419 protein-coding genes, 8 tRNA genes, 17 pseudogenes and 1 other annotated feature (1 of these 445 only partly in view) are annotated in these 461,373 nt (G+C 51.3%); of the genes and pseudogenes, 256 read left to right on the top strand and 188 right to left on the bottom strand.

The genetic code is table 11. The annotated features are described in order from the left end of the window. Positions 1-91: 91 nt before the first annotated feature. The 6 genes and pseudogenes from ABVN36_RS00005 to siiF all read left to right on the top strand — a co-directional run bounded on the left by ABVN36_RS00005 (position 92) and on the right by siiF (position 23,662). A protein-coding gene (locus tag ABVN36_RS00005) for an IS3 family transposase (RefSeq protein ID WP_164528041.1) occupies positions 92-1,320 on the top strand; the annotation gives its coding sequence in 2 pieces (ribosomal slippage) (positions 92-407 and positions 407-1,320; 1,230 coding nt in all). Between the two features lie 9 nt (positions 1,321-1,329). Then, positions 1,330-2,271: pseudogene (locus ABVN36_RS00010) on the top strand (hypothetical protein); the annotation flags it as partial. After that, positions 2,261-3,580, top strand: a complete 1,320-nt coding sequence (gene siiC, locus ABVN36_RS00015; RefSeq protein ID WP_023138419.1) for an SPI-4 type I secretion system protein SiiC — start codon at positions 2,261-2,263, stop codon at positions 3,578-3,580. The pseudogene ABVN36_RS00010 and the gene siiC, both read left to right, overlap by 11 nt. Next, the gene (siiD, locus tag ABVN36_RS00020) at positions 3,577-4,854 is read left to right on the top strand and encodes an SPI-4 type I secretion system protein SiiD (RefSeq protein ID WP_001081935.1); all 1,278 of its coding nucleotides are present in this window, start codon (positions 3,577-3,579) and stop codon (positions 4,852-4,854) included. Before siiC ends, siiD begins: the two co-directional genes overlap by 4 nt. A gap of 16 nt (positions 4,855-4,870) precedes the next feature. Continuing rightward, the gene (siiE, locus tag ABVN36_RS00025; RefSeq protein ID WP_114052048.1) at positions 4,871-21,556 is read left to right on the top strand and encodes a non-fimbrial adhesin SiiE; all 16,686 of its coding nucleotides are present in this window, start codon (positions 4,871-4,873) and stop codon (positions 21,554-21,556) included. Positions 21,557-21,595: 39 nt separating this feature from the next. Continuing rightward, positions 21,596-23,662 (top strand): SPI-4 type I secretion system protein SiiF, encoded by a 2,067-nt coding sequence (siiF, locus tag ABVN36_RS00030; protein ID WP_000358577.1) that lies wholly within the window; start codon positions 21,596-21,598, stop codon positions 23,660-23,662. A 276-nt stretch (positions 23,663-23,938) separates the two neighbouring features. Here siiF and ABVN36_RS00035 read toward each other — a convergent pair whose 3' ends face one another. Next, positions 23,939-24,220, bottom strand: a complete 282-nt coding sequence (locus ABVN36_RS00035) for a YjcB family protein (RefSeq protein ID WP_000719058.1) — start codon at positions 24,218-24,220, stop codon at positions 23,939-23,941. A 562-nt stretch (positions 24,221-24,782) separates the two neighbouring features. Here ABVN36_RS00035 and ABVN36_RS00040 point away from each other — a divergent pair. Next, the gene (locus ABVN36_RS00040) at positions 24,783-26,384 is read left to right on the top strand and encodes an EAL domain-containing protein (protein ID WP_023138416.1); all 1,602 of its coding nucleotides are present in this window, start codon (positions 24,783-24,785) and stop codon (positions 26,382-26,384) included. Here ABVN36_RS00040 and soxS read toward each other — a convergent pair. Beyond that, complete coding sequence (gene soxS / locus ABVN36_RS00045) at positions 26,372-26,695, bottom strand: superoxide response transcriptional regulator SoxS (RefSeq protein ID WP_000019483.1); 324 nt, start codon at positions 26,693-26,695, stop codon at positions 26,372-26,374. The genes ABVN36_RS00040 and soxS overlap by 13 nt on opposite strands. Positions 26,696-26,781: 86 nt before the next feature. Between soxS and soxR the strand changes: the two genes are divergently transcribed. The 4 genes and pseudogenes from soxR (at position 26,782) to ABVN36_RS00065 (ending at position 31,694) form a co-directional block, all read left to right on the top strand. Next, positions 26,782-27,240 (top strand): redox-sensitive transcriptional activator SoxR, encoded by a 459-nt coding sequence (gene soxR / locus ABVN36_RS00050; RefSeq protein ID WP_000412686.1) that lies wholly within the window; start codon positions 26,782-26,784, stop codon positions 27,238-27,240. A gap of 292 nt (positions 27,241-27,532) precedes the next feature. Further along, positions 27,533-28,202: pseudogene (locus tag ABVN36_RS00055) on the top strand (glutathione S-transferase family protein). Positions 28,203-28,548: 346 nt separating this feature from the next. After that, the gene (ghxP, locus tag ABVN36_RS00060) at positions 28,549-29,898 is read left to right on the top strand and encodes a guanine/hypoxanthine transporter GhxP (protein ID WP_000106901.1); all 1,350 of its coding nucleotides are present in this window, start codon (positions 28,549-28,551) and stop codon (positions 29,896-29,898) included. 149 nt (positions 29,899-30,047) lie between these two features. Further along, positions 30,048-31,694 (top strand): Na+/H+ antiporter, encoded by a 1,647-nt coding sequence (locus ABVN36_RS00065; protein ID WP_000402189.1) that lies wholly within the window; start codon positions 30,048-30,050, stop codon positions 31,692-31,694. Positions 31,695-31,788: 94 nt separating this feature from the next. Here ABVN36_RS00065 and ABVN36_RS00070 read toward each other — a convergent pair whose 3' ends face one another. Beyond that, positions 31,789-32,676, bottom strand: a complete 888-nt coding sequence (locus ABVN36_RS00070) for a LysR family transcriptional regulator (protein WP_000354962.1) — start codon at positions 32,674-32,676, stop codon at positions 31,789-31,791. Between the two features lie 103 nt (positions 32,677-32,779). Here ABVN36_RS00070 and ABVN36_RS00075 point away from each other — a divergent pair, with 103 nt between their 5' ends. Then, complete coding sequence (locus ABVN36_RS00075) at positions 32,780-33,190, top strand: CidA/LrgA family protein (RefSeq protein ID WP_000257347.1); 411 nt, start codon at positions 32,780-32,782, stop codon at positions 33,188-33,190. Further along, positions 33,183-33,872 carry an LrgB family protein gene (locus ABVN36_RS00080; RefSeq protein ID WP_001067096.1) on the top strand — a complete coding sequence of 230 codons (690 nt, stop codon included), beginning with the start codon at positions 33,183-33,185 and terminating at the stop codon, positions 33,870-33,872. The genes ABVN36_RS00075 and ABVN36_RS00080 overlap by 8 nt, the downstream gene beginning before the upstream one ends. 38 nt (positions 33,873-33,910) lie before the next feature. Here ABVN36_RS00080 and actP read toward each other — a convergent pair whose 3' ends face one another. The 3 genes from actP to acs all read right to left on the bottom strand — a co-directional run bounded on the left by actP (position 33,911) and on the right by acs (position 38,069). Continuing rightward, positions 33,911-35,560 (bottom strand): cation/acetate symporter ActP, encoded by a 1,650-nt coding sequence (gene actP / locus ABVN36_RS00085; protein WP_000832536.1) that lies wholly within the window; start codon positions 35,558-35,560, stop codon positions 33,911-33,913. Beyond that, positions 35,557-35,871 carry a DUF485 domain-containing protein gene (locus ABVN36_RS00090; RefSeq protein ID WP_000999620.1) on the bottom strand — a complete coding sequence of 105 codons (315 nt, stop codon included), beginning with the start codon at positions 35,869-35,871 and terminating at the stop codon, positions 35,557-35,559. The genes actP and ABVN36_RS00090 overlap by 4 nt, the downstream gene beginning before the upstream one ends. Positions 35,872-36,110: 239 nt before the next feature. Then, on the bottom strand, positions 36,111-38,069 hold the full coding sequence (gene acs, locus ABVN36_RS00095; RefSeq protein WP_000083877.1) for an acetate--CoA ligase: 1,959 nt from the start codon (positions 38,067-38,069) through the stop codon (positions 36,111-36,113). 431 nt (positions 38,070-38,500) lie between these two features. Between acs and nrfA the strand changes: the two genes are divergently transcribed. The 8 genes and pseudogenes from nrfA to ABVN36_RS00135 all read left to right on the top strand — a co-directional run. After that, positions 38,501-39,937, top strand: a complete 1,437-nt coding sequence (nrfA, locus tag ABVN36_RS00100) for an ammonia-forming nitrite reductase cytochrome c552 subunit (RefSeq protein ID WP_001527354.1) — start codon at positions 38,501-38,503, stop codon at positions 39,935-39,937. Positions 39,938-40,048: 111 nt separating this feature from the next. Further along, the gene (gene nrfB, locus ABVN36_RS00105) at positions 40,049-40,615 is read left to right on the top strand and encodes a cytochrome c nitrite reductase pentaheme subunit (RefSeq protein ID WP_000115063.1); all 567 of its coding nucleotides are present in this window, start codon (positions 40,049-40,051) and stop codon (positions 40,613-40,615) included. After that, positions 40,612-41,283: a cytochrome c nitrite reductase Fe-S protein gene (gene nrfC, locus ABVN36_RS00110; protein WP_001278025.1), complete on the top strand. Its 672-nt coding sequence runs from the start codon at positions 40,612-40,614 to the stop codon at positions 41,281-41,283. Before nrfB ends, nrfC begins: the two co-directional genes overlap by 4 nt. After that, the gene (gene nrfD / locus ABVN36_RS00115) at positions 41,280-42,236 is read left to right on the top strand and encodes a cytochrome c nitrite reductase subunit NrfD (protein ID WP_023138415.1); all 957 of its coding nucleotides are present in this window, start codon (positions 41,280-41,282) and stop codon (positions 42,234-42,236) included. Before nrfC ends, nrfD begins: the two co-directional genes overlap by 4 nt. Beyond that, entirely contained in the window at positions 42,229-44,451 is a 2,223-nt protein-coding gene (nrfEF, locus tag ABVN36_RS00120) for a heme lyase NrfEFG subunit NrfEF (RefSeq protein ID WP_023138414.1), read from the top strand. Before nrfD ends, nrfEF begins: the two co-directional genes overlap by 8 nt. Next, a complete protein-coding gene (nrfG, locus tag ABVN36_RS00125) occupies positions 44,448-45,068 on the top strand; it encodes a heme lyase NrfEFG subunit NrfG (RefSeq protein WP_000083243.1) in 621 nt (206 codons plus the stop codon). The genes nrfEF and nrfG overlap by 4 nt, the downstream gene beginning before the upstream one ends. 344 nt (positions 45,069-45,412) lie before the next feature. After that, the gene (gltP, locus tag ABVN36_RS00130; protein ID WP_000793278.1) at positions 45,413-46,723 is read left to right on the top strand and encodes a glutamate/aspartate:proton symporter GltP; all 1,311 of its coding nucleotides are present in this window, start codon (positions 45,413-45,415) and stop codon (positions 46,721-46,723) included. Between the two features lie 4 nt (positions 46,724-46,727). Beyond that, positions 46,728-46,804: pseudogene (locus ABVN36_RS00135) on the top strand (hypothetical protein); the annotation flags it as partial. A gap of 76 nt (positions 46,805-46,880) precedes the next feature. Here ABVN36_RS00135 and yjcO read toward each other — a convergent pair. The 6 genes from yjcO to ABVN36_RS00165 all read right to left on the bottom strand — a co-directional run bounded on the left by yjcO (position 46,881) and on the right by ABVN36_RS00165 (position 52,910). Next, entirely contained in the window at positions 46,881-47,570 is a 690-nt protein-coding gene (gene yjcO, locus ABVN36_RS00140; RefSeq protein WP_000771454.1) for a Sel1 family TPR-like repeat protein YjcO, read from the bottom strand. 176 nt (positions 47,571-47,746) lie between these two features. Beyond that, positions 47,747-49,894, bottom strand: a complete 2,148-nt coding sequence (locus ABVN36_RS00145; protein ID WP_011233236.1) for a formate dehydrogenase H subunit alpha, selenocysteine-containing — start codon at positions 49,892-49,894, stop codon at positions 47,747-47,749. A gap of 365 nt (positions 49,895-50,259) precedes the next feature. Then, positions 50,260-51,168, bottom strand: a complete 909-nt coding sequence (gene lpxO, locus ABVN36_RS00150) for a lipid A hydroxylase LpxO (protein ID WP_000457031.1) — start codon at positions 51,166-51,168, stop codon at positions 50,260-50,262. 257 nt (positions 51,169-51,425) lie between these two features. Next, complete coding sequence (phnO, locus tag ABVN36_RS00155; protein WP_001549776.1) at positions 51,426-51,860, bottom strand: aminoalkylphosphonate N-acetyltransferase; 435 nt, start codon at positions 51,858-51,860, stop codon at positions 51,426-51,428. 151 nt (positions 51,861-52,011) lie between these two features. Then, the gene (gene yjdN, locus ABVN36_RS00160) at positions 52,012-52,455 is read right to left on the bottom strand and encodes a VOC family metalloprotein YjdN (protein ID WP_001131305.1); all 444 of its coding nucleotides are present in this window, start codon (positions 52,453-52,455) and stop codon (positions 52,012-52,014) included. Between the two features lie 119 nt (positions 52,456-52,574). Beyond that, positions 52,575-52,910, bottom strand: coding sequence for a zinc ribbon domain-containing protein YjdM (locus ABVN36_RS00165; protein WP_000056482.1), 336 nt, complete (start codon positions 52,908-52,910; stop codon positions 52,575-52,577). 467 nt (positions 52,911-53,377) lie between these two features. Between ABVN36_RS00165 and proP the strand changes: the two genes are divergently transcribed. Together proP and pmrR are read left to right on the top strand one after the other, a co-directional pair. Then, positions 53,378-54,880: a glycine betaine/L-proline transporter ProP gene (gene proP / locus ABVN36_RS00170; protein WP_000919711.1), complete on the top strand. Its 1,503-nt coding sequence runs from the start codon at positions 53,378-53,380 to the stop codon at positions 54,878-54,880. Between the two features lie 69 nt (positions 54,881-54,949). Beyond that, complete coding sequence (gene pmrR / locus ABVN36_RS00175) at positions 54,950-55,039, top strand: LpxT activity modulator PmrR (RefSeq protein WP_000844399.1); 90 nt, start codon at positions 54,950-54,952, stop codon at positions 55,037-55,039. Between the two features lie 7 nt (positions 55,040-55,046). On the opposite strand, the gene pmrB is transcribed toward pmrR, so the two are convergent. The 7 genes from pmrB to melR all read right to left on the bottom strand — a co-directional run bounded on the left by pmrB (position 55,047) and on the right by melR (position 64,537). Then, positions 55,047-56,117: a two-component system sensor histidine kinase PmrB gene (pmrB, locus tag ABVN36_RS00180; RefSeq protein ID WP_001212189.1), complete on the bottom strand. Its 1,071-nt coding sequence runs from the start codon at positions 56,115-56,117 to the stop codon at positions 55,047-55,049. Between the two features lie 9 nt (positions 56,118-56,126). Then, positions 56,127-56,795: a two-component system response regulator PmrA gene (gene pmrA, locus ABVN36_RS00185; protein WP_000697899.1), complete on the bottom strand. Its 669-nt coding sequence runs from the start codon at positions 56,793-56,795 to the stop codon at positions 56,127-56,129. Next, positions 56,792-58,435 carry a phosphoethanolamine transferase EptA gene (gene eptA / locus ABVN36_RS00190; RefSeq protein WP_000919290.1) on the bottom strand — a complete coding sequence of 548 codons (1,644 nt, stop codon included), beginning with the start codon at positions 58,433-58,435 and terminating at the stop codon, positions 56,792-56,794. Before eptA ends, pmrA begins: the two co-directional genes overlap by 4 nt. Before the next feature lie 133 nt (positions 58,436-58,568). Then, the gene (gene adiC, locus ABVN36_RS00195; RefSeq protein ID WP_000093130.1) at positions 58,569-59,906 is read right to left on the bottom strand and encodes an arginine/agmatine antiporter; all 1,338 of its coding nucleotides are present in this window, start codon (positions 59,904-59,906) and stop codon (positions 58,569-58,571) included. A 139-nt stretch (positions 59,907-60,045) separates the two neighbouring features. Further along, entirely contained in the window at positions 60,046-60,807 is a 762-nt protein-coding gene (locus ABVN36_RS00200; protein ID WP_001217083.1) for an AraC family transcriptional regulator, read from the bottom strand. Between the two features lie 297 nt (positions 60,808-61,104). Beyond that, on the bottom strand, positions 61,105-63,372 hold the full coding sequence (adiA, locus tag ABVN36_RS00205) for an arginine decarboxylase (RefSeq protein WP_001542850.1): 2,268 nt from the start codon (positions 63,370-63,372) through the stop codon (positions 61,105-61,107). Between the two features lie 232 nt (positions 63,373-63,604). Continuing rightward, positions 63,605-64,537, bottom strand: coding sequence for a transcriptional regulator MelR (gene melR / locus ABVN36_RS00210; protein ID WP_000106992.1), 933 nt, complete (start codon positions 64,535-64,537; stop codon positions 63,605-63,607). A 268-nt stretch (positions 64,538-64,805) separates the two neighbouring features. Between melR and melA the strand changes: the two genes are divergently transcribed. Together melA and melB are read left to right on the top strand one after the other, a co-directional pair. Then, on the top strand, positions 64,806-66,161 hold the full coding sequence (gene melA / locus ABVN36_RS00215; protein ID WP_001728428.1) for an alpha-galactosidase: 1,356 nt from the start codon (positions 64,806-64,808) through the stop codon (positions 66,159-66,161). Positions 66,162-66,244: 83 nt separating this feature from the next. Beyond that, complete coding sequence (gene melB, locus ABVN36_RS00220; RefSeq protein ID WP_023138413.1) at positions 66,245-67,675, top strand: melibiose:sodium transporter MelB; 1,431 nt, start codon at positions 66,245-66,247, stop codon at positions 67,673-67,675. Between the two features lie 97 nt (positions 67,676-67,772). Here the strand turns inward: melB and fumA are convergent, their stop codons facing one another. The 5 genes from fumA to ABVN36_RS00245 all read right to left on the bottom strand — a co-directional run bounded on the left by fumA (position 67,773) and on the right by ABVN36_RS00245 (position 73,932). After that, positions 67,773-69,419: a class I fumarate hydratase FumA gene (gene fumA, locus ABVN36_RS00225; protein WP_000037205.1), complete on the bottom strand. Its 1,647-nt coding sequence runs from the start codon at positions 69,417-69,419 to the stop codon at positions 67,773-67,775. Positions 69,420-69,514: 95 nt separating this feature from the next. Then, positions 69,515-70,855 (bottom strand): anaerobic C4-dicarboxylate transporter DcuB, encoded by a 1,341-nt coding sequence (gene dcuB / locus ABVN36_RS00230; protein ID WP_000899149.1) that lies wholly within the window; start codon positions 70,853-70,855, stop codon positions 69,515-69,517. A gap of 146 nt (positions 70,856-71,001) precedes the next feature. Continuing rightward, positions 71,002-71,268: a hypothetical protein gene (locus ABVN36_RS00235; RefSeq protein WP_001530565.1), complete on the bottom strand. Its 267-nt coding sequence runs from the start codon at positions 71,266-71,268 to the stop codon at positions 71,002-71,004. A gap of 316 nt (positions 71,269-71,584) precedes the next feature. Then, positions 71,585-72,304 (bottom strand): two-component system response regulator DcuR, encoded by a 720-nt coding sequence (dcuR, locus tag ABVN36_RS00240; protein ID WP_000611307.1) that lies wholly within the window; start codon positions 72,302-72,304, stop codon positions 71,585-71,587. After that, positions 72,301-73,932, bottom strand: coding sequence for a sensor histidine kinase (locus ABVN36_RS00245; protein ID WP_023138412.1), 1,632 nt, complete (start codon positions 73,930-73,932; stop codon positions 72,301-72,303). The genes dcuR and ABVN36_RS00245 overlap by 4 nt, the downstream gene beginning before the upstream one ends. Positions 73,933-74,306: 374 nt before the next feature. Here ABVN36_RS00245 and ABVN36_RS00250 point away from each other — a divergent pair, with 374 nt between their 5' ends. The 4 genes and pseudogenes from ABVN36_RS00250 to ABVN36_RS00265 all read left to right on the top strand — a co-directional run bounded on the left by ABVN36_RS00250 (position 74,307) and on the right by ABVN36_RS00265 (position 78,808). After that, positions 74,307-76,736 carry a DMSO/selenate family reductase complex A subunit gene (locus ABVN36_RS00250; protein ID WP_023138411.1) on the top strand — a complete coding sequence of 810 codons (2,430 nt, stop codon included), beginning with the start codon at positions 74,307-74,309 and terminating at the stop codon, positions 76,734-76,736. 13 nt (positions 76,737-76,749) lie between these two features. Then, complete coding sequence (locus ABVN36_RS00255) at positions 76,750-77,376, top strand: DMSO/selenate family reductase complex B subunit (protein ID WP_000816143.1); 627 nt, start codon at positions 76,750-76,752, stop codon at positions 77,374-77,376. Then, positions 77,369-78,142, top strand: a complete 774-nt coding sequence (locus ABVN36_RS00260; RefSeq protein ID WP_023138410.1) for a dimethyl sulfoxide reductase anchor subunit family protein — start codon at positions 77,369-77,371, stop codon at positions 78,140-78,142. The genes ABVN36_RS00255 and ABVN36_RS00260 overlap by 8 nt, the downstream gene beginning before the upstream one ends. A gap of 74 nt (positions 78,143-78,216) precedes the next feature. Further along, positions 78,217-78,808: pseudogene (locus ABVN36_RS00265) on the top strand (molecular chaperone). 83 nt (positions 78,809-78,891) lie between these two features. On the opposite strand, the gene ABVN36_RS00270 reads toward ABVN36_RS00265, so the two are convergent. Further along, positions 78,892-80,292 (bottom strand): DUF1996 domain-containing protein, encoded by a 1,401-nt coding sequence (locus ABVN36_RS00270; protein ID WP_001727344.1) that lies wholly within the window; start codon positions 80,290-80,292, stop codon positions 78,892-78,894. 303 nt (positions 80,293-80,595) lie between these two features. On the opposite strand from ABVN36_RS00270, the gene ABVN36_RS00275 reads away from it, so the two are divergent. Then, positions 80,596-81,501: an SdiA-regulated domain-containing protein gene (locus ABVN36_RS00275; protein WP_033903600.1), complete on the top strand. Its 906-nt coding sequence runs from the start codon at positions 80,596-80,598 to the stop codon at positions 81,499-81,501. A 294-nt stretch (positions 81,502-81,795) separates the two neighbouring features. Here ABVN36_RS00275 and ABVN36_RS00280 read toward each other — a convergent pair. Continuing rightward, positions 81,796-81,930 (bottom strand): annotated as a pseudogene (locus ABVN36_RS00280) (hypothetical protein); the annotation flags it as partial. Between the two features lie 107 nt (positions 81,931-82,037). Continuing rightward, positions 82,038-82,137, bottom strand: a pseudogene (locus tag ABVN36_RS00285) (hypothetical protein); the annotation flags it as partial. A gap of 19 nt (positions 82,138-82,156) precedes the next feature. Between ABVN36_RS00285 and ABVN36_RS00290 the strand changes: the two are divergent. After that, positions 82,157-82,339, top strand: a complete 183-nt coding sequence (locus ABVN36_RS00290; protein WP_071591272.1) for an ATP-binding cassette domain-containing protein — start codon at positions 82,157-82,159, stop codon at positions 82,337-82,339. Here ABVN36_RS00290 and rtsB read toward each other — a convergent pair. The 3 genes from rtsB to ABVN36_RS00305 form a co-directional block, all read right to left on the bottom strand. After that, positions 82,332-82,619: a transcriptional regulator RtsB gene (gene rtsB, locus ABVN36_RS00295; RefSeq protein ID WP_072103482.1), complete on the bottom strand. Its 288-nt coding sequence runs from the start codon at positions 82,617-82,619 to the stop codon at positions 82,332-82,334. The two genes, ABVN36_RS00290 and rtsB, sit on opposite strands and share 8 nt — an antisense overlap. Further along, complete coding sequence (locus ABVN36_RS00300) at positions 82,616-83,491, bottom strand: AraC family transcriptional regulator (RefSeq protein ID WP_023195838.1); 876 nt, start codon at positions 83,489-83,491, stop codon at positions 82,616-82,618. Before ABVN36_RS00300 ends, rtsB begins: the two co-directional genes overlap by 4 nt. Before the next feature lie 263 nt (positions 83,492-83,754). Further along, a complete protein-coding gene (locus ABVN36_RS00305) occupies positions 83,755-83,976 on the bottom strand; it encodes a hypothetical protein (RefSeq protein WP_031612896.1) in 222 nt (73 codons plus the stop codon). A 116-nt stretch (positions 83,977-84,092) separates the two neighbouring features. On the opposite strand from ABVN36_RS00305, the pseudogene ABVN36_RS00310 reads away from it, so the two are divergent. Continuing rightward, positions 84,093-84,977, top strand: a pseudogene (locus ABVN36_RS00310) (IS3 family transposase). A 337-nt stretch (positions 84,978-85,314) separates the two neighbouring features. Beyond that, the gene (locus ABVN36_RS00315; RefSeq protein WP_023138404.1) at positions 85,315-86,316 is read left to right on the top strand and encodes a DUF1202 family protein; all 1,002 of its coding nucleotides are present in this window, start codon (positions 85,315-85,317) and stop codon (positions 86,314-86,316) included. Positions 86,317-86,451: 135 nt separating this feature from the next. On the opposite strand, the gene ABVN36_RS00320 is transcribed toward ABVN36_RS00315, so the two are convergent. Beyond that, complete coding sequence (locus tag ABVN36_RS00320; protein ID WP_023138403.1) at positions 86,452-87,402, bottom strand: IS256 family transposase; 951 nt, start codon at positions 87,400-87,402, stop codon at positions 86,452-86,454. A gap of 142 nt (positions 87,403-87,544) precedes the next feature. Beyond that, on the bottom strand, positions 87,545-88,297 hold the full coding sequence (locus ABVN36_RS00325; protein ID WP_023138402.1) for a non-specific acid phosphatase: 753 nt from the start codon (positions 88,295-88,297) through the stop codon (positions 87,545-87,547). A 552-nt stretch (positions 88,298-88,849) separates the two neighbouring features. Between ABVN36_RS00325 and ABVN36_RS00330 the strand changes: the two are divergent. Continuing rightward, positions 88,850-88,927: pseudogene (locus ABVN36_RS00330) on the top strand (helix-turn-helix domain-containing protein); the annotation flags it as partial. Between the two features lie 79 nt (positions 88,928-89,006). Here the strand turns inward: ABVN36_RS00330 and ABVN36_RS00335 are convergent. From ABVN36_RS00335 to aspA, 6 genes are all read right to left on the bottom strand, one after another. Beyond that, positions 89,007-89,082, bottom strand: a tRNA-Phe gene (locus ABVN36_RS00335). A 115-nt stretch (positions 89,083-89,197) separates the two neighbouring features. Continuing rightward, the gene (locus ABVN36_RS00340) at positions 89,198-89,773 is read right to left on the bottom strand and encodes a transcriptional regulator (protein ID WP_001188509.1); all 576 of its coding nucleotides are present in this window, start codon (positions 89,771-89,773) and stop codon (positions 89,198-89,200) included. Between the two features lie 36 nt (positions 89,774-89,809). Continuing rightward, positions 89,810-91,513, bottom strand: a complete 1,704-nt coding sequence (locus tag ABVN36_RS00345; protein WP_023138401.1) for a protein-disulfide reductase DsbD — start codon at positions 91,511-91,513, stop codon at positions 89,810-89,812. Further along, the gene (gene cutA, locus ABVN36_RS00350; protein WP_000887832.1) at positions 91,489-91,836 is read right to left on the bottom strand and encodes a divalent cation tolerance protein CutA; all 348 of its coding nucleotides are present in this window, start codon (positions 91,834-91,836) and stop codon (positions 91,489-91,491) included. Before cutA ends, ABVN36_RS00345 begins: the two co-directional genes overlap by 25 nt. A 120-nt stretch (positions 91,837-91,956) precedes the next feature. Further along, positions 91,957-93,258, bottom strand: a complete 1,302-nt coding sequence (dcuA, locus tag ABVN36_RS00355) for an anaerobic C4-dicarboxylate transporter DcuA (protein WP_000637595.1) — start codon at positions 93,256-93,258, stop codon at positions 91,957-91,959. Positions 93,259-93,372: 114 nt separating this feature from the next. After that, positions 93,373-94,809 (bottom strand): aspartate ammonia-lyase, encoded by a 1,437-nt coding sequence (gene aspA / locus ABVN36_RS00360; protein WP_000069440.1) that lies wholly within the window; start codon positions 94,807-94,809, stop codon positions 93,373-93,375. Between the two features lie 340 nt (positions 94,810-95,149). Between aspA and ABVN36_RS00365 the strand changes: the two genes are divergently transcribed. Further along, the gene (locus tag ABVN36_RS00365) at positions 95,150-95,626 is read left to right on the top strand and encodes an FxsA family protein (protein WP_001267291.1); all 477 of its coding nucleotides are present in this window, start codon (positions 95,150-95,152) and stop codon (positions 95,624-95,626) included. Between the two features lie 58 nt (positions 95,627-95,684). Here the strand turns inward: ABVN36_RS00365 and yjeH are convergent, their stop codons facing one another. Next, on the bottom strand, positions 95,685-96,926 hold the full coding sequence (yjeH, locus tag ABVN36_RS00370; protein WP_050901243.1) for an L-methionine/branched-chain amino acid transporter: 1,242 nt from the start codon (positions 96,924-96,926) through the stop codon (positions 95,685-95,687). A gap of 275 nt (positions 96,927-97,201) precedes the next feature. Between yjeH and ABVN36_RS00375 the strand changes: the two genes are divergently transcribed. From ABVN36_RS00375 to ABVN36_RS00385, 3 genes are all read left to right on the top strand, one after another. Next, the gene (locus ABVN36_RS00375; RefSeq protein ID WP_000027827.1) at positions 97,202-97,495 is read left to right on the top strand and encodes a co-chaperone GroES; all 294 of its coding nucleotides are present in this window, start codon (positions 97,202-97,204) and stop codon (positions 97,493-97,495) included. 43 nt (positions 97,496-97,538) lie between these two features. Further along, a complete protein-coding gene (groL, locus tag ABVN36_RS00380) occupies positions 97,539-99,185 on the top strand; it encodes a chaperonin GroEL (protein ID WP_000729126.1) in 1,647 nt (548 codons plus the stop codon). A 243-nt stretch (positions 99,186-99,428) separates the two neighbouring features. Then, entirely contained in the window at positions 99,429-99,782 is a 354-nt protein-coding gene (locus tag ABVN36_RS00385; protein WP_000558210.1) for a DUF4156 domain-containing protein, read from the top strand. 47 nt (positions 99,783-99,829) lie between these two features. Here ABVN36_RS00385 and ABVN36_RS00390 read toward each other — a convergent pair whose 3' ends face one another. Together ABVN36_RS00390 and epmB are read right to left on the bottom strand one after the other, a co-directional pair. Continuing rightward, positions 99,830-100,687: a YjeJ family protein gene (locus ABVN36_RS00390; RefSeq protein WP_001229227.1), complete on the bottom strand. Its 858-nt coding sequence runs from the start codon at positions 100,685-100,687 to the stop codon at positions 99,830-99,832. A gap of 281 nt (positions 100,688-100,968) precedes the next feature. Further along, positions 100,969-101,997 carry an EF-P beta-lysylation protein EpmB gene (gene epmB / locus ABVN36_RS00395; RefSeq protein ID WP_023138399.1) on the bottom strand — a complete coding sequence of 343 codons (1,029 nt, stop codon included), beginning with the start codon at positions 101,995-101,997 and terminating at the stop codon, positions 100,969-100,971. Between the two features lie 40 nt (positions 101,998-102,037). On the opposite strand from epmB, the gene efp reads away from it, so the two are divergent. The 3 genes from efp (at position 102,038) to ecnB (ending at position 103,054) form a co-directional block, all read left to right on the top strand. Further along, positions 102,038-102,604, top strand: a complete 567-nt coding sequence (efp, locus tag ABVN36_RS00400; RefSeq protein WP_000257282.1) for an elongation factor P — start codon at positions 102,038-102,040, stop codon at positions 102,602-102,604. A gap of 61 nt (positions 102,605-102,665) precedes the next feature. After that, the gene (locus tag ABVN36_RS00405) at positions 102,666-102,800 is read left to right on the top strand and encodes an entericidin A/B family lipoprotein (protein WP_000977686.1); all 135 of its coding nucleotides are present in this window, start codon (positions 102,666-102,668) and stop codon (positions 102,798-102,800) included. A gap of 107 nt (positions 102,801-102,907) precedes the next feature. After that, positions 102,908-103,054, top strand: coding sequence for a lipoprotein toxin entericidin B (gene ecnB, locus ABVN36_RS00410; protein ID WP_000239598.1), 147 nt, complete (start codon positions 102,908-102,910; stop codon positions 103,052-103,054). A 30-nt stretch (positions 103,055-103,084) separates the two neighbouring features. Here ecnB and ABVN36_RS00415 read toward each other — a convergent pair whose 3' ends face one another. Beyond that, positions 103,085-103,672, bottom strand: coding sequence for a LuxR C-terminal-related transcriptional regulator (locus ABVN36_RS00415; RefSeq protein ID WP_000912959.1), 588 nt, complete (start codon positions 103,670-103,672; stop codon positions 103,085-103,087). 256 nt (positions 103,673-103,928) lie between these two features. On the opposite strand from ABVN36_RS00415, the gene sugE reads away from it, so the two are divergent. After that, on the top strand, positions 103,929-104,246 hold the full coding sequence (gene sugE / locus ABVN36_RS00420; protein ID WP_000118469.1) for a quaternary ammonium compound efflux SMR transporter SugE: 318 nt from the start codon (positions 103,929-103,931) through the stop codon (positions 104,244-104,246). A 16-nt stretch (positions 104,247-104,262) separates the two neighbouring features. Here the strand turns inward: sugE and ABVN36_RS00425 are convergent, their stop codons facing one another. From ABVN36_RS00425 to frdA, 5 genes are all read right to left on the bottom strand, one after another. Beyond that, positions 104,263-104,796 (bottom strand): lipocalin family protein, encoded by a 534-nt coding sequence (locus ABVN36_RS00425; RefSeq protein WP_001221673.1) that lies wholly within the window; start codon positions 104,794-104,796, stop codon positions 104,263-104,265. 110 nt (positions 104,797-104,906) lie between these two features. Next, the gene (gene frdD / locus ABVN36_RS00430; RefSeq protein WP_000609650.1) at positions 104,907-105,266 is read right to left on the bottom strand and encodes a fumarate reductase subunit FrdD; all 360 of its coding nucleotides are present in this window, start codon (positions 105,264-105,266) and stop codon (positions 104,907-104,909) included. Between the two features lie 10 nt (positions 105,267-105,276). Further along, complete coding sequence (frdC, locus tag ABVN36_RS00435; RefSeq protein ID WP_000208749.1) at positions 105,277-105,672, bottom strand: fumarate reductase subunit FrdC; 396 nt, start codon at positions 105,670-105,672, stop codon at positions 105,277-105,279. 10 nt (positions 105,673-105,682) lie between these two features. Then, positions 105,683-106,417, bottom strand: a complete 735-nt coding sequence (gene frdB / locus ABVN36_RS00440) for a fumarate reductase iron-sulfur protein (RefSeq protein WP_000829509.1) — start codon at positions 106,415-106,417, stop codon at positions 105,683-105,685. Next, positions 106,410-108,200 (bottom strand): fumarate reductase (quinol) flavoprotein subunit, encoded by a 1,791-nt coding sequence (gene frdA, locus ABVN36_RS00445; protein WP_001192954.1) that lies wholly within the window; start codon positions 108,198-108,200, stop codon positions 106,410-106,412. The genes frdB and frdA overlap by 8 nt, the downstream gene beginning before the upstream one ends. A gap of 322 nt (positions 108,201-108,522) precedes the next feature. Between frdA and epmA the strand changes: the two genes are divergently transcribed. The 3 genes from epmA (at position 108,523) to ABVN36_RS00460 (ending at position 111,594) form a co-directional block, all read left to right on the top strand. Further along, a complete protein-coding gene (gene epmA, locus ABVN36_RS00450) occupies positions 108,523-109,500 on the top strand; it encodes an elongation factor P--(R)-beta-lysine ligase (RefSeq protein ID WP_000004794.1) in 978 nt (325 codons plus the stop codon). Between the two features lie 225 nt (positions 109,501-109,725). Beyond that, the gene (yjeM, locus tag ABVN36_RS00455) at positions 109,726-111,228 is read left to right on the top strand and encodes a glutamate/gamma-aminobutyrate family transporter YjeM (RefSeq protein WP_000149876.1); all 1,503 of its coding nucleotides are present in this window, start codon (positions 109,726-109,728) and stop codon (positions 111,226-111,228) included. Positions 111,229-111,279: 51 nt separating this feature from the next. After that, a complete protein-coding gene (locus ABVN36_RS00460; protein ID WP_000074661.1) occupies positions 111,280-111,594 on the top strand; it encodes a YjeO family protein in 315 nt (104 codons plus the stop codon). 66 nt (positions 111,595-111,660) lie between these two features. Here ABVN36_RS00460 and mscM read toward each other — a convergent pair whose 3' ends face one another. From mscM to rsgA, 3 genes are all read right to left on the bottom strand, one after another. After that, positions 111,661-114,987 (bottom strand): miniconductance mechanosensitive channel MscM, encoded by a 3,327-nt coding sequence (gene mscM, locus ABVN36_RS00465; RefSeq protein WP_023138397.1) that lies wholly within the window; start codon positions 114,985-114,987, stop codon positions 111,661-111,663. An 18-nt stretch (positions 114,988-115,005) separates the two neighbouring features. Continuing rightward, on the bottom strand, positions 115,006-115,974 hold the full coding sequence (gene asd, locus ABVN36_RS00470) for an archaetidylserine decarboxylase (RefSeq protein WP_000934949.1): 969 nt from the start codon (positions 115,972-115,974) through the stop codon (positions 115,006-115,008). A 91-nt stretch (positions 115,975-116,065) separates the two neighbouring features. Next, a complete protein-coding gene (gene rsgA, locus ABVN36_RS00475; protein WP_000041945.1) occupies positions 116,066-117,118 on the bottom strand; it encodes a small ribosomal subunit biogenesis GTPase RsgA in 1,053 nt (350 codons plus the stop codon). Positions 117,119-117,224: 106 nt separating this feature from the next. Between rsgA and orn the strand changes: the two genes are divergently transcribed. Further along, a complete protein-coding gene (gene orn / locus ABVN36_RS00480; protein ID WP_001271546.1) occupies positions 117,225-117,770 on the top strand; it encodes an oligoribonuclease in 546 nt (181 codons plus the stop codon). Positions 117,771-117,831: 61 nt separating this feature from the next. Here the strand turns inward: orn and ABVN36_RS00485 are convergent, their stop codons facing one another. Further along, complete coding sequence (locus tag ABVN36_RS00485; RefSeq protein WP_000727897.1) at positions 117,832-118,572, bottom strand: arginine ABC transporter substrate-binding protein; 741 nt, start codon at positions 118,570-118,572, stop codon at positions 117,832-117,834. 275 nt (positions 118,573-118,847) lie between these two features. On the opposite strand from ABVN36_RS00485, the gene ABVN36_RS00490 reads away from it, so the two are divergent. The 3 genes from ABVN36_RS00490 to ABVN36_RS00500 all read left to right on the top strand — a co-directional run bounded on the left by ABVN36_RS00490 (position 118,848) and on the right by ABVN36_RS00500 (position 119,148). Next, a tRNA-Gly gene (locus ABVN36_RS00490) sits at positions 118,848-118,923 on the top strand. A 37-nt stretch (positions 118,924-118,960) separates the two neighbouring features. After that, positions 118,961-119,036 (top strand) — tRNA-Gly (locus ABVN36_RS00495). Positions 119,037-119,072: 36 nt separating this feature from the next. Next, a tRNA-Gly gene (locus ABVN36_RS00500) sits at positions 119,073-119,148 on the top strand. 269 nt (positions 119,149-119,417) lie between these two features. Here ABVN36_RS00500 and queG read toward each other — a convergent pair. After that, positions 119,418-120,557, bottom strand: coding sequence for a tRNA epoxyqueuosine(34) reductase QueG (queG, locus tag ABVN36_RS00505; RefSeq protein WP_001670426.1), 1,140 nt, complete (start codon positions 120,555-120,557; stop codon positions 119,418-119,420). On the opposite strand from queG, the gene nnr reads away from it, so the two are divergent. From nnr to ABVN36_RS00615, 22 genes and pseudogenes are all read left to right on the top strand, one after another. Further along, the gene (nnr, locus tag ABVN36_RS00510) at positions 120,556-122,103 is read left to right on the top strand and encodes a bifunctional ADP-dependent NAD(P)H-hydrate dehydratase/NAD(P)H-hydrate epimerase (protein ID WP_000968675.1); all 1,548 of its coding nucleotides are present in this window, start codon (positions 120,556-120,558) and stop codon (positions 122,101-122,103) included. The two genes, queG and nnr, sit on opposite strands and share 2 nt — an antisense overlap. Continuing rightward, positions 122,075-122,536 (top strand): tRNA (adenosine(37)-N6)-threonylcarbamoyltransferase complex ATPase subunit type 1 TsaE, encoded by a 462-nt coding sequence (tsaE, locus tag ABVN36_RS00515; protein ID WP_000981984.1) that lies wholly within the window; start codon positions 122,075-122,077, stop codon positions 122,534-122,536. Before nnr ends, tsaE begins: the two co-directional genes overlap by 29 nt. A gap of 16 nt (positions 122,537-122,552) precedes the next feature. Continuing rightward, positions 122,553-123,872 carry an N-acetylmuramoyl-L-alanine amidase AmiB gene (gene amiB, locus ABVN36_RS00520; RefSeq protein WP_000640371.1) on the top strand — a complete coding sequence of 440 codons (1,320 nt, stop codon included), beginning with the start codon at positions 122,553-122,555 and terminating at the stop codon, positions 123,870-123,872. A 9-nt stretch (positions 123,873-123,881) separates the two neighbouring features. After that, positions 123,882-125,738, top strand: a complete 1,857-nt coding sequence (mutL, locus tag ABVN36_RS00525; RefSeq protein WP_023138848.1) for a DNA mismatch repair endonuclease MutL — start codon at positions 123,882-123,884, stop codon at positions 125,736-125,738. After that, positions 125,731-126,681, top strand: coding sequence for a tRNA (adenosine(37)-N6)-dimethylallyltransferase MiaA (miaA, locus tag ABVN36_RS00530; protein ID WP_023138847.1), 951 nt, complete (start codon positions 125,731-125,733; stop codon positions 126,679-126,681). The genes mutL and miaA overlap by 8 nt, the downstream gene beginning before the upstream one ends. A gap of 82 nt (positions 126,682-126,763) precedes the next feature. Beyond that, positions 126,764-127,072, top strand: a complete 309-nt coding sequence (gene hfq, locus ABVN36_RS00535) for an RNA chaperone Hfq (RefSeq protein WP_001051875.1) — start codon at positions 126,764-126,766, stop codon at positions 127,070-127,072. A gap of 71 nt (positions 127,073-127,143) precedes the next feature. After that, complete coding sequence (gene hflX, locus ABVN36_RS00540; RefSeq protein WP_000460338.1) at positions 127,144-128,424, top strand: ribosome rescue GTPase HflX; 1,281 nt, start codon at positions 127,144-127,146, stop codon at positions 128,422-128,424. A 214-nt stretch (positions 128,425-128,638) separates the two neighbouring features. After that, a complete protein-coding gene (gene hflK / locus ABVN36_RS00545; RefSeq protein WP_000312505.1) occupies positions 128,639-129,898 on the top strand; it encodes an FtsH protease activity modulator HflK in 1,260 nt (419 codons plus the stop codon). Positions 129,899-129,900: 2 nt separating this feature from the next. Further along, the gene (hflC, locus tag ABVN36_RS00550; protein WP_001232417.1) at positions 129,901-130,905 is read left to right on the top strand and encodes a protease modulator HflC; all 1,005 of its coding nucleotides are present in this window, start codon (positions 129,901-129,903) and stop codon (positions 130,903-130,905) included. 78 nt (positions 130,906-130,983) lie between these two features. Beyond that, the gene (locus tag ABVN36_RS00555) at positions 130,984-131,181 is read left to right on the top strand and encodes a DUF2065 family protein (RefSeq protein WP_001089290.1); all 198 of its coding nucleotides are present in this window, start codon (positions 130,984-130,986) and stop codon (positions 131,179-131,181) included. Between the two features lie 102 nt (positions 131,182-131,283). Further along, positions 131,284-132,582 carry an adenylosuccinate synthase gene (gene purA, locus ABVN36_RS00560; protein ID WP_000527976.1) on the top strand — a complete coding sequence of 433 codons (1,299 nt, stop codon included), beginning with the start codon at positions 131,284-131,286 and terminating at the stop codon, positions 132,580-132,582. Between the two features lie 219 nt (positions 132,583-132,801). After that, positions 132,802-133,227, top strand: a complete 426-nt coding sequence (gene nsrR, locus ABVN36_RS00565) for a nitric oxide-sensing transcriptional repressor NsrR (RefSeq protein ID WP_001177632.1) — start codon at positions 132,802-132,804, stop codon at positions 133,225-133,227. A gap of 37 nt (positions 133,228-133,264) precedes the next feature. After that, positions 133,265-135,703, top strand: a complete 2,439-nt coding sequence (rnr, locus tag ABVN36_RS00570; protein ID WP_023138846.1) for a ribonuclease R — start codon at positions 133,265-133,267, stop codon at positions 135,701-135,703. Positions 135,704-135,793: 90 nt separating this feature from the next. Further along, on the top strand, positions 135,794-136,525 hold the full coding sequence (rlmB, locus tag ABVN36_RS00575; RefSeq protein ID WP_001293274.1) for a 23S rRNA (guanosine(2251)-2'-O)-methyltransferase RlmB: 732 nt from the start codon (positions 135,794-135,796) through the stop codon (positions 136,523-136,525). Positions 136,526-136,657: 132 nt separating this feature from the next. Next, on the top strand, positions 136,658-137,062 hold the full coding sequence (locus tag ABVN36_RS00580) for a YjfI family protein (RefSeq protein WP_000312605.1): 405 nt from the start codon (positions 136,658-136,660) through the stop codon (positions 137,060-137,062). 14 nt (positions 137,063-137,076) lie between these two features. After that, positions 137,077-137,775: a PspA/IM30 family protein gene (locus tag ABVN36_RS00585; protein WP_000511981.1), complete on the top strand. Its 699-nt coding sequence runs from the start codon at positions 137,077-137,079 to the stop codon at positions 137,773-137,775. Continuing rightward, a pseudogene (locus tag ABVN36_RS00590) lies at positions 137,775-137,876 on the top strand (hypothetical protein); the annotation flags it as partial. The gene ABVN36_RS00585 and the pseudogene ABVN36_RS00590, both read left to right, overlap by 1 nt. Before the next feature lie 122 nt (positions 137,877-137,998). After that, positions 137,999-138,682 (top strand): YjfK family protein, encoded by a 684-nt coding sequence (locus tag ABVN36_RS00595; protein WP_000090290.1) that lies wholly within the window; start codon positions 137,999-138,001, stop codon positions 138,680-138,682. Between the two features lie 17 nt (positions 138,683-138,699). Beyond that, positions 138,700-139,098 (top strand): DUF350 domain-containing protein, encoded by a 399-nt coding sequence (locus ABVN36_RS00600; RefSeq protein ID WP_000547738.1) that lies wholly within the window; start codon positions 138,700-138,702, stop codon positions 139,096-139,098. Positions 139,099-139,107: 9 nt separating this feature from the next. After that, a complete protein-coding gene (locus tag ABVN36_RS00605; protein WP_001085606.1) occupies positions 139,108-139,746 on the top strand; it encodes a DUF1190 domain-containing protein in 639 nt (212 codons plus the stop codon). Positions 139,747-139,748: 2 nt separating this feature from the next. Beyond that, complete coding sequence (locus tag ABVN36_RS00610; protein ID WP_023138845.1) at positions 139,749-140,912, top strand: glutathionylspermidine synthase family protein; 1,164 nt, start codon at positions 139,749-139,751, stop codon at positions 140,910-140,912. An 84-nt stretch (positions 140,913-140,996) separates the two neighbouring features. Further along, positions 140,997-142,619, top strand: a complete 1,623-nt coding sequence (locus ABVN36_RS00615; RefSeq protein WP_000118964.1) for an isovaleryl-CoA dehydrogenase — start codon at positions 140,997-140,999, stop codon at positions 142,617-142,619. 44 nt (positions 142,620-142,663) lie between these two features. On the opposite strand, the gene yjfN is transcribed toward ABVN36_RS00615, so the two are convergent. Then, positions 142,664-142,939 (bottom strand): DUF1471 family protease activator YjfN, encoded by a 276-nt coding sequence (gene yjfN / locus ABVN36_RS00620; protein ID WP_001518964.1) that lies wholly within the window; start codon positions 142,937-142,939, stop codon positions 142,664-142,666. 130 nt (positions 142,940-143,069) lie between these two features. Further along, positions 143,070-143,399 carry a biofilm peroxide resistance protein BsmA gene (gene bsmA / locus ABVN36_RS00625; protein WP_000586836.1) on the bottom strand — a complete coding sequence of 110 codons (330 nt, stop codon included), beginning with the start codon at positions 143,397-143,399 and terminating at the stop codon, positions 143,070-143,072. 183 nt (positions 143,400-143,582) lie between these two features. Between bsmA and yjfP the strand changes: the two genes are divergently transcribed. Then, positions 143,583-144,332 carry an esterase gene (gene yjfP, locus ABVN36_RS00630; protein WP_023138844.1) on the top strand — a complete coding sequence of 250 codons (750 nt, stop codon included), beginning with the start codon at positions 143,583-143,585 and terminating at the stop codon, positions 144,330-144,332. On the opposite strand, the gene ulaR is transcribed toward yjfP, so the two are convergent. Together ulaR and ulaG are read right to left on the bottom strand one after the other, a co-directional pair. Then, complete coding sequence (gene ulaR, locus ABVN36_RS00635) at positions 144,329-145,084, bottom strand: HTH-type transcriptional regulator UlaR (RefSeq protein ID WP_000133618.1); 756 nt, start codon at positions 145,082-145,084, stop codon at positions 144,329-144,331. The two genes, yjfP and ulaR, sit on opposite strands and share 4 nt — an antisense overlap. 104 nt (positions 145,085-145,188) lie before the next feature. After that, on the bottom strand, positions 145,189-146,253 hold the full coding sequence (gene ulaG / locus ABVN36_RS00640) for an L-ascorbate 6-phosphate lactonase (RefSeq protein ID WP_000049161.1): 1,065 nt from the start codon (positions 146,251-146,253) through the stop codon (positions 145,189-145,191). Between the two features lie 362 nt (positions 146,254-146,615). Between ulaG and ulaA the strand changes: the two genes are divergently transcribed. Genes ulaA through ABVN36_RS00670 form a run of 6 tightly spaced genes read left to right on the top strand, consistent with a single transcriptional unit; the run spans position 146,616 to position 151,022 of the window. Continuing rightward, positions 146,616-148,013 carry a PTS ascorbate transporter subunit IIC gene (ulaA, locus tag ABVN36_RS00645; protein WP_000404873.1) on the top strand — a complete coding sequence of 466 codons (1,398 nt, stop codon included), beginning with the start codon at positions 146,616-146,618 and terminating at the stop codon, positions 148,011-148,013. A 15-nt stretch (positions 148,014-148,028) separates the two neighbouring features. Then, on the top strand, positions 148,029-148,334 hold the full coding sequence (ulaB, locus tag ABVN36_RS00650; protein ID WP_000218358.1) for a PTS ascorbate transporter subunit IIB: 306 nt from the start codon (positions 148,029-148,031) through the stop codon (positions 148,332-148,334). 9 nt (positions 148,335-148,343) lie between these two features. After that, positions 148,344-148,808 carry a PTS ascorbate transporter subunit IIA gene (gene ulaC, locus ABVN36_RS00655; RefSeq protein WP_000776531.1) on the top strand — a complete coding sequence of 155 codons (465 nt, stop codon included), beginning with the start codon at positions 148,344-148,346 and terminating at the stop codon, positions 148,806-148,808. 13 nt (positions 148,809-148,821) lie between these two features. After that, complete coding sequence (ulaD, locus tag ABVN36_RS00660) at positions 148,822-149,472, top strand: 3-keto-L-gulonate-6-phosphate decarboxylase UlaD (RefSeq protein ID WP_000056761.1); 651 nt, start codon at positions 148,822-148,824, stop codon at positions 149,470-149,472. A gap of 9 nt (positions 149,473-149,481) precedes the next feature. Continuing rightward, entirely contained in the window at positions 149,482-150,336 is an 855-nt protein-coding gene (gene ulaE, locus ABVN36_RS00665; protein WP_000949525.1) for an L-ribulose-5-phosphate 3-epimerase UlaE, read from the top strand. Continuing rightward, on the top strand, positions 150,336-151,022 hold the full coding sequence (locus ABVN36_RS00670; protein WP_023138843.1) for an L-ribulose-5-phosphate 4-epimerase: 687 nt from the start codon (positions 150,336-150,338) through the stop codon (positions 151,020-151,022). The genes ulaE and ABVN36_RS00670 overlap by 1 nt, the downstream gene beginning before the upstream one ends. A 128-nt stretch (positions 151,023-151,150) precedes the next feature. Here ABVN36_RS00670 and yjfY read toward each other — a convergent pair whose 3' ends face one another. Continuing rightward, on the bottom strand, positions 151,151-151,426 hold the full coding sequence (gene yjfY, locus ABVN36_RS00675; protein WP_001529484.1) for a DUF1471 family protein YjfY: 276 nt from the start codon (positions 151,424-151,426) through the stop codon (positions 151,151-151,153). A 193-nt stretch (positions 151,427-151,619) separates the two neighbouring features. On the opposite strand from yjfY, the gene ABVN36_RS00680 reads away from it, so the two are divergent. From ABVN36_RS00680 to ABVN36_RS00705, 6 genes are all read left to right on the top strand, one after another. After that, on the top strand, positions 151,620-151,826 hold the full coding sequence (locus ABVN36_RS00680; RefSeq protein WP_077908641.1) for a hypothetical protein: 207 nt from the start codon (positions 151,620-151,622) through the stop codon (positions 151,824-151,826). A gap of 70 nt (positions 151,827-151,896) precedes the next feature. Further along, entirely contained in the window at positions 151,897-152,292 is a 396-nt protein-coding gene (rpsF, locus tag ABVN36_RS00685) for a 30S ribosomal protein S6 (protein ID WP_001216673.1), read from the top strand. 6 nt (positions 152,293-152,298) lie between these two features. Beyond that, positions 152,299-152,613, top strand: a complete 315-nt coding sequence (gene priB, locus ABVN36_RS00690; protein ID WP_023138842.1) for a primosomal replication protein N — start codon at positions 152,299-152,301, stop codon at positions 152,611-152,613. Positions 152,614-152,617: 4 nt separating this feature from the next. Beyond that, positions 152,618-152,845, top strand: coding sequence for a 30S ribosomal protein S18 (gene rpsR, locus ABVN36_RS00695; RefSeq protein ID WP_000135199.1), 228 nt, complete (start codon positions 152,618-152,620; stop codon positions 152,843-152,845). Between the two features lie 41 nt (positions 152,846-152,886). After that, positions 152,887-153,336, top strand: coding sequence for a 50S ribosomal protein L9 (rplI, locus tag ABVN36_RS00700; RefSeq protein ID WP_001196065.1), 450 nt, complete (start codon positions 152,887-152,889; stop codon positions 153,334-153,336). A gap of 147 nt (positions 153,337-153,483) precedes the next feature. Continuing rightward, positions 153,484-154,410: a DMT family transporter gene (locus ABVN36_RS00705; protein WP_023138841.1), complete on the top strand. Its 927-nt coding sequence runs from the start codon at positions 153,484-153,486 to the stop codon at positions 154,408-154,410. A gap of 49 nt (positions 154,411-154,459) precedes the next feature. On the opposite strand, the gene ABVN36_RS00710 is transcribed toward ABVN36_RS00705, so the two are convergent. After that, positions 154,460-155,095 carry an OapA family protein gene (locus tag ABVN36_RS00710; RefSeq protein ID WP_241371379.1) on the bottom strand — a complete coding sequence of 212 codons (636 nt, stop codon included), beginning with the start codon at positions 155,093-155,095 and terminating at the stop codon, positions 154,460-154,462. Positions 155,096-155,314: 219 nt separating this feature from the next. On the opposite strand from ABVN36_RS00710, the gene fklB reads away from it, so the two are divergent. Next, complete coding sequence (fklB, locus tag ABVN36_RS00715) at positions 155,315-155,935, top strand: FKBP-type peptidyl-prolyl cis-trans isomerase (protein ID WP_000235161.1); 621 nt, start codon at positions 155,315-155,317, stop codon at positions 155,933-155,935. A gap of 295 nt (positions 155,936-156,230) precedes the next feature. Next, positions 156,231-157,640, top strand: coding sequence for a D-serine/D-alanine/glycine transporter (gene cycA / locus ABVN36_RS00720; RefSeq protein ID WP_000228322.1), 1,410 nt, complete (start codon positions 156,231-156,233; stop codon positions 157,638-157,640). A 111-nt stretch (positions 157,641-157,751) separates the two neighbouring features. Here the strand turns inward: cycA and ytfE are convergent, their stop codons facing one another. The 3 genes from ytfE to ABVN36_RS00735 form a co-directional block, all read right to left on the bottom strand. Then, positions 157,752-158,414, bottom strand: coding sequence for an iron-sulfur cluster repair protein YtfE (gene ytfE / locus ABVN36_RS00725; protein ID WP_000331471.1), 663 nt, complete (start codon positions 158,412-158,414; stop codon positions 157,752-157,754). Positions 158,415-158,516: 102 nt separating this feature from the next. Further along, entirely contained in the window at positions 158,517-159,482 is a 966-nt protein-coding gene (locus tag ABVN36_RS00730; RefSeq protein WP_000623273.1) for a DMT family transporter, read from the bottom strand. 80 nt (positions 159,483-159,562) lie between these two features. Further along, complete coding sequence (locus ABVN36_RS00735; protein WP_023138840.1) at positions 159,563-160,411, bottom strand: SDR family oxidoreductase; 849 nt, start codon at positions 160,409-160,411, stop codon at positions 159,563-159,565. Between the two features lie 87 nt (positions 160,412-160,498). Here ABVN36_RS00735 and ABVN36_RS00740 point away from each other — a divergent pair, with 87 nt between their 5' ends. Next, positions 160,499-160,885 carry a helix-turn-helix domain-containing protein gene (locus ABVN36_RS00740; protein ID WP_023138839.1) on the top strand — a complete coding sequence of 129 codons (387 nt, stop codon included), beginning with the start codon at positions 160,499-160,501 and terminating at the stop codon, positions 160,883-160,885. A gap of 57 nt (positions 160,886-160,942) precedes the next feature. Here ABVN36_RS00740 and ABVN36_RS00745 read toward each other — a convergent pair whose 3' ends face one another. Next, a complete protein-coding gene (locus ABVN36_RS00745; protein ID WP_023138838.1) occupies positions 160,943-162,886 on the bottom strand; it encodes a bifunctional 2',3'-cyclic-nucleotide 2'-phosphodiesterase/3'-nucleotidase in 1,944 nt (647 codons plus the stop codon). 267 nt (positions 162,887-163,153) lie between these two features. Here ABVN36_RS00745 and cysQ point away from each other — a divergent pair, with 267 nt between their 5' ends. Further along, positions 163,154-163,894, top strand: coding sequence for a 3'(2'),5'-bisphosphate nucleotidase CysQ (gene cysQ, locus ABVN36_RS00750; RefSeq protein WP_017441203.1), 741 nt, complete (start codon positions 163,154-163,156; stop codon positions 163,892-163,894). Here cysQ and ABVN36_RS00755 read toward each other — a convergent pair. Beyond that, positions 163,884-164,441, bottom strand: a complete 558-nt coding sequence (locus ABVN36_RS00755; RefSeq protein WP_000175302.1) for a YtfJ family protein — start codon at positions 164,439-164,441, stop codon at positions 163,884-163,886. The genes cysQ and ABVN36_RS00755 overlap by 11 nt on opposite strands. Before the next feature lie 326 nt (positions 164,442-164,767). Here ABVN36_RS00755 and ABVN36_RS00760 point away from each other — a divergent pair, with 326 nt between their 5' ends. Next, positions 164,768-164,974 carry a DUF1107 domain-containing protein gene (locus ABVN36_RS00760; RefSeq protein WP_000689229.1) on the top strand — a complete coding sequence of 69 codons (207 nt, stop codon included), beginning with the start codon at positions 164,768-164,770 and terminating at the stop codon, positions 164,972-164,974. An 83-nt stretch (positions 164,975-165,057) separates the two neighbouring features. Here the strand turns inward: ABVN36_RS00760 and ABVN36_RS00765 are convergent, their stop codons facing one another. After that, positions 165,058-166,401 carry a hemolysin family protein gene (locus ABVN36_RS00765; protein WP_000934970.1) on the bottom strand — a complete coding sequence of 448 codons (1,344 nt, stop codon included), beginning with the start codon at positions 166,399-166,401 and terminating at the stop codon, positions 165,058-165,060. A gap of 182 nt (positions 166,402-166,583) precedes the next feature. Beyond that, entirely contained in the window at positions 166,584-167,222 is a 639-nt protein-coding gene (msrA, locus tag ABVN36_RS00770; RefSeq protein ID WP_000051471.1) for a peptide-methionine (S)-S-oxide reductase MsrA, read from the bottom strand. A 212-nt stretch (positions 167,223-167,434) separates the two neighbouring features. Here msrA and tamA point away from each other — a divergent pair, with 212 nt between their 5' ends. Genes tamA through ABVN36_RS00785 form a run of 3 tightly spaced genes read left to right on the top strand, consistent with a single transcriptional unit; the run spans position 167,435 to position 173,291 of the window. Then, positions 167,435-169,168 (top strand): autotransporter assembly complex protein TamA, encoded by a 1,734-nt coding sequence (gene tamA / locus ABVN36_RS00775; RefSeq protein ID WP_023138837.1) that lies wholly within the window; start codon positions 167,435-167,437, stop codon positions 169,166-169,168. Beyond that, positions 169,165-172,944, top strand: coding sequence for an autotransporter assembly complex protein TamB (gene tamB / locus ABVN36_RS00780; RefSeq protein WP_000060822.1), 3,780 nt, complete (start codon positions 169,165-169,167; stop codon positions 172,942-172,944). The genes tamA and tamB overlap by 4 nt, the downstream gene beginning before the upstream one ends. Before the next feature lie 2 nt (positions 172,945-172,946). Then, complete coding sequence (locus ABVN36_RS00785) at positions 172,947-173,291, top strand: gamma-glutamylcyclotransferase (protein WP_001219167.1); 345 nt, start codon at positions 172,947-172,949, stop codon at positions 173,289-173,291. A 53-nt stretch (positions 173,292-173,344) separates the two neighbouring features. On the opposite strand, the gene ABVN36_RS00790 is transcribed toward ABVN36_RS00785, so the two are convergent. From ABVN36_RS00790 to fbp, 4 genes are all read right to left on the bottom strand, one after another. Continuing rightward, on the bottom strand, positions 173,345-174,553 hold the full coding sequence (locus tag ABVN36_RS00790; protein ID WP_000203132.1) for an MFS transporter: 1,209 nt from the start codon (positions 174,551-174,553) through the stop codon (positions 173,345-173,347). Then, positions 174,550-175,713: a metallo-dependent hydrolase gene (locus ABVN36_RS00795; protein ID WP_023138836.1), complete on the bottom strand. Its 1,164-nt coding sequence runs from the start codon at positions 175,711-175,713 to the stop codon at positions 174,550-174,552. Before ABVN36_RS00795 ends, ABVN36_RS00790 begins: the two co-directional genes overlap by 4 nt. A gap of 409 nt (positions 175,714-176,122) precedes the next feature. Then, the gene (ppa, locus tag ABVN36_RS00800; RefSeq protein ID WP_000055079.1) at positions 176,123-176,653 is read right to left on the bottom strand and encodes an inorganic diphosphatase; all 531 of its coding nucleotides are present in this window, start codon (positions 176,651-176,653) and stop codon (positions 176,123-176,125) included. A gap of 226 nt (positions 176,654-176,879) precedes the next feature. Further along, a complete protein-coding gene (fbp, locus tag ABVN36_RS00805) occupies positions 176,880-177,878 on the bottom strand; it encodes a class 1 fructose-bisphosphatase (protein ID WP_000853764.1) in 999 nt (332 codons plus the stop codon). Positions 177,879-178,052: 174 nt separating this feature from the next. Here fbp and mpl point away from each other — a divergent pair, with 174 nt between their 5' ends. Together mpl and iolR are read left to right on the top strand one after the other, a co-directional pair. Then, a complete protein-coding gene (mpl, locus tag ABVN36_RS00810) occupies positions 178,053-179,432 on the top strand; it encodes a UDP-N-acetylmuramate:L-alanyl-gamma-D-glutamyl-meso-diaminopimelate ligase (protein WP_001219833.1) in 1,380 nt (459 codons plus the stop codon). A gap of 491 nt (positions 179,433-179,923) precedes the next feature. After that, complete coding sequence (gene iolR, locus ABVN36_RS00815; protein ID WP_000033840.1) at positions 179,924-180,757, top strand: myo-inositol utilization transcriptional regulator IolR; 834 nt, start codon at positions 179,924-179,926, stop codon at positions 180,755-180,757. Between the two features lie 50 nt (positions 180,758-180,807). On the opposite strand, the gene iolT1 is transcribed toward iolR, so the two are convergent. Then, positions 180,808-182,241 (bottom strand): myo-inositol import MFS transporter IolT1, encoded by a 1,434-nt coding sequence (gene iolT1, locus ABVN36_RS00820; RefSeq protein ID WP_000107709.1) that lies wholly within the window; start codon positions 182,239-182,241, stop codon positions 180,808-180,810. A gap of 458 nt (positions 182,242-182,699) precedes the next feature. Between iolT1 and iolT2 the strand changes: the two genes are divergently transcribed. After that, positions 182,700-184,136 carry a myo-inositol import MFS transporter IolT2 gene (gene iolT2 / locus ABVN36_RS00825; protein ID WP_023138834.1) on the top strand — a complete coding sequence of 479 codons (1,437 nt, stop codon included), beginning with the start codon at positions 182,700-182,702 and terminating at the stop codon, positions 184,134-184,136. 352 nt (positions 184,137-184,488) lie between these two features. Here the strand turns inward: iolT2 and iolB are convergent, their stop codons facing one another. From iolB to ABVN36_RS00840, 3 genes are read right to left on the bottom strand one after another with little or no spacing between them, the layout of a single operon-like run. Beyond that, the gene (gene iolB, locus ABVN36_RS00830) at positions 184,489-185,298 is read right to left on the bottom strand and encodes a 5-deoxy-glucuronate isomerase (protein WP_000002010.1); all 810 of its coding nucleotides are present in this window, start codon (positions 185,296-185,298) and stop codon (positions 184,489-184,491) included. A 24-nt stretch (positions 185,299-185,322) separates the two neighbouring features. Next, a complete protein-coding gene (gene iolA, locus ABVN36_RS00835; RefSeq protein WP_023138833.1) occupies positions 185,323-186,828 on the bottom strand; it encodes a malonate-semialdehyde dehydrogenase IolA in 1,506 nt (501 codons plus the stop codon). Positions 186,829-186,843: 15 nt separating this feature from the next. Beyond that, positions 186,844-187,146, bottom strand: a complete 303-nt coding sequence (locus tag ABVN36_RS00840; protein ID WP_071591287.1) for a hypothetical protein — start codon at positions 187,144-187,146, stop codon at positions 186,844-186,846. A gap of 122 nt (positions 187,147-187,268) precedes the next feature. On the opposite strand from ABVN36_RS00840, the gene reiD reads away from it, so the two are divergent. From reiD to iolI1, 5 genes are all read left to right on the top strand, one after another. Then, positions 187,269-188,093: a myo-inositol utilization transcriptional regulator ReiD gene (gene reiD / locus ABVN36_RS00845; RefSeq protein WP_000332219.1), complete on the top strand. Its 825-nt coding sequence runs from the start codon at positions 187,269-187,271 to the stop codon at positions 188,091-188,093. A gap of 259 nt (positions 188,094-188,352) precedes the next feature. After that, a complete protein-coding gene (iolE, locus tag ABVN36_RS00850) occupies positions 188,353-189,273 on the top strand; it encodes a myo-inosose-2 dehydratase (protein WP_012601329.1) in 921 nt (306 codons plus the stop codon). A gap of 18 nt (positions 189,274-189,291) precedes the next feature. Beyond that, on the top strand, positions 189,292-190,302 hold the full coding sequence (gene iolG1, locus ABVN36_RS00855) for an inositol 2-dehydrogenase IolG1 (RefSeq protein ID WP_000172704.1): 1,011 nt from the start codon (positions 189,292-189,294) through the stop codon (positions 190,300-190,302). Positions 190,303-190,399: 97 nt separating this feature from the next. Beyond that, positions 190,400-191,743, top strand: coding sequence for a lysosomal glucosyl ceramidase-like type III secretion effector SrfJ (gene srfJ / locus ABVN36_RS00860; protein WP_023138832.1), 1,344 nt, complete (start codon positions 190,400-190,402; stop codon positions 191,741-191,743). Next, entirely contained in the window at positions 191,744-192,577 is an 834-nt protein-coding gene (gene iolI1 / locus ABVN36_RS00865; RefSeq protein WP_000976927.1) for a 2-keto-myo-inositol isomerase IolI1, read from the top strand. Here the strand turns inward: iolI1 and ABVN36_RS00870 are convergent. Together ABVN36_RS00870 and iolC are read right to left on the bottom strand one after the other, a co-directional pair. After that, on the bottom strand, positions 192,574-193,740 hold the full coding sequence (locus ABVN36_RS00870) for an MFS transporter (protein ID WP_001111174.1): 1,167 nt from the start codon (positions 193,738-193,740) through the stop codon (positions 192,574-192,576). The genes iolI1 and ABVN36_RS00870 overlap by 4 nt on opposite strands. A 60-nt stretch (positions 193,741-193,800) precedes the next feature. Further along, complete coding sequence (iolC, locus tag ABVN36_RS00875; RefSeq protein ID WP_077908640.1) at positions 193,801-195,738, bottom strand: 5-dehydro-2-deoxygluconokinase; 1,938 nt, start codon at positions 195,736-195,738, stop codon at positions 193,801-193,803. Positions 195,739-196,154: 416 nt separating this feature from the next. Here iolC and iolD point away from each other — a divergent pair, with 416 nt between their 5' ends. The 5 genes from iolD (at position 196,155) to iolH (ending at position 202,510) form a co-directional block, all read left to right on the top strand. Beyond that, positions 196,155-198,095, top strand: a complete 1,941-nt coding sequence (gene iolD, locus ABVN36_RS00880; RefSeq protein WP_000849477.1) for a 3D-(3,5/4)-trihydroxycyclohexane-1,2-dione acylhydrolase (decyclizing) — start codon at positions 196,155-196,157, stop codon at positions 198,093-198,095. Positions 198,096-198,275: 180 nt separating this feature from the next. Beyond that, positions 198,276-199,298 carry a D-chiro-inositol-2-dehydrogenase IolG2 gene (gene iolG2, locus ABVN36_RS00885; protein ID WP_000736098.1) on the top strand — a complete coding sequence of 341 codons (1,023 nt, stop codon included), beginning with the start codon at positions 198,276-198,278 and terminating at the stop codon, positions 199,296-199,298. A gap of 72 nt (positions 199,299-199,370) precedes the next feature. Beyond that, the gene (locus tag ABVN36_RS00890; protein WP_000661780.1) at positions 199,371-200,597 is read left to right on the top strand and encodes an MFS transporter; all 1,227 of its coding nucleotides are present in this window, start codon (positions 199,371-199,373) and stop codon (positions 200,595-200,597) included. A 160-nt stretch (positions 200,598-200,757) separates the two neighbouring features. Beyond that, complete coding sequence (iolI2, locus tag ABVN36_RS00895; protein ID WP_023138830.1) at positions 200,758-201,573, top strand: 2-keto-myo-inositol isomerase IolI2; 816 nt, start codon at positions 200,758-200,760, stop codon at positions 201,571-201,573. Positions 201,574-201,625: 52 nt separating this feature from the next. Beyond that, entirely contained in the window at positions 201,626-202,510 is an 885-nt protein-coding gene (gene iolH / locus ABVN36_RS00900) for a sugar phosphate isomerase/epimerase IolH (RefSeq protein ID WP_000683955.1), read from the top strand. Positions 202,511-202,565: 55 nt separating this feature from the next. Here the strand turns inward: iolH and yjgA are convergent, their stop codons facing one another. Further along, complete coding sequence (gene yjgA, locus ABVN36_RS00905) at positions 202,566-203,117, bottom strand: ribosome biogenesis factor YjgA (protein ID WP_000166287.1); 552 nt, start codon at positions 203,115-203,117, stop codon at positions 202,566-202,568. Positions 203,118-203,212: 95 nt separating this feature from the next. On the opposite strand from yjgA, the gene pmbA reads away from it, so the two are divergent. The 13 genes from pmbA to ABVN36_RS00970 all read left to right on the top strand — a co-directional run bounded on the left by pmbA (position 203,213) and on the right by ABVN36_RS00970 (position 213,351). Continuing rightward, the gene (gene pmbA, locus ABVN36_RS00910; RefSeq protein WP_000852994.1) at positions 203,213-204,565 is read left to right on the top strand and encodes a metalloprotease PmbA; all 1,353 of its coding nucleotides are present in this window, start codon (positions 203,213-203,215) and stop codon (positions 204,563-204,565) included. Between the two features lie 98 nt (positions 204,566-204,663). Further along, a complete protein-coding gene (cybC, locus tag ABVN36_RS00915) occupies positions 204,664-205,050 on the top strand; it encodes a cytochrome b562 (protein WP_001232231.1) in 387 nt (128 codons plus the stop codon). A gap of 277 nt (positions 205,051-205,327) precedes the next feature. Further along, entirely contained in the window at positions 205,328-205,666 is a 339-nt protein-coding gene (locus tag ABVN36_RS00920; RefSeq protein WP_001255103.1) for a glycine dehydrogenase, read from the top strand. Positions 205,667-205,676: 10 nt separating this feature from the next. Further along, a complete protein-coding gene (locus tag ABVN36_RS00925; protein WP_000435389.1) occupies positions 205,677-206,039 on the top strand; it encodes an SFCGS family glycine-rich protein in 363 nt (120 codons plus the stop codon). Beyond that, complete coding sequence (locus tag ABVN36_RS00930) at positions 206,039-206,341, top strand: DUF4312 family protein (protein ID WP_000975187.1); 303 nt, start codon at positions 206,039-206,041, stop codon at positions 206,339-206,341. The genes ABVN36_RS00925 and ABVN36_RS00930 overlap by 1 nt, the downstream gene beginning before the upstream one ends. 22 nt (positions 206,342-206,363) lie before the next feature. Continuing rightward, a complete protein-coding gene (locus ABVN36_RS00935; RefSeq protein WP_000478578.1) occupies positions 206,364-207,140 on the top strand; it encodes a DUF4311 domain-containing protein in 777 nt (258 codons plus the stop codon). A gap of 11 nt (positions 207,141-207,151) precedes the next feature. Further along, positions 207,152-207,796: a DUF4310 family protein gene (locus ABVN36_RS00940; protein WP_000392127.1), complete on the top strand. Its 645-nt coding sequence runs from the start codon at positions 207,152-207,154 to the stop codon at positions 207,794-207,796. A gap of 58 nt (positions 207,797-207,854) precedes the next feature. Then, the gene (locus ABVN36_RS00945) at positions 207,855-208,988 is read left to right on the top strand and encodes an amidohydrolase/deacetylase family metallohydrolase (protein ID WP_023138829.1); all 1,134 of its coding nucleotides are present in this window, start codon (positions 207,855-207,857) and stop codon (positions 208,986-208,988) included. Further along, positions 208,972-210,090: a DgaE family pyridoxal phosphate-dependent ammonia lyase gene (locus ABVN36_RS00950; RefSeq protein WP_023138828.1), complete on the top strand. Its 1,119-nt coding sequence runs from the start codon at positions 208,972-208,974 to the stop codon at positions 210,088-210,090. Before ABVN36_RS00945 ends, ABVN36_RS00950 begins: the two co-directional genes overlap by 17 nt. Continuing rightward, the gene (locus tag ABVN36_RS00955) at positions 210,087-210,827 is read left to right on the top strand and encodes a KDGP aldolase family protein (RefSeq protein ID WP_023138827.1); all 741 of its coding nucleotides are present in this window, start codon (positions 210,087-210,089) and stop codon (positions 210,825-210,827) included. Before ABVN36_RS00950 ends, ABVN36_RS00955 begins: the two co-directional genes overlap by 4 nt. 16 nt (positions 210,828-210,843) lie before the next feature. Beyond that, positions 210,844-212,757 carry a BglG family transcription antiterminator gene (locus tag ABVN36_RS00960; protein WP_023203318.1) on the top strand — a complete coding sequence of 638 codons (1,914 nt, stop codon included), beginning with the start codon at positions 210,844-210,846 and terminating at the stop codon, positions 212,755-212,757. 77 nt (positions 212,758-212,834) lie between these two features. Further along, positions 212,835-213,077 (top strand): type II toxin-antitoxin system RelB/DinJ family antitoxin, encoded by a 243-nt coding sequence (locus ABVN36_RS00965; protein ID WP_000212724.1) that lies wholly within the window; start codon positions 212,835-212,837, stop codon positions 213,075-213,077. Further along, positions 213,067-213,351, top strand: coding sequence for a type II toxin-antitoxin system RelE/ParE family toxin (locus ABVN36_RS00970; protein WP_000220578.1), 285 nt, complete (start codon positions 213,067-213,069; stop codon positions 213,349-213,351). Before ABVN36_RS00965 ends, ABVN36_RS00970 begins: the two co-directional genes overlap by 11 nt. A gap of 3 nt (positions 213,352-213,354) precedes the next feature. On the opposite strand, the gene nrdG is transcribed toward ABVN36_RS00970, so the two are convergent. The 5 genes from nrdG to treR form a co-directional block, all read right to left on the bottom strand. Then, a complete protein-coding gene (nrdG, locus tag ABVN36_RS00975; RefSeq protein WP_017441190.1) occupies positions 213,355-213,819 on the bottom strand; it encodes an anaerobic ribonucleoside-triphosphate reductase-activating protein in 465 nt (154 codons plus the stop codon). A 216-nt stretch (positions 213,820-214,035) separates the two neighbouring features. Then, complete coding sequence (gene nrdD / locus ABVN36_RS00980; RefSeq protein WP_241371378.1) at positions 214,036-216,174, bottom strand: anaerobic ribonucleoside-triphosphate reductase; 2,139 nt, start codon at positions 216,172-216,174, stop codon at positions 214,036-214,038. 408 nt (positions 216,175-216,582) lie between these two features. Further along, positions 216,583-218,235, bottom strand: a complete 1,653-nt coding sequence (treC, locus tag ABVN36_RS00985) for an alpha,alpha-phosphotrehalase (RefSeq protein WP_023138463.1) — start codon at positions 218,233-218,235, stop codon at positions 216,583-216,585. A 49-nt stretch (positions 218,236-218,284) separates the two neighbouring features. Further along, positions 218,285-219,703 (bottom strand): PTS trehalose transporter subunit IIBC, encoded by a 1,419-nt coding sequence (gene treB, locus ABVN36_RS00990; protein ID WP_023138464.1) that lies wholly within the window; start codon positions 219,701-219,703, stop codon positions 218,285-218,287. Positions 219,704-219,840: 137 nt separating this feature from the next. Next, positions 219,841-220,788, bottom strand: coding sequence for a trehalose operon repressor TreR (gene treR / locus ABVN36_RS00995; RefSeq protein WP_001181297.1), 948 nt, complete (start codon positions 220,786-220,788; stop codon positions 219,841-219,843). Positions 220,789-220,977: 189 nt separating this feature from the next. On the opposite strand from treR, the gene mgtL reads away from it, so the two are divergent. Continuing rightward, complete coding sequence (mgtL, locus tag ABVN36_RS01000) at positions 220,978-221,031, top strand: mgtA regulatory leader peptide MgtL (RefSeq protein ID WP_099374030.1); 54 nt, start codon at positions 220,978-220,980, stop codon at positions 221,029-221,031. Positions 221,032-221,171: 140 nt separating this feature from the next. After that, the gene (gene mgtA, locus ABVN36_RS01005; RefSeq protein ID WP_023138465.1) at positions 221,172-223,880 is read left to right on the top strand and encodes a magnesium-translocating P-type ATPase; all 2,709 of its coding nucleotides are present in this window, start codon (positions 221,172-221,174) and stop codon (positions 223,878-223,880) included. 115 nt (positions 223,881-223,995) lie between these two features. On the opposite strand, the gene ABVN36_RS01010 is transcribed toward mgtA, so the two are convergent. The 5 genes from ABVN36_RS01010 to pyrL all read right to left on the bottom strand — a co-directional run bounded on the left by ABVN36_RS01010 (position 223,996) and on the right by pyrL (position 226,526). Beyond that, positions 223,996-224,442, bottom strand: a complete 447-nt coding sequence (locus ABVN36_RS01010; protein WP_000252550.1) for a transposase — start codon at positions 224,440-224,442, stop codon at positions 223,996-223,998. A 74-nt stretch (positions 224,443-224,516) separates the two neighbouring features. Beyond that, positions 224,517-224,903, bottom strand: coding sequence for a 2-iminobutanoate/2-iminopropanoate deaminase (gene ridA / locus ABVN36_RS01015; protein ID WP_000047544.1), 387 nt, complete (start codon positions 224,901-224,903; stop codon positions 224,517-224,519). A gap of 76 nt (positions 224,904-224,979) precedes the next feature. Next, entirely contained in the window at positions 224,980-225,441 is a 462-nt protein-coding gene (gene pyrI / locus ABVN36_RS01020; RefSeq protein ID WP_000148567.1) for an aspartate carbamoyltransferase regulatory subunit, read from the bottom strand. 12 nt (positions 225,442-225,453) lie between these two features. Next, entirely contained in the window at positions 225,454-226,389 is a 936-nt protein-coding gene (gene pyrB / locus ABVN36_RS01025; RefSeq protein ID WP_000013055.1) for an aspartate carbamoyltransferase, read from the bottom strand. A gap of 35 nt (positions 226,390-226,424) precedes the next feature. Beyond that, positions 226,425-226,526 (bottom strand): pyr operon leader peptide, encoded by a 102-nt coding sequence (gene pyrL / locus ABVN36_RS01030; protein ID WP_000249504.1) that lies wholly within the window; start codon positions 226,524-226,526, stop codon positions 226,425-226,427. Here pyrL and ABVN36_RS01035 point away from each other — a divergent pair. Then, a pseudogene (locus ABVN36_RS01035) lies at positions 226,506-226,647 on the top strand (hypothetical protein). The gene pyrL and the pseudogene ABVN36_RS01035 overlap by 21 nt on opposite strands. On the opposite strand, the gene ABVN36_RS01040 reads toward ABVN36_RS01035, so the two are convergent. From ABVN36_RS01040 to arcA (ABVN36_RS01060), 5 genes are all read right to left on the bottom strand, one after another. Then, positions 226,617-227,105 carry an arginine repressor gene (locus ABVN36_RS01040; protein ID WP_000666051.1) on the bottom strand — a complete coding sequence of 163 codons (489 nt, stop codon included), beginning with the start codon at positions 227,103-227,105 and terminating at the stop codon, positions 226,617-226,619. The pseudogene ABVN36_RS01035 and the gene ABVN36_RS01040 sit on opposite strands and share 31 nt — an antisense overlap. Before the next feature lie 186 nt (positions 227,106-227,291). Then, positions 227,292-228,695, bottom strand: coding sequence for a YfcC family protein (locus ABVN36_RS01045; RefSeq protein WP_000514435.1), 1,404 nt, complete (start codon positions 228,693-228,695; stop codon positions 227,292-227,294). A 55-nt stretch (positions 228,696-228,750) separates the two neighbouring features. Next, positions 228,751-229,755: an ornithine carbamoyltransferase gene (gene argF / locus ABVN36_RS01050; protein ID WP_023138466.1), complete on the bottom strand. Its 1,005-nt coding sequence runs from the start codon at positions 229,753-229,755 to the stop codon at positions 228,751-228,753. A gap of 111 nt (positions 229,756-229,866) precedes the next feature. Beyond that, a complete protein-coding gene (gene arcC / locus ABVN36_RS01055) occupies positions 229,867-230,799 on the bottom strand; it encodes a carbamate kinase (protein ID WP_000428751.1) in 933 nt (310 codons plus the stop codon). A gap of 10 nt (positions 230,800-230,809) precedes the next feature. Next, positions 230,810-232,030 carry an arginine deiminase gene (arcA, locus tag ABVN36_RS01060; protein WP_000410846.1) on the bottom strand — a complete coding sequence of 407 codons (1,221 nt, stop codon included), beginning with the start codon at positions 232,028-232,030 and terminating at the stop codon, positions 230,810-230,812. 675 nt (positions 232,031-232,705) lie between these two features. Between arcA (ABVN36_RS01060) and ABVN36_RS01065 the strand changes: the two genes are divergently transcribed. Beyond that, the gene (locus ABVN36_RS01065; RefSeq protein ID WP_000583455.1) at positions 232,706-233,158 is read left to right on the top strand and encodes a YhcH/YjgK/YiaL family protein; all 453 of its coding nucleotides are present in this window, start codon (positions 232,706-232,708) and stop codon (positions 233,156-233,158) included. Between the two features lie 73 nt (positions 233,159-233,231). Here the strand turns inward: ABVN36_RS01065 and argF (ABVN36_RS01070) are convergent, their stop codons facing one another. After that, the gene (gene argF, locus ABVN36_RS01070; protein WP_000103041.1) at positions 233,232-234,236 is read right to left on the bottom strand and encodes an ornithine carbamoyltransferase; all 1,005 of its coding nucleotides are present in this window, start codon (positions 234,234-234,236) and stop codon (positions 233,232-233,234) included. Then, positions 234,206-234,385 (bottom strand): hypothetical protein, encoded by a 180-nt coding sequence (locus ABVN36_RS01075; protein WP_371045364.1) that lies wholly within the window; start codon positions 234,383-234,385, stop codon positions 234,206-234,208. Before ABVN36_RS01075 ends, argF (ABVN36_RS01070) begins: the two co-directional genes overlap by 31 nt. A gap of 16 nt (positions 234,386-234,401) precedes the next feature. On the opposite strand from ABVN36_RS01075, the gene rraB reads away from it, so the two are divergent. Together rraB and miaE are read left to right on the top strand one after the other, a co-directional pair. Beyond that, entirely contained in the window at positions 234,402-234,818 is a 417-nt protein-coding gene (gene rraB, locus ABVN36_RS01080) for a ribonuclease E inhibitor RraB (protein ID WP_000002940.1), read from the top strand. 11 nt (positions 234,819-234,829) lie between these two features. After that, positions 234,830-235,642, top strand: a complete 813-nt coding sequence (miaE, locus tag ABVN36_RS01085; RefSeq protein ID WP_023138467.1) for a tRNA isopentenyl-2-thiomethyl-A-37 hydroxylase MiaE — start codon at positions 234,830-234,832, stop codon at positions 235,640-235,642. 234 nt (positions 235,643-235,876) lie between these two features. Here miaE and ABVN36_RS01090 read toward each other — a convergent pair whose 3' ends face one another. Next, positions 235,877-236,365: a DUF3617 domain-containing protein gene (locus tag ABVN36_RS01090; RefSeq protein ID WP_000826193.1), complete on the bottom strand. Its 489-nt coding sequence runs from the start codon at positions 236,363-236,365 to the stop codon at positions 235,877-235,879. Between the two features lie 106 nt (positions 236,366-236,471). Beyond that, positions 236,472-236,975 carry a GNAT family N-acetyltransferase gene (locus ABVN36_RS01095; RefSeq protein WP_001519079.1) on the bottom strand — a complete coding sequence of 168 codons (504 nt, stop codon included), beginning with the start codon at positions 236,973-236,975 and terminating at the stop codon, positions 236,472-236,474. Positions 236,976-237,169: 194 nt separating this feature from the next. On the opposite strand from ABVN36_RS01095, the gene ABVN36_RS01100 reads away from it, so the two are divergent. Continuing rightward, on the top strand, positions 237,170-238,357 hold the full coding sequence (locus tag ABVN36_RS01100; RefSeq protein WP_023138468.1) for a YjgN family protein: 1,188 nt from the start codon (positions 237,170-237,172) through the stop codon (positions 238,355-238,357). A gap of 141 nt (positions 238,358-238,498) precedes the next feature. Here ABVN36_RS01100 and ABVN36_RS01105 read toward each other — a convergent pair whose 3' ends face one another. The 4 genes from ABVN36_RS01105 to pepA all read right to left on the bottom strand — a co-directional run bounded on the left by ABVN36_RS01105 (position 238,499) and on the right by pepA (position 243,810). Next, entirely contained in the window at positions 238,499-241,354 is a 2,856-nt protein-coding gene (locus ABVN36_RS01105) for a valine--tRNA ligase (RefSeq protein WP_023138469.1), read from the bottom strand. Then, on the bottom strand, positions 241,354-241,797 hold the full coding sequence (gene holC / locus ABVN36_RS01110) for a DNA polymerase III subunit chi (protein ID WP_001523689.1): 444 nt from the start codon (positions 241,795-241,797) through the stop codon (positions 241,354-241,356). Before holC ends, ABVN36_RS01105 begins: the two co-directional genes overlap by 1 nt. A gap of 64 nt (positions 241,798-241,861) precedes the next feature. After that, complete coding sequence (locus tag ABVN36_RS01115; RefSeq protein WP_139760048.1) at positions 241,862-242,248, bottom strand: hypothetical protein; 387 nt, start codon at positions 242,246-242,248, stop codon at positions 241,862-241,864. Between the two features lie 50 nt (positions 242,249-242,298). Further along, positions 242,299-243,810, bottom strand: a complete 1,512-nt coding sequence (gene pepA / locus ABVN36_RS01120) for a leucyl aminopeptidase (RefSeq protein ID WP_001727701.1) — start codon at positions 243,808-243,810, stop codon at positions 242,299-242,301. Positions 243,811-244,090: 280 nt separating this feature from the next. On the opposite strand from pepA, the gene ABVN36_RS01125 reads away from it, so the two are divergent. The 3 genes from ABVN36_RS01125 (at position 244,091) to lptG (ending at position 246,387) form a co-directional block, all read left to right on the top strand. Further along, on the top strand, positions 244,091-244,141 hold the full coding sequence (locus tag ABVN36_RS01125) for a hypothetical protein (RefSeq protein WP_212724070.1): 51 nt from the start codon (positions 244,091-244,093) through the stop codon (positions 244,139-244,141). 63 nt (positions 244,142-244,204) lie between these two features. After that, positions 244,205-245,305, top strand: coding sequence for an LPS export ABC transporter permease LptF (lptF, locus tag ABVN36_RS01130; RefSeq protein ID WP_000584132.1), 1,101 nt, complete (start codon positions 244,205-244,207; stop codon positions 245,303-245,305). Beyond that, positions 245,305-246,387 (top strand): LPS export ABC transporter permease LptG, encoded by a 1,083-nt coding sequence (lptG, locus tag ABVN36_RS01135; RefSeq protein ID WP_001182242.1) that lies wholly within the window; start codon positions 245,305-245,307, stop codon positions 246,385-246,387. Before lptF ends, lptG begins: the two co-directional genes overlap by 1 nt. A gap of 216 nt (positions 246,388-246,603) precedes the next feature. Here lptG and ABVN36_RS01140 read toward each other — a convergent pair whose 3' ends face one another. The 4 genes from ABVN36_RS01140 to idnD all read right to left on the bottom strand — a co-directional run bounded on the left by ABVN36_RS01140 (position 246,604) and on the right by idnD (position 250,867). Continuing rightward, entirely contained in the window at positions 246,604-247,602 is a 999-nt protein-coding gene (locus ABVN36_RS01140; protein WP_001244065.1) for a LacI family DNA-binding transcriptional regulator, read from the bottom strand. Positions 247,603-247,665: 63 nt separating this feature from the next. Beyond that, positions 247,666-248,985 (bottom strand): gnt-II system L-idonate transporter, encoded by a 1,320-nt coding sequence (gene idnT / locus ABVN36_RS01145; RefSeq protein ID WP_023138471.1) that lies wholly within the window; start codon positions 248,983-248,985, stop codon positions 247,666-247,668. Positions 248,986-249,046: 61 nt separating this feature from the next. Continuing rightward, positions 249,047-249,811 carry a gluconate 5-dehydrogenase gene (idnO, locus tag ABVN36_RS01150; protein WP_000998688.1) on the bottom strand — a complete coding sequence of 255 codons (765 nt, stop codon included), beginning with the start codon at positions 249,809-249,811 and terminating at the stop codon, positions 249,047-249,049. 24 nt (positions 249,812-249,835) lie between these two features. Continuing rightward, positions 249,836-250,867 carry an L-idonate 5-dehydrogenase gene (gene idnD, locus ABVN36_RS01155; RefSeq protein WP_023138472.1) on the bottom strand — a complete coding sequence of 344 codons (1,032 nt, stop codon included), beginning with the start codon at positions 250,865-250,867 and terminating at the stop codon, positions 249,836-249,838. A 216-nt stretch (positions 250,868-251,083) separates the two neighbouring features. Between idnD and idnK the strand changes: the two are divergent. After that, positions 251,084-251,613 (top strand): annotated as a pseudogene (gene idnK, locus ABVN36_RS01160) (gluconokinase). A gap of 27 nt (positions 251,614-251,640) precedes the next feature. On the opposite strand, the gene ABVN36_RS01165 reads toward idnK, so the two are convergent. Then, positions 251,641-252,660, bottom strand: a complete 1,020-nt coding sequence (locus ABVN36_RS01165) for an NAD(P)-dependent alcohol dehydrogenase (protein ID WP_023138473.1) — start codon at positions 252,658-252,660, stop codon at positions 251,641-251,643. A gap of 222 nt (positions 252,661-252,882) precedes the next feature. Between ABVN36_RS01165 and ABVN36_RS01170 the strand changes: the two genes are divergently transcribed. The 4 genes and pseudogenes from ABVN36_RS01170 to ABVN36_RS01185 all read left to right on the top strand — a co-directional run. Further along, positions 252,883-252,967 (top strand) — tRNA-Leu (locus ABVN36_RS01170). A gap of 199 nt (positions 252,968-253,166) precedes the next feature. Next, positions 253,167-254,435, top strand: a complete 1,269-nt coding sequence (locus ABVN36_RS01175; RefSeq protein WP_023138474.1) for an integrase arm-type DNA-binding domain-containing protein — start codon at positions 253,167-253,169, stop codon at positions 254,433-254,435. Between the two features lie 215 nt (positions 254,436-254,650). Then, complete coding sequence (locus ABVN36_RS01180; protein WP_023138475.1) at positions 254,651-255,526, top strand: phosphorothioated DNA-binding restriction endonuclease; 876 nt, start codon at positions 254,651-254,653, stop codon at positions 255,524-255,526. A gap of 34 nt (positions 255,527-255,560) precedes the next feature. Beyond that, positions 255,561-255,746, top strand: a pseudogene (locus ABVN36_RS01185) (integrase); the annotation flags it as partial. A 138-nt stretch (positions 255,747-255,884) separates the two neighbouring features. Here ABVN36_RS01185 and ABVN36_RS01190 read toward each other — a convergent pair. Genes ABVN36_RS01190 through ABVN36_RS01210 form a run of 5 tightly spaced genes read right to left on the bottom strand, consistent with a single transcriptional unit; the run spans position 255,885 to position 263,400 of the window. Next, the gene (locus tag ABVN36_RS01190; protein WP_023138476.1) at positions 255,885-256,685 is read right to left on the bottom strand and encodes a DUF6615 family protein; all 801 of its coding nucleotides are present in this window, start codon (positions 256,683-256,685) and stop codon (positions 255,885-255,887) included. A 14-nt stretch (positions 256,686-256,699) separates the two neighbouring features. Beyond that, positions 256,700-257,197, bottom strand: a complete 498-nt coding sequence (locus ABVN36_RS01195; RefSeq protein ID WP_071591275.1) for a hypothetical protein — start codon at positions 257,195-257,197, stop codon at positions 256,700-256,702. 59 nt (positions 257,198-257,256) lie between these two features. Beyond that, the gene (locus ABVN36_RS01200) at positions 257,257-260,388 is read right to left on the bottom strand and encodes a type I restriction endonuclease subunit R (protein ID WP_023138477.1); all 3,132 of its coding nucleotides are present in this window, start codon (positions 260,386-260,388) and stop codon (positions 257,257-257,259) included. Next, entirely contained in the window at positions 260,388-261,701 is a 1,314-nt protein-coding gene (locus tag ABVN36_RS01205) for a restriction endonuclease subunit S (protein WP_023138478.1), read from the bottom strand. The genes ABVN36_RS01200 and ABVN36_RS01205 overlap by 1 nt, the downstream gene beginning before the upstream one ends. Then, on the bottom strand, positions 261,688-263,400 hold the full coding sequence (locus ABVN36_RS01210) for a class I SAM-dependent DNA methyltransferase (RefSeq protein ID WP_023138479.1): 1,713 nt from the start codon (positions 263,398-263,400) through the stop codon (positions 261,688-261,690). The genes ABVN36_RS01205 and ABVN36_RS01210 overlap by 14 nt, the downstream gene beginning before the upstream one ends. Positions 263,401-263,779: 379 nt before the next feature. Between ABVN36_RS01210 and ABVN36_RS01215 the strand changes: the two genes are divergently transcribed. Together ABVN36_RS01215 and ABVN36_RS01220 are read left to right on the top strand one after the other, a co-directional pair. Next, complete coding sequence (locus tag ABVN36_RS01215; protein ID WP_077908620.1) at positions 263,780-265,009, top strand: HNH endonuclease signature motif containing protein; 1,230 nt, start codon at positions 263,780-263,782, stop codon at positions 265,007-265,009. A gap of 59 nt (positions 265,010-265,068) precedes the next feature. After that, positions 265,069-265,413, top strand: a complete 345-nt coding sequence (locus ABVN36_RS01220) for a hypothetical protein (protein ID WP_023138481.1) — start codon at positions 265,069-265,071, stop codon at positions 265,411-265,413. Positions 265,414-265,517: 104 nt separating this feature from the next. On the opposite strand, the gene ABVN36_RS01225 is transcribed toward ABVN36_RS01220, so the two are convergent. From ABVN36_RS01225 to ABVN36_RS01240, 4 genes are all read right to left on the bottom strand, one after another. Beyond that, positions 265,518-266,042 (bottom strand): hypothetical protein, encoded by a 525-nt coding sequence (locus ABVN36_RS01225; RefSeq protein ID WP_023138482.1) that lies wholly within the window; start codon positions 266,040-266,042, stop codon positions 265,518-265,520. Positions 266,043-266,198: 156 nt separating this feature from the next. Then, on the bottom strand, positions 266,199-266,774 hold the full coding sequence (locus ABVN36_RS01230; RefSeq protein ID WP_023138483.1) for a hypothetical protein: 576 nt from the start codon (positions 266,772-266,774) through the stop codon (positions 266,199-266,201). A gap of 85 nt (positions 266,775-266,859) precedes the next feature. Further along, a complete protein-coding gene (locus ABVN36_RS01235) occupies positions 266,860-267,066 on the bottom strand; it encodes an AlpA family transcriptional regulator (protein WP_023138484.1) in 207 nt (68 codons plus the stop codon). Positions 267,067-267,170: 104 nt separating this feature from the next. Next, positions 267,171-267,806, bottom strand: a complete 636-nt coding sequence (locus tag ABVN36_RS01240) for an inovirus Gp2 family protein (RefSeq protein WP_033903615.1) — start codon at positions 267,804-267,806, stop codon at positions 267,171-267,173. Between the two features lie 501 nt (positions 267,807-268,307). Between ABVN36_RS01240 and ABVN36_RS01245 the strand changes: the two genes are divergently transcribed. From ABVN36_RS01245 to ABVN36_RS01315, 15 genes are all read left to right on the top strand, one after another. Then, complete coding sequence (locus tag ABVN36_RS01245; RefSeq protein WP_023138486.1) at positions 268,308-269,276, top strand: hypothetical protein; 969 nt, start codon at positions 268,308-268,310, stop codon at positions 269,274-269,276. A gap of 115 nt (positions 269,277-269,391) precedes the next feature. Next, on the top strand, positions 269,392-269,685 hold the full coding sequence (locus ABVN36_RS01250; RefSeq protein WP_023138487.1) for a hypothetical protein: 294 nt from the start codon (positions 269,392-269,394) through the stop codon (positions 269,683-269,685). A gap of 354 nt (positions 269,686-270,039) precedes the next feature. Next, positions 270,040-270,753 (top strand): YafY family protein, encoded by a 714-nt coding sequence (locus ABVN36_RS01255; protein WP_023138489.1) that lies wholly within the window; start codon positions 270,040-270,042, stop codon positions 270,751-270,753. Continuing rightward, the gene (locus ABVN36_RS01260; RefSeq protein WP_000928654.1) at positions 270,754-270,972 is read left to right on the top strand and encodes a hypothetical protein; all 219 of its coding nucleotides are present in this window, start codon (positions 270,754-270,756) and stop codon (positions 270,970-270,972) included. It abuts the gene before it with no gap. A 16-nt stretch (positions 270,973-270,988) separates the two neighbouring features. Then, entirely contained in the window at positions 270,989-271,192 is a 204-nt protein-coding gene (locus ABVN36_RS01265; RefSeq protein WP_023137300.1) for a hypothetical protein, read from the top strand. Positions 271,193-271,256: 64 nt separating this feature from the next. Further along, positions 271,257-272,171, top strand: coding sequence for a hypothetical protein (locus tag ABVN36_RS01270; protein ID WP_023138490.1), 915 nt, complete (start codon positions 271,257-271,259; stop codon positions 272,169-272,171). Positions 272,172-272,255: 84 nt separating this feature from the next. Beyond that, complete coding sequence (locus ABVN36_RS01275; protein WP_023138491.1) at positions 272,256-273,077, top strand: DUF932 domain-containing protein; 822 nt, start codon at positions 272,256-272,258, stop codon at positions 273,075-273,077. Between the two features lie 12 nt (positions 273,078-273,089). Then, positions 273,090-273,590, top strand: a complete 501-nt coding sequence (radC, locus tag ABVN36_RS01280) for a DNA repair protein RadC (protein ID WP_023138492.1) — start codon at positions 273,090-273,092, stop codon at positions 273,588-273,590. Further along, complete coding sequence (locus tag ABVN36_RS01285; protein ID WP_023138493.1) at positions 273,587-273,808, top strand: DUF987 family protein; 222 nt, start codon at positions 273,587-273,589, stop codon at positions 273,806-273,808. The genes radC and ABVN36_RS01285 overlap by 4 nt, the downstream gene beginning before the upstream one ends. Before the next feature lie 22 nt (positions 273,809-273,830). Beyond that, positions 273,831-274,172 (top strand): type IV toxin-antitoxin system YeeU family antitoxin, encoded by a 342-nt coding sequence (locus ABVN36_RS01290; protein ID WP_023138494.1) that lies wholly within the window; start codon positions 273,831-273,833, stop codon positions 274,170-274,172. A 43-nt stretch (positions 274,173-274,215) separates the two neighbouring features. After that, positions 274,216-274,557, top strand: coding sequence for a TA system toxin CbtA family protein (locus ABVN36_RS01295; protein ID WP_023138495.1), 342 nt, complete (start codon positions 274,216-274,218; stop codon positions 274,555-274,557). A 115-nt stretch (positions 274,558-274,672) separates the two neighbouring features. Then, positions 274,673-275,506: a DUF4942 domain-containing protein gene (locus tag ABVN36_RS01300; protein ID WP_023138496.1), complete on the top strand. Its 834-nt coding sequence runs from the start codon at positions 274,673-274,675 to the stop codon at positions 275,504-275,506. A gap of 76 nt (positions 275,507-275,582) precedes the next feature. Continuing rightward, entirely contained in the window at positions 275,583-275,831 is a 249-nt protein-coding gene (locus ABVN36_RS01305; protein ID WP_000168385.1) for a CopG family ribbon-helix-helix protein, read from the top strand. A gap of 108 nt (positions 275,832-275,939) precedes the next feature. Beyond that, positions 275,940-276,179: a type II toxin-antitoxin system CcdA family antitoxin gene (locus ABVN36_RS01310; RefSeq protein ID WP_001118105.1), complete on the top strand. Its 240-nt coding sequence runs from the start codon at positions 275,940-275,942 to the stop codon at positions 276,177-276,179. 2 nt (positions 276,180-276,181) lie between these two features. Beyond that, positions 276,182-276,490, top strand: coding sequence for a CcdB family protein (locus tag ABVN36_RS01315; protein ID WP_001199743.1), 309 nt, complete (start codon positions 276,182-276,184; stop codon positions 276,488-276,490). 123 nt (positions 276,491-276,613) lie between these two features. Here ABVN36_RS01315 and ABVN36_RS01320 read toward each other — a convergent pair. Next, positions 276,614-277,596, bottom strand: a pseudogene (locus ABVN36_RS01320) (IS3 family transposase); the annotation flags it as partial. Positions 277,597-277,662: 66 nt separating this feature from the next. On the opposite strand from ABVN36_RS01320, the pseudogene ABVN36_RS01325 reads away from it, so the two are divergent. Further along, positions 277,663-278,680 (top strand): annotated as a pseudogene (locus ABVN36_RS01325) (IS110 family transposase). 225 nt (positions 278,681-278,905) lie between these two features. On the opposite strand, the pseudogene ABVN36_RS01330 reads toward ABVN36_RS01325, so the two are convergent. From ABVN36_RS01330 to ABVN36_RS01340, 3 genes and pseudogenes are all read right to left on the bottom strand, one after another. After that, positions 278,906-279,022, bottom strand: a pseudogene (locus ABVN36_RS01330) (transposase); the annotation flags it as partial. Between the two features lie 157 nt (positions 279,023-279,179). Continuing rightward, positions 279,180-285,500, bottom strand: coding sequence for a DEAD/DEAH box helicase (locus tag ABVN36_RS01335; protein WP_023138500.1), 6,321 nt, complete (start codon positions 285,498-285,500; stop codon positions 279,180-279,182). Positions 285,501-285,512: 12 nt separating this feature from the next. Beyond that, on the bottom strand, positions 285,513-288,812 hold the full coding sequence (locus ABVN36_RS01340) for an STY4851/ECs_5259 family protein (protein ID WP_023138501.1): 3,300 nt from the start codon (positions 288,810-288,812) through the stop codon (positions 285,513-285,515). Positions 288,813-289,123: 311 nt separating this feature from the next. Between ABVN36_RS01340 and ABVN36_RS01345 the strand changes: the two genes are divergently transcribed. Both ABVN36_RS01345 and ABVN36_RS01350 read left to right on the top strand, forming a co-directional pair. After that, positions 289,124-289,318, top strand: coding sequence for a hypothetical protein (locus ABVN36_RS01345; protein ID WP_023138502.1), 195 nt, complete (start codon positions 289,124-289,126; stop codon positions 289,316-289,318). A gap of 77 nt (positions 289,319-289,395) precedes the next feature. Beyond that, positions 289,396-290,271, top strand: a complete 876-nt coding sequence (locus tag ABVN36_RS01350; protein ID WP_023138503.1) for a phosphorothioated DNA-binding restriction endonuclease — start codon at positions 289,396-289,398, stop codon at positions 290,269-290,271. 478 nt (positions 290,272-290,749) lie between these two features. Here the strand turns inward: ABVN36_RS01350 and ABVN36_RS01355 are convergent, their stop codons facing one another. The 3 genes from ABVN36_RS01355 to ABVN36_RS01365 all read right to left on the bottom strand — a co-directional run bounded on the left by ABVN36_RS01355 (position 290,750) and on the right by ABVN36_RS01365 (position 293,919). Further along, a complete protein-coding gene (locus ABVN36_RS01355; RefSeq protein WP_000532937.1) occupies positions 290,750-291,466 on the bottom strand; it encodes a YebC/PmpR family DNA-binding transcriptional regulator in 717 nt (238 codons plus the stop codon). A gap of 559 nt (positions 291,467-292,025) precedes the next feature. Next, complete coding sequence (locus ABVN36_RS01360; RefSeq protein ID WP_077908622.1) at positions 292,026-293,657, bottom strand: class I SAM-dependent methyltransferase; 1,632 nt, start codon at positions 293,655-293,657, stop codon at positions 292,026-292,028. Between the two features lie 4 nt (positions 293,658-293,661). Continuing rightward, entirely contained in the window at positions 293,662-293,919 is a 258-nt protein-coding gene (locus ABVN36_RS01365) for a YjhX family toxin (protein ID WP_001054380.1), read from the bottom strand. A 487-nt stretch (positions 293,920-294,406) separates the two neighbouring features. On the opposite strand from ABVN36_RS01365, the gene ABVN36_RS01370 reads away from it, so the two are divergent. The 4 genes from ABVN36_RS01370 to ABVN36_RS01385 all read left to right on the top strand — a co-directional run bounded on the left by ABVN36_RS01370 (position 294,407) and on the right by ABVN36_RS01385 (position 298,115). Continuing rightward, the gene (locus tag ABVN36_RS01370) at positions 294,407-295,015 is read left to right on the top strand and encodes a DUF1062 domain-containing protein (protein ID WP_000864866.1); all 609 of its coding nucleotides are present in this window, start codon (positions 294,407-294,409) and stop codon (positions 295,013-295,015) included. Positions 295,016-295,266: 251 nt separating this feature from the next. Beyond that, positions 295,267-296,262 (top strand): hypothetical protein, encoded by a 996-nt coding sequence (locus ABVN36_RS01375; RefSeq protein WP_023138505.1) that lies wholly within the window; start codon positions 295,267-295,269, stop codon positions 296,260-296,262. A 275-nt stretch (positions 296,263-296,537) separates the two neighbouring features. Then, positions 296,538-297,449: an STM4504/CBY_0614 family protein gene (locus tag ABVN36_RS01380; protein ID WP_023138506.1), complete on the top strand. Its 912-nt coding sequence runs from the start codon at positions 296,538-296,540 to the stop codon at positions 297,447-297,449. A 204-nt stretch (positions 297,450-297,653) separates the two neighbouring features. Beyond that, the gene (locus ABVN36_RS01385; protein ID WP_001654330.1) at positions 297,654-298,115 is read left to right on the top strand and encodes a DUF302 domain-containing protein; all 462 of its coding nucleotides are present in this window, start codon (positions 297,654-297,656) and stop codon (positions 298,113-298,115) included. On the opposite strand, the gene ABVN36_RS01390 is transcribed toward ABVN36_RS01385, so the two are convergent. After that, positions 298,112-298,786 carry a dienelactone hydrolase family protein gene (locus tag ABVN36_RS01390; protein ID WP_023138507.1) on the bottom strand — a complete coding sequence of 225 codons (675 nt, stop codon included), beginning with the start codon at positions 298,784-298,786 and terminating at the stop codon, positions 298,112-298,114. The genes ABVN36_RS01385 and ABVN36_RS01390 overlap by 4 nt on opposite strands. Before the next feature lie 349 nt (positions 298,787-299,135). Between ABVN36_RS01390 and uxuR the strand changes: the two genes are divergently transcribed. After that, positions 299,136-299,909, top strand: coding sequence for a Uxu operon transcriptional regulator (gene uxuR, locus ABVN36_RS01395; RefSeq protein ID WP_000841654.1), 774 nt, complete (start codon positions 299,136-299,138; stop codon positions 299,907-299,909). Here uxuR and trpS read toward each other — a convergent pair whose 3' ends face one another. After that, on the bottom strand, positions 299,910-300,923 hold the full coding sequence (gene trpS / locus ABVN36_RS01400; RefSeq protein WP_023138508.1) for a tryptophan--tRNA ligase: 1,014 nt from the start codon (positions 300,921-300,923) through the stop codon (positions 299,910-299,912). It abuts the gene before it with no gap. A gap of 716 nt (positions 300,924-301,639) precedes the next feature. On the opposite strand from trpS, the gene ABVN36_RS01405 reads away from it, so the two are divergent. Together ABVN36_RS01405 and ABVN36_RS01410 are read left to right on the top strand one after the other, a co-directional pair. Then, positions 301,640-302,170, top strand: a complete 531-nt coding sequence (locus ABVN36_RS01405) for an Hcp family type VI secretion system effector (protein WP_000907671.1) — start codon at positions 301,640-301,642, stop codon at positions 302,168-302,170. A gap of 238 nt (positions 302,171-302,408) precedes the next feature. Continuing rightward, positions 302,409-303,143, top strand: a complete 735-nt coding sequence (locus ABVN36_RS01410) for an aspartate/glutamate racemase family protein (RefSeq protein WP_000683251.1) — start codon at positions 302,409-302,411, stop codon at positions 303,141-303,143. Positions 303,144-303,148: 5 nt separating this feature from the next. On the opposite strand, the gene hypT is transcribed toward ABVN36_RS01410, so the two are convergent. The 7 genes from hypT to mdtM form a co-directional block, all read right to left on the bottom strand. After that, positions 303,149-304,057 (bottom strand): hypochlorite stress DNA-binding transcriptional regulator HypT, encoded by a 909-nt coding sequence (gene hypT, locus ABVN36_RS01415; protein WP_000383509.1) that lies wholly within the window; start codon positions 304,055-304,057, stop codon positions 303,149-303,151. Positions 304,058-304,175: 118 nt separating this feature from the next. Beyond that, positions 304,176-305,348: a beta-aspartyl-peptidase gene (gene iadA, locus ABVN36_RS01420; protein ID WP_001821328.1), complete on the bottom strand. Its 1,173-nt coding sequence runs from the start codon at positions 305,346-305,348 to the stop codon at positions 304,176-304,178. 12 nt (positions 305,349-305,360) lie between these two features. Continuing rightward, on the bottom strand, positions 305,361-305,822 hold the full coding sequence (locus ABVN36_RS01425) for a YjiG family protein (RefSeq protein ID WP_000211979.1): 462 nt from the start codon (positions 305,820-305,822) through the stop codon (positions 305,361-305,363). After that, positions 305,819-306,490 carry a nucleoside recognition domain-containing protein gene (locus ABVN36_RS01430; protein ID WP_000068750.1) on the bottom strand — a complete coding sequence of 224 codons (672 nt, stop codon included), beginning with the start codon at positions 306,488-306,490 and terminating at the stop codon, positions 305,819-305,821. The genes ABVN36_RS01425 and ABVN36_RS01430 overlap by 4 nt, the downstream gene beginning before the upstream one ends. 871 nt (positions 306,491-307,361) lie before the next feature. Further along, a complete protein-coding gene (locus ABVN36_RS01435; protein ID WP_050901249.1) occupies positions 307,362-308,546 on the bottom strand; it encodes an MFS transporter in 1,185 nt (394 codons plus the stop codon). Positions 308,547-308,765: 219 nt separating this feature from the next. After that, complete coding sequence (locus tag ABVN36_RS01440; protein WP_021294478.1) at positions 308,766-310,037, bottom strand: DUF445 domain-containing protein; 1,272 nt, start codon at positions 310,035-310,037, stop codon at positions 308,766-308,768. Positions 310,038-310,123: 86 nt separating this feature from the next. Next, positions 310,124-311,365, bottom strand: coding sequence for a multidrug efflux MFS transporter MdtM (gene mdtM / locus ABVN36_RS01445; RefSeq protein WP_023138510.1), 1,242 nt, complete (start codon positions 311,363-311,365; stop codon positions 310,124-310,126). Between the two features lie 478 nt (positions 311,366-311,843). Here mdtM and ABVN36_RS01450 point away from each other — a divergent pair, with 478 nt between their 5' ends. Next, the gene (locus tag ABVN36_RS01450) at positions 311,844-312,809 is read left to right on the top strand and encodes an Rpn family recombination-promoting nuclease/putative transposase (protein WP_000749991.1); all 966 of its coding nucleotides are present in this window, start codon (positions 311,844-311,846) and stop codon (positions 312,807-312,809) included. A gap of 180 nt (positions 312,810-312,989) precedes the next feature. Beyond that, on the top strand, positions 312,990-314,360 hold the full coding sequence (locus ABVN36_RS01455; RefSeq protein ID WP_023138511.1) for an NAD-dependent succinate-semialdehyde dehydrogenase: 1,371 nt from the start codon (positions 312,990-312,992) through the stop codon (positions 314,358-314,360). Positions 314,361-314,454: 94 nt separating this feature from the next. Here the strand turns inward: ABVN36_RS01455 and ABVN36_RS01460 are convergent, their stop codons facing one another. Next, a complete protein-coding gene (locus ABVN36_RS01460; RefSeq protein WP_001541460.1) occupies positions 314,455-314,598 on the bottom strand; it encodes a hypothetical protein in 144 nt (47 codons plus the stop codon). Between ABVN36_RS01460 and yjiS the strand changes: the two genes are divergently transcribed. Then, complete coding sequence (yjiS, locus tag ABVN36_RS01465; protein ID WP_000397915.1) at positions 314,565-314,729, top strand: DUF1127 domain-containing protein YjiS; 165 nt, start codon at positions 314,565-314,567, stop codon at positions 314,727-314,729. The two genes, ABVN36_RS01460 and yjiS, sit on opposite strands and share 34 nt — an antisense overlap. Positions 314,730-314,803: 74 nt before the next feature. Here the strand turns inward: yjiS and ABVN36_RS01470 are convergent, their stop codons facing one another. The 5 genes from ABVN36_RS01470 to hsdR all read right to left on the bottom strand — a co-directional run bounded on the left by ABVN36_RS01470 (position 314,804) and on the right by hsdR (position 322,800). After that, on the bottom strand, positions 314,804-315,505 hold the full coding sequence (locus ABVN36_RS01470; protein ID WP_023138512.1) for a hypothetical protein: 702 nt from the start codon (positions 315,503-315,505) through the stop codon (positions 314,804-314,806). 73 nt (positions 315,506-315,578) lie between these two features. Next, entirely contained in the window at positions 315,579-315,911 is a 333-nt protein-coding gene (gene symE, locus ABVN36_RS01475; RefSeq protein ID WP_023138513.1) for an endoribonuclease SymE, read from the bottom strand. 226 nt (positions 315,912-316,137) lie between these two features. Next, the gene (locus ABVN36_RS01480) at positions 316,138-317,547 is read right to left on the bottom strand and encodes a restriction endonuclease subunit S (protein ID WP_023138514.1); all 1,410 of its coding nucleotides are present in this window, start codon (positions 317,545-317,547) and stop codon (positions 316,138-316,140) included. Next, entirely contained in the window at positions 317,544-319,133 is a 1,590-nt protein-coding gene (hsdM, locus tag ABVN36_RS01485; RefSeq protein WP_023138515.1) for a type I restriction-modification system methyltransferase, read from the bottom strand. Before hsdM ends, ABVN36_RS01480 begins: the two co-directional genes overlap by 4 nt. A gap of 157 nt (positions 319,134-319,290) precedes the next feature. Next, positions 319,291-322,800: a type I restriction-modification system endonuclease gene (gene hsdR, locus ABVN36_RS01490; RefSeq protein WP_023138516.1), complete on the bottom strand. Its 3,510-nt coding sequence runs from the start codon at positions 322,798-322,800 to the stop codon at positions 319,291-319,293. A gap of 197 nt (positions 322,801-322,997) precedes the next feature. On the opposite strand from hsdR, the gene ABVN36_RS01495 reads away from it, so the two are divergent. From ABVN36_RS01495 to ABVN36_RS01505, 3 genes are all read left to right on the top strand, one after another. Continuing rightward, entirely contained in the window at positions 322,998-323,912 is a 915-nt protein-coding gene (locus tag ABVN36_RS01495; protein ID WP_023138517.1) for a restriction endonuclease, read from the top strand. Positions 323,913-324,180: 268 nt separating this feature from the next. Further along, positions 324,181-324,468, top strand: coding sequence for a BrnT family toxin (locus ABVN36_RS01500; RefSeq protein WP_001131963.1), 288 nt, complete (start codon positions 324,181-324,183; stop codon positions 324,466-324,468). Next, a complete protein-coding gene (locus ABVN36_RS01505; RefSeq protein ID WP_000063143.1) occupies positions 324,455-324,757 on the top strand; it encodes a BrnA antitoxin family protein in 303 nt (100 codons plus the stop codon). The genes ABVN36_RS01500 and ABVN36_RS01505 overlap by 14 nt, the downstream gene beginning before the upstream one ends. A 74-nt stretch (positions 324,758-324,831) precedes the next feature. Here the strand turns inward: ABVN36_RS01505 and yjiA are convergent, their stop codons facing one another. From yjiA to btsT, 3 genes are all read right to left on the bottom strand, one after another. Next, positions 324,832-325,788, bottom strand: a complete 957-nt coding sequence (gene yjiA, locus ABVN36_RS01510) for a GTPase (RefSeq protein ID WP_000187840.1) — start codon at positions 325,786-325,788, stop codon at positions 324,832-324,834. A 10-nt stretch (positions 325,789-325,798) separates the two neighbouring features. Continuing rightward, entirely contained in the window at positions 325,799-326,002 is a 204-nt protein-coding gene (locus ABVN36_RS01515) for a YbdD/YjiX family protein (protein ID WP_000460616.1), read from the bottom strand. Between the two features lie 94 nt (positions 326,003-326,096). After that, positions 326,097-328,247 (bottom strand): pyruvate/proton symporter BtsT, encoded by a 2,151-nt coding sequence (gene btsT / locus ABVN36_RS01520; RefSeq protein ID WP_000379928.1) that lies wholly within the window; start codon positions 328,245-328,247, stop codon positions 326,097-326,099. A gap of 366 nt (positions 328,248-328,613) precedes the next feature. Here btsT and tsr point away from each other — a divergent pair, with 366 nt between their 5' ends. Continuing rightward, a complete protein-coding gene (gene tsr / locus ABVN36_RS01525) occupies positions 328,614-330,275 on the top strand; it encodes a methyl-accepting chemotaxis protein (RefSeq protein ID WP_017465681.1) in 1,662 nt (553 codons plus the stop codon). A gap of 111 nt (positions 330,276-330,386) precedes the next feature. Here tsr and ABVN36_RS01530 read toward each other — a convergent pair. Beyond that, positions 330,387-330,461: pseudogene (locus tag ABVN36_RS01530) on the bottom strand (GNAT family N-acetyltransferase); the annotation flags it as partial. 136 nt (positions 330,462-330,597) lie between these two features. On the opposite strand from ABVN36_RS01530, the gene ABVN36_RS01535 reads away from it, so the two are divergent. From ABVN36_RS01535 to ABVN36_RS01565, 7 genes are all read left to right on the top strand, one after another. Next, positions 330,598-333,363, top strand: a complete 2,766-nt coding sequence (locus tag ABVN36_RS01535; RefSeq protein WP_023138458.1) for a sigma 54-interacting transcriptional regulator — start codon at positions 330,598-330,600, stop codon at positions 333,361-333,363. A 101-nt stretch (positions 333,364-333,464) separates the two neighbouring features. Further along, positions 333,465-333,887 (top strand): PTS sugar transporter subunit IIA, encoded by a 423-nt coding sequence (locus ABVN36_RS01540; RefSeq protein ID WP_000820693.1) that lies wholly within the window; start codon positions 333,465-333,467, stop codon positions 333,885-333,887. Between the two features lie 14 nt (positions 333,888-333,901). Further along, the gene (locus tag ABVN36_RS01545; RefSeq protein WP_000634729.1) at positions 333,902-334,363 is read left to right on the top strand and encodes a PTS system mannose/fructose/N-acetylgalactosamine-transporter subunit IIB; all 462 of its coding nucleotides are present in this window, start codon (positions 333,902-333,904) and stop codon (positions 334,361-334,363) included. A gap of 25 nt (positions 334,364-334,388) precedes the next feature. Further along, positions 334,389-335,168 carry a PTS mannose/fructose/sorbose/N-acetylgalactosamine transporter subunit IIC gene (locus ABVN36_RS01550; RefSeq protein ID WP_000228863.1) on the top strand — a complete coding sequence of 260 codons (780 nt, stop codon included), beginning with the start codon at positions 334,389-334,391 and terminating at the stop codon, positions 335,166-335,168. Further along, positions 335,146-335,994: a PTS system mannose/fructose/sorbose family transporter subunit IID gene (locus tag ABVN36_RS01555; RefSeq protein WP_000178067.1), complete on the top strand. Its 849-nt coding sequence runs from the start codon at positions 335,146-335,148 to the stop codon at positions 335,992-335,994. The genes ABVN36_RS01550 and ABVN36_RS01555 overlap by 23 nt, the downstream gene beginning before the upstream one ends. Before the next feature lie 12 nt (positions 335,995-336,006). Next, a complete protein-coding gene (locus ABVN36_RS01560; RefSeq protein ID WP_023138457.1) occupies positions 336,007-337,068 on the top strand; it encodes an SIS domain-containing protein in 1,062 nt (353 codons plus the stop codon). A gap of 17 nt (positions 337,069-337,085) precedes the next feature. Continuing rightward, complete coding sequence (locus tag ABVN36_RS01565; RefSeq protein ID WP_023138456.1) at positions 337,086-338,096, top strand: SIS domain-containing protein; 1,011 nt, start codon at positions 337,086-337,088, stop codon at positions 338,094-338,096. 133 nt (positions 338,097-338,229) lie between these two features. On the opposite strand, the gene opgB is transcribed toward ABVN36_RS01565, so the two are convergent. The 6 genes from opgB to ABVN36_RS01595 all read right to left on the bottom strand — a co-directional run bounded on the left by opgB (position 338,230) and on the right by ABVN36_RS01595 (position 343,935). Continuing rightward, positions 338,230-340,521, bottom strand: coding sequence for a phosphatidylglycerol--membrane-oligosaccharide glycerophosphotransferase (gene opgB / locus ABVN36_RS01570; protein ID WP_023138455.1), 2,292 nt, complete (start codon positions 340,519-340,521; stop codon positions 338,230-338,232). A 282-nt stretch (positions 340,522-340,803) separates the two neighbouring features. Then, positions 340,804-341,265: a DUF2501 domain-containing protein gene (locus ABVN36_RS01575; protein WP_001090314.1), complete on the bottom strand. Its 462-nt coding sequence runs from the start codon at positions 341,263-341,265 to the stop codon at positions 340,804-340,806. Positions 341,266-341,322: 57 nt separating this feature from the next. After that, a complete protein-coding gene (gene dnaC, locus ABVN36_RS01580; RefSeq protein ID WP_000799924.1) occupies positions 341,323-342,060 on the bottom strand; it encodes a DNA replication protein DnaC in 738 nt (245 codons plus the stop codon). A gap of 2 nt (positions 342,061-342,062) precedes the next feature. Then, complete coding sequence (gene dnaT, locus ABVN36_RS01585) at positions 342,063-342,602, bottom strand: primosomal protein DnaT (RefSeq protein WP_000098573.1); 540 nt, start codon at positions 342,600-342,602, stop codon at positions 342,063-342,065. Positions 342,603-342,694: 92 nt separating this feature from the next. After that, the gene (locus ABVN36_RS01590; RefSeq protein ID WP_000511329.1) at positions 342,695-343,168 is read right to left on the bottom strand and encodes a threonine/serine exporter; all 474 of its coding nucleotides are present in this window, start codon (positions 343,166-343,168) and stop codon (positions 342,695-342,697) included. Then, positions 343,159-343,935 (bottom strand): threonine/serine exporter ThrE family protein, encoded by a 777-nt coding sequence (locus ABVN36_RS01595; protein ID WP_001727653.1) that lies wholly within the window; start codon positions 343,933-343,935, stop codon positions 343,159-343,161. Before ABVN36_RS01595 ends, ABVN36_RS01590 begins: the two co-directional genes overlap by 10 nt. Before the next feature lie 713 nt (positions 343,936-344,648). Here ABVN36_RS01595 and ABVN36_RS01600 point away from each other — a divergent pair. Both ABVN36_RS01600 and bglJ read left to right on the top strand, forming a co-directional pair. After that, a complete protein-coding gene (locus tag ABVN36_RS01600) occupies positions 344,649-345,374 on the top strand; it encodes a response regulator transcription factor (RefSeq protein WP_000936665.1) in 726 nt (241 codons plus the stop codon). Next, positions 345,335-346,009, top strand: a complete 675-nt coding sequence (bglJ, locus tag ABVN36_RS01605) for a DNA-binding transcriptional activator BglJ (protein WP_000431547.1) — start codon at positions 345,335-345,337, stop codon at positions 346,007-346,009. The genes ABVN36_RS01600 and bglJ overlap by 40 nt, the downstream gene beginning before the upstream one ends. A 50-nt stretch (positions 346,010-346,059) precedes the next feature. Here bglJ and ABVN36_RS01610 read toward each other — a convergent pair whose 3' ends face one another. From ABVN36_RS01610 to ABVN36_RS01620, 3 genes are all read right to left on the bottom strand, one after another. Then, positions 346,060-346,518 (bottom strand): YbaK/EbsC family protein, encoded by a 459-nt coding sequence (locus tag ABVN36_RS01610; RefSeq protein WP_000058276.1) that lies wholly within the window; start codon positions 346,516-346,518, stop codon positions 346,060-346,062. 150 nt (positions 346,519-346,668) lie between these two features. Further along, positions 346,669-347,457, bottom strand: a complete 789-nt coding sequence (gene fhuF / locus ABVN36_RS01615) for a siderophore-iron reductase FhuF (RefSeq protein ID WP_000331526.1) — start codon at positions 347,455-347,457, stop codon at positions 346,669-346,671. A gap of 120 nt (positions 347,458-347,577) precedes the next feature. After that, positions 347,578-348,642 (bottom strand): GGDEF domain-containing protein, encoded by a 1,065-nt coding sequence (locus ABVN36_RS01620; RefSeq protein ID WP_000211207.1) that lies wholly within the window; start codon positions 348,640-348,642, stop codon positions 347,578-347,580. Between the two features lie 250 nt (positions 348,643-348,892). On the opposite strand from ABVN36_RS01620, the gene ABVN36_RS01625 reads away from it, so the two are divergent. Further along, positions 348,893-349,129 carry a DUF1435 domain-containing protein gene (locus ABVN36_RS01625; RefSeq protein ID WP_000941878.1) on the top strand — a complete coding sequence of 79 codons (237 nt, stop codon included), beginning with the start codon at positions 348,893-348,895 and terminating at the stop codon, positions 349,127-349,129. A 31-nt stretch (positions 349,130-349,160) separates the two neighbouring features. On the opposite strand, the gene ABVN36_RS01630 is transcribed toward ABVN36_RS01625, so the two are convergent. The 4 genes from ABVN36_RS01630 to rsmC form a co-directional block, all read right to left on the bottom strand. Then, positions 349,161-349,247, bottom strand: a tRNA-Leu gene (locus ABVN36_RS01630). A gap of 31 nt (positions 349,248-349,278) precedes the next feature. Beyond that, positions 349,279-349,365, bottom strand: a tRNA-Leu gene (locus ABVN36_RS01635). Positions 349,366-349,392: 27 nt separating this feature from the next. After that, positions 349,393-349,479, bottom strand: a tRNA-Leu gene (locus ABVN36_RS01640). Positions 349,480-349,669: 190 nt separating this feature from the next. Next, the gene (rsmC, locus tag ABVN36_RS01645) at positions 349,670-350,698 is read right to left on the bottom strand and encodes a 16S rRNA (guanine(1207)-N(2))-methyltransferase RsmC (RefSeq protein ID WP_023138543.1); all 1,029 of its coding nucleotides are present in this window, start codon (positions 350,696-350,698) and stop codon (positions 349,670-349,672) included. A gap of 102 nt (positions 350,699-350,800) precedes the next feature. Between rsmC and ABVN36_RS01650 the strand changes: the two genes are divergently transcribed. The 5 genes and pseudogenes from ABVN36_RS01650 (at position 350,801) to ABVN36_RS01670 (ending at position 353,938) form a co-directional block, all read left to right on the top strand. Further along, a complete protein-coding gene (locus ABVN36_RS01650) occupies positions 350,801-351,238 on the top strand; it encodes a DNA polymerase III subunit psi (RefSeq protein ID WP_023138544.1) in 438 nt (145 codons plus the stop codon). Continuing rightward, on the top strand, positions 351,183-351,629 hold the full coding sequence (rimI, locus tag ABVN36_RS01655; RefSeq protein WP_001092435.1) for a ribosomal protein S18-alanine N-acetyltransferase: 447 nt from the start codon (positions 351,183-351,185) through the stop codon (positions 351,627-351,629). The genes ABVN36_RS01650 and rimI overlap by 56 nt, the downstream gene beginning before the upstream one ends. Positions 351,630-351,650: 21 nt before the next feature. Beyond that, a complete protein-coding gene (yjjG, locus tag ABVN36_RS01660) occupies positions 351,651-352,328 on the top strand; it encodes a pyrimidine 5'-nucleotidase (RefSeq protein WP_000870686.1) in 678 nt (225 codons plus the stop codon). Between the two features lie 91 nt (positions 352,329-352,419). Then, positions 352,420-352,488 (top strand): annotated as a pseudogene (locus ABVN36_RS01665) (hypothetical protein); the annotation flags it as partial. A 226-nt stretch (positions 352,489-352,714) separates the two neighbouring features. Next, the gene (locus ABVN36_RS01670) at positions 352,715-353,938 is read left to right on the top strand and encodes a site-specific integrase (RefSeq protein WP_001218281.1); all 1,224 of its coding nucleotides are present in this window, start codon (positions 352,715-352,717) and stop codon (positions 353,936-353,938) included. Positions 353,939-354,198: 260 nt separating this feature from the next. Here ABVN36_RS01670 and ABVN36_RS01675 read toward each other — a convergent pair whose 3' ends face one another. The 6 genes from ABVN36_RS01675 to ABVN36_RS01700 all read right to left on the bottom strand — a co-directional run bounded on the left by ABVN36_RS01675 (position 354,199) and on the right by ABVN36_RS01700 (position 358,555). Next, entirely contained in the window at positions 354,199-354,531 is a 333-nt protein-coding gene (locus ABVN36_RS01675; RefSeq protein WP_001317460.1) for a FlxA-like family protein, read from the bottom strand. Between the two features lie 202 nt (positions 354,532-354,733). After that, a complete protein-coding gene (locus ABVN36_RS01680) occupies positions 354,734-355,009 on the bottom strand; it encodes a hypothetical protein (protein WP_071591280.1) in 276 nt (91 codons plus the stop codon). Between the two features lie 234 nt (positions 355,010-355,243). Then, positions 355,244-355,780, bottom strand: a complete 537-nt coding sequence (gene yfdR, locus ABVN36_RS01685) for a 5'-deoxynucleotidase (protein WP_023138545.1) — start codon at positions 355,778-355,780, stop codon at positions 355,244-355,246. A 127-nt stretch (positions 355,781-355,907) separates the two neighbouring features. Next, the gene (locus ABVN36_RS01690; protein WP_000081297.1) at positions 355,908-356,732 is read right to left on the bottom strand and encodes a YfdQ family protein; all 825 of its coding nucleotides are present in this window, start codon (positions 356,730-356,732) and stop codon (positions 355,908-355,910) included. 65 nt (positions 356,733-356,797) lie between these two features. After that, the gene (gene yfdP, locus ABVN36_RS01695) at positions 356,798-357,160 is read right to left on the bottom strand and encodes a protein YfdP (protein WP_000135680.1); all 363 of its coding nucleotides are present in this window, start codon (positions 357,158-357,160) and stop codon (positions 356,798-356,800) included. Between the two features lie 702 nt (positions 357,161-357,862). Then, entirely contained in the window at positions 357,863-358,555 is a 693-nt protein-coding gene (locus ABVN36_RS01700) for a helix-turn-helix transcriptional regulator (protein WP_001345148.1), read from the bottom strand. Positions 358,556-358,652: 97 nt separating this feature from the next. Between ABVN36_RS01700 and ABVN36_RS01705 the strand changes: the two genes are divergently transcribed. The 13 genes from ABVN36_RS01705 (at position 358,653) to ABVN36_RS01765 (ending at position 365,698) form a co-directional block, all read left to right on the top strand. Next, a complete protein-coding gene (locus ABVN36_RS01705) occupies positions 358,653-358,913 on the top strand; it encodes a helix-turn-helix transcriptional regulator (protein WP_001191669.1) in 261 nt (86 codons plus the stop codon). Then, a complete protein-coding gene (gene ymfL, locus ABVN36_RS01710) occupies positions 358,906-359,457 on the top strand; it encodes a protein YmfL (RefSeq protein WP_023138546.1) in 552 nt (183 codons plus the stop codon). Before ABVN36_RS01705 ends, ymfL begins: the two co-directional genes overlap by 8 nt. Before the next feature lie 145 nt (positions 359,458-359,602). Beyond that, positions 359,603-359,782 carry a DUF4222 domain-containing protein gene (locus ABVN36_RS01715; RefSeq protein WP_001341559.1) on the top strand — a complete coding sequence of 60 codons (180 nt, stop codon included), beginning with the start codon at positions 359,603-359,605 and terminating at the stop codon, positions 359,780-359,782. A gap of 70 nt (positions 359,783-359,852) precedes the next feature. Continuing rightward, positions 359,853-360,602 (top strand): Rha family phage regulatory protein, encoded by a 750-nt coding sequence (locus tag ABVN36_RS01720; RefSeq protein ID WP_231234439.1) that lies wholly within the window; start codon positions 359,853-359,855, stop codon positions 360,600-360,602. Beyond that, positions 360,599-360,823, top strand: coding sequence for a hypothetical protein (locus ABVN36_RS01725; RefSeq protein WP_000620697.1), 225 nt, complete (start codon positions 360,599-360,601; stop codon positions 360,821-360,823). The genes ABVN36_RS01720 and ABVN36_RS01725 overlap by 4 nt, the downstream gene beginning before the upstream one ends. Further along, a complete protein-coding gene (locus ABVN36_RS01730; protein WP_000061519.1) occupies positions 360,820-361,638 on the top strand; it encodes a helix-turn-helix domain-containing protein in 819 nt (272 codons plus the stop codon). Before ABVN36_RS01725 ends, ABVN36_RS01730 begins: the two co-directional genes overlap by 4 nt. Continuing rightward, a complete protein-coding gene (locus ABVN36_RS01735; protein WP_015364395.1) occupies positions 361,635-362,129 on the top strand; it encodes a PerC family transcriptional regulator in 495 nt (164 codons plus the stop codon). The genes ABVN36_RS01730 and ABVN36_RS01735 overlap by 4 nt, the downstream gene beginning before the upstream one ends. Continuing rightward, complete coding sequence (locus ABVN36_RS01740) at positions 362,129-362,782, top strand: phage N-6-adenine-methyltransferase (protein ID WP_000066917.1); 654 nt, start codon at positions 362,129-362,131, stop codon at positions 362,780-362,782. Before ABVN36_RS01735 ends, ABVN36_RS01740 begins: the two co-directional genes overlap by 1 nt. Then, entirely contained in the window at positions 362,779-363,105 is a 327-nt protein-coding gene (locus tag ABVN36_RS01745) for a LexA family transcriptional regulator (protein WP_000210170.1), read from the top strand. Before ABVN36_RS01740 ends, ABVN36_RS01745 begins: the two co-directional genes overlap by 4 nt. Further along, positions 363,102-363,491, top strand: coding sequence for a RusA family crossover junction endodeoxyribonuclease (locus tag ABVN36_RS01750; RefSeq protein WP_000767103.1), 390 nt, complete (start codon positions 363,102-363,104; stop codon positions 363,489-363,491). Before ABVN36_RS01745 ends, ABVN36_RS01750 begins: the two co-directional genes overlap by 4 nt. 19 nt (positions 363,492-363,510) lie before the next feature. Further along, the gene (locus ABVN36_RS01755) at positions 363,511-364,320 is read left to right on the top strand and encodes a KilA-N domain-containing protein (protein WP_001061380.1); all 810 of its coding nucleotides are present in this window, start codon (positions 363,511-363,513) and stop codon (positions 364,318-364,320) included. Between the two features lie 7 nt (positions 364,321-364,327). Next, complete coding sequence (locus tag ABVN36_RS01760) at positions 364,328-365,317, top strand: DUF968 domain-containing protein (RefSeq protein ID WP_033903617.1); 990 nt, start codon at positions 364,328-364,330, stop codon at positions 365,315-365,317. Positions 365,318-365,332: 15 nt separating this feature from the next. Further along, positions 365,333-365,698: an antiterminator Q family protein gene (locus tag ABVN36_RS01765; protein ID WP_077908626.1), complete on the top strand. Its 366-nt coding sequence runs from the start codon at positions 365,333-365,335 to the stop codon at positions 365,696-365,698. Between the two features lie 12 nt (positions 365,699-365,710). On the opposite strand, the gene ABVN36_RS01770 is transcribed toward ABVN36_RS01765, so the two are convergent. Further along, positions 365,711-366,574, bottom strand: coding sequence for an NYN domain-containing protein (locus tag ABVN36_RS01770; protein WP_023138549.1), 864 nt, complete (start codon positions 366,572-366,574; stop codon positions 365,711-365,713). 400 nt (positions 366,575-366,974) lie between these two features. On the opposite strand from ABVN36_RS01770, the gene ABVN36_RS01775 reads away from it, so the two are divergent. The 28 genes from ABVN36_RS01775 to ABVN36_RS01910 all read left to right on the top strand — a co-directional run bounded on the left by ABVN36_RS01775 (position 366,975) and on the right by ABVN36_RS01910 (position 393,687). Continuing rightward, positions 366,975-367,178, top strand: a complete 204-nt coding sequence (locus ABVN36_RS01775; protein ID WP_000917730.1) for a hypothetical protein — start codon at positions 366,975-366,977, stop codon at positions 367,176-367,178. A 150-nt stretch (positions 367,179-367,328) separates the two neighbouring features. Further along, the gene (locus ABVN36_RS01780) at positions 367,329-368,381 is read left to right on the top strand and encodes a site-specific DNA-methyltransferase (RefSeq protein ID WP_023138550.1); all 1,053 of its coding nucleotides are present in this window, start codon (positions 367,329-367,331) and stop codon (positions 368,379-368,381) included. Positions 368,382-368,447: 66 nt separating this feature from the next. Next, the gene (gene essD, locus ABVN36_RS01785) at positions 368,448-368,663 is read left to right on the top strand and encodes a phage lysis protein EssD (RefSeq protein ID WP_000839596.1); all 216 of its coding nucleotides are present in this window, start codon (positions 368,448-368,450) and stop codon (positions 368,661-368,663) included. Next, the gene (gene rrrD, locus ABVN36_RS01790) at positions 368,663-369,160 is read left to right on the top strand and encodes a lysozyme RrrD (RefSeq protein WP_001135251.1); all 498 of its coding nucleotides are present in this window, start codon (positions 368,663-368,665) and stop codon (positions 369,158-369,160) included. Before essD ends, rrrD begins: the two co-directional genes overlap by 1 nt. Then, positions 369,157-369,624 carry a lysis protein gene (locus ABVN36_RS01795; RefSeq protein ID WP_001341210.1) on the top strand — a complete coding sequence of 156 codons (468 nt, stop codon included), beginning with the start codon at positions 369,157-369,159 and terminating at the stop codon, positions 369,622-369,624. The genes rrrD and ABVN36_RS01795 overlap by 4 nt, the downstream gene beginning before the upstream one ends. Beyond that, a complete protein-coding gene (locus tag ABVN36_RS01800) occupies positions 369,612-369,764 on the top strand; it encodes a hypothetical protein (protein WP_001139680.1) in 153 nt (50 codons plus the stop codon). The genes ABVN36_RS01795 and ABVN36_RS01800 overlap by 13 nt, the downstream gene beginning before the upstream one ends. Positions 369,765-370,439: 675 nt before the next feature. Beyond that, positions 370,440-370,934 (top strand): DUF1441 family protein, encoded by a 495-nt coding sequence (locus tag ABVN36_RS01805; RefSeq protein ID WP_000373425.1) that lies wholly within the window; start codon positions 370,440-370,442, stop codon positions 370,932-370,934. Beyond that, positions 370,934-373,036 carry a phage terminase large subunit family protein gene (locus ABVN36_RS01810; protein ID WP_023138551.1) on the top strand — a complete coding sequence of 701 codons (2,103 nt, stop codon included), beginning with the start codon at positions 370,934-370,936 and terminating at the stop codon, positions 373,034-373,036. The genes ABVN36_RS01805 and ABVN36_RS01810 overlap by 1 nt, the downstream gene beginning before the upstream one ends. Then, complete coding sequence (locus tag ABVN36_RS01815) at positions 373,033-373,245, top strand: hypothetical protein (RefSeq protein WP_001072975.1); 213 nt, start codon at positions 373,033-373,035, stop codon at positions 373,243-373,245. Before ABVN36_RS01810 ends, ABVN36_RS01815 begins: the two co-directional genes overlap by 4 nt. Further along, positions 373,245-374,753, top strand: coding sequence for a phage portal protein (locus tag ABVN36_RS01820; protein WP_000985953.1), 1,509 nt, complete (start codon positions 373,245-373,247; stop codon positions 374,751-374,753). The genes ABVN36_RS01815 and ABVN36_RS01820 overlap by 1 nt, the downstream gene beginning before the upstream one ends. Beyond that, complete coding sequence (locus ABVN36_RS01825; RefSeq protein ID WP_065311213.1) at positions 374,698-376,725, top strand: ClpP-like prohead protease/major capsid protein fusion protein; 2,028 nt, start codon at positions 374,698-374,700, stop codon at positions 376,723-376,725. Before ABVN36_RS01820 ends, ABVN36_RS01825 begins: the two co-directional genes overlap by 56 nt. A gap of 86 nt (positions 376,726-376,811) precedes the next feature. Next, positions 376,812-377,135, top strand: a complete 324-nt coding sequence (locus ABVN36_RS01830; protein WP_001097045.1) for a DUF2190 family protein — start codon at positions 376,812-376,814, stop codon at positions 377,133-377,135. Then, a complete protein-coding gene (locus ABVN36_RS01835; RefSeq protein ID WP_001283153.1) occupies positions 377,128-377,403 on the top strand; it encodes a DNA breaking-rejoining protein in 276 nt (91 codons plus the stop codon). The genes ABVN36_RS01830 and ABVN36_RS01835 overlap by 8 nt, the downstream gene beginning before the upstream one ends. Positions 377,404-377,414: 11 nt before the next feature. Continuing rightward, a complete protein-coding gene (locus ABVN36_RS01840) occupies positions 377,415-377,993 on the top strand; it encodes a phage tail protein (protein ID WP_000677106.1) in 579 nt (192 codons plus the stop codon). Beyond that, positions 377,990-378,391, top strand: coding sequence for a phage minor tail U family protein (locus tag ABVN36_RS01845; protein ID WP_001079419.1), 402 nt, complete (start codon positions 377,990-377,992; stop codon positions 378,389-378,391). Before ABVN36_RS01840 ends, ABVN36_RS01845 begins: the two co-directional genes overlap by 4 nt. Before the next feature lie 10 nt (positions 378,392-378,401). Further along, positions 378,402-379,145 (top strand): phage tail protein, encoded by a 744-nt coding sequence (locus ABVN36_RS01850; RefSeq protein WP_000211106.1) that lies wholly within the window; start codon positions 378,402-378,404, stop codon positions 379,143-379,145. A gap of 59 nt (positions 379,146-379,204) precedes the next feature. Then, entirely contained in the window at positions 379,205-379,591 is a 387-nt protein-coding gene (gene gpG / locus ABVN36_RS01855; RefSeq protein WP_001372042.1) for a phage tail assembly chaperone G, read from the top strand. An 8-nt stretch (positions 379,592-379,599) separates the two neighbouring features. Then, the gene (locus ABVN36_RS01860) at positions 379,600-379,929 is read left to right on the top strand and encodes a phage tail assembly protein T (protein ID WP_001161009.1); all 330 of its coding nucleotides are present in this window, start codon (positions 379,600-379,602) and stop codon (positions 379,927-379,929) included. Next, a complete protein-coding gene (locus ABVN36_RS01865; protein ID WP_023138553.1) occupies positions 379,901-382,975 on the top strand; it encodes a phage tail tape measure protein in 3,075 nt (1,024 codons plus the stop codon). Before ABVN36_RS01860 ends, ABVN36_RS01865 begins: the two co-directional genes overlap by 29 nt. After that, positions 382,972-383,301, top strand: a complete 330-nt coding sequence (locus tag ABVN36_RS01870; RefSeq protein WP_023138555.1) for a phage tail protein — start codon at positions 382,972-382,974, stop codon at positions 383,299-383,301. The genes ABVN36_RS01865 and ABVN36_RS01870 overlap by 4 nt, the downstream gene beginning before the upstream one ends. Then, positions 383,301-383,999, top strand: coding sequence for a phage minor tail protein L (locus tag ABVN36_RS01875; protein ID WP_001179670.1), 699 nt, complete (start codon positions 383,301-383,303; stop codon positions 383,997-383,999). The genes ABVN36_RS01870 and ABVN36_RS01875 overlap by 1 nt, the downstream gene beginning before the upstream one ends. Positions 384,000-384,003: 4 nt before the next feature. Then, on the top strand, positions 384,004-384,747 hold the full coding sequence (locus tag ABVN36_RS01880; protein WP_033903618.1) for a C40 family peptidase: 744 nt from the start codon (positions 384,004-384,006) through the stop codon (positions 384,745-384,747). Then, positions 384,684-385,286: a tail assembly protein gene (locus ABVN36_RS01885; RefSeq protein WP_000090865.1), complete on the top strand. Its 603-nt coding sequence runs from the start codon at positions 384,684-384,686 to the stop codon at positions 385,284-385,286. The genes ABVN36_RS01880 and ABVN36_RS01885 overlap by 64 nt, the downstream gene beginning before the upstream one ends. A gap of 72 nt (positions 385,287-385,358) precedes the next feature. After that, the gene (locus ABVN36_RS01890; RefSeq protein ID WP_153274582.1) at positions 385,359-385,697 is read left to right on the top strand and encodes a hypothetical protein; all 339 of its coding nucleotides are present in this window, start codon (positions 385,359-385,361) and stop codon (positions 385,695-385,697) included. 66 nt (positions 385,698-385,763) lie between these two features. Then, a complete protein-coding gene (locus ABVN36_RS01895) occupies positions 385,764-389,252 on the top strand; it encodes a phage tail protein (RefSeq protein WP_023138557.1) in 3,489 nt (1,162 codons plus the stop codon). Positions 389,253-389,319: 67 nt separating this feature from the next. After that, positions 389,320-389,919: an Ail/Lom family outer membrane beta-barrel protein gene (locus ABVN36_RS01900; protein WP_023138558.1), complete on the top strand. Its 600-nt coding sequence runs from the start codon at positions 389,320-389,322 to the stop codon at positions 389,917-389,919. A 64-nt stretch (positions 389,920-389,983) separates the two neighbouring features. Continuing rightward, positions 389,984-393,106: a prophage tail fiber N-terminal domain-containing protein gene (locus ABVN36_RS01905; RefSeq protein ID WP_077908628.1), complete on the top strand. Its 3,123-nt coding sequence runs from the start codon at positions 389,984-389,986 to the stop codon at positions 393,104-393,106. Then, the gene (locus ABVN36_RS01910; RefSeq protein ID WP_023138561.1) at positions 393,106-393,687 is read left to right on the top strand and encodes a tail fiber assembly protein; all 582 of its coding nucleotides are present in this window, start codon (positions 393,106-393,108) and stop codon (positions 393,685-393,687) included. The genes ABVN36_RS01905 and ABVN36_RS01910 overlap by 1 nt, the downstream gene beginning before the upstream one ends. Positions 393,688-393,829: 142 nt before the next feature. On the opposite strand, the gene ABVN36_RS01915 is transcribed toward ABVN36_RS01910, so the two are convergent. Both ABVN36_RS01915 and ABVN36_RS01920 read right to left on the bottom strand, forming a co-directional pair. Continuing rightward, positions 393,830-394,027: a hypothetical protein gene (locus tag ABVN36_RS01915; protein ID WP_000348577.1), complete on the bottom strand. Its 198-nt coding sequence runs from the start codon at positions 394,025-394,027 to the stop codon at positions 393,830-393,832. Positions 394,028-394,564: 537 nt separating this feature from the next. Then, entirely contained in the window at positions 394,565-394,813 is a 249-nt protein-coding gene (locus tag ABVN36_RS01920; protein WP_001217546.1) for a DinI-like family protein, read from the bottom strand. Between the two features lie 219 nt (positions 394,814-395,032). Here ABVN36_RS01920 and prfC point away from each other — a divergent pair, with 219 nt between their 5' ends. The 5 genes from prfC to ABVN36_RS01945 all read left to right on the top strand — a co-directional run bounded on the left by prfC (position 395,033) and on the right by ABVN36_RS01945 (position 399,894). Further along, positions 395,033-396,619 (top strand): peptide chain release factor 3, encoded by a 1,587-nt coding sequence (prfC, locus tag ABVN36_RS01925; RefSeq protein ID WP_023138562.1) that lies wholly within the window; start codon positions 395,033-395,035, stop codon positions 396,617-396,619. Between the two features lie 401 nt (positions 396,620-397,020). Beyond that, positions 397,021-397,638: a molecular chaperone OsmY gene (gene osmY / locus ABVN36_RS01930; protein WP_000178963.1), complete on the top strand. Its 618-nt coding sequence runs from the start codon at positions 397,021-397,023 to the stop codon at positions 397,636-397,638. A 128-nt stretch (positions 397,639-397,766) separates the two neighbouring features. Next, a complete protein-coding gene (locus ABVN36_RS01935) occupies positions 397,767-397,928 on the top strand; it encodes a DUF1328 domain-containing protein (RefSeq protein ID WP_000490276.1) in 162 nt (53 codons plus the stop codon). A 122-nt stretch (positions 397,929-398,050) separates the two neighbouring features. Then, on the top strand, positions 398,051-399,124 hold the full coding sequence (locus ABVN36_RS01940) for a patatin family protein (RefSeq protein WP_000531540.1): 1,074 nt from the start codon (positions 398,051-398,053) through the stop codon (positions 399,122-399,124). Beyond that, positions 399,121-399,894 carry a metal-dependent hydrolase gene (locus ABVN36_RS01945; protein ID WP_023138563.1) on the top strand — a complete coding sequence of 258 codons (774 nt, stop codon included), beginning with the start codon at positions 399,121-399,123 and terminating at the stop codon, positions 399,892-399,894. The genes ABVN36_RS01940 and ABVN36_RS01945 overlap by 4 nt, the downstream gene beginning before the upstream one ends. A gap of 32 nt (positions 399,895-399,926) precedes the next feature. Here ABVN36_RS01945 and ABVN36_RS01950 read toward each other — a convergent pair whose 3' ends face one another. Further along, positions 399,927-400,790 (bottom strand): YjjW family glycine radical enzyme activase, encoded by an 864-nt coding sequence (locus ABVN36_RS01950; RefSeq protein WP_001064939.1) that lies wholly within the window; start codon positions 400,788-400,790, stop codon positions 399,927-399,929. Next, positions 400,762-402,312, bottom strand: coding sequence for a YjjI family glycine radical enzyme (locus tag ABVN36_RS01955; protein ID WP_023138564.1), 1,551 nt, complete (start codon positions 402,310-402,312; stop codon positions 400,762-400,764). The genes ABVN36_RS01950 and ABVN36_RS01955 overlap by 29 nt, the downstream gene beginning before the upstream one ends. A gap of 259 nt (positions 402,313-402,571) precedes the next feature. Here ABVN36_RS01955 and deoC point away from each other — a divergent pair, with 259 nt between their 5' ends. The 4 genes from deoC (at position 402,572) to deoD (ending at position 407,001) form a co-directional block, all read left to right on the top strand. Next, on the top strand, positions 402,572-403,351 hold the full coding sequence (gene deoC, locus ABVN36_RS01960; RefSeq protein WP_001519713.1) for a deoxyribose-phosphate aldolase: 780 nt from the start codon (positions 402,572-402,574) through the stop codon (positions 403,349-403,351). 123 nt (positions 403,352-403,474) lie between these two features. Continuing rightward, entirely contained in the window at positions 403,475-404,797 is a 1,323-nt protein-coding gene (gene deoA, locus ABVN36_RS01965; RefSeq protein ID WP_023138565.1) for a thymidine phosphorylase, read from the top strand. Positions 404,798-404,848: 51 nt separating this feature from the next. After that, the gene (gene deoB / locus ABVN36_RS01970; RefSeq protein ID WP_000816454.1) at positions 404,849-406,072 is read left to right on the top strand and encodes a phosphopentomutase; all 1,224 of its coding nucleotides are present in this window, start codon (positions 404,849-404,851) and stop codon (positions 406,070-406,072) included. Between the two features lie 209 nt (positions 406,073-406,281). Beyond that, a complete protein-coding gene (deoD, locus tag ABVN36_RS01975; RefSeq protein WP_000224864.1) occupies positions 406,282-407,001 on the top strand; it encodes a purine-nucleoside phosphorylase in 720 nt (239 codons plus the stop codon). A gap of 37 nt (positions 407,002-407,038) precedes the next feature. Here the strand turns inward: deoD and ABVN36_RS01980 are convergent, their stop codons facing one another. The 7 genes from ABVN36_RS01980 to ABVN36_RS02010 form a co-directional block, all read right to left on the bottom strand. Next, complete coding sequence (locus ABVN36_RS01980; protein WP_017441766.1) at positions 407,039-407,611, bottom strand: membrane protein; 573 nt, start codon at positions 407,609-407,611, stop codon at positions 407,039-407,041. Beyond that, positions 407,608-410,016 carry a fimbrial biogenesis outer membrane usher protein gene (locus tag ABVN36_RS01985; protein WP_023138566.1) on the bottom strand — a complete coding sequence of 803 codons (2,409 nt, stop codon included), beginning with the start codon at positions 410,014-410,016 and terminating at the stop codon, positions 407,608-407,610. Before ABVN36_RS01985 ends, ABVN36_RS01980 begins: the two co-directional genes overlap by 4 nt. Positions 410,017-410,029: 13 nt before the next feature. Next, on the bottom strand, positions 410,030-410,737 hold the full coding sequence (gene stjC, locus ABVN36_RS01990; RefSeq protein WP_001112028.1) for a fimbrial biogenesis chaperone StjC: 708 nt from the start codon (positions 410,735-410,737) through the stop codon (positions 410,030-410,032). Positions 410,738-410,814: 77 nt separating this feature from the next. Next, the gene (locus tag ABVN36_RS01995; protein ID WP_000722272.1) at positions 410,815-411,504 is read right to left on the bottom strand and encodes a DUF1120 domain-containing protein; all 690 of its coding nucleotides are present in this window, start codon (positions 411,502-411,504) and stop codon (positions 410,815-410,817) included. Positions 411,505-411,551: 47 nt separating this feature from the next. Beyond that, the gene (locus ABVN36_RS02000; protein ID WP_023138567.1) at positions 411,552-412,241 is read right to left on the bottom strand and encodes a DUF1120 domain-containing protein; all 690 of its coding nucleotides are present in this window, start codon (positions 412,239-412,241) and stop codon (positions 411,552-411,554) included. Between the two features lie 310 nt (positions 412,242-412,551). Further along, complete coding sequence (lplA, locus tag ABVN36_RS02005) at positions 412,552-413,568, bottom strand: lipoate--protein ligase LplA (protein WP_023138568.1); 1,017 nt, start codon at positions 413,566-413,568, stop codon at positions 412,552-412,554. Between the two features lie 33 nt (positions 413,569-413,601). After that, the gene (locus ABVN36_RS02010) at positions 413,602-414,246 is read right to left on the bottom strand and encodes a YtjB family periplasmic protein (RefSeq protein ID WP_000090067.1); all 645 of its coding nucleotides are present in this window, start codon (positions 414,244-414,246) and stop codon (positions 413,602-413,604) included. 116 nt (positions 414,247-414,362) lie between these two features. Here ABVN36_RS02010 and serB point away from each other — a divergent pair, with 116 nt between their 5' ends. The 3 genes from serB (at position 414,363) to nadR (ending at position 418,180) form a co-directional block, all read left to right on the top strand. Next, a complete protein-coding gene (serB, locus tag ABVN36_RS02015) occupies positions 414,363-415,331 on the top strand; it encodes a phosphoserine phosphatase (RefSeq protein WP_001132983.1) in 969 nt (322 codons plus the stop codon). A gap of 83 nt (positions 415,332-415,414) precedes the next feature. Continuing rightward, on the top strand, positions 415,415-416,797 hold the full coding sequence (gene radA / locus ABVN36_RS02020; RefSeq protein WP_001029710.1) for a DNA repair protein RadA: 1,383 nt from the start codon (positions 415,415-415,417) through the stop codon (positions 416,795-416,797). Between the two features lie 150 nt (positions 416,798-416,947). Beyond that, complete coding sequence (nadR, locus tag ABVN36_RS02025) at positions 416,948-418,180, top strand: multifunctional transcriptional regulator/nicotinamide-nucleotide adenylyltransferase/ribosylnicotinamide kinase NadR (protein ID WP_023138569.1); 1,233 nt, start codon at positions 416,948-416,950, stop codon at positions 418,178-418,180. Positions 418,181-418,297: 117 nt separating this feature from the next. On the opposite strand, the gene ettA is transcribed toward nadR, so the two are convergent. Next, a complete protein-coding gene (gene ettA / locus ABVN36_RS02030) occupies positions 418,298-419,965 on the bottom strand; it encodes an energy-dependent translational throttle protein EttA (protein ID WP_023138570.1) in 1,668 nt (555 codons plus the stop codon). A gap of 175 nt (positions 419,966-420,140) precedes the next feature. Between ettA and sltY the strand changes: the two genes are divergently transcribed. Together sltY and trpR are read left to right on the top strand one after the other, a co-directional pair. Then, positions 420,141-422,111 (top strand): murein transglycosylase, encoded by a 1,971-nt coding sequence (sltY, locus tag ABVN36_RS02035; RefSeq protein ID WP_155580949.1) that lies wholly within the window; start codon positions 420,141-420,143, stop codon positions 422,109-422,111. Between the two features lie 57 nt (positions 422,112-422,168). Next, positions 422,169-422,495, top strand: coding sequence for a trp operon repressor (trpR, locus tag ABVN36_RS02040; RefSeq protein WP_000192003.1), 327 nt, complete (start codon positions 422,169-422,171; stop codon positions 422,493-422,495). A gap of 101 nt (positions 422,496-422,596) precedes the next feature. Here trpR and yjjX read toward each other — a convergent pair whose 3' ends face one another. Further along, a complete protein-coding gene (yjjX, locus tag ABVN36_RS02045; RefSeq protein WP_000554315.1) occupies positions 422,597-423,112 on the bottom strand; it encodes an inosine/xanthosine triphosphatase in 516 nt (171 codons plus the stop codon). 48 nt (positions 423,113-423,160) lie between these two features. Here yjjX and gpmB point away from each other — a divergent pair, with 48 nt between their 5' ends. After that, positions 423,161-423,808 carry a 2,3-diphosphoglycerate-dependent phosphoglycerate mutase GpmB gene (gene gpmB / locus ABVN36_RS02050; protein WP_023138571.1) on the top strand — a complete coding sequence of 216 codons (648 nt, stop codon included), beginning with the start codon at positions 423,161-423,163 and terminating at the stop codon, positions 423,806-423,808. Here the strand turns inward: gpmB and robA are convergent. Further along, a complete protein-coding gene (gene robA, locus ABVN36_RS02055) occupies positions 423,805-424,674 on the bottom strand; it encodes an MDR efflux pump AcrAB transcriptional activator RobA (protein ID WP_000371685.1) in 870 nt (289 codons plus the stop codon). The two genes, gpmB and robA, sit on opposite strands and share 4 nt — an antisense overlap. Before the next feature lie 211 nt (positions 424,675-424,885). On the opposite strand from robA, the gene creA reads away from it, so the two are divergent. Genes creA through creD form a run of 4 tightly spaced genes read left to right on the top strand, consistent with a single transcriptional unit; the run spans position 424,886 to position 428,892 of the window. Further along, a complete protein-coding gene (gene creA, locus ABVN36_RS02060; protein WP_000875811.1) occupies positions 424,886-425,359 on the top strand; it encodes a protein CreA in 474 nt (157 codons plus the stop codon). Positions 425,360-425,371: 12 nt separating this feature from the next. Next, on the top strand, positions 425,372-426,061 hold the full coding sequence (gene creB / locus ABVN36_RS02065; RefSeq protein ID WP_001187046.1) for a two-component system response regulator CreB: 690 nt from the start codon (positions 425,372-425,374) through the stop codon (positions 426,059-426,061). Continuing rightward, on the top strand, positions 426,061-427,485 hold the full coding sequence (creC, locus tag ABVN36_RS02070) for a two-component system sensor histidine kinase CreC (RefSeq protein ID WP_017441769.1): 1,425 nt from the start codon (positions 426,061-426,063) through the stop codon (positions 427,483-427,485). The genes creB and creC overlap by 1 nt, the downstream gene beginning before the upstream one ends. A gap of 57 nt (positions 427,486-427,542) precedes the next feature. Next, on the top strand, positions 427,543-428,892 hold the full coding sequence (gene creD, locus ABVN36_RS02075; RefSeq protein ID WP_000920383.1) for a cell envelope integrity protein CreD: 1,350 nt from the start codon (positions 427,543-427,545) through the stop codon (positions 428,890-428,892). Positions 428,893-428,949: 57 nt separating this feature from the next. Here the strand turns inward: creD and sthE are convergent, their stop codons facing one another. The 8 genes from sthE to arcA (ABVN36_RS02115) all read right to left on the bottom strand — a co-directional run bounded on the left by sthE (position 428,950) and on the right by arcA (ABVN36_RS02115) (position 437,225). Beyond that, the gene (gene sthE, locus ABVN36_RS02080; protein ID WP_023138572.1) at positions 428,950-430,035 is read right to left on the bottom strand and encodes a fimbrial major subunit SthE; all 1,086 of its coding nucleotides are present in this window, start codon (positions 430,033-430,035) and stop codon (positions 428,950-428,952) included. A gap of 40 nt (positions 430,036-430,075) precedes the next feature. Beyond that, positions 430,076-430,633 carry a fimbrial protein gene (locus ABVN36_RS02085; protein ID WP_001584421.1) on the bottom strand — a complete coding sequence of 186 codons (558 nt, stop codon included), beginning with the start codon at positions 430,631-430,633 and terminating at the stop codon, positions 430,076-430,078. 17 nt (positions 430,634-430,650) lie between these two features. Next, positions 430,651-433,188, bottom strand: a complete 2,538-nt coding sequence (locus tag ABVN36_RS02090) for a fimbrial outer membrane usher protein (protein WP_033903619.1) — start codon at positions 433,186-433,188, stop codon at positions 430,651-430,653. Between the two features lie 45 nt (positions 433,189-433,233). After that, positions 433,234-433,917: a fimbrial biogenesis chaperone SthA gene (gene sthA, locus ABVN36_RS02095; protein WP_000680522.1), complete on the bottom strand. Its 684-nt coding sequence runs from the start codon at positions 433,915-433,917 to the stop codon at positions 433,234-433,236. 70 nt (positions 433,918-433,987) lie between these two features. After that, the gene (locus tag ABVN36_RS02100) at positions 433,988-434,533 is read right to left on the bottom strand and encodes a fimbrial protein (protein ID WP_000482235.1); all 546 of its coding nucleotides are present in this window, start codon (positions 434,531-434,533) and stop codon (positions 433,988-433,990) included. A 338-nt stretch (positions 434,534-434,871) separates the two neighbouring features. Continuing rightward, positions 434,872-435,543, bottom strand: coding sequence for a winged helix-turn-helix transcriptional regulator (locus ABVN36_RS02105; protein WP_000811635.1), 672 nt, complete (start codon positions 435,541-435,543; stop codon positions 434,872-434,874). A 384-nt stretch (positions 435,544-435,927) separates the two neighbouring features. Next, positions 435,928-436,242, bottom strand: a complete 315-nt coding sequence (locus ABVN36_RS02110) for a hypothetical protein (RefSeq protein WP_000749515.1) — start codon at positions 436,240-436,242, stop codon at positions 435,928-435,930. Positions 436,243-436,508: 266 nt separating this feature from the next. Beyond that, on the bottom strand, positions 436,509-437,225 hold the full coding sequence (gene arcA / locus ABVN36_RS02115) for a two-component system response regulator ArcA (RefSeq protein WP_001194359.1): 717 nt from the start codon (positions 437,223-437,225) through the stop codon (positions 436,509-436,511). Between the two features lie 95 nt (positions 437,226-437,320). On the opposite strand from arcA (ABVN36_RS02115), the gene yjjY reads away from it, so the two are divergent. The 6 genes from yjjY to thrC all read left to right on the top strand — a co-directional run bounded on the left by yjjY (position 437,321) and on the right by thrC (position 443,591). After that, positions 437,321-437,461, top strand: a complete 141-nt coding sequence (yjjY, locus tag ABVN36_RS02120; protein WP_001541509.1) for a protein YjjY — start codon at positions 437,321-437,323, stop codon at positions 437,459-437,461. 399 nt (positions 437,462-437,860) lie between these two features. Then, positions 437,861-438,547 carry a tRNA/rRNA methyltransferase gene (locus tag ABVN36_RS02125; protein WP_393923655.1) on the top strand — a complete coding sequence of 229 codons (687 nt, stop codon included), beginning with the start codon at positions 437,861-437,863 and terminating at the stop codon, positions 438,545-438,547. A gap of 213 nt (positions 438,548-438,760) precedes the next feature. Then, entirely contained in the window at positions 438,761-438,826 is a 66-nt protein-coding gene (gene thrL, locus ABVN36_RS02130; RefSeq protein ID WP_001575544.1) for a thr operon leader peptide, read from the top strand. Continuing rightward, positions 438,762-438,882, top strand: a sequence feature (Thr leader region). (Overlaps the previous gene by 65 nt.) Before the next feature lie 25 nt (positions 438,883-438,907). After that, on the top strand, positions 438,908-441,370 hold the full coding sequence (gene thrA / locus ABVN36_RS02135) for a bifunctional aspartate kinase/homoserine dehydrogenase I (RefSeq protein WP_001264679.1): 2,463 nt from the start codon (positions 438,908-438,910) through the stop codon (positions 441,368-441,370). Between the two features lies 1 nt (position 441,371). After that, on the top strand, positions 441,372-442,301 hold the full coding sequence (gene thrB / locus ABVN36_RS02140) for a homoserine kinase (RefSeq protein WP_000241685.1): 930 nt from the start codon (positions 441,372-441,374) through the stop codon (positions 442,299-442,301). 3 nt (positions 442,302-442,304) lie between these two features. Continuing rightward, positions 442,305-443,591 (top strand): threonine synthase, encoded by a 1,287-nt coding sequence (gene thrC / locus ABVN36_RS02145; protein ID WP_023138575.1) that lies wholly within the window; start codon positions 442,305-442,307, stop codon positions 443,589-443,591. A 93-nt stretch (positions 443,592-443,684) separates the two neighbouring features. Here the strand turns inward: thrC and yaaA are convergent, their stop codons facing one another. Together yaaA and ABVN36_RS02155 are read right to left on the bottom strand one after the other, a co-directional pair. Further along, positions 443,685-444,458 (bottom strand): peroxide stress protein YaaA, encoded by a 774-nt coding sequence (gene yaaA / locus ABVN36_RS02150; RefSeq protein ID WP_000906175.1) that lies wholly within the window; start codon positions 444,456-444,458, stop codon positions 443,685-443,687. Positions 444,459-444,536: 78 nt separating this feature from the next. Beyond that, positions 444,537-445,967 (bottom strand): sodium:alanine symporter family protein, encoded by a 1,431-nt coding sequence (locus ABVN36_RS02155; protein ID WP_001113814.1) that lies wholly within the window; start codon positions 445,965-445,967, stop codon positions 444,537-444,539. Positions 445,968-446,235: 268 nt separating this feature from the next. Here ABVN36_RS02155 and tal point away from each other — a divergent pair, with 268 nt between their 5' ends. Further along, positions 446,236-447,189 (top strand): transaldolase, encoded by a 954-nt coding sequence (gene tal / locus ABVN36_RS02160; RefSeq protein WP_000130175.1) that lies wholly within the window; start codon positions 446,236-446,238, stop codon positions 447,187-447,189. 110 nt (positions 447,190-447,299) lie between these two features. Further along, complete coding sequence (mog, locus tag ABVN36_RS02165) at positions 447,300-447,890, top strand: molybdopterin adenylyltransferase (protein ID WP_000380373.1); 591 nt, start codon at positions 447,300-447,302, stop codon at positions 447,888-447,890. Between the two features lie 56 nt (positions 447,891-447,946). On the opposite strand, the gene satP is transcribed toward mog, so the two are convergent. The 3 genes from satP to ABVN36_RS02180 all read right to left on the bottom strand — a co-directional run bounded on the left by satP (position 447,947) and on the right by ABVN36_RS02180 (position 449,816). Then, positions 447,947-448,513, bottom strand: a complete 567-nt coding sequence (satP, locus tag ABVN36_RS02170; RefSeq protein WP_000528525.1) for an acetate uptake transporter — start codon at positions 448,511-448,513, stop codon at positions 447,947-447,949. A gap of 149 nt (positions 448,514-448,662) precedes the next feature. Continuing rightward, the gene (gene msyB / locus ABVN36_RS02175; RefSeq protein WP_001103477.1) at positions 448,663-449,376 is read right to left on the bottom strand and encodes an acidic protein MsyB; all 714 of its coding nucleotides are present in this window, start codon (positions 449,374-449,376) and stop codon (positions 448,663-448,665) included. A gap of 35 nt (positions 449,377-449,411) precedes the next feature. After that, entirely contained in the window at positions 449,412-449,816 is a 405-nt protein-coding gene (locus tag ABVN36_RS02180) for a DUF2541 family protein (protein ID WP_001258086.1), read from the bottom strand. 348 nt (positions 449,817-450,164) lie between these two features. Between ABVN36_RS02180 and dnaK the strand changes: the two genes are divergently transcribed. The 4 genes from dnaK (at position 450,165) to ABVN36_RS02200 (ending at position 455,005) form a co-directional block, all read left to right on the top strand. Then, positions 450,165-452,081: a molecular chaperone DnaK gene (gene dnaK, locus ABVN36_RS02185; RefSeq protein ID WP_000516126.1), complete on the top strand. Its 1,917-nt coding sequence runs from the start codon at positions 450,165-450,167 to the stop codon at positions 452,079-452,081. An 85-nt stretch (positions 452,082-452,166) separates the two neighbouring features. Continuing rightward, positions 452,167-453,306: a molecular chaperone DnaJ gene (gene dnaJ / locus ABVN36_RS02190; RefSeq protein ID WP_001119009.1), complete on the top strand. Its 1,140-nt coding sequence runs from the start codon at positions 452,167-452,169 to the stop codon at positions 453,304-453,306. A 280-nt stretch (positions 453,307-453,586) separates the two neighbouring features. Next, positions 453,587-454,534: a LysR family transcriptional regulator gene (locus tag ABVN36_RS02195; protein ID WP_000534907.1), complete on the top strand. Its 948-nt coding sequence runs from the start codon at positions 453,587-453,589 to the stop codon at positions 454,532-454,534. Between the two features lie 126 nt (positions 454,535-454,660). After that, positions 454,661-455,005 carry a phage holin family protein gene (locus ABVN36_RS02200; RefSeq protein WP_000026889.1) on the top strand — a complete coding sequence of 115 codons (345 nt, stop codon included), beginning with the start codon at positions 454,661-454,663 and terminating at the stop codon, positions 455,003-455,005. A gap of 60 nt (positions 455,006-455,065) precedes the next feature. On the opposite strand, the gene ABVN36_RS02205 is transcribed toward ABVN36_RS02200, so the two are convergent. Together ABVN36_RS02205 and ABVN36_RS02210 are read right to left on the bottom strand one after the other, a co-directional pair. Further along, entirely contained in the window at positions 455,066-455,599 is a 534-nt protein-coding gene (locus ABVN36_RS02205) for a glycoside hydrolase family 108 protein (protein ID WP_001068132.1), read from the bottom strand. Positions 455,600-455,615: 16 nt separating this feature from the next. Beyond that, the gene (locus tag ABVN36_RS02210) at positions 455,616-456,059 is read right to left on the bottom strand and encodes a transcriptional regulator (RefSeq protein ID WP_000860681.1); all 444 of its coding nucleotides are present in this window, start codon (positions 456,057-456,059) and stop codon (positions 455,616-455,618) included. A gap of 381 nt (positions 456,060-456,440) precedes the next feature. On the opposite strand from ABVN36_RS02210, the gene ABVN36_RS02215 reads away from it, so the two are divergent. Further along, a complete protein-coding gene (locus ABVN36_RS02215) occupies positions 456,441-458,540 on the top strand; it encodes a glycosyl hydrolase family 18 protein (protein ID WP_000235803.1) in 2,100 nt (699 codons plus the stop codon). 92 nt (positions 458,541-458,632) lie between these two features. Beyond that, positions 458,633-461,373 carry the 5' portion of a hypothetical protein gene (locus tag ABVN36_RS02220; protein WP_023138577.1) on the top strand. 256 nt of this gene lie beyond the right edge of the window, so only the first 2,741 of its 2,997 coding nucleotides appear in the window; the start codon lies at positions 458,633-458,635; the stop codon falls past the right edge of the window.

Here is a 461,373-nt window from a genome sequence, read left to right on the forward strand (position 1 = left end):
TAGACTGGCCCCCTGAATCTCCAGACAACCAATATCACTTAAATAAGTGATAGTCTTAATACTAGTTTTTAGACTAGTCATTGGAGAGCAGATGATTGATGTCTTAGGACCGGAGAAACGCAGACGGCGTACTACACAGGAAAAGATCGCTATTGTTCAGCAGAGTTTTGAACCGGGAATGACGGTCTCCCTTGTTGCCCGGCAACACGGTGTGGCAGCCAGCCAGTTATTTCTCTGGCGCAAGCAATACCAGGAGGGAAGTCTTACTGCTGTGGCCGCAGGAGAGCAGGTCGTTCCTGCCTCTGAACTTGCTGCTGCCATGAAGCAGATTAAAGAACTCCAGCGCCTGCTCGGCAAAAAAACGATGGAAAATGAACTCCTTAAAGAAGCCGTTGAATACGGGCGTGCAAAAAAGTGGATAGCGCACGCGCCCTTATTGCCCGGGGATGGGGAGTAAGCTTAGTCAGCCGTTGTCTCCGGGTGTCGCGTGCGCAGTTGCACGTAATTCTCAGACGAACCGATGGCTGGAAAGATGGTCGCCGCAGCCGTCACTCAGATGATACGGATGTGCTTCTCCGTATACACCATGTTATCGGAGAGCTGCCCACGTATGGTTATCGTCGGGTATGGGCGCTGCTTCGCAGACAGGCCGAACTTGATGGTATGCCTGCGATCAATGCCAAACGTGTTTACCGGATCATGCGCCAGAATGCGCTGTTGCTTGAGCGAAAAACCGCTGTACCGCCATCGAAACGGGCACATACTGGCAAAGTGGCCGTGAAAGAAAGCAATCAACGATGGTGCTCTGACGGGTTCGAGTTCCGCTGTGATAACGGAGAAAAACTGCGAGTCACGTTCGCGCTGGACTGCTGTGACCGTGAGGCACTGCACTGGGCAGTCACTACGGGCGGCTTCGACAGTGAAACAGTACAGGACGTAATGCTGGGAGCGGTGGAACGCCGCTTCGGCAACGAGCTTCCGGCGTCTCCAGTAGAGTGGCTGACGGATAATGGTTCATGCTACCGGGCTAATGAAACACGGCAGTTTGCCCGGATGTTGGGGCTTGAACCGAAGAACACGGCGGTGCGGAGTCCGGAGAGTAACGGCATAGCAGAGAGCTTCGTGAAAACGATAAAGCGTGACTACATCAGTATCATGCCTAAACCAGACGGGTTAACGGCAGCAAAGAACCTTGCAGAGGCGTTCGAGCATTATAACGAATGGCATCCGCATAGTGCACTGGGTTATCGCTCGCCACGGGAATATCTGCGGCAGCAGGCCAGTAATGGGTTAAGTGATAACAGGTGTCTGGAAATATAGGGGCAAATCCACTTATTGAGCTCGCCATCAGATGTTGGCGGTGATAATGCAAGTAATACACTCAATATGATCGTGACAATGGTAGCGTCGCTTTCTGAACCATTGAAAGGGATGAATACCGCATTTGTATCTTCTATCTATGGTGTTGTTTGCGCCATACTCCTGACCTCACAAAGTGTTTTTGTTCGCAGCTCCTATTCCCTTGTTTCTACGGAAATCAAAAAATTAAAAATCATAAGCAACAGATCCAATAATAAACAACGAAGCCTGCGGGTTGAATCAGAGACGCTTGTAGAATTTAAAGAGTTGTTTAAAGCGTTTTTTGATAACTACCTGACAGTTGAAAACTTACGGACGCAGGATGAAGAAAAGAAACGAGAGATGCTATCAGATAGCTTTGTCACTTTGCAAAACCGACTATTGGATAACTCAGCAAAACTGGAACAACTTTCTACGCTGATTGATGGTTATCTGGTAAGCAGTAACGAAAATCTCAAAAAATTATCTGACGGTGTAATAACAATTACCTCTCGTTTATCTGAAGGTAATATCCTGCTTGCTGATAATAATGCACGACTGGAGGCAATGAGTACAATACAAAATATTATAGATAAAAAGAATGATTCAATAATGACATCAGTTGATAAATGTTATCAGGAATCTCTTTCACATGGTAAGACCATAAACGATATTGCCGCTGGCAGTGCCGATATTTCTCATACTCTCGATGGGCTGAGAAAAGAAATGGATGAGGATATGAACAATGTTCATTTAGCGCTATCCGATCTATCGGCTACTGATAAAAAGATTATTACTAATACTAAAGAGATTAGTGCTGAAATGGTTAGCTACCGTGATACCTATATGCCATTAATGGAAAAAATAACATCTATGCATCAGGAAATAGTAAAGCAACGTTTGTTAAACAAGGAGGAAAAAAATGAAGATTAAGATGTTTTTTCTGACGACTGCTTTTATTACACAAAGCACATACGCCAGCGAGCTTCCGGTCATTCCTCTAAGAGATTTAGTTAATGCCGCATTAACGCATCAGCCCTCTGTTGCTGTTTCATATTATGAGACTGAAAAGAAAAACAGTGACTTAGATCTTTCACGGGCAGCACTTTATCCTACCCTGGATCTAACATCTGGCCTTAATAATAACAGAAAGGAGTCGTCAGGTACCGAGAGAAACGTTGAAAATAAGGTGTCCTTATCATACCGAATAACGGATTTTGGAGTGAGGGGGGCTAATATCAGGAAATCTGAATATGAAAGAGATAATAGTAAGACTGACTATGAAAAAACAAAGAATATAGTGTCTCAGGAGGTTGTGACAACCTATTACAACATCAGTAAATATCGTGAAATGATTGATGGCGTAAATCTGGAGAAAGAGTTTTATAAAAAGATGCTGGAAACTTTTTCGCTGCTGGTATCTTCCGGTGTAGCTATGCAATCTGATATGCGTAAAGTACAAGTATCTATCGATGCATTAAATACCAGAAGCATTATGTATCAGTCGATGTTGGATGATGAAATGTATAAAATGCAGAATATGACTGGTCTGAATTTGTCACCAGATCAGATTCAAAGCGATGAAAAATTCAACCTCTTCAAAAAATATATCTTTGTCGAAAGCCCTGAAAAACTTATAGACATGGTGATGAAATACAACGATGACTATAAGATGCTTGTCAATACCCGAAAAGCCGCGACCGAAGATATTAATGCCGCAAAATCATCCTATTTTCCGACTGTAGATCTCGTTTCCAGCTATGTACAGAATAACCCGAGCGGTAGTGCCAAAAAAAGTGATTATGAAGATGAATTTAAAACGGGTATCAATGTCAGTTTCAACATTTTTAATGGGTTCAGAAATTCAGCCCAGGAAAGAAAAATGGTGGCAAGTTACTCGCAGGCTAAGCTGCAAATTGACGATTTTTTGATTAAAACGCGTTATAACATTGATTCACAACTTTCAAGATACGCCGCTGCAAAAGAGACTTACTCAGTGGCGGAACGTTCACATACAAACGCGTTACGGCTTACTGAATTATATGAGCAGGAGTTTCAGTTAGGGCAAAAAAGTTTGCTTGATTTAATTTCAAGCCGTAATGAAGCATTTCAGGCATATGTAAGCATGATCGACAGCAAATATAGCCTGTATATTTTAAAGTTACAGCAACTCTCATTGATTTTTCATTTAATGGATTATTTAAAAGGAAATACTGAAAGTGAGTTAAATGTAATGAAATGAATAGAAGACAAAGCGATCATCTCATGATGATAATTATTTCTTTGACGATCTTAATTATTATCCTTACCTACTTTATAGAAATTAATTCAGTAGTTCATGGTCAGGGCGTTATCACTACTAAAGATAATGCTCAGTTAATATCTCTTTCTAAAGGAGGGACGATACAAGATATTTATGTAGCCGAGGGTGATACTGTAAAAAAAGGAGAACTCCTTGCAAAGGTCGTTAACCTTGATCTGCAAAAAGAATATCAAAGGTATAGAACTCAAAAAGGGTATCTGGATAAAGATGTTAACGAAATATCTTTCATTCTTGATAAAGAAAATGAGAGTGGATTGATTACCCTGGATGGCACCCGTTCTTTAAGCAATAAAGAGGTAAAAGCGAATATTGAATTAGTGCATAGTCAGATAAGAGCTAAAGAGTTAAAAAAAACCTCTCTTGATTCTGAGATTAGCGGATTACAAGAGAAGCTGAGTTCGAAAGAAAAAGAACTCGCATTGCTTGCCGAAGAAATAAATATTCTTTCCCCACTGGTAAAAAAAGGAATTAGCCCATATACCAATTTTCTTAACAAGAAACAGGCGTATATAAAAGTTAAGTCTGAAATTAATGATATTGAAAGTAGCATCACTTTAAAAAAAGATGATATTGAGTTGGTTGTTAATGATATTGAGGCGCTTAATAATGAATTGCGACTATCTTTATCTAAAATAATATCTAAAAATCTTCAGGAACTTGAGGTTGTTAACTCTACATTAAAAGTAATAGAGAAGCAGATAAATGAGGAGGATATCTATTCACCGGTTGACGGTGTAATTTATAAAATCAATAAAAGTGCCACTACTCATGGTGGTGTGATTCAGGCGGCAGACTTACTTTTTGAAATAAAACCAAAAGTAAGGACTATGCTGGCCGATGTGAAAATATTACCCAAATACCGTGACCAAATATATGTAGATGAAGCCGTTAAACTGGATGTGCAGTCAATTATCCAACCAAAGATAAAATCGTATAATGCGACTATCGATAATATTAGCCCTGATTCCTATGAGGAAAATACCGGAGGAACAATTCAGCGTTATTATAAAGTAATTATTGCATTCGATGTTAATGAAGATGATTTACGGTGGTTAAAACCAGGTATGACTGTTGACGCTAGTGTAATTACCGGAAAACACAGCATTATGGAATACCTGTTATCTCCCTTGATGAAAGGCGTGGACAAAGCCTTTTCAGAACCAGTTAATACTAAACGATTAGATACACCTTGAGAGTGAATATAATATTATGGGAAATAAAAGCATACAAAAGTTTTTTGCCGATCAAAATTCTGTAATTGATTTATCTTCTTTGGGTAATGCCAAAGGCGCAAAAGTTTCTCTTTCCGGGCCAGACATGAACATTACCACGCCGCGTGGTTCAGTGATCATTGTCAATGGCGCTCTTTATTCAAGTATCAAAGGCAATAACCTCGCTGTTAAATTTAAAGATAAGACTATTACCGGCGCTAAAATTCTGGGCAGCGTAGATTTAAAAGATATTCAACTGGAGAGAATTGACAGCTCATTGGTTGATTCTGCTCAGGTAGAAAAGAAAGGTAATGGCAAACGACGAAATAAGAAGGAAGAAGAGGAATTAAAAAAGCAGCTTGACGATGCTGAAAACGCAAAGAAAGAAGCTGATAAGGCGAAGGAAGAAGCAGAGAAAGCTAAGGAGGCTGCAGAAAAAGCGCTCAATGAAGCGTTTGAAGTACAGAACTCGTCAAAGCAAATGGAAGAAATGCTGCAGGAATTTTTGGCTGACAATGTAGCAAAAGACAATCTGGCTCAGCAAAGCGATGCTTCCCAGCAAAATACACAGGCTAAAGCAACGCAGGCTTCTAAACAGAACGATGCTGAAAAAGTTCTTCCTCAACCTATTAATAAAAATACCAGCACTGGCAAAAGTAATAGCAGTAAAAATGAGGAAAATAAGCTCGATGCCGAGTCTGTTAAAGAGCCGCTTAAAGTCACATTAGCGCTTGCGGCCGAAAGTAACAGCGGTAGCAAAGATGATAGTATAACTAATTTTACCAAACCTCAGTTTGTAGGTAGCACTGCTCCCAATGCCACGGTCATTATTAAAATTAATGGTATTGCTGTCGGTCAGGCTGTAGCGGATAGTTTGGGTAACTTCACCTTTACAGCGCCTGAAACATTGACTGATGGAACATACAATCTGGAGGCAGAGGCCAAGACTGCTGATGGGAGCGGTAGCGCCAAACTTGTCATTACTATCGATTCCGTTACCGATAAACCAACATTTGAACTTTCGCCTGAAAGTAGTGTGTCCGGTCATAAGGGCTTAACGCCGACCTTGACGCCTTCAATTGTTGGTACGGCGGAAGAGAATGCTAAGGTTGACATTTATGTAGATAATAAACTGGTTGCCAGCGTTGATGTCGATAAAGATGGAAACTGGAGTTATGAATTTAAGGATAATGAATTATCTGAGGGCGAAAATAGTATAAAAGTCGTTGCTGTAGATAAAGCAGGTAATAAAAACGAAACGACGGATAGTATCATAACCGACACCATTCCTCCGGAAAAGCCGACGATTGAGCTGGATGATAGTAGTGATTCCGGCATTAAAAATGACAACATTACAAATAGCACCCTACCAACATTTATTGGTGTGGCGGAACCCGGTTCTACAGTCTCTATTTATCTTGGACTTAAGCATCTTGGTGAGGTCATTGTTGCTAAAGATGGGACATGGAGCTATACGCTTACTACGCCGCTCAAGGATGGCGAATACAATATAACAGCAACAGCTACTGATATTGCCGGGCATACCTCAGCGACGGCAAATCTGCCTTTTACTATTGATACACGTATCAGCTATTTCAGCGCTGAGATTGAAACGACGAATGATAGCGGTATTGTCGGAGATAACGTTACTAACAATACTCGCCCAACCTTTACAGGTAAAACTGAGCCAAATGCTATTATCAGTGTCATAAATAGTGAGACTGGCGAAGAGGTTATTTTTAAAGCGAATGACAAGGGCGAATGGACGTTCAATTTCACTTCCGACTCAGTGGAAGGGATTAACAATCTTACGTTCACTGTTGAAGATGTCGCTGGCAACAAAAAGGATTTTTCCTTTAGTTACGTTATCGATACTATTGCCCCTGTACCTCCGACGGTTTCTTTGGAGGATTATGTTGTTTTGCCGAATGGTATAATTTTATCAGGGAATGATTTACCGGCTTTAGTCGGTACGGCAGAGCCAAAGTCTACCATCTTATTGATGCGAGATGGTAAATTATATGACAGCATTGAGGTTGATTCAAACGGGACCTGGAATTATCAGTTTAGTAATAAATTTCTTCAGGGTGCCTATGATATTGAAATCATTTCTCAGGATGCCGCCGGTAATAAATCCTCTACTGTTAAATATTCTTTTACTATTCAAACTGAAGTTGTACCTCCAAAAGCGGAACTCGATGCCAGTGATGATTCCGGTGCAAAAGGCGACTGGATTACCAATAAACATAATGCTCTGACATTACTGGGAACAGCGGATAGGTTTGCTACCGTAAATATCCTTATCGATGGTAAAACGATAGGCGTGACGACTGCGGATGCAGACGGTAACTGGAATTTTGATATTTCCCGAAATCTGTCTGACAATGTTTATAAGATTACGGTTGAATCCATCGATCCTTTAGGAAGAACGTCATCTGTAGATTATCAGCTTACCATTGATAGCTTTACGCCGATCCCCACTGTTATGTTGCATGATAGCGCTGATTCTGGCGTTAAAGGCGATATGATTACTAAAATTAATACGCCGTTGTTTACCGGGATGGCTGAAGCTAATGCTAAAGTTTCCATCTATGTTGACGGTGTGTTAAGTGGCGAGGCTATTGCTGGCGATGATGGTGTATGGAATTTTCAATTTACCACAGCGTTATCCGATGGCTCGCATGACGTAACGGTAAAGGTAGAAGATATTGCCGGTAATACTGCCTCCTCATCAGCGTATAATTTCCAAATCGTAACGCAAACGCAAAAACCAACAATAGAGTTGGTCAACGATACGGGGGTTGATAATACAGACCATATTATTAATGAAAAGAATCCTGCACTGACAGGAACCGCTGCACCCTATTCAACGGTTAAACTCTATATTGATGGTGCACTGATCGCTGAGGTCAGAACAAATAAAGATGGCAGATGGGAGTATACCCTGAAAGCCGATCAAGGTTTGGTTGATGGCGATCATAGAATAACCGCTTCAGTTGAAGATATCGCTGGCAACATTGCCCATTCGGATCCTTTCTTAATTAGCGTCGATACTGCTATTTCAATACCGATAGTTTCATTGAGCCCGGATTCAGATTCGGGAATTTCAGATGATAATTTAACGAATATCGTTAAACCTACCTTGCACCTAAAAGATATTGATCCGGACATTATCAGTGTTCAGGTATGGGATGCCATGTCTGATACGCAGATCGGTGTTGCCACGCAACAACCTGATGGTTCATGGGCCTATACCTTTACTTCAGATTTAACGGAAGGCTTGCATCAGGTTTATGTCAAGGTTGAGGACATTGCGGGTAATAAAGCGAACAGCGCGGTATTCGATTTTACTATCGATACCACAGTATCAACGCCGGTGATTTCCCTGCTTTCTAAGGATGATACGGGGGTTACAGGCGATAACCTGACCAACATCAATAAGCCAGGTTTTGCTATTTCCGGTGTTGATGCCGATGCGCATCGGGTCGTCGTACAGGTGATGCACAATGGCGTGAGCGAAGAGATCGAACTTTCCCACCACAACGGTAGCTGGTTATTTACACCAGGGAATACGTGGGCGGATGGCAGCTACACGTTAACGGTGAAAGTAGAAGATAAGGCAGGAAATACCAACTACTCAACGCCGCTGACGGTCGTTATCGATACCCAAATCGCCATTGATGGGGTGGAACTGGTCAACGATAGCGGCGTGAAAGGCGATAATATGACCAACGACGACCGTCCCCACTTTCGTGTGACGGTACCTACGGATGTCAATGAAGTCCGTCTGAGCATTGACGGTGGTCTTTCGTGGGTTCAGGCAACTCCGGGCGTAGCAGGAAGCTGGGAGTATATCTGGCCGACAGACCTGGCAGATGGTCAATACACGCTAACGGTGGAAGCGACTGATAAAGCAGGCAATACAGTGACGAAGACCATCGATTTCGCGGTGGATTCCACGCTGTCAGTGCCGGTCATCGTACTGAATAACGCGGACGACACCGGCATCCAGGGCGATAATCTGACGAATCGCACCCAGCCGACATTTGCCCTGCAGCAAATTGATGATGATGCCGTTCGCGTTACGGTCAGCGTGGAGCATGGCGGCGTCACCACTACATTTGACGCCACGAAAGGCACAGGCGGATGGACCTTTACGCCGCCGGCATTATGGGCGGATGGTGATTATACCCTGAGTGTGTCAGTCGAAGATAAAGCGGGGAACACCAGCCATTCTGCATCGCTGACGGTGACGGTGGACACGCAAATCGCCATTAATAACATTGAACTGGTCAATGACAGCGGTATTCCCGACGATAATCTGACTAATAACGTGCGTCCGCACTTCCAGGTGACGGTACCGACGGATGTCAACGTGGTGCGCCTGAGCATTGACGGCGGCAAGACGTGGTTCAACGCTACCCAGAGCGCGACGCCGGGCGCCTGGGATTATATCTGGCCGGATGATGTGGCCGACGGAGGCTATACCCTGACGGTAGAAGCGACCGACAAGGCGGGAAACCAGACGACGCAGGAACTTGATTTCACCATCGATACCACTCTGTCTGTGCCGACCCTCTCGCTGGACAGCGCAGATGACAGCGGCATCGCGGGCGATAATATCACCAATGTTAAAACGCCGGGCTTTACCCTCAACAATATTGATACCGATGTCAGCCGGGTGATAGTGGAGGTAATGCACAATGGCATTAAACAGGAGGTGCCACTGGTTCAGACCGGCGGACAGTGGCGCTTTGCGCCGACCAGCGACTGGGGGGACGGCGACTATATCCTGACGGTGAAGGTAGAAGATAGGGCCGGAAATGTGAAGCAGTCCGCGCCGTTGACGGTGACAGTGGACACGCATATCGCCATTGACCGTATTGAACTGGTTAACGACAGCGGTATCCCCGGCGATAATCTGACCAATGAAGCGCGCCCGCACTTTCAGGTGACAGTACCGGCGGATGTTAACGGTGTAAGACTGAGTATTGATGGCGGCAAAACGTGGTTTGACGCCACGCAGAGCGCGACGTCGGGCGTCTGGGATTATACCTGGCTGACGAATGTGGCTAACGGCCCTCACACCCTGATGGTGGAAGCGTCCGACAAGGCGGGAAACAAAACGACGCAGAAACTGGACTTCATCATCGATACCATTCTGTCAGAACCGACGATTACCCTGGACAGCGCGGATGATAGCGCCGCTGGCGATAACATCACCAACGTTAAGATGCCAGGCTTTACCCTCGGTAATATCGACGCCGACGTGACCAAAGTGGTGGTGACGGTGGCGCATGATGGTAAGAACCAACAGATAGAGTTGATTAAGAACGGCGGTGTGTGGCGCTTTACGCCGGGCGCAGCCTGGACCGATGGCGACTATACGCTGACGGTAAAGGTAGAAGATAAGGCGGGTAATACAAATTATTCTGCGCCGCTGACGGTGACTATCGATACGCAAACGTCTATTGATCGCATTGAGCTTCTTAATGACACGGGTATTGTCGGGGATAACCTGACCAATGAAGCACGTCCACAGTTTCATATTACGGTACCGACGGACGTGAACTCTGTGCAACTGAGTCTTGATGGCGGCATCAACTGGGTTAACGCAACGCTGACGTCTGACGGCGTTTGGGAGTATATATGGCCGACAGATCTGGTCGAAAATACGTATACCCTGACAGTGAAAGCAACCGATGTTGCAGGCAACACGGCGACGGAAACGCTCAATTTTATCATTGATACCACATTGTCGACACCGACCATCACGCTGGATAGCGCAGATGATAGCGGCACCGCCAACGATAATAAGACTAACGTTAAAACGCCGGGTTTTATTATCGGCGGTATTGATTCTGACGTGACTCAGGTCGTCGTGCAGGTGATGCGCGATGGTCACAGCGAGGAGGTGGAGCTGACGCAGACTAACGGGCAGTGGCGTTTTGTACCCGGCAGCGCGTGGACTGATGGCGACTATACGCTGACGGTAACGGTGAAAGATGAGGCGGGTAATATTCGCCACTCAGCGCCGTTGACGGTCACCATCGATACGCAAATTGCCATTGACCATATTGAACTGGTCAATGACAGCGGTATTCCCGACGATAATCTGACTAATAACGTGCGTCCGCAGTTCCAGGTGACGGTACCGACGGATGTCAACGTGGTGCGCCTGAGCATTGACGGCGGCAAAACGTGGTTTAACGCCACACAGAGCGCGACGCCGGGCGTCTGGGATTACACCTGGCTGACCGATGTGGCTAACGGTTCTCACACTCTGACGGTGGAAGCGACCGACGCGGCGGGAAACAAGGCAACACAGAACCTGGAGTTCAACATCGATACCCTACTGTCAGAGCCGACTATCGCTCTGGACAGCACGGACGACAGCGGAACAAAAGGCGATAACCTGACCAGCGTGAATAAGCCGACATTTATACTGGGCAATATTGACGCGGACGCACGGTATGTCACGGTTGAGGTGCAGCATGGCGGCACGAAAGAGGTGCTGACGGCCACCAAAGGCGCGACCGGCATCTGGAGCGTGACACCGACCGGTATGTGGGCGGATGGCAGTCATACGCTGACGGTGAGGGTGGAGGATGAAGCGGGTAACGTAAAATACTCAGTGCCGCTGACGATTACGGTCGATACCCAAATCACCATTGATGATATTGAACTGGTTAATGACAGCGGTACTAAGGGCGACAATCTAACTAACGACGCCAATCCACATTTCCGCATCACGGTGCCAGGGGATGTCAACGAAGTCAGTCTGAGTATTGACGGCGGTGTAACCTGGGTTAAGGCGATGCAAAGCTCGACGTCGGGCGTCTGGAATTATACCTGGCCAAAGACATTGGCAGATGATGACTACACGTTAACGGTGAAAGCGACTGATAACGCAGGCAATACGGTGACCAGGACGCTCGACTTCACTATTGATACCACGCTGTCGACGCCGGTTATTGTACTGGATAGTGCGGACGATACCGGTGTCCAGGGCGATAACATGACCAATCGCACCCAGCCGACATTTAACCTGCAACATATTGATGATGATGCCGTTCGCGTTACGGTCAGCGTGGAGCATGGCGGCGTCACCACCACATTTGACGTGACTAAAGACGCAGGAGGATGGACCTTTACGCCGCCGACATCATGGGGGGCGGGTGATTATACCCTGAGTGTGTCAGTCGAAGATAAAGCGGGGAACACCAGCCATTCTGCATCGCTGACGGTGACGGTGGACACGCAAATCGCCATTAATAACATTGAACTGGTCAATGACAGCGGTATTCCCGACGATAATCTGACTAATAACGTGCGTCCGCAGTTCCAGGTGAAGGTACCGACGGATGTTAACGAGGTACGCCTGAGCATTGACGGCGGCAAGACGTGGTTCAACGCTACCCAGAGCGCGACGCCGGGCGTCTGGGATTATACCTGGCTGGCTGATGTGGGAGAGGGTAAGCATACCCTGACAGTGGAGGCGACCGACAAGGCGGGAAACCAGACGACGCAGAAACTGGACTTCATCATCGATACCCTACTGTCAGAACCGACTATCGCTCTGGACAGCACGGACGACAGCGGAACAAAAGGCGATAACCTGACCAGCGTGAATAAGCCGACGTTTATACTGGGCAATATTGACGCGGACGCACGGTATGTCACGGTTGAGGTACAGCATGGCGGCACGAAAGAGGTGCTGACGGCCACCAAAGGCGCGACCGGCATCTGGAGCGTGACACCGACCGGTATGTGGGCGGATGGCAGTCATACGCTGACGGTGAGGGTGGAGGATGATGCGGGTAACGTAAAATACTCAGCGCCGCTGACGGTTACGGTCGATACCCATATTGCCATTGATGATATTGAACTGGTTAATGATAACGGTATTCCCGGCGACAACCTGACCAATGACGTTCGTCCACACTTCCGCGTCACGGTGCCAGGGGATGTCAACGAGGTACGTCTGAGTATCGACGGCGGTAATACGTGGGTTCGTGCAACACAGGGCACGGCAGGGATCTGGGATTACACCTGGCCGAAAGATGTGACCGACGGGCTACATACCCTGACGGTAGAAGCGACCGATAAGGCGGGAAACCAGACGACGCAGACGCTCGATTTTACCATTGATACCCGGCTGTCAACGCCTACCATCGCTATGGATAGCAGGGACGATACAGGTGCCATTGGCGATCATATTACGAGCGTCAAAAGGCCGGGCTTTACCATTGGCAATATTGACTCCGATGCGCACTCGGTCATTTTGCGGATCACGCAGGGCGGCAATAGCCAGGAAGTGACACTAACCCAGGCTGGAGGACAGTGGCGCTTTACGCCAGATGCTGACTGGGCGGACGGTAGCTATACGCTAACGGTAGAAGTCCAGGATAACGCGGGGAATGTCCGCCAGTCCACGCCGCTGATAGTGACGGTAGATACGCAAACCAGTATTACCGATATTACATTGGTCAATGATCATGGCGTGCCTGATGACAATCTAACTAACAGCACCCGTCCGCAGTTTGAGATCACGGTGCCGGCGGATGTGAATTCTGTGCAACTGAGCATTGATGGGGGCGCAAACTGGGTGAGCGCGGCGCAGGGTATCGAAGGCGTCTGGGGCTATACCTGGCCAACGGATATGGGCGATGGAAAACACACCCTAACCGTCATGGTCACCGACAGAGCGGGCAATACGGCGACGCAAACGCTTGAATTTTTCATCGACACCCGGTTGTCGACGCCGACCATTGCGCTGGATAGCACGGATGATACCGGTACGCCTGGCGATGATATGACCAATCGCACCCGACCGACCTTTATTCTGCAGAATATCGATTCGGATGTTATCAACGTTACAGTCAGCGTCACGCATAATGGAACGACAACCTCGTTTACCGCGACACAGGGGGCTGGAGGATGGAGCTTTACACCGCCAGCGCCGTGGGGCGACGGTGATTATACGCTGACGGTGACAGTGGAGGATCGGGCGGGAAATACGCGTCCGTCTACGCCGCTGACGGTGACAGTGGATACGCAAATAGCCATTGATCGTATTGAATTAGTCAACGATAGCGGCGTCCCTGGCGATAATGTGACAAAACATGTGCGTCCGCAGTTCCAGATCTCGGTACCGGATGATGTGGAAAAGGTTCTTCTGAGTATTGACGGCGGCACGACCTGGGTTACTGCAATCAAGAGTTCGACGGCTGGCATTTGGGATTACACCTGGCCGACGGATATGCCAGAGGGACAGCATACCCTGACCGTGGAAGTGACTGACGGTGCGGGTAATAAGATGACGGAGACGCTCAATTTCACTATCGACATCACGTTGTTGACGCCAACCATTGAGCTGGCGCCCGATCAGGATACCGGACAGAATAAGAACGATAATCTGACCAGCGTCACTCAACCAGTATTTGTGTTGGGGAGTATCGATAAAGATGTTCGACACGTGGAATTGAGTATTGAGCATAACGGCACGTTTAAAACGGTGGTACTCACCGAATCAGCCGACGGCTGGCGCTATCGACCGGATTCTGCTTTGGCGGACGGTAGCTACACATTCACCGTGACGGTAACAGATGTGGCAGGCAACCAGCAAACATCCGCGCCTTTAAAGGTGACGATAGACGGTTCGTTGACTACGCCGGTGATTGAGCTGGCGGCCGGCGAAGATAGCGGTACTGTTGGCGATCGCCTCACCAAACACGATCGGCCTGTGTTCGACATACGCCAGGTTGATTCTGACGTTACGCGCGTGATGGTCAAAGTAACTTACAACGGTAAAACGCACGAGGAAGCGGCGGTATTCACCAATGGTCAATGGCGCTTTACGCCTTCTGCGAGCTGGGCTGATGGCTCATATCAGTTAGCCGTTGTGGTGGAAGATCTGGCGGGGAATGTAAAAGAATCTGCACCGTTAGAGGTGCGTATTGATACCACGACAACCATTAACAATATCGTATTGCTTAATGATACTGGCGTGCAGAATGATCAATTAACGAATGTTGCTAAACCGTCATTCAGAATTGACGTTCCCGGTGATGTCATCCAGGTACGCGTAACCCTGGATGGTGGCGCTAACTGGAATGTGATACGCAAAAATGCCGACGGACAGTGGATTTTTGACACCCCGAATGCTCTGGTTGACGGCACATATACCCTTCGCGTAGAGGCCACGGATCAGGCAGGTAATATTGCGAATAAAGATTTAGTATTTAATATCGATACTAATATACAGGTTCCGACTATTGCTTTAGACGCAGGACAAGATACCGGAGCGAATACCGCCGATAATATCACTAATATTTCACGACCCACCTTTACGATTGGTAATGTTGACCCCGATGTTATCAAAGTCGTGGTGACGATTGATGGTCATGATTATAACGCGACTAAGGTTGGGGCTGGTTGGCAATTTACACCAGGCAATGCCATTCCGGATGGTTCTTATAATATTACCGTTACGGTTGAAGATAAGGCCGGAAATACCGCGACATCGAAACCATTACCTGTTGTGATAGATACGACGGCTGAAATTGAAAGCGTCACGTTGGTTACAGATAGCGGTGATAGCGATGTAGATAACATTACCAAAGTCGACAAGCCGCAGTTTAGTATTGTTACCGCTGATGATATTACCCATGTGCGCGTTAAAATCGATAACGCCGCTAATTGGATTGAACTCACAAAAGGAGGGGATGGCCGCTGGATATTTAATGTCGTTTCGGCATTACCTGATGGGCAACACACTCTCTTGGTTGATGTGACTGATATCGCCGGCAACGTTGCGCAAGAAACGCTGCAGTTTACGATTGATACGACTCTGCGAGAGCCGACAATTGTACTCGATCCCACCCATGATACTGGTGATGATACTAATGATAATCTTACCAGGATTAACAAACCGGTGTTTATTATCGGTAATGTCGATAATGATGTATCACACATTGTGGTTCATATTGATGGTCGGGATTACACCATTGAAAACACAGGGGGGAATTTAACCTTTACGCCGGATCAACCACTGTCTGACGGTCAGCATACGATCTCTGTTACCGTAACGGATATTGCTGGTAATACCAAAACATCGGCCGAACTGAAGATTGAAATCGACACGCAGGTTCAGATTGACAGTGTTACGTTAACAACAGATAGCGGCGTCAACGATCACGATAATGTCACCAATGCTACCCGTCCCTCTTTTGAAATTGCAACGCCTGATGATGTGACATCGGTGCTGGTTTCTTTCGATGGCGTAAACTGGACGCCTGTCAGTAAAAATGCGGCCGGGCAGTGGCAATTTACTGCAGGTAGCGCATTGTCTGATGGTCATTATACTCTCCATGTCCAGGCGACGGATCGGGCAGGGAATACGGCAAATTCCACGCTGGGCTTCACCGTGGATACGCAGATTGACGGCCTGAGCGTCGTGATGCTGGACGACGCCGGAAAGGATTCTACGGATGGTATTACGAATATTACCTCTCCACGTTTTGAAATTTCAGCCAGAGAACCGCTGCAGAGCGTGACGGTAATTTTAAACGGGAAATCCAGCACACTGACTCAGGGGGCAGGTAATAAATGGCTATTTACCCCTGATACACCGTTAGTGGATGGAACTTACAAAATAGAAATAGTGGCTGAAGATATCGCAGGTAATAAAATTAGCAAAGAGGTATCATTCACAATAGACACTGTTGTTTCTGATCCCCGTATTGATTTGCTGGATGCGGATGATACTGGCGAAAGCGCTGTTGATAATATTACGAGTGTCACTAAACCACGTTTCGTTATTGGCAATGTACCCGCCGATATTGATACTGTGGTAATCAGAATTAACGGCGTTTCTTATCCGGTTACGGCAAATGGCAATAACCTCTGGGAATTTCAGGTTCCCGTTGCGTTAAACGATGGCGTATATGAAGCCGTTGTTGTCTTCAGAGATATTGCCGGAAATACTTCTGAAACTAAGCTGCCCTTTACCATTGATACCACGACAAGCGTCAGTGTCAGAATGGAGCCAGCGTCTGATACCGGCAGCTCCAATAGCGATAACCTTACGAATAAGCAAAATCCCAAATTCGAAGGTACTGCAGAGCCTAATGCGAAACTGGTGATTACCATTGTTGACGATAAGTCAGGTCGGGAGGTTTTAAAACACACGATTACGGTTGGCGCCGATGGCAACTGGAGTGTGACGCCGAATATACTGCCGGATGGCATGTATACCATCAACGTCGTCGCAACAGATGTCGCGGGAAATACTGCGCAAACGCAGGAAAGATTCACTATCGATACGGTTACGATCGATCCTACCATTCGCCTTTCGGATCCATCTATTGATGATCAGTATGAGGCAACCAGCCTGCGTCCTGAGTTCAAAGGGCTCGCCGAAGCGTTCTCGACGATTATGATTCAGTGGGATGGGAAAGTGGTCGGCTCGGCAAACGCCAATGCGAATGGCGAATGGAGCTGGACGCCGCCATCAGTATTAGCGCCAGGCTCCTATGTTGTGAGCATTGTTGCCAAAGATAAAGCGGGTAATGAATCGTCGCAGGTCGACTTTCCTGTCGTAATACCTGTTATTGATGTCACGCCTCCAACCATAAAGCTCAGCGAGGAGAGCGATAGTGGTGCCTTAGGAGACTTTACCACGAATAATAAAACGCCGACCCTGGTTGGGAACACGTTACCTAATGCGATTGTGAGTATTTATGTGGATGGCGTGAAGGTCGGCGAGGCGACAGCGGATACAGCGGGTCGATATACTTTCCAGTTATCGGAAATGAAAGATGGCCATTATGTCGTCCAGGTGGGTATCGTCAACCCTCGCGATAATAGCGAACTGCGTTCTACCGCCGTTGATGTCACTATCGATACCGAGGTTGCTGAACTGGTATGGAATATATCTGGAATGCATGAGGGCGGATATATCAATACGGTGACGCCGGAGATTGGCGGCACCAGTGAGCCAAACAGCAAAATCACTATCTTTGTGAATGGCGTTGAAAAAGCGATTGCTTATACGACAGGCGCAGGACACTGGGGCGTAGTATTACCCGCTTTGGGTAATGACGGTAATTATGAATTAACGTTTAAAGTTGAAGACGTTGCCGGCAATATCAGAGAGTTTGGTCCGCAGAATGTAATACTGGATACGGTAATTTCGCCGTTAACCGTGGTATTACGCGAAGCTGATGACAGTGGCAAAGTTGGCGACTGGATCACCAATAAATCTCATGTCACCATCGATGGTACTGCCGAAGCCGGAAGTACTTTAACCATCAGGAATCCGCAGGGGGTGGTTATTGCTACCCTGGTGGTAGGCAATGATGGTCGATGGAGCGCAGAATTAGATCTGCGTGAAGGTAGTAATGCCTTTGTCGTGGTATCGGAAGATAAAGCGGGCAACAGCCAACAAAAAGATATTCTGATAGAACATGATACGCAGATTGAAATCAGCGATATTTCATTAAGTCGGGATACTAATAGCGGTGATAAATATGATCTGATTACCAATAATAAGTCTCCGGTACTGGTTGCCATGACCGATCCCGGCGCGACGGTACAGGTTTATATTAATGGTGTGTTACAAGGCACAGTAGAGGCGAGTTCGTCAGGTAATATTAGCTATACCATGCCGGCAAATAGCGCCGACGGCGAGTATCAGGTGCAATTTGTTGCTACGGATACTGCTGGCAACCGGGTTGAGTCTGCGATTACAACCGTGACAATCGATTCTCAAATTGCTGTCTTTGACATTGATGAAGATTCATTACCGGCCCTCTCTAATAACCGGGCGTTGTCAGTCTCAGGTGTCGGGGAGGCTGGTTCTCAGGTCAGCATCTTTGTCGATGGTAAATTAGTCAACGTTGTTATGGTTGAGGCTGATGGCACATGGCGCGCGCCGATACTGCTGCAAGATGATGGTAAGTTTAATATTCATTTCAGCATTACTGACGTTGCTGGTAACACTGAAGTGAGCAAGGATTATAGCGTGGATGTCGATTCATCAACCGACTTCCCAACGCTCAACCTTGAAGATGCGAGCAACTCTGGTTCACTTGACGATCTGATTACTAGTCACAACAAGCCTGTGTTAGTAGGCACCGCAGAAGCGGGAGCCACAATCCATATTTATGTGGATGAAAAGATCGTGGCAAATGTGCTTGTGCTTGAAGATGGAACCTGGTCCTATCAGTTTGATAATGCGTTAAAAGATGGTGAATATTCTATCCGAGTGGTTGCCGAAGACCCGGCAGGTAATACGGCAGAATCGCCTCGCTTACTCGTCACGATAGATACCAGTACGTTTATCGATAATCCTGTTATGATGGCAGGTTCTGATAACGGTATTTTCAGTAATGATAGTATAACGAGTCAAACCCGGCCTGCGTTTAGTATTTTTGGAGAAATGAACCAGAGTGTTCAGATTTTCATTGATGGAGTGCTAGTCGATACGATCACGGTGACGGACAGAAATCAAGTTTATCGACCTGAGTCACCGTTGGGCGATGGTTCCCATAGCATTTATTATGTTATCACCGATAAAGCAGGCAACACGGCTACCTCGAAAACGCTAAACTTTACTATCGATACCTTTAATACGACGCCTGTCGCCATTGATTCTATCGGCGGACAAACGTTAGCAGAGATGACCGGTAGTGATGGCAAAATATATATAACGGACACGACACGTAACTTATTGTTTAGTGGCAGTGCCGAGCCCAATAGTAAAATAGAAATCATCATTAATGGCTTAAATGTGGGGGAAGTTTGGGTTAATGACAAAGGCCACTGGCAGATGCCGGTGAACCCGCTTTATTTCACAGAAGGCCAGCTGGATATCACTGTTAAATCTACGGACCGTGCTGGTAACGTCAATCAGGAAAAGTATTCCATTTGGGTCGATACGCATATCCAGGTATTTACCAGCGAGCTTGATGACAATAAATCATCATCGAAAACGGACTGGTGGAGTAATAGCTCCACTATTACCATGAGAGGTATGGGGGAAATTGGCGCTACGGTATCATTAATCGTGGCAGGGGTCACGCTGGCAACCGCTGTCGTTGCGGCTAATGGGCAGTGGGAGTTATCGACCGATCAGCTTCCGGAAGGGAAATACGATATCACTTTGAGTATTGAGGATAACGCAGGCAACCGTAAGGAAGAGGTACATGAAATATTTATTGATCGAACGCCGCCAAACGCTCCGGTCGTAACTTATTCAGATATTGTCAACGATCTAATTATTATGCAGGGAACGGCGGAAGCCAAATCTCAGCTAATAATAACCGATAGTAATGGAAATACTTATACGTTAACCGTTCCTGATAATGGTAAATGGAGTATGGCGATCCCGTATCCATCGGAAGGGAAGTTTACCATTACGAGTGTGGATGCGATTGGTAACCGGAGTGATGATGTCCCTCTCGATATCATGAAAGAGGTTCCCGTTATTTCATTATCTCCAGACTCGGACAGTGGTACGGTGGGCGATAATATTACGCGAGATAAGCAACCTACCTTTATTATCGGGAATCTGGAAAGCGATGTTGTGGTCGTTCAGGTCGATATCAATGGGACCGTATATAATGCTGAAAAAAATGCCGATGGCGTTTGGTTCTTTACGCCAGGTACACCGTTAGCTGATGGTTCCTATACGATATCGGTAATCGCAAGCGATGCCGCGGGTAATCAGAAAAACTCGTTACCCATTACCGTTACGATCGACAGTACGCTGACCGTGCCGGAGATTGCGCTGGCAGCAGGTGAAGACAATGGCGCTTCAGACAGCGATAACGTGACGAATCACAATCACACCCAGCCTAAGTTCACGCTGCAGCATATTGATGCTGATGTGACCGGGGTGACCGTAAACGTGACGCATAATGGCGTGACAGACATCTATCAGGCGACGCAAGGCGCGGATGGCTGGACCTTCACGCCGCCAGCCGCCTGGAATGATGGTACCTACACGCTGAGCGTGACGGTGGTGGATCGCGCGGGGAACTCACTGCAATCTGCTTCGCTGGAGGTGACGGTTGACTCAACGGTGACGGTAACAGCGGATAGCCAGCATGACGATGCGATCGATGACGCCACGGCAACAGCGGTTACTCCACCGGAGTCTGAAACAGTGAATGCCGAAAGCGCTACGCATCTTCGTACAGTGCCGTCTGCGGCGGAAGAAAGCGTGGTGAAGGAGACAGCCTATAGTATTACATTGTTAAACGCTGACTCTGGGGATGAAATAGATCGTTCAATTAGTCAGACACCTTCTTTTGAAATATCAGTACCTGAGAATATTGTTAATGTCAGTGTTATGTTTGAAGGAGAAGAGTTTACTCTGCCGATAACTAACCAGAAAGCAATATTCGAAGTTCCGCTATCTTTGGAAGATGGTGAATATACTATGGACGTGAAATTCATTGATAAGGACGATGATTTCCTGATTAAGGAGAAAACATTCTCAGTCGATCACTCCTCGGCGGATATTGTGAACGCAATGAATGCAAGAGGAAAGACCGAGGATGATATTAATGATTCCCCTTCCACGAGTTCTGTAGGGCACAACAATAACGGCGCTATTGATGTTTTCGCCGTTAATGAAGTTACGCTACCTGTAGATAATCAAGAAGAACACGCATAATAACGGAGGCCCCTCACCTTTGGGTGAGGGGGTTTACTTATGGATAAAAAACTAGAACCTTATTATTTAAGTGCGGAAACGGCATTATCTATAGTGTCTAAAAAATTCAACATAAAAATTGACATCAAAGAGGATGATATAAATTTAAGATTTAAAAAGTACGACAGAAATAACACTGACGACTCTATACAAATGAAGAATTTCTTTTTGTCGTTAGGGCTTTCTCTACAGGATATATTATTTAATAATGGTGAAGATTTACTAAATGAGCCTATGCCGATTTTACTATTAACACCAGAAATGAAGTGGATGGTGTGTGTGAGTGGCGGGCAAAAAATAAAGTTGGTAAACGCGCGCGGTGAACTCTGTTATGTTGAAATTGAAGATGAATATTTAAAAGAGTTATCTGCATTTAGTATACTGCCTTTAAATAAAGTTGTTGATAGTATAAGAGTAAAAAATATCATAAAAAACTCTTTATCAATGAACAAGATTTTTTATACTAAATATTTCTTTTCATCTCTTTTTATGGCAATCTTTGCGTTAACTATCCCAGTATTTAGTAATCTGTTCTATGATAAGCTTGTTCCAAGCGCTTCGGTTTCATCTTTATTTGGCGTAGCTATAATTGTTGCTGTATTTATTGTTTTTGAGTTTATCCTTCGTACTTCGAAAGATATTTATCAGTCTATCACAGCAAGGCAGGATGACGTCGATATTGATATCGCCTTTCTTGAAGCGGTCCTGTATAGTAAAAAGAAAAATGGCAGATCCATGTCATCAGCATTTGTGCTATGGAATGAGTTTCAGAAAATTAAACCCGTTTTATTAAACTCGATCTTTCAACGTATAGCCGATATTCCAATATTTATTATATTTCTCATTGTTATATATGTAAATTTAGGTCTGGTCGTTATTGTACCTGTTACCATGTTTATCGTCTCTATTATTATTTCCCTCGTTAACCACCATTATACTAATGAGTTAATGAATAAACAAAAAGAAGGACAGAAGAACAGGAATATTTTTATCTCAGAAGTTTTCTTATCTATTAAAATGATCCATACCTTAAATAATCAAGGTTTACTTTTTGATTGGGTCAATACATCAAATGAACAGTCGTATCTTAACCTGAAGATAAGGAAATTAAATCTTATCTATCAATCTATATTGGGGAGTATGTCATCTATTACCCAAATAACTATTATGGTAATAGCCTTTTTTATGGTAATCAAGGGTGATGTTACTACTGGCGCAATTGTTTCATCTGTCATTGTCTCTGGTCGTATTTCCGGGATTATTTCGAATTTTTCTTCTACATTAATCTCTATTTTATCAGCAGAAAAAACCGGTAAGGATCTGCTTTCTTTTTTTGATGAAGATCAGGCAGAAAAAACACCGGCATTACAGTCAATATCAAAGTGCAATGGCGATATCTCTATCCGGGGCGTGAGTTATCAGTATGATGCTCAATCTCCGATGATTATTAACCGACTGTCTATAGACATACCTGCGGGGCAACGTGTCGCGGTGGTAGGCGAATGCGGAGCAGGAAAAAGCTCATTACTGGGAATGCTATCTGGCTACCTTTCACCAACAGACGGTGCCATCTTATATGATGGATATAACTTAGGACATTTATCGCAGAACTTTTTTTCTCAGCATTTAAGTGTGGTGACGACACATGATGTTTTATTCACCGGAACCATTGAAAGTAATTTCGCGTTAAAACCGCAAAACGACAGGGGCCGGGTACTCAAGGCGCTCCATCTGGCGAACTGTGGTTTTATCTTGCAACATCCTATGGGGCTGAAGTTTCCGGTGAATTTTATGGCTAAAAACCTGTCATCCGGACAGCAGCAGCAGTTATTATTAGCACGTAGTCTGAGCAGTAACGCCAGCGTCTTTTTATGGGATGAACCAACATCAAATCTGGATGAGAATACCGAGAAGCAAATTTTTGATAACTTAGATGAGTTTATTCATGGGAAGACGTTGATCATGGTGACGCATCGTCGATACCTGATAAAGTATTTTGACCGGGTCCTGGTAATGAAAGGTGGAAAAATAATCCGTGATTGTTCTCCGGATAAATTATTAATGTAAAATAAGCAGCGCTTGTCGCTGTTATCAGGCGGTACTACTTAATAAAAAAGACCCGTTGCACAAACGGGTCTTTTTGTCATTTAACGAGTCGGCAATGTTTTCAATAAGTTTAGCTCGATTCTGTTAGGGCTATTCCACTTGCCATTTTTGGATAACCACACCTGGCGGCCCTCATCAACGGCTATGTGAGGGACGTGATGGTTCGCAAGGCTACCCCTGGCGCGCGATTCCGCGTTGAGATAACCGGTGGGCGACTTCAGCGGCAGCAATAGCGTATCAGGTCAGCACCATCGGCCATTCTGGCGGGGTCTGGCTCATCGTTTCGACCATTACGGCTTCAATGTTATGCCAGATCGCAGCGAGATCCATCATGGTAATACCGAGTAAACCGGTGGCAAACCAGCAGGCGGATACCACGCCCAGACCGCTACTGATCACCGCCAGACCAATATAATCTGATTTACGGAAACGGATATTGAGCGTGCTGGCTAAAAACATGAGCACGGCGCTCAACAGTTGCCAGCGGAGAAGAACGACACCAGTGGTTATGGCAGCCATGAAACATTTCCTCTGAATAGACCTTTGTCCAGGACAGCTCGGTGTTGTTCCCGGGAAACGTGGGACATTCTGGCTATCAACGGACATCACATCAACATCGAATGAAACATTGTTTCTATTTCATTGTTTTTGTGAACTATATCACAAAAACAGGCTTGTTCGCCAGATCGGCAATGTATTTTTTGTGCGTTTTATAACCGTATTTTTTGTGTGACTTCTACGCGTCCGTAGAGAAACTGCCGGAAAGCAAAGATGTATTATTACTACTCTTTTATTTTTTTTCGTGAAATTCAGACCTGATAAAAATATCAAGTTATTTATCAAAAGAAAGGAGTAAAGATGTATACCCCATCGTTTACTTGAGTATAAATCTGATATTATCAAAAATATTTAGCGTCCTGCCTGGTATGCGAAAGAGATTGCGCGTAGTTATTAATGGTAAATGTTGATCGGTAAAAGTCTGTTGCTAATATTGATAAATTCATGCACCGTAAACCTCCGTTTGGTTCACGTCTTATTTTGCCAACAATAGTCACAAATAATGCAGGGAAATAGGCTGAAAATGAGTCAAAGCACACGACGCAAAGTGTTGAGATTTCTCGGAACGATCATTGTGGTGTTACTTCCTGTATTGCTGGCGATCTGGTTTGCTCATATCCGGGCAGTCTCTGAAACCAGAAATCAGTTACATTCATTTGCGCAGTTGGTATTAGATAAAACGGAGCGGGTTATCCTGCAAGCAGATTTAGCCCGCGATGCCGCTGAACAATATCAGGGGCAAGCCTGTACGCCAGCCCATCAACAGCGAATGCTGAATATTATCCGCGGTCGTTTGTACATTAATGAGTTGATTTATGCTAAGGGCCAGCGTTTTCTATGCTCTACGGTTATGACGCCAACAAGTCCTTATTTTATTCCCCGCGCTGACTATAAACGAAAGCCTGACATCGCTATTTATTACTATCGTGATACGCCTTTTTTCAACGGTTATAAAATGACATATATGCAGAGGGGAAACTATGTCGCGGTTATCAATCCCTTATCTTATAGCGAGGTGATGTCAGACGATCCGGCGTTGGCCTGGGGAATGTATGATACGGTGACCAACACCTTTTTCTCCCTGAGTGAACAGGCGCAGGCTGATCAGCTATTACCTTTGGTACGACGGAGTGAACCTGTGTTCCAACAGGGTGAGCGTTTTTATACTCTGGTTAAATCAGCAAAACGACCGGTTGCCGCGATTGTGTCAACCTCAAAGCAACGCTTTTACCAGAACCTCTTTCATCAGCTTACGTTAACGCTACCGTTAGGGATCATCTGTAGCATTATCGTCTTATTTATGTGGTCACGATCCCGGCAGGCATATTACTCACCGCGTCGATTACTGCAACGGGCCATTACCAGGCACCAGCTTTGCCTTCATTATCAGCCGATCATTGATATCCGAAACGGGACATGTGTAGGTGCCGAAGCGCTATTGCGTTGGCCGGGCTATCACGGTCCGGTGATGAGCCCGTGCGAATTTATTCCGCTAGCGGAAAAAGAGGGGATGATTGAGCAGATCACCGATTATGTCGTCGAAGAGGTATTTAATGATTTAGGTGGTTTTCTGGCCGCGCACCCGCATCTTTATATCTCTATCAATCTCTCTGCCGCCGATTTTCTCTCTTCCCGGCTAATTGTGATGATTCATGAAAAAACGCGTCAGCATTCAGTGCTTGCGCAACAGATAAAAGTTGAAGTGACCGAGCGCGGATTTATTGATGTGCCTAAAATGACGCCGATTATTCAGGCGTTTCGCCAGGCGGGATACGAGGTGGCAATTGATGACTTTGGTACCGGCTATTCGAACTTGCATAACCTGTACTCATTAAATGTCGACCTTTTAAAAATTGATAAATCTTTTGTCGACACGCTAACCACTAATAGCGCCAGCCATTTGATTGTGGAACATATTATTGAAATGGCGCAAAGTTTGCGGCTAAAAATCATTGCGGAGGGGGTTGAAACGGCTGAACAGGTTAGCTGGTTGCTAAAACGCGGCGTTCAGTATTGTCAGGGATGGCACTTTGCGAAGGCGTTACCACCGCAGGAATTCATCGCCTGGCTACAACAAACGCCCGCGCCTCTGGCGATACGCGGGCAGACGCCCTACAGGCGGTGACGGTAATCGCTGGGAGTGCGATCGAACTCGCGGCGGAATACACGCGAGAAGGTTTGCTGCGATACATAGCCCAGGTCCATCGCGATATCAAAAATCGGGCGCTCGGTCGTTCGTAGCTCAACGGCCGCCAACAGGAGACGGCGCTGGCGAATATACTCGCCTAATGTTTGATGCGTTACCGTACGAAACATCCGCTGCAAATACCACTTGGAGTAGCCCGATTTTTTTGCCACCACATCAATGTTTAGCGGTTGGTCGATATGTTCATCAATCCATTCGATAAGGGTCTGAATTATCTGCTGATGCGACATATTGTTGCCTCTTAAACAGTATTCGATTCGTCGTTTTGTCTGCGGGCGAGTATAATTCCTCAAGTTAACTTGAGGTAAAGCGATTTATGGAAAAAAAATCTCCCCGTTTAAAAGCCTTACTGACGCCGGGGGAAGTTGCGAAACGTAGCGGTGTTGCTGTGTCCGCCCTGCACTTCTATGAAAGCAAAGGGCTAATTACCAGTATCCGTAATAGCGGTAACCAACGGCGATACAAGCGTGACGTGTTGCGTTATGTCGCGATTATCAAGATCGCCCAGCGTATCGGCATCCCGCTGGCAACTATCGGCGACGCGTTTGGTATCTTGCCGGAAGGACATACGTTAAGCGCGAAAGAGTGGAAGCAGCTCTCCTCGCAGTGGCGCGAAGAGTTAGACCGACGTATTCATACGCTGGTGGCGTTGCGCGATGAGCTGGACGGTTGTATCGGCTGCGGCTGTTTATCGCGTAGCGACTGTCCGCTGCGAAATCCAGGCGACAGGCTTGGCGAACACGGGACGGGCGCCCGGCTGCTTGAAGATGATTAACATGCACTCGGCCATCGGGCTGAGTTCACCTAAAACTAAAGCGCCGCTAAGGGCGCTTTAGTTTGTTTCCGGTCTTTGTCTTTCGCTCTATCCCGCTGATTACAGGAGGGTTTCCCCCGACGTCAACACCCCTCATATCGAGCACGTGGTGGAGGTTCCGGTTTGTGTTGATACTGTAAGTGTAAGCGACGACGCCCTGTTCGCCAGCGAAATGCTGATTTTTTAGCCGAAATTTTTACGGCAACTGCCATAATTTTCTATAGTTAGTTGGCATACCTTACAGGAGACAGCCATGCTGACGGTGCACCATTTAAATCAGTCTCGTTCGCAGCGCATCCTCTGGGCGCTGGAAGAGCTGGCGTTGCCTTACCAGATTGTGCGTTACCAGCGTGAAAAGACCATGCTGGCGCCGCCGGCATTGAAAAAAGTGCATCCGCTGGGCAAGTCTCCGGTTATCGAAGATCACGGTATGGTTATTGCGGAATCGGGCGCCATCCTGGAATATTTGCAGGACACTTACGACAGTATCGGACGCTTTAAACCTGCGGATGCGCAGGGGAAACAACACTATCGATTCTGGCTACATTACGCTGAAGGTTCGCTCATGCCCTTGCTATTGATGAGATTGCTCTTTACCTCTCTGGGTAAACCGCCGGTACCATTGGGCCTGCGAACGTTGGGCGGCGTTATCGGTAAGGGCGCGCAAAAAGCGTACCTTAATCCGCAACTGGAAACCCATGCGCGCTTTATTGACGGGCATCTGGCAAATCACCCCTGGTTTGCCGGAGAGCAGTTAAGTATGGCGGATATCCAGATGAGCTTCCCGCTATTTGCGCTGCTTGCCCGAGGCGGGATCGCTCATCTCGACCATATCAACGCATGGAAAGCGCCGGGTAGAAATGCGTCCAGCCTGGCAGCGAGCGATTCAGCAGGGCGGTCCGTTTACCATTCCCGGCGGATAATGGCGTTTTTGTGAGCAGATTGCGCAACGTATTTGCTAACAGCGATGCGAAAAATTGTTGCTGGATTGCGCAGGGACGATAACGTTTGCGCATCGTCTGGCGATTTATTGAGCATACTAAGCAGAAAAGCATAAAAAGCGGCAAAGTTCAGTTGAAAAAGCGTTTATGATCGCTGGATAATCGTTTGCTTTTTTTTGCCACCCGTTTTGTATACGTGGAGCTAAACGTTTGCTTTTTTGCGGCGCCCCGGTTGTCGTAAATGTAGCACAAGGAGATAACGTTGCGCTGTTAGTGGATTACCTCCCACGTATACCGACGAATAATAAATTCTCAGGGGATGTTTTCTATGTCTACGCCTTCAGCGCGTACCGGCGGTTCACTCGACGCCTGGTTTAAAATTTCACAACGCGGGAGCACCGTTCGCCAGGAAGTCGTTGCTGGCTTAACCACGTTTCTCGCGATGGTTTACTCCGTCATCGTGGTGCCAGGGATGCTGGGTAAAGCCGGGTTCCCGCCTGCCGCCGTCTTTGTAGCGACCTGCCTGGTCGCAGGCGTCGGCTCTATTGTTATGGGGCTATGGGCGAATCTGCCGCTGGCTATCGGTTGCGCTATCTCGTTGACGGCGTTTACCGCGTTTAGCCTGGTCCTGGGGCAGCATATTAGCGTCCCGGTCGCGCTTGGCGCCGTATTCCTGATGGGCGTACTGTTTACCATTATCTCCGCCACCGGCATTCGTAGCTGGATTTTGCGTAACTTGCCGCAGGGCGTGGCCCACGGAACCGGTATCGGTATTGGCCTGTTTTTGTTGCTGATTGCCGCCAACGGCGTCGGCCTGGTCATTAAAAACCCGCTGGATGGCCTGCCGGTCGCGCTGGGCGATTTCGACACCTTCCCGGTGATTATGTCGCTTGTAGGGCTGGCTGTTATTCTCGGTCTGGAAAAGCTGAAAGTCCCCGGCGGCATTCTGTTGACCATTATTGGCATTTCTATTGTGGGTTTGCTCTTCGATCCTAACGTCCATTTTTCCGGCATTTTCGCCATGCCTTCGTTGAGCGATGAAAACGGCAACTCACTGATCGGCAGCCTGGATATTATGGGCGCGTTAAACCCTGTCGTTCTGCCAAGCGTACTGGCGCTGGTGATGACGGCGGTGTTTGATGCGACCGGCACGATCCGTGCGGTCGCAGGGCAGGCTAATCTGCTGGACAAAGACGGACAAATTATCGATGGCGGTAAAGCGCTAACCACCGACTCCCTGAGTAGCGTTTTCTCCGGCCTGGTCGGGGCGGCGCCAGCCGCGGTGTATATCGAGTCTGCGGCCGGTACGGCGGCGGGTGGTAAAACGGGCCTGACGGCGATTACCGTGGGCGTGCTGTTTTTGCTGATCCTGTTTCTTTCGCCGCTCTCTTATCTCGTTCCCGTCTACGCAACCGCCCCGGCGCTCATGTATGTCGGTCTGCTGATGCTGAGTAACGTGGCGAAAATCGATTTTGCTGATTTCGTCGATGCGATGGCGGGGCTGGTAACGGCTGTATTTATTGTACTGACCTGTAACATTGTCACCGGGATTATGATCGGCTTTGCCACGCTGGTCGTCGGGCGTCTGGTTTCCGGCGAATGGCGTAAGCTGAATATCGGAACTGTCGTCATTGCGGTCGCGCTGGTCGCTTTTTATGCCGGCGGTTGGGCTATCTAGTTCTGCCTTCATTCTGAAAAACGGGCGGCGTTGGTCGCCCGTTTTCATTTTCAGGACACATCACGTTACCTTTTGCGTTAATCTGAAGAAGGTGAAACCGAGGCATGATGCCTCTCTCCATCATAAAAAACATCGCAAACAGGGAACGCATGGAAATTTTCTTCACAATACTCATCATGACCCTTGTGGTCTCGCTGTCGGGGGTATTTACGCGTGTATTACCCTTCCAGCTTCCTTTACCCCTTATGCAGATCGCCATTGGCGCGCTGTTGGCGTGGCCGACGTTTGGTTTGCATGTGGAATTCGACCCGGAACTCTTCCTGGTGCTGTTTATTCCGCCGCTGCTGTTTGCGGATGGCTGGAAGACGCCGACCCGTGAATTTCTTGAGCATGGACGAGAGATTTTCGGGCTGGCGCTGGCGCTGGTCCTGGTAACGGTCGTTGGAATCGGCTTCCTGATTTATTGGCTGGTGCCCGGCATTCCGCTGATCCCCGCCTTTGCACTGGCCGCCGTGCTGTCGCCGACCGATGCGGTAGCGCTCTCCGGAATTGTGGGCGAGGGGCGCATCCCGAAAAAAATCATGGGCATTCTGCAGGGAGAGGCGTTAATGAACGACGCCTCCGGTCTGGTATCGCTGAAATTCGCCGTCGCGGTGGCGATGGGGACGATGGTCTTTACCGTCGGCGGCGCGACGCTGGAATTTTTTAAGGTCGCTATCGGCGGTATTCTGGCGGGTTTTGTGGTCAGTTGGCTGTATGGCCGCTCGCTGCGTTTTTTGAGCCGCTGGGGCGGCGATGAACCCGCGACGCAAATTGTCCTGCTGTTTCTGCTGCCCTTCGCGTCTTACCTGATTGCCGAGCATATTGGCGTCTCAGGCATCCTGGCCGCGGTTGCCGCCGGGATGACCATCACCCGTTCTGGCGTAATGCGCCGCGCGCCGCTGGCAATGCGTTTGCGCGCGAACAGTACCTGGGCGATGCTGGAATTTGTCTTTAACGGTATGGTCTTTCTGCTGTTGGGACTGCAATTGCCGGGTATTCTGGAATCTTCGCTGGCGGCGGCGGAAGCTGACCCGAATGTCGAAACCTGGATGCTTTTTACCGATATCGTGCTGATTTATGCAGCATTGATGCTGGTTCGCTTCGGCTGGCTGTGGACCATGAAAAAGTTCAGCCTACGCTTTTTGAAGAAGAAACCGATGGAGTTCGCCAGCTGGACGTCGCGTGAAATTCTGATTGCTTCCTTCGCTGGCGTTCGTGGGGCGATCACCCTGGCTGGTGTGCTCTCTATACCGTTACTTTTGCCGGATGGCAGCGGATTTCCGGCGCGTTATGAACTGGTATTCCTGGCGGCTGGCGTCATTCTGTTCTCGTTATTTGTCGGCGTGATCATGCTGCCGCTGCTGTTGCAACATCTGGAAGTCGCCGATCATGCGCAACAGTTGAAAGAGGAGCGTATCGCCCGCGCGGCGACGGCGGAAGTGGCGATTGTCGCCATTCAGAAAATGGAAGAGCGTCTGGCGGCGGATACTGAAGAAAACATCGATAATCAGTTGCTTACTGAAGTAAGCTCGCGTGTCATTGGTAACTTGCGTCGCCGTGCCGATGGGCGAAACGATGTCGAAAGCTCCATACAGGAAGAAAACCTGGAGCGACGTTTCCGTCTGGCGGCGCTGCGTTCCGAACGCGCCGAGTTGTATCATCTGCGCGCCACGCGAGAAATCAGCAATGAAACATTGCAAAAGCTGCTGCACGACCTGGATTTGATGGAAGCGCTACTGATAGAAAATCAGTAGTCCTTGTGGCCCGGTGGCGCCATGCTTACCGGGCCTACAAGTAGGCCGGATAAGGTGCTTGCACCGCCATCCGGCAAGGGTTTTAACCCATGGCTTACGGTTGTTTCAGCCAAAACCCTTCGCAACAGGTTAACCATGCCCGGGCGCTGTGTGACAGATACACGCCCTCTCGCCAAATCATGCCCAACTGCCAGCGGAGATCGCTTTCCAGCGGTAGCCAGCGCAGCGTGGCCTTATCCAGACGCTGACAAATTGGCTCCGGCAAAATGGCGATACCGACGCCCGCTTGCACCATGGCGGCGAGAAAATCCCATTGCCCGCTGCGCACGGCAATCCGTGGTTTTACGTCATGCTGGCTAAATAAGGTCATCAACTGGCGGCTCAGGGCAAAGTCTTCGTTATAGATAAGAAGAGGATGCTCCGCCAGAGCTTCAGGCGCGATGGAGTCGCAGGTTGTCCACTGACCGGAACGGGGAACCAGCACGCACAGCGGATGACTGAACAGCGATAACGTCGTCAGCCCGCTCGCTTCTTCCACCGGGAGCGCGGTCATCGCAACATCCAGCTCGCCATTCATTACCGCCTGCTGTACCGTCAGGCCGCCAAACTCCGAAATTTTGAGTTCAACGCCAGGGTAGCGTTGTCGAAACAAACTGATTGGCCCGGCCATCAACATGCCGACCATCGGGGGAATACCCAGCCGCAGCACGCCCTTATTGAGATGGTTAATATCGCTCAACTCAGCCTCTAACTGGCGAAACTCAGCGAGGATCGCCAGTCCGCGTTCAAACACCACGCGTCCGGTATCGGTCAGCAATAACTTACGTCCGTCGCGGATCAGTAGCGTACAGTTAAGCTCATCTTCAAGATTTTTCAGCATCTTGCTAATGGTGGGCTGGGTGACAAATAACTTCTCCGCTGCGCGGGTGAAACTTTGCTGGCGCACCACCTCGACAAAATAACGCAGCGTTCTGATATCCATGATTATTCCTTCCGACTATGCCTGCAATGATTTTAATTCATTTCTGCCCGTGACGGAGGTTCTCTATACTGGCGCTCCGTATTATTTTTCAGGACATTCCCTCATGGCTGTGGCGATAAGCCGCGTTACGCCTGCCGTTGTGCAACGACTCCAGGTACCGGTTCAGGTACTGCTCTATGCAGGTTTATTCATTTTTTCCCAATATCTTGTCTCCTGGCTGCACCTGCCGTTGCCCGCGAATCTGGTCGGCATGGTGCTTATGTTGGCGCTGATCGTTTGCCGGATTATTCCGCTTAGCTGGGTACGCGCAGGCGCACGCTGGCTGCTGGCGGAGATGCTGTTATTCTTTGTTCCCGCCGTCGTGGCGGTAGTGAACTATGCCCATCTGTTACTGGTGGACGGCTGGCGCATTTTCTCGGTGATAGCGATCAGTACCTTAATGGTACTCGGCGCGACGGCGTGGGTGGTGGATAAAGTGTATCGCTATGAGATGAGCAGGCTAAACCGTGAATAACGTTCAGTTAAGCGTACTGTGCCTGGTGATTACGCTGGGAATTTACTTCGCCAATAAGCGTCTGTATCGCCGTTTTCGCAAATTGCCGTTGATGCCATTAGTGTTGACGCCGGCACTGCTGGTGTTAATGCTGGTGTTCGGTCATATCTCCTGGCAAAACTATATTGGTGAATCGCACTGGTTATTGTGGCTGCTCGGCCCGGCGACCATTGCCTTTGCGGTGCCGGTGTACGATAACCTCGCGATTATCAAACGTCACTGGATGTCGCTCACCGCGGGCGTAGTGACGGCGACGGTGGTGGCGGTCACCAGTTCCGTTTGGCTGGCGCGTCTGTTCACGTTATCGGATGAGATTCAGCGTAGTCTGGCGGTACGTTCCGTTACCACGCCATTTGCGCTGGCGGCGGCAGAACCCCTGGGCGGGCAGCCGGATCTGGTGGCGCTGTTCGTGGTCGTCACTGGCGTGTTTGGCATGGCGGTCGGCGACGCGCTATTTTTGCGTCTCTCTATCCGGGAAGGCATGGCAAAAGGGGCAGGATTCGGCGCGGCGTCACATGGGGCAGGCACGGCGCGTTCCTATGAACTTGGTCAGCAGGAGGGCGTCGTCGCCAGTCTGGTAATGATGCTGTCCGGCGTGGTGATGGTGCTGGCAGCCCCGCTGGTGGCGAGGGTGATGTTCTGATTTTCCTCCGACCCACAGGGCCGGAGGAAACGGTAAGATTAATGCGCACGCCCTTGTTGTACGCCGAATCCCGTTTGGGAGCGGATAAACTGAGCGCGGAACTGCTCACGTTCACGGTTGCCTTCTGCCGAGTTATCGGTGGCCGAGAAGAACCAGATCCCCAGGAACGCCACGCTGATAGAGAACAGCGCCGGATACTCATACGGGAAGATCGCTTTTTCGTGGCCGAGGATCTGCACCCAAATGGTAGGGCCAAGAATCATCAGCACCACCGCTGTCAGTAAACCTAACCAGCCGCCCAGCATAGCGCCGCGCGTGGTCAGTTTTGACCAGTACATGGAAAGCAGAATGATGGGGAAGTTGCAGCTCGCGGCGATAGCAAATGCCAGGCCCACCATAAAGGCGATGTTCTGATTTTCAAACAGGACGCCGAGGATAATGGCGATCACGCCCAGCACCAGGACGGTGATTTTCGACACCTTCAGCTCTTCACGTTCGGTTGCGCCTTTGCGGAACACGTTAGCGTACAAATCATGCGACACCGCCGATGCGCCCGCCAGCGTCAGACCGGCGACCACCGCCAGAATGGTGGCAAACGCCACTGCCGAAATAAAGCCGAGGAACAGGTTGCCGCCTACCGCGTTGGCTAGATGCACCGCCGCCATGTTATTGCCGCCAATCAGCGCGCCCGCCGCATCTTTATAGGCGGGATTCGCCCCCACCAGCATGATAGCGCCGAAGCCGATAATAAAGGTCAGAATGTAGAAATAGCCCATAAAACCGGTGGCATAGAACACGCTCTTGCGCGCTTCGCGGGCATCGCTGACCGTAAAGAAACGCATCAGAATATGCGGCAAGCCGGCGGTGCCGAACATCAGTCCCAGACCCAACGACAACGCCGAAATCGGATCTTGCACCAATCCTCCTGGGCTCATAATCGCCGTGCCTTTCGGGTGTACCGCCATGGCTTCGGTAAACAGATTATTGAAGCTAAAGCCGACGTGTTTCATCACCATAAAGGCCATAAAACTGGCGCCAAACAGCAACAGGACGGCTTTGATAATTTGCACCCACGTTGTCGCCAGCATCCCGCCGAACAGCACGTACATCATCATCAGCACGCCGACCAGCACTACGGCGATGTGATAGTTGAGGCCGAACAGCAGTTCAATCAGTTTACCGGCGCCGACCATTTGGGCGATGAGATAAAGCGCCACCACTACCAGGGAGCCACAGGCCGAAAGAATACGGATTGGCCCCTGTTTCAGGCGATAAGAGGCAACGTCAGCAAAAGTATAACGTCCCAGATTACGCAGGCGCTCGGCAATCAAAAACAGGATAATTGGCCAGCCGACAAGGAAGCCCAGCGAATAGATCAGCCCGTCATAACCGGAGGTAAACACCAGAGCGGAAATGCCGAGAAATGACGCGGCGGACATATAGTCGCCGGCAATCGCCAGGCCGTTCTGGAACCCGGTGATATTGCCGCCAGCCGTGTAGTAGTCGCTACGGGAACGTACGCGTTTAGAGGCCCAGTAGGTAATACCGAGCGTAAATACGACGAAAATCAAAAACATGATAATCGCCTGCCAGTTGGTGGGCTGGCGTTCAACCGCGCCGCTAATGGCATCCGCCGCATGAGCGGCGAAGGGGAGTGCGGCGGCGAGCGCCGTCAGAACTCTCTTCATAATGCTTTCACCTCATGCAGTACGGCGTTATTAAGACGATCGAATTCGCCATTCGCCCGCCAGATATAAATTCCGGTCAACACAAAAGAAATCACAATCACCCCGACGCCAATGGGAATTCCTCGGGTGACGCTGGTTCCCGCATGTAGAGGCGTGCCCAGCCAGCCAGGCGCGAAGGCGATCAGTAAAATAAAGCTGATATAAACCGCCAGCATGATAACCGACAGAATCGTGGCAAACCGTTGCCGTTTTTCAACTAATTCCCTGAAACGCGCACTGTCTTCTATCCGCTGATAAATTTGGTCATTCATCACAGAGCTCTCCAGAGGTCCCCCTGCGTCTTTCGCGCTACAGGCGCGTTGGCCGCACTCGCGCGCCCCAGCCACATAGTGAACTATGCTGCTGAGGATGTGCTCGCTTGCCGCCTTCCTGTAACACGAAATCCTTTGGGGGAGGGTTTTTTTATATTTCCCTCTCCCGGTTTGAGAGAGGGCAGGGGTAGGGTCGTAGGCCGGATAAAACGCTTTCGCGTTGCCATCCGGCATTATGGTTATGACGGCATCGCGATGGCCTGCTTCTCTTCGAGCAGTTTCTCCACCACGCCAGGATCGGCGAGAGTCGAGGTATCGCCCAGATTGCTGGTATCGCCCGCCGCGATTTTGCGCAAAATACGGCGCATAATTTTGCCGGAACGGGTTTTTGGCAGTGAGTCGGTCCAGTGCAGCACGTCCGGCGTCGCCAGCGGGCCAATCTCTTTACGTACCCAGTTGCGCACCTCCGCGTACAGTTCTGGCGACGGCTCCTCGCCGTGGTTGAGCGTCACATAAGCGTAAATCGCCTGGCCCTTGATAGCGTGTGGAATACCCACCACCGCCGCTTCGGCGATCTTCGGATGCGCCACCAGCGCTGACTCGATTTCCGCCGTACCCAGACGGTGGCCGGAGACGTTTAACACGTCATCCACGCGACCGGTGATCCAGTAATAGCCGTCTTCATCGCGACGCGCGCCGTCGCCGCTGAAATACATATTCTTAAAGGTAGAGAAATAGGTCTGCTCAAAACGTTCATGATCGCCGAACAGAGTGCGCGCCTGGCCCGGCCAGGAATCGGTGATGACCAGATTGCCTTCCGTCGCGCCTTCTTGCGGATGGCCTTCGTTATCCACCAGCGCAGGCTGTACGCCAAAGAAAGGACGGGTGGCGGAACCGGCTTTCAGTTCGATAGCGCCTGGTAGCGGCGTGATCATAAAACCGCCTGTTTCAGTCTGCCACCAGGTGTCGACGACCGGACATTTTTCCTTGCCGATCTTCTTCCAGTACCATTCCCACGCTTCGGGATTGATCGGCTCGCCGACGGAACCCAGAATGCGTAGTGAAGAACGGTCGGTGCCTTCAATGGCTTTATCGCCTTCCGCCATCAGCGCGCGGATGGCCGTCGGGGCGGTATAGAGAATGTTGACCTGGTGTTTGTCGACCACCTGGCACATGCGAGCGGGCGTTGGCCAATTCGGCACGCCTTCAAACATTAAGGTGGTCGCGCCGCAGGCCAGCGGGCCATACAACAGATAGCTGTGCCCCGTCACCCAACCCACATCGGCGGTACACCAGTAAATATCGCCAGGGTGATAATCAAAGACATACTTAAAGGTGGTCGCGGCGTAGACCAGATAGCCGCCGGTGGTGTGCAGCACGCCTTTCGGCTTGCCGGTGGAGCCGGAGGTATAAAGGATAAACAGCGGATCTTCGGCATTCATCGCTTCAGGCTGGTGCTCAGGGCTGGCTTTTTCAATCAAATCGCGCCACCACAGGTCGCGGCCTTCTTGCCAGTCAATGTCGCTGCCGGTGCGCTTCAGGACGATCACATGCTCAACGCTAGTGACATTCGGGTTTTTCAGCGCGTCATCGACATTCTTTTTCAGCGGGATACTGCGTCCGGCACGTACACCTTCATCAGCGGTGATCACCAGCCGCGAGCTGGAGTCGATAATGCGTCCGGCGACGGCTTCCGGCGAGAAGCCCCCGAAGATCACCGAATGCACCGCGCCGATGCGGGCGCAGGCCAACATTGCCACCGCCGCTTCCGGCACCATCGGCATATAAATCGCTACCACATCGCCTTTTTTAATGCCCAGATCCAGCAGTGTATTCGCGAAACGGCAGACATCGCGATGCAGTTCGCGATAAGAGATATGTTTACTCTGCGACGCGTCATCGCCTTCCCAGATAATTGCGGTGCGATCGCCATTTTCCTGCAAATGGCGGTCAAGACAGTTCGCCGCCAGATTCAGCGTGCCGTCCTCGTACCATTTAATCGACACATTGCCTGGCGCAAAGGAGGTGTTTTTCACTTTTTGGTACGGCGTGATCCAATCGAGAATTTTTCCCTGTTCGCCCCAAAACGTATCGGGGTCGTTAATAGACTGTTTATATTTAGTCTCATACTGCTCTGGATTTATCAGGCAACGATCCGCAATGTTGGCGGGAATGGCGTGTTTATGTGTTTGGCTCATGCTGTTGTTCTCCTTGTAGGATGTTAATAATATGTCGCATAAACGTTAAATGTAGGGTCTTAATAAGTTTTGTTTAGTATTTGGGCGACAGATCACGCAAAAAGGGAACTGTGCAAATAAGCAGCAATCTATTTTTTGATTGTGTCCCGCAAAATTAGATAAATTTTCGGGATAACATGACGTTATATGAAATTTTTTAAAAAAGTGATCCGTGTCCGGAAATCAGAAAAGAGAGGGAGTTTTGTCCAGGTTACTAACTCTAAAGTGGTATTTTACATACACTTACAATTGATTAAAGACAACATTTTAAGTGTGGTTATTTGTTACACATAGAGGAGAGCAATGTAATAACAGTATTTGTGCGGTTGCTGTTATGGAAAACGATAAAAAATCGCCATTAAAGATAATGGCGCAATCTGGATGAGACCTCTATGGCAAGGAAAACACTACGCGCACGCCGTTTCTTCAGCCTTATATTTCCTTTTTTCTTCATTACCTCTGTTTACGCTGAGCAAACGCCTGAATCCGCAAAAACCGTTACTGTTGAAGCGAAAAATGAAACGTTCGCGCCTCAACACCCCGACCAATATCAGTCATGGAAAGCGACGTCAGAACAGTCTGCCCGTGAAGATGCGCTGGCGGAAGACCCTCGTCTGGTGATCCTGTGGGCGGGCTATCCCTTCTCCCGTGACTACAACAAACCACGCGGCCATGCGTATGCGGTAACTGACGTGCGCGAAACGCTGCGTACCGGCGCGCCAAAAACGGCGGAAGACGGCCCGCTGCCGATGGCCTGCTGGAGTTGTAAAAGCCCCGATGTCGCGCGCCTTATCCAACAAGAAGGCGAAGACGGCTATTTCCATGGCAAATGGGCGCGCGGCGGCCCGGAAATTGTCAACGATTTGGGCTGTGCCGACTGTCATAACACCGCGTCGGACGATTTCGCCCAAGGGAAGCCCGCGTTAACGTTGTCGCGCCCCTATGCTGAACGGGCGATGGAGGCTATCGGCAAACCGTTTGATAAAGCGGGTCGCTTTGATCAGCAATCGATGGTCTGCGGCCAGTGCCACGTGGAGTACTACTTTGACGGTAAAAACAAAGCCGTTAAGTTCCCGTGGGATGAGGGCATGAAGGTCGAAAATATGGAGCAATACTACGACACTATCGCCTTCTCTGACTGGACTAACTCTCTGTCGAAAACCCCGATGCTCAAAGCGCAGCACCCGGAATATGAAACCTGGAGCGCGGGCATTCACGGTAAGAACAACGTGACCTGTATCGACTGCCACATGCCGAAAGTACAGAACGCCGAAGGCAAGCTCTACACCGACCATAAAATCGGCAACCCGTTCGACAATTTCGCGCAAACCTGCGCCAACTGCCACACCCAGGACAAAGCGTCCCTGCAAAAAGTGGTCGCCGAGCGTAAACAGGCGATTCATGACCTGAAAATCAAGGTTGAAGATCAGCTGGTACATGCGCACTTCGAAGCGAAAGCCGCATGGGATGCGGGGGCGACAGACGCGGAAATGAAACCAATTCTGAACGATATTCGCCACGCGCAGTGGCGCTGGGATCTGGCGATTGCGTCACACGGTATTCATATGCATGCCCCGGAAGAAGGTCTACGGATGTTAGGCAGTGCGATGGATAAAGCCGCGGATGCCCGTACTAAACTGGCGCGACTGCTGGCGACCAAAGGCATTACCCATGAAATTCCGCTGCCGGATATTTCGACGAAAGAGAAGGCGCAGAAAGCGATTGGTTTGAATATGCAACAAATCAACGCGGAGAAGCAGGACTTCCTGAAAACGGTCGTACCGCAGTGGGAAGATCAGGCGCGTAAAAACGGTCTGTTAAGCCAATAACCTCACATGTGACAAATTTGCCGGATGACAGCGCAAGCGCTTTATCCGGCCTACAGAAGTCTTGTAGGCCTTAAAGCTGCGCGCCATCAGGCATTATGTAATGGAGTGAATATGAGCGTATTACGTTCGTTATTAACTGCTGGGGTGCTGGCGTCAGGCCTGTTCTGGAGCCTGAGTGGAATTACTGCCACGCCAACGCCGCAGGAGTCGGATCAACGCTGGACGGTCACCCAGCAGCGTAATCCGGATGCTGCCTGTCTGGACTGTCACAAACCGGACACCGAAGGTATGCACGGTAAACATACGGGCGCTATCAACCCGAACAATAAATTGCCGATAACCTGTACCAACTGCCACGGTCAACCGTCGCTTCACCACCGTGAAGGGGTGAAAGATGTGATGCGTTTTAACGACCCGATGTATACGGTAGAGCAGCAGAACAGCGTTTGTATGTCCTGCCACTTGCCTGAACAACTGCAAAAAGCGTTCTGGCCGCACGATGTTCATGTTACTAAAGTGACCTGCGCCAGTTGCCATTCCCTGCATCCGCAGCAAGACACGATGCAGACGCTAAACGAGAAAGGGCGGATCAAAATATGCGTGGATTGCCACAGCGATCAGCGTACTAACCCGCACTTTAACCCGGCGTCCGTTCCGTTGCTTAAGGAGCAGCCATGAGTTGCACCCGACGTCAATTTATTACCCGCGTCGGCGCGCTGGCGGCGGTCAGTGGGATGGCAGGACGCGTTGTAGCGAACACGTTGAATATTAATGGCGTGCGTTATGGCATGGTACACGATGAGTCATTATGCATCGGCTGCACGGCCTGCATGGATGCCTGTCGGGAAGTCAACAACGTGCCGGAAGGCGTATCGCGCCTGACGATTATTCGCAGCGAGCCGCAGGGGACGTTTCCTGATGTGAAGTATCGCTTCTTCCGCCACTCGTGCCAGCATTGCGACCATGCCCCCTGCGTTGACGTCTGCCCGACCGGCGCATCATTCCGCGATGCCGCCAGCGGTATTGTCGACGTGAACCCGGACCTTTGCGTCGGCTGCCAGTACTGCATTGCCGCGTGTCCCTACCGCGTGCGCTTTATCCATCCGGTCAGTAAGACGGCGGATAAATGCGATTTCTGCCGGAAAACCAACCTGAAAGCGGGCAAACAGCCCGCCTGCGTTGAGTCATGCCCGACGAAGGCGCTGACGTTTGGTAATCTGGACGATCCCAACAGCGATATCTCCCGTTTGTTGCGGCAAAAAACTACCTATCGCTACAAGCTGGCGCTGGGCACAAAACCGAAGGTCTACCGCGTTCCCTTTAACTATGGGGAGGTGAGCCAATGACATCCGCTTCTGCATTTCATTTTGCATCACTGGTGTGGGACTGGCCCATCGCCATCTATCTGTTCCTGATTGGCATCTCCGCCGGACTGGTTACGTTGGCGATTCTGCTGCGCCGCTTCCATCCGGAGGCGGGCGGTTCGGACAGCACGCTGCTGCGCACTACGCTGGTGTTAGGGCCGGGGGCGATTATTCTTGGTCTGCTGATTCTGGTCTTCCACCTGACGCGCCCGTGGACCTTCTGGAAGCTGATGTTTCACTACAGCTTTACCTCGGTGATGTCGATGGGGGTGATGCTGTTCCAGCTTTACATGGTGGTCCTGATACTGTGGCTGGCGAAAATCTTTGAAAAAGAGGTGATTGCCCTGCAGCAGCGTTGGCTGCCGCGGTTAGAGATCGTGCAGAAAGTGTTGGCGCTAATAATGCCGTTTCATCGCGCGCTGGAGACGTTAATGCTGGGGCTGGCGGTTCTGCTCGGGGCGTACACCGGGTTTCTGCTGTCGGCGCTGAAATCTTACCCGTTCCTGAATAACCCGATCCTGCCGGTACTATTCCTGTTCTCCGGGATTTCCTCCGGCGCGGCGGTGGCGCTGATCGCCATGGCGTTACGCCATCGTAGCAACCCGCACAGCACCGAAGCGCGCTTTGTGCATCGCATGGAGGTTCCGGTGGTATGGCTGGAAATTTTCCTGCTGGCGGCGTTCTTCGTCGGTCTGGCGCTGGGCGATGACGGCAAAATGCGCGCGCTGGCGGCGGCGCTGGGCGGCGGATTCTGGAGCTGGTGGTTCTGGCTTGGCGTCGTAGGGCTGGGATTGATTATCCCGCTGCTGCTGAAACCCTGGGCAAATCGTAGCGTCACGTTTCACGGCGTGCTGGCCGTTTGCGGCGCCAGTTTGACCGGCGTGCTGCTGCTGCGCTTTTTCATTCTTTATGCGGGACAGCTAACGGTTGCATAATCTGGACATCTTCCTTCCTGAAGCCGGATTTCTGGCGCTGTTGTTGAGTCTCGGGGTCAACGTGCTGACCCCGCTGGCGACGTGGTGCGGGATGGGGCTGCACTGGCGCGGCGTCATGCGCCTGACGACCTGCGGCGCGTGGACGGCGTTCACGCTGCTGCTACTGGCGTTTGCGATTCTGGTTAGCTGTTTTCTGACCAGCGATTTTTCGGTCGTTTATGTTGCGCAGCATAGCCATAGTCAATTGTCATGGGGACTGAAACTGGCGGCGGTATGGGGCGGTCATGAAGGCTCTCTCCTGCTGTGGGCGCTGCTTCTTTCGGGGTGGACGGCGCTATTCGCCTGGCGCTCCCGGCATGAATCTGACGCGCTTTTTCCGCTGACCCTGAGCATCTTGTCCCTCATTATGGCTTCGCTGCTGCTATTTATTGTGCTGTGGTCCGATCCGTTCCTGCGTATTTTCCCTCCCGCCATGGAAGGGCGCGACCTTAATCCCATGCTGCAACATCTGGGGCTGATCTTACATCCGCCGCTGCTCTATCTGGGTTATGGCGGCCTGATGACCGCGGCGAGCGTAGCGCTGGCCTCGCTACTGTGCGGCGGCTTTAACGCGGCAACCGCCTGGGTGTGCTGGCGCTGGGCGTTACCCGGCTGGTGCGCTCTGACGCTGGGGATCATTCTCGGATCGTGGTGGGCGTATTGCGAACTGGGCTGGGGCGGCTGGTGGTTCTGGGACCCGGTGGAAAATGCCTCATTGTTGCCGTGGCTTGCCGCCAGCGCGTTGCTGCACAGTCTGTATGTCAGCCGCCAGCGCGGGAGCTTCCGTCACTGGTCGTTGCTGCTGGCGATACTGACGCTGATCCTCTCGTTGCTGGGAACGCTGATTGTGCGTTCCGGCATTCTGCTCTCCGTCCATGCTTTTGCGCTGGATAACGTGCGCGCGGTGCCGCTGTTTACCCTTTTTGCCGCGTTAAGTCTGGCATCGCTTGCTCTGTACGGCTGGCGGGCGCGGGAGCCGTATCCGGCGACGCGTTTGGGCGGCGGAAAGCACGAAACGCTCATTCTGGCGACGCTGCTGCTCCTTAGCGCCGTCTTGTTGATCGTGCTGGTCGGGACGCTCTACCCCATGATTTATGGTTTGATGGGCTGGGGAAGGCTTTCGGTGGGCGCGCCCTATTTTAATCGCGTCACGCTGCCGTTTGGCCTGCTGATGCTGGTGATTATCGTGCTGGCGACAATCAGAAGCCGCAAAGTCTCTGTGCATCGTCAGCTTCCGGCGTTGCTGGCGCATATGGGCGTATTTATCTTCGCCGCCGGGATCATGGTTTCCAGCGGCAGTCGGCATGAAATCAGCCTTAACCTCAGCCCCGGTCAGCAGGTGGTACTGGCGGGCTATACCTTTTGTTTCGAGCGTCTGGATCTGGAGGCCAAAGGCAACTACACCAGTGAAAAAGCGCGGATCACGTTGTGGCGGAATGAAAAACGCATTGGCAGCCTGCAGCCTGAAAGGCGCTTCTATGCCGCGCGTCGTCAACAGATGATGGAGCCGGGGATTCACTGGAACCTGCTACATGACTGGTACGCGGTGATGGGCGAAAAAACCGGACCGGATCGTTACGCCATGCGCTTATACGTGCAGACCGGCGTGCGCTGGATCTGGGGAGGGGGATTGTTGATGGTGTGTGGAGCGCTGCTGAGCGGATGGCGGGGGAGGAAGCATCCTGAGTTATTGCCTGATGGCGCTGCGCTTATCAGGCCTACGAATGAAAAGCATGGTAGGCCGGATAAGGCGTTTACGCCGCCATCCGGCAAGACGATGTTACTTGTGGCTTTTCTGATTTTTCTGCCTTTTACCACCCACGCCCAGGTGGTGGATACCTGGCGCTTTGACAATCCGCAACAGCAGGAAAAAGCGCTGTCTATTGCCAGTCAACTGCGCTGTCCGCAGTGTCAGAACCAGAATTTGTTGGAATCCAATGCGCCCGTGGCGGTCAGTATGCGCCATCAGGTTTACAGCATGGTGGCCGAAGGTAAAAGCGAAGCGGAAATCACCGCCTGGATGACCGACCGTTATGGTGATTTCGTACGCTACAACCCGCCGTTGAATGAGCAAACGCTGCTGTTGTGGGCGCTGCCGTACCTGCTGTTATTGCTGGTGGGTGTGGTGGCCTGGCGGGTGAGAAAGCGTCAGCACGCAGGAGAGGGGGAACAATGAGCCAGTCTGAACACTCCACTGTGCCGTTACGTCCCATGCCCGTAAAGCGTCTGGCGGCTGCGGCGGTGTTGATGGTGGCTGCCTGTGTCGGCGGCTATCTGTTGACGCCGAAATGGCAGGCTGTGCGTAGCGAGCAACAGCGTCTGGCCGATCCGCTACGTGACTTTACGAACCCGCAAACGCCAGAGGCGCAGCTTTCCAGGCTGCAAGAAAAAATCCGCGCCAATCCGCAGGATAGCGAGCAATGGGCGCGGCTGGGCGAGTATTATCTCTATCGCAATGCGTATGACAATGCGCTGCTGGCATATCGTCAGGCGTTGCGTCTGCGAGGCGATAACGCGCAGCTTTTCGCCGCGCTGGCAACGGTGCTGTATTACCAGGCCGGGCAACATATGACGCCTGCGACGCGTGAAATGATTAATAAAGCGTTAGCGCTGGATGCGACAGAAGTGACCGCGCAGATGCTGCTGGCGGCGGATGCGTTTATGCAGGCGGATTATGCGCAAGCCGTGTCGCTGTGGCAAACCTTACTGGATGCCAACTCGCCGCGAGTGAACCGCGCGCAGCTGGTAGAGGCCATTAATTTGGCTAAATTGTTACAAAATCGGCAGAAATAATTTTTTCTTTTTTGTGACTTTTGTCATGTGTGCTGTTTAAAAAAACGGCGAATGAGACACAAGTAAAAATTAATTACCTCAGTGTATTATTCGTTTTTGACGAAGTAAAAAACTTTCCATAACAAATAGTTATTCATCATTAACGCCATAAACTCGCGTTATTATGCATAAAAACAGCCAAAAGCCCTGTTATGAAAGGGTTGCGCAAGACGCTATGCAAATGATACTGATTATGCGCGTTAAAAAACTCTACAAACCAACGCAACACAAATCATACCCTTTCAGTATGTATTGCTCTCATGCTTTCGGCGGAGAGCAACGCTTCATCGAGGAAGTCTGTTGTTATGAAAAATTTGAAAGTCAGCCTGGCCTGGCAAATTTTGCTGGCTATGGTGCTGGGCATTCTGTTGGGCAGCTATCTGCATTATCACAGTGACAGTCGTGAATGGCTGATTGCCAACCTGCTGTCGCCTGCTGGCGATATCTTTATCCACCTGATTAAAATGATCGTCGTGCCGATCGTGATCTCGACTCTGATTGTCGGCATCGCCGGCGTTGGCGATGCAAAACAGCTAGGCCGTATCGGCGCCAAAACCATTCTCTATTTTGAACTGATCACCACGGTGGCGATTATCCTCGGCATTACGCTGGCGAATGTCTTTCAGCCAGGTTCAGGCATTGATATGTCGCAACTGGCGACCGTCGATATTTCGAAATACCAGAACACCACGGCGGAAGTACAAAGTCATGCGCATGGGCTGATGGGGACGATACTGTCGCTGGTGCCGACCAATATCATCGCATCGATGGCCAAAGGGGATATGCTGCCAATTATCTTTTTCTCGGTCCTGTTTGGGCTGGGGTTGTCGTCCCTGCCGGCAACTCACCGCGAACCGCTGGTGACGGTATTTCGTTCCATCTCTGAAACCATGTTTAAAGTCACCCATATGGTGATGCGCTATGCGCCAGTGGGCGTTTTTGCGCTGATCGCCGTCACGGTGGCGAATTTTGGTTTCGCGTCGCTGTGGCCGCTGGCGAAACTGGTGCTGCTGGTACACTTTGCCATTATCTTCTTTGCGCTGGTGGTGCTGGGCATCGTGGCGCGCCTGTGCGGGTTAAGTATCTGGATTCTGATTCGCATTCTGAAAGATGAATTGATTCTGGCGTACTCGACCGCCAGCTCCGAGAGCGTGCTGCCGCGCATTATCGAGAAGATGGAAGCTTACGGCGCGCCAGCCTCTATCACCAGTTTCGTGGTACCGACCGGTTACTCATTTAACCTCGACGGCTCCACGTTATACCAGAGCATCGCCGCCATTTTTATCGCGCAGCTATACGGTATCGACCTGTCGTTGTGGCAGGAAATTGTACTGGTGCTGACGCTGATGGTGACGTCGAAAGGGATTGCCGGCGTGCCTGGCGTTTCCTTCGTGGTGTTACTGGCGACGCTGGGCAGCGTGGGCATTCCGCTGGAAGGGCTGGCGTTTATCGCCGGTGTCGACCGTATCCTCGACATGGCGCGTACTGCGCTAAATGTGGTGGGGAATGCGCTGGCGGTGCTGGTGATCGCCAAGTGGGAACACAAGTTTGACCGCAAAAAAGCGCTGGCCTACGAGCGCGACGTGCTGGGCAAATTTGATAAGACCGCCCAATAACGGATTGCCGGATGGCGCTTTGCTTATCCGGCCTACAGCGAAAGAGAATGTAGGCCGGATAAGGCGTTCACGCCGCCATCCGACAACCTGCTCCGGGTTGCCTGATGGCGCTACGCTTATCAGGCCTACAACGACTACGTTCATCAGGCAATAAACATCAGCCATTTGTTAGCGTTTCGAACTCTTCGCAACCGGTATCAAACCCTTCCAGACAGCTTAGATTCAACCAGTGCAACGCCTTCTGCTTATTCTTTTCAATAAAGCCCGGTTCACCGTTTAAAAACATCATTCCCGCCCAGTATTCTGAATAGCCGGTACGGGAAATGGCGGAACTGCGTTTGAAATACCAGGCGGCTTTTTCATCATCGGCGGCAATGCCCACGCCGTTGGCGTAAATCAGGCCAAGCAACATTTGCGCATCCACCGCGGAGTCGTTATCCAGATCTTCAGAGGCCTTTTGCAGCAGCGAGATGGCTTTTGGGTAGTCCGGACGCCCGGCCTGGGTGTTGACCAGGATCCGCGCCAGCGTAATTTCTCCCGCTTTACTGCCCGCGTTAGCCGCCTTTTCAGCCAGCTTTTTCGCGTCGGGATAATCCAGGCTTACCGGATTAGTGATTTTGATTTGCGCCAGTAGCGCACAGGCGTCGGCGTCGCCACTGTCGGCGGCTTTTTGCGCCCAGTATTCAGCTTTGTTCAAATCGCCATAGCTCAACCAACTGTCGGCCAGAAAATATTGTGCGCGTCTGTCACCTGCCTCTGCTGCCTGCAAATACTGGCTACCCGGCTCAGGATCTGCGGCATGGGCAAAGAATGTCATAAACAACATCAATGCAAGAAGTAGTTTCATTTTGAATTTTATTTAGGGTACGGAAAAGACAGTATAAAGAGATCGTATGGATAAAAAAACAGCCTCCGGACGGAGGCTGTTATAGGGAAAATGCCTGATGGCGATACTAATGCATCTTATCAGGCCTACAGTAGACGCAGGCCGAATAAAGCATTCTGATGCCGCCATCCGGCAGATCAACCCATTGCGCTTTCGCGCAGGCGGGTTTTCAGCTTGTTGTACTCATCAATCACATACTGCTCGGCGGCTCGCTGATCGGCGATCGGCTCAACGCGTACGGCGCAGTATTTGTACTCCGGCGTTTTGGTAATCGGGCTGAGGTTTTCAGTCACCAGCTCGTTACAGGCGCCAATCCACCACTGGTAGGTCATGTAAATCGCCCCTTTGTTTGGGCGATCGCTGACCTGCGCGCGGGTGATGATTTTGCCTTTGCGCGAATGAACCCACACCAGCGCTTCATCTTCAATGCCCAGACGCGCGGCGTCGGCGGTATTGATTTGCGCATAGCCCGGTTCATCGGCCAGCGCGGCCAGCGCCGCACAGTTACCGGTCATTGAGCGGCAGGAGTAGTGGCCGACTTCGCGCACCGTCGACAGTACCATCGGGTACTCTTCGGTGAGTTTATCGATAGGCGCTACCCAGTCGCAGGTGAAAAACTGCGCCAGACCGTTGGGGGTATCGAACTTCTCTTTAAAGAGGTACGAGGTTCCCTGATCGGCATCCGACGTGTCGCGGCACGGCCACTGGATATAGCCCAGCTCGCCCATTTTCTCGTAAGTGGCGCCGTAGAAATCCGGGCACAGATGACGCAACTCATCCCAGATCTCCTGGGTGTTGTTGTAGTGCATCGGATAGCCCATCCGGGTGGCGATTTCACTGATAATCTGCCAGTCGGTTTTCAGGTCCCACTTCGGTTCAACGGCTTTAAAGAAGCGCTGGAAGCCACGGTCAGCCGCAGAGAAGACGCCTTCATGCTCGCCCCAGGAGGTGGAGGGTAAAATCACATCCGCCGCCGACGCGGTTTTGGTCATGAAGATATCCTGCACGATGACCAGTTCCAGATCCTCAAACGCTTTACGTACTGCAGAGAGTTCCGCATCGGTTTGCAGCGGATCTTCACCCATAATGTACGCCGCGCGCACTTCGCCATGCGCCGCACGGTGCGGCAGCTCGCTGATGCGATAGCCGGTATGCGCAGGCAGACTTTCTACGCCCCAGGCTTTAGCGAACTTCTCGCGGTTTTCCGGGAACTTAACGTACTGGTAGCCCGGATAAGTATCCGGCAGCGCGCCCATATCGCACGCGCCCTGAACGTTGTTCTGGCCGCGAACCGGGTTAACGCCCGCGCTTGGCTTGCCGAGGTTGCCGGTCAGCATCGCGAGGCTGGTCAGTGAACGCACGGTTTCCACACCCTGATAGAACTGGGTGACGCCCATACCCCACAAGATCGCTGCGCTTTTCGCGCTGGCATACATCCGCGCCGCCTGACGAATCTCCTGTGCGCTCACGCCAGTGATCTCTTCGACGGACTCCGGCGTATAGCCTTCGACAATCTTACTGTACTCTTCAAAACCTTCGGTACGGCTGGCGACAAACGCTTTGTCGTACAGGTTTTCTTCAATAATGACATGCCCCATGGCGTTGAGCAGCGCGATATTCGAGCCGTTTTTCAACGCGATATGCATGTCAGCGATGCGCGCGGTTTCAATTTTGCGCGGATCGCAGACGATAATTTTCGCCCCGTTGCGTTTAGCGTTAATCACATGATTCGCCACGATAGGGTGGGAATCCGCCGGGTTATACCCGAAGACGAACACTAAATCAGTGTTATCAATTTCGTTGATCGCATTACTCATTGCGCCGTTACCGACCGATTGGTGCAGACCTGCAACCGATGGGCCGTGTCAGACGCGAGCGCAGCAGTCAACGTTATTGGTACCAATAACGGCGCGTGCGAATTTTTGCATTACATAGTTGGTTTCATTTCCGGTACCGCGAGAGGAGCCGGTTGTCTGGATTGCATCCGGACCGTACTTCGCTTTGATGGCGCTCAAACGTTCAGCGACGTAATTGAGCGCTTCATCCCAGGAAACAGATTCCAGTTTGCCGCCACGCTGGCGACGGATCATTGGGGTTTTCAGGCGCGGGGTCAGGATCTGGGTATCATTAATAAAATCCCAGCCGTAGTAGCCCTTCAGACACAGGGTACCCTGGTTGGTTTTCCCCTGCGCCGCCTCAGCCCGGACGATTTTGCCGTTATCGACCACCAGATTGATTTTGCAACCTGATGCGCAATACGGGCAAACCGTGACGACTTTTTTCATCGGTTTCGCTCCAGTTAATCAAATCGCGCATACGCGCTGTCGCCCTCAGTATGCATGTTTTATGCCACTTTTTTAGTATGGGCTTTCCCTGATATTACGGGCGAATTTTGCTCAAAACCCTGACGAAAAACAGGCTATCGTCAGTTTTGACGTGTCGAAAGAAAATGCCGCATGACATTTATTATGGGGAGAAACGCTGAGCGCGGGCCAGATAGGGCGGAGCCGCCATCCGGCAATCTGCTCTGCCTGAAGTGGGGGTTTTTAATAAATTACCCGGATGGATAGACTCAAGGCCAGGGAACGCGTTGAGACTAACGCCAGGATAGAACAGGCCGCGGCAGGCAGTTCCATACCGCGGCCCGGCTTCAGAGGAGGCTGAAAAGGATTATCGCGGCAAAAATAGCGGCAATAACGAGATATTTCAGCGCGTAATAGAGAGTGCGGTTTTTCTTTTTCAGCCGTTGCCCGGCATCGCGTGCTGCGTGAACGTATTTAAAGATGCGATTAATCGCACCGGTGCGATCGTTCTCGTCGTTTGGCGAACTGGCGGCGGACATCAACGATGCGCCGACCCAGTGGTTTACGCTCTGCGCCCAGCGCCATTTCATTGGGCGCTCAATATCGCAAAAGAGGATAATACGCGTCTGCTCAGTTTTATTTTCCGCCCAATGAACGTAGGTTTCGTCGAAGATGACGGCTTTGCCGTCGCGCCAGCTATGGCGCTGTCGATCAACTTCAATAAAACAGCGGTCGTCATTCGGTGTGCTTAATCCAAGATGGTAACGTACTGAACCGGCATAGGGGTCGCGATGTTTTCCCAGATAGGCCCCGGGAGGCAACTCGGCGAACATCGCCGCTTTAATAGAGGGGATGCTGTTGACCAGCTTTGTCGTTATCGGGCATAACGTTTCCGCCGACGGGTGGGCATCGGAATACCATTTAAGGTAAAACCGTTTCCAGCCGCGCTTGAAAAAGGTGTTGAATCCGGCGTCGTTATTGGCCTGCGCGGCTTTTATGTGATGCTGAAGCCGTAGCGCCTCTTCACGAATCACCTGCCAGTTTTCCGTCAGCTTCTGCAGCTCTGGAAATGCCGTGGTATCAAAGTACGGCTGCTTTGCCGGTAACGTTGAGAAGCGAGTCATGAACATATTGATCGGCGCCATAAACGTCGAGTGGTCAAAGAGTTGACGGGAAAGTTTTTGTTTTTCCACACCGCGTGAATGCGCATAAATGACGCTGATAATAAAAATACCGATAATGATTGCTGCGAACATAACGTCACTGTCCTTCTAAGAAAACCTCATCCCGGGATTTTCAGGCAACCCTCCCGGTGATGCCAAAGAGAAAAGTGTAGTTCGTTGACAATAAATTTACATTTCTACAACTTAAAAGGGCCATTTTTGCTAAAGAAGCGAGTCAGCCCGTTTAACCTTTATCCAGGCTTGCCGACAGTAGAATTGAGATGGCTCCGCTACTTCACCCGGTGACGGCTGATTACGTTATGCCTTATCTCCTGATGACGGCTGCCAGATCACAATGCTTTCGTAAACCGAAAATGACTTTGCTTGTAACCTTCGCGAAGATAAAAACGGTGTGCATCGCGGCGTTTAATATTTGTGGAAAGCTCCGTTAGCTCCGCACCCGCCTGACGTGCTTCTTCTTCTGCCCAGGCCAGAAGCTGACTGCCAACTTTTTGTCCCCGCATCTGCGGTAATACCACCAGCTCCTGAATTTCGCCAATCCAGTTGGCATGATGGAGATGAAACTGCATATGCAGGCTGATCATGCCGACTACCTCTCCGTTGCGCAGCGCTAAACGATAATGAACGTTGGGGTCCAGTAAATTAGCGGCAAATCCATCCCTGAAAGCCTGATAATCAAGCTCATTTTTAAGTAACTCACAGATAAGCGCGTAAACAGAATCGGTATCCTCTGTTGTCGCGTGGCGTAATTCACAGACTGGCATAATGTCCTCCCGACGCTTCATCAGGATCAACCATCTTTCGCCAGAATGTAGCAAACTATCGTCATGATTTATTCTATGGCAGCTAAACGGCGGATAACGTGCAGCCAAAGATCACTCTGATGGCAAGGGGGAGGGCGAGCCTCCCGGGGAGTTAGGTGGCAGGCTGATGTTTAACCACGTTAATCATCCACGGCACACCGAAACGATCGCTGACCTTGCCGAAACCCTGTGCCCAGAAGGTCTCCTGCCAGTCCATTTCGATTTGCCCTTGTGCGGCAAGGTTATCAAACCAGCGCTTCCCTTCTGCTACATCCTGGGTATCAAGCACCAGCGTAAAGCCGGAATAATGCGCCGTTCCCGACGGGCTGGCATCACTCATCATGATATCGCTGCCGGCAATGCGCATGTTGGCGTGGGCGATAGCAGTATCGGGAAAGCGCATTCCTGACGGGCAGCCCTCTTCGTTATCCGCCGCCGAGGGGGGCATTTCACCGAAGCTGAGTTTATAAAGCAGTTCTGCGCCTAACGTTTGTTGATAATACGCGATGGCGTCGGCACAATTGCCGGCAAAAGAGAGATAGGGACTTAACGGCATGATGGTTACCTCAGATAAGAGATGCTCGTTAAGTGTAGTTCGAAATTGGCACAATATTGTCGGTGGCAGGGCCGCTCAGGCCCGGTAAGCGAGGCGCTACCGGGCAATGACACGGTAAATCAGTTCTTTTTCACGAACTCGGATTTCAGTTTCATCGGGCCAAAACCATCGATTTTGCAGTCGATGTTATGGTCGCCTTCAACCAGACGAATGTTCTTCACTTTAGTGCCGATTTTCAGCATGGAAGAGCTGCCTTTTACTTTCAGATCTTTCACGATGGTGACGCTATCGCCGTCCGCCAGCAGGTTGCCGTTGGCGTCTTTGACAATCAGTTCATCGCTCTCCTGAGCGGGTTCCGCATCGTTCCATTCGTGAGCGCATTCCGGGCAGATGAACATGCCGTTATCTTCGTAGGTATATTCGGAGTTACATTGCGGGCAGTGGGGTAATGACATGTTGGTATCCTCAAAAAGTCAGCGGGGGCAAACGCGCCCAAAAATGGCAGATCGCCGAAAAAGGCCGCAATTATACACAAAATCCTTAGCGTTGTCGGGACTATTGCCGCTTTTATAAAAGGGTCTGCGCCACGCCAGTCAGCAATGGTTTACACTCAAATAACCGCTTTTTTACTGTCACCACAGCGCATTAGGGCGTCCTTATTTACACCTTTTGACCGAATTGACATATATGTGTGAAGTTGATCACATATTTAAACCCTGTTAGGGTAAAAAGGTCATTAACTGCCCATTCAGGCGTCAACAGGTTCGGTTGTACAGTCCGTAACCGGACAGTGTAAGTAAACCTGCTACGCTTGTATGAGGGATAGCGTTCGCGCCCCTCCCTCCGCTCGACGGCGACGCTGGCGCGGTATGCCAGTGCCCGCCGTATATAGCGCTACAGGGCTTAGCCTATGAGGACAGCTATGCTGAAAAGGAAAAAAATAAAACCGATTACACTGGGCGATGTGACCATCATTGATGACGGTAAACTTCGCAAAGCGATTACCGCCGCCTCGCTGGGCAACGCGATGGAGTGGTTTGATTTTGGTGTTTATGGATTTGTTGCCTACGCGTTGGGTAAAGTCTTTTTCCCCGGCGCCGATCCCAGCGTCCAGATGATTGCCGCGCTGGCCACGTTTTCCGTTCCCTTCCTGATTCGTCCGCTCGGCGGGTTATTCTTTGGTATGCTCGGCGATAAATACGGGCGCCAGAAGATCCTGGCGATCACGATTGTGATTATGTCGATCAGTACCTTCTGTATCGGGTTAATCCCCTCTTACGCGACGATCGGTATCTGGGCGCCAATACTGTTGTTGCTGTGTAAAATGGCGCAGGGCTTCTCGGTTGGCGGGGAATATACCGGCGCGTCGATCTTTGTCGCGGAATATTCGCCGGATCGTAAACGCGGATTTATGGGAAGCTGGCTGGATTTTGGTTCCATCGCCGGGTTCGTGCTGGGCGCGGGCGTGGTGGTCTTAATCTCAACGATTGTCGGCGAGGAGAATTTCCTTGAGTGGGGCTGGCGTATTCCGTTCTTTATCGCCTTGCCATTGGGAATTATCGGTCTCTACTTACGCCATGCGCTGGAAGAGACGCCAGCGTTTCAGCAGCACGTGGATAAACTGGAGCAGGGCGACCGCGAAGGGTTGCAGGATGGGCCGAAAGTCTCCTTTAAAGAGATTGCCACCAAACACTGGCGTAGCCTGTTGTCATGTATCGGTCTGGTGATTGCCACCAACGTGACCTACTACATGCTGCTCACCTACATGCCGAGCTACCTGTCGCATAACCTGCACTATTCTGAAGATCACGGCGTGTTGATTATCATCGCCATTATGATCGGGATGCTGTTTGTGCAGCCGGTGATGGGGCTGCTGAGCGACCGTTTCGGTCGTCGTCCGTTTGTGATTATGGGCAGCATTGCGCTGTTTGCGCTGGCGATCCCGGCCTTCATCCTGATTAACAGTAACGTTATTGGCCTGATTTTTGCCGGTTTGTTGATGCTGGCGGTGATTCTGAACTGCTTTACCGGGGTGATGGCCTCGACATTGCCGGCGATGTTTCCGACGCATATTCGTTACAGCGCGCTGGCGGCGGCTTTTAATATCTCTGTATTGATTGCCGGTCTGACGCCAACGCTGGCGGCCTGGCTGGTGGAAAGCTCGCAGGATCTGATGATGCCGGCGTATTATTTGATGGTCATCGCGGTGATAGGCTTGGTTACCGGTATTTCCATGAAAGAGACGGCCAATCGTCCGTTAAAAGGCGCAACGCCAGCGGCGTCGGACATCCAGGAAGCGAAGGAAATTCTGGGCGAGCATTACGATAATATTGAGCAGAAAATCGACGACATCGATCAGGAAATCGCGGAGCTGCAGGTCAAACGTTCGCGTCTGGTACAGCAACATCCGCGTATCGATGAATAAATTTCGCGCTTAAGGTTCGCTTAATCTCTCGCGGGCATACTCTCCTCCATACCTTTGGAGGAGAGCGTCATGAAAAGCTATATTTATAAAAGTTTGACGACCCTGTGTAGTGTGCTGATTGTCAGCAGTTTTATCTATGTGTGGGTCACGACGTATTAAACGCCTGTTATGCCTTTTTCAACAGCACCCAGGCACGGGTGCCTGTTCTTTCCGTACGGTTTTGCAGGAAAAACTGTCCCTGATGTAGCTGGGTGATGCGGCTGACGATACTCAGCCCCAGGCCAATTCCGCCATAACGGCTGTCCATCCGCACGAACGCTTCGCTTAGCTTCCCGCATTTGCTTTCATCAATACCCGGCCCCTCGTCTTCGACCGCCATAATAGCGTCGGGGTCGGCGCTAATGTGGATAGTGATATGGGTTCCTTCAGGGCTATAGCGATGCGCGTTTTCCACCAGATTTCGCAGCAGCATACGCAGTAACGTCGCGTCACCGCGCACCACCACGTCCGCCGCGCTTTCCGGCAGCAACAGAGTTTGCTGGCGCGTTTCCAGCATGGTGTTCAGCTCATCGTAGGAGGGGAGGATCACATCTTCCAGCAGTTTTACTTCCTGATAATTCCCGGAAGAGAATGACTGGCCCACGCGCGCCAGTTGCAGAAGCTGGGAGACGCTATCCATCATCTGGTCAAGACGGGCGATAAGCGGCGCGACATCAACATTGTGGGTTTTTGACAATAATTCCAGGTGCAAACGCACCCCCGACAGCGGCGTGCGTAGCTCATGGGCCACATCGGCGGTAAAAAGGCGTTCATTGTCGAGCGTGGTGGTCAAACGCGTAACCAGTTGATTGATCGCCGAGACGACGGACTCAATCTCAAGCGTGGAGCTGTGAATGGCGATCGGCGCCAGATTATCCGCCGTCCGCGCTTCCAGCTCTTTTTGCAGTTCGGCGAGCGGACGGGTAATACGCCGTACCGCCTGGTAACAAATTAGCAGCGTCAGGCTAACCATAAATACGCCGGGGACGATCAGGCTGGCGACCGCCTCGCGAATTTCGTGCATGATATGGCGATCGTTATTGCGATTATCCCGCAGCGCCTGCTCGAACAATTGGATTTGCTCAGTGCTTTCATGCCATAACCAGAAGGTACTGATTAACTGGAACACCAGCAGAATAAGACCAATTGTCAGCATTAAACGCTGGCGAAGGGTCATCGCTCTTCGCTGAAAACGCATCAGGCTCACTTAGCTTTCCTCAGTGGCAACCAGCATGTAGCCAAACCCGCGAACCGTGCGAATGCGCGACTTGCCGACTTTGTCGCGCAAATTATGTATATGCACTTCCAGAGTGTTGGTCGAGGGTTCGTTATCCCAGTTGTAGATATCGTTATAAAGAATTTCCCGGTGCACCGGACTGCCTGCCTTGAGCATCAACCGTGAGAGCAACGCGTACTCCTTAGGCGTCAGGGTCAGCTCCTGTCCATCCCTCCATGCCTGATGGCGGCCTATATTGAGCGTCAGATTGCCAACCGTCAGTTCACTTTCACCCTGATTATTATGGCGGCGCAGCAGCGCGCGGATGCGGGCGTGCAACTCCTCCAGGGCGAAGGGTTTAACCAGATAATCATCTGCGCCGACATCCAGCCCGGTAATGCGGTCATTGAGCGTATCGCGGGCGGTCAGAATGAGTACCGGCAGGGTGTATTTTTTCTGTCGGATTCGCGTCAGGAAATGCAGGCCATCCTCATCGGGCAGCCCTAAATCCAGCACCATCAGACTGTAATGACCAGACTCCAGACTATGCTCGGCGGCACGCGCTGTCGAAACGCCATCACACGCATAGCCTTCGGTTTGCGCGGCGAGTATTAACCCCTGTAATAATAGCGTGTCGTCTTCAACAATCAGTATCTTCATTCGCTTAGTCTCCTGCACGGTTGCAGAATATCATCTGCGGCCTGGTAATACGTCGTTTGTACGCCGGTTAATCCCAGCATGGTTGAGAAAAGATTGTCCTGTGAATAATCCAGCGTGCTCGCCCGTTTTTGCAGGCAGGCCTGATCCACCTGATAACGCTGTTGATAATCTTTAGAAAGCCAAATGAGCATCGGGACATGTTTTTGCGTATCCGGCGCAATGGAATACGGCAGACCGTGTAAATAAACGCCATTTTCACCCAATGATTCGCCGTGATCGGAAAGATAGACCAGGCTGGTGGTGAATTTATCCTGATGAGATTTCAGCAGGTTAATGGCTTTATCTACAATATAGTCCACGTACAGCACGGTATTATCATAGGTGTTGATCAACTGCTGTTGGGAACAGTTCTGAATTTCGTTAGTGTCACAGGTTGGGGTAAATTTTTTAAACTGCGGTGGATAACGGTTGTAATAGGTTGGGCCGTGGCTGCCGATGGTATGTAATACAATAACGCCATCGCCTTTCAAATGGTCGATATAGTCTTCCAGACCGTGAAATAACACTTCATCGTAGCACTCGCCGTCGATACATTGTCCGGGCAGGTTTAGCTCGGTGACATTTTGATGCGGAACGCGATCGCATGCGCCTTTACAGCCGCCGTCATTATCATTCCACAGTACGTTAATCCCCGCGCGCTGGATAATATCCAGCAGCCCTTCCTGGTGATGCGCCAGCTCTTCGTCATAATGTTTGCGCGGCATATCAGAAAACATGCAGGGAACGGAGATCGCGGTCGCCGTACCGCAAGAGGTGGTATGCGGGAAATAGATCACATCGTCTTTCGCCAGCCGCGGATTGGTGTCGCGCGGATAGCCGCCAAGAGAGAAATCATCGCCGCGCGAGGTTTCGCCAACGATGAGAATCGTCAGGTTTTTGCGATCGCCTTTCAGCATTAATGGATTGCGATGGGCATCCTCGCCAATGCGTACCAGCGGCAAATTCGCCAGCCGTTGATGCGAATACCATGACCAACTGGCGACAATACTGTTCGATGGGCTTAACGCTTTGATCAACTGTTTATTATTTCGAAATAGCGAGGCGTAATCTTTATAGAAAAAGGCGGCGACCAGAATAACTAATAAAATAGAGATCAGGACGCTGGCCAGGCGGTAAAGCCCGCTACGTAAGCGCGGCGTCGCCGGACGGATTTTGACCCAGAAGGCAATCACGGCTGCCAGAACGCCGCTTAATCCCAGAGTCAGCACCATTTGCGGCGTCATCAGCGCAAAGGTTTCCGCGGGCGTGGTATCCATCATATTGGCGATCATGGAGCGATCGATGATGATGCCGTAAGTCAAAATAAAATACTGCGCGGCAGCGCCGACCAGAATAAAAACGCAGGCCAGCAGTCGGTTTAGCCAAATAAATGAGGCCAGCGTCAGCACACTATTGACCACGCTAAACGCGACGACCGGCATGGAAATAAACACCAGCACATTGCGCAGCGAGTTTAACGGTAGGTCTTGTAGTACCTGCTTGTAGAACGCAATGTTCAGGCAGACGGCAATATAAAAGGAAAAAAGCAGAAGCCAGGCGATTTGCCCAAGAACAGGTCTTTTAAGAAAGCGCTTTAACATGTTGATGCGTCCATCGATTCGGTGACGCTAATCGTGACAAAGTAAAATTAAGTGAACCTTAAGAACTTAATGTTGGTGGCGGCCGGATAACCTGCGCTATCCGGCCTGTTGCGATAACATTAACTACACGTGGTCAATCCTGTTTAACCGGCGCATCCAGCGGATACGGGTTTTTGTGAATGCGGTTGTAGTTCAACGCATACAGCGCGGTGATCACCATCAACGTGACGAACGACCACATCACTTCTTTGGCGCCGGAACCGATGACCGCCCAGATGCAATACACAAACGCGACGAAGGTAATCAGCAGATACAGCGGGCGCGCTTTACCAAAGTGACCGTGGCCCAATAGCAACAGCGCGGCACAGGTGTAAAGATAAGGCACCAGGGTGAAGATAACCGACACGGAGGAGACCAGACCAAACTCTTTCGCGGCGTTCGGCGACATACTGCTGAACTGGAAGATAGTCATCAGCACGCCGACGATAAGCAACCCAGCCACTGGCGTACCGGCTTTATTAACCCGCGCGAAGATCGGCGGGAAGAGACCATCGTCCGCCGCCGCTTTTGCGGTTTGACCGGCAAGCAGCGTCCAGCCGCCGAGAGAGCCCAGGCAACCTGCTGCCGCACAGAAGGAAACAATAGCCCCTGCGGTATCGCCCAGCGCCATACGCGCCGCGTCACCGAAAGGCGATGCCGACACACGCAGCGCCGCGTTGGGGATCATCCCCATAATCGCCGTTGTGGAGAGCACATAGCAGACGGCGGCGATCAGTACCCCGCCGATGGTGGCGATAGGCACGTTGCGTTTCGGGTTTTTGACCACCCCGGCCGCAACGGAGGCGCTTTCTACCCCGATGAATGACCACAGCGTAACGTTCAACGTGCTTTGAATCGCCCCGAAGGTATTCATGCCGCTCACGTTCCAGGCCGCCATATAGGTTTCGCCTTTAAACCAGAACCAGCCGAAGACCGCAATCCCTACGATAGGCACCAGCGCCAGTACGGTGGCGACGGCCTGTACGCGGGTAATCATTTTCGGCCCGACGATGTTCAGCAGAACAAAAATCCACAGCACCGCGACGCAGGTAAGCGTTAATACCAGCGGATCTTTCAGAATCGGGAAGAAATAGCTCAGATAGCCGACGCCGATAACGACCATCGCGATATTACCGATCCAGCATGCCAGCCAGTACAGCACGTTCGTTTGATAGCCCAAAAACGGCCCGAAGCAGCGGCGTGCGTAGGCATAAGAACCGCCGGGACTGGGATCTAAGGACGACATTTTGGCATAAACCATCGACAGCGCCAGGGCGCCGATGATAGTGACCAGCCATCCGTAGATTGCAATCCCGCCAGTGGCCGCCAGGTTGGCAGGGAGTAAGAATACCCCTGAACCCATAATATTCCCCGATACCATTAAGGTGACGGGGATTAGGCCCACTTTGTGAGCATCAGCATCCGAAGACATAATTTGGACTCCTGAAAAGGTGACTTCGTTACGATAAATTACGTCGTATCATACCCCCTCAGAATGCCGCTGAATTATGTCGGAGACGGGTTATCGCCAATGCTGTTATTATCGTGTCTTATCGTTGAGTGTAGAAAAATTAGGCAGCCGATCGTTCCCGATGTTGGCTAACATAATGCAGGGGGGTCATACCATAAAACTCTTTAAACACGGAAATAAAGTACGATGTGCTGTTATACCCACACAGCTGTGAGACTTGAGAGATATTCTTTCCGTCCATTAATAATTGGTTTACGGCATAACGCATTCGGCAGGTCGTGATTATTTGGCTATAACTGGTATTCTCGTTTTTGAGCTTTTTCTTTAACAAGCTTGGACTCAGGCACAGGCAGCTGGCAACGGCGCTCAGATTCCAGTCTTTATGAATATCGCTCTGAATGATGTGGTAAACGCTGTCACTGATGCGGCTGCGCAGCATGTGCATTAACAAAGAAATAAATTTTTTGTGGTCAAGAAAGCGGGATAAAACGGTGAAAAGGAGCGCACGGGTACGTTCACTAACAATTTCATCCGGTGTTTCCATCGCGCTGTAGCGGGCGGCGACCCTGAAGATATCCGGCGTCAGACAGTTGGCGGTCAATAAGGGATCGGCGTTGCGTTGCCAGACGGGAAGGTGTGAGAGATCTTTATTCAGGAATTGTAAATAGTCTTTAATATTATTGCGACTCACTTGTATTACTAGCACGCTATTTAATGATGAAATGTCAATAACGTTATTTTCACAAGCCAGAATGGCCATATAATTCGCTTTTAAACTGATTGGCTCCTTACCATTTACTCGTAACCATGTATCTTTTTCGGTTAATAACACTATGCAAGGCTCGTTGCTGCAAATCCTCATACCCGAACTCCTGGAATATGAACATAAAAGACCGGATCTCGCCAAACGGGAGAGATAACGGGGACTGAGTCAATTGTGTGATGAATTGAAACTGCACTAAAATAACTTTCCTGAATAATATTACAATATTTGTACGATGAATTAGGGTGTACAAAAAGTTGTACGCGAGTGGCAACTTGTCATTTTTGTATAAAAAAAGCGCGGGATGGGGCCCGCGCAAAAAGGTATGACAGTATTATTGTTTTGCAGCAATACTCAGGGAATACATGCCATCCTCAAAAAAAAGACTCTTTGTGATTAGGCTTTCACGCACATAACGTGATATACGCCATCAATAATTTCCGTGCCTTCGGTTTCATGCTCAAAGCCAGGGAAGTGATGATCCCAGGATTGCAGTGAGCGTAAGTAACCCACCTGCGGACTGTTTTCATCGCCAAAGTTTTCGCCGGAGAGCAGCATCGGGATTCCTGGCGGGTAAGGAATAACGGAGTTCGCCGCGATGCGACCCGGTAGATTTTCAATCGCCACCATTTCAATATTGTTGTTCACAATCGCGTTGTAGGCGTCGCGCGGGGTAATCTCCGCAACCGGCAGGGTGGAATAGGCGGCGTTGAGACGGGCGCCCGGGTTATTTTCACGTAGCCAGGCAAACATTTTATCGCCCAGGTCATGAATACCCATGTTCGCGTAAGTGTCAGGATAATCCTGCACCAGTTCCGGCATCACCTGCGCCAGCGGCGTATTCGCGTCGTAATGATGTTTGAAGGAACACAGCGTGTTGATCAGCGTTCCCCATTTCCCGCGAGTGACCCCCATGGAGAACAGGAACATAATCTGAAAGTCGGTGGTGCGGGTCGGCACGATACCGTGGCGGCCAAGCCATGCTGTGACCAGCGCAGCAGGTACGCCGGATGCTTCCAGTTCGCCATCGTCGCCCATACCCGGCGCCAGAATACTGACTTTAATCGGGTCCAGCATACTCCAGTTATCCGGCAGGTCTTTAAAGCCGTGCCAGGTTTCCCCGGGGCGCATGACCCAGCAGTTCTGGTCGGTTGCCAGCAGTTTTGCCGGCGCGTCGGCGAAGTCATACGTTTTACCGGTTTGTGGATCGGTGACGACGTCTTTATTCCACGGTTTAAAGAACCAGTCGCCTTCATCGGTAAACTCTTTATAAAGACGCGCCATCGCCTGACGGAAATCAACCGCTTCGTCAATCACCTCTTGAGTCAGGGACAGGCCGCTGTTACCGTCCATCATCGATACCGCCACATCGTTGGATGCGCAGATGGCATATAACGGAGAGGTGGTGGCATGCATCATATATGCCTGGTTGAAGCGGGAGAAATTCACCGCGCCACGGCCTTCACGGACATGAATGTAGGAAGCTTGTGAAAGCGCATTCAGTAGTTTGTGCGTGGAGTGGGTGGCAAACACGGTCGGACCGTTATGGTCGCCTGGCTCGCCGCGCATCGCGTAGTGATCGCAATAAATCGGGTTGAAGCGCGCATAGCCGTACCATGCTTCGTCGAAGTGAATGCGATCGCTGGTTTTTGCCAGCAGATCCTGCGCCTCTTTGGCGTTATAGCATACGCCGTCATAGGTACAGTTGGTCACTACGCTGTAAGACGGTTTCTGTCCGGCTTTAGTTTTGGTCAGTGGGCTGGCGCTGATTTTTTTCTGCAAGGTTTCAGGCTGCATTTCCTGCGGGTAGATTGGCCCGATAATGCCGTAACGGTTACGGCTTGGCACCATATATACCGGTTTGGCCCCGGTGAGGATCAGCCCCTGTTCGATGGATTTATGGCAGTTACGATCCAGTACAACGACATCATTATCCGTCATACAGGCCTGCATAATAGTACGGTTAGAACCGGAGGTCCCGACAACCACGGACCAGGAGCGGTCAGCACCGAATACGCGGGCGGCATTTTTCTCGCTTTCGCCAAACGCGCCGGTATGGTCGAGGAGTGAACCGAGCGTGGTACGCTCAATCCCCATATCGCTGCGGAACAGGTTTTCGCCATAATAATCGTGATAAAAGCGACCGGCAGGCGTTTTAGTGAAACCGACGCCGCCCTGGTGTCCCGGCGCCGCCCATGAATATTCATGAATGTCGCTGTATTTCATCAACGCGTTAAACAGCGGCGGTAACAGTTGCTGGCGATACCGGGTCATGGCGGCAACGGCGCGTCCGGCGATAAAGTCAGCGGTGTCTTCCAGAATCCAGGCGAATTCATCGACAAGCTCCAGCAGGTCGCGGTCCAGCGATGCCGTCGCTTTTTCCCTGTCGCCTAACAGGAAAACGGGCACGTTTTGCTGACGCTCGTGAAGCTTACCGATCAATTGCCTGACGCTCAGGTGCTCATCCGGTTGTTCCATTTGGTAGCTAAACATCAGACAGTCAATGGCTTCGTTCGCGGACAAGATGGCATAGCCGTCATCGAAGGATGTCGATTTAATGACGGTAACATTTTGTTGGCTCAAGGCATCCGCCAGACGCTCAACCGCGTTGCCAACCCAGGTGTCCTGATGCAGAAACTCACTTTCAACAATTAATACTTTCATCATCTTTTACCCGGTTGTGGAGGCCGTGCAATTTACGCCTTGCCGACCCGCCGTATGAATGTGACGTGGGCAAGTATTACCCCGTCAAATAGGGGGTGTAAAGTGATGGAATAATGGTCAGTTATTGTTATTATTGTTTAATAAACAATGGGTTAATTATTGATAGCGAGCGATTTCACCCGCCGTTTATCGACAGGTGAATTATTTTTTTGGCTGATAGTGGTATCCGGCTTTAGCCGGGCATCGTCTGGCGTCGTTGCTGACTTAGCTTGCGGTATTGTTGCGGCGACATACCGACAAATTTGCTAAAAGTACTGTAAAAACGGCTGCTGGATCGGAACCCGGCAGTCAGAGCGACATCGAGGATCGTTTTGTCAGTATCGCTCAATAAGGCACGTACGTGATTGATGCGCATCGCCGTGATGTACTGCTTCATCGTCAATTGCATAACCCGCTGGAATATTCCCATCGCGTAATTAGCATTGAGTTTGACATGCTCCGCGACGTCGTTAATGGTGAGCGCCTGATCGTAGTTATCGGCAATAAATCCCAGCATCTGGCTTACGTAAAACTGCGCATGGCGTGAGACGCTATTCTTGTGGGTGCGTGATGTTTTATTGAGCAAAATGGGTTGCCAGCCGGAAAGGCTAAAGCGTTTAAGCATCAGGCCGATTTCATCGATCGCCAACTGGCGAATTTGCTCATTCGGGCTGCTTGTTTCCTGCTGCCAGCGCAACACTTCAAAGGTGCTAAGCTGCTGGGTCGCCAGTGATTTAACCACCATCCCGTGCGTGACGTGGTTGATAAGATCGCGATCCAGCGGCCAGGAGAGAAACAGGTGCATCGGCAAACTGAAAATCGCCATCTGGCGGCAGTTGCCGGGGCGGGTAAGCTGGTGTGGCGTACAGGCCCAAAACAGGGTGATATGTCCCTGCTTTATCTGCACGACTTCATTGTTGATTAAATACTCCACATCGCCGTCAAACGGAACATTCACTTCTACTTGCCCATGCCAGTGACTGCTGGCCATTCTGTGCGGCGGCCTCAGTTCAACGTCCAGTCGTTGATATTCGGAATAGAGCGACAGCGGGCTACGGGTTTGCTTTTCATCGCCGTTGCACATGTGCGGGTCGGGCGGGAGGAGGGATATTGCTTGCGTACTCATCGTCACTCCATTTCCTGAATTATCAGAATTATGCCCCTTTAGCCGGGAGGAAACCGGGAATCCGGACACAGAATCCGTCGATATTGTAGAGCGTAGCCTGACTATCAGGCCGAATACTCTGCTTTTTACGCCATTTTGTCCCAAAAACTCAGATCTTCCGCGCGCCAGCATACGATCTGAGTTTTCGGGAATGCTCATCGGGGAAGACGGAGGTTTTCACCGGGAACGCGTGCCACCATGAAGGTGTTCACTACTGTTCTGGAGAGTCATAATGACGGCACCCAAAATTACCTTTATCGGCGCAGGTTCTACGATTTTCGTCAAAAATATCCTCGGCGATGTGTTTCACCGCGAGGCGCTAAAATCAGCGCATGTCGCCCTGATGGATATTGACGAAACCCGGCTGGAAGAGTCGCACATTGTGGTACGGAAACTGATGGACTCAGCGGGCGCTTCTGGCCGGATTACCTGCCATACCCACCAGAAAGCGGCGCTACAGGATGCGGATTTCGTGGTGGTCGCCTTTCAGATTGGCGGCTATGAACCCTGCACCGTGACCGATTTTGAGGTTTGTAAGCGTCATGGCCTGGAACAGACGATCGCCGATACGCTGGGGCCGGGCGGCATTATGCGCGCGCTGCGGACCATCCCGCATCTGTGGCGGATTTGCGAAGACATGACGGAAGTCTGCCCGAAAGCCACCATGCTCAATTACGTCAACCCGATGGCGATGAACACCTGGGCGATGTATGCCCGTTATCCGCATATCAAACAGGTCGGCCTGTGCCATTCGGTACAGGGAACGGCGGAAGAACTGGCGCGTGACCTGAATATCGATCCCGCCTCGCTGCGCTACCGCTGCGCCGGCATTAACCACATGGCGTTTTACCTCGAACTGGAGCGCAAAACGGCTGACGGGACTTATGTCGATCTCTATCCTGAATTGCTGGCGGCCTATGACGCCGGACAGGCGCCGAAGCCCAATATTCACGGCAATGAACGCTGCCAGAACATTGTGCGCTATGAGATGTTCAAAAAGTTGGGCTACTTCGTCACCGAGTCATCAGAGCATTTTGCCGAGTACACGCCGTGGTTTATTAAACCGGGACGCGAAGATCTGATTGCGCGCTACAAGGTGCCGCTGGATGAATATCCGAAACGCTGCGTAGAACAACTGGCGAACTGGCATAAAGAGCTGGAGGAGTATAAAACCGCCGAGCGTATCGACATCAAACCGTCCCGCGAGTACGCCAGCACCATTATGAACGCTCTGTGGACCGGCGAGCCGAGCGTGATTTACGGCAATGTGCGTAACGAGGGGCTGATTGATAACCTGCCGCAGGGAAGCTGCGTGGAAGTGGCTTGTCTGGTGGATGCCAACGGCATTCAACCGACGAAGGTGGGGACGATCCCTTCTCATCTGGCGGCGATGATGCAGACCAACATCAACGTGCAAACGCTGTTGACCGAAGCCATCCTCACGGAAAACCGCGATCGCGTGTATCACGCGGCGATGATGGACCCTCATACCGCAGCGGTGCTGGGTATCGAAGAAATCTATGCGTTGGTTGACGATCTGATCGCCGCGCATGGCGACTGGCTTCCGGCCTGGTTACGCCGTTAATCTCCAGCCGCGCTGGACGGCAGATCCGGCGTTTAACCTCTACTAACAGAAGGCGGGCGCTGGTAACAGCGACCCGGTACCCTATGAGCATCTCTCTGACAACAAAGCTGAGTTACGGGTTCGGTGCGTTTGGTAAGGATTTCGCCATCGGCATTGTGTATATGTACCTGATGTATTACTACACCGATGTGGTGGGACTTTCGGTCGGCCTCGTCGGCACCCTCTTTCTGGTCGCGCGAATCTGGGATGCGATAAACGATCCCATCATGGGATGGATTGTCAACGCCACGCGTTCGCGGTGGGGGAAATTTAAGCCGTGGATATTGAGCGGCACCTTAACCAATTCGCTGGTGCTTTTCCTGCTGTTCAGCGCCCATCTTTTTGAGGGAACCGCGCAGGTTGTATTTGTCTGCGTAACCTACATCCTGTGGGGCATGACGTATACCATTATGGATATCCCATTTTGGTCGCTGGTGCCGACCATTACGCTTGATAAGCGAGAACGCGAACAACTGGTGCCGTTCCCGCGTTTCTTCGCCAGTCTGGCTGGCTTCGTCACTGCCGGTATAACGCTGCCGTTTGTGAACTATGTTGGCGGGGCGGATCGTGGGTTCGGCTTTCAGATGTTTACGCTGGTACTGATTGCGTTCTTTATCACCTCGACTATCGTGACATTACGCAACGTCCATGAGGTGTACTCCTCCGACAACGGTGTAACGGCGGGCCGCCCACATCTGACGTTAAAAACGATCGTTGGATTGATATACAAAAACGATCAGCTCTCTTGCCTGTTGGGAATGGCGCTGGCGTATAACATTGCCTCCAATATTATCAATGGGTTTGCGATCTACTACTTCACCTATGTGATTGGCGATGCCGATCTTTTTCCCTATTACCTTTCTTACGCCGGCGCGGCGAATCTGCTGACGCTGATTGTCTTCCCCCGGCTGGTGAAAATGTTATCGCGGCGGATATTGTGGGCGGGCGCCTCCGTGATGCCCGTTCTGAGTTGCGCAGGGCTCTTCGCGATGGCGTTGGCGGATGTCCATAATGCCGCTTTAATCGTGGCGGCGGGTATTTTCCTGAATATCGGGACCGCGCTCTTTTGGGTGCTTCAGGTAATCATGGTGGCGGATACGGTCGATTATGGGGAATTTAAGCTCAATGTTCGCTGCGAGAGTATCGCTTATTCCGTACAGACGATGGTCGTGAAGGGCGGCTCGGCGTTTGCGGCGTTCTTTATCGCTCTGGTGCTGGGGCTGATTGGCTACACGCCGAACGTGGCGCAGTCTGCGCAAACCCTGCAGGGGATGCAGTTTATTATGATTGTCCTGCCGGTACTGTTTTTCATGATGACGTTGGTTCTCTACTTCCGCTACTACCGTTTGAATGGCGACATGCTGCGCAAGATTCAGATCCACCTGCTGGATAAATACCGGAAAACGCCGCCATTCGTCGAACAGCCGGATAGCCCGGCGATTTCTGTGGTAGCGACCAGCGATGTAAAAGCGTGAGCATGTTCTCTCGTGCAGGCCGGATAAGCCGGATAAGCGTAGCGCCATCCGGCAATTAACCGATAACGCGGCCCGGGAGAACGCCGGGCCTGCCAGGTTATTTCGCGCAGTTAGCGCACTGTTTGCTGACAATCTGCTGGAAGAAATCGTTGCCTTTGTCATCCACCAGGATAAAGGCCGGGAAATCTTCTACTTCAATTTTCCAGATAGCTTCCATGCCGAGTTCCGGATATTCGACACACTCCAGATGCTTAATGCTCTGCTGTGCCAGTACCGCCGCCGGGCCGCCGATACTGCCCAAATAAAAGCCGCCATGTTTTTTACAGGCATCCGTGACCTGCTGACTACGGTTGCCTTTCGCCAGCATGATCATACTGCCGCCGTGGGATTGCAGTAGATCGACATAAGAGTCCATTCGGCCTGCGGTGGTGGGGCCTAATGAGCCAGATGGATAACCTGCCGGGGTTTTTGCCGGACCTGCGTAATAGATGGGGTGGTCTTTAATATACTGCGGCAGGTCTTCGCCGGATTCAATACGCTCTTTTAGCTTCGCGTGGGCGATATCGCGACCTACGATAATGGTGCCCGTCAGCGACAGGCGAGTCGAGACCGGGTACTGCGATAGCTGGGCGAGGATCTCTTTCATCGGACGGTTGAGATCGACTTTCACCGCGTCGCCTTCGCCCGCCTGACGCAGCGCTGGCGGAATATACTGGCCCGGATTGTGTTCCAGTTTTTCGATCCAGATGCCTTCGCGGTTGATTTTCGCTTTGATGTTACGGTCGGCCGAGCAGGAGACGCCCATCCCCACCGGACAGGAAGCGCCGTGACGCGGCAGGCGAATGACGCGAATATCGTGGGCGAAATATTTCCCGCCGAACTGGGCGCCGAGGCCAAGTTTTTGCGCTTCTTCCAGCAGTTCCTGTTCCAGGTGGAGATCGCGGAATGCCTGGCCGTGCTCGTTACCTTCCGTCGGCAGCGCGTCGTAATAGTGGGTGCTGGCGAGTTTAACGGTTTTCAGCGTGCTTTCCGCCGAGGTGCCGCCAATGACAAAGGCGATATGGTATGGCGGACAGGCTGCGGTGCCCAGCGTGCGCATTTTCTCAACGAGGAAGTTTTTCAGCTTGCCTGGGGTGAGCAGCGCTTTGGTCTCCTGATAGAGATACGTTTTGTTTGCTGAACCGCCGCCTTTCGCCACGCAAAGGAACTTGTACTCGTCGCCATCGACGGCATAGAGATCGATTTGCGCTGGCAGGTTGCTGCCGGTATTGACCTCTTTGTACATATCCAGCGGGGCGTTCTGCGAGTAGCGCAGGTTATCTTCTATATAGGTATTAAACACGCCTTTGGAGAGCGCGGCTTCATCGCCGCCGCCCGTCCAGACGCGTTGGCCTTTTTTACCCATGATAATCGCCGTGCCGGTATCCTGGCAGGTCGGCAGAATGCCTTTGGCGGCGATCTCGGAGTTTCTCAGGAATTGCAACGCCACATATTTGTCGTTTTCGCTGGCTTCGGGGTCATTGAGAATGGCGGCGACTTGCTGCTGGTGTTCAGGACGGAGCATAAAAGACGCATCATGGAAGGCCTGCTGAGCCAGCAACGTTAACGCCTGCGGCTCAACGTTGAGGATAGATTCTCCGTTGAATTCACTGACGCTGACATAATCGGAGGTGAGCAGATAATACTCTGTTTTGTCCTCTCCCATCGGGAAAGGCGCCTGATAGATAAACTCTTTTTTCGACATGTGCTTCCAGCCTAATAGTAAGAAAATGTATTAAGAACCTCACGGGCCAGGCTCTAAGTCGCGCGCCGCGCATAACCGGGCGGCGCGCGCGGCCATTACAGGAATCCGTACATTGCGGCAAAGATCCAGCCAAAGACGCAGGAGACGCTCACGCCAATCAAACCCGGCAGAATGAAGCTGTGGTTAATGACGAAGCGGCCAATACGGGTTGTGCCGGAACGGTCAAACTGAATCGCCGCCAGATCGCTTGGGTAGGTCGGCAGGATATAGTAGCCATAACATGCCGGCGCAGAGGCCACGATATACGCCGGATCGACACCGATAGCCAGCGCGACGGGAACAATCGCCGCCAGCGCCGCTGCCTGGGAGTTAACAAACTTGGAGACCAGCAGCAGAACGATGGCGTAGGCCCACGGATACTCTTTGACCATTTCGCCCAGCACGCCCTGAATTTCCGACATATGCGCGCCGAACATGGTTTCCGCCATCCAGGCGATCCCGTATACCGCGACAATCGCAATCATACCGGAACGAAAAACTTCGTTTTTTGAGATAGACGCAGGATTGGTTTTGGTCAGGATGATAATGAGCGCCCCGGTCAGCAGCATAAACATCTGAATGACCAGCACCATCGACAACGGTTTGCCGCCGAAGGTTGGACGTAAGTCGGAGTCCGCGCCCAGGAGAGCGACCACGGCAATCGCCGCCAGGAAGATCCACATCGCCAGCCAGTTGCTTTTCGGCAGTTTTTTATCCAGCAGCGTCGCGGTATCGCCGTACACGTACTGACGGTTTTCCGGTACGGAAATAAATTTCTGAAACGCTTCGTCTTTATCCAGATCTTTACCGCGGAACCAACTAAAAATACCGATTGCCAGGATACCGAGCAGGGTAGACGGGATGGTGATCGACAGCAGATCGAGGAACTCCAGATGTTTTCCGTCAAATGTCACGTTGCCCAGCATCGCTACCAGAGAAACAACGGCGACGGAAACCGGACTGGCGATGATACCCATTTGCGCGCCGATAGAACTGGCCGCCATTGGACGTTCCGGACGGATATTATTCTTGATCGCCACGTCATAGATAATCGGCAAAATGGTGTAGACCACGTGGCCTGTCCCACACAGAATCGTCAGGGTACAGGTGACGAACGGCGCCACAATAGAGACGTATTTGGGGTTGCGACGCAGCAGCTTTTCGGCAATCTGCAGCATCACATCCAGCCCGCCTGACGCCTGCAACGTCGCCGACGCGGCGACTACCGCGATAATGACCAGCATTACGTCAACGGGCGGTTTACCTGGCTGGAGATGGAAAACAAACACCAGAATGACCAAACCGATACCGCCCAACAACCCGAGCGCGATGCCGCCCTTTCGGGCGCCATAAAACAGACATATTAATATTATGAGAAGCTGTATACTAAATAACATTTTTATTTATCCTCGCGATAAACCCAGTCAATTTTGATAAATGGATCACAGCCATCTTCTGATTTGTGTGAATGAGCATCAGGAAATGGCGAATATTCAATGCGCCAGTGGCGACGATTAACGATTAAGCTTTTTACAGAGTTGCTTTAAGTAATTATTTTCTTGCGATGGTGATGTTCAGAGGGAAGCACCCTCTGGCGATGGGCAGGTGGAGTCAGCGAGAGCAGTAAATTATGATTTGTCTGTTTTAAAAACAGGCGTTTATTCTTTAATTTTTGTGTCTCGCCATCAGGTAAATCACGAGATAAAGCGAACAGAATGTGACTTATGTGATCATTGTCACGCCATTTTTTTAAATTATTAGTATGGCGTGTGGAGACGCGTATCTGCTCACCAATATACGTATTGTCCATAGGCGTAGCACAAGCTCCATTGCTACAAACATAATTTTATTTAAGTGTCAGGAAAATTCCGGACAAATCCCTTTTTTAATAAAAATACACACTCTCGGCATGGGATAATACTTAATTAACTTTTGTTAGCGTTTTGAAATTAAAAACAGCGCAGAGCGCTGTAATAATAGAAAATAACGTTAACAGGCCTGGGGTGAGTATATTTGATCTGACACAATTTCCCAGGTTTGTTATTAATGTGATAGCGTTTTTATTGGCATTGTTATAATAAATGTTACCAGGATATAACGCTTCGCGTCGGCTTTATGCGGTATCCTTACTGACAATATTGTTTCAGTAAAGAGTAATGTTCCGGCTGAACGCGGTAGCGGTAAACCGGCCTGCCGGTCACGCCGTAATGAATACTGGTAAACAAGATATGGCAATTCACCAGCCAGATAAGATATTTACGGCAGGAGACGCGCGAGATATTCACTTCGTTGGCCAACTCGTCGGTAGAAAATTCCTGCTCCTGATGCGCATCAATCCACTGGCATAAGGTGCGTAGCGTTTGCTGGGTCAGCCCTTTTGGCAGCCGACGAGGCTCCTGCTCGCTGGATGAATTACCGTGAATGAGCAGGTCAAGCTCAGACTGTTCGTAATACTGGCGTTTTTCCATCGCCGTTTTCTTACGTAGCCAGCCGGTCAACGCTTCTTCAAAGCGCGTGGCCTGAAAAGGCTTGATCAGATAATCCACCACGCCGTAGTGAAGCGAATCTTTAATGGTGGCGGCGTCAGCGGCAGAAGAAATGACAATAACGTCGCTTTTGCAGCCTGCGCTGTGCAGGACAGGCAGCAGATCCAATCCGTTTTCCTGCTGCATATAGATATCCAGCAGGATTAGGTCAATGTGATTTTCACTGTTGAAGATAAACTCTTTCGCTTTTTCCAGCGTCGAAGCGGTTCCACAACAATGAAAACCGGAGATTTGCGCGACATAGCGGCGATTTAACTCCGCGACCATCGCATCGTCATCGACAATTAATACATTGATCATAGGCTGGTCCTTTTTCCATCCCAGGGTAACTGTACAAAAAATTGTGTGAAGATCCCAGGCTCGGACTCCACGGAAATTACGCCGCCAAGCGCTTCAACCTGCTGTTTAACCAGCGCTAAACCGACGCCGCGTTCGGCGCCTTTCGACGAGACGCCTTTTTCAAAAATCGCCTCGATGCGCTCAGGTTCGATACCCGGACCGTCATCGCTCACTTCGCAATGCAGCCAGCCATGACGGTAGTGTAACGAGACGCTGATTTCGCCGCCGGATTCCTGGCTCAACGCTTCCAGCGCGTTTTCAATCAAATTACCCAGCGCCGTAATCAGCACCGTAACCTGATCTTCATTGTTATTATCCGGTAACTGGCTGTCGCTGCTTATCACCAGGCTGTGCCCGAAATCAGAGGCGCGAGTAATTTTACTGAGCAAAAAGCCAGCGATAATCGGCGACTTTATTTTACCCAGCAGCAAACCGATCTCTTCCTGATAGTTATTGGCCGTCTTGATAATATACGCTTCAAGCTGCTTATAACTCTTCAGGTGCAATAATCCCAGAATCACATGTAATTTGTTCATGAATTCGTGGGATCGTTCACGGAGCGCATCCGCGTAGTTCACCATCCCGTCCAACCGCTGCATCAGTTGGCGAACTTCTGTTTTATCCCTGAAGGTGGATATCGCGCCGATAATTTCGCCGTTGCTGCGCACCGGAACGGTATTCACCAGCAGCAGGCGGCCTTTGACGATGATCTCTTCATCGCGGCGCGGCGTACCGTCACGCAACACTTCGCTAATGTCCACCACCTGCGACCAGGCATGACTCAGGGTGGATAATTTGGCGTCATCCTGCGTTTTTCGATAATCGAGCAGCGCCTGCGCCGCATGGTTAATTAACGTGACTTCGCCGCTATCATCCACGGCGATAACGCCCTCTTTGATTGACTGCAGCATTGCCTGGCGTTGTTCAAACAGGGTTGAGATCTCATAGGGTTCGAGGCCAAACAGGATACGTTTTAGCACCTTGACCAGCGCATACGTGCCTAATAACCCCACCAGAGCGCCGAACAGAATGGACCAGATAATACTGCCGCGGCTATTGTTGATCTGCTGCGTAACGTGACTGAGTTCCAGGCCAATCGCTACCACGCCGATCTGCCGGTGATGTTCATCATAAACCGGTGTGAAAACGCGCAGCGCTTTGGCAAGAAAGCCGCGATTAATGGCAACGTTTTCCTTTCCCTGCAGCGCGAGCAGAATATCATCGCCTTTGAACGGTTGACCGATTCGCTGCGTTTCTGGGTGCGAATAACGGATGCCCTGCATGTTGGTCACCACAATAAACAAAAAGCCATTATGCTGGCTCACCGCTTCGGCGAGCGTCTGAATGCCGCTTTCCGCTGGCGGTTTTTTCAGCCCCTCGCGAATTGCCGGAGAGTCCGCCAGCGAGCGAGCCACCGCCAGCGCTTTATCTGCCAGCGCGTCGCGCGTCATGCTGCTGATTTGCGAAAAATAGATCAGATGGACCACAACGAGCACCGAAAACAAAACGGCGCTGACCATCAGAATGACGGTAGTGCCGAGTTTCATGGGGCGTTTGCGTAACGCCCGGCATGGCAGGGAGTGTTTCATAGTGGACCTGAGCGGACGAATCGTAAGGTTATTATCCCTGATGAGGCGTCTAATTCAAAGGCATAGGCGATGTTGCTCCAGTGTTGAAAAGCCAGTCTTACCTTGCCGGGCGCGCTACCTGCTCATGTCGACTGGCAAACGTCATGTCGTTAATTAATATCGCCGTATACCGTGATGGATAATTTATTTTCATCAGAATTGCATAAAATAATTTTCTATTAATTTTTATAATACCGTATGCGGTGTCACATTTTATTTTTACTGACGTTCAGAATGCGTTTGATCACAATCAATCAGCACAAATATTTAATCTATTATGATTAGTTTTCATTACATATTATTAATAATTATGGAAGCAATGTGAGAAATAAAAAATGGAAATAAAAAAATGGCTGAACACAACCATAACCCGACGTGATGCTATTGTCGCTACTGCAAAAGTAGGGGCGGCGGTGACGCTAAGTCAGGCGATTACGCTGCCTTTTGCTACCACTGCCCAGGCGCAGGATACCCCGATACCGAAGGATGCCAACGGCGAAACCGTCAGGCACAGCGCCTGTCTGGTCAACTGTGGCAGTCGATGCCCGCTTAAGGTTATCGTGAAAAATGATCGCATTGTGCGTATTGAACCGGAAGACGCGAAAGATGACGCGGTATTCGGCGAGCATCAGATTCGTCCCTGCCTGCGTGGGCGTTCCAGTCGCTGGCGCGTCTATAGCCCGGATCGCATTAAGTATCCGATGAAAAGAGTGGGAAAACGCGGTGAAGGAAAATTTAAACGTATTTCATGGGATGAGGCTACGGCCTTTATTGCGGCGGAATTAACGCGCGTTAGCGAAAAATATGGCCGGGAAGCTATTTATTATAATTATCAATCCGGGGCATATTATCATACGCAGGGATCGCCCGCATGGAAGCGATTGTTAAATCTCACCGGCGGCTATTTAAATTACCATAATACCTACTCGACCGCGCAAATCGCGACGGCAACGCCCTATATGCATGGTACCTATGTTGGTAGCCATTTTACGCAGATCGCGCATTCCGATCTGGTGGTGCTATTTGGCCTGAATCTCTCAGAAACGCGGATGTCCGGCGGCGGTCAGGTTGAAGAGCTGCGCCGGGCGCTGGAGACCTCGAAAGCCCGAGTCATTATTATCGATCCGCGCTATACCGATTCGGTGATTACCGAACACGCCGAATGGCTACCGATTCGCCCAACCACGGACGCTGCGTTAGTCGCCGGCATAGCGCATACGCTGATTACCGAACAGCTTCTCGACGAGGTGCTGGTAAACCGCTATTGCGTCGGCTATGACCGTAGCACCTTGCCGGACACGGCTGCGCCTAACGCCAGCTATAAAGACTATGTTCTTGGCACGGGCGATGACGGTATCGCGAAAACCCCGGAATGGGCGGCGGATATCACCGGTATTCCGGCAACGCGTATTCGCCAACTGGCGCGCGAAATCGCCTCGGCGCGCGCCTGCTATATTTGCCAGGGCTGGGGGCCGCAGCGTCATGCCAACGGCGAACAAACCGTGCGTGCTATTCAGACGCTGCCAGCGTTAACCGGCCACTTCGGGCGGCCCGGCACCAACAATGGCAACTGGCCTTACGGTACGCCGTATGGCGTGCCATTGTTGCCCGTCGGTAAGAATCCGATCACAACCTCTATTCCTTGCTATCTGTGGACGGACGCCATTCAGCATCCGGAGAAAATGACCGCGACGACAATGGGTGTGAAAGGCGCGGACAGGCTAAAAACCGGAATTAAGCTGTTTTTCAACCAGGCCGGTAATACCTTGCTGAATCAGCACGGCGAAACGAACCGCACCCGACAAATTCTCGCGGATGAATCGCTGTGTGAAACCATTATCGTGATTGAAAACCATATGACGCCCAGCGCGATGTATGCGGATCTGCTGTTGCCGGAGACCAGCTATCTTGAGGCGGAAGACCTGGTGGACAGCTCCTATGCGGCGGGATCGCATAACTATATGATTGCGATTCAGAAAACCGTTAAACCGATGTGGGAAGTGCGCAGCACGTATGACATCTGCGCGGATATCGCCGGGCATCTTGGACTGCGCGAGCAATATACCGAGGGCCGAACTCAGGCGCAGTGGGCGGAGATGCACTATCAGCAGATCCGTGAAAAACGTCCATACCTGCCGGAGTGGAGCGTGGCGAAAGAGATGGGCGTGATTGACCAGCGTATCGCTACCGAGCAGCAGAGCCTTGCGTTTGCCGATTTCCGCGCCGACGCCGAGGCTAATCCACTCTCCACGCCGTCGGGCAAAATTGAAATTTACTCCCAGGCGTTGGCGGATCTGGCGCAAACGTGGACGTTGCCAGAAGGCGAGCGAATTCCCGCATTGCCGGAATTTTGTCCGGCGAAAGAGTCGCATCTTAACAAAACGCTGACGGCGAAGTATCCGTTACAGTTAAGCGGCTTCCATACCAAAGGGCATACCCACTCGACCTACAGCAATGTGCTGATGCTGCATGAGGCAGTGCCGGATGAAGTCTGGATTAACCCGATTGACGCCAGCGCCCGCCAATTGAAGTCCGGCGATCGGGTGCATGTATTCAATGACCGCGGCGTGGTGGAGCTTCCCTGTAAAGTGACCCAGCGCATTTTACCCGGTGTGGCGGCGATGCCGCAGGGCGCGTGGACGCGGCTTGACGGCAACGGCGTTGATGTCGGCGGCTGTATCAATACGCTGACCAGCCACCATCCTTCGCCGCTGGCGAAAGGCAATCCGCAGCATACCAATCTGGTTGAAATTAAACGCGCTTAAGGAGTGATGTACGATGAAACAGTATGGCTTTTATGTTGACTCCTCGCGCTGTTCAGGCTGTAAAACCTGCCAGGTAAGCTGCAAGGATAATAAAGATCTGGATGTCGGTCCGAAACTGCGCCGCGTCTATGAATATGGCGGCGGAAGCTGGGTGAAAGAGGGGGAAAGCTGGCATCACGACACCTTTACCTACTACCTCTCTATTGCTTGTAACCATTGCGATGAGCCGGTATGTGTCTCCGGCTGTCCGACCGGGGCGATGCATAAACGCAAAGAAGATGGTCTGGTCGTGGTGGATGACAGCGTATGCGTCGGCTGTCGCTATTGTGAAATGCGTTGCCCCTACGGCGCGCCGCAGTTTGATACGCAGGCGAACGTGATGCGTAAATGCGACGGTTGTCTTGACCGACTGGAGAACAATCTGCGCCCTATCTGTGTGGATTCTTGCCCGCAGCGAGCGCTGGATTTCGGCCCTGTCGATGAATTACGGGCAAAATATGGCACGGAGAATCAAATCGCGCCGCTGCCTTCAGCGTCGTTCACCCATCCTAACCTCATTATTAAACCGCATCCGAAAGCGAGACCCACGGGCGATACGGAAGGCGCAATCATGAACATTCGGGAGGTGCGCCATGCATGAGTTACCGCTGGTCTTTTTTACGGTCTTTACCCAGAGCGCGGTCGGCGCATTTATTCTGCTGCTGATTGGCGGCGCAATGGGGCTGGTCGCGCCGCGGCGCAAGGCTATTGGTCTGTTCTCGGTGATGTGCCTGTTTGGGCTGGGCGTCATTGTCGGCACCTTCCACGTCGGGCAACCGCTGCGTGCGCTGAATATGCTGCTGCGCGTCGGACATTCGCCGATGAGTAACGAGATTGTCTTGTCGGCGGCTTTTTCGGCGCTCGGCGGGCTGGGGGCGCTCGGTTTGTTGCTGAACCGGGCGACGCCGCTGTGTAACGCGTTGGTCTGGTTGGCGGCGATAGTCGGAGTTGTCTTCTTATACGCCGTTCCGCAGATTTACCAACTGCCGACGGTGGCGACCTGGCGTTCATCTTACACCACGGCAATGATGATATTGACGCCGTTGATTGGCGGCGGCGCGTTGGCGGCATTGTTTGGCGTGCGCCGTCTGGGGCTACTGGTCAGCGTGTTGGCGATTTTGGTGAGCTTTTGTCTGCGCCCGGGCTATATGGCGACGCTGATGAGCGCCGATAGCGCTCTGACCGCTGCGCAGCATAGCTGGTTTACCGCCCAGGCGATATTGCTGGCGGCGGGCGTGGTCGGGGTGGTGGTCTGCGCGCGCCTGAAGTCGAGCGCTGCGGTGCTGGCCATGACGGCTGTGGTGGTTATCGCGGCGGAGTTGGCGGGTAGGATTGCGTTTTACAATCTGTGGACGCTGCCAATGTAGTTTTTGCCCGGCTTGTGCCATGTAAGCCTGATCAGCGTAGCGTCATCAGGCGAAATATTTCAGGAGCTATTGCTATGCCTTCCCGTGCTGTTTTGCCGCGTATCCTCGGCGCACTGTTTTACTACTCCCCTGAGAGGCCGGAGGTGAAAGCGTTGTTCGATTGTTTGCCAACGTTGCCTGAGCTTTACCCCTGGCGCGATCGCGGACCTATTGAATCAGTGTGCGTCATGGTCGCTACCGGATGATGATGCGCTTACATGGCAATTTTCCGTGTTGTTTGAAGGCCAGGGAAAGATGCCCGTCCCGCCCTGGGGATCGGTCTATCTGGAAAAAGATAATTTGCTGATGGGGGAAACCACCGCCGATTATCGAGCTTTTTTACAGTCGCAGGGAATGGTATTCACTGACCGTGAACGCGAGCCGGAAGATCAGTTTGGCCTGATGCTATTAGCCTGTAGCGATCTGCTGGCACGAGGCGACAACGTGGCGGCCAACCGGTTACTGGAGGCGCATCTGCTGCCCTGGGGATTCCGCTATCTGGAATTGCTGCAACGCAATACCGTTAGCGCCTTCTATGCCCGGCTTGCCATCGTAGCGACCTGTTATCTGCAGGATGTTCAGCAGCAACAGGGACTACAGCCTGAGAGTAAACGGTTGTTTTTCTGAGGTATTGGTCAGGTTTTGATGACGTGCCGTAATACTTGTGCCGCCATTGTGCCCGCTGTTGCGTCAGCGGGCACAGTTTACTATTACAGCTCCGGCGTCTTTTTGAAACCGGTCAGCATCAGCACCAGGCTCTGTTTTGAGTCCGCTGGCGTGAAGTCGTAGTGATTTCCCTGACGGTCGCCGCCGATATACCAGGATATTTCCGTTTTCCCTTCCGCCAGCGCTTTGCGCACCGCTTTATCGACATCAACCATGCGATACTCATGTGAATGGTCCAGATATAACACGGCATCGGAACGGTAGTTGATCGCCGGTTTATTGTTCCAGGACACGGTACTGACGTGCCAGTCACTGCTGGTCGGGTAAAAGAAAATTTGATCGGCGCCGTTCGTTTCCGTTTTGCCGCCAAAAAGGCGAATACGGTATTTGAATAGCGAAGCGTCCATATTGGCAGGCAGGGGCGGGATCTTAAATTTCACCAGCGTGAGCGTTTCCGGGTGCTGCGTGCGTCCGCCATTTGTCCAGTCATCCTGTACGTACAAGGTATCGACGCTGGCATGAGGCTTGTCGTCTTCGCTACTTACCCAGGTATTTTCTTCCGCTTTACTGTAGGCGTAAGGAACCGTAGTGCCGCAATCCAGTCCCTGATTCATACACAGATCCGTCATAAACTGCGCGCCATCTTCCGTCCAGCCATTCATAAAATCGGCATGGGCGGTATAAAGACTTCCCCAGCGCTCTTCCCGGGTTTCGCCATGCATTACCGGGTCCATCGACAATTCCACTTTGGACGTATCCAGCGAGGAGATCTGCGGGAGTACCCAGGCGATGTTCATATTAACCGTCGGGATTTTGACCGGATAGTCTGCGGAACATTTCCCGTGGTCGGCATAGATAGCGTTATTGTGGCTATGGGTCGGTTTCAGGTTGACGCCATCCCAACAGTTGGGGAAAGCGATCCCGATATTAAACTGGACGGCATCGCCCGCTTTACGCAGGCCGCATATTTCGCCTACCTTGTTGGTGTAACCTTTGCCGTTGGCACATAAAAAGGTGATTGCAGAACTGGGGCCAGTACCGTGATGATCGCCTGCCAGTAACTCCAGCCCGGCCGGGAATGGATGGAGCGGATATTGCGCTACATTTGTGGATTGATAATAGGTCTTTTGGTAGGCCGGATTTACGATTTCACCATCGGGTAATTTCATGGACGGCGCCCAGTAAGCGGAGCTGTCGGCTTTATTATCGCAGGTGGTATCGGGTTGCGCGCGCAACGTCTGGTAGGTAGAGACCGCGTCGGTGTGGGTGTTGCCAAAAAAGTCATGCCACATCGCCTGATTCGCTTTACCAAACATCATAATCGCGTCATCGCCCAGCGTGTGGTGATAGCCGCACACGACATGTGCCTGAGGACCGGCATGGGCCGGGAATGCGCCAGCGGCAACGAGCGTAGCCAGGCTGACGGTAATAAGGTTGAGTTTCATTTTTTTGCTGCCCGGTTGAATAGAAGTGGGAGCAGCAATAGCAGATCAGATTGCGGTGTTACATCTCATTAATTATCACTTTTTGTCATTTGCTCTGCATACAGGGGCGAATTTGCAGACGTACTATTTAAATAATTAGCCGAAACTACCCTCCTCTTGATTATGTCAATTTACAAAAAGGGTACGTTAGTGATTAAAATCGGGCTTTTTGTGATAACCCTCACTATTTCATTTTGCCTATGCTAATGGCGCTCGCCATAACCGAATAACGATTCTATCGGACATCGGCTTTATTTTTAAGAAATGCGTTACGACATCTGTCGTGACGCGATCTGCTATGGATTTTTTATGAGATTACTAAAACGCGTTATTGTGGTTGTACTCTTGGGCGTGATTTTATTTATGGTCAGGGACGATATACGCTATGTTTATCAACTGATCCTCAAATATGGTGATAAACCCTCGGCGCTGGCACTGAGTAGCTATAAAGCGGTTATTCAGCAAAAACCAGTCGCAGGAGTTAAGAGTAACCTTTCAGGTTTGACCTACTCCGCCGAAGACAGGATGCTTTTCGCCGTTATTAATAATCCCCCTGAACTGGTCTGGTTAACGACAGAAGGGCAGCTGGTAGGGCGGATGCCGCTGCAGGGCATCCACGACCCGGAGTCTATTGCATGGAGTGGGGGCAATCAGTTCCAGATAGGCAGTGAGAAAGATGGCGCGGTCTATAAAACACAGGTGGATATTCAGCGCGGCGCCATGCAGATAATCTCCATGGTGAAGCTTGAGGGCTATGACAAAGCAAAAAATAAAGGGCTGGAAGGTACGGCATGGGATGCGAAAAATGAGAGATTATATGCCGCAAAAGAAAGAAAACCCATTATGATCAAAGAAGTAGAGATGAGCAAAAATGGTATCACCAGAGCGTTGCCTTCTGCCATCACTGCAAGTGTGAGCGATGTCTCCGGACTTGAATACCATGCCCCAACGGATTCGCTGCTGGTGTTGTCGGACGAGTCAAAAATGATTCTGGAGGTCAGTTCCGAGTGGCGGGTGCGCGATCGATTGTTCCTGACGGCGGAGTGGTCAGGGCTCAGAGACGATATCCCCCAACCAGAAGGGATTGCCATGGATAATGAAAATAATTTGTATATTGTAAGTGAACCAAATCTGTTTTATAAATTTTCGTGTGATATACAGAATGGCTAAAATCTATTTTTACTGTCACAGTATGCTAAAACAGAACAAGGTTATTAATACCATGATTTGACGATTGTTTGATTCGTTGATTCATTGTTGGGGATATTTATGTTTTACTTACCTCAGTAACGGATTACTTTGTGGTGTAGCGTAACGGTAATTGTCCTCCTCATATTTGCGGCAGCGTAGTCTGCCGCTTTTTTTTATAAATTAACTCTCTCTGTAATAATTAACAGACAATAAATATTATTCTGTTTTTTTCAGCAGGCCTCCGAAGAGGCCTCGCAGGGTGATGTTTAGTTATCAGGCATAATATTCTTCATCAACACTTACCGAATGCCATGTCGCCTCGCTAAGCGAAATCATTTCATCTACGCCGGAACTCTTGTTAACCGGGTTTTTCGTCGGCGATGTGCCTGTAAATGTTCCACTGGCGGCGGCGCTATTACCAGCGGGATCGGTGGCCGTTATGGTGTACTGATTTGCCCCCGACAGAATAGCGGATTGCGGAACAGAAACATGCCAGTTACCGGTATCGTTATCAACACTGGCGGAGTAGAGTCGATCGTCAGCCAGCCGATAGACAGCGAAGAATTACCCCATAGCGTTTGCGGAACGAACACTGATTGAACAGCTTTCATTCACTGCTGTTCCCGGAGATTTTATGGGTATTATCGGTACATCAGGTTCAGGTAAATCTTCTTTAATCAAAGCACTATCAAATTCCAGTCATTGCTATACGGGAACAGTTAAATTATACAATTTTGATATCACACCGATCTCTGAAGATGATAGCCAGAATTGCCTTGCCTACCACTCTGGCAACATTTTAGAAAAAATTACGTAATATCGACTGATATGTAAAACTCATTCAGCATCAAATGCATTAATTCAACGTCAGTAGTAATATCCATTTTTTTATAGGCTGATCTCTTTTGTGTTGAAATCGTTTTTATATTTCGATCTAATAAATTTGAGCAACTTTTAACAGATAATCCCGCTGCCACGTAATAAATAACTTTTTTCTCGCTCAGTGTTAGGTCGAATTTTTTAGCGAGCAACAGAATCCCATCTCTTATATTAATATGTTTTGCTTTGTTCTTATACTGCATTGTCAGATATCTCAATTAACATATTGATGACGAGAGGAAGATAAAAACGCTAAAAATTCCGATGGTGTAGTTTTGAAATGTTTTTTAAAAACGCATGTAAAATAAGAAGCACTATCATAACCACACATATAAGCCACTCGAGTAATATTATATTCACTATTGCGTAGAAGTTTTGTCGCTTTATTCATTCGCGCATTAAGGTAAACTTCGCTGAATGAAGTGTTCTCTTGTTTCAATTTCCTTTTTAATGTGGAACAACTCATATAGAGTGAGTCAGAAATATCCTTGAGTGCCCATTTTCGACTTATGTCGCTTATAATAATATTATAAATGTTTTCGGCTAATGTATTTTGCGATAGTTCTCTGAAGAGAGCAAATGCTTCGGGTTCATAGATGAACTCTGAAAGGAGAAATCTTATTAAATATTCCTTTTTATCTTGGGATAGTTTTTGGCTTTTATTTGAAGAGTGTAAGAGGTTGAATACTCTTGCTACGCCTGTTTCTATTGGCGCTAACAGATGTTTTGTCATCGGTTTTGTTAATGGGGCCGAAAAGTCTGCATGTTCATACAGAAAAAAATTATAAGCATTTTTTATTGACGCTGAATCTAATTCAATTAAATTATAATTTAACTGTTCATGAGTCTCTTCCATTGTGATATGAATGGTTTGATCTTTAGCTAAAAATATTAACATTGGCCCTGATGCCGTAATATACTCCCCGGACGATGTCGTAATTGAAATTTTACCCGTGGTGAGCTTGATGAGTACGGACTGCAGTAAATTTAATCCCTGAAGTGATAAGGATTTCCTCTGCCAGTTTTGCGCTGATTGTAAACATTCAATGCTCCCCACCTGGACAGGTGAGGGATTAAACACTTTTAGCATGATAATTTCCTTTTATTAAATGTGCGTGTAAATCAAAAATTATTCTGAAAAATATTTCAAAAAAACTAATATATAGCTATATAATTATTTGCGAACTTAAGGTATCAGGTGGCGATCTTTTCATTTTCTATGGAAAATGCTATTTTATATTGCATTTCTACATATTATAGTATCGTTAAAAAACTATGTCGCGTATAAAAAAAAGATGGAAATTTACAAGAATTGGCTCATGTTATTATCAAATTATCTCTTTAAAATTTGAATTAAGTAATAATTGCCTTTATTCTTTTAGAGAATAGCTCTTTAATTTCATGGAGGTAGTTAGCATGAGGTATAAGATCTGATGTTAATTTGTGATAAGGTTTATCCTGGAGGTAAATATTAACGCTCTCGGCCAGGAAAGGCATACAACGCGGTAAATATATACTGCGGCGGGTAGATGGCGTAGCGATATCCGGAAGTTTGAGGGGAGGGGACGCATTCAATCGTATGGTTGGCTTTATGAAAAACGGTGTAACACGTTATTGAGGATCTTTGATCTTACCCAGCAATAGTGGTCACGTGACTAAGTGAGTAAACTCTCAAGCAAGAGGTGACTCATATGAAAAAACCAGCATCAACCACCAAAAAGCCACGTAAGCAGCACACGCCTGAATTTCGTCAGGAAGCCCTGAAACTGGCTGAACGCATTGGGGTGGCCGCTACCGTCCGCGAGCTTAACCTGTATGAATCACAACTCTATAACTGACGAAGCAAACAGCAAAATCAGCTCTCTTCTTCTGACCGCGAACAGGCGATGCCCGCAGAGATCGCCCATCTGAAGCGTCCACTGGCAGAAGGGGATGAGGAACTGGCCATTCTCCAGAAGGCCGCGGCATACTTGGCGAAGCGCCTGAAATGAAGTATGTCTTCATCGAAAAACATCAGGCTGAATTCAGTATCAAAGCCATGTGCCGTGTACTTCAGGCTGCCCGTAGTGGCTGGTACGTCTGGCATCAGCGTCGTCATCAGATAAACCAGCGTCAGCAGTTCCGCCTTGTCTGTGATAACGTCGTCCGGGAGGCATTCAGTGACGCAAACAGCGCTATGGTGCGCCACGCCTGACGGATGTATAACATAAAAACCGTGGCGGCCAGCCTGAGATGCGTTACAGATGGTGCAATGGCGGCGTAAACGACTGGGAAAAGTCAGCGTGCATACAGACAGAGGTGGTCAGTACTATTCAACGGATTAGCAGAGCTTACTGAAACGACATAATCTGCGGGGGAGTATGAGCGCCAGAGGCTGTTGTTATGACAATGCCTGTGCAGAAAGCTTCTTTCACACGCTGAAGGTGGAACGTATCCACGGAGAGGACTTTGCCAGCTGGGAAATAATGCGGACAGCAGTGTTTAATGATATCGAGTGTGATTACAATCAATGGCGTCGTCACAGTGCCTGTGGCAGTCTCAGTCCGGAACAATTTGAAAACCAGAACCTTGCTTAGGGTTGTGTCCATATTACGCGGGTAGGATCAGTCCATTTCTGTAGTCTGCCTGTTGTTCTTCATCGTCAGTTGAAGTAACAGCTTTACCTCCGGCTACAGTAAGGATGATTGAAAAAATCATTTTAATGGCTTCAGCCAGCCCATTAAAAAATTACTTTCCAACTATCTGATTTATTAGAGGTATTGTCTTTCATTAAGATAGCGAGTCCTGGTGGTTTAAAAATAAAGACACAGTATTATAATGAAAATAACACATCATTAAATATTGAATTTGCTAACTCGTTGTGTGATGCTGAAATGATTTTATTGCATATTATTAATTTCTGGGATGAATGTTATGAATGGAAAATTTTTGTGTGGTTTATTGGTTTCGCTATTAATTAGCGGATGCGGTGACGATAACACCCCTACAGAGAAAGTCTTGAAAGAACAATTTAGTAATCAATTTCATGGGCGTATTATCCTTGATTCAATTGATATCAAGGAAACATCGGTTGATGGAAATAAGAGAACATATGCTGCTGATGGCTTACTTTCTACTGGCTACGATCTATATACGCCAGTTGCCTCGTTAACTGATTATATTGTTGTTCAAAAATCGTGGGATAAAGGCAAAGATATTAAATTCTCAGCAACTTTGAACAGTCTTGGTAATAAAGATACTGGATGGAAAACAATATTTTCTTCATTACAAATGTCAGAAACACCAAAAGGCAATCCAATTCCTAATGTTGAAACTGACGATAAATATATCATCATGGATGGAGCAGGTTTTGATGATAAAATAAATGCAATTAAAGATGAATATGCCAGGAAGAAATTAAAACTAAACGAATTAAATAATGATATCGCAAAAGTTAAAACTAATATATTAGTTATTAATAAAGAAATCGATGAGTATTGGGGGAAAGGGGAAGATGGAAAAACACAAAGCCGTTATTTTGTTCAGCGTGATTTGAATAAAGAGCTGGAACTCTTTAATAAAGAAAATGCTCCTTATTATTTTGAGAAGAAGTACAATGCTGAAGTTTTCGACCCAGCAATGAAGGCTCGCCGGGAAAAATTAAAGAATTACAGGTTGAGTGATTTTGATGACATAAGGGCGGAGAAACGTGCTGTATTAGAAAAACATAAAGAAGAATACTCCGTAAAATATAATGAAATTAATGAGAAGATAAAAGCGAAAATGAAGGCGCTCGATGATGGTTTACAAGAGTTGATAGCAAAGAAACGTGGTCTCATACAGCAGCAATCAACCATCTCAGACGAGATTCGCAATCTTGATTATCAATATAAAAATTGGGTAAATTTTATGGAAGAGCTAAATAAAAGAAAATAACTGACTATTATTATGAGTGATAAAAAAGAGACTGAAATCTGGTCTCTTTTTTTGAGCCTGTCAGTAATTCTATATAACTGCCAATGTATTAAAGGTGATCGCTCAGGCGGTCACCGAACTCGATAATAAAACGGCTCATCGCCAGCCGCCAGTTCTGGATCGGCATACTCCATTTTTTGACGCATCTTTGATTGCCAGATAAATAACTTTTCGTACTGAGTCATCCGTCGGGAACACCTTGCGTTTGTAGTGTAGATGGTAGATGGTCTTGCGGATATCCGGCGGATAACTGAAGAGCGTATTGAGGTTTTCCCAGTGCGCACGCCAGCTTTTGCTGATTTGCGGATATTTCGGGAAGACGCTGTTTATCGCATCCGGGAAGCCCTTCAGACCGTCCACACAGGCAATCAGGATGTCCTGAAGGCCCCGCTTTTTCAGCTCCGTCAGCACGCTTAGCCAGAACTTTGTGCCTTCATTTCCGGACAGCCACATGCCGGCAACGCTTTCTGACCTTCGGTATTGATCCCCAGCGCAGGGAAAACTGCTTTGTTTATCACACTGCCATTCTGATGAACTTTGACAACATACAGCCATATAAACAAAGGGATACAGCGTATCCATTTGTCGGTTTTGCCACTCAATGACCTGCTCTTTTACGGCGTCGGTGACTTTATATATCAGCGTGGGCGACACATCGGAGTCGTACATTTCTTTGAAGGTGGCAACGATTTCGCGGGTAGTCATGCCTTTGGCGTAGAGGGATAAAATCTGGCTGTCCATCTGCGTAATGCGCGTCTGGTGCTTCTTAATCAGCTGTGGTTCGAAGGTATTTTCACGGTCACGCGGCGTGTTCAGTTCGATCTCGCTGTTATTGCATAACACCGTTTTTGACGAGTAGCCATTGCGGGGGGATGAGCCTGTTTTGGGCGCATTTTTCTCATACCCGGGGTGGTCAGCCAGCTCCGCATTGAGCACTGTTTCGACGGTAAGCTTCGTCAACATGCGGGAAAAAGCATGGAGATCGGCTTCGGTTTTAAGGCCTTCAGCCACTTCAGCCGCAAGGGCTTTAAGTTTCTTTTCGTCCATAATTGCCTGTCTCTGTTGTTGGAGTGAACATATCAAAAACAGGCACTTACACAATTTTAATTACAGTCTCACGCCCGGTCGCCCCTACGCAGTTGCACTTCCTTTCATTTGCTGTGGCCAGTTTGCGGGAAGACTTTCACCTTCAGTAATTAAGTTTGGGGTGATCTTCTTTACTCAATAAATTATTTTTGTCGTTCAGCTCCTCACGGACTTTTGCCAGTGACTTCTGAAAAGCCGGGATTGTTTGCAGTCTTGCAAACTCTACTGCTCCCACATAACGGCCAGCATCAACATCACTTTGCCAGTGAGCACCACATATCACTCTGCTTTGCCCGAACTCCCATCCTCGTCTGGCGAGCTCCTGCGCGCGTTCCGGTCTGGCCTCGGATAATACTAATGCCAGAAGTGTACCATAAGCAGTATGCCCGGAAGGGTAAGAGCCATCTTTTCGCAAAGTATTCTCATCTTCAGGACGGCAGGTGGAATGATTAAATAAGACAAAGGGGCGGGTACGCATATAATATTTTTTTGCCGAAGCAGTAGCGTAGTAGCCGCCCATTTTCAGAAGATTCTGTAACATATTCCAGGTTTCTGGCGTATCTTTGGGATTAATTTTAGCACCCACTACTGGCGAGAATATTCTGGCTATATTTTCCACGCTTATATCTGCATCCTCAGCAGCTTGTTTCCATCGTGGGGAACCCTTTATCGCATAGCCCTTAAAATAAGCCTCCTTATCATAGCGGAAAGCCGGATCATCATTACCTGGCGGTGGTGGTAAGTAGAACTGACTGTTCACTGATTCTTCAGGAGAATGAAAGGATTGCATTGTTGCTGCTGATGTATATTTAGCTACGATCAGTGGTAGAAAAAATAGTAAATAACGACTTTTCATAAAGACTCACTCCGGATCAGGCAATAATAAACAGATGTAATCCTATAATGATTTATTGCAATGGTTATTCAACATACAGGTAAAAAAGCAGGACGCTGCCCTGGCATTATCGTCTGTCCATACCGGACTGACTGCAGCGGACAACAGAACAATACCGGTACTTCCGGCTAACAGCATTTTGTTTAACTTTTGTCCCCGATTATTTTTATCTGCGTGCCTGACTGACACGCATTAGGTTAAAATCTTTCCGTAATAACACAGTATGAATAATTATTTTAAAGTATGTGCTCTGTTACCCCGATAACTACCATCAGTCATGATGTGCTGAGTATTAATTTATGATTATGAACAAGAGTCGGAAACAGTATTTAAGAATAAAGAAACCGAAAAAGAAAAAATGCTAAAATTGGCGAAGGGATTATTGTTATCAGTGATGAAAAAGTTCATGGCGGAGATATTGGATTCACTTGTCGGGGTTAGCGAACCGTCAGATGGAGTGATACGCGTTATTACTGGTAATAATCTCCCTGTAGCTAAGTAAGCTTTTGACCCTGGCCCAAAGGGGAAAAGCTGATCGACGAAGCGCTGGGCGTTGCGCCAGAGAAAATCTGGCCTTCTCGTTATAGCTAGTCAGACCAGAGATGGGGGCTACGGATTTCCATTCCCAGAAAAGCAAAAACCCAGCCATAGGCTGGGTTTTCTGAATAAGTGGTGCCCGGACTCGGAATCGAACCAAGGACACGGGGATTTTCAATCCCCTGCTCTACCGACTGAGCTATCCGGGCAACGGGGCGCATTAAACCGTAAAGGGGCGCGGTCGTCAACGGCTTTACACGAAAAAAGTGATAAAAGCGCGCTGACTGCCTGCTTTTCAGGCAAAATGCATAAAATCAGTACCCGTCAGGTGAGCGCTCCACCCTGACGGCACTGTGCAAAACGCAGAATATCTTCCGCCAACCGCTGAGCGGTATCTACATCAGCCTGACTGCGGTTGACCAGCATTCGGCTGAGACAACCTTCCAGCACCAGCTCCATCTGCCTTGCAACCATCGCCGGATCGTCAATTTCCAGCGTGGTCAGTAGCTCATGGGTAAAATCATGTGCCGCGCGTTTTTGTTGATTAGCCAGTTGGTGAATAGGATGGGTTGGGTCGGGATAAAACGTACAGGCGGCAATGAACAAGCAACCAGGATAACGGTTATTACTGACACATTCCGAAAGCGCGCTGTAGCGTGCCAGTAGCTTTTGTTCAGCAGAAAGCGTCTCATCAAGAAGAAGCTGGCGTCGCCAGATATCTACCTGCTGACTCAAATAACGTAGCGCGTCATATAAAATGGCTTCTTTATCTGGCCAGAAACGCTGTAATGTGTCGAGTGGACGATTTACGCGCTCCGCCACCATTTCCAGCGTAGTATCGGCTATCCCTTGCGTCTCCAGTAATTTCAGGGCTTCTCCCAGAATATCTTCACGTTGCACGGTATTCTCCTCCGTCTTTGCTTTTGCAAGTGTCGCTCACGGTTGGCGATCGTGCAAATGCGCGCTAAAGGTGGCGGCGTCCATAAAGCCGGTGACTCGCGATTGCGGCTGTTCCTGGCCTTGGGCATCAAAGAACAGAATGGTGGGCAGCCCGAGGACTTGCAGATGCTTTAACAGCGCGACGTCCTGCGCATTGTTAGCGGTGACGTTAGCCTGCAAGAGCACCGTGTCGCCGAGCGCCTGCTGGACCCGCGGATCGCTGAAGGTATACTTTTCAAACTCTTTACAGGCCACGCACCAGTCGGCGTAGAAATCCAGCATAACGTGTTTGCCTTTGGCCTGCGCCAGCGCCTGATTGAGTTCATCCACGGTAGAAATAGCCGTGAAATTGAGGTGCGCTGGAGCTTGCGCGGATGGCGATCCGAACGCCCAATCCTGTAGAGGCCGCACGCTAATGAGCGCTGCCGCCAGTAGGATAATCTGTACGATACGCATCCACGCTCGTCTGGCCTGAAGGCTGGTGATAAAGGCCCAACCAAAGAAAGCGACGCCCAGCAGCGACCACAGACGTAAACCCCAAGCCTCGCCAATAATCCGCTCCAGTAAAAAGACCGGTAACGCGAGGATCACGAAACCAAAAGCGGTTTTAACATGCGCCATCCACGGGCCGCTTTTCGGTAGCAGACGGTTGCCAAACACGGTGACCAGCATTAGCGGCAGACCCATACCTAATGCATACAAATACAGCGTACCGCCGCCCAGCCACATGTTGCCGCTCTGAGCGATATAAAGCAGGATCGCGCTTAATGGCGCTGTGGTACAGGGCGAGCAAATTAATCCGGCAATCGCCCCCATAACAAAAACACCGCCGGGCGAACCGCCTTGCTGACGATTACTCATTAATGTCAGCCGGGTTTGCAGTGAGGAGGGGAGCTGTAGTGTGAACAGGCCAAACATCGACAACGCAAGCAGGGTGAACACGATGGCAAGGCCGATTAACACATAAGGGTGCTGCAGCGCCGCCTGAAACTGTAATCCCGCTGCGGCGACGACCAGACCCAGTGCGGTATAGGTCAGCGCCATCCCTTGTACATAGATAAAGGCCAGCAGCAGTGCGCGCCCCGTCGACAAACGTTGCCTTCCCCCCAGGACAATACCGGAAATCAGCGGATACATGGGTAAAACGCAGGGCGTAAAGGCGATACCGATGCCGATCAGCAGCGCCCAGAGCGCGGAAAAAGGTAGCTGGGCGGCGGGTTTTGACGTCTCACTCGTCTGGGTGACAGCAGGCGTCGGCGTGGCGTCTATTGCCGCGGCGACTTCACTTAGCGGCACCGTTTTCGTTTCCGGCGGATAACAGAATCCCGCATCGGCGCACCCCTGGTACGTTATCGTTAATGTCGCGCCAGCCGCCGCCTGGTTAACCGTTACCGGAACGTTTAGCCGCTTACGGTAGATTTCGCTTTTCCCGTAGAACTCATCTTCATGCCAGACGCCTGCCGGGAGTTGGACTGCGGCGATATCCGCTTTCGTCGGCGTGATACTGATTTGTTTACGGTAAAGGTAGTAACCCTCTTTTACCTGCCAGGAGAGGGTAAGATCGTGTTGATTTTGCTGAAAATCAAAAACAAACGCCCGGTCGGCAGGGACGAACTGCGAGCGACCCGGCGCGTCGAATAATCCGGCGAAGGCGGATGTGCTGCACAGCAGCAGGATCAGCGTAAAGATGCGTTGAGCCATGAGAGGTAATCAGTATCTCCGTGAGTAACAGGTAAAACCAGAAGTTCAGGCGTTTGATACGGGTGATGAGACTTCAGGCAGTCGATAAGCGCTTGCTGATGTGAAACGGTGGTTTTTAAGATCATTTGAACTTCATACTCCTGCTCCAGTTTGCCTTCCCAGTAGTACAGCGATGTCGCGCCGGGGAGGAGGGTGGCGCAGGCGGCCAGTTTTTCCGCCAGCACTTTGGCGGCCAGATCCTGGGCGGTAGCTTCATCCGGGGCGGTACAAAGCACCACAACGGCCTCGGGGATGGAAATATCCTGACTCTTAACATCAAGCATAAACACCTCGAAAGAACAAAAAGACCCGCAAGTGAACGGTCACTATACAACGGACGAGGGCAGGATGTTAGTCAAAGGGCGGGAGAATGCGGGGCGTGATACGCCCCGCGGGTGAAACACTTACAGCATAAAGCTGCCCAGCAGGAAGCCGAAGCAGACAGCCAGAACGACGCCCAGGGTGCCTGGGATGAAGAACGGGTGGTTAAAGACGAATTTACCGATACGGGTTGTACCGGTGTCATCCATCTGTACCGCCGCAACCAGAGTCGGGTAGGTCGGCAAAATGAACAGGCCGGAAACGGCGGCGAAGGAAGCGACTGCCGTCAGCGGAGAGACGTTCAGCGCCAGCGCCATCGGCATCAGCGCTTTCGCCGTTGCCGCCTGAGAGTAGAGCAGCGCGGAAGCAAAGAAGAAGATGACGGCCAGCAGCCACGGATGCCCCTGGATGACGCTACCCGCAGTGTCTTTGATCCAGTCGATGTTAGCGGATACGAAAGTATCGCCCAGCCACGCCACGCCCAGAATACAGATACAGGCGCTCATCCCTGCTTTAAAGGTACTGGAGTTGAGGATGGCGTCAGTTTCCACTTTACACAGGATGGTGGTCAGCGTTGCGACGCTCAACATGATGATCAAAATAGCGTTGGTGGTGTTCATCAGCGGTTTCTCAACCAGGCCGAGGCTCGGACTGTTAACAATCGCATAAACAACCACGCAAATAACGCCCAGCAGGAACAGCCAGACGGAATTTTTTGCCATCGGTTTGATTTCAATCTGCTTTTCACCACGCAGTTCAATCAGCCCTTCTTCCAGACGCTTGCGGTAAATCGGGTCGTCAGACAGTTTGGAGTTGAACAGCATCGTGACCAGGAAGGACATCACCAGCACCGCCAGCAGCGTAGAGGGGATAACTACGGACAGCAGGTGAATGTAGCTAATGCCATGACCTTCCATAACAGAAGACATATACACCACGGCCGCAGAAATCGGCGAGGCGGTAATCGCAATCTGCGCGGATACCACGGCGGTCGAGAGCGGACGGCAAGGTTTGATTCCCTGCTCCTTCGCGACTTCAGCAATAACCGGCAGCGTTGCCAGGGAAATGTTCCCGGTACCAGCAAAAATAGTCAGGAAATAGGTCACAATCGGTGCGAGGATAGTGATGTATTTCGGGTTCTTACGCAGCAGTTTTTCCGTCTGGTTTACCAAATAATCCAGACCGCCCGCAACCTGCATAGCAGAGATCGCGGCGATAACCGCCATGATGATGGAAATGACATCGAATGGAATTGTCCCTGGCTTCACGCCGATGGCGGCAAGTACCAGAACACCCAGCCCACCTGCGAATCCAATACCGATGCCCCCAAGTCTGGCGCCCAAAAAGATTGCCAGCAAAACAATGATAAGTTCGACAACTATCATATTAGCCTTCCTTGTTGTTTAACAAGTTGATATTAAATTGTTGTTATTTGGTAACTTCTTGTAAGAAAAAAGGCACGTCATCGTGACGTGCCTCTTTGGTACTACCCTGTACGATTACTGTTCGCTTTCATCAGTATAACGTTTAGCTTTATAAGCCGGGTGCATCAAGTTCTGTACGGAGAAAATATCGTCCAGCTCGGCTTCCGTTAACAGGCCGCGCTCCAGCACAACTTCACGTACGCTCTTACCGGTTTCAGCACAGATTTTACCGACGATGTCGCCGTTGTGGTGGCCGATGAACGGGTTGAGGTAAGTGACGATACCGATGGAGTTATAAACGTACCCTTCGCACACTTCTTTATTCGCGGTAATGCCGTTAACGCATTTTTCCAGCAGGTTGTAGCACGCGTTGCTCAGAATGTGGATGGATTCGAACATCGCCTGACCGATAACCGGCTCCATAACGTTCAACTGCAACTGACCGGCTTCCGCCGCCATCGTAACGGTGGTGTCGTTACCGATGACTTTAAAGCATACCTGGTTTACGACTTCCGGTACTACCGGGTTCACTTTGGCTGGCATGATGGAAGAGCCCGCCTGCAGTTCCGGCAGGTTGATCTCGTTCAGGCCGGCACGAGGACCAGAAGAGAGCAAGCGCAGGTCGTTACAGATTTTGGACATCTTCACTGCCAGACGTTTCAGCGCGCTGTGAACCATAACATACGCGCCACAGTCAGATGTCGCCTCAATCAGATCTTCAGCCGGAACACAGGCGAAACCAGTGACTTCAGCCAGTTTTTTCACCGCCAGCGGAGAGTATTCTTTCGGCGTGTTCAGACCAGTACCGATTGCCGTTGCGCCAAGGTTGACTTCCAGCAGCAGCTCAGCAGTACGCTCGATGCTTTTCACTTCTTCTTTCAGCAGGATGCTGAACGCACGGAATTCTTGACCAAGCGTCATCGGTACGGCGTCCTGCAACTGGGTACGACCCATTTTCAGGATGTCCTGGAATTCAACCGCTTTACGTTCGAAACCTTCACGCAACTGGTTGATGGCATCGATCAGTTTGACGATAGAGGCGTAAACCGCTACACGGAAGCCTGTCGGATAGGCGTCGTTAGTGGATTGACATTTATTCACGTGGTCGTTCGGGTTCAGGTACTGATATTCACCTTTCTGATGACCCATCAGTTCCAGCCCGATGTTGGCCAGCACTTCGTTGGTATTCATGTTGACGGAAGTGCCCGCGCCGCCCTGGTAGACATCTACCGGGAACTGGTCCATGCACTTACCGTTGTTAAGGACTTCATCACATGCGGCAATGATGGCGTTCGCCACACTCTTAGGAATGGTTTGCAGCTCTTTGTTGGCCAGCGCCGCCGCTTTTTTTACCATAACCATGCCACGCACAAATTCAGGGATGTCGCTGATTTTGTTATTGCTAATGTAGAAGTTTTCAATCGCTCTCAGAGTGTGAACACCATAGTAGGCTTCAGCTGGAACTTCCCTGGTACCCAACAGATCTTCTTCGATACGAATGTTGTTTGACATGTGAACCTTCTTTTTCAAGCTGCCAATGATTTTTACTTTAAAACACACAGGATATATGTGATTTCGAATGTTTTCTGACCGACGATTATCCCCTCCATCGGCCTGATAAACGAGATCATATGCTGCTTCAGAATTCCTACCGTAATCTGGATCACTTAAAGTGTGGGAATTTACCCCTTATTTATTATTTTGTGAAATAGGTCACCGCTTTAGTATTACTACCTAAAATAGGTGTACAAACCACTTGAAATTTTGCTACGCACCACCATATCGGATCGATGCGAATCGCAACCCCATTCAAATGGTCGTCGCAGACGGCCATGACTTACAGGAGAGTCCTTTGCGCTGGATACCCTTTTTAGCTGTCTTTCTCTATGTTTACATTGAGATTTCTATCTTTATCCAGGTCGCCCATGTGCTTGGCGTCCTGATGACGTTAATCCTGGTGATTTTTACGTCTGTTATCGGTATGTCGCTGGTACGTAACCAGGGTTTTAAAAACTTTTTGCTGATGCAACAAAAAATGGCGGCCGGTGAGAGCCCGGCGGCAGAAATGATTAAGAGTGTATCGCTGATCATCGCTGGCTTACTGCTCCTGTTGCCGGGATTTTTCACCGATTTTCTCGGCCTTCTCCTTTTGTTACCGCCGGTGCAAAAACATTTGACGCTGAAGTTGCTGCCGCATTTACGTTTTTCCCGGATGCCGGGCGGCGGGTTTAGCGCGGGTACTGGCGGTGGCGAAACATTTGACGGCGAGTATCAGCGTAAAGATGACGATCGCGATCGTATTGAACATAAAGACGATCGTCGGGATTAAAGGTAGATATGTTGGTCGGATAAGTCGCGTGAGGCGCTATCCGGCCAGCGGATGCGTCTTACGCCATGCGTTTTCGCTTCGGTAAAAACAGCCATAATGCAGCCAGCATGATAATGGCATATAAGCTTTTCCACCCCAGCATTGCCAGCAATAACAGGCACAGTAGACAACCCGTCACCGCCAGTGCATAGCAACGCCCTTTCAACAGTCGACAGCCCGCCAGCATACAAAGCAGATAGAGCATAATAAAAATACCGTTAGCATAGACGATCAGTGCATTGAGGTTAATCTTCAGGGCGTAGACGACCAGGGAACTCACGCAACAACAGACCAGAATAACGTTTAACGCGTGCAAGGGAAGGCGCCCGGGAGAGAGTTGAGCCAGATAGTGATCGGGCTGATATTGCATTTGCGTCCATATCAGACGCGCAAAACTCTGAGCATACACATTCAGGCTGGCAAAGCAGGTGAGGTAACCAATAATGCAGGCTACCCACAACGCCTGGATACCGAAGAGATGAACAATAATAAGCGGTAGCGAGGCTGTTGCCGCTATCTTGTCGCTATAGACGCCAAAATGCAGCACCACGGCGGTACAGGCCCAATAAATGGTGCCGGCCAGCATCAGGCCAATGATCAATGCGCGCGGAAAATCACGTTCAGGATTTTTAAATTCAGACGACAAATGCGTAAACGCCTCAATTCCCACAAACCCCCAGAACATGATCGCCATGACGGTACACAGCCGGGAAAAGGTGATTTCGTTTGCGGCTGGGAAGGTGATATCTGCAGGTTTAATCGCGCCTTTCCACAGAATGGCGGCAATAAGCGCGATAATTAATCCAGCGATAATGGCTTGCAGGTTGGCGCTGGAGCTGGCGCCGCGCGATCCCATAAACCATAGCAAACCTAGAGTACCCAGCTCCCCAAATAAGAGCTGTTCGCTTTGCCAGCCAAACAGCGCCTGGCCGAAACCCACCGCAATATGCAAGGCTGCGGGAAAACTAACAGGAATGACTGATAAAAACAGCCAACTGATCACCCGTTGCAGACGCGGGCCAAATGCCATCCCGACAAAATGCGCTACGCCGCCAGCGTGTGGAAAATGACGCCCCAGCACAGCAAAGACAATCGCAATAGGGAAAATCAAAATAATGAGCAGCGGCCATGCCCAAAGGCTGATGTCGCCTGCCGCCAGCGCAGCCAGCTCCGGAAGCGCAAAAACGCCAGTCCCTAATAATGATGTGGTTAACAAGATAACGCCCTGAACCAACCCAAGCTCTTTTTTTAGTTCATTCATCAGCTCATTATCCGGCGGCATTGTAACGTCAGGTGACGACAGGCATTTTTAAGCGTATCACACACGCCTTTTCTTATAGCAGGATGTTCTAAACCTTGGGTAAACGTGAGATAAGTAGCGTTTTTACCGCTTTTTTCGCTCAGAAGAATTTTTTTTCATCTCCCCCCTTGAAGGGGCAAAACCCCATCCCCATCTCTCTGGTCACCAGCCGGGAAACCGTTTACGGGCCGGCGTCACCCATAACTGATAATGACTTTCTCAAAGGAGAGCTATCAATGAGTATTCGTCCGTTACATGATCGTGTGATCGTCAAACGTAAAGAAGTTGAGTCCAAATCTGCTGGCGGCATCGTACTGACCGGTTCCGCAGCGGGTAAATCAACTCGTGGCGAAATCATCGCTGTCGGTAAGGGTCGCATCCTGGACAACGGTACTGTACAGCCGCTGGACGTGAAAGTTGGCGACATCGTTATTTTTAACGATGGCTACGGTGTGAAATCTGAAAAGATCGACAATGAAGAAGTGTTGATCATGTCTGAAAGCGACATTCTGGCAATTGTTGAAGCGTAATCCGCGAACGACACTGAACATACGAATTTAAGGGAAAGAGAAAATGGCAGCTAAAGACGTAAAATTCGGTAACGACGCTCGTGTGAAAATGCTGCGCGGCGTAAACGTACTGGCAGATGCAGTGAAAGTCACCCTCGGTCCGAAAGGCCGTAACGTGGTTCTGGATAAATCTTTCGGTGCGCCGACTATCACTAAAGATGGTGTTTCCGTAGCGCGTGAAATCGAACTGGAAGACAAGTTTGAAAACATGGGCGCGCAGATGGTGAAAGAAGTTGCCTCTAAAGCGAACGACGCTGCAGGCGACGGTACCACCACCGCGACCGTACTGGCGCAGTCCATCATTACCGAAGGCCTGAAAGCCGTTGCTGCGGGCATGAACCCGATGGACCTGAAACGTGGTATCGACAAAGCGGTTGCTGCTGCGGTTGAAGAGCTGAAGGCGCTGTCTGTACCGTGCTCCGACTCTAAAGCGATTGCTCAAGTAGGTACTATCTCCGCTAACTCCGACGAAACCGTAGGTAAACTGATCGCGGAAGCGATGGATAAAGTCGGTAAAGAAGGCGTCATCACCGTTGAAGACGGTACCGGTCTGCAGGATGAACTGGACGTGGTTGAAGGTATGCAGTTTGACCGCGGCTACCTGTCTCCTTACTTCATCAACAAGCCGGAAACTGGCGCAGTAGAGCTGGAAAGCCCGTTCATCCTGCTGGCTGATAAGAAAATCTCCAACATCCGCGAAATGCTGCCGGTTCTGGAAGCCGTTGCAAAAGCAGGCAAACCGCTGCTGATCATCGCTGAAGATGTTGAAGGCGAAGCGCTGGCTACCCTGGTTGTTAACACCATGCGTGGCATCGTGAAAGTGGCTGCTGTTAAGGCACCAGGCTTCGGCGATCGTCGTAAAGCGATGCTGCAGGATATCGCTACCCTGACCGGCGGTACCGTAATCTCTGAAGAGATCGGTATGGAGCTGGAAAAAGCCACCCTGGAAGACCTGGGTCAGGCGAAACGTGTTGTGATCAACAAAGACACCACCACCATCATCGATGGCGTGGGTGAAGAAGCTGCCATCCAGGGCCGTGTTGCTCAGATCCGTCAGCAGATTGAAGAAGCGACCTCCGACTACGATCGTGAAAAACTGCAGGAGCGCGTAGCGAAACTGGCAGGCGGCGTTGCGGTAATCAAAGTTGGCGCTGCGACCGAAGTTGAAATGAAAGAGAAGAAAGCCCGCGTTGAAGATGCCCTGCACGCGACCCGTGCTGCGGTAGAAGAAGGCGTGGTTGCTGGTGGTGGCGTTGCGCTGATCCGCGTTGCTTCTAAAATTGCTGACCTGAAAGGCCAGAACGAAGACCAGAACGTGGGTATCAAAGTTGCGCTGCGCGCAATGGAAGCTCCGCTGCGTCAGATCGTGCTGAACTGCGGCGAAGAGCCGTCTGTTGTCGCTAACACCGTTAAAGGCGGCGACGGTAACTACGGTTACAACGCAGCAACTGAAGAATACGGCAACATGATCGATATGGGTATCCTGGACCCAACCAAAGTTACCCGTTCTGCGCTGCAGTATGCGGCTTCTGTGGCTGGTCTGATGATCACTACCGAGTGCATGGTGACCGACCTGCCGAAAAGCGATGCTCCTGATTTAGGCGCTGCTGGCGGCATGGGTGGTATGGGTGGTATGGGCGGCATGATGTAATTGCCCACCCCCTGCATCCTTCAGGCTGCAGATGCGTTGGCTAACCCCAGTCACTTACTTGAGTAAGTGACTGGGGATTAACAAACTGGCCGCCTTCCTGCAACCAGAATGATTTGGGTGCTTATCTCCCAGAATTGAGAAACCCCCGGGCAGAAATGACCGGGGGTTTTTCTTTTAGTCATCTTTTTAGTATAAGATTCAGATACGGACAAAACGTCCAGCTCATTGATTATGGGGAATAACATGCACGTGAAATATTTAGCAGGGATCGTTGGCGCCGCGCTGCTGATGGCGGGTTGTAGCTCCAGCAACGAACTCACCGCTGCCGGCCAAAATGTACGCTTTGTCGAAGATAAGCCAGGCGCGGAATGCCAGCTTATTGGTACGGCAACCGGTAAACAGAGTAACTGGTTTTCAGGCCAGCACGGCGAAGAGGGTGGCTCAATGCGTGGCGCAGCGAACGATCTGCGTAATCAGGCGGCCGCGATGGGTGGAAACGTGCTGTATGGCGTAAGTAGTCCGTCGCAGGGCATGTTGTCCAGTTTTGTCCCGACGGCCAGCGAGATGAACGGCCAGGTTTATAAATGTCCGAACTGATATGTCTGAATCGTAACGCCCTCTGAAAGATTCAGAGGGCGATATGGTTAGCGTTTTTCCTGCGATGACGCCATGCGTAGATTATGCAACGCGCGCATGCATTGATCTTGCGTCAGACGCGCTGCTTTACCGGTTCCAAGCGTTCTGACAAAAACCTTACACGGTTTTCCTTCCAGCTTTTTAAGACGCGGGCTGAAATTCAGCAAGCGGCGTGATATCGCTTCAGCTTCTTTAGAGCCTGACTGACTACGGGTCTTAATGATGGTGCCGCAATCATGCGATTGTCCTGCCTCATCCGTATAACGATAAACGAGCGCTAAATAATGGTTATACAGATTATGTTTCCAGTCAGGCTGGTTATAGGTATCGAATTCGATATTACCGTTTTCCAGGCAGTCAGCATCGTATAATGGTAAAAAGTCCAGCATTGAAGAAATACGCAATGCGAGCTCACGCATTTCGGCATTATTAATGGCGTGAATAATAGCCATCACCAGAACTTCAACCTGCCACTCACCGACCTGTAAATCAAGATGGCTACCATTGTGCAGCTTTAACGTAAAGGTTAATACTTTTTCTGTATTATCGCTCAACGCTAAAGATTCAACACGCTGATTAACATCGGCGTTTTCCAGCTCTTCACGGAGTATTGCCGGAATATTCTCATGCATTTTAAGCACATGACTGCTTTTAGCTTTCTGGCGTTTTTCCTGCTCTTGTTCCGGAAGCGAGTGTTGTAGATAAAGCCGGTGTTCAAGGCCGATCAACAAGTCTCGCAGCGCGAGCACAGGAAAGAAAAGCAGTGTTTCTTTATTTCTCAGTGACTTCACCTTAAGCGCCAGCGCGATAAACTTATCATTGTGACGAATAACGCCGGTATTTAGTCCCTTAATCGTTAAGGCCATGTCAATTCTCCACAAATATAAAATAATTAAATGTTTTACTGCAATGTATTTGATATATAAATTGTTTATGCCGTCCTATAAAAAGGAGAACCAGTATAATTCGAAAATGCAGTACACGCTAAGCGAGTCCTAAAACGGACTTTATTGAAAAGAGAGGACCGGAAAGGTGTATTTAACGAAGGTTAGTTTATCCTCGCCAGAGGGTGAGGAGAATCGCGGGGGAATCTCCTCGTAATATTGCGCGGTAATATTTTTCGTCGTCCCTGACGCGCCCGCGAGGATTAGCACTGCCGAAGCTGTAAATCCAGCGGTGTTTTGCTCGGTTCGCCGCCGATTTCACGCGCCAGTCTTGGCACCATATAGCCGGATACCAGCGTGAGCAGTTCGCGCATGATTTGCCGGGCTTCGTCATCGGTGACCATAAAATGCGCGGCGCCCTGCACTTTATCCAGCACATGCAGGTAATAGGGCATCACGCCAGCGTCAAATAGCGCGTTGCTCAGATTCGCCAGCGTTCGCGCGTTATCATTCACGCCACGCAGCAGGACACTCTGGTTGAGAAGCGTGACGCCCACTTGGCGCAGTTTCTTCATCGCCAGGCAGAACGCCTCGTCCACTTCATTAGCGTGGTTGATATGGTTCACCAACAAAATTTGCAGACGTGACTGGTCAAAGCGGGCGACCAGTTCGTCAGTAATGCGTGCCGGGATGACGATAGGCAACCGACTGTGGATGCGTAGCCGCTTGACGTGCTTAATGGCTTCCAGTTGCGTGAGCAGCCAGTCCAGCTCATGATCTTTCGCCATCAGCGGATCGCCGCCGGAAAAGATGATCTCATCCAGTTCCGGGTGTGCGGCGATATACTCCAGCGCGACTGTCCAGTTGCGCTTATTGCCTTGATTCTCCGCATATGGGAAGTGACGACGGAAACAGTAGCGGCAATTTACCGCACATCCGCCTTTTACCAGCAATAGCGCCCGGTTTTGGTATTTATGCAATAATCCTGGCACCACGCTGTGTTGCTCTTCCAGCGGGTCGGTGGAGAAACCGGGGGCGACAATAAATTCATCCCGGGACGTCAGCACTTGACGTAAAAGAGGATCGTCAGGGTTGCCCTTCTCCATGCGCGCAATAAAAGCGCGCGGCACGCGGAGGGCAAACAAGCGCCTGGCGTCCTGTCCTGCCCGGAGGTTTTCATTAGCTTCAATCTGTAAAAGATGCAGCAGTTCGTCGGGATTGGTCACAACATCGGCAAGTTGCGCTAACCAATCTTCTCGCAATGGGGTATTTAGGGTTACAATATGCGCCATTTTGTGGCTTAGCTACCAGTTAACAATTTCAGAGGGCCTTATGGCGACTTACTATAGCAACGATTTTCGTTCCGGTCTTAAAATCATGTTGGATGGCGAACCTTATGCGGTTGAATCCAGTGAATTCGTGAAACCGGGTAAAGGCCAGGCGTTTGCCCGCGTTAAGCTGCGCCGTCTGCTGACCGGCACGCGCGTTGAGAAAACCTTCAAATCGACCGATTCCGCAGAAGGCGCGGATGTAGTCGATATGAACCTGACTTACCTGTACAACGACGGTGAGTTCTGGCATTTCATGAACAACGAAACCTTCGAGCAGCTGTCTGCAGATGCCAAGGCTATCGGCGACAACGCAAAATGGCTGTTGGATCAGGCGGAATGCATCGTGACCCTGTGGAACGGTCAGCCTATCTCTGTCACTCCGCCGAACTTTGTTGAACTGGAAATTGTTGATACCGACCCAGGTCTGAAGGGCGATACCGCAGGTACTGGCGGCAAACCAGCCACGCTGTCTACTGGCGCAGTGGTTAAAGTTCCGCTGTTCGTGCAGATTGGCGAAGTGATCAAAGTCGATACCCGTTCCGGCGAATACGTATCCCGCGTAAAATAATTTACGTTATCGGGAAAAATGGTGCAGCGTATGCTGCGCCATCCTTTTTTTCGCGCCATCAATGATGAAACGCTTTATCGGCCTTGTCGCGCTGGTTCTTCTTACCGGCACATTATTAACGGCATGTAATACCGCCCGCGGCTTCGGCGAAGATATTCAGCATCTTGGCCACGCCATCTCCCGCGCAGCCAGCTAATCGCTTCTCGTCTTCCTAAAATTAGTCGATCGCCCGTCATTTTCTGGGATGTTGTCTATTATTAAGTTGCTATACACAAACAACATTGGCTAGAAAAGGAAGACATTATGGTTAAAAAGACAATTGCAGCGATCTTTTCTGTTTTGGTACTTTCCACTGTATTAACTGCTTGTAATACCACGCGCGGCGTGGGCGAGGACATCTCGGACGGTGGTAGTGCGATCTCTGGCGCTGCAACCAGAGCTCAGCAGTAATCATCAACGGTACGGCATGGCGTCGTACCGTTAATCGATTTTCTCCGGAAGCATAAGAAAGGGAGAATACCGGTTATCCATATGAAGTTTCATACGGATATTACGCTTATAGGTGTAAACCGTTTTCCCGTGAATGCCAAGCGCATACGCAATCTCTTTATTGCTGGTGCCTTCCGTCCACATCGCGAGCACTTTTTCCTCCTGCGGAGAGAGCAATGGCGTGGCGCTTTCCGGCGCTTCCTGCAGTGGATGAGTATATAGCGCTCCTTTAATTCGTTGTGCAAGCTCATGTAAAGGCGTGTGTTTAGATAACACCGCATGACTGGCATATTGCGGTCTGTACGGCATATTCCCTGACTGTAATAATACCAACGGCGTCATCCTGCAGGCGGCAAAAAATGCATTGATAGGCTGCTCGGGTAAGGCATCGTTGAGAAAACCATATAAATCAGCGATAACCAGATGGGGCTTCCATTGCAGAATATGTTCTTTCGCCAGTATAAGGTTATTCATCCCGGATACCAGCAGTGAAGAACTGAGCACATCAGTGTGATTAAGCCAGGCCTCCATGCCCGTACGGGTAAAGTGGCATCGGTCTATCACTAAAATTTTCAACATAGTTTTTTGCACCCGGAAGTAGATAAAGCACTTTCTTTCCCAGAAGGCGTTCCATCATAGAGAACTCCTGTGGGCGCTAAATGCGAAAACTACGCGGCTTAAAAGGGCCAATTCCCGCCTTTAGACGGAAAAAAATAAAAAGGTTGAAATTCATTTTCTCTCAGGCAAGAATGGCTTTTCATCCGTATACGTTACAGGACGACCTGTAAACGCTATTCTCACCGGGGACGGCCCCATTAATTATCTGGAGCCTGCTATGTCCTGGATCATTCTATTAATCGCTGGTTTACTTGAAGTGGTATGGGCTGTCGGCCTGAAGTATACCCACGGTTTTTCTCGTCTGACCCCCAGTATCATCACCATTACGGCCATGGTTATCAGTATGGCGTTACTTTCCTGGGCAATGAAAACGCTGCCCGTTGGAACGGCGTACGCCATCTGGACCGGCATCGGCGCCGTCGGGGCGGCAATCACCGGTATCCTTCTGCTGGGCGAGTCTGCCTCACCGGCGCGTTTGCTCAGTCTTGGCTTGATCGTCGCGGGTATCATTGGGCTAAAACTCAGTGCGCATTAATTCGTCGCTGATATTGCTACGAACCTGATTGTTTTACCCAAATTAATTTATTGACGTCAAACCCCTCCCGGGTCGCGACGGCCAGCATTTGCTGTTTTATTTCCTCAGAAAGCGTTGGCGTGCGAGAGAGTATCCACAGATAGTCGCGATCCGGGCCGCACACCAGCGCATGACGGTATTCCCGGTCAAGCGCTATCACGTTATAGCCGCCGTAGAACGGGCCGAAAAAAGAGACCTTGAGCGCGGCGCGGTTTGGACTACCGGTAAAATACGCTTTGCCTTCTGTTTTTTGCCACATTCCCCGCTCCGGGTTATAGCCTTTATTGATGACATTAATCCCGCCATCGTCACGCAGACTATAGGTGGCCGTGACTTGTTCCAGTCCACGTTCAAATCGATGATCGAGGCGTGCGATCTCATACCAGGTGCCGAGGTAACGTTTGGCATCAAAGTTATTTACCACGGTAACGCCTTTAGGCGGAGTAGGCGAACTACAGGCGACAACCAGAAATGCAGCCGTAACTGCAGCAACGACGGGCAGAATGCGCATAAAATTTTCCTTCCAGTGTTTTTTCTAAGTGTAGAACCTGGCGGGAAAATGAGAGGCAGGAAAAGAAAAAACGCCCTCTTATCGGGTAGATAAGAGGGCGTCGTGGCAACTTAGAGAGTGATAACGCCAATCGCCGTCACAACGGTCAGGATTGCCGCCAGACCGTAGAAGACCCATTTGCCCGCAGGCACGTGGATTTTCAGGTCATGCATCGCGTGGTGCATACGGTGTAGGCCACACCATAGCGGCAGCACGATCATCAGGAACAGAAAAACACGACCAATAAAGCTTTGGGCGAACGTCAGTACGCGCTCAAAACTCAGGGCATCGCCCGGAAATAGCCCCAGCGGCAGCATGATGCCAACCAGTAGCACGATCACCGGCGCGATGATCGCGCCCCACATACCGCCTGCGCCAAACAGTCCCCAGAATACGGGTTCATCAGAACGTTTTGGGTTTGGATTAATCATCCGGGACTCCTTACCAGAACAGGGCAACATACAGAATGACTACGGTGACTACCGCAGTGACCACCCAAAGCCCTTTGATGATTGGCTCTGGCCCCATTTTTTCGTCTTTTACAATGATATTGGCCGCCTTCGGCGCCAGTTCAAACCAAGTTTTGGTGTGCAGCAGCGCGGCCGCCAGGGTGATCAGGTTTAAGATCACTACCACCGGGTTTTGTAAAAAGCCGACGAATCCCATCCAGGATTCCGCGCCGTGTTTGAGCGCAAACAGACCGAAAATCAGTTCAATACTGAACCAGACTGCCGGCACCGCTGTGCCTTCGCGCAGCATATAAAAGCGATAAAACGGCAGTTTTTTCCACCAGGTGGACGTCATCGGCCGCACATAGGGTTTGCGTTTAGTCGTCATGTTGCACTCCTTAGCGTGGTTTCAGGGTGGCGATAAGAAAGTCTTTCGAGCTTTCCACTTTACCCTGCTGAATGGCCGCAGCCGGATCGACATGTTTTGGACAGACTTCGGAGCAGTAGCCCACGAAAGTACAGGTCCATACGCCGTTCGGACTGTTCAACTGCGCCATACGCTCCTTCTTACCGTGATCGCGGCTATCTTCGTTATAGCGATGCGCCAGCGTAATCGCAGCCGGTCCGATAAACTCAGGATTCAGACCGAACTGCGGGCACGCGGCATAGCACAGACCACAGTTGATGCAACCGGAGAACTGGTGATACTTCGCCATTTGCGCCGGGGTCTGGACATTCGGCCCCTGATCTGGCGTGCGAGAGTTGCCAATAATGTACGGTTTGATCGCTTCCAGGCTTTCGATAAAGTGCGTCATATCGACAACCAGATCGCGCTCAATCGGGAAGTTCGCCAGCGCTTCCACCTTCATACCGTTGGTGTAATCGCGCAGGAAGGTTTTACACGCCAGTTTAGGGACGTTGTTGACCATCATGCCGCAAGAGCCGCAGATCGCCATACGGCAGGACCAGCGGTAGCTCAGGTCTGGCGACAGGTTATCTTTGATGTAGCCCAACGCGTCCAGTAGCGATGTTGTTTCATCATAAGGAACTTCATAGAAAGCACTGTGCGGCGCGGTATCGGTTTCCGGGTTATAGCGCACCACCTCAACTTTCAGGTTTTTCATCTCAGCCATTCGCCTTCTCCTTCTTATCGGCTGCTTCCGCTTCACCGCCGTAAACACGTTTGGCTGGCGGCAGGGTGGTGATTTTCACGTCGCTGTATTCCAGACGGGTCGTGCCATCAGCATCGCGGAAGGCGAGGGTGTGCTTGAGGAAGTTCACATCGTCGCGCTCGGTACAGCCTTCATCCAGACGCTGATGCGCGCCGCGGGACTCTTTACGCGCCAGCGCAGAGTGCGCCATACATTCCGCCACGTTCAGACCATGACCCAGTTCGATGGTATACAGCAGGTCAGTGTTGAACACGCTGGAAGTATCGGAGATACGTACGCGCTTGAAACGTTCCTGAAGCTCGGCCAGTTTATCAACGGTTTTCTGCATCAGTTCCGGGGTACGGTAAATACCGCAACCTTCTTCCATAGACAGACCCATCTCATCGCGGATCTTCGACCAGTTTTCGTTGCCTTCCTGGTTCACCAGATTTTTCAGACGCTGTTCAATATCGGCAACCTGGGCGTCGAGCGCGGCGCTATTTGCGGCGCCTGCCGTAGCAGCGCGTTCCATTGCTTGTTCGCCAGCCAGACGACCAAACACCACCAGTTCCGCCAGTGAGTTGGAACCGAGGCGGTTCGCGCCATGCAGGCCAACAGAGGAGCATTCGCCAACGGCAAACAGCCCTTTGACACGGCTTTCACAGTTCTGGTCGGTTTCAATGCCGCCCATGGTGTAGTGCGCGGTCGGACGTACTGGAATCGGTTCTTTAACCGGATCGACGCCGACATAGGCTTTCGCCAGTTCGCAAATGAACGGCAGACGTTCATGCAGTTTCTTCTCGCCGAGATGACGCAGGTCGAGGTGAACCACATCGCCGCGCGGCGTGGAGATGGTGTTGCCTTTACGCCATTCGTGCCAGAAAGCCTGGGATACTTTGTCGCGTGGCCCCAGTTCCATATATTTGTTTTTCGGCTCGCCCAGCGGCGTTTCGGGGCCCATGCCGTAGTCTTGCAGGTAACGGTAGCCATTTTTATTGACCAGAATACCGCCTTCGCCGCGGCAACCTTCGGTCATCAGGATACCGGAACCTGGCAGGCCGGTCGGGTGATACTGAACGAATTCCATATCACGCAGCGGAACGCCGTGGCTCAGCGCCATGCCCATCCCGTCGCCGGTGACGATGCCGCCATTGGTGTTATAGCGGTATACGCGGCCTGCGCCGCCTGTCGCCATGACCACGGCGTTGGCACGGATTTGCACCAGCGTGCCTTCCATCATGTTCATTGCCACCAGGCCGCGCGCATGGTTGTCATCAACCAGAATATCCAGCACGAAATGTTCGTCAAAGCGCTGGATTTGTGGGAACTGCAGGGAAGTCTGGAACAGGGTATGCAGCATATGGAAGCCGGTTTTATCCGCGGCGAACCAGGTACGCTCGATTTTCATACCACCGAAGCGACGCACGTTAACGCTACCGTCCGGACGGCGGCTCCACGGGCAGCCCCATTGCTCCAGCTGCGTCATCTCAGTGGGACAATGGTGGACAAAGTAATCCACGACATCCTGCTCACACAGCCAGTCTCCGCCTGCTACCGTATCGTGAAAATGGTAGTCAAAGCTGTCATGATCCTGGGCGACAGCGGCTGAACCCCCTTCGGCAGCGACGGTGTGGCTGCGCATCGGGTACACTTTTGAGATCAGTGCGATTTTAGCATTGGGATTCGCCTGTGCGGCAGCAATTGCAGCACGTAATCCCGCGCCACCGGCGCCTATAATGGCAAGATCGGCTTGAAAGGTTTGCACGACATTCCTCCAGATTATTGTAATTTCACCCTCGCGCAGCCAGATAAAGCCTCTGGGTTCTGCGAAGTATGAATGCGTTTCCACTGCTCCTTTATGGGTACAACAGTATAGTCTCAGGGATGTGAGGGAAATTTGACGTGTTCGATTTTTTTAGCGTATCAGAGGGATGAATTATCATTGATTTTGATTAATTTAATTACTAAACCATCTGAAATCACTTTTTTTACCCTCCAGAAGGCGCCCGATACGCCTGCGCAAAATTTGTTTCGCCCGCGCGTTGCGAGTAGACTTCGTGACCTTGTCTTAAACTGGAGAAAGAATCATGAGCGAAACGGCAACCTGGCAGCCGAGCGCGTCCATCCCCAATTTATTAAAACGTGCGGCGATTATGGCGGAAATCCGTCGTTTCTTTGCCGATCGTGGAGTGCTTGAGGTTGAGACGCCCTGCATGAGTCAGGCGACGGTCACAGACATTCATCTGTTCCCGTTCGAAACGCGTTTCGTCGGACCTGGCCATTCCCAGGGGATCAACCTCTATTTAATGACCAGTCCGGAATACCATATGAAACGCCTGCTGGCGGCAGGGTGCGGCCCGGTTTTCCAGCTATGCCGCAGTTTCCGTAATGAAGAGATGGGACGACATCATAATCCGGAATTCACTATGCTGGAGTGGTATCGCCCGCATTACGATATGTACCGCCTGATGAATGAAGTGGATGATTTGCTTCAGCAAGTGCTGGATTGTCAACCTGCGGAAAGTCTCTCCTATCAACAGGCGTTTCAGCGCCATCTGGAGATTGACCCGTTATCAGCAGATAAAACGCAACTGCGTGAGGCGGCGGCAAAGCTTGATTTAAGCAATATCGCCGATACGGAAGAAGACCGTGATACGTTGCTGCAACTGTTGTTCACGATGGGGGTTGAGCCGCATATAGGTAAAGAAAAGCCGACCTTTATTTATCACTTTCCGGCCAGTCAGGCATCGCTGGCACAAATCAGTACCGAGGATCATCGCGTCGCCGAGCGCTTTGAGGTGTACTACAAAGGTATTGAGCTGGCGAATGGTTTCCACGAACTGACGGACGCACGTGAGCAACAACAGCGCTTTGAACAGGACAATCGTAAGCGCGCCGCTCGCGGTCTGCCGCAGCAGCCGATTGACCAAAATCTGCTGGATGCTCTGGCCGCCGGTCTACCGGATTGTTCCGGCGTGGCGCTGGGTGTTGATCGTCTGGTGATGCTGGCGCTGGGAGCAGAAAGCCTGGCGGACGTGATTGCTTTTACGGTCGATCGGGCGTAAATCTGAAATTCACTCTTTCGCGAGATAAAATGGCGCAATAAGCGCCATTTTGTAGCATATTTTTTCAATTATCCTCTGTTTGCCACAACATAAGGCTGGAACTTTGATGCCATTTAGGTATCAATCCTGTGTTGATTTTTTTATCGCTGACCTTTGTAAAAAAGAAGGCGGCGTCAATCGGTGAGCGGCGTCTGGCAAACGCGCTCGAGCGTAAGGGATGGTTGAATGACCCACACGATAAAAAAGATGAGCCTTATTGGGCTTATCCTGATGATTTTTACTTCTGTTTTTGGTTTTGCGAATAGCCCGTCGGCATTTTATTTAATGGGGTATAGCGCAATCCCGTGGTATATATTTTCTGCCTTGCTGTTTTTTATTCCATTCGCCTTAATGATGGCTGAAATGGGTTCCGCTTATCGCAAAGAAGAGGGCGGGATCTATTCGTGGATGAATAATAGCGTGGGGCCACGTTACGCGTTTATCGGCACGTTTATGTGGTTTTCATCGTATGTCATATGGATGGTAAGTACGGCGGCAAAAATTTGGGTACCGTTTTCTACTTTTGTTTTTGGCGCCGATATGACGCAGCACTGGCGTATTGCGGGGCTTGAGCCTACGCAGGTTGTCGGGCTGCTCGCCGTTGGCTGGATGATTCTGGTGACGTGTGTCGCCGCCAGAGGTATCAATAAAATTGCGCGAATTACGGCGGTCGGAGGTATTGCCGTAATGTGTCTTAATTTAGTTTTATTGTTAGTGAGTGTCGCTATTTTGTTATTAAATGGTGGGCATTTTGCACAAGAAATTAATTTTACCTCGTCACCGAATCCGGGTTATCACTCCGGCCTGGCAATGTTGTCATTTGTGGTATTTGCTATTTTTGCTTACGGCGGTATTGAGGCTGTCGGCGGACTGGTGGATAAAACCGAGAAACCGGAAAAGAATTTTGCGAAAGGTATTGTTTTCGCGGCTATTGTGATTTCAATTGGTTATTCTTTGGCGATCTTTTTATGGGGCGTCAGCACTAACTGGCAACAGATATTAAGTAATAGCGCCGTTAACTTAGGGAATATCACCTACATTTTGATGTCGAGTTTAGGCACGACATTAGGTAACGCGTTAAACCTTTCTCCGGAAGCTGCGATGACGGTGGGCGTCTGGTTTGCGCGTATCACCGGCCTTTCTATGTTTCTGGCTTATACCGGCGCGTTTTTTACGTTGAGCTATTCACCGCTGAAAGCCATTATTCAGGGGACGCCAAAAGCGTTGTGGCCCGCGCCGATGACGACACTGAACGCTAACGGTATGCCGGCGACCGCTATGTGGCTACAGTGCGTGCTGGTGAGTCTGTTTATTTTGCTGGTCTCTTTTGGCGGTGACACCGCATCGGCGTTTTATAACAAACTCACGCTGATGGCGAACGTCTCAATGACCTTGCCATACCTGTTCCTTGCGCTGGCATTTCCCTTCTTTAAAGCGCGTCAGGATCTGGAGCGGCCATTTGTTCTCTTTAAAACCAAAGCCTCTACCCTGGTCGCGACGGGTGTTGTGGTGCTGGTGGTGACGTTTGCCAACGTCTTTACCATCATCCAGCCGGTGATTGAAGCTGGGGATTGGGACAGCGCCTTGTGGATGATCGGTGGGCCGATCTTCTTCTCGCTGCTGGCGATGGCGATTTATCAGAATTACAGCAGCCGCATGAGCGCTGATCCGGAGTGGGCGGCGGAGTAATCTTTGTCCGGATAGCGTTAGCTCATCGGCTTTATGAAAAGGATATTTATAATGAGTCCGAAAATGTTTGCATTGTGCGCTATCTGGCTTTTACTGGCTATCCCACTCATCGCGGTATTTTCAGTCCTGGATAAAGAGTGGATGATTGGCGAGAGTGGGATAAACAACATTTGTGATGTGATGAGAACTGTCGAAAATGATGATTCCAGAGGTTTTGGCGCGATGATGACGCTGCCCCTGTTTTTCCCGTTTTTTTACGTTACTGTGTATAAGAAAATACGTAGTTGGTTTTTGTACTGTGTCGCGTTGGTGATATTTGCTTACTGGTCCTGGCAATTCTTCCTGCGCTATCAGTTTTGTGTGTGATCTATGCTAAAAGACCTGATAAGCCTATGTCATCGAGTCTTTTAGCGTCATCCGGCGCCATTGCGTTTACAAACTCCCCGCCGGGCGGCTGGTTTTACCCGCTGACGTTAACGTTCTCCCCGTTTGTTTACCTCCGAGACTCTCCAGACGCATCTGGAACGGCGGGAACGGCATATCAATACCGTGTTCGCGGAAGCCAGCCAGAATCAATTGGTGGATCTCATGGCGTAATGGCATACGGTGTCCCATTTCCGCGGCATAGATACGCAGTTCGAAAATCTGAATACCCTGCTGGAGATCCACCAGAAAGATTTCAGGCGGTGGGTTATCAAGCACCAAAGAACAGCGCTGCGCCGCCGTCAGCAGAATTTGCGTCACCTCTTCGCTATTGGCATCCGCCGGTGCCGGGATGGTTAACACCACGCGCGTAACGGAGTCAGATAGCGACCAGTTGATAAACTGTTCGGTGATAAAGGCTTTATTCGGCACGATAATCTCTTTACGATCCCAGTCACTGATGGTGGTGGCGCGGGTATTGATTTTGGTCACGCTGCCGGTGAGATCGCGAATGGTCACCGTATCGCCGATACGAATCGGCTTTTCAAACAAAATAATCAGGCCGGAGATAAAGTTAGCGAAAATTTCTTGCAGGCCAAAACCAAGCCCAACGCCGAGCGCGGCCACCAGCCATTGTAGCTTCGACCACTCAATGCCGATCATCGAGAAACCGACCAGCCCGCCAATTAGCATTAACAGATATTTGGTGATGGTCGTGATGGCGTAACCGGTACCAGGCGTTAAATCGAGATGCTGTAATAACGCCAGTTCCAGCAGCGCAGGCAGATTACGCACCAACTGCGTGGTGATGATAAAGACCAGAATCGCAATGAGCACCGCCCCCAGAGTAATTGGCTCCAGGCTTTCCACGCCTTGCACCGTAGAGGTGACATCCCACAGCGAAATATTCTCCAGGAAGCCGAATGCCGAGTGGATTTCCGACCACAGTACAATTACCGATAGCAGGGCGATAAGCATCAGAATTGAGCGGACCAGACGCAGCGACTGAGCGCTAATAGCGTCAAGATCGATTTCACTTTCATCGATGTCGACCGCGCCTTCCAGGCTGGAGGAGTGCGCCGGTTCTTCTTCGCCGCGCGCGCGCTGCGCCAGCATTTCCGCCCGACGATGTTTGGCGCGGTCAAAAGCCAGTCGGCGTCGTTGGATCAGCATCCAGCGGCGAATGACGTGATAAATGACCAGCAACAGGAACCAGATAGCGACCGAGGTTTCCAGTCTCGCCAGTAGCGCCTGCGCCGTGGCCAGATAACCCACCGCCGCCGCCAGAATCGCGATAAGCGGCGCGCCCATCAACATATTCCACAGCAGGCTGTTGACCATGTTGTCGCCGTTGCCTTCTTTATCAAGATAGAGCGGGATGCCTGCTTTTTTCAGACTCAGCGTGACCAGCGCCAGCGCGCCGCATATCAGGATGAAGCAAAGGCGGCCCAACGAGCCGGAAAACTCCCGATCGTTAAGATTATCAAACATGATCACTGCCATAATGAGCGGCACGATCAGCCCAATGCTCATCAGGTAGTAGCGCATCGCTTTCGCTACCCGGTTTCGCGGCCAGCCGAAATGCGCCACAAACAGACCATTAGGGCGGGCAAAAGCGGCGCAAATCATGACTACCCACAACAGCGGTACTGTCGCCGTCACGCCATCGCCGATGGCGACGGCCAGCGGATACGGCCAGGCTTCCTGTAGACCATAGCCGAGCGTCGCCCACAAGACCGGCAGCGGCGAGGCGACCAGAATCGACCAGAACACCGTTCGCAGCGTCAGCGAGAAGTGATCCTGGGTGACTTTCCCGACGCGCGAGGCCGAGCGCTCAAGGAACCGGTTGAAGTGTTGACGTGAATAGAGGCTAAACCCGACCAGCGCCAGCGCGCCGAATAACGGCAGTAGCGTCTCTTTGCTGGTCAGCATCATGATGCTGGCTTTACCTAACTGATTAAACGTATCTAATGAGATAAGCCGGCGTAAATCCTGAACCAAATCAACAGGCCAGGAGAGCGATAGCGGGCTAACGTCAGCGGTCCAGAACAGATAACGGTGGGTCGCTTCATTAACCTCTTTAAGCGCGTCCTCCAGTTGGCTGTTGGAGACTTTCAGTTTGGTCAGCTCCAGGATCAGCGTATCGCCGCCCTGTAACAACGAGTTGAGCAGCTCGCGCTGAGTGCGAAGCTGGGCGTCAAGAATCTGGTTTTGCTCGGCGGTCAGCGGCTGTCCATTGGCCTGACGTATTTGCCGTAGCTGCGGTTGCTTATTGAGTAACTCTTCATAGCGCATACGGTGGACGCGTAGCTGCGCCATTTCCGTATCAAGCTGCTGCGGCTTAGGCATCTCAGGCAGACGGGCGACCTGCGCGCGCAGCGCTTCGCCAAGCATGTTGGACACGCCAAGCCATTGCGACTGCTCCCGCAGCGTATTGAGCGCCTGGCGCACCTGTAACGTTTGGCTGGTGGCCTGTCGCTGCTGCGAGGCGACCAGATCCATCCGCTGCGCTTGTTGATTAAGCGCCTGTGACAGCTCGCGGTTGACTTTAAATTGTTCGACGATGCCTTCCGGCAAACCGGCGCTGTTTTCCGCCAGCAGCTCAGTGCTTTCCAGCGCGCGTTCCGCTTCACGTTGGCGCAGGCTATTGAGCTGATTGCGCAGCGCCTGAAGATACGCATCCAATTGCTGACTCTGTTTTTCCGCCAGCTCGGAACGCAGACGAGCCAGTTCCTGCCGGTTGTTGGCGGACAGTTGCGCCAACTCCAGTTCGTCGACTAACGCTTTTAGTTTGGCGGACTCCGCCTGCATACTGAGACTTTGCGCCTGGCTAAGCGCGGCACTTCCGCCTGCGGCGCCGAGCCGTCGCTCAATCTCATTAAGCTGGCGGCGGGCGTCGTTTTGCAGTTGGGGAAGCTGGCTGAGCGAGTCGGCGATCTCCCTGACGCGCTCCTGCTCCTGTTGCGCCTCGCGGGTTTTATCCAGTAGCTGGCTGCTAACCTGCAAGATCTCCTGATTTAACGCTTCGGTGGACATCTCTGGCGGTACGCTGCGAGGTTCATCGCGCAGATTATTCAACTGGGCGCGCAAGGTGGCGGATAGCTTAGGGAAGTTATCAATAACGTGTTGATATTGTTTCGCGCGCTCAAGCGAGCCTTTTCGCTCTTCAAGCGCGTTTAACGCAGTCTGGAGCGCCTCAACGGCTTCCGGCTGAGCGGGCTTCGCCGCTTTTGCCTGCTCCAGTTCCTGCGTGATTTGTTTGGCGTCGGGGGCCGTTGCGGCGAACGCCCCCGTGCTGAGGCACCAGGCCATCAGAAAAGCGATAATCAGGCGCACGTCAGCATTCTCTCTTGATTAGGTGTCGTCTTTTTTATTGTCAACCAGCGGGCTGGCGTCGTGTTCGGCTTTAATTTCTTCTGCCGGCAGCGGAGCAGGTTCTACCTCCGGCGCGACGAATGTTTCGGTCGACGTCGCCAGCGGTTGGCCAATTTTGGTAACGGACAGGCTTGCCAGCGACGCGATCAGATTCACTTTCCCCGGCGCAAATAAGTTGATGACCGTGGAACCCAGTTTAAAGCGTCCCATCTCCTGGCCTTTCAACAAGGCGACAGACCCTTCATGTTCGCCTTCTGGCCAGGTCCAGCGCTTGATGATGCCTTCGCGCGGCGGGGTAATGGTCCCCGCCCAGACGGTTTCGATACTGCCGACAATAGTTGCGCCGACCAGAATCTGCGCCATAGGGCCGAACTCGGTATCAAACAGGCAGATAACGCGCTCGTTGCGGGCAAACAGGTTGGGGACGTTTTGCGCGGTCAGATGGTTAACGGAGAACAGATCGCCCGGTACGTAGATCATTTCGCGCAGGATGCCGTTGCATGGCATATGCACGCGATGGTAGTCGCGAGGGGAGAGGTAAGTGGTCACAAACGTGCCGTTGCGGAACTTATCCGCCATCAGGTAGTTACCCGCCAGCAACGCTTCAAGGCTGTAATTATGGCCTTTGGCCTGTAAAATTTTATCTTCTTCGATACGACCCAACTGGCTTATCACGCCGTCAGCAGGCATCACCAGGATGTTAGGATCGGTATTGAGCGGACGCACGTCATCACGCAGCGGACGAACAAAGAAATCATTGAACGTACGATAGCTGGCGGTATCCGGTTTTTGCGCCTCGGTCATATCGACTTTGTAATACTTTACGAAGAGATCGATAACCAGTTTTGTCAGCCATCCTGCTCGTTTGCTTGCGCCCCAGCCCGCCAGGCGAGTGAGCCATAGTTTCGGCAGAATGTATTGTAGCGAAAGTTTAAATGAGTTTAACAAGGTAGCCTCCAGGCCATTGTTGTTCCTGAACCGGCAGTTATACCGGTATCCTGAAAAAAGGGGACGATTCTAACGACGCCTAGCGTATCTGTCAGTCGTCCGTATCAGAAAAGTTTTTACGCGTTTTTACCTGCGCCATACTTTCAAGAATTCGGTGATAATTTTCGAAACGGGTTTCCGCAATAGCGCCGTTCTCTACCGCTTCGCGAATGGCGCAGCCTGGATCGGCGTCATGCTTGCAGTCCCGGTATTTGCAATGTCCCAAATAGTCATGAAATTCGACAAAGCCCTGGGTGATTTGTTCCGGCTCCAGATGCCATAAGCCGAACTCGCGCACGCCGGGGGAATCAATGACATCGCCGCCATGCGGGAAATGATACAGACGAGCAGCGGTAGTGGTATGTTGACCCAGACCGGAGACATTCGACACATCGTTCGTCAGAATCTCGTTCTGTAAGCCGAGCAGAGCGTTTAGCAGACTGGATTTTCCGACGCCGGACTGCCCGGCAAAAATACTGATACGACCGGTTAACGCCTCTTCCAGCGGTTTCAGACCATCCTGCGTATGGCTGGAGACCATCAGCACGCGATAGCCGATATTGCGGTAGATATCCATCTGCTCATTAACGAAGTCCATACCTTCGTCGTCCAGCAGATCAATTTTATTGAGTACGATAAGCGGCTCAACCTGTAGGGTTTCACAGCCGACCAGATAGCGATCGATGATATTCAGCGACAGCTCCGGCAAAATCGCGGAGACGATAACGATTTGGTCAATGTTGGCGGCAATAGGCTTCACGCCGTCGTAGAAGTCCGGGCGCGTCAATACCGAGGTGCGCTCATGCACCGCTTCAACGATGCCTTTTACGTTGACGCCCTCTGCGGCGGCTTTGCCCGGACGCCAGACGACGCGATCGCCCGTCACCAGCGAACGGATAGTGCGGCGGATATTGCAACGGTGAACCTCGCCGTCAGCAGACTCCACATCGGCATGCATACCAAAACGGCTAATGACGATACCTTCTGCAGGCTCGCCAAACAGGTTGTCATCGTAGTCGGCTTTCTCCGCGGACGTTTTTAAACGACGCTGGTGATTGGCGTTCACACGGCGCTGCTGGCCTTTGGAGAGTTTATTTTTGCTCAATCGTACTGGCTCCTGGTCGCCCATAGTGGGCAAAACATCTATGATACACGCAATTGTAGATGAATATAGTCACAGTGAATGTGACCTCTGAAGGGTGGAAAATAGCATGAGTGCCGATGAAAACAACCTGATTTGGATCGATCTGGAGATGACAGGTCTGGACCCCGAGCGCGATCGCATTATTGAGATAGCCACGCTGGTGACGGATGCCAGCCTGAACATTCTGGCGGAAGGGCCGACGATTGCGGTACATCAATCCGATGCGCAACTGGCGTTAATGGATGACTGGAACGTGCGCACCCATACCGGCAGCGGCCTGGTAGATCGCGTTAAGGCAAGTACGATGGGCGAACGAGACGCTGAACTGGCGACGATTGAATTTCTGAAAACGTGGGTGCCTGCGGGTAAGTCGCCGATTTGCGGTAACAGCATCGGTCAGGATCGTCGTTTTCTGTTTAAATATATGCCGGAACTGGAGGCCTACTTCCACTATCGCTATCTGGATGTCAGTACGCTCAAGGAACTGGCGCGCCGCTGGAAGCCGGAGATTCTGGCCGGCTTTACCAAGCAGGGCACGCACCAGGCGATGGATGATATTCGCGAGTCGGTGGCGGAGCTGGCTTACTACCGCGAGCATTTCATTAAGCTGTGAGGCGTAACATGCCGGATGGCAACGCCAGAGCGTCTCATCCGGCAGATCTCCCACCACTGAATTACTGCGTAAACCATTTCTCTTGCATTTGCGCATATTCCGGCGATGCTTTCACCTTGTCGAGCGCGGCATTAATTTCTTGCAATAGCGCGTCGTTGCCTTTGCGTACCGCAATGCCTAACCCTTTTCCGTAGTAGTCAGGATCGCTGGCGCGTTCATCCATGATGGCGTAATCCGGATTGTTTTTTAGCCACTTACCAATCGCGGCGACATCGCCAAACACGCCCTCAAGACGGTTATTTTTCAGATCGGTAAAGGCGTTTAGATAGCTGTCATAGGCGACAGGCGTGATGGCTTGTTGTTTATCCTGCAAATAGCGCTGATGCGTTGTACCGTTTTCCAGACCGACTTTTTTGCCTTTCAGATCGGCAAAAGTGTGATAAGCCCCTTTACGCGTGACGACTACCGCCGATAGACCTTCGTAATAGGGTTGGCTAAAGGAGACCTGCTGTTCACGTTTGGGCGTCATATCCATACCGGCGATCACCGCATCAAACTTTTTGAAGCGTAGGCTGGGGATCAGACTATCAAAGCTCTGGTTAGTGAATGAGCACTCCGCTTGCATCTCTTTGCAGACCGCGTTGGCGACATCAATATCGAAACCAACAATTTTATTATCGGCATCGACAAACTCATAGGGCGCATAGGTGGCGGAGGTGCCAAAATGTAATGTTCTGGCGGAAACGGAAGCGGCGTGAACGGAGAGGCTGGCTAACAGCATGACAATAAGTTTTTTTTTCATCTTGATCCCTGATATCAATTGGATGTTGTGGTCACCGTGCTATTCTTTTTTTGGCGCAGGGTGCTATTCTGATTCTGTGCCTTTAGGCGTGGCGTGAAAAGTTTTTTGTTGCATAGCGCACGCTTTGCTCGTTTTTTGTCTTGTTTGGTGATTTAATCAGCATTCAAACAAAAATCGCGAAAAAATGCGTTCAGGGGCTTGCAGCTAAATGGATTTCTCGTATAATGCGCCTCCCGTAACGACGCAGAAATGCGAATTACGACAGCAACAAATTTGCGGGAATAGCTCAGTTGGTAGAGCACGACCTTGCCAAGGTCGGGGTCGCGAGTTCGAGTCTCGTTTCCCGCTCCAAAATTTGAAAGTACTTGTTAAGTACAAGCGCACCCAAGCGGGAATAGCTCAGTTGGTAGAGCACGACCTTGCCAAGGTCGGGGTCGCGAGTTCGAGTCTCGTTTCCCGCTCCAAATTTGAAAGTGCTTGTTAAGCACAGACGCACCCAAGCGGGAATAGCTCAGTTGGTAGAGCACGACCTTGCCAAGGTCGGGGTCGCGAGTTCGAGTCTCGTTTCCCGCTCCAATTCTTATCTACAGTAAAATTATCCACAACGAATATCGCGTTGGGGCACGTTTTGTTCCGCTTTCGTCAGATCCTTGTAAACAGACTTATCCACAGGTTGGCCCATTACTCCTGGAATGCAAAAAATTATACCTGACGCGTAGAATTTCTATAATTTACTGAAAAATATAGAAAAAATAAGATTTCAAAACGTTAGCGTTATTGTCTGTTCCTTTTTTCCCTCTTGAATCGCAATGTGTTTTTATTTTTATACACAGCCTGTGAATAATTCAGGCATCGCGCACCAGCCCTTTTTCAATCACCCTGACCAGACGCTGTTTTTTCGGTAGCTGCACTTCAATGATGCAGGCGTTGCGCTTTTCAATTTGTTGCGCAATCGCCCATTCGATATGCTCATCGAGAAGTGGATGCTCACCCTTGCGGCTTTCCAGCGCCGTAATGACGGCATTACTCCACGGCGCATTCCCCAGCGCGACGGCAACATTGCGCAGCCAGCGTAAATGACCAATGCGCCGAATCGCAGAACCTTCAGTGACTTTCAGAAACTGCGCTTCGCTCCAGCTAAACAACTCAAGCAAATCTGGGTTATGCAGCGCCTTGCGTGGGCTAAAATCTGCTTCGTCGGTCAACTGAGAGTAACGATTCCACGGACAGATAAGCTGGCAGTCATCGCAGCCGTAAATACGGTTGCCTATCAGTGGGCGAAATGCTTCCGGAATAGCGCCTTCCAGCTCAATGGTGAGATAAGAAATACAGCGCCGCGCGTCCACCGTATACGGTTCGACAATCGCCCCGGTCGGGCAAATGGTCATACAGGCGACGCATTTGCCGCAACCTTCCTCGACCGGCTGGTCGACCGGCAGCGGTAAATCAATCAGCAGTTCCCCCAGGAAAAAGAATGAGCCCGCCTCCCGATTAAGGATAAGTGAGTGCTTACCCGTCCAGCCAAGTCCGGCTTTTTCCGCTAATGGGCGTTCAAGAATAGGCGCAGAGTCGACAAACGGTCTAAAATTCAGCGAACCGCAGTACTGTTGGATCTGCTCGCCCAGTTTTTTAAGGCGGCTGCGTAACAGCTTGTGATAATCACGCCCCAGCGCATATCGGCTAACGTAGCCCAGCGTGGGATCCTTCAACGTACTGGCAAATGCGGCGTTGGCGGGCAGATAGTTCATGCGCACGCTGATGACACGTAGCGTACCGGGTAAGAGTTCATGAGGCCGGGCGCGCATCATACCGTGGCGCGCCATCCATGCCATCTCGCCGTGGTATTGTTTGTCCAGCCACGCCTGCAGCGCAGGTTCGGATGCGCGCAGATCGGTATCAGTAATACCGACCTGCTGAAAGCCCAGCTCCAGCCCCCACTGCTTAATATTTTGCGCTAACTGATTGAGATCGAGGGGCTTTGACATGATGGACCATAACATGAAGAAAAACCCTGTAAGTATACCACACTCCATTTGGCCCGCCGATGACATCAAACGGCTGGAACGCGATGCGGCGGATGCCTTCGGACTCACACTCTATGAATTGATGCTGCGCGCTGGCGACGCGGCATTTCGGGTAGCCCGTGACAGTTATCCTGACACCCGACACTGGCTGGTGTTGTGTGGTCATGGCAACAACGGCGGCGATGGTTACGTCGTGGCGCGACTAGCGCAAGCGGCGGGCATTAGCGTAACGTTGCTGGCGCAGGAGAGCGACAAACCGTTACCTGAAGAAGCGGCGCAGGCGCGCGATGCTTGGCTGAATGCTGGCGGCATTATCCATGCTGCCGATATTATCTGGCCGGAAGCGACGGATCTGATTATCGACGCGCTGCTTGGCACCGGCATAGCCCAGGCGCCGCGCGACCCGGTAGCCGGTCTGATTGAACAGGCGAACGCCCATCCTGCGCCGGTTGTCGCCGTCGATATCCCGTCAGGCCTGCTGGCGCAAACGGGCGCCACGCCTGGCGCGGTGATAAGCGCCGCGCATACGGTCACGTTTATCGCCCTGAAACCAGGCCTGCTGACCGGCAAAGCGCGTGACGTTACCGGCATATTGCATTATGACGCGTTGGGGCTGGAAGGCTGGCTGGCGAGCCAGACGCCGCCGCTCCGGCGTTTTGACGCGACGCAGTTGGGGCAATGGTTAACGCCGCGTCGACCGACCTCGCATAAGGGCGATCATGGTCGTCTGGCGATTATCGGCGGCGACCAGGGAACAGCGGGCGCAATTCGGATGGCTGGCGAGGCGGCGCTGCGTACGGGGGCTGGGTTGGTCAGAGTTCTGACTCGCGGTGAAAACATCGCGCCGTTGCTGACGGCCCGCCCGGAACTGATGGTACATGAACTCACGCCTCAGTCGCTGGAAGAGAGCCTGACCTGGGCTGACGTTGTGGTGATCGGCCCGGGGCTTGGACAGCAGGAATGGGGCAAAAAAGCCTTACAGAAAGTAGAAAACGTCCGTAAACCTATGCTGTGGGATGCGGATGCGTTGAACCTACTGGCAATCAATCCTGATAAACGTCACAATCGCGTGATTACGCCGCATCCGGGAGAGGCGGCCCGCCTGTTAGGATGTTCTGTGGCAGAAATTGAAAGTGATCGCTTACTTTCAGCACAGCGTCTGGTAAAACGGTATGGAGGCGTGGTCGTGTTAAAAGGCGCAGGAACGATTATCGCCGCTGAACACCACCCTCTGGCTATCATTGACGCTGGTAATGCGGGGATGGCGAGCGGCGGGATGGGCGATGTCCTGTCCGGCATCATCGGCGCATTGCTCGGACAGAAGTTTACCCCGTATGATGCGGCATGTGTGGGATGTGTGGCTCACGGCGCGGCGGCGGACTTACTGGCAGCGCGTTATGGCGCTCGCGGCATGTTGGCGACCGATCTTTTTACTACGCTGCGGCGTATTGTTAACCCTGATGTGATTGACGTAAACCATGATGAATCGAGTAATTCCGCTACCTGACGAACAGGCGACGCTAGACCTGGGGCAACGGGTAGCCAACGCCTGCGATGGCGCGACCGTTATTTATCTGTATGGCGATTTAGGTGCCGGTAAAACGACGTTTAGCCGGGGATTTTTACAGGCGTTAGGCCATAACGGTAATGTAAAAAGCCCCACCTATACGCTGGTAGAGCCTTATGCGCTTGATAACATGATGGTATATCACTTCGACTTATACCGTCTTGCGGACCCGGAGGAGCTGGAGTTTATGGGCATTCGCGATTATTTCGCCAACGACGCCATTTGTCTGGTGGAGTGGCCGCAACAAGGTAAAGGCGTTCTCCCCGACCCGGACGTCGAAATCCATATTGATTACCAGGCGCAGGGGCGTGAGGCTCGCGTAAGCGCGGTATCCTCATCGGGTCATTCGTTACTGGCGCGTTTAGCCGATTAGCTATAAAGGTGGCGGGATGATTTATCGCATCAAAAATGCCGTAATAGCAGCCTTAATCCTGCTGTGCGCGCAGGCGGGCGCCGCCAGTCTCTCTGATATTCAGGTTTCCAACGGCGAGCAGCAGGCGCGCATTACGCTGAGTTTTATCGGCGAGCCGGAATATGCTTACTCACAGGACGGTAAACGTACCGTGGCGCTGGATATCAGGCAGACCGGCGTGATTCAGGGGCTGCCGCTTCAGTTTAGCGGTAACAATCTGGTAAAAACGATCCGTGCCGGAACGCCGAAAGATGCGCAATCTTTACGGTTGCTTGTCGATCTGACGGAAAATGGTAAAACCGAGGCGGTGAAGCGGCAAAACGGCGGCAACTATACGGTCGTTTTCACCATTAATGCCGATGTTCCGCCGCCACCGCCGCCTGTCGTCGCGAAACGGGTTGAAAGCGCGCCTCGCCCGACGGAGCCGGCCCGTAATCCGTTTAAATCTTCTGATGATCGCCTGACCGGCGTAACCAGCAGCAATACCGTTACGCGGCCTGCGGCGCGCGCGTCGGCAGGCGCTGGCGATAAAGTGGTGATTGCTATTGATGCCGGACATGGAGGCCAGGACCCCGGCGCGATAGGCCCGGGCGGTACGCGCGAGAAAAATGTCACCATCGCCATCGCGCGTAAGTTACGCACATTACTGAATAACGATCCGATGTTTAAAGGCGTGCTGACGCGTGACGGCGACTATTTTATTTCGGTGATGGGGCGGTCTGACGTGGCGCGTAAGCAAAACGCCAACTTCCTTGTCTCTATTCATGCGGATGCCGCGCCAAATCGCGACGCCACCGGCGCCTCCGTCTGGGTATTGTCCAATCGTCGCGCGAACAGCGAAATGGCAAACTGGCTTGAGCAGCATGAGAAGCAATCCGAACTGTTAGGCGGCGCTGGCGATGTGCTGGCGAACAGTCAGTCAGACCCTTACCTGAGCCAGGCGGTACTGGATTTGCAATTCGGTCATTCGCAGCGGGTAGGGTATGATGTGGCGACGAACGTGCTAAGCCAACTGGATGGTGTGGGGTCGTTGCATAAACGTCGCCCGGAACACGCGAGCCTGGGCGTGTTGCGTTCGCCGGATATCCCGTCCATTTTGGTGGAGACGGGCTTTATCAGTAATCACGGCGAAGAGCGATTGCTGGCGAGCGACCGCTATCAGCAGCAGATTGCTGACGCTATATACCGGGGGTTGCGTAAGTACTTTGCAGCGCATCCGATCCAGTCTGCGCCGCAGGGCGGCCCAGGCCAGACGGCCAGTACCAACCAGCCTGGCGCCATAACCGCCGCGAATTAAGGAGATTTCATGCCGATTCAGGTTCTGCCGCCGCAGCTTGCGAACCAAATCGCCGCTGGCGAAGTGGTGGAACGCCCTGCGTCGGTTGTTAAAGAGCTGGTAGAGAATAGTCTGGATGCAGGCGCCACCCGCGTTGATATCGACATCGAGCGTGGCGGCGCGAAGCTTATTCGTATTCGCGACAATGGCTGCGGCATTAAAAAAGAGGAGCTGGCGCTGGCGCTGGCCCGTCATGCCACCAGTAAAATCGCCTCGCTTGACGATCTGGAAGCGATTATCAGTCTGGGATTTCGCGGCGAAGCGCTGGCCAGTATCAGTTCGGTCTCGCGTTTGACGCTAACGTCGCGTACGGCGGAGCAGGCGGAAGCCTGGCAGGCGTATGCGGAAGGGCGCGACATGGACGTGACGGTAAAACCCGCCGCGCACCCGGTCGGCACCACCCTGGAAGTTCTGGATCTCTTTTATAATACACCCGCCCGGCGCAAATTCATGCGTACCGAAAAAACGGAATTTAATCACATCGATGAGATCATCCGTCGTATTGCATTGGCCCGTTTTGACGTCACGCTTAACCTGTCGCACAACGGCAAATTGGTACGGCAGTATCGCGCTGTCGCAAAGGACGGGCAAAAAGAGCGCCGGTTAGGCGCCATCTGCGGGACGCCGTTTCTCGAACAGGCACTGGCGATCGAGTGGCAGCATGGCGATCTGACCCTGCGCGGCTGGGTCGCCGATCCGAATCACACCACCACGGCGTTAACGGAGATCCAGTACTGTTATGTGAATGGCCGCATGATGCGCGACCGCTTGATCAACCATGCCATTCGCCAGGCCTGTGAAGATAAACTGGGCGCGGACCAACAGCCTGCGTTTGTGCTGTATCTGGAGATTGACCCGCATCAGGTGGATGTCAATGTTCATCCCGCCAAGCACGAAGTGCGTTTTCATCAATCCCGACTGGTGCACGACTTCATCTATCAAGGGGTGCTGAGCGTTCTGCAACAGCAGACGGAAACGACTCTGCCGCTGGAGGAGATTGCGCCAGCGCCGCGGCATGTCCCGGAAAACCGTATCGCCGCGGGGCGCAACCATTTTGCTGTACCCGCCGAGCCAACTGCGGCGCGCGAGCCCGCGACACCGCGTTATTCCGGCGGCGCATCGGGCGGCAACGGCGGGCGTCAGTCCGCAGGTGGTTGGCCGCACGCGCAGCCAGGTTATCAGAAGCAGCAGGGCGAGGTTTATCGCGCGCTTTTACAGACGCCGACGACGAGCCCTGCGCCGGAGGCGGTTGCGCCTGCGCTTGACGGACATAGCCAGAGTTTCGGTCGCGTACTGACGATAGTCGGCGGTGACTGCGCGTTGCTGGAACACGCGGGGACTATCCAGCTCTTGTCGCTGCCGGTTGCGGAGCGTTGGCTGCGTCAGGCGCAGCTTACACCGGGTCAAAGTCCGGTTTGCGCGCAGCCGTTGCTGATTCCGCTGCGTTTAAAAGTGAGCGCCGATGAAAAAGCCGCGCTGCAAAAAGCCCAATCTTTGTTGGGAGAATTGGGTATTGAATTTCAGTCAGATGCGCAGCATGTGACCATTCGGGCGGTGCCTTTACCCTTACGACAACAAAATTTACAAATCTTGATTCCTGAACTGATAGGCTACCTGGCGCAACAGACCACATTTGCAACGGTCAATATTGCACAATGGATAGCGCGTAATGTGCAGAGTGAACATCCGCAGTGGTCGATGGCGCAGGCCATATCGCTGCTGGCGGATGTTGAGCGGCTATGTCCGCAGCTGGTAAAAGCGCCGCCGGGTGGCCTGTTACAACCTGTTGATTTACATTCGGCGATGAACGCCCTGAAGCATGAATGATGTAAGCAAGGCGAGCCTGCCTAAGGCGATATTTTTGATGGGGCCGACGGCCTCCGGCAAAACGGCGCTGGCGATAGAACTGCGTAAAGTTTTGCCAGTAGAGTTGATAAGCGTTGATTCCGCCCTCATTTATCGGGGGATGGATATTGGCACGGCTAAGCCGAATGCCGATGAGCTGAAAGCGGCGCCGCATCGACTGTTAGATATACGCGACCCGTCGCAGGCGTATTCGGCGGCGGATTTTCGCCGCGACGCGTTAGTGCAAATGGCGGAGATCACCGCAGCGGGGCGTATCCCGCTGTTAGTGGGCGGTACCATGCTGTATTTTAAGGCATTGCTGGAAGGGTTATCGCCGCTGCCTTCAGCAGATCCGGAAGTCAGATCCCGGATAGAGCAGCAAGCAGCGGAGCTTGGATGGGAGGCGTTGCATCAGCAACTTCAGGAGATAGATCCGGTTGCCGCCGCGCGAATTCATCCAAATGATCCGCAAAGACTTTCCCGGGCACTGGAAGTTTTTTTCATTTCGGGTAAAACTTTAACGGAGCTAACGCAAACGTCAGGAGACGCGCTACCGTACCAGGTGCATCAGTTCGCTATCGCCCCGGCGAGCCGTGAACTGCTCCATCAGCGCATTGAACTGCGTTTTCATCAGATGTTGGCTTCAGGTTTTGAAGCAGAAGTCCGGGCGCTTTTTGCCCGAGGAGATTTGCATACGGACTTGCCTTCCATCCGTTGTGTGGGATACCGCCAGATGTGGTCATACATTGAGGGCGAAATCTCATATGATGAAATGGTTTATAGAGGTGTTTGCGCCACGAGACAGTTGGCGAAGCGCCAGATGACCTGGTTGCGCGGTTGGGAAGGGGTGCGCTGGCTTGACAGTGAGAATCCCGATCGGGCGCGAAAAGAAGTATTACAGGTTGTTGGTGCTATCGCAGACTGAATGTGTACAATTGAGACGTATCGTGCGCAATTTTTCAGAATCGAAAGGTTCAAAGTACAAATAAGCATATAAGGAAAAGAGAATGGCTAAGGGGCAATCTTTACAAGATCCGTTCCTGAACGCATTGCGTCGGGAACGTGTTCCAGTTTCTATTTATTTGGTGAATGGTATTAAGCTGCAAGGTCAAATCGAGTCCTTTGATCAGTTCGTGATCCTGTTGAAGAACACGGTCAGCCAGATGGTTTATAAGCACGCGATTTCTACTGTTGTCCCGTCTCGCCCGGTTTCCCATCACAGCAACAATGCCGGTGGCGGCGCCAGCAATAACTACCATCACGGTAGCAACGCGCAGGGTTCTACTGCGCAACAGGACAGCGAAGAGACTGAATAAGTTCACGCGCTGTTTATCCATGTCGGGGGCGTCGGATAATCGCCCCCGCTGGTTATTAAGAGGGTTTACGCTTGTTTGACCGTTATGATGCCGGTGAGCAGGCGGTACTGGTACACATCTATTTTTCGCAAGACAAAGATATGGAAGACCTCCAGGAGTTTGAATCTCTGGTCTCTTCCGCCGGTGTCGAAGCAATGCAGGTGATTACCGGTAGCCGTAAAGCACCGCACCCGAAGTACTTTGTAGGTGAAGGTAAGGCAGTTGAAATTGCGGAAGCCGTGAAAGCGACTGGCGCAGCGGTCGTATTGTTTGATCATGCATTGAGTCCAGCCCAGGAGCGAAACCTGGAGCGTTTGTGCGAGTGCCGGGTTATCGATCGCACCGGTCTTATCTTAGATATTTTTGCCCAACGTGCGCGTACCCATGAAGGTAAGTTGCAGGTTGAGCTGGCGCAGCTACGCCATCTGGCTACGCGTCTGGTGCGTGGCTGGACCCACCTTGAACGTCAGAAAGGCGGGATTGGTTTGCGCGGTCCGGGTGAAACCCAGCTCGAAACCGACCGTCGTTTACTGCGTAATCGCATTGTGCAGATTCAGTCGCGCCTGGAGAAAGTTGAGAAGCAACGTGAGCAGGGGCGGCAGTCGCGCATCAAGGCCGATGTTCCGACGGTATCGCTGGTGGGCTATACCAACGCCGGAAAATCCACCCTTTTTAATCAGATCACTGAAGCGCGGGTCTATGCGGCAGATCAGCTATTTGCGACGCTGGACCCGACGTTACGTCGTATTGATGTAGCGGATGTCGGTGAAACCGTTCTGGCGGATACGGTAGGCTTTATCCGCCATTTACCGCACGATCTGGTGGCTGCCTTTAAAGCTACCCTGCAGGAGACACGTCAGGCGACGCTGCTGCTGCATGTGGTCGATGCGGCGGATGTTCGTGTGCAGGAAAACATCGAGGCGGTAAACACCGTTCTTGAAGAGATTGACGCTCACGAAATCCCCACCTTAATGGTGATGAACAAAATCGATATGCTGGACGACTTTGAACCGCGTATCGACAGAGATGAAGAGAATAAACCCATCCGCGTTTGGCTTTCAGCGCAAAGCGGCGTGGGGATACCACAGCTTTTTCAGGCTTTGACGGAGCGTCTTTCCGGCGAGGTGGCGCAGCATACGCTGCGTTTGCCGCCGCAGGAAGGGCGTCTGAGAAGCCGGTTTTATCAGCTTCAGGCAATAGAAAAAGAGTGGATGGAGGAAGACGGTAGCGTCAGTCTGCAGGTACGAATGCCGATTGTCGACTGGCGTCGCCTCTGTAAACAAGAACCGGCGTTGATCGAATACGTGATCTAGACGCGAAGTCATTCAGGTCGTATTGAAGCGGTAGCTGAGAGAATTTCAGGAGCTCACAACTAAGTGACCTGGGGTAAAAAAGCCGCCACTCAAGACGCAGCCTGAAAGATGATGTCTGTAACGGCGGTTCGTCTGAAGCATGGAGTAATTTCGCCTTATCCTCTGAGGTCGAAAGACAACGGGGATCACCGCATAACAAATATGGAGCACAAACATGGCGTGGAATCAGCCCGGTAATAACGGACAGGACCGCGACCCGTGGGGAAGCAGCAAACCTGGCAGCAACTCTGGGGGAAATGGAAACAAAGGTGGCCGCGATCAGGGACCTCCCGATCTGGATGATATCTTCCGTAAGCTGAGTAAAAAACTCGGTGGTTTTGGGGGCGGTAAAGGCACCGGTTCCGGCGGCGGTAGCTCATCGCAAGGCCCGCGTCCGCAACTGGGAGGCCGTATTGTCGCCATCGCCGCGGCGGCAGTAGTCATTATCTGGGCGGCCAGCGGTTTTTATACCATTAAAGAAGCCGAGCGCGGCGTTGTGACGCGTTTTGGTAAATTCAGCCATCTGGTAGAGCCAGGTCTGAACTGGAAGCCGACATTTATTGACGACGTCACGCCGGTGAACGTCGAGGCGGTGCGCGAACTGGCGGCGTCAGGCGTGATGCTGACGTCTGATGAAAACGTCGTGCGCGTTGAAATGAACGTGCAATACCGCGTCACCGATCCGCAGAAATATCTGTTTAGCGTGACCAGCCCGGACGATAGCCTGCGTCAGGCCACCGACAGCGCGCTGCGTGGCGTCATTGGTAAATACACGATGGATCGCATCCTGACCGAAGGCCGTACCGTTATTCGTAGCGATACCCAACGCGAGCTGGAAGAGACTATCAAACCGTACAACATGGGGATTACCCTGCTGGACGTGAACTTCCAGGCTGCGCGCCCGCCGGAAGAGGTGAAAGCCGCCTTTGACGACGCGATTGCCGCACGTGAAAACGAGCAGCAGTACATTCGTGAAGCGGAAGCGTATACCAACGAAGTTCAGCCGCGCGCCAACGGTCAGGCGCAGCGTATTCTGGAAGAGGCACGCGCCTATAAAACCCAGACTATCCTGGAAGCGCAGGGTGAAGTCGCCCGGTTTGCGAAGATTTTGCCGGAATATAAAGCCGCGCCGCAGATTACACGCGAGCGTCTGTATATTGAAACGATGGAAAAAGTGCTGAGCCATACCCGTAAAGTACTGGTTAACGACAAGAGCGGTAATTTAATGGTGCTGCCGTTAGATCAGATGCTGAAAGGCGGGAATGCGCCGGCGGCAAAGAGCGACAATAGCGCCAGCAACCTGCTGCGCCTGCCGCCGTCCACAAAGTCTAACGCCAGCGGAGCAAGCAACACGTCGTCCTCAAATCAGGGCGATATTATGGACCAACGCCGCGCGAATGCGCAGCGTAACGACTACCAGCGTCAGGGGGAATAACGATGCGTAAGTCAGTTATTGCGATTATCATCATCGTGCTGGTAGTGCTCTACATGTCCGTCTTTGTGGTCAAAGAGGGCGAGCGCGGCATTACGCTGCGTTTTGGTAAAGTTCTGCGTGACGATGAGAACAAACCGCTGGTTTACGCGCCGGGTCTGCACTTTAAGATCCCGTTTATTGAATCAGTGAAAATGCTTGATGCGCGTATCCAGACGATGGATAACCAGGCCGATCGCTTTGTGACTAAAGAGAAGAAAGACCTGATTGTCGACTCCTACATCAAATGGCGTATCAGCGACTTTAGCCGTTACTATCTGGCGACCGGCGGCGGCGATATTTCGCAAGCCGAAGTGCTGTTAAAACGTAAATTCTCGGACCGTTTGCGTTCTGAGATTGGTCGCCTGGACGTAAAAGACATCGTGACCGATTCTCGTGGTCGTCTGACTCTGGAAGTGCGCGACGCGTTGAACTCCGGTTCAGCCGGTACCGATGATGAAGTGGCGACCCCGGCGGCGGATGACGCGATTGCCGAAGCGGCGGAACGCGTCACGGCGGAAACCAAAGGTAAAGTACCGGTCATCAACCCGAACAGTATGGCGGCGTTGGGTATCGAAGTGGTCGATGTGCGTATTAAGCAGATCAACCTGCCGACCGAGGTTTCTGAGGCGATTTACAACCGTATGCGCGCCGAGCGTGAAGCGGTCGCGCGTCGTCATCGCTCACAAGGTCAGGAAGAAGCGGAAAAACTGCGTGCGGCTGCTGACTATGAGGTGACGAAAACTCTGGCGGAAGCCGAGCGTCAGGGGCGTATCATGCGTGGTGAAGGTGATGCTGAAGCCGCGAAGCTGTTTGCCGACGCGTTCAGCCAGGACCCTGATTTCTACGCGTTCATTCGTAGTCTGCGCGCTTACGAGAAGAGCTTCGAAGGTAATCAGGACGTGATGGTACTGAGCCCGGACAGCGATTTCTTCCGCTACATGAAGACACCGAGTTCGACGACACGCTAAAATAGCGTCAGCGGTTTTAGACCAGCAAAACCACCGCATCCAAAGGATGCCGGTGGTTTTCTTTTATAAGGGCGATAAATGAATTCAACAATCTGGCTGGCGCTTGCTCTGGTATTAGTCCTCGAAGGGCTGGGACCGATGCTGTATCCCGGCGCATGGAAAAAAATGGTTTCGGCACTGGCGCAACTGCCGGAAAATGTTTTACGCCGTTTTGGCGGCGGACTTGTGGTTGCGGGAGTTGTGGTCTACTACATGTTGAGGAAAACGATTGGCTGAACAAAAAGTGGTCGGATTTGCCGCATATTGAGTGCAAAAAGTGCTGTATATCTGAAAAAGCGATGGTAGAATCCATTTTTAAGCAAACGGTGATTTTGAAAAATGGGTAACAACGTCGTCGTACTGGGCACCCAATGGGGTGACGAAGGTAAAGGAAAGATCGTCGATCTTCTGACTGAACGGGCTAAATATGTTGTACGCTACCAGGGCGGTCACAACGCAGGCCATACTCTCGTAATCAACGGTGAAAAAACCGTTCTCCATCTTATTCCATCAGGTATTCTTCGCGAGAATGTAACCAGCATCATCGGTAACGGTGTTGTGCTGTCTCCGAGCGCGCTGATGAAAGAGATGAAAGAACTGGAAGACCGTGGCATCCCCGTTCGTGAGCGTCTGCTGCTGTCTGAAGCCTGTCCGCTGATCCTTGATTATCACGTTGCGCTGGATAACGCGCGTGAGAAAGCGCGTGGCGCGAAAGCGATCGGCACCACCGGTCGTGGAATCGGGCCTGCTTATGAAGATAAAGTGGCACGTCGCGGTCTGCGTGTTGGTGACCTTTTCGACAAAGAAACCTTCGCTGAAAAACTGAAAGAAGTGATGGAATATCACAACTTCCAGTTGGTTAACTACTACAAAGTTGAAGCGGTTGATTACCAGAAAGTTCTGGATGATACGATGGCTGTTGCCGACATCCTGACTTCTATGGTTGTTGACGTTTCGGACCTGCTCGACCAGGCGCGTCAGCGTGGCGATTTCGTCATGTTTGAAGGTGCGCAGGGTACCCTGCTGGATATCGACCACGGTACTTATCCGTACGTAACTTCTTCTAACACCACTGCAGGTGGCGTGGCGACCGGTTCCGGCCTGGGCCCACGTTATGTTGATTACGTTCTGGGTATCCTCAAGGCTTACTCCACTCGTGTAGGTGCAGGTCCGTTCCCGACTGAGCTGTTTGATGAAACCGGCGAGTTCCTCTGCAAGCAGGGTAACGAATACGGCGCCACTACCGGCCGTCGTCGTCGTACCGGCTGGCTGGACACCGTTGCCGTTCGTCGTGCGGTACAGCTGAACTCCCTGTCTGGCTTCTGCCTGACCAAACTGGACGTGCTGGATGGCCTGAAAGAGGTGAAACTCTGCGTGGCTTACCGTATGCCGGATGGTCGCGAAGTGACTACCACTCCGCTGGCAGCTGACGACTGGAAAGGTGTAGAGCCGATTTACGAAACCATGCCGGGCTGGTCTGAATCCACCTTCGGCGTGAAAGATCGTAGCGGCCTGCCGCAGGCGGCGCTGAACTACATCAAACGTATCGAAGAACTGACCGGCGTGCCGATTGATATTATTTCTACCGGCCCCGATCGTACTGAGACGATGATTCTGCGCGACCCGTTCGACGCGTAATTGATGGATGATGCCCGGTAACGCTACGCTTACCGGGTCTATGATGAGTACGCATTTGTTGGCCGGATAAGATGCTTTGCATCACCCTTCGGCTCAAATGCGTCATTGTTCCCCGCTTTTTTCCTTCCTGAACCGAAATAAATTAGCAGCCTGACAGGTGGCTGGTTTATCATCAATACAGATAAGTTATATCCCGTTTTCCCTTTTCCTGAGGTTGATGTGCAGTTAACGAGTTTCACCGATTACGGCTTACGTGCGCTAATTTATATGGCGTCGTTACCAGATGGACGAATGACCAGCATTTCTGAGGTGACAGAAGTCTACGGCGTGTCCCGTAATCATATGGTCAAAATTATCAATCAGCTTAGCCGGGCGGGCTTTGTCACCGCCGTTCGGGGAAAAAATGGCGGTATCCGCCTGGGTAAACCGGCTAATACTATTTGTATTGGCGATGTGGTGCGTGAGCTGGAACCCTTATCACTGGTCAACTGTAGCAGCGAATTTTGCCACATCACCCCTGCCTGTCGTCTGAAACAGGCGCTTTCTAAGGCCGTGCAGAGTTTTCTCAAGGAGCTGGATAACTACACGCTTGCCGATTTGGTTGAAGAGAATCAACCGCTTTATAAATTATTACTGGTGGAGTGAAGTAAACTTCATTAGAGATGACAATGGAGGAACCTCAATGTCACAAGATCCTTTCCAGGAACGCGAAGCAGAAAAATACGCGAATCCTATCCCGAGCCGGGAATTTATCCTCGAACATTTAACGAAACGTGAAAAACCGGCCAGTCGCGAAGAACTGGCCGTAGAACTGAATATTGAAGGCGAAGAGCAGCTTGAAGCCTTGCGTCGCCGCCTGCGCGCGATGGAGCGCGACGGACAACTGGTCTTTACCCGCCGCCAGTGCTATGCGCTGCCGGAACGCCTCGACCTGCTGAAAGGCACCGTGATCGGTCATCGTGACGGTTACGGTTTCTTACGTGTCGAAGGCCGCAAAGACGATCTGTATCTTTCCAGCGAGCAGATGAAAACCTGTATTCATGGCGATCAGGTGCTGGCGCAGCCGCTGGGCGCCGATCGTAAAGGTCGCCGCGAAGCGCGTATCGTCCGTGTACTGGTACCGAAAACCAGTCAGATAGTCGGGCGTTATTTCACCGATGCGGGCGTCGGCTTTGTGGTGCCGGACGACAGCCGCCTAAGCTTCGACATTCTTATCCCGCCAGAAGACGTCATGGGCGCGCGGATGGGGTTCGTGGTCGTGGTTGAACTGACCCAACGTCCAACTCGCCGTACTAAAGCGGTAGGGAAAATCGTCGAAGTGCTGGGCGACAATATGGGCACCGGTATGGCGGTTGATATGGCGCTGCGTACCCATGAAATACCTTACATCTGGCCGCAGGCGGTAGAGCAGCAGGTCGCCGGGCTGAAAGAAGAGGTGCCGGAAGAGGCGAAAGTCGGTCGTGTCGATCTGCGCGATTTGCCGCTGGTCACGATTGATGGCGAAGATGCCCGTGACTTTGACGACGCGGTTTACTGTGAGAAAAAACGCGGCGGCGGCTGGCGTTTGTGGGTCGCTATTGCTGACGTGAGCTATTATGTACGGCCGCCAACGCCGTTGGATCGCGAGGCGCGCAATCGCGGCACGTCGGTTTACTTCCCGTCACAGGTTGTCCCAATGTTGCCGGAGGTGCTCTCCAACGGCCTGTGTTCGCTAAACCCGCAGGTTGACAGGCTGTGTATGGTCTGTGAAATGACCATCTCGGCGAAAGGTCGGCTGACCGGCTACAAATTCTATGAAGCGGTGATGAGCTCCCATGCGCGTCTGACCTATACCAAAGTCTGGCATATGCTGCAGGGCGATCAGGATCTGCGTGAACAATATGCGCCGCTGGTGAAGCATATTGAAGAGCTGCACAACCTCTACAAAGTACTGGATAAAGCGCGTGAAGAGCGCGGGGGGATCTCGTTTGAGAGCGAAGAGGCGAAGTTTATCTTTAACGCCGATCGTCGCATTGAGCGTATCGAACAGACCCAGCGTAATGACGCGCATAAGCTTATCGAAGAGTGCATGATCATGGCGAATATCTCGGCGGCGCGCTTTGTCGAAAAAGCTAAAGAGCCGGCGTTATTCCGTATTCATGATAAGCCCACCACCGAAGCGATCACCTCATTCCGCTCCGTACTGGCGGAGCTGGGGTTGGAGCTGCCGGGCGGAAACAAACCGGAACCGCGCGATTATGCCGAACTGCTTGAATCGATTGCCGACCGGCCGGACGCCGAAATGCTGCAAACTATGCTGCTGCGTTCAATGAAGCAGGCGATTTACGATCCGGAAAACCGCGGGCACTTTGGCCTGGCGTTGCAGTCTTATGCGCACTTTACCTCGCCGATTCGCCGCTATCCGGATCTTTCTTTGCACCGCGCCATTAAGTACCTGCTGGCGAAAGAGCAAGGGAACAAGGACAACACCACAGAAACGGGCGGTTATCACTACTCGATGGAAGAGATGTTGCAGCTCGGCCAGCACTGTTCGATGGCGGAACGCCGCGCTGATGAAGCGACGCGTGATGTCTCCGACTGGCTGAAATGTGACTTTATGCTGGATCAGGTAGGCAACGTCTTTAAGGGCGTGATTGCCAGCGTCACTGGTTTCGGCTTCTTTGTCCGTCTTGATGAACTGTTTATCGATGGGCTGGTACACGTTTCCTCACTGGATAACGATTACTATCGCTTCGATCAGGTAGGGCAACGTCTGATTGGCGAGTCCGGCGGGCAGACATATCGCCTGGGCGACCGGGTCGAGGTACGCGTCGAAGCGGTGAATATGGACGAACGGAAAATTGACTTTAGCCTGATCTCCAGCGAGCGCGCACCGCGTAACGTCGGCAAAACGGCGCGTGAAAAAGCGAAAAAAGGTGAAAGTAAAAACGCCGGTAAACGTCGTCAGGTAGGTAAAAAAGTTAACTTCGAGCCTGATAGCGCCTTCCGCGGCGAGAAAAAAGCGAAGCCGAAAGCAGCAAAGAAAGACGCGAGAAAAGCAAAAAAGCCATCGGCTAAAACGCAGAAAATAGCCGCAGCGACCAAAGCGAAGCGTGCGGCGAAGAAAAAAGCGGCAGAGTGAGCAATACCCTCTTCAAACAGAAGAGAGTGAATTATCTGTAGGCCGGGCAAGCGTAGCGCCCCCGGCAAAACGTAAACAACGAGTACATTAATGAGCGAAATGATTTACGGCATCCACGCAGTGCAGGCCCTGCTGGAGCGCGCCCCTGAACGTTTTCAGGAAGTCTTTATTTTAAAAGGCCGTGAAGATAAACGTCTGTTGCCGCTGATTCACGCCCTTGAGTCCCAGGGCGTGGTTATCCAGCTGGCAAACCGCCAATATCTCGACGAGAAAAGCGACGGTGCCGTGCATCAGGGCATTATCGCTCGCGTGAAACCAGGCCGGCAGTATCAGGAAAACGATCTGCCGGATCTGATCGCATTACACGATCGCCCCTTTTTGTTGATCCTCGATGGCGTCACCGATCCGCATAATCTTGGCGCCTGTCTGCGCAGCGCCGATGCCGCAGGCGTACATGCGGTAATCGTGCCGAAAGACCGCTCCGCGCAACTTAACGCGACGGCGAAGAAAGTCGCCTGCGGCGCAGCAGAAAGCGTGCCGTTGATCCGCGTCACCAACCTGGCGCGCACGATGCGCATGTTGCAGGAAGAGAATATCTGGATTGTCGGAACGGCGGGCGAGGCTGACCATACGCTGTATCAGAGCAAAATGCCTGGCCGCATGGCGCTGGTCATGGGCGCAGAAGGTGAAGGTATGCGTCGTCTGACCCGTGAGCACTGCGATGAGCTGATCAGCATTCCTATGGCCGGTAGCGTGTCGTCGCTGAATGTCTCTGTGGCGACCGGGATTTGTCTGTTTGAAGCCGTTCGCCAGCGAACCTGACGCTAATAGTATTTTTTAAGAAAATAACCATCCATAATCGGATGGTTTTTTTTTATCTTTGGCTGGTAATATAAAAAGCAAAACCTACCCTGTAACTCCCTTTATTTATAAAAAAGAGATAGAGATAATAATATGGCATGGACTCCACGGACGCTGGCGGATGCGTTAAACAACATCGCCGAATTAGATATTGATATAGAAAATAATGAGTCTTCATTAATAATAAAAATGAATGATTATGGCGATTTACCACTGGCGGTTTTATTTACCTCGCAACAAATAGTTATCGAGACTTATATCTGTCCGGTAAATACGATTAGAGATACCGCGGAATTTAATCTTTTCTTACTGAGAAATCAGAAGGTTTTACCGCTGTCTTCGGTCGGTATTACTCAGGTAAAACAGGAGGAATATTATGTCGCTTTTGGCGCGCTGTCGTTAAATTCGTCGCTTGCCGACGTGACGCTGGAAATCACCACGCTTGTAGAAAATGCGTTGGATATCGCTGAAATAACACAAGTCTATTCACAGGAATAATACAGGCGGCTTACATGGGAATTTTAAAAAGTTTGTTCACGTTAGGTAAATCATTCGTTGCTCAGGCAGAAGAGGCCATTGATGAAGCACAGGGTGTACGTATGCTGGAGCAGCATATTCGCGACGCAAAAGCCGAGCTGGATAAAGCGGGTAAATCCAGAGTGGATTTATTGGCGCGGGTGAAGCTAAGCCATGACAAGCTGAATGATTTACGTGAGCGTAAAGCCAGCCTTGAAACGCGGGCGTTGGCGGCAATGAGTAAGAATGTCGACGCCGCTTTACTCAACGAAGTGGCGGAAGAAATAGCCCGTCTGGAAAATGCCATTCTTGCCGAAGAACAGGTGCTGACTAATCTGGAAGCCTCTCGCGATGCGGTGGAGAAGGCCGTAACGGCGACAGGCCAGCGGATTGCGCAGTTTGAGCAGCAACTTGAAGTGGTTAAGGCGACAGAAGCCATGCAGCGCGCGCAGCAGGCGGTGACGACCTCGACCGTCGGAGCCGCGTCGAATGTGTCTACGGCGGCGGAGTCGCTTAAACGTTTACAAACGCGTCAGGCTGAACGCCAGGCCCGGCTGGATGCCGCCGCGCAGCTGGAAAAAGTCGCCGATGGACGCGACCTGGATGAAAAACTGGCGCAGGCGGGTATTGGCGCAACCAATAAAAGCAATGCTCAGGATGTGTTGGCGCGTTTACAGCGTCAACAAGGCGAATAATGCTCTTTACGTGGATTGTCAAAACCTGCCAGCGTCATTTGTCCAGACTGACCTGGCCCGCTTTGCTGGGCCTGTTTATCGGGCAGTATCTGCTTTGTTATCGGTAGCGCGAAAGCGCTCTACCGTGCTGAGCTTCGTCGCTTTCATACGAGACGGCACATGAATGCTCGATCTCAAATGGCATTATGCCCAACGACAATCGCATTCTGGCTGAAGAGGTCGCATGGCAAGAGATAGAGGTTCCCCTATGATGCAATTTTTTCAGCGTTTGCTCGGTAAAACAAGCGCGCCAGCGCCGATTCGCGGACCATTAGGATTACATCTTAACGCCGGTTTCACGCTGGATACGCTGGCATTCCGGCTACTGGAGTCGTCGTTGCTGGTGGCGCTACCGGGTGAAAAATACACTGTCGCGGCAGCGAGTCGCATAGATTTAGGCGGCGGCAGTCAGATTTTTCGCTACTACACCTCTGGCGATGAGTTTCTACAAATTAACACCACTGGCGGCACGGATGTTGACGACATTGATGACATCAAACTTTTTGTATATGAGGAAAGTTTCGGTATTAACGAGGAACGTCACTGGCGTTCAGCCATTGCGCCAGCGGCAATAGGGCCGATGACGCTCAACTGGCAAGAACGGCGCTGGCAGCGTTTTTTTAACCATGAAGAGCCGGGCAATATTGAACCTGTTTACATGCTGGAAAAGGTTGAAAATCAGCAGGCAGAGAAATGGGACGTTCACAATTTTACGATGGGCTTCCAGCGCCAGGTGACGGATGACGCCTGGGAGTATCTTCTATTGAACGGGGAAGAATCATTTAACGAGCGCGGTGAGCCTGAATGGGTGTTTTCACGCGCCCTCGGCGTGGATATCCCGCTCACTTCACTGACGGTTATTGGTTAAGCACATACAGGGAAATTATGCATATACTGGACGCATTACTGGCTTTCTGCGCCTATTTTTTTATTGGCGCGGCAATGGTCATTGTATTTCTTTTTATTTACTCAAAGATAACGCCACATAATGAATGGCAGTTGATAAAAAATAACAATACTGCGGCATCGCTGGCCTTTAGCGGTACGTTGCTGGGCTATGTCATCCCATTATCCAGCGCGGCGATAAACTCGGTCAGTATCCCGGACTATTTTGCCTGGGGCGGCATTGCGCTGGTGATTCAACTGCTGATTTATGGTTGCGTAAGGTTATACATGCCTACGCTGAGCGAAAAAATTATTAATCACAACGTGGCGGCGGGGCTATTTATGGGAACCGCAGCGCTGGCTGGCGGTATTTTTAACGCTGCCTGTATGACATGGTAACGGAAGATCATGGCAAAAAAACGAAAATCCAGAAGCACATCCGGCGTAGGCCATTCGGCAATAAGACGGATAGCCGAACCGGTCAATCCCTTTGAGCGGCAACGAAATCGCTACACGCCAAAATACCTGACGCTGGCGATTATGGGCGGAGCGGCCTTTTTTCTCCTGAAAGGGTACGGTGACGGCAGCAATAGTGACAACGACGGCGATGGGACGTTTTACGCCACGGTGAACGACTGTATTGACGATGGCAATAGCGCCAGCGTTTGCGCTGACGGCTGGAATAATGCGAAAACAGAATTTTACGCTAATGTGCCTAAGCAATTGACGCAGGAGCGCTGTCAGTCGCAGTTTGGCGATTGCTACTTTGATATCACCGAGCGGAGCTGGGTTCCGGTATTAAGCGGCTTTTTACTCAGCCGCGCGATTCGTCAGAACCGTGATGAACAATACATCTATAGCAGCGGCGGTTCATCCTACGTCTCCCGTCCCGTCTGGCGCACCACATCCGGCGACTATGCGTGGCGCAGCGGCACAGGGAAAAGCGATACCGTGACCAGCCCTGGTTATATCACACGGAAAGCGTCCACCGTCTCCCGCGGCGGCTATGGCCGTTCTTCCAGCGCCCGCGGGCACTGGGGAGGCTAACCATGCTACGACACAACGTACCGATACGTCGGGATCTGGATAAGATCGCCTGCGATCACGGTTTTGACTTTCATGTTATCGATAACGAAATTTACTGGGATGAAAGCCGGGCCTACCGTTTTACATTACGGCAAATTGAAGAACAGATCGAAAAACCGACCGCAGAGCTTCATCAGATGTGTCTGGAGATTGTCGAGCGGGCCGTCCGGGATGAGCAGATCATGCAGCAGCTGGCGATCCCGCCATTGTACTGGGATGTCATCGCCGAAAGTTGGCGCAGCCGCGATCCTTCGCTTTACGGGCGGATGGATTTCGTCTGGTGCGGCAAAGATCCGGTTAAATTGCTGGAATACAATGCGGATACGCCGACGTCGCTCTATGAGTCCTCCTACTTTCAATGGCTATGGCTGGAGGATGTCCGTCGTAGCGGCGCCATCCCGCGTGATGCCGATCAATACAACGCGATACAGGAGCGGCTGATCGCCCGCTTCAGCGAGCTGTACAGTCGGGAACCGCTCTACTTTTGCTGTTGTGAAGATACCGACGAAGATCGCACGACGGTGCTGTACCTTCAGGATTGCGCGCAGCAGGCGGGCCAGGAAACGCGATTTATCTATATTGAAGAACTGGGGCTTGGCGTAGGCGGCGTGCTGACCGATCTGGACGATAACGTGATTCGCCGCGCCTTTAAGCTCTACCCGCTGGAGTGGATGATGCGCGACGACAACGGCCCGCTGTTGCGAAAACGTCGTGAGCAATGGATTGAGCCATTGTGGAAAAGTATTCTGAGTAACAAAGGGCTGTTGCCGTTATTGTGGCGCTTTTTCCCTGGCCATCCGAATCTGCTGCCGGCCTGGTTTGAGGGCGAAAAATCGCTCGCAGCGCCAGGTGAAAGCAGCGTGCGGAAGCCGATTTATTCACGTGAAGGCGGCAACGTCACGATTTTCGACGAGCGGCAAAATGTTATCGATCATGCCGACGGCGACTACGCTGACGAGCCGATGATTTACCAGGCGTTTCAGCCTTTGCCGCGCTTTGGCGATAGCTATACGCTGATTGGCAGTTGGATCATTGACGATGAAGCCTCCGGAATGGGGATTCGCGAGGACAATACGCTGATTACCAAAGACACTTCCCGTTTCGTCCCACATTATATTGCCGGTTAATCATACTTTTGTGATCTTGCTCCGGCGTCAATGGCGCAGTCATGACCATACTTGACTTCAGCGCCATTGAAGGAGGGAGACACCATGTCCTGGCAAACACATACCGTTTTTAATCAACCAGCTCCGCTCAATAACAGTAACTTATTCCTGTCTGATGGCGCGCTGTGTGAAGCGGTTTCCCGGGAAGGCGCGGGATGGGATAGCGATCTTCTCGCCAGCATTGGCCAACAACTGGGAACGGCGGAATCACTGGAACTGGGTCGTCTGGCGAACGCGCATCCTCCTGAGTTGCTGCGTTACGATCCCCAGGGACAGCGTCTGGATGACGTTCGCTTTCATCCCGCCTGGCACCTGTTGATGCAGGGGCTTTGCGCTAATCGGGTACATAACCTGGCCTGGGAGGAAGAGGCAAGGGCGGGAAGTTTTGTCGCCCGGGCGGCGCGTTTTGTATTACATGCTCAGGTAGAAGCGGGAACACTCTGTCCTGTCACGATGACCTTTGCCGCGACACCGTTGCTATTGCAGATGCTTCCCGCCACTTTCCATGACTGGCTGGCGCCGCTGCGCAGCGATCGCTACGATTCGCATTTGCTGCCGGGCGGGCAAAAACGGGGCCTGCTCATCGGCATGGGAATGACGGAAAAGCAGGGCGGATCTGACGTACTCAGTAATACGACCCACGCGGAGCGGCTGGCGGATGATTCATATCGGCTGGTGGGACATAAATGGTTTTTCTCTGTGCCGCAAAGCGATGCGCACCTCGTGCTGGCGCAGGCAAAAGGAGGACTATCCTGTTTCTTTGTGCCGCGTTTCCTGCCAGACGGGCAACGGAACTCTGTTCGTCTTGAACGCCTGAAAGATAAACTCGGTAATCGATCTAATGCCAGCGCCGAAGTCGAGTTTCAGGATGCCGTCGGCTGGCGGCTGGGAGAAGAGGGCGAAGGGATTCGGCATATCTTAAAGATGGGCGGTATGACGCGTCTTGATTGCGCGCTCGGGAGTCATGGCTTAATGCGGCGTGCGTTTTCAGTCGCCATTTACCATGCTCATCAGCGTCAGGCTTTTGGTAAGCCGCTGATCGAACAACCGTTGATGCGACAAACCTTAAGTCGTATGGCGCTATGCCTGGAGGGGCAGACGGCGCTGTTGTTTCGGCTGGCGCGCGCCTGGGAGCAACGTCGCGAGGCGAAAGAGGCATTATGGGCGCGATTATTCACGCCAGCGGCGAAATTCGCCATCTGTAAGCAGGGAATCCCTTTTGTGGCTGAGGCGATGGAGGTTCTCGGCGGGATGGGGTATTGCGAAGAGAGCGAACTCCCGCGCCTGTACCGTGAAATGCCGGTGAACAGTATCTGGGAAGGTTCCGGCAATATCATGTGTCTGGATGTACTTCGGGTGCTGACAAAACAACACGGCGTCTATGACGTATTGAGTGAAGCTTTTGCGGAAGTCAAAGGTCAGGATCGCCATTACGACCGCGCGGTACGTCAGCTACAGCAACGTTTACGCAAACCGGACGAAGCAATGGGCAGAGAGATTACGCAGCAGCTTTTCTTGCTGGGGTGCGGAGCGGAAATGCTGCGTCATGCCTCGCCGCCGCTGGCGCAAGCGTGGTGTCAGATGATGCTGGATACACGCGGCGAAATGCCGCTGCCTGCCCAGGTGCAAAATGATTTACTGTTAAGGGCGACCGGGGGACTGCGGTAACGTTTGACCTGTAGTACATGCCATCCGGCGCGAGCCACGCGGCATCAGGCATAGAGTATCGCCTGTACGCGCCAGTTATCCGACTGTTGTTCTTCATACATTTGAATAATTCTGTACCAGGACGCACCCTGTTCATCGGCTTTGAGGGCGATAATCCGCTCTACATCCTGTGGGTTTCCTGCAACATTACTGACCGAGATCAGGCCGATTTCATTCAGACCCGTTACGCAGTCAGCACTGGCGAATTCGGCAGACTGTGCCGTCGTACTCACCAGTCCGGCAGAAAGCAGCAGTGAGGATAAGGCAAGTTCTTGTTTCATCGTCAGCTCCTTATTACATACCCCGCATTTAACAGGACGCTCCATCACGGTAAACCTGTTTGTTTATTGTGCACAGGTAAACGCATAGGGGCGCAAAGCAATGTAAAACTGACTAAAAATCAATCTACTGTTATTGACGATACAAAATGGCTTGTGAATACCACTGGCCGGTTACAACCGTTTCATCAACCATTAAGATAACGTAATAATCGGCTTTCGCAGCGACGGCTTTCGCTCTGATTTCATCTATTGCATCATCCGGGGAGCCCCGAACCAGCGCGCTTACGGTCCCCATCCGCTGTAGTCCTTGCGTTTGATCGCGACGGATTTCCTGCGGGTGATCGGCGACAGGCGGCGCAGGTTGCGGCGTACCCTGCAGCACGCTACACGCGCTTAATAACAGCGCTGCTATCAATGAAGCAAACCGACGCATAACTCTATCTCGTTTCCTGATAATCATAGTGTAATGCCTTATTGATTTCCCTTTAGGGGGAATGTTCCCGAAGTGTTACCTGTCACGCGATTTTCGAATGAAAACGTTGCGAAAGCGTAACCCAGTTCTCAAACATTATGAATTATTGCGCTATCCATAAACTTGCGTTAAGTATTTCTCCGTGGCATACCGGATAAAAAGGAGAGAATAATGATAGCGATTGAAACACGACAATTAGCCGGAGGCGTCGTACTACATGCCTTCCCGGAAGGGAAACGTGCCGTGCCGCTTCCCTGTGTGGTGTTCTATCATGGCTTCACCTCCTCCAGCCTGGTTTATAGTTATTTTGCCGTTGCCCTGGCACAGGCAGGATTCCGGGTAGTCATGCCGGATGCGCCGGAGCATGGCGCTCGCTTCGGCGGCGACTCACAGGGACGGATACACCGATTCTGGCAGATTCTGCACCAAAACATGCAGGAATTTACGACGTTACGTGCGGCGATTCAGGCGGAAAACTGGCTACTTGACGGGCGGTTGGCGGTGGGCGGCGCATCCATGGGCGGTATGACGGCGCTGGGCATTATGACGCGTCACCGAGAGGTAAAATGCGGGGCCAGTTTAATGGGGTCGGGCTATTTTACCGGGCTTGCCCGGACGCTTTTCCCGCCGTTATCCCCGCAGAACCCGGCACAGCAGGCGGAATTCGACAATATCATTGCGCCGCTACGTGAATGGGAAGTCACACACCAGTTAGAGCGACTGGCCGACAGGCCGCTTCTGTTGTGGCATGGTCGGGAGGATGACGTGGTGCCTGCTATCGAAACCTTCCGGCTCCAGCAGGCACTCGCCGGGGCGAAGCTGGATAAGCATGTGACCTGTTTATGGGCCGCAGGCGTGCGGCATCGCATTACGCCAGAAGCGTTGTCGGCGACGGTAGCGTTTTTCCGACAGCATCTTTAAACGCGGAGTATGCTTACACCCTGGGCTTCAAGCTGTTGCAAAACCTGCGGATTGGCATTTTTGCCGGTAATCAGCATAGCGATCTGATCGGCGCGGCTGAACAGCATCCCCGCGCGCTCGCCAATTTTACTGCTATCGACCAGCGCGACCAGTTTACCGACGACGCTGAGCATTTTTTGTTCCGCCATGGCGGTTAGCATATCGGTCTTGTACAGGCCATCCGCGGTTAAGCCCTTTCCGCTGGTAAACATCCAGTGGCCCGCATAGAGACTGTTTTCACTTCCCTGCGGGCTCAGGGTAATCGACTGGCTTTTATTATACTGACCACCCATGATAATCACGCTGTCATGCTCTTGATCGATCAGATAATTCGCCAGCGGCAGATAGTTGGTAATGATCTGTACCGGCTTCCCGCACATTTCGCGCCCCAGCAGGAAAGCGGTGGAGCCGCAGTTAATCACTACGCTTTCACCCGGGTTTACCAGCTGCGACGCCGCTTTCGCGATGCGTACTTTTTCATCGTGATTTTGCGCCTGGTGCAGATTCATCGGCGTCCAGCGGGGCCGCTGTTGGGTAATGGCCTCTGCGCCGTTGCGCACTTTTTTAAGTTTCCCGCTTTCGTCGAGCTTGTTGATGTCGCGGCGCGCTGTCGCCGGGGAGATCCCCAGACGCTCAATCACGTTTTCGACGGTAACAAAGCCCAACTGTGCCAGCATATCCAGCAGTATTTGATGTCTTTGTGCTTCAGTCATGAGCTATTCCGATACAAATTGATTTGAAAAGATGATATTTGAAATAGCCTGGAAATACTAAAGTAAATGGAAAAAATGCCGGGTAATCCCGGCATGATATCGACTCACAGGAAGGATTTGAACGGTAGATCGGGTTCAATGGTAAAGCAATCGTCAAACCCACGCGGATAGTGGTATTCGAAATTGTCTTTATCCAGCGGCCAGGTAAACTTGCCGCCAACCTGCCAGATAAACGGTTTAAAACCATACTTCAGGCGATCTTTCTTCATTTCCCATAGCACGCGGATCTCTTGCGGATCGGCCTGGAAGTTCGACCAGATATCGTGATGGAACGGGATCACCACTTTGGTATTCAGCGATTCCGCCATGCGTAAAATATCCGCGCTGGTCATTTTGTCCGTAATACCGCGCGGGTTTTCACCGTAAGAACCGAGCGCGACATCAATTTGATGTTCGTTGCCGTGTTTCGCGTAGTAGTTGGAATAGTGAGAATCGCCGCTGTGATAGAGATTGCCGCCCGGCGTTTTAAACAGATAGTTAACCGCGCGTACATCCATGCCGTCCGGCAGTACGCCAGCGGCTTTCTGATCGGCGGGCAGGGTGATTAATGCAGTGCGGTCAAAGGCATCAAGCGCATGAATTTCAATATCTTTCACTTTCACGACATCGCCCGGTTTTACCACGATGCAGCGTTCTTTCGGCACGCCCCAGCCAACCCACAAATCCACGCAGGTCTGCGGGCCGATAAACGGAACATCATCGGCGCAATTCTGCATTACGGCAGCCGCGACATTGACGTCAATGTGATCGTTATGGTCGTGGGTCGCCAGTACGGCGTCAATCTGACGGATAGCGAAAGGATCGAGAACAAACGGCGTGGTGCGCAGGTTAGGCTGTAATTTTTTGACGCCAGCCATACGCTGCATCTGATGGCCGGTTTTCATCAACGGATTACCGTGGCTCTGTTTACCGGTACCGCACCAGAAATCGACGCATACGTTAGTGCCGCCTTCAGATTTTAGCCAGATACCAGTACAGCCCAGCCACCACATAGCGAACGTACCCGGCGCGACCTGCTCTTGCTCAATCTCTTCGTTCAGCCAGCTTCCCCACTCCGGAAACGTGCTCAGAATCCATGATTCACGCGTGATGCTTTGTACTTTACTCATCGCATTTACCTTCATGTTTGTTCAAAATGGTTCAAAACGTGATTTGTTTTGATTAATCCTGACACTATTTTCTCAAGAAGGCAATGGGCTATTTTTTGACTTTTGGGTAGAGGAGAACGCAGCCAGAAGAAAATTTAATCTTTTCTGGCGTCATGGGGATGTGTTCATCTTTATGATTTTACTTATTTTAATGAAGAAATGAGTTATTTATAAGTAAACCATGTATTAAGTGTGCTAATTATTTGCGCGCTACGTCACATTTAATCAAATTCAATCTTGTTGTGATTACTTTTGAAAATTACAGTGGAGGGACATTATTCTGAGCGCCTGTGACTCAGCAACCTTGTCTACCGGAGATCGTTATGGAGATCCTCTACAACATCTTTACCATTTTTTTTAATCAGGTAATGACCAATGCCCCGCTATTACTGGGTATTGTGACCTGCCTGGGCTATATCCTGCTGCGTAAAAGCGTCAGCGTGATCATCAAAGGGACGATCAAAACCATCATTGGCTTCATGCTGCTACAGGCCGGGTCCGGCATTCTGACCAGCACCTTTAAACCGGTGGTGGCGAAAATGTCTGAGGTCTACGGCATCAACGGCGCGATTTCCGATACCTATGCTTCGATGATGGCAACGATCGAACGGATGGGTGATGCGTATAGTTGGGTAGGCTACGCGGTGTTGCTCGCGCTGGCGCTGAATATTTGTTACGTCTTGTTGCGACGCATTACCGGTATTCGCACCATCATGTTGACCGGGCACATCATGTTCCAGCAGGCGGGGCTGATTGCGGTCTCTTTCTATATCTTCGGCTATTCCATGTGGACCACCATTATCTGCACGGCGATACTGGTTTCCCTGTACTGGGGTATTACCTCCAACATGATGTACAAGCCGACTCAGGAAGTGACCGATGGCTGTGGTTTCTCCATCGGTCACCAGCAGCAGTTTGCTTCCTGGATTGCCTATAAAGTCGCGCCGTTCCTGGGCAAAAAAGAGGAAAGCGTTGAAGACCTCAAACTGCCGGGCTGGCTGAACATTTTCCATGACAACATCGTCTCCACGGCGATTGTAATGACCATCTTCTTTGGTGCCATTCTGCTCTCCTTTGGTATCGATACCGTACAGGCGATGGCGGGTAAAACCCACTGGACAATCTATATCCTGCAAACCGGTTTCTCCTTTGCGGTGGCGATCTTCATCATCACCCAGGGCGTGCGTATGTTTGTCGCCGAGCTCTCTGAGGCCTTTAACGGTATCTCCCAGCGTCTGATTCCGGGCGCAGTACTGGCGATTGACTGCGCCGCTATTTATAGCTTCGCGCCGAACGCGGTGGTCTGGGGCTTTATGTGGGGCACCATCGGTCAGCTGATTGCGGTTGGCATCCTGGTTGCCTGCGGTTCCTCGATCCTGATTATTCCTGGCTTTATCCCGATGTTCTTCTCTAACGCCACTATCGGCGTGTTCGCTAACCACTTCGGCGGCTGGCGTGCGGCGCTGAAGATTTGTCTGGTGATGGGGATGATCGAAATCTTTGGTTGCGTCTGGGCGGTGAAACTCACGGGGATGAGCGCCTGGATGGGTATGGCGGACTGGTCGATTCTGGCACCGCCGATGATGCAGGGCTTCTTCTCCCTCGGTATCGCCTTTATGGCCGTCATCATTGTAATTGCACTGGCTTATATGTTCTTCGCTGGCCGCGCACTGCGCGCAGAAGAAGATGCAGAAAAACAACTGGCAGAACAGTCTGCTTAATAAGGAGTTTTGATTATGACCGTACGTATTCTGGCTGTATGTGGCAACGGGCAGGGCAGTTCCATGATCATGAAAATGAAAGTGGACCAGTTTTTAACCCAATCAAACATTGACCACACGGTAAACAGCTGCGCGGTTGGCGAGTACAAAAGCGAGTTGAGCGGCGCGGATATCATCATCGCTTCTACCCATATTGCAGGCGAAATCAGCGTGACCGGCAACAAATATGTGGTTGGCGTGCGCAACATGCTGTCGCCTGCGGATTTTGGCCCGAAACTGCTGGAAGTGATCAAAGAACATTTCCCGCAAGACGTGAAGTAAGGATGCAACATGAAATTACGTGATTCACTGGCGGAGAATAATTCTATCCGCCTGCAGGCTGAAGCGAATACCTGGCAGGAAGCCGTCAAGATCGGCGTCGATTTACTGGTGGCTGCCGACGTGGTAGAGCCGCGCTATTACCAGGCGATTCTGGATGGCGTTGAGCAGTTTGGCCCCTATTTTGTGATTGCCCCCGGCCTGGCGATGCCGCATGGCCGCCCGGAAGAAGGGGTGAAGAAAACCGGTTTTTCGCTGGTGACCCTGAAAAAGCCGCTGGAGTTCAACCACGAAGATAACGACCCGGTCGATATTCTGATCACCATGGCGGCGGTTGATGCCAACACTCACCAGGAAGTGGGCATCATGCAGATCGTCAACCTGTTTGAAGACGAAGCTAATTTTGACCGTTTACGCGCCTGCCGCACCGCGCAGGAAGTCCTGGATCTCATTGACCGCACCAACGCGGCAGCTTAAGAAGGAATTGAAAATGTCATTACCAATGTTGCAGGTCGCGCTGGACAACCAGACTATGGATAGCGCCTATGAAACCACTCGCCTGATTGCCGAAGAAGTCGACATTATCGAAGTGGGCACCATTCTGTGCGTGGGTGAAGGCGTGCGCGCCGTTCGCGACCTGAAAGCGCTCTATCCGCACAAAATCGTGCTGGCGGACGCCAAAATTGCCGATGCCGGTAAAATCCTCTCCCGTATGTGTTTCGAAGCCAACGCGGACTGGGTGACCGTGATTTGCTGTGCGGATATCAACACCGCAAAAGGCGCGCTGGATGTGGCGAAAGAGTTTAACGGCGATGTGCAAATCGAGCTGACCGGTTACTGGACCTGGGAACAGGCGCAGCAGTGGCGCGATGCGGGCATTCAGCAAGTGGTTTATCACCGCAGCCGCGATGCGCAGGCGGCAGGCGTGGCGTGGGGCGAGGCGGATATTACCGCGATTAAGCGACTCTCCGATATGGGCTTTAAAGTGACCGTGACCGGCGGACTGGCGCTGGAAGACCTGCCGCTGTTCAAAGGCATTCCGATCCATGTCTTTATCGCGGGGCGTAGCATTCGCGATGCCGAATCGCCGGTAGAAGCCGCACGGCAGTTCAAACGCTCCATTGCCCAACTGTGGGGCTAAGGAGCGGCTATGCTGTCGAAACAAATTCCGCTCGGCATCTATGAAAAAGCGCTCCCTGCCGGGGAGTGCTGGCTGGAGCGCCTGCGGCTGGCGAAAACGCTGGGTTTTGACTTTGTTGAAATGTCGGTGGACGAGACCGACGCCCGACTGGCGCGGCTCGACTGGAGTCGCGAGCAGCGTCTGGCGCTAGTGAGCGCGGTTGCTGAAACCGGCGTGCGCGTGCCGTCCATGTGTCTGAGCGCGCATCGTCGTTTTCCGCTCGGTAGCGAAGATGACGCGATACGGGCGCAGGGGCTGGAGATTATGCGTAAAGCGATTCAGTTTGCGCAGGACGTTGGGATTCGCGTCATTCAACTGGCGGGGTACGACGTTTACTATCAGCAGGCCAATGACGAAACGCGTTGCCGCTTCCGCGATGGGTTAAAAGAGAGCGTTGATATGGCTAGCCGCGCCCAGGTGACGCTGGCGATGGAGATCATGGATTATCCATTGATGAATTCCATCAGTAAAGCGCTGGGCTATGCTCACTACCTCAATAACCCGTGGTTCCAGCTCTATCCGGATATCGGCAATCTGTCTGCCTGGGATAACGACGTACAGATGGAGCTACAGGCGGGAATCGGGCATATCGTCGCGGTACACGTCAAAGATACTAAACCCGGCGTGTTCAAAAATGTGCCGTTTGGCGAAGGCGTTGTCGATTTCGAACGCTGCTTCGAAACGCTCAAACAGAGTGGCTATTGCGGGCCCTATCTGATTGAGATGTGGAGCGAAACAGCAGAGAACCCGGCGGCAGAGGTAGCGAAAGCGCGTGACTGGGTGAAAGCGCGCATGGCCAGCGCCGGTCTGGTGGAGGCAGCCTAATGCAAAAGCTCAAGCAGCAGGTATTTGACGCTAACATGGATTTGCCCCGTTATGGACTGGTGACGTTTACCTGGGGCAACGTCAGCGCTATCGATCGCGAACGCGGGCTGGTGGTGATTAAGCCAAGCGGTGTCGCCTATGAAACCATGAAGGTAGATGACATGGTGGTGGTGGATATGGATGGCAAAGTGGTGGAGGGAGGTTATCGTCCTTCTTCCGATACCGCTACCCATCTGGCGCTGTATCAACGCTATCCGTCGCTTGGCGGCGTCGTTCATACCCACTCCACCCACGCCACGGCATGGGCGCAGGCGGGGATGGCTATTCCGGCGCTCGGTACCACGCACGCGGACTATTTCTTGGGCGATATTCCTTGTACCAGGGCGTTAAGCGAAGAAGAAGTGCAGGGCGAGTACGAGCTGAACACCGGTAAGGTGATCATCGAAACGCTGGGCGAGGTGGAACCGCTGCATACGCCAGGCATTGTCGTGTATCAACACGGGCCATTCGCCTGGGGGAAAGATGCGCACGATGCGGTACATAACGCGGTGGTCATGGAGGAAGTGGCAAAAATGGCGTGGATTGCGCGCGGCATTAACCCGGCGCTGAATCCCATCGACGATTATCTGATGAATAAACACTTCATGCGTAAGCATGGCCCGAATGCGTATTACGGGCAGAAGTGAAGTATGAGCTCCGGAATGTGAATATTATCGGGATGTCACAGGTCTAATTCCGGAGCCATCTTTCCGCGAAAAAAGCCCCCTGCTCAGGGGGCAAATCAACTATGGCTTTTTCGTTGGTTTTCCTGATGCTAGCGATAAATATTCGCGCTGGCGTGTATATTGCCGTTGCTACCCGGTTCCCGGATAAGTATGACGTGATAATACATTGCGTTTCGCACGTCGGCCTCTTCATTCAGCGCCAGATTGGCTTCGCTTTCCGTGGCGAAGTTGTGGTTGATGTAGATCACGCCTAAGCTGCGCACATCATCCATATTTCTGGCCTGATGATTATTTAACTCGATGGCTGCCGTTGCCGTTATGCCAGGCAAAAGCGCAGCCAGAAATAACATTATCCGGGCTCGCATAGAGTACCTCCTCAGCAGCGCGGTCTGGTTGGCGATATCCCCCTTTAGTGAATCGCTTCTGGTTTAATTTTAACCATAACCCGCCGCAGAGATGGCGACCTTTTCTGATGCTGTTGTTCAAAAAATTATCGCATTGTCGTTTTTTACCTGATTAACAACCCGTTGATGTATGCCGCTATGTTTAAGAAACCCTGTGTGGCAAAAAAGTAAGCTGACCACAGTGTCAATTTTTCTGCCGCAACAGGCCGTTTATAGTGGCATGCGATATGAAGTTAATATCTCAGCAGCAAAATGTGACGGGACAGGCGTTACGTTCGGCACGATAAATAATTGTACAATCACCTTGAGTTTGCCCGCAGGCGCCAGTATTATAACGCGTCATTTTTCAGCCGACCTTTAACACGTTCCTTGCCTCCATGGGCCGCGGCTGACCCAGACAGGAGGCTGAATAATCCGTAAGGAGCAATTCGATGCGTCATTACGAAATCGTTTTTATGGTCCATCCTGACCAGAGCGAACAGGTTCCGGGCATGATCGAGCGTTACTCTGCTGCCATCACTGGCGCAGAAGGCAAGATCCACCGTCTGGAAGACTGGGGCCGCCGTCAGCTGGCTTACCCGATCAACAAACTGCACAAAGCGCACTACGTTCTGATGAACGTTGAAGCGCCGCAGGAAGTGATCGATGAGCTGGAAACTACCTTCCGCTTCAACGATGCCGTTATCCGCAGCATGGTTATGCGTACTAAGCACGCTGTTACCGAAGCTTCTCCGATGGTTAAAGCGAAAGACGAGCGCCGTGAGCGTCGCGATGATTTCGCTAACGAAACCGCAGATGATGCTGAAGCTGGGGATTCTGAAGAGTAATTTCTGATGACCAACCGTCTGGCGTTGTCCGGCACCGTGTGCAGGGCCCCCCTTCGAAAGGTCAGTCCATCAGGAATTCCGCATTGCCAGTTCGTGCTTGAGCATCGTTCTGTGCAAGAGGAAGCCGGCTTTCACCGGCAGGCGTGGTGCCAAATGCCCGTTATTGTTAGCGGACACAAAAATCAGGCCATTACTCACAGTATAACGGTCGGCAGCCGCATAACCGTTCAGGGGTTTATTTCTTGCCACAAGGCAAAGAACGGTCTGAGCAAAATGGTTCTGCATGCCGAGCAGATTGAATTGATAGATTCTGGAGACTAGCCATATGGCACGTTATTTCCGTCGTCGCAAGTTCTGCCGTTTCACCGCGGAAGGCGTTCAAGAGATCGACTATAAAGATATCGCTACGCTGAAAAACTACATCACCGAAAGCGGTAAGATTGTCCCAAGCCGTATCACCGGTACCCGTGCAAAATACCAGCGTCAGCTGGCTCGCGCTATCAAACGCGCTCGCTACCTGTCTCTGCTGCCGTACACTGATCGCCATCAGTAATCGGTCACGGTCCATTAATACGACTTTGAGAGGATAAGGTAATGCAAGTTATTCTGCTTGATAAAGTAGCAAACCTGGGTAGCCTGGGTGATCAGGTTAACGTTAAAGCGGGCTATGCTCGTAACTTCCTGGTACCACAGGGTAAAGCTGTTCCGGCTACCAAGAAAAACGTTGAATACTTCGAAGCACGTCGCGCTGAACTGGAAGCTAAACTGGCTGACGTTCTGGCTGCTGCAAATGCACGCGCAGAGAAAATCAACGCCCTGGAAACCGTTACTATCGCGTCTAAAGCAGGCGACGAAGGTAAACTGTTCGGTTCCATCGGTACTCGCGACATCGCTGACGCTGTGACTGCGGCTGGCGTTGACGTGGCTAAGAGCGAAGTTCGTCTGCCGAACGGCGTTCTGCGTACCACTGGCGAACACGAAGTGAACTTCCAGGTTCACAGCGAAGTATTCGCAAAAGTTATCATCAACGTGGTTGCTGAGTAATCAGTCATTCTCGTTTTTGCTAGCAACGAAACGTCGGCCCAGCGCCGACGTTTTGCTTTTTTAACCCCATCGCTTTTCGACTGGCTATCTCCCCCTCTTTTCGCGATAATCAAAAATAAAACATTATTTTAATTTCTTGGTGAAAGAATGGATACCCAACGCCAGGCCTCCCCGTTTGCCCGCAAAAACGTCGTTTATGTGTGTGCCGCATTTTGTTGCCTGCTATGGGGCAGCGCTTATCCAGCCATCAAAAGCGGTTATGACCTCTTTCAGATAGCCACCGATGATATCCCTTCTAAAATTGTTTTTGCTGGTTATCGTTTTTTGTTTGCGGGTGGGTTGCTGCTACTGTTCGCGCTGCTTCAGCGTAAACCGATTGGTCGGTTTCGTCCGCGCCAGTTTGCTCAGTTAACGTTACTGGGTCTGACCCAGACGTCGCTGCAATATCTCTTTTTCTATATCGGCCTTGCGTTCACCTCCGGCGTGAAAGGCTCAATCATGAATGCGACAGGCACATTCTTCAGCGTATTGCTGGCGCACTTTATTTATCAGAACGACCGATTGAGCTACAACAAAACGCTCGGCTGTATTCTGGGCTTTGCGGGCGTCATGGTGGTGAACGTCAGCAACGGCCTGGATTTCAGCTTTAATCTGCCGGGAGAAGGCTCCGTGGTGCTGGCGGCGTTTATTCTTTCTGCGGCCACATTGTATGGCAAACGTCTCTCGCAGACGGTCGATCCGATGGTCATGACTGGCTATCAATTGGGGATTGGCGGTCTGGTACTGGTCATTGGCGGTTACGTTTTTGGCGGTACGCTGACGATACATGGCTTCTCGTCGGTGGCGATTTTAGTCTACCTGACGTTACTCTCGTCGGTCGCTTTTGCGCTATGGAGCATTTTACTCAAATATAATCGCGTGGGGATGATTGCGCCGTTTAACTTTCTGATCCCGGTTTCCGGCGCGGCTCTTTCGGCTATTTTTCTCGGCGAGAATATTCTGGAGTGGAAATACATGATGGCGCTGGTGCTGGTGTGTTCGGGGATTTGGTGGGTGAATAAGGTGAAGCGGTAATGCTTCACCTGAACGAATAGGGTATAGGCGGGGTAAGGCGCAGCCGGCGTTACTGTGCGCGAATAAAACTGCCGTCAGGCTGACGCGTAAACAGCACCTGTTGACCGTTATCGCCATCTATCGTTAAACCTGTCACCACCCCGCTGGCATTCTGGCGAATTTTAATCATTTGACCATTTTTGAGATTACTCAGCGGTTTGCCAGCGCCTTCTACCTGCGCCATTGCATAAACGTCTGTCGGGGGCAGCCCGTGGTCACGGAACAGTTGCGCCAGAGTTTTACCAGGCTCTACCCGGTACGAGCGCCACTGTTGACCGATGCCGCTATCCTGCTGGAAAGGCTGCGTCTGCGGCTGGTTTTGTTCTTCCGGCTGGCCTTCCTGGATAGGTTCCGGCGCAACGGGCGCCACCTGATCCGGATCGTTTTGCGGCGCGACCAGTTGCGCCTGAAGCTGGGCCTCCGTCGGCGGCTGTGATTGCGATTGCAGATCCAATTGCGCTTCCCGCGTGACGACAGGCGAGTCGCTGGTCTCGCTGGCGGGCAGCAGGAAGCCGATCACCAGCACGATAGCGGCAATGATAATGCCACGACGATGCATAGGCGGCAGCGGCCCCATGATGCGAAAATTATCCGGCGCGTGCCAGATTTTCGCCAGGGTTGGTTTTAATTCAAAGCGCCCGGGCATGGTTTACCTCCTGCTCCGCATCTCGTTCCTTAATCATAGAGTATAGATGGCTAACGCTATGATACTGGTAGTGCTATCCGCTTTCGTGACATCAATACGGATAATCTATTGTTTCTTTTTCCCTGCGATTTGTCATCCTCCCTGAGACAAAGTTTTACCAGAAGAAGCGTGGCTGTTATGCTGCCCGCTACTTTTTTGATATCCGATGAAGGAAAAATAATGGCCACCCCGACTTTTGACACTATTGAAGCGCAAGCGAGCTACGGCATTGGTTTGCAGGTAGGGCAGCAGCTCAGCGAATCCGGTCTTGAAGGGCTGTTGCCTGAAGCGCTGGTTGCAGGCATTGCTGATGCGCTGGAAGGTAAACACCCGGCGGTTCCTGTTGATGTGGTGCATCGTGCGCTGCGTGAAATTCATGAGCGTGCGGACGCGGTGCGTCGTGAGCGTTTCAAAGCGATGGCGGCCGAAGGCGTGAAATACCTGGAAGAAAACCGCGAAAAAGACGGTGTGAACAGTACTGAATCTGGTTTACAGTTCCGCGTTCTGACGCAGGGCGAAGGCGCGATTCCGGCGCGTACCGACCGCGTACGCGTGCATTACACCGGTAAGCTTATTGATGGCACCGTATTTGACAGCTCCGTCGCGCGCGGCGAACCGGCTGAATTCCCGGTAAATGGCGTGATCGCCGGCTGGATTGAAGCGCTGACTCTGATGCCGGTAGGTTCCAAATGGGAACTGACTATCCCACAGGAGCTGGCCTATGGCGAGCGTGGGGCCGGGGCATCTATTCCGCCATTCAGCACCCTGGTGTTTGAGGTGGAACTGCTGGAAATTCTGTAAGCGCCCCGGGTTTGCCGGATGATGGCGTAAACGCCTTATCCGGCAACCCTGACTTCAGCAGATGCCAATATTTTATTTTGCAAATGGCGTCGTTACGTGTATTTTTGTGAGCTAATTCGCATTATCAAAGTGATATAACACTCATTTTAAACATAAAATTAACATTGTATTTGAATCTTAGTATTCATCCCGCCGATTCTTACCTAATATCGATGAGTCCTGATAACAGGATCGTCGTATCATAGACCAAAGGCCGTAGAGCCCGCACAACACAGACAGGTACAGGAAGAAAAACATGGTAGATCAGGTAAAAGTCGCAGCCGACGAACAGGCTCCGGCTGAACAGTCGCTACGGCGCAATCTTACAAACCGTCATATACAGCTTATCGCTATTGGCGGCGCTATTGGTACCGGTCTGTTTATGGGATCGGGTAAAACGATCAGTCTCGCCGGACCGTCGATCATTTTTGTGTATATGATCATCGGTTTTATGCTTTTTTTCGTGATGCGCGCCATGGGGGAATTGCTGCTCTCGAATCTGGAATATAAATCGTTTAGCGATTTTGCTTCCGACCTGCTTGGCCCCTGGGCGGGATATTTCACCGGCTGGACGTACTGGTTTTGCTGGGTAGTGACCGGTATGGCTGACGTGGTGGCGATTACCGCCTACGCGCAGTTCTGGTTTCCCGGCCTTTCCGATTGGGTCGCCTCGCTGGCGGTAGTGATCCTGCTGCTAAGCCTCAACCTCGCCACCGTTAAAATGTTTGGTGAAATGGAATTTTGGTTTGCTATGGTCAAAATCGTCGCCATCGTAGCGTTGATTGTGGTCGGGCTGGTGATGATTGCGATGCACTTTAAATCGCCGACCGGCGTTGAAGCGTCTTTCGCGCATCTGTGGAATGACGGCGGCTGGTTCCCGAAAGGTATTAGCGGGTTCTTTGCCGGTTTCCAGATTGCGGTGTTCGCCTTCGTGGGCATTGAGCTGGTCGGCACTACCGCCGCAGAAACTAAAGATCCGGAAAAATCGCTGCCGCGCGCGATTAACTCAATACCGATCCGTATCATCATGTTCTACGTCTTTGCGCTGATTGTCATTATGTCGGTGACGCCGTGGAGTTCCGTGGTGCCGGATAAGAGCCCGTTTGTTGAGCTGTTTGTACTGGTGGGTCTGCCTGCCGCCGCGAGCGTGATCAACTTTGTTGTGCTGACCTCGGCGGCGTCTTCCGCCAACAGCGGCGTCTTCTCGACCAGCCGTATGCTGTTTGGCCTGGCGCAAGAAGGCGTGGCGCCAAAAGCGTTCGCTAAGCTATCGAAACGCGCGGTACCGGCGAAAGGCCTGACCTTCTCCTGTATCTGCCTGCTGGGCGGCGTGGTTATGCTGATGGTCAACCCGAGCGTGATTGGCGCATTCACCATGATCACTACGGTTTCGGCTATCCTGTTTATGTTTGTCTGGACCATCATTCTGTGTTCATACCTGGTGTACCGCAAAAAGCGTCCCCACCTGCATGAAAAATCCATCTATAAGATGCCGCTCGGCAAGCTGATGTGCTGGGTCTGCATGGCGTTCTTTGCATTCGTGCTGGTATTACTGACGCTGGAAGACGATACGCGCCAGGCGCTGATCGTGACGCCGCTGTGGTTTATCGCGTTGGGTCTGGGCTGGCTGTTGATAGGTAAGAAACGGATGGCGGGAATGCGTTAATTGTTTTGCCCGGTGGCGCTGGCGCTTACCGGGCTTACAGCGTAGCGTTGATTTGTAGGCCGGATAAGGCGCAGTTTACAGCCGCCATCCGGCAAAATGCCCGGCTGGCGATTATTCCCCGGCCAGCGCGCGTGGGAACAGCACGTTATTCTCCAGGCTGATGTGCTCCATCAGATCATCAATCATCTCATTAATGCCGTTATACATCGCTTTCCAGGTGGTGCAGGCTTCTGGCGGCGGCGTTACATTTTGGGTGACGTGTTTGATGACGTCTACCAGCTCTCCCGCCTCGTCATGCTCGCTTTCCATTACGCTTATCGGGCCCGTTGCCTGGCGACCCATACCCTGTTTGATCATGGGGAACAGGATCTGTTCTTCTTTCATCATATGGCTGGAAAGCTCTTCATGCAGCGCGGTGAGATATTTTGTCAGGCCGCGTGGGACGTTTGGCTTATCCGCGTGGACGCGTTCCACTTTGGTTGCCTGCAGGATAAGCTCCGGCAGTTGTTCGCGATGTCGGTCATGATAGCGCACCACGATATGGTCAATAATGTCCGCCAGCGGAACGGCGCGCCAGTCTTTTTCGATGGGCTGTTCAGCCAACTGCGCGAGTTGCGCTTCTATGATGTCAATATCGACGTCGTGACGCGCGGCGGCACGCGCCAGCGTCTGTTTTCCGCCGCAGCAGTAATCCATATCGTACTGGCGAAACAGCGCCGATGCGCGGGGAATAGAGAGCGCCAGTTCGCCTAAAGGTTGATCGCGATAAGCCATAGCCGTTACCTCATTTGCAATAATATAAGTTGTATTTTAAATGCATCTTTAAGGCGAGGCTATAACTCTTTCGGGGTGCGTATAATTTAAGCCAGTATGAAATTAGCGTTCCGTGACCGGAACGACGGTCGCTTTTTCCGGTTTCGCTCTCACGGCAATGACCACGCCCGCCACCAGGAGCGCAATGCCGCTTAACGTCAGGAATGGCGGGATTTCCTGGCGCAGAATGAAGGTATAGAGCAGTCCCGCCAACGTCTCAAAAACAATCAGCGGCCCTAAAATAACGGTTGGCAATTTTTGGCTGGCGATATTCCAGCACAGCGCGCCCACCCAGGAACACAGCACCGCGATGGCGATCATCAGACCGATAAACAGCGCGGGATGCGGGCCAAAGGGCAGGGTAAACAGCGGTTTCTGGATACTCAGCCACAGACAGACCGCCGCATAGCCGATTAACGAGACCGGCAGCGTAACCAGCGCCTGCGCCGTTGCCCACATCATGGGATGTTTGTCGGGATTTTCCCGCAGCCAGCGGGCGTTGCGCAGCGCATACCATGCCCAGCACGCTACGGAAATCAGCGCCAGCACAATGCCTGAACCATAGCGCCAGCCGCTAACATCGGACAATCCCTGGCTAAGTTCAGCAATATTGACGCACAGCAGGCCAAAACCGATAAGCGCCAGCGCGGGCGCTAAACGCCGCCAGGATAATCTGCCGTCCCGTTGGCTATAGAGAATGTTAGCGAAAAGCGGAATGACGACCGGCAATGTCCCGATGATCATCGTCGACACCGGCGCGCCGGTTCGCTGAATGGCGCTGGCGAGGCAGGCGTAATAGATTACATTGCCCATCAGAGTCAGCGACAGGGCGGTGAACCAGTCTTTGCGCGTCAACTGGCGTAACCGCGTGCGGCCTAACCAGGCAATCGGCAGGGCAATCAGCCCCAGCGCCAGATAGCGTCCCATTGACTGTAAGAGGGCCGGGTAATCCGGCACGATTAACGGGCCGACGAAAATCAATCCCCACATTAGCCCTGCCAGCAGGGCGTATAGCACGCCGCTAATCATCAGATTCTCCTCATAAACCGTTCCGTCATTATCAGAGAAGGTCTATGAGGATACCACATAAATTAACTAAATTTTAACACTTACAGTACGGAGCGAAGGCTTTCTGTGAGCGTCGTCGTCGGGCGACCGATGAGTTTACGCAGCGTATGGCTGTCATCAAACAGGCCGCCTTTCGCCGCGCCAGCGTCAGAATTGGCCAACATATCCGCCAGTCCGTCAGGCAGGCCTGCGCCTTTCAGCGCGGCGGCAAAATCGACTTCGCTCAGGTTCTGGTAGACGATTTTTTTTCCGCTCTGATGAGTAAGTTCATCCGCCAACTGGCTTAATGTCCAGGCGTCATCACCCGCCAGCTCGTAAACATTCCCGGCGTGACCCTCTTCACGGATGACGCGCGCGGCGGCGGCGGCATAGTCAGCGCGCATTGCGGAGGCGATTTTCCCTTCTCCCGCCGCGCCAATAAAGACGCCATGCTTCAGCGCGGCAGGGACGCTCGCCAGGTAGTTTTCCGTATACCAGCCGTTACGTAATAGCGTGTGAGGAATACCTGACTCAGCCAGCATTTTTTCCGTTTCAATATGTTCATCGGCGAGCGCCAGCGGCGATTTATCCGCATGTAGCAGGCTGGTATAGGCGATGAATTTCACCTTTGCGGCAATGGCGGCCTGAATGACGTTGCGGTGCTGAACTGTGCGTTGTCCCACTTCGCTGGATGATATAAGCAGCAGTTTATCAACGCCCTGTAAGGCGGTGGTCAGCGCAGCTTCGTTAGCGTAATCCGCCTGGCGAACGGCAATCCCGCGCTGACTGAGCAGGGCGGCTTTTTTCGGGTTACGGACGATCGCGATGAGGTGACTGGCGGGCGTCGTTTTTAGCAGGTTTTCAATAACGTGTTGGCCCAGTTGGCCCGTTGCGCCGGTGATAGCAATCATGGTGAACTCCTCAGTGTTGGTCTTGTGTTTTATTACGCTACCACCTAAACTTACTTTTAGTAAGTACGTACAAAAAGGTAAGTATCAATGCGCGCTCATACTCTTTCCCGGCAGTTGCGTGAAGGTAATCTCTTTGCTGAACAGTGCCCGTCCCGTGAGGTGTTAAAACATGTCACCAGTCGCTGGGGCGTACTGATTCTGGTAGCGTTACGCGACGGTACACACCGTTTTAGCGACCTGCGCCGCAAGATGGGAGGCGTGAGTGAAAAGATGCTGGTGCAGTCGTTACAGGCGCTTGAACAGGACGGATTTCTCAACCGGGTGTCATATCCAGTTGTTCCGCCGCATGTGGAGTACAGCCTGACGCCGCTTGGCGAGCAGGTGAGTGATAAAGTCGCCGCGCTGGCGGACTGGATAGAACTGAATTTGCCCCAGGTATTGGCGCAGCGGGACCGTTTATCAGATGGCGGCTAGCGCTTTATTCGGCCTGCCAGTCAGGCCGAATAAACGCAGCGCCATACGGGACACACGTTACTTGCTTAAATCCACCTGATAAATGGCAAAACCGATATCATCGACGGCAACCTTCTTCATCGGATACTGCCCTTTCGCTTTAATGAAGGCAGCGGCTTTATCGCCTGGCGATGTTTCAAAGCGGATATCCAGCGCCGTATCGCTGTGGATTGGCGCCAGACGCCAGTTATTATCCGCCGCCGGATGGATTTCGCCCGCGCGTTTTGACTCTGCGCCAATCCATGCCGCCAGCACGGCGCGATTTTCATCCGGAGACGCAAAGGCGATATGGCTGTCGCCCGTGCCGGCAAACTTGCCGCCGTAAGCGCGATAGTTATTCGTGGCGACCAGGAACGTAGCGTTCGGGTCGACAGGCTTACCGTTAAAGGTCAGGTTTTTAATACGTTCCGCCTGCGGATTCACCATCTGGCATTCGCCATCATAGCGGGCGGGCTGTGACACATCGATTTGATAATTCACGCCGTCAATGACATCGAAATTATAGGTGCGAAAGTCATCCCAATTGATCAACGATTGCGGTTTGTTGCTGTGAATATCAATTTGATTAAACTGTCCGGCAGAACATTCCAGCCACTCTTTTACCTCCTTGCCGCTGGCTTTCACCACCACCAGCGTATTCGGATAGAGATAAAGATCGGCAGCGTTACGGAAGGTCAACTGGCCTTTTTCCACTTCGACAAAACTGGCAGGATCGTTCTTACGCCCGCCAACTTTAAACGGCGCGGCGGCGGACAGCACCGGCAGTTTCGCCAGATCCGGATCGCCCTGAATAAAGTGTTCCACATACGCTTTTTGCGCGTTATTCACCACCTGTACGGTAGGATCGTCCTGCACCAGAGCAAGATAACTGTACATGTTATCGGCGGATTTACCGATGGGCTTGCTGACAAACTCGCGGGTGGCATCGTGATCGGCTTTCAGAATATCGACCAGCTTACTGTCTTCCGCCGCCAGCGACTTTTTAGCGGCGGCGTCATAGATAGGCCGCGCTTCCGCTTTCGCCTGCGTAACCTGCCATTTGCCGCTGTCGTTATTGAGCACCAGATCGACCACTCCCAGATGGTCGCCCCACATGCCAGGCATTACCGCAGGAATGCCGTTAAGCGTACCTTTGGCGATATCCGCGCCTTTGATGTCGGTAAAATCTTTACCGGGGAAGACGGCGTGGGCGTGGCCAAACATAATCGCGTCGACGCCGGGAACTTCGCTGAGGTAATAAACCGAGTTTTCCGCCATGCTGTGGTACGGATCGGCAGAAAGGCCTGAGTGAGCAATGACTACCACGATATCAGCGCCTTTCTCGCGCATTTCGGGCACATATTTCCGGGCGGTTTCCGTAATGTCATTGACGGTAACTTTGCCGCTCAGGTTCGCTTTATCCCAAATCATGATTTGCGGCGGAACAAAGCCGATATAGCCGATTTTCAGAGTTTGCGGGTTGCCGTCTTTATCAATAACGTTCGTCTCTTTAATCAGATAAGGCGTAAAGAGCGGCTTTTGGGTTTTAACGTCGATAATATTGGCGTTAACATAAGGGAATTTCGCGCCGGCCAGCGCGTTATGCAGATAGTCCAGACCATAATTAAACTCATGGTTGCCGAGGTTTCCAACCGCGTAATCCAGAGTGTTGAGCGCTTTATAGACCGGGTGAACGTCACCGTCTTTGAGCCCTTTTGTCGCCATATAATCGCCCAGTGGGCTCCCCTGAATCAGGTCGCCGTTATCCACCAGCACGCTGTTTTTGACTTCATTTCGGGCGGCATGAATCAAACTTGCGGTACGTACCAATCCGAATTTTTCGGTTGCGGTATCCTTGTAATAATCGAAATCCATCATGTTGCTATGTAAATCAGTAGTTTCCATGATACGGAGATCGACGGTGGCCGCATTCACGCTGGCGGCGATCAGCGTAGCCAGAAGCGTTGCACTAAACTTAATCATCAGAGGCACCTTTTAAGAACGCAATAGAAAAGCCGGATAGTGAAAAATAGCGATGATAAACAGTGAAACCCGATATCGTTCCGACCGTCGCCAGAAGAAGGCGAAACTGCCCCATCCGGCCGATTTTTTGCGAGTGTTCACAGAAGGGTGAATCATGCCATGAAAGGTATTATCAAAACCGCAGACGGTATCACAGTTGGCGGAACCCTTAACGATCGGGTATAAGTAAAACAACGAGTTAACGCCCCTGTCATAAAGAGGTGGAGAATGTTAGAACAAGTATGCCAGCTTGCACGGAACGCGGGCGATGCTATTATGCAGGTTTATGATGGAGCCAAACCGATGGAGTACGTCCGCAAGCAGGACGATTCTCCAGTCACTGCGGCGGATATCGCTGCACATACCGTGATTCTCGAAGGGTTACGCACGCTCACGCCGGATATTCCGGTGCTTTCAGAAGAAGATCCGCCTGCCTGGGAAGTGCGCCAGCACTGGCAGCGCTACTGGCTGGTCGATCCGCTCGACGGCACCAAAGAGTTCATCAAGCGCAATGGCGAATTCACGGTCAATATCGCGCTGATTGAGCAGGGCAAGCCGGTGTTGGGCGTGGTCTATGCGCCGGTGCTGAAAGTGATGTACTACGCGGCGGAAGGTAAGGCCTGGAAAGAGGAATGCGGGGTGCGTAAGCAGATTCAGGTCCGGGATGCCCGCCCGCCGCTGGTGGTGATTAGCCGTTCGCATACGGATGATGAACTCACCGAATATCTCCAACAGCTTGGCGAACATCAGACAACCTCTATTGGTTCCTCGCTGAAATTCTGCCTTGTGGCGGAAGGCCAGGCGCAGCTTTACCCCAGATTTGGGCCGACCAGCGTCTGGGACACTGCCGCAGGTCATGCCATTGCCGTTGCAGCCGGGGCGCACGTTCACGACTGGCAGGGAAAAACGCTGGACTATACCCCTCGTGAATCGTTCCTTAACCCCGGCTTCCGGGTGACTATTTACTGAGGAGCTTATGCAGCAGGTCGACCACCTGCTGTACCTCTTGCTGGGTTAACGCGCCATCTTTCACCCATTGAACCCGACCGTCTTTGTCAAGCACGATGACGGCGGACCCCTCTTCTTTTAATTGCCAGGCGTTACGCGCCACGCCATTGCTGTCGACAATAAATTGCGACCACGGGTAGAGCTTTTTATTACTTTCTATACTGCTACGCACGAACATACCGGAGCCTGGGATCGCATCATCGGTGTTCACAATTGTGGTCGTCTGGTATCTGTCATGCGGAAGCCCGGCGGATTTAATCGCTTCAATCAGCGTGGCGTTTTTTTCCTTCGCTGACGTTCGACCCGCAATGTGCAGCAGGACGCGCACTTTTCCCGCCAGCTGCGCGCTATTCCAGTTTTTATAACTAAACTCATCTTTATTCAACGTCAGTTCGCCACGGTCGGCAATGCCTACCGGCGGCACCCGTTGGTTAACTTCAAGGTTATGCGCACAAGCCATTATGGGGAGTAGCAGACACGACATCGCCAGAATTTTACGTAGGGTCATGGTCATTCCTTCTTTATTTTTTTGCAGGTGATCCGACCACTTTGGGCCGATAGTTAATCATATGTGCGATTGATGCTTTTTCCCGCAAAGGGGATGCCAGTTTGCGGGCGGGCGCACACTTCCTGTGAAAAATGAAGGCATATACTGAGAAAAATGAGCTGATGTTTAGATAATTCTGAATAACTGTAATCAAAAGGTAAATATACTTATGCACACTGGAAACGACGTAGATATGGTCTATAGTCATATGGCATTAAAATTTGCGCCTTAAAACTGTTGGGCCGATTGTGGCACCGCAAGGGCGTAATACTCTGCAGGAGACAACAATGAAAATTTTCCAACGCTACAACCCGCTACAGGTGGCGAAGTACGTGAAGATCCTGTTCCGTGGACGGTTATATATCAAGGATGTTGGCGCTTTTGAGTTCGATAAGGGTAAGATTCTTATCCCAAAAGTGAGAGACAAGCAGCACTTGTCTGTGATGTCTGAAGTTAACCGTCAGGTTATGCGTCTGCAAACTGAGATGGCGTAACCAAAAGTGCTATGCAGTAGGTTAAAAAAGTAAAAAAAACGGCTCCTGAATCAGGAGCCGTTGATGTTTCTGGCAAACGGATTTCAGGCCGCGCTGTCTTCTTTACCTTGCGCATCGGGCAGTTTCGGCGCCGGTACGTTGCTTTTATTGTCGAGACGCGTCACCAGCAACTGATCGATACGGTAGTTGTCGATATCCACCACTTCAAATTTGTAGCCGGAAAACTTCACCGAATCAGTACGTTTTGGAATCTTGCGCAGCATAAACATCATAAAGCCGCCAATGGTTTCATAGTTGCCGGATTGCGGAAACTCATCGATATCCAGCACGCGCATGACGTCGTCAATCGGCGTGCCGCCGTCAACCAGCCAGGAATTTTCATCGCGCGCCACAATTTGCTCTTCCAGTCCCTGGCCGACCAGGTCACCCATTAGCGTGGTCATCACATCGTTCAGCGTAATGATACCGACGACCAGTGCGTATTCATTCATAATGACCGCGAAATCCTCGCCCGCCGTTTTGAAACTTTCCAGCGCCTCAGAAAGGGTCAGCGTATCCGGCACAATCAAGGTATTGCGAATTTGCACGCCGCCATTCAGCGCCATACTTTGGTTCGCCAGCACGCGGTTCAGCAGATCTTTGGAGTCTACATAGCCGATGATGTGGTCGATATCTTCATTACACACCAAAAATTTTGAGTGCGGATGTTCGGCGACCTTTTTCTTCAGGCTTTGTTCGTCTTCGTGCAGATCAAACCAGATGATACTTTCGCGCGGCGTCATGGAAGACGGTACGGTGCGGGATTCAAGTTCAAACACATTTTCAATTAGTTCGTGCTCTTGCTTGCGCAAGACGCCCGCCAGCGCGCCGGCTTCCACCACTGCGTAAATATCATCAGAAGTAATGTCGTCTTTCCGCACCATTGGAATTTTGAACAGGCGGAAGATGTTGTTTGCCATGCCGTTAAACAGCCACACCAGCGGGCGAAAAACGAACAGGCAGAAGCGCATCGGGTTGATGATACGCAAAGCCACAGCTTCTGGCGCAATCATACCGATGCGTTTCGGGGTTAAATCCGCGAACAGGATAAACAGCCCCGTCACCAGCGAGAAGGAGAGAATAAAGCTCAGCTGCTCGGAGAGTTCTGGCGACATATAGTGCGAGAAAAGGGCGGAAAAGGCGGGCGAAAATGCCGCATCGCCGACGATACCGCCAAGAATAGCGACGGCGTTCAGGCCAATTTGCACAACGGTGAAAAACATGCCGGGATTTTCCTGCATTTTCAATACGCGTTGTGCGTTGATACTGCCTTCATCAGCTAATAACTTAAGTTTAATCTTACGTGATGCGGCAAGCGAGATCTCGGAGATGGAGAAGAACGCACTTACAGCGATCAGGCAGAATATAATGAATATACTGTTTAACATATCTTATCCGGCGAAACGCCAGATCCTCGGAAGGGAAGTTTATAAATCCGTGTGGTAACGTTTAATGAAAACCGGCTCGTAGCAGTGAGCCGATAAGTTCAGGGCTAGTATAGCGTAAGCTACTGTAAAGTCGCCAGAGGGTTCATTTTCAACTCCGACAAGTTCCCCCCACGCCAGCGTCGTCACGCGTCAGGCGGCAGGCAAACGCCGATCCCGCCAATCCCGCAGTAACCGTATGGATTTTTGTGCAAATACTGTTGGTGTTCATCTTCGGCGTAGTAAAACGGCGTCGCATGGGCGATTTCCGTGGTAATAGGGCGATGGTCTCCGGCGGCGGCCATTGCCGACTGAAAGCGCTCGCGACTGGCGTGAGCGGCGGCATTCTGTTCCGGCGTTAAGGGATAAATCGCAGAACGGTATTGCGTACCGTGATCGTTACCCTGTTGCATCCCCTGCGTCGGATCGTGATTTTCCCAGAAGGTCTGTAAAAGCTGCTCATAACTGATAACGGCAGGATCGTACACTATCCGTACCGCTTCGGCATGACCGGTCTGCCCGGAGCAGACTTCCCGGTAGGTTGGATTAGGCGTGTAACCGCCTGCATACCCTGCCGCGGTGCTATATACGCCGGGCAATTGCCAGAATAAACGTTCTACGCCCCAGAAACAGCCCATAGCGAAGTAGGCGATCTCCATCCCGGCAGGGACATTGGTCATAGAGTGTTCATTTACCGCATGCAGAGTGGCGATCGGCATCGGGGTGTTGCGTCCTGGTAACGCATCTGCTTGAGTAACCAGATGTTTTTTATCAAATAAACTCATGAGCTATTCTCCCGAAAGCGTTAATTGGCGTTAAGGTTGTAACGAGACGCATCTTTGCACACAATAACAACATTAATGTATCTGGATTTAACCATAAGAAATATTTGGGCAGTCGTCTGCTTTTCAATCGAAATTGTTGATTTTATGTTAAGCCGCGGAGCGGTAGTGTGATTTTTTCCAGGGGTGGGAATAGGGGATATTCAGGAGAAAATGTGCCACATATCCGTCAGTTATGTTGGGTTAGCTTACTGTGCCTGAGCAGTTCTGCGGTAGCCGCAAATGTTCGTCTGAAAGTCGAAGGGCTATCCGGAGAGCTGGAAAAAAACGTTCGCGCACAGCTCTCTACGATTCAGAGCGATGAGGTGACGCCGGATCGGCGCTTTCGCGCCCGAGTTGATGATGCGATTCGCGAAGGGCTTAAAGCGTTAGGCTATTACGAACCCACTATCAAATTCGACTTGCTTCCACCGCCTGCGAAAGGACGGCAGGTATTAATCGCCAGGGTTACGCCCGGCCAGCCGGTGTTGATTGGCAGTACAGAAGTCATTTTACGCGGCGGCGCGCGTACGGACAAAGATTATCTGGCCTTACTGAAAACGCGTCCGGCAATCGGCACGGTGCTGAACCAGGGAGACTATGACAATTTTAAAAAGTCGTTAACCAGCGTGTCGCTACGTAAAGGCTATTTCGACAGCGAATTCGTTAAAAGTCAGTTGGGAATTGCTCTGGGCCGTCATCAGGCGTTTTGGGATATTGATTATGATAGCGGTGAGCGCTATCGCTTCGGACCTGTCACCTTCGAAGGTTCGCAGATTCGTGATGAATATTTACAAAATCTGTTGCCGTTTAAAGAGGGCGATGAGTACGAATCGAAAGATTTGGCGGAACTAAACCGCCGACTTTCCGCTACCGGATGGTTTAATTCTGTTGTGGTGGCGCCGGAATTTGAGAAATCGCGTAAAACAAAAATTCTGCCGTTAAAAGGCGTGGTATCGCCGCGAACCGAAAACACGATTGAAACCGGGGTGGGGTACTCCACCGACGTCGGGCCGCGCGTGAAAGCGTCGTGGAAAAAACCGTGGATGAACTCTTACGGTCATAGCCTGACCACCAGCACCAGTATTTCTGCGCCGGAACAGGTGCTGGATTTTAGTTATAAAATGCCGCTGCTGAAAAACCCGCTGGAGCAATACTATCTGGTACAGGGCGGTTTTAAACGTACCGATTTGAATGATACGGAGCAGGACTCGACCACGCTTGCCGTGTCGCGTTACTGGGACCTTTCCAGCGGTTGGCAGCGGGCGATTAACCTGCGCTGGAGTTTCGACCACTTTACCCAGGGGAACGTCACCAACACCACCATGCTGTTCTACCCGGGCGTGATGATCAGCCGAACCCGCTCGCGAGGGGGGCTGATGCCAACCTGGGGCGATTCGCAGCGCTATTCAGTAGACTATTCGAATACGGCCTGGGGCTCCGACGTGGATTTCTCCGTGCTGCAGGCGCAAAACGTCTGGATTCGGACTTTGTACGATCGCCACCGTTTTGTGATGCGCGCCAATTTGGGCTGGATAGAAACCGGTGATTTCGACAAAGTTCCGCCGGATTTACGTTTCTTCGCCGGGGGCGACCGCAGTATTCGCGGCTATAAATACAAATCTATTTCGCCTAAAGATAGCGACGGCAATCTTAAAGGCGCCTCAAAACTGGCAACCGGATCGCTGGAGTACCAGTATAACGTCACCGGCAAATGGTGGGGGGCGGTGTTTGTCGATAGCGGCGAGGCGGTGAGTGATATTCGCCGTAGCGATTTCAAAACCGGGACCGGGGTCGGCGTGCGCTGGGCGTCGCCGGTTGGGCCTGTCAAACTCGATTTTGCCGTACCGGTCGGCGACAAAGACGAACACGGTTTACAGTTTTATATCGGTCTGGGGCCTGAATTATGAGTTTATGGAAGAAAATAAGCCTCGGCGTGTTGATTTTCATTGTGGTGTTACTGGCGAGCGTTGCGTTTCTGGTCGGGACGACGACGGGGCTGCATCTGGTATTCAGTGCGGCGAACCGCTGGGTGCCGGGGCTGGAGATTGGGCAGGTCACCGGCGGCTGGCGGGACTTATCGTTAAAAAATATCCGCTATGAGCAGCCGGGCGTTGCGGTGAATGCGGGCGAAATTCATCTGGCCGTCGGGCTTGATTGCCTGTGGCGCAGTAGCCTGTGCGTCAATGATCTGGCGCTAAAAGATATTAATGTCGCTATCGACAGCAAAAAAATGCCACCCTCCGAACCGGCGCAAGAAGAGGAAGAAAGCGGACCGCTGAACCTCTCCACCCCCTGGCCCATCACGCTGTCGCGCGTGGCGTTGAATAACATCAATATCAAGATTGATGACACTACCGTTTCGGTGCTGGATTTTACCTCCGGGCTGGCATGGCAGGAGAAAAACCTGACCCTGAAACCGACGCGGCTTCAGGGATTGCTGATCGCTCTGCCGAAGGTCGCTGACGTGGCGCAGGAAGAGGTGGTTGAACCCAAAATCGAGAAACCTCAACCGGATGAAAAGCCGCTTGGCGAAACGCTAAAAGATCTGTTTGCAAAACCGGTAATGCCGGAGATGACCGATGTTCACCTGCCGCTCAATCTGAATATCGAGTCATTTCGCGGCGAGCAGCTACGCATCACCGGCGATACCGATCTGACGGTGCGCACGATGCTGCTTAAAGTCAGCAGTATCGACGGTAATATGAAGCTGGATACTCTGGATATCGACGCCAACCAGGGCACGGTGAAAGCCTCCGGTACGGCGCAGCTCGCCAATAACTGGCCGGTTGATATTACGCTCAACAGTACGCTGAATATCGATCCGCTAAAGGGTGAAAAGATAAAACTCAAGGTCGGCGGCGCGTTACGCGAACAACTGGAGGTCGGGGTGAACCTTTCCGGGCCGATGGATGTCGCGCTTCGCGCCCAGACGCGGCTGGCGGAGGCCGGTTTACCGCTCAATCTTGAAGTCGTCAGCCAACGCATTGCCTGGCCATTGACGGGTGATACCCAGTTTCAGGCTGACGATCTGAAGCTCAAACTGAGCGGTAAGATGACCGACTATACGTTGTCGATGCGAACCGCCGTGAAAGGACAAGATATTCCGCCGGCGACCATTACGCTGGATGCTAAAGGGAATGAGCGGCAGATTAATCTCGATAAACTCACCGTCGCCGCTCTGGAGGGAAAAACCGAACTGAAAGCGCTGGTGGACTGGCAGCAGGCGATTAGCTGGCGTGGCGAACTGACGCTGAATGGCATCAATACCGCTAAAGAGATCCCGGACTGGCCCGCGAAGCTTAACGGCGTCATGAAAACCAAAGGCAGCCTCTACGGCGGCACCTGGCAGATGGATGTCCCGGAGCTCAAGCTGACCGGCAATGTGAAGCAGAACAGCGTTAACGTCAACGGGACGCTAAAGGGCAACAGCTACATGCAGTGGACGATCCCGGGGCTGCACCTTGCGCTGGGCCCAAACAGCGCCGATATAAAAGGCGAGCTTGGCGTTAAGGAGCTGAATCTTGACGCCGCCATCGATGCGCCAGGGCTGGATAATGCGCTGCCAGGACTGGGCGGCATGGCAAAAGGAATCGTTAAAGTCCGCGGTACGGTAGAAGCGCCGCAGCTGTTGGCGGATATCACCGCCCGCGGCCTGCGCTGGCAGGAGCTGTCTGTCGCCCAGGCGCGCATTGAGGGCGATATTAAATCCACCGATCAGATAGCGGGCCATCTCAACGTTCGCGTAGAGCGGATTTCGCAACCCGACGTTAACATCAATCTGGTGACGCTTGACGCCAAAGGCAGCGAGAAGCAGCATCAGCTACAGCTCCGTGTTCAGGGAGAACCTGTATCCGGTCAACTCTCCCTGACAGGCAGTTTTGATCGCGAGGCGGCGCGCTGGAAAGGGACGTTAAGCGACACCCGTTTCCAGACGCCAGTGGGGCCATGGTCGTTGACCCGCGCGATTGCGCTGGACTACCGTAATAAAGAACAGAAAATCAGTATCGGGCCGCATTGTTGGCTGAACCCGAACGCCGAGCTGTGCATCCCGCAAACCATTGATGCGGGCGCCGCAGGACGGGCGGTGGTCAATCTCAACCGCTTTGATCTGGCGATGCTGAAGCCATTTATGCCTGATACCACTCAGGCCAGCGGGATCTTTAGCGGGAAAGCGGACGTGTCGTGGGACACCACCCAGGAGGGATTGCCGCAGGGGAAGGTCACGCTTTCCGGTCGTAATGTGAAGGTCACGCAGACCGTCAATGACGCGCCATTACCGGTCGCGTTTGAGACGCTGAACCTCAGCGCCGATCTGCACAATAATCGCGCCGAGCTGGGATGGCTGATTCGCCTGACGAACAATGGTCAATTCGATGGCCAGGTGCAGGTAACCGATCCTCAGGGGCGGCGCAATCTCGGCGGTAACGTCAACATGCGCAATCTCAATCTGGCGATGGTCAACCCTGTCTTTTCGCGCGGCGAAAAAGCGGCGGGAATGTTAAACGCCAGGCTACGTCTGGGCGGCGATGTGCAAAGCCCGCAGTTGTTTGGTCAGTTGCAGCTTAGCGCGCTGGATATTGACGGTAATTTTATGCCGTTTGAGATGCAGCCGAGCCAGCTCACCATGAACTTTAGCGGGACGCGTTCGACACTCGCCGGTATCGTGCGAACACAACAAGGGCAAATTAACCTGAACGGTAACGCCGACTGGAGTCAGATTGACAACTGGCGCGCGCGGGTGACGGCGAAAGGCAGCCGGGTGCGGATTACCGTTCCGCCGATGGTGCGCCTGGATGTCTCGCCGGATGTGGTCTTTGACGCGACGCCTTCGCTGTTCACGTTGGATGGGCGTGTGGACGTTCCGTGGGCACGAATTGTGGTGCACGACCTGCCGGAGAGCGCGGTCGGCGTCTCCAGCGATGTGGTTATGCTCAACAATGACTTGCAACCAGAAACGCCGCAGACAGCGTCTATTCCCATCAACAGTAATCTGACGGTCCACGTCGGCAACAACGTGCGCATCGACGCCTTCGGGCTTAAAGCGCGTTTGACCGGCGATTTGAAAGTCGCGCAGGATAAGCAGGGGCTGGGGCTGAATGGTCAAATCAATATTCCTGACGGCCGATTCCGCGCCTACGGCCAGGACCTGCTTGTCCGTAAAGGCGAGCTGCTGTTCTCCGGCCCGCCGGATCAGCCGCTGCTCAATATCGAAGCGATCCGTAACCCTGACGCCACCGAAGACGATGTCATTGCGGGTGTGCGCGTCACAGGCACTGCTGATGAACCCAAAGCGGAAATCTTCTCCGATCCGGCGATGCCGCAGGCTGAAGCGCTTTCTTATCTGCTGCGTGGGCAGGGGTTGGACAGCAATCAGAGTGATAGCGCAGCAATGACCTCCATGCTTATTGGCCTGGGGGTTGCGCAAAGTGGTCAGGTTGTGGGTAAAATCGGAGAGACATTCGGTGTAAGTAATCTGGCGCTGGACACGCAAGGGGTGGGCGATTCGTCCCAGGTTGTGGTCAGCGGCTATGTACTGCCGGGTCTACAGGTGAAGTATGGTGTAGGGATATTTGACTCTCTGGCGACGCTCACGTTACGTTATCGCCTGATGCCTAAGCTATATCTGGAAGCAGTGTCTGGCGTAGATCAGGCACTTGATTTGCTCTATCAGTTTGAGTTTTAGCAATGCGAATATTTGTCTATGGCAGTTTACGACAGAAACAAGGCAACAGTCACTGGATGACCAATGCCCAATTGCTTGGCGATTACCGTATCGATAACTACCAGTTGTATAGTCTGGGCCACTATCCAGGCGCAGTTCCGGGAAACGGAGCGGTATACGGTGAAGTTTATCGAATTGATAACGCCACGCTGGCCGAACTTGATGCTTTGCGCACCAGGGGCGGTGAATACGCACGCCAGTTAATCCAGACGCCTTACGGCAGCGCATGGATGTATGTATATCAACGTCCTGTTGATGGGTTAACTCTGATTGAAAGCGGTGACTGGTTAGACAGAAACCAGCCCTGAACTGAACACGCCACCCTCGGGTGGCGTTGTTTTTTACATTCTGGCTGATGGCGCTAGCGCCGGGCACGATGAGCTCTTATTCTGCCGTAGATCAATAATGACGCGCCGCCCAGGATAACAATGCATCCGAGAACCATAAATCCCTGCATATAGCTGCCGGTTGTCCGGTAAAAATAGCCGACCATTAGGCCTGCCAGCGTACCGCCGCCGCCGGCGCCGATGCCATTAATAATACCGGAGGCTGGGCCAATCGCATGGGGTTTAACGTTCGACTGGATAATCGACCAGATGTTGGGGGTAAAGCTGGCGGCATAATAACCCATCGCCAGGGTAATGAGCGTGATTTTAAAGCCCGGCGCATCGACAAATGGCAGGAGAAATAACATCACGCCGGGGATTAGTAGGCCCAGTGAAGCAATAAGTACACGCTTTTGTGTCTTATCACTGATCCATGAGATAGGGATTGCCAGTATAACCGCAGTCAGATAAGGCAGAGAACTGACCAATGCTTTACTGAATCCGGTATAGCCGAGAGAATTGACAACCATGGGGATCCATAACGTAATTCCCCAGAATAACATCCCTTGAGTGATGTAGGTAAAAATAAGGAGTAGGAAGGGGGTTCCGCCCAGCGATTCCAGGGTAAGTTTAGTTTTCTCTGTTGGCGCCGGCGCACGATAATAAGGCGCTTCTTCCTGTTTTTTCAGCATTGTTATATAAAGTGGAACCACAACAACAATGCCGATCACACCAGTGATAATAAAAACATTTCGCCAACCGAAGGCAGCATCCAGCGGAGACAAAATCATAAATCCCAGGCCTAATGCCAGGAACTGTCCATAATACTGGATAATGCTGTTCGCCTGCGTCCGTTCTTTGTCTGAAAACCAGTCGCTGGCGAAGCGGGACTGCTGCGGCCAATAAATGCCTTCGGTAATGCCAAGCACCAGCCGACAAATCAAAATAACGTACACTGACGAGGTAAATCCGACAAAAACGGTCGCAATCGACCAGATTAGCACCATCAGAATGACTATTTTTTTCGGATCGTATCGCTGGGTAAATACGCCGCCAAAAATATTTGAAAAGGCATAGCCAATAAGAAATATGGTTAATACAATGCTGGCCGTTGCGCCATCAATATTCAGGTCGTGTGTAATCGTAGGTAACGTAACGGAAAGATTAGAACGGTCAAGATAAGCAACAAAAAGGCCGAACATTAATGTCGCGCCGATCCGTAGCCATTTTTGCATTGAGGTCATTTTTCAACTCCGTTTGGCCGCGCGCCAAAATCAATTTGACGAAATAATATCTCACCGGATTTTATGGTCATTTGTGGTACCAGCACATGCGTCCCTGTGAGCGTTTCACCATGAATATCGGCAAATTCAACATGCCTGTTTTTTAATTTAAAGATGGCGATATCGGCAAATGCCCCAGGGGCCAGCGTACCAATTTCTGCTGCCATGCCCAATAAAACTGCTGGGGTATGGGTACAGGCGTTAATGACATCGGTAAGCGCGACGCCGAGTGCTAAATATTTCGATAAAATCCATGGTAAGGCGTAAACAGGCCAGGCGAGTTTAGTGATGGTTGAGAGATCGCTACTGATGATATCCGGAAGAAAGCCATTGGCGATGGCCCGGCGTGCCGTGTTCATTGAAAAATGGCTGCGACCATTGGCGGCATCAAATATAACGCCTCTTTCCCTTGCCTGACGGACTTCGGCTAAGACAGCGCCTTCATCAGTAAGAATGGTGCTACCTTTGCCGTGAAACGCATGAGCGATAATATCGCCGCGGCGTAGCAAGGAGACAAGTTCTTTCATGGGAACGATGGGATGAGTCGAGTGTATTGCCACGGGACACTTTAAATCGTTGGCAATACGAAGGGATTCAGTCAGCGGTTTTAAGCCATATTCAGCAATGTCCTCAGTCTGAACCTTGAGTTTTAATCCCTGAAGAACGTTGCGATACTGGCGAAACAGCGCGTGGATCTTATTTTCATCAATATTGTCAGGATCATAATTTTCTTGTGACCAGGTTTGGCCCGGCGGCGACACGGTCAGAAACGCTTTGATTCGAACTTTGCTGGCGCAAATCACCGTTCGGTAGAAGGCATCAAAGTTTGCCGTACCGGCAGAACCTGCATCCACGACGGTGGTGACGCCATTCGGCGGCATGTACATATCAGGCCTGACGCCGCCTTCCGTCGCGTCATAAAAAACATGCGCGTGATAATCGATAAGACCGGGAGTGACGATCATGCCGTCGGCATGGATAATCCGGGTCTCCGAAGTTACAGGATATTTATCGGCATCAACGATAATATCGTTAATGATGCGTAAATTGTTAATCTCATTAATATTACGAGCGGGATCGATGATATGTCCACCGGTAATTAATATATCATTTTTCATCATAATCTCTTAAAATAGTAAATAATTATGGCAGCCCTTAAAAATATATTAAAAAGTGTGTTTTGAGCGGATATTATGTTGGATTAAAAATACGGTTATTGGTAGGGAGAGCTTAGGATACCTTATTAAAAAGGTAATCGGGCCTATGCACTAAATAAGAATTTGGCGCTTGCTAATATTTAGGGCGTAAGTCCAGAGGAGTCTGCGGGCATTCACAAAACAATTATTATCTTAAGCTTTTTAGAGAAAATGTGAGCGTATTCAACCCTTTTTAATAAAAAATAAGGTAAAGTCTTATTCATTCCGTGAATGTTAAACTAATAATGATAAAAATTGTGTTCTATTCATTAGCCAATAAAAAGGCTCTCATTACTATGAGAGCCTTTATCTTGACGCTTATGTAAAAGCGAACTTATTTCTTCGCTGCGCGCTCGAAGGAGGCAACGATTTCCGCTTTAGCCGCTTCGGCGTTGTCCCAACCGTCAACTTTCACCCATTTGCCTTTTTCGAGATCTTTATAATGCTCGAAGAAATGAGTGATCTGCGCTTTCAGCAGTTCTGGCAGATCGTTCACATCTTTAATGTGATCGTACTCTTTGCTCAGTTTGGTGTGCGGTACGGCAACCAGTTTCGCATCTTCACCGGATTCGTCGGTCATTTTCAGTACGCCAACCGGACGGCAACGGATGACGGCGCCTGGCTGCAGCGGGTACGGCGTCGGGACCAGAACGTCTACCGGGTCGCCGTCCAGAGACAGGGTATGGTTGATGTAACCGTAGTTGCACGGATAGAACATCGCGGTGGACATGAAGCGGTCAACGAACAGCGCGCCGCTCTCTTTGTCAACTTCGTATTTGATCGGATCTGCGTTAGCCGGGATCTCGATAACGACGTAGATATCTTCCGGCAGTTCTTTACCCGCCGGGACGTTGAGTAAGCTCATGTCTGTTTCCTTTGAATTTATGACAAACAAGTGGCGAGTATTATAGCCAACTCACGCCGAAAGTCTTCGCTTGTTTTCGTTTCCGCCTCATCTGGCGCGTCGTTGCGGAGCATAAACGACAAAGGTTAAGAACCGGAAAAATCACGGGCCTGATAAGGCAACGCCGCCATCGGACATGTTATTGCCCAATGGCGGCTTCATGCGTTAGTCCGCATGGTGGTAAAGATTACGCGTCCGGGTATTCGCGGATAAAGCGTTCCACATCGTCAACCATATGGCGGTTGCCAACGAAGAACGAGCGGCGCTGGTGCAGGCTTTCCGGAATGATATCCAGAATACGTTCTTTACCATCGCTTGCTTTGCCGCCGGCCTGTTCCGCGAGGAACGCCATCGGGTTGCATTCATACAGCAGACGCAGTTTTCCCTGCGGATGGCTGGCGGTGCTGGGGTAGAGATAGATGCCGCCTTTCAGCAGGTTGCGGTGGAAATCGGCCACCAGAGAGCCAATGTAACGTGAGGTATAAGGGCGACTTGTTGAACTATCCTCTTCCTGGCAGAATTTGATGTACTTCTTCACGCCATTCGGGAATTTAATGTAGTTGCCTTCGTTAATGGAGTAGGTTTTACCCTTTTCCGGGAAACGCATACGTTCCTGGCACAGACAGAACACGCCTAACGACGGATCGTAGGTGAAAGCGTGTACGCCGCAGCCGGTGGTGTAAACCAGCATGGTGGACGAGCCATACACGACATATCCCGCTGCGACCTGTTTGTTGCCGGGTTGCAGGAAATCTTCTTCGGTGACCGGCGTGCCGACGGGCGTCACGCGGCGATAAATCGAGAAAATCGTACCGACAGAGACGTTAACGTCGATGTTAGAAGAGCCATCCAGAGGGTCCATCAGCACCACATATTTCGCGTGTTCGCAGCCTTCAAAGACGACAATTTCGTCCTCTTCTTCCGATGCGATGCCCGCTACAATATCGCGCGCTTTTAGTGCAGCTTTCAGTTTCTCGTTCGCGAACAGATCGAGTTTCTGCTGAACCTCGCCCTGTACGTTCTCAGCACCGCTGGCACCCAGGATATCGACCAGACCGGCCTTGTTGATATCGCGGTGGATGATCTTGGCGCCCAATTTTATTGCCGACAGCAAAGCAGTGAGCTCACCGGTAGCCTGAGAGAACTCGTGCTGCTTTTCGACAATAAATTCACCTAACGTTTTCATAACACTTTCCCTGCAATTGATTGGAGTAAAGCGACCGTAACAATCTTAACAAACATTTCAGATGATGCGCTCAGGTGAATCGCGCCAGCAAAGTACAGATTTACCTGAAATGCGTTTCTCACTTGCCAGACATGTGCGTAAAATGGCTCGCAGATAAAAAAAGGATAGTGACGTATGCGCATTCATATTTTGGGAATTTGTGGCACTTTCATGGGGGGGCTGGCGATGCTGGCTCGCTCGCTTGGTCATGAAGTAACGGGTTCGGACGCCAATGTGTATCCGCCGATGAGTACCTTACTTGAGAAGCAAGGCATTGATCTGATCCAGGGTTATGACGCCAGCCAGCTCGATCCGCAGCCGGATCTGGTGATTATCGGCAATGCGATGACGCGCGGGAATCCGTGCGTGGAAGCGGTGCTGGAAAAAAACATTCCCTTTATGTCTGGTCCACAGTGGCTGCATGACTTTGTGTTGCGCGATCGCTGGGTACTGGCGGTCGCCGGTACCCACGGCAAAACCACGACCGCAGGCATGGCGACCTGGATACTGGAAGCGTGCGGGTACAAACCGGGCTTCGTGATCGGCGGCGTACCGGGCAACTTTGAGGTTTCCGCGCGCCTGGGCGAGAGCCCGTTCTTTGTTATCGAAGCGGATGAGTACGACTGCGCGTTCTTTGATAAACGTTCTAAATTTGTGCATTACTGCCCGCGTACGCTGATCCTCAACAACCTTGAGTTTGATCATGCCGACATCTTCGACGATCTGAAAGCGATCCAGAAGCAGTTCCACCATCTGGTGCGCATCGTGCCGGGGCAGGGGCGCATCATCTGGCCGGAAAACGACATCAACCTGAAACAGACCATGGCGCTGGGCTGCTGGAGCGAGCAGGAGCTGGTGGGCGAGCAGGGACACTGGCAGGCGAAGAAGCTGACTACGGATGCTTCCGAGTGGGAAGTGTGGCTGGACGGCGAAAAAGTCGGCGATGTGAAATGGGGCCTGGTCGGCGAACATAACATGCACAATGGGCTGATGGCGATTGCCGCCGCGCGCCACGTGGGCGTCGCCCCCGCAGAAGCGGCCAGTGCGCTGGGGTCATTTATTAACGCCCGCCGCCGTCTGGAGCTACGCGGTGAAGCGAACGGCGTGACGGTGTATGACGATTTTGCTCACCATCCGACGGCAATTCTGGCCACGCTGGCGGCGCTGCGCGGTAAAGTGGGCGGCACCGCGCGCATTATCGCAGTGCTGGAGCCGCGCTCTAACACGATGAAGATGGGGTTATGCAAGGATGACCTGGCGCCGTCGTTAGGGCGTGCGGATGAAGTGTTCCTGCTGCAGCCGCCGCATATTCCGTGGCAAGTGGCGGAAGTCGCCGAAGCCTGCGTACAGCCTGCTCACTGGAGTGGAGATGTCGATACGCTGGCGGAAATGGTGGTGAAAACCGCACAGCCTGGCGATCACATCCTGGTGATGAGCAACGGCGGTTTCGGCGGCATCCATCAGAAATTGCTGGATGGGCTGGCGAAAAAAGCTCAGAACGTAACAGCGTATTAAATGACTATGCGGTCAGCCAGCTTTGTGGCTGGCTGTTTTATATGGGGCATCTTGCCATCGAAAGCGCATTCCGCTCGCCGGGAGACGTTAAAGCAATACTGAAAAAATCATTTGCCGCTCAGTATTGAAAAAGAGTAGACGCATATCCTTAAAGTAATCAGTGTAATACACTAAGAGTGTTCCGCCGGTTGCCGTATGCGGGACGAAAAGAGCCAGTTCGCAATAACAGATGAAGGTTTCGTGATTTATAAACGTCATCTTCTGCCTTTCAACGTTTGCGATGCCGCCTGGCTGCGGGCATCGTCCAGTCATAACAATGCTGATCCTGTCGCATTTATGCGGTCAGATTCAGATTGCTCAGAACCCAGCCCGCCAGCAAATTCTGTACTGAAGGTAACCACAGCGCAATTTGAATGTTGTTAACTGTATGTTCAGTTCATTTGTGCTAATATGGTTATTTACGAAATTTTCGTTCTATTAGAGTATCATGCATGTCTAAACATCAAACTCAACTTTCCTTACTGCAGGATGATATCCGCAGTCGCTATGACAGCCTTAGCAAACGTCTTAAACAAGTTGCTCAGTATATTCTGGATAACAGTAATAGCGTTGCTTTTGACACGGTCGCTTCCATCGCGCAACATGCCGATGTTCCCCCTTCGACACTGATTCGTTTTGCTAATGCGTTTGGTTTTAGCGGATTTAATGAAATGAAACAGGTATTTCGCCAGCACCTGATGGAGGAAACAGTAAGCTATACCGAGCGGGCGCGTCTGTTCAGACAGAAAAATGCGGATGAAGGGGAACCTACCCCGGAAAAGCCGGGTGAAATTCTGAAGCTATTTTCAATGGTGAATGCACAGGTATTACAACAATTACCGGTGCAGATTAAAAATGAGCAGTTGGATGCGGCGGTCAATCTGTTAGCGAAAGCCGACAATATTTATGTGATTGGATTACGTCGTTCGTTTAGCGTGGCCAGTTATTTAACCTACGCATTGCGTCATCTGGAGAGACGGGCATTTTTAATTGACGGTATTGGCGGAATGTTCTCTGAACAGCTAAGTATGGTCAGCCCCGACGATGTCGTTATTGCCATCAGCTACTCGCCTTACGCGCAGGAAGTGGTGGAATTAGTCGAGCTTGGCGCGAAACGCGGTGCGCACCATATTGCGATAACCGATAGCCAGGTCAGCCCGCTGGCAGCGTTCAGTGAAGTCTGTTTTGTGGTACGTGAAGCGCAGGTCGATGGTTTCCGTTCTCAGGTCGCGTCCATGTGTCTGGCGCAAACGTTAGCGGTTTCACTGGCGCTGGCGACGGAGTAAAAAAACAAGCCGATGATCGTATTTAGCGATCATCGGCATTGTGGTGAAACTTAATCAGAATAACGTTCGGTTTGAATTGGCTGCAGTTTTTTTCTGCGTTTTGCTAACACTACGCTCTCCATTTTCTCCAGCGAAATGCCTTTTGTTTCCGGCAGGTAACGGCAGATAAAGAAGTAACTGAAGATGCAGCAGATGGCGAATATCCACATTGGAAATGCGCCGTGGAAATGCGAAAGTAAATACGGGTTTTCATTAATCATCGGGAAGAATTGCGAAACTAAAAAGTTTGCCATCCACATAAATCCAACCGAAATACTCATTCCCTGCGACCTCATCCGGTTAGGGAATATTTCAGAAATAAGCACCCATGCGCCCACGCCCCAGGAAAGCGCGTAGAAAATCATAAAGAACAGCATACCGAATAGCGCGAAATAACCGGTTGCCTGGCTGTACAGCGCCCATGAGGTGAGCAACAAGCCGATGATGCTGCCAATAGTGCCTTTACGCATCAGCGACAAACGCCCCATCTTATCCATAATCATTGCGCCAATAATGGAACCGATAAGCTGAATCACGCCGATCCAGATTGTCTGGAACAGGGCCTCCTGGGCGCTACCGGTCACATCCTTAAGGACGATTGGCGCGTAATACATCATGACGTTAACCCCTGTTACCTGTTGCAGCATAGCGATCATGCAGCCCAGAATCAGGATGAAACGCACGTTCCCGTCGCGGTAATTGAGTTTTTGATGGGCGTTTAGTTGGTCATTTTGCAGTGAGGTTTTTATATCGGCAAGAAGATGTCTGGCATGTTCTTCGTTGGATATTTTGGTCAGTATTTTTAGCGTCTCCTCCTCGCGACCAATCATCATCATCCAGCGGGGAGATTCCGGGATTAAAAAGACTAAAATACAGAACAAAATGCAGGGAATAATACCCGCAGCAAACATATAGCGCCAGCCAAGTTCAATGAGCCAGGTATCCGCTGCAATCGATGCTATTTTGTAGTTAACGTAGAAGATCAGAATCTGACCGAAAACGATAGCGAACTGCTGCATACTTAATGCTCTGCCGCGCATGTTTTTCGGTGAGACTTCAGACATATACATCGGTGATACTGTTGCCGCCAGGCCGACTGCCAGTCCACCGATAATGCGATAAATCACAAAATGGGTGAACGTGTAGGAGAGGGAGGTGCCCACTGCGGAAATAGTGAATAACAGCGCTGAAACCATCAATGATTTCTTGCGTCCAAAACGTTTAGATAAATATCCGGCGCTAAACGAACCAATAACGCACCCCACCACAACGCAGGAAACCGCCCAGCCGGTCTCAGCAGGAGATAGATGAAAGTAGCTGGTCAGTGAACCAATCGCACCTGAAATAACAGCAGTATCGTAGCCAAATAATATTCCGCCCAGTGCGGCAATCGCGCAGATGCGTAATATGTAACCCGTATTATAACAACTATCTGATGTGGACATAGGTAGATTATCTCCAGAATAAACTTCATCTATCTGTTTGAATTTAGTGAACAAATAGACAAATTCATCTTATGTCGGTCATTGCCGTAGCTCTGCCGACGATCTTATAGCTATTGAGAACTCTCGTTTCACAACCTATGTTTTAATTTCAAAACGATCAATAATGAAACTTATGTTTTGTTATGGGTATCACATTTCGAATTTCATAATCCTGGCGTTTTTTATCGTTAAGATGCTGCGTTTTGCGCAGTGCTCTCCTGTATCCTGATGAATTTACTTAATTTTATTGCTTTCGTGACAGTGCCTGAACTCAATTTGTCAGGGGCCGTACTTTTTGTTCTTTCCTGGAATATCTCCATTTCGTGATCTTTTTCATGGAATTTTTCTTCTAATGAATGCAAAAATAAAATGAAAAATTTCATTGGTGTGTTGTTTCCTCAACAGGCAAGGGAGGGATTATGTCTCAGAGAAGTAAGTACAATTCGGCCTATGTGTACGTCCTGTGTTGTATTGCGGCGCTGGCTGGATTGATGTTTGGTTATTCAACGGCGGTGATTACCGGGGTGGTATTGCCTTTACAGCAGTATTACCAACTGACGCCAACCGAGACCGGATGGGCCGTTTCCAGTATCGTGATTGGTTGTATCATCGGCGCGCTGGTCGGTGGAAAAATTGCCGATAAACTGGGGCGTAAACCTGCGCTTCTGATCATTGCGATCATTTTTATCGCTTCTTCCTTAGGGGCGGCGATGAGTGAATCGTTCATGATCTTCTCCCTTTCCCGCATTGTGTGTGGTTTTGCGGTTGGGATGGCCGGAACGGCATCCACCATGTATATGTCTGAACTGGCGCCTGCTGAAATTCGCGGCAAAGCGCTGGGCATTTACAATATTTCCGTGGTATCTGGCCAGGTTATCGTGTTTATAGTCAACTATCTGATAGCAAAAGGAATGCCTGCTGATGTGCTGGTTTCCCAGGGCTGGAAGACTATGCTTTTTGCCCAAGTGGTACCCTCCATTGCGATGTTAGCGATTACGCTTTTCCTACCCGAATCACCGGCATGGTGCGCCCGTAACAACCGCAGCGAAACCCGTTCGATAAAGGTGCTTACCCGGATCTACAGTGGATTAACGGCCACAGATGTGGCCGCTATTTTTGACAGCATGAAAGAAACCGTACGTCCACAGGACAACGTCGCCGGGGGAGAACGCACCAACCTGAAAAGCTCGCCGGTGCTCCGCTATATTCTGTTGGTTGGATGCTGTATCGCCGTTTTGCAACAGTTCACAGGCGTTAACGTAATGAACTATTATGCGCCGCTGGTGTTGCAGAACAGCAGTACCGAAGTGGTTATGTTCCAGACCATTTTTATCGCGGTATGTAATGTGGTGGGCAGTTTTATCGGCATGATCCTGTTCGACCGCTATGGCCGTATACCGATTATGAAAATTGGTACCATCGGCTCAATTGTCGGCCTGTTGATCGCGTCATACGGTTTGTACACCCACGATACAGGCTACATTACCATCTTTGGCATCCTGTTTTTTATGCTGCTGTTTGCCGTCAGCTGGAGCGTTGGCGCATGGGTACTGATTTCTGAGGTTTTCCCTGAAAAGATAAAAGGTTTTGGGATGGGGCTGGCGGTGAGCCTGATGTGGATAGCCAACTTCCTCATCTCACTGTTGTTCCCGGTCATAAATGATAACGCCTGGCTGCAGGAGACCTTCGGCGGCGCTTTTTCGATGTGGATTTTTGTCGTCTTTAATTTGGTCTGCTATGTCTTTATTTCTCGTTATGTGCCGGAAACAAAAGGGGTGCCGCTAACAGAAATTGAACGGCTGGCCGAGAACAAGCTGCGTGAAATTCAGGGGAAACGTCGCGATGTAATAGCCTGATACCTCTCCAATATTAGCGGAGAATATCCAGAGATATTCTCCGCTGGTTACACAACCTTTACTCCCTCCAGCGAGTGCGCACAGGATATACCCTGTTGAAACCTCCCCAGTGTTTACCACCTCTACGTAACTAATTGATCCATAATAATATCGGCAAATAGGGTAAGTCTTCTTCTGCATCATTATTTTATTGCGTATTCCTGGTGGGGGCCGTGCCGTAAATACGCTATATACAAAACAGGGAAATAATTTAAGAGAAGGTGGATAGCGATCTTATGAGCGTGTGTGGCGCAGAGTTGAATAAAAAAGCCAGCCGCAGAGGACGGCTGGCAAAGTACCACTCAACGAAGTGTTATCGCGGGTAGTCTGGTGAGTTAATCCACGCGTGGTTCTCTTCCCAGGTGAAACGCCATTTTCGTAGCGGGCCGGCCATCACGTTCAGATAGTAGTTATCGTAACCCGCGATGGTGGCAACCGGGTGGTAGCCTTTAGGTACTTTCACTACATCCCGGTTATAGACCGCCATACATTCATCCAGGCTGCGATCGTCGGTGTAGACGCGCTGTAAGCAGAATCCCTGAGGTGGATTGAAACGGTGATAGTACGTCTCTTCCAGATAGGTCTCCTGGCCTTCAACTGCCGTATCGTGCTTGTGCGCGGGCCAGGAGCTGGTATCGCCTTCATTAGTGTACACTTCAACGACTAGCAGGCTGTCGGCGAGCTGGCTATCAGGAAGGATGTTATGCACCAGGCGCTGATTGCGCCCTTTTCCCCGATGCTCTACCCCGACCTCTTGTGGCGAGATCAGACGTACCGGAAGCTCTCCGAATCCCGGCGCGCTGCATACGGCCAGCTCAAGGTCGGTTTCGGCTGTCACTTTCGCCTCCGTATGATGGGGGAGGTAAACCGAATAAGCTGGAATGCGTTCAAACGGACTCATGCGCTGACCAATCCGATAGAAAAAACTGTCGGCGGCCTTAACGCTGGCCAGCCCGGCAACCAGCACCAGACAGCGTTCACGCTCATCGGACGGCAGGGTTATCGACTCTCCAGCCTTCAACTGCCAGACATCAAAACCGACATACTCCCAGCCTGCATTTTGAGGGGAAATGTGTTGGATATTTCCCGACTCAGAGGTACAGGTACTCAGCAAGTTGGCCATAATCTTCTCCTTCCTGAAAGCGTATTAACCGAGAGTCGGCATACTGAACTCCGATACGATCTGCTGTCCGTTCGGCCAACGCGAGGTAACGGTTTTCATCCGGGTATAGAAGCGCACGCCATCCGGCCCATGGACGTTCAGGGCGCCAAACACCGAGCGCTTCCAGCCGCCAAAAGAGTGAAATGCCATCGGAACCGGAACTGGAATATTAATACCGACCATCCCGGCTTCAACCGACTGGGCGAATTCGCGCGCATAGTGACCGTTGGTGGTGAAAATCACGCTGCCGTTGCCGAATTCATGGGAGTTTACCGTGCTAATGGCGGTGGCATAATCCGGGACGCGCACAATTCCGAGAACCGGGCCAAAAATTTCTTCACGCCAGATGGTCATCTCAGGCGTGACGTTATCAAACAGAGTGCCGCCGACATAAAAGCCTTCAGGATATCCCGCCACGCTATAGTTGCGGCCATCCATGACCAGAGTTGCTCCCTCGCTAACTCCTTTGTCGATGTAACCCAACACTTTCTGTTGATGAGCACGTGAAACAACCGGGCCCATTTCATTTTCATCTTTGCCGCGCAGCTCTCCCGGGCCGATACGTAGCGCCGCAATCAGCGGTTTCAGGCGTTCGATCAGACGGTCCGCCGTTTCATCGCCCACCGCGACCACTACCGGCAGCGCCATACAGCGTTCGCCCGCGGAACCAAATGCTCCGCCCATAATGGCGTTGACGGTGGCGTCCAGATCTGCATCCGGCATGACGATTGCGTGATTTTTGGCGGCCCCGAAGGCCTGTACGCGTTTGCCATGGGCGCTGGCGGTGGTATAGATATGTTCCGCGACGGCGGAGGAACCGACAAAGCTGACGGCCTGTACGCGAGGGTCGCTGGTCAACAGGCTAGCCGCCTCATTGCCACAGTGAACAACGTTAAACACGCCGTCCGGCAGGCCAGCCTCCTGTAGAAGCTGTGCCATACGTAACGATGCGGACGGCACCAGTGCGGGCGGCTTCAGGACGAAGGTATTGCCGCAAGCCAGAGCAACCGGGAACATCCACATAGGCACCATTGCCGGGAAGTTAAACGGTGTGATGCCTACCACAACCCCAAGCGGCTGCATTAATGAAAAGCTGTCAACGCCTGAGCCGACATTAAAGGAGTACTCTCCTTTGCTGAGGTGCGGGATCCCGCAGGCAAATTCGACAACCTCTATGCCGCGCGTCAGCTCGCCAAGCGCATCTGACCAGACCTTGCCATGCTCGCTGACGATCAGCGCCGCCAGTTCGTCCCGATGCTTTTCCAGTAATACTTTGAATTCAAAAAGGATACGTGCCCGGCGTAGCGGAGTCATTTTACTCCATGCCGGAAAAGCCTCATGTGCGCTTTGAATTGCCGCCAGCATCTCCTCTCGGGTGCTCTGGGTGACCTGACGAATTACTTTACCGGTGGCCGGATTAGTCACCGGTAGCGCCTCGCCGCTGCTGCTCAGTGTCGTTTTACCATGAATAAAATTGCCGACTGTTTCCATCTCTTTTTTATCCTCTTAAACCGATGTTGACGACGTTCTGACTGAGCGGTCACAGGAAAGCCTGGTTATCTTCAGCCTAAAACGCATACCGTATTCAATGTAAATTTTAGGATTAAAAATTTCAAATTTATTTTTATGAAATTTTATTTTGAAAATTTGACGACTGATTTTTATACGAGGGTATGTGCAGTAAGAAATCAAAAATCTAATTAACTTATTGATTTTTATCGTTTTTATTTGGTGTGGTATCAATGGTTGTCTGTTGTAACGAGGAAAGATTTGGAAAAAATTATGATCTATATAGCATTTTTGTTTCATTTGGTGTGGTATAAAAATTCAAATTTCAGGGGTGTTTCGGCACCACAGTTTCGGATATTGGAGGGTAAATCATGCGCTTGTGCTTCTGTCCTTCAGAACGAGAGAATAAGGCTCAGCCCCAGTTGGCGTATGTGAGCCAGGTCAGTGAGAGCAATGGTCCGTTTGTCCGGTTCATGCATATGCACCCACAGACCGTTGAACTGATTCTTATCACCGAAGGAGACGGGGAGTATTTCATTGGCGATCGCATCTACCCGGTTCGTAAAGGCGACCTGGTCATTTATAACAGCCAGGTGGTGCATGATGAGTATCTGGAAAGCGGGCGGCCAATTGGCACTATTTGTTGTGGGATTAACAATATTTCGTGTCCGGGTCTACGTGAGAATGCGCTAATACCGGATGATATTGTGCCGGTTATTCCACTGTATCACCATTATGCGACGGTGGAAAAACTGATGAGCTCCGTGTTTACCGTTATTAATCAGCATGCGGTAGAAGGGCCAGCAATGGCGCAGCTATTGACCCAGGTAGTACTCAAATACATTGAGGGAAATGTCTTATTGCGCACAGGTAACGATGCCATACAGCGCCATGAAAATTTACTTGATTCAATAAAATCCTATATTGATCGCAATTTCTATGAGCCAATTCGGCTGGATACGCTGGCGACGAAATTTAATGTCAGTCCTTATTATGTTTCCCATGAATTTAAACGCCGCTATGGTTATTCACCGATGGATTACCTGATAAAACGTAGGCTGGGGGAGGCGCAATCGTTACTAACCACGGATGAAGGCGGGCGCGAAAAGATCACCTCTATTGCTTATCGTGTTGGCTTTAGCAACCTTAGTCATTTTCAGAATTACTTCAAAAATAAAGTAGGGAAAACGCCCGGTCAATATCGCAAGGACTATCGTAAAGCTAATTATTTATTATTTGAATATTAATGCTTGCTAAAATTTAATCGTCATGAGAATGGTCGCAATACTGCGGCCATTTTTTATTTGTCGGTATATTTTATGCGTTTATCTATAGCGCGAAAAGTCTGGCAATATCATTAAAGAGTGATGATTTTTTTGTGATACCTGACGCATTTATCCCACTTCTTCAACCAGGATAGATAAAGTTTTTCAGGCTACAAAAAGTAATATGTTGTCCATCAAAGGTTAATTTGCATCGCGGTATGCAGTAAAAGCGTTTCATTAAGTGGGAGCCAGCAATATGTACAATGTAAAAAAGAGCATTAAGTTGGGGATTGCGCCTATCGGTTGGCGCAATGATGATATTCCTGAGATTGGTAAAGAAAATACATATAAACAAATACTTAGTGATGCCGCGCTCACCGGTTTTTCCGGGACGGAAGTTGGCGGTTGTTATCCGCAGGATCCTGCTGAGTTAAATAAAGAGTTAATGCTTCGCGGGCTGGAAATACCGGGCCAGTGGTTTTCTTCCTTTATTATTCGCGACGGTATTGCATCTGCGATGAATGCTTTTGAACAGCATTGTGCTTATTTGCAGGCAATACATGCATATGTCGCCGTTGTTTCTGAACAAACTTATAGTATTCAAGGTATTATCGATAAGTGCGTTTATACAGAGAAGCCTAACTTCAGCGACAGCGAATGGCAGCTTTTATGCGAAGGACTTAATGCGCTTGGGAAGATTGCCAATGCGCACGGGCTGAAGCTCGCTTTCCATCATCATATGGGCACCGGTGTGCAGACTCTGCCAGAAGTGGATCGACTCATGGAGAATACCGATCCGCAATTTGTACATCTGCTGTTTGATACCGGACATATATATGTTTCTGACGGCGATGTCATGCCGCTACTGAGTAAACATTTTGATCGTATTAAACACGTTCATTTTAAAGATGTGCGTAATGAAAAACTCAAAGCATGTCGCCTCGCGAAGAAATCATTCCTCAATTCTTTCCTTGATGGTGTGTTTACCGTCCCCGGCGATGGAAATATTGATTTTAAATCCGTATTAGCTTATCTGGTCGGGCATCAATATTCTGGCTGGATTGTTGTTGAGGCCGAGCAGGATCCTAAGAAATATAACCCATTGGAATATGCGCAAAAAGGTAAAAAGCATATTGATGAGTTACTGAAAAATTATCTTTAATTGAAAAGGAAACAGAAAATGACTTTAAAAGCAGGTATTGTAGGTATCGGCATGATCGGCTCCGATCACTTAAGACGTCTGGCCAACACCGTGTCGGGTGTTGAGGTTGTTGCCGTATGTGATATCGTCGCGGGTAGGGCGCAGGCGGCGCTGGATAAGTATGCGATCGAAGCCAAAGATTATAATGACTATCACGATCTGATTAATGATAAAGACGTTGAAGTGGTCATCATTACCGCATCAAATGAGGCGCATGCCGATGTGGCCGTTGCCGCGCTAAATGCTAACAAATATGTTTTCTGTGAAAAACCGTTAGCGGTGACGGCTGCGGATTGTCAGCGTGTGATTGAAGCAGAGCAGAAAAATGGTAAGCGCATGGTGCAGATTGGTTTTATGCGCCGCTACGACAAAGGTTACGTTCAGCTGAAAAATATTATCGACAGCGGCGAAATCGGTCAGCCATTAATGGTTCATGGACGTCATTACAATGCCAGCACGGTGCCAGAATACAAAACGCCACAGGCTATCTATGAAACATTGATTCATGAAATTGACGTTATGCACTGGCTGCTTAACGAAGATTATAAAACCGTTAAGGTTTACTTCCCGCGTCAGTCCAGCCTGGTGACCACTCTGCGTGATCCGCAGCTGGTTGTAATGGAAACCACCTCCGGCATCAATATTGTGGTTGAAGTATTTGTGAACTGCCAGTATGGCTACGACATTCACTGCGATGTTACCGGCGAGAAAGGAATGGCGGAGCTGCCAACCGTTGCCAGCGCCGCGGTACGGAAAGCGGCGAAGTATAGCACCGACATCCTGGTTGACTGGAAACAGCGCTTTATTGATGCCTACGACATTGAGTTCCAGGATTTCTTCGATCGCCTGAACGCAGGATTGCCGCCGGCAGGCCCAACGTCATGGGATGGTTATCTGGCTGCGGTTACCGCTGATGCCTGCGTGAAGTCTCAGGAAACAGGGAATACCGAGATTGTTGAATTACCCTCAAAACCTGATTTCTACAAATAAACCTTCCGCGTATTAAAACCTTCTGCCGGATAGCGATGCTTAAGCGTCCTATCCGGCATATCACAATTTATTATCTTCTTTTATCCGGAACTTCCCTATGAAAGGCAGACTCATCTCTTCCGATCCGTATCGTCAGCAATTCCTTGTTGAGCGTGCGGTCTCTTTTTCGCATCGTCAGCGTGATTGCAGTGAATTAATCAGCGTCTTACCGCGCCACACGTTACAGCAGATTGACGGATTCGGCGGCAGCTTTACCGAAGGTGCGGGCGTGGTATTCAACAGCATGAGCGAAAAGACGAAGGCGCAATTTCTTTCCCTTTATTTTTCTGCTCAGGAACATAATTACACTCTGGCGCGGATGCCAATTCAGAGCTGTGATTTTTCCCTGGGCAATTACGCGTATGTCGATTCCAGCGCTGACCTGCGACAGGGACGACTCTCCTTTTCCCACGATGAAGCGCATTTAATACCGCTGATTTCCGGGGCGTTGCGGTTAAATCCACAAATGAAGCTGATGGCTTCGCCGTGGAGTCCGCCGGCGTTTATGAAAACTAATAACGATATGAACGGTGGCGGCAAGCTGCGGCGCGAATGCTACGCCGACTGGGCCGATATCATTATCAACTACCTGCTGGAATACCGCCGCCACGGCATTAATGTGCAGGCGCTTTCCGTGCAGAATGAGCCGGTGGCGGTAAAAACCTGGGACTCCTGTCTGTATAGCGTGGAAGAGGAGACAGCCTTTGCCGTGCAGTATCTGCGTCCGCGCCTCGCCCGGCAGGGTATGGATGAGATGGAGATCTATATCTGGGATCACGATAAAGATGGCCTGGTAGACTGGGCTGAACTCGCCTTTGCTGACGAAGCTAATTATAAGGGAATTAACGGGCTGGCATTCCACTGGTATACCGGCGACCATTTTTCGCAAATACAGTATCTGGCCCAGTGCCTGCCGGATAAAAAACTCCTGTTTTCCGAAGGCTGTGTGCCAATGGAGAGCGATGCCGGTAGCCAGATTCGCCACTGGCATACCTATCTCCATGACATGATTGGTAATTTCAAATCGGGTTGTAGCGGGTTTATCGACTGGAATCTGCTGTTGAACAGTGAGGGGGGGCCGAATCATCAGGGTAATCTGTGTGAAGCGCCCATTCAATACGATGCGCAAAACGACGTGCTGCGGCGTAACCACTCCTGGTATGGTATTGGCCACTTCTGCCGCTATGTGCGTCCGGGGGCGAGGGTCATGCTTTCTTCAAGTTACGATAATCTTCTGGAAGAGGTGGGATTTGTGAATCCCGACGGCGAGCGTGTGCTGGTGGTGTATAACCGCGATGTCCAGGAAAGGCGTTGCCGGGTGCTGGATGGCGATAAAGAGATCGCGTTAACGCTGCCGCCGTCAGGCGCCAGTACGTTGCTATGGCGGCAGGAGTCGATCTGAATGATGAAGCTGGGATTTAATGAAGCGACCTGTATGCGAAACTCCACGCTGGCACAGGATGTTGTGTTGGCGGAACGTTTTGGCTATGACTACATCGAAATCCGTCTGGATATGTTGCAGGAGTGGTTACAGAAACATACGTTAAGCGAGCTGGCAGACATTTTTGCCGTCGGCCACCTTAAGCCCTGGGGCTACAATTCGCTGGAAGACATTACGTTTTGTGATAGCGAAAGCTGGGCGGAGAAACGGCGGCAGTTGGCTTTCGCCTGCCATGCTGGCTCAGTGGTGGGGGGTGATTGTCTGGTTGTGGTGCCCACCATTCGTCAGGGGGGAAATTTTCCGCCAGGGGAAACGGTGAAAGATTCAGTGAAGCGTCTGCGCGAGATGGCGGCAGTGGCGGAAGAAAGCCAGATGCGGCTGGCCTTTGAGCCGATCGGTTCCGCAGGATGCTGTGTGCGCAGTCTTGCCATGGCGATGGAGATCGTAGATGCGGTCGATCGCAGTAACGTCGGGCTGGTCGTCGATGCCTTTAATCTTTACCTGCACGATCAATGGCGGGATCTGACCACGCTTCGCCAGATCCCTGTGGAAAAGATCTTCGTTTACCATATTGATGACGCCGATAATCTGCCGCTGGCAACGCTGGAGCATTGCCATCGTCTGTTTCCTGGCAACGGCGTGATCCCACTGCATGAGATCACGCATGAGCTAGTGCAGAAGGGCTATGAGGGGATCTGTTCGCTGGAACTGTTTAACCCTGGCTACTGGCAGATGGCGGCCAGCGAAGTCTTTGCGATAGGGGCGGAAAAGACTCGCCCCTTCTTAACAGCTTAATGTTGCCGCAGCAGGAGATGGACAACCGCCGCGCCCAGCAGCGCGCAGGCCGCGGCCAGAAGAAAGACCTGCTGATAGCCGATAAACGGCGTCAGCAGGCCCGCTATTGGTCCGGTAAATCCGTAGGCCAGATCCTGAAACGCTGACCAGACGCCGAGGGCCGTACCACGAATCTCCGGTGGCACTCTGCGCACAACCTCTACGCCCAGCGATGGGAACATCAGCGAACAGCCGCAGCCGGTAATCGCCGCGCCAATCAGCGCAGCGCCTGCTGACGGAGCGGCCCACATTACCGCCAGTCCGGTCCCCTCTACCAGTAGTGAAAAGGTTGCGACCGTGGCGCCGCCGTAACGGTCGGGAAATTTGGCGCAGAAAAAGCGGACAGCGATAAACGCAATGCCAAACAGCGTCATCGCAAAACCGGTGTTATCCCAGTGACGCTCGTTGAACCAGAGGGCGGTAAACGCGCTTAGGGTGGCAAAACCAATGCCCTGGAGCACAAGCCCTGTTCCGGGCCGCCACACCAGGCCGACGACCCGTAGCACTGGCACGCGGGGACGGGCTGTTGGGATATTCCCCGGAATGCCATAGATGACTCCGCTGGCGATGATCGGCAACAGCACGACGAGGAGCGCCGGAAGCGCCAGGCCGGCCCTGGCGTAAAGCGACAGCCCCAGCGGCGCGCCGATAGCCAGCGCACCGTAGGTCGCCATGCCGTTCCAGGAAATAACCTGACCCGCGTGGGTCGAGCCCGCCAGCCACATCCCCCAGGTTAAATTACCGGTCAAAATGAAACTTTCACCGATGCCCAGCAGCACACGACCAACAATCAGTATGGCCCATGCGAGCAGCGGAACCGGGTGAGCGATTAGACTGACCAGCATCAGCAGACCTGATGCGGCGCAGTAGAACTGACCGGTGATAACCGTCCGACGTCCGCCTGACGTGTCGGCTTTTCGACCCGCGGCGCCCCGGGTAAGCAAGGTGGCGATAAACTGGCTGCCTACCGCGATACCGATCAACAGATCGCTCAGATGCAACTGCTGCTGAACGTACAGCGGCAGCATGACTAACGGGATGCCAATAGTCAGATAGTTGAGAAACATCGCGGCGCTGATGCGAAACAGCGTGATCGATGTGGAATGTTGTGTGAGAGCTGGCATGGAATCGTCCTTGAACACGCCCCTTGTCCGATGCAGACACGGGGCGTGATGAGGCGGGCATTAACGTGCCGGGCGGTATTCGCGCCAGTAGTCGATAAGCATGCGATATTTTTGTTTCACCGTTGCGATGAGCTGTTCATCGTTAAGCTGGCCGCCTAACCACTGGCGTGACGGTTCGCCAAAGATGGTCCGGCCGACGGCGAAACCTTTCACCCAGGGCATATCCGCTGCTGCGGCGAATCCTGACTTCAACTCGCTTTCCGGTGCGTCCAGGCCAAGTATCAATATACCGCGACATTCAGGGTCATAATGCTCAATATGCTGGCTGATTTCTCGCCAACGATCTGGGCTTAACGGCGGCAGTTTCCACCAGTCCGGCAGGATCCCCAGTTGATAAAAACGTTCCACAATCTGAGGATAGTATTGCTCATTTTGGTCTGCCGCATCGCGCGGCAAGATGACTTCCAGCAGCAGATCATGACCAGACTGGCAGCAGGCGCGGTAAACCTCGTCAATGAGCGCCTCTTGTTCAAGACGTACCGACTCTGCATCGAGTGGATGATAGAAGACCAGACATTTCACGACGTGCTCTTGCGGCCAGCTGACAAGCTGAGAGCCAATATCGCCATGTTCCAGCTTCAGCGGATACGAACCGGGCATCTCAACTGGTCGGCCAATCCACCATCCCTGGCCGGTCACGTCGTTAAGCGCCTGCTGACCAAAGGTGGTATCGGCAAGGATGCCGCTATTATTCTGTAAACCGGCCTCAAGCGCCGCCTGACGCGCCCCTTCCAGCAGTAGTATCTTCAGGGGGGGGATCGCGGATTCACTGGCGCCGACTTCATTTGCGATATCCACCAGTTGCTTGCGATGGTCAAAGGCGAATACGCACAGCTCCGGCCAGTGCTGTTTACGGGTTGTGACCCGATGAAGGTGATTCAGCCGCGGGTCTTTGTCTGGCCGGGTGATGGATTGTTCACGCGCGAGGTAGTCGTCCAGCTCTTTTTTGGTTGGCATGGCGGGGGCACAACCGTGGCGCGATACCACTAACGCGCCGCAGGCGTTTGCATAACGGCAGGCTTGCTCCCAGCTTTCATCGTTCAGGTATCCCCGCAGCAGTCCTGACATAAAGGCATCGCCCGCGCCCAGAACGTTCAGAACGTCTACGCGAACGCCGCTATGTATCTTCACCTGCGACCAGTCATCGGCGATGTTGCCTTCAAAGACTGAGCAGCCCAGCGCGCCGCGTTTGCACACCAGTACGGCCTGGGTCAACTGACGGACGCGCCGCAGGGCGGTCAGCGTGTCGGTACTGCCGCCGGCGATATGGAATTCTTCTTCGGTCCCAACGATCAGATCGAAATGGCGCAATACCTGCTGGAGCTGTTCGGTAACCTGTGATGAGGCGATGAAACGTGTTTCACCGTCTCCTAGCGACGTCAGACCCCACAGTACGGGGCGGTAGTCGATATCCAGCGCCCGCCGCAGCCCGTGTTTTTGCGCATACTCCAGCGCTTTAAGAACGGCGGCGCGTGTATTGGGGTGAGAAAGATGAGTGCCGGTGACGGCTAATGCGCGTGAAGAAGCGATGTAATCTTCGCGGATATCCTCAGGTGTTAGCGCCATGTCCGCGCAGTTATCGCGGTAGAAGATCAGAGGAAAGGTGTCCTGATCTTTAATGCCGAGGATCACCAGCGCGGTCAGACGATCGCGATCCGACAGCAGGCACTGCGTATCCACACCAACGCGGTTTAATTCTTCACGAACGAAACGTCCCATATGCTCATCGCCGACGCGGGCCAGCATAGCGGAACGTAATCCCTGAATGGCCGTGCCGTAGGCAACATTGCCTGACGATCCCCCTAAATATTTAGCGAAAGTCGTCATATCCTCCAGCCGCGACCCGATTTGTTGACCATACAAATCAACGGCGACTCGTCCCAGACAGATAACGTCCAGCGGCTTTTGCTCACTACTGACTGCTTTATTCATTGACATATCCCCTAACAGAAGACGGTGTTATTTTTGCCCATACTAAGGTTTGGTGATTTCATTTTCAATAAAAATGGAAATAATGTTTTCATTTATTGTTTGAACAAGATCACAGAAATGGCATTTCCGGGCAACGCGTATGATCGTTTTTTGTTGTGTTTTTTGTTTTAATTTATTGATTATTAATGTGTTATTTCTTTTAAAAGCACATGGAAGATAAATTTCATTTTCATGAAAAATACGCCTAAATGGCGAAATTTTTTAACCGTTTTTTGATCTCCTTCCCATAAATGAAATATAAATTCCATATAATTGTGAGAACGGAAATTTTGATCCTATGATAAGTCTCTGTGTTTTTGGGGCTGAAGCGATGCATAAGCAGGCAACGACAGCCGAACGGTTGATAAAAGCAGGTGGGGTACATGAAAACAATCAGGTTGACCATGGCGCAGGCTTTGGTGCGCTTTCTTGATAATCAGTACATCGACGTAGACGGCAGCGAAATCAAATTTGTAAAAGGGATTTTCGCCATTTTTGGCCACGGGAACGTCGTCGGATTGGGGCAAGCGCTGGAAGAGGACTGTGGCCAACTTAGCGTTCATCAAGGGCGTAACGAACAGGGAATGGCGCATATCGCGACGGGATTTGCCCGCCAGATGCGTCGCCATCAGATTTATGCCTGCACCTCCTCAGTGGGGCCAGGGGCCGCCAATATGATCACCGCAGCGGCGACCGCGACGGCTAACCGTATTCCACTGCTTTTGCTGCCGGGCGATGTGTACGCATCTCGTCAACCCGACCCGGTTTTGCAACAGGTTGAACAAGAACACGATCTGACGCTGAGCACCAATGACGCTTTCCGTGCAGTTAGCCGCTACTGGGATCGCATTACGCGTCCGGAACAGCTAATGAGCGCCTGTATCAGCGCGATGCGGGTGTTAACCGATCCGGCGGATACGGGGGCCGTGACGCTTTGCCTGCCACAGGATGTGCAGGGTGAAGCCTGGGATTATCCGGATTATTTTTTCGCTCGCCGGGTCTATCGTCTTGAGCGTCACGCGCCGACGGAGCCGATGCTGAACGAGGCGGTTGCGCTGATTCGCCGCCACCAGCGGCCGCTGATCGTTTGCGGCGGGGGCGTGAAGTACTCGCAGGCTGAAGAGGCGCTGCTGAGATTTGCCGAACGCTGTCATCTGCCGATTGCTGAAACCCAGGCTGGCAAGGGAGCGCTCAGTTCTGCACATCCGCTGAACGTCGGCGGGATTGGCGAAACCGGTTCACTGGCGGCGAATCTGCTGGCACAGGAAGCCGATCTGATTATCGGTGTGGGGACGCGCTATACCGATTTCACCACCTCCTCAAAGTGGATCTTCCAGAATCCCGACGTGCGCTACTTAAATATCAACGTTAGCCGCTTTGATGTCTTCAAGCTGGATGGCGTACAGATGCAGGGTGACGCTCGCGTCGCCCTGACGCAGCTTAGCGAACGGTTGGCCCAGGAGCATTATGCTTCGCAATGGGGTGAGACTATTCACCGCGTCCGCTCGCAATATATGGCGGAAGTTGAGCGCGTCTATGCTGTGGAATATAGCGGAGAGGGCTTCAAACCTGAAATTGAGGATCATATGGATACTCAAAAGGTGTTTGAAGAGTTTAATGAGATTACGCGGTCGTGGCTGACCCAGACGCGCGTGTTGGGCGTGCTTAACCGGATGTTGCCGGAAAACGCGCTGGTGGTGGCGGCGGCGGGCAGCCTGCCGGGCGACCTCCAGCGTGTCTGGCAAAGCCGCGGCGAGAATGATTACCACGTCGAGTACGGCTACTCCTGTATGGGCTACGAAGTCAATGCCGCATTGGGGGCCAAGCTGGCGCAGCCGGAACGCGAGGTGTACAGCTTCGTGGGCGACGGTTCGTTCATGATGCTGCACTCTGAGTTGGTCACTTCCGTCCAGATGGGGAAAAAGATTACCGTCATTTTGCTCGATAACATGACCAACGGCTGTATCAATAATCTGCAAATGGAACACGGTATGGACAGTTACTTCACCGAGTTTCGTTTCCATCAGCAGGAGAGCGGTCGTCAGGAAGGCGGATTTATCCCAGTCGATTTTGCTCGCATCGCTGAAGGATATGGCTGTAAAAGCTATCGCGTCACCACCATTGAACAACTGCATGAAGCGTTGGAAGATGCTCGTAAACAGACCGTGAGCACGCTGATAGACATAAAAGTGCTTCCCAAAACGATGGTGCATAAGTACCTGAGCTGGTGGCGCGTTGGTGGGGCGCAGGTATCCCGTAGCGAACGTATCCAGGCGGTAGCGCGTATGCTTGAGGAACATATCGGACAGGCCCGGCAGTACTGATTAATTTGCCGTCGTTCAGGTTGCAGAGGTGTGGTTATTGTTCTGCAACCTGAACGATACAGCGTCAACGCATTGTTTGCTTTTCAGAACGGCAAAATAAAACGATCCGTTTTTCGCAGAATTACGGATGCTTTTCTTTTGCGGTTTTAAATTTACTATTCATGAGATTAAGAGGTACGAATGAAAAAGCTTCGATGTGGTGTTATTGGCCTCGGTCGGGTAGGTAAAATGCATGTTGAGAATATGTATTTACTGCCTCAATTAGATATTATCTGCGCCGCCGATTATTTTATTGAGGAGATGAGCGATTGGCTTTATTCGGTAAATATAACTTCAGGGTATAAAAATTATCAGGAACTTTTACAGCGTGATGATATAGAGGCAGTTTTTATTTTCACCTCAACGGATATGCACGAAGAGATCGTCACGGCGGCAGCGCAGGCGGGGAAGCACATTTTTTGTGAAAAACCGCTCAGCATGAATGAAGATGAGCAGGCCTCAATGGCGGTGCTGAGAAAAGTGAAAGAGAAGGGGGTGACGCTGCAGGTTGCCTTTAATCGCCGTTTTGATCCTCAGTTTCACGAGGTCTTTGAGCTGGTGCGCAGCGGCAAGATTGGTCGGCCCCAGATGATAAAAATCACCTCCCGCGATCCGGACCTGCTACCCCATGATCTGATCAAACGTATTGGCGGTCTGATTTTTGACTTCACCATGCATGACTTTGATATGGCTCGTTTTATGATGCAGGATGAAGTCAGCGAAGTCTATGTTAAGGGCAATACGCTGATTGATCCCAGCCTGAAAAATATTGATGATGTTGATACGCTTGCGGTGATGCTGACTTTCAGAAACGGCGGCTACGCGCTCATTGATAACAGCCGTCGGGCGGTATATGGCTATGACCAACGGGTGGAGGTTTTTGGCTCAGAAGGGATGGCGTATGCGGATAACGTTAGTGAATCGACGGTGAAAGTTTTCAACAGCCAGCACTGCATAATGAAAAATCCCCTTCCTGATTTCACGGTTCGTTATCGCGAAGCTTACCGAACGGAAATATTACACTTTATTGATTCAGTCCTGCATCATACGCCGGTTGTCTGTACCGGCGAAGACGCATTATTGGCCCAGCGTATCGCTATTGCCGCGCAGCAATCATTAAAAAGCGGGCTGCCGGTGAAAATAACAAGCGATATTTATCTTTAACTGCATCTGTTAATAATGAATAAACTCTCGCACTGAAAAGTGTGAGAGCTTTTCTATACCGAGGGTAATAAAATGAAAGAAATGCAGGCAACGCTGCCCCAGACATTTTATATAAAACCAGGTAAGTTTATCTGGAGCTACCTGGGAACATTTTTATTTATGTTGGGCGGCTGTATTGAGAACAGCTGGTTATCTGCCTGGTTAAATACGCAGGGATTTGATCAAGCGCATATCGGGCAGATTTTTGCCGGATATGGGATTGTGGTCGCGATCACCTCCTGGCTATCCGGCGTCTGTGTGGACGTTTTTGGTCCTAAAAAGGTGATGGTTACCGGTTTTATCGTCTATCTTCTGGCTTCCGTCGCGTTTCTGAACTTTGCGCTACCCAGCCATGATTTTGGTGCCATTCTCGTGACCTATATGCTGCGTGGCGTGGGGTATCCGCTGGTCTGTTACTCCTTCCTGGTACGCCTGACCATCCAGTTGGATAATCACCAGCAAGGGATCGGCACCTCGCTATTTTGGGTGGTCTATAACCTTGGTTTTACCATCATTGGGCCGGTGGTGGCGGCGTCGTTAATTCCTGCGTTGGGGCATATCAACGTGATGTGGGCCGGGATGGGCGTTGCGCTGCTGGGGGTTCTCTTCATGCTGGTGCTGGAACGCAATGAATTCATTCTGAAACCGCGAACGACGCCGGTCTTCAAAGAGTTATCTGCGGGTATCTCCATTATGTATGAACGGCCACGGATCGGTCTGGCGGTGATTGTCAAAACTATTAACGGTCTTGGCACCTATGGTTTTGTTGTCGTATTACCTCTGTTTCTGCTGGATAAGCACTTTACGCTTGAGGAATGGGCGAGTATTTGGGGGATTACCTTTATCTCTAACCAGGTCTTCAACATTATCTTTGGCTGGATGGGCGATAAAATTGGTTTTCGCCGAACCATCCAGATTTTTGGCAGCATCCTGACCGGTGTCGCTACGCTGATTGTTTACTGGGTGCCGATGATATGGGGGCATAACTATGTCGCCTTTATGCTGGCGATGTGTTTGTGGGGAGCCGGGCTGGCTGGCTTTGTGCCAATGACGCCGCTGGTGCCGATGATGGCGCCGGATAAGAAGGGGGCGGCGAACTCGGCCGTGAACTTTGGCTCCGGCCTGGGAAATTTTGTTGGGCCAGCGCTGGTCTCTGTTCTGGCAGGGTTCGGCACCGGCGTGGTGATGTATACTATGGCGGGGCTCTATTTATTCAGCGGCATCCTGGTGCAGTTTCTTAAAGTGCCTGGCGAGAAATAGCTTCAAATATTCTTCAAAAATCCCTTATAGCCTGTGATGTTCATCACTAAATTAAACCGGTTTTTATCAAGATTGATAAAGCCGGTTTTTTCACCCTACGTTAAATTGTACTAACGGATTACGGTTATTTACCCACTCATATACGTTCAGGGAGAAAATAATGAATATCGAAAAAACACGGTTTTGTATTAACCGGAAAATTGCACCGGGTCTAAGCATAGAAGAATTCTTTCGACTGGTTAAACGTCTTGAGTTTAATAAAGTGGAATTGCGTAATGATATGCCAAGCAGCAGCGTTACTGATGACTTGAATTATAATCAGGTGCGTAACCTGGCAGAAAAGTATGGACTTGAAATTGTCACAATTAATGCGGTCTATCCCTTCAACCAACTGACCGAGGAGGTCGTAAAAAAAACGGAAGGATTATTACGAGACGCGCAGGGAGTCGGCGCGCGGGCATTAGTTCTTTGTCCGCTGAATGATGGAACGATTGTGCCGCCGGAGGTTACGGTTGAGGCAATAAAACGACTGAGCGATCTCTTTGCCCGGTATGATATTCAGGGGCTGGTTGAACCTTTAGGATTCCGCGTAAGTTCGCTGCGTTCTGCCGTCTGGGCTCAGCAACTGATCCGGGAAGCAGGTTCCCCCTTTAAGGTTTTGCTGGATACCTTCCATCATCATCTGTACGAAGAGGCCGAAAAGGAGTTTGCGTCGCGCATTGATATTTCTGCTATCGGGTTGGTGCATTTGTCCGGTGTGGAAGACACCCGACCAACGGAAGCATTGGCTGATGAGCAGCGTATTATGCTGAGTGAAAAGGATGTAATGCAGAATTACCAGCAGGTGCAGCGTCTGGAAAATATGGGATATCGCGGTATTTACGCTTTTGAACCTTTTTCTTCCCAGTTGGCTTCCTGGAGTGAGGCGGAAATAGAGGAACAAATTAATCGCAGCGTGTCATTGCTGTTGCAATGACACAGCTAATTTCCAGGTGACCGTTTTCAGTTTCCGCAGCGTGGTATTTACAATGAAAATTGCTTTTGATGTCGATGTTATTAAACATTTACCCATTACCCAAATGGTACGGCAGGTTTCCGAGTGGGGGTATAAATATATTGAGCAGTCGCCGCACCCGCGTATTAATCCGTTTTATAAACACCCTAAAGCTGGTCGCGACACCATGCAGGAATATAAACGCGCCTTGCAGAACTACGGCGTGGAAATCTCGTCATTTATTGTGGTTTATCGTTGGTCCGGCCCCGATGAAGAGCGTCGGCGCGCCGCGGTAACCAACTGGAAGCGGATGATTGAGATTGCCGTTGATATGGGCGTACAGGTGATTAATACCGAGCTTTCCGGGACGCCGGATGAGCCGGAGATTTGTGAAGAGATGTGGTATCGCTCCATGGAGGAACTGCTGCCGATCGTGGAACGAGAGGGAATTCGAATCGAAATTCAGTCTCACCCCTGGGATTTCTGCGAACTGAACGATGAGACGGTCGACATGGTGCAGTCTTTGCGTAGTGATAACGTGACCTATCTGTACAGCGCACCGCATGGCTTCTTTTACGATAAAGGGCAGGGCGACGTCGCAAGGATGCTGAACTATGCCGGGGCCGATCTTTCGCATGTTCTGCTGGCCGATACGCACAACCACACGCTTCCCTGCCGCTATATCATGAACCCGCCTGGCGTGAATGCGACGATTCATCAGCACATCGGGCTGGGAGAAGGTGAGGTCGATTTTGACGCGCTATTCCAGGCGCTGCGTGAAATGGATTTTGCAAACCGCACGTTTAAGGTGGGCGGTGAGGCAATTATCACCACGTCGCTGTTTGGTTATCCTGAAAAAATGAGTGTTCAGGCGGTGGAAACGCGCGAGCGGATCGAGCGGGAGCTACTCGGACGTTAAAAACGGGTGGATTTGCCTGTACCGCGCCACAGGCTGGCGCGGTTATTTGCGGCAATTACCCTTCGTTTTCCGCCAGCTCGCGCAGATACTGGAAGATCTGACGCGCTGATTTCGGCGGTTTGTTGCCTTCTTTCTCTTTCTTCGCATTGCGGATCAATGAACGAAGCTGTTGACGATCGGCGTGCGGCCACAGGGTCAGTACTTCGGCTACCGCGTCATCGCCTTCGACGATCAGACGATCGCGCAGATGCTCAAGCTTGTGAAACAGCACCACCTGCTGATTATGGCGGTTCTTCAGCTTGTCCAGCGCCTGGCGAATAGGTTCAACGTCGCGTTGGCGCAGCATTTTTCCGATAAGCTGCAACTGGCGGCGGCGTCCTTCCATTTTGATACGCTGGGCCAGTTCAATGGCGTCGCGCAGATCGGCGTCCAGCGGGATCTTATCCAGCGCGTTTTTCCCCAGATCCACCAGTTCCGCGCCCAGGCGTTTTAATTCCTCGGCATCGCGTTTAATTTCACTTTTACTGACCCAGATAATTTCATCGTCTTCGTCTTCGATGTCATCACCGGGAACGTCGTCGAGCCAGTCTTCGGGCTGCTTTGTCATGTCAGGCTCCTTAAAAAAAGAGGCTAATGTTACCAGTTAAGATGCGCACTGAAAAACGGTTCTCTGTTAGACTTCAGAGAAACTCTCTCTACATTATGGCATTTGCAATGAAAGTAATCTCACAAGTTGAAGCGCAGCGTAAGATTCTGGAAGAAGCAGTTTCGACAGCGCTGGAGTTAGCCTCAGGCAAATCGGATGGGGCGGAAGTCGCCGTCAGCAAGACCACCGGCATTAGCGTCAGCACCCGTTATGGTGAAGTAGAGAATGTCGAATTTAATAGCGACGGCGCGCTGGGCATTACGGTGTATCACCAGAACCGCAAAGGCAGCGCCTCTTCGACGGATTTAAGCCCGCAGGCGATTGCCCGTACCGTGCAGGCCGCGCTGGATATCGCGCGTTACACGTCGCCGGACCCGTGCGCAGGCGTGGCGGACAAAGAACTGCTGGCGTTTGACGCGCCGGATCTGGACTTGTTCCACCCGGCAGAGGTTACGCCAGACGAAGCCATTGAACTGGCCGCGCGTGCGGAACAGGCTTCTCTAAAGGCGGATAAACGCATCACCAATACCGAAGGCGGGAGCTTTAACAGCCATTACGGCATTAAAGTGTTCGGCAACAGCCACGGCATGTTGCAGGGATATTGCTCCACGCGCCATTCGCTCTCAAGCTGCGTCATCGCCGAAGAGAACGGCGATATGGAGCGTGATTACGCTTACACCATCGGTCGGGCAATGGCGGATCTGCAAGCGCCGGAATGGGTCGGGGCCGAGTGCGCGCGCCGCACCTTATCCCGCCTGTCGCCGCGCAAGCTCTCCACTATGAAAGCGCCGGTCATTTTCGCCAATGAAGTGGCGACAGGGCTATTTGGTCATCTGGTCGGGGCGATTGCCGGCGGCGCGGTATACCGTAAATCCACTTTTCTGCTCGACTCGCTGGGCAAACAAATTCTGCCGGAATGGTTAACCATCGAAGAACACCCGCATCTGCTAAAAGGGCTGGCGTCTTCACCGTTCGACAGCGAAGGCGTGCGTACGGAGCGCCGGGACATTGTGAAGGATGGCGTACTGACGCAATGGTTGCTGACCAACTATTCCGCCCGCAAACTGGGGCTGAAAAGTACCGGTCATGCTGGCGGCATTCATAACTGGCGTATCGCCGGGCAGGGGCTGAACTTTGAGCAGTTGCTAAAAGAGATGGGCACCGGCCTGGTGGTGACGGAACTGATGGGCCAGGGCGTCAGCGGTATTACCGGCGACTACTCCCGCGGCGCTGCGGGATTCTGGGTTGAAAATGGTGAAATCCAGTACCCGGTAAGTGAAATTACCATTGCCGGTAATTTAAAAGAGATGTGGCGTAATATTGTCACCGTGGGTGATGATATTGAAACGCGCAGTAATATACAGTGCGGTTCGGTATTGTTACCGGAGATGAAAATCGCCGGACAATAATACCCGTCATACTTCAGGCTGCAGGCGCGTTGGCTGCCTGCAACTCGAATTATTCAGGGTATTACACTTATCGTTAATAATAAAAAAGGAAGTGAGCAATGCGTAAAAGCCTGTTAGCTATTCTTGCTGTGTCATCGCTGGTATTCGGTTCGGCTGTTTTTGCTGCCGATCTTGAAGATAATATGGATATTCTCAATGATAACCTGAAAGTTGTTGAGAAAACGGATAGTGCCCCTGAACTGAAAGCGGCATTAACCAAAATGCGCGCGGCCGCGCTGGATGCTCAAAAAGCTACGCCGCCAAAGCTGGAAGATAAAGCGCCGGATAGCCCGGAAATGAAGGATTTTCGTCACGGTTTTGACATTCTGGTCGGCCAAATTGATGGCGCGCTGAAGCTGGCGAACGAAGGTAACGTTAAAGAAGCGAAAGCGGCGGCGGAAGCGCTAAAAACCACCCGCAATACGTATCATAAGAAGTATCGTTAATTTTTGTGGGATGGCGGCTTCGCTTTATCCGCAGGTCGCCATCCGGCAAACTGTAATACCCATCACACTTTCTCACTTTATACGACAACGTTATTGTTTCGCCATTTCCTCTTTATGCTGCGATAGATCTCACACTTTCCCGGCGATAATTCATTAATGCCGCCTTTTCTGTGGCGCAGATCACCTATCCCACTCGCGTTTCCACTTCGAGGTGGAAAATAACTCGCTACAAACTTTTAACCCTTGCCGCTAGTTTTATCTCATTGCCATTAACGGGGTGAGACGCGTGGATAACGGAGCAGTAAAACACGATGCCGGTGAGCGAATTAACGAACTGGCTGAACAGGTGTTAACGCAGGTGGATGGCCTGCTGGGGCGGCATCACATTGTCCCCAATGCGGTACAGACGCAAATGCTGACCTCGCACGTTCGCGCGATGGCGCACCGGTCAATTACCGGCGAGCCTTTACCGGAAGTCGATGCCAGCTTGTTTGATGAAATCTCAGCCGAATCAATGGCGCTCGCCCGCGAAATCGTGGCGGCGTTTGGCAACCTTCCTGACGAAGAGGCCTGGCTATTATCGGTACATTTTGAAGTCGCGAAAGACAACCTCTAAGGAGCAAAAAATGGAACAGATTACCGTCGTGATTGGCGATCGCCTGGGTAAAGGCCAGAAAGTGGCGGCAGGCGTGGAAAAAGCGGGCGGTCGCGCGGTCGTCGTACCGGGCGTCGCGGCAGACATGAAGCTGGGCGATGTGATGAAAGCGGAAAACGCCACCTTCGGCATTTCATTTTGCGGCAGCGGCGGCGCGGGCGCTATCACCGCGCAAAACAAGCATGGCTACAAAGCCAAATATGGAATGCGGTCAGTGGATGAAGGCGTCACCGCTATCAATGAAGGCTGCAACGTGTTGGGTTTCGGCTTTATGGATAAAGAAGAGCTCGGCGAGCGCCTGGTGCAGGCGTGGCAAAAGAAATACGGCGCCTGATGATGAAAGAGCAATTCACCACCACGGTGAGAGTAAAAGGCAAGGGCGACGCCAAAGCACGCGCCTTTGCCGATGCGCTGAACCATGTTCAGTCGGCGGTGATGAGAGAGTCGCCGTATATCTTACTGCGTATTGAGCCACAGGATGTGCGGATTGTTCAGGCGCATGAGTCGGTGCGTAAAGAGGCCTTTCTGTTTTTCTTTTTGCGCCGGGAACGACGCACTTACAGCGTGGAGCTGGATGTGACCGTCAACGTGACCGCCATCAATCTCGACAGGGTGGATTTCGTCGCGAAACGCTGATTTTTATTAAAAAGGCATAGTTATGTTCCTGATAATACTAATTAAATCGCTCATTATCGGCGCGCTGGTCGGCGTAGGGGTGGGCGCTGGGGCTGCACGCATGTTTCACGCGCCAACCACGCAGGGGATGGGCGCGTTCCGTACGTTGGGCGAACTCAACTCTTGTGAAGGCGACCCGGCATCTCACTTCTCCTTTGGGCTGGGTTTCTTCTTTAACGCCTGGGCGTCGTCTGTGGCGGCCGGATCGTTCACCCAGGATGTCGATCACCGCATCATCCCTAACTGGGGCGCGGCGGCGCTAATGATCAAAAACCGTAACGTCGGCGAGACGCTGCACGACCCGAAAAAAATGGCGATCGCCTGCGCCGTCATCGGCATGATTGTCGTAACGTTCCTTAACCTGACCGCCTCATCCGTGCCAGAGGCGCTACAGGTGACGGCGGTTAAGGTGCTGGTACCGGCGGCAAACCTGCTGGTCAACATCGTCATGCCTGTGATCTTCTGGTTAGCGGCGATCGACGCTGGTAAAAAATCGGGCTTCTGGGCCACCGTTTTCGGCGGCGCGGCGCAGCTCATCATGGGGAACGCCGTACCGGGGCTGGTGCTGGGTATTTTGATCGGCAAAGGCGTAGAAGAGAGCGGCTGGAACCATGTCACCAAAGTGATGATGGTCGCCATCGTTTTGCTGTTTGTGTTGAGCGGCTTCTTCCGCGGCTTCGACATGAAAATGATCGAGTCTTTCAACATGACGGTACCGAACTGGCTTGAACTGATCCACAACTCGCTCAGCGGCAAATAACGGAGGCCACAATGGAAGAGAATAAAGGTTTTTGGTATGCCGACTGGTCGTTCCCGATCTTTGTTGGCCTGCTCTCCTCCGGCGTTTTCGCCGGGACGCATATGTACTATCTGTACGGTATCGGCGCATTTAACGAAGTCGCTTTTGTGGCGATGTTGAAAGCGGGGATGGATACCGGCGTCTACGGCGCGGTCGCCGCTTTCGGCGCCAGCTTTTTATTTGCCCGCATTATCGAAGGTTCGCTGGTCGGAATTCTGGATATCGGTGGGGCAATTCAGACCGGCGTGGGCTTAGGGGTTCCGGCGTTACTGCTGGGAGCCGGCTTTGTCTTCCCGGTGGCGAACTTTATCGCTTCGCTGATAACCGGTCTGGTGATTGGCCTGGCGATTGGCTACATCATTATTCTGGCGCGTAAGTTCACCATCAATCAGAGCGACTCCACGTACGGGGCGGACGTCATGATGGGGGCCGGTAACACTTCAGGCCGTTTTCTGGGGCCGTTGATTATCCTCAGCGCCATGACGGCATCGATTCCTATTGGTCTGGGCTCTCTGGTGGGTGCGCTGCTGTTTTATATCTGGCAGAAGCCGATTACCGGCGGCGCGATTTTAGGCGCGATGATCCTCGGTTCCATCTTCCCGATTGCGATTAGCTAACTGTTGATTTGTAGGCCGGATAAGGCGGTTGCGCCGCCATCCGGCAAAGGAGAGAACGATGTTTGATTTACTCCTGCGCCATGCGCGTCTGGTCGATGACACGCTGACTAATATTGCCCTGCAAGATGGCAAAATCGCGGCGTTGGGTGACGTTGATGGCCCGGCGGTGAAAACCATTGACCTGCGCGGCGAGTGTTACGTTAGTGCGGGTTGGATTGATTCTCATGTTCACTGCTACCCAAAATCGCCGATTTATTTCGATGAGCCGGATAGTATCGGCATCGCGACGGGGGTGACGACGGTGATTGATGCCGGCAGCACTGGCGCAGATGATATTGACGATTTTTACACCCTGACCCGTCAGGCGACCACCGACGTTTATGCGCTATTAAATATTTCACGCGTTGGGCTTATTGCCCAAAACGAGCTGGCTAACATGGCCAATATTGACGCCGATGCGGTCCGGCAGGCGGTAAAACGCCATCCGGATTTTATCGTCGGCCTCAAGGCGCGGATGAGCAGCAGCGTGGTAGGCGTTAACGGCATCACGCCGCTGGAACGCGCTAAAGCCATGCAGCAAGAAAACGGCAACCTGCCGCTGATGGTACATATTGGCAATAACCCGCCGGATCTGGACGAAATCGCGGAGCGTCTGACGGCGGGCGATATCATTACCCACTGTTACAACGGTAAGCCGAACCGTATTCTGACGCCGGAAGGCGAGCTGCGCGCCTCGGTGACACGAGCGCTGGCGCGCGGCGTGCGTCTGGACGTCGGGCATGGTACCGCCAGCCTGAGCTTTGCGGTGGCGAAACGCGCTATTAGCCTGGGGATTTTACCGCATACCATCAGTTCCGATATCTACTGCCGTAACCGCATCAATGGCCCGGTACATTCGCTGGCTAATGTGATGTCGAAATTCCTCGCCATCGGCATGTCGCTGCCGCAGGTCATTGCGTGCGTGACGGCCAATGCCGCCGATAGCCTGAATCTGAAAACCAAAGGTCGTCTTCAGCCTGGTCTGGATGCCGACCTGACCCTCTTTACGCTTAAACGCCAGCCCACCGTGTTGGTAGACGCGGAACACGACAGCTTACAGGCTGAAGAATTGCTGACGCCGCTTGCCGCGATACGCGCAGGCAAGGGCTATATGACCGAACAAGGGAGCGCGGAACATGCCTTCGATTTTTGAGAAGTATCAATTAAAACAGGTGATTAACGCCTCCGGACGTATGACGGCGCTCGGCGTCTCTACGCCGCGCCCGGAAGTGATAGACGCGGCGATGGCCGGAATGAATCAGTATTTCGAGATGAAAGATCTGGTGAATAAAACCGGTGAGTACATTGCGAAATTGTTGGAGGTGGAAGGGGCGACGGTAGTCTCCTGCGCCAGTGCGGGTCTTGCCCAGTCGGTTGCCGCGGTACTGGTTCAGGACAGCGACTGGCTGCTGGAAAACCTGCACGTTACACCGATTGAAAATAACGAAATCGTCCTGCCAAAGGGCCACAACGTCAACTTTGGCGCGCCGGTGGGAACGATGGTGGCGCTGGGCGGCGGCAAACTGGTGGAAGCCGGTTACGCCAACGAATGTTCCGCCGCGCAGTTGGCGGCGGCCATTACGCCGCGCACGGCGGCTATTCTCTATATCAAATCTCACCACTGTGTACAGAAAAGTATGCTCAGCGTGGAGCAGGCTGCGGTGGTGGCGCGCACGCATAATCTCCCGCTGATTGTAGACGCGGCGGCGGAAGAAGATTTGCAGTGCTACTACCGCATGGGCGCAGATCTCGTTATCTATAGCGGCGCGAAAGCGATTGAAGGGCCGACCAGCGGGCTGGTGATTGGCAAAACGCAGTATGTTGAGTGGGTAAAACGTCAGTCAGCGGGCATAGGCCGGGCGATGAAGGTCGGCAAAGAGGGAATTGTTGGCCTGACCTGCGCCATTGAATTGTACCTGCGGGCGCAAAAAGAGAGCGGCGCGGAGATGGTAGAAAAAATGGCGCCCTTTATCGACACGTTGAACACGTTTAACGGCGTCAGCGCCCGCGTGGTGTGGGACAGCGCCGGACGCGATATCGCGCGCACGGAAATTAAGTTTGATGAAGCCGTTACCGGCATCGCCACAGGCGAACTGGTCGACGCGCTGAAGCAAGGGGAATACGCGATTTACTTTCGCGGATACAAAGCCAACGAAGGAATTATTGAAGCGGATGTCCGCAGCGTCGATCGCGCGCAGTTAGCGATTGTGGCGCGTCGTATTGGCGAGGTGATTAATCAGGAGAAACAAGCATGAAACTGACCCCTAACTTTTACCGCGATCGCGTTTGCCTGAACGTACTGGCCGGTTCGAAAGATAACGCCCGGGAAATCTACGCGGCGGCGGAAGGTCATGTGCTGGTTGGCGTGCTCTCCAAAAACTATCCGGATGTGGTAAGCGCAGTCGCGGATATGCGTGAATATGCGGCGCTTATCGATAATGCGCTCTCCGTCGGACTGGGGGCAGGCGATCCTAACCAGTCGGCGATGGTGAGCGAAATCTCGCGTCAGGTACAGCCGCAGCATGTCAACCAGGTGTTTACCGGCGTAGGGACCAGTCGGGCGCTGCTGGGGCAAAATGAGACGGTGGTGAACGGTCTTGTCTCGCCGACCGGCACGCCGGGACTGGTGAAAATTTCCACCGGCCCGCTAAGCAGCCGCGCGCCGGACGGCATCGTACCCATAGAAACGGCGATTGCGCTACTCAAAGACATGGGCGGCAGCTCCGTTAAATACTTTCCGATGGGAGGGCTCACCTGTCGCGACGAGTATAAAGCGGTGGCTGAGGCCTGCGCCCGCCATGATTTCTGGCTGGAACCGACGGGCGGTATCGATCTGGAAAACTTCGCCGAGATTCTGCACATCGCCCTTGATGCAGGTGTAAGCAAAATCATTCCTCACATTTATAGTTCGATTATTGATAAGGTGAGCGGCAACACCCGTGCGGACGATGTGCGTCAGTTACTCGCTATCGTCCGGTCGCGTGTCGGCTAATCATGAGGAGAGAGACGTGCGATTCCCCAACCAACGTTTAGCGCAGCTATTTGCGATGCTGCAAAACGAGACGCTGCCGCAGGACGAGCTGGCGCAGCGGTTGTCGGTCTCCACGCGTACCGTTCGGGCGGATATCGCCGCGCTGAACATGTTGCTGACGCCGCATGGCGCGCAATTTACTCTCAGCCGCGGCAACGGGTATCAGCTCAAAATTGATGATCCGGCACGTTATCAATCCCTGCAAACGCAGCAATCTCCCGCCCTGGCGCGCGGTCCGCGCACCAGCCAGGAGCGGATACACTATTTGCTGGCGCGTTTTTTAACCTCCGCCTTCTCGCTGAAGCTGGAGGATTTGGCAGATGAATGGTTTGTCAGCCGTGCGACGCTGCAGAACGACATGGCGGACGTGCGCGAGCATTTGCAGCGTTATCATCTGACGCTGGAAACGCGTCCGCGTCATGGCATGAAATTGTTTGGCGGAGAGATGGCGATTCGCGCCTGTCTGACCGACCTTTTATGGACGCTGGCGCAGCAGGAGCCCTCCCATCCGTTAATTGTTAGTACCACGCTGAACACCGAGGTGTCTCAACGGCTGCAGTCTCTTTTGCCGGATATTTTCTCTCATTGTCAAATCCGCCTGACCGATGAGAGCGAGCTGTTTCTGCGTTTGTACTGCGCGGTGGCGGTACGGCGTATTCGCGAGGGGTATCCGTTATCGGAATGCGTGGCAGAGGAGGTCGATGAAAAAGTGCGCCATGCGGCGCATGAGATTGCGGAGCTACTACAACAGCTGGCCGACAAGCCGCTGTCGGAGCCGGAAGTAAGCTGGCTGAAGGTGCATATTGCCGCCCGCCAGGTACAGGAAATTGCCCCCAGCGCCATTAATGCCGATGATGAAGAGGCGCTGGTGCGCTATATCCTCAATTTTATTAATACCCAGTACAACTATAACTTGTTGAATGATAAACAGCTTCACGCGGACTTGCTGACCCACATCAAAACGATGATCACCCGCGTGCGCTACCAGATCATGATCCCCAACCCACTACTGGAAAATATTAAGCAGCACTATCCGATGGCATGGGATATGACGTTGGCGGCGATATCGAGTTGGGGAAAATACACGCCGTATACTATTAGCGAAAACGAAATCGGTTTTCTGGTGCTGCATATTGGCGTTGGGCTGGAACGTAGTTACAACATTGGCTACCAGCGGCAGCCGCAGGTACTGCTGGTGTGCGATGCTGGTAATGCGATGGTGCGGATGATTGAAGCGGTACTGGCGCGGAAATACCCGCAGATTGAGATTGCCCGCACTCTGACGCTACGCGACTATGAGGCGCGGGACAACATTGTGGAGGATTTTGTGATTTCCACAGCGCGGATCGGCGAAAAAGATAAACCGGTCATCATGATCGCCCCCTTTCCTACCGACTATCAATTGGAGCAGATCGGTAAGCTGGTGCTGGTGGACAGAACCCGTCCGTGGATGCTGGATAAATATTTCGATGCCTCGCATTTTCGCATTGTGGAGGGGGAAATAGATCAACAGACGCTGTTTAAAACGCTGTGCGATCAGTTGCACGAGGAAGGCTTTGTTGATGCGGCGTTTCTCGATTCGGTTATTGAACGTGAAGCTATTGTCAGTACGTTATTAGGCGACGGGATTGCCTTGCCACACGCGCTGGGGCTGCTGGCGAAGAAAACGGTGGTTTATACGGTGCTCGCGCCGCAGGGGATTGCCTGGGGTGATGAAACGGCGCACGTTATTTTTTTACTCGCCATCAGCAAAAGTGAATATGAAGAGGCGATGGCCATCTACGATATTTTCGTCACTTTCCTGCGCGAACGCGCCATGACGCGCCTCTGCGCATGTCAGAATTTTACGCAATTTAAAACGGTCGCGATGGAGTGCGTGAGTCGTTTTTGAGAGGCGTTATCCAGAATTCGATGTAATGCGAATGTAATGCTAAACTGCATTACACATTCGATTCTCCTGGAGGCATAATGGCCACGCTGAACGTCCGTCTGGATGACAAACTCAAAAATGAGGCTTATGCCGTGCTGGAAAAACTGAACATTACTCCAACGGAAGCCGTGCGATTACTGTTCCAGTACGTCGCGGAAACGGGGCGCATGCCAGTGAAAACCGTCACTCTTAGCGACAGTGAAGATGCACTGATTCAGACAGTTCGGGAGAGGCTGTCTAGTCCGCAAAAGGGAATCAAGGTTAGTCTGGATGACTTATGAACTGGAATTCGACCCGAGGGCCTTAAAAGAGTGGCATAAGCTGGGCGATACGGTGAAGGCTCAGCTTAAGAAAAAGTTGGCTGATGTGCTATTGAACCCCAGAATCGACTCTGCCCGTTTAAACGGTCTTCCTGACTGCTATAAAATTAAGCTTAAATCGTCCGGTTATCGTCTGGTGTACCAGGTTCGGGATGACGTTGTGATTGTGTTTGTTGTTGCGGTCGGCAAGCGAGAACATTCAGCCGTCTACCACGATGCAAACAAACGGCTTTAGCGATCAACGCAAATGATGCACTACCTGGTTGCTGCTACCGCGCCAGATAAGCGCCGGGTCTTTCAGATCCTGCACAAATTTGCCATCGACCAGCACGTTGATGAGATTGACCACCTGCATTTGCGCGGCGTTGAGTTCATTGAGCTTGTAGCCGGTCCACACCCAGATATCTTTCCCCGGGCATTCTGCGCGGATGCGTTGTACCAGTGCCAGGATATCCGGTACGTTTTGCGGATGCAGCGGATCGCCGCCCGACAGCGAGATCCCCTGACGGTGAATGCGCGTGTCGTTCAGATCGGCAATGATCTTATCTTCCATCTCTTTGGTAAACGGCTGGCCGGAATTGAGCCGCCAGGTGCTTTTGTTGTAGCAGCCAGGGCATTCATGCACGCACCCTGACACAAACAGGGTGCAGCGGGTGCCGGGGCCGTTAACGATGTCTACGGGGTAGTATTGGTGAAAGTTCATGTTTCCTCGTTGCATTTGGCGCTGTAGCGGCATTGGCCGCTCTCACTTACCCAGGTCACTTACTTATGTAAGCTCCCTGGGATTCGTTCGTTTGCCGCCTTGCTACAACACCAACTGCTTAGAGGAAACTCATGAAATTGGAATTATAGCCAGCGGTTGTAGGCCGGATAAGGTGTTTACACCGCCATCCGGCATTTACGCATTGCAAACGGAGGATTAACCGATCTGCCCATTGCCTAAATGCTTCACGCGGCGCTTCACTTCTTCCTGCTTACCGGCGTTAAACAGACGCGCGTCCGGGCTGCCTAAATAACCGCACACGCGGCGGGTGACCGAGACGCGTGCGGCGTCGTGGTTGCCGCATTTCGGGCAGGTAAAACCTTTACTGGTACATTCGAACTCGCCGGTAAAGCCGCACTCGTAGCATTCATCGATCGGCGTGTTGGTGCCGTAATAGGGTACATGCTGATAGCTGTAATCCCAGACATCTTCCAGCGCTTTCAGGTTGTGCTGAATGTTCGGGTATTCGCCGTAGCAAATGAAACCCCCGTTCGCCAGCGGCGGATACGGCGCTTCGAAATCGATTTTGTCGTACGGGTTGACCTTCTTCTCCACGTCGAGGTGGAAGCTGTTGGTGTAGTAACCTTTATCGGTTACGCCCGGCACCACGCCGAACTCGGCGGTATCCAGACGGCAGAAGCGGTCACAGAGGTTTTCACTTGGCGTGCTGTACAGACTAAAGCCGTAGCCGGTCTCGTCTTTCCACTGATCCACGGCCTGGCGCAGACGCTCCACAATCGCGATGCCTTTAGCGCGAAGCTGCTCGCTGTCGTACAGGTGCTCGCCGCCGAACAGCGCGTTAATGGTTTCATGGATACCAATGTAGCCCAGAGAGATGGACGCACGACCATTTTTAAAGATTTCAGACACGTCGTCGTCCGCTTTCAGCCGCACGCCGCAGGCGCCTTCCATATACAGGATAGGCGCGACGCGGGCTTTCACGCCTTCAAGGCGGGCGATACGGGTCATCAGCGCCTTCCGCGCCAGCGCCAGACGTTCATCCAGCAGTTTCCAGAATGCGGTTTCGTCGCCTTTTGCTTCCAGCGCGATGCGCGGCAGGTTAAGGCTAATCACGCCCAGGTTGTTACGCCCGTCGTGGATCTGCTCGCCGTTTTCGTTCTCCCACACGCCGAGGAAGCTGCGGCAGCCCATTGGCGTTTTGAACGAACCGGTGACTTTGACCACCTGATCGTAGTTGAGGATGTCCGGATACATGCGCTTGCTCGCGCACTCCAGCGCCAGTTGTTTAATGTCGTAGTTCGGATCGCCAAACTTGTGGTTCAAACCGTCGCGGATAGCGAAGACCAGTTTCGGGAACACGGCGGTTTTGCGATTTTTACCCAGACCGGCGATACGGTTACGCAAAATAGACGCCTGGATCAGACGCGACTCCCAGCTGGTGCCGAGGCCAAAACCAAAGGTCACGAAAGGCGTCTGGCCGTTAGCGGTGTGCAGCGTGTTAACTTCGTATTCCAGCGACTGGAAGGCGTCGTAGCACTCTTTTTCGGTGCGAGAACGCGCATACCCTTCGGCATCCGGGATCTGCCACTCATCGGCGGTTTTGCGGTGCTTGTTGTAGCTTTCGGTGACAAACGGCGCCAGCACTTCGTCGATACGGTTAATGGTGGTGCCGCCATAAATATGGCTGGCGACCTGCGCGATAATCTGCGCGGTAACGGCAGTGGCGGTAGAGATAGATTTTGGCGGTTCGATCTCGGCGTTACCCATCTTAAAGCCCTGGGTCAACATGCCTTTCAGGTCGATCAGCATACAGTTGAACATCGGGAAGAACGGCGAATAGTCGAGATCGTGATAGTGGATATCGCCGCGCTCATGCGCTTGTACTACGTCACGCGGCAACAGGTGCTGGCGGGCATAGTGTTTGGCGACAATCCCGGCCAGCAAATCGCGCTGGGTGGGAATGACTTTACTGTCTTTGTTGGCGTTTTCATTGAGCAACGCGGAGTTAGTTTGCTCTACCAGGCCGCGAATTTCCTGGTTCAGACGACCACGCTTTTCACGCTGAATGTCGCGATCGTGACGGTATTCGATGTAGGCGCGGGCAAGCTGTTTGTACGGGCCGGACATCAGTTGGTTTTCAACCGCAGTTTGGATCTCGTTAATATCCACCTGACTGCGTGCGTTCATTTGGCTGCTAACGACTTCTGCGACGGTGGCACAGTAATCTGCGTCATCGACTCCCGCTGCTTTAGCTGCACGTAGAATGGCTTCCTTAATGCGCTCTGATTTGAATGGCACTTTACAGCCATCTCGTTTCATCACATGCGGTGTCATGATCACTCCATATTTGTAAGAACAGGTTATCCACAGAGGCCGGGGAAGCCATAACAGGTTTATTCATCTCTTTTCCAACGACTTCCCGCAATCCTGACCCAGGTTATCCACAATTCACCTTGTGTCGAGTGAACAGGTGTTGTAGCAATTGTAGTCAATTAATACAACATATTGGGTCGGCGTGCATTTTAAAGTCTATATGTAGTGATTTGCATCAAGGATGTTTGCAATTTTATTGATGTAGAACAAGGTAAAAATCAGAGCGTACAGATGGCGGGCGCTGTAGCGTTTGTAAAAGATAGCAAGAAAAATCTGATTAATTATTCAACAAAAACAGACAGTAACCTGGAGCAACGCCACAGCCCGTGTCAATAGGTTTGTGGCGTTTATCCGTATAAGGACGTCGCGTTAGCGTTGTAACCACCAGATGGCTTCAAATGGGCGGAGCGTCATCGCGGCTGGCTGGCTGGCGACCTCGCTATAATTGTGCAGTAGCGCCTGCCACTGTCCTTTGATATGCGACGGATGCCACTCCTGGCACTGGTCGCTCAGATTGGCGACAACCAGCAGGGCTTGCCCCTGCCACTGGCGGCGATAACACCATACTGATGGGCTATCCGGGAGGAGATCCTGATAATCGCCCCAGATCAGTACAGGCTGGGTTTTACGTAGCGCAATCAGCTTTTGATAGGTGTAAAACACCGAGTTTTCATCGCGTAATGCCGCCGCGACATTAACCTCCGTATAGTTATCGCACAGGCTTATCCACGGCTCGCCCTGGGTGAAACCGGCGTTTTTACCGTTGTCCCACTGCATCGGCGTGCGGCTGTTGTCGCGGGATTTACTGGCCAGGATAGCCAGTAGTTCGTCGGGGTCGCGTCCGGCGGCGCGTAGCGCGGCAAACATGTTATGGCTTTCCACGTCGCGATAATCGGTGATGCGGGTAAAGTGTGGGTTGGTCATGCCGATTTCTTCGCCCTGATAGATATAAGGCGTCCCTTGCATACCGTGCAGCGCCATCGCCAGCATTTTCGCGGCTGGAACCCGGTATTCACCCTCGTCGCCAAAGCGGGAAACGATGCGCGGCTGATCGTGATTACACCAGAATAACGCGTTCCAGGCGACGTTATGCATCCCCTGTTGCCAGTGGCGGAACAACGCTTTCAGCGCCACATAATCAGGTTTTGCCAGCGTCCACTTTTCGCCATTGGGGTAATCCACCTTCAGATGATGAAAATTGAAGGTCATCGAGAGTTCGTCGCCGCTAAGCGCGGCATATTGCTGGCAGTTTTCCAGCGTGGTAGAGGACATTTCGCCTACCGTCATCAGATTACGCGGCGTAAAAACGTCACGGTTCATTTCGCGTAAAAACGTATGCGCGCGCGGTCCGTCGGTATAAAAGCGGCGTCCGTCGCCCGTCGGATCGTCAGGAAAATCCTGATCTTTGGCGATCAGGTTCACCACGTCCAGACGCAGGCCATCCACGCCGCGATCGGCCCAGAATTCGCAGACCTTTTTCAGCTCGGCGCGCACGGCGGGATTTTCCCAGTTCAGGTCGGCCTGTTCAGGCGCGAAAAGGTGTAAATAATATTGTTCGCTCTGGCTATGCCAGCGCCAGGCGCTGCCGCCAAATTTGGATTGCCAGTTATTCGGGCAGACCTCCGGCGTGCCATCGCGCCAGATATAAAACTGACGGTATGGACTCTCTTTGTTCAGCGCTTCGCGAAACCAGGCGTGCTGGGTAGAAGTATGGTTAAACACCATATCCAGGATGATACGAATACCGCGTGCTTTCGCCTGCGCGACCAGCTCGTCAAAATCATCCAGCGTGCCGTAGGTCGGGTCGATAGCCGTATAATTTGCGACGTCATAACCGTTATCCACCTGCGGCGAGATATAAAACGGCGTGAGCCAGATGGCATCTACGCCGAGTCGCTGTAGATAGTCAAGGCGCTGCGTGACGCCGCGTAAATCGCCGGTGCCGCTGCCGGTCGTGTCCTGAAAACTTTTCGGGTAGATCTGATAGATAACGCCGTTTTGCCACCAGAGGGGAATAGTCATTGTTGTTTCCTGCAAGTGCGTTGGGACGCAACTGCGCCCCGAAGAAGTATTAGACAATTTGTAATGTGCCCTGACGATGCTTACGCTGATAGATAAAGGTGGTCAGAATCACCGGGATAACGATCGCGATAACCATCGCCATGCCGTACACCTGCCAGTAGCGCGGCGGTATAGACAGGATGCCCGGCAGGCCGCCCACGCCGATACCGTTGGCGATGACGCCGTTCAGACCGCAGAGCAGTCCCGCCAGACCAGATCCGATCATCGCGCACAGCATCGGAAAACGATACTTCAGGTTGATACCGTACATCGCCGGTTCGGTTACCCCAAGGTAAGCGGAAATGGCGGCAGGAATGGAGATCTCGCGTTCATTGTGTTTACGGCTGGAGATGATGATGCCCACCACGGCGGAGGCCTGCGCGATATTCGACAGCGCAATCAGCGGCCAGACTGGCGTACCGCCCATGCTCTGGATCATCTGCATATCGATAGCGAGCGTTGTCTGGTGGACGCCGGTAATGACCAACGGGGCATACAGGAAGCCGAACAGCGCCGCGCCTATCGGGGCGAAACTGCCGGTCATCAGATAACGTACCGCAAAGGCCACGCCGTCGCCGATCATACGACCAAAGGGGCCGATAAAGGTGTGGGCGAGAAAGACGGCCAGTATCAACGAACACACCGGGACGACGACCAGGTAGAGATAATCCGGCACGATACGTTTCAACCGCGTTTCAATAAACCCAAGCGCCAGCCCTGCCAGTAACGCCGGGATAACCTGCGCCTGGTAGCCCACTTTCTCAATGCTAAATAAGCCGAAGTTCCAGACGTCCGGCGTTTGCTGGCCCAGCAGATACGCATTCATCAACTGCGGCGACACCAGCGTCACGCCGAGCACGATACCAAGAATCGGCGTGCCGCCCATTTTTTTCACCGCCGACCAGCAGATCCCCACCGGCAGATAGAAAAAGATCGCTTCGCCGATCAACCATAAAAAATCATAAAGCGTTTTTAGCGCTGGATGCATCTGCGCCAGCGTTTGGCCGTTGCTCATCGGCACATCGCCGATCACGTTACGAAAGCCTAAGATCAAACCGCCGCTGATCAACGCCGGTAGTAGCGGAAAGAAGATCTCCGCAAAGTGGGAAATTAACTGCTCATGCCACTTCATGTTCTGGCGAGCGGCTTTTTTGGCCTGCTCTTTATCGGCATACGCTTTGCCGGTGGTCTCCAGCAGCGCGTTATAGTAATCGCCGACTTCGGTGCCGATCACCACCTGAAACTGCCCGGCGTTGGTGAAACAGCCTTTAACCATCGGTAATTGTTCGATCTCTTTTGGCCTGGCGTTCGCGGGCTGGTGGAGCACAAAGCGCAGGCGAGTAATGCAGTGGCTCACCGTGGCGATGTTGTCGCGCCCGCCGACCAGGTCAACCAGCCGGTCGATATTGGCTTGTTTTACTTTGCTCATCGTAAAGCCTCATGGCAGAGGAGATATGTTATGGGTTGGCGCAAGAGTATCTCTTCAACGTTGATTTAAAAATGGGAACGTTCCCGAAACGCAGCGACGATCACAAATTACTCGTGGTATTCCGTTTAATTAGTCACTCAGGCGAGGGTAGAAGGAATGACGATCCGGCGCGGATCGCAGCGGCCATTGATCTGTTCGATCAGCTGCGAAGCCGCCTGCCGTCCGGCTTCAGCATAGCCGGGATCGACAGTGACGATCTCCGGGTGCAGGAATTTTATCAGCGGCGTGTTCCCGACGCTTGCCAGTTGCAGCGTCTCAATACGTTGCTCCTGTAAATACTTACTGGCGCCCAACGCCAGCGTATCGGTGGCGCAGACTAACGCGGTGGTATCCGGCATGATGACGCTTGCCGTATGCTCATAGCCCTGCTTCATGGCAAGACCGGGCAGGGCGGCGACGGGATGAAGTTTATGTTTTTTGCAAAACGCCAGGTATGCGTCATGCCGACGTTTGCCGGTGGTAATATCGCTATGGGGAACGCCCAGAAAGCTAATGTTGCGGTGTCCCTGCTCATACAGCCGCTGCATAAGGATATGAATCGCGCCCTCGTCGTCGTAACAGACGGAGGCAAAACCTTGCGCATCTCTTGCCAGCAGCACCAGCGAGGCTTTCCAGGGGGCGATCAGCTCTTCTGTGATGCCGGTAAAGCCAAACAGCACCACGCCATCAATGTTACGTCGTCTGAGCATGCCCAGATGTTCCATTACCAGCGTCGGCGAGAACTGGCTTTCCATCATAATAGGGTCGTAGCCCTGTTCATAAAACGCAGGCAGCATGGTCTGAACCGCGAGGTTTTCAGACAACGAATCAAGGCGAGTGACGATAATAGCGACCACTTTATCGCTTTGTCCCCGCATCGCGCGGGCGGAGCGGGACGGAGAGAAACCGTGTTGATTCATCACCGCTTCGACACGCTCGCGGGTACGTTCGCTTACGCCGCTTTCATTGTTAAGCACGCGGGAAACGGTTGATTTCCCTACGCCGCTCAGGCGGGCGATGTCTTTGATAGTGAGCCGGTTTTGCATCCTGTTTTCCCGTGGCGTGATGCTGATGGTGATAAAAAGAGTAACTTTACTCAAGCGAAGGGCAATGGGCAAAGTCTGGTTTATCGTTGGTTTAATTACGTAACGGTATGATACCGCCATAATTGCCACAAAACTTATGGATTTATGCGTATAATCCGCGGCGCAAATTATTTACTTACCGGAGGCGACATGGACCCTGAACCCACCCCTCTCCCGCGATGGAGAATTTTCCTTTTCCGGTAAGCCTGCCTCTGCTGTCTTACCGGTGTGTAAGACAGTGACACAATAACGTCCCTGTTTTTATTTAAACATTGCTCATCGGGCAAGGCTTTGCCGTGCCTGAAGAATTTTCTGCGCCTGACTTCGGCGCGGAGGGATTACCTATGCTAAAAACCATTACCCGCCAGCTTTTTGCCCGGCTTAATCGTCATTTGCCTTATCGTCTGGTTCACCGCGATCCGCTGCCCGGCGCGCAGACCGCGGTAAATGCGACTATCCCGCCTTCGCTGAGCGAGCGCTGTCTGAAAGTCGCGGCAATGGAGCAGGAGACGCTCTGGCGCGTTTTTGATACGCACCCGGAGGGATTAAACGCCGCCGAGGTGACGCGCGCGCGTGAAAAGCATGGCGAAAACCGCCTTCCGGCACAGAAACCCTTGCCGTGGTGGGTGCATCTGTGGGTATGTTATCGCAATCCTTTCAATATCTTACTCACGATTCTTGGCGGCATTTCTTATGCCACGGAGGATCTGTTTGCCGCAGGCGTTATCGCCCTGATGGTCGGTATCTCAACGCTGCTGAATTTTGTGCAGGAAGCACGCTCGACGAAAGCGGCGGACGCGCTAAAAGCGATGGTGAGCAATACCGCTACCGTACTGCGGGTTATTAATGAAAATGGCGAAAACGCCTGGCTGGAATTACCCATCGATCAACTGGTGCCCGGCGATATTATTAAGCTGGCGGCGGGGGATATGATCCCGGCGGATTTACGGATTATCCAGGCGCGCGATCTGTTTGTCGCCCAGGCGTCGCTGACCGGCGAATCTCTGCCGGTCGAGAAAGTCGCTGCGACGCGTGAGCCCCGGCAAAATAACCCGCTTGAGTGCGACACGCTGTGCTTTATGGGGACGAACGTCGTGAGCGGAACGGCGCAGGCCGTGGTGATGGCGACCGGCGCCGGCACCTGGTTTGGTCAATTGGCGGGGCGCGTTTCGGAACAAGATAACGAGCAGAACGCTTTCCAGAAAGGAATTAGCCGCGTCAGCATGTTGCTGATCCGTTTTATGCTGGTCATGGCGCCGGTAGTACTGATTATTAATGGTTACACGAAAGGTGACTGGTGGGAAGCGGCGCTATTTGCGCTTTCGGTCGCGGTAGGACTCACCCCGGAAATGTTGCCGATGATCGTCACCTCCACCCTCGCGCGCGGGGCGGTGAAGCTTTCGAAACAGAAAGTTATCGTGAAGCACCTTGACGCGATTCAGAACTTCGGCGCGATGGATATTCTGTGCACCGATAAAACCGGCACTCTGACGCAGGATAAAATTGTGCTGGAGAATCATACGGATATCTCTGGTAAGCCCAGCGAGCATGTACTGCATTGCGCCTGGCTGAACAGCCATTATCAGACCGGTCTAAAAAATTTACTGGATACGGCGGTCCTGGAGGGAGTAGACGAAACCGCCGCGCGTCAGCTCTCCGGACGCTGGCAGAAAATCGATGAGATTCCGTTTGATTTTGAGCGTCGCCGGATGTCGGTGGTGGTCGCCGAAGATTCGAACGTGCATCAACTGGTCTGCAAAGGCGCGTTACAGGAGATCCTGAACGTGTGTACTCAGGTGCGCCACAACGGCGATATTGTGCCGCTGGACGACAATATGCTGCGCCGGGTGAAACGCGTTACCGACACGCTGAACCGTCAGGGGCTACGCGTGGTCGCCGTCGCGACCAAATACCTGTCTGCGCGTGAGGGCGATTACCAGCGTATCGATGAATCTGACCTGATCCTGGAAGGGTATATCGCTTTTCTCGATCCGCCGAAAGAGACCACCGCGCCGGCGCTGAAAGCGCTGAAGGCGAGCGGAATTACGGTGAAAATTCTCACCGGCGACAGCGAGCTGGTAGCGGCAAAAGTTTGCCATGAGGTTGGGCTGGATGCGGGCGATGTCATTATTGGCAGTGATATTGAAGGGTTAAGCGACGACGCGCTGGCGGCGCTGGCCGCCCGTACGACGTTGTTTGCGCGTCTGACGCCGATGCATAAAGAGCGCATCGTCACTTTGCTCAAACGCGAGGGGCATGTGGTCGGTTTTATGGGCGACGGGATTAACGATGCCCCGGCGTTGCGGGCGGCGGATATTGGTATCTCGGTAGATGGCGCGGTGGACATCGCCCGTGAAGCCGCCGATATTATCCTGCTGGAAAAGAGCCTGATGGTGCTGGAAGAAGGCGTCATTGAAGGTCGTCGTACTTTTTCTAATATGTTGAAATATATCAAGATGACGGCCAGCTCAAATTTCGGTAACGTGTTTAGCGTGCTGGTAGCGAGCGCCTTTTTGCCGTTCTTGCCAATGCTGCCGCTGCACTTGCTGATTCAAAACCTGCTGTACGATGTATCCCAGGTGGCGATTCCGTTTGATAATGTCGATGAAGAACAAATTCAAAAGCCGCAGCGCTGGAATCCGGCGGATTTGGGGCGCTTTATGGTCTTTTTCGGTCCGATCAGCTCGATTTTCGACATTTTGACCTTTTGTCTGATGTGGTGGGTATTTCATGCGAATACGCCAGAAACGCAAACTTTGTTCCAGTCCGGCTGGTTTGTGGTGGGATTACTGTCGCAAACGCTGATTGTGCATATGATCCGTACCCGTCGTCTGCCGTTTATTCAAAGTCGCGCCGCCTGGCCGCTGATGGCGATGACATTGTTGGTGATGGTGGTGGGAGTCTCGTTGCCGTTTTCGCCGCTGGCGTCTTACCTGCAGTTGCAGGCGCTGCCGTTAAGCTATTTCCCGTGGCTGATTGCTATTCTGGCGGGCTATATGACGTTAACCCAGTTGGTGAAAGGGTTTTACAGCCGACGTTATGGCTGGCAGTAAACACTTTCGTCGGGGATTCGCCAGCGTGCTTAATCCCCGATATCGCTAACCAGGCCAGATGCCCGTAAAGCTCGACAAGTTTAACGCGATCGGCTTTATCTTTAAATTTCAGGGCTTATTCAAGCAACTGTAGAATGCTATATGCAGGCATAAAAAAGAGGAATGTCCAGCTAAGTTTGTAAAATACATTCTCTGCCCCCGAGCCAGAACGAGAGGAGGAGATGTCCCACCGCCGGATATGTTTTGCGGATATGCGACGAAAGCGGCGAATATAGCTAATGCAATAAACTAAGTAAGGAGGAATCGCTAAGGCGGCAGTGGGTTTAGGAAACATAAGGGTAAGCAATATGGCTGCGACAATGAAGCATAAAAAGACTATCTTCGCGGTAGATTCTATCTGTTTTAATTCCTGGCGTATGCTTTCAGCATGTTTCTCCTGCCAGCGACGGAGCGTGCTGTTGCTAAATCCATATTCTTCGCACAACGCCTTATTCGGTACGCCGTTTTTCGACTGTTGCAGAAAATCGGCGATTTGTTCCTCGGTAAAACGCGATCTTACCATTGCCGCCTCTCCATGGCTGTTGGTGCCCCGAACCGGGCAAACTTGCGCCGCCCGGCGGGGATGACGTCCGGCGCTTAGCGACGAACAGCGATCGCTTCAATCTCAATTTTCACGTCTTTCGGCAGACGGGCAACTTCCACGCAGGAACGCGCCGGGAAGGTGGCGTTGTGCTCGGTGAAGAAGGCTTCGTAGGTGGCGTTGACGGTCGCGAAATCGTTCAGGTCTTTCACGAATACGGTCGTTTTCACAATGTCGCCTACTTTCAGGCCAGCGGCTTCCACGATAGCTTTAACGTTTTCCAGCGACTGACGTGCCTGAGCGGATACGTCTTCCGCTACGGCACCGGTTTTCGGATCGACCGGGATCTGACCGGAAGTGATTACCATGCTACCCAGGTCAACGCCCTGTACGTATGGGCCGATTGCTGCTGGTGCATTTTCCGTCGCAATAGTTTTGCTCATGATTTCTCCTGAATTACAGCGGTAATAGAATGTCCCCGCTCATTATAGGGAGCCGGGATCTCATAACCAACCCAAATTAGTTGGCCAGCACCACATAATGCGAAAACTCTTTTTCACAGTATTTGCATTTGAGGGCGATATCGTTGGCGCGTTTTTTCACTGCAAAGCTGGAGGATACCGGTTCCGCGTGGCTGATGCAGTTGCTGTTCGGGCAAACCAGCACATTATTAATACGCTCTGGCAGGCTGGGGCGTGATTTCCCGACTACGTCGTAGTTGTCGATGCGGTTAACGGTGGCCTGCGGCGCGTACAGAGCAAGTTGGTTAACCTGCTCATCGGTGAGAAAGGTGTTTTCTATTTTGATTAAGTCTTTACGCCCCATCTCGCCAGACGGGAGATTCAGACCGATAGTGATTCGCTGATCGGTCTCGGTCAATTTAAACAGACTCAGCAGTTTAAAGCCTACCTGCGCAGGGATATGGTCAATCACGGTGCCGCATTTAATGGCTTCAACCTGCAGTTTGTTATCGTGTGTCATCGTTTTTCTCCCTTACAGACTCAGTTCGCTATTCAGTACTAACGCCAGTAACGCCTGGCGAGCGAAAATACCGTTGCCCGCCTGTTGGAAGTACCAGGCGTGTGGCGTTTTATCCACATCCGTGGTGATTTCATCAATCCGCGGCAGCGGGTGCAGCACTTTCATATTTTCACGCGCGCCGTTCAGGTCGCTGGCGCGCAGAACAAACTGCGCCTTCACATTGGCGTACTCCGACGGGTCGAGACGCTCTTTCTGTACGCGAGTCATATAGAGGATGTCGACGTCGGCCATGACCTCTTCAATAGAACCATGCAGGCTCCAGGCCATTCCTTTTTCATCAAGCATATCCAGAATGTACTGCGGCATCGCCAGCGCGTCCGGCGCGATAAAATAAAAACGGTTGCCGCTAAATTTCGCCAGCGCCTGGGTTAGCGAATGCACGGTGCGGCCATATTTCAGATCGCCGACCATCGCGATATGCAGGTTATCCAGACGGCCCTGCGTTTCCTGGATGGTGAACAGATCCAACAGGGTCTGCGTCGGATGCTGGTTCGAACCGTCGCCCGCATTGAGCACCGGCACCTGACCGGAAAACTCCGTCGCCAGACGTGCCGCGCCTTCTTGCGGATGGCGCATCACAATCGCGTCCACGTAAGTGCTAATCACTGAGATCGTGTCGGCTAACGTTTCTCCTTTTTTCCCCAGCGACGTGTTGGCGCTGTCGGAGAAGCCCACTACGCTGGCGCCCAGGCGATGCATTGAAGTTTCAAACGACAGGCGGGTACGCGTGGAGGCTTCGAAAAAGCAGCTGGCGATCACTTTATGTTTCAAAAGCTCCGGCTGCGGGTTGGCTTTTAATTTCGCCGCCGTCGCCAGTACCAGATTAAGATCGTCGCGGCTGAGGTCGTTTATGGAAATGATATGTTTTTGATATAGCGGGTTAGCCATGTTTATCTCCTGACGCCTGGGCAAAAAAAAGCCCCTCAATTGAGGGGCTTGGTATTGGTTTTCAACGGAAAGAAAAACGGCAGGCCTGCGTCTTTTTTCAGACGCGGTAAGACAGAATGTCGTACACACTGAACCATGCTTCCTCCCGGCAAATTGTCCGCGATTATACTCAGCTCTGTTTTGGGATCAAGCGAATTAATGCATGATTTACTCATCGCAAACGGTTCTTATGAATTTAAATTCATTTTAAGCAAATAATTAATTTGTTTGTGTACCAGCGCCGTACGCTGAACGACCCGCGGTGCGACCCAGACAATACTGCTACCGGCAACGACGCCGAGAATTTCCGGCAATGCGTGGTAATCCAGAATTCTCGCGACGGCGCGACCATAACCTGCCGCCGTATGGATAAGGATAAATTCGCTATTATGTTCAACGCTGACGACCATTTCAGCTATTGAACGTCCGGCATCCGGCGAAGGACGCCGCTGGGGATTTACGGAATAAATCTTTTGTCCCTTCGTATTTCTGATTTTTATTGCGCCCAGCAGCTTGAGCAGGCGCGAAACCGTAGACTGGCTGATACCTTCAAATCCCTCATTTTGTAAATCGCGGCGAATCTCCTCCTGGGACAGGTAACTTTTTTCACTAATCAGGCGCTGACAAACCGCCAGTTGCTGTTGTTCTTTGGCGGAGTAATCATCGTATTCCTTCATAAATGCACCTTATCTTTATTATTGATATCAACGGACTGGCGAAATTCATCACATTTGTCACATTGATTGCGGATCAATCGGGCGGTTTTGCAGGAAAATGAGAAGCCGATCAAAAAAGGTGACGGCGTGCCTGATGGCGCTGTGCTTATCAGTCCTGTCGGATAAGACGCGTCGCCATCTGGCTCGTTACATCATCGCTCCGATGCTCAGTACCGCCATATTCAGCAATGTCAGGATCAGCAACAGCGGCGCGACCCATTTCAGATAGCGGACATAGGGAACCCGCGCGATTGCCAGACCGCCCATGACCACGGCGGAGGTGGGAGTAACCAGATTCACAATCCCGGAGGCCGACTGGTAGGCGGTTACGACCAAATCCCGTTGTACGTGGGCAAAATCCGCTAACGGCGCCATAATGGGCATCGTCAATACGGCAAGACCGGAAGAGGAGGGCACCAGGAAGGAGAGCAATACTTCCAGCCAGTAGGTTACGTTTATGAAAATGGTGGTAGAGAGGCCGGAAACCAGACTTTCCGCGCTGTGCAAAATGGTGTGGGTAATCATACCGTTATCCATGACCACCACAATGCCGCGCGCGATACCAATAATTAGCGCCACGCCGAGCAAATCCCGCGCGCCGTCGATAAAGGTACTGGTGAACGCTTCCTCGCCCATCCGCGTTATCACGCCAACGATAATCGCCGCCGCCAGAAAGACGCCGGAGATTTCCGCCATCCACCAGCCGAGAACCGCCACGCCGTAAATCATCACCGCGAAAGAGGCGGCGAAGATCAGCAGCACCCATTTCCGGGTAGCCGTAAACTCCAGCAGTGTATTGGCGCGATTGCCGAGGAAATGGGCGCGATTTTCCTCCATTTTATCCGCCACGATAGAAAGCTCAGGATGGGCGCGGACTTTGCGCGCATAGCGCATTACCCAAAACACGCACAATACGTAGCCGACGATTAACAGCAGTACGCGCATCAGCATTCCCTGAGTAAAAGGGATGCCGGCGGCGTTGGCGGCAATGACCGTGGCGAAAGGGTTAATGGTCGAACCGAGCGTGCCTATCCCCGCGCCGAGTAGTACGGTTGCCGCCGCCACTAACGGATCGAAGCGGGCCGCCATCATGACCGGCACCAGCAGCGTGTAGAAGGGCAACGACTCCTCCGCCATGCCATAGATAGTGCCGCCTGCGGCGAACAGCGCCATCAGAATGGGGATCATCCACTCATCTTTGCCGTTGAGTTTGACTGTTACCCGTTCAATACCGGCATCAATCGCCCCCGTTTTATTCACCACCCCCAGAAAGCCGCCGATAATCAAGACAAACAGCGCGACGTCAATGGCGCCGGCGGTGTAGGTTTCGTGGTTATAGAGGCCGTCAATCGGCGCCAGTAAAACAGCGGTAATCCCTTGCGGATGCGCGTCCACGGGGGCATACGTTCCCGCCACCGGCACCTCTTTTCCCAGCGTGGCGTTCATCGCCATTTGGTATTTTCCCGCCGGCACAATCCAGGTCATCACCGCGACCAGGGCAATAAGAATAAACAGGATGGTATAAGCGGTGGGAAATTTAAATTTACCCATGATGTTCTCTCCTGATATCACGGATATGCGCCGCGAGGGCGCATATCCTGTGGGATTAGTCGCCGAGCGTCGCCACCATGACCGCTTTGATGGTGTGCATCCGGTTTTCCGCTTCATCGAAGACTATCGAGCCTGCGGACTCGAACACCTCTTCCGTGACCTCCAGTCCTTTCAGGCCGTAAGCCATTTCGATTTCGCGTCCCACTTTGGTGTGCTCGTTATGGAAGGCGGGTAGGCAGTGCATAAACTTCACATCAGGATTACCGGTAGCGTTTACCACCTGCTGGTTGACCTGATATGGCGTCATCAGACTGACGCGCTCCGCCCAGGCTTCTTTGGGTTCTCCCATCGAGACCCAGACGTCGGTATAGAGGAAATCCACGCCGTGAACGCCGTCTTCAACGCTCTCCGTTAAGGTGATACGAGCGCCGGTAACGCTGGCGATTTCCCGGCACTGCGCGACCAGCGCGGCATCAGGCCAGAAGGACTTTGGCGCTATCAGGCGGATATCCATGCCCATCTTCGCCGCGCCCACCATCAGCGAGTTGCCCATGTTGTTGCGCGCGTCGCCCAGGTAGGCGAAGCTCAGTTCCGGCAGCGTTTTACCCGGCGCGTGTTCCAGCATGGTCATCAGATCGGCCAGGATCTGTGTGGGGTGAAATTCATCGGTCAGGCCGTTCCAGACGGGAACGCCCGCGTATTCCCCCAGCTCTTCCACAATGTGTTGACCAAAACCGCGATATTCGATGCCGTCATACATCCGCCCCAGGACGCGAGCAGTATCTTTCATGGACTCTTTATGGCCGATCTGCGAGCCGCTTGGGCCGAGATAAGTCACCTGGGCGCCCTGGTCGAAAGCGGCGACTTCAAACGCGCATCGGGTGCGGGTAGAGTTTTTTTCAAAAATCAGCGCGATGTTTTTGCCGATCAGTGTTTGCTTTTCGCATCCGGCTTTTTTTGCGGCTTTCAGCTCAATAGCCAGATCGATGAGGTGTTGGATTTCCGCCGGGGTGTAGTCAAGCAGCTTCAAAAAGTTACGATTTTTCAGTGAAATAACCATTACAATATCCTTGTTAAAATGAATTGCCTGATGGCGCTGCGCTTATCCGGCCCACGGTTATGCGCGCTCTGTAGGCCGAATAAGGCGGAAGCCGCCATCCGGTAAAAAGCCTTATGCGTCAACGTCGGCGGTTTCACACCGAATCAAAGTACCTTTCTCGCCCGCGAGAATGGCTTGCCCATCCGCCAGCGAGCCGATTCCGGCAATGCCGCGGCAATGGCTGACAAACTCAGCGCAGGCGGTCACTTTCGGGCCCATCGAACCGGCGTCGAACTGCATTTCACGAAGCAGCTCCGGCGTAACCTGCGCCAGCGGGCGTTGGGTGGGCTTGCCCCAGTCGAGATACACCGCGTCGGCATCGGTCAGAATGAGCAGCGCGTCGGCGTGAATTTGGCTGGCAAGCAGGGCGGCGGACAGATCTTTGTCGATCACCGCCTCGATACCGTGGTAGCCATCGGCTTTTTCCACGACCGGCACGCCGCCGCCGCCGTTACAGATAACCAGGTGATCGCGGCTAATCAGCGCGCGGATGGCATCGTTTTCCACAATGCGTTTCGGCTGCGGGGAGGGCACAACGCGGCGGAAGGCGTTACCGTCGGCTTTGAATACCCAGCCCTTTTCTGCCTGTAACGCACGGGCCTGCGCTTCGTCGTAAATGGGGCCGATATATTTGGTTGGATTGAGGAATGCCGGGTCGTTGGCATCGACTTCGACCTGGGTGAGCAGGACGCTGATTTCACGCTCCGGCAGATGATTCTTCAGCGCCTGTTGCAGCATGTAGCCAATCATGCCCTGGCTTTCCGCACCGAGAATATCGAGCGGGTAGGGCGTAACGTTAGCGTAGGCGCTATTTTGTAGCGCCAGCAGTCCTACCTGTGGGCCGTTGCCGTGCACTAACACCACGCGCCATTGCCGCGTAAGCTGGGCGATGGTTCTGGCCGCCAGTTCGATATTTTTACGCTGAATATCAGCCTCCAGCGGTTCGCCGCGTTTGAGCAGCGCATTGCCGCCCAGCGCGACGACCAGTGTGCGTTTGTTTTCCATAACGTCTCCTTTAAATACCATCGCGTTCCAGTGGACAGCTCATGCAGCGCGCGCCCCCGCGCCCGCGACCCAGTTCATCGCCGGGAATGGGAAGGACGGTAATGCCGGCTTTGTCGTATTTTTCGTTGGTCCAGATGTTGCGCTCATAGCCCACCACCACGCCGGGACGCAGGGTGAGCACGTTATTGGCGTCATTCCACTGTTCGCGCTCAGCTTCAAATGCGTCGCCGCCAGTGGTGATTAAGCGCACCTGATCGATGCCAAGCGCTGTTTCAAGAGCATGAACCAGCGTGCTCTCCTGGGTTCGTTTCAGACCGCCGCGTCCGTCTGGCGTCAGCGTCCAGCACTGAACGTCCGGGCGAACGACTTCCGGATAGACGGAGAAGGTGTCGATATCAATGTGGGTCATGACGGTGTCAAGGTGCATACAGGAGCGATGTTTTGGCAGTTCAACGGCAATGACGCGTTCCGCCTGACGATGTTTAAACAATGCCTGCGCCAGGAACTCGACGCCCTGCGGCGTAGTACGTTCAGACATACCGATCAACACCGCGCCGCGGCCAATCACCAGCACATCGCCGCCCTCTAAAGTGGCGTGGTCGTAATTAATGTCCTCGTCGCCGAAATATTTAATGAAATCACCACCTGCGAATTGAGGATGCCAGCGATAAATAGCACGTAAATTATTCGTTTCACGTTGGCGTGCAGGTTTCGCCATGGGGTTAATTGAGACGCCGTTATATATCCAGCAGGACGTGTCACGGGTAAATAGGTGATTCGGTAATGGCTTCATAATAAAGTCATTAATATCGTGAGTATCGACCACCATATTTTTTATGGAGGCGGGGATTTCGCCGTAAGTTAAACCGCCGCTTAAATGGCGAGCCAGTTCACGGTGCGGCATATCCGCCAGCCAGGCGCGAATGTCTGCGGCAAAGGTGGGCCCCAGGCGATAATCGGAAATTTGTGTATCCAGCAGCCAGGCTTTAGCGTCAGCCACATCCAGCGTTTGGGTGAGCAGGTCGGTTAACAGCAATACTTCTATCCCTTGCTGGCGCAGCGTGTTGGCAAAAATGTCATGCTCTTCGCCAGCGCGCTCTACGGATAATACATCGTCAAAAAGTAATTCCTGACAATTTGAAGGGGTAAGTCTTTTTAGGCTGAGATTGGGACGATGCAACATTACGCTGCGTAATTGACCGATTTCAGAACCGACAAAATGCTTTTCCATCATTATACCTTTTACATAATTTCAAGAATAAAGAAGGAGTGGCTGCAAATATTTAGCGTGCTTGCAGTCGCGGCGTTTCAGTTAAATTCGGGAGCAATGATTGAATTTTATTTGGATTGTTAATGTGATGAGATTCACATCAATCAAGGAGTGCTATTTTTCTTACTTAATATATGAGCCGGGTCAGAGAAATTTAAAAAACAATAAGGCATTAAATGAATTACTACGCAGCTATATGGTTTGTTATTTTTTTATTGTTAATTATTTGTTTGCTGTATTGAATGATGTTTAAATCTTAACTCATTGAAAATAAACTGATTATTTTTAATGGTTGCATAACTATGCGTGAGGGGGATTTTATTATCGGGGATATTTAAATAATTTAAAAATAACTATGGATAGAGAAGTCATTTATGCAGGGAGAGCGAATTGTGATCGCTAAAACGTTTTTATGTTAACGCCTTTAATATCAAAGCGTTGTTAGTGGTGGCAATTTGGCGCCGCTGGGGTTTATGCATAGGTACTGCATAAAGTTGGGCGAACTATTAACAATATAGAAACACCGCTGGCGATAAACATGCGCTGGCGCAAAATCGATGAGAGTAAGGGTAGTATGGCAGCCATTTTTCTCGTATAAAGAGAAATATAAAACGCTGTTTTAACTAAGGGGGTGCGATGATTATTGGCAATATTGAACATCTGGAGGCCTGGCTGCCGACGGCGTTACGGCAGGCGATTGAGCACGTCAATGCGCATGTCACGGCAACGACCGCGCCAGGTAAGTATGACATTGACGGCGACAGGCTGTTTTATATGATTTCTGAAAATATGACGGAGCCGGGCGAATCGCGCAGCGCAGAGTATCACGCCCGTTATCTTGATATTCAGATTGTGCTACAAGGTCAGGAAGGGATGGCATTCAGCACCCGGCCTGCGGGGACGCCGCACACGGACTGGCTGGCGGATAAAGACATTGCATTTTTACCGACGAGCGTCGACGAGAAAACCGTCGTCCTGAACGAAGGTGACTTTGTGGTGTTTTATCCCGGCGAAGTGCATAAGCCCCTGTGCGCGGTGGGAGAACCGGCGCGGGTACGTAAAGCGGTTGTGAAAATGCTGATGGCGTAATATTTTGTGCCGGATGGCGGCGCCTGCACGTTGCGATCTTGTAGGCCAACCGCCATCCGGCATCATCACGACATTATTTAGACAGCGTCGCTACCATTACTGCTTTGATGGTATGCATTCGGTTTTCCGCTTCATCAAAGACAATGCTGGCCGCAGACTCAAAAACCTCGTCGGTCACTTCCATCCCGCCATGTAAACCGTACTCTTCGGCCATTTTTTTGCCGAGCGTGGTTTCGTCATCATGGAACGCAGGCAGACAATGCAGGAACTTAACCTGCGGATTGCCGGTTAAGGCCATCATCTGGCTGTTGACCTGATAATCACGCAGCAGGGCAATACGCTCCGCCCATTTCTCTTTGGGTTCGCCCATAGAGACCCAAACATCGGTATAGATAAAATCCGCACCTTTTACGCCCGAGGCGATATCTTCGGTCAGGGTGATGGCGCCGCCGTTCTTTTTCGCCATGGCGCTGCACTCCGCCACTAACGCGGCTTGCGGCCAGCAGGCTTTTGGCGCGACCAGACGGAGATCCAATCCTGTTAACGCGGCGGCTTCCAGCATGGAGTTACCCATGTTATTACGCGCGTCGCCGGCATAGACCAACGTCATCTCGTTAAAGGCTTTACCCGGCAGATGTTCCTGCATGGTAAGCAGATCCGCCAGTAATTGCGTTGGGTGATACTCATCGGTTAAACCGTTCCATACCGGCACACCGGAATATTCAGCCAGCGTTTCGACGATCTCCTGGCCATATCCTCGATACTGAATACCGTCAAACATCCGGCCCAGGACGCGGGCAGTATCTTTGATGGACTCTTTATGGCCGATCTGGCTCCCGCTGGAACCCAGGTACGTCACGCGCGCCCCCTGATCGTATGCGGCAACTTCGAAAGAGCATCGTGTCCGGGTCGAGTCTTTTTCGAAGATGAGCGCAATATTCTTACCCACCAGCTTTTGTTCTTCTTTACCGTTTTTCTTATCGGCTTTCAGTTTGGCGGCAAGCTGCAACAGAGCAGTGAGCTCGCTGGCGGTGAAATCAAGTAACTTTAAAAAAGGTTTTTGGTAAAACGTAGACATACTTCCCTCACATGGCTTAGGCCTCTCATTGAATTAAAATTCACTTTATATGGATGATTATTCATTTGCAACCCTGTTTGATAAAACTTTTCTCGATAAGGTGGAGGCAACGTCGGCGGTATGTGACAATAAGAGTATCGGCAGGACATCTATGAGGAACGAGCTATGGCAAACCCGGAATTACTGGAAGAGCAGCGTGAAGAAACGCGGTTAATTATTGAAGAGTTACTTGAGGACGGCAGCGATCCGGATGCGCTGTACACTATCGAGCATCACCTTTCCGCTGACGATTTCGAAACGTTGGAAAAAGCCGCGGTAGAAGCCTTTAAACTCGGCTATGAAGTGACGGAGCCGGAAGAGCTGGAAGTGGAAGAGGGCGATACGGTTATTTGTTGCGACATCCTCAGCGAGTGCGCGTTGAACGCCGAACTCATCGACGCTCAGGTTGAGCAACTGATGAACCTGGCGGAAAAATATGATGTCGAATACGACGGCTGGGGAACCTATTTTGAAGACCCTAATGGCGAAGAGGGTGATGACGACGATTATGTCGATGAAGATGACGACGGCGTGCGTCACTAAAGCTGCATAGTATGACGGTACGGCAGCGTTTGCTGTCGTATTTTTTTAACAGGTTACGTATGAATTACCCGCAAATACTCTCTCCGGTGCTTAATTTCCTGCATTGCCCGACGCCGCAGGCGTGGATTGTCCAGGCCCGCGATCCGCAAAATCTTCCTCTTCTGCTTACCGATCACTTGATCTGCGAACTGAAGGCTGCGCAAACCGCGTTGCTGTTGGTGCGTAAATATGTCGCCGATAAATCGGGCGCCGACGCGCTGCTCGCCTGGCTGCAACCTTACGAGGCGTTCGCGTTTCGTCAGGGGCCGGAGCCGGATTTTGTTGCCCTGCATAGACAGATTAGCAAAAGCGCCATGTCGCAAACTGATGACCCCTGGGGTCGTCAGCTTATCGACCGTATGGTGTTATTGATTAAAGAGGAGTTGCACCATTTTTGGCAGGTACGCGAGGTCATGCAGGCCAGAAACATTCCTTATGTGAAAATCACCGCCAGCCGCTACGCGAAAGGAATGTTGAAAGCGGTACGCACGCACGAACCGCTCACCTTAATTGATAAGCTGATTTGCGGGGCGTATATCGAAGCCCGCTCCTGCGAACGTTTTGCCGCTCTGGCGCCCTGGCTGGATGAGGATTTACAGACGTTTTATCTCTCGCTTCTGCGCTCCGAAGCGCGGCATTATCAGGATTACCTGGCGCTGGCGCAGCAGATTTCCACCGAGGACATTTCTGCGCGCGTGCGCTATTTTGGCGAGGTGGAAGCTGACCTTATCTTGTCGCCAGACCGCGAGTTTCGTTTTCATAGCGGCGTGCCAGCCGCCGGATAAAGGGTAAAATTAAAGATTAGCGTTTTTATCTTTTACGCTGTCGCCACCTGCGTGGTCATCCGCCCGGCATCAAACTGCTGGCGAGCAGGAAAAGTCATTTTCATGATATTCTGTCCTGAGTAAAGCCTGCCCTGCGGCAGGCAAAAAGAACTCACTCAGTGTTATATTCCCGAAAGGTGACCTTGAACAATGCCATTATTGCATCAATCACTACGGGTTTTTGTGTTGAAATAGTTACTGTTTCACGCCTTTTGACGCTTCAGAGCAGGTCTTGCCAACAAAGGTTTGTTTAATTTTGTTGATGGAGGTTGTTTTATTACCTCCTGCATCGACATCCGATTTCATGGTCATCGCAAATTCTGTATCGCTTATTTTCGTCGTTTCTACAATAGAGTGCGATTTGACATCAGGATTATTACAGACAGTCTCATTGATCAGTTTGGTATCCGTACTTTCTACAAATGTTGTCGTGCAACCGCCTGCACTGGTAGAAAAACCCTTCACCATTTTTTTAGAATCTTCAGACATTTTAGGGGTATAACACATAAGCGTCGCTATGCCCGAATTTTTTTCATCCATTAATACTTCTTTTGTATCTGGATTGATGGTGCGCATTTCTATATTTTCCATTTTCCATTCGCCGGGCTGTATATCTAATGCATATACATTAGAGATACTAATAAACATAGCGGGGAAAACAATTGCTGATAATAGGCGTTTCATTTATAACTTCCTTGAATAATAAGTGATTCCCGGATAACAGGATGTTTCCGGGATTACTTATATCAGCAAAAATAATACCTGGCGAGGATAAATAAACGCCTGGTTTTCAGAGATCCTTTAACATCCTCACTTCGCAATCGACATGTCCGGTGCAGCCGAGCGGTTCGCTAATATGTTCAAATCCTAAACGTTCGTATAGCGCAATCGCCTCGCGTAAAAAAGCCGTTGTTTCCAGATAGCAGCGTTTAAAACCCTGTTCACGGGCATGATCCAGCGCCATCAGCGCCAGCTTTTTCGCCAGCCCCTGACCACGAATCACCGGTAAAAAATACATTTTTTGCAGTTCACAAATGTCTGGTTCGCTACAGGATAACGGCGCCACGCCGCCGCCGCCCACCACACAACCGTTTTGCTCTACCACCCAGTAGGCCGCGCCCGGTTGGCTATAAACCTGATACAGTTCATCCAGATTGGGGTCGGCAACGGTATAACCTTTATCGGCGGTAAGTCCGTATTCCGCTGAAACCTGACGGATGACACGGGCAATAGCGGCATTGTCGGCGGTAGTGATTCGGCGCACCGTGAGCGTTGGCGAGGCGACATTATTCATAATATGGCTCAATTTTTAAAATTTATTTATAGATTACTTTAATACCACCGTCTTGAGTTACGCGCAAGGAGATCCTGAATCAGACAAAATAAAAGGCGGAAAAATTAAACAAAAATAGTATCGTAGTCAAATCAGTAACAATTTACTGGTTTTTATTATTAATTCTAATAGATTGTAATTCAGGGATATGATTCATGAATAACGTTATCAGTAGTAAAGATAACCATAATCACACGTTGGTGTTTACAGGCAAGGGCGGAAAGTATTTTGTTATTTGCCTTGTGAATTTCTTGTTGACGTGTATCACGTTGGGAATCTATGCGCCGTGGGCGATGGTGAAATGTCGACGTTATATTTATACTAATATGACGCTAAACAATCAGCCTTTTGCTTACAAAGCCACGGGCGGCGCATTATTTATTAGTGTGTTGTTAGTTTTTATTATTTATATTGTTAGCCTCTCTCTTATTGAACACGGTTATCCCGGTCTCGGTTTTACGCTATTCGGCTTATTAATTGCGATTATTCCTTTTATGGCGGTGAAAGGATTACAGTATCAGGCGATGATGACTTCGCTTAATGGCGTACATTTTGGATTCCAGTGTTCCATGCGGCGCGCCTGGTGGTACATGTTCGCTCTCCCGGTACTCCTGATGGTGGCGCTTTATATTGTTCTTTATATTATCTCACTGGTAACCATCGCCGTCGGCGGTTTAGTGTTCAATATCGTTTTTCTCGGTTTGCTGGCTATTATTGGGATAGGGGTCATTAACGGTATTACCTACAGCAAATGGATGACCTTGTTTGGCAATGGCGCAAACTTTGGCATTCATCGTTTCTCGATTCAGGTTAATGTTAAAACGTGCATCAGAGGGTGCGTGTTGGCAATGTTGACCCTTTTCCCTTTTGCTGTCGTGATTGGTTATCTAATCGCGCCGGTGTTCACCGACATGATTCTTTTGAGTATGATGGGGAATGCGCAGGCAGGAGGGGCGCTTATTCTGCAATATTATGGCCAGATAATGGCATGTTATTTCCTCTATTTTCTCGCGATTATTGTGGTAACCAGTTACTTATATGTGGCGTTACGCAACCTGTTTTTAAACAATTTGTCACTGGCGAACGATTCGATTCGTTTTCATTCCTCTGTCACTGCACACGGTATGCTGTGGCGGTTGCTGGTGGTGGTGGTGATTTCCGGCGTGACCTTAGGGCTGGCTTATCCGTGGTTGAAAATTTGGCTGGTGAGCTGGCTGGCGCAGAATACACAGGTCCAGGGCGATCTGGATTCGCTTGAGTTAACCAATGATGAGAAGCCGCTGGAAAACAGCCTGCTAATGTGGATTTCTCGTGGCATCATGCCTTACTTCCCGTTTATCTGATGTAAAAAGGCCGACGTTTACGTCGGCCCATAATTCATGTTGTCGGATGGCGGCGTGAATGCCTTATCCGGCCTACCGATCGCGCCATGTCAATAAGCGAACGTGTAGGCCTGGTAAGCGAAGCGCCATCAGGCTTTCAGATTACAGCGCGCTAATAACCGCCTGCTGCTCAATCAGTTTCGCTTTGGCTTCTGCGTAACCGTCCAGCTTCTCACGCTCTTTGGCAATCACCGCTTCCGGCGCACGGGCGACGAAACCTTCGTTGGACAGTTTGCCTTCGATACGGGCAATCTCGCCTTCGATTTTCGCCACTTCTTTCGCCAGACGCGCCAGCTCATCGTCTTTGTTGATGAGGCCAGCCATCGGGATCAGCAGTTCGGCGCCGTCGATGATTTTGGTCACGGAAACCGGACCTTTGTCATCGGCTGGCAGCACGGTGATGCTTTCCAGACGCGCCAGGGTTTGCAGGAAGCTACGGTTGTCGTTAACACGACGAACGGCTTCTTCACTACAGCCGCGCAGCAGCAGTTCCAGCGGTTTGCCCGGGGCGATGTTCATTTCCGCACGAATGTTACGTACCGCGACGATCGCCTGCTTCAGCCACTCGGTATCGGCCAACGCGGCTTCATCCACCTGTGCGGCGTTATATTCCGGGAACGGCTGCAGCATGATGGTGTCGGCGGTAATACCGCAAATGACCTTCACACGCTGCCAGATGGTTTCGGTGATGAACGGAATGATCGGGTGCGCCAGGCGCAGCAGACCTTCCAGTACGGTGACCAGCGTATGGCGGGTGCCGCGCAGTTCAGACTCGGAACCCCCGGTCATTACCGGCTTGGTCAGCTCCAGATACCAGTCGCAGAACTGGTTCCAGGTGAACTCGTACAGAATGCCCGCGGCGATGTCGAAGCGGAAGCTGTCCAGCGCGTCGCGGTACGCTTTAACGGTCTGGTTGAATTCCGCCAGGATCCAGCGGTCCGCCAGCGACAGCGTCATTTCACCGCCGTTGAAGCCGCAATCCTGCTCTTCGGTGTTCATCAGCACAAAGCGGCTGGCGTTCCACAGCTTGTTACAGAAGTTACGATAACCTTCCAGACGCTTCATATCCCAGTTGATGTCGCGACCGGTCGAGGCCAGCGCCGCCAGGGTAAAGCGCAGGGCGTCGGTGCCGTGCGGCTCAATGCCGTTCGGGAACTGCTTCTCGGTACGCTTGCGGATTTTCTCCGCCATCTGCGGCTGCATCATATTGCCGGTGCGTTTTTCCAGCAGTTCCGGCAGGGAGATGCCGTCCACCATATCCAGCGGGTCGATAACGTTACCCTTGGATTTGGACATCTTCTGGCCTTCGTCGTCGCGAATCAGACCGGTCATATAGACGGTATGGAACGGCACCTGCGGCTTGCCGTTTTCATCTTTGATGAAGTGCATGGTCATCATGATCATGCGGGCAATCCAGAAGAAGATGATATCGAAGCCGGACACCATCACGCTGGTGGGGTGGAACTGACGCAGGGCGTCGGTGTTTTCTGGCCAGCCGAGGGTGGAGAAAGTCCACAGCGCGGAGGAGAACCAGGTATCGAGAACGTCTTCGTCCTGACGAAGCGCAACGTCGGCGCCGAGGTTATTTTCCTGACGCACTTCGTCTTCGGTACGGCCAACGTAGACGTTGCCGTCGTTGTCGTACCATGCCGGGATACGGTGACCCCACCACAACTGACGAGAGATACACCAGTCCTGGATATCACGCATCCAGGAGAAGTACATGTTTTCGTACTGCTTCGGCACGAACTGAATGTCGCCGTTTTCAACCGCTTCCACCGCCGGTTTCGCCAGCACGTCTGCACGGACGTACCACTGGTCGGTTAGCATCGGTTCGATAACCACGCCGCCACGGTCGCCGTAAGGGACGGTCAGATCGTGCGGTTTAATTTCTTCCAGCAGGCCCAGCGCGTCAACGGCAGCAACGATGGCTTTACGGGCAGCAAAGCGTTCCAGCTTCTGGAACTCAGCCGGAATCTCGCTGGAATAAACGTCAGACTCTTCACCTTTGGTATCGAACACTTCCGCGCTTTCGCGAATGTCGCCGTCAAAGGTCAGGATGTTGATCATCGGCAGCGCGTGACGTTTCCCGACTTCATAGTCGTTAAAGTCGTGCGCCGGGGTGATCTTCACGCAGCCGGTGCCTTTTTCCATATCGGCGTGTTCGTCGCCAACAATCGGAATGCGGCGGTTAACCAGCGGCAGAATAACGAATTTACCGATAAGACTCTGGTAGCGCGGATCTTCCGGGTTCACGGCCACGCCGGTATCGCCGAGAATAGTTTCCGGACGGGTGGTGGCGACGACCAGGTAATCTTTACCGTCTGCGGTTTTCGCGCCGTCGGCCAGCGGATAGCGGATGTGCCACATGGAGCCTTTGGACTCGCGGTTTTCCACTTCCAGGTCAGAGATGGCGGTGCGCAGCTTCGGGTCCCAGTTCACCAGGCGTTTGCCACGGTAAATCAGGTCTTCTTTGTACAGGCGGACAAAGACTTCTTTCACGGCATTGGAAAGACCTTCGTCCATGGTGAAGCGCTCGCGCTCCCAGTCAACGGAGTTGCCGAGACGGCGCATCTGACGGGTAATGGTGCCGCCGGATTCCGCTTTCCACTGCCAGATTTTGTCGATAAACGCATCGCGGCCGTAGTCGTGACGGGTTTTACCTTCTTCAGCGGCAATCTTGCGCTCAACCACCATCTGGGTCGCGATCCCAGCGTGGTCGGTGCCGACCTGCCACAGGGTGTTTTTACCCTGCATACGCTGGTAACGGATCATGGTATCCATGATGGTTTGCTGGAAAGCATGTCCCATATGCAAACTGCCGGTGACGTTCGGCGGCGGGATCATGATGCAGAAGGACTCTTTGCTTTCGTCGCCGTTAGGCTTGAAATAGCCCTGCTTTTCCCAGTGCTCGTAAAGCGGCTGTTCGATATCTTGGGGGTTATATGTCTTTTCCATTATTTCCAGGTTGCCGTATTCAGGTTAAAACCAGCCACGCGGTAGGCTTTGTAGCGTTCGCGCGCCAGTTGTTTCAAAGTTTCTTCGTAAGGGACGAAGTCTACCACTTCTGTGAAAGCGGTGGCAAAATCTGCAAAGCTTGTACGCAGGCTGATTAAAATATCGCGTGGGCTGCTGTTGCGTTTTTGCGGCCAGGCGATTTCAACCGGCGCGCCGCCGCGTGGGCCTTCGCCTGCCAGATTGTGCGGGACAAAACTTTCCGCCGGTCTCGCCCACAGCGCTTCATCCAGCCGAATGGCCTGCTTCTCATCTTCGCAGGCGATCAGCACGCGCTTGCCGGCGCGCCAACGTTCTGCGGCAATTTCACACACCAGTTGTTCAACGGCGCTTAAACCGTTGACGGTAGTGTCATTATCCAGAAGATAGAACGTCGCATTCTTCATAAATTCGCTTATTTCAGAAAAGTTGTTGGTGCAATCATGGCTGTGAAAAGCACACGTTGGTTAGTCAGATGGCTTCAATAGAGACTGATTCGGCGATGATGTTAAAAATATCATCATAGGTTGCCAGAAAATAGTGATGGCAACTCTCCGGATCAACATCACTTCGCGGTAGAAATGATGACATCAATCGGGAATCAAATAATTCACCAAAATTTCCGGTGATGCAATTCCAGTCAAATAAATAGTCATTACCTGCCGTGCGCTCAAAACTATCAAGCTCCGCACAACAAGAAAAAAGCATTCCTTTGAATATTAGACAGAATTTTGTGTCGTCATTTCGTTCCACGATGATTTCAAGACGCGATCCACGCCGTTTTGCTTCAACGAGAAATAAACTATCCCGCGCAAACCCAGCCTGAAGATACTCATCATGCGCAACAAATCTAGCCATCGGATCCCTGATTTGCAGCCGGATGAACATAGCGCCATCCGGCTATACGATTACTCTTCGCCGTTAAAGCCCGCACGATTGAGCAGGAACTGCGACAGCAGCGCTACCGGACGACCCGTCGCGCCTTTCGCTTTGCCGGATCGCCAGGCGGTACCGGCGATATCCAGGTGCGCCCAGTTGTACTTACGGGTAAAGCGCGACAGGAAGCAGCCCGCGGTGATAGCGCCGCCAGGACGACCACCAATGTTCGCCATATCCGCAAAGTTGGACTCCAGTTGTTCCTGGAACTCATCGCCCAGCGGCAGACGCCACGCGCGGTCGCCCGCTTGCTCGGACGCGCCGATCAGTTCATGCGCCAGCGGGTTATGGTTCGACATCAGACCGGTAATGTGATGGCCCAGCGCAATCACGCAGGCCCCGGTTAGCGTCGCCACGTCAATGACGGCTTCCGGTTCGAAGCGTTCAACGTAGGTCAGCACGTCGCACAGTACCAGACGGCCTTCAGCATCGGTATTCAGCACTTCAACCGTCTGACCGGACATGGTGGTCAGTACGTCGCCCGGACGATACGCGCGTCCGCCCGGCATGTTTTCACAGCCCGCCAGTACGCCGATAACGTTAATCGGAAGCTGAAGCTCGGCGACCATACGCATCACGCCGTAAACCGCCGCCGCGCCGCACATGTCGTACTTCATCTCGTCCATCCCTTCAGATGGCTTGATGGAGATGCCGCCGGAGTCGAAGGTCAGGCCTTTACCCACCAGCACGATCGGGCGCGCGTCTTCGGATGGATTGCCCTTGTACTCAATCACCGACATCAGCGATTCATTCTGCGAACCGTGGCCGACCGCCAGATAAGCGTTCATACCCAGTTCGCGCATTTGCTGTTCGCCGATGACGCGGGTGATGACATTTTTGCTGTAGCAGTCAGCCAACTGGCGCGCCTGTGACGCTAGGTAGGCGGCGTTACAGATATTGGGCGGCATGTTGCCGAGATCTTTCGCTGCCTTAATCCCGGCGGCGATGGCCAGACCGTGTTGAATGGCGCGTTCGCCGCTGGTGAGCTCACGGCGGGTCGGCACATTAAAGACCATCTTACGTAGCGGGCGGCGCGGCTCGCTCTTGTTGGTCTTGAGTTGATCAAAGCTATAAAGCGTCTCTTTGGCCGTTTCGACGGCCTGACGCACTTTCCAGTAGTTGTTGCGGCCTTTGACGTGCAGTTCGGTCAGGAAACAGACGGCTTCCATCGAACCGGTATCATTCAGAGTATTTATCGTTTTCTGAATAACCTGCTTATACTGACGTTCATCAAGCTCGCGCTCTTTGCCGCAACCAATGAGGAGGATTCGCTCGGAAAGAACGTTAGGAACATGGTGCAGCAACAGAGTCTGCCCCGGTTTTCCTTCCAGTTCGCCGCGACGCAGCAATGCGCTGATGTATCCGTCGCTAATTTTGTCGAGCTGTTCTGCAATCGGAGAAAGGCGACGCGGTTCAAAGACGCCCACGACAATGCAGGCACTCCGCTGTTTCTCCGGGCTACCGCTTTTTACACTGAACTCCATGCACTATGCTCCTGAATCTTAAAGACAACAGTGGTGGCTACAGCTATACTCGTCGTCTTTCAAGTTGCAGATGCGTTGGCTGCGCCTGCTCACCCCTGTCACTTACCTGATGTAAGCTCCGGGGCTCCACAGTCTTGCCGCCTGCCTGCAACTCGAAATCCATTAGAGTATAGAAATTGAAAGCTTTCGTAACTCATATCCGCTGTTGCGGTGACTTCGTGTTAATCTTAACGTTATTACGGCATTGGCACGTCAGAACAAGTTCTGAGAGGTGAATCCGCTGAGTATAATGATCTTAGCGATGATTTCGACGACTCAAGAGAATAAATGACGTTTAAGCCATGAAACAAGCTAAATTCCAGCAAAAAAATGGGTTTTTACGGGCGTATTTAAAGTGATAATCATAAGATATCTGGTGCGGGAGACGCTCAAAAGCCAGCTGGCGATACTCTTCATCTTACTTTTGATCTTCTTTTGTCAAAAGTTAGTGAGGATTCTCGGCGCGGCGGTTGACGGCGATATTCCCGCAAATCTGGTGCTCTCGCTTCTGGGGCTGGGCGTACCGGAAATGGCGCAGCTCATCCTGCCTTTAAGCCTGTTCCTGGGGCTGCTGATGACGCTGGGCAAACTGTATACCGAAAGTGAAATTACGGTCATGCACGCCTGTGGGTTGAGCAAAGCCGTGCTGGTAAAGGCCGCCATGGTACTGGCGTTATTTACCGGTATCCTTGCGGCGGTTAACGTGATGTGGGCCGGCCCCTGGTCGTCAAAACACCAGGATGAAGTACTGGCGGAGGCGAAAGCGAACCCCGGTATGGCGGCGTTGGCGCAGGGGCAATTCCAGCAGGCGACCAACGGTAGCTCGGTGCTGTTTATCGAAAGCGTTGATGGCAGCGACTTCCACGATGTTTTCCTGGCGCAAATTCGCCCTAAGGGCAATGCTCGTCCTTCTGTGGTAGTGGCCGATTCCGGACACCTTACTCAGTTGCGCGATGGTTCCCAGGTTGTCACCTTAAACAAAGGGACGCGTTTTGAAGGGACGGCGTTGCTACGCGATTTTCGCATCACCGACTTCCAGAACTATCAGGCGATTATTGGCCATCAGGCCGTGGCGCTGGACCCGAACGATACCGACCAGATGGACATGCGCACGCTGTGGAATACCGACAACGATCGCGCTCGCGCCGAGCTGCACTGGCGTATCACGTTAGTCTTTACCGTATTTATGATGGCGCTGATGGTCGTGCCGCTCAGCGTGGTGAATCCACGTCAGGGGCGCGTCTTGTCTATGTTGCCCGCCATGCTGCTTTATCTGCTGTTCTTCCTGATCCAGACTTCCATTAAATCGAATGGCGGTAAAGGCAAACTGGACCCGGTTATCTGGATGTGGGCGGTCAACCTGATCTATCTGGCGTTGGCGATTGGTTTAAACCTGTGGGATACGGTGCCGGTCCGCCGCCTGCGTGCCCGTTTTCTGCGTAAAGGAGCGGTATAATGCAGCCATTTGGTGTACTTGACCGCTATATCGGTAAAACCATTTTTACCACCATCATGATGACGTTGTTCATGCTGGTGTCGCTCTCCGGGATCATCAAGTTTGTCGATCAGCTGAAAAAAGCGGGGCAGGGTAACTACGACGCGCTGGGCGCGGGTATGTACACCCTGCTCAGCGTACCTAAGGATATCCAGATCTTCTTTCCTATGGCGGCGCTGCTTGGCGCGCTGCTGGGGCTGGGGATGCTGGCGCAGCGTAGCGAACTGGTGGTGATGCAGGCATCGGGTTTCACCCGTATGCAGGTGGCGCTGTCGGTGATGAAAACGGCTATCCCCCTGGTGCTGTTGACCATGGCGATCGGCGAATGGGTCGCCCCGCAGGGCGAGCAGATGGCGCGTAACTATCGTGCGCAGGCGATGTATGGCGGTTCGCTGCTTTCCACCCAGCAAGGTCTGTGGGCGAAAGACGGGAATAACTTTGTCTATATTGAACGAGTGAAGGGCGACGAGGAGCTGGCCGGCATTAGTATTTACGCTTTCAACGATCAGCGTCGTTTGCAGTCGGTGCGTTACGCCGCTTCGGCAAAATTCGACCCGGAGCATAAGGTCTGGCGTTTGTCGCAGGTGGATGAGTCCGATCTGCAAAACCCGAAACAGATCACCGGTTCGCAGACGGTGAGCGGCACCTGGAAAACGAATCTGACGCCGGATAAGTTAGGCGTGGTGGCGCTGGATCCGGATGCGCTTTCCATCAGCGGTCTGCATAACTACGTTAAATATCTGAAGTCGAGCGGACAGGACGCCGGACGTTATCAGCTCAATATGTGGAGTAAAATCTTCCAGCCGCTCTCCGTGGCGGTGATGATGCTGATGGCGCTGTCGTTTATCTTTGGACCGCTGCGTAGTGTGCCGATGGGCGTGCGCGTGGTGACGGGGATTAGCTTCGGCTTCGTCTTTTACGTTCTCGACCAGATTTTTGGCCCGCTGACGCTGGTATACGGCATTCCGCCGATTGTCGGCGCGCTGCTGCCGAGCGCGTCTTTCTTCCTGATTAGCCTGTGGCTAATGCTGCGTAAGTCGTAATCACAGGCCGCCATCAGGCAATGCAGTAAAGCGCAGTGCCTGATGGCGCTGCGCTTATCAGGCCTACCAGAACCCGTAGGCCTGATAAGTCCTTTCCGCCGCCATCCGGCAGACCGCCTGGTATTACTCGAATGATGTAGTGCGTAACCTGACGCGTGGCGCTTTTGGCTACGCGTTAAGCTCAGGCAAGCTGCGGGAAAAAGTAGATCAAAAAATTTATAACGTGCTGCCGTGATAAATCTGATAACCCAAATCAATCGTATTATGGTTGAGATCGTTATTTTTAATTTTGTTGAGCAACATCTGCGCGGCTCTGCGCCCGATCTCAAAACGAGGGGTAATTACGCTGGCGAGGCTCGGTATCATTTGCCTGCCCATCTCCAGACCGTGGAAGCCGGCGATGGAGATCTGCTCCGGTACGGCCAGTTGACGCTCGCGGCACCACAGTAGAGCGCCCATTGCGATATCGTCATTTGTACAAAAGACGCCATCCACGTCCGGGTGCGCAGTAAGCGCATCACGCATTAGCTGTATCCCCAGATGGATAGAGGAGATAGCGCGGGGATTGATGCGCAACGGCGCCAGCCCCCGGCGCGTCATCGCATCGCAGTAGCCGTGATAACGCTGCTCATCACGGATATCGTCTTTTGAACCCAGATAGAGAATTTTCCGCCGCTGGCGTTTATCCAGCATGGTGCTGACCATATCAAAGGCGGCCTGACGGTTATCAAACCCCACCTCCATATCTAAGCGATCGCCCTGGATATCCATGAGTTCTACAATCGGAAGGGTAGCTGAGCGCAGGAATTTGACGGTTCTGAGGGTATGATATTTTTCTGAAAGAATAATGCCGTCGATATTGTAAGACAGTAAATTGATAACGGACTCTTCTTCCGAATCGCGATTGTAATTGTAATTCGCAATGAGAGTTTGGTAGTTATGACCCGACGTTACGGATTCAATCCCGGCAAGAATGTCGGCAAACAACTGGTTCTGAAAAGAGGGGATCAGCACGCCCAGAGTGTAACTTTGCGCGTTTAACAGCATAGCTGGCGCGCGATTTGGTATGTAGTTAATTTCCTCCATGATCTGCGCAATACGCTCGCCGGTTTCCCTGGCGACTTTTTTCGGCGAGCGGATGTAACGGCTCACCGTCATTTTTGTCACGCCAGCAAGCGTAGCGATATCCTGCAAAGAAATTCTGTGATTCCTCATGTTTTCTCCAGTACCGGGGGCGGGAACGTCGCCCCCATGGTTAATTGGGCTGCGGATGATGAATTAATGCAGAACCGCATTCAGCGCCAGTACGCCCAGCAATCCCATGACAGAAATCAATGTTTCCATAACGGTCCAGGTGCGTAGGGTTTCCCCGACGCTAAGATTAAAATACCCTTTAAATAGCCAAAAACCGGGATCGTTAACATGTGATGCAATAACGCTTCCCGCGCCTGTCGCCAGTACCATTAACGCCGGATCGGCGTGGGTTACGTTAATAATCGGCAATACGACGCCCGCTGTGGTTATCGCGGCCACGGTCGCGGAACCTAACGCAATACGCAGCACGGCGGCTACCGTCCAGCACATTAATAACGGAGATAGCGAGGTGCCGGTCATTAATTGCGAGATATATTGACCCACGCCGCTATCCACCAGCACTTGCTTAAACGCGCCGCCGCCCGCGATGATAAAAACAATCATCGCAATAGCGCCAATGGACTCGCCGACGATATCCATCACCTGCTCAACCGTACGTCCGTTGCGTCGGCCCAGCGTAAAAATGGCGATGATAATGGCAATAAACAACGCCACTGCTGGATTACCAATAAATTCGAAGAAAACCCGCACGGCATTCGTTTTTGGCAGCGTGATTTCACATACCGCTGCGATGGCCATCAGAATGACCGGGATCACGGCGGCAAAAATACTGTTCCAGAATGACGGCATCTCCTCTTCACTGAATAGGTGAGGATTAAATAATCCTTCAGGCGGCGCTTTCTCAAAGCGCGCCAGCAATTTTGAAAACAGAGGGCCGGCAACAATCACGGTCGGTATGGTAATGATTAACCCATACAGCAGGGTCGTACCGAGATTTGCCTCAAAAATTGTCGCAATAGCGGTAGGGCCGGGATGCGGCGGCAGGAAGCAGTGCGTAACGGATAAGGCGGCGACCATTGGAATCCCGACATACAGCAATGGCAGTCCCGATGAGGCTACAATCGTAAAAACGAGCGGCAACAGCAGTACGAATCCGACTTCAAAAAACATTGCCAGGCCGACGATAAGCCCGGTGATCACCAGCGCCCATTGCACGCGTTTTTTGCCGAACGTATTAATGAGCGTCGTCGCAATGCGCTGCGCGGCGCCGGTATCGGAAATTAATCTTCCCAGCATCGCGCCAAAACCGAGGATCATGGCGAGTCCGCCCAGAGTACCGCCAATTCCGTTTTGTATGGAGTGCAGGACGTCTTGCGCGCCCATCCCTTCGGCAAATCCCACCACGGCGGCAACCAGAACAAGGGCGATAAAGCCGTTAACTTTAAAGCCAATCATTAAGATCACCAGCAGCGCAACGCCTGCCGCAATAATTATTAATGGCATATTCGTCTCTCTTATTAGCGCCAAAATAGCAGCGCTTACGCGCTGCGTCGTATTTCCCTGCTCAGACGGCAACCAGCATACCGCCATCGACAAACAGCAGATGTCCGTTAACAAAGTCGGAAGCTTTTGACGAGAGAAACACCGCTGCGCCAATAAGCTCCTGGGGATCGCCCCAGCGTGCGGCAGGCGTACGTTTGCATAGCCAGGAGGTGAAGGCTTCATCTTCAACCAGCGCTTTGGTCATCTCCGTTTTGAAGTATCCCGGCGCAATACCGTTGACCTGGATATTATGACGCGCCAGCTCCACGCACATGCCGCGAGTCAGCATCTTCACGGCACCCTTCGACGCGGCGTATGGCGTAATCGTGTCGCGGCCCAGCTCGCTTTGCATCGAACAGATGTTGATCACTTTTCCTGCCTGACGCGCCACCATACGGCGCGTAACGGCCTGAGAGACGAGAAAAACCGCGGTCTGATTTACGGCGATGACATCATTCCACTCCTGTTCGGGAAACTCAGTAAACGGATGACGGCGCTGGATACCGGCGTTATTTATCAGGACGTCAATGACGCCGATATCTTTTTCGATATGTTCAACCGCAGCTTCAATATCCTGTTTATGGGTGACATTAAAGGGAGCGGCAATAGCCTTTATCCCTTCCTGCTGAAGTTTCGTCACGGCTGTTTCGGCACGCTCCGGGGTAATATCGTTAACAATAATGCGCGCGCCATAGCGACCAAGACCGGTTGCCAGCAAATAACCAATTCCCTGAGCGGCTCCGGTGATAAGGATATTTTTACCTGCCAGTGAAAAAAGATCGTTCATGATAGTGTCCCTTATTTTACTTTCTCAGAAAACGAGCTGAACTTTTGCCGCCTGTGTTTTGTCTCCGGCAAAGATCAGCGCCGCTTCCAGGTCGGTAAATGGATATTCCGCGCTCAGTAACGGCAACGGATTGATAACGCGGTTGGCAAGCCAGGAAACCGCAGTATTAAATTCGGTAGTAAAGCGGAAAGAGCCTTTCAGCGAGATCTCTTTGCTTATTAGCATCATCATCGGGAAGTTGGGGACTGCGCCGCCCATGCCAACCTGCACCATCACGCCTTTGGCCCGTGTGACTTCCAGACACGTTGAGATAGAGGAAGGATGCCCAGAGACTTCAAAACTGATATCGAAATACCCTTTTTCTGCTTTCCAGTCATCGAGAGAATCATGCTGTGGGTTCACCAGCGTATCCGCGCCCATCTGCCGGGCCAGCGAGAGAGAACGGGCGCTGATATCGGCACATACCACTTCCGCCGCGCCCAGCGTTTTTACCGCGCTAACAATCAGACAGCCGATAGGGCCAACGCCGGAGATAAAGACGTGGTTGCCCTGCAGATCGCCCGCCTCATGAGCCGCATGAATGGCAACCGCCAGCGGCTCGGCAAAGGCCATGGCTTTTTCGTCCGCCTGTTCCGGCCAGGGAATGCACTGAGCGGTATCGACAGCTTTAAATCGGGTAAAACCGCCATCGACATGCGGAAAATACATGGCGCTGCCAAAGAAACGCATTTCAGTACAGTGGTTTTCTTCATGCTGCAGACAGTATTTGCAATGACCGCAAGGCTTCGATGGATTAATCGCTACCGGTTGTCCTTCACGTAATAAATCTGAGTCGCTATGAACGATTTTGCCAATCACTTCATGACCTAAAATCATTGGCGCTTTTACTGTAAAATTGCCGACTTTGCCTTCCTGATAATAATGTAAGTCAGACCCACAAATGCCGCCTCGGGTAATTTGTACGAGTGTTCCTTTATTATTCCATTCAATATTTTGTTCCGTAACGGCAACAGCACGCTTACCCGCAACAACGCAGGATTGAGTTTTTACTTCCATAAATTCCTCACTGGTCAGGTAGTTACCCTGAACGCATTTAAGCGGTTTTATTTGTCACTATTTGTGACTTATGTCACGCTGGAAAATTGTTACACTACAATGTTACGCATAACGTGATGTGTCTTAGAGTTCTTCTCTATGGAAATTAAAAAACGTGAAATTGTCGAACGTAGAGGCGTAATATTGTGGTGTGGAATATGACTCAGAGGTATTTAAATGGCCGGGGAAAGCTATATTTTAATGGGCGTTTCAGGTAGTGGTAAGTCTTTAATAGGCAGCAAAATTGCAACATTATTTTCTGCGAAGTTTATTGACGGCGATGATCTCCATCCGGCGAAAAACATTGATAAAATGTCTCAGGGAATACCGTTAACTGATGAAGACCGTTTACCCTGGCTGGAACGATTAAATGACGCTTCATACAGTCTTTATAAAAAAATGAGACGGGATTTATTGTCTGCTCGTCATTAAAAAAACAGTACCGCGATATTTTACGTAAGAGCAGCCCTAACGTACATTTCCTGTGGCTGGATGGCGATTACGCTACTATTCTGCAGCGAATGCAGCGTCGTGCCGGGCATTTTATGCCGCCAGACCTGCTGCAAAGTCAGTTTGACGCGCTGGAGCGACCCTGTGCCGATGAACATGATATTGCGCGTATCGATGTTAATCATGACATCGAGCACGTGACGGAGCAGTGCCGACTGGCTGTACAGGCTTTTCGTCAGGCACTCAGCGCTTCCTGATCATTGTCAAAGCGCTGAGTCAGGCGGTCAGAAGTCAGCTTTTAGCACTACACGATAGCGGGCTTTGCCGTCGCGAACGTGCTGAATAGCTTCGTTGATTTGTGACATTGCGAACAGTTCCGTGGTGGGTGCGACTTTGCTGCGTCCGGCGAATTTCATCAGCTTGCGAAGTTCATATGGCGTTCCGGTTGCCGAGCCTGAGATACTGCGATCGCCGGCAATTAATGTAAACGCCGGTACGGGCAGCGGCTTCAATACCGCCCCAACGGTATGGAAGTTGCCGCCATACGTCAGCGCTTCGAAGTAGGGCTGCCAGTCGAGATCGACGTTGACCGTGTTGATAATGAGATCGAACTGACCCGCCAGTGCTTTTAACGCTTCCGGATCGCGGCTATTCACCACGTTATTGGCCCCCATCGCCAGCACTGCCTGCTCCTTCGATGGATTTGAGCTGAACGCGGTGACTTCGCAGCCCATTGCATGTAACAGCTTTATGGCGATATGCCCCAGCCCGCCGATACCGATGACGCCAACGCGGCTGGTAGCAGTAATATGGTGCATCAATAGCGGTTTAAAGACCGTAATGCCGCCACATAACAGCGGGCCTGCGGACGCCATATCTATATTCTCCGGAAGAGGAATTACCCACTGCCAGCCTGCGCGAAGCTTCTCGGCAAAACCGCCACGATTGAGGATAGTGGGCACTGCGCCTTCCTGGCAGTTAATTTGATTGCCGCTGATACAGGCATCGCAGTGTCCGCAGCTGCGCGCCGTCCAGCCGATTCCAACGCGCTGGCCGACTTTTAGCCCCTTATTCTGTGCCGCGCTGCCGAGCGCGGCCACCCGACCGATGACCTCATGTCCGGCAACCAGAGGGTATTGAGAGAACCCCCATTCATTGTCGATCATCGACAGATCGGAATGGCAGATCCCGCAGTAGTCGACCCGTACCTCGACATCTTCCGGTTGGAGTTCTCCCGCGTCATATTCATAGAGTTCGAGCTCGCCGCCCGCCTCTTTGGCGGCGTAGCTTTTTATTATCGTCATTGTGTTTCCCTTAATGTGGTGTTGAACTGAAAAGTGTAGAGCATGGAGGCAAGGGACGCCCGGCGTTAATCTGCTGGAGAAGGCGGGAAGTAGCCTGATTATTCTATTTAATACTCAACGCTGCTGAAATTTTCAGCACTTAGCGATACAGGTGTATGCTCGTGCTTGCATGGCGGCGTATGACAGGTATAATCCACAACGTTTTCCGCATACCTCTTCAGTGCCGAAGTGGCGAAATCGGTAGACGCAGTTGATTCAAAATCAACCGTAGAAATACGTGCCGGTTCGAGTCCGGCCTTCGGCACCAAAAGCATGTAAATGGACCTCAACTGAGGTCTTTTTTTATGCCTGAAATCCTTGTCACACAAGGCTTTCCACGATTTTCCCTTCAGATGAAGTCAACTTAGGTCAACCCACATCAAGTCGCTTGTGAGTATATAACTGAGTATATATGCTGATTCGATAATGTTTGTATACTCACGGCGGTACATGGAAGGAGAACCATCATGGCTCTGACTGATACTAAAGTCCGTTCGGCAAAACCTGAAGATAATGCAAACCCGCTATCTGATGGTGATGGCCTGTTTTTACTGGTACATGCTAATGGCTCCAAATATTGGCGATTTCGTTTTCGCTTTGGTGGCAAGCAGCATGTGATGGCGTTTGGCGTTTATCCCGAAGTTTCACTGGCGGATGCCAGGAAGAAAAGGGAGGAGGCCAGGAAGCTGGTGGCTGCTGGTATCGATCCCCGCGAACATAAGCGTGCAGTGAAAGAAGAACAGGCGAAAGAGATTATTACTTTCGAGAAGGTTGCCCGAGATTGGCTCGCGACCAACCAGAAATGGTCGGAAGATCACGCTGAGCGCGTGAAAAAGAGTCTGGAGGATAATGTTTTTCCGGCGATTGGGACGCGCAATATTGCTGAATTGAGCACCCGCGATTTGTTACTTCCCATTAAGGCCGTAGAGACGTCTGGACGTCTTGAAGTGGCTTCCCGTCTCCAACAACGTACTACGGCCATCATGCGTTATGCAGTACAAAGCGGGCTAATTGATTACAATCCGGCTCAGGAGATGGCAGGAGCGGTTGCTTCTGGCAATCGAAAGCATCGTCCTGCGCTGGCCTTAAAGCGTATTCCAGAACTGCTTCAGAAAATAGATGGCTATACCGGAAGACCATTAACCCGCTGGGCAACCGAACTTACCCTACTGATTTTTATTCGATCCAGTGAACTACGTTTTGCTCGTTGGTCGGAGATTGATTTTGAAACGTCAATGTGGACGATTCCACCAGAGAGAGAACCTATCCCTGACGTTAAGCATTCTCACCGAGGATCAAAGATGCATACACCGCATTTGGTGCCGCTTTCTAAGCAAGCACTGGCGATCCTGAAACAGATAAAGCAGTTCTGTGGCAAGCATGAACTGATTTTTATTGGCGATCACGATCCACGTAAGCCGATGAGTGAAAACACGGTGAACAGTGCGCTACGGGTGATGGGGTATGACACTAAAGTTGAGGTTTGTGGTCACGGCTTCCGCACGATGGCTTGTAGCTCATTGATTGAGTCAGGGTTATGGTCAAAGGATGCGGTAGAACGACAGATGAGCCATATGGAACGTAACTCAGTGCGGGCAGCGTATATCCATAAGGCGGAGTTTATCGACGAACGCAAGCTGATGCTGCAATGGTGGGCTGATTTCCTGGATGCGAATCGGGAGAAAGGGATCACGCCATTTGACTATGCGAAGATCAACCAGGGGCATGGTGAGTGAGACGAGTGCTTTTATTTCTTGATTGATGTTTAAATTAAAATGACCAACCAGCCCGATTAGGGCTGGTTGGTCGCTGTATTTTTTACCGTTGTTATCGGGTTTTCATCTGCCAGGTACAGAGCTGACAAATAAAAAAGATATCTGCAATAAAGCCTTGAATGTACATATAGTTGCGAGCATCATCGCAAATATGTGCACATGGATTCTTCAATGTAATGGCCTCTGATAAAACCCTAAAGCAAGCGATATCAAATATCACTATCTGGCGCAAAGGCGAACAGCGTGCGCCACATAAGCCATTATTGCTGCTGCACGTCCTCTCACACTATCGGCAGGGTCATGATCGCCTGTTTAACTATGGCTCTGAAATCTACGAGCCCCTGTTGGATCTCCTGGAACGTTATGGACCGCAGCGTCGTGACCAGCGCCCGGACATGCCGTTCTGGCGTCTGAAGGGCGATGGCTTTTGGGAACTACAAAACGCGGAACTGTGCTCAACCAATGGTAGCCGCCAGCCACCCCGACGTGAACTCATCGAATATAATGTCGCGGGTGGATTTGATACCGATAGTTTTGCGTTGGTGGCAAAAAATCACAGGTTAATTGATACGCTGGCGCAGCAGCTCCTGGAGGCGCATTTCCCGGCCAGTATCCAAGAAGACATCGCTGATGAGATGGGGTTTGATATTCGCACCTCTCTCCGCCAACGTGATCCGAAGTTCCGCCAGATGGTGCTACGTGCTTACAATTATCAGTGCGCGATCTGCGGCTTCAACATGCGCCACGACAATGCGCCGATTGCTCTGGAAGCTGCCCATATCAGATGGAAGCAGCATCATGGCCCTTGTGAAGTACCTAATGGCCTGGCGTTGTGCGCAATCCATCATAAAGCGTTTGATCGTGGTTCGATTGGCCTGGATGAAAATATGCGTGTGATAGTTTCCGACGCGGTAAATGGTGGTGGGGTGGTGCAACGGCTGTTCTGGGATTTTGCGGGAAAGGCGATTGCGTTGCCCCCGGTTAAAGAAAATTATCCGGGCGAGCAGTTTGTGGAATGGCACAGGGAAGAGGTGTTCAGAGGAGAGTGTTGATCTGGGGTAGGGCAGCTATTTTGCGTGTGGTATACAAACCATTCTGCATGAGCAGGGCTTTAACTCAGCGTGGATTGAAACGCAGCTTGCGCACATCGATAAGAACGCGATTCGCGGGACGTATAACCACGCGCAGTATCTGGATAGGCGTAGGGAGATGATGCAGTGCTATACGGATTACATTGGTGAGCTGGGGAAAGGTGGGGGGGAGATAGCATAAGACATCTAGAGCGCTAAACATCTAAAATAAATATCAGCCTATCGAGCCATAAGAGTATGGTTGTAGGCTGATTACTGATTTAAGTTATTTATATTCTAACTGCATCTATATTTAATTATATATATCAGAAGGTTATGTTCAGTCTGCTATGTTAGTTAGCCTTTCGCTTGTATTTATAAATAATATCCGCTTAGGATAAAAACCCAACTCACGATTATAATATTCATTCGGCATTTGCTCACAGCTATTTAAGTGACCCATTTGACTAAGCCACTCCCAGGGATCTTGATAAATTTTAGCTTCAACGCCAAAACAATGAACTTTGGCGATTTTACTTTTTTCAGAGATAGCAGCAATGCTCAGACATTCAGCAAGGCATCTCAAAGGGACTGTATCAGGGAACTGATGTATTGCTCCAAATGTTCTGTACCCTCTATTTTTAATAGCATACTTTACATTCTGTAATGAGGTAACTGTACAACCAAGCTTTGTTAAATCAAAAGGTAATGGGCAATTCCATTTCGTTGGATAATTGCAAGGATCTAGATGATTGTAAAAGGCATATAAAGGAATTGCCTGATTCACATGTGCATATTTTTCTAAAATATCATGCTGAAATAATGTTTTTGATCCTACGCCTACTTTATGATTTAAAGATGAATAACGATTGGTTTTTGCATCAAGCTTTTTCGCCTGAACTGCATAGCGTAAATAGCCATGCGTACGGTTTCCAATCCACCATTCCCAATCAGTACCTTTAACACTCTCCATATTTTTAGGCGTCTGGATGATTTTTATTTCTGAAAGATTTTGTGATGCAAGATATAGTAAAATATTATCAGTTAACGTTTCCTCGCCCTGGATTATATTATATTTTTTTCCATTCTCAAGCCTCTTCCATACATCATCACTGATAATATCCAAATGGTTCATTAACATGCTGACACCTTACGTTATAAAACGAAATATAATAAACTCAAAAAAGAACCGAAAATAAAAACATGCCGAAATATTGCGGTTGCCACTAATTCATCTAGACGAATACCCTTCCATGATGAACTTCTCCATCCTAACTGAAATAATGTTGCCCATGACAAACTAAACAAACCACAAAAGCTACAGACACTACTCCAATTTATAGAACGATTTAAATTAAACTTTCCAAGATAAAAACCAATAATAGTTACAATTAAAAATATAATGAACATTATTGAGAATGAAATAAGACATGCCTTTCTTAAATCATCGGTGTATTCATCAAGTTTATTTTTATGATCCTCTATATTTGAATTGTATTTCCCTGACTTCCATTCTGATCTTTTATTGGGGCATTCAAGCTCGAATGCCATATTGTTGATAGCACCGAGAGTAATAAATTTTTTCTTACTGAAGAAAAAATAAAACATAGCTTTATAAATATTTGCTTTTTTAGGTAACTGTGCTGTATTCATATCTATCACAAAAAAATAAAAATAACGAGGTTGACAGCAAGAAACTGTCAACCTGAAATTTACACCGTCCAATGATTCGAAATAACTTCCGCTTGTTTTAAAATTAGCTCGACCGCACCCGCTGTTTTATCCGGTGGATATTTGTACTTACGCAGTGTCTGGCGTACCAGAACCCGTAACCTCGCCCGCACACTGTCTCGTACTTGCCAGTCTACGGTGGTGGATTTACGCAATTGCCGTGTGACTTCAATAGCCAGCTTTCTGAGCGTGTCATCGCCCAGTTCACGGACTGCACTTTCATTTTCAGCCAGCGCATCATAGAAAGCGATTTCATCCGGATTTAAGCCCAGCGCATCATCGCGTGCCATTGCGTCCTGAAACGCTTTCGCCATCTCGATCAGCTCTTCAATCACCTGTGCGGTTTCAATCGCCCGGTTATTGTATTTGAGCAGTACGGCTTTCAGGCGGTCAGAATATTTCTTCTGCTGCACTACGTTATTACCGGAACGTGCATGAATCCCGTCATTGAGCAGTTTTTCCAGCAACTCAACCGCGAGGTTGCGCTGCGGCATCTCCCTTACTTCTTCCAGGAACTCATCCGACAGCAAACCTATGTTCGGCTTATCCAATCCAGCCAAAGCAAACACATCTTCAACGCCGGTCGCGACGACCGCATTATCAAGAATTTTACTCAGCAGCGAATTTTTTTCTGACTGGCTAAATTTGGCCTTCGGATCGAGTTTGATAAGCCCCACTCGGATCGCCGAAAGAAACGCGAACTCTTCCTGCAAAGGTTCGGCCTCATCAAGGGTGTTACATAGTGACCAGGCTTTGCTCATCGCCAGCGAGACATCGAGGTAACGTTTTTTACCGTCATCCAGTCCCAGAATGTAGTTCACGGCATCACGCAAGAAGGCCAGCGGATCGTGGGAGAAGCCCGTGTAATCAAACCCCGGCTTACCCGCCGAACGGGCAAACATCCCATGAATGACATCCATTTTTTCCAGCAGAATAGCAAAGGCTTCCCTGGCATCTACCGTCGTCTGTCCTTTACCTTTTGAATCGGTATAGGTTTTCAGCGCCTGCTTCAGCTCGTTGGCAATGCCGATATAATCCACCACCAGCCCGCCAGGCTTATCTCGGAACACGCGGTTAACACGGGCAATCGCCTGCATCAGGTTATGGCCGCGCATCGGTTTGTCGATATACATGGTGTGGCAGCATGGGGCATCAAACCCGGTCAGCCACATATCCCGCACAATCACCAGTTTCAGCGGATCGTTCAGATCTTTAAAGCGGGCTTCCAGGCGTTTTTTGGTCTGTTTGTTGTAGATATGCGATTGCAGATGATCTTTATCCGACGCAGATCCGGTCATGATGACTTTGATCGCCCCTTGTTCAACGTCTTCACTGTGCCATTCCGGGCGTATCGCCACGATAGCATCGTACAGTTTCACGCAGATCTCGCGGCTCATGGCGACAATCATCGCTTTACCGTTCATGGCGGTATTGCGCGTTTCAAAATGCTGAACCAGATCGGAGGCGACCTGCTGAATACGAGGCTCTGAACCGACCAGCTTTTCCAGGCGGCTCCAGTCGCCTTTGGTTTTCTCCTGCTGCTCCGCCTCTTCGTCTTCTACCAGTTCATCGACCTGGTCGGAGAGCGTTTCCAGCTCTTCATGGTTCAGGTCGAGCTTTGCCAGCCGGGATTCATAGTAGATAGGCACCGTTGCGCCATCATCGACCGCATCCTGAATGTCGTAGATAGAGACATAATCACCGAAAACGGCACGGGTATCTTTATCTTCCGAGGCAATCGGCGTACCGGTAAAGCCCATAAACGATGCATTCGGCAGCGCATCGCGCATGTGTTTGGCGTAGCCGTATTTATAGACACCAGTTTGTCTGTCCAGCGTGGCGCTCAGGCCATACTGGCTACGGTGCGCTTCATCAGAAATCACCACGATATTGCTGCGTTGGTTGAGCGCCGGATGACTCTGCTCACCCTCCAACGGCGCAAACTTCTGCACGGTGGTAAAAATGATACCGCCGGATTCACGGGCATTAAGCAGCTCGCGCAGCTCGTCTCGGTCATTGGCCTGTAGTGGCGTCTGCTTCAGTAAATCCTGTGCCTGGCAGAAGGTGGCATATAACTGCCCGTCGAGATCGTTACGATCCGTCACCACCACAATCGTCGGGTTGTTCATCTCCGCCTGTTGTAGCAGTTTCCCGGCATAGCAGCACATGGAGATACTTTTGCCGGAACCCTGGGTATGCCAGACCACACCCGCCTTTTTACTGCCGGGCTGAATATTGCTGTGCAGCGGCAGGTGTTTACCGGTCGAGGCCACAATCGTTGCCGTCACAGCTTCACGCACTGCATGGAACTGGTGATAGGCGGCAATCTTCTTAATCAGCCGTTTGCCGTCGTTCTCAAACAGGACAAAATAGCGGATGTAATCGAGCAATAATTCACGGTTAAAAAAGCCCTGCACGACGGTTTTAAGCTGCCAGTCAAACTGCGGTTTGTCATTTTCGTTCGCCACGGTTTTCCACGGCAGGAAGCGCTCTTCATCCGCCGTGAGAGAGCCAACGCGCGCATTCTGCCCATCGCTCACCACCAGCGCCTCGTTACAAATAAACAGGTCGCTCAGTTCGTTCTTATAGGTCTGTAACTGGTTAAACGCCGCCCAGATATCGGCGTTAGCATCAACCGGGCTTTTTAGTTCGATCACCGCCACCGGCAGACCGTTGATATAGCCAATGACATCCGGGCGACGTACCTGTTTGATTCCCTGAATGGCGACCTGGTTCACCACCATAAAGCGGTTGTTGTCTGGATGATTGAAATCCATTAACAGCGCGTTGTCGTGAATCACCTTGTCTTCATGCTTGTACTCAACGGGCACGCCATTGAGCAGCAGATGATGCAAGGCTTTATTGCTGACGACCAGATCCGGGCTGTGGGCATGGGCGATACGCTGTATCACCTCTTCCAGCACGGAAACAGGGAGATGGGGGTTGATGGTTTGCAACTGTTCCAGCATCACCGGGCGCAGAAACACATCATGAAATGAGGCACGCAGCGGGTTATCGCCATCCGGCGCAATATCCGGCCCGTGCAGCACATCCCAGCCCTGTTCAGCAAACCATTGCAGACATTGCTGTTCTAAATCGTCTTCGCTTAGCATCAGGCTTCCTCGCTGATTATTTGTTCTGCTTCCGGCAAGGTAATTTCGCCCGAGAGAAGTTTGGGGAGAAGGGTGTCGCGGAGATCAGATAATATTACTGTCGAGAAATCATTTTTTTGAATATTATTCCTGATAGCTGACATGTGTTTGTCAAATAGACTTAATATAAACTTATCGGGCTGAAGCACTTCAAGACGATAAACATTATCTCTATTTAACCCTGGAACTGCAGCATCGGTATTCATCCCTGAAAGATTCAATGTTTTCATTAAATAATATAAATAGGTCAACGGGATCTCATCTTTGCCTTCAACAAAATAAACGGTATCTATCGGATGGAATTTCCCATCTTCCCAATAAAGCGTCCCAATTGAACCTTTTCGGCCAACTATAATACTTGGCCCCTCAACAAGATAATTGTTGTGAGAACCAGTAATACCGCCTGATCCATAAACTGGATACGGCCCTTCAATTCTCTCTGTCTTTTTAAGTGCTTTTCCATAATGAAGAATTGCAAGATTAGACAAACGATTTAATTGCCATCCTTCCGGGATTTCCCCCAATTCATGGCCCTGCATCACTGACGGAAACAGTTCTGCCGTGGCTTTTAACTCGGCATATTGCTCAGGATGTTTACGCTCAAAAAACGCCAGCGCATCCGCATCTTTCCCGGAAATGGCGGTCATGGCGGCAAGCGTTACGTCTGCCTGCGAACCACCCGCTTCCAGTACCGCCATTTTGGCTTTTACCGGTTCAAAATCGACAAACCAGCTTTTGAACAGAGCTTGCGCCATTTGTTCGAAAGTTTGGTTGATTTGATGATTTAATAAAATTTTATCGTCGAATTTCTTTAAAACATCACCTGCAAATTTCCTCAATCTTTTGTCAGGGAAATCATATTCATAATCGGCTAATGATTGCCATGCAACGCGTTGACGTCCAGAAGTTCCTTCCATTCTGGATCGAGCAAATGAACGGAATTCCCCAAGGCGTGAGAGATAATAAATATAATCACTATCGTACTCAGGCTCTTTTGCAGCTAAAACGATAAATTCCGTTGAACCAAAAGCAACCTCACCATCCGATAAACCGGAAACAAGCGATGTTTTACCATTTTCAAGACAAGGTGTTATACGAGCAAACAAGGTGTCTTTATTTGCAAATTTTGAACCGCCACCGGTGAAGATTTTTTCATCAACTCTATTTATATCTCTACCATTTTCGGGAAGTGCGGCCATTTCAACAAAGGCTGCACTTTCTCCTTTTTTTAGTGGGCGCTTTGGATTAAAAATAACCAAATCAGATAATTTCATAACCCAGCCCCCCCAGATTCGCCTTAATCTGTGCTTCCAGGTTCGCGCTCTCTTCCAACTGATCTTTCAGTTGCGCCGTCAGTCGTGCCATCTTCTCGGCAAAGGGCTCATCATCTTCGTCCTGCTCGGCAGCACCGACATAGCGACCTGGGGTCAGGACAAAGTCATTTTTCTTTATATCTTCCAGCGTCGCGGCGAAGCAGAATCCCGCTTCATCTTCATAGTCTTTATCCGTCTGCCATGAATGGAAGGTGTCGGCAATTCTGGCGATATCCTCACGAGTAAAGTCACGCAGCACGCGGTCTTTCATATAGCCAATCTGACGGGCATCAATAAACAGCACTTCGCCTTTGCGGTGTGCTTTGCCGTTACCGCCGGTTTTGTCTTTGGTCAGGCACCAGATACAGGCCGGAATTTGGGTATTGGTAAACAGTTGGCCCGGCAGCGCGACCATGCACTCGACCAGATCGGCTTCGATCAGGTTGCGGCGGATCTCGCCTTCGTTGTTGGTGTTAGAGCTCATCGAACCGTTCGCCAGCAGCAGCGCCATCGAGCCTTTTGGCGCAAGGTGATGGATCATGTGCTGCATCCACGCAAAGTTGGCATTGCCCTGCGGCGGTGTGCCGTATTTCCAGCGCACGTCGTTTTCCAGCTTGGCGTTCCACCACTCCTTCATGTTGAACGGCGGGTTCGCCATCACGAAGTCAGCTCGCAGATCCGGGTGCTGGTCGTCCAGCAGGGTATCGGCGTTTTTGCTGCCGAAGTTAAAGTCGATACCCCGGATCGCCATATTCATCGCCGCCAGCTTCCAGGTGGTCGGGTTGGACTCTTGGCCGTAAACGGAGATATTGCGCTTCTGCTCGGCGGCGTTGTACTGCTTCTCGCCCGCGTGCTCTTCGATAAAACGGTCGCTGGAAACAAAGAACCCGCCGGAACCCATCGCCGGGTCATACACGCGCCCGTTATACGGTTGCAGCATTTCAACAATCAGGGTGACGATACTTTTTGGCGTGTAATACTGGCCGCCCTGCTTACCTTCCGCCAGCGCGAACTGACCGAGGAAATATTCGTATACGTGGCCGAGAATATCTTTGCTCTTTAAGCTCAGTTTCTCACCGTTATATTCCGGGTTGCTGAAGTTGGCATCAGAGAAGGTGTTAATCAGCCCGGTCAGTACCTCGTTGCCCAACTGGTACTGGCTAATGCGGTTCAGAATGCCTTTCAGTTTCGGGTTGGTTTTTTCGATTTCATCCAGCGCGTTGTCCACCAGCCAGGAGACGGAGCGCAGCTTCACATCCTGTCCGGTGGTTTCATCCACCCACAGCACCGTACCGGTCGGCAGAATCGCTTTCGTTTTCAGCGTATCCCAGCGTGCGGCTTTCGGCACCCAGAAGATGTTCTTTTCGGTGTAGTAATCTTCGACTTCCAGTTCATCAACAATCGCCTGTGCGTAATCTTCGTCGGAGTCGTAATCATCGCGCGATATGGCGTAGATGTTGTCCGGGTTGCCGACATCGCGGAACAATGTGATCAGTTCTTGCTGGCGAGCCTCAAAAGCATCGGAGACATACTTCAGAAAGATAAGCCCTAACACTACATGCTTGTAGTTGGCGGCATCCATGTTGGCGCGCAGCTTGTCAGCCGCCTTCCAGAATTTGTTATCCAGCTCATTCAGAAACTGTTGTTCAGCGTTATTCATAAAAACCTCAAAAAATCAGCGCTACCCGGCACGATGTCCACCAGGCTGCATAAAATCAGTGAATGCGAAAGATCATACCCTGACGTCAGAGCGATACCAAGATCAGGGGAAAGTTTTCGCATCAATAGCTTGCGGCAAGGGGGGATTACTCACTTACACTCACAGCGTAAAAGAACAGTATTTTTTGTTCCTGTCTGGGACAGGCCAAAGAATCCGGGTCGACTGTTTGAGCGGATAGAACTTTGCTCAATATTAATCTGACATAATCTTAACTATGAGGTACATCGGTAGTGAAACGATTCAGTGTTTCCCGTCAGAACAGCATCACAATGTATAATCTGTCTTATGTGGCTTTTTTGAGCAGCCAGAGTATTGATTGATGGGAAAGTCATTCAGCACCATATTTCGTTCACTAAATGAAACAACAAAAGAGATTTTGCGTGATGTAGGTGTCTTCGGCGGCCCCTATTCTCATTCCATATTGAACATTGTCCAATCTTGTTTACAAGATAAATACAGCCCAACAGATATCGTCGCATCGGTAAAGTGTAGTAAACCGTACATTGCCCGGCGGGCTGCGTTAAACAACTGTGGGGACCGCAAGCAACGGTTCACAGCATTTGGAATATTAGATGTCGTTGTCAGTTACCAAAATAGTGGTTTTGAACTGGCAAATCATATAGTCAGAATAAGTCAATACGCAGAAGAGGCCCGACAACGTCGTACCAGCACTATGCGGGTTTTGGCAAGGTGCAATACCCGGGAGAAACGATTGATGGCATTTGGCGTGCTAGATATCGCCGAACTTGACTCTTATTCAATTCCTGATACTGCGCTGGCAAGGCATATTCAATATATTACCCAGCGAAAGGTAAGCGACTCAAAGATTGCCCTTCATCAACAGCGTAATGCATTTATTAATACAATGCTGACAAACTCTAGGCATCTGACTGAACGCACTGCCCTACCAAATAGTAAGATACCAGACCAAGATGCTCCTCTATCAGAGCTTGTGCGCCGTTACATCCCAGGTGGAAAAGCGGCAGAATTTCGTGCATTTATCGCTAAAAAAAATTCCCTCCCATCTTCCCCTCTGACGCTAGTCGAGTCTTTTTTAGGGCATAGCGTACATCAGCAGGAAAGCGGTTCAAGGATCGTTTCAACGGAAACTATAGCCTCTATAGAATCCAGCGTACCAAAATTCGCTACAACGACAAAACGCGAAGGAAATGCAACCAGTGTGATCACCAGACCGGATCAGGCGACATTTTCTGAATCGGTCCGTCATAACTGTTATGGATGTTGCGTCATTACTGGCGCAACTTTGCGACAACGAACTGAAGCTGCTCATCTTGTAGAACACCAGCTAGCAGGAGCCGATCACTTCACAAACGGATTGCTAATGCGCCGGGATATTCACAGTCTATTCGACGACGGACTTATTGCCATTGATCCAACGACACTGATCACTTATGTGCAGATGGAGGCTCTGATAGAAGATCCAGATTTAAGGCAATACCATGGCAAACCGATTGCCACCACTCGCCAATCAATTAACCGAAAAAACCTATTGGATCGCTGGGAAGTATTCCATCGACTCAATAAATAGATCACGCAAGAGATACGCGTCACATTGACGATCGATGACCTTAACGAAAGAGACATAAAATGACTCCAGAACAAGCATGTGTAGTATTGAAAAATGTATCGGCAGATAATCTGCTGGCTCTCTCAAGTCAACATACTGACTTGTTCCTGGCAGAGGTAGCCCGCATCATTGCCGCAATGCACAATCTGAGTGAATCAGACGCCACACAAACCCTTCGAAACTTCGGATCACTGACAGCAAGGGAGCTTACTGTAAAAGATTTTTGTGAGTATATTCAATGCGATTCAATAAGTATCGTCAATGAATTAGGCGATCATCCACTTACTGACGCACAATTGCTGGATGCGATGTATAACGGTGATGATGATGCCGAAATTGAGTGGCAAATACGCCATGGAAAGTAAAAAATCCGAAGTTATTTTATTGTAAATGGAAATCACATATACAGGTCCATGTTAAAACAACGGCAGTGTTAGTAGGCGTCACTCATTGGCGTGACGCCCTTTCATTAGTTATTCAAAGCGACGTAGTCTTCTATCTGCGGCTGCAATGCCCAGAATATCTGTAGCTTCTGATCTGTCCATGCTATCAGGGATTCCGAGGATAACCGGTGTAACTCCTTCCATTCGTTGTGATCGATGTCAGTTGCCAGTTCAGCCCAGCATAACAGTGTTAACCTTTCTCTGATTCCTGGCCCTTTGAATTGTTGAAACAATGACTGTAGCTTATTGCTGAGACGACGCATCCCCAGCCGCTCGCATTCGCTAAGCAGCACACCCGGCAGCAGTAACGACATCAGGCCTGTGTTGATGTCCTGCACCGCTGCCATTGGTGCTGTTGTCGGGAGACTGAGAACGTGCTGGAGGCGTTCAGGGATCACCAGCCCGGCAAGCTCACCACCGGGAAGTGTGCAGGGCACCATCGCCAGCTTATGCCAGCGGTTAATACCTTGCTGGCACTGACCATGGAGAACAGCCGGGCGAGTATAATCATCCAGACAGGTCTGGTAGTGGTTGAGCAGTACGTTGTTCATTATTTTTTCCTTGTTAGTTAGCAGGCAAGCAGCGGCCATCGCAGAGTGCCGGAGAGCCGGTGTGCCAGGGTCAGGTTGAAATCAGATAGTGCAGAGAATTATTTGCGGAATGGTTCAGGTGCTCACGAGAGGAATGGTCTTGGTGAGCCACAGGGATCAGTAGTGCATAAACACGACGTACTCATCCATCAGCGCCGTCAGCACCGTATTCTCCTCCTGCCGGTGTATCAGCCAGGTGGTAATTTGTACATCGTCCGCCAGCGCCAGCATATCCAGCCAGTCGTCTACCGGAGCCCCCATCATCAAATCGTACCAGCACAACCAGATAAGCTTCTGGCGAAGCTCACGCGACCTGACCCGCGTCAGAAGATGGCGCAGTTTGCTGGCAAGGTGGTTTTGTTTCAGCCTGACGCATTCACTCAATAAAACCCCTTCCAGCCCGGCATGGGTGAACAACAGTTCCGTGTTGATGTCGAGGCTGATTAGAAAATCACGCTGAATGCTCAGTGGGTCTGGCCGCGTTTTGCCATAAATCATCCGGTACAGGCTTTGCGGCACCACCGCAGTGACGGCTCCAGCCTCCGGGAAATACAGTGCTGAGAGTGTAAGACCGTGGCTGGACTGGACGTTCGGGTGGCACATGCCATTTTTGATAGCGATACTGGTCAGATCGCTCAACCAACGCTGATAGGTGGTGAGCAGTACATCATGACGGGCCGTGGTTTCTTTCATCGATAGATACCTTGTAAAGCAGACAGCCGCAGCAGGTAGTTTGTCCGGCGAGGTTCAGGGAACAATGTGCAGGAAATGGAAAACGCTACTGACGTGATTCATCAATGCGCTTCTGGAACCAGGTTTCCACCTCACTGCGTAACCAGCGGGAACTGCGACCCAGCTTTATAGGTTTTGGAAACTCGCCATCTTTAATCAGCTTGTAAAACCATTTGTCCGTTATTTTTGAATATTTAGTAATAAATTTCATATCGACTAATTCATCGTTTACTTCGGAAGGTAATGTTGTCATGGTTAAATTCCCGATTGAGTATGATAATCAGGAGAGGCGTTTTCATCGCTGCCTTGCTCCGTCCATAACAACCGGTGTTTACGTAAAAAATAATAATGCTGTTATCAGCGCTGACTGCATCCAAAAGAATGATTATCACGGCTGTAGATTTTCGAACGTTCTTTAGCAAAATAGCTCAGGCGAAACGTTAGGCTATTGTAGATGTCAACAAAGTCAGTTGAATGAGCATGCAGGTAATACAATGGATTATCAGGAAAGTGGACCAGTGTTCGATATTCAGAGAATGCAGAAAGAGATAACGCGCTCAGCCATGCATCCGCAATAAGCGTCCCCAGATTGTCAGATTCATTTCGATAGTGTCCCAGCGTATTGAATGTGTCGTGATTGAATAATAAAACGATATGATAGTGTGGCTTTTTACCTGACTCATATTCCCTGACCCAGGCATAGCGTAACTCACTATAATGAACTCGAATATTCTGTTTGGCTTTACGTTTTTGATAGGCGGTTATCTTTTCTCTCAGTGATTCAATAAATCTGGACATAATATCTCCATTATGGTCTGGGATGCTACTGATACTGTCGCCAATATCCCGATACTCAGGTAATCTGAGTATCGCTATTACAGCCAGAGTTCTTGAATGTTGGTTGATAGCATTATTCAACACCATCCACATTCTTTCCAGATAACGTTTGTTGAAAGGAGCATGTCTGTTATCAAGGTTATAACGTTGGTTCATTTCAATATCCTCACGGGTATGTTGGTAGTACATACCAGAGAGGTGTATTTGTATTTTTTTAGCATAACCCTGTCATAGTAATCGAATCTCTTCAGGTATCCATGATGAGGTGATCATCCGTCGGTTATAACGGAGTAGATATATCAGATAGGGACAGAAGACATATATTACTAAACAGACAATATTCATAAGCCAGAAAACCTTTCCCGCTCTGGCTTTGCCCGCCATTTTATCGTCAATTTTTACTCCGAAGTTATGTTTCCTGATTCAGGAGAAAATCATTCATTTTTTTCCTTTCCAAAGATAACCTGATGTTCCTTGTTTTGTGAAATGACAAGTGATAAGGAGACTGTTGAGCCCCATGTCGCAATGTAAAAAACAAGAAAAAGACACAAAATAATCTACGTATTTTTCTACGTAAAATGCGACGTAAATCTCTACGTAGAATCAATTAAAAATGTACTATCTGAATAGATAAAATTGATTGTTTTTGGAGATGATATGAATAAGTCCGGAGATGGAAAAAAGCCAAACATCAGATTAGATAACGCGCTATTCAATGTGATTAAATATAATAAAGGCGAATCTGTGTTTAGTGATGTTACAGGCAACCAAATATTTGGGTGTGAGTGGGAGGATATAAAAAATAAAATAAGCGTTTATTTTCATGGGGGGAATGAGTTTAAAGATGCGTTTTCCAGTGTAATGAAATGCAAATGCGATGGTGAAAACATTGAAAAATATGTAACTGGGCTTAGGGAAATAGCATTAAAATATCTGATAAATGAAAATTTATTGTCCTGGTGTAAAGGGCAGAGAGAAATGATGTTGGTATTACATACGGTAATGCGGAGATACAAACTAATGTATTCTACACCAACAATTTCATCGTTTTGTTTTTCTACTGATGTATTTGACTGTGAAAAAGGTTGCGTAGACAAAACGGCCTTTCTACTTGCGCTGGATGAAATGAGTTTTTATATAGATCGTGAATGTGTTCAAAGCGAAATTATGGAGGCGAAAAGATCGTGGGAATTAATCCAGGATATGGCCGAAAACCCTCTCTCATTCCCGGAGAAGACTTATTCTGCAAAATATAAAGATGATTATTTTTGGGCTATTAAGTACATAGATAAAGTTTACGGAGAAGATATCGTCCTTCATATCGATAAAATTAATAATGCCCGCATATCGGATCAGTTGAGGGTATATCACAAGTACGATATTTATTTTTCAACAAGAAAGATGAATGAGTCAGAACTAAAGCTCTTTATCATAAAGATGAAAAAAGCCAGAAGTCAGAATAAATATCGTAATTCTGTGAAGGGCAAAAAAGTGCTAAATACTTATATTAGTGCCAGTGCAAAAAGGCAACTTGACATTTTATCTGGGAGGCATAATAAGAAAATAAATGAAGAGCTCGAACATATCATCAATGATGCTTACATGAAGTATAAAGGGATCATATGACGGAATGCTGTAATTTAAATATTTTCAGACAGATATTATCTCCATGACAACACTCAATAACCCGCCGCGAATCACCTTCCGGCGGGTTTTCTTTTAGCTGTCCAAGGAGATAAAAATGATTTGTCCACATTGTGGTTCAGTCAATACGCAGAAGCGAAATATTGGCCGAAAAGTCGGTGGCGGGTTTGGTGCCATCGCAGGCGGCGTTGCCGGTGCGGAGGGTGCCACGATCGGCGCAGCGGCAGGCTCCATTATTCCCGGCATTGGAACGATCGCCGGAGGCGTGATCGGTTTTCTGGTCGGGATGGGAAGTGGCGCTGCGCTGGGCGCAATGACTGGCGGGAGCCTGGATGGTGAGGTGCTTGATGAGTATCTCTGCCATGACTGTCTGCTGACATTCAATGATTAAATATTTTCTGGCTCTTGCCCCAGGCATCATTCCGCGTTGTACGGTTTAACCTCGATTTTCCTGCTGTAGCCCTGTCGCTTCCCGCGACAGGGCCGGGCTTTATTTTCATGCTTTCACTCTGGTTCATCACGGCTTGCCGGAGTGCTGCCCCATCACTCTCCGGCGTCATGTGGACATACCCTGTCCGCCTGGCTCGCCAGAAAATGATGTAAAAACCATCAGTTTTGTCCACCAGCACCCGTAGTGACGGGGATCGGGCCACCGGGAAAAATATTTTTCGCCGTGTCCATACCCTGTCCGCGCCCCTCTTTATCATAACCACATATTTTTCATGGCATTAAAACGGAGCCTTTTATGCCTCAGACTGAACGCCGTCATGAGCGGCTTGCCGACAGGCTGACGCAAATCATTCGCCGTCTGTTTGCCGGGGAGAATCTCAATATGCGCCACCTTGCAGAAGAGTTTGGTGTTTCCGTTCGTACCCTGCGCCGGGATCTCCGCGAACGCCTGACCGGATTGGATCTGGAATATAACGACGGTCATTGCCGCCTGGTGACTGCCGACAGTGCAGGTCAACGCGAAAGAAGCGGACTGACACTTGCCCGGCAAAGCGATATGGAAGCGCTGTTTCCGGGGCTGGATCTTCGTCTGGCAGGTGCGCTGCTGGATGAAACTGAACATAGCCCCTGCTGCATCTGGCCCCCGGTGGCACTGACTGCGGGTTCATTTACCGGGATTTTCAGCCATCTCGTCACCGCGATTAACCGACGCAACCGTATCTCCCTGCTGGCGAAAGGGCAGCGCTGCGAGTGCCTCGCGCCTTACCGTCTTATCTGTCTTGATCGCAACTGGTATCTGACGGGCGAGTTATGGAATGACATTGCCGTGTTCCCACTGGCCGAGATCCAGAATGTGGCGGTGCTGGCGGACACTTATACACGTAATGAAACCATCAGCCGTCTTACCCGTCATCCCAACTTTATTAATGCCTTACCGCATTACCGGTTTATCCGGGATCTGCTCGCCACCTTTAAATCCGGCCCGTTCCCGAACGGTGCCGACGAATAAATGCTGATGATTCAGCACAACACCACCGGATGGAGTTCACTGCCGGTTTATCTGAACGAAAAGGAGTACATCATGAAAATCCAGAAAATTACGCTTCGCCTCTGTCATGCCGGGCGTCGCTGCCCGGACTGCGGTTCATCGGACGATATCATTCCGTGGGGCGACGGCTGGATGTGCCGCGACTGCGGCTGTGAGTGGGGAAAAAATAACGGTTACTGATTCAGGGAGCGATGTCATGGGATTCTGGGATACAGCGGGTCGGCTCGCGCTCAGCGCGGCAAAAGAGGGGCTGAACACCGTCAGGGATATGAAAGAAACGCACGATCAACTGGAAGGGAAAAGCAGCTCGCAACTGGAGCAGATCGCCGATAGCCGCAGGGTGGGGGAGATTGAAAGGCGGCTTGCCCGCAAGATCCTGCGCGATCGCGGTGAAAGATAATTGTCTGCGTTGTCCGGGGCCTTTTACGGCCCCGTTTTTATTAAAGGAAATAAACAAAGTGAAGATGAAAAACAGAATCACACAAGGGTTATTGGTCGCATCGCTGATGGCGGCAAGCGCCGGGGCATGGGCTGCGGGTGCGGCAAAAACCGCCGTAGATGCACTGAACTGCACGGACGACAGTTGCCCATATCCAACCGACCTTTATAAATCCGATCCGGTTTATGCCCACGATATTGAAAGCAATTTAAGCGCTGCGGGAATGGCAAACCTGATTGGTCCCTCGGGCAAGCTGGCCGGGCCGGAAGATCCGTTGTCACCCGTACAGATTGGGGGCAAGACCTGGCTGAAGAGTATGGTGTGCGAAGCAGGTAACTGCGGCTATCACTATTTCAACTTTCTGTATCAACCTGATAGTCATCGGTTACTGGGGTACTATTTCGATGGTAAAGGGGTCTGGGTGGGTAAGCCTGATAACGAAGAGGCCAGTATCCTGACGGACGGTGAGATAAAAACCGGCCCCGGTGAAACAGGTACTGCGCCGGTTGCCACTGCACCCGCTTCCGCGCCTGCATCACCGGATGCGCCGCCAGCCAACACCATCTGGACGTTCAGCAATAACGGCACGACGCTCTGGCAGGCCTGTGGCGGACAGAACAGCGCCTGTGCGATTGTGGGAAATTCAAAATGGTACGTTGCGGTGCTGAACCGTCGTTCGGCTACCGGCTGCGCTTTTGGTGACTTTTATGTCGCTGACCGGAGTTCAGCGTCGTGGCACCGGTACGACACCGGCACCTGTAGCGCCGATGCCTACATCCAGGAGGGCAGTATCAGCCACGGCCAGTATTCATCGGTCGATATTCTTATCAACGGGTCGCTGGTGAAGCAGTTCCCTATTGGTTACTGGTCAGCACAGAAATCATTCTCCGGCGGCAACCGGCCTTCCTGGTCGAAAACGAAACAAAAAAATCAGCACTAACCCCTTCTGTTATCACGCTTCCCCGGCCCCTGTCGCTACTAGCACAGGGGCTTTTTTATCTTTATACCTTCAGGAGTATTTATCATGACCCGATTATCCACGCTTTACGGTGCGGCAACCTCCATCCGCCGCGATCGCCCACTTACCCTCGACGAACTGATGCGCGTCGTTCCGGGCGTCTTTGGCGACGACAAGCACACCTCGCGCAGTGCGCGTTATACGTATATCCCGACCATCACAGTGCTGGAAAGCCTGCAACGCGAGGGCTTCGAGCCGTTTTTTGCCTGTCAGGCCCGCGTGCGCGACCCGGATCGCCGCGAGTACACAAAACACATGCTGCGCCTGCGTCGCGCTGGGCAAATCACGCAAAAGGAGGTGCAGGAAATCGTGTTGCTTAACAGTCACGATGGCACCAGCAGCTACCGCATGATGCCGGGGATGTACCGTCAGGTATGTAGCAATGGTCTGGTGTGCAGCCAGTCTTTTGGCGACATCCGCGTTCCGCATAAAGGCGATGTCGTCGGGCAGGTGATTGAGGGGGCATATGAAGTGCTCGGCGTATTTGATCGCATCGAGCAGGGAAAAGAAGCGATGCAGGCCGTCACGCTTTCGCCGGAGAACCAGAGCGCCTACGCCCGCGCCGCGCTGACCTGGCGCTACGGCGAAGATCATCATCCCGTTACCGAGGCGCAGGTGCTGAGCGCCCGCCGCTGGGAGGACAAGAAGGATGACTTGTGGACCACTTTCCAGCGGGTGCAGGAGAACCTGATGAAAGGTGGGCTGAATGGCCGATCGGCACAGGGTAAACGCAGTCACACCCGCGCTATTAAAGGTATCGACGGCGATATCAAACTCAACCGCGCGCTGTGGGTGCTGGCTGAACAAATGCAGCAGGCGCTGAGCTGAAGAGGAGGACAAATGAATACTGCAATACCACTGATACCGGCATCCGCGCCCGATGCGCCACCCGCCTTAACGCCGTATGCACAGCGCACTATCAGAAGGGCCGTGAATCTGCTGGATAAACACCTGCGCCAGCCTGGCGTGATTTTTACTTCCGCAGCATCCGTTCGCGACTGGCTGCGTCTGCAACTTTCGCCGCTGGAGCGGGAGGTATTTATGGTGCTGTTTCTGAATAATCAACACCAGTTACTGGCGCATGAGACGCTGTTCACCGGTGGTGTCCGCCATACGGAAGTTCATCCACGGGAAGTCCTGCGCGCTGCCATGCGCCATAACGCTGCGGCAGTGGTGCTGGCTCATAATCACCCGTCCGGGGATGCCGAACCCAGTCAGGCCGATCGACTAATTACCACACGGCTGGTGAACACGCTGGACCTGGTCGATATCCGCGTTCTCGACCACTTCGTGGTCGGCCACCGGGATATCCTGTCCTTTGCCGAACGGGGCTGGCTGTGAAAATCATCAGCAAGCGCCAGGCGATGACGCTTTACCGGCAGACACCCGGCTCACGGCTGGCCTCTTACTGCACCGGTCATTACCGCTGGACCGGCAGTGTTTGCCATTACGCAGGTCGTCACGTACCCGATATCAGCGGCGTGCTGGCTGTATTTGCCGAACGCCGTCAGGATCGGCATGGCCCGTATGCACTCCTGCGCTGTGTGACCCTGAATTAATCATATTTACGGAAAATCCAAAATGGACACAAATGAAACACAATCCACGCCAGTATGGGGACTACGGAACGATGTCTTCCCGTCATTTGGCGCTCGGTTAGTTCAGGAAGGTAATCACCTGCACTATCTGGCTGACCGGGCGGGTATTTATGGTGAATTTACCCCGGCGCAACTACAGACGCTGGACGTCGTATTTCCAATGTTTATTAAACACATGGAGGCCGCTTTACGCACTGGCGCACTCAACCCGCGAGAGGCCAGACGCTTTACGACTGAACTCCGGGGCATAACCTGTGAAGCCGATACGTGCGGATCGTTCGGCTACGTTTATCTTTCGCTTTACCCAACCATCGTTAAAAGCTGACCGGCATCCTCCCTCGCTATCTGTTTACCAACGGAATTTCATTATGCAAACCCAATACAACCACCCACACCGGGCGACCCCGTCACAACTATCGCCTGTCGAAATCTGGCAAAAACTGCTGACCCATTTACTGGCTAAACATTATGGCCTCGAACTCAGTGACACGCCGTTTAGCGTAGAGAAGGTGATTCAGGAACACATTGACGCCGGTATCACGCTGGCTAATGCCGTGAACTTTATTGTAGAGAAATACGAGCTGGTTCGTATCGATCGCAAGGGATTTAGCTGGCAGGAACAATCACCCTATCTTCGGGCTGTAGACATTCTGCGGGCGCGACAGGCTACGGGTCTGTTGCGACGTCAACGCTATCTCGCGGCACACTGAATCTTGCGAGCAGCCTTCCCATATTACATTCCCGATCTTTCTTCCCTGTTAACTCCCTGCATAATGCGCCTGCCATTCCCGGCAGGCGTGTTTGCTTTTATACGGACGAAAAATTATGCAAACAGAAGCTGAAGTGTTAACTAACCATAACGAACTTATCTGCTCGACAAATATTGAACGGATCGTCACCGGGCGGAATGCTGCGCTGCAACAGATTGAAGCCGTCATCCACCAGCTTAATGAGATTTCCCGCCTGACATCCAGTATTGGCGGCAACACGGCGGAGCACTGGGCGATGCGGCAAGGGCGGGCTTTTGACTGCTGGTTGATGCAGTCGGTGGATAAATCCTTGCCGGTAATCGCCCGCAATATCGATCGCGGTATCTGGCGTGACCTGATGCTGAAATCGGGGATGCTGACTTTGATGGACGCTGAAGCCCGCAGCCAGTGGGCAAAGGATCTGGAGGAGGGGGATCTCCCGGCTATTAGCGAAGCCAACATCCTGAGTACCTTTGAGCAGTTGCACCACAATAAGCAGGACGTTTTTGAACGCGGCATTATCAATGTGTTCAAAGGACTAAGCTGGGACTATAAAACCAATAATCCCTGCTACTTCGGTAAGCGGATTATCGTTAATAGCCTGGTGAAGTACGACAAATGGGGCTTCAGCCTGAACTGGGGCTGGCGGCGTGACCAGCTCGCCGATCTGGAGCGGATGCTGTACCTGCTTGACGGGAAGACTATTCCCGATAACCGGCATGATGTCTCCATCCGGTTTATGGACTTCGTGCGTGACAATCCGCATCAGCAGGTTTTCGAAGACGAACTTTTCACTATTCGTTACTTTCAGAAGGGGAGCGGGCACATTACGTTCAAACGGTTGGATCTGGTAGAGAAGATGAATGATATCATTGCTAAACATTATCCGGGGATGTTGCCTGTGAAATAAGATGTGATGTTTTTATAGGCACCTCTATGCTAATCTTAATAGGAGTTATTAAGTATTATTAAACGAGGTAATCCCTATGGCTTCTTCCGCTAAACAGACCATCAGCGCCCAGATTCCAGTTGAGTTGGCCGCTGCTGTTGAAAATCTGGCAATTGAGTTAGATCGTTCTAAGAGCTGGATTATTAAGGAAGCATTGACCAGTATGCTGGCAGAAAGAGAACGGCGTCATCAGAGTATCCAGGCCGGTCTTGCCGATGTGGATGCTGGTCGTGTGGTGAGTCATTCGGATATGGTAGATTTTGCCAACCGTTTAAAGGAAACCTGACAGGCAAAGATGTTGCTATCCGAGATAGTCGCCTCTCATTGCCATTTGCTTAAATATTCCCCATACTAGATGCATGTGTTTATTACACGTGTAATTTCAGGAGGTTCTATGCCGGGTATGAGTGTACGACATAAAAAAACAGTCAGTGTCACGCTGGAACCTGCATTGCTTCAGCAAGCCCGTGATGCAGGTATTAATCTGTCAGCGGTGCTTACCGCCGCGCTGAAAGAGGAAATCAGTGCCACAGGCGTTGAACGCTGGAAAGCAGAAAATAGAGCGGGTTTGCAGGAGCTCAATCGTATTACTGATGAGCACGGCCTTTTATCGGACGATTACAGGACGTTTTAATCATGCAATACATGGTTTATCGCAATAAAGGAAACAGCAAGGCTTATCCTTATTTACTTGATGTGCAAAGCGATATTATTGATGAACTGCATACTCGCATGGTTATCCCATTGTTTCCTGTGAGCAGATTGGTAAATAACCCAGTTAAGCGCCTCACGCCCACTCTGAATGTGGAAGGTAATGACTATCTGGTGATGACTCACGAAATGGCGAGTATCAGGCTTTCGCAGATTGGTGATGAGGTGATGGACGTTCGTTCCCACAGGCAAACCATCAAAAATGCTCTCGATTTTATCTTTGACGGGTTCTGAATGGCTTGCAGGTCAAATGGAGAGTTGTTCACCGTTCTGGAGGGGACTTGACGCGCTTGAACCTGTGGAAGAAGATGAGGCGTGATTTTAATGACCCTGGCCCAAATTCAGTACAGTGCTAAATCAGAGATCTTCGTCTTTCCGGAGACTTCGGATAAATTCAGCCGGGGTCATGTCATTTAATGATGAATGCGTTCTCTCATGATTGTATTCCCTGCGCCAGTTGTCGAGTTTTTCCTGCGCATCTTCCAGTGACAGGAACCAGTGAATGTTCAGGTATTCATCCCGCAGACTGCCGTTAAATGATTCAATAAACGGGTTATCTGTCGGCTTTCCGGGGCGCGAGAAATCCATTGTGACGCCGTGTTCATACGCCCATTTATCCAGACTTTTTGAGATAAACTCGTTACCGTTATCCGTCTGGATACGTACCGGCAGCCGCTTATCCGGCACCCGCAGTGCCTCCATTATTCTGACCACATCCTCGCCTTTTAACGATTTTCCGGCATGGATCGGCAGGCATTCCCGACTAAAATTATCCACTACAGTCAGCGCCCGAAAACGCCGCCCGTTAAACAGATTATCTGATACAAAATCCATACTCCGGCACTGATCGACATGCGTCAGGACCGGGCGATGCTGACGGCGTGCTGCTCTGATATGTCTGCGGGGGCGTTTTCTGCGCAGGTTCAGGCCTTCAAGACAATAAATCCGGTGGGTTTTCTTGTGGTTAACAGGCCATCCTTCCCGGCGCAACTGAATATGAATACGCGGGCAACCGTAGCGTATCCGGGTTTCCGCTATTTCCCGGATACACAGGGTTATCGCCCGATCGTCACGCCGGATCTGCCAGTGGTAAACGGTTCTGCTCTGCATCAGCAACCCGCATCCCCGCCGGACGCTGATACGGTAAGCCTCCCGCAAAAATGTCACCGCCTGGCGCTTCTGAGCCGGCCTCAGAACTTTTGCTTCAGTACCTCCTGCAGCATCTCCTTGTCCAGACTCAGCTCAGCGACCAGCTTCTTCAGCCGCTGATTCTCATCCTCCAGTTGCCGCAGACGCCGCAGTTCCGTCACGCCCGGCCCGGCAAATTTTTTCTTCCAGTTAATGGGATGGACTACCTCCTCCCGCTGCGGTTAACTGTACGAAATGTGCTCACCAGGAGAATCACCATGAATATCGTATTTCTGGGTATTGCTCTGGCTAAAAATGTTTTTCAGCTCTGCGGGTTAAACCAGGCCGGCAAACCGGTTTATACGAAACGCACTGGCCGAAAAGAATTGCTCCAGACGCTGGCAAATATTCCTGCATGTCTGATTGGGATCGAAGCGTCCACCGGGGCATTTTACTGGCAGCGTGAGTTTGAGAAACTGGGGCACAAAGTAAAGGTCATCAGTCCTCAGTATGTAAAACCCTTTGTCCGCGGGCAAAAAAATGATGGTAATGATGCACAGGCCATCGCAGTGGCTCTGATGCAACCGACAATGCAGTTCGTGCCGCCAAAAAGCCCCGAACAGCAGGATATCCAGGCTTTACACCGGGCAAGGCAGCGTATTGTCAATCACCGCACTGCTACAGTCTGTCAAATAAGGGGGCTGTTACTTGACCGGGGGATCCCTATTGGCAGTGCTGTCTCCAGATCTCGCCGTGCTATTCCTCTTATCCCTGAAGATGCAGAAAAGGGTCTAAGTTCCCGTATGCGCAGAATAATTGCCGAACTCTATGATCTCTTTAACGATCTCGGGCGTCGGATCCATTTTTTTGATAAGGAAATTGAAACAGTATTCAGGCAATCAGAAGCCTGTCAGCGTATCGCCAAAGTTAAAGGCATTGGTCCTAAAACGGCCACGGCCGTTGTTGCTGCTATTGGCAAAGGAACTGAATTTAAGAATGGTCGCCACTTTGCTGCATGGCTGGGTCTGGTTCCACGCCAGCATTCGAGTGGCGACAGGCAGGTGCTGATGAATATGACGAAAAAAAGGCGACAAGCATCTGCGGACACTTTTTATTCATGGTGCCCGCGCTGTCGTCAGGGTTGCCACGAATAACAATGATGGTCATATGAATCAGTGGGTTAACCAGTTAAAGGAACGGCGCGGATTTAATAAAACGACCGTGGCGGTCGCTAACAAAAACGCGAGAATAATCTGGTCGATGCTGAGAAATGAGACCGGGTATCAGGTAGTGTGAAATTAATCCCCTGCCAGCAAAAGTTGCAGCGTACTGAGAAATGATGACAGGTTGCACCTGCACAATCGGAACCTGATTTTTATACTGGCCTCAGAGGCCGTCCAGTTGTTGAGGCGATTGTGTGCGGATTACCCATTTGGGCACAGATTTTCCTGATGCCGGATAGATGTAAGCAACAACCCAAAACCAGATTCAGAACTTGCAAAACGGAGGTAGTCCATAGATGTAAAATGTGGCCTCAGAAATTCCCATCTTTCTGCAGACTTCCCCGACGCGGGTGCCGGTTTCAGCCTGTTTCAGGGCAAATGCAATCTGTTCTTCGGTATAACGGGTCTTTTTCATGACAATGCGCCTCTCTGTGAGATGGAAGAAAGACCGGAAACTTCAGTTTAGACTGGCACTGTTTACAGGGGGAAGGTCATTATCGACATGATTACCGGCAAGCGCACCACCGCCTGATGTTAGCCGCTCCCGATGTTTAATCGGGAGCGGTTTCGCATTAAGGGACTATCACCTGCACCAGCACATCGGTTGCCCAACTTTCCTCGCTGTTGACCACCTGACCTTCAACGCAGGCTTTGGCCATATTCCCGAGCTGGAAAGCCACATCATCGTTAAAATCAAAATCGCGATACGCTCGCGCAAAGACGATGCGCCAGTATCCCATCCCCTGGTCAAAACGGATCTTCAGCGCCTGACCATTACTGAAGGTCACCATCAGTTTACGATGGTGTGGAATATCACGCGGCGAGCCAAAGGTGTTAATCACGACGGCTCTGCCCATAGATGCTGCAAACCACTGGTCGGCAAAATCCTGAAAATCCGCTTCACTCATCCAGTCATGGAACGGCTTGTTGCCTGGCCGCTCTTTACTCTTAAACAGCGTATCAATCGTCACTTGCGCATCCTGCGCCAGGATCGATTTCAGCGGTTTTAACAGCCCGCCTAATAACGCCAGCGCCACCGGGTTTTGCAGATAACGATCGCTATAGTGAATGCGCGTCACCTGGTTTTCCTTCAGCAGCGTCTGAATATCTTCCTGCGCCCCGGTTAACACGCCCCAGAAACGCTGACCAAACTGAGAAACCGGGCCATTAAGCTGCTTATGGATCTCAATATCGTTGACCAGGCCTCTGCTACCTGCGGCATCGGATAATAGCTCAGCTTTACTAAGCGTTATCGGCTCAAACGCATGGCTACGAATAACCATCTGGCTATTCAGATGCCAGTTCGGGCCGGGGATGGTGGCCTCTGGGCTGCGAGAAATCAACGTCATCAGGCGATCGTTGAATGCTACCTGTGCGACAACCGGCGTATCCGTATTCAGCTCAGACTGGCAAAGCTGCACACCAATGGCGGCAAACTGCGCAATCTCCTGTAAAAGCTCCGGATCTTCAATATGACCGGGCACAACCAGCGTAACCTCAACCTCATCTTTCAGCCGATAGTTCTGGATCGCCGCTCGGAACTGGCGGGCATACAAATCCCACTCGTTAAGCGGCCCATTCATCCACAACGTGAGTTTGCGCGCCCCGTCGTTAATGGCACGACGGATAGCATCCTCAATGCTGCCTGGGCAATACTGCGCGTCGGCCAGGGAGAATTTTTCCGCCTCCGGCAAACCGATATAGTGACTGAAATCCTCCCCCAGCCAGGCCTGCGCGGCTTTACGATCCAGCTGATCGTGATCGTGGCGGGTCTGCGAATCGAGCAGACATTCGCTACAGGCGGTATCACAGTGGCAGCATCCCAGCTGTTTCACCATCCCTTTGAGGACTGCTTCAATATGCAATGGCGCACTGGAAGCAAACCCCGCACCGCCGCTGATAATGTCGTAAAGTTGCACCGCCAGGACCGATTGCTCATTCTCTAGCCTGACCGGACGCACCGCATAGCCCAATTCTGCCGCCGATACCCCCAGCACGCTGGCCAGCGCCCGACGTAGCGCAACCACCAGCGTCATAGCCACAATACGGCCTTCATCAGAATTATCGGGGATATACTCCCCGTTTTGCGGACGGCGCAAAATGAGCTCAAACACATCGGTGCGGGCCAGCGCACCCAGCGTGACATTCTTATTCAGTGCTGTGGATCCAGGGCAGATAATCCGCTGATTCTGGCTGTCGCGATCAGATTTACCGGGGCGCGGAGGATAATGCGCTTCCATCGATTTCGGCGCATCGGTAGCACTGAGCATTGACTCCGCCCGGCCGCAGCTCAGGCACAGAGCATAACCGTGCCCACCTTCGCCCATGCTCTGCTGGAAAACATGGCCATCCGCGCCTGAAGCCATAAAGCCCATCAGCGGGTTTGGCAGTGGCACGCGTTCTGCCTTCACAAATACCCAGGCAGGCACCACCGGGATGAATTTCATTGTTTCAATGTTGTTCGTAACGGGAGTATGGGCATCGGTGACAAAACCGGCGGGCTGTAATACCTGACGCCGGTTATCCAGTGTGATCCGCTCCCCGCACGCGCTATTGGTACAGAATAAATCCCCCGACCCGCCAATACCTTCCTCATAGCCTAAGGTACCGCATTTATGGCAACGCCAGGCGCTGTCCAGACGCTGGGCTTCGTTAGTATCGGCGTTAAGGTTATGCCAGTGCAGCGAAACACCGGCCGAGCGGAATACCCGACCATCAAGGATAATCTCCGCGCCCGGCGCATACTCACGGATCGCAACGGAAAGGTTGCGCGAAGGCAGCCCTTTATAACGAGAAACGTTATCCTCCCGGTCGTTCTTATCACGGCCTTTGTGCGTTTTCTCGCGGATATAATCTTCCATGGTGAAGTTATCAAAAGTGACAACATCCGTTGGGAAGCCATATCCGGGCAGGAAAGTTCTGGCCGCCAGATCGCGTAACAGGTATTCACCACAATGCCGTTTTTTCTCCAGCTCCAGTCGCCTGCGGTACGGCGTATTGGGCTGCGATTCACTTTCCTGTTTCACGAGATCGCGGAAGATCCCCAGCCAGCGTGTCTGTAAGACGGCAATAGCCTCCTGCGTTTTATCCCGCAGCTTTTCTGCCGTAACGCCGTGCAATGCCGTCCCTTTAACCAGACGCTCCAGCGCGTTATCAATGCTCAGCGTCGGACGTTCGAGCCAGGCTTTAAAACGATTGCATACCGACTGGCCGAGCTCTTCGCCAAAGAACCACTGGCTATTAAGGCTGGTACGCTCTTTTTCGGTTTCCCCGACCACATGGCATAAATATTCTGACAGTAACAGGGAATTGACGTGACGCTGCACCAGACGCTCTGAGTTCATTGCCACCATTGGAGCCGGGATCACCGTCTCAAACGGCCAGAGGGGATTAGCAAAAACCTGCTGATCGTGCGGGTTCCCTTTGCACAAGGTGTACGAAATAGCGCGTGACTCTTTACTACGCCCGGCACGCCCGGCTCGCTGTAAATAGTTGGCCGGATGCGGAGGAACGTTGTTCATCACCACCGCAGAAATACCGCCAATATCCACACCCATTTCCATCGTGGTTGAGCAGTTAAGGACGTTAAGCTGCCCGTTTTTAAACATTCTTTCGTAGCTTTGCAGGCGCTCCGACGATTGCTGTGCCGAGTGTTCTGCGGTGCGGTAGTAAAATCCACCTTCTACCACGCGATCGTTAATGTCCGTCCAGAGGTTTTGCGAGCGTAATGGTAGCACTTGCGGATCCTGGCTTACCCAGTCACGCACTTTTGTTAACCCGTCGACATAATCATCCTGAGAGCGATCGTGTTCCCAGATCGCCGGCAGCGTGACTTCCTGAGCCAAAAACGCGTCGTACTGTGCACTCGTCAGTCGCTCGAACTGGATATGCATGGGCAGATAGGGTGTCAGACCTTTGAAGGTTGTCGCCAGTAATTTATTGGTCACTGGACAAATGCGTGCTTTTTGCACCAGAGAGAATGTCAGATGCTCTTTCGGTAAATAAAAACGGTTTCCATCAGGCTTCAATACCGCCAGAACCCCTGTTAGCTGGAGCCAGGCTTCTTTCAGCCAGGCGTTAACAATATCGATAGTTACCGTATTTACGGTGTTAAATTTGGCCCCTAGAATCAACAGTTTGACCAGGCGCTGAGTCACATTACCGTGGCGAATTTGCGGCCAGCGTTTAACCTGGTTGTCATCTGGCTCTTTCGAATCCGGGTTGCGGACAAATTTGGAAGAAAAACGGCTACCGATCCAATTTCTTAGATCGTCATCCAGTTGGATGTAGTTACTCTCTCTGACATAGAAATCCAGCGTCACCTTCAGAAAATCGCGCCAGTCATCAAGGGTTAAGCCTTTAGCCTGCCAGTGAGCGGGAACACTGTGTGCCTTCTCCAGCCCCAGATAGCCAACCTGAACCAGCCCCTGCGTTTCCAGGCTGTTGGTTCGTTTCGGGCGTCGCATAAACTCACGGAAAAGCAGCATTTCGGCGAGTTTTAAAGGGCCGCCATTTTCGGTGAAAATTTCAGGCTTCAGATAATGGTTATATTGTAAAATTGGCCCCTGTATATCGGCTTTCTCTTTCAGCTCATTGACCATTTCCGTCCAGGTTCGGCAAACTAAAATGGTTGCAGCCTTTCCCCCCGTCGCCGTCTGGATTGCCTGTTCAAGGCGTTCGGCCTGAGCTTCAGAAAGTTTTGCTTCCTCGGGCATTCCCCACTCGCGATACTCCCGGGCTTCTTCACGGTATTGTGTCACCCTTGCAACCAGTTTCATCACGTCAGCCTGGTCGTTCGGAGCACTCGTTGGCTGTTTTCGTTGGTGCCAGCCAAGAATTTCTACTACGCTACCACGTAACCGGCTGCGCTCTGCTTCCTGCTGCATACGCACTGCCATTCGCGCCGTCCCCTGACGACTGTCGGTAAAGGTAATCAGGCGACGACCTCGACCAGGCAAAGAGAGCGGGCCGACGCCATCTTTACCTTCATCACTAGTGAAGTCCTGACAATACTCCAGCACCGTAGGCACAATATTGGTGACATAAAAAGGCCCGCCCAGTAACGCCCTTCGGAAGGGCTGTTTACCCTTTCCGCCTTTATAGCCACAATTGCTGGCACTACAGATTTGTTCGATATCATTAATTGCCAGCGGAATACTGTCCGGGTTCACCACGCCGATACTGCGGGTCTGACGATCGAGCCGCTGCATAATATAGCCAGCTTCCGTATTACATTCCGCAGCAATAATTTGTGGCGACTGGAATACAAAATCCTTCTGAACCTTTTCTCCGGATGTTTCAAAATCGTCAGAAATTTCATCCTGCAGGGAGAATTCATCTCCACCTTTATTATCCCACTGTACGAGTTTGCCTTTTTTATCCCGTGCAAGAAGATGCGGTTCATTACACTCATTGCAGAATGCCAGTTCAAAAACGGGACTGCCGCACTCGCAGTTTTGCCGCTGATTTACATACACATTGCCAAAAGACCAGTTTTTTTCCAGCGCGGTATTTTTTTTAGCTGAACAGTTCTTATCCACACAGGCCCAGATGCCCTGGGTGTTTCGTTGGAAAATATGTGCTCTGACTTTCAGAAATGCAGGATCCTTTGCATTAGGGAATGTGCCAGAGCAAAGATCGATCCAGCGTAAAACATCCTGCTGCGTGTACTGATGTTTGGTCAGCTCGTTCAAACGCTGGGTCAGCGTATCAAGTTTCATTGGTCGGGGTTGGCTAACCAGCATTTCGCGTAAACAGCGCGCTTCCGGAGAGTGGGTCAACGCACTATAACGCTCCGGACTGATCCCTTCACTCTCCGAATCAGGGATATGCTCAATCTCATCCAGTGACAGAGAATATTGTTTGCAGGGTTCGAGCTCAGGAATAACGCGGCTTCCCCCCAGAACATCAATACGTTCCTGTGGCACTCCTGACAGCTCAGACAAGAATTTTTTCAGCTGCTTTTCAGCATCACTTCCGGCAATGGTGGCCGACGTCGCCACAAAGCGAACATCATCAGGCGTGACGCCAAATGCCGTCATGACGCGACGGAGCTGTAGAGCCAACTCAGCGGCCTGAGAACCAACGTAGGTATGGGCTTCATCCAGAACTATCCAGCGTAATGATTTTTCCGCTTTTGATTTCTGAATAATCGGCGCATCAACCTGACGAACCATCATGTATTCCAGCATGGTACCGTTGGTCACTAAAATGGGAGCGGGCTCTTCACGCATCTTCTCTCGTGACAAAACCTCATTAGGCCTGTTTGCCTGCTCACTTTTGACCAAAGCATGCAATTCTTCCGTGTTACCGTTATACAGACAGTACCGAATTCCGGAACCAAAACTACGGGTCCACGCATCTAAACGCTCGCGCTGGGAATTAATCAGGGCATTCAGTGGGTAAAGAAAAAGTGCTCTCACACCTATCAACGGTTTTTTGTTCTTAACCTGAAGCTCACGATAGAGGTCTTCCAGCACCGGGACCATAAAGCATTCCGTTTTGCCAGAGCCTGTCCCGCTGGTCACCACGACTGAGTGTTTTTTCTCAAGTAATGATTGCCAGCTGGCTAACTGATGTGTGAAAGGTTTCCAGTCAGAGCCAAAACGATAACGACCGTTTTCCTCACTATCCAGCGAGTCCACCACCTCCTTGCTTAGCAACGTTTGTTTTGTTGCAAGGTCTTTCATTGTGCTGTTGGACTCTTTCCAGCCAAATGTCTGTTCAAATACGGGTGAGGCAAGAAACGATCCTTCTTTCCCGCAATCGGCCGCCATTTGTTGCGTGAGATGCTCGCGAAGATTCGGGTTGGTCACCCCCATAATACTCAGCGTCGCCTCCGTAGAACGCGACAGTGATTGTTCAATCAGCGAAGAAAAATAGCGTGTAGTCATTCTTATTCCTTTTTATTTTTCAGTAACATTACGCAATAGACAGTACTGGAAAATGGCGTTAAACCATCGCGAGTCAAAGTCTCTAACCTGTCTCAAGAAAAATACGGCGCCGGGCTTATTCTCAAAAACACTTTCAAATGTTGTTTTACCGCTGGCAACAGCAGCAGCAAATACGGGGAGCAAGGTGACGGAATAGCGGTAGCTGGCATCAGGGGAAATATCGATAACAGGATTTTGTTGCGACATATACCAACGTAAAAGGCCCGGGCCACCAAATTCTGGCCAGCGAGATTCACCATGTTCGCGTAGAAGTTCCTGATACCACTCAAGGATAATACCTTTCATCGTCAACTCAGGAAAAACCGGTGGTAATTTACCTTGACTCAACCATAATTGCACCTCACTGGCATAAGTCGGGAATGTTGTGCCCAGCTGCTGATACATTCTGTTCAGCAACTTTATCTGCATTTCCTCCGGTGCACCTTTATGAGTCAAAAAAGCACGAAAACGTGTGGCGGAACGTTTAACTTCTGTAATGGGTAAAAACTCCCAGAAAACGGGAAACTCACTTTCAATACGGCTGAGATAATCAATGGACATTTCAAATTTGAACAGCGACATCGCCAACGCTTGTGGATGCTGAACAAGTGCCCGCCATACTTCAAAGGTAGCCAAAGGTAAATACCCGAACTGATCGTATAAATTGCGTAAGAACTGCCAGCCCGAGTGTGCCGGGTCGCTCGCCATTTGTTCCAGAACTAACATAATAGTATTGACATCTGAACGAGGATTAAAAAGCTGCGTTGCTTTTTGTAAAGACTGTATTGCTGTCGCGTCGCTTTGAATTACCGGCTCACCTGCAATAAAGCAAGGTCGAAATGAGGCCTCTTCACCTGGTTTCGGCAGCACCAGCCATGGGCCATTATTTTGTATTATCGAACTTAGTTCAAATTCACCAACTGGTACACCTTCGCTCATTCTTGACATCAGCGGTACAACTTTTCTCTCCGGTTCGCTGAGTAACATAATGACAGGCGAAGGGATCTGGCCTGTACGATTACTTATTGAGTTTGCGAGAAGAATCTGCCTGTCACGATCATAGTCCAGACTATATTTATAACGTCGGATCTGCCAGGTAAAAGAACTACCGCCTCCTTTTATACGCATATCAACTGTTTGATCAATTCCTTCCTCCAGGGAGAGTAAATTATCAATATGTTCCCTTAAGCTATATAAAGTAAGCTCTACCGGACATTCTCCCGCACTGTAGTGCCACTCATACCAGGCCTGCATTCCACTACGCGAACGTAAACGTAGTTCAAGCTGGTATCGCGTAGGCTCACCATTTTTTCCGAAAAGATATGCTCTGGCACCCAGAAGATCGTTAATCGTTAAATTTTTCGGGAGAGGCTTCTCATCTTTATCGAACGCAAGACAGCCTCGTGCAGGAAATGGTAACCAAATAACAATCGGGTTTGCAGTGAGGTTTGGTGTTATTTGTAATGAAACTGATGCAGGAGGAATGCCCTCCGCCTTCATCATTATTTCTGTACTACCGGGCAACCGCTTCCGTCCAACTTCAAGTGTTTTTTCCTTCAAACTATACAAACAAGGGTGCTGAGTAGTAATAATGACAGATCCTTCGTTCGCCTGTTGTCCATTTTTTATTTCCAAACTAAAATCATTGGGGAGAATGCCAATTTTCTTACGCAGTAACGTTTCATTATTTTCGTTACGCACCGAAATAAACTGTGCTCCCATCTTCTCTTGTACATCACAATTATCTATAAATGTTCCGTTGAAAAAACGCTTGTAATGGTGCGTTGATAGATTCTCAGAATGTTGAGTAATCCCAGGAACACCGAGGAAGAGTTCATCCGGGTAACTTGTCCAATTTAACCGCTTCCCCTGGAAAGAGAATCCAGCATGGATAATCTGATCCCTTCCAGTCTTTATCCGGTACGTTTCGTCGCCTTCAATAATGATATCCTGGCGACCTTTGATGGTCAGAGCACGGCATCCCAAAGCCGAAAAGCCAGAGTCACAATCCTCATGTTCTGAAGCCAGACAACCATCCTTTGGCAGCACAATAAGTACATGGCTGCCACGTACGCTGCAAGAGGCTTGTCCTTGTAACAGCCATTCATTTTTATCAGAAACAAAAACCAATGGAACATCGCCAACCGCAACTTCACTGCCTTCTAAAAGATTGGAGCCGACAAACATACCCCCAGCTCTCGCCACAATAAACAAACTGACCGTGGGATTTCTTCGGTAAAATTTAATCTCGCGCTTACGAACTTTTATTTTTGCCTGGGAGTTACCTAGCGTTGCATAGGCAGGTCCCAGACTTGCGATTTCGTTACCATCTTCATAGATAGCAAGCTCGAAGCGCGTTGTTGAAGGCTCAATATCAATTGAAAAACTCAGCTCTTCAGGCAGAGAAATGAGAGCCTGGACGGCTTCAGGATGATTTTCTGACCATAAAAACTGACAGAGAGTGGTTTTATTCTTTTGAAGGCGGGGTTTTGATTCAGTAGAAGCTGTTCGTAAAAGTCCATTAAGGAAACTGGTACCCGTATCATCATCGAGAGGAACAGGGAAACTGTCACGCCACTTAGGATGAACACGTTCAAGTTCTTTTACGGGCTCGGTATGATTACTCAAATCATAAATTTGAACAAGAGATACTAACTGTTCAGCCATCCGACTAATAAGCTCAACTGAAGTATCCTCTTTGAAAACGACTGGCAGGGATGATTTTTCTACCGCTGCATGGACTAACGCGAACGTGGAAATGTTAGAAGATTTAGCCTGATCGTATTGATTTAGAATGAGAGAAAACATCGACTGAAAACGGCTATTAGATTCCTTTAGCAACCTGAAAGGTAGGCCGCCTTCACTGAATAAGGAACCTAAGAAATTCCGCCTTTCTGTATCATAAAACCGCACTGGACGCCCCCAGTAACCATCCAGGCCTTTAGGGATAATTTTCCCCATTTCCGAGGAAGATGCTGAGATACCTATCGTCTTGTAAATTGGCTCCCATGCCCATCCATACTCCCTTTCATAATCTCTTCGATACCACTCTGAGCAGAACAATGTGAAACAGGCTGCGTACCCTTTATCACTTTTATAACCATCGGGTACCCCTATAGATCGCAGCAGCCGTTTCAATTCATCATATTCTTCACTCGTTGCGTGGTATTCATATAACGGACGATGGTCTGGTTGCTTCAATCCTCTGCGGGTGAGGAATTTAGCTAGCCATGGGGTACACTTTAGAATGGATGTGTATTCGGACTGACTCAAAGCAAGCTCCTTGCATTAGAACAGTGAATGGCTGAAAGTTATTATAACATTTTGTTATTTTGAAAAAAAAACAGATAACAATAATTGAATTATGAATTTAATTAAATTTGAAATTGATATTAGTTTGATTTTAATCAATGAGTTAAGTTTATTATACGGAGGGGCTACTCGCCATTTGTTTTAATCTGTAAGGAGATGATTTGTAGCTCCAAATCTTTTCAACCCCATATCATCCCATTGAACCTCCGGCCGGAACCGTCTTTACGATGGTTCCGGCCTTCTTTTTATCTGCCTGCCTACAAAGGAGTGATATGGAGCTGGATAACGAATACCAAAACTACGAAGACGAGGACGACGAAAGCGCTGACGACCTCCCTCCATCCCACCACCCGCGCTCTTTCCAGTCCATCATCGGTTGGCTCTACGACAAAGCAGTCAGTGGTATCGCAGGCATCGAATCCGCTGAAATGCTTGCCGCCCGTTATCTTGAGGACGCGAAAGGGTGATGCACAGCTCGCCGCCCGCACCATGATCCACTGGGAGAGAATCATCGCAACTATGTGCTTATGGATTCTTCAACGTAATGACCTCTGACAAAACCCTAAAGCAAGCGATATCAAATATTACTATTTGGCGCAAAGGCGAACAGCGAGCGCCGCATAAGCCGTTATTGCTGTTATATGTCCTCTCGCACTATCGGCAGGGGCACGATCGTCTGTTTGATTATGGTTCTGAAATTCATGAGCAATTGCTGGATTTGCTGGAACGCTATGGACCACAGCGCCGTGAACAGCGCCCGGATATGCCGTTCTGGCGTCTGAAGGGCGATGGTTTCTGGGAATTGCAAAACGCGGAATTCTGCTCAACGAGTGGTAGCCGCCAGCCGCCCAAGCGCGAACTCATTGAATATAATGTCGCTGGTGGGTTTGATGCCGTCAATTTCGTGCTGGTAACAAAAAAACGTAAGCTAATCGACACGCTGGCGCAGCAGATCCTTGAGGCGCATTTCCCGACCAGTATTCAGGAAGACATCGCTGACGAGATGGGTTTTGATATTCGCACCTCTCTCCGTCAACGCGATCCGAAGTTCCGCCAGGCGGTGCTACGAGCGTACAATTATCAATGTGCGGTCTGCGGCTTCAATATGCGCCACGACAACGCCCCTATAGCCCTTGAAGCAGCCCATATCAGATGGAAGCAGCATCATGGTCCTTGTGAAGTGCCTAATGGCCTGGCGTTGTGCGCAATTCATCATAAAGCGTTCGACCGTGGTTCGATTAGCCTGGATGAAAATATGCGTGTGGTGGTTTCCGACGCGGTGAATGGTGGCGGGGTGGTACAGCGGCTGTTCTGGGATTTTGCGGGGAAAGAGATCGCGTTGCCGCAGATGAAAGAAAATTATCCGGGTGAACGGTTTGTGGAATGGCACAAGAGGGAGGTGTTCAGAGGAGGGCATTGATCTGGGGGAGTATTTTGAGTGGGGTATACGTTATCTGTAAAAAATAGCTCCACATCAAAGGCATCAAAGTAATCGGCCACGGTTCTCGCACTATGGTCTGTAGCGCGCTGGTGGAGTCACACCTGTAGTCAAGCGACGCGTAGAGCGCCAGATGAGCCATCATGAGCGCAAGCGGAATTTATAAGGGCGGTGCCTTAAAGAGCACAGGGAGATTGTAAGTAGCCCGATATTGTTGGCTTTTGCTTAGCTTGCTGACGGGATTCGTCGTATGAAACATGAAAATTACCTCATGTTTTATATAAGGATTCGACACTATATCAAAACCAGTAACTCTCAATCTTTCAAAGCTATGTGTCAGATCAGGTCGTGATAAGACACATAAATTTAAAGATCTATATATCTGGCCAGATAGACTTTTTTATAACAGCTTTATAAATTAAACAAATCTGCCATAGAGACAGATTTGTTTAATTTATAATTAGAGGTTTGCAACGTTATGATATACTTTTTGCACATCATCATCATCTTCAAGGGCATCAACAAGTCCTTCAAAGATTTCTAAATCTTCTGGTGAAAGTTCAACTTCTGATTGAGCAATCATTTCTAATTCTGTTGTTGAAAATTCAGAAATTCCAGCTGCTTTTAGCGCTGCAATTCCTTTGTGCAGGTCTGTAGCTTCAGTATAAATAACGATGTTTCCTTCTTCTTCGGTTACATCACGAACATCAACTTCAGCATCAAGCAAAATTTCAAAAATATGGTCAGGGTCTGTTCCTTTAAATACAATCACTCCAGTATTGTCAAACATATAGCTGACAGCACCTGCCGCTCCGATATTCCCGCCTTTTTTATTGAAAATTGTGCGGATATTAGCAATCGTACGGTTAACATTAGACGTCAACGTTTCAGCGATAACCATTGAACCATTTGGTCCAAAGCCTTCATAACGCCCTTGCACGAACGTTTCATCTCCGCCACCTTTGGCTTTATCAATGGCTTTATCAATAACATGTTTTGGAACCTGTGCTTGTTTCGCTCGTTCAATAACGAATTTTAAAGCTGAGTTTGATTCCGGGTCTGGTTCACCTTGTTTAGCCGCAGCATAGATTTCTACACCAAATTTTGCATATACTTTAGACGTTGCACCGTCTTTCGCCGTTTTTTTAGCAACAATATTTGCCCATTTACGTCCCACTGGAAACATCTCCTCAAAGAATTATTTACATTAACGGTAGGTTAATAACCTGCATGTTTTTCTGCCGTATTATATCATAATATATAAATTCTCGTCTATGAGAAATAAAAACATCCAGCTTTTACGGGGGGTTACTTTGATTTTAACAATGGCTAATATGGTGGGTAAGCCATTTTTTAATTTTCTTCTGGTTCTTTTTTTATTTTTAATAATTGAATCACAGCAATAACGTCTTATTGATGGTGGTGTCGCTCATCAGGTGAGGTGGAACGCTTGCACGTCTTGCGACATATTGTGGCAGAAACTTAATGGCGAAATTAAGAGCCTATCCCATTAGGGCTATTTTACTTGCCATTTTGGACCAGGGCAGTGCTCAAAATCCTCACGTACTACGTGTACGCTCCGGTTTTTGCGCGCTGTCCGTGTCCAAACTGGCTGCGCCAATAACGCCTACTGGGATAGTCTCTAAGACGATATATTCCCGCCTTGAGCCGTGTTAATTTGTTGCATACTTTTAAACGGAGGTATACCTCTTGTAGGCTATACCTCCTGCTTCACGTTATCGCGCGATTAACGCAAATACGCCCCAGCCAAAGTATTCTCGCGTCCAGGTGACGTGACGTTTGGGGGCTACCGTCAGTTCTGTTCGAACCTCTTGCGCAAACTCATCGTTAGGGTTTTCCTCCAGCCAGCGGCGCATGGTCATCCACTTCGCGGCTTCATATCTGTCCCAGCCTTGCGGGTCCGCCAGCACCATTTCCACTACGTCATAGCCGAGTTGGTCGAAAAAGGCGACCAGCTCGGGCAGGGGACGAAAATCGGCGACGGATGAGACGCCACAGGCGTGGGCGATCTCTTCCGTTGCGGGGATCCGACGCCAGTACGGTTCACCGATGAGAATGATCCCGCCTGGTTTGAGGCTTTTGGCCAGCAGATCTATTGTCCCCGCGACACCGCCCGCAATCCAGGTCGCGCCTACGCAGGCCGCCACGTCATATTTTTCCTCATCAATATAACCGGCCGCGTCGTTATGAATAAAATGTACATATTCACTGACGCCGAGCTCTTCTGCACGTTGTTTTGCCTGTGTGGTGAAGAGCGGGCTTATGTCAATGCCAGTACCTGTAACACCGTAATCGCGAGCCCAGGTGCAGAGCATCTCACCCGAACCGCTACCGAGATCGAGAATCCGCGTGCCTGGCTTCATGCGTAACGCATGGCCCAGTGTGGCGTACTTTTCCGCTGTAAACGGATTATGGATACGGTGTTCGCTTTCGCTAATGGTAAAAATACGTGGGATATCCATTGGGTTATTCCTTTTACTGAGGGCAATACCCTCAGAAGTGGATGCTTTTTCAGCCAGCAGCGCAAACAGCTTGCCTGCAAAAGTCTCGCCGACCGGCCAGGTGTGACTGTCCGGGCGCTGCAACACAGTGAAGCCAGCATCACCAAGCAGGCTGATATATTCATCATCGCGCCAGGCCTTCATTTGACTGCCGAAACGGGTGGTACAGCCGTTTTCCGCTATCGCCCAGAACAGCGTTGAGCTGGTTTGAGCCTCTTCATCCCAGGCATTTTCCGTTAACAGCAGATGAGGCTCGGCAAGAAACAGGCCGTGCGGACAACGCTGCCAGCCTGGCTGCGCCATGCCCTGGCGTTTAACTTCATCGAAGGTATGCACTTCAACAAGCAGTTTGCCGTCCGGTTTCAACCACTGCGCGCAATGACTGATGAGGCTTTGCGCATCCGCAGCGCTAAAGACATTCAGTTCCCCAAACGTCATCATAATGAAATCAAAAGGTTCCGTGGGGTGGTATGTACGAATATCCTGCTGAATGTAGTCAATATTCAGGTTTGCGGCTTGCGCCTGCTGGCGAGCCCATGTGATGGATGCCGGAGAGAAATCTACGCCTGTGCAGTGAAACCCACGCTCCGCTAACAGGCGGGTATAAAAACCGGGTCCACAGCCGAGATCCAGAATGTGGGCGCCACCGGGTAACTGACGGGTAATCCATGTTACCTGTTGCTCAATCACGGTTAGCCGGCGGCTGGCCCAGTCGTGGTCCTGCGACAGATGATTTTCCAGCATGCGTTGGCTGAAGGCTGGCTCGTCCCAGGGGATTTTGCCTTCATCGGGTAATAACCGAATGCGATGCGTTGCAAAAATAACGGCGCTGATATCCATCATCATCTCCTTAGCGATTGTCAGGCTGGGCGCGAACGTTGTTCAGCCCGGTCGTATTAATGCGGTAGGGCTGACCGTTAACGGATTTGATCAGCTTTTTGGTTTTGAGTTTTTTGAATACAGCGAGCGTGCAATCGGCGAGCAACAGCCCTTCGCGGCTATAGCATTCAACGGCGGTGACGCGGCCTGACGCATCGCGGATGTGCGTAATGCGTCCGCCTTTGGCGAGAACGTGTAAGGTACGTTGTTCCTGACGGGATAAATTCATACTGAAGAACCTGTTTAATCATCATAGGCAAAACGTGCAAACACACTGCGGTGTCCGCATTCGATTTCGGCGCATTGATAATCAGTCCGGCCTGAAAAGGTCGGGGAACTGATTATCAGATGATGACATTCTCCAGCATCAAAGCCTCGAGTTGAGTTGAAAGGTATTTACGTCGTGAATGATAACACCTGATTTCTGTAAGTGAATAACCGGGAGTGAAAAGTGTGATCTCAAAGGGAGGATCATGCGTTTAGTAAGTCAGTTGAATAGATCCCGCCGCTACCATAATGAATATTGATTAAACTCATATACCCGATAATGGCCGCTTTGATAGTCTCGACGTATCTTTTTAGCCATTGACAGGGTTGTTGCGTTGGAAATCTTTTTTTAACCCACTGAAAAATATCACTTAAATATTTTTCATACATAAACATTTATGGTCCGCTGAGTTCGGATCCGGTTTTGTATGGGTTAAAAAAGGTACGTTATGAAAGTCATATGGACTGTCACTCCTGTGGGGTATCAGCGCATAGCGAAACGTTGCCCTTCATGCAGCGTAAAACGGGACTTCACGCCTTCTGGGGCATTTCGGGTTAATTCGCAAAAGAAGGTACTCGATGTCTGGAGTATCTATAAATGCACACACTGCGATTACACCTGGAATATCTCCCTGTTCTCGCGTCTGCCAGTCAGCAAAATTAACCGCGATCTTTATGGCCGACTGATGGCGAATGATGCTGCCACGGTGCAATATTTTGCTTATGACAACGCGATCCTGAAGCGAAACAATGCTGAATTATCGGGGCAGCCTGATTTTCACATTCAGGAACGGTGGCTGGTCAGTATCGCCTCCCACAAGCAGGTCAGTGTTAGCGTCAGGATTTCCCGTTCTTTTCAGGTCAGCCTGCTGTCGATTTTGAAGAAGCAACTCCTGTTAAGCGCAGCCGAAATCAAGAGACGGATTGAAACAGGGCAAATAAGTGGCGTCACGGTGAAAATGCTTAAATCGCGAAAACTGAAGAATGCAAAATATGATTTGCAGCTCTCAGTTGAAACACTGTATGACCGGCGAAGGATTGTTCTGACCCGTCGATAAAAACAATAAGCTCACCTTACGTTTAAGTGTGCTGGTATGGCAACGACGCAACGGAATGAAAGAAGGACTAAGGGACAGGTGAGCTTTAGTTGAATAACGCTTGTCTGTGGCATTCAGTGAAGACTGAATGCCATGGATAATCCAGATTTTCGCACCAGTGATGATGTTGTATGGATTCTTTGCGCAAGCCAGCAGAATGACAAAGGGCGATGGGTTACAATTATCTGTAGAGTAAACAAAAGGAATATAATGTGGCGCTATACAATATCTCTGAGAAAATACTGACTACCCTTGAAAAAACATCTTTCACCATCGAAAGGCTGCAGGAACGCTATGATCTTCAGGAGGCTATCAAGAAGAATATTGATATTGTCGCGCCGGGCTGCCTTGTCATATCCGAAGAATTCTCTGATTGGGAGGATAGTCGGCGGAGGATTGATTTATTAGCGATTGACAAGCAGGCCAATTTGGTTGTCATTGAACTGAAACGTGATGAAATCGGTGCGCATATGGAACTGCAGGCGCTAAGGTATGCGGCAATGATTTCAACGATGAGTTTTGCGAAAGCATGCGAATATTATCAGGCATATCTTTGGAAGCATGGGATCGATGAAAATGCAAAAGAGAAGTTACTGGATTTTGTGGAGTTAGAAGAAAACGAACTCGCTGATTTTGGTAAAGATATTCGCATCGTTCTGGCATCAGCGGATTTCAGTAAAGAATTAACGACAACCGCAATATGGCTAAGAGATAAAGGTGTCGATATTCGCTGTGTTCGCTTAACGCCTTACAACTTTAAGGGTGAAGTGCTGATTAATGCTGAACAAATAATACCAGTCCCTGAACTGGAAGAATATCAGGTCAGATTCAGAGAGAAACGCACGGAACAAATTATTAGCAGTCAAAAGTCGGAGAGGGATTATTCCTTATATAAATATAAAGGAAAAACCTTCAATAAACGGAAGCTTGCACTTGAACTTTTCACTGACTGGATTAATAAACATAATCCTACGAATATAGATGATCTCAAGAATAAATTGAGTGAAGACTTACAGAAAAGAACAGTAGCACTGGTTGAGCAGATCCCTGAAAAAAGGAAAAACAGATATCATATGCAGGAAGATGCGTTGATTGAGTTGCCGTCCGGTGAGCGTATTGCTATATCGAATCAATGGGGGTTGGGGACTATAGAACTGCTTATTGATTTTGTTCGTCAGGATAATTTTTTAGTTGAAAAAGTGGGTTGACAGGAAGTAATAATAAAACAGATCCCATTCATTAATGGGATCTCACGTTTCATCCGATACGAAGACCCTGATCTCTTTGTCAGTAGCGTCATAATTACGCAAGCCTCTTTACTTTGCTTATCATTTATATTTAATGTAAATATTCACTCAACACCATTAAAAAATAAGAAAAAATGACTCACTGTTGAGCTGATATTAATACCTGAACCACTGAATTAGAGTAATGTGGCGTTATTTATAGCGTAATCTGTTCTGTTGCGGTTACAGGAGGAGGAATGCACACCTTTAGACCATACTCACTAAGGCATAGCGATCTGTTATATGAAGATATTCCGTTAGAAATACGCGAGCAAATAATCTTATTGATTATTAATACGTTAGGGAATTGCTCCTCTTTTTATGATATGACATTATACTGCTATCATAATAGTCATTCTGACGAAGTTTATCGAAGAATATGTAAAACGTTGCGCAAAGAGTATGGCTTATTCACCTTATATGCGCATTCAACGTCATATCTGGATGAAATGAGTAATCTGTTATTAAAAACAGATGATAAAAGAAAGCATATTGATACCATTGAGCTTGCTTTTAACTATATAGATACCTACCTTCGGACCTATGAAGTTACGCTTGGGTTAGAACCGGATAAGGCGATTAGTGAATTAAATAATATATTTCATGAGCATAGTTTAAAATATCGCTATGAAAATGGTAGAATTGTAAGGTTGCGCAGAATAAAACGGCTTAAAAACATATGTTATTATTTGTACTCTCCTGGAGAGTATGGCTTTGTCGAATATGATCTTATGGAAGCGTATAATCGCCTGATGCTTAATGATTTTGCCTGTGTCGTAAGGGAATGTCATGCAGCCTTCAGAAGCGTTCTTCTCAGAATTCATGAGAGAAAAGGTATCGTATATCATGAACAAGATAGTTTAAATACCTTAATGGCTAATCTGATGGCGAGAGGCGTTATATCTGCTGAATATGCACATAAATTTCATTTTTTAAGTGACGTGCTGGAGTCAGAAATATTTCTGCCGATGGCGCCAGAAAAATCGCATCATCACTACGCAATGATGCTCCGTATCTCTGAAGAGTTGGCCTGTAGTATTTATTATCTTACTGAGCGGAGTATATTTTTTCTTACCCAGCGGGCTGAAGAAGATAGTGTCGCGCCATAATAATGATCGCGCTGTCGCTCAGTCAGATTGGATCATCGTTATTTAAATTTGTTCAGACGTCGGAATTTTTTGTTCTGCCGTCTGTTTTTTTAGTGATGAGCTGTTCAGTGCAATAATAAGGGGTACAGTACGATGACTGATTTTTAAACTGCATATCATCTGTGTCGCATTTACTCATGGGTATTGGGTCAGGGAGAGAGAAGAATGAGCACTATTTTAAAGCCTTTTTTATTGGCGGTAACCCTGATGTTAATCTTAATAAGGCCTGGCTTTGCAACGGAGGATGGAGCGATAACCATGGTTAAAACCTACAGCGCTTATGACTATTTGCAGACCCGAGCGCGGTTGATGCACGCTGTCGCCGATCACGGTCTGGTGTTATTTGGGGAATTTGATCATGCCAGAGCGGCACAGAATGTTAACCTGAAAATGCCGCCGACAACGGTTCTGGTCTTTGGCAATCCTAAAGGCGGAACGCCTCTCATGCTGGCGCATCCCGAACTGGCGCTGGATTTACCGTTTCGGGTGCTCATTAGCCAGCAAGCCGATGGGCGAACGTTAGTCAGTTATCATCCCGCTGAAACGCTGCAACGTTATGGTCTTGATGCCGCAGACATACAGGCTTTGAAAAAACTGGAACAGCTCGTTGAAAAAAGTCTCCACTAAAGCTGAAAATCGGGCGATGTGTTTGCACGAGTGATGTCGCGAATAAATGCGCTCACATCGTCCATTACCTGATGCGATAAGGCGGCATCGAAGGTGGCGCTATCAGCATCACAGAACCCGTGCCGCGCATCGTACATTTTACACCGCACCCGGGGGCGCTTTTCCAGCGTCTGTCGCATGGCGAGGGGATCAAACGCCGGCTCATAACGCGCGATAATAACCAGTGCCGGACAGAGAGGCGCAAGATGAAGGTACTGGCGTATACGGGAACCGTAATAGCAAATGACGCCATCGCATAACCCACTGGCTGCACTTAGCCATGCGAGCGTTGCGCCGACGCTATATCCTACGACGATTAACGTCTCATACTGCGTTCTGAGCTCGTGGAGTAACGTGGTAACGACGGCGGGATCAAAGCCGACATTTGCTGAAAAGTGACGGTAAGCCTCCTCCTGCTGTTCATAGCGAAAGGGGGTATGGTGAGGAAACAGCGCGGGAATATAGATGTCGAATCCGCGCGTCATCCATTCATGGCCTGCGCGTTGGATATGAGCGTTAATACCATAAATTTCATGCAGAATAATCGCTGCCCGGCGATGGCGGCTCGACAAACTGGAGGCGTTGCTTCCCCCGGATACGCCTGGGGCGAAAAACACGGTGTCTTTTATCATAACGCGTTCTTGATACAAAGAGAGCGGCTGGATTTTCGCCGATCACGCTATGTCAGAGACATTGTTCCTGTCAATGTACAGACACATTTTATGGCCTGATTTTTGGTTGATAAATTTTATATTGGTAAACCAATGTGCTGTTCATATTCAGGCATCAGGGCTAAAGGTGGAACATCAGTCGTGTATTGTCTACTGCCTTTCCTTTCATCTGGCCTCACTAGCGAAACGGGGCGCATTATTGTTTTGCTGGTTGACCAGTTTCGCGTTTTTGGTGTGCTACGCGTGCTATCCCTCTTTACAAATGCTATAGTCTGATACCGGGAAATCGCATCGGACGGGCACGACCAATATGAAATCAAACACTTCTCAGCAAAGACCTTACCAGGAAGTGGGCGCAATGATACGGGATCTGATTGTGCAGACGCCGTACCGCCCCGGGGAGCGCTTGCCGCCGGAAAGAGAGATCGCTGAGAGGCTCAATGTGACGCGTACCGTCGTGCGTGAAGCGCTGATTATGCTGGAAATTAAAGGTCTGGTTGAAGTCCGCCGCGGCGCCGGGATCTACGTGCTCGACAGCGCGGATAATAACGAGATGGAAGGCGCTGACGTCAATCACTGTAATGACGCCGGGCCGTTTGAACTGTTACAGGCGCGTCAGCTGCTGGAAAGCAATATCGCTGAATTTGCCGCTCTGCAGGCCACCCGCGAAGACATCATTAAAATGCGCCAGGCGTTACAACTGGAAGAGCGAGAGCTCGCCTCCAGCGCGCCGGGCGGCTCAGAAAGCGGCGATATGCAGTTTCATCTGGCCATTGCCGAAGCGACCCATAACAGTATGTTGGTAGAGCTCTTCCGTCAGTCCTGGCAATGGCGTGAAAATAATCCGATGTGGCTCCAGCTTCATAGCCATCTGGGCGATACGCTTTACCGTAAGGAGTGGCTGGTCGATCATAAGCAGATCCTCGCGGCGTTAATTAAGAAAGACGCCCGCGCAGCGAAGCTGGCGATGTGGCAGCACCTGGAAAACGTGAAGCAGCGTCTGCTGGAGTTTTCCAATGTTGATGATATCTACTTTGATGGCTATCTGTTTGAGTCATGGCCGCTGGACAACGTTGATGCCTGATTATACCTGGAATAGCGTGGGCAGACCCAGTCCACGTTTTACTTCCTGTAGCGTCTTTTGAGTGACCTCATGCGCCCGCTCGCTACCTTTTTTCAGCAATTCCATTAGCATTCCCTTATCTGCAATAAAGGTTGCCCGTCGTTCGCGTATGGGCGCGATCAGTTCTTGCAGGCAGGTCTCCAGCTCATTTTTACAGACACGGTCGCCTAATCCGCCTTGTTGATAATGTGCTTTCATCGCCGCGACTTTGGCTTTATCCGGATGAAACGCATCCAGCCACGTAAAGACGACGTTACCTTCTATTTTTCCCGGATCGCTAATTTTTAAATGATTGGGATCGGTGTACATCGCGCTGACCGCACGGTGGATGGTCTCTTCGCTGGCGGAAAGAAGCAGGGTATTGCCGAGCGATTTCGACATCTTGGCGCTGCCGTCAATGCCGGGCAGACGACCCGTATCGCTCAGGAGCGCCTGACAGGGTCGCAATACCGGCGAGGAGAAAAGACTATTCATCTTATGAACGATCTCATTCGTTTGCTCAATCATGGGCAATTGGTCGTCGCCAACCGGTACCATTTCGGCCTTAAAGGCGGTGATATCTGCCGCCTGGCTAATGGGATACGCCATGAACCCGACCGGCAGGGAACGGGTAAAGCCTTTTTGGGCAATCTCATTTTTTACCGTAGGATTACGCTCCACTCGGGCGACGGTAACAATATTCATATACAGCACCGTTAATTCGGCGAGGGCGGGTAACGCGGATTGCAGGCAGATCGTCGTTAGCGCGGGATCGATGCCGACGGCCAGATAGTCAGCTAACACCTGCGGAATATTATCGCGGATTTTTTGCGGATTACTGCCGTTATCGGTGAGTCCCTGCAGGTCGGCAATCAGGACATACTGTTGGTGATCCTGCTGTAGCGCGATGCGCTGGCGCAGTGAACCGACATAATGGCCGAGGTGCAGCGAGCCGGTGGGGCGATCGCCAGTCAGAATGATAGGAAGGGTGTTCATTAAGGACTCCTTTATGCTTACTGTAAAGCCGAAAGACGTCCCGAAACACAGTAGCCGCCTTTCGGCGGCTACTTAAAGAGGGATAGTGATCCGTGCCGCCTTCAGGAAGGCAGCCACCAGCGGAGATGACGTTGCGTAGCGTTGGATCGTTTCGTGTTCATGTGATCTAACGTATCACGACTAAACGTAAGGGTAAAGCGGCTGGCGTGTCGTCCGGGCATAAAGTCATATCGCCTGAACAGAGAACATGTTACTGACTTTGAAACGCGATTTTATAATTTGCTGCCCAAAATACGTGGCGCTGAAAGGCGCATTTTTGATGCAAATCATTTATTACTGTGATAACACTGCGCGCGATAAAAACATTAAATATATTCACATAGTAAATATGTTCTATTGGAATGGTTGTTTTCGATATGACAAAAGTCTAAAAAACCCATTGATGTGAAAAGGAATAAGAATTGTCTATATTCCGATTCGGTGTAATTAAGTAATTTCTCGGATAAAAATAAGAAATGATATTGATATTTCTTTTTTGATATGGTTCTTATAGCGGCTATGGTTATTCAGGAAACGATGCTTGAATGCCTGGCGTAATAGATTTCAGGTCAGTAGCGCTATTGTAAAATGGATTGTTGATGGCAGAAGGTATTTAGCAAGAATCCAGTTATAGCAGATTGTCAGTATTTAATCTGGTATACAGAGACACCAACGAAATGGCTGGAAAATGGAACGTTCTTTCATTGTTGGCGTTCCGTCCTTGTCAGCCTGCTTTGCCGCATGATAATCACGGAGGGGGGATGGACGCCATCTATTTAAAACTGGACGGTATTGAAGGCGAAAGCCGGATCAAAGGTTTTGAAAACCAAATAAAACTTATTGCTTACAACCACAACCCGACAAAACGGGAGTCCGGCGAAGCGAGAGGGACATATATTGGAGGATTGACGCTGACAAAGCCTGTCGATCTTGCTACGCCTGGCCTCTATGAGCACTATTGTAACGGGAAAACGGTGAAAGAAGGCGTGCTGACATTATGCCGTCGTGATAAGGGCGCAATGCTGCCATTTATTATTTATACGCTCACCAATGTGCGAATTTCACGCATGAGCAATCATGGCGACGCCGAAGGCAGCGCCACGGAGACCGTGGATTTGGTTTATAGCCATATTCGCTGGGATATTCCCGCATTAGCGTCGAAAAGCAAAACACGGCGGCCCCTTCACCGACAGGCGCTGTGGCGATGAGAACAAAACAAGCTTGCGGACTCGCAGTGGGCGATGCTGTATAGCGAAATGGCATTTAGCGGCTTGCGAAGGCTGATGAGCGCTCATGTAACCAATCGATTGCCTGAAAAGGCGATAACGCATGGCCCTTACACCCGTTATGATTTTTACGCATAGCCGCTAATAAAACGGCATTTTTTATATACACATCAAGTTGATAGTGTGTTTCTGACCTTGACGTAAATAAGCGGGAAAAGCGATGAAACACACCATTGGGATACTGGGGGGGATGGGACCTGCGGCAACGGCGGATATGTTGGAAAAATTTGTTGAATTGCGACATGCCAGTTGTGATCAACAACACATCCCGCTCATTGTCAGCTCTATCCCTGATATTCCCGATCGTACAGCATGTCTGTTATCCGGCGGGCCTTCGCCATACCGTTATCTGGAGCGTTATCTGCATATGCTGGAAGACGCCGGGGCGGAGTGTATCGTTATCCCATGCAACACTGCGCATTATTGGTTTGATGATTTACAGAACGTCGCGAAAGCGCGAATGATCAGCATCCTGGACGCTACCCTGGGGGATATTCCGCCATCGGCGCGGCACGTTGGTCTGCTGGCGACCAATGCGACGCTGGCGACCGGGTTATATCAAAAGAAAGCGCTGGCGCGGGGGCTGACGTTAATTCAGCCAGAAGAAGCGGGACAGGCGTTGGTAATGCAGGCTATTTATACGCTTAAACGTGGCGATAAAACTGCGGCGCAAGCGCTGCTGCTGCCGCAAATCGATAGCCTTATTGCCCGTGGCGCTCAGGCAATTATTATGGGGTGTACCGAAATTCCGCTTATTGTGGCCGGACATGAACGCGCGATAGCGTGCCCGATGATTGATTCCACCGCGTCGCTGGTGCGCGCGGCGATTCGTTGGTATGAGTCCTGGCCAGACACCCGCGCCTCTTTGACCGGGGAACAACGCCTTACCGCCTGAGGTGTTTACAGCGCGGCCTGAAGCCCACGCAGGTCGCGCCAAAATGTTTCGGCTACCTGACTCATGCGGGTATTCATGCGATAAGCATAAGCCTGGATCGGAATAACCAGTTCGTCGGCATCAAGCACGATCAGGCGCCCGTCGGTAATCTCCTGACGGATAGCATACTCGGGCAACCAGGCGATTCCGCAGCCGTCCATCGCAACCTGTTTTAACAATTCACTCATCGAAGAGACGAAAAATGTACTGAAACTCAGTTCAGCATGGCGAGTCAGAGTACGATTTATCAGCCGGCCCATATAGGAGTTTTGACTGTAATTAAGCAGGGGAAAGTGCGGCTGCTCAAGCGTATAGCGCGGCTCGCCCCGGCCATTGTTGGCGCAAACCGGAAACAGTCTCGACTCAAACAGACGGATATTATCAAACGGCGCTTGTTGCAGGTTTTCATCGTGATAAGAAAAGATAAAATCGCTTTGCCCCTCACGTAACATATCCACCGCCTGGTCGACATCTATCGCCTCAACGGCGTAGGTAAACTGCGTCGGCATCTGCTTAACGATGGTCGGCAACAGGCCGAGGGAGAGCGAATGGGCGGCGGCAATCTTGATTTTACGCAGCGTATAATCGCTGCCGCCGCGCAGTTCGGTCAGATTACTTTCCAGCTGCTGTAACAGGTGGCGAACCTGAGAGTGAAAGATTTTACCCTGTTCGGAAAGCTGTAGCGGTGAGACCTGCCGGTTAAACAGTTCAACGCCCACGGCATGTTCCAGGGCGCGAATCCGCCGGCTAAAAGCGGGTTGCGATACGTTGCGGATAATGGCGGCCTGAGAGAAATTGCGGCACTTTTCCAGCGTCAGAAAATCATATAGCCATTTTGTCTCAATATTGTGCAAACCTGCTCCAGTTACATCCATTTACCGTTATCCTGTCAGCCGCCCGAAGAGGCATTCTACGTCCATTCGGGCGGCTGACAACCGCTTATCCCGTCCTCTTTCAGGATGCCGCGATGGGGCAGCCTGAAACTAGCGGGAATTACGCCGGTTCAAAGGTACCTTTTACGCAGGCTTTCCCCTCATTGACCATGCGTTTGCCGCGCGCATACACCTGCTCAATGCGTAAATCTGCGCTAAAGACAAGCAGATCCGCATCGTTACCGGGACGGATTTCGCCTTTGCCGTCCAGACTGAGGAAGGCGGCTACGCTGGTCGTCAGCGGGCGCAGAGCATCGGTCAGGCTGAATCCGTAGTGATTAACCAGCGTCTGCAACGTCTCCAGCAAACTTTCGAAGCCCGCGACGCCGATGCCCGTCAGATTTCCGGCAGCGTCAAATAGCGGCTGGCTGCCGTTACCGTCTGAACTGAGCGTCACCCGGGAAAGCGGGACGCCGGCTTTTACCGCTCTGGCAATGCCCTCCGCCGGCGCGACGGGATCCGGGATACTGGTGGTAATGTCGATCACGCCGCCTTTAAGCGCAAACGCCAGCGCCTGCTCGAAAAGCGATTCGCTACGGTTGACGTGGGTAGGCAGCAGTTTACCGATCGGCACGTCGCTGTTTTCCAGGATGTCATACAGCGGCTGTAACCCTTTTTTGCTGCTGCCCATATGAAAAACGCTGACACCGGGTTTGCCGCCCAGCAGGCCGCCAACGCGTGATTCGGCGGCCATGCTGGCGAGTTGATTCCCGCTGGGCGCGGCGGAACGGTGGTCGGAGACTGCGCATTTCACGCCAATGACGCGGTCGATCAGCGCGACGTCTTTTTCTACCGAGCCAGTAATGGTCGGCGACGGAACGTGATAAGCGCCCGTGAGCATCCAGGCGGTGATCCCCTCCTCATTTAGCGCTCGCGTTTTGGCTAACAGCGACGCGGGATGACGGCTGACGGAGTCGGTGCCAAGCAGACCGACGACCGTTGTTATCCCGGCTTCCGTCAGGCGGCTCAGGGAGACTTCCGGCGTCCGCGTCGTCGGCCCCGCTTCGCCGCCGCCGCCGATCAGATGAACGTGTTGGTCGATAAAGCCCGGGCACAGCATACGACCGCTAAGATTAATCACCGTACAGTCCGGTACGATATCGCTGGGGATGTCAGCGCCGACGGCAATAATTTTGCCATTCGCGAGCAGAACATCGCAGATGCCCCGGTCTTCTGGCGCAAACAGGTGCGCACCCTGTAATAAGGTAAACTCCGCGGCGGATAAATCAGGCATGATAACTCCTTATTAAACAATAAGCTGCATGACCCAGATCGACAGCAGCGCATTGATGGCGCAGACTGCGATAATATGCGGGTAATATTTGGCGTTGACTTCGGCAGTACCGAGACAGCGGCCGACATTCTGTACCGGGTTTCCCATCAGGTAAATGGCTGGCAGTAGTACGGTAACATCGTGGCCGCTTAGCGCGCCGGCGGTAGCCAGACTGGCCGCCACGCCAACGGCGCCGCCCATACTCATCAGCGAAGCCAGAAGCACCGTAGCCGCTTCGCCGGGAAGCCCCCACAACGCCATCACGGGCTGGCAGATATGGCCTACCCAGTCGAGCAGACCGGTAATTTTCAGCGCCTGAATAATGACAAATGCCATGACCACATTGGGTAACAGGTTGGTCGTGGCGATGGTAAAACCGCGGCGTGCGCCATCGATAAACATATCCATGACATTCTTACGTACCTGAGTCGTCATGATTGGGCTCCTTGCGCAGGGTGACGGCGTTCTTCGATGTTAATCCAGATGCGCAAAAGGTTTGCGCCGATAAATTTGAATAGCAGAATGACCACCAGCGGAATGATGACTGACGTCCCCAGAAAGGCGAATACCGCAACGCCGGAGGAGAAATAGTTGGTGATAATAGCGCTGCCGCTGGTCTGCCAGGCGGCAAAAATCACTTTATCGCGTTCGGTGATTTCGCCTTCCTGCGCCAGCTCTTTAGTCATACCCGCCGCGGCGTCGGTATTTTGCAGGTTGGCGATCAGCGCCAGTGAGCAAATGCCGGGAATGCCAAGCAATGGTTTCAGGATGGGCGTCATCAATTGCTGCGCCGCCCGCAGACCGCCCAGTCCATCCGTAATCGCGATGATACCCAGAGAAAGGATAACCGACGGCGCCAGCTCCAGCGCAAAAAGGAAGCCATCTTTCGCGCCCGTTCCGCCCGCGCCGCGAAAGGTCTGCGTACCGGTCACATGACCGAATGACCCGTTGAGTACGGTAAAATCAAAAACGCGCCACCAGCCTTCGCTTCCGGAAAATACGCCGGAAAAGAAAATAATGGTGAGAAAAAACGCCAGGTATCCCTTTATCCCGACCTTTTCTGTATCAAGCGGCATGGCCGCCCCGTCCACTTGTTGCGCCATAGCGATCCCCGAATTTTTTTGATGATGTGTTGGTTGTAGCCACAGGCCAAAAAGCCCGAAACAGAAAGACCTTATCAGTCATGAGGGTAAGGGCAAAATGCAAGTATGTATCGTGCTATGCGTTTCTTGCATAGCAGCGCGAAAAATCACCATCCTCGCTACTGCCGGAGGCGCGGGGAACCGTGGACGGTATAACGCGAGGTAAAAAAGCAAAGAAACAGGTGTTGACGCAGGCCGGAGCCGGGAGCAGGAAAAAGGAGAAATAAATTTGACGTTAGTCAATTTCACGCCACTTAATTATCATTGTTAAAAAATAGGATTTTTTAACCTAAATTTTACTTTTTTACTGTCATTTTTCACGCCTTAAGAGGAATTGTCACGGTCAGGTCAGTAGCCGCTGATGGGGCAGCTTGCGCCCTAAGAATCCTGCGAGCAGGTAATAAAAAACGAATAATCGAATTAATTTCATAATGTGATTTATTTATAATTGTGATGATTTGAGAGGGAACGATAATCATCATAATGGAATATATAGCCAAAATAATTCGAGTTGCTTAAAGGCGGCAAGGGAGTGAGTCCCCAGGAGCATAGATAACTATGTAACTGGGGTGAGCAACGGCCCGTCAGGGCGAGGCCCATGGATGGGCCGGGTAATCCGTAGCCAACACATAAGCCACTTGAAGTATGAAGGGGATATAAAATAATAGGCAGTTTGATAGCACTAAAAACCATAGAATAAGTATAGTTTTTAGTGGCATCTTTACCCTGAAATAACGTGTTGAGGATGTGCTATTAAAAACAGCTCCGCATTGCGCCGCGAATAGCGTTAAAGATACAACCCGGTGCGGATAGCGCGGGTTTACTCTACCGCTTATTCACGTATCACAAACCGTTTTTGTTTTATCTGCTGCGCGGCGCTGATCAGCGCGGCAAAAAAGAGCGCCGCGGCGCCGCAAAGCGTGGCGTTGACAATTGCCGACGCGCCATTGCCTGACAGACTGGCGGCGAGCGGACCGAGAATTTGCCCAATACCATACGTTAGCGTCACCAGGCCTAACAAATTAATATTACCCGGCGCGCTGAGTTGTCGGGCAAGCGGCATCACCAGCGAGGTTGTGCCCATAAACGTGGCGCCAAAACCAATACTGCTCAGTATTAACAGCAACAATGAGTCGCTGGCGAGAGACAGCAGCACGCAGGCGCTCTGGATCAACAGGTTCGCGGTCAGGCATGGCAGGACGCCCCAATGTTTTGCCGCCCACAGCCAGCCGAAGCAGCCGGGAATGATCGCCAGGCCGACCAACGACCAAAGGTGCGCCGTGAGTAGCGGAGAGCCCGTGCTTTTCGCCATCAGCGGCAAATAGGTAGCGACAATGATGTAGCCGAATCCGGCGAAACCATACAACAGCGCCAGTTGCCACCAGGGCATAGGCTGATTTTCGATTCTTGCTAAGGGCGCAGGCGGCAGCGCATGAGCGCGGGGGGGAATCAACATTGCCACGATTAATAGCAATATACCAGCGAGCGCTCCGGCCCCCAGCCATAGCGAATGGGCCGAAAGCGCATAATGTAAACCGCCAATGACATATTCGTTGCCCAGTGCAATCCCGGCCCCGACGCCGGAAAAGAGCGCGGCGATAACAAACGGATGGCGGGTATGATGCAACACAATCATTGATCCAAAAATCATCATTCCCGCGCTCGCGACGCCTGCCAGGAAGCGTACCAACATGACGACCGCGGGCTGAGTAAATATCGCCATAGACAGAATAAGAATACCGGTGGCGACCGCCGAAGCCAGCAGCATGGGGCGTAGACGAGAGGGGAGATGAAAAAGGCCAAAGGAAAACAGTAAGCTTCCCGCCAGGTACCCTGCATAATTGGCGCTGGCAATCCAGGAGAGTTGGTTAAACGTTAGCTGCTTTTCCGCCAGCATTACCGGCAGCATGGGCGTATACAGAAAGCGGCCAACTCCCATCCCCAGCGTCAATACCATCATACCGAAAAGCGCCGTAAAAATGGGATGGCGAGGTGAAGCGCTCTGAGCATGAACCATGGTTTTTCTCTTTGCTAAAGTAAGGCAGGAGTGCCGGATTGTTGTTGTAAATGATAATAAAAAGTAAAATTAATGTTTCAAATTTGCAAGAAAAGAAAGTGAAGCGCAGGCGAATAACGGATTGAGAAGAGGGGCATCGGTGGGAAATGGCATTAAATTAATGCCTCCCACGTGCGGGGTTTGGCAGTTAATCTGAACGAGAATTGCGCCTTCCCCTTCTTAGATACTGAGCAGTGCCGGTATTTGCGACAGTAAATATAACACCAGACCAATAGCGCCGCCGACCAGCGTGCCGTTCACGCGGATAAACTGCAAATCTTTACCGATATTAAGCTCAATCTGCTGCGACATATCGCGCGCATCCCAGCCTTTTACGGTATCGCTGATGTGGCGCGTCAGGAAGGCGGCGAATTCCGGCGCGACGCGGTGCGCGGCCTGTTCCAGATGACCGTTAAGCGAGGCGCGTAATGCGTCGTCGGCGATCAGCGTCTCGCCAAACCATTGTCCGGCATGAGCGATGCGCTGCTTCACCTTTGAGTCTTCGGCGTTGATATCTGTTTTTAACCACTGGCGTAGATCCGCCCAGATTTCGCCGAGATAACGGTTAAACGCCTCATCTTCCTTCAGGTAACTTTTAATGTTTTCTGCCCGGGCAGCCATTTCCGGATCATGTTTAAGTTTATCGATCAGCTTATACGTCGCGCGATCGAAGGCATGACGAATCTGATGCGCGCGGTCGTGACTGATATCATCCAGCAGAGAATTCACCGCGTCGGAGACCAGTTCAGCGCTGTGTTCTCCCAGCCATTCGGTCGGCAGAATCTTCGCTTTTAACGGATGTTCGGTCTCCAGCCAGCGTATGATCTGTCTGGCGATAAATGTTCGGGAGCTGTCACGCTGTAACAGGGCGATAAGCTGGGCGATCAGCGTATCGAGTAACACCTGGTGACGATCGTTTTTGGTCATGCTTTCCAGCATCAGGGCGCTGGTGCCGGAAAGATCCACTTTATCAATCGCCTTATGTACCGCTCGCTTGAGCAGCCGCTGAATACGGGCGTCATCGGTTAGTTCCAGAAAGCCGCTCATAATTTGCAGCAGATGCTGCCCGACCCGGCTGGCGTTGTCCGGCTGGCTGAACCAGTTTCCGATAAGCAGCGCGGGTTCATGGCGGCGGATTAGCGCGATCAGCGACTGCGTATCAAGGAACTTCTCCTGCACAAATTGCCCAAGATTTTCGCCGATTCGGTCTTTATTACGGGGAATAATCGCCGTATGTCGTGAAATAAACGGAATGGGAATGCGGCGAAACAGCGCCACCACGGCAAACCAGTCCGCCAGCGCGCCAACCATCGCCGCTTCGGCAATAGCTTTTACGCCCAGCACCCAAAAATTGGGCGGCAGGAAAAGCGTGGTTACAAACGTCGCGGCGGCTATCAGCAACAGTGAGAGCGCCAGGCGTTTAGCGCGTTTGAGTTCGGCGATTTTATTCATAGGGTTAAGGATAGAGCCAGACGGCAGGAACGTGCAAAAAACATCAGGTTATCCTTTGCCGGATAAGCCTCTATCCGGCAGAGTGTTTACTTCTCAGCGGCCAGTTCTGCCGCCTCATGCTGGCGCACGCGCTGTAATAGTGTCGCCAGGGTGAAGACCACAATCACCCCGGCCACCGCTGCCAGCAGGTGAAACGGCAGTCTCCCGCCGTGAAACCACAGCCAGCGGCCAACTTCGACCGACACCGCCATCACCGTCAGAATCACCATGTTCAGCGAGGCTGAAACCGTCCCTTTTGGCAAGTTGTTGGAGAAAAGCGTGAAGCGAAACAGCGTCGGGAAAATCATGCCAATGCCGAACGCGTACAGGCTGGTGCCCAGCACAGACCAAAGCCAGACGTGCGGCAGAAGAAGATTACCGAGGAGCAATGTCGCCAGCCCGCTTAACTGGATTGGTACGGCGCGCCAGATAAAACGCGGTCGGGTCGGATCTTTCACCAGGCGCACAACGATCATATTGGCCACGATCACCGCGCCGAATACGGGCACCTGCGCCCAGGCGAATTGCGAAGTACTCATCCCGCCGGCATCGATTAGGATCACCGGCGACACCGCCACCCAGCTCATCATCGGGATGTAGCTCAACGACAGCGTCGCCGCCCCGGTGAGAAAAATCGGGTTGCGAAACACATTACGAAAATCGCGCAGTACGCTCACCGCGCTGAACGGCACCGCGCCGCGTTGCACCGTTTCTGGCATTGCCAGCAGCAGGCCGCACAACGCCAACAGTCCCATCACCGCAATAATACCGAACAGTACCTTCCAGTGAACGAAGTGCATCAGCGCGGCGCCGGAGAGCGGGCCGATAACCGGAGCGACCAGCACAATGGAGGTAATAATCGCCATCAGCTTAATGGCTTTGGTTTGACCGAAGGCCTCCTGTACCGTGACGTAGCCGACCGTTGCGATAAAGCAAATGCTGGTGCCCTGCACAAAACGGGCAATCAGAAACTGCGTCATTGAGGTCGTCAATAGCGTTGCCGCGCAGGCGAGAGTAAAAATTAATGCGCCTGCAATCAGCACTGGCCGGCGGCCAATCCTGTCGGATAGCGGCCCCAGAAGCCATTGCAACGCCATTCCTCCCGCCAGATAGAGACTGACCGAGGCCGGCGCAAGACTGACGTCAGCATTAAAATCGCGCACGACGTTAATGATGCCAGGCTGAATCAGATCCGTCGTCAGATAGGCGGCAAAATCGTACAAAATCAGCGCCATCGGGAAAAATAACGTTGTGGCGCGTTGGGAGAAAAACTGAATAATCCGTTGCATAAAAAATGCGCTCCATGTCGGAGAACCCCATGATGGGACAGCGAAACTCAATACCGTCATCGTGACGTCAGGCAGGCGATGGAAACAGCGGCTGCGGATGTACTGAATTTCATGTAATCAAAAACGCTGCCGGTGAAAACACAGACAGGAAGAGACGCGTTCTGAATCTCGTCAGAACGTGTGGCGATTACAGATAACAATCAGCACATCACACCTCGGGAAATTTACGTTGCACGGAAAATATACACATTAAGTGTAATTAAATTTTGATGTTAATCAAAAGAGTTTGTCTGGTTAATAAAGATAAAGGCAGGGCGCGCAGACTGGCATTTTGCGTGTTCAGTTCCGAAAATGCATATGCATTACAGATAACAGGATTTATCTTCCGTCGCGCCTCGCAATGCTGAAAAGGTACGGATGAGAAAGGAGTTTTCAGGAGGTAGAGTCGCAGCATCCTGGTTTGGGGTGACGGAGCGCCATGAAAAAATCGACGACCTCAACACCGCATGATGCGGTGTTTAAAACCTTTTTGCGCCACCCGGAAACCGCACGCGATTTTATGGAGATTCATCTGCCGGTGTCGTTACGCCAGCTTTGCGACCTGCGGACGCTAAAGCTGGAGCCCGGCAGTTTTATTGAAAAAAATCTGCGAGCCTATTATTCCGATGTGCTTTGGTCGCTGAAAACGCGCGAGGGCGACGGTTATATCTATGTCGTGATTGAACATCAGAGCACGCCGGATGCGCATATGGCGTTTCGGCTGATGCGGTATGCGATGGCGGCAATGCAACAGCATCTGGATGCGGGGCATAAGCATCTTCCGCTGGTGGTGCCGATGCTGTTTTATCACGGTGTTGATAGCCCGTATCCTTTTTCGCTGTGCTGGCTGGATGAGTTTGCGAACCCGGAAGTGGCAAGAAGACTCTATGCCGCTGCCTTTCCGCTGGTCGACATTACGGTGGTATCGGATGATGACATTATGCAGCACCGCCGCATTGCGCTGCTGGAGCTCATCCAAAAACATATCCGCCAGCGGGACCTGCTGGGACTGGTTGAACGGATTGCTTCGCTGTTAGTTACTGGTTGCGCTAATGACAGGCAGCTTAAAGCGCTGTTTAATTATCTTATGATTCAGCACGGACATACGCCTCGTTTCACCACGTTTATTCGTGATGTGGTAGGGCATGTCCCGCACACTAAGGAGAGACTGATGACGCTGATAGAGAGGATCCGCGCAGCGGATCGCAGAAAAGGGGAACGGCAAGGAAGACAGCTCGGTCTGGAGGAAGGATTAGCAGAAGGATTAGAAAAAGGGCTGGAAAAAGGTCAGCATGTTGCCGCATTGCGTATCGCCAGACAGATGCTGGCGGACGGACTTGACCGCGAGACTGTCCAGCGGTTCACCGGCCTTACGGCTGAAGAGCTTCAGGATGTTAGCCACTAACGCGGTTCCAGTCTGAATGTTGCAGGCCCGGTGCCCGCCGGGCAACGCTCTCTATAATTATCGCTGATAACCGCACGAATATACCGAACTTTACCGATAGCGCCAGCCATCTCTACTACCCTTATTGTTCTGAGCGGCATTTACGGCTGCCTTAATGACGATAACAAGGAGACATGTGATATGGCTTACCAGACAGTGAATCCTGCCAATAATCAGCTCATTAAAGAGTACCCCCCGCACACGGACGCGGATATTGAAGCCGCGCTGCAAAAAGCTGACGCGCTCTATCACTCCGACTGGTCCAAGGGAGAGATTGACCAACGTCTGCCGGTACTGCATAAGCTGGCTGACTTGATCGACAGCCGTGTTGAAGAACTGGCAAAAATCGCCAGCCAGGAGATGGGCAAGCTCATCGAGCAAAGCCGTGGCGAAGTCAAACTATGCGCGCAGATCGCTCGCTATTATGCGGATAACGCGAAGCAGTTTCTTGCCCCGGTGCCTTATAAAACCGAGTTTGGCGACGCGTGGGTAGAACATCATCCGATTGGCGTCATCATGGCCGTTGAGCCGTGGAACTTCCCGTACTATCAGTTGATGCGTGTGCTGGCGCCGAACCTGGCCGCTGGTAACCCGGTGCTGGCGAAACATGCCAGCATCGTACCGCACTGCGCCGAGACATTTGCCCATCTGGTGCGTGAAGCCGGCGCGCCGGAAGGCGCATGGACCAACCTGTTTATTTCCTCCGATCAGGTGGCGAACATCATCGCCGACCCGCGCGTGCAGGGCGCGGCGCTGACCGGATCTGAAAAAGCGGGGAGCGCTGTGGCGGCACAGGCGGCGAAGCACATTAAAAAATCGACGCTGGAACTGGGTGGGAACGATGTGTTCGTCGTGCTGGACGATGCCGATCTTGAGAAAGCGGTGAAAATTGGCGTGCAGGCACGGCTCACTAATGCGGGGCAGGTATGTACGGCGGCGAAGCGCTTTATCTTGCATGAGAAAATCGCCGATCAATTCCTCAGCCAGTTCACCGAGGCATTCAGGAAGGTGAAGGTGGGGGATCAGATGGACGCTTCTACCGAACTGGGGCCGCTGTCATCGAAAGATGCTCTGGATACACTGACCAGACAGGTCGAGGAAGCGGTGAAAAATGGCGCGACGCTGCACGTTGGCGGCAAGCCGCTGGAAAGCAAAGGCAACTTCTTTGAGCCGACCATTCTGACCCACATTACGCGTGACAACCCGGCGTACTTTGACGAGTTCTTCGGCCCGGTGGCGCAGATGTATGTGGTGAAAGACGATGACGAGGCGGTAAAACTCGCCAACGATTCCCACTACGGCCTGGGCGGCGCGGTGTTTAGTCAGAATATCGAACGCGCTAAACGCATGGCCTCCCGGATTGAAACCGGGATGGTTTATATCAACTGGCTGACCGACACCGCAGCGGAGCTGCCGTTCGGCGGCGTTAAGCGTTCGGGCTTCGGACGCGAGCTATCGGATCTGGGGATTAAGGAGTTTGTGAACCAGAAGCTGGTAGTGGTGCGCCGCTAATCCCTGTTGCCCCTCTGAAAACGGGAGGGGCCTGGCTTTTTGCAGCGAAGGACGCGGATCTTAAATCAGAACGAAATAAGCGAACAAAACACCTTCAATCGCCCTCCTTATTTATCCACGTTGCACTAACCGTGCTTTTTATCCCGATATTGTTTGTACAGACATTCATGATGCCCGCATTTTCTGTTCTATGCGGAGGCCGGTATGGAATTTTACGAGAACCGCCCCAGACAACCATTCATTGGCTTTGTGCAGCTCAGACGGGCGCTAAAAAGGTGGTGGCTGCGTAAGCGGGCCTGTCAGGCGCTGCGACGAATGAGTGACGAGCAGTTAAAGGATATAGGGTTGGAAAGGAAGGATGTGGAATAGTGGATCTATTCAAGGGCAATAGTAGTTAAAGGATTTTATGATATATTACTATGCCCTTATGTTATGCATGCTCACTATTTTATATCATTAATATTAATATCATTAATCTTTTTCTCAATATATTTTTCTGGTTTTACCTTAGTTTTTTGCTCAATCGCATGATATTTTTCCTTATCAATGGTTATAGTCATTTTTTCTTTTTTGTTAAATATGCATGGAATGATAATGGCGGCTGCAATTATCAGTAACATTATTATGGCTGCATGAATTTTGCCTTTGGGAAATCCTTTTAATTGAGTACACAGGATTGTTATACATTTATGTATAAGATAAGGGAAGGATAGAAATAAAACAAATGGGTAAGCAAAATTTATGGCATGTTTTCCATAGTAATTATTATTTATTATCAGCGAACCAATACAGAATGCCATCATACAAAATAGAGATATTCCGAAAGATAAGAAGGATATAACGAAAGAACCTTGCATAATTCTTTTATGTAACTCTTGCAAAATATTATTTGTAAGCTTCTCTAGTTTAGTGTTATTACAAACAACTACCAGCATCGCAAAAAAAATCTCACATAAGGCAAGCGAAAATAACGTATTGAAGACCATGTAATTCATCAGCGTTTCGAAAAATATACTTTGCTGAAGATAGTATGGTAATAGTGCGTTGACCTCCATAAATAAAGTACATAGAAATCCCAGGATGATATAAAAAATTAATCCTTCATTTCTCCAAAGCGTAATGTTTTCTTTTACTTTTAGCTGCATGGTTTCCCTTCAATCATTGATATGAATTATAATTAAAGCTGGCAAGGGTTCTTTGCCAGCTTATTTTATGCGTTTAATTAGAACCTGCCATCACGCTGATAAACGCCTGCACCTGCTTTTGCTTACGCGCCGATAGCTTGCACACCTGACGCAGCGACTGCATCAACTCGCTTTCTTCTGGTTGCGGCTGCTGTGCCGTCAGCACAATACAGCCGTTCATCACCCTCACATCCACCTCGGTACCGGTGGCGAAACCGGCGGCTTCCAGCCACTGGCCCTTCATGGTGAGGGCGGGAATGCGGGTATAATCCGGATAACGACTCGCATAACTCACGGTAAGGTGACGGTTATTTGTTGGGGAGACTTCTGGATCGCACGGATCTGCAATAGAATGGACGGTAGTCATGATGGCTATTCCCTAAAATAGTGATTGTGATGAGCGATATGGCCGTGTTCCCGCACGGCCATATCGCGCTAAATACCTGTACATAACATCAGTAAATAAAAGAAAAGTCCAGCTGAAAATAGACTGTAATGGGAATGTTCAGGAATAAACTGGATATATTTTTGATGGTTATGATTGCGGGGAAATAATAAAAAGCGCACCGGGAAGGTGCGCTTGAAAATAAAGGTCAGGCTTTTTTACGCGAGGTTTTTTTACCGCCGCTGGCGGCGCGTTCGGCCTTAATTTTTTCCAGCAGGGCGGCGGCGCTGTTTTCACCGCTGATAAGTTCAGGGTTTTCCGCACGCCACTGGGCGGTCAGCTCGCCGCGGAAGGCCTTCGCCAGGATCGACTGGGTGAGGCTGTTGACGCGGGTCAGGGCGTTGTTGACCTGCTTTTCAATGGTGTCGGCGTAGGCGAAGAGTTGTTCGACGCGGCGGACGATTTCGTGTTGTTCTTGGAGTGGTGGTAGTATCAATGGGAGTGATTTTATCCTTGCCAAAGCCAACTTCCCTTGAGCTCCTGATTTTATTTCTGAATTGATAATATCCTGAAGATAACTACTTCTCAGCCATAAAGAAAGAAATCTATTGAAAATATTTTCGTTTAAATTACATATCTTGGCAGCATTTTCAGTTAAATTTGCATTATTATAAGCATCTGGAATTATACCAGCATCACCAATACATGCACCAACAATAGTTATATAAAGATCTCCAGATGAGACTGTATATCTAGAAATACTTTTTTGTATATATTCTTCTAAGTATAGTTGTCCTTCAGGAAGAACAGTTCCATTTTTTAGCTGCCCTGCTCTAATATATGGAAACCCTGTATTCTCAGCTATTAATGATTCACCTTTAGGTAATCTCTTGCCACCTTTGACATCAGCAAATTGACCAATCTCACTGATTTTCCATAAAGATGGAATAGAAATATTCAATTCTGTTAACTTGAATTTATTTTTTTTATGAAGTTCTTTTGTCAGTTGCCCGTTTACTGCTGCAACTATCACTGATTGGCGAAAACGTTTCAGGATTTGTGGGATTTGCTCAAGACGTGCTTTGGTGCTGTCTACCTGCGCCAGCAGCGTATCGAGTTTTTCGGCGATGACTTTTTGTTCGGCAAGAGGTGGGACAGGAACACCATAGTTCTCAAGAAATTCTTTAGTAACACGTTTATGTCCGACTGAACCGGACATATTAAGTGCTCCATTAGTTAAAAAATCTTTAGTTTTAACTAAAGCAAACAACCAATGGGGATTAATTAACCCATTAATAGACCGAAGAACATAATATTCAGTGCTACCGGCACCATAGCCGTTAGGGAATTCTTTGATTACAACAGCTTTTCCATTTTCGAAGCATGGCGTGATTTTGGCAAAAATAACATCATCGTTCTGAAATTGAGTAAATCCTTTTTTTACTTCACTCCACTTTTTGGTTTCAAAGTTACATTTACCTAAATAGGTTGTTGGAACACCGGCCATCGGCATAAATCCAACATCTAAATCATCATCAAGTTTAAGTTTGGGATTGAGGTTGCACATTTCATTGATTGTGCTTGTAGCCCACCCCTCCGGCAATTTCCCCCCACTCATGCCTTCACCTCGCCAAACGCTTCATTCAGCAACTGACGCTGAGCATCCGCTTCATCGCCCGCGCCCAGCTCGCGCATCAGCGCATCCAGTTCGCCCAGCGCCTGTACCAGCTCGCCCATCGCTTCTGCCGCCAGCACGTCCGGCTCCGGCAGACTGTCGGCGTCGATGCTGTCTTTATCCTTCAGCCAGGAGATATCCAGCGAATCGGATTTTGCGCTGCGGATCCACTCGCGGCTGAACTTGCGCCAGCGGCTGGTGGCCTGGTGCTGGTCAGTGTTCTTGTTCTCTTCGCTGTCGGCGACTTCGCTCTCTTCGGCGTTAAAGCTCCACTCCCCTTCTTCACGCGGACTTAAGCCGTGTGGATCTTCGCCGTAGACAGTTTCAAACGGCTGCAGATGCTGCTCGGTAAACGGCGTGCGCTTGCCGAAGCTCGGCATATTGGTCCGCAGGTCATACACCCACACGTCGTCGGTGCAGTTTTTATCCTGATGCGGATTGGCGACCGTGCCTTTGGTAAAGAACAGCACGTTGGTTTTGACGCCCTGGGCGTAAAAGATGCCGGTCGGCAGACGCAGGATGGTGTGCAGATGGCATTTGTCCATCAGGTCGCGACGAATATCGGTACCCTTGCCGCCTTCAAACAGTACGTTATCCGGCACCACCACCGCCGCACGGCCGCCGGGGTGCAGGGTTTCAATAATATGCTGCATAAAGCACAACTGTTTGTTGCTGGTCGGGTGCACGAAGGTGCGGGTGATGTTGGTACCCGCGGCGCTGCCAAACGGCGGGTTGGTGGCGACAATATGCGCCTTCGGCAGGTTTTCGCCGTCGCTGCCCAGCGTGTTGCCCAGACGGATGGCGCCACCGTGGTCGAGGTTGCCTTCAATATCGTGCAGCAGGCAGTTCATCAGCGCCAGACGACGGGTGCCGGGTACCAGTTCAAGGCCGATAAACGCGCGGTGGATCTGGAAATCCTGAGTGTCGCCATCAAGGTCATCGAGATCGTGGGTCTGCGACTTCACGTAACGGTCGGCTTCAATCAAAAAGCCCGCCGTACCCGCTGCCGGGTCCTGCACCACTTCACGCGGCTGCGGCTTCAGCAGATGGATAATGGTTTTAATCAGTGGACGCGGGGTGAAGTACTGGCCCGCGCCGGATTTGGTTTCGTTGGCGTTCTTTTGCAACAGCCCTTCGTACATATCGCCGAAGTCGTCGCGGGACTTCCCGTGGTCGCCATTGTACCAGTCCAGCGCATCCATATAGCTGACCAGTTCAGTCAACTGTTTGGGTTGCTCAATGGTGGTGCTGACATTATGGAAGACCGCCTGCACCAGCTTTTTCTCATCTGAGCCTAACTGAACCAGCAGGTTACGGTAGAACTGCATCTGATCCTGGCCAATACGCGACTTCAGGTCATCCCAGCGGTAGCCTTCCGGCAGGTAGTCCGCTTCCTGGCCGGTTTCTTTGCACATTTTCAAAAACAGCAGCGAGGCGAGTTCATTGACGTAGTTTTGATAGGAGACGCCGCCGTCGCGCAGGTTGTCGCACAGTTTCCACAGCTTGGCGACCAGATCGTTATTGTTCATTGAAGATCCCATTTGACATGGCGACCACCATTGTGGGTCGCAAAAGTGATTGAGCATTTCAGATGCCTGATGGCGCTTCGCTTATCAGGCCTACAGGGTTACGTGTAGGCCGGATAAGGCATCGCCGCCATCCGGCGAAAACGGGGATGATACCCTCTTAAGCCAGCTCGTCCCAGATGTAATCGCTGAACTTATCCAGCACGCTGTCGAGGTTGTCATCAAAGGTGCGCTGTAACATGGGCTTACCGCCGCGACGGTGGAAATTGCCGGTTTTGAAGACGTCGTCGTCGAGCACCACTTTCTCTTTCAGCGCCTGCGCTAAACGGTCGAGCCAGCTTAGCTGCTCAGGGCTCCAGTCGTTCTCGCCTTTGATACGCGCCAGCGCGTGATCGACACGCTCGTCGAACGGTTTGAGCGCATCGCCCACCGCCGCGCGGCGGATATGGCCGATCAGGCGGGCGGCAATATCTTCGTTGCGCGTCGCTTTCCACGCGCTGCGCAGGGACGACTCTTCAAAATGCTGGCGGTCAAACCACTCCTGCAATTCCACCAGCCCTTTGCGGGTGAGGTCGCGCGGGCGATTGATCACCGCCTGCAGCGCCGGCTGGGCGTTAGGGGCGTGCTGCACCAGCGCATCAAACGCTTCGAGGAAATCCTGCGGCGTGTCGTAATCGCCGTATAGCGATTTGACGCTCACCACCTCATCGTCAATATCAAGGAAAATGGGGGCATCGCGCAGGGCGTTGATATCGGTTTTCAGCCTTTCGAGGCGGGCGATAAAGCCGGGAAGCTTATTGAAAATCTCGGCGCTCCAGTGCGGCCCTTTTTCCCGCAGACGCGAGGCCAGACCGCCAAAGTTGACGCCTGCCGCATCCAGACACAGTTCGTCCAGACGGCGGACCTGCTTATCCACCGCTTCGCTGCGGTCACGATTATAGGTGGCGAGGCCGATAATCCGCTGCAGTTTGGCGACCAGTTGTTCATGGCTGTGTTCGGCGAAACTGCGGCCATCCGCTTCAATGGTTTTGTAGGTTTCTGAATCGGTAATTTCATTGACCAGCGTTTGTAGCTCTACCTGCGGACGCACAACCACCGGGCGCATGGTGTCGACGCTTTCCAGCGAGCTGTATATATCGACGCAGTCGAAAATCTTAAAGCTGGTTTTCCCCACTGACGGACACAGACGCGTGGCGCGGCCCTTCATCTGTTCGTAGAGAATGCGGCTTTTGACTTTGCGCAGAAACACAATATTGCAGATGGACGGAATATCCACGCCGGTGGTCAGCAGATCGACGGTGACCACGATATTGGGCAGCCGTTCTTTGTTGAAGCGGACGATCATGCTTTGCACTTTCTTCGCATCTTTATCGGCATCACCGGTGATCTTGATGATCGCGTCGTGCTCCAACTGCGGATACTTTTTCTTAAACGCGGTACGCAGTTCGTCAACCACCATATCGGCATGGGCGTTGGTGACGCAGAACACCAGCGTTTTTTGCTGCCCGGTGGGATCCAGGTAGTTGGTGAGCTCGCCGCATACCGCGCGGTTAAACGCAGGGATCACCAGGCCACGGTTAAAATCGGCGACCTCAAAATCCTGATCGTCGGCCAGCGTGTCGTTGATCAGCTCGCCCTGTGGGTTCAGGCGTTCCACCTGTTCACCTTCGGAAAGATAGACCCCATCCTGCGCGTTACGGGTGACGATCTGAATAGGGGGATCCTGATCGATCAGGTAGCCGTCGATCACCGCCGTACGGTAGGTGTAGCGGTAAACCGGCTCGCCGAAAATATCAACCGTGTGCAGCGCTGGCGTGGCGGTCAGGGCGATTTTTACCGCGTCGAAGTGGTCGAGAATGCGGCGATAGGCGGAAACGTAATCCAGTTGGCTGCGGAACTGCAACTCGCCTTCGGTCTGCTCTTTATCGAGAATGTAGCCGCGGTGCGCTTCATCAACCACGATACAGTCGTAGCGGCCAACCGGCATCGGCTCATCGGATTGCAGCGTGCGCTTGACCAGCGACTGCACCGTGGCGACGTGGATTTTGGTACTGTCTTCCGGGAATTTATCGGTCAACCCTTTGATATCAAAAATGCTGTTAAAGGTATCACCGTTAATGCGCGTGTCTTCAAACGCCCCCAGCGCCTGCTCGCCGAGCGAGCGACGATCGACCAGGAACAGGACGCGCTTGAAACGCTGCGACTGGATCAGACGGAACATCAGGGCGATGGCGGTACGGGTTTTACCGGTACCGGTCGCCATCGCCAGCAGGATGTGTTGCTGACCGTTAACGATAGCTTTTTCCACCGCGCGGACGGCATCTTCCTGGTAATAGCGCAGGCCGAGTTCGCTCATTCCGGGGTTTTCGGCAAACCACTGGTTTTGTTTCTGCGGATCGCTGCCCAGCATGGCGACCAGCTCTTCCGGACGATGCCATTCCGGCAGCGCTTTTGACATATTGGTGGTGTGTCGGACATCGCGATACCAGATACCGCTTTTGGTCTTCATCGCTGCGCGGTATTCGCGCCCGTTGGTGGAATAGCAGAAGGGGATTTTAAAGCGCTGTTGACCGCTGGTGTCCTGCCAGCTGATTTCATACTCCGGCACGGCGTCATGCACTTCGTCGGGAGCGTAGTGCTCCAGCAGCGTGTCGCGTAAAAATCCGTTATCGAAGTATTTACTGTAACGGTAAGACTCGTTGAGCTTGCTGAAGACATCGGTATTTTTGCGTTTCGCTTCAACGACGGCGATGGGCTTCAGGCCAACGAACAGCACGTAATCGGCAAAGCCTGTTTTTCCCGTTTCATCTGTGCCCGTCGGCCATTCGGCAATCGCTTTATTGACGCCGGGTTCCGGGCGAGCGCCTTTGGCAAAGCGTAACGTTTTGCTATCGGCCTGCCAGCCCGCTTTACGCAACTGGGCGTCAATCAGGAAGCGACTCTCTTCTTCATTGAGTTCCAACGTGCGTTTGACAGCCTGGTCGGTGATTTCTTTATGATAGGCCTTACGTTCCTGTTCGGTTTGCTTCGCCAGTTCGGCATCTTTTGCCGCAAGCTGTGCCTCCAGCGCGGCCAGACGCGCTTTGGTCTGGGCTTCGGTTTCCTGCTGTTTGCCCTCAAGGATGGCAATGTAGCCGTTGAGCGCAACCAGTCTCTGCTGCTGAGCTTCCAGTTCGGCCTGGCTTTGTACTTTCTCTTGTGCCTGACGTTCCAGCTGTTGTTTCAGCGTCAGCACTTCCTGGTGATAAAGATTCTCGCCGTGTTCTGGCAAAACAAACATCGGCACCGGGAAATCGTAATCTTTGGTCACCAGTCGGTAGTACCAGACGCTGAGGCGGAACCCGAGCCGCAGGCACATCTGGGCATCGTCCAGATCGTTATGAAATTCGTGGACGGCCAGGTTACCGATACGGCGCAGCTTGTGGAAAACAGAAAGGATGCCGTCATCAATAAACGCAATCTTGCCCAGTTCGCGCAGCAGGTCATGCTGGTTTTCGCAGGCGGGTATATCCAGCAACTGGCCGAGATGTTTCGCGGTGGCTTCGCCAAACATGCGCATTTTTATCAGAGTGGTATTAGGATCGTCCGGATAGTTGTTTTCCGCCGCGCAGGCGATGGCGTAAATGAAGTCGTTGACGCCTTTGAGAAAGTCGAAGTTAGATTTGTTCATTTTTATCTATCCGGTTCCTGAGCGGGAAGACGTTATTACCTTGTGCCGTAAAGGGAAAATAACAGACCCATGGTAGACTTCATATTGTGTGTGATCAACGAACAATCAGAGAGTAACTGCTTCTTTCCTAATGTTTTCCTGAAGAGTATCGTTCTCCGGCGGGGTATCTAATCTATATCAATAGCAGGGATGGATTTATGGCTGTTCCAACATATGACAAATTTATTGAACCAGTGTTGCGTTTTCTGGCCACTCGACCCGAGGGCGCTTTGGTCAGAGAAGTGCGTGAAGCTGCAGCCGAAATGCTTGGGTTAAATGAGCAGCAGCGTGCAGAGGTGATTACCAGTGGACAACTGACGTACCAGAACCGCACCGGTTGGGCGCACGATCGTCTCAAACGCGCCGGGTTATCGCAGAGCCTATCCCGGGGAAAATGGTGTTTAACACCAGCGGGAATGAGCTGGGTTGCCTCGCATCCGCAGCCGATGACCGAGCAGGAAGTGAGTCATTTTGCTTGTGATTTTAACGGCGTAAAGCTCAGTAAGCCGGCAGACGCGGTGGCGTTAGATCCACAGCCAGAATCGATTGAGGATGATGAGCTTGCCAGAAGCAGCCCGGACGATCGCCTGGAGCAAGCGCTCAATGAGATTCGTGAATCTGTTGCCGAAGAATTGCTGGAGAACCTGCTTCAGGTTTCGCCGGCGCGTTTTGAAGTGATTGTGTTAGATGTGTTGCACCGCCTGGGATATGGCGGCCATCGCGGTGATTTGCAGCGCGTAGGGGGAACCGGCGATGGCGGCATTGACGGTATTATCTCTCTCGATAAGCTCGGGCTGGAAAAAGTCTACGTTCAGGCCAAACGCTGGAAAGGCACCATTGGGAGCGCTGAAGTCAGGGGCTTTTATGGTGCATTGCCTGAGCAGAAAGTGAAACGTGGCGTCTTTATTACCACCTCAGGCTTTACGGCGCATGCCAGAGACTATGCTAACAAAGTTGAAGGTCTGGTGCTGGTGGATGGCGACAGGCTGGTGCATCTGATGATTGATAATGATATTGGCGTATCCTCACGTTTACTCAAGTTGCCAAAGCTCGATATGGATTACTTTGAGTAGTGGTAACGCTGGAACCTGATTGCGGGTAATTGAGATGGACCACGTTGTGGGCACCTGTGTTTCCTCTCTCCCAGAAATCACGTGACTTTCTATGGCTGCGTATCAGCCTAAACCCATGCCGGATAGCGGCTGCGCCTTCTGCGGCCTACTCTTCTGGTCAATTTCCTTTTATCTCGAATACGCAAATTGTGAAGCTATTTCCAACAATCCAGGTATAATCGTAAGATAATTGTATATACATTTTTGTATGTACAATTAGGGAAAACACATGCCGATGGAGTTTGAATGGGATGCGAACAAGGCTAAAAGCAACCTGAGGAAGCACGGTGTCCGCTTTGAGGATGCGGTACTGGTGTTTGACGATCCCCGACACCTGTCACGTCAGGAGCGTTATGAGAATGGAGAATATCGTTGGCAGACCCTCGGCCTTGTCCATGGCATTGTGGTCATTCTGGTTGCTCATAGCGTTCGGTTCGAAAGTGGTTTTGAAGTTATCCGTATCATCAGCGCCCGCAAGGCAGACAGAAAAGAGAGGAATCGTTATGAGCATGGTTAAACATAAACGCGGCAACGCATCCGCGCTGAGTGCTCAGCATGAGGCTGAACTGAAGGCGCTGGTGAAAAAATCAGATGATGAGATTGATTACAGCGACATTCCCGCTTCGGAGGATGGGCAGTGGTCTGAAGCAGTGCGTGGTAAGTTTTTTCGCCCGTTAAAAACTCAGGCCTCGGTGCGTATTGACGCCGATGTGATGGAGTGGCTGAAACGGCCAGGAAAAGGCTACCAGACGCGGCTCAATGCCATTCTGCGCGAGGCGATGCTGCGCGAGCAAAATAAGAAATAGCCCGAAGATGCCGGATGGCGGCTGCGCCTTATCCGGCCTACAAATTCCCGCCAGGCCAGATAAGCGCTTAATGGTTACTTCCTTAACCCCGCAAATGCCGTTCTAATCTCGTCTTCCGGCAACTGGATCCCGATAAATACCAGCGTGCTGTGCGGCGTTTCGTCGCCCCACGGTCTGTCCCAGTCGGCGCTGTAGAGACGCTGCACGCCCTGGAACAGCAGGCGGTTGGGTTCGCCGTCGATCCACAGCATCCCTTTGTAACGCAGCAGTTTATCCGCTGATTCCAGCAGCAGGTTTTCCATCACCCGCGAAACCTCGCTGATATCCACCGGGTAATCCAGCTCCACCACAATTGACGACACATCGTTCTGTTTATCGGCAATAAAGTGGAAACGCGGTTGGCTTGCCAGCACGTTCTCTTCCAGCATAAAGCCGCTGGTATTAAACAACTGACTCAGGTCAATATCGCCGTGTACCACGGTATAAACCGGGGCGCGGGCGTTGATACGCGCCAGCCGCTCGCGCAGTTTCTCGCTGTCGCCTGCCACGTCGGTTTTGGTCAGCAGGATACGGTCGGCGTAGCCTATCTGCGACTGGGCGATGGTGAACTGGTTCATCTGCTCGTTAGCGTGCACCGCGTCGACCAGCGCAATCACGCCGTCTAACAGGTAGCGTTCGCATAATACGTCATGGGAGAAAAAGGTCTGAATAATCGGGCCGGGGTCGGCCATGCCGGTGCATTCAATCACCAGGCGGTCGAAAGCAATATCGCCGCGGTCGCGGCTGTCGAGCAGGTCTAATAGCGCATCTTCCAGCTCGTTGGAGCGGGTACAGCAGATGCAGCCGTTAGTCAGGGTTTTGATCTGTGTGGCGCGATCGCCAATCAGTTGATCGTCAACGGAGACTTCGCCAAATTCGTTTTCGATAACGGCGATTTTAAAACCATGTTGTTCGTTGAGGATATGGCGTAGTAGGGTGGTTTTGCCGGCACCAAGAAAACCGGTAAGTAGGGTAACTGCAATCGGGGTCATAGTCTCTCCATTAACAACAGCGCATACCGCCTTTGCCATCGCCGCCGTAACGTGCTTGCTGACGTTCGCGGAAGAACTCTTCATAGGTCATGTACGGCTTGTCGGGATGGTTGGTTTTCATGTGCTCGACATAGTTGTCGTAGTCCGGAATACCAATCAACATTTTTGCCGCCTGGCCGAGATATTTTTTTGCCTGACCTAAAGTATCAAACATTCTGCCGTCCTGTTAATGAATAAAGCCGGATGGCGGCTTGCGCCTTATCCGGCCTACACTAGCCGGGATCGCTGTGCGCTACCCGGCATCAGTTTTAGTGGTGTGAAGAGATCTTCACGCCGCCCTCCGGCACGGGCACATACGGGGTTTCTTTGTCGGTACGTTTATCGCTGTTGCGTACCTTCATCCAGGTGGTGAAACCGTAGAAGATAATACTGTACACCACCACCAGGAACAGAATACTCAAACCAGCGTTAGTGTAGTTGTTCACCACGATATGGTTCATATTGGCAATCTGCTGCGCGGTCAGGTTGGTGCCGTTGGCAATCTTCTCTTTATACAGGTTTGCCATGTAGAAGAAACCTTCCATCTGTGGGTTGGCGCTGAACAGTTTCAGACCCAGTGCCCAGGTGGTGCAGATCAGCAGCCATACCGCCGGGATTACCGTCACCCAGATGTACTTGGTGCGCTGCATTTTGATCAGTACCACGGTGCTCAACACCAGCGCCACGGCGGCCAGCATCTGGTTAGAGATACCGAACAGCGGCCACAGGCTCTTCACGCCGCCCAGCGGGTCGACCACGCCCTGATACAGCAGATAGCCCCACAAACCGACGCAGCCTGCGGTACCGATGATACCCGCGACCAGAGAATCGGTTTTTTTCAGGAACGGGACGAAGTTACCCAGTAAATCTTGCAACATAAAGCGGCCGGAACGGGTACCCGCATCCAGTGCGGTCAGGATAAACAGCGCTTCGAACAGAATACCGAAGTGATACCAGAAGCCCATATCCGCCATCGGCAGGACTTTGTGGAACACGTGCGCGATACCTACTGCCAGCGTTGGCGCGCCGCCTGCGCGGTTCAATACTGACGGTTCACCGATATCTTTCGCAGTTTGCAGGATTTGTTCCGGGGAAATCACAAAGCCCCAGGAGCTGACGGTCGCCGCCGCATGTGCGGTAACGTCTTTCAACTGCGCCATAATCAGCGGCGCGTTTTCGCCCCCCATCTCGTGCAGGTTTGGCATGGTAATGCCCAGACCTGCCGGCGGGGTGTTCATCGCGAAGTAGAGACCCGGTTCAATGATCGAGGCCGCCACCAGCGCCATCACCGCAACAAAGGACTCCATCAGCATCGCGCCGTAGCCGATAAAACGCGCATCGGTCTCACAGGCCAGCAGTTTCGGCGTGGTACCGGAAGAGATGAGCGCGTGGAAGCCAGAGACGGCGCCACAGGCGATGGTGATGAACAGGAACGGGAACAGAGCGCCTTTCCACAGCGGGCCAGTACCGTCGACATATTGCGTCAATGCCGGCATTTTCAGTTCCGGGTTGAGGATCACAATCCCCAGCGCCAGACCGACGATCACGCCGATTTTCAGGAAGGTAGCGAGATAGTCGCGCGGGGCAAGGATCAGCCATACCGGCAGCAGCGCGGAAACAAAGGCGTAGCCGATCAGCGCGAAGGTAATGGTGGTGTCTTTAAAGGTCAGCGCCGGGCCCCAGTACGGGTCGTGGGCAATCACGCCGCCGAAGTAAATAGACGCCACCAGCAGCACGATACCAATAACGGAGACTTCGCCTACGCGTCCCGGACGCAGGAAGCGCATGTAGATGCCCATAAACAGCGCAATCGGCACCGTGGAGCAGACGGTGAAGACGCCCCACGGGCTTTCGGCCAGCGCTTTAACCACGATTAATGCCAGCACCGCGAGGATGATGATCATGATTAAGAAGCAGCCGAACAGCGCGATGGTGCCTGGAACGGTACCCATCTCTTCTTTGATCATCTCGCCAAGAGAGGCGCCGTTACGGCGGGAAGAGATGAACAGCACCATAAAGTCCTGCACTGCGCCCGCGAGCACCACGCCCGCCAGTAACCACAGTGTCCCCGGCAGATAGCCCATCTGCGCAGCCAATACCGGCCCGACCAGCGGACCTGCGCCGGCGATGGCGGCGAAGTGGTGACCAAACAGCACGTAGCGGTTAGTCGGCACGTAGTTCAGGCCGTCGTTATTGATAACCGCCGGCGTCGCGCGCGTCGGGTCGAGTTTCATGACCTTCTGGGCGATATACAGGCTGTAGTAGCGGTAAGCCACCAGATAGACGGAAACGGAAGCGACCACGATCCACAGGGCGCTCACGTGTTCACCCCGACGTAGGGCAACGACCGAGAGGCAGAAAGCACCGATGATTCCGAGAATCACCCAGGGTATGTGCTTGAATATCTTTTTCGTATCCATAGTAAAACCTGGTTGTAAGTTTAATTATCAGCCGAAGCTGGGTGGACATTGAGTTCGTGTTTGAGGAGGTAAATTGACTGCTATGCTGAGAGGATCTTGCCAGATCATCGCGCGCGTAAAGTTAGGTAAATCAGTGAGTGGTTGTATGGCGGTTTAAGCGGTCGGACGTACCGGTAAGCGGTTTCGCGGAGGAGGGCGTGGGCTATTTTATGTGATTGAGATCACGATATAAAATGGGACGATCCTTGTTGCGCGGGGCGTCATAACGACTTAACTGAGCTAATCGTGATATTAATGGCGCGCATCCCATAAAGTTTTCCCTTTCCAGGCCGAAAATTCTGTATCTGTCTAGCGGAAAGAGAAAACATGTTAAAGCGAATTAAAATTGTTACCAGCTTACTGCTGGTATTGGCGCTATTTGGCCTTTTACAACTGACATCCGGCGGGCTGTTCTTCAACTCGCTGAAGAATGACAAAGAAAACTTCACCGTATTGCAAACTATTCGTCAGCAGCAGTCTGCCCTGAATGCAACCTGGGTGGAGCTGTTGCAAACGCGTAATACCCTGAATCGCGCGGGTATCCGCTGGATGATGGACCAGAGCAATATTGGCAGCGGCGCAACTGTCGCTGAACTGATGCAGGGGGCGACCAATACGCTGAAGCTGACCGAAAAAAACTGGGAGCAGTATGAGGCGTTACCGCGCGATCCACGTCAGAGTGAAGCGGCTTTCCTTGAGATCAAACGAACCTATGATATCTACCACGGCGCGTTGGCGGAGCTTATTCAGCTTCTTGGCGCGGGTAAGATTAACGAGTTTTTTGATCAACCGACTCAAAGCTATCAGGACGCTTTTGAGAAGCAGTACATGGCCTATATGCAGCAAAACGATCGTCTGTACGATATTGCTGTTGAGGATAACAACAGTTCCTACAACCAGGCGATGTGGGTACTGGTCAGTGTGCTGATTGCCGTTCTGGTGGTCATTATCGCCGTCTGGTTCGGCATCAAACTGTCGCTTATCGCCCCGATGAATCGTCTGATTGAAAGCATTCGTCATATCGCCAGCGGCGATCTGGTGAAGCGTATCGACGTGGAAGGCTCCAACGAAATGGGGCAGTTGGCTGAAAACCTGCGTCATATGCAAAGTGAACTGATGCGTACCGTTGGCGATGTACGTAACGGCGCGAATGCGATCTATAGCGGCGCCAGCGAGATTGCGATGGGCAACAACGATCTCTCTTCCCGTACTGAGCAGCAGGCAGCGTCTCTGGAAGAGACCGCCGCCAGTATGGAACAACTGACCGCCACCGTGAAACAGAACGCCGAAAACGCCCGTCAGGCCAGTCACCTGGCATTGAGCGCCTCTGAAACAGCGCAAAAAGGCGGCAAAGTAGTGGATAACGTCGTACAAACAATGCGCGATATCGCCTCCAGTTCGCAGAAAATCGCCGATATTATCAGCGTAATCGACGGTATTGCTTTCCAGACCAATATCCTGGCGCTGAATGCGGCGGTAGAAGCGGCGCGCGCAGGCGAGCAGGGACGCGGGTTCGCGGTGGTGGCCGGTGAAGTCCGTAATCTGGCCCAGCGTAGCGCGCAGGCGGCACGAGAGATCAAGAGTCTGATTGAGGATTCCGTGAGCCGTGTTGATGTGGGTTCGACGCTGGTCGAAAGCGCCGGTGAAACCATGGATGAGATCGTCAATGCAGTGACCCGCGTGACCGATATCATGGGCGAGATTGCCTCGGCGTCTGACGAGCAAAGTCGTGGTATCGACCAGGTGGGCCTGGCGGTAGCGGAGATGGATCGCGTAACGCAGCAGAACGCCTCGCTAGTGGAAGAGTCCGCCGCCGCGGCTGCGGCGCTGGAAGAGCAAGCCAGCCGTCTGACCCAGGCCGTCGCGGTGTTCCGTATTCAACAGCAACAGCAGCGTGCGCGTGAAGTGGCTGCGGTAAAAACCCCGGCAGCCGTGTCGTCACCAAAGGCCGCTGTGGCCGACGGCAGCGATAATTGGGAAACGTTTTAAGGGCGTATGGTGAACAGTCGGCCTACAGATGATCGTAGGCCGGATGAGATGTTCACACTTTTGCCTGATGGCGTAGCGCTTACCAGGCCTGGCAGTCCGCGCAGGCCGATTTTAAACCAGCATCAGGCGCATGGCGCAGCGTGATTCATACGCGAGGCCGTGCGCCGCTTCCTCCTCTCTTTTCTGATATCGCGCGCTAATCCAACGTTGAGTGAAGGTGTGCGGTGATCCACAAAAAATGAATAAAGCGAGAGAACGCACGACAGGAGAGCCTTGTTTCGCGGCATCATAATTGCTGATGTGATAATCGTGAGAGGATACGATGCGCAAAGATGCCCTGCTTGCTTTCCTGATGAACCAAACGGATTTTTTTGATCCGGAAAATGTCAGTGAGGTGTTTACCGCGCGCTATCTGGCGCAGCGTTTTAATATGCAGCGCAATACCGCCAGCCATTATCTGAACCAACTGGTGGCGCAGGGCGTGCTCTGCAAAATCAATACCCGTCCCGTCTATTTCCTGCATAAGCAGGCATTTAGCCAACAGTTTTTTACCCTTTCGCGTAATGAATACGCCAGCGTCGCGGAGCTGTTAGCGCACGGGGAACAGGAGTGCGCGCCGGACGATCACTTTTCCCTGTTGATTGGCCATAACGAAAGCCTGAAGCGCCCGATTGAGCAACTGAAAACCGCGCTGTTTTATCCCGACGGCGGACTGCCGCTACTGATGACCGGCGAAAGCGGCACCGGGAAAAGTTATCTGGCGCAGCTCATGCACGAATATGCCATCGCCCAGGCGCTTCTGTCGCCGGATGCGCCATTTATCAGTTTTAATTGCGCCCAGTATGCGAGCAATCCCGAACTGCTGGCGGCGAATCTTTTTGGCTATGTGAAGGGCGCGTTTACCGGCGCGCAGAGCGACAGACCGGGCGCGTTCGAGGCGGCTGACGGCGGCATGTTATTTCTGGATGAAGTCCACCGGCTGAGCGCCGAAGGGCAGGAGAAGCTCTTTACCTGGCTCGATCGTGGTGAAATTTATCGGGTAGGCGACACCGCGCAGGGGCATCCGGTTTCGGTACGTCTGGTATTTGCGACGACCGAAGAGATACACAGCACCTTTCTGACGACATTTTTGCGACGCATCCCGATTCAGGTCAACCTGCCGGATCTCCAGCACCGCAGCCGCCAGGAAAAAGAGGCGCTGATCTTACTGTTTTTCTGGACGGAGGCGAAAAAACTTTCGGCCACGCTTATCCTCAAACCGCGTTTGTTGCAGATCCTCAATCAGTATGTTTATCGCGGCAACGTCGGCGAGCTGAAAAATGTGGTGAAGTATGCGGTGGCTACGGCATGGGCGAAAAAGCCTGGGCAGGAAACCGTTACCGTGTCGCTGCACGATCTGCCGGACGCCATGCTGTCGGCATTGCCGTCACTAAATGAATCGCTGGCGGACGACACGCCGGTGAGCATCTCGCCCGACACGAACCTTACCTGGCTGCTGCGCGCCCGCGACGAGATGCAGGGCATGATCCATGATACGCAGTGTCATGTGCTGGCGCTATACGAACTGGTACGTAGCGGGAAAGAGGAGTGGGAGACGGTACAAAAAAGAATGGGCGATGAAATTGAGACCCTCTTCGATCGCCTGATTTTTACCGGCGACGATAATGTGCACTCACAGCGGTTGCTGTTAATTACAAGCCAGGTGCGGGAAGAGTTTTATCGTCTGGAGAAGCGTTTCAATATGCAGCTTAACGGCAACTGTATTTACGCGCTTAGCCACTATTTAATCCATCGTACCGCACTGGCGCCTTCTCGTCTCAACAGCGAGCAGATCCGCCAACTGGACGCCTTCCTCGCCCAGAAATATCCGCTGCTGTACAGCTTCTGTTTACAAATTCTGGAGACGCTGGGCCAGAAGCTGGATCTGGAGCCGAGACGCATTGATATGCTGCTGCTGGCGCTTTGGCTGCATAAACAGGGGGCTAACAACCAAAAACAGGTGACGCATGCGGTGATTCTGGCGCATGGCTATGCCACAGCCAGCAGTATCGCCAACGTCGCCAACCGGTTACTGAAAAATACGATTTTTGAATCGTTCGATATGCCGCTGGACGTCACGCCGGAGGCGATAGCGCAGCAGGTGATGCGCTATCTGGAAGGGCATCCGCTCGCCTCCGGCCTGATGATTCTGGTGGATATGGGATCGCTCAAGGCCATTCATCGTCATTTTGATCGCGCGCTTTCCACGCCGGTGACGATTATCAACAACGTCTCGACCAGCATGGCCCTGTATGTAGGGGAGCGTATTTTACAGGGGCATTTTATTGAAGAGATCGCCCGCGATATCGCCCGGGATGTGCCGGTCGAGTATCAGCTCTACTGGCCGAAAAGCAACAAACCGCGCGCCATACTGACCACCTGCGCGACCGGTATCGGTGTGGCGACAAATCTTTGCGCATTACTGAGCGCCAGTATTCCGCAGGCGCTGGAGATTGACGTCGTCGCCTGCGATTATGCGATGCTGGCGAGCAATAAAACCCAGGAGCCGGTATTTATGCGCTACGACGTACTGGCGATAGTCGGCACGCTGGACCCGCACATCGCCAGCGTGCCGTGGATTTCGCTCGACTCGCTGATCTCCGGCGAGGGGAACCACTACCTGATGCGGCTGTTTGGTTCGCTGACCACGCCGGAGCAGGTGGCGGAGATCAACAACCTGCTGCTGAAAAACTTCTCGCTCCGACGAGTGATCGAATCCGTCACCATCCTCGACACCAGCAAAGTCATCAACCACGTTGAGCAGTTTCTGCTGCGCTATGAGCATCTGGCGGGCGTTACCGTCTCGAATGAAAGAAAGGTGGCGCTCTATGTGCATATTAGTTGCCTGATTGAGCGTCTGATCCGCCATGCGGGCATTACTGCTTATAGTGGACAACAGTGTCCGGAACAGGAACTGAATCGGCTACGGGAAGCGTTTAGTGTCATTGAGAGTAACTACAGTGTCAAAATCCCCACCGCCGAGCTTGGCTATATCCATAATATCCTGACCTTCGAAACAGAACTTATCGAGCAAGATCAACAGTTTTAACGATTTCCCTCTGTTAACCCGCATCTTTTTTCGGCGCGCCACTTTTTCTGGCACGCCGCTTGCTCTCTTTTATCACAGTGGAATGTGTTTTAGAGGTCAGGATGAAGAGACATTATATTTTCGCCAGCCACGGCACGCTGGCCAGCGGGGTTTTAAACTCCGTGGAGCTGATTTTAGGCAAACGGTCAAATGTCTGGACGCTGTGCGCTTACGTTGAAGAGAGCGTGGATTTAAGCCAGCAGGTAGATACGCTAATTGCCCGGATCCCACCGGAAGATGAAATTATTGCGCTGACCGATATTTTTGCCGGCAGCGTGAATAATGAATTTGTCCGTTATTTATCACGGGAAAATTTTCATCTGCTGGCAGGGATTAACCTGCCGCTGGTTATCGATCTCTTTATGTCGGAAAACGATGGCAATACCACGCATACCATAATGACGGCGTTAGCGGATTCAAAAGAAAATATTCAGTACTGCAATCAAACTATCACCAGCGCCATGCAAAGCGATAAAGATTTTTAAGGGGAGGAAGCGTCATGATTGTTTTTTTACGGGTGGATCATCGTTTATTACATGGACAGGTCGCCTTTTCCTGGACGCAGTACGTTGGCGCAGACTGTATTTTAATTGCCAACGACAGCGTACCTAATGATGACCTGCGTAAAACCACCATTAAAATGGCGAAGCCGCCCGCGGTGAAGCTGGTTATTAAAAATATTGCCGATTCAATTGAAGCGATAAAAAGCGGCGTTACCGATAAATATAAACTTTTTATTGTTGTTGAATCCGTGGCGGATGCGTACCGGCTGGCGCGCGAATTACCCGACATTAAAAGCATTAATTTAGGCGGCACGAAGGTACGTGAAGGGAGCCAGAATATTGCTAAAGCCATCAATCTGTTAGCGGATGAAATGACTCAACTTCGGGAGCTGGCGGCTGGCGGAGTAGAGATAGAAATTCGGCTGGTGCCTAACGATCGTAAACAACTTTTTGCCTGAGCGGATACCCTCCTGAGGACATATTATGGTAGAGGCGCTTTTACTTGGACTGGTGGCGTTTATCGCCCAGTCTGAATATGCATTAGGGACGTCGCTGATTTCCAGACCTATCGTGACCGGACTTTTAACCGGACTGGTGCTGGGCGACATGGAAACCGGAATTGTGATGGGCGCGACGCTGGAGTTGGCGTTTATCGGTTCCTTTTCGGTGGGCGCGTCGCTGCCGCCGGATGTGGTCACTGGCGGTATTTTAGGTGTGGCCTTTGCGATTAATTCCGGCGCTGGGGCGGAAACCGCGCTGTTATTAGGTTTGCCTATCGCGACACTGGCGTTAATTGTGAAAAATATCTATAACGGAATGTTTATTCCGTTGCTCTGTCATAAAGCCGATGCTTACGCTGAGATGGGGGATACCCGGGGCATTGAGCGTATGCATTTAATCTCCGGCATTGGGCTGTCTCTGACGCTGGGGATTATCGTCACGGTCTCTTATTTAGCGGGCGTGAATATGGTTAAAGGTTTTCTGGATGCCATTCCAGAATTTATTAAACATGGATTAAGCGTTGCCACCGGTATTATTCCCGCGCTGGGTTTTGCCATGCTGGCGCGCTTATTAATTAATAAAAAGGTCGCCCCCTATTTTTTCCTCGGTTTTGTTTTAATGGCGTATTTAAAAATTCCGGTGACGGGTATTGCGATTCTCGGCGCGATCGTCGCCGTCGTGATGGTCAATATGCCGAAATTTGCGGCCTCGCAACCGGCACCTGCGCAAGGAGCGTCTCATGACGATGAAGATGATTTCTGATAAAGACCGCCAGCAGGCGGAAACCACTGGTCTGGTCACCGCGCGTGATTTACGCCGCGTCTTCTGGCGGTCATTCCAGATGGAGTTTTCCTGGAACTATGAACGACAAATGAACCTGGCGTTCGTCTATACGCTCATTCCGGTATTAAAGAAACTGTATAGCCGAAAAGAAGATCTTTCCGAAGCGCTAAAACGCCATCTGGCTTTCTTTAATACCACGCCGCACATTGTGACGTTGATCCTCGGTATTACCGTGGCGATGGAGGAGAAAAATAGCCAGCAGAAAGAGATGGACGCCAGTTCTATCGATAACGTCAAAGCGTCGTTAATGGGGCCGCTGGCGGGTATTGGCGACTCTTTTTTCTGGGGAACATTGCGCCTTATCGCCACTGGCATCGGTACCAGCCTGGCGCTGAAAGGCAATATTCTGGGGCCGATTTTATTTCTGCTGGTGTTTAACGTACCGCATATTCTGGCCCGCTGGTTCTTTACCCGCTGGGGCTATGTGCTGGGAACCGGCGTACTGCAACGTATTCAGCAAAGCGGAATGATGGAAAGCCTAACCTATGGCGCCTCGATTATCGGTCTGATGGTGGTTGGCGCGATGACGGCCTCCATGATTGATATCACCATTCCCATTACGTTTGGTACGGGAGAGGCGAAAACCCATGTTCAGGACATTATTAACGACATCATGCCTTGTCTGCTGCCGTTAATTAGCTTCGCCATTGTGTACTGGCTGTTAGGGAAAAAAGTGAAACCGTTAACCATCATTGGCGGTATTGCGCTGGTGGGAATTTTCGGTTCCTGGATAGGGTTATTTTAAGAGGGATACACAATGTCACCAACCATGCTGACCTATATTAACGAAGAGTCTGACGTCCTGGCGAATATTATTCGACGCCATCGCCAGTCTCTGGAAGAAGTATCGCGGTTCGCCAGCCAAAAAACGTTACGACGAATCCTGATATTAGCCACCGGATCGTCATTGAATGCCGCCTTTTGCGTCCGTTATTTCTTTGAGCGCTGCGGTATCTCTATCGATATTAAAGAGCCGTACACCTTTAGCCAGTATGAGAATAGCGATCCGCAAGCCGATATGGTTATTGCTATTTCCCAGAGCGGGAAAAGCGCTTCTACCCTGGAGGCGATGCGTAAAGTTCAGGCGCAGGGACGTCCGGTATTCGCTTTGACCGCCGATCCGCAAAGCCCTCTTGGCAAGGCCAGTGATTATCCACTGGATATTCTGACCGGGATTGAGTCCGTCGGCTTTGTTACCCGTGGATTTAGCGCGACGGTATTGAATCTGTTGCTTATCGCGTTGTTAATTGCCCGTCAGCAGCAGCGACTGACGGAATCGCAGGTCGAGGAGTATGTGGCGCAGCTTCAACGTATCGCGGCAACCCTGCCGTTGGTTATCGTGCGTACGGAAGCGTTTATTCACCAGCACCAGGCCGTTTTACGAAACGGGACGCGTTTTGTGGCGACAGGCTACGGCGCGCTGGTTGGGGTGGCAAAAGAGTTGGAAACTAAATTTACCGAGACGGTACGTGTTCCCTCAAGCGGGTTTGAGTTGGAAGCCTATATGCACGGCCCGTATCTGGAAGCCAATGCGGAACACGTGATGTTCTTCTTTGAGGACCGGCCCGACGCGCGCTCCAGGGCGCTACGGGAGTATATGACGCCTGCGGTCGCCAAAACCTTTACTCTCACGCTGGCGAAGGCGGCGCAGGATGACCAGACGCTTGCGCTGGATGTAGCGGTTGATCACCATTTCTCGCCATTGCTGTTGATTGTGCCGGTACAACTCATGGCGTTTCATATCGCCTCACTGAAAGGCATCGACCTTTCGGTACGCATTTTTGACGATTTCGATCGCGTTTTAAAAAGTAAAATCTGAACAATCAGGAGAAAAATATGTTGGGTTTTAATCAGGACGAGTACCTGACGAGTGCTCGTGAGATCATCGCTGCGCGCCAGAAGGCAGAACAGGTTGCTGACGAGATTTATCAGGCCGGGTTCAGTTCTTTATTTTTCGCCTCTGTTGGCGGTTCACTGGCGCCAATGATGGCAATTAATGAATTTGCCAAAGAATTAACAACGTTGCCGGTTTATGTTGAGCAGGCGGCAGAATTAATTCATAAAGGAAATAAGCGGCTGAATAAAGACTCTGTGGTTATTACGCTGTCTAAATCCGGCGATACCAAAGAATCGGTGGCGATCGCCGAGTGGTGTAAAGCGCAGGGAATACGCGTAGTCGCTATTACCAAAAATGCGGACTCTCCGCTGGCGCAGGCGGCGACATGGCATATTCCGATGCGTCACAAAAATGGCGTGGAATATGAATATATGCTGCTGTACTGGCTGTTTTTCCGCGTGCTGTCGCGCAATAACGAATTCGCCAGTTACGATCGCTTCGCCAGCCAACTGGAAATTCTGCCGGCGAATCTGCTGAAAGCGAAACAAAAATTTGATCCGCAGGCGGACGCTATCGCCAGCCGTTATCATAACAGCGATTATATGATGTGGGTCGGCGGCGCGGAGATGTGGGGCGAGGTCTATCTGTTCTCCATGTGTATCCTGGAAGAGATGCAGTGGAAGCGCACGCGCCCCGTCAGCTCTGCGGAATTTTTCCACGGCGCTCTGGAGCTGCTGGAAAAAGACGTTCCGCTCATTCTGGTGAAAGGGGAAGGGAAATGCCGCGAGCTGGACGAGCGCGTGGAACGCTTCGCCAGTAAGATTACCGATAACCTGGTGGTGATTGATCCGAAAGCGTATGCGCTGGACGGCATTGATGATGAGTTCCGCTGGATCATGGCGCCCTGCGTCGTCTCGACACTGCTGGTTGATCGGCTGGCGGCGCACTTCGAGAAATATACCGGCCACAGTCTGGATATTCGTCGCTACTACCGTCAGTTCGATTATTAACAGAAAGGGGCGTGTAGCATATACAGTGCCTGATAGCGCTTCGCTTATCAGGCCTGTGCGCCAGTTTATTGATAAAGATGATGTGTAGGCCGGGTAAGGCGCAGCCGCCACCCGGCATATATGACCTTCTCTTTTAACCCTCAACATTCACCACTTTGATCTCCACCATGCCAATCCCCAATTTGCGCGGCGAATGGCCCAAAATATTACCTTCGTTGGTGGAGACGGGAGCGGGCGGCGCAATGACTAAGGTATTCGCGTCCGTCGGGTTGTTGAAATGCAGCGTGATAGTGGACACATCGTGACCCAGCACCAGCGTCTGTTCTTCGTTGCCTACGCGTACCGGAATCGGCCGATTCGCGTTGTCGCCGAAGGCTTTGGCGGTGATCACCAGATCAAACTTTTTCGGCAGCGGCGCTTTATATTCGATTTTAACCTCATCGCCCAACTGCGCATTTGACCAGCGCCCCCAGGACTCCGGCCGGGAAATGCCGCTAAACTGCTTCACCTCCTCCGGCGCGCCCGCGACATTAAAGATAAAGCTATCGGCTTTATAACGAATATCGTTATCGACAATCTTTAAGGTATCGACGTTGCCTTTGTAGCGTTCCATATCGATCATCGTGTCTTTAAACGCCGTCTTACCCTGCCACTGCGCTTTATCGACATGCTGTACGGTTTGCTGCCCGCCAAGCTGCCCCTGCGAGACGCACCAGTCGGTGGAGAGCGCCAGCGCCGGCGCCCATAACTGCGCCATCTTGTAGCAGCGGTCGACCCAGACGAAGTTATCGCGCGGGGCGAAGTCGGCCAACTGGAACCGTAGCGGAGCGGAGTATTCGCTTTCCGGCAGCGGCTCGACGCGCTTATCCGACACCCGCAACAGCAGCGGTAAGCGGAAGTGGCTGCCGGAAAAAGCGATCATGTTTTTGTCCCGATCGACGGTAAAATCTTTTATCTCTTTCGGGAAATTCCACAGGCGAATGATATCCGGCTTCATCGCCAGCACTTTCTCTTTTACATTCAGGAACACTTCCGACAGCGACTGCCCGGAAAGGCTGCTACGTCCCAGACCGATAAAATTATCGCCGCCGAGAATATCCAGCACCGTTGCGCCGTTGTCCATCGTGTTGCGTTTGACCGCCAGCGTCTCCTGCTGTGGTTTATCGCCGCGCAGAATAAAAAACAGATTGTTGCGATCTTGCTTATTCAGGTATTTCCAGGCCGTATTATTCATCGCCAGATGGTCGGAAGAGACGACGATAACGGTATCTTTAAACCACGGTGACGCTTTGATTTTGTTGATAAACTCGGCGATGTTTTCCTGGCTGCAACTTACGGCGCTAAAGGACTGGTTGGGCTTACCGTCGTAATCGTAGCGTTTGCGGTTGCAGGTGCGCGAGATAAACCCATCCGGATGGTGAGTATCTACGGTCAGCGTAAACAGCGAAAACCGCTGGCCTGAGCGGGAAAGCGCTTCAAATTTCTTCCATGCCTCATCAAGCACCGTATCGTCGTAGAAGCCCCAGTCGTTACGATAAGACGGGTCCGCCACCACCGTTTTTAGCTCTTCAGCGCCGTACAGATGATCAAATCCGTGTGATTTCAGGAACACGTCTTTCCCGGCAAAACGCAGGTTAGCTCCCTGCACGAAATAGTTCTGGTAGCCGGAGTTTTTCAGAATGTCGCCGAGGCAGATATTCTGCGGGAAGAAGCTGGAAACCGACGCGGACGCATTGCCCTCAAACGGCGCAAACAGCGGAATACCACACTGGGAAGCCACCATCCCGGCGATGGTGTAATCCGTTCCCGGCAGTTGCATGGTATGGCTGAAATCCAGCCCCTCATTTTTCAGCGCGCCCAACTCTGGCGTGAGATTGGGGAACGCGTCATTATCAAAATAGGTCCGTTCCAGGCTCTCGCCGTAGATATAGACCAGATTGAGCTTCGGATTAGGAATGGTTTTTGCTGGTTCTTTATAATAAACGGCAAAATCCGGATCGCCATCGCGCATTTGTGATTTTACCAGTTCGGTAATCTGGCGAAACGCCGGGCTGGCGTCGACCGAACCCAACGCCAGCAGTAACGCCAGCAGGCTGTAACCGACATGATGAGGATGGTGACGGCGGCGGCGTAGTACCCATCCCAGCGCGCCGAATACCGCCACTAACGCCAGGGCAATGCCGATTCCCGGCAGAATATATTTGCCGACTCCCGCTCCCGTCAGACTATTCGTCAGCGTATAAAGCACTGCGTCGTTGATCCCGTCGCCGGTAAAATAGTCGCTGGCATACAGGGTAATATTCAGAATGACAAAAAGTCCCAGCACCGTGAGAGTGGCAGCAAACCACCAGGTGTTACGGCCCGCCTTCCAGGCATATATCAGCACAGAGGCGAGAAACAGAGCGACAGAGAGCAACTCGGACAACTGACGATCCTCAATAAACCAGGCTTATCGCTGGCAGGAAAAAATTTCTAACAATGTAATAGCGATGTCACATTGCTGCAATTCTAATAACTTTACACGGCGCTGCTATTTAGAATGAGTTTAGAAAGTTGGTTTTTTGATCGGCATCACTTCCTGCCATAGCGGTTAATAACAGGAAAAGACGAAGAGAAAAATCGGGTTAATGCCGTGTTGGCGGGTAAAGGGCCAAAACACGGCTTTTAACAGGGCGTCCCGGCGTGGCGCACGGTCAGAAAAACGCAGTCAGGAGAGGAAATTCAGCCCTTGCTGCAATACCAAATCGCAAGCTTTGGTTTTCACCTTTTCCGCCAGCGGCGTACTGCCGATATTATTGAGGTTCAACTGCTGGCCGTCCTTCGTCTTGAGCAACCCTTGCAGGCCGTTCAGGTAGTTAGTGTCCTGCTCCTGCTGTGTGGTATCCAACCCCAACTTGTTCAGAATCTGATTTTTAACGTTTTCCACGTTGGTAGCGGACGCCAGTTTCTGTTTGGCGCAGTACTGCAAAATACCGGCGGCATTATTCATATTATCGGCGCTGAGTGACTGGGCACCTCTGCTGAGCAGACCGGTTAGCGCAGAAAGCGACATCCCGCCCTGCTGTGCGTTCGCGCCCTGAGCGCTTAACTGACTGGCGGCAATACCGCTGGTGGAAATCAGTACGCTGGCGATCGCCGCGCAGCACAGAACATGTTTCGCTGTATTCATGGTAATCACCTGTGTTATGCCAGCCAGGCGTCGTATCGCCCTGGCGCACGTTGCAATTTAATACTCTTTACCTGTCACCCGGCTGCGGTAACTGTCCCAGGTAAAATTAACCCATAAACTGTTGCCGAGACGCATACGGTCCATGACGCGTTCGCCAAGCATTTTCGTCATCTCTTCCATATTGCTGTTCGTCAACATGCCGGTGGGACGTTTTGACGAGGAACGACGATCGACAATTTGATTGATGATCACTTTTTCATAGCGGGATTCGGTCTGCACGCCGATCTCGTCGATCACCAACAGATCAACGTTACTCAGATCGTTAAGCAACTGCTCTTCGCTGGTTTCCCGATTGCTGAACGTGTCTTTCATCGCTGACATAATATCCGCTACGGTGATAATCAGTACCGACTTTCCGCGCAGCAGCAGCTCGTTACAAATAGCCGCGGCGAGATGATTTTTACCGGTTCCCGGCTTGCCGGAAAAGACAAAGCTGGCGATATTGCCGTCAAATTCATCAACGTACTGTCGGGCTTTGCTTAACGCGTTCATTTGTCCGTCGCACTCAACCCGATAGTTATCAAACGAACAGTTTTGATGCAGCGGTCGAATGCCGGAACGGTTAAAGGTGCGCTGCATTTTCATCGCCCGGTTTTCCCGCGCCAGCGCCGCCGCCCGGATCTCGCCTTGCTCTTTCTGCCACGCCAGTAGTTCTTCGCCCGTTTTAAACGCCGGCGTAATATGCGCAGGCATCATTTTTTGTAGACGCTGCATCAGGTCGCCAACATTTTTCATCGTTACCCCCTAAAACCTGGTGGAATATGATTGTCAGGTTCGCTGACGCTATTGATGTCGCGCTGCGGCATTCCGCCATTGCTGGAACGGCTGATTTGCACGCTGCGCGCCAGCTTTTGCTGCCACTGGATATGGTGAAAAACCTTACCTTCCGCCTGCCAGTAGGCGATAAACGCCGCCAGCTCTTCTGCGGTGACTGGCTCCCGAAGCGCCACGCCCCAAAGGGCAGCCTGACGCTGAAAATCCGCATCCGGTTGCCAGGCGGGATACATGGCGAATTTTCCGCAGGGAATCGCAACGGGGGCGGCTTCGGGTTCTTCGTAAAATTGCGCGTCTAACGCCACATCGCTTCCCGGACGTGATAACTTTTCTTCAAGCGCCAGCAGTTCAGCCATGCGTGCAGGCGTCACGGCATAAAAGGCAGGCGCATTATTAGCGAATACCGCCACTGCGCCGCCCGTTGACTTCGCCAGCACAGCATGATGATCGTGTAAAAGGGCGTCAATACCGATGACGTCCGACGTTAAAATTCTGGAAGACATAATGTTTCTCAATATGGAACAACAACCGAGAAGGGCGACTGTTTTTATAGTACCACACAGACCTGTAAGAACAGCAGGAGGCGTTCCACCGATCACACGCGGGGGCGTTTGCGGTACAGCCATAATCCCGGTACAGAGAGGCCAATTGAGAGCGCGCCAACAATGGAAGAGGCTTTCAGAAAATTGGTCAGCAGCGTAATCATCATCGGTTCGCTATAGCCCAGATGGCTAATTTTTACTGCGGAAATCATCGCGGTATAGGCGGAAATCCCCGGAAACATCGGGATCACGGCCGCGACGGTAAACACTTTAGGGTGAGCGAGATACCAGCGTGACCACTGAATACCAATACTGCCGACCAGCAGCGAAGCCATAAACGTCGACCATTCGATATTAAAGCCAGCGCTCATCATCAGCATACGCGAGCCATGACCCAGCGCCCCCAGTAGCGCGCACCACGGAAGCGCCCGGTGGGGAACATTAAAGACCATCGCAAACCCGACGGCGGGGATCGCAGACAAGATCATGTCCTGCATTAGCGCCAGTAAAAAGTCGATTATACCCATCCTCGTAGCCCCCATACTGTCATTGACATCACTACGCCCACACAGGTGGCCAGTGTCAACAGGCTGGCGATAGCCCAGCGCGCCAGCCCGGTATTAATATGTCCTTTAAACATATCTGCCACGGAATTAATCAGCGGAAAGCCCGGCACCAGTAGCAGTACGCTCGCCGCCATGGCGATAGTGGGCGTCTGGCTAAAGGCGGGAAGGGTGAGCATCAGCCCGGAAATCGTGGTAGCGACAAAGGCGGTAATGCAAAAATTGATCTGCGGATGTAAATGCCGCTGCGCCAGCATCTGGCGGATATACATGGCTATCATACTGGCGAAAAAGGTGATAACCGCGCCATCCCAGCCGCCATTATTCAGCTTACAAAAGCAGGAGCAGGAAAGACCGACCATAAACGCCACCAGCCAGCGCGGATAACGCAGCGGGCGGAGCTGGCTAAAGCGTTTTTCCACGCCTTTGTAATCCAGCAGACGATGTTCCGCGAGGATAACGATATGCTGAACCTCCGTGACGACGTGCATATTAATGCCGCGATCCTGGTTTTTACGTGTCGATGTCAGACATTGTCCGTCTTTAATGGTCGTCAGGACAATGGCGTTAGAGGAGATCGCGCTTTCGACGCTATCCATACCGAGCGCCAAACCGAGGCGGGTGGAAAGCTCATCAACCAGTGCGCTTTCCGCCCCGTGCTGCAATAAAAGCAGCCCGCATTGAATACATAACCGTGTTACTGCTCGTTGAATTGATTGCTCTTCTTGCATGACTCGTCCTGTCCGAAAAGACATTCTATGCGCCGCCACTATGACAGAGGCTTTCTTTTTAACACGAAGCGCAGGCATGATGGCGTTGGTTAAGATCAATTTCTTGTTGATAAAAACGTCAACCACCAGACGCAACGCATAAGCTTCCTGAGACGTGCGCTTCGTCACAGGCAGGATATCCTTATGGGCGACGGTTCTCGTATGTCCGTTTCCAGAATAGAGGCATTATGCCAGCCTGGCCGCTCATTTTTGAATCAATGATGTGGTGAATTTTATCAACTATATGCATTAATGGTTTAACCACAATGGCGTGAGCAGCGGGCGTAAAAATAGGCATGACTTAGTGTAATTCGTAGATATTACATGGGTTTTATGGATGATAGACAGTATTGTTGGGCTTTTGTTTTAGGACTCAGCAATATGAATGAAGGGCGAACTCATATTTTAAATTTATTAATATGATGCGTTTTCGTTAGAATTGCTAATGTGCAAATTTAGTTAATTTAATTGTCTTGCTTCTGGTTTTATGAGTAACTATGCGATAGTGATTTCATGTTTTTGTGCTATAGTGGATTGTAGCGCAATCAATGTTAGATATTTAAAAATAAAACAAGGATAATTAATCCACTCGGCCTATATTTCTTTGCGATCATTGTTAATAGTGTTTTTATTAATGGGGCAATGAAAAGTGGCGGCGTGGGTGCGGAGGAATTATGCTGCCAGGATGCTGCAAAAATGGACTTATTATCAGTAAAACCCCTCTTATACAGGAAGGCCTTAAAGGGGCTATAACAGGTAATTTCCCCGATTATAAACTGGCGTATTGTCGTACGATAGAAGAGCTAACGCTGCTACAGCTACGCCGAAGTAATTTAGTTATTGCTGATTTAGCAGTTAACAATGCCTCTTCCCGCGCTATCTGCGAATATTTTTATAGCTTAATCTCGCAATATCGCGACATACATTGGGTATTTCTGGTTCCTAAATCCTGCTATCCACATGCGGTTGATCTCCTGATGGGGCCCGTCAGCACCTTGCTTTCAGACGAAGAGCCAATCGAGAATCTTATTAGCGTTATCCATGCGGGAAACGCTCGCTCAGAAAGAATAAGCAAAACGTTATTATCGCCTCAGGTACCGTCTGAAATTCAGCAGGCCCACGACAGGCCGATTGTCCTTACGCTGTCTGAACGAAAAGTATTACGCCTTTTAGGAAAAGGGTGGGGCATTAACCAAATTGCGGCGTTACTTAAAAAAAGTAATAAAACAATTAGCGCCCAAAAAAATAGCGCCATGCGACGCTTATCAATACACAGTAATGCAGAGATGTATGCATGGATAAACAGTTCTCAGGGAGCCAGAGAATTGAACCTACCTTCGGTATATGGAGAAACCATGGAATGGAAAACAGAATCAGCAAGAGAAATGTTGCGCTCGTAGAAAAATGCGTGATGAGCACCATTGGTATTAAAGGGCTATTTGATGCAATGCCGGATTGCCGACATACGCTTCATATTTTTTCAAAACCATCCGCGTTTTATAAGGCTGCGCTAAAGACGCCGTTTTCTGCCGTTATTTTTTCTCTTTCTGCGTTAAGAACTGAACGCCGGACAGGATTATCCAGCCTGACGGAACTGGCGATAAATTATCCCCATATGCGGCGTCTGGTGATTGCCGATGATGATGCTGAAGCCCGCTTAATCAGCGCGCTATCCCCACTGCCGCTGGATGGGGTCATCAGCAAAGCGTCGCCGTTGGATGTTTTACAGGATGCCTTATTTACATCGCTTAATAGCGCCCGGCGGACAACGGAGCGTACAGACAATCTTTGGGAACTTCACCAGAATTGTATGCTTAGTCCAACCGAGCGGGAGATTCTGCGTTTCATGTCGAACGGCTACTCAATGCCGCAAATTGCCGTCCAGTTAGAACGTAACATTAAGACTATCCGGGCGCATAAGTTTAATGTGATGTCCAAGCTGGGCGTGAGTTCTGATGCCGGGTTACTCGATGCGGCGGATATTCTGTTATATCTGCGCGCCGGAGATGGTACCGCGCTCCAGCATCGGGTATAGCCCGCGCCGGATGCGCCGTGCTTGTTCGGGGAATCCGGGGGCCAGGCACGTTATTGGCACACGTCTACCCAGGTCGCCGATGTCAGTTCAGCCATTCTTTCCGGCGTGATGCGTACCGCGCTGTGCGTGGCGCCTGCGGCAGGCAATACTTCGTTATACCCCTTCAGAGAGATGTCGCAATAAACGGGCAGCGGGTGCTCCAGCCCGAAAGGACATACGCCGCCGACAGGATGTCCGGTTGCATTGACCACTTCATCGCTGCTCAACATACGGGCTTTTGCGCCGAAAGTGGTTTTAAGCTTCTTATTATCCAGGCGGGCATCGCCTTTCGCGACCACCAGGATAATGGTGTCTTTTACTTTAAGCGAGAGCGTTTTAGCTATCTGCCCTGGCTCTACGTTGTGCGCTTTGGCTGCCAGCTCGACAGTCGCTGTACTTTGATTTAATTCGATAATTTCAATATCGGGAGCATGATCGGCCAGAAATTGCCGTACAGATTGCAGACTCATTCTTCTCTCCTGAGACCTTACCAATAGCCACGGTAGACCCAAAAATGGCAAAACGTAATTTGGCATACGGAGAGCGCCGCTGTAAATATAATAATGTGACAGGCCAGCAGCAGTAAGCCGTGACGATAACTGAAGGCAACGTAACTCGGTTTACTTTAACGTGCAGTCGCCGCACTGCTGTACGTCAGGTAAGCGGTAACGTTGGCAGCAGGTTCTGCGTACCAGAAGACCGTCGCGCATTACGACGGTCCGCCACAGCGGGTTATCCTGACCGTCGGATAGCTGCTTTTCAAAAAAACAGCGCTGGCGTAGCGTTGCCAGCAGGGCTTCGCCAAGCAGCGGTTTCATCTCAGTCAGATACCAGTTGATTAAATAACCGGTATTGCTCCAGATAAGTTTCGCGTTGATGTCGCCAGTCGCCTCCAGCGCCTGAATGACCGGCTGTAGTGCGGAGACTATCAGCGTTTCCATTCGTTCTTCCGGGGAACGCCCCGTTGCCAGGTTATCCTGATGCACATCAAGCCAGAAACACGCGGCGCGCCCGGTTTCATGAAATTCAACGTGAATATGTTCTGCCGAGACATCGATAGCGCGCGCTTGCGTCAGTAATGCCAGCATCAGCGGCGGCGCCATCAGCCCGATATACCATTGCGCCCACAGGGAGAGTAACGGCTTATTTTCACGTGCCAGGCCTGGCGTGTGCCGATAGATGTGATCGGAATAGGCGGCCAGCAATGAACGAAACGTCGCGGGGCGCGTCCACTGGGCAAGAGTCATTGCCGTTGGCGGCGGTGTTTCATCCAGCCGGATGAAGTCCAACAGGTGCTCACGGGTAGAGGCGATCGTCTCGCGTACTGCGTCCGCCAGCGAGGCGTCTTCCGGCTGGGGAGCAGCTCGCCAGATAATATCGTCAGCAATCGGTGCGGAACGGTAGGCCATAGCGCAGTTTAATGATGTTAATCTAAATGATAATGATTGCTAATCCTATCGATAGCGATAAACGATGGCAAGCGGTTTATGGTTAACGCTGTTGGCGTAGCACGATTACGCCTGCAGGATTCATAGGGCGCGCATGTCGTCGCTGACCAGAATGTGGTTACGTCCAAGATGCTTGGCTTCGTAGAGCGCTTTATCCGCTTTTTCGATAGCGTCTCCGATATTGCGATCCGTCAGGGGCGCAATGCCGATACTGACAGTGACATTGGTGGCGACGCTTTCGTTAAACATATGCGGGATTTTAAGATCGTATACTTCCTGTCGGATACGTTCTGCGGTAGCGCGGGCTTGCTGTGGTTCGGCGGTGGTCAGCAACACCAGAAATTCTTCCCCGCCAAAACGGCAGACGACATCGCGCGATCGCACGGCGTCCCGAATTGCCGCTGAGACGCGGATTAACGCCTGATCGCCCATCATATGACCGTAGTGATCGTTATACGCTTTGAAATGATCGATATCCAATAGCAGAACGTAGTGTTCATGGCTGCCCGGCGCCTGTAACGTATCCAGCCGATTTTGCAGGCCACGGCGGTTATATAAGCCGGTTAATGGATCAAGCATACTCAGGCCATTGAGAGTTTCCCGCTCGGCCAGCAGCTTAAACATGAGCTGTTGGGCAAAATTATCGTAGCGTTTCTGGATAACATGTTGAATAGCGATTCCCACCATTGGCAGGGCCAGCAAATAGAGAATTCGCAAACCTTGTTCATTACCGTTCAGCCACAGGCAGACCGCGACTGGTGGTAGCGAATAGAGCGTAAACGCGACGATATTCGCGGCAAAGGCTATCGAGCCGATAAACAGAACGCTAAGCAGGGAAATCAATAAAAAAGAGAAATCATAATGGCCTAACGCCGGATACTTTAGCGCAATATGCGCCGCCCATATTCCCCCAAAGAGTAGGGAGATAAAGGGGAGGTTAATTCTTTTTTGTCCATATTTCCCATGCCATATCAACAGTAATACGCTCAGGACCACTATCCCGATCATTGGCGTGCAAAATACATTGATCTGATAAAGGGGGAAAACGAGAGTAAATAGCGCCGACACGGCGTTGAGAAACAAGAAAAGACGTAAAGAAAACTGATACTTCTTAATACGAAGCGACCGCCAGGATGGTGTTGTCATGGGTAATTGTCGTTATTTATCGGTGATATACACGGAATCGGGCGCCAACATGAAAATAACGTATGAGAAAAGGTCGCCTAAAGCGAGGTGTTGTTGTTTTTACGTTAACAGTCGGACAATTTATCACCTTACTGAATACGTGTCATCAACCGTTAAGTAAAACTCATCTCTTTAGCTTTCACTCTGGCTGACAAATGAGAAAATATATCATATGATATTGGTTATCATTATCAATTCCAGAGGTGAAACCATGTTGCAGCGGACGTTAGGCAGCGGATGGGGCGTGTTATTGCCTGGAGTGATTATCGTTGGACTGGCGTTTATCGGCCTGTCAGCTTATGCGCTGAAGCTGTTGATTGTATCAGGATTGCTACTGTCTGCGCTGATGTTGTATCACAAACAATTACGGCATTTTGTACTGCTGCCATCGTGTATAGCGCTTATTGGCGGCATGATGTTGGCAATGATGAACTGGAATCAGGGATGAAAATGAAGATAAAAAGGAAGGATAAGATAATTGGTGCGAGGGGGGGGACTTGAACCCCCACGTCCGTAAGGACACTAACACCTGAAGCTAGCGCGTCTACCAATTCCGCCACCTTCGCACAGTTATCTTACTTTTTGATATCGCCTCGTTGGTGCGAGGGGGGGGACTTGAACCCCCACGTCCGTAAGAACACTAACACCTGAAGCTAGCGCGTCTACCAATTCCGCCACCTTCGCCCAGTGCGAGCAATATCAACGTGGTTTTGGTGCGAGGGGGGGGACTTGAACCCCCACGTCCGTAAGGACACTAACACCTGAAGCTAGCGCGTCTACCAATTCCGCCACCTTCGCATACCATCGATTCTTGAAAAGAATCACTACCACGGAGGCGCATTCTAGTGGTTTTCAGCTATTCGTCAATAGTTAATTGCATGGGATAGATTGATTGCTGCAAAAATGGGCGCGAGACGTAGGTTGGATAAGACGCCTGGCGTCGCCATCCGGCACATGCAACCAGATGGCGCTGCGCTTATCAGGCCAACTATTTCTTCGCCTGACGGGTCATCACGGTACGATAAACCTTAAAGCGCCCGGTTTGCGCGATGACTTCATGGAAGCCAAAAGTCTCATCCAGAATCTTAGGATAGGGCAGAAAGGCGTTCGCCACGATGCGTAACTCTCCGCCGCTGTTCAGATGGCGCACTGCGCCGCGAATGAGCGTTTGCGCCGCATCAAGGCTGGTTTGCATTCCGTCGTGGAACGGCGGGTTGGAGATGATCATGTCAAAACGTCCTTTGACTTCCGAAAAGACGTTGCTGGCGAATACCTCGCCTTCAAGACCATTAGCGGCAAGCGTGGCGCGACTGGCTTCCACCGCCGGAGCGCTGACGTCACACAGCGTCAGGCGCACTTTCGGCGAATGGCTGGCCAGCGCGGCGGAAAGCACGCCAGCGCCGCAGCCGACATCCAGCACTTTACCTTTGGTGTGCGGCGTCAGCGTAGACAGCAGCAGTTGGCTACCAACATCCAGTCCGTCGCGGCTGAATACGCCCGGCAACGTTTTGATGGTCAGCCCGTCGATGTTGTACTCGGCCCACCAGGATTCAAGACTAAACTGCGGCTGCTTTTCCAGACGACCATGGTAAAGGCCGCAACGTCGCGCGCTATCTACTTTGTTCAGCGGCGCATAGTCCGCCAGCATCGGTTCGGCGCTACGCACGCCGCTACGGTTTTCCCCCACGACGAAAACATCGACGCCAGACGGCATCAGCGACAAAATATTCATCAACTGGAACTGCGCTTCGGGTTTATTTTTCGGCCAGTAGTAGATCAGCGTATCGCAGTCAGCGACATCGCTGGCTTGCGCGACCAGGCTAAAACGGACGTTATCGCCCATCTGGCGGCTTAACGCCTGCCAGTGGTGAAACTGTTGCGTATGCGCGCGGCTGGCGGCGCATTCAAAGCGCGCGGGCAGGTCATCCTGCAAATCTCCGGCAAAAAGAATACGGCTTTGTTCGAAATCATCACTGTGGCGCAGCAAGACTTCACTTGCCGGGGTAAAAGCAGACATGGAATGCTCCTTAATTCAGACTGGCGGCGATTATAGTAGTTTGATGGCGGAGATTCGACAGATTTGCTATATTTGCGCCCCTGATTACAGGAGCGTTTCGCTATGACATCCCGACGAGACTGGCAGTTACAGCAACTGGGTATTACGCAGTGGACGCTGCGACGTCCTGGCGCGCTACAGGGCGAGATTGCGATTTCCCTTCCCGCGCACGTTCGTCTGATCGTGGTTGCAGAGGAATTACCTGCGCTGAACGAGCCGCTAATGCGCGATATTTTACGCGCGTTGACCGTGAGTCCCGATCAGGTTTTACCCCTGGCGCCTGAGCGCGTCGCCATGCTGCCGCAGGGCAGCCGTTGTAATAGCTGGCGGTTAGGAACTGACGTGCCGCTCCAACTCGAAGGCGCTCAGGTCACGACGCCGGCGTTTAATGAACTCCGGGCAAACCCGGCGGCACGCGCCGCACTATGGCAACAAATCTGCGAACATGAACACGATTTCTATCCTCAGCACGACCGATCTCCCCGCAGCCTGGCAGATTGAGCAACGCGCTCATGCGTTTCCGTGGAGCGAAAAAACGTTTTTCGGCAACCAGGGCGAACGGTATCTCAACCTTAAGCTGACCGCTGATGACAGAATGGCCGCGTTTGCCATTACACAGGTGGTGCTGGACGAAGCGACGCTGTTCAATATTGCCGTCGATCCGGATTTTCAGCGTCGGGGGCTGGGGCGTATGCTGCTTGAGCATCTGATTGATGAACTGGAAAAACGTGGGGTTGTAACGCTATGGCTGGAGGTACGCGCCTCTAACGCTGCCGCCATCGCGCTGTATGAAAGTCTGGGGTTTAACGAGGCGACGATTCGCCGCAATTACTATCCCACGGCACAAGGGCATGAGGACGCCATCATCATGGCGTTACCGATAAGCATGTAATAAAAGAGGCAAGGTGTAATGATGAAGTGGGACTGGATTTTCTTTGATGCCGATGAAACGCTGTTTACGTTTGATTCTTTCACTGGCTTACAGCGGATGTTCCTTGACTATAGCGTCACCTTTACCGCTGAGGATTTCCAGGATTACCAGGCCGTGAATAAGCCGCTATGGGTGGATTATCAGAACGGCGCGATTACTTCATTACAATTGCAGCACGCGCGCTTTCAAAGTTGGGCTGAACGGCTAAACGTTGCGCCGGGGCTGCTGAATGACGCTTTTATTAGTGCGATGGCGGAGATCTGTTCTCCTTTGCCGGGCGCCGTTTCGCTACTTAATGCGATTCGCGGGCAGGCTAAAATCGGTATTATTACTAACGGTTTTACCGCGCTACAACAAACTCGTCTGGAGCGCACCGGGCTGCGCGAGTATTTCGATCTGCTGGTGATTTCCGAGCAGGTTGGCGTCGCGAAGCCCGATCCGAAAATCTTTAACTACGCCCTGGAGCAGGCGGGGAATCCTGACCGCTCGCGCGTATTAATGGTTGGCGATACCGCGGAGTCCGATATTCTTGGCGGCATTAACGCCGGACTGTCGACCTGCTGGCTTAACGCGCATCATCGCGAGCAGCCTGCGGGTATCCATCCAACCTGGACTGTGGCGTCATTAAGCGAACTGGAGCAGCTCCTGTGTAAACACTGATTGCCTCCCCCAGGTTGATGGGTAAAATAGCCGCATTTTTCGTATTCAACATGCGTGGTCAAACGCCGCGCTTACTCAAGAAGATTTGACTATGACGTTGTCTCCTTATTTGCAAGAGGTGGCCAAACGCCGCACTTTTGCCATTATTTCTCACCCCAATAATTAACCCCAAATTAAAGCTCTTTTACTCTTTCAAAATCCTTTCAGTTAATTGAGGTTGAGCTATATAAATCATTTAAATACATTTAGTTATGTGGCTTCTTTAATTGAAAGTTCTTTCATGTAACTTTAAATCGATCAGCTTGCTTTCATCAAAAATCTGTACATATGCTTGTACATAATGTACAAAGCAGCAGAGGTGTTTTGCGATTTGTACAAGGTGAGTAATGGCGCTGTCTGATGCGTGGTTGCGTTCAGTCGTTGGAAAGGAACGTGATAAGGTTTTGGTTAAATCCGATCGTGATGGTCTGTCTGTTAGAGTATCACCGAAAGGTCGCGTAGTGTTCCAATATCGTTATCAGTGGGCGGGGAAAGGTGAGCGTCTTGATATCGGAACTTACCCGGCAACTGGACTAAAAGAGGCCAGAGAAGAAGTTATCCGTCTTCGTGGTGAACTCGAGTCAAACCGCAATCCACGATTGGTCAAGCAGGCTGAAAAACGAAAAGCTACTGAAGCCATGACGGTAGAGTCTGTGATCCGTGCTTGGTATGAAGCATATTGTGTAAAAAATAAAAAAGGTTCTGAACAGATACTCCGCTCGTTTGAGCTGCACCTGTTCTCTAAAATCGGGAATATCCCTCACGATGCAGCTACATTGCATGATTGGTTAGAAGTCCTGGAGCCTCTTAGCACTAAGACTCCTGCAATAGCAGACCGATTGCTAATTAACGCAAAGCAGGCCCACGTCTGGGCGTATAAGAGAAAGCTTATTGAAACTCGCCCGCTGTCGGATATCACGGGTAAAGATATGGATATCCGTAAAGGTCAGAAGAAACGGTTTCTGACACATGATGAAATTAAAATCCTTTATGCTGCGATCGATGGTTCTCGAATGGTTCCTAAATACCGGGCCTTCATTAAACTATTGCTGCATTTTGGCTGCCGTAGTTCAGAGCTAATTACCGCTAGGGTGGATGATTTTGATTTCATTAATAAGGTATGGACTGTACCGCCAGAACGACATAAGACAGGGGATATAACAGGTGAACCGCTAAAGCGCCCCATTATTGAACCGGTTGAAGAGCTTATAAAGTACGTTATCTCTATGAACAATGGTTCCGATATGCTTTTTACTAAGGAAGGATGTAGGGAACCCGTTGGTCGGACATCATTGCAGTCGCTGCCTTACAATTTAATGCAGTACGCATGGCGGCGTTTAGGGTATCAATTCCCCCATTGGTCTCTTCATGATTTGAGACGAACAGCACGAACAAACTTTTCTGATCTTACTGCGCCTCATATTGCAGAAATAATGCTCGGTCATAAACTGCCAGGGGTATGGCAGGTTTATGACAAGAGCGATTATTTAGAAGAACAGCGTAAAGCTTACCAGGCATGGTGGGAGAGAGTTGAATCGATCGTTACTTGTACTGGTTCAGACAGCAACTGACAGTCCGCTTTGAGCAAGAAGCGGAAGTTGGCAGTTTTGTGGACTGTCCCCACAAAAGTGACTACAGAAATAGTTGCAATTCATAATTGATCATGGGTTGTCAGTTAAACTCGTGGCGATTTAAATAGACTAATTGGGAGTGCGTCCATTACTTATATCTTGTAATGTTAACTATCAGAAATGATACAAAGATAATATGTCTTTAAAGAAAAGGCTGATGGCGAAAAGTGGCCCGATGAGGGCCACAATACGGCTGTCACTTAGACGTAAATATCAATGGTGCCAGCGGTATTTGTATCGTCTTTTTTCTCTTCTTTTTTATCAGGCTGAACTGTCGCGTCTTTATTCTTTTTCTCTGCCTGCTGCCTTAACAACTGCTCCAGTTGAGCCCTGAGGCTTTCAATTTGCTTCTGTACCAATGCAGCCATTTCTTTTTTCTGCTGTGTCGTCATCCCCTCTTCCGATGAGATTTTCCCAAGCTTTTCAGTCAGCACCTGAATTTGTCTTGTGATTTTGGCTATTTCTGATGTTCCTTCCGGGGCGGAGTTGTTTGAAATAACGGTTGAGGTATTCCCCTGAATTGTGACAGACATAGATTTCTCCTTTTAAAAAAGCACTATCGGCATGCACAAAAAAATCTTTAATCGTATTTCTTGTGTCATTAATTATTTGATGTTCAGATTGTTTTCCTCGCGGGCTGGCGCGCCTCAAAAAGTAAAGCTTGTTGACAGGGGTAAACGTTCGGCAATAATTTTCTGCCGCATGCGGGTGTTGCATAAAACGTGCTACGTTCCTTTATCGACAGGTCAGGTCACCGCTCACCCGCCGACGAGAAAGCAACACTGACATGCTAAAGCAAAAAATAGATGAATAAGTTGAGTTGTGTATATGTAGCCTGACCGTCACAAAGTATATGGTGTCTGTACCAGTAAGATGATGGCCGGACTCTTTAAAAACGAGCTGACCTGCACAATACAGGATGGACTTAGCAATGGCTGCTCCTGGCACAGAGCAGACAGTCAGATTTGTTTGGTCTGTGCCATATCTGTGCCAGCTCTCATTTGAGCTAATGTTTGTTACTCTATTACTCCAGCAAACCTATATATCTTGCGTGATGCCCATTTATTTGGGCAGGATTTAATATCAGGATCTGGAAAATCTGGTCTGTATTTCTGGCCAGTCCTCCTGTTTACGCTGTTCCAGCGAAGCACCGTCGATATTGAAACGCCACAGAATTCGGCGACTTGTTTTGTTGTCATTAAGTTGTTCATTGCTGCCCCTCCAGTGATTGTTCGGTTGAAAGACTCATGCGCATGTGCGTAACTCCGATAACTCGTTAAAGCGCTCCATAAACATCCCGTAGGCATGGCCCGGAGCCAGTGGAATAACTTTGAACATCTCTGTTGCCGGGATACCTTCCAGTACTGGCCAGAAAGAGCCATCATCAAGCCCGAGATCGCGGCGTTCGGTTGCCAGCATGATGAGATCGGCATATTTCACAGGCGTGCTCATAACCGGGGGTAACCCGTATTTCTCACGGATTACGGCGTCTATTTTTTCTTCCATCCGTTTATAGTCAGGAAGAAGGCGTTTCAGTGGAGCGGGAATATCCTGGCAATACGCTTCTGTTGCATCATGCATTAACGCTTCAAAAGCAAATTCCTGCGGTACCAGTTGGCTGCAAAGCACCGCATGTTGGGCGACGCTGTAGAAGTGTGAAAGATGTCCTGCAAAGCGACAGATATTTGAAAGGGAAACCGCGATATCGTTAATAACGATGTCGTCTTTATCTATCTTGTCATAATAAAAATGCTTCCCGGAAAAAGTTTTAATAAATGACATTTTGTTCTCCACGTATATGCGCTGCACCGCGCTGAATTTTTGTAAAAGGAAGCCCTCACCATCCGGCGATTATTGAGTAAATTATGTTTCCATAAATGCCCCCGCAGGGGCATTTGCAGTAATGAAATCAGGCGGTGAAAGTACCAATAAATGTTTCTACTTTGCTGTCTTTAAATTTCTCAACAAGCAGATCACGAAATTCGTTAGCCATTTCTTCCTGCACCGCTTCCAGCTGAATAATGCGCAGAACCAGTACAGGACGATCGCCAGTGATAATGCTGAGGCGTAATTTAAACGGACGTTCTTTCAGGCCTTCAAACGGAACGCATTTAAATTCAAATGCCACTGGCATAATGTCTTTGGTTTTCGCTTCGACAGACTCCATCAGAGAGCGTTTGCCGCTGAAGTCATTGTCTTCAAAATCAGCGGTCTGGTTTGCTTCAATTGTGATTTTACGGACTGCCGCAGCCGCTTTGGTTGCCTGAATGGTGTCACCATTAGCATCAAAGCCCACAAGGTAGTCGGCCCAGTCTTCAATCCATTCTGCCAGTGACTTCTGGGAGTTACGCTCGCCATTAACAGACAACAGAGCAGAAAACGGTGCTGTCTTTTTCAGTTTGAGGGTGGCGGTGTTATCTGCGTGACCTGGTTCATCAATAGTACCCAGGTTAAGCACACTGACGGCTCGCATATTATCGGCATCGATAAAGCAGCGGGTGCCTTCATCTGCAAGATCTTTAGAATAACGGGTAAAGTCATCGATGCTGGCAGTGGAAAGCGCACCACGGAAACGGAAGCGATTTAAATTAAATTTTTCCAGATCATGAATGCGGAAATTCTCAGGCAATGCCACAGCATCGGCACCAATCTTACTGATAATTTCATTAACACCCTGAGCAGAAATAAGGGCATGGATTTGATTAATTGCGGTTGCGTCTAAGTTCTGAGACATAATAAGTCCTCACTATATAAAGATATTCAGTGATGAGATAAATAATCAGTTAATTAAGAACGATATTAATGACCTGCTGCGCGGAGTTTTCCGTCAGGTTCACCGGCAAGAGTCAGTAATTGTCCCTGGTCTTCCTGCAGAATAGTCAGGCGACCACCGCGATTGACATACATCGGCGTTTCGGTGGTGTCTTCTTCGGAAATTTTCCCGCGGTTAGTCGGGCGAACATATGAGAGTTTGTGTTTGATTTTCACACGGTTCTCATCAAACGGTTCGATTTCCAGGTTGAGCGAGACCTTACCTTTGGTTTTCGTGTTCATCACACCGGAAGCGACTTCACTGAGAACTGCGCCGATTTTGGTTTCAAATACGCCGCCGTCCAGCTCCCCGATAAATGCCTGCACATCAGTACTGCGTTCGCTAGCCATTTTGCTGCTCCTCATCATATCGACCCTGCAAGGTCGGTTGGTTTCTCCACAAAACAGAGAAGAACACCTGCGGTGGCAGCCGCCCGGGTGGATTGGGTTATGAGCCCGTCGTCCGGTGATGCTCTTCTCTGTTTTGTAAAAAGAGCGGTACCAGCCGGAAGCAAGTGTACAAACTGGTACCGCCAAAGCAGTGGCTGTTGTGGTGGGGTTGTCACTTAAGCGTATGGTCAACCTGACAACCCGGTGCCACTAATGGGGTAAGGATAACCCCGCCATACTTACCGCCGCGCCATTTCGCGGATTACCACAACGCTGAGAGCACTTAGCCAGTTATGGCACCACACTTTGTCGCGGCTCCATAAATGCCCTCATCGTTGCACCCTGGTCTCTTCCCAGGCGTCAAACCGAATCGCCACGCTGGTTAGGCGTCTTATCAGCATCCTCATTGACTTGCACATTCCGGCTACCTGGTTTGTTTGCCCGAGCAAGGAGTGGATTGTCCCCTTTAACGTCCCCAGACCGCTAACGACGCATGTGCCATACGCCGTGTTACAACCAAATTTTGTCAGGACCTTGTTTGTTGGTCTGGAAAGAAAGATAAAATGAAATTGCGTAACGTGCAAGTATTTTATTGCGAGACATGCAATAGCGTGAGTAATGAAAAGCCACCTTCTGGTGGCTAATTGATGTTGAGGTAGGGGGTTAATTGTGTCGCTTAAGGGTTTGTGACTGACTGATTAAGACCTTTCCAAAGACCATAAACCGGTGTTCGTTTTCGCTGGTAATTCCCCATTCGCGGTAAATCTGATTATCAGAAATTACCAGCAGTTTATCAGGTATCATTTGCAGTCGTTTGACGTAAATTTTATCATCAAAACCAAATACATATATACCATCCCCATCAAACTGATTGATACTGATATCAACGAAGATGAGATCTCCTGGCTCAATGGTTGGACACATACTGTCCCCACGAACGTTGATAACTTTAATGTGATTTGCTGGTCGTCCACCAAACATCGATACAGCATTATCAGTTCTGTATTCAATGGCATGAATCACATCAATGACATCACCGCCCTGGATAAGGCCATTTCCCGCACTGGCACTGACATCCAGCATTTCAATACGGAATACATCCTTCACCTGCGCAACATCCTCACTAATACTGTTTTTACATACAGTATTACTTTTGAGGTCTGAGGTAAAGAGATCAGCAATATCAACACCTAAGCTCCTGGCAATATTACTCAGGGCTTGTTCAGTGAATTGTTTCTGCTTACCTGTTTCGAGGCGCGAGATATTCGCCGCATCCACTCCTATTGCTTCAGCGAGATCGGCGATTTTCATGTTCTTCGCCTGGCGAAGTTGTCTGACTCGATTTCCTATGTTCATGCGTTTATTACATTTCTTTATTGCGCGTTAAGCAAATCAACTTGCGCAAAATATTTGCGTGAAATAATATGCTCATCACGCAATATGTGGAGGTTATATGCAATCACCATTACGGAATGTGCGTAAGGCGCACGGATTTACTTTGCAGCATGTTGCTGCGGGCGTTCAGGTCAATCCAGCGACGCTGAGTCGTATTGAAAGACTGGAACAAATTCCATCTATCGATCTTGCAGAACGTCTGGCCAATTTTTTTAAGGGTGAAATCAGCGAAATGCAGATTCTTTATCCGGCACGTTTTCAATCTAGCCAAAACCAGAATGGGTTTAAACCACAGGAACAGGAGGTAAGCCGTGGGTAAGCATCATTGGAAAGTGGAAAAACAACCTGAGTGGTACGTGAAAGCTGTCAGAAAAACTATCGCGGCATTGCCTGGGGGTTACGCTGAAGCTGCTAACTGGCTGGATGTAACAGAGAACGCTTTATTCAACCGCCTTCGTGCAGATGGCGATCAGATTTTCCCGCTGGGATGGGCAATGGTTTTACAGCGCGCGGCTGGCACTCACTACATTGCGGATGCTGTCGCACAATCTGCTGGTGGGGTGTTCGTATCGCTTCCTGAAATTGAGGAAGTAGAGAACGCCGATATAAACCAGCGCCTGCTGGAAGTCATCGAACAGATCGGGAATTACTCAAAGCAGATTCGTTCGGCAATCGAAGATGGGGTCGTGGAGCCACACGAGCAGACAGCAATTAATGATGAGTTGTATCTGTCAATTTCGAAGCTCCAGGAGCATGCAGCACTGGTCTACAAAATCTTCTGCGCTCCAGAAAAGAGTGACGCCCGCGAGTGTGCAGCTCCGGGCGTCGTGGCGTTTTGTGTCTGTGGAGAAACTAACGCATGAACAGTTTAACGGCAAATAACCGTTTGTCGCAACAGCTGGTGGTCAGTGTCGCTGAACACCTGTTGTTACGGCATGAATGCAGATTACCAGATCACCTGGCTGTAAGTAACCACAGAGAACTTTACCTGACTGTGGGGGGCGAGTTGTGCAGGAACTTAACCGCTGGTTTCGTGACGGAAGAGGGCTTTATGTCCATGTTATTCGTTGGGAGCCAGAAACACAGCGCGTTATCTATCTTCGCAAAGACTACCCGCATGAGTGCTTTAGCCCTTTGTGGAAATTCAGGCGTGATTTTGTTGAGTGTGAAGGACCACCAGCACATTGATTCTGCCATTCCGGGACGTTACACTGTTCAGGCACCTTATAAAGCGGGTGCCGGGATTGGCGTCCTGGAAATGTTATCGGCGATATATGACGCGCCAGCGTCTTTTTTATCGTCTGCGTCTGTGCACACCCAAATTATGGTGGGCTGGACGGGGGCACCGAAAGGTGCGCCGGTTTCCGATAACGCCGGTTACGCCAACCCCGTTCAGTTCACCACCAGCGAAATTGGCGTTTCCGGTGGTGAAGGTAATTCACTGTTATCGGAGGCTGCCATCATGGCTACGATCCCAACCCTCACTCAACCTGAAATTGCCATCGTTGATGGTCAGGCTGTTACTTCATCCCTGGCTGTTGCCAACTTCTTCTCCAAACGTCATGACGATGTACTGAAAAAGATCCGCACGCTTGAATGCTCTGCATCATTCACTTCCCGCAATTTTTCGGTGAGTGATTACACCGATTGCACAGGCCGCAAACTACCTTGCTATCAAATAACCCGCGACGGCTTTGCGTTTCTTGCTATGGGTTTCACGGGTAAACGTGCTGCCCAGTTCAAAGAGGCATACATCAATGCCTTTAACCAGATGGAGAAACAGCTTTCAAATCCCTCTGTACTGAGCGACGTTGCACATAACGCCAGCGTTCTCTATTCCTACATTTCATCAATTCATCAGGTCTGGCTGCAGCAGCTTTATCCTATGTTGGCAAAAGCCGAATCTCCGCTGGCTGTTAGCTTGTATGACTATATTAATGATGCTTCGGCACTGGCCTGCCTCATAAATTTGTCGCTGAACCCTTCAGAGGTAAGGGGGCGCAAATGATCCGGAATATTTTCAAACGGTTTACCAATCAGACTTTCCGTTGTCCTCGTCCGGGTCAGTGGTACACCACACCTGCAGGGCATGTTCTACGTGTTAGCCTGGTGGACCGTGAATGTCAGAAGGTGATTTGTGAACCGCTGGGCCGTAATTACCGCGTCAGTATGCCGCTTATAACCTTTCGCTCCGGAAAAAACATGAAGCATCTCGGAGGTGCAGCATGAGTATGGAGCTGATGGTTAAAGCGATGAAAATTCGAGTGGGTAATCCATTGCGAAAACTGGTTCTGATCAAGCTGGCTGATAATGCCAGCGATCAGGGTGAGTGCTGGCCCAGCTACCAGCATATTGCTGACCAGTGCGAGATTAGCAAACGTTCTGTGATGAATCATATTGCGGCCCTTTGTGAGTCCGGGCTGGTAAAAAAAGTCACCCGGAAAGGTGAAAAAGGTAACTCAAGTAATATCTATCTCCTTCATCTGGATGGTGCAGGAGATTCACTAGGGGGTAGTGCAAATAATTCACTATCTGGTGCAGCAAATTCACCAGGTAGTGCAGGAGTTGCACCAGGGGGTAGTGCAGGAGATTCACCCAGAACCAGTCACTCTTTTGAACCAGTCAAAGAACCAGTCAATGAACCAATAGCTGTTGGTGCATCTGCTGATGAGTCTGTGCGAGTTCGTTCAAACCGACCGGAATACTCTCCGGAGTTTGAGCAGGCATGGCTGGCATATCCCAAACGTGCTGGTGGCAATTCAAAATCTGCAGCCTTCAAAGCCTGGAAAGCCCGTTTGAATGAGGGGGTAAACCCCGAAACCATGCTGGAAGGTGTGAAACGCTATGCGGGCTGGGTATCTGCGATGGGTAACAGCGGCACACAATTTGTGAAACAGGCTGTCACGTTCTTTGGTCCGGATCGTCATTTCGAAGAATCCTGGGAAGTTCCTGCGGTATCTGCAGCCAGACGTGAGGACCCGTACTTCAAAGCCAGTTACGACAACGTGGACTACAGCCAGATCCCGGCAGGATTCAGGGGGTGATCATGAGTCTTTTGAATGAAGTTCAGAAATTCATTGAAGCCCATCCGGGGTGTACTTCCGGAGACATTGCGGATGCTTTTGCAGGTTACTCACGGCAGCGCGTTCTGCAGTCAGCAAGCAAGTTACGTCAGAGTGGGCGTGTGGCTCACCGTTGTGAAGGAGATACACGCAGACATTTCCCGCGCCTGACTGAGAGAGCGCAGGAACCGGAACCACAACCAGTTCGTGAAACCAGACCTGTGCGCAATTTCTATGTCGGCACTAACGATCCGCGGGTGATTTTGTGCCTGACCCGCCAGGCGGAAGAACTGGAGTCCAGGGGCTTATACCGTCGTGCTGCAACGGTGTGGATGGCGGCATTCCGTGAAAGCCACTCCCAGCCAGAACGAAATAATTTTCTGGCGCGTCGTGAACGGTGTTTACGGAAAAGCAATAAGCGGGCTGCATCAGGTGAAGAGTGGTATCTGTCAGGGAATTACGTGGGGGCTTAATGAGTAATAAATATTGCCAGGCGCTGGTGGAACTGCGGAACAAACCAGCCCATGAACTGAAGGAAGTGGGCGATCAGTGGCGCACGCCGGATAACATTTTCTGGGGAATTAACACCCTGTTTGGTCCGTTTGTTCTGGATCTGTTCACTGACGGTGATAACGCCAAATGTGCCGCGTATTACACGGCGGAAGACAACGCGCTGGCGCATGACTGGTCAGAACGTCTTGCGGAGCTTAAAGGGGCTGCCTTTGGTAATCCCCCATACAGCCGCGCCAGTCAGCATGAGGGGCAATACATCACCGGCATGCGTTACATCATGAAACATGCCAGTGCCATGCGTGATAAGGGTGGGCGCTATGTTTTCCTGATCAAAGCTGCCACCAGCGAAGTGTGGTGGCCGGAAGATGCAGACCATATTGCTTTTATTCGCGGGCGTATTGGTTTTGAACTGCCTGCCTGGTTTATCCCGAAGGATGAGAAGCAGGTGCCGACAGGCGCGTTCTTCGCTGGTGCTATTGCTGTTTTCGACAAGACCTGGAAGGGACCGGCAATCAGCTATATCGGGCGCGATGAACTTGAGGCATGTGGTGAGGCGTTTCTGGCGCAGGTTCGTCAGCAGGCGGAAAAACTGGTCAGGGAGATGGCGGCATGACGACGTTAACTCAATGCCAGCAGCAGGTGCTGGATATGCTGATTTCTTATCAGAAAGAACGTGGTTTCCCGCCAACCAATCAGGAGGTGGCAACCATGCTGGGATACCGTTCGGTGAATGCAGCGGTGGAGCATCTTCGTGCGCTGGAGAAAAAAGGCGTCATCACGATAAAGCGTGGCGTGGCCCGGGGGATAACGCTTCATACCGCGGTGAAGGACGACGACAGCGAGGCGGTCGGGATTATCCGCTCACTGCTTGCCGGTGAGGAAAACGCAAGGCTGCGTGCAACCCACTGGTTACATGAGAGGGGCCTGAAAGTATGAAGCTGATTCTGCCTTTCCCGCCCAGCGTGAACACCTACTGGCGACACCCCAACAAAGGGGCATTTGCTGGTAAGAGCCTGATAAGCGCGGCGGGGCGAAAATTTCAGAGCGCGGCGTGCGCAGCAATAGTTGAGCAGTTACGTCGTCTGCCAAAACCAACGTCGGCACCTGCTTCAGTGGAGATCGTGTTGTTTCCTCCGGATAACCGGATCCGCGATCTGGACAACTATAACAAGGCGCTGTTTGACGCCCTGACCCACGCGGGTGTGTGGGAAGACGACAGACAGGTGAAAAGAATGCTGGTGGAGTGGGGACCGGTTATCCCGAAAGGGAAGGTCGAGATCACTATCAGTAAGTATGAGAAACCGGCGGGTGCAGCCGCCTGATTAAGAGGAGAAACGAAGTATGAATAATCTGATGGTTATTGATGGTATTGAAGTTCGCCGTGATGCTTATGGGCGTTACAGCCTGAACGATCTGCACAGGGCAGCCGGGGGAGAACAAAAAAACCGCCCGAAATACTGGCTCTCCAATAAGCAAACCTGTGAATTGATTGAACAACTTTTCACCGAGGGTGGAATTCCGCCTCTGGAACAAAATCAACCAGTTAGCGTCATTAATGGCGGAAATAACCAGGGGACGTATGTCTGCAAAGAACTGGTGTATGCCTATGCAATGTGGATCAGCCCGTCATTCCATCTGAAGGTGATCCGTACTTTCGATATGGTAACCAGCGCACCGGAAAAATTATCCGGGCAGGCTGCTGACAAGATGCAGGCTGGAGTGATTCTGCTGGACTTTATGCGCAGGGAGTTAAACCTGTCTAACTCTTCAGTGCTTGGTGCCTGTCAGAAACTCCAGGAGGCTGTTGGCTTACCGAATCTGGCACCTCGCTATGCCATTGATGCTCCTGCTGACGCGCCAGATGGCTCAAGTCGCCCTACGCTGTCGCTGAGTGCACTGCTGAAGCAGTATGGTATCCGCCTGACGGCTAATCAGGCATATCACCAGATGGTGAAGCTGGGGATCGTTGAACAACGCGAACGATACAGCCGTACCGCGATTAACAACATCAAAAAATTCTGGTCGCTGACGGCGAAAGGCTGCATGTTCGGCAAGAACATCACCAGTCCTGCAAATCCGCGCGAGACGCAGCCGCACTTCTTCGAATCCCGATTCCCTGAGCTGTTAAAGCTGCTCGATACCGTTCATTGAGGTGACCGTGAGAGCACTACTGACCCCTGAAATTGCCCCGCGTATGGGGATCGTATTGTTCAGACCAGGTTCAGAGCTGATGCCCCTGTTTATGCAGGGGCGTGTCCTGCTGGAGCCTGAGCCGGAACGTTATTCATCTTTCGCCAGTGGTGCCGTTCCGGCGGCATCACAACCGCTGGCGGATGATCCTGCCGTTCGGGCTGTGTTCCGCAATGAAGCGGTGATCCGTCGTGCTGGTGGCGTGGAATGTCTTGAAAGCTGGTTACTTCGTGAAAAGAGCTGTCAGTGGCCTCATTCCGACTGGCACAGCGAGAACATGACAACAATGCGACACGCGCCGGGCGCAATCCGTCTGTGCTGGCACTGCGATAACCAGCTGCGTGATCAGTTCACGGAACGGCTGGAATCAATGGCAACGGATAACTGTGCCCGCTGGGTGTTGTCTGTTGTGCGTCGGGATCTCGGTTTTGATGACAGTCACGTTGTGACAATGCCGGAACTGTGCTGGTGGCTGATTCGTAATGACCTGGCGGATGCCTTACCGGAAAGTGCAGCCCGTAAGGCACTGAGATTACCGAAGCCTGTTGTGCCGTCTGTCACCCGGGAAAGTGACCTTGTGCCTTCGGTTCCTGCCACCAGCATCATCCAGGATAAGGCGAAAAAGGTGCTGGCGCTGAAAGTGGATCCGGAGTCGCCGGAGTCTTTTATGTTACGCCCAAAACGTCGCCGCTGGGTTAATGAAAAGTACACACGCTGGGTTAAGACACAGCCGTGTGCATGTTGTGGAAAGCCTGCTGATGATCCCCACCACCTGATAGGCCACGGTCAGGGTGGAATGGCTACAAAAGCGCATGACCTCTTTGTGTTGCCTTTGTGCAGAAAGCATCACGACGAGCTGCATGCGGATACCGTGGCATTTGAAGAGAAGTATGGTTCCCAGCTGGAGCTGATATTTCGTTTTATCGATCGCGCGCTGGCAATTGGCGTGCTGGCCTGATTTTTTCGGAGAAAGGTGATGCGTGATATTCAGATGGTTCTGGATCGTTGGGGAGCATGGGCGGCGAGTGATAGTTCAGGAGTAGATTATTCTCCTATAGCTGCTGGGTTTAAAGGGCTTCTTCCCTATACAAGCAAAACACGTCAGGCTTGTTCAGATAGTGATGCATTAATTATTGAAGGTTGTCTTGCACGTCTAAAGCAAAAAAGACCTGATGAGCATTCGCTTCTTGTGGCACATTATTTATACAGAATATCCAAGCGTAAGATTGCAAAGGCGCGTGGAAAGGATGAGAAACTAATACGCATTGAGATACAGATGGCTGAGGGGTTTATTGATGGATGCCTTTCAATTCTGGATGTTAAACTTGAAATGGATTAGTGAAACCCCGGCTTAAGCCGGGGATGTTTCAGATTGAAGTGTTTTTTTCTTGGGCTCGTTCTTAGATGATTTTGTTTTCTTTTGACGATTGAGTTTTTTCTCTTTGCGTCTGTCAATATAATCGTCCCACCAATCAGGTTTTACTGTTGGGACGATTCTGCAAATATCAGCAATTGCAACAACAATGTTGCTCGATTGCACTCCATCGACGTGCTCTGCCAGTGAGGGAGGAACTTGTTGGTTCATTGGATCGAGGATAAAATCCACACCCTTTATACGGGCATGTTTAGCGGCAGGAACGAAATCAGCATCGCCAGCAATCAGGACGATCACATCAACTAGTTTCTCATGAGCAAGGATAGTTATATCCATACCAAGCTTAATATCGACGGCTTTTTGTTTATATTCGTAGTAGAAATCGTCGTTAGTTAACTCAGACCATTGAATTTCATTACGTAATAGTTTCTTAAGAGTATGTTCTTTTATTTGCCAGTTGCCGACGTTTGAAAGAACACCCATACGAAGTGCCGTTTTACGATTCTTCCTTAGCTCCTCATGAAGCTTGTTTCGTAAAACATTCGGAGCATGTGTCTTGAAGTTTTTAGTTGATGGGGTTTTGTTGTCTCCATCAGGCAAAGGATACTTAATCTGTTTATCAAGCGGCGGGCAGTCGTAATAGTAAATACGGTAAAGCTCAAGTGGTTCACGGTCAGCGTGAGCACCATGTGGAACCTCTACATGAAATTTAACAATTCGCCAGATTATTTTAACAAGTTGTTGGCTGTCTAACTCATGCCCAGGGAAATGTTTTCGTAGAAAGTAATCAATCCGACGGATGAAGTAGCCGCCGTCAATCAAGACTGCTGTTTTCTTCATTGAAAAACTCACAAAAAAAGCTCAGAACCGTTGAGTAGACCCTAAATATTATCTACGAACAGTGCTGAGCTGGTGACGCAATAATTAACTATTGACATTTGCGTTGTCAACAAATTTTGCACTGTTTAAATGTAAATTTTTTCTGCTGTCAACATATAGTGTCATCTTTTGCATGTTGACACTATATAAACGCTTACGCGGTCCGCAAAAATAATTGTATCATGTTAAGAGTGGTTACTTCGACTCCTTCCTTAAAACCGCAGTTGAGCGGTTTTTTTGTACCTGTAAACCTGGTGCAGTACAGTAAACACGCTGGTGGTCGTGAATACTGGCTTTTTATCTTGCTGGCTTTTTAGACAAGAGTTATTGGTATGTCATGTTAACCAGAAGGGAAAAAGACATGCTAAAACAGCAAGATATGACAGAAACCGCCGCCGTAGTCCTTCATTTCCTACCTGCTGACAAGTGGGTAACGCCACGCATGATGACGAGAACTACCGGAGTAAGCGAAGCCCGGTGCCAGTTAATACTGACTCAGTTAGTTCTGGCGGGGCTGGCGAAGGATAACGGCGGGTATGGGAATAAATTCAGACGCTGCCAGTAATGGCGGTTTCCTGCTGTGAAAATGGGCGGCTGGTGGGTGTTGGTAGCACCTGCCAGCCATTCGCTCATGCTTACTGGTCACAAGCGAACCACGGCCCACTGCTTTAGCGCAAAAGCAGAGTGAGCCTACCAGAGTTACGCTTACTGATCCATGAAAGATACTGTAAAAATAAACAGTGTTGATTTAATCAACGCTGATTGCCTGCATTTTATTCAGTCCCTGCCTGATGATTCCATTGACCTGATTGTTACCGATCCGCCGTACTTCAAGGTGAAACCCAACGGCTGGGACAATCAGTGGAAAGGGGACGAAGATTACCTTAAGTGGCTGGACCACTGTCTGGCCCAGTTCTGGCGGGTGTTAAAACCTGCCGGAAGCCTTTACCTGTTCTGTGGGCATCGCCTGGCATCTGATATTGAGATCATGATGCGTGAACGTTTCAACGTGCTTAACCATATCATCTGGGCGAAGCCGTCCGGACGTTGGAATGGGTGTAATAAAGAAAGTCTGCGCGCATATTTTCCTGCCACAGAGCGCGTTCTGTTTGCTGAACATTACCAGGGGCCATATCGCGGCAAAAGTGACGGCTATGCAGCAAAAGAAAGGGAACTCAAACAGCACATAATGGCACCGCTGATATCGTATTTCAGGGATGCTCGTGCCGAACTGGGTATAACGGCAAAACAAATTGCCGAAGCCACAGGTAAGAAAAATATGGTTTCCCACTGGTTTGGTGCCAGTCAGTGGCAGTTGCCGAATGAGGCTGACTATCGGAAGTTACAGGCACTGTTTTCCCGTATAGCGGCAGAGAAGTTTCAGGAACAACAACTGGAACAACCACACCACCAGCTGGTGGCATCTTATGATTCACTGAATCGCAAATATTCTGAATTGCTGGATGAGTTTAAATCTCTCCGGCGCTATTTCTCCGTATCAGTCTCCGTGCCTTATACCGATGTCTGGATGCATAAACCCGTTCAGTTCTACCCGGGGAAACATCCGTGTGAGAAACCGGCGGATATGCTCAGGCAAATAATCAATGCCAGTAGTCGACCTGGTGATCTGGTTGCTGATTTTTTTATGGGATCCGGTTCCACAATAAAAGCAGCAATGGCGCTGGGGCGTCGGGCCTTAGGTGTTGAGCTTGAGTCAGAGCGGTTTAACCAGACAGTGAAAGAGATAAACGAGCTGGTGGGGAAATAATCTGGTGGCCACGCAGGTGGCCTTTTTATTTCCATTACACAGCACCCGCATCTGCGAGGTGGGGTTATGAAATCCATGGATAAGTTAACAACGGGTGTCGCCTATGGCACCTCAGCAGGTAGTGCCGGTTACTGGTTTTTACAGCTGCTCGATAAAGTCACGCCCTCACAGTGGGCAGCAATAGGTGTGCTGGGTAGCCTGGTATTTGGCCTGCTGACGTACCTGACAAACCTTTATTTCAAGATTAAAGAAGATAAGCGCAAGGCTGCGAGAGGTGAATAATGCCTCCATCATTACGAAAAGCAGTTGCTGCTGCTATTGGTGGCGGAGCAATTGCTATAGCATCAGTGTTAATCACTGGCCCAAGTGGTGACGATGGCCTGGAAGGTGTCAGCTACATACCATACAAAGATATCGTTGGCGTATGGACTGTATGTCACGGACACACCGGAAAAGACATCATGCTCGGTAAAACGTATACCGAAGCAGAATGCAAAGCCCTCCTGAATAAAGACCTTGCCACGGTTGCCAGACAAATTAACCCGTACATCAAAGTCGATATACCGGAAACAACGCGCGGCGCTCTTTACTCGTTCGTCTACAACGTGGGTGCTGGCAATTTCAGAACATCGACGCTTCTTCGCAAAATAAACCAGGGCGATATCAAAGGCGCATGTGACCAGCTACGTCGCTGGACATACGCTGGCGGTAAGCAATGGAAAGGCCTGATGACTCGTCGTGAGATTGAGCGTGAAGTCTGTTTATGGGGGCAACAATGAGCAGAGTAACCGCGATTATCTCCGCTCTGGTTATCTGCATCATCGTCTGCCTGTCGTGGGCGGTCAATCATTACCGTGATAACGCCATCGCCTACAAAGAACAGCGAGATAAAAAAGTCAGTGAGCTGAAGCAGGCGACCGCCACCATTACTGACATGCAGCAGCGCCAGCGTTCTGCTGATGCACTCGATGCTAAATACACGAAGGAGTTAGCTGATGCGAAAGCTGAAAATGATGCTCTTCGGCGCAAGCTTGATAATGGTGGTCGGGTGTTCGTCAAAGGAAAATGCCCTGTGCCATCCTCAGCCGAAACCTCCAGCGCCTCCGGCATGGGCAATGATGCCACCGTCGAACTCTCTCCAGTTGCTGGACGAAACGTTCTCGGTATCCGGGACGGAATTATCCGCGACCAAACAGCACTGAGAACGCTTCAGGAATACATCAGGACGCAATGCCTTCGATGATAGCGATAATTTTACTCATCATCCTTCACATCTGGCTCTGTAGACAGGGTGGTGATCACTTCTGGAGTGAATCCAGATTAAACATCTCATTGCTGATGCTTGATATTGAGCATCTTGCGCGCGGTAAGGGGCTGCGTTGAGATAAGAGCCAGTCATTACAAATACCAGGATTTAGCCTCGCATTCGCGGGGCTTTTTATTGCCATTACAAAAGCCATTCCCTACAGAGTGGCTTTGATAATGGCTTATACCCTACACGGGATAACTTAACTGATATCCCTTTTAACGGATAAAGGTATTCAAGCCTGACACATCATGCGCTGTATCGTCGCCGTATTCCCGTATTAACAGAGACCGTAGCCCGACGGGGAACTCCTTCTGCGCGAGTGTGCGGGAATAATCAAAAACGATGCACACCGGGTTTTTACCGCGTTTATGGTTCGCGGGTTTGTCCCTCATGCTCGCCAGTCCTGTGCGGGGGTGGAAGAAACAGGACACTTACACAGATTCTTGTGGGCACGATGCTATGCCTTTCTGGATTATCCCGATGCCATTCATGCAAGGCGTTGTATCAGACGTTCGTCAGAGCTGTCAGGCTGACGGGTCCTCCCGGTGGGGTGGCCTGCCACGGGGCGGGAGCGTCGCGGAAAAAGGCTAGTTTTTGAAATTTCATTCGTCATCACCACCACTGTAATAGATTGATATTACAGTGGTTTTATTTTTATGGTGTCGATTTTGATTGTTTTTTGTTCATCACTAACACCGTTTGCCTAAAGTTGTTCGCAAGATGCATGTTTAAAACATTCTGGAGCGGGTATGGATCGAGAGTTAAAAAATCTGACGCTGAATATCAGTCAACTGGCGGCACTGTCAGGTGTACATCGCCAGACTGCTGCGGCAAGGCTGCAAAATCTACCCGTTGCAGGGGGACATGAAAGCAACCTCAAGCTTTATCGGGTGGTTGATATTGTGTCGGCATTTCTGGCATTACCACCGCCGGTTGCAGAAGGCGAAATGGACGCGCATGAGCGCAAAGCCTGGTATCAGTCTGAACGTGAGCGGCTTAAGTTCGAACAGGAAACGGCTCAACTCATTCCGGCCAGTGATGTCAGACGGGAGTTTGCCATCTGGGCAAAAGCGGTCGTGCAGGTGCTGGAGACATTACCGGATATTCTTGAACGTGACTGCGGTCTGCAGCCTGCCGCTGTGAGCCGTGTTCAGTCCATTATTGATGATCTGCGCGATCAGATAGCCCTGCGGGTGACTGAAGCAGGTGCGGATGATGAGGAGGAATTACAGCAGGAGGAGTAATGCTGCATCAGGAAACCGCAAAGGCAGCACGAACCGATTCAGGTTATATCCTTCGCGCACCGAGACGAATGCGGGTTGCTGATGCCGTTGCTCAGTATATGCGGGTGCCCATGGGGGCAGGGAACTCAGTCCCGTGGGATCCGCTGGTGGCACCGTATGTTATTGAGCCTATGAACTGCCTGGCCTCGCGTGAATACGACGCAGTGATATTTGTTGGCCCGGCACGAACCGGCAAGACTATCGGCCTGATTGACGGCTGGGTGATTTACAACGTGATTTGCGATCCTGCTGATATGCTGATCATTCAGATGACGGAGGAAAAAGCCCGCGAACACTCCAAAAAACGACTCGCCAGAACGTTTCGCGTCAGCCCGGAAGTGGTCAGTCGCCTGAGTCCGAACAAAAATGACAACAACGTTTATGACAGAACATTCCTTGCTGGCAACTACCTGAAAATCGGCTGGCCGTCAGTCAATATCATGTCTTCATCAGATTATAAATGCGTGGCGCTGACGGATTATGACCGTTTTCCGGAAGATATTGATGGTGAGGGGGATGCCTTCTCTCTTGCCTCAAAACGTACCACCACATTTATGTCCAGTGGTATGACGCTGGTGGAGAGTTCCCCCGGCAGGGATGTGAAGGATGTGAAATGGCGACGGACTTCACCGCATGAGGCTCCACCAACCACGGGGATCCTGTCGCTCTATAACCGTGGCGATCGCCGTCGCTGGTACTGGCCCTGTCCACACTGTGGTGAGTATTTTCAGCCCTGCGGCGATGTGGTTGCTGGTTTCCGTGATATTGCCGATCCTGTGCTGGCAAGTGAGGCGGCTTATATTCAGTGTCCTTCCTGTTCAGGACGGATTTTGCCTGAACAAAAACGCGAGCTGAACGGACGTGGGGTCTGGTTACGGGATGGTGAATCCATCAATGCAGATGGCAGTCGTTATGGTGATCCCCGGCGTTCACGTATTGCGTCATTCTGGATGGAGGGTCCGGCAGCTGCTTATCAGACACTCTCGCAACTCGTTTACAAACTGCTTACTGCAGAACAGGAATACGAGACAACCGGAAGTGAAGAGACACTCAAGACGGTTATCAATACCGACTGGGGATTACCTTATCTTCCCCGCGCCAGCATGGAGCAACGAAAAAGTGAATTGCTTGAGCAGCGGGCAGAGCCAGTTCCTTCCCGCAGTGTGCCGGATGGCGTTAATTTCCTTGTGGCGACAGTGGATGTGCAGGCGGGACGTCATCGCCGTTTTGTGGTTCAGGTAACGGGCTATGGCAGCCGTGGAGAACGCTGGATTATTGATCGTTACAACATCACGCAGTCATTGCGCGGTGACAGCGACGGGGAGAGCCAGCGAATTGATCCGGCCAGCTATCCGGAAGACTGGGATGTCCTGCTGACGGATGTTTTTCATAAAAGCTGGCCGCTGGCCTCCGACCCTTCTCAACAAATGCGACTGATGGCAATGGCGGTGGACTCCGGCGGTGAAGACGGGGTCACTGATAATGCCTATAAATTCTGGCGTCGTTGCCGTCGTGATGGCCTTGGTAAACGTATTTACCTGTTTAAGGGCGACAGCATCCGGCGCGCAAAACTGATCACCCGTACATTCCCTGATAACACCGGACGAACGGGCCGACGGGCGCAGGCCGCAGGTGATGTGCCGCTCTGGCTTCTTCAGACGGATGCCCTGAAAGACCGGGTGAATAACGCGTTATGGCGTGACTCGCCAGGTCCCGGCTATGTGCATTTCCCTGACTGGCTGGGGAGCTGGTTTTACGACGAACTGACGTATGAAGAGCGGAGCAGTGACGGGAAATGGAGTAAGCCGGGTCGCGGTGCCAACGAAGCTTTTGACCTGATGGTGTATGCCGAGGCTCTGGTCATTCTGTATGGATACGAAAAGATCCGCTGGCCGGATGCACCGGAGTGGGCGAGCCGGGAAACCTGGCTGGAGTGTGTCCCGGACAGTACCGAACCGTCACCCTCACCGGAACCGGTATCCACGCCTGTTAAAAAACAAAAACGGAAGAAAACAGTAACTGACGATGTTAACCCCTGGCTGACTTCCGGAGGATGGTTATGAACCAGAATGATATCGAAGCCATGATTCAGCGTTATACGGAAGCTGAAATGGCGGTGCTGGACGGAAAATCCGTCACCTTTAATGGTCAGCAGATGACCATGGAAAACTTATCTGAGATCCGGCAGGGACGGCAGGAGTGGGAGCGCCGCCTTGCGGCTCTGATTACACGACGACGGGGGCATCCTGGGTACCGGCTGGCGAGGTTCTGATGGCAATTCTTGATGATGTGATTGGCGTTTTTTCACCAGGATGGAAAGCGGCAAGGCTGCGTTCCCGTGCGGTGATCCAGGCTTATGAGGCCGTAAAAACGACACGGACACACAAAGCCCGGCGGGAAAACCGAACTGCCGACCAGTTAAGCCAGTACGGGGCCGTGTCGTTACGTGAGCAGGCCCGTTACCTTGATAACAACCACGATCTGGTTATTGGTGTATTTGACAAGCTGGAAGAACGGGTGGTGGGGAAAAACGGGATTATTGTCGAGCCACATCCGGTATTACGCAATGGGGCCATTGCCCGTGATCTGGCAGCGGAGATACGCACCCGATGGAGTGAATGGTCTGTCAGTCCGGAAGTCACCGGGCAGTTTACCCGTCCGATGCTGGAACGTCTGATGCTGCGTACCTGGCTGCGCGATGGTGAGGTGTTTGCCCAGATGGTTTCCGGGCGCATAAACAGCCTGACGCCTTCTGCCGGTGTTCATTTCTGGCTGGAGGCGCTCGAGCCGGACTTTATTCCCATGACCAGTGATGAGAGCAACAGGCTGAATCAGGGCGTGTTTGTTGATGACTGGGGGCGTCCCGAAAAATATCTGGTGTATAAAAGCCGTCCCGTATCCGGGCGGCAGATGGAAACCAAAGAAGTGGATGCAGAGCGAATGCTGCATCTTAAATTTGTTCGCCGTCTGCACCAGATGCGCGGGACGTCTTTGTTGTCCGGTGTGCTGATCCGCCTCAGTGCCCTGAAAGAGTATGAAGATTCTGAGCTGACTGCAGCAAGGATCGCCGCTGCTCTGGGGATGTACATCCGGAAAGGCGACGGGCAGAGCTATGAACCGGATGGTAATGGCAGCAAGGAGAATGAACGCGAGCTTACCATTCAGCCAGGCATTATTTACGACGATCTGAAACCCGGCGAAGAAATCGGAATGGTGAAGTCGGATCGTCCCAATCCTAACCTTGAAACTTTTCGTAATGGTCAGTTGCGTGCCGTGGCGGCGGGCAGTCGTCTGAGTTTTTCCAGTACGGCACGCAACTATAACGGCACTTACAGCGCCCAGCGTCAGGAACTGGTTGAGTCTACTGATGGCTACCTGATCCTGCAGGACTGGTTTATTGGTGCCGTCACCCGCCCGATGTATCGTGCCTGGCTGAAACAGGCTGTGGCATCCGGTGTTATCAGGTTACCCCGCGATCTTGACCGTTCTTCACTGTATACCGCGGTGTATTCCGGACCAGTGATGCCGTGGATTGACCCTGTTAAGGAGGCTGAGGCCTGGAAAATCCAGATTCGTGGTGGAGCGGCGACAGAATCAGACTGGGTACGTGCTGGTGGTCGTAATCCGGATGATGTCAAACGTCGGCGCAAGGCCGAAATTGATGAAAACCGCAAGCTGGATCTGGTATTTGATACCGATCCGGCCAGTGATAAAGGAGGCAGCAGTGCCGCAACGAAACGACAGGAGCCGCAGCACACCGACGACCAGTCCGAAGAATAATTCCTGGTTCAGGATGCAGGCTGGTCACCAGAGTGACGCGGATATTTATATTTATGACGAGATTGGTTTCTGGGGTGTTACAGCGAAGCAGTTTATCAGTGATCTGAATGCACTGGGCGATATCACCCACATTAATCTCCATATTAATTCACCGGGTGGCGATGTCTTTGAAGGCATCGCCATTTTTAATGCGCTGAAAACACATGGTGCGTCCATTACCGTTTATGTCGACGGTGTGGCGGCGTCAATGGCGTCGGTCATTGCGATGGTGGGAAACCCGGTCATTATGCCGGAAAACACCTTCATGATGATTCATAAACCATTTGGCTTTACGGGCGGTGATGCGGAGGACATGCGCACCTATGCCGACCTGCTCGATAAGGTTGAGGCGGTTCTGTTACCCGCTTATGCACAGAAAACCGGGAAAACCACCGATGAAATTGCTGCCATGCTGGCGGATGAGACCTGGATGTCCGGTGCCGAATGTCTGGCACATGGATTTGCTGATCAGGTAACGCCAGCCGTTAAGGCAATGGCATGTATTCAGTCAAAACGTACAGAGGAATTTAAAAAGATGCCGGAATCCATTCGAAACATGATTACTCCGCCACGCAACACTGCTCCACGCGTACAGGATGATGAACCTGCAGCCTCCCGGACGCCAGTGCAGGCAGCAGCACCCGTGGTGGATGAAAACAGTATCCGTGCGCAGGTACTGGCAGAGCAAAAAGCGCGTGTAAACGGTATTAATGATCTGTTTGCCATGTTTGGCGGGCGTTATCAGACGCTGCAGGCTCAGTGTCTTGCCGATCCTGAATGTTCGTTGGAGCAGGCCCGCGAAAAGCTGTTGAACGAGATGGGGCGCGAGTCCACGCCATCCAATAAAAATACCCCGGCTCATATTTATGCCGGTAACGGTAATTTTGTGGGGGACGGGATCCGCCAGGCGCTGATGGCGCGTGCCGGATTTGAAAAAACCGAACGTGATAATGTCTACAACGGGATGACCCTGCGTGAATATGCCCGTATGTCACTGACTGAACGGGGTATTGGGGTTTCCAGTTATAACCCGATGCAGATGGTCGGTGCGGCGTTCACACACAGTACGTCTGACTTCGGTAATATTCTGCTGGATGTTGCGAACAAAGCCATTCTGCAGGGCTGGGAAGATGCCCCTGAAACCTATGAACAGTGGACGCGGAAAGGTCAGTTGTCTGATTTTAAAATTGCCCATCGTGTGGGTATGGGGGGCTTCAGTGCTCTGCGTCAGGTGCGTGAAGGGGCGGAATATAAATACGTCACCACCGGAGATAAACAGGCCACTATTGCATTGGCGACCTATGGCGAGCTGTTCAGTATCACCCGTCAGGCCATTATCAATGATGATCTGAATATGCTGACCGATGTCCCGATGAAACTGGGCCGTGCGGCGAAATCCACTATTGCCGATCTGGTTTATGCCATTCTGACGTCTAACCCGAAAATCTCCACAGATAATGTAAGTCTGTTCGATAAAGCGAAACATGCAAACGTACTGGAGAGCGCTGAAATGGACGTGGCATCGCTGGATAAAGCCCGCCAGTTGATGCGCGTTCAGAAAGAGGGGGAGCGTCATCTGAATATTCGTCCTGCGTTCGTACTGGTACCGACGGCGATGGAGTCTGTTGCTAACCAGGTCATTCGCTCCTCAAGTGTCAAGGGGGCTGACATTAACGCCGGTATTATTAACCCGGTGAAAGATTTTGCGACCGTTATTGCAGAGCCTCGTCTTGATGATAACAGCCAGACCACTTTCTACCTGGCTGCGTCCAAAGGCTCCGATACGATTGAAGTGGCTTATCTCAACGGTGTGGATACGCCATATATTGATCAGATGGAGGGCTTCAGTGTGGATGGCGTGACAACGAAAGTGCGTATTGACGCCGGTGTCGCGCCAGTTGATCACCGCGGTCTGGTGAAATGTACGGCGTAAACGTCGCAGACAACAACTCTGATGGCCCGTAAGGGCTTTTTTTGTACCTGAAATCAGCCCCTGAACGGGGCTGTGCGGAGACAGTTATGGCAAAGAATTTTGTAGAAGAAGGAAAAACGGTGGCGATTGTTGCCAGTGCAGCCATCAGCAGCGGAGATCTGGTGCAGGTGGGCGATGTTTTTGCGGTGGCGCTGACCGATATTCCACAGGGTGAAACAGGCGACGGCCTGACCGAAGGTGTGTTTATGCTGCCTAAGCTGAAAACGGATGACATGAAAACGGGTAAGAAGGTTTATCTGAAGTCCGGAAAAGTTCAGCTGACTAACAGCGGCTCTGATCCGCTGGTCGGGGTTGTCTGGGCAGATGCCGGAACCAGTGCAGAAGAAGTGCCGGTAAAACTCAATGTCTGATCCCTTTTCCCGGTTGGCAGCGCGTATGGATGCTATCACGGTCAGAAAGATGGGAAAGACAGCCTCGATTAATGATGTCGATATGACTGTGATCCCGGGAGAAACACTGGCAGAGCTGAATGCTCTGTCCGGGCCTGCGGTCTCTCTGGTGGTGTTTTCTTCGGGATACCGCCCACGGCGCGGGGATCGCGTTGTTTATGACGGACAACAATGGACGGTCACACGGCATGAACGCTTTAACGGTAAGCCAATGATCTTTATTGAGTAAAGAGGTGTGGGATGAAGGGGCTTGAGAATGCCATCCGTAATCTGAACAGCCTTGATACCCGTATGGTGCCACAGGCCAGCGCATGGGCGATAAACCGTGTGGCACAGAAAGCGGTCTCGGTTGCCACCCGGCAGGTTGCCGGGAATACCGTTGCGGGAGATAACCAGGTGAAAGGGATCCCCCTGAAACTGGTACGTCAGCGTGTCCGGGTGTTTAAAGCCAGTCCGTCAGGAAAAATGACGGCCAGGATCCGCGTTAACCGGGGCAATCTGCCCGCCATTAAGCTGGGGACAGCCCGGGTCAGACTGGCCCGGCGTGGTGGAAAACTGCAGTACCGTGGCAGTGTGCTGAAGGTGGGTAAATATCTTTTCCGGGATGCGTTTATTCAGCAACTGGCGAATGGTCGCTGGCATGTGATGCGGCGTATTGATGGCAAAAATCGTTATCCCATTGATGTGGTGAAAATCCCGCTGTCCGGACCGCTGACACAGGCATTTGAAGATGCCCGCGACCGCATCATTGCTGCGGAAATGCCGAAACAGCTGGGGTATGCACTGAAACAACAACTGAGGTTATGGCTGACCCGATGAACCGACATACACAAATCCGCCAGGTCGTACTGGCACGCCTTCGGGAACAGTGTGGAGACAGCGCCACGTTTTTTGACGGACTTCCGGCATTTGTTGATGCGCAGGAACTGCCTGCCGTGGCGGTGTGGCTGAGTGATGCTCAGTACACCGGAAAAATGACGGATGAAGATGACTGGCAGGCTGTTCTGCATATTGCTGTCTTCATCCGGGCACAGGCACCGGATTCAGAGCTGGATATGTGGATGGAGAGCACTATTTTCCCGGCCCTGAATGATGTACCGGCACTTTCCGGACTCATCGACACCCTGATCCCACTCGGTTTTAACTATCAACGTGATAATGAGATGGCCACCTGGGCGATGGCGGAAATCACGTACCAGATCACGTACACGAATTAAGGAGGTGGCAATGACCACACCAAATCCACTGGCAAAAACTAAAGGTGCGGGAACGACGTTCTGGATGTACACCGGCAAGGGCGATGCGTTTGCGAACCCTTTATCGGACACTGACTGGCTGCGTCTTGCGATGGTGAAGGATCTGCAACCTGGCGAAATGACCGCTGATGCAGAAGATGACACTTATCTCGATGATGAAGATGCAGACTGGAAAACGACAACCCAGGGGCAGAAATCCGTCGGTGATACTTCGGCGACGCTGGCCTGGCGTCCGGGTGACAGCGGGCAGAAAAAACTGGTTCAGTTGTTCGACTCCGGTGAAGTCTGCGCGTTTCGTATCAAATATCCCAACGGTACTGTTGATGTTTTCCGTGGCTGGCTGAGTTCACTGGGTAAAACCATTGCCTCAAAAGACGTGATGACCCGCACCGTGAAAATCAGCGGTGTGGGGCGTCCATATCTGGCAGAGGAGGGCACTGAAACTGTGGGCGTTACCGGGCTGACGGTGGCACCGGCATCCGCCAGTGTCAATGTGGGAGCAACCACCACGCTGACCTTTACAGTAAAACCTGACGGAGCCAGTGACAAAGCGATCAGTGTGCATTCGACAGATCCACAGACAGCCACTGTGACCCTGAACGGACTTGTGGCCACGGTGAAAGGCGTGAAGCAGGGCAGCGTCAGCATTGTGGGCATGACTTCTGACGGCGATTTTGTGGCAGTGGCTACGGTGGCTGTCAGCGCCGCAGGTTAACAGGATGATACTCATCATTTGCCCCGGTTATCCGGGGTTTTTTGCAGGTGGAGAATATGATGTTTCTGAAACAGGGCACGTTTAATTATGAAAAACAGTCCGTGGTGCTCAGTGAGCTGTCCGGGCTGCAGAGAATTGAATATCTGGCGTTTGTTCAGCAGCGAACGGCAAAGTTTGATGCCGAAGAGGGAGAACTGCCGGAGGCTGAACGACAGATTGCTTTTCTGCGGATGGGGATGGATATCAATGCCTGGCTGGTTTCCCGCTCACTGTGGAATGCGGATCAGTCTAAGGATGTAGAGACGCTTTGCGCATCCGTTATTACAACATGGTCGTATGATGCCCTGGGTGCGGGGGCGGAGATGGTTCTGTCGCTGAGCGGTATGGGGACCATTGATAATGCCGGGGATGATGAGCATGAGGCGCTGACGCCGGAAAAGTCCTGACGCGGGAAATGCAGTTTGTCATGCGGCTTGCCCGGGAGTTCCGGCGGGCAGACTGGCGGCGGATGCTGTCGGAAATGTCGGCCACTGAGCTTGGTGAGTGGGGCGATTATTTCCGGATGCAGAGCTTCAGTGATGTGTGGATGGATGCGCAGTTTGCCTCGCTGAAGGCATTGATCGTGAGAATGGTGTCCGGCAGCAGTGATGCTGCGGTGGCTGATTTCAGCCTTTTACCGGAAGAGAACGGGATACCGGAGCGAACGGACGAAGAACTGATGCATCTTGGGGAAGGTATTTCCGGAGGTGTGCGTTATGGACCAGATAGCCAACCTGGTCATTGATTTGGGGATTGATGCGGCAGAGTTTAAAAATGAAATCCCCCGTATCAAAAACCTTCTGAATGGTGCAGCCAGCGATGCAGAACGGTCTTCTGCCCGTATGCAGCGTTTTATGGAGCGTCAGACTCAGGCCGCCCGGCAGACAACGCAGGCGGCTTCTTCGGCTGCAACAGCCGCATCCGTCCATGCGCAGACGGTGGAGAAGAACGCACAGGCTCATGAACGCATGGCCCGCGAGGTGGAGAAAACCCGCCAGCGCATGGAGGCGCTGAGCCAGAAAATGCGCGAGGAACAGGCGCAGGCCATGGCTCTGGCGGAGGCTCAGGATAAAGCGGCTGCTGCGTTTTATCGTCAGATTGACAGTGTGAAACAGGCCAGTGCGGGGCTGCAGGAATTACAGCGTATTCAGCAGCAGATCCGACAGGCCAGAAACAGTGGCGGGATTGGTCAGCAGGATTATCTGGCGCTGATTTCTGAGGTTACTGCGAAAACCCGTGTTCTTACACAGGCTGAGGAAGAGGCTACCCGACAGAAAGTGGCGTTTATCCGTCAGCTTAAAGAGCAGGCAACCCGCCAGAATCTTTCTTCTTCTGAGTTGCTTCGTGCTAAGGCTGCCCAACTGGGGGTAAGCAGTGCTGCAGAAGTGTATATCCGCAAAATGGAGCAGGCAGGAAAAGCCACGCATTCGCTGGGTCTGAAAAGTGCAGCGGCCCGCCAGGAGATAGGCGTTCTGATAGGTGAACTGGCCCGCGGCAATTTAGGTGCGCTGAGGGGATCCGGGATAACGCTGGCTAACCGTGCCGGGTGGATAGACACACTGATGTCACCGAAAGGCATGATGCTTGGCGGGGTTATTGGCGGTATTGCCGCGGCTGTCTATGGTCTGGGTAAAGCCTGGTATGACGGTCAGAAGGAGGGGGAAGAATTTAACCGCCAGCTGTCGCTGACGGGGCATTATGCCGGAGTCACTGCCGGGCAGCTGTGGACGCTCAGTCGTGCTATTTCCGGGAATGGTATCACGCAACATGCTGCAGCCGGTGCGCTGGCTCAGGTGGTGGGTAGTGGTGCATTTCGTGGAAACGATATCGGTATGGTGGCGAGAGCTGCCGCACAGATGGAGCGATCGGTTGGCCAGTCGGTCAGCGATACCATAAATCAGTTTAAGCGGCTGAAGGATGATCCTGTAAATGCCGCGAAGGCTCTGGACAATGAGCTGCATTTTCTTACTGCCACTCAGCTTGAGCAGATACGCGTCCTTGGGGAGCAGGGACGGTCCAGTGATGCTGCACGGATAGCCATGTCTGCACTGGCAGAGGAAACCGGTAGGCGTACTGCGGATATTGATAATAACCTCAATGCGCTTGGCAGTACGCTGAAGTATCTGTCTGATTTATGGAGTCGTTTCTGGGATGCGGCCATGAATATTGGTCGTGAAGACTCGCTGGATGAACAGATTGCCACTTTACAGGAGAAAGTGTCGCGGGCGAAAAGACTCCCCTGGACGGCATCATCTTCTCAGGTTGAATACGATCAGCAGCGTCTTAACGATCTTCAGGAGAAAAAACGCCAGAAGGATTTGCAGGATGCAAAAGAGCAGGCAGAGCGGAATTATCAGGAGCAACAGAAACGACGTAATGCTGAAAATGCTGCACTGAACCGGATGAATGAAACGGAAGCAGCACGACATCAGCGTGAAATTGCGCGTATTAATGCCATGCAGTACGCCGACCAGGCTGTCAGGGATGCGGCGATACAACGTGAAAATGAACGTTACGAGAAAGCCCTGGCATCCGGTAAGAAAAAAACACGCGAAACCCGTAATGATGAGGCCACCCGGTTATTGCTGCAGTACAGTCAGCAACAGGCACAGGTGGAAGGACAGATTGCTGCTGCAAGACAGTCAGCTGGCATTGCCACTGACAGGATGACAGAAGCGCATAAACAGCTTCTGGCTCTGCAGCAGCGCATCAGCGATCTGGACGGGAAAAAACTGACGGCAGATGAAAAGAGTGTGCTGGCCCGTAAAGATGAACTGATTCAGGCACTGACGCTGTTGGATGTAAAACAGCAGGAGCTTCAGAAACAGACGGCACTCAACGATCTGAAGAAAAAAACAATTCAGCTGACCAGTCAACTGGCTGAAGAAGAGCGCTCTCAGCATCAGCAACATGACCTGGATATCGCCACGGTGGGTATGGGTGATCAGCAGCGGCAGCGATATCAGGTACAACTGAGTCTTCGCCAGAAATACCAGCAACAGCTGGAGCAGTTGAGGCGGGATAGTGAGCAGAAAGGGACATATAACACGGATGACTACAGAAAGGCCGAGCAGGCGCTGACGGAGAGCCTGAACAGGCAACTGAATGAGAATCGCCGTTACTGGCAACAGCTTGAAATTGCTCAGGGTAACTGGAAAAACGGTGCCATGCGGGCGTTTCAGAATTTCACGGCAGATGCGGATAATGCGGCAGGCACTGCGGAGCAGATGCTTACAGCGGCATTTAATAGTGCAGGTAATGCACTGGCAACATTCTGTACCACCGGAAAACTGAACTTCAAATCTTTTACCGCCTCGCTCCTTTCTGATCTGGCAAAAATCATGGCTCAGATGTCCATGATGCAGGCAGTTAAGGGGATTGGTTCGGCGTTTGGCTGGGGGAGTGCAGCAACTGCCAGTGTGACGCCCAATGCTGATGGTGGTGTTTATCAGTCTGCTGATTTGAGTCGCTACAGTGGCACGGTGGTTAACCGTCCGACGTTTTTTGCTTTTGCAAAAGGTGCAGGTGTGATGGGGGAAGCTGGGCCTGAAGCCATTCTGCCTCTGCGTCGTGGTGCTGACGGTAAGCTGGGGGTTGTGGCGGATATTGGTGGTTCAGGTATGGCGATGTTTGCCCCGCAGTACAACATCGAGATCAATAACGATGGCACGAACGGGCAGATAGGTCCGGCTGCCCTGAAGGTGGTTTATGACCTCGGGAAAAAAGCAGCAGCGGACTTTATGCAACAGCAGTCCCGTGATGGTGGTCTGTTCTCCGGAGGTGGACGATGAAAACCTTCCGCTGGAAAGTGAAATCCGGTATGGATGTGGCTTCGGCCCCTTCCGTAATAAAGGTGCGCTTTGGTGATGGCTATTCTCAGCGTGCGCCTGCCGGGCTGAACGCTGACCTGAAAACGTACAGCGTGACGCTTTCTGTTCCCCGCGAGGAGGCCACGGCACTGGAATCGTTTCTGGCTGAGCACGGGGGCTGGAAGGCCTTTCTGTGGACGCCGCCTTATGGCTACCGGCAGATAAAGGTGACCTGCGCAAAATGGTCGTCGCGGGTCAGTATGTTGCGTGTTGAGTTCAGCGCAGAGTTTGAACAGGTGGTGAACTGATGCAGAATATCCGACAGGAAACACTGAATGAATGCACCCGTGCGGAGCAGTCTGCCAGCGTGGTGCTCTGGGAAATCGATCTGACAGAGGTCGGCGGAGATCGTTATTTCTTCTGTAATGAGCAGAACGAAAAAGGTGAACCAGTCACCTGGCAGGGGCGGCAGTATCAGGCCTATCCCATTCAGGGAAGTGGATTTGAGATGAACGGCAAAGGAGCCAGTGCAAGGCCAACGCTGAAAGTCTCTAATCTGCACGGCATGGTCACCGGGATGGCGGAAGACCTGCAGAGTCTGGTCGGAGGAACGGTGGTCAGGCGTAAGGTTTACGCCCGTTTTCTGGATGCGGTGAACTTCGTCAACGGAAATAGCGATGCCGATCCGGAGCAGGAGGTGATCAGCCGCTGGCGCATCGAGCAGTGCAGCGAACTGAGCGCGGTGAGCGCCTCTTTTGTACTGTCCACGCCGACGGAAACGGATGGCGCTGTTTTTCCGGGGCGCATCATGCTGGCCAACACCTGTACCTGGACCTATCGCGGTGATGAGTGCGGTTATAGCGGTCCGGCTGTCGCGGATGAATATGACCAGCCGACGTCCGATATCACGAAAGATAAATGCAGTAAATGCCTGAGTGGCTGTAAGTTTCGCAATAATGTCGGCAACTTTGGCGGCTTCCTTTCCATTAACAAACTTTCGCAGTAATCCCATGACAGAGACAGAATCAGCGATTCTGGCGCACGCCCGGCGATGTGCGCCAGCGGAGTCGTGCGGCTTCGTGGTGAGAACGCCGGAGGGGGAAAGATATTTTCCCTGCGTGAATATCTCCGGTGAGCCGGAGGAGTATTTCCGGATGTCGCCGGAGGACTGGCTGCAGGCAGAAATGCAGGGTGAGATTGTGGCGCTGGTCCACAGTCACCCCGGTGGTCTGCCCTGGCTGAGTGAGGCCGATCGGCGGCTGCAGGTGCAGAGTGATTTGCCGTGGTGGCTGGTCTGCCGGGGGGCGATTTACAAGTTCCGCTGTGTGCCACATCTTACCGGGCGGCGCTTTGAGCACGGGGTGACGGACTGTTACACGCTGTTCCGGGATGCTTACCATCTGGCGGGGATTGAGATGCCGGATTTTCATCGCGGGGATGACTGGTGGCGTAACGGTCAGAATCTCTATCTGGATAATCTGGAGGCCACAGGGCTGTATCAGGTGCCGTTGTCAGCGGCGCAGCCGGGCGATGTGCTGCTGTGCTGTTTTGGTTCATCGGTGCCGAATCATGCCGCCATTTACTGTGGTGACGGCGAGCTGCTGCACCATATTCCTGAACAACTGAGCAAACGAGAGAGGTATACCGACAAATGGCAGCGACGCACACACTCCCTCTGGCGTCACCGGGCATGGCACGCATCTGCCTTTACGGGGATTTACAACGATTTGGTCGCCGCATCGACCTTCGTGTGAAAACGGGGGCTGAAGCCATCCGGGCGCTGGCCACGCAGCTTCCGGCGTTTCGCCAGAAACTGAATGAGGGCTGGTATCAGGTGCGCATTTCCGGGCGTGATGCAGGCGAAAACGAATTATCTGCCCGTCTTAATGAGCCGCTGGCAAATGGTGCCGTGATCCACATCGTACCGCGTCTGGCGGGTGCCAAAAGTGGCGGTATTTTTCAGGCAGTGCTGGGTGCGGCGCTAATTGCTACGGCAATCTGGATGCCGGGGCTTAGTATTGTTGCAAGTAATCTCATGTTCTCTCTTGGGGCAGGTATGGTTTTAGGCGGTGTTGCGCAGATGCTGGCACCGAAAGCCAAAACGCCTAAAGTGTCAGCCACTGATAACGGTAAGCAAAATACCTATTTTTCCTCATTGGATAACATGGTTGCCCAGGGCAATGTCCTGCCTGTTCTGTACGGTGAAATGCGCGTGGGGTCACGTGTGGCATCTCAGGAGATCAGCACGGCAGATGAAGGGGATGGTGGTCAGGTTGTGGTAATTGGGCGGTAATATTATTTACTCATGTTCTAACTGATTTAATATTTATATCGAACACTGATAATTATTCTGTTGGTTAGCTATATGAACAAAACGATTTTATTCTGCACGATTATTGCCTTAACAGGATGTAAATCTTTGGATTACGTAAAATCCGGCAAGCCTGTAATGGAAGGTAATTCATTAAAAAATATTGATGAATTGTCAGGCTGCATATCCAGACAATGGGCTGGTAATGGAACACCTATAACATCCATTCCTATTGAGAATGGGGTAAGCCTTTTAGTTCCACAGGCTATGGGTGGGTATGATGTTGTGCTTGATATCAAAAAAGCAGGAAATGGCAGTAGTTTTACTCTTTATGAACGCGTACCAGCATTAACGCCAAAAATTTTTGCTGATAGTGTTAATGCATGTAAATAATAGTTAATCCTGCCGTAACTCATGAGCCGCCTTTTGGGCGGCTTTGTTGTTTATGGAGTGTGAGGAATGGGTAAAGGTAGCAGTAAGGGGCATACCCCGCGCGAAGCGAAGGACAACCTGAAGTCCACGCAGCTGCTGAGTGTGATCGATGCCATCAGCGAAGGGCCGGTTGAAGGTCCGGTGGATGGATTAAAAAGCGTGCTGCTGAACAGTACGCCGGTGCTGGACAGTGAGGGGAATACCAATATCTCCGGCGTCACGGTGGTGTTCCGGGCAGGTGAGCAGGAGCAGACACCGCCTGAGGGCTTTGAATCCTCCGGCTCCGAGACGGTGCTGGGTACGGAAGTGAAATATGACACGCCGATCACCCGGACCATCACGTCGGCAAACATTGACCGTCTGCGTTTTACTTTCGGCGTGCAGGCACTGGTGGAAACCACCTCAAAGGGGGACAGGAATCCGTCGGAAGTCCGCCTGCTGGTTCAGATACAGCGTAATGGTGGCTGGGTGACGGAAAAAGACATCACCATTAAGGGCAAAACCACCTCGCAGTATCTGGCCTCGGTGGTGGTGGATAACCTGCCGCCGCGCCCGTTTAATATCCGGATGCGCAGGATGACGCCGGACAGCACCACAGACCAGCTGCAGAACAAAACGCTCTGGTCGTCATACACCGAAATTATCGATGTGAAACAGTGCTACCCGAACACGGCACTGGTCGGCGTGCAGGTGGATTCGGAGCAGTTCGGCAGCCAGCAGGTGAGCCGTAATTATCATCTTCGCGGGCGTATTCTGCAGGTGCCGTCGAATTATAACCCGCAGACGCGGCAATACAGCGGTATCTGGGACGGAACGTTTAAACCGGCATACAGCAACAACCCGGCCTGGTGTCTGTGGGATATGCTGACCCATCCGCGCTACGGCATGGGAAAACGTCTTGGTGCGGCGGATGTCGATAAATGGGCGCTGTATGTCATCGGCCAGTACTGCGACCAGTCAGTGCCGGACGGCTTTGGCGGCACGGAGCCGCGCATCACCTGTAATGCGTACCTGACCACACAGCGTAAGGCGTGGGATGTGCTCAGTGATTTCTGCTCGGCGATGCGCTGTATGCCGGTATGGAACGGGCAGACGCTGACGTTCGTGCAGGACCGACCATCAGATAAGGTGTGGACCTATAACCGCAGTAATGTGGTGATGCCGGATGATGGCGCGCCGTTCCGCTACAGCTTCAGCGCCCTGAAGGACCGCCATAATGCCGTTGAGGTGAACTGGATTGACCCGAATAACGGCTGGGAGACGGCGACAGAGCTTGTGGAGGACACGCAGGCCATTGCCCGTTACGGTCGTAACGTCACGAAGATGGATGCCTTTGGCTGTACCAGCCGGGGGCAGGCACATCGCGCCGGGCTGTGGCTGATTAAAACAGAACTGCTGGAAACGCAGACCGTGGACTTCAGCGTGGGTGCCGAAGGGCTTCGCCATGTACCGGGCGATGTCATTGAAATCTGCGATGATGACTATGCCGGTATCAGCACCGGCGGGCGCGTGCTGGCGGTAAACAGCCAGACCCGGACGCTGACGCTCGACCGTGAAATCACGCTGCCATCCTCCGGTACCACGCTGATAAGCCTGGTTGACGGAAGTGGCAATCCGGTCAGCGTGGAGGTTCAGTCCGTCACCGACGGCGTGAAGGTGAAAGTGAGCCGGGTTCCTGACGGCGTTGCTGAATACAGCGTGTGGGGGCTGAAGCTGCCGACGCTGCGCCAGCGCCTGTTCCGCTGCGTGAGTATCCGTGAGAACGACGACGGCACGTATGCCATCACCGCCGTGCAGCATATACCGGAAAAAGAAGCCATCGTGGATAACGGGGCGCACTTTGACGGCGACCAGAGCGGCACGGTGAATGGTGTCACGCCGCCAGCGGTGCAGCACCTGACTGCCGAAGTCACCGCAGACAGCGGGGAATATCAGGTGCTGGCGCGCTGGGATACGCCGAAGGTGGTGAAGGGCGTGAGCTTCCTGCTTCGTCTGACCGTGACAGCGGAAGACGGCAGTGAGCGGCTGGTCAGCACAGCCCGGACGACGGAAACCACATACCGCTTCACGCAACTGGCGCTGGGAAACTACAGGCTGACAGTCCGGGCGGCAAATGCCTGGGAGCAGCAGGGCGATCCGGCATCGGTATCGTTCCGGATTGCCGCACCGGCAGCACCGTCGCGGATTGAGCTGACGCCGGGTTATTTTCAGATCACCGCCACGCCGCATCTTGCGGTTTATGATCCGACGGTACAGTTTGAGTTCTGGTTTTCGGAAAAGCGGATTACCGATATCAGGCAGGTTGAAACCAGCGCGCGTTATCTTGGTACGGCGCAGTGCTGGATAGCTGCCAGTATCAATATCAGGCCGGGCCATGATTATTATTTTTATGTTCGCAGTGTGAACACCGTCGGCAAATCGGTATTTGTGGAAGCTGTTGGCCAGCCGAGTAATGATGCGTCCGGCTATCTGGATTTTTTCAAAGGAGAGATAGGGAAAACACATCTGGCCCAGGAGCTGTGGACACAAATTGATAACGGTCAGCTTGCCCCGGATCTGGCTGAAATCAGGACATCCATTACGAATGTCAGCAATGAAATCACCGAGACCGTTAACAAGACACTGAAAGACCAGAGCGCAGCAATCCAGCAGATACAGAAGGTTCAGGTTGACACCAGTAATAACCTGAACAGTATGTGGGCTGTGAAGCTGCAACAGATGAAGGATGGACGCCTTTATATTGCGGGTATCGGTGCCGGTATTGAGAATACCCAGGACGGCATGCAGAGTCAGGTGCTTCTGGCTGCAGACCGGGTGGCATTTATTAACCCGGCGAATGGTAACACCACTCCTGCACTGGTCACACAGGGCGGACAGACGTTTATTAATGAGGCGCTGATCAAGTTCCTTATTGCTCCCACGATTACCAGTGGTGGTAATCCTCCGGCATTCTCCCTGACACCTGACGGAAAGCTGACTGCTAAAAATGCGGATATCAGTGGCAGTGTGAATGCGAACGCCGGGACGCTCAACAATGTCACGATTAATGAGAACTGTCTGATAAAAGGAAAACTGTCTGCCAGTCAGATTGAGGGCGATATTGTCAAAGCGGTGGGAAAGGCTTTTCCACATGATCCGCGCGAATCAGAATTTAAACCGTGGCCGTCAGGTACGATTACTGTGAGGATAGATGATGATCAAAAATATGACAGACAAATTGTCATTCCTGCTGTTGCGTTTCGTGGGGCGAAGCACCGGCAGGCATCCACAAACAGTGAATATTATTCATCCTGTCGTCTTGTTGTAAAAAAGAATGGTTCTGTAATTTATGACAAATCGACCAACGATGTTACAGCCATTTACACAGGCATCATGGATATGCCAGCCGGTTCTGGAGGAATAACTCTTGAGTTTTCAGTTTCTGCGTCAAACGGGAATTATTATCCTTCAGCGACTATCAGCGATTTGCTTGTGGTCATTATGAAAAAATCCACAGCTGGTATCAGTATCAGCTGAATGTTTAAAACCCAAACCGGGCGCCAGAAATGGCGCCTTTTTTATTGCAGAAAAGTGAGAGGTAATTATGCGTAAAGTATGTGCAATTCTTTTGTCCGCAGCAGTATTCCTGACCGTATCGGGTACGACAGTGAGTGCAGCAGAACACCATAGCACATTAAGCGCAGGATATATTCATGCTCATACGAAAATGCCAGGCGGTGATGATCTGAATGGTATTAACGTGAAATACCGTTATGAATTTACGGACACGCTTGGGATGGTGACGTCATTCAGTTATGCCAACGCCGAAGATGAGCAAAAAACGCATTACAGCGATACCCGCTGGCATGAAGATTCCGTTCGTAACCGCTGGTTCAGCGTGATGGCGGGGCCGTCTGTACGCGTGAATGAATGGTTCAGCACATATGCGATGGCGGGTGTGGCTTACAGCCGTGTTTCGACTTTCTCCGGGGATTATCTCCGCGTAACTGACAACAAGGGGAAAACGCACGATGTGCTGACCGGAAGTGATGATGGTCGCCACAGTAACACGTCTCTGACGTGGGGGGCTGGCGTGCAGTTTAACCCGACCGAATCCGTGGCCATTGATATTGCTTATGAAGGCTCCGGCAGTGGTGACTGGCGCACTGACGGTTTCATCGTGGGTGTCGGTTATAAATTCTGATTAGCCAGGTAACACAGTGTTATGACAGCCCGCCGGTTCAGGCGGGCTTTTTTGTGGGGTGAATATGGCAGTAAAGATTTCAGGTGTACTGAAAGACGGAACAGGGAAACCGGTACAGAACTGCACCATTCAGCTGAAGGCAAAACGTAACAGTACCACGGTCGTGGTGAACACGCTGGCCTCAGAAAATCCGGATGAAGCCGGGCGTTACAGCATGGACGTTGAGTACGGTCAGTACAGCGTTATTCTGATGGTGGAAGGATTCCCGCCGTCACATGCCGGGACCATCACCGTGTATGAGGATTCAAAGCCGGGGACGCTGAATGATTTTCTCGGTGCCATGACGGAGGATGATGCCCGTCCGGAGGCACTGCGCCGTTTTGAACTGATGGTGGAAGAGGTGGCGCGTAACGCGTCCGTAGTGGCACAGAACACGGCAGCCGCGAAGAAGTCAGCCAGCGATGCCAGCACATCTGCCAGTGAGGCGGCAACCCATGCGACTGATGCCGCAGGCTCAGCACGCGCAGCCAGCACGTCCGCCGAACAGGCCGCATCGTCTGCTCAGTCAGCATCTTCCAGCGCAGGAACGGCATCAACAAAGGCCACGGAAGCGTCAAAAAGTGCTGCCGCTGCAGAGTCCTCAAAAAGCGCGGCGGCCACCAGTGCCGGTGCCGCGAAAACGTCAGAAACGAATGCGGCAGCGTCACAACAATCAGCAGCCACTTCTGCATCCACTGCGACGACGAAAGCGTCAGAAGCCGCCACTTCAGCCAGAGATGCGGCTGCCTCCAAAGAGGCGGCAAAATCATCAGAAACGAACGCCTCCACAAGCGCCAGCAGTGCAGCCTCCTCGGCAACGGCGGCAGGAAATTCCGCGAAGGCGGCAAAAACGTCAGAGACGAATGCTAAGTCTTCTGAAACGGCAGCGGAACAGAGCGCCTCAGCTGCGGCAGGCTCTGAGACAGTAGCTGCATCATCGGCCCGTGAAGCATCCATTAAGGCAGAGGAGGCAGCCGCCAGTGCCACCGCCGCCGGGAAATCGGCAGAAAGCGCCGCATCGTCCGCTTCAACAGCCACAACGAAGGCTGGCGAAGCCACTGAGCAGGCCACGGCAGCAGCGAGGTCAGCTTCCGCAGCGAAGACATCCGAGACGAACGCGAAAGCGTCGGAAACCAGTGCAGAATCCTCAAAGACGGCAGCCGCATCGTCAGCCAGTTCGGCGGCATCATCGGCATCATCTGCGTCTGATTCAAAAGATGAGGCGACCAGACAGGCGTCAGCGGCGGCAGAGAGTGCGTCAACGGCATCCACGAAGGCGACAGAGACGGCAGGAAGTGCGACGGAGGCAGCTCAGAGCAAAAATGCGGCTGAATCCGCGGCAACGCGCGCCGAGACAGCTGCAAAACGGGCAGAGGATATTGCATCTGCCGTGGCGCTTGAGGATGCAAGCACGACGAAAAAAGGGATAGTACAGCTCAGCAGTGAGACCAGCAGCGAATCTGAGACGCTCGCTGCAACACCGAAAGCGGTAAAGTCCGCATACGACAACGCTGAAACACGCCTTCGGAAAAACCAGAACGGGGCAGATATACCTGATAAAGACACCTTCGTAAAAAATATTGGCGCAGCGAAAGCTGCCAGCGGCAATATCAGCATCGGAGGAGACAGCAATAACTGGACGACGGCGCAATTTATCGAGTGGCTGGAGTCTAAGGGGGCGTTCAATCATTCATACTGGATGTGCAAAGGCTCATGGGCTTACGCTGCCAATAAAATCATCACGGATACCGGTTGTGGAAATATACAACTTTCTGGCGCTGTAGTTGAGGTTATGGGGGTTCGAGAGGCTATGACTATTCGCATCACCACCCCCACGACCGCAACGAACGGCGGAACCGTCAAGGCACAATTTACCTACATCAACCACGGTGACAATTATGCGCCAGGCTGGAGACGGGACTTTAATCGAGCTGGTGATTCAATGTCAGGCCAGTTAACTTTGGCGGATATGTCACAGCCATTAAGAACACCAGGTGGTGGCATATTTGCCAATGATGGCAACTTGTATATCAATAAACCGGGTTTCGCTGGATGGATTGATGCGCTCTTTTTGAAATTAACAGGAGGCACAATAACCGGGGCGCTTACCGTTAATGGCGGCATTAAGGGTAATGCTTCAACAGCTACGAAGTTGCAAACAGCGAGAAACATCAATGGTGTTAAGTTTGATGGCTCAGGCGATATCAACATTAATACATTGGTATCTCGTGGCCGAGTTACGGCGTTAAGCGGCTCTACTCAAGGCACTGCTGGCATTCAAATGTACGAGGCGTACAACAATGGCTACCCCACTGCTTATGGCAATGTGCTTCATATGAGAGGTGCGAATGCTGCTGGAGAGGGCGAATTGCTTATCGGGTGGAGTGGTACAAGCGGTGCACATGCTCCGGCATTTATTCGTTCGCGACGGGATACAACCGACGCCAACTGGTCGCCGTGGGCGCAGCTTTACACTACTGCCCATCCTCCGGCAGAGTTTTATCCAGTTGGCGCACCAATCCCGTGGCCATCAGATACCGTTCCGTCTGGTTATGCCCTGATGCAGGGGCAGACTTTTGACAAATCTGCCTACCCGAAACTTGCAACCGCTTACCCATCTGGTGTGATCCCTGATCTGCGTGGATGGACAATTAAGGGCAAACCCGCCAGTGGTCGCGCTGTATTGTCTCAGGAACAGGACGGTATTAAATCGCATGCCCACAGTGCCAGTGCATCCAGTACGGATTTGGGGACGAAAACAACCAGTTCGTTTGATTATGGTACTAAGACCACGAATAACACCGGAGCGCACACCCATAGTGTCAGTGGTACGGCTGCTTCTGCAGGGGCACATACACACACGGTTGCCTGTTACCCATCTGGCAATACCGAGCAGGGCGATAAAGCCCTCAAAGGTGCGTCTCGTGCAGGCTCGAGTACTGGCACATCGTCAGCCGGAGCGCATACCCACCCGGTGTCAGGTACTGCTGCAAGTGCAGGTGCACACGCGCATACTGTCGGTATTGGTGCTCATACGCACTCCGTTGCGATTGGCTCACACGGACACACCATCACCGTTAACGCTGCTGGTAACGCGGAAAACACCGTCAAAAACATCGCATTTAACTATATTGTGAGGCTTGCATAATGGCATTCAGAATGAGTGAACAACCACGGACCATAAAAATTTATAATCTGCTGGCCGGAACTAATGAATTTATTGGTGAAGGTGATGCATATATTCCGCCTCATACAGGTCTGCCAGCAAACAGTACCGATATTGCACCGCCAGATATTCCGGCTGGCTTCGTGGCTGTTTTCAACAGTGATGAGTCATCGTGGCATCTCGTTGAAGATCATCGGGGTAAAACGGTTTATGACGTGGCTTCCGGCGACGCGTTATTTATTTCTGAACTCGGTCCGTTACCGGAAAATGTTACCTGGTTATCGCCGGAAGGGGAGTTTCAGAAGTGGAACGGCACAGCCTGGGTGAAGGATACGGAAGCAGAAAAACTGTTCCGGATCCGGGAGGCGGAAGAAACAAAAAACAACCTGATGCAGGTAGCCAGTGAGCATATTGCGCCGCTTCAGGATGCTGCAGATCTGGAAATTGCAACGGAGGAAGAAATCTCGTTGCTGGAAGCATGGAAAAAGTATCGGGTATTGCTGAACCGTGTTGATACATCAACTGCACCTGATATTGAGTGGCCAGCAGCACCTGTAGGATAAAACAAAAACTTTATATAGAGTGCTCTTTTTACAATGTCAGATAAATGCTGGCCGAAATGTAATTCATTAGAAGTAAAAAACAGAATGGTTTGAGGGTGTGTCATCCCTTTATTATTAATAGTAAAAGGGATGACATTCTTTTTTAAGGAGTGTCTTTTTTATCGGAATATAAGTTGAGATAATGTTTAACTCGATTATAAAAATGTTTTTTCTTATCTCTTGGAATGCTTACTATTATATGCATTATGGGGCTTGTGTTTGCCGATAATTTAGCTGATGCATACATTGAAGCAAGGAATTCAATATCAGTATTGTCAAAATTAAAACTTTCTCCATCCATTTCAATTCCTTATGTGTTTGGCTCGGTATACTGTATCCCATGAGATTTTACGTAAATTGTCATATCTAATATTGCAATTATAATTGTAGCTAATTATTTTAAATTAGGTGAAAGTTTATTGCGAATGATTAACTCGGAAAAAAAGATTTCTCACGGTTAGTAAGTATATTAGGTCAGTATTCAGATATGAGTAGTGTTAACGACTAAATTTGCAATCACATATAGATTTTTGTTCTAATAAAGATGTTTTATTTGGCGATTCGTCAAGCATCTCCACTTAAGCAATCGTATATATTAAGAGTGCAAAAGAGAAGGGACAACGTTGCTCGCACTCTGGAATAAATATCGGGTATTGTTAAAGTGTGGTGATACATAATTGTACGGGATATTGAGTGGCCTGAAGTCCCAGTCATTGAGTAATCTTTTCGTGATATGCCGCAGAAACGTTGTATGCAGGAACGTGCTGCGGCTAACTGGTGAACTTTCGATAGTGCGGGTATTGAATGATTTCCAGCCGTTACCGATTTTACGTGCTAATTAGTGAACAAACCACTCGTCAGCAGACTCCCAGGTATCTTTCAGAGTTTCCTGAACAAAAGTTTTAGCTGAATCTTTATCGGCAGTGCGCGTAACAGAAAGGCCATCGTTGCTGGTGGTTTTTACGATCACCTCTACATCGTCATAACGCTTACTGATGCGTCGAGTTAATTCTTCCTTTAACGCATCCACAGCACCGTTTGGCATTTTAGTCATTTTCTCTTTGGCTATGCAGATCTCAATACGCATAAAAATCCCTCTACACTGTGTTTGTATACAGTATTATTTTTAACTGTATGAATAAACAGTGTCAATAGAACAAAGATTGCTGCATGTACAAATGTTCTTTGGCTACAAATACACCTACTGATCATGTTCTGCTATGCTCTGATACCTCCAAAATGTACAATCAGCGGCATGAATTTTTCTTTGTACATATGATTGTACATAATCAAAGAGACAACAATTATGACAAGCCTTTTGGCCGCAGAGGTAGCGAAAAGAAGAACCTTTGCAATTATTTCTCACCCGGACGCCGGTAAAACCACCATTACCGAAAAAGTGTTGCTGTTCGGACAGGCGATTCAGACCGCCGGTACGGTAAAAGGCCGTGGCTCCAGCCAACATGCAAAATCTGACTGGATGGAGATGGAAAAACAGCGTGGTATCTCTATCACCACCTCGGTGATGCAGTTCCCGTATCACGACTGTCTGGTGAACCTGCTGGACACCCCGGGGCACGAAGACTTCTCCGAAGATACCTACCGTACCCTGACGGCGGTGGACTGCTGTCTGATGGTGATCGACGCCGCAAAAGGTGTTGAAGACAGGACTCGTAAGCTGATGGAAGTTACCCGTCTGCGTGATACGCCGATCCTGACCTTTATGAACAAACTCGACCGTGACATCCGCGACCCGATGGAGCTGCTGGATGAAGTGGAAAATGAGCTGAAAATCGGCTGCGCGCCGATCACCTGGCCGATTGGCTGCGGCAAGCTGTTTAAGGGCGTTTATCACCTTTATAAAGATGAAACTTATCTGTATCAGACCGGTAAGGGCCACACCATTCAGGAAGTGCGCATCGTTAAAGGGCTGAATAACCCGGATCTGGACGCCGCCGTCGGTGAAGACCTGGCGCAGCAACTGCGCGACGAGCTGGAACTGGTGCAGGGCGCGTCTAACGAGTTTGATGAAGAGCTGTTCCTGGCAGGGGAAATTACCCCGGTATTTTTCGGTACCGCGCTGGGTAACTTTGGCGTTGACCATATGCTGGATGGTTTAGTGGCGTGGGCGCCCGCGCCGATGCCGCGTCAAACCGATACCCGCACAGTGGAAGCCTCAGAAGAGAAGTTCACCGGTTTTGTCTTTAAAATTCAGGCCAATATGGACCCGAAACACCGCGACCGCGTGGCGTTTATGCGCGTGGTTTCCGGTAAGTATGAGAAGGGCATGAAGTTACGCCAGGTCCGTACCGGCAAAGATGTGGTGATTTCCGACGCGTTAACTTTTATGGCGGGCGACCGTTCGCACGTTGAAGAAGCGTACCCGGGCGATATTTTGGGTCTGCATAACCACGGCACCATTCAGATCGGCGATACCTTCACCCAGGGCGAGATGATGAAGTTTACCGGTATCCCGAACTTTGCGCCGGAACTGTTCCGTCGTATTCGTCTGAAAGATCCGCTCAAGCAGAAGCAGCTACTGAAAGGGCTGGTGCAGCTTTCTGAAGAGGGGGCGGTTCAGGTATTCCGTCCCATCTCCAACAACGATCTGATTGTCGGCGCCGTGGGCGTTTTGCAGTTTGACGTTGTTGTCGCGCGCCTGAAAAGCGAATACAACGTTGAGGCGATTTATGAATCCGTCAACGTGGCGACGGCGCGCTGGGTGGAAAGCGCCGATGCGAAGAAATTCGAAGAGTTTAAGCGTAAGAATGAAACGCAGCTGGCGCTGGATGGCGGCGACAATCTCACCTATATCGCCCCCACGATGGTTAACCTGAACCTGACCCAGGAACGTTACCCTGACGTTCAGTTCCGTAAAACGCGCGAACACTGATCCCTTTCCGGGCGCGGCATCCGCCGCGCCTTCGTACTTTCCCTGCCTTTTTAACCGCTTACGGAATGTTCTTAAATCCCGCGTTTTTTCTCCGATCTGCCTGTTTTTTATACGCACCGACAAGCGATTTTAAAATTGTGATCTATATTTAACAAAGTGATGACATAAATGTCGGCTTTAATGCCTGTTCAATGCGTGAATATGAGAGCTTAAAGCTGAGATTTGTTTCAGTCACGATATTAATAACTGAAACGGAAGGGTGGCAGGCGACGCGTCGTTACAAATTCACGAATGTGATGCCAGTCATTGACTTCAGAAACCGGTGAGTTTCACCGCATTCAGCAATGCAACCTCGTGTTGCCTGAGCTCAAATTACGAGCAAACCATACAGGACAAAATCGATGACTATGACAAGACTGAAGATTTCTAAAACTCTGCTGGCCGTAATGTTGACCTCTGCTGTTGCGACAGGTTCTGCCTTTGCAGAAAACGCAACAACGGACAAGGCGCAAAGCGGAACCGAAACCGCAGGGCAAAAAGTCGATAGCTCTATGAATAAAGTCGGTAACTTCATGGATGACAGCGCCATCACTGCGAAAGTAAAAGCTGCGCTGGTAGACCATGACAATATTAAAAGCACCGATATTTCTGTCGAAACCAATCAGAAAGTCGTCACCCTGAGCGGCTTTGTAGAAAGCCAGGCGCAGGCTGAAGCCGCCGTGAAAGTGGCGAAAGGCGTAGAAGGCGTGACCTCCGTTAGCGACAAACTTCACGTTCGCGACAATAAAGAAGGTTCCGTGAAAGGTTATGCCGGCGATACGGCCACGACCAGTGAAGTCAAAGCCAAGTTGCTGGCGGACGATCTCGTCCCTTCCCGTAAAGTGAAAGTGGAAACGACCGATGGCGTCGTACAGCTCTCCGGTACTGTTGAAACTCAGGAACAAAGCGACCGCGCTGAAAGCATCGCGAAAGCCGTTGATGGCGTAAAAAGTGTTAAAAACGATCTGAAAGTTCAGTAATTCGTCGTAATTCGTCCTCCCGACGTTTGTCGGGAGGCGTAATGTGCACCACACTAAAAATATCGCGAATGAGTAGCCTGAGCGCTCATATTTAGCGGTCGACATTAACTATGGTAAAGGAGAGGCTTATGTTTCGTTGGGGCATTATATTTCTGGTTATCGCGTTAATTGCCGCCGCATTGGGTTTTGGTGGACTGGCTGGTACGGCTGCCGGCGCGGCGAAAATCGTCTTCGTTGTCGGGATCGTGCTCTTCCTGGTCAGCCTGTTCATGGGCCGTAAACGACCCTAGCAGGCAGCTGTAAAGATATATTGCTATCAAGCCAGTCCAGCGGACTGGCTTTTACGGTTTTAGCCGTTAACGTTTTGCGTTACCTTGTCAGCCTGGAAAAAATGAAAAACAGGAAGGCAGAGGTGGGCCAGCGAATACCGGTTACGCTCGGCAATATTGCGCCGTTATCATTAACACCGTTCCGGCCAGGCCGTATGGCGCTGGTCTGTGAGGGCGGGGGGCAGCGGGGTATCTTTACCGCAGGCGTGCTGGATGAGTTTATGCGTGCGCAGTTTAATCCTTTCCATCTCTACTTCGGCACATCAGCCGGTGCGCAAAATCTCTCGGCGTATCTCTGCAACCAGCCCGGCTACGGGCGTAAAGTCATTATGCGCTATACCACCAGGCGCGAATTTTTTGATCCGCTACGATTTGTACGCGGAGGAAACCTTATTGACCTCGACTGGCTGGTGGAATCCACCGCCGCCCGGATGCCGCTGCAAATGGATACCGCAGCGCGCCTGTTCGACAGCGGAAAATCCTTTTATATGTGCGCCTGCCGGGGGGATGATTACACGCCGGGCTATTTCTCGCCGACAAAACAAAACTGGCTTGATATCATTCGCGCCTCCAGCGCCATACCGGGTTTCTACCGTACCGGCGTTACGTTAGAGGGCATCAACTATCTGGACGGTGGCATTAGCGACGCCATTCCGGTTCAGGAGGCGGCAAAGCGAGGGGCGAAAACCATTGTGGTGATCCGCACCGTACCCTCGCAAATGTATTACACGCCGCAGTGGTTTAAGCGTATGGAGCGCTGGCTGGGGGAGAGCAGTCTACAGCCGTTGGTCAACCTGGTGCAGCATCATGAAACGTCCTACAGCGCGATCCAACAATTTATTGAAAAGCCGCCGGGTAAGCTGCGGATCATTGAAATTTATCCGCCGAAACCGCTGCACAGCATGGCGCTGGGCAGCCGTATCCCGGCGCTGCGTGAGGATTACAAAACCGGGCAATTATGCGGGCGTTATTTCCTTGCCACCGTTGGTAAATTGCTCGCCGCAACGCCGCCTCTCTTGCGCCATACGTCGCGGATTGCCGTGCCGGAAACGGTGGTCGTGCCTCCGGCGCCGGTGGCCAATGATACGCATGTGGCGGAGGTCATTAGCGCGCCGCAGGCAAACGACACCACATTTACCGACGAGGATCTGGCGTGAGCTGGCGCTTTATCGATACACACTGCCATTTTGATTTCCCGCCCTTTACGGGCGATGAGCGCGCCAGTATTCAGCGTGCCTGTGAGGCGGGCGTTGAAAAAATTATCGTGCCGGCGACCGAGGCGGCGCACTTTCCCCGCGTGCTGGCGCTGGCGGCGCGTTTCCCGTCGCTTTATGCTGCGCTGGGATTGCACCCCATTGTGATTGAGCGTCATGTCGATGACGATCCTGATAAGCTGCAACAAGCGCTGGCGCAACAACAGAACGTCGTGGCGGTAGGCGAGATCGGTCTCGATCTTTATCGCGACGATCCGCAGTTCTCCAGGCAAGAGCGATTTTTAGACGCGCAACTGCAACTGGCAAAACGCTACGATCTGCCGGTGATCCTGCACTCGCGGCGCACGCATGACAAACTGGCGATGCACTTAAAGCGCCAGGATCTGCCGCGAACCGGCGTGGTGCATGGTTTTGCCGGCAGTCTGCAACAGGCCGAACGCTTTGTGCGACTGGGCTATAAAATCGGCGTCGGCGGCACCATCACCTACCCGCGCGCCAGTAAAACCCGTGATGTTATGGCGCGGTTGCCGCTGGACGCGCTGTTGCTGGAGACCGATGCGCCGGATATGCCGCTAAAGGGGTTTCAGGGGCAGCCGAATCGCCCGGAGCAGGCGGCGCGCGTATTTGATGCGCTCTGCGAATTACGTCCGGAGCCCGCAGAGGTGATAGCCGATACGCTGTATCGCAATACCATTACCTTGTTTCGGCTCTGATGGCATCGCAGCCGCCGTCCGGCAGGTGACGCTTACAAATATAGCGCCGGCAAAATCAGCTTCGCCACCCCACGCGCGCGCAATCCGTCAGCCAGCCGTTCCACCTCTTGCGGCGTCGCGCCTGGCCAGGCTTTCGCTTCGCCATAGACGCCGTGCGCATGAAAGGCATTCAAACGTACCGGAACCTCGCCCAGCGAAGTAATAAACGCCGCCAGTGAATCGATATGCGCCGCATAGTCCACCTGACCCGGGATAACCAGCAACCGCAGCTCCGCCAGTTTTCCCCGCGCAGCAAGAAAGCGGATACTGTGCTTAATATGCGTGTTATCACGTCCGGTCAGACGGTGATGACACTCGCTCTTCCAGGCTTTCAGATCGAGCATTACGCCGTCGCAAACCGGCAGTAGTTTCTGCCAGCCGGTCTCGCTTAACTGACCATTACTGTCCACCAGACAGGTCAGCCGTTGTAACTGCGGATCGGCTTTGATCGCCGTAAATAGCGCCACAATAAACGGTAATTGCGTGGTCGCCTCTCCGCCGCTGACGGTAATACCTTCAATAAACAGCGATGCTTTACGAATATGACGCAGCACATCGTCAACGCTCATGGTCTGCGCCATTGGCGTTGCCTGCTGTGGGCACATTTTCAGGCAGGTATCGCACTGCTCGCAGATGTCCGACCGCCATACCACTTTCCCGCCATCAACGCTGAGGGCGTGGTGCGGACACTGCGATACGCATTCCCCGCAGTCGTTACAGCGTCCCATCGTCCACGGGTTATGGCAATTCTTGCAGCGCAAATTGCAGCCCTGTAAGAATAATGCCAGGCGGCTGCCTGGCCCATCGACGCAGGAAAACGCAATGATCTTACTGACTAAAGCGCATCTGTTGTTCATGGCTGACTACGCGTGGCTGTCGTTCCAGGATGCGGGTATTACGTGCGGCTTCTTCTCCCAGCCAGGTGGTATTCGTGCGCGAGCCTTCGGCGCGAAATTTCGCCAGATCCGACAGGCGCACCATATAACCGGTGACGCGCACCAGATCGTTGCCGCTGACATTGGCGGTAAATTCCCGCATCCCGGCTTTGAACGCGCCAAGACAAAGCTGAACCAGCGCCTGCGGATTACGCTTGATGGTTTCGTCCAGCGTCAGAATGTCGCTGATCCCGGCATGATAAAAGGCATGGTGCGGCGCGACGGTTTGCAAATGGGTGATAGGGTCCGGTTCATCGCCATACGGCAGACGTGCGCCCGGCGTAGTGCCAATATCGGAACTGATGCCAGACTGGGCATGGAGCAGCGCCCGTTGCTTCCAGCCATACTTCACTGGCGTATTTTCGACGAAATCCGCCAGTTGGGCGCTGATACGGTAGCCCAGCTCGTTCGCCGTTTCATTCTTGCCGTAACGGGCGTTCAGGCCCGCGTTTTCGCACAGCAGATTCACGGCTTCCGCCAGCCCGTACATACCGAACATCGGCGCAAAACGTTCGGGATCGATCAAACCTTCCTGTACAAGAAAGCTATTCTCAAAGAAATGTGACTTTTCATAGAGGAATTCACATCGTGAATTAATGATGGCGATCTGCTGTCGGCAGTAGTGCGGTAGCGTACGTGAAAAGAAGTCATCGACAGACGTACTGCGTTCTGCCACGGCTTTCAGGTTGAGACGTACCAGCGTACTGCCGCCGCCGCCAAGCGGTAGCGAGTTATAACAACTGACGATGCCATAATGGCCTTTTGTGAAAATTTTATCATTTACAGGGCCATTGGAAATGTGTGGCTTACTGCATTCGCAAATGTTTTTGGCGACCTCCAGCAGCAGATCGTCCGGCGTAATTTCCGCATCGTAGATAAACGTCAGGTTAGGCGCCACCTGCTTTAGCTCGGCATCAGCGCGCAAAATCGCTCGTGTGACAGGCGTATCGGCAGGGCCAATATTGGCATGCATAAAGGCGTCTGGCAGCGTTCTGTCGAGATAACGCCAGAAACGTTTTATTCGAATATCGATCGCATCTTGTGTTAGAATTCTAACATACGGTTGCAGCAACGCATCAAGCTGGCCGAGATAAACCGGCATGGACGTCACGGAAGGAACGTGATGATACAGAATGGTGAGTAGGGATAACGCATCATCCAGATCTTTCGCGCCTTTCAGTTCCAGCCACTGTGAACCGTTAGCCAGAAATCGGGCGTAATCGGGCAACACGTAGCGCGGTTTGAAGGGGGCGTGCCCCTCAAACATATCGCAAATGACGCCTTCATCCAGCGCCTGGCGGGCATCTTCCGGCAGGGGGGGATAAGGCAGGGCGTTTTCAGCTTCCAGCGCCAGAAAATGGCGTTTTTGTTCAGGCGTGAGCACCGGGCTGGTCACAATTTGCTGGCAACGCTGCTGGAGCGCAGTTTCGCATGAGGCAGGCATCTTCGTTTCCTCTTTATGCCGGGACGATGCGCTATTGTAGAAAACGGCGGCAAACCGACTTTGATCCTGATGCGCTTATCGCTCGAAGAACAGACGGTGACGGCGGGATAATTTGATTCAGATCTCATTACAGTAATGCAAATTTGTACGTAGTTTTCATTAACTGTGATGTATATCGAAGTGTAATCGCGAGTGAATGTTAGAATATTAACAGACTCGCAAGGTGAAATTTTATACGGCAATGCCGTTGGAGAATGTCATGACTGATTTAAAAGCAAGCAGCCTGCGTGCGCTCAAACTGATGGATCTGACCACTCTGAACGATGACGACACCAATGAAAAAGTGATCGCGTTGTGTCATCAGGCAAAAACCCCGGTCGGGAATACGGCGGCGATTTGTATTTACCCGCGTTTTATCCCGATTGCGCGTAAAACTCTCAAAGAACAAGGTACCCCGGACATCCGCATTGCAACGGTGACTAACTTCCCGCATGGCAATGATGACATCGATATTGCGCTGGCGGAAACCCGTGCGGCGATCGCCTACGGCGCTGACGAAGTGGACGTGGTATTCCCGTACCGCGCGTTGATCGCCGGTAACGAGCAGGTGGGTTTTGACCTGGTAAAAGCCTGTAAAGACGCTTGTGCCGCAGCGAACGTATTGCTGAAAGTGATCATCGAAACTGGCGAGCTGAAAGAAGAGGCGCTGATTCGTAAAGCCTCTGAAATCTCCATTAAAGCCGGTGCGGATTTCATCAAAACCTCTACCGGTAAAGTGCCGGTAAACGCTACGCCGGAAAGCGCGCGCATCATGATGGAAGTGATCCGCGACATGGGCGTTTCCAAAACCGTTGGCTTCAAACCGGCGGGCGGCGTACGTACGGCGGAAGACGCGCAGAAATTCCTCGCGATTGCAGACGAACTGTTTGGCGCTGACTGGGCAGATTCTCGTCACTACCGCTTTGGCGCATCCAGCCTGCTGGCAAGCCTGCTGAAAGCGCTGGGTCACGGCGACGGTAAGAGCGCCAGCAGCTACTAAGCTCTGATTTGCCGGATGGCGCTGTGCTTATCCGGCCTACAAATCCAGGCCTGTAGGCCGGATAAGGCGTTAGCCGCCATCCGGCGATGTAAGCCTTCTACTCTTTTCCCTCAGGAGGGTACCGTGTTTCTCGCACAAGAAATTATTCGTAAAAAGCGTGATGGTCATGCGTTGAGTGACGAAGAAATTCGTTTCTTTATCAATGGTATTCGTGACAATACTATCTCTGAAGGGCAGATTGCCGCCCTGGCGATGACCATCTTCTTCCACGATATGACCATGCCGGAGCGTGTTTCGCTGACCATGGCGATGCGGGATTCCGGTACTGTCCTTGACTGGAAAAGCCTGAATCTCAATGGCCCGATTGTCGATAAGCATTCGACCGGCGGCGTAGGGGACGTGACGTCTCTGATGCTGGGGCCAATGGTAGCGGCCTGCGGCGGTTATGTGCCGATGATCTCTGGTCGCGGCCTTGGACATACCGGCGGTACGCTCGACAAACTGGAAGCGATCCCGGGCTTCGATATCTTCCCGGATGACAACCGTTTCCGCGAAATTATTCAAGACGTGGGTGTGGCGATTATTGGGCAAACCAGCTCGCTTGCACCGGCGGACAAACGTTTTTACGCCACCCGCGATATTACCGCGACGGTGGACTCTATTCCGCTGATCACCGGTTCCATCCTCGCCAAGAAACTGGCCGAAGGGCTGGATGCGCTGGTAATGGACGTCAAAGTCGGCAGCGGCGCGTTTATGCCAACCTATGAACTTTCTGAAGCCCTTGCTGAAGCGATTGTCGGCGTGGCAAACGGCGCGGGAGTTCGCACTACGGCGTTGTTAACCGATATGAACCAGGTGCTGGCTTCGAGCGCCGGTAACGCGGTGGAAGTGCGTGAAGCCGTGCAGTTCCTGACCGGTGAATACCGCAATCCGCGCTTGTTTGATGTCACTATGGCGCTATGCGTGGAGATGCTGATCTCCGGCCAGCTGGCGAAAGACGACGCCGAAGCGCGTGCCAAACTGCAGGCGGTGCTGGATAACGGTAAAGCGGCAGAAGTCTTTGGTCGTATGGTGGCCGCGCAGAAAGGGCCGAGCGATTTCGTTGAGAACTACGATAAATACCTGCCGACCGCCATGTTGAGCAAAGCGGTATATGCTGATACCGAAGGGTTTATCAGCGCAATGGATACGCGTGCGCTGGGGATGGCGGTCGTCTCGATGGGCGGTGGGCGTCGTCAGGCGTCTGATACCATTGATTACAGCGTTGGCTTTACCGACATGGCCCGTCTGGGCGACAGCATCGACGGGCAGAGCCCGCTGGCGGTGATTCATGCCAAAGACGAAGCCAGTTGGCAGGAAGCGGCGAAGGCCGTCAAAGCGGCAATTATCCTTGACGATAAAGCGCCAGCAAGCACACCTTCGGTCTATCGTCGAATTACTGAATAGTTGTATACTGATCTGATCAATTATTTTTGAAGCACTAAGTACGGAGAAGATATGAAACGTGCATTTATTATGGTGCTGGACTCATTCGGCATCGGCGCTACTGAAGACGCGGATCGTTTTGGCGACGTAGGTTCCGACACTCTGGGCCACATCGCAGAAGCTTGCGCCAAAGGCGAAGCTGACAATGGCCGTAAAGGCCCGTTGAATCTGCCTAACCTGACTCGTCTGGGGCTGGTGAAAGCGCATGAAGGCTCTACCGGTAAAATTGCCGCCGGCATGGACGGCAACGCGGACGTTATTGGCGCATACGCATGGGCGCACGAACTGTCCTCCGGCAAAGATACGCCGTCCGGCCACTGGGAAATCGCCGGCGTGCCGGTGCTGTTCGACTGGGGCTATTTCAGCGACCACGAAAACAGCTTCCCGCAGGAACTGCTGGATAAGCTGGTAAAACGCGCCAACCTGCCGGGCTATCTCGGTAACTGCCACTCTTCCGGTACCGTTATTCTGGACCAGCTCGGCGAAGAGCACATGAAAACCGGCAAGCCGATTTTTTACACCTCCGCTGACTCCGTGTTCCAGATTGCCTGCCACGAAGAGACCTTTGGCCTGGATAAACTCTACGAGCTGTGCGAAATCGCCCGTGAAGAGCTGACCGAAGGCGGTTATAACATTGGCCGCGTGATCGCGCGTCCGTTTATCGGCGACAAGGCCGGTAACTTCCAGCGTACCGGTAACCGTCACGACCTGGCCGTTGAACCGCCAGCGCCGACCGTGCTGCAGAAACTGGTCGATGAAAAACAGGGCCACGTGGTGTCCGTCGGTAAGATTGCCGACATCTACGCCAACTGCGGCATCACTAAGAAAGTGAAAGCGACCGGTCTGGACGCGCTGTTCGACGCGACCCTCAAAGAGATGAAAGAAGCGGGCGATAAAACCATCGTTTTCACTAACTTCGTTGACTTCGACTCTTCCTGGGGCCACCGTCGCGACATCGCGGGCTACGCCGCAGGTCTGGAGCTGTTTGACCGCCGTCTGCCGGAGCTGATGGAGCTGGTGGGGGAAGATGACATTCTGATCCTGACCGCTGACCACGGCTGTGACCCGAGCTGGACCGGTACTGACCATACCCGTGAGCACATTCCGGTGCTGATCTACGGTCCGAAAGTCAAACCGGGCTCTTTAGGTCACCGTGAAACCTTCGCGGATATCGGCCAGACGCTGGCGACCTACTTTGGTACATCGCCGATGGACTACGGTAAAAACATGCTGTGATACCTGTTGTCTTTCGCGCTGTAGATGCGTTGACTTCATTCGCTCACCCCGGTCACATAGTTCATCTATGCTCCCGGGGATTCACGAATTCGTCGCCTTCCTGCAACGCGAAATCCTTAGGGTATTTCACTGTTTTTACACACGTTTTGTAGGCCTGATAAGGCGTAGCCGCCATCAGGCAATAACAACAAATTTAAAGGGAACTGAAGATGGCAACTCCACATATTAATGCAGAAATGGGTGATTTCGCTGACGTCGTATTGATGCCGGGCGACCCGCTGCGCGCGAAGCACATTGCTGAGACTTTCCTCGAAGATGTTCGCGAAGTGAACAACGTTCGCGGCATGTTAGGTTTCACCGGGACTTACAAAGGCCGTAAGATCTCCGTGATGGGCCACGGCATGGGTATCCCGTCCTGCTCTATCTACACCAAAGAGCTGATCACCGATTTCGGCGTGAAGAAAATCATTCGCGTCGGCTCCTGCGGCGCTGTGCGCATGGACGTCAAACTGCGCGACGTGGTGATCGGTATGGGTGCCTGCACCGACTCCAAAGTGAACCGTATCCGTTTTAAAGATCATGACTTCGCGGCTATCGCTGACTTCGACATGGTGCGTAACGCGGTTGACGCGGCAAAAGCGCTGGGCGTAGACGCGCGCGTGGGCAACCTGTTCTCCGCAGACCTGTTCTATTCTCCGGACGGCGAAATGTTCGACGTGATGGAAAAATACGGCGTACTGGGCGTAGAGATGGAAGCGGCGGGCATCTACGGCGTTGCGGCTGAGTTTGGCGCGAAAGCGCTGACCATCTGCACCGTGTCCGACCATATCCGTACCCACGAGCAGACCACTGCCGCTGAACGTCAGACGACCTTCAACGACATGATCAAAATCGCGCTGGAATCCGTACTGCTGGGCGATAAAGAGTAAGATTGTGAAGGGGGCCAGAGCAGGCCCCCTTCATCGTTTATTTCGTCAGCACTTCCCACTGTAAATTGCTTTCCAGCATGACCGTATCGGTAGAATGCGTAAATTGATTATCGTTCAAGACAGGTGTTAATGTCAGCGTGACGTTCATCATTTTCCCACTGACCTGCTGGTTATTATCCATCGCGATGATACCGTTGTTATTATGTAGTAACAGACTATCCAGGGCACTGTCATTGGGAGCAAAGCTCACTCTATCAAGGGTGCTGGCAATAGGATAACTTTTACCATCTACTATCATCTGACTAACACGTACGGCGAGACCACCGTTATTTCCAAAATAAAATCGTCCCTTTTCCCCCGCTGAGGCCTGCACAAAAAGAGCAATATTCTGGCTTTCTGGGCAACTCACACTAACGTGAACCTCCTGTGAAGACATTTGATTCCAGCCTTGCTGAGAATTGACGATATCATCTTGCTTAAGCCAGCCAAAGCTGACGTTTGGCGAAGAGAACGTTATTTGGCAGTCATCGTCGGCTCGGGCTGATGGAGGGAGTAGTGCGGTGAAGAGACAACATATAGCAATCCCCAACCATTTGCTGTTGGATTTCATTGACAGACTCCCTTTGCCGTTTCATAAAATGCCTCTTTATCCTGGGTTTTCTGCAGCGTGTAGTGGATGCGACACAGACGATTCATATCATCATCAGCGGCATATAACGCAGGATTATCCCCAACATCGGTGATAAATACGCGTCCGCTGTCGACAGCGCTGACCAAATAGTTATTTTTTTCATCTACAATGCTGGTGCCTTTAGGTAGCCATGAGCCGTCCGGACGCTTTACTGTCAGCATCACACGGCGTGTATTCAGCACGTTGAAATCCAGTACCCGAAAAGCGCTGTGCGCGACAGTAATATTCTTAATACCGTTTGCCAGTTCCATGCTCTTTGGTAGCGTATTCGCATTAACCTCTACGCGGGATTTCCGCCATTCAGTTAGCCCCGGAATGACGGCCTGCCCCCAGCGGTCAGTCCAGATTCGCCCCTGTGGCGTGGCGATTTCAATGCCGCTTTCTGGTTCACTCAGGCGTGCGATAGCAAAGGTATTTTTGATGGTGTAAGGCGAGAACGTTATGCCATGTTCGTGTGCAGCGATGCCCCCGCTGAAGGTTGCGTTATAGTTGCGGTAATTATCGCCATCAGTGCCGCCGCCCACGCTGAGTTGAGTGTAATGGAGATTGCTATTGAGATTACCGTTGAAGCTATTTTGCTGGTTTTTTGCATCACGATCCGCAGAAATATAGTAATGGGTATCTTTACTCAGCGAACCATTATTTTGTAGCCCGTAGGTTGTTTTATCACCTTGATTACGCATATAAGCGCCGACGCGCTGCTCACCTAGTGGAATGCTGATGTTGATGTAAAACATATCATCATCATTACTGCCGTTATGATTCGCATCATCCTGATTAACAGCGTGCTGCCAGTTAGCGGTAATTGAGGCATATTTAAACGTTTTGCCCCAGGAAGCCATTATACTGCGAGAGTCGTTGTCATTATCCGTAGCCTGATAAGTGTAATAACCCAGAGAGAAGGTACCTAACAGATTATGGTTCCAGGCGATATTAGCACTGGAGCTACTTTGGTATTCATAAGCATCTTTATTGAGCGCATCCGTTAACTCACGATATCCGTCGCTGTAGCGGGCGGTGCTGACGTCAAGTCTAATTTCCCCGGGCAGCGCCATGCTGGCGCGTAGCTCACTTTTCGCACCCTGCAGAGATTCGCCAAAGGACGCTTTACTGCCCAGCATTGAGCCGGAAAACGTCCATTTGTTGGTTGGAAGCCATTGCAGCATACCTCCTGCCGCTTGATAGTCTTGTGCCAGTACGCCAGACGCCTGCGCCAGCCAGTTTTCACTCAGTTTCCAACCATCGCTGATGTTATAGATCCAGGGGAGAGAATAGTCGCTGGTGGTATCACGTACGCGCCCTATGGACATTGTCAAGCCTGCGGGCGTGAGTTCGCGTAAATTAAAAGATACTGCCGGCACCGTGAAGGTTGTCGTTGAGCCATCGGTTTCAACGACGCTGACGTTAAGGTCGGTATTGCTGCGTATGATGGGGACATTTTCAAGGGTAAATGCCCCAGCGTTCACTGGTGCGGTATAAATAATCTGCCCGGACTGACGAACTTCAACGCGAGCCTGGTGGGTTCGGGCAATACCGTTAATGGTTACGCCTTGTGTATCCTGTGCCAGCCCTTGTTCAGGGATAAGCTGTACGCCGTTGATCGGCGCGCCACTGAATAGACTGGAGTTGACGTTGATCTGCCCAACTTGCGCACGCATTTTTTGTGCCTGAAATACGTGCTCCGCATAGGTATATAGACTATCGGTACGGTATTCTCCATCATTATTCGTCAGCATGTAGCGGCTGCGCAGCGTCCATTCCGCGAAGTTTAAGCCAGCTTCAAGGTTTGCCTGGGCATAGTTTCGGCTATCGCTACCGGATGACTCGCTGCGACTGGCGTACAGGTTATAGTTAAATAACCCGGCGGTGCCGCCTTTAATCACGTTGTTTAGCGAGAGTAAGTTATTATCCAGAGCCTGCGCCGGAACAAAAAGCTCCAGCGATTCACTGTTTGGCAGTGGGGTAATAATCGCTGAGGGATAATCTTCTTGTAGGCTATGGCAGGTTTCTTTGGCGCTGATATTAAGCGGTACGAGCCCGCTGGCGCTGAGGAAATCGTCATCCACGCAAAGCTGGCCTTCTGTGTCGAAACGCGCGACCAACGACCCTCTATTTACGCCATTGATCTTTACCATGACGGTGTGGCTGCCTGGTAGAAAACGCGGCGCACGGGAAAAATATTGTGCGACGTTGGGGCTAATGCCTCTGGAGGTGAGAATACCCATGTCAAAATTCAGCTCCTCCGCCAGAGCCGAAAACGTCGTGGTCGCCAGTGAGCAATAAAGCGCAGTTTTGATGTATAGCGGCAGTTTTAAATACTTCACGTGCTAGCTCTCATCACGGCACCAGCGGTGAGGTAAAGCTGGGGACTTCAATGCCGTAACGGCTGGCAGGGTAAAAACGTACGGATGTATCAGCAGCAAGGGGCGTTTTTATACTGACGTTCAATGTTTCGCCGGGCAGAATATAGGTTTTTTTAATCGTGCCTTCGCCCCCGGAAGGTAAGAAGGTAATATTTTGGGCTAAACGTACAACGTAGGGAGACGGATTTTTGACGTTGATTGTTTGTCCGTTTCTGGACCAGGTTAATAATTTCCAGGCATCAGTAACGACCGGTAGATTTTTAGGACGAATTAATACCGGCAAATCCTGGCGTAGATTAAAACCTATTTTCATTCCCTTATTGGTAGATTTCGGAGGAATACCTTCAAACGTGACGCGTTTATAGTGCTCGACGGTGAGCGGTTCCGTGCTTTCCATAATAAAGCGTAGTTGCTGCTGCTGGCCTGCTTCAACGCGAACAACCGGTTGAGTGACATCCAGTTTCACACCATTGTCGTCAGGTAAATCAACGACGGTGGTATATAACAAAGCCGGATTGCTGTCGGTGTTTTTAACATTCATTACGCCGCTGTGTGTGGATTCTTCAATCACCAGTAGCGTAGTTTCCGGTACCATGCCGGCAGCGTTAGCCTGTGAAAAGAGTGCTGAAAAAACAAAGGGGACGCTGAGTAATAATAATGGAAGTTTAGTCACTGCTGGCATCAGAATTAGTCCTTTAATTTTAATCTGTCTCCCCATAATAAGGGAGACAGATCAATAACCTTTTTATACGGTCTGGATCAGAGGTATTTAAGCGTGATGGTTGCCTGACCATCCAGAACAGTATCATCAGTAATGGCCAGCGTTGCAGTATCCTGAATGGCCAGTGAGGTTTTCAGCGGGAAAATGGCAAGAGTATACGGAACCGGTTCGGTGGTGCCTTTTGTAGCAACGGTAAACATTTCCATATTGCCGTTTTTGATAATCCCGGTGGTGGACTTCTGCCAGACTGGGCTATCAACGGTTCCTGAGATAGCGTCAGATTTTACACCATCAGCGGTAACGTTCGCGGTATCGGTGTAAATAGAGAACGCGCCGATTTTTACACCTTCGGTTGTTTTGCCAACGCCGTAGGACATTGTGGTATCAGATACTATACCATTAGTCATATTGCCATTGGCTATGGAGATAACGGATGCGCCTGGGTGGGTGTCCGCACGGTCATCGGTAATAGTCCAGGCTGCTTTGGTTGCAGACGGACAAGAGATACTCAGAGAGACATCTTTAGTGCCCAGTTGGTTTACATCCGTTGCGGAAAGTGTGGCGAGGCGGATAGTACCGTAATCAACCACGCCGCCGTCGCTGAGTTCTGGGGTACAACCGCCAACAATCAGTTGACCGGTGACTTTTAATACGGCGGTGGTGTCAGCATTCACGCTGGTTGTAGCAAAGGCTGCTGCAATTGCAGTAATAAGCAAAATTTTTTTCATTATAGTTCCATTAAAGAGGTGTTGAATATTCCATGTGAATGCTGGAGTTACAGATATACGAGTGTAAAGGTCGCCTGACCATCAAGCGTGGTGTTATCGGTAATAGCCAGTGTGTCCGTTCCCTGTATAGCGGCAGCTACGCGTATAGGAAATGTTGCAATGGTAAAAGCGGCGGGGCCATTTTCATCGCCGACACTATATGTAGTGATATTTGGAAATGTATTTGTAAGCGCAACGAATTCGTTTCCTGTGATAGCCCACAAATCTGGATTATTACTACTTGACGCTACCATTTTCGTCTGAATGCCATCGGCGGTCGCATTATTCAAGTCCATAGAGAGGCCGAATGAACCAATGTTGATACCACCTGCTGTTTTACCCAGACCTAGCTGATAGTTTGGTATTCTATTGTTCTGATGTCTAAATGTTGCGTCATCGATAGTCAATGATGTTACCGAATCGGGATGATTATCGGTAGCGGTCCAGCCAACTTTTGCCGGTGCAAGACACTGAATCGTGAGTGTTATATCTTTGTATCCCAGTTGATTCGTCTCAGTTGGCAGCAGATCGCTAACGGCCTTAGTACCGAAATCTACAACTCCACCATCACTTAACTCTGGTATACATGCGCCGTTGGTTAAAACGCCAGTCAGTTTTAATACAGCAGTGGATTCAACCGCTTGCGCTGAAGTTGATAATCCTATTACGACAGAGGTCGCTATTAATAATTTTTTCATCAGTAATCCCTAACGATTAAGTATATTTCCAAAGAACATGTAATGCGCGCCGGGATTCTATGAAGAGAATGATAGGTTGTAAATTTAATAAAATTAAATCTTGGTTAAGAAAAACTTTAATCATCATTGGTGATGATAAATGGTTTATAATTCGCTGGGTTTATGAAGTGCGGGGAAATAATATTAATTTTAAAGATTATAGTAGTTGGTGAGTGTGTTTTAACTATTTGTGCTATTCACTCATTTTTCAGAATATGTTGTTATGTTTAAATAATATCAGAGACACATTCATCTCTCTGATATTATTTATTTAGCGCACTGCTCTGGCAATCCACGCCGATAATTCCCGCAGTTCTTTTTCCTGCTCCGGGAAATCAACCAGTAGCGCTTCGCACTCCTGTTGTAGCATATCCGCGCGGTACAAACACCCTTGCAGTCTCCCCGCCAGCGCTTCCAGTGGCGCGGGATTGAGGCTGTCGGTAAAGACCTGTGCACGGGTGATATGACCTTTTTCGACGTCGAAATGTAGCTCGACGCCGCCCCAGGTGAAACGTTCGTCCAGTAGATGGCTGAACGCCGGTGCCTGGCCGAAATTCCACTCCCAACTGCTCTGGCGCGCAAAGGTTTCGGCAAAATTCGGCAGATCCGGCGTTTTATCCGGTGAAATCACTTCCGCGTCGACGCGTTCGCCGTAATGGGCGAAAAAGGCTTCCGTCACCGCCTGGCAGACCTGTTCATGGGTGATACCCGGTAATAGCTCGGTAAGATTGGCCACGCGGGAGCGAACGGAGGTAATCCCTTTCGCCGCAAGTTTCTTTTTATCGGGATTCAGATAGTTCGCCAGACGGCTGAGGTCGGCGTTCAACAGCAGCGTACCGTGATGGAAACCGCGATCTTTGGTTTCGCGATAGGCTGAACCGGAGACTTTGCGATCGCCGTCCGGCGTTTTTACGACCAGATCGTTGCGTCCCGAAGCATCGGCCATGACCCCCAGCGAATTCAGCGCCGCGAGCACAATATGGGTGGAGATGGTTTTATCGTATTCCGGTTTACCGGCCATAAAGGTAAAGCAGGTATTACCGAGGTCATGGAATACCGCGCCGCCGCCGCTGCTACGGCGGGCCAGACGGACGTTATCTTCTTCCATACGCCGCGTATTACACTCTTTCCACGGGTTTTGCGCGCGTCCAATCACCACCGTATCCGCGTTGCGCCACAGGAACAGCACGCGCTGGGTGGCGGGCATCTGGCGGAAAATGCACTCCTCGACCGCCAGGTTAAACCAGGGATCGTAAGAGTCAGAAATAAGCAGGCGTAATGTTGTCATGGTGGTTTTCCTTACCTTTATTAAGCCGTCATTTTACTCTTTTTCCTCACGCTCTTCCTCTTCCGGAACAGGCTTGCTGGCCGTTAGCAGGAAGGGCGACTGCTGCCAGCGGGTGCGTTTACCTTGTAGCAAGGTGCGCGTCAGCACCACGCCTATCGCCAGCGAGAGTAGCAGCATCAGACGTAGAATGTTGGTGGTGTTATCGACCTGCTTTGCTTCGGTGGCCAGCGTGTGGGTATCCAGCGTCAGACGCAGGTAACCCAAGGGGCCGTTTTTCCCCTGGATAGGCTCGACAATTTGTTGGTTAAAATAGCTGCCCGCTTTTTTGCCATCCAGCGCCAGCCTGTCGCGCACGTTGACGCTTTCGCCAGCGCGAGTAATAAGATCGCCCTGTTCATCATAGACGCCGGCATCCAGAATTCGGCTCTCTTGCGTGAGCTGACGCAGCACGGCGTTGATGCGATTTTCATCCGGTGTTTCGCTGCGCATCAGCGGGGCGATGTTGAGCGTCACCTGGCGCGCCAGCGTGCGGGCCAGCTCTTCCAGCTGCGGATTGCGCTGTCGCTGGTGGTTTTGACTAAACCATGAAGCGCCCTGCATGAGCGCGACGAGCAGTGTGAGACAGAACAATACAATGACTGCACGATGCAGCCGAAATTTCAGTTTTGCGCGAGCCATATTCCACCTGCTGAAAATTTGAGGCTTAATGTTGCCAGAAGCGATGGTTACAAGGTAGCCTCATGCGTTATTTTCCGCGGGGCGGTTACCGGCCTGAACGATTTACAGGAGCTTTAATGCCTAACATTACCTGGTGCGATCTGCCTGAAGATGTCTCTTTATGGCCTGGTTTGCCTCTTTCTTTAAGCGGCGACGAGGTGATGCCTCTGGATTACCATGCAGGCCGCAGCGGTTGGCTGCTGTATGGGCGCGGGCTGGATAAGCAGCGTTTAACTCAATATCAGACCAAACTGGGCGCCGCAATGGTGATTGTCGCCGCCTGGTGCGTGGAGGATTATCAGGTCATTCGTCTGGCGGGGTCGCTGACGCCGCGTGCGACGCGGCTGGCGCATGAGGCGCAGCTGGATGTCGCGCCGCTGGGTAAAATTCCGCATCTGCGCACGCCGGGGCTGCTGGTCATGGATATGGATTCCACGGCGATCCAGATTGAGTGTATCGATGAAATCGCTAAGCTGGCCGGTACCGGTGAGAAGGTGGCTGAAGTGACGGAGCGCGCGATGCGCGGCGAGCTTGATTTTACCGCCAGCCTGCGCAGCCGCGTGGCGACGCTGAAAGGCGCGGATGCCGATATTTTGCGCCAGGTGCGCGGGAATCTGCCGCTAATGCCAGGATTAACGCAGTTGGTGCTAAAACTGGAAGCGCTTGGCTGGAAAATCGCTATCGCCTCCGGCGGCTTCACTTTCTTCGCCGACTATCTGCGTGACCAGCTACGTCTGACGGCGGCAGTCGCCAATGAGCTGGAGATCATGGACGGTAAATTTACCGGCCACGTTATCGGCGATATTGTGGATGCTGAGTATAAAGCCAATACCTTGCTTCGTCTGGCGCAAGAGCATGACATCCCGCTGGCGCAGACGGTGGCGATTGGCGACGGCGCTAACGATCTGCCCATGATCAAAGCGGCAGGGTTAGGTATTGCCTTCCATGCCAAGCCAAAAGTAAACGAAAAGACGGAGATTACGATCCGCCACGCTGACCTGATGGGCGTGTTTTGCATTCTCTCCGGCAGCATGAACCAGAAATGATTAACCTGCCCAATGGCAAGGCGACCGTAGGCCGGATAAGCGTCAGCGCCATCCGGCAACAGCGTTAACGAAAGAGGTAAAACGTGGCAAAAGCTCCCAAACGCGCCTTTGTTTGTAATGAATGCGGGGCCGATTACCCGCGCTGGCAGGGGCAATGCAGCGCCTGCCATGCCTGGAACACCATTACCGAGGTGCGCCTTGCCGCATCGCCGACGGTGGCGCGTAACGAACGTCTGAGCGGATACGCCGGCAGTGCGGGCGTATCAAAAGTGCAGAAACTGTCTGACATCAGTCTTGAGGAACTGCCGCGCTTTTCTACCGGTTTTAAAGAGTTTGACCGCGTGCTGGGCGGCGGGGTGGTACCCGGCAGCGCCATTTTGATTGGCGGTAATCCCGGCGCGGGCAAATCAACGTTGCTGCTACAAACGCTGTGCAAGCTCGCCGAGCAGATGAAAACACTGTACGTCACCGGCGAAGAGTCGCTACAGCAGGTGGCGATGCGTGCGCACCGTCTCGGCCTGCCGACCGCTAATCTGAATATGCTCTCCGAAACCAGCATCGAGCAGATCTGCCTGATAGCGGAAGAAGAACAGCCGAAACTGATGGTGATCGACTCCATACAGGTGATGCATATGGCGGACATTCAGTCGTCGCCAGGCAGCGTCGCCCAGGTCCGCGAAACGGCAGCCTACCTGACGCGCTTCGCCAAAACGCGCGGCGTGGCGATCGTGATGGTCGGCCACGTCACCAAAGACGGGTCGCTGGCGGGGCCGAAAGTGCTGGAACACTGTATCGATTGCTCAGTATTGCTCGACGGCGACGCCGATTCTCGTTTCCGCACGCTGCGCAGCCACAAAAACCGCTTTGGCGCAGTCAATGAGCTGGGCGTCTTCGCCATGACCGAACAGGGGTTGCGCGAAGTGAGCAATCCGTCCGCCATCTTTTTAAGCCGTGGCGATGAGGTCACTTCCGGCAGTTCAGTGATGGTCGTCTGGGAAGGTACGCGACCGTTGCTGGTGGAGATTCAGGCGCTGGTCGATCACTCGATGATGGCGAACCCCAGACGCGTGGCGGTCGGTCTGGAACAAAACCGTCTGGCAATCCTGCTGGCGGTGCTGCACCGACACGGCGGTCTGCAAATGTCGGATCAGGACGTCTTCGTCAACGTGGTCGGCGGCGTGAAAGTCACCGAAACCAGCGCGGATCTGGCTTTACTGCTGGCGATGGTCTCCAGCCTGCGTGACAGGCCGTTGCCGCAGGATCTGGTGGTGTTTGGCGAAGTGGGGCTGGCAGGCGAGATTCGTCCGGTGCCGAGCGGGCAGGAGCGTATTTCCGAGGCGGCGAAACACGGTTTTCGTCGGGCGATTGTGCCTGCCGCCAACGTACCGAAAAAGCCGCCGGAAGGAATGCAGGTGTTCGGTGTTAAAAAGCTCGCAGATGCGTTAAGCGTGTTTGACGACTTATAATTCTCTGTATGTAGTGATGTTGTATAATTTGCCGGATGGCGATGCAATGCGTCTTATCCGGCCTACGGATTGATACGGATTGATGTTGTAGGCCTGATAAGCGAAGCGCCGTCAGGCAGTGTTATGCGATTTTTCCAGCAGGAGGCTCTTGTGTCATCGTTCGACTATCTCAAAACCGCGATTAAGCAGCAAGGTTGCACTCTGCAACAGGTGGCTGACGCCAGCGGTATGACCAAGGGGTATCTGAGTCAGTTACTTAACGCCAAAATCAAAAGCCCCAGCGCGCAAAAACTGGAGGCGCTACACCGTTTTCTCGGGCTGGAGTTTCCCCGCCGACAGAAAAGCATTGGCGTGGTGTTCGGTAAATTTTATCCATTGCATACCGGACACATCTACTTGATCCAGCGCGCCTGTAGCCAGGTGGATGAGTTGCACATCATTATGGGTTATGACGATACGCGCGACCGTGGGCTGTTTGAGGATAGCGCCATGTCGCAGCAGCCCACCGTGTCGGATCGCCTGCGCTGGTTATTGCAAACCTTCAAATACCAAAAAAATATTCGTATCCACGCCTTTAATGAAGAGGGGATGGAGCCTTATCCGCATGGCTGGGACGTCTGGAGCAACGGCATTAAAGCGTTTATGGCAGAGAAGGGAATACAGCCGAGCTGGATCTACACTTCCGAAGAGGCTGATGCGCCGCAGTACCTGGAGCATTTAGGGATTGAGACGGTGCTGGTCGATCCTGAACGCACGTTTATGAATATCAGTGGGGCGCAAATCCGCGAAAATCCGTTTCGTTACTGGGAATATATTCCTACCGAAGTGAAGCCGTTTTTCGTGCGTACCGTCGCGATTCTGGGCGGGGAATCAAGCGGCAAGTCTACGCTGGTCAATAAGCTCGCCAATATTTTTAATACCACCAGCGCCTGGGAATATGGCCGCGACTATGTCTTTTCGCATCTGGGCGGCGATGAGATGGCGTTACAGTATTCCGACTACGATAAAATTGCGCTGGGTCATGCGCAATATATTGATTTCGCAGTGAAATATGCGAATAAAGTGGCGTTTATCGATACCGATTTCGTCACCACCCAGGCATTTTGCAAAAAATACGAAGGGCGCGAGCATCCCTTTGTCCAGGCGCTGATCGACGAGTATCGCTTCGACCTGGTGATTTTGCTGGAAAATAATACGCCGTGGGTAGCTGACGGACTGCGAAGCCTGGGCAGTTCAGTGGATCGCAAAGCGTTCCAGAGCCTGTTGGTCGAGATGCTGAAAGAGAACAACATTGAGTTCGTTCACGTTAAAGAGGCTGACTACGATGGCCGCTTTTTGCGCTGTGTGGAACTGGTGAAAGAGATGATGGGCGAGCAGGGATAAGAACCAATGCCTGATGCGACGCTTACCGCGTCTTATCAGGCCTACAGTTTCACAACGTACTGGAATCGCTGGGTTTGTAGGCCGGGTAAGCGCAAGCGCCACCCGGCATTCAGACATTTATTTGGCAATACGCTTGTACTTGATACGCTTCGGCTCCAGCGCCTCGGCGCCCAGCGTGCGTTTCTTGTACTCTTCGTATTCGGTAAAGTTGCCTTCGAAGAATTCTACCTTACCTTCATCCTGATAATCCAGGATGTGGGTGGCGATACGGTCAAGGAACCAACGGTCGTGCGAGATAACCATCGCGCAGCCAGGGAACTCCAGCAGGGCGTTTTCCAGCGCGCGCAGGGTTTCGATATCCAGGTCGTTCGTCGGTTCGTCGAGCAGCAGGACGTTGCCGCCCACCTGCAGCAGTTTCGCCAGGTGCAAACGACCGCGCTCACCGCCGGACAGTTCGCCAACGCGTTTGCCCTGATCGACGCCTTTGAAGTTGAAGCGGCCTACATAGGCGCGGCTTGGCATTTCAGTGTTGCCGATCTTCATGATATCCAGCCCGCCGGACACTTCTTCCCAGACGGTTTTGCTGTTGTCCATCGCGTCGCGGAACTGATCGACCGAGGCCAGCTTGACGGTTTCACCCAGCGTAATGGTGCCGCTATCAGGCTGCTCCTGACCGGACATCATGCGGAACAGGGTCGATTTACCCGCGCCGTTTGGCCCGATGATCCCGACGATAGCGCCTTTCGGTACCGAGAAGCTCAGGTCGTCGATCAGTACGCGGTCGCCGTAGGATTTACGCAGGTTGCTGACTTCAATGACTTTGTCGCCCAGACGCGGTCCTGGTGGAATAAACAGTTCGTTGGTTTCGTTACGTTTCTGATACTCAACGCTGTTCAGTTCTTCAAAGCGAGCCAGACGCGCCTTACCTTTCGACTGACGGCCTTTCGCGCCCTGACGCACCCACTCCAGCTCTTTCTCAATGGATTTACGGCGCGCCGCTTCGGCAGACGCTTCCTGCGCCAGACGCTGATCTTTCTGCTCCAGCCAGGAGGAGTAGTTGCCTTCCCACGGAATACCTTCGCCGCGGTCAAGTTCCAGAATCCAACCGGCAACGTTATCGAGGAAGTAACGGTCGTGGGTAATCGCCACGACGGTGCCTTCGAAGTCGTGCAGGAAACGTTCCAGCCACGCAACAGATTCGGCATCCAGGTGGTTGGTGGGTTCGTCGAGCAGCAGCATGTCCGGCTTTTCCAGCAACAGACGGCACAGCGCCACGCGACGGCGCTCGCCGCCGGACAGTTTTTCGACTTTGGCATCCCAGTCCGGCAGACGCAGAGCGTCAGCAGCGCGCTCAAGCTGCACGTTCAGGTTATGACCGTCGTGCGCCTGGATAATCTCTTCAAGCCGGCCTTGCTCTGCGGCCAGCTTGTCGAAGTCGGCATCCGGATCGGCGTACAGCGCGTACACTTCATCCAGACGTTTGAGAGCGTTAACCACTTCCGAAACGGCCTCTTCAATCGACTCGCGTACCGTGTGTTCCGGGTTTAGCTGAGGTTCCTGCGGCAGGTAGCCAATCTTAATGTCGGGCTGTGGGCGCGCTTCGCCCTCGATATCTTTATCGAGACCCGCCATGATGCGCAGCAGGGTAGACTTACCGGCGCCGTTAAGGCCCAGCACGCCGATTTTGGCGCCAGGGAAGAAGCTCAGCGAGATGTTTTTCAGAATATGACGTTTCGGCGGAACCACTTTGCCGACACGATGCATGGTATAAACGAATTGAGCCACGTTGGACTTCGCCTCTATGTTTATCGTGATGGTGAATAGATGTCAAAGGCGAAGTGTAGCCTTTTTCCCTGCCTAAGCCCAGCCAGCAGATCGCACTCGCAATAAAAGTAAAAAAGTGTCCGTAACGTGGCGCAAATGGCTATGACTGGTTAGCATAAATTCATTACGCGGCATGATGCTGCATTGGATAACAATTGAGGAAGTGCTTGTGGATAGAGCCAAACCATTTGTCTGGCGTCTCGTCGCCGCCAGCGTATGCCTGCTGACCTTTTGTCACCTCGCGCGGGCCGACTCACTGGAAGAGCAGCGTAACCGCTATGCGCAGATTAAGCAGGCCTGGGACAACCGCCAGATGGATGTGGTAGAGCAGATGATGCCGGGTCTGAAAGATTATCCGCTCTACCCGTATCTGGAATACCGTAAGATCACCGACGATTTGATGAACCAACCGGCGATTGCTGTCACGCAGTTTGTGCGCGCCAATCCTACGCTTCCGCCTGCGCGTACGCTGCAATCGCGCTTCGTCAATGAGCTGGCGCGTCGTGAAGACTGGCGCGGCTTGCTGGCGTTTAGCCCGGAGAAACCCGGTACCACGGAAGCGCAATGTAACTATTACTACGCGAAATGGAGTACCGGGCAAACGGAAGCGGCCTGGCAGGGCGCGAAAGACCTTTGGCTGACCGGCAAAAGTCAGCCGAATGCCTGCGATAAACTTTTCAGCGTTTGGCGGGCCTCCGGCAAGCAAGACCCGCTGGCGTATCTGGAACGTATTCGGCTGGCGATGAAAGCCGGGAATACGGGGTTGGTTACGGTGCTGGCCGGACAGATGCCGGCGGAATATCAAACGATCGCCTCAGCGATCATTACCCTGGCTAATGACCCTAATAACGTGTTGACCTTCGCACGCACCACCGGCGCCACCGATTTTACCCGCCAGATGGCGGAAGTCGCGTTTGCCAGCGTCGCCCGCCAGGACGCGGAAAATGCACGTCTGATGATCCCCTCGCTGGTACAGGCGCAGAAACTTAATGAGGAACAAACGCAGGCGCTGCGCGATATCGTTGCCTGGCGACTGATGGGCAACGATGTGACCGATGCGCAGGCGAAATGGCGCGATGACGCGATTATGCGCTCGCAATCGACGTCGCTTATCGAGCGGCGCGTGCGTATGGCGCTGGGGATGGGCGATCGTCGCGGTCTCAATACCTGGCTTGCCCGCCTGCCAATGGAGGCGAAAGAGAAAGACGAGTGGCGTTACTGGCAGGCGGATTTATTGCTGGAGCGCGGTCGTGACGCCGAAGCGAAAGAGATCCTTCATGCTTTAATGCAGAAGCGCGGTTTTTATCCGATGGTTGCGGCGCAGCGTTTAGGAGAAGAGTACACGCTTAAAATTGATAAAGCGCCCGCCAACGTAAACAGCGCGTTGACGCAGGGGCCGGAGATGGCGCGTGTACGGGAGCTGATGTACTGGAACCTGGATAACACGGCGCGCAGCGAATGGGCGAATCTGGTAAAAAGCCGTAGTAAATCTGAACAGGCGCAGCTGGCGCGCTATGCGTTTAACCAGCACTGGTGGGATCTGAGCGTACAGGCGACGATCGCCGGAAAACTGTGGGATCATCTGGAGGAGCGTTTCCCGCTGGCGTATAACGATCTTTTTACCCGCTATACCCGCGGAAAAGACATCTCACAAAGCTATGCCATGGCGATTGCCCGCCAGGAGAGCGCCTGGAACCCGAAAGTAAAATCGCCGGTAGGGGCCAGCGGCTTAATGCAGATTATGCCGGGAACGGCCACCCATACGGTGAAAATGTTTTCGATTCCGGACTACCGCGGCCCCGGCCAACTGCTGGAGCCGGAGACCAACATCAACATTGGCACCAGCTATTTGCAGTATGTCTATCAGCAGTTTGGTAATAACCGTATTTTCGCCTCGGCGGCGTATAACGCCGGGCCGGGGCGCGTGCGCACCTGGCTTGGCAATAGCGCCGGGCGTATCGATGCCGTAGCGTTTGTCGAAAGCATTCCCTTTTCGGAAACGCGCGGCTACGTGAAAAACGTTCTGGCCTATGACGCTTACTATCGCCACTTTATGGGGCAGAAAGAGGCCTTAATGAGCGACTCTGAGTGGCAGCGACGGTATTAATGCAGACGGGTTATGTTATCATTTGTACTCGTGTAACAGTACAAACGGCGGTATAACATGACCCAGCATTCCCCTTATTCATCGGCTATCGCCGAACAACGTAATCAGGAGTGGCTTCGTTTTGTGGAGTTACTCCGTCAGGCATATGCAGAGGATCTGCATCTGCCTTTATTACAACTGATGCTTACGCCGGACGAGCGTGAAGCGCTGGGAACGCGCGTGCGCATTATTGAGGAGTTGCTGCGTGGCGAAATGAGCCAGCGCGAGTTGAAAACCGAGCTGGGGGCGGGTATCGCCACCATCACGCGCGGGTCAAACAGCCTGAAATCCGCGCCGGTTGAACTGCGTCATTGGCTTGAGAACGTACTGCTGAAAAACGCCTGATTTGCTCGTAGGCCGGATAAGGCGAAGCGGCCATCCGGCAACATCGCCGCGAAATGCCTGATGGCGCTGTGCTTATCAGGCCTACAACATAGCGCAAATAATTATCGATACACCGCGTTATGAAACGGGCTGAGCGCCAGGATCACCGCCTGGTAGTAAACGCTGGAGCGCGTTAATTTTCCGGCGGTAAATACGCCAATGGCGCCCTCTTTGCGACCAATCTCGTCAATACCTGTGTACTGCGACATCACCGGGCCAAGCGCTTCTCCCTGGCGGACTCTGTCGAGAATGACGGCGGGCAGCGGCAGCGTGGCCGATCGCGCTTCACCGCGCTGAACGCCGTTATCAATCACCACCCAACTGAAGGTGGCGTCATCGTCAATTCCGGCTTCAATGGCTACCCAGAAATCAGCTTGTGGATGCAGGCGTCGCGCATTACCCACGCGATTTCGTGCTCCAGCACGCGTTTCCTCGCTTCCGAAGGGCTGCTCCGGTACGCCGCTCTCGACGGCGACGGGCGTAATATGGCACGATCCTTCGCCGAAAATCTCTTCAAATGCCTGTAGAATTGCCTGAATTTTGGCAGGATTGGTGGTCGCAGAGATAACCTGGTGCATAATTAAGCTCAGTTTTAAAAATTTATCGCAGTATAACGGAAAAAAAACATGTTACAGGTATACCTTGTTCGCCACGGTGAAACGCAGTGGAACGCCGAGCGACGTATTCAGGGCCAATCGGACAGTCCCCTGACAGCAAAAGGCGAGCAGCAGGCCATGCAGGTAGGAGAACGCGCCCGCAGCCTCGGCATCACCCATATCATCAGCAGCGATTTAGGCCGCACAAAACGCACGGCGGAGATTATCGCCCAGGCGTGCGGGTGTGATATCACCTTTGACTCCCGCCTGCGCGAGCTGGATATGGGCGTGCTGGAAAAGCGCCAGATCGATTCGCTGACGGAAGAAGAAGAGGGCTGGCGTCGTCAGCTGGTCAACGGCACGCAGGATGGCCGCATTCCCGGTGGGGAATCGATGCAGGAGTTGAGCGATCGCGTTCATGCCTCGCTGGCGTCCTGTCTGGAGCTACCGCAGGGCAGCCGACCTTTATTGGTCAGTCACGGTATCGCGTTGGGCTGTCTGGTCAGTACTATATTGGGACTACCCGCCTGGGCGGAACGCCGGTTACGTTTGCGCAACTGCTCTATTTCCCGCATCGATTACCAGGAAAGTCAGTGGCTGGCGTCTGGGTGGGTGGTAGAAACCGCAGGGGACGTTTCGCATCTGGACGCCCCTGCATTGGATGAGCTACAGCGTTAACGACGAATCGGGATCAGAAATTCGCAGCGCAGGTTGATAGGGCGATCGCCGGTTTTGGTATCTTCTGACGGGTAGTATCGCTCTATATCCTGTCCTTTACGACGGGTCAGATTCAGCATTGGCATACAGGTGCCGTAAACGGTCAGGATAAAATCCTGCACGCCGGTTCCTAACCCTTCATAGGTGAACATGACGTATTCACCGCCCTGCAACAGCACAGGATGTGCCGACTGAACATAGCCATCGGCCTGCTCTTGCGGCAGTGCGGTGGTATAGAATACTTCCTGCTCATCGTCTTTCTCCATGCTGGGGCGCGTTTCATTAAGCCCATAAAGCACAGGCGGAATAGTTGGCGAATGACCGAGGAAATCATGCCAGAATTGCACGCGCATTTCGTGGCGGAAGTCGGAAATCTGTTCCAGCGAGCAGGAATAGCTCTGCGTGACGCCAAGGAGCGGCGTATCCTCCAGCGTAACGAACTGATGTTCCGGCACGGTAAACTCGCCCAGCCGTAATGGCGGGCGAATGCCAAAGGCGCTCCATTCCGAGGAGCGACGATACAGCGCTGGCGTCTGGGAAAACTGTTTCTTAAAGGCGCGCGTAAAGGTTTGCTGAGAATCGAAGCGGTACTGAAGAGCAATATCCAGAATTGGACGCGCGGTCAAACGCAGCGCTACTGCTGATTTCGATAAACGACGGGCGCGGATGTAAGCGCCAATGGCGTGGCCCGTCACGTCCTTAAACATTCTCTGCAGGTGCCACTTGGAATAGCCTGCTTTTGCCGCCACATTGTCAAGTGACAGCGGCTGATCCAGATGACCTTCCAGCCAGATTAACAGGTCGCGAATTATGCCAGCCTGATCCATAAAATATCCCCATCCTTTCAACAACGAGCACCCGATATCAGGTAAGAGGATAATAGCATTTTTTGTTCTTTTAGCATTCAGTGTTTTTTTTGAGCTTAAATGCTTTTTTTAGGCAACGTGACAGGTAATTATTCTAATCCTGTGATCTATAACCATTTTATTTTAGAATGTCTAATAATTACGCAATGTAACTTTTATGAATGGTAACAATATGAAATACAAGAGCTTAGTACTTTTCTCAATTTTGTTGCTGCTGGGGCAGAGCGCCCGCGCGGAACAAATTGGTTCAGTCGATACGGTATTTAAAATGTTCGGTCCTGACCATAAAATCGTGGTGGAAGCTTTTGACGATCCTGATGTCAAAAACGTGACGTGCTATGTTAGCCGGGCGAAAACGGGCGGCATAAAAGGCGGATTGGGGCTGGCGGAAGATACGTCTGACGCCGCTATCTCTTGCCAGCAGGTCGGGCCTATTGAACTGAGCGACAAAATTAAGAATGGCAAGGCGCAGGGAGAGGTGGTTTTCAAAAAACGCACCTCATTGATATTTAAGTCATTGCAGGTCGTGCGTTTCTATGATGAGAAACGCAACACGCTGGCGTATCTGGCCTATTCCGACAAAGTGGTCGACGGGTCGCCGAAGAACGCCATCAGCGCGGTGCCGGTCATGCCGTGGCGACAATAACAGGGAAAGAGTATGCAGCAACCGCAGGTCTGGTTAGTCGAGGATGAACAGGGAATCGCCGATACGCTCATCTACACCCTGCAACTGGAAGGGTTTACCGTTGAGCTATTCGCTCGCGGGCTGCCCGCGCTGGAAAAAGCGCGTCAGCAACGGCCGGATGCGGTGATTCTCGATGTGGGACTACCGGATATCAGCGGCTTTGAGCTGTGTCGGCAGTTGCTGGAACGCCATCCTGCGCTGCCGATTCTTTTCCTGACTGCCCGTAGCGATGAAGTGGATCGATTGCTTGGTCTGGAGATCGGCGCAGATGATTATGTCGCCAAGCCGTTCTCGCCGCGCGAAGTGAGCGCCCGCGTGCGCACGCTGTTGCGCCGGGTGAAAAAGTTTGCTGCGCCGTCGCCGGTGGTGCGTACCGGACATTTTGAACTCAATGAACCGGCGGCGCAGATCGCCTGGTTTGGTACGCCGCTCTCGCTGACGCGTTATGAGTTTCTGCTTCTTAAAACCCTGCTGCTGTCGCCGGAGCGCGTGTACTCGCGCCAGCAATTGATGGATATTGTCTGGTCTGATGCCCAGGAGACCTTCGATCGGACGGTCGATACACACATCAAAACCCTGCGCGCTAAGCTACGCGCGATCAACCCGGATCTCTCGCCAATTAACACGCATCGTGGAATGGGATACAGCCTGAGGAGCGTCTGATGCGCATCGGAATGCGTTTGCTGCTGGGCTACTTTCTTATTGTTGCCGTCGCCGCCGTGTTTGTGCTGTCTATCTTCGTTCAGGAGATAAAGCCGGGCGTCCGCCGCGCGACGGAAGGGACGCTGATTGACACCGCGACGCTGCTGGCGGCGCTGGCCCGCGACGATCTCCTTTCCGGCAACCCGACTGACGGCCAGTTGGCGAAAGCATTCGCCCAACTGCAACATCGCCCGTTTCGCGCCAATATCAGCGGGATCGTCAAAGTGCGCAATGAATACCATGTCTACATGACGGATGCGCAGGGGAAGGTGTTGTTTGATTCGGAAAACAAAGCGGTGGGGCAGGATTATTCTCGCTGGAATGACGTCTGGCTTACGCTGCGCGGACAGTATGGCGCCCGCAGCACGGCAAAAGATGCTGCCGATCCCAATAGCACCGTGATGTACGTAGCCGCGCCGATAATCAGCGATGGACGGATTATCGGCGTCCTGTCTGTCGGTAAACCGAATGCGGCAATGGCGCCGGTGATTAAGCGCAGCGAACGGCGCATTCTGTGGGCCAGCGCCGTTTTACTGGGAATTGCGCTGGCGATTGGCGCGGGGATGGTCTGGTGGATTAACCGCTCCATCGCCCGGTTGACGCGCTATGCGGATTCTGTCACCGAAAACCGCCCGCTTGCGTTACCTGCATTAGGCAGCAGCGAGCTGCGTAAACTGGCGCAGGCGCTGGAGAGTATGCGCATTAAGCTGGAAGGCAAGAATGAGATTGAGCAGTACGTGTATGCGTTGACTCATGAGCTGAAAAGTCCGCTGGCGGCGATACGCGGCGCGGCGGAGATTCTGCGTGAAGGACCGCCCGCGGATGTGGTTACCCGCTTTACAGAGAATATATTGGCGCAAAATACGCGAATGCAGGCGCTGGTAGAGACCCTGCTGCGCCAGGCGCGGCTGGAAAACCGGCAGGATATCCCTCTCGCGCCGGTTGCTGTTGATGAGCTATTTACGCAGCTTAGCGAGGCGCGCAGTATTCAGTTGGCGGCAAAAAATATCACCCTTACTCTACGGCCTTCCTCGCTGGTTGTCGTCGCCGACGCGGAGCTTCTGGCGCAGGCGCTGGGCAATGTGTTGGACAATGCCATCGACTTTACGCCTGAAAATGGCGTTATCACATTAAGCGCTCAGCCGATGGGGGAGAAAGCGATCCTGCAGGTGACGGATTCCGGCTGTGGTATTCCTGATTTTGCGCTGCCGCGCATTTTCGACCGATTCTATTCGTTGCCCCGTGAAAACGGACGTAAAAGCAGCGGGCTTGGGCTGGCGTTTGTCAGCGAGGCGGCGCGACTCCTCAACGGTGAGGTGACGTTGTGCAACCGTCCCGAAGGCGGCGTGCTGGCCTCGTTGACACTTCACCGTCACTTCACATAACTTCAAATTCTCCCCACATCGCGTTCTTACACTGCTGTTATTGCAAAGGAGAACGCTATGTTGAAATCCCCCCTGTTGTGGAAAATGATTACGTTAGGCGGCGCCATGATCCTGCTGTTAATTCCCCTGATGATGGTACGGCACACCATCGTGGAACGTGCTGATTATCGAAGCCATGTAGAAGCCGCTATTCGTCAGAGTACCAGCGGCCCGCAAAAGGTTGTCGGCCCGCTGGTGGCGGTTCCGGTGACAGAGCTCTATACCGTGCTGGAAGAGGAGAAAGAGGTCCAGTATAAGCGCAGCTATCTCTATTTTTGGTTGCCGGAGTCGCTATTGGTCGAAGGCAATCAAAACGTTGAAGCGCGAAAAATAGGTATTTATCAGGGGCAGGTGTGGCATACCGATATGGCGATAAAGGCGGAGTTTGATGTGGCCCGTCTGCATGAGCTGAACAGACCGAACATTACCCTTGGAAAGCCCTTTATCGTCGTGGGCGTCGGCGATGCGCGCGGTATCAGCGCAGTAAAAGCGCCGCAGGTGAATGGTGAAACGCTCACTGTAGAACCGGGGACCGGCTTACCGGAAAGTAGAGAGGGCATTCATATCCCGCTGCCGGACAGTCAGTGGGCGACGCGCAACCTGACGTTGGCGATGTCGCTAAATTTAAGCGGAACCGGCAGCTTTTCACTGGTTCCCGTCGGGCGTAGCAGTGAAATGACCCTGACCAGCAACTGGCCGCACCCAAATTTTGTGGGGGATTTTCTTCCCGGTAAACGCGAAATCAGCGGTTCAGGATTTCAGGCCCAGTGGCAAACCAGCCGGTTTGCCACGAATCTCGGCGAACAGTTTGCTGATGCGCAAAAGGTGGATTGGGACAACTTACCGGCGTTTAGCGTCGCTGTATCGACGCCAGCCGATCAGTATCAACTGACGGACAGAGCGACGAAATATGCCATTTTGTTGATTACGCTAACGTTTATGGCGTTCTTTGTCTTCGAAACCCTGACAGGGCAGCGGTTACACCCGATGCAGTATCTGCTGGTGGGGTTATCGCTGGTGATGTTCTACCTGCTGTTGCTGGCACTGTCGGAACATATCGGTTTCACGCCAGCCTGGATCGCCGCAAGCCTGGTGGGCGCGTTGATGAATAGCGTTTATTTGCAGGCGGTGCTGAAAGGATGGCGCAATAGCGTACTGTTTACGTTAGCGTTATTGGCGCTGGATGGCGTGATGTGGGGATTGCTGCGTTCGGAAGATAGCTCGTTGCTTCTGGGTACCGGCGTTCTGCTACTGGCGCTTGGCGGCGTGATGTTCCTGACGCGCCATCTGGACTGGTATTCGCTCTCTTGTCAGCAACGTAAGTCATTACCGCCAGTAAAAGATGACGAATTACGTTTGTGGAAATAAATATAACGGGCGCGCGCGTTAACGTTTTCCCGCGCAGCGCCAGAAAATGTGATGCCGTTAGTTATAGGTCAGGTTTAATGTTGCCGTGGCATTCGCTTGCCCGGCCGTTACCGTGGCGGCGGTTTTATAGTAGCGCGCGCTAATTTTCAGGGTGGTCGACATATTCATGGTTCCGCCGTTAACCGTCTGGCTGCCATCGGCATTGGTGGTAATCGTGTGAGTAAAGAGATCAATTTTTTGATTGATTGGCAAACTGTCGGTAAAGAAACCGGCGTCCGGTGCCTGAATACCCAACTGTACGCCAACGCCGGTTGCGCTGGTTGGCGCGCTTGCATTGCTCAACTGGATGACTGAATTATCAGGATTGTTTCCGCTGGCAGGCTGGGCGCTTAACGATGCGGAAATAGCGGTGCCTTGTTCGCAGGTCAATAAGATATCCTGCTCGCCTGTGCCCGCGGTTTGACTGTTAGCGAAACTGCCTAAATTGACGCTGCCTAAATCCACGGTGATGGCAGGTGTTTCTACCCGACATCCCATCGCTTTCATAATCAATTGCGTATTCCCCAAATACAGATGGGTCAGGATATCGCCGCCGGAGTCTTCCGTTGCGCTATCGCGAAAAGATACGCGCGCCAGTGGACTTTGGAATGTCGCGGTACCGGAGGTGATCGGACCGCCTAAGGCGACCAGTTCAACATTGTAGGCGGGAGCCATCGCATGGTGTGTTTTATTGCCATCGCCATTATGGTAGGTATTATCGATTGGCATGACATTATCGTAAGGGCCAGCATTCGTTTGGGTTTTAATCGCAATGCCCACGCCGGAAATGCCGGTGCTAAATACCGGCGTGTTGTTCCCGTCATTCGCATTGATTGTCGCTGATGCATTTGACTGCGCGCTACCGGGTTCATATAAAAAACCGACCTTATAATCGCGACTACAGCCATCCATTGTGACTTCGGAGGTGGAAACCCAGCCCGATTGCCACAACACCTCGCCTGCGGTATAGGCGTGGCTATCCACCACAAGCTGCGACGGCGGGGTGATAGTGATCGCGCCTTCATTACCGGAACGTTTACAGGAGGCGTAACCATGACTGGAGTACGCGAACAGCAGAATAAGCGCCAGATATAACCTTCTCATGAAAAATTCCTGCTTTTATACCAGGTGAAATAGAAAGATGTTATTGCCATGCGATAGTGATCGTCACAACGGACGTGAAATCCCCTGCCGTGACTTTTCCGTGCGGGGTATACATCCTTGCGGCGACAGGCAAATTGGCTTCATGGGTATTACTGTTGATATCCACCGTGTAAGTGACGTTGTTGGCCAGATTGACCAGACTTTTGCCGTCCAGGTTAAAAAGCTGTAATCCTAAATCCTGCGCCGGATTGGCCGCGCTGTTTGCATAAATTGCAGAAGCATAATTTGGATCGGGATAAGGTACGCCGTTAAATGAAATCGCGGCTTTTGTGGTCGTTGCCGGGCAATTCGTCATTTTTATGGTGAAAGGGATGGTGGCGGTATTGCCACCGGCCACGGCGATATCCGCCCGGGCATATTGTCCAAGAGAGATCGTGTCAGGTACCGTAACGGTACACGGATCGGCATAAATTAATCCCGTAACGTTAATGTCTACGGCATCTGCGGTATTGTATGCCGCGCTGATCGATGGCGACCATAATGCCAGACCCGTGAACGTTAACAGGGCGGCTAATGCAGCAAATCTGTTCATATTCATCTTTTATCCCACCAGAATCACTGGCATTGCTCGTGTAAGATTTCTACGCCAGAAGCGGAGGGGGAGCTCGGTATACGATAAGAGACCTGACACCGGTCTGCTGCTGTTGGTCCCCACTTCACTAATAACCGCCCTTGTTTTTCCAGTCCGGTTAACCAGGCTTGCCCCGCATCACCAACAAAACTGCTGTGATTGTCTGGTTTTGTTAAAGACGAGACGGTCGCGCCAAAAGGAACAGGCAGATTGTTTATGCGGGTTAATACCATCAATGCCTTGTAACCAATATTGGTTTTATATTCAGCCCTGACCACCGCGCCACGGGTAGGCACCAGCGTTTTACTGGTATCAATGAGCTCAATATTTTTTCTAATGCCCGTCGTATCTAAAGAGACTTCATTACGATGGTAAGGCGAAGCATAAGGTACGACGGCATAACCCCGAAAATCGGTGTCCACGCCCGTTTCGTTATTCACGGGGACACCCGCTGCGCCAGGGGCTTTAACCAATATGATGGTGTCGTCCATTGGCTGGGATAGTGTCAGGCCATTTCGATGTAACAGTACGCCGCCCTGAACGCCATAATTCAGGCGACGCATATGATTATCGTAGCTATATCCGCCGTTAATATCCGCATACGTCCCGTTATAGGTTGCGCTCACATTACCGCTGGTGGCTTTCTCTTGAGAGGAATAACCTTCCTGAACGCTCCATGAGAGATTTTTCTGTGCCAGCGCTGTTCCGTTTAAACCGACAGTATGCGTGGTATCGCCGTCTTTCGCGGAGTTCATATTGTAGGTGGCATACGTTGACGGCATAAAGGCATCTAACGGAATACTAATATTGATTGAAATTTGCTGGTCATTACTGTCTTCCGTATCGTCGTCTTCATCCTGAGAATTATCGGCGTTCAGCGTATAAGAATAGTTAATGCCATAGCTTACGTTATGCCATGTGTTGTTATAGCCAATACCTAATGATGTGGTATGAGTGTCATTCCAGTAATCTTCATTATATAAAGTGAGTGAAATGGAACCGTAGATAATGTCTTGCGATAACGACAGGTCGGTGCGATTACGTACATGATCATAGTGACTATTATCGCTATAGGTATCCAGCACATCCTCAAGAGCGTAGTAATCTTTGGTCGAATAACGGTAGCCGGCGACAGTGAAATTGGTGCCTGTTGACTGAATATCTTTGCTGTAACGAATACGCCAGGACTGTCCGGTAAGCGTATCGCTAACCACATCGCCTGCTTTAATTTTTGACCATGAGTTGGTGACGTCTAAAGACAATGCGCCCAGATCGCCAAGGTTTAAGCCTGTCCCGATGAGCGCCGCATGATAAACATCATTGCTCAGCGTACTCTCTATTCCGCCATAGGTGGTTATGCCGCCTGCTAATCCGTATAAGGCCGTCAGTTCAGCGAAGTTCTGTTGCGCGGAATGCGTATCTGATGAACGCGTGCGGCCTACCGTCAGGTCGTATTTCAGGTGGCCTTCACGCTGTAAGACCGGAACGCTGGCGTAGGGCACAATGAAATGCTGTTCAGAACCATCGGATTCTTTGATGGTGACGTACAGGTCGCCCGAACCGCCGGTTGGATAAAGATCGTTGATGGCGAATGGACCCGCCGGAACGTTAGTTTTGTAGATGGTATAACCGTTTTGTTCAACGGTTACCTGCGCGCTGCTTTTGGCCACCCCGCGAATGACCGGGGCGAACCCTTTCATACTGTCCGGCAACATATCGTCATCAGAAGAGATCTGTACGCCCTTAAATGAAATACTGTCAAAGACGTCCGCGGGCGTGTTATTTTCCCCGGCGATCAGCTGTCCTTTTAAAAATTCGATATCGCGAGAAACATAGGTGTAGGCAGAGTCCCAGCTATTTTGCCCATCGCTATCATGATTCCAGGTTGAGTAGTTACGAAAACGCCATGCGCCAATGTTAATACCTGGGCGCAGGTTGGCGTATTCGCTATTTTCCGTCCGGTTTTCATCAATATCGTGATCCTGCGATCCGGTAAAACTGTAGTTCAGCAAAAAAGCATTAATGCCTTCATCCCATTCGCTGGTAGGGACGAATTCTCGCGGGTCGGCGATCAACGCGATTTGAGGGATCGCTAAATCCAGCCGGTTACCGATGACATTAAACTTTGCTACAGCGCCAGCCAGCAGACTAAGATCGGTACACCCGTTTGGGTCATTTTTAAGCTCGGGGAAGTTTTCTGTTTTTACGCCCCACTGCTTGAGTTGTTCAACGCTAAGACACGGCTGTAGGGAGAGCTTATTATCTGCTGATTTTTTATTTTTAAAGGCAATATTTTTTGTTTCAACACTGGTGTTATTAATATAAATATCAACATTATAGGTGCCTTCTGCCTGACCCCCCTTTTCGAAAACCGATAGATCGACATTCTCCACGCCCGGTTCATCATTTTCCAACGATAATGGATTAAAATGATCATGCGCTAACGCTGGCTTTATGGAACAGCATATAAACAGAAACGATAACGCTAATTGAGAACGGGGCTCTACTCTGGAGAATTGCACAGTAAAAGTCCTGAAAGGGTAAAAGTAAAGTGAAGTCGTTAATGGCTAGAATGAACCGGAATGCGGCTCTAAACTCATCCCATAATCGCTGATTAATCGCCACGTTACCGTGCCATGAGGGGCGGCAGTAGAACCCAATTTAAATGACGCTGATGATTTTGGCGGAACGAAGGTCGCTGATTTCACTTCATGGCTGTTAAGCGTCACACTGGCAAAGTTCATATAATAGGGAGTGGGGTTATTTACGGTAATAACATCACCTGCCGTCTGCCATTTTAATTGTTGGCTCTGGCTATCAGGCGTTGATTTTGTTAATGCTGGCGGTCGATATATAAGCTTTATTTGGGTATTAATGGAGATTTCCACGCGGTTCGCGGAGGCATTATCATCAATAGAAGGAATACCCTTAATATTGAGCCAGTACATAGACTCCCGATCTGCAGGTAGGGGGGCGCCAGAGCGAATAACCCGAATACTGTTCTTTTGCCCGGCATCAAGGCGAAAAAGAGGCGGGGTGATAATAAACGCCTGCTTATTTGTGACCTGGGGATCGGCAACCGATAACCATGACTGAACAAGATTCGCTTTGCTGTCTTTATTCTCTACATTGATTGACGACTCATCATTATTGCCGTCGAAAACCAGTCGGGTTCCGCCAACAACAATGCTGGCATGGGCAACATGGCTTGTCAGTAATACGACCAACACGGATTTCTTTATGTGTTTCATTTTTTACTCTGTAAAGATGTTTTACGCTATGGACTGGCATCCTGCCTGTCCACATCAGGATGAGAATGCCTTACTGATACGAAACGGTATACGTAACCTGAGTGCTAACATCTCCACCGGTTACGGTTGCGGAACCATCATTTGCCATGGCAGCGTAATAGGTAAAGTCTGCTTCCGAGCCGTCGGTTGGCAGGTTTACTGCGGCATCATCCGTGTTATCTGTCACATCGCTATGTGAAGCGTTCTGAATAGAAATACCGACACCCGCGGCGCCCGTTTCCGATCCTTCGTCCGCGTTTTTGAAGTACGTTGGGTTGGAATCATCTGTTGCGCCGTGGAAGCGGAACATGGCCTGGGTTGGTACGCCAGTCCCTGCTTCCGGGCAGCTAACCAGGCTTACGGTAAACGGCACGTAATCGGTTGTGGCGCCTTTTTCCGCGATGCGTTCTTTGCTGTAATTACCTAAATCAATGGTGGTATCCGTGGAGCCATTAACCTGAACCGTACACGCCTGATCGTAAATTTTGCCATTGAACGTAATCGTGTTCTGGGCAAATACCGGTGTGGATGCTACGGCAGTTAACATTGCCAGGATGATAATTTTCTTATTAAACATATTAATTGTTGCCTGATTCTATTCGCTGAAAAATAAAGATAGCCATATAAAATAAAATATTATATTTTACTCTGTATGCGCTTCTTTCTGTTCTGTAGATAAGCAGGCGGCTATTCTACGTATATCAACTATGAACTCAATAAAAATTCTGATGCAATATTGAACGGCAGTCCAGTTTCGGACCCGGTAACAAAGTTTAATAAAATACCACTAAAGAAGTATGGTTGGTGACTGGATTTATAGAGCAAGATCTCTTTTTTGATAATAGTTATTATTTCCTGGAGGATTTATTTAACTCTATATTGCTTTATTTTTAAGAATATACGACGCTTGTCCGTTTAAAATGAAACCGGCAGGTTTCGAAGCTCTAACAGTCTTCCATGCAGTATTTTTATATAGTCCCCCGCTTTTAGTTCTGAAAGTACCTGCATGATACGGCTGCGTGAAAGCCCGGTTCTCTGCTGTATGAAGTTCTGTGCGTTGATCTCAAATCGTGAGCTTTCAGGATACGACCACAGTTCAAGTAACAGCGCTTTTATCTGGCTATAGGCGTCCTGCCCGATAAGGTTTCTGTCACGGTTAGTCATGAAAGCAATGCGGTACATCAGGATGTTCGAAATGTCACGCCAGAGATGCTTTTCATCAGCTATTTCCACAAAATCTTTTACTGGGACAGGATAATATTCACAGGTGGTTTCGGCGATAAAAAAGACGTCTGAATTCTCTTCTAACTGGTATAAGTCAGCATAGGCATCTACAAGGCCTAAAATCATTGGTGAGACACCGCAGCCCATTACAATGCTGTCGATACGCCGACATACTTTAATAGCGCCTTTAGTGATTAACAGGATGTGGGATTGATTATCAATCTTGATATCCAGTGTTTTACCGGCCGTAATAGTGACAGGGGAGATGTTTTGAATAACGTGCCGATGAATATTTAAAATGGCTTGCAGGTTTTTTTCTTTCCCTGTGGGACGATACACATTCCCGCCGTTTAACTGCTTCATATCTTCCCCATTATTATGGCTGATAAAGTGGTTGACTATTAAAAGGTAAAGATAAATTTAATATTCACTTGAAATTATAATTAAGTAAATAAAAATAGCCAACAAGAATATTTAAGTCAATATATTCACCTTATCAATGCATGAGCGACAACGCTGTTTGTAAGGTTAACCATAGTAAATGTGATGATTTTATTTGCAATCATTTTATGACAGCTATCATAGGTACTGTGCTTAACGAGCGCGTAGAGCGTACAGGATAGCGAAGCGATGAACATCGCTATTGGAGGATACGAATGAGAGAAAAGTACAAAATGCAGGCGGGCGGCGTTTTACTGAGCGAAATCGCCGCCTGCCGGAACTCCTCCCGGCGGGAGCCATAAGCGGTTAGCGGTACTGGACGATCAGGCTTTGAATCTCCGGATGATCTTTTAACGACACGTGCCGTACCGTGGCGATTCCATTCATCAACGAAATAGCGTTTCCAGACGGTGTGGCGACTGTCTGTAAATGGGGGATATTATTCCGCAAACATGATACCTCGATATTGCGATCGTGAGGCGCAAGATTACAACCATATTCGACAATCTGGCCTTTGAAATGAATAACGCCTGCGGAGACCGGCGCGGTAGCAGCCAGCGCGGCTGATGAAGCTGACATCGCTGCACAAAACAGGTAGCAGCATAATGGTGATTTTTTCATCCTTTGAAACCTCACGTCCTGTGAGCATCCCCTTATTTTTTGGGGACTAACAAATTCCGTGCATTACTCTTTAATGTAAATACACAAACTACCTTAACTTTCGCAAGCTGAGATAAACAGCGCTATACGACAATTTTTATGTAAAAGAGTACGTCATAACGGCAGGTCAGGAGGGAAAGCGAGGCCGCTTAGCGGAAGGGGGACATAAGAAACAGCCAGTAAGAATAACTTACCGGCTGTTTTTACGGTTCGGCGCCTGGGCCGAATTAATCCTGCAGGTCGCCGCAGAAGCGATAACCTTCGCCGTGAATGGTGGCGATGATTTCCGGCGTATCCGGCGTGGATTCGAAATGCTTACGAATACGACGAATGGTAACGTCAACAGTACGGTCATGCGGCTTCAGCTCGCGCCCGGTCATTTTCTTCAACAGCTCTGCGCGTGACTGAATTTTGCCAGGGTTTTCGCAGAAGTGAAGCATCGCGCGGAACTCGCTGCGCGGTAGTTTATACTGCTCGCCGTCCGGGCCGATCAGTGAACGACTGTTGATATCCAGTTCCCAACCGTTGAACTTGTAGCTTTCAACGCTACGACGCTCTTCGCTGACGGTACCCAGGTTCATGGTACGGGACAGCAGGTTGCGGGCACGGATGGTCAATTCGCGTGGGTTAAACGGTTTGGTGATGTAATCATCCGCGCCGATTTCGAGGCCGAGAATTTTGTCGACTTCGTTATCGCGGCCCGTCAGGAACATCAGCGCAACGTTAGCCTGTTCACGCAGTTCACGCGCTAACAGGAGACCGTTTTTCCCTGGCAGATTGATATCCATGATCACCAGGTTGATGTCATATTCAGAGAGGATCTGATGCATTTCCGCGCCATCTGTCGCTTCGAATACATCATAGCCTTCCGCTTCGAAAATACTTTTCAACGTGTTGCGTGTTACCAACTCGTCTTCAACGATAAGAATGTGCGGGGTCTGCATGTTTGCTACCTAAATTGCCAACTAAATCGAAACAGGAAGTACAAAAGTCCCTGACCTGCCTGATGCATGTCGCAAATTAACATGATCGGCGTAACATGACTAAAGTACGTAATTGCGTTCTTGATGCACTTTCCATCAACGTCAACAACATCATTAGCTTGGTCGTGGGTACTTTCCCTCTGGACCCGACAGTGTCAAAAACGGCTGTCATCCTAACCATTTTAACAGCAACATAACAGGCTAAGACGTACCGGACACCTAATAAAACTACGCTTCGTTGACATATATCAAGTTCAATTGTAGCACGTTAACAGTTTGATGAAATCATCGTAGCTAAATGCTAGCTTTCATCACAAATTTGCAATATTCCAACTAGTTACGTAAGCCAACTAATAAATGCGATGAATCCAAAGAACAGGATCTATTTTAAATTAAATTATCCTAAATAAACAGCAGGATAACGATGTTCTGTTAACATAAACAGCAATAGTACAGATACGCAATAGTGTAGCGTCTTTTACGAAATCAAAAATGCTTTTTCAGTGATATCCGTTAAAATTTTGTAAATTTGCGAAGCGTAATATGCTTACAAACGCCAGCTAATTTCCTGTAAATTAGTCAAAAAGAGTAATGAAATGCGTGTAACAATCGTTCTTGTCGCTCCCGCCAGAGCGGAAAATATCGGCGCAGCCGCCCGGGCAATGAAGACCATGGGATTTACTGATCAGCGTATTGTCGACAGCCAGGCGCACCTGGAGCCCGCCACCCGTTGGGTCGCACATGGATCTGGAGATATTATTGATAATATTGAGGTTTTCCACACCCTTGCCGACGCGCTCCACGATGTAGATTTTACCGTAGCGACGACAGCCCGCAGCCGGGCAAAATTTCATTACTACGCTTCGCCCGCTGAACTGGTTCCCTTATTACAGGAAAAATCACGCTGGATGCGTCATGCCGCGCTGGTTTTTGGCCGTGAGGATTCCGGTCTGACCAATGACGAGCTGGCGCTGGCGGATGTATTGACCGGCGTGCCGATGGCGGCGGATTACCCTTCGCTCAATCTGGGTCAGGCGGTCATGGTGTATTGCTATCAATTAGCAGGTTTAATGCAACAGGCCACAGAATCCGTTGATATTGCTGATGAATCGCAGTTACAGGCGTTACGCGCGCGCCTTTTACGCCTGCTAACGACTCTGGAGGCGGCCGATGACCACAAATTAACCGACTGGCTACAACAGCGAATCGGCCTGCTGGGACAGCGAGATACGGTAATGTTGCACCGTTTGGTCCATGATATTGAAAAAAAACTAACAAAATAACGTGCTGTAATTTTTAAAATAATAAGAGATTACGTCTGGTTGCAAGAGATCATAACAGGGGGAATTGGTTGAAAATAAATATATCGCCAGCAGCACATGAACAAGTTTCGGAATGTGATCAATTTAAAAATTTATTGACTTAGGCGGGCAGATACTTTAACCAATATAGGAATACAAGACAGACAAATAAAAATGACAGAGTACACAACATCCATGAACCGCATCAGCACCACCACCATTACCACCATCACCATTACCACAGGTAACGGTGCGGGCTGACGCGTACAGGAAACACAGAAAAAAGCCCGCACCTGAACAGTGCGGGCTTTTTTTTCGACCAGAGATCACGAGGTAACAACCATGCGAGTGTTGAAGTTCGGCGGTACATCAGTGGCAAATGCAGAACGTTTTCTGCGTGTTGCCGATATTCTGGAAAGCAATGCCAGGCAAGGGCAGGTAGCGACCGTACTTTCCGCCCCCGCGAAAATTACCAACCATCTGGTGGCGATGATTGAAAAAACTATCGGCGGCCAGGATGCTTTGCCGAATATCAGCGATGCCGAACGTATTTTTTCTGACCTGCTCGCAGGACTTGCCAGCGCGCAGCCGGGATTCCCGCTTGCACGGTTGAAAATGGTTGTCGAACAAGAATTCGCTCAGATCAAACATGTTTTGCATGGTATCAGCCTGCTGGGTCAGTGCCCGGACAGCATCAACGCCGCGCTGATTTGCCGTGGCGAAAAAATGTCGATCGCGATTATGGCGGGACTTCTGGAGGCGCGTGGGCATCGTGTCACGGTGATCGATCCGGTAGAAAAACTGCTGGCGGTGGGCCATTACCTTGAATCTACCGTCGATATCGCGGAATCGACTCGCCGTATCGCCGCCAGCCAGATCCCGGCCGATCACATGATCCTGATGGCGGGCTTTACTGCCGGTAATGAAAAGGGTGAACTGGTGGTGCTGGGGCGTAATGGCTCTGACTACTCTGCCGCCGTGCTGGCCGCCTGTTTACGCGCTGACTGCTGTGAAATCTGGACTGACGTCGATGGTGTGTATACCTGTGACCCGCGCCAGGTGCCGGACGCCAGGCTGCTGAAATCGATGTCCTACCAGGAAGCGATGGAACTCTCTTACTTCGGCGCCAAAGTCCTTCACCCTCGCACCATTACGCCCATCGCCCAGTTCCAGATCCCCTGTCTGATTAAAAATACCGGTAATCCGCAGGCGCCAGGAACGCTGATCGGCGCGTCCAGCGACGATGATAATCTGCCGGTTAAAGGGATCTCTAACCTTAACAACATGGCGATGTTTAGCGTCTCCGGCCCGGGAATGAAAGGGATGATTGGGATGGCGGCGCGTGTTTTCGCCGCCATGTCTCGCGCCGGGATCTCGGTGGTGCTCATTACCCAGTCCTCCTCTGAGTACAGCATCAGCTTCTGTGTGCCGCAGAGTGACTGCGCGCGTGCCCGCCGTGCGATGCAGGATGAGTTCTATCTGGAGCTGAAAGAGGGGCTGCTGGAGCCGCTGGCGGTTACTGAGCGGTTGGCGATTATCTCTGTTGTCGGCGACGGTATGCGCACGCTACGCGGCATTTCAGCGAAATTCTTCGCCGCGCTGGCGCGGGCTAATATCAATATCGTGGCGATCGCTCAGGGATCTTCTGAGCGTTCCATTTCTGTGGTGGTGAATAACGACGATGCCACCACCGGCGTGCGGGTAACGCACCAGATGCTGTTCAATACCGATCAGGTGATTGAAGTGTTTGTCATTGGCGTCGGCGGCGTCGGCGGCGCGCTACTGGAACAGCTTAAACGTCAGCAAACCTGGCTGAAGAACAAGCACATCGATCTACGCGTGTGCGGCGTGGCGAACTCAAAGGCGTTGCTAACCAATGTGCATGGCCTGAATCTGGACAACTGGCAGGCGGAACTGGCGCAAGCGAACGCGCCGTTCAATCTGGGACGCTTAATTCGCCTGGTGAAAGAATATCATCTACTCAATCCGGTGATTGTTGATTGTACCTCCAGTCAGGCGGTGGCCGACCAGTATGCCGACTTCCTGCGTGAAGGATTCCATGTGGTGACGCCAAACAAGAAAGCGAACACCTCGTCGATGGACTACTACCATCAGCTACGTTTCGCCGCCGCGCAATCACGGCGCAAATTCTTGTATGACACCAACGTCGGCGCCGGTTTGCCGGTAATCGAAAACCTGCAAAACCTGCTGAATGCGGGTGATGAACTGCAAAAGTTTTCCGGCATTCTTTCCGGGTCGCTCTCTTTTATTTTCGGTAAACTGGAAGAGGGGATGAGTCTCTCACAGGCGACCGCCCTGGCGCGCGAGATGGGCTATACCGAACCCGATCCGCGCGACGATCTTTCCGGTATGGATGTGGCGCGGAAACTGTTGATCCTCGCCCGCGAGACGGGCCGCGAGCTGGAGCTTTCCGATATCGTGATTGAACCGGTGTTGCCGGACGGGTTTGACGCCTCCGGCGATGTGACCGCCTTTATGGCGCATCTGCCGCAGCTTGACGACGCGTTTGCCGCCCGTGTGGCTAAAGCTCGTGATGAAGGTAAGGTATTGCGCTATGTGGGCAATATCGAAGAGGATGGCGTGTGCCGCGTGAAGATTGCCGAAGTTGATGGTAACGATCCGCTCTTCAAAGTGAAAAACGGTGAAAACGCGCTGGCGTTCTACAGCCACTATTATCAGCCCTTGCCGTTGGTGCTGCGCGGCTACGGCGCAGGCAATGATGTGACGGCGGCGGGCGTGTTTGCCGATCTGTTACGGACCCTCTCATGGAAGTTAGGAGTTTAACATGGTGAAAGTGTATGCCCCGGCTTCCAGCGCGAACATGAGCGTCGGTTTCGACGTGTTGGGCGCAGCCGTCACACCCGTTGACGGCACGTTGCTGGGCGATGTGGTATCCGTTGAAGCAGCGGACCATTTCCGTCTGCATAACCTGGGGCGATTTGCCGATAAACTGCCGCCGGAGCCGCGTGAAAATATTGTTTATCAGTGCTGGGAACGTTTTTGCCAGGCATTGGGGAAAACCATCCCGGTGGCGATGACGCTGGAAAAAAATATGCCGATTGGTTCCGGGTTAGGGTCCAGCGCCTGTTCCGTCGTCGCTGCGCTGGTCGCGATGAATGAGCACTGCGGCAAACCGTTAAACGACACGCGTCTGTTGGCGCTGATGGGCGAGCTGGAAGGCCGTATCTCCGGCAGCATCCATTACGATAACGTCGCGCCGTGCTTTCTTGGCGGTATGCAGTTGATGATTGAAGAAAACGGCATTATTAGTCAGCAGGTGCCGGGCTTTGATGAGTGGCTATGGGTACTGGCTTATCCGGGCATTAAAGTTTCCACCGCAGAAGCACGGGCCATTTTGCCTGCGCAGTATCGCCGTCAGGATTGCATTGCGCATGGACGGCATCTGGCCGGTTTTATTCACGCCTGTTACTCGCGGCAGCCGCAGCTTGCCGCCGCGCTGATGAAAGATGTTATTGCCGAACCATACCGCGCGCGTTTACTGCCGGGCTTTAGCCAGGCGCGGCAGGCGGTGTCGGAGATCGGCGCGCTGGCGAGCGGGATTTCAGGATCGGGGCCGACGCTGTTTGCGCTATGCGATAAACCGGAGACGGCGCAGCGCGTCGCGGACTGGCTGAGCAAACATTATCTGCAAAATCAGGAAGGCTTCGTTCATATTTGCCGGCTGGATACGGCGGGCGCACGAGTAGTGGGATAATCAATGAAACTCTATAATCTGAAAGACCATAATGAGCAGGTCAGCTTTGCGCAGGCCGTCACGCAAGGACTGGGCAAACAGCAGGGACTTTTTTTTCCGCACGAACTGCCGGAGTTTAGCCTGACGGAAATTGATGAGATGCTCAACAAGGACTTTGTCAGCCGTAGCGCAAAGATCCTCTCGGCATTTATTGGCGATGAAATACCGCAGCAAATTCTGGAAGAGCGCGTCCGCGCGGCGTTTGCGTTCCCGGCGCCGGTAGCGCAGGTAGAAAGCGATGTCGGCTGCCTGGAGCTGTTCCATGGTCCGACGCTGGCCTTTAAAGACTTCGGCGGGCGTTTTATGGCGCAAATGCTGACGCATATCAGCGGCGACAAACCGGTGACGATTCTGACCGCAACGTCAGGCGATACCGGCGCGGCGGTGGCTCACGCGTTCTATGGCCTGGAAAATGTGCGGGTCGTCATTCTCTACCCGCGCGGTAAAATCAGTCCGTTGCAGGAAAAACTGTTCTGTACGCTGGGCGGCAACATTGAAACCGTGGCGATCGACGGCGATTTCGACGCTTGCCAGGCGCTGGTGAAACAGGCATTTGATGACGAAGAACTGAAAACGGCGCTGGGGCTGAATTCGGCTAATTCGATTAATATCAGCCGCCTGTTGGCGCAAATTTGCTACTACTTTGAAGCCGTGGCGCAACTGCCGCAGGGGGCGCGTAACCAACTGGTGATCTCCGTCCCCAGCGGCAACTTTGGCGATTTGACGGCAGGGCTGCTGGCGAAGTCGTTAGGCCTACCGGTGAAACGTTTTATCGCCGCCACCAACGTCAACGACACTGTGCCGCGTTTTCTGCATGACGGAAAGTGGGCGCCGAAAGCGACGCAGGCGACCCTGTCGAATGCGATGGATGTCAGCCAGCCGAATAACTGGCCGCGCGTGGAGGAGCTATTCCGCCGTAAAATCTGGCGCCTGACTGAGCTGGGCTATGCGGCGGTGGATGATACTACGACACAGCAGACGATGCGCGAGCTGAAAGCGAAAGGTTATATCTCGGAACCTCATGCGGCGGTAGCGTATCGGGCATTACGCGACCAGTTAAACCCTGGCGAGTATGGCTTGTTTCTCGGAACGGCGCATCCGGCGAAGTTTAAAGAGAGCGTGGAGTCCATTCTGGGAGAAACGCTGGCCTTGCCTGAAGCGCTCGCCGAACGCGCCGACCTGCCGCTGCTTTCACATCATCTGCCTGCGGATTTTGCCGCCCTGCGTAAGCTGATGATGACCCGCCAATAACCATTGCGCCCGGTGGCGCTGTCGCTTACCGGGCCTATGGGGTGGTGTCGATTTGTAGGCCGGATAAGGCGTAACCGCCATCCGGCGATGCCGTTACTGCTCGTAGCGTTTAAAGACCAGCTCGTCTTGTGTGGAGGTTTCTTCATCAAAGAAATACCCTTCACGGTCAAACGCGGTAAGCTGTTCCGGCTTCGTTAAGCGGTTTTCAATAATAAAACGGCTCATCAGTCCGCGCGCTTTTTTGGCGTAGAAGCTTACCACCTTAAACTTGCCGTTTTTCTCATCAAGGAACACGGGCTTAATCAGTTCGGCATTCAGTTTCTTCGGCTTCACCGATTTAAAATATTCCTCGGAGGCCAGATTCACCACCACCCGATCGCCCTGCGCCTCAAGCGCTTCGTTGAGCTTATCGGTAATGATATCGCCCCAGAATTGATAAAGATCTTTGCCGCGCGGATTCTCCAGGCGAATCCCCATCTCCAGACGATAAGGCTGCATTAAATCCAGCGGGCGCAATACGCCATACAAGCCAGAGAGCATACGCAGATGTTGTTGAGCAAAATCAAAATCCGCGTCGTTGAACGTTTCCGCCTGTAGGCCAGTATAAACATCGCCTTTGAACGCCAGAATCGCCTGGCGTGCATTATCCGGCGTAAAATGAGGCTGCCAGTCATGAAAACGCGTGGCGTTGAGATCCGCCAGTTTGTCGCTAATTCCCATCAGCCTGGAAATTTGCGGCGCCGAAAGCTGGCGGGCCTGTTGAATAAGCTGCTGGCTGTGATCCAACAGCTCCGGCTGGGTATAGCGGGTCGTGGCCAGCGGGCTTTGATAATCAAGCGTTTTTGCAGGTGAAATCAGAATCAGCATATCCAGTCCTTGCAGGGAATTTTCTGCGACTTTAGCAAAAAAACGCCGCAGAGTTGACCGATGGTTGCGATTGTCGGCTTAATCGCGCGATGCCGCATCCCAGGTATCTGGCGCCAGTTGTGGTTCGATATCCGGGAAGCGCCGCGGATCGAACTGCGGTCTTACGCCCAGTTTCCGTTGTCGCAGATAATCGCTGGCGAGGGTATACACCACCGGTGAGAGCAACAAAATCGCCGTCAGATTGGTAATGGCCATACAGGCCATGATCATGTCAGCGAGCTGCCATATCAGCGGAAAACTGATAAGCGTACCGGCGATAACCATGCCAAGCGTCGCAAGGCGTAATAGCCAGATGGCCTTTGCGTTATGTAACCGCAGAAAAAACAGATTGTTCTCGGCGTAAATATAGTTGGCGACGATAGAACTGAACGCGAACAGAATGACGATAAGCGCGACAAAACTGGCGCCCCATTCACCGGTCAACGAAACCATTGCATGTTGGAGAAGCTGAATGCCTTCTGTTGACGAGTGGGACGCGTGATTCCCCGCCAGCAGGATAATCATCGCGCTGGCTGTACAGATGATAATGGTGTCGCTGAATACGCCAATCATTTGCACAATCCCCTGCGCGACAGGGTGAGGGGGATACGACGTTGCCGCTGCGGCCGCATTAGGCGTTGACCCCATTCCCGCTTCATTAGAGAACATCCCACGCTGAAAACCGCTGGTAATAGCCTGAGTGAGCGTATATCCGGCTGCGCCTGCCGCGGCTTCCTGCCAGCCAAATGCGCTTTTGACTATCGAGGCGATAACGCCAGGCATTTGCTCAATATGCCAGAGGCAAATAAATACGCTGCCGGCGACCCACAATAACGCGATGATGGGAATCAGCCATTGCATCAGACGGGCGACGCCTTTGATGCCGCGAATGATAATTAACAGGGCACAGAACGCCAGAGCAATGCCGGAGATAAGCGGCGGAATGTTGAAGGCGAAATGGAGCGCGCGTGAGACGGCATTCGCCTGCACGCTATTAAAAATCAACCCGTAGGCGACGAGCAGAAAGAGGGCGAAAACCACGCCCATCCAGCGCATTCCCAGCCCACGCGCCATATACCACGCCGGGCCGCCGCGGAACTGGCCTGTCGGGTCACGTTCTTTATAAAGCTGGGCAAGCGAACACTCGGCGAAGGAGGTCGCCATGCCAATGATGGCCGAGACCCACATCCAGAATACCGCGCCGGGACCGCCTGCGGCGATAGCCAGAGCCACGCCGGCCAGATTACCGCTGCCAATCCGCGCCGCGAGGCTGGTACACAGCGCCTGAAATGACGTCAGGCCGCCTGGCTGCGGGCTAAGGCTGCCTTTCAGACTGCGGCTAAATTGGCGAATATAACGAAATTGAATGAATCCGGTACGCCAGGTAAACCAACATCCTGCGCCGAGCAGCAGGTAAATCATTACCGAGCCCCAGAGTATTTCGTTAATAAAACTGAAAAACTCAGGCATTAACGTCCCTCTTGTTGATGCCGTCACGCTTTGATGATCCTGTATAAGCGTGACCCATGATGTAGATGACCTTGTCAGACTAATATTAACGGCAGTTTACCATAAATACGGCGGTATCCTTTAATTGCGCATCAACCGTCGGCAGATACGCAAACAGTGCACAAGGGCAGCCAGGTGCATGTAGGCGGTTGCGCTGTGAGTGCGTCGTGTTATCATCAGGGTAGACCGGTTACATCCCCTAACAAGCTGTTTAAAGAGAAACTCTATCATGACGGACAAATTGACCTCCCTTCGTCAGTTCACCACCGTAGTGGCTGATACCGGAGATATCGCGGCAATGAAGCTGTACCAGCCGCAGGATGCTACAACTAACCCTTCTCTCATTCTTAACGCAGCGCAAATCCCGGAATATCGTAAGCTGATTGACGATGCTGTCGCCTGGGCGAAACAGCAGAGCAGCGACCGCGCGCAGCAGGTTGTTGACGCGACCGATAAGCTGGCGGTGAATATTGGCCTGGAAATCCTGAAGCTGGTGCCGGGGCGTATTTCTACCGAAGTTGACGCGCGTCTGTCTTATGACACTGAAGCGTCTATCGCCAAAGCAAAACGTATCATTAAACTCTACAATGATGCGGGTATCAGCAACGATCGTATCCTGATCAAGCTGGCGTCCACCTGGCAGGGCATTCGCGCAGCCGAACAGCTGGAAAAAGAAGGCATCAACTGTAACCTGACGCTGCTGTTCTCCTTCGCGCAGGCGCGTGCGTGCGCCGAAGCGGGCGTCTACCTGATCTCGCCGTTCGTAGGTCGTATTCTTGACTGGTATAAAGCCAATACCGACAAGAAAGACTATGCGCCAGCTGAAGATCCGGGCGTGGTTTCCGTAACGGAAATCTACGAGTACTACAAACAGCATGGTTACGAAACCGTCGTTATGGGCGCAAGCTTCCGTAACGTAGGCGAAATTCTGGAGCTGGCGGGCTGCGACCGCCTGACTATCGCACCGGCATTGCTGAAAGAACTGGCGGAAAGCGAAGGGGCGATTGAGCGTAAGCTCTCTTTCTCCGGCGAAGTCAAAGCGCGCCCGGAACGCATTACCGAAGCCGAGTTCCTGTGGCAGCATCACCAGGACCCCATGGCGGTGGACAAACTGGCGGATGGTATCCGTAAGTTTGCGGTAGACCAGGAAAAACTGGAAAAAATGATCGGCGATCTGCTGTAATCATTAACGCGTGGCCCTGATATGGGTCACGCTACCTCTTCTGAAACCTGTCTGTCCTTCCCTTCGCAGTGTATCATTCTGTTTAACGAGACTGTTTAAACGGAATAATCATGGATACCTTACGTATTGGCTTAGTTTCTATCTCCGACCGCGCTTCAAGCGGCGTTTACCAGGATAAAGGCATTCCTGCGCTTGAGGAGTGGCTCGCTTCTGCGCTGACCACGCCTTTCGAGGTCCAACGGCGCTTAATTCCTGATGAACAGGAAATTATCGAGCAAACGTTGTGTGAACTGGTTGATGAGATGAGCTGTCATCTGGTGCTGACCACTGGCGGTACCGGTCCGGCGCGTCGCGACGTCACGCCGGACGCGACCCTTGCCATCGCCGACCGTGAAATGCCAGGTTTTGGCGAACAGATGCGCCAGATCAGCCTGCGCTTTGTGCCGACCGCCATTCTTTCCCGCCAGGTGGGCGTTATCCGTAAACAGGCGTTAATTCTTAATCTGCCTGGACAGCCAAAATCGATCAAAGAAACGCTGGAAGGCGTAAAAGCGGACGATGGCAGCGTTAGCGTGCCGGGCATTTTTGCGAGCGTGCCGTATTGTATACAGCTGCTTGACGGGCCGTATGTCGAAACCGCGCCGGAAGTGGTTGCCGCTTTCCGTCCGAAGAGCGCCAGACGTGAGAATATGTCATCCTGACCGGAAGAGACTGATAGTAGGGTTATTCCTCCCGGTGCGGGAGGAATAAAAGAGATTTAGTGCGCCTCGCCGATTGGCAGAATAGTGCGGCCAAATTGCTCGTTTAGCACTTCACCCATCGCCAGATAAATAGCGCTGGCGCCGCAAACCAGACCAACCCAGCCTGCGATATGGATAATGGCTTCGTTACCGGTGATATTGCCGACCGCCAGCAGAGCGAACAGTACGGTCAGGCTCAGGAAAACAAATTGCAGCGCGCGGGCGGCTTTCAGCGTACCGAAGAACATAAACAGCGTGAACACGCCCCACAGACCTAAATAAGCGCCGAGTAGCTGAGCGTCAGGCGCATCCGTCAGGCCCATTTTCGGCATCAGCAGGATAGCGACCAGCGTCAGCCAGAACGAACCGTAAGAGGTAAAGGCCGTTAAACCAAAGGTATTGCCTTTTTTATACTCCAGCAGACCGGCAAAAATTTGCGCGATACCGCCGTAGAAAATCCCCATCGCCAGAATAATACCGTCCAGGGCGAAAAAACCGGCATTGTGCAGGTTAAGCAGAATGGTGGTCATGCCGAAGCCCATCAGGCCCAGCGGTGCCGGATTAGCCAACTTAGTGTTGCCCATAATTCCTCAAAATCATCATAATTGAATGGTGAAATAGTTTCCCAGAATAACGAGTTCCGTATTCGGGGCGCGGCATAATAATCAGGGGGAAGAGGACTGTCTATGATCTAATAAGGGGGAAAAGAAAATATTTCCCCCTGTGAGGGCATTCACGCCTGAACGGCTGCCATCATTCGTCGTAGGCAGGCTATTTGCAACACCGCCGGAATAGTCACGCGATACGCGCTGCCGCTCATCGCTTTGACGCCGTTTAACGCCGCGCCGACCGGGCCGCCAAGACCTGCGCCGCGCAGCAATCCGTGGCCCAGGATGCTCATTGCGGCATGGGTACGCAAAATGCGGGTAAGCTGGGTGGAAAGCAGGTGGGAGACCCCTTTTGCCAGACTGCGATCTTTCATGAGCAGCGGCAGCAGTTCTTCCAGTTCAGAAACTTTGGCGTCTACGGCTTGCAGAAATTCCTGCTTATGCGCCGCGTCCATCTTCTGCCAGGTATGACGTAAAAAATGCTCCAGCAGTTGCTGTTCTATTTCAAACGTCGACATGCTTTTATCTGCTTTAAGTTTTAGCCGTTTTGCGACATCCAGCAGAATCGCGCGGTACTGTTTTCCGTGTCCGCGCAATTTGTTGGCGATACTGTCGCCGCCGTAATGCTGAAACTCGCCGGCAATGAGCTGCCAGTTACGGCGGTGTTGCTCCGGGTGACCTTCCATCGCTTTGAACAGCTCGTTATGACTAAGGACGCTCGACAAGCGAGCTTTGCCCTTTTCGTTATGCGTCAGCAAACGGGCGAAATCGGCGAGTTGTTCTTCGCTACAATGCTGAAGAAAGTCTAAATCCTCGTCGTGTAAATAGGTGACGTTCATTTTCAGTCTGGCTTTTGGAATAGAAATAACAGCGATTAATCGTCGCCAATGACTTTAAGTCTCGCCATATCGGAAGAATTTACCGTATGGCCTGAGAAGGTAATCTTTGATACGCAGCGTTTGTTGTCGTTATCGCTATTAATATTGATCCAGCCTGTTGTCTGGCCCTCTTTGATTGAGGAAGGGACGTTCAGGCTTTGGCTGGCGCTACGCGCAGTTTTAAAATAGACGGATGCGCCGCTAAGTTCGATGTCGCCGTGATCCGCCGTGAGTTGAATGCGCTTCACGATGCGGCAGACGGGAATTTTCAGCGTGAGATCGTTCGTTTCATTTCTGGGCATGGCAATAACACCCAGTATTTTATGGTCGTTCGCGTGCGCGACGCTACTTAACGCCAGGCCGAAAAGCAGGCCGGCGGAAATCGTTAACACAGATCGCATGGAATTTCTCTTTGACGGGTTCAATAAGCAATTACCGTCTATCATACTCTGCTCATGGCAACGATTCAGTTTTGTAATCTTTTCTTTTTATTACAATTTTTCTGTGAATGGTATTCGTTATTTAATTTATTTCATGAATGTTTGTCTGTCTGGTTTTCCATCGCGCCCTCTCGTCACTAAAAAATTTTTTCATCTCCCCCTTGATGACGTGGGTTACGACCCCATCTTGTAGTCAACCGCAGTGGTGAGTCTGAAAAAAAACGATTCAGGGTAGTTGAAACCGCACGTTTCGCCCTTATTACAGATTCACAACCACATGATGACCGAATTTTTAGTGGAGACGTTTAGATGGGTAAAATTATTGGTATCGACCTGGGTACTACCAACTCTTGTGTAGCGATTATGGATGGAACGCAGGCACGCGTGCTGGAGAACGCCGAGGGCGATCGCACTACGCCTTCTATCATTGCTTATACCCAGGATGGTGAAACTCTGGTTGGTCAGCCGGCTAAACGTCAGGCAGTGACAAACCCGCAAAACACCCTGTTTGCGATTAAACGCCTGATTGGCCGCCGCTTCCAGGACGAAGAAGTTCAACGTGACGTTTCTATCATGCCGTACAAAATCATCGGCGCCGACAACGGCGACGCATGGCTTGATGTGAAAGGTCAGAAAATGGCGCCGCCGCAGATTTCTGCCGAAGTGCTGAAGAAAATGAAGAAAACGGCTGAAGATTATCTGGGCGAACCGGTAACTGAAGCGGTTATCACCGTACCGGCTTACTTTAACGATGCGCAGCGTCAGGCTACCAAAGACGCTGGTCGTATCGCGGGGCTGGAAGTTAAACGTATCATCAACGAACCGACTGCCGCAGCGCTGGCTTACGGTCTGGATAAAGAAGTCGGCAACCGTACTATCGCGGTTTACGACCTCGGTGGTGGTACTTTCGATATCTCTATTATCGAAATCGACGAAGTTGATGGCGAAAAAACCTTTGAAGTTCTGGCAACCAACGGTGATACCCACCTGGGTGGTGAAGACTTCGATACCCGCCTGATCAACTACCTCGTTGACGAGTTTAAGAAAGATCAGGGCATTGATCTGCGTAACGATCCGCTGGCCATGCAGCGCCTGAAAGAAGCCGCAGAAAAAGCCAAAATCGAGCTGTCTTCTGCGCAGCAGACCGACGTGAACCTGCCGTACATTACCGCAGATGCCACCGGTCCGAAACACATGAACATCAAAGTGACTCGTGCGAAACTGGAAAGCCTGGTTGAAGATCTGGTGAACCGTTCTATCGAGCCGCTGAAAGTCGCACTGCAGGACGCTGGCCTGTCCGTGTCTGATATCAACGACGTGATCCTCGTTGGCGGTCAGACCCGTATGCCAATGGTGCAGAAAAAAGTGGCTGAGTTCTTTGGTAAAGAGCCGCGTAAAGACGTGAACCCGGACGAAGCTGTGGCTATCGGCGCAGCGGTACAGGGCGGCGTATTGACCGGTGATGTGAAAGACGTACTGCTGCTGGACGTTACCCCGCTGTCTCTGGGTATCGAAACGATGGGTGGCGTGATGACTCCGCTTATCACCAAAAACACCACCATCCCGACCAAGCACAGCCAGGTGTTCTCTACTGCGGAAGACAACCAGTCTGCGGTAACCATCCATGTGCTGCAGGGTGAGCGTAAACGTGCGTCTGATAACAAATCTCTGGGTCAGTTCAACCTGGATGGCATCAACCCGGCGCCGCGCGGTATGCCGCAGATCGAAGTCACCTTCGATATCGATGCTGACGGTATCCTGCACGTCTCCGCGAAAGACAAAAATAGCGGTAAAGAGCAGAAGATCACCATCAAGGCATCTTCTGGTCTGAACGAGGAAGAAATTCAGAAAATGGTTCGCGATGCAGAAGCGAACGCTGAATCCGACCGTAAGTTCGAAGAGCTGGTTCAGACCCGTAACCAGGGTGACCATCTGCTGCACAGCACCCGTAAGCAGGTTGAAGAAGCAGGCGATAAACTGCCGGCTGATGACAAAACCGCTATCGAGTCTGCGTTGAGCGCGCTGGAAACTGCCCTGAAAGGCGAAGATAAAGCCGCTATCGAAGCGAAAATGCAGGAACTGGCGCAGGTTTCCCAGAAACTGATGGAAATCGCTCAGCAGCAACATGCGCAGCAGCAGGCTGGCTCCGCTGACGCTTCTGCAAACAACGCGAAAGATGACGACGTTGTCGACGCTGAGTTTGAAGAAGTAAAAGATAAAAAATAATCGCCCTTTGAACGGGTAATTACTGGCACGGGCGAAGAGGTTTCCTCTCCGCCCGTGCATGCATGTTAAGGGCAGATAAAAAGAGATGGCGAAAAGAGATTACTACGAGATTTTAGGCGTTTCCAAAACAGCGGAAGAGCGTGAAATCAAAAAGGCGTATAAGCGCCTGGCCATGAAATATCATCCGGACCGCAATCAGGGTGATAAAGAGGCCGAAGCTAAATTTAAAGAGATTAAAGAAGCCTATGAAGTGCTGACCGATGCGCAAAAACGCGCAGCCTACGATCAGTATGGTCACGCCGCGTTTGAACAAGGCGGTATGGGCGGCGGATTTGGCGGCGGCTTTAATGGCGGCGCTGATTTCAGTGATATCTTTGGTGACGTTTTTGGCGATATCTTTGGCGGCGGGCGTGGTCGCCAACGTGCGGCGCGTGGGGCTGATTTGCGTTATAACATGGATCTCACCCTGGAAGAAGCGGTGCGTGGCGTGACCAAAGAGATCCGTATTCCGACGCTGGAGGAGTGCGACGTTTGCCACGGCAGCGGGGCGAAAGCTGGCACGCAACCGCAAACCTGTCCGACCTGTCATGGTTCTGGTCAGGTACAGATGCGCCAGGGATTCTTTGCTGTACAGCAGACCTGCCCACACTGTCAGGGACGCGGTACGCTGATCAAAGATCCGTGCCATAAATGTCACGGTCATGGGCGTGTTGAAAAGAGTAAAACTCTGTCCGTTAAAATCCCGGCGGGCGTGGATACCGGCGATCGTATTCGTCTGGCAGGCGAGGGCGAAGCGGGCGAGCATGGCGCACCGGCAGGCGACTTGTATGTTCAGGTCCAGGTGAAACAACACCCTATTTTCGAGCGTGAAGGCAATAATCTTTATTGCGAAGTGCCGATCAACTTTGCGATGGCGGCGCTGGGCGGTGAAATTGAAGTGCCGACGTTAGATGGTCGCGTGATGCTGAAAGTACCGAGCGAAACACAAACGGGCAAGCTGTTCCGTATGCGCGGCAAAGGCGTGAAGTCCGTACGCGGTGGCGCGCAGGGCGATTTGCTGTGCCGTGTGGTGGTTGAAACGCCGGTCGGTCTGAGCGAAAAACAGAAGCAATTGCTAAAAGATCTTCAGGAAAGTTTTGGCGGCCCGACGGGAGAGAAAAACAGCCCGCGTTCAAAAAGCTTCTTTGACGGCGTGAAAAAATTCTTTGACGATTTGACTCGCTAATCTTTTTCCCGTTGTATTTTTCTTCAGCCCGGGTGTATATCCGGGCTTTTTTCTGCCTGTACGCGCCCAGGCTTCTGTTAAACGCATCGTATCCTCTCATTTGTTGATATTTTGTTTTTACTGATAAACAAATTGATGTTAATCAGCAGTTTTGTATACGCTTATTCTTTAAAAAAACGTGATGTGATGACATTAATGATTGCTTTTTTAGATGCTGTGAATTGATTTATCTTGAGTATTATCTATATTGCTTTTTTTAGTTTCCGGAGGCAGACAGCGAATGGGATCGAAAGGTGCCAACAAGAGCTTTGATTATAATTTAATCAAAATTCTTGACGCTGTTATTTTGTCAGGAAATGCGGCTATGGCGGCAAAAAAGTTAGGCATTACACCGGCTGCCGTTTCTCTGGCGTTAAAGCGCCTGCAGAGTTATTACCCGGAAGAACTGTTTAGCAGAGGGAAAGGCGGGCTCATCCCCACAGCTAAGGCTGTCGACATTCACCAAAATTTCAGTCAGGTGATGAAACTGGTGGATGACACATTTCTCTGTAATAGCAAAAAAGATGAAGCGTTCCAGATAACGTTATTAGGCAGTGATATTGTTGAAAGCTATTATCTTTCTCAGCTCTATAACAGCGATATATTTGACCGTATTTTGATAAATCATTTCACTGTCAGAAATATGAGTCGGGAGCATATCAGCGAACTTCTGTTTACTGCGCAAGGCGATCTGTTGATTAGTGCCGAACCTTTGCTGGAGTCCGGCATAGAGAATCAAATTATTGATAGTTTTAAATCATTTGTTTGTATCTGTAGCAGTAAACACATGCTGAGTACCCTCTCACAACTGTCGCTACATCATTTTTATTCTTCGCGTCATGCGTTATATCAGCCGGGGATGGGGGCTTCAGTGATATATCATGATAGCGAATTATTTAAGGATGATCTTTACTATACTGGCAGGCGTATTGTCGGCTATCGCAGTGATTCGCTTAACGGTTTGATGAGCATGATCGAACGAACCTCATTGATTGCATTGATGCCTTTGAAATTAGCGCTTTTTTATAAAAATCATCGTAAATATGACATTAAATTTATTCAGCCTCCGCCCGAACTGGCTTTGAAGTCAGTTCAGGTCTATGCATCCTGGAATAAAAATAGTAGAAATATATCGACGATTAATGAGATGGTAAGTATGTTACAAACGCTTTCCTCCTTCCGTCGCTAATACACCTCATTTTTACGCTTTGATTTAATATGGTTTTAAATGATGTGCTTTGATTTTTACCCTTCTGACAGGGCGCTTACACTCCTTGTGTTAATTATTCATTTATAATGATTTCGGAGTGTTAAAATGTCTATTCCCAACCATGTGTCGACAACGGAAGTTGTGCTATTGGAGCTAGAGATCTTACTCACTATTATTTCGATTGGCGCGTGGGGAGGCTTTGTCAGCTATCTTTTACGCAAAGATAAGACAGAATATAATAGTTCTCATGAAAGTATTAAATATTGCTTAACGCAGATCGTGATTTCCTGCTTCACCAGTTTCTTGTTAAGCGCGATTGCGATCGAAAAAGAATGCAGTTTCAACATTGTTCTGTTGGCGGCAGGCTTAGGCGGTGTTTTCGCGAGTCCGATCTTAAAAATTCTTGGGCGACGGATTAAAAAAATTATCGAAGGAAATAATTCAGATTAATTATCATTCGCAGTATCAGGCTCATCCGTGAGCCTTTTACGCGTCTTTTTTCAGCCGGGTCTAGGTCACTCTATTCTTGATCCAGCCATAAATAAATTGTTCGTTATTGTGGTTTTTCTCAGCAACGTTTAAGTAGTACGTGCCCTGACTGCAATTGAGGGCTTTCACCAAAACGGCTTCCCCTTCCTGGCCCCGCCAGGCCAAATAATGTTCGAGAGCGGCAAGCGTCCGCGGGCCAATATTGCCATCCACATGAATATCCGGGTAGCGTTTACCTTCGTGATTAAAGACGTTTAACCAGCGTTGCAGCCACGCGCTGGGGTGGTAAGCGCCTATGTTGACTGCCGCATCGCACAGCTCGAAGGAGACTGGCCACGATAGCGTCGAGATGACGTCAAAACCTGGTTTTATCCAGTAATCCTCTTCGAGAATCGCGTAGGCTTCAGCGTGGGTCAGATCCCGCATATCGCCAGCATAGCCATGCGCTCGCGCCGTGGCTTCGGTAATGCCCCAATGGGTGGCGCCGCCTTTATCTTTAGGATTAAATACGTAACCGCCTTCAAGCGCAATAATTCCATCTATAATTGGATTCATCTTCCCTTTCCTTCGCTTAGTGAATATGCAGATACATGAGAGAACCTAACGTTACTGAAAATACGGTCGTCAGGGCGGCGATGGTTTGCCGTACAATCTGTTTTTTTCTTCCCTTTGTTTCGCTATCCGTCGCGATAATGGCGATATCACTATTCACTTTGAGACCTTGTCTTGGAATGGTAATAAAAAGATCGTTAATACCAAGCGCTTTAAGGTCACGTCTGATTAAATAGAGAATCTGCGTTAGATTTGCATCATTAACATAGTGGCTTCGACTTCCCCATAACGCAGTGGTTATTTTTTGTCGCTCGATAATCTCCAGATGAGCATTCTCGATGATGAAACTGAGGCATTTGGCTCTCATCGCAGTCATTTTAATAACCTGTGAATTTGAGACCGTCCTCAGTTCATATTTACCTTCATTGTAAATGCAGTTGCTATTAATGATATAAGTTTTCATAACGTCTTCCTTTAGAAATGTACATCCTGGTTGTCTGTGGTGACTATATTGTATGAGAAATGTCTTAATCCAATAAATGTCACTGGTTTTATTGTATTGTCATTGTCTATAGCGAGTGTAATCACATTATTTCATTGAAATTAAATGATATTTAATTACATGATAAATGATATTTACTATGCTCTCACCAGAACGGACTAAGCGGGCGCTGAGAGATGTTGTTTTCTCTTCGACAGACGGTGTTGTTAACCTCATTTTTATGATTTTTATATCATCATAAAAAGATGATGTTTTGTGATTAGCTATTTTTTATGCCTGTAACGATTATGGACCCCGCAGAACGAGCTGCGACAATTTTGAAACGTAAAAGGAAATTTGAAAATGGCTACAAGCAAACTGATTCAAGGCGATACAATTACTGAAACTACTCATGCAGCGAATGGTTTTGACCCTGCAACAAGCGATGATAAAATAAGCTATACTTCCGCTCGTGTTGCGAAACCGGTATACAATAAATATAAAAATTCCACGACTAAACCGAAGGTATTCGGTTATTACACCGACTGGTCACAGTATGACAGCCGTCTGCAAGGCAATATGTCCCAACCGGGCCGTGGTTATGATTTAACCAACGTTTCACCGACGGCTTATGACAAACTGATTTTCGGCTTTGTTGGCATCACCGGTTTCAGAAAAATTGATAAAGAAGACCGCGACGTCGTAGCAGAAGCGGCAGCACAGTGCGGCAAAGTGAAATATGAACCGACCTTCCTCGATCCGTGGGGTGATTTCCAGTCTTATATCAACCTGGGTTTTGAAACCAGCGGCTGGGATGTTGATCCGAAAACCGTGACCCAGGCTAACGCCAAAGGTATGCTGGGCGCGCTGCGTGATATGCAGGCAAAAGCGAAAGCCGCAGGCCACACGCTGGCGCTCTCCATGAGTATCGGCGGCTGGAGCATGAGTAACGGGTTCCACGAAACCGCCGCTTCTGACTCTTCTCGTAAAATCTTCGCCAAAGGCGTGGTGAAACTGTTCAAACAGTTCCCGATGTTCAGCGAAGTGGATATTGACTGGGAATACCCGAACGATGAAGGGGCGGGCAACCCGTTTGGTCCGGAAGATGGCGCTAACTACGCGCTGCTGATTGCCGAACTGCGTAAACAGCTGGATTCCGCTGGTCTGAGCAATGTGAAGATCTCTATTGCCGCTTCTGCTGTCACTACTATTTTTGACTATGCGAAAGTAAAAGATCTGATGGCTGCTGGCCTGTATGGCATCAACCTGATGACCTATGACTTCTTCGGTACGCCGTGGGCGGAAACGCTGGGCCACCACACTAACCGCAAAGCGCTGGAAGAGGGCGGCTGGGCTGTCGAAACTATCGTTGATCACCTGCTGGCGGAAGGTTTCTCCGCTGACCGTATCAACATCGGTTATGCCGGCTATACCCGTAACGCTCGTCAGGTAGAAATTGAATCCCTGTCGCCGCTGAAAGGTTCTTACAACCCAGGTTCAGGCCCTACTACCGGTTCCTTCGAATCCGGCACCAGCGAATGGTATGACGTCATTTATAGCTACCTGGATCTGGAAAACCAGAAAGGCCGTAACGGTTTCAACGTTTACACCGACCAGGTCGCTGATGCTGACTACCTGTATAGCCCGGAATCCAAACTGTTTTTATCCCTGGATACGCCGCGTACCGTCAAAGCAAAAGGCGAATATGCAGCGAAACTGGGCCTGGGCGGCGTGTTTACCTGGACTATCGATCAGGACAACGGCGTGCTGGTTAACGCCGTGCGTGAAGGTCTGGGTTATGAAATCGAATCTGAAGTTATCGATATGGAACCGTTCTACTTTGAAGGTATCAATGTAGAAAAAGATGAAGAGCAGAGCGACAGCGACGACGCGCAGAAGGTCAACCACGCGCCGAAAGCGGCGATTGAACTGCTGGTCGTAGGCGGATCTACGGTACAGCTGTCTGGCGCAGGTTCTTCTGATGAAGATAACGATGAGCTGTCCTTTAGCTGGGGCGTGCCTTCTCAAATCACTGTGGCAGACAAAACGGCTGAAATCATTGAGGTTGTGGTACCGGAAGTTAGCGAAAAAACAGCCTTCCAGTTCACCCTGTTTGTACGCGACTGCTACAACGAACCGTCCTCTCAACAGCGCTTTGTTCTGACGGCTGTGCCTGCGCTATCTCAGGTTCAACCGGAACCGGAAGAGGAAGAAGAGATTATCGTTCCTGTACCGGACGAGGAAGAAGATACCACGCCGGCTGAGGATGATACGTCAGCAGATGACAAAACGTCACCTTACGCGCAGTGGGATGCTTCTACCGTTTATGGCGCAAACTGGGGTTCTTTCGAAATCGTTAGCTGGAAAGGCCATAACTATCAGGTGAAATGGTGGTCTATGGGCGACCAGCCTGACCTGAACTGCGGTGTCGGCGGTGCATGGACCGATCTTGGCGCTTACTAATACACGGCATTAAGCACGATGTATTGGGCTTCATGATTCAAGCCCCGGTTTACCGGGGCTTTTCTCCACCAGGGACAGAGGAAGAGCAGACCATGACCATTTCCATCCATGCCAGCGCATTTGACGTCAACAGCTGGTATCAAAAAATCACCTTAACCTTCATCAATGAGAGCGGTAATCCGGTCGATATGAACCATGCCGCAATATCATTCACGGCTTCCGGGCACATCGATCCATGGGGAAATAGCGGCGGTACGCTCAAAGGGAACCTGCCGCTTACGCTGAATGAGAGTTCGTATGGCACGCTGGAAACTAACAACATCATCATTAATAACAGCGATGCATTACTTCTTCAGCCGGGCGAACGCGGGACGCTCTCTTTCAGCCTCGCGGCGACGCAGGTGCCGGTAAAAATGTCCGCCATCACCTTGACGCTGGCGTCATCGTCATCCGAAGACGCAGAGTCTGAAACCCCATCCGATGAGGAGACGCCAGCGATACCCGCCGCAGACGAACAACCCGCCGAACCCGATGTGCCGGAAAAGGACAATGACCTTCAGGAACGCGGCCTTACGCTTAACGTTAGCGAGTTGAATGCCGCGAGTTGGTATCAACGCGTCACCTTTACGCTGACCAACCTCTACGCTCAGGCGGTAGATCTCAATCAGCTTCAACTGAATTTTACGGCCAGCGCGCACCCCGATCCCTACAGTCCGTTTCAGGGAACAATGCTGGGGAATCAGGCCGTGACGCTGGCCAGCGATGGGGGATGGCCCATCGAGAAGAATACCATCACCATTAATCATGACGGCGCGCTGATGCTGGCGGCGGGGGATACCGCCGAATTACAGTGCTATCTGGCTGCCACGCAGATGCCAGTTGCCATCAGCGATTTGAGCGCGACGTTGGCCCATGACCCTGCCCGTCAGGGAAAAATTTGTGTTCATTTTCCTGCCATGACGCAGACCGTGGCGCTCAAACCGGCAATTGAGCTGCTGTTTCCTGCCGGCGAAACCCGGCGCTTTGTCGGTGAGTGGGGAGAGGTTCTGACAATAAGCGATCTTAGCGCAGGAACGTATCGGCTTACCGTACCGGTACTGGCGAATGATGAGATGCAAATCGCGCCAGTCGAGTCCTCTTTTACCGTTACGCTGCAATCCGGCGATGCCGCCGCGCAGGTCCAGGTATCCTGTCTGCCGATTGTCCGTTATGCCAGCGCGCGTCTGATGATTGACGCCCCTGCGCTTGGTAATGCGAAATTAACCGTTGATATCGCCGATGCTACGCAAGCGGATGAGCGTACTATCACGCTGATCGCCAACCAACCGCAGTTAATCACCCGGCTACTGGCGGGGCATCATTATACGGTCAATCTGCAGCCTGCGGTGATTAATAACCGCTTTATATCGGCACCCATACAGCTTACGGGGTTTATCCCTGCTGCGGCGCAGGTTGCCGAGGTTGCTGTCGCTTACCAACAGTCAGCGCTCGACACGGCGAGTTTCGTGACGGTGGATGCCACTCTACTGGGCCTGCCCGATGGCGTCGCGCCGCAGCGTTATCTGTTCAGCAGCGGTAAATATCAGTACTCATTAATGCTGGAGAGCGGCAGCGATCGGCAGACGTTGGCATTACGCTTTGCGCCCGGGCTGTATGATGTTCAGACGGACGATATTTTCATCGACAGTGTGCCGTGGCGTTGTGAACAGGCCGGGCCGCTACGGTTGTTGCAAAAGGTCAACCATGTGGCGCTGGAGTTTCTGCCCGGCGTGACGTTACAGGTAAAAGGTTGGCCTGATTACCTTGCTCATGGCGGCGTGACGGTTAATGCGCCAGAGACGGTTTCTCTTTATCGCGATATACCGTTTAGCGCGTTGTTTAAATACGATGGTTTTGACGGCGGCGGCGATCCGGTTCCGGCCGCAGAGGTTGACGTGAACGGGGATGGTTTTCTGGATTACGCGACGTTACCGATCCATAAAACCGTTGCGCTGGTGCGCCAGATAGAAAAAGAAGCCGGGCGTAGCGTCATGCCGGTAATGGTCATTTATACCGCGAATGCCAGCGGCGGTAGCGCGCTGGCGGATTTACAGGATGCGCAAAAGCTACGTAACCATTTTGGTAACTTTATTACCCAGTGTCTGGCGGCGCAGTCATACAAAGATGAGACGCATCCTGTCCCGGCCACCTTTGTGCTTAACCCGGATTTTCTCGGGGCGCTACAGCAAGGACCGTATGGCTATACCGTAGTACGGCAAAAAAACAGTGTGCCGGTGAATGCCCAACTGGCGGCGGCGATACAAGCATTACCGGCGATGGCTGGCTTTATCGCGCCTTCGTTGCCGACGTTTAGCGACGATCTCTACGGCTATATTCAGGCGGTGAACTATCTTGTTCGTCAGTTTGCCCCGGATGTGGCTTTTGGCTGGCAGACGAATGTCTGGGCGACAGGAACGGCGGACTGGGTGCTGCGCGATACCGCTGATCCGGTAGCTGAAGGGCAGGCGATCGCCGGATTTATTCATGAACTGGGCGTTTATAGTGGAGAATATGCGCCGGACTTTATTGCGTTTGATAAATTTGAGCGAGACTGTTTCAGTCCTGATGCGCTTGCCCACTATGGCTGGAATGCGACATGCTGGCTTAATTACCTGGCGATGGTCAAACAGGTGACGAAAGTGCTGCTGACGCCCGCCATGCTGTGGCAAATCCCTGGCGGCCATATGCCTACAGTAGAAGAGGGCGTCAGTAAAATCAGCGCTGCGCACTTTGCATCCGGCGGAACCTTTTTTATGGGTGACGCCCGCATTGGCAGCGATCCTGACACGCTCTC

The sequence above is a fragment of the Salmonella sp. SJTUF15581 genome (assembly GCF_043356775.1).
GTDB lineage: Bacteria > Pseudomonadota > Gammaproteobacteria > Enterobacterales > Enterobacteriaceae > Salmonella > Salmonella enterica.

Excerpts from the sequence above, each read along its gene's own strand:
- siiC (WP_023138419.1), top strand. The coding sequence starts at position 2,261 with ATGAAGATTAAGATGTTTTTTCTGACGACTGCTTTTATTACACAAAGC.
- siiD (WP_001081935.1), top strand. The coding sequence starts at position 3,577 with ATGAATAGAAGACAAAGCGATCATCTCATGATGATAATTATTTCTTTG.
- siiE (WP_114052048.1), top strand. The coding sequence starts at position 4,871 with ATGGGAAATAAAAGCATACAAAAGTTTTTTGCCGATCAAAATTCTGTA.
- siiF (WP_000358577.1), top strand. The coding sequence starts at position 21,596 with ATGGATAAAAAACTAGAACCTTATTATTTAAGTGCGGAAACGGCATTA.
- ABVN36_RS00035 (WP_000719058.1), bottom strand. The coding sequence starts at position 24,220 with ATGGCTGCCATAACCACTGGTGTCGTTCTTCTCCGCTGGCAACTGTTG.
- ABVN36_RS00040 (WP_023138416.1), top strand. The coding sequence starts at position 24,783 with ATGAGTCAAAGCACACGACGCAAAGTGTTGAGATTTCTCGGAACGATC.
- soxS (WP_000019483.1), bottom strand. The coding sequence starts at position 26,695 with ATGTCGCATCAGCAGATAATTCAGACCCTTATCGAATGGATTGATGAA.
- soxR (WP_000412686.1), top strand. The coding sequence starts at position 26,782 with ATGGAAAAAAAATCTCCCCGTTTAAAAGCCTTACTGACGCCGGGGGAA.
- ghxP (WP_000106901.1), top strand. The coding sequence starts at position 28,549 with ATGTCTACGCCTTCAGCGCGTACCGGCGGTTCACTCGACGCCTGGTTT.
- ABVN36_RS00065 (WP_000402189.1), top strand. The coding sequence starts at position 30,048 with ATGGAAATTTTCTTCACAATACTCATCATGACCCTTGTGGTCTCGCTG.
- ABVN36_RS00070 (WP_000354962.1), bottom strand. The coding sequence starts at position 32,676 with ATGGATATCAGAACGCTGCGTTATTTTGTCGAGGTGGTGCGCCAGCAA.
- ABVN36_RS00075 (WP_000257347.1), top strand. The coding sequence starts at position 32,780 with ATGGCTGTGGCGATAAGCCGCGTTACGCCTGCCGTTGTGCAACGACTC.
- actP (WP_000832536.1), bottom strand. The coding sequence starts at position 35,560 with ATGAAGAGAGTTCTGACGGCGCTCGCCGCCGCACTCCCCTTCGCCGCT.
- ABVN36_RS00090 (WP_000999620.1), bottom strand. The coding sequence starts at position 35,871 with ATGAATGACCAAATTTATCAGCGGATAGAAGACAGTGCGCGTTTCAGG.
- acs (WP_000083877.1), bottom strand. The coding sequence starts at position 38,069 with ATGAGCCAAACACATAAACACGCCATTCCCGCCAACATTGCGGATCGT.
- nrfA (WP_001527354.1), top strand. The coding sequence starts at position 38,501 with ATGGCAAGGAAAACACTACGCGCACGCCGTTTCTTCAGCCTTATATTT.
- nrfB (WP_000115063.1), top strand. The coding sequence starts at position 40,049 with ATGAGCGTATTACGTTCGTTATTAACTGCTGGGGTGCTGGCGTCAGGC.
- nrfC (WP_001278025.1), top strand. The coding sequence starts at position 40,612 with ATGAGTTGCACCCGACGTCAATTTATTACCCGCGTCGGCGCGCTGGCG.
- nrfD (WP_023138415.1), top strand. The coding sequence starts at position 41,280 with ATGACATCCGCTTCTGCATTTCATTTTGCATCACTGGTGTGGGACTGG.
- nrfG (WP_000083243.1), top strand. The coding sequence starts at position 44,448 with ATGAGCCAGTCTGAACACTCCACTGTGCCGTTACGTCCCATGCCCGTA.
- gltP (WP_000793278.1), top strand. The coding sequence starts at position 45,413 with ATGAAAAATTTGAAAGTCAGCCTGGCCTGGCAAATTTTGCTGGCTATG.
- yjcO (WP_000771454.1), bottom strand. The coding sequence starts at position 47,570 with ATGAAACTACTTCTTGCATTGATGTTGTTTATGACATTCTTTGCCCAT.
- lpxO (WP_000457031.1), bottom strand. The coding sequence starts at position 51,168 with ATGTTCGCAGCAATCATTATCGGTATTTTTATTATCAGCGTCATTTAT.
- phnO (WP_001549776.1), bottom strand. The coding sequence starts at position 51,860 with ATGCCAGTCTGTGAATTACGCCACGCGACAACAGAGGATACCGATTCT.
- yjdN (WP_001131305.1), bottom strand. The coding sequence starts at position 52,455 with ATGCCGTTAAGTCCCTATCTCTCTTTTGCCGGCAATTGTGCCGACGCC.
- ABVN36_RS00165 (WP_000056482.1), bottom strand. The coding sequence starts at position 52,910 with ATGTCATTACCCCACTGCCCGCAATGTAACTCCGAATATACCTACGAA.
- proP (WP_000919711.1), top strand. The coding sequence starts at position 53,378 with ATGCTGAAAAGGAAAAAAATAAAACCGATTACACTGGGCGATGTGACC.
- pmrR (WP_000844399.1), top strand. The coding sequence starts at position 54,950 with ATGAAAAGCTATATTTATAAAAGTTTGACGACCCTGTGTAGTGTGCTG.
- pmrB (WP_001212189.1), bottom strand. The coding sequence starts at position 56,117 with ATGCGTTTTCAGCGAAGAGCGATGACCCTTCGCCAGCGTTTAATGCTG.
- pmrA (WP_000697899.1), bottom strand. The coding sequence starts at position 56,795 with ATGAAGATACTGATTGTTGAAGACGACACGCTATTATTACAGGGGTTA.
- eptA (WP_000919290.1), bottom strand. The coding sequence starts at position 58,435 with ATGTTAAAGCGCTTTCTTAAAAGACCTGTTCTTGGGCAAATCGCCTGG.
- adiC (WP_000093130.1), bottom strand. The coding sequence starts at position 59,906 with ATGTCTTCGGATGCTGATGCTCACAAAGTGGGCCTAATCCCCGTCACC.
- ABVN36_RS00200 (WP_001217083.1), bottom strand. The coding sequence starts at position 60,807 with ATGAGGATTTGCAGCAACGAGCCTTGCATAGTGTTATTAACCGAAAAA.
- adiA (WP_001542850.1), bottom strand. The coding sequence starts at position 63,372 with ATGAAAGTATTAATTGTTGAAAGTGAGTTTCTGCATCAGGACACCTGG.
- melR (WP_000106992.1), bottom strand. The coding sequence starts at position 64,537 with ATGAGTACGCAAGCAATATCCCTCCTCCCGCCCGACCCGCACATGTGC.
- melB (WP_023138413.1), top strand. The coding sequence starts at position 66,245 with ATGAGCATCTCTCTGACAACAAAGCTGAGTTACGGGTTCGGTGCGTTT.
- fumA (WP_000037205.1), bottom strand. The coding sequence starts at position 69,419 with ATGTCGAAAAAAGAGTTTATCTATCAGGCGCCTTTCCCGATGGGAGAG.
- dcuB (WP_000899149.1), bottom strand. The coding sequence starts at position 70,855 with ATGTTATTTAGTATACAGCTTCTCATAATATTAATATGTCTGTTTTAT.
- ABVN36_RS00235 (WP_001530565.1), bottom strand. The coding sequence starts at position 71,268 with ATGGACAATACGTATATTGGTGAGCAGATACGCGTCTCCACACGCCAT.
- dcuR (WP_000611307.1), bottom strand. The coding sequence starts at position 72,304 with ATGATCAATGTATTAATTGTCGATGACGATGCGATGGTCGCGGAGTTA.
- ABVN36_RS00245 (WP_023138412.1), bottom strand. The coding sequence starts at position 73,932 with ATGAAACACTCCCTGCCATGCCGGGCGTTACGCAAACGCCCCATGAAA.
- ABVN36_RS00250 (WP_023138411.1), top strand. The coding sequence starts at position 74,307 with ATGGAAATAAAAAAATGGCTGAACACAACCATAACCCGACGTGATGCT.
- ABVN36_RS00255 (WP_000816143.1), top strand. The coding sequence starts at position 76,750 with ATGAAACAGTATGGCTTTTATGTTGACTCCTCGCGCTGTTCAGGCTGT.
- ABVN36_RS00260 (WP_023138410.1), top strand. The coding sequence starts at position 77,369 with ATGCATGAGTTACCGCTGGTCTTTTTTACGGTCTTTACCCAGAGCGCG.
- ABVN36_RS00270 (WP_001727344.1), bottom strand. The coding sequence starts at position 80,292 with ATGAAACTCAACCTTATTACCGTCAGCCTGGCTACGCTCGTTGCCGCT.
- ABVN36_RS00275 (WP_033903600.1), top strand. The coding sequence starts at position 80,596 with ATGCGTTACGACATCTGTCGTGACGCGATCTGCTATGGATTTTTTATG.
- ABVN36_RS00290 (WP_071591272.1), top strand. The coding sequence starts at position 82,157 with ATGGGTATTATCGGTACATCAGGTTCAGGTAAATCTTCTTTAATCAAA.
- ABVN36_RS00300 (WP_023195838.1), bottom strand. The coding sequence starts at position 83,491 with ATGCTAAAAGTGTTTAATCCCTCACCTGTCCAGGTGGGGAGCATTGAA.
- ABVN36_RS00315 (WP_023138404.1), top strand. The coding sequence starts at position 85,315 with ATGAATGGAAAATTTTTGTGTGGTTTATTGGTTTCGCTATTAATTAGC.
- ABVN36_RS00320 (WP_023138403.1), bottom strand. The coding sequence starts at position 87,402 with ATGGACGAAAAGAAACTTAAAGCCCTTGCGGCTGAAGTGGCTGAAGGC.
- ABVN36_RS00325 (WP_023138402.1), bottom strand. The coding sequence starts at position 88,297 with ATGAAAAGTCGTTATTTACTATTTTTTCTACCACTGATCGTAGCTAAA.
- ABVN36_RS00345 (WP_023138401.1), bottom strand. The coding sequence starts at position 91,513 with ATGGCTCAACGCATCTTTACGCTGATCCTGCTGCTGTGCAGCACATCC.
- cutA (WP_000887832.1), bottom strand. The coding sequence starts at position 91,836 with ATGCTTGATGTTAAGAGTCAGGATATTTCCATCCCCGAGGCCGTTGTG.
- dcuA (WP_000637595.1), bottom strand. The coding sequence starts at position 93,258 with ATGATAGTTGTCGAACTTATCATTGTTTTGCTGGCAATCTTTTTGGGC.
- aspA (WP_000069440.1), bottom strand. The coding sequence starts at position 94,809 with ATGTCAAACAACATTCGTATCGAAGAAGATCTGTTGGGTACCAGGGAA.
- yjeH (WP_050901243.1), bottom strand. The coding sequence starts at position 96,926 with ATGAATGAACTAAAAAAAGAGCTTGGGTTGGTTCAGGGCGTTATCTTG.
- ABVN36_RS00375 (WP_000027827.1), top strand. The coding sequence starts at position 97,202 with ATGAGTATTCGTCCGTTACATGATCGTGTGATCGTCAAACGTAAAGAA.
- groL (WP_000729126.1), top strand. The coding sequence starts at position 97,539 with ATGGCAGCTAAAGACGTAAAATTCGGTAACGACGCTCGTGTGAAAATG.
- ABVN36_RS00385 (WP_000558210.1), top strand. The coding sequence starts at position 99,429 with ATGCACGTGAAATATTTAGCAGGGATCGTTGGCGCCGCGCTGCTGATG.
- ABVN36_RS00390 (WP_001229227.1), bottom strand. The coding sequence starts at position 100,687 with ATGGCCTTAACGATTAAGGGACTAAATACCGGCGTTATTCGTCACAAT.
- epmB (WP_023138399.1), bottom strand. The coding sequence starts at position 101,997 with ATGGCGCATATTGTAACCCTAAATACCCCATTGCGAGAAGATTGGTTA.
- efp (WP_000257282.1), top strand. The coding sequence starts at position 102,038 with ATGGCGACTTACTATAGCAACGATTTTCGTTCCGGTCTTAAAATCATG.
- ABVN36_RS00405 (WP_000977686.1), top strand. The coding sequence starts at position 102,666 with ATGATGAAACGCTTTATCGGCCTTGTCGCGCTGGTTCTTCTTACCGGC.
- ecnB (WP_000239598.1), top strand. The coding sequence starts at position 102,908 with ATGGTTAAAAAGACAATTGCAGCGATCTTTTCTGTTTTGGTACTTTCC.
- ABVN36_RS00415 (WP_000912959.1), bottom strand. The coding sequence starts at position 103,672 with ATGTTGAAAATTTTAGTGATAGACCGATGCCACTTTACCCGTACGGGC.
- sugE (WP_000118469.1), top strand. The coding sequence starts at position 103,929 with ATGTCCTGGATCATTCTATTAATCGCTGGTTTACTTGAAGTGGTATGG.
- ABVN36_RS00425 (WP_001221673.1), bottom strand. The coding sequence starts at position 104,796 with ATGCGCATTCTGCCCGTCGTTGCTGCAGTTACGGCTGCATTTCTGGTT.
- frdD (WP_000609650.1), bottom strand. The coding sequence starts at position 105,266 with ATGATTAATCCAAACCCAAAACGTTCTGATGAACCCGTATTCTGGGGA.
- frdC (WP_000208749.1), bottom strand. The coding sequence starts at position 105,672 with ATGACGACTAAACGCAAACCCTATGTGCGGCCGATGACGTCCACCTGG.
- frdB (WP_000829509.1), bottom strand. The coding sequence starts at position 106,417 with ATGGCTGAGATGAAAAACCTGAAAGTTGAGGTGGTGCGCTATAACCCG.
- epmA (WP_000004794.1), top strand. The coding sequence starts at position 108,523 with ATGAGCGAAACGGCAACCTGGCAGCCGAGCGCGTCCATCCCCAATTTA.
- yjeM (WP_000149876.1), top strand. The coding sequence starts at position 109,726 with ATGACCCACACGATAAAAAAGATGAGCCTTATTGGGCTTATCCTGATG.
- ABVN36_RS00460 (WP_000074661.1), top strand. The coding sequence starts at position 111,280 with ATGAGTCCGAAAATGTTTGCATTGTGCGCTATCTGGCTTTTACTGGCT.
- orn (WP_001271546.1), top strand. The coding sequence starts at position 117,225 with ATGAGTGCCGATGAAAACAACCTGATTTGGATCGATCTGGAGATGACA.
- ABVN36_RS00485 (WP_000727897.1), bottom strand. The coding sequence starts at position 118,572 with ATGAAAAAAAAACTTATTGTCATGCTGTTAGCCAGCCTCTCCGTTCAC.
- nnr (WP_000968675.1), top strand. The coding sequence starts at position 120,556 with ATGATGGACCATAACATGAAGAAAAACCCTGTAAGTATACCACACTCC.
- queG (WP_001670426.1), bottom strand. The coding sequence starts at position 120,557 with ATGTCAAAGCCCCTCGATCTCAATCAGTTAGCGCAAAATATTAAGCAG.
- tsaE (WP_000981984.1), top strand. The coding sequence starts at position 122,075 with ATGATGAATCGAGTAATTCCGCTACCTGACGAACAGGCGACGCTAGAC.
- amiB (WP_000640371.1), top strand. The coding sequence starts at position 122,553 with ATGATTTATCGCATCAAAAATGCCGTAATAGCAGCCTTAATCCTGCTG.
- mutL (WP_023138848.1), top strand. The coding sequence starts at position 123,882 with ATGCCGATTCAGGTTCTGCCGCCGCAGCTTGCGAACCAAATCGCCGCT.
- miaA (WP_023138847.1), top strand. The coding sequence starts at position 125,731 with ATGAATGATGTAAGCAAGGCGAGCCTGCCTAAGGCGATATTTTTGATG.
- hfq (WP_001051875.1), top strand. The coding sequence starts at position 126,764 with ATGGCTAAGGGGCAATCTTTACAAGATCCGTTCCTGAACGCATTGCGT.
- hflK (WP_000312505.1), top strand. The coding sequence starts at position 128,639 with ATGGCGTGGAATCAGCCCGGTAATAACGGACAGGACCGCGACCCGTGG.
- hflC (WP_001232417.1), top strand. The coding sequence starts at position 129,901 with ATGCGTAAGTCAGTTATTGCGATTATCATCATCGTGCTGGTAGTGCTC.
- ABVN36_RS00555 (WP_001089290.1), top strand. The coding sequence starts at position 130,984 with ATGAATTCAACAATCTGGCTGGCGCTTGCTCTGGTATTAGTCCTCGAA.
- purA (WP_000527976.1), top strand. The coding sequence starts at position 131,284 with ATGGGTAACAACGTCGTCGTACTGGGCACCCAATGGGGTGACGAAGGT.
- rnr (WP_023138846.1), top strand. The coding sequence starts at position 133,265 with ATGTCACAAGATCCTTTCCAGGAACGCGAAGCAGAAAAATACGCGAAT.
- rlmB (WP_001293274.1), top strand. The coding sequence starts at position 135,794 with ATGAGCGAAATGATTTACGGCATCCACGCAGTGCAGGCCCTGCTGGAG.
- ABVN36_RS00580 (WP_000312605.1), top strand. The coding sequence starts at position 136,658 with ATGGCATGGACTCCACGGACGCTGGCGGATGCGTTAAACAACATCGCC.
- ABVN36_RS00585 (WP_000511981.1), top strand. The coding sequence starts at position 137,077 with ATGGGAATTTTAAAAAGTTTGTTCACGTTAGGTAAATCATTCGTTGCT.
- ABVN36_RS00595 (WP_000090290.1), top strand. The coding sequence starts at position 137,999 with ATGGCAAGAGATAGAGGTTCCCCTATGATGCAATTTTTTCAGCGTTTG.
- ABVN36_RS00600 (WP_000547738.1), top strand. The coding sequence starts at position 138,700 with ATGCATATACTGGACGCATTACTGGCTTTCTGCGCCTATTTTTTTATT.
- ABVN36_RS00605 (WP_001085606.1), top strand. The coding sequence starts at position 139,108 with ATGGCAAAAAAACGAAAATCCAGAAGCACATCCGGCGTAGGCCATTCG.
- ABVN36_RS00610 (WP_023138845.1), top strand. The coding sequence starts at position 139,749 with ATGCTACGACACAACGTACCGATACGTCGGGATCTGGATAAGATCGCC.
- ABVN36_RS00615 (WP_000118964.1), top strand. The coding sequence starts at position 140,997 with ATGTCCTGGCAAACACATACCGTTTTTAATCAACCAGCTCCGCTCAAT.
- yjfN (WP_001518964.1), bottom strand. The coding sequence starts at position 142,939 with ATGAAACAAGAACTTGCCTTATCCTCACTGCTGCTTTCTGCCGGACTG.
- bsmA (WP_000586836.1), bottom strand. The coding sequence starts at position 143,399 with ATGATTATCAGGAAACGAGATAGAGTTATGCGTCGGTTTGCTTCATTG.
- yjfP (WP_023138844.1), top strand. The coding sequence starts at position 143,583 with ATGATAGCGATTGAAACACGACAATTAGCCGGAGGCGTCGTACTACAT.
- ulaR (WP_000133618.1), bottom strand. The coding sequence starts at position 145,084 with ATGACTGAAGCACAAAGACATCAAATACTGCTGGATATGCTGGCACAG.
- ulaG (WP_000049161.1), bottom strand. The coding sequence starts at position 146,253 with ATGAGTAAAGTACAAAGCATCACGCGTGAATCATGGATTCTGAGCACG.
- ulaA (WP_000404873.1), top strand. The coding sequence starts at position 146,616 with ATGGAGATCCTCTACAACATCTTTACCATTTTTTTTAATCAGGTAATG.
- ulaB (WP_000218358.1), top strand. The coding sequence starts at position 148,029 with ATGACCGTACGTATTCTGGCTGTATGTGGCAACGGGCAGGGCAGTTCC.
- ulaC (WP_000776531.1), top strand. The coding sequence starts at position 148,344 with ATGAAATTACGTGATTCACTGGCGGAGAATAATTCTATCCGCCTGCAG.
- ulaD (WP_000056761.1), top strand. The coding sequence starts at position 148,822 with ATGTCATTACCAATGTTGCAGGTCGCGCTGGACAACCAGACTATGGAT.
- ulaE (WP_000949525.1), top strand. The coding sequence starts at position 149,482 with ATGCTGTCGAAACAAATTCCGCTCGGCATCTATGAAAAAGCGCTCCCT.
- ABVN36_RS00670 (WP_023138843.1), top strand. The coding sequence starts at position 150,336 with ATGCAAAAGCTCAAGCAGCAGGTATTTGACGCTAACATGGATTTGCCC.
- yjfY (WP_001529484.1), bottom strand. The coding sequence starts at position 151,426 with ATGCGAGCCCGGATAATGTTATTTCTGGCTGCGCTTTTGCCTGGCATA.
- rpsF (WP_001216673.1), top strand. The coding sequence starts at position 151,897 with ATGCGTCATTACGAAATCGTTTTTATGGTCCATCCTGACCAGAGCGAA.
- priB (WP_023138842.1), top strand. The coding sequence starts at position 152,299 with ATGACCAACCGTCTGGCGTTGTCCGGCACCGTGTGCAGGGCCCCCCTT.
- rpsR (WP_000135199.1), top strand. The coding sequence starts at position 152,618 with ATGGCACGTTATTTCCGTCGTCGCAAGTTCTGCCGTTTCACCGCGGAA.
- rplI (WP_001196065.1), top strand. The coding sequence starts at position 152,887 with ATGCAAGTTATTCTGCTTGATAAAGTAGCAAACCTGGGTAGCCTGGGT.
- ABVN36_RS00705 (WP_023138841.1), top strand. The coding sequence starts at position 153,484 with ATGGATACCCAACGCCAGGCCTCCCCGTTTGCCCGCAAAAACGTCGTT.
- ABVN36_RS00710 (WP_241371379.1), bottom strand. The coding sequence starts at position 155,095 with ATGCCCGGGCGCTTTGAATTAAAACCAACCCTGGCGAAAATCTGGCAC.
- fklB (WP_000235161.1), top strand. The coding sequence starts at position 155,315 with ATGGCCACCCCGACTTTTGACACTATTGAAGCGCAAGCGAGCTACGGC.
- cycA (WP_000228322.1), top strand. The coding sequence starts at position 156,231 with ATGGTAGATCAGGTAAAAGTCGCAGCCGACGAACAGGCTCCGGCTGAA.
- ytfE (WP_000331471.1), bottom strand. The coding sequence starts at position 158,414 with ATGGCTTATCGCGATCAACCTTTAGGCGAACTGGCGCTCTCTATTCCC.
- ABVN36_RS00730 (WP_000623273.1), bottom strand. The coding sequence starts at position 159,482 with ATGATTAGCGGCGTGCTATACGCCCTGCTGGCAGGGCTAATGTGGGGA.
- ABVN36_RS00735 (WP_023138840.1), bottom strand. The coding sequence starts at position 160,411 with ATGATTGCTATCACCGGCGCAACGGGCCAACTGGGCCAACACGTTATT.
- ABVN36_RS00740 (WP_023138839.1), top strand. The coding sequence starts at position 160,499 with ATGCGCGCTCATACTCTTTCCCGGCAGTTGCGTGAAGGTAATCTCTTT.
- ABVN36_RS00745 (WP_023138838.1), bottom strand. The coding sequence starts at position 162,886 with ATGATTAAGTTTAGTGCAACGCTTCTGGCTACGCTGATCGCCGCCAGC.
- cysQ (WP_017441203.1), top strand. The coding sequence starts at position 163,154 with ATGTTAGAACAAGTATGCCAGCTTGCACGGAACGCGGGCGATGCTATT.
- ABVN36_RS00755 (WP_000175302.1), bottom strand. The coding sequence starts at position 164,441 with ATGACCCTACGTAAAATTCTGGCGATGTCGTGTCTGCTACTCCCCATA.
- ABVN36_RS00760 (WP_000689229.1), top strand. The coding sequence starts at position 164,768 with ATGAAAATTTTCCAACGCTACAACCCGCTACAGGTGGCGAAGTACGTG.
- ABVN36_RS00765 (WP_000934970.1), bottom strand. The coding sequence starts at position 166,401 with ATGTTAAACAGTATATTCATTATATTCTGCCTGATCGCTGTAAGTGCG.
- msrA (WP_000051471.1), bottom strand. The coding sequence starts at position 167,222 with ATGAGTTTATTTGATAAAAAACATCTGGTTACTCAAGCAGATGCGTTA.
- tamB (WP_000060822.1), top strand. The coding sequence starts at position 169,165 with ATGAGTTTATGGAAGAAAATAAGCCTCGGCGTGTTGATTTTCATTGTG.
- ABVN36_RS00785 (WP_001219167.1), top strand. The coding sequence starts at position 172,947 with ATGCGAATATTTGTCTATGGCAGTTTACGACAGAAACAAGGCAACAGT.
- ABVN36_RS00790 (WP_000203132.1), bottom strand. The coding sequence starts at position 174,553 with ATGACCTCAATGCAAAAATGGCTACGGATCGGCGCGACATTAATGTTC.
- ABVN36_RS00795 (WP_023138836.1), bottom strand. The coding sequence starts at position 175,713 with ATGATGAAAAATGATATATTAATTACCGGTGGACATATCATCGATCCC.
- ppa (WP_000055079.1), bottom strand. The coding sequence starts at position 176,653 with ATGAGCTTACTCAACGTCCCGGCGGGTAAAGAACTGCCGGAAGATATC.
- fbp (WP_000853764.1), bottom strand. The coding sequence starts at position 177,878 with ATGAAAACGTTAGGTGAATTTATTGTCGAAAAGCAGCACGAGTTCTCT.
- mpl (WP_001219833.1), top strand. The coding sequence starts at position 178,053 with ATGCGCATTCATATTTTGGGAATTTGTGGCACTTTCATGGGGGGGCTG.
- iolR (WP_000033840.1), top strand. The coding sequence starts at position 179,924 with ATGTCTAAACATCAAACTCAACTTTCCTTACTGCAGGATGATATCCGC.
- iolT1 (WP_000107709.1), bottom strand. The coding sequence starts at position 182,241 with ATGTCCACATCAGATAGTTGTTATAATACGGGTTACATATTACGCATC.
- iolT2 (WP_023138834.1), top strand. The coding sequence starts at position 182,700 with ATGTCTCAGAGAAGTAAGTACAATTCGGCCTATGTGTACGTCCTGTGT.
- iolB (WP_000002010.1), bottom strand. The coding sequence starts at position 185,298 with ATGGCCAACTTGCTGAGTACCTGTACCTCTGAGTCGGGAAATATCCAA.
- iolA (WP_023138833.1), bottom strand. The coding sequence starts at position 186,828 with ATGGAAACAGTCGGCAATTTTATTCATGGTAAAACGACACTGAGCAGC.
- ABVN36_RS00840 (WP_071591287.1), bottom strand. The coding sequence starts at position 187,146 with ATGAAACAAAAATGCTATATAGATCATAATTTTTTCCAAATCTTTCCT.
- iolG1 (WP_000172704.1), top strand. The coding sequence starts at position 189,292 with ATGACTTTAAAAGCAGGTATTGTAGGTATCGGCATGATCGGCTCCGAT.
- srfJ (WP_023138832.1), top strand. The coding sequence starts at position 190,400 with ATGAAAGGCAGACTCATCTCTTCCGATCCGTATCGTCAGCAATTCCTT.
- iolI1 (WP_000976927.1), top strand. The coding sequence starts at position 191,744 with ATGATGAAGCTGGGATTTAATGAAGCGACCTGTATGCGAAACTCCACG.
- ABVN36_RS00870 (WP_001111174.1), bottom strand. The coding sequence starts at position 193,740 with ATGCCAGCTCTCACACAACATTCCACATCGATCACGCTGTTTCGCATC.
- iolC (WP_077908640.1), bottom strand. The coding sequence starts at position 195,738 with ATGTCAATGAATAAAGCAGTCAGTAGTGAGCAAAAGCCGCTGGACGTT.
- iolD (WP_000849477.1), top strand. The coding sequence starts at position 196,155 with ATGAAAACAATCAGGTTGACCATGGCGCAGGCTTTGGTGCGCTTTCTT.
- iolG2 (WP_000736098.1), top strand. The coding sequence starts at position 198,276 with ATGAAAAAGCTTCGATGTGGTGTTATTGGCCTCGGTCGGGTAGGTAAA.
- ABVN36_RS00890 (WP_000661780.1), top strand. The coding sequence starts at position 199,371 with ATGAAAGAAATGCAGGCAACGCTGCCCCAGACATTTTATATAAAACCA.
- iolI2 (WP_023138830.1), top strand. The coding sequence starts at position 200,758 with ATGAATATCGAAAAAACACGGTTTTGTATTAACCGGAAAATTGCACCG.
- iolH (WP_000683955.1), top strand. The coding sequence starts at position 201,626 with ATGAAAATTGCTTTTGATGTCGATGTTATTAAACATTTACCCATTACC.
- yjgA (WP_000166287.1), bottom strand. The coding sequence starts at position 203,117 with ATGACAAAGCAGCCCGAAGACTGGCTCGACGACGTTCCCGGTGATGAC.
- pmbA (WP_000852994.1), top strand. The coding sequence starts at position 203,213 with ATGGCATTTGCAATGAAAGTAATCTCACAAGTTGAAGCGCAGCGTAAG.
- cybC (WP_001232231.1), top strand. The coding sequence starts at position 204,664 with ATGCGTAAAAGCCTGTTAGCTATTCTTGCTGTGTCATCGCTGGTATTC.
- ABVN36_RS00925 (WP_000435389.1), top strand. The coding sequence starts at position 205,677 with ATGGAACAGATTACCGTCGTGATTGGCGATCGCCTGGGTAAAGGCCAG.
- ABVN36_RS00930 (WP_000975187.1), top strand. The coding sequence starts at position 206,039 with ATGATGAAAGAGCAATTCACCACCACGGTGAGAGTAAAAGGCAAGGGC.
- ABVN36_RS00935 (WP_000478578.1), top strand. The coding sequence starts at position 206,364 with ATGTTCCTGATAATACTAATTAAATCGCTCATTATCGGCGCGCTGGTC.
- ABVN36_RS00940 (WP_000392127.1), top strand. The coding sequence starts at position 207,152 with ATGGAAGAGAATAAAGGTTTTTGGTATGCCGACTGGTCGTTCCCGATC.
- ABVN36_RS00945 (WP_023138829.1), top strand. The coding sequence starts at position 207,855 with ATGTTTGATTTACTCCTGCGCCATGCGCGTCTGGTCGATGACACGCTG.
- ABVN36_RS00950 (WP_023138828.1), top strand. The coding sequence starts at position 208,972 with ATGCCTTCGATTTTTGAGAAGTATCAATTAAAACAGGTGATTAACGCC.
- ABVN36_RS00955 (WP_023138827.1), top strand. The coding sequence starts at position 210,087 with ATGAAACTGACCCCTAACTTTTACCGCGATCGCGTTTGCCTGAACGTA.
- ABVN36_RS00965 (WP_000212724.1), top strand. The coding sequence starts at position 212,835 with ATGGCCACGCTGAACGTCCGTCTGGATGACAAACTCAAAAATGAGGCT.
- ABVN36_RS00970 (WP_000220578.1), top strand. The coding sequence starts at position 213,067 with ATGACTTATGAACTGGAATTCGACCCGAGGGCCTTAAAAGAGTGGCAT.
- nrdG (WP_017441190.1), bottom strand. The coding sequence starts at position 213,819 with ATGAACTTTCACCAATACTACCCCGTAGACATCGTTAACGGCCCCGGC.
- nrdD (WP_241371378.1), bottom strand. The coding sequence starts at position 216,174 with ATGACACCGCATGTGATGAAACGAGATGGCTGTAAAGTGCCATTCAAA.
- treC (WP_023138463.1), bottom strand. The coding sequence starts at position 218,235 with ATGACTATTCCCCTCTGGTGGCAAAACGGCGTTATCTATCAGATCTAC.
- treB (WP_023138464.1), bottom strand. The coding sequence starts at position 219,703 with ATGAGCAAAGTAAAACAAGCCAATATCGACCGGCTGGTTGACCTGGTC.
- treR (WP_001181297.1), bottom strand. The coding sequence starts at position 220,788 with ATGCAAAACCGGCTCACTATCAAAGACATCGCCCGCCTGAGCGGCGTA.
- mgtA (WP_023138465.1), top strand. The coding sequence starts at position 221,172 with ATGCTAAAAACCATTACCCGCCAGCTTTTTGCCCGGCTTAATCGTCAT.
- ABVN36_RS01010 (WP_000252550.1), bottom strand. The coding sequence starts at position 224,442 with ATGGTAAGATCGCGTTTTACCGAGGAACAAATCGCCGATTTTCTGCAA.
- ridA (WP_000047544.1), bottom strand. The coding sequence starts at position 224,903 with ATGAGCAAAACTATTGCGACGGAAAATGCACCAGCAGCAATCGGCCCA.
- pyrI (WP_000148567.1), bottom strand. The coding sequence starts at position 225,441 with ATGACACACGATAACAAACTGCAGGTTGAAGCCATTAAATGCGGCACC.
- pyrB (WP_000013055.1), bottom strand. The coding sequence starts at position 226,389 with ATGGCTAACCCGCTATATCAAAAACATATCATTTCCATAAACGACCTC.
- pyrL (WP_000249504.1), bottom strand. The coding sequence starts at position 226,526 with ATGGTTCAGTGTGTACGACATTCTGTCTTACCGCGTCTGAAAAAAGAC.
- ABVN36_RS01040 (WP_000666051.1), bottom strand. The coding sequence starts at position 227,105 with ATGAAGGAATACGATGATTACTCCGCCAAAGAACAACAGCAACTGGCG.
- ABVN36_RS01045 (WP_000514435.1), bottom strand. The coding sequence starts at position 228,695 with ATGGGTAAATTTAAATTTCCCACCGCTTATACCATCCTGTTTATTCTT.
- argF (WP_023138466.1), bottom strand. The coding sequence starts at position 229,755 with ATGGTTATTTCACTGAAAAATCGTAACTTTTTGAAGCTGCTTGACTAC.
- arcC (WP_000428751.1), bottom strand. The coding sequence starts at position 230,799 with ATGGAAAACAAACGCACACTGGTCGTCGCGCTGGGCGGCAATGCGCTG.
- arcA (WP_000410846.1), bottom strand. The coding sequence starts at position 232,030 with ATGGAAAAGCATTTTGTCGGTTCTGAAATCGGTCAATTACGCAGCGTA.
- ABVN36_RS01065 (WP_000583455.1), top strand. The coding sequence starts at position 232,706 with ATGATTATTGGCAATATTGAACATCTGGAGGCCTGGCTGCCGACGGCG.
- argF (WP_000103041.1), bottom strand. The coding sequence starts at position 234,236 with ATGTCTACGTTTTACCAAAAACCTTTTTTAAAGTTACTTGATTTCACC.
- ABVN36_RS01075 (WP_371045364.1), bottom strand. The coding sequence starts at position 234,385 with ATGTCCTGCCGATACTCTTATTGTCACATACCGCCGACGTTGCCTCCA.
- rraB (WP_000002940.1), top strand. The coding sequence starts at position 234,402 with ATGGCAAACCCGGAATTACTGGAAGAGCAGCGTGAAGAAACGCGGTTA.
- miaE (WP_023138467.1), top strand. The coding sequence starts at position 234,830 with ATGACGGTACGGCAGCGTTTGCTGTCGTATTTTTTTAACAGGTTACGT.
- ABVN36_RS01090 (WP_000826193.1), bottom strand. The coding sequence starts at position 236,365 with ATGAAACGCCTATTATCAGCAATTGTTTTCCCCGCTATGTTTATTAGT.
- ABVN36_RS01095 (WP_001519079.1), bottom strand. The coding sequence starts at position 236,975 with ATGAATAATGTCGCCTCGCCAACGCTCACGGTGCGCCGAATCACTACC.
- ABVN36_RS01100 (WP_023138468.1), top strand. The coding sequence starts at position 237,170 with ATGAATAACGTTATCAGTAGTAAAGATAACCATAATCACACGTTGGTG.
- ABVN36_RS01105 (WP_023138469.1), bottom strand. The coding sequence starts at position 241,354 with ATGGAAAAGACATATAACCCCCAAGATATCGAACAGCCGCTTTACGAG.
- holC (WP_001523689.1), bottom strand. The coding sequence starts at position 241,797 with ATGAAGAATGCGACGTTCTATCTTCTGGATAATGACACTACCGTCAAC.
- ABVN36_RS01115 (WP_139760048.1), bottom strand. The coding sequence starts at position 242,248 with ATGGCTAGATTTGTTGCGCATGATGAGTATCTTCAGGCTGGGTTTGCG.
- pepA (WP_001727701.1), bottom strand. The coding sequence starts at position 243,810 with ATGGAGTTCAGTGTAAAAAGCGGTAGCCCGGAGAAACAGCGGAGTGCC.
- lptG (WP_001182242.1), top strand. The coding sequence starts at position 245,305 with ATGCAGCCATTTGGTGTACTTGACCGCTATATCGGTAAAACCATTTTT.
- ABVN36_RS01140 (WP_001244065.1), bottom strand. The coding sequence starts at position 247,602 with ATGAGGAATCACAGAATTTCTTTGCAGGATATCGCTACGCTTGCTGGC.
- idnT (WP_023138471.1), bottom strand. The coding sequence starts at position 248,985 with ATGCCATTAATAATTATTGCGGCAGGCGTTGCGCTGCTGGTGATCTTA.
- idnO (WP_000998688.1), bottom strand. The coding sequence starts at position 249,811 with ATGAACGATCTTTTTTCACTGGCAGGTAAAAATATCCTTATCACCGGA.
- idnD (WP_023138472.1), bottom strand. The coding sequence starts at position 250,867 with ATGGAAGTAAAAACTCAATCCTGCGTTGTTGCGGGTAAGCGTGCTGTT.
- ABVN36_RS01165 (WP_023138473.1), bottom strand. The coding sequence starts at position 252,660 with ATGACGATAATAAAAAGCTACGCCGCCAAAGAGGCGGGCGGCGAGCTC.
- ABVN36_RS01175 (WP_023138474.1), top strand. The coding sequence starts at position 253,167 with ATGGCTCTGACTGATACTAAAGTCCGTTCGGCAAAACCTGAAGATAAT.
- ABVN36_RS01180 (WP_023138475.1), top strand. The coding sequence starts at position 254,651 with ATGGCCTCTGATAAAACCCTAAAGCAAGCGATATCAAATATCACTATC.
- ABVN36_RS01190 (WP_023138476.1), bottom strand. The coding sequence starts at position 256,685 with ATGTTAATGAACCATTTGGATATTATCAGTGATGATGTATGGAAGAGG.
- ABVN36_RS01195 (WP_071591275.1), bottom strand. The coding sequence starts at position 257,197 with ATGAATACAGCACAGTTACCTAAAAAAGCAAATATTTATAAAGCTATG.
- ABVN36_RS01200 (WP_023138477.1), bottom strand. The coding sequence starts at position 260,388 with ATGCTAAGCGAAGACGATTTAGAACAGCAATGTCTGCAATGGTTTGCT.
- ABVN36_RS01205 (WP_023138478.1), bottom strand. The coding sequence starts at position 261,701 with ATGAAATTATCTGATTTGGTTATTTTTAATCCAAAGCGCCCACTAAAA.
- ABVN36_RS01210 (WP_023138479.1), bottom strand. The coding sequence starts at position 263,400 with ATGAATAACGCTGAACAACAGTTTCTGAATGAGCTGGATAACAAATTC.
- ABVN36_RS01215 (WP_077908620.1), top strand. The coding sequence starts at position 263,780 with ATGGGAAAGTCATTCAGCACCATATTTCGTTCACTAAATGAAACAACA.
- ABVN36_RS01220 (WP_023138481.1), top strand. The coding sequence starts at position 265,069 with ATGACTCCAGAACAAGCATGTGTAGTATTGAAAAATGTATCGGCAGAT.
- ABVN36_RS01225 (WP_023138482.1), bottom strand. The coding sequence starts at position 266,042 with ATGAACAACGTACTGCTCAACCACTACCAGACCTGTCTGGATGATTAT.
- ABVN36_RS01230 (WP_023138483.1), bottom strand. The coding sequence starts at position 266,774 with ATGAAAGAAACCACGGCCCGTCATGATGTACTGCTCACCACCTATCAG.
- ABVN36_RS01235 (WP_023138484.1), bottom strand. The coding sequence starts at position 267,066 with ATGACAACATTACCTTCCGAAGTAAACGATGAATTAGTCGATATGAAA.
- ABVN36_RS01240 (WP_033903615.1), bottom strand. The coding sequence starts at position 267,806 with ATGAACCAACGTTATAACCTTGATAACAGACATGCTCCTTTCAACAAA.
- ABVN36_RS01245 (WP_023138486.1), top strand. The coding sequence starts at position 268,308 with ATGAATAAGTCCGGAGATGGAAAAAAGCCAAACATCAGATTAGATAAC.
- ABVN36_RS01250 (WP_023138487.1), top strand. The coding sequence starts at position 269,392 with ATGATTTGTCCACATTGTGGTTCAGTCAATACGCAGAAGCGAAATATT.
- ABVN36_RS01255 (WP_023138489.1), top strand. The coding sequence starts at position 270,040 with ATGCCTCAGACTGAACGCCGTCATGAGCGGCTTGCCGACAGGCTGACG.
- ABVN36_RS01260 (WP_000928654.1), top strand. The coding sequence starts at position 270,754 with ATGCTGATGATTCAGCACAACACCACCGGATGGAGTTCACTGCCGGTT.
- ABVN36_RS01265 (WP_023137300.1), top strand. The coding sequence starts at position 270,989 with ATGGGATTCTGGGATACAGCGGGTCGGCTCGCGCTCAGCGCGGCAAAA.
- ABVN36_RS01270 (WP_023138490.1), top strand. The coding sequence starts at position 271,257 with ATGAAAAACAGAATCACACAAGGGTTATTGGTCGCATCGCTGATGGCG.
- ABVN36_RS01275 (WP_023138491.1), top strand. The coding sequence starts at position 272,256 with ATGACCCGATTATCCACGCTTTACGGTGCGGCAACCTCCATCCGCCGC.
- radC (WP_023138492.1), top strand. The coding sequence starts at position 273,090 with ATGAATACTGCAATACCACTGATACCGGCATCCGCGCCCGATGCGCCA.
- ABVN36_RS01290 (WP_023138494.1), top strand. The coding sequence starts at position 273,831 with ATGGACACAAATGAAACACAATCCACGCCAGTATGGGGACTACGGAAC.
- ABVN36_RS01295 (WP_023138495.1), top strand. The coding sequence starts at position 274,216 with ATGCAAACCCAATACAACCACCCACACCGGGCGACCCCGTCACAACTA.
- ABVN36_RS01300 (WP_023138496.1), top strand. The coding sequence starts at position 274,673 with ATGCAAACAGAAGCTGAAGTGTTAACTAACCATAACGAACTTATCTGC.
- ABVN36_RS01305 (WP_000168385.1), top strand. The coding sequence starts at position 275,583 with ATGGCTTCTTCCGCTAAACAGACCATCAGCGCCCAGATTCCAGTTGAG.
- ABVN36_RS01310 (WP_001118105.1), top strand. The coding sequence starts at position 275,940 with ATGCCGGGTATGAGTGTACGACATAAAAAAACAGTCAGTGTCACGCTG.
- ABVN36_RS01315 (WP_001199743.1), top strand. The coding sequence starts at position 276,182 with ATGCAATACATGGTTTATCGCAATAAAGGAAACAGCAAGGCTTATCCT.
- ABVN36_RS01335 (WP_023138500.1), bottom strand. The coding sequence starts at position 285,500 with ATGACTACACGCTATTTTTCTTCGCTGATTGAACAATCACTGTCGCGT.
- ABVN36_RS01345 (WP_023138502.1), top strand. The coding sequence starts at position 289,124 with ATGGAGCTGGATAACGAATACCAAAACTACGAAGACGAGGACGACGAA.
- ABVN36_RS01350 (WP_023138503.1), top strand. The coding sequence starts at position 289,396 with ATGACCTCTGACAAAACCCTAAAGCAAGCGATATCAAATATTACTATT.
- ABVN36_RS01360 (WP_077908622.1), bottom strand. The coding sequence starts at position 293,657 with ATGATGATGGATATCAGCGCCGTTATTTTTGCAACGCATCGCATTCGG.
- ABVN36_RS01365 (WP_001054380.1), bottom strand. The coding sequence starts at position 293,919 with ATGAATTTATCCCGTCAGGAACAACGTACCTTACACGTTCTCGCCAAA.
- ABVN36_RS01370 (WP_000864866.1), top strand. The coding sequence starts at position 294,407 with ATGAAAGTCATATGGACTGTCACTCCTGTGGGGTATCAGCGCATAGCG.
- ABVN36_RS01380 (WP_023138506.1), top strand. The coding sequence starts at position 296,538 with ATGCACACCTTTAGACCATACTCACTAAGGCATAGCGATCTGTTATAT.
- ABVN36_RS01385 (WP_001654330.1), top strand. The coding sequence starts at position 297,654 with ATGAGCACTATTTTAAAGCCTTTTTTATTGGCGGTAACCCTGATGTTA.
- ABVN36_RS01390 (WP_023138507.1), bottom strand. The coding sequence starts at position 298,786 with ATGATAAAAGACACCGTGTTTTTCGCCCCAGGCGTATCCGGGGGAAGC.
- uxuR (WP_000841654.1), top strand. The coding sequence starts at position 299,136 with ATGAAATCAAACACTTCTCAGCAAAGACCTTACCAGGAAGTGGGCGCA.
- trpS (WP_023138508.1), bottom strand. The coding sequence starts at position 300,923 with ATGAACACCCTTCCTATCATTCTGACTGGCGATCGCCCCACCGGCTCG.
- ABVN36_RS01405 (WP_000907671.1), top strand. The coding sequence starts at position 301,640 with ATGGCTGGAAAATGGAACGTTCTTTCATTGTTGGCGTTCCGTCCTTGT.
- ABVN36_RS01410 (WP_000683251.1), top strand. The coding sequence starts at position 302,409 with ATGAAACACACCATTGGGATACTGGGGGGGATGGGACCTGCGGCAACG.
- hypT (WP_000383509.1), bottom strand. The coding sequence starts at position 304,057 with ATGGATGTAACTGGAGCAGGTTTGCACAATATTGAGACAAAATGGCTA.
- iadA (WP_001821328.1), bottom strand. The coding sequence starts at position 305,348 with ATGCCTGATTTATCCGCCGCGGAGTTTACCTTATTACAGGGTGCGCAC.
- ABVN36_RS01425 (WP_000211979.1), bottom strand. The coding sequence starts at position 305,822 with ATGACGACTCAGGTACGTAAGAATGTCATGGATATGTTTATCGATGGC.
- ABVN36_RS01430 (WP_000068750.1), bottom strand. The coding sequence starts at position 306,490 with ATGGCGCAACAAGTGGACGGGGCGGCCATGCCGCTTGATACAGAAAAG.
- ABVN36_RS01435 (WP_050901249.1), bottom strand. The coding sequence starts at position 308,546 with ATGGTTCATGCTCAGAGCGCTTCACCTCGCCATCCCATTTTTACGGCG.
- ABVN36_RS01440 (WP_021294478.1), bottom strand. The coding sequence starts at position 310,037 with ATGAATAAAATCGCCGAACTCAAACGCGCTAAACGCCTGGCGCTCTCA.
- mdtM (WP_023138510.1), bottom strand. The coding sequence starts at position 311,365 with ATGCAACGGATTATTCAGTTTTTCTCCCAACGCGCCACAACGTTATTT.
- ABVN36_RS01450 (WP_000749991.1), top strand. The coding sequence starts at position 311,844 with ATGAAAAAATCGACGACCTCAACACCGCATGATGCGGTGTTTAAAACC.
- ABVN36_RS01455 (WP_023138511.1), top strand. The coding sequence starts at position 312,990 with ATGGCTTACCAGACAGTGAATCCTGCCAATAATCAGCTCATTAAAGAG.
- yjiS (WP_000397915.1), top strand. The coding sequence starts at position 314,565 with ATGGAATTTTACGAGAACCGCCCCAGACAACCATTCATTGGCTTTGTG.
- ABVN36_RS01460 (WP_001541460.1), bottom strand. The coding sequence starts at position 314,598 with ATGGTTGTCTGGGGCGGTTCTCGTAAAATTCCATACCGGCCTCCGCAT.
- ABVN36_RS01470 (WP_023138512.1), bottom strand. The coding sequence starts at position 315,505 with ATGCAGCTAAAAGTAAAAGAAAACATTACGCTTTGGAGAAATGAAGGA.
- symE (WP_023138513.1), bottom strand. The coding sequence starts at position 315,911 with ATGACTACCGTCCATTCTATTGCAGATCCGTGCGATCCAGAAGTCTCC.
- ABVN36_RS01480 (WP_023138514.1), bottom strand. The coding sequence starts at position 317,547 with ATGAGTGGGGGGAAATTGCCGGAGGGGTGGGCTACAAGCACAATCAAT.
- hsdM (WP_023138515.1), bottom strand. The coding sequence starts at position 319,133 with ATGAACAATAACGATCTGGTCGCCAAGCTGTGGAAACTGTGCGACAAC.
- hsdR (WP_023138516.1), bottom strand. The coding sequence starts at position 322,800 with ATGAACAAATCTAACTTCGACTTTCTCAAAGGCGTCAACGACTTCATT.
- ABVN36_RS01495 (WP_023138517.1), top strand. The coding sequence starts at position 322,998 with ATGGCTGTTCCAACATATGACAAATTTATTGAACCAGTGTTGCGTTTT.
- ABVN36_RS01500 (WP_001131963.1), top strand. The coding sequence starts at position 324,181 with ATGCCGATGGAGTTTGAATGGGATGCGAACAAGGCTAAAAGCAACCTG.
- ABVN36_RS01505 (WP_000063143.1), top strand. The coding sequence starts at position 324,455 with ATGAGCATGGTTAAACATAAACGCGGCAACGCATCCGCGCTGAGTGCT.
- yjiA (WP_000187840.1), bottom strand. The coding sequence starts at position 325,788 with ATGACCCCGATTGCAGTTACCCTACTTACCGGTTTTCTTGGTGCCGGC.
- ABVN36_RS01515 (WP_000460616.1), bottom strand. The coding sequence starts at position 326,002 with ATGTTTGATACTTTAGGTCAGGCAAAAAAATATCTCGGCCAGGCGGCA.
- btsT (WP_000379928.1), bottom strand. The coding sequence starts at position 328,247 with ATGGATACGAAAAAGATATTCAAGCACATACCCTGGGTGATTCTCGGA.
- tsr (WP_017465681.1), top strand. The coding sequence starts at position 328,614 with ATGTTAAAGCGAATTAAAATTGTTACCAGCTTACTGCTGGTATTGGCG.
- ABVN36_RS01535 (WP_023138458.1), top strand. The coding sequence starts at position 330,598 with ATGCGCAAAGATGCCCTGCTTGCTTTCCTGATGAACCAAACGGATTTT.
- ABVN36_RS01540 (WP_000820693.1), top strand. The coding sequence starts at position 333,465 with ATGAAGAGACATTATATTTTCGCCAGCCACGGCACGCTGGCCAGCGGG.
- ABVN36_RS01545 (WP_000634729.1), top strand. The coding sequence starts at position 333,902 with ATGATTGTTTTTTTACGGGTGGATCATCGTTTATTACATGGACAGGTC.
- ABVN36_RS01550 (WP_000228863.1), top strand. The coding sequence starts at position 334,389 with ATGGTAGAGGCGCTTTTACTTGGACTGGTGGCGTTTATCGCCCAGTCT.
- ABVN36_RS01555 (WP_000178067.1), top strand. The coding sequence starts at position 335,146 with ATGACGATGAAGATGATTTCTGATAAAGACCGCCAGCAGGCGGAAACC.
- ABVN36_RS01560 (WP_023138457.1), top strand. The coding sequence starts at position 336,007 with ATGTCACCAACCATGCTGACCTATATTAACGAAGAGTCTGACGTCCTG.
- ABVN36_RS01565 (WP_023138456.1), top strand. The coding sequence starts at position 337,086 with ATGTTGGGTTTTAATCAGGACGAGTACCTGACGAGTGCTCGTGAGATC.
- ABVN36_RS01575 (WP_001090314.1), bottom strand. The coding sequence starts at position 341,265 with ATGAATACAGCGAAACATGTTCTGTGCTGCGCGGCGATCGCCAGCGTA.
- dnaC (WP_000799924.1), bottom strand. The coding sequence starts at position 342,060 with ATGAAAAATGTTGGCGACCTGATGCAGCGTCTACAAAAAATGATGCCT.
- dnaT (WP_000098573.1), bottom strand. The coding sequence starts at position 342,602 with ATGTCTTCCAGAATTTTAACGTCGGACGTCATCGGTATTGACGCCCTT.
- ABVN36_RS01590 (WP_000511329.1), bottom strand. The coding sequence starts at position 343,168 with ATGGGTATAATCGACTTTTTACTGGCGCTAATGCAGGACATGATCTTG.
- ABVN36_RS01595 (WP_001727653.1), bottom strand. The coding sequence starts at position 343,935 with ATGCAAGAAGAGCAATCAATTCAACGAGCAGTAACACGGTTATGTATT.
- ABVN36_RS01600 (WP_000936665.1), top strand. The coding sequence starts at position 344,649 with ATGCTGCCAGGATGCTGCAAAAATGGACTTATTATCAGTAAAACCCCT.
- bglJ (WP_000431547.1), top strand. The coding sequence starts at position 345,335 with ATGGAAAACAGAATCAGCAAGAGAAATGTTGCGCTCGTAGAAAAATGC.
- ABVN36_RS01610 (WP_000058276.1), bottom strand. The coding sequence starts at position 346,518 with ATGAGTCTGCAATCTGTACGGCAATTTCTGGCCGATCATGCTCCCGAT.
- fhuF (WP_000331526.1), bottom strand. The coding sequence starts at position 347,457 with ATGGCCTACCGTTCCGCACCGATTGCTGACGATATTATCTGGCGAGCT.
- ABVN36_RS01620 (WP_000211207.1), bottom strand. The coding sequence starts at position 348,642 with ATGACAACACCATCCTGGCGGTCGCTTCGTATTAAGAAGTATCAGTTT.
- ABVN36_RS01625 (WP_000941878.1), top strand. The coding sequence starts at position 348,893 with ATGTTGCAGCGGACGTTAGGCAGCGGATGGGGCGTGTTATTGCCTGGA.
- rsmC (WP_023138543.1), bottom strand. The coding sequence starts at position 350,698 with ATGTCTGCTTTTACCCCGGCAAGTGAAGTCTTGCTGCGCCACAGTGAT.
- ABVN36_RS01650 (WP_023138544.1), top strand. The coding sequence starts at position 350,801 with ATGACATCCCGACGAGACTGGCAGTTACAGCAACTGGGTATTACGCAG.
- rimI (WP_001092435.1), top strand. The coding sequence starts at position 351,183 with ATGAACACGATTTCTATCCTCAGCACGACCGATCTCCCCGCAGCCTGG.
- yjjG (WP_000870686.1), top strand. The coding sequence starts at position 351,651 with ATGAAGTGGGACTGGATTTTCTTTGATGCCGATGAAACGCTGTTTACG.
- ABVN36_RS01670 (WP_001218281.1), top strand. The coding sequence starts at position 352,715 with ATGGCGCTGTCTGATGCGTGGTTGCGTTCAGTCGTTGGAAAGGAACGT.
- ABVN36_RS01675 (WP_001317460.1), bottom strand. The coding sequence starts at position 354,531 with ATGTCTGTCACAATTCAGGGGAATACCTCAACCGTTATTTCAAACAAC.
- yfdR (WP_023138545.1), bottom strand. The coding sequence starts at position 355,780 with ATGTCATTTATTAAAACTTTTTCCGGGAAGCATTTTTATTATGACAAG.
- ABVN36_RS01690 (WP_000081297.1), bottom strand. The coding sequence starts at position 356,732 with ATGTCTCAGAACTTAGACGCAACCGCAATTAATCAAATCCATGCCCTT.
- yfdP (WP_000135680.1), bottom strand. The coding sequence starts at position 357,160 with ATGGCTAGCGAACGCAGTACTGATGTGCAGGCATTTATCGGGGAGCTG.
- ABVN36_RS01700 (WP_001345148.1), bottom strand. The coding sequence starts at position 358,555 with ATGAACATAGGAAATCGAGTCAGACAACTTCGCCAGGCGAAGAACATG.
- ABVN36_RS01705 (WP_001191669.1), top strand. The coding sequence starts at position 358,653 with ATGCAATCACCATTACGGAATGTGCGTAAGGCGCACGGATTTACTTTG.
- ABVN36_RS01720 (WP_231234439.1), top strand. The coding sequence starts at position 359,853 with ATGTTATCGGCGATATATGACGCGCCAGCGTCTTTTTTATCGTCTGCG.
- ABVN36_RS01725 (WP_000620697.1), top strand. The coding sequence starts at position 360,599 with ATGATCCGGAATATTTTCAAACGGTTTACCAATCAGACTTTCCGTTGT.
- ABVN36_RS01730 (WP_000061519.1), top strand. The coding sequence starts at position 360,820 with ATGAGTATGGAGCTGATGGTTAAAGCGATGAAAATTCGAGTGGGTAAT.
- ABVN36_RS01740 (WP_000066917.1), top strand. The coding sequence starts at position 362,129 with ATGAGTAATAAATATTGCCAGGCGCTGGTGGAACTGCGGAACAAACCA.
- ABVN36_RS01745 (WP_000210170.1), top strand. The coding sequence starts at position 362,779 with ATGACGACGTTAACTCAATGCCAGCAGCAGGTGCTGGATATGCTGATT.
- ABVN36_RS01750 (WP_000767103.1), top strand. The coding sequence starts at position 363,102 with ATGAAGCTGATTCTGCCTTTCCCGCCCAGCGTGAACACCTACTGGCGA.
- ABVN36_RS01755 (WP_001061380.1), top strand. The coding sequence starts at position 363,511 with ATGAATAATCTGATGGTTATTGATGGTATTGAAGTTCGCCGTGATGCT.
- ABVN36_RS01770 (WP_023138549.1), bottom strand. The coding sequence starts at position 366,574 with ATGAAGAAAACAGCAGTCTTGATTGACGGCGGCTACTTCATCCGTCGG.
- ABVN36_RS01775 (WP_000917730.1), top strand. The coding sequence starts at position 366,975 with ATGCTAAAACAGCAAGATATGACAGAAACCGCCGCCGTAGTCCTTCAT.
- ABVN36_RS01780 (WP_023138550.1), top strand. The coding sequence starts at position 367,329 with ATGAAAGATACTGTAAAAATAAACAGTGTTGATTTAATCAACGCTGAT.
- essD (WP_000839596.1), top strand. The coding sequence starts at position 368,448 with ATGAAATCCATGGATAAGTTAACAACGGGTGTCGCCTATGGCACCTCA.
- rrrD (WP_001135251.1), top strand. The coding sequence starts at position 368,663 with ATGCCTCCATCATTACGAAAAGCAGTTGCTGCTGCTATTGGTGGCGGA.
- ABVN36_RS01795 (WP_001341210.1), top strand. The coding sequence starts at position 369,157 with ATGAGCAGAGTAACCGCGATTATCTCCGCTCTGGTTATCTGCATCATC.
- ABVN36_RS01800 (WP_001139680.1), top strand. The coding sequence starts at position 369,612 with ATGCCTTCGATGATAGCGATAATTTTACTCATCATCCTTCACATCTGG.
- ABVN36_RS01805 (WP_000373425.1), top strand. The coding sequence starts at position 370,440 with ATGGATCGAGAGTTAAAAAATCTGACGCTGAATATCAGTCAACTGGCG.
- ABVN36_RS01810 (WP_023138551.1), top strand. The coding sequence starts at position 370,934 with ATGCTGCATCAGGAAACCGCAAAGGCAGCACGAACCGATTCAGGTTAT.
- ABVN36_RS01815 (WP_001072975.1), top strand. The coding sequence starts at position 373,033 with ATGAACCAGAATGATATCGAAGCCATGATTCAGCGTTATACGGAAGCT.
- ABVN36_RS01820 (WP_000985953.1), top strand. The coding sequence starts at position 373,245 with ATGGCAATTCTTGATGATGTGATTGGCGTTTTTTCACCAGGATGGAAA.
- ABVN36_RS01830 (WP_001097045.1), top strand. The coding sequence starts at position 376,812 with ATGGCAAAGAATTTTGTAGAAGAAGGAAAAACGGTGGCGATTGTTGCC.
- ABVN36_RS01835 (WP_001283153.1), top strand. The coding sequence starts at position 377,128 with ATGTCTGATCCCTTTTCCCGGTTGGCAGCGCGTATGGATGCTATCACG.
- ABVN36_RS01840 (WP_000677106.1), top strand. The coding sequence starts at position 377,415 with ATGAAGGGGCTTGAGAATGCCATCCGTAATCTGAACAGCCTTGATACC.
- ABVN36_RS01845 (WP_001079419.1), top strand. The coding sequence starts at position 377,990 with ATGAACCGACATACACAAATCCGCCAGGTCGTACTGGCACGCCTTCGG.
- ABVN36_RS01850 (WP_000211106.1), top strand. The coding sequence starts at position 378,402 with ATGACCACACCAAATCCACTGGCAAAAACTAAAGGTGCGGGAACGACG.
- gpG (WP_001372042.1), top strand. The coding sequence starts at position 379,205 with ATGTTTCTGAAACAGGGCACGTTTAATTATGAAAAACAGTCCGTGGTG.
- ABVN36_RS01860 (WP_001161009.1), top strand. The coding sequence starts at position 379,600 with ATGCAGTTTGTCATGCGGCTTGCCCGGGAGTTCCGGCGGGCAGACTGG.
- ABVN36_RS01865 (WP_023138553.1), top strand. The coding sequence starts at position 379,901 with ATGGACCAGATAGCCAACCTGGTCATTGATTTGGGGATTGATGCGGCA.
- ABVN36_RS01870 (WP_023138555.1), top strand. The coding sequence starts at position 382,972 with ATGAAAACCTTCCGCTGGAAAGTGAAATCCGGTATGGATGTGGCTTCG.
- ABVN36_RS01875 (WP_001179670.1), top strand. The coding sequence starts at position 383,301 with ATGCAGAATATCCGACAGGAAACACTGAATGAATGCACCCGTGCGGAG.
- ABVN36_RS01880 (WP_033903618.1), top strand. The coding sequence starts at position 384,004 with ATGACAGAGACAGAATCAGCGATTCTGGCGCACGCCCGGCGATGTGCG.
- ABVN36_RS01885 (WP_000090865.1), top strand. The coding sequence starts at position 384,684 with ATGGCACGCATCTGCCTTTACGGGGATTTACAACGATTTGGTCGCCGC.
- ABVN36_RS01890 (WP_153274582.1), top strand. The coding sequence starts at position 385,359 with ATGAACAAAACGATTTTATTCTGCACGATTATTGCCTTAACAGGATGT.
- ABVN36_RS01895 (WP_023138557.1), top strand. The coding sequence starts at position 385,764 with ATGGGTAAAGGTAGCAGTAAGGGGCATACCCCGCGCGAAGCGAAGGAC.
- ABVN36_RS01900 (WP_023138558.1), top strand. The coding sequence starts at position 389,320 with ATGCGTAAAGTATGTGCAATTCTTTTGTCCGCAGCAGTATTCCTGACC.
- ABVN36_RS01905 (WP_077908628.1), top strand. The coding sequence starts at position 389,984 with ATGGCAGTAAAGATTTCAGGTGTACTGAAAGACGGAACAGGGAAACCG.
- ABVN36_RS01910 (WP_023138561.1), top strand. The coding sequence starts at position 393,106 with ATGGCATTCAGAATGAGTGAACAACCACGGACCATAAAAATTTATAAT.
- ABVN36_RS01915 (WP_000348577.1), bottom strand. The coding sequence starts at position 394,027 with ATGGATGGAGAAAGTTTTAATTTTGACAATACTGATATTGAATTCCTT.
- ABVN36_RS01920 (WP_001217546.1), bottom strand. The coding sequence starts at position 394,813 with ATGCGTATTGAGATCTGCATAGCCAAAGAGAAAATGACTAAAATGCCA.
- prfC (WP_023138562.1), top strand. The coding sequence starts at position 395,033 with ATGACAAGCCTTTTGGCCGCAGAGGTAGCGAAAAGAAGAACCTTTGCA.
- osmY (WP_000178963.1), top strand. The coding sequence starts at position 397,021 with ATGACTATGACAAGACTGAAGATTTCTAAAACTCTGCTGGCCGTAATG.
- ABVN36_RS01935 (WP_000490276.1), top strand. The coding sequence starts at position 397,767 with ATGTTTCGTTGGGGCATTATATTTCTGGTTATCGCGTTAATTGCCGCC.
- ABVN36_RS01950 (WP_001064939.1), bottom strand. The coding sequence starts at position 400,790 with ATGAACAACAGATGCGCTTTAGTCAGTAAGATCATTGCGTTTTCCTGC.
- ABVN36_RS01955 (WP_023138564.1), bottom strand. The coding sequence starts at position 402,312 with ATGCCTGCCTCATGCGAAACTGCGCTCCAGCAGCGTTGCCAGCAAATT.
- deoC (WP_001519713.1), top strand. The coding sequence starts at position 402,572 with ATGACTGATTTAAAAGCAAGCAGCCTGCGTGCGCTCAAACTGATGGAT.
- deoB (WP_000816454.1), top strand. The coding sequence starts at position 404,849 with ATGAAACGTGCATTTATTATGGTGCTGGACTCATTCGGCATCGGCGCT.
- deoD (WP_000224864.1), top strand. The coding sequence starts at position 406,282 with ATGGCAACTCCACATATTAATGCAGAAATGGGTGATTTCGCTGACGTC.
- ABVN36_RS01980 (WP_017441766.1), bottom strand. The coding sequence starts at position 407,611 with ATGAAATCCAACAGCAAATGGTTGGGGATTGCTATATGTTGTCTCTTC.
- stjC (WP_001112028.1), bottom strand. The coding sequence starts at position 410,737 with ATGCCAGCAGTGACTAAACTTCCATTATTATTACTCAGCGTCCCCTTT.
- ABVN36_RS01995 (WP_000722272.1), bottom strand. The coding sequence starts at position 411,504 with ATGAAAAAAATTTTGCTTATTACTGCAATTGCAGCAGCCTTTGCTACA.
- ABVN36_RS02000 (WP_023138567.1), bottom strand. The coding sequence starts at position 412,241 with ATGAAAAAATTATTAATAGCGACCTCTGTCGTAATAGGATTATCAACT.
- lplA (WP_023138568.1), bottom strand. The coding sequence starts at position 413,568 with ATGACAACATTACGCCTGCTTATTTCTGACTCTTACGATCCCTGGTTT.
- ABVN36_RS02010 (WP_000090067.1), bottom strand. The coding sequence starts at position 414,246 with ATGGCTCGCGCAAAACTGAAATTTCGGCTGCATCGTGCAGTCATTGTA.
- serB (WP_001132983.1), top strand. The coding sequence starts at position 414,363 with ATGCCTAACATTACCTGGTGCGATCTGCCTGAAGATGTCTCTTTATGG.
- sltY (WP_155580949.1), top strand. The coding sequence starts at position 420,141 with ATGCTGCATTGGATAACAATTGAGGAAGTGCTTGTGGATAGAGCCAAA.
- trpR (WP_000192003.1), top strand. The coding sequence starts at position 422,169 with ATGACCCAGCATTCCCCTTATTCATCGGCTATCGCCGAACAACGTAAT.
- yjjX (WP_000554315.1), bottom strand. The coding sequence starts at position 423,112 with ATGCACCAGGTTATCTCTGCGACCACCAATCCTGCCAAAATTCAGGCA.
- gpmB (WP_023138571.1), top strand. The coding sequence starts at position 423,161 with ATGTTACAGGTATACCTTGTTCGCCACGGTGAAACGCAGTGGAACGCC.
- robA (WP_000371685.1), bottom strand. The coding sequence starts at position 424,674 with ATGGATCAGGCTGGCATAATTCGCGACCTGTTAATCTGGCTGGAAGGT.
- creA (WP_000875811.1), top strand. The coding sequence starts at position 424,886 with ATGAAATACAAGAGCTTAGTACTTTTCTCAATTTTGTTGCTGCTGGGG.
- creB (WP_001187046.1), top strand. The coding sequence starts at position 425,372 with ATGCAGCAACCGCAGGTCTGGTTAGTCGAGGATGAACAGGGAATCGCC.
- creC (WP_017441769.1), top strand. The coding sequence starts at position 426,061 with ATGCGCATCGGAATGCGTTTGCTGCTGGGCTACTTTCTTATTGTTGCC.
- creD (WP_000920383.1), top strand. The coding sequence starts at position 427,543 with ATGTTGAAATCCCCCCTGTTGTGGAAAATGATTACGTTAGGCGGCGCC.
- sthE (WP_023138572.1), bottom strand. The coding sequence starts at position 430,035 with ATGAGAAGGTTATATCTGGCGCTTATTCTGCTGTTCGCGTACTCCAGT.
- ABVN36_RS02085 (WP_001584421.1), bottom strand. The coding sequence starts at position 430,633 with ATGAATATGAACAGATTTGCTGCATTAGCCGCCCTGTTAACGTTCACG.
- sthA (WP_000680522.1), bottom strand. The coding sequence starts at position 433,917 with ATGAAACACATAAAGAAATCCGTGTTGGTCGTATTACTGACAAGCCAT.
- ABVN36_RS02100 (WP_000482235.1), bottom strand. The coding sequence starts at position 434,533 with ATGTTTAATAAGAAAATTATCATCCTGGCAATGTTAACTGCCGTAGCA.
- ABVN36_RS02105 (WP_000811635.1), bottom strand. The coding sequence starts at position 435,543 with ATGAAGCAGTTAAACGGCGGGAATGTGTATCGTCCCACAGGGAAAGAA.
- ABVN36_RS02110 (WP_000749515.1), bottom strand. The coding sequence starts at position 436,242 with ATGAAAAAATCACCATTATGCTGCTACCTGTTTTGTGCAGCGATGTCA.
- arcA (WP_001194359.1), bottom strand. The coding sequence starts at position 437,225 with ATGCAGACCCCGCACATTCTTATCGTTGAAGACGAGTTGGTAACACGC.
- yjjY (WP_001541509.1), top strand. The coding sequence starts at position 437,321 with ATGACTAAAGTACGTAATTGCGTTCTTGATGCACTTTCCATCAACGTC.
- ABVN36_RS02125 (WP_393923655.1), top strand. The coding sequence starts at position 437,861 with ATGCGTGTAACAATCGTTCTTGTCGCTCCCGCCAGAGCGGAAAATATC.
- thrA (WP_001264679.1), top strand. The coding sequence starts at position 438,908 with ATGCGAGTGTTGAAGTTCGGCGGTACATCAGTGGCAAATGCAGAACGT.
- thrB (WP_000241685.1), top strand. The coding sequence starts at position 441,372 with ATGGTGAAAGTGTATGCCCCGGCTTCCAGCGCGAACATGAGCGTCGGT.
- thrC (WP_023138575.1), top strand. The coding sequence starts at position 442,305 with ATGAAACTCTATAATCTGAAAGACCATAATGAGCAGGTCAGCTTTGCG.
- yaaA (WP_000906175.1), bottom strand. The coding sequence starts at position 444,458 with ATGCTGATTCTGATTTCACCTGCAAAAACGCTTGATTATCAAAGCCCG.
- ABVN36_RS02155 (WP_001113814.1), bottom strand. The coding sequence starts at position 445,967 with ATGCCTGAGTTTTTCAGTTTTATTAACGAAATACTCTGGGGCTCGGTA.
- tal (WP_000130175.1), top strand. The coding sequence starts at position 446,236 with ATGACGGACAAATTGACCTCCCTTCGTCAGTTCACCACCGTAGTGGCT.
- mog (WP_000380373.1), top strand. The coding sequence starts at position 447,300 with ATGGATACCTTACGTATTGGCTTAGTTTCTATCTCCGACCGCGCTTCA.
- satP (WP_000528525.1), bottom strand. The coding sequence starts at position 448,513 with ATGGGCAACACTAAGTTGGCTAATCCGGCACCGCTGGGCCTGATGGGC.
- msyB (WP_001103477.1), bottom strand. The coding sequence starts at position 449,376 with ATGAACGTCACCTATTTACACGACGAGGATTTAGACTTTCTTCAGCAT.
- ABVN36_RS02180 (WP_001258086.1), bottom strand. The coding sequence starts at position 449,816 with ATGCGATCTGTGTTAACGATTTCCGCCGGCCTGCTTTTCGGCCTGGCG.
- dnaK (WP_000516126.1), top strand. The coding sequence starts at position 450,165 with ATGGGTAAAATTATTGGTATCGACCTGGGTACTACCAACTCTTGTGTA.
- dnaJ (WP_001119009.1), top strand. The coding sequence starts at position 452,167 with ATGGCGAAAAGAGATTACTACGAGATTTTAGGCGTTTCCAAAACAGCG.
- ABVN36_RS02195 (WP_000534907.1), top strand. The coding sequence starts at position 453,587 with ATGGGATCGAAAGGTGCCAACAAGAGCTTTGATTATAATTTAATCAAA.
- ABVN36_RS02200 (WP_000026889.1), top strand. The coding sequence starts at position 454,661 with ATGTCTATTCCCAACCATGTGTCGACAACGGAAGTTGTGCTATTGGAG.
- ABVN36_RS02205 (WP_001068132.1), bottom strand. The coding sequence starts at position 455,599 with ATGAATCCAATTATAGATGGAATTATTGCGCTTGAAGGCGGTTACGTA.
- ABVN36_RS02210 (WP_000860681.1), bottom strand. The coding sequence starts at position 456,059 with ATGAAAACTTATATCATTAATAGCAACTGCATTTACAATGAAGGTAAA.
- ABVN36_RS02215 (WP_000235803.1), top strand. The coding sequence starts at position 456,441 with ATGGCTACAAGCAAACTGATTCAAGGCGATACAATTACTGAAACTACT.